Consider the following 431,868-nt stretch of genomic DNA (forward strand, 5'->3'; position numbering starts at 1 on the left):
TTTTTAACAATTTTAGCATCCATAGGTGTTACGGCTGATAAATAATAATCCACTAAATTACCTTTGCCATCCACCAAATATTTTTGGAAATTCCATTTTACTTCAGAATCCACTTTCCCATTTTTAGACGCTTTTGTCAACCATTGGTACAAAGGATGCTGTTTGTCGCCTTTCACATCTAGCTTCTCAGTCATTAAAAACGTGACGCCGTAATTGGCATGACAGAATTCTTGTATTTCTTTAGCAGTTCCAGATTCTTGATTGGCAAATTGGTTGCATGGCGCGCCAATAACCATCAAATTGCCTTTGTGTTTGTTGTAAAGTTCTTGTAATTCGGCGTATTGTCCCGTAAAACCGCATTTTGAAGCGACATTGACAAACAGAATGTGTTTTCCTTTAAATTTATTTAAATCTATTTGACTACCATCTAAGCCTGTAAGTTTGATGTCGTAGATAGATGATTTAGGGGATTGTGCCATGGATTTTGTTGATACTAAAAGGATTAAACTTAAAAAGATTAATTTTTTCATAAAATTAGTTTTATAGATTAGATTTTGAATGAAACAATGCCACAATCCATTTGGAATATTTGTCCGGATATGGAAGCTGCCTTTTCTGATAATAAAAATACTGCCATTTCTGCAACTTCGTTCGGATTTAAGATTTTTTTAAGAGGGTGGCGTTCTGTGATGGCTTCAATCATTTTCTCGTTACGTAATAATTTGGAAGCCAATTCGGTATCCGTTACGGTTGGAGCGATGGCATTTATTCTGATGGTTGGTGCTAATTCGGCTCCTAAAGATTTTACCAATCCTTCCACACCCGCTTTGGCCGTGGCAATAGAGCCATGAAAAGGCATTCCCAATTTTGCGGCCACGGTACTAAAAAGAATGATGGCAGGTTTCTCACCATTTTTCAAAATCGGCAAATATTTGTGAATTGCTTTAACGGCTCCTAAAACATTGATTTCAAAATCTTCCTTAAACTCATCGATGCTTAATCGGGATATGGGTTTTAAATTGATGCTTCCTGGACAATAGATTAATCCGTCTGCTTTTTCAAGATCTGGAAGTTCATCTTTGGTGATATCACAATTGTAATGCGTTAAATGGTCGTGCGTCAGTTGCGGCGCGCTTCTGCTGATATTAATAATCTTATGAGTGTTTACTAATGCATTTACAATGGCATTCCCAATGCCTTTGCTACCGCCAATTATTAATATCGTTTTCATTTTAATTTATGGTCGTCCCTTAAGACGTTTTTCTATTTTTTGTTTGATGGCAGTCAGTCGTTTCATGATGTCCATTAATTCCGGATTTTTTTCGGTTTTATAAACCGTATTCAAATCTAAAATAAGATCTTTCACTTCTCTTGATGCCTCTATGCGTTCGCTAGTTGTTTTAAAAACTTGTTTGCGTTGTTCAAATTCTAAAGCTTTGTTAACAATATCCATAATGTCCAGTCTAAATATTATTTAATTTTTTATTTGCTTGCGACATTTTGCCACAATTTAACAATATAATGAATTATAGGATATTTCCTTTGTTTTTATTGATTTATTTAATAATGAGTTATATCATCGTTTTGATATACTATTATTGGAAATCTGTTTTTGCCTAGAACATTTAAACCTTCCTAAGTCAAAACCTCTTAATTTTTCATGTTTCGTAGCACGACCTTGAACACGTTTACGCCATCTTTTAAAACTACTTGGTTTTAGTTCGTTTCGCATCATTTCAATTACCTGTTGTTCATTAATCTGAAACTGAAACTTAATGGCTTCAAAAGTGGTTCGGTCTTCCCAAGCCATTTCTACAATCCTATCTCTATCCATTTCTGAAAAAAACATCATCAACCCTGAAAATTGTATTGCGATTCGTGTTCTATTTTTTTATCCAAAAGCTTATCAAAAAAGGATTTATTTTCTTTGAACATGTTATTATTTCTGAATTTTATAAAACGCCCTTGTGCATGAATACTGCTTCCGTCTGTTTTATAAATCACTAATTGATAATAGGGAATGACCCAAGTAAAATTACTCAACCCTTTATTGATATATATGAGAATACCCCCAGAACGCATTTCAATATTGGCATAATTAATATCGGAAATGGTGTTGGTATATGATTTCATATTCGGACTCACCTCATCAATAATCATGCGTTTAGAACCGATGCCTTTCATTTTAATCGACTGAAAAAACGAAAAACGTTTTCCAACCAAATCGTTGATTAGGTTTTCGTGCTCCTTATTTTTATATGTGGTGTCTAATACCATGTTCAAATATACATCAAATTTACGAAATGTTTAATATTTTTTAATATATGTTAAACAAAAATTAACGTTTGTATATGAAGTATAGAACAGCTAACAATGTTATTTTCGCTTGTTGAGTGTATGTTTTTTTAGGATGCGAAGGCTTTCATTCTTTACAATCATATTTTTTTGAAGGTTCCAAAGGGTGGTGCTCGCTTTTTTTCTGCTTGCTTGAATGTCCACAATGGGATAAGGGTAATCGATTCCCAATCTCACATTGTAAAACCGTTGTTCCATGTCGGTCATGAGATAAGGTTCGTGGGCAAAAGGTGTGTCTAAATCTTTCAGTTCCGGCACCCATTTTTTAATAAATATGGCGTCTGGGTCGTGTTCCAAGCCATTTTTTATCGGATTATAAATTCTGAGCGTGTTAATGCCTGTTTCACCAGCCTGCATTTGTAGTTGTGGAAAATGGATACCGGGTTCAAAATCCAAAAACTGTTGTGATAAATGTTTGCTGGCTTCTTGCCATGGTTGCCATAAATTGTGCGTGAAAAACGAAACCACCAAAGCACGCATCCTGAAATTTAAATACCCCGTTTCGTTCAAACAACGCATACAGGCATCTACCAATGGTACGCCAGTTTTTCCTGTTTTCCAAGCCTCTTGATGGTGTTTAGACAAGTCTTTTCTTAGATCATGATAACCTTTGTTGATACTTTCTGTTTCCATGGTGTGCTCCATTTCAAACTTTTGGATAAAATGAGCCTGCCATTTGAGCCTGGACAAAAAGGCTTCCAGTTGTTTTTTGTTTGATGCCGAAACATTCAACTCCAAAGCCGATTTAAAAACTTGTCTCACAGAAAGATTTCCCCAAGCTAGGTAGGGAGAAAGCCTGCTACACGATTTTCTGGCATCCAACGGTTTTGAGATGGAAAACATGTAATTTTTGTAGCGACTGCTTAAAAAAGATTCTAAGTATTTAAGTCCAGTGGTAGTACCGCCTTTTTGAAAATTGGATGTTTTTGGAGTTGATAATGATACGATTTGACATTCTTGCTCAAGGATGGCAATATCTTCAAAAGATAGAAATTGTTCAGATTTTGGATGAAATTTACACAAAGGCATATTCATAAAACTTTCCCATTTCTCTACCCATTGTTCTCTGTTTTGCAAGCCCCTGTAAATGCCATTATTGATGTTTTCCTGCCAATTGATGAAATTGTTTTTACAAAAACGCTTGAAAATTTTATCTCTGTTGAAAGTTGCCAAAATACCAGTTTCTTGATGTGAAAACACCTTAACCACTTTAAAATGTGATTGTATTTTGTTGAATGCGAATATGATATCTGTTTGTATGGTTAGTATTTTCGTGTTGAATGGTATTAATCTTTCATTTATGTCTTCCAATGATTGCTTGATGAAATTCCAATGGCGCTCGCTATAATGTGGATCATTCAACAACATGGGTTCAAACACGTACAATAACAGCACACGATTGCCCGAAGCTAACGCCTTTTGGATGGCTTCATTATCATCCAAGCGTAAGTCGCGTTTCAGCCAAACAACAGAAATGGGTTCTTTATCAGTAGGCATCTTGATTTTCTATAATATGTTGTGCTTTTTGCTTCAGTTTGGAAAGGTCTTCTTTGTCCATTTTATCAAGAATATTGTACATTATTCCCATTCTGAAATTATCCTGCAAATGCGTTCTTTTATCATCTAAAAAATTCCAATAAAGGCTGTTAAACGGACACGCATCGGATTCTAGTTTTTTTGTTTTATTATAGTAACAGGTATCACAATAATTACTCATTTTATGGATGTATGAGGCTGATGATACATACGGTTTGGTCGCTATTTTTCCACCATCTGCATACTGGCTCATGCCTCTGGTGTTGGGCAATTGCACCCATTCCACAGCATCCAAATAAATGCCTAAATACCATGCATCCACGTCGTCAGGATGTGTTTGGGTGAGCAAGGCATAATTTCCAGTAACCATCAAGCGTTGGATGTGATGTGCATAGGCATTATCCAATGAGTTGGTGATGGCATGTTTTAAACAATTCATTTTGGTGTTTCCTGTCCAAAAAAAGTCAGGAAGCTTGTTGGTGTTTTCTAAGGCATTTGCGGTTTTAAATTCTGGCATTAGTGCCCAATACATACCGCGCATGTATTCCCTCCAACCAATGATTTGACGAATAAAACCTTCTACTTGGGAAATAGCGATGTCTTGAGAATGACTCCGATAATAATTAAGCACCGTTTTTACCACATCCTTTGCTGTGATGAGTTTAATATTCATAGCAAATGATAATCGGGAGTGGAATAAAAAGGGCTCTTTGGCGTGCATCGCATCTTGATAATCCCCAAAATGAATCAATAAATTTTCACAGAAATATTTTAATTGCTCCAAAGCTTGTGCTCTGGTTATGGGATATGAAAACGTCTTGGTTTTAAAATTCCGCATGGTTTTGATATTAGCTTTTTCTATATCTGTGATAATATCTTCAACAGGATTATTAAAGTCTTTAAATGCAGGAATAACATCTGTTCCATGCCATTTGTTTCTGTTGCTTTTATCGTAATTCCATTGGCCACCTTCGGGTTGGTTGGCTACCATTAAAATATCATGTTTTTTACGCATATCCCGATAGAAATTTTCCATGAGATATTGTTTTTTACCTTTGAAAAATACTGCTAAGTCACTTCGTTTTGTATAAAAATGTTCGGTGGAATATGCTTTTGAAGGTATAGAAATAGCATCACAAAATGCTTGTAATTGTTGGTCTAATCGGTATTCATCAGGTAATTGATATTCAAAGTGCTGTATGTTTTCTTGTTTGATTAATAAATGAAGATTTTCAGTTAAGCTTTGCGTATTTTGTTTGTCATTGATTTTAAAATAAACCACGCGATGTCCTAAGGTTTTTAAATCTTCCGAAAATTGACGCATGGCAGCAAAAAATCCGATGACTTTTTGAATGTGATGAACCACATAATTGGTTTCTTGACGCATTTCAAACAAACAATAAGTAACAGACTCATCAACATCTTTAAACCAAGAATGTTTGATGTGTAATTGATCGCCTAATATGAGTCGTAATGTCTTCATTCAAACAAGGAATTTTGCAACCATAATTTTTGATAAGTACCATTGCCATCATAGTTTTTTGCTTGCAAAGGGATATTAAATTTTCTATCCCTTGGGTCGTTGCCAACGCCAGACACATACATCCAGTTGCCATAATTGCTGTGCACATCATAATCAATCAGCATCGATTCAAAATAAGCGGCCCCCATACGCCAATCCATCAACATGTCTTTCGCAAAATAGGAGGCTACATTTTGTCGGCCGCGATTGCTCATCCAACCTGTTTTTTTCAATTCTATCATATTGGCGTTCACAAAAGGCTCTTTCGTGTTGCCATCCATCCATTGTTGAACGTACTGTTTGTTGGTTTTCCATTCATATTCTTTTTGAAGAATGCCGCCAATTTTGAAAATATTATTTTGATGCTTCATCGATATGTATTTAAAATAATCCCTCCAAATCAATTCGAAAATGAGCCAATAAGTGGATTCATTTTTAACATGTTCCTGCTCAAAACGTTTCATTTCCCAATAGATGGTTCTGGCGGAAAGACTACCATTAGCGAGCCATGGAGAGCATTTAGAACTGTAATCTACACCAATCAATCCGTTACGGGTCAGTTTATAAAATCCGACTTTTTTGCTTTCAAAAAGATAACTTTGAAGGTGTTTTAAAGCGGAAGTTTCGCCACCTTGAAACGGAAATGCTGTTTTTGGATGCATTTCAAAAGCTTCGAAGCCTAAATCATGTAAGGTAGGAACCTTAATGTCTAGGAGCGGCATTTGATTTTCAAGACACTCTGTTATCTGTAATGATGCTCTAACGGCAACAGAAGTTTCCACTTTTTTCCTGAAAACCGTAAATACTTCCGGAATTTCTGAGGATGAAAAAGGCACATCGTCAGGATGAAATAAAAATTGGTTGTAAACTTCTTTAAAATCAACATGTTTTGGAGATGCTTTTTTCACCTGTTCGAGAACGTCAACTTCTTCGCTGGTCCATTCCTTTTGAAGATAAACGGAGTCTACTGATAATTTTATGATGATTTCTGGAATGATGATTTCAGGTTTTTCAACACACACTAGCAAGCTAATATTCAGCTTTGCTAATTGTGTTTTTAAATCCGAAACCGTTTCAATTAAAAATTTTGCCCTGAATTTTTCGGTTTTTTTGAATCCAAAAGGCGTGGTTTCATAATGTCTGGGGTCAAAACAATAGAGCGCAATAACATTTTGGGATGCATTGATAGCCGATTGAAGCACGGCATTATCATGAATCCTCAAGTCGTTTCTAAACCATATTAAAACGTTTTTGTTTTGTGTTTCCTGCATCGTTCACTACAATATTTGACGGATTCCCAATTCTTTTCCCATTTTTTTCGCCAAGTAAAAGGCAATTGACAAACAACACATGTTTTTTGAGGTAAGTGTTGCTTTTTAATCATGTTTTAATGGGCTAATTCTTTAATCAATCCATTAAAAATAATGCCGTGAAACGGCAAAACGGCATACCAATACAATCTGCCCGCTAATCCGCGAGGTCTGAATGTGGCGGTTTGTTTTAAAATGCCGTCTTCGATTTTAAATTCCAGCCAAGCTTCCCCAGGAAGTTTCATTTCGGCATATAAAAGCAATTTTTTTTGTTGTTTATCCGCAAAAATAACACGCCAAAAGTCGAGGGCATCGCCGGCATCCAAGTCCGTCGGACTCGTTCTGCCTCGTCTTAATCCAATGCCTCCAAAAAGTTTATCGATATATCCACGGATTTTCCATAAAAAGTTACCGTAATACCAACCATTTTTACCGCCTATGGACCAAATTTTATTTAGGGCTTCGGTTTCATTTTTAACCTTTCTTTCCTTGTAATCTTTAAAACAACCGAATTTTGGAACGTTAATGTATTTGTGCAAATCATTTCCTAATCTGCCACTACTCACCAGAGAATCCTTCCAACTAGAGATGATGCTATTCTGCTCAATTTTCTCAAAAGCTAATTCCACCGCTTTCTTGTAAGTTAAAGGAATAACACCTAAAATACTATTGATATCACTTGGTTTTCCAATAATTTGAACGCCCATACTATCTACCAAAGTCGTTGCCAATTTATAGGATGTAGAGGTGACAAAATACAACCAATATGATGATAATTTTGGTGTCATCACAGGAACTGTGACAATGTATCTTTTAAGTTTTCGTACTTCAGCGAACTTAAGTAGCATCTCTTTGTAAGTCAATATTTCCGGTCCGAAAATATCATAAGACGTGTTGTATAACATTGTGTTTCCAGCACTATTTACTAAAAAGGACAAAACATCCCTTACGGCAATGGGCTGTGTTTTTGTATTCAGCCATTTTGGTGCTATCATAAAAGGGAGTTTTTCAACCAAATCCCTAATAATTTCAAAAGAAGAACTGCCAGAACCGACAATAATACCCGCTTTAAAAATGGTTAATGCATAGGTATTTGATTGTAAAACGTCTTCTACATGCTTGCGCGAACTTAAGTGTTTGGAAAGTTCTTTTTCGTTGGTGATACCACTCAAATAAATTACTTGTTTCACAGCCGTCTGTTCCATGCTATTTTTAAAATTCATAGCGCAACGTGCTTCCAGAATGCTAAAATCTTCTGAGGCATTGGACATGGAATGTATCAAGTAGTAAGCAACATCTATATCCTTTGGAATATTATTTAAGGTCGCATCATCCAAAAAATCCACTTGAACAAAAGAAACTTTTTCTTCTTTTAAATACCCTTTATCAGCACGCATGGTATCTCTAACAGCGCAAATAACGTCATGTCCTTCTTGTATTAATAAAGGGATGAGCCTTTTACCAATATAGCCAGTGGCGCCTGTAACGAGAATTTTCATTTATGATGATTTTTTAGGCCTTTGGTAATCCAAACGTGTTTGTGATATGGGCACTGCATAACCATCTAATCCATTGATGGCAACTACATTTGCTTCGACTAAATTGACAAAACCATCTTCCTTTAAAAGATGATCGTTGATGTTTAAATGCTGAATTTCCCCAATCAAAAGGATGGTACCATTCTCTTTGATATGATATTCTTCAACATATTTCATGCCCATTTGAACTGGTGCATTTTTGACGTAAGGTGCCTGAAAGTGGTTTAAAAATTCTTCGTCCAACGAAGTCATATCAAATTCTGAAATGGAAGCATCGTATTTAGCTGATGTGTGATGCGCCTCTTCAATAATGGCTTGATGTACATGATTTATGGTATATACACCTGTTTCTTTAATGTTGTCGTAAGTATTTCGAGCGACGGTTGTTGGTCTTAAAATAAATCCTAGCAAAGCGGGTTCTGAGCCTAAATGTATCACCGAACTAAAAATGGCCACATTCGAAATACCGCTGGCTGATTTTGTACCAATTAGGTTGGCGGATTTATAACCAGAACAACTGTTAATGAGATTTATTTTGTAAAAATGATTTAATTCTGAAATGTCTTTGTTACTGAAATAAGCCATTATAAATTTTTGTAATTATTTATTTTTATATTGCTCGCTTTTAAATCGAACATTAAATTATATAGACCAAAAAAAGTTCGGTTTATGTATATAAAATGCTTAGAACCTCTATTACCATTCATTTTCTTTAAATCGGTACTTTTAGAGTAGCGTTCACCCAGTTCCGCAATTTTTCCAAAGAAATTTTTATCTGAAAAATCAAAATACTCGTTATGAAACGGTTGTGTAAATAAACTCAGCATCTCGTGAAACATGGTAGTAAAAAATTCCAATTCTTCTTTACTATCGTCTTCTTTTAATATTTCCAATTCAAACAACTTAGATGTAAAATAGGCTTTATCATTTATGTTTTCAGGCTTTGCCAGTTCAAAATAAGGCACATAAAAATCATTGGGGATGGCTTTCATACAGCCAAAATCCAAGGCGATAAGCTCTGCGTTTTTTGAAATTAAAAAATTACCCGGATGTGGGTCGGCATGTACTTTTCTCAACACATGTATTTGATACATATAGAAATCCCAAAGCGATTGTCCGAGTTTATTGGACTTATCAGCATCCGTATTGTAAGCTGTAAACTCCGAAATATGTTCGCCTTCCATATAATCCATGGTGATGATGCGTTCACATGATAAATCTTCATAATATTTGGGAAACAATAAGTTGGAAATGTGAGAGCAAGCCAAAGCAATTTCCTTACTTTGTTTCATTTCCAACAAATAATCCGTTTCCTCAATAAGTTTATTTTCTACTTCCTTAAAATACTTATCGGAATCTTTTCCCTTAATATTAAACATACTCATGGCAATGGGTTTTACCATCGCCAAATCGGACGCGATACTTTTTGCAACTCCTGGGTATTGGATTTTCACAGCAAGTTGTTTCCCATCTTTTTCCGCAACATGGACTTGTCCGATGCTTGCGGCATTTACAGAAGTTGCATTAAAAGTATCGTATATGTCATTGGGAGATTTCCCGAAATATGTTTTGAATGTTTTTATAACTAAAGGCGGAGATAATGGCGGTACCGAAAATTGTGAAAGTGAAAATTTCTCGACATAAGCTTGAGGTAAAATACTTTTTTCCATGCTTAGCATTTGTGCTACTTTTAAAGCACTTCCTTTTAACTGTTTCAGCCCATCATAAATATCTTCTGCATTATTTTTGTTTAAGCGCTCTTTAGCCTCTGTTTCTGGATTAATCATTTTATCCCCATAATACTTGAGGTAATTAACGCCGACTTTGGCACCAGCAGATACTAATTTGCTGGCACGTTGTATTTTTGAAGTAGGTATACTATCTATGGTTTTCATTTTCTTTTTTAATTCATGTACATTTTTTCTTTGAAAAGAAATTTCCCAAAGTCGATGACACTTTTAATTGGGGCAATATTTAAAATATCGAAACTGGTGTTTACCGATTTTTCTATAAAAATGTCCGTTTTCTCAAAACTAGTAGATGTGTCATCCATCCAGAATTTCATGGTAACCAACAATTGAATCCAAGCAGATTCACTAATGGCTTTGGTTTGAAGTTTTTCAATCTGAACTTGTTTGATATCAAGTGTTTCAATGCCTAATTGGTCAATGTATTTTGAAAAATGACGTTTTAATTCCGATAAGACAGCTAGATTTTTGAGACTGTTTTTGTGCTTGTTCAAAGCATAAACTACATAACTTCTGTTGGCAGTTAAGTTTTCAAAAAAGGTAAAATAAAATGCCAATAATTTGTTGCGTGAGTCATAGGTACTGTAATCCTCATTCTTTTCTAAAACCATGATGGTATTATCAAAAAATGCTTTGAAAACGTGCTTTTCAATCGCTTCAAAGGACCCGAAATGAGTATAAAACAATGATTCTTCAATATTATTTGCTTTTGAGAACGCATACACCGATTTAGGATGTTGGTTATGTTCTAAAACATAATCCATATACCATGTGATGATGTCGTTTTCAGTAATTGTTTTCTTTTTTGCCATGACTTTATAGATATAGCGTAAAGATACAAAATGTTTAACTATTTATTAAAAAAGTTAAACAAATATTAACATTAAAAACAAAAAGCATCATTTAGAATAGGTGTATTCAAATGAAAGATGAAATAATTTTATTGACTTTAAAGATGTTTGTTAAAGTTTCGGGTAGAAGATTTATTGAGTAATCTTAGCCTGATAGAATTTCTTTTCGAAGACAATATCGTTAACAAAAATAAAGGCTTCTTTAATATCAATATTTGGTATATCGAATTCATCATGCCCTTGTTTAAAGTAACTATAAAACATAAAACTGGAATTAATAGCTTCTAATTTTTCGGTAATTCGTTGCGACCCGTCAATAATCAAAAACCCTTTACTTTTCAAATCGCAGGCATGGTGCGCCCCTTTGCCGTAGGGAACAATTTTATCTAAAGCCCCGTGATAAAAAACACCCGGAACCGCATTATTTATTAAATCGGCATTCAATAAAGCTCCAGAAATAGAAATAACGGCGGCAGGTTTAATATGTGCGTATCTATCTAAATTTTTAATAACTAATTCTCTATTGTAAATAACATTTAAAGCCGTTTCTGCTCCAGCGCTTATACCAATGATAACAATTTTAGATTCATCAATTCTAAAGTTGGTTTTGTACTTTAACAAATATTCTAAGGCACTTAGTAAATCATCTGCAGCATTACTATAAACTTTTAATTTTCTATTTACAGGTAAATTACAGCTAAAATACTCGCCTCTTTTTAACAATCTATAATCAATAGAAGTTACAACATACCCTTTTTTTGCAACATTTTCAGCTAAATTGATGAGCGAATTGGTATTTCTACTACCAGAATTGAAACCGCCACCATGTAAAATAACAAACAAAGGCCTTTTAATTAGTGAATCGTTTTCAGGTTCATAAATATCTAATTTTAATGTGTCCTTACCCTTAATGGAATAGGTGTAGGTTTTACTGCTTATGCTATCGAAAACAGGATCGATATATCTGGTTTGGGATATTGCGATAAAAGAAAAAAACAACAATACACATGTTGTTATCTTATTGTTCATAGTATGGTGTAAATTGAATAATTTTAAGAAATGAAATAATAGGCAAATTAAAGGTTAAAAAAGGAGCTATGAAAACATTTGTTAGCAGTATTTCAAAAAAAGAATTTCCTGAAAATGAAAAAGTTATAGGGAAAAGTATTAGAAAATCCATTTTGGATACAATAAAAAATGATTATCCTGATTTCGATGCGACATCTTATATATCTATTTCAGAATTAAATCTTTATCGCCAAAAGTATATTGCGGGTTATTTAGCTAGTGAGGTTGGGGAATTGAATGCATTGGAAAAGGATGTTTTACAAACACTTCAAAAGGAAGGCACGCTATCTTCAAGAATTAATGACGATACTGAAAAATCAAAATTCACCTTTGGTCAGCAATTGGCCGATAAAATGGCGGCATTTGGTGGCAGTTGGAGATTCATCATCTTATTCGGATTATTTATTGGTATTTGGATAACTTCAAATATGTTGTTTTTAATGAATAAAGGATTTGATCCGTATCCATTTATTTTGCTGAATTTGATTCTGTCTTGCTTAGCAGCATTACAAGCCCCGGTGATTATGATGAGTCAAAACAGACAAGAAGAGAAAGATAGGGAACGGGCCAAGCAAGATTATATGGTGAATTTAAAATCTGAATTGGAAATTAGGATGCTTCACGAAAAGATAGACCATTTAATCATGCATCAGCAGCAAGAATTATTAAACATTCAACAAGTTCAAATAGAGATGATGGAAGATATCATGAACCAACTTAAAGCTAGATAAGGGTGTTTTTTTAGTATTGTTAATTCATAATAATCAGCAAGATAAAGTATTTAAAGTTTGACGCTTAATATTTTACATTAGAGTTATTTAGGTAAATTGATTACGACTTAATTTAAGATTTTGTTAACAAATCAGAACCTAAGAATGTGTAATTTTAACTAAAATAAAATCAAAAAAATAACATGAAAAAACTACTAGTATTTTTACTAACCATGACGACTGTGCTCACTGTTAATGCACAAATTATAACACCACAACCAAGTCCATTTTCTAAAATTGAGCAGAAAGTTGGTCTAACAGATTTTGTTCTGGAGTATTCTAGACCAAATATGAGAGAACGTAAGATTTTTGGAGATTTAGTTCCTTATGGTCAAGTGTGGCGTTTAGGGGCTAACCAGAATACAAAAATTACATTCAGTACAGATGTTTCTGTAGGAGGTAAAACTTTAAAATCAGGAACTTATGCTATTTACGCTATTCCAAACGCTACATCATGGGATGTTATATTTTATACAGATAGTGCAAACAATGGACTGCCAGCGAATTGGGACGATTCTAAAGTAGCTGCCAAAGTAAGTGTTGAAATATATCCTTTACCAATGAATATTGAAACGTTTACCATATCATTTGATGATTTAACCAGTAATAGTGGGGTTTTAGGCATTATGTGGGAACAAGTATATGTGGGTGTGAAAATTGATGTCCCTACTGATGAAATGGTTTTAACCAGCATCAATGATGTTATGAATGCTACACCAACAGCTAATGATTATTTTAATGCTGCTGTTTATTATTTACAAGAAAATAAAGATATCAAACAAGCAAAAACTTGGATTGATAAAGCAATGGAGATGTCAGGAGATAAAGCCCAGTTTTGGCAATTGAGACAACAATCTTTAATTTATGCAAAAGCAGGCGATAAGGCTGGTGCTATTGCCGTTGCAAAAAAATCGTTAGCTGCTTCTGAAGCTGCTGGAAATAATGATTATGTAAAAATGAACAAAGATTCTTTGAAAGAGTGGGGAGCCATGTAATTTAGAATATTGGACTTCTTAGACTTTTAGAAGATTTCACAAAAACTTAAAAACCTAACAGATTTATTTCTGTTAGGTTTTTAAGTTTTTAATAATTCAAATTGATAATTTCCCTCACATCATCAAGCAATTTAATGAGGTTTCTACTGAAATCAAACGTCATGATATCGCTTTCTTTTTTACCTTCTTGAAGTAGTTTGTTGAAATGCATGGTTTCGTATTTATAACCAAATATGTTGCTATCATATTCAAAATCAATAGTTTTTTCTATGCCGTTCGCTAGAATAGTAACTGTTGAAGGACAATGAAATTCCCTATTGATTTTTATAGTTCCCTTTTCACAATAAAAAATGGCTTCCGTTGGGAATACTTCCAAAATGGAACTTTTTAAATGGGCAGTAACATTATCGCCGTAATTAAAAACCATGTGGCATGAAGAATCGATGCCATTTTCAAAGAAAGTAGCGCTTGCTTCAATATTATTCGGCATTCCTAAAGTCGATAAACTGGCGAAAATAGGGTAGATGCCAATATCCAATAGACTACCACCACCGACAGCTTTGTTGAATAATCTATCTTCAGTATCAAACGGTTTTTTAAATCCGAAATCACTTTCTATTTTTAGAATATCTCCATAGGTTTTGTTTTCTAATTCGTTTAGTACGTATCGGTAATGCGGTAAGAAATAGGTCCACAACGCTTCCATAAGCAATACGTTTTTTTCCTTGGCTTTAGCAATCATGTCATCTACTTCCTTGGCATCCATAGCGAATGGTTTTTCACCCAGAACAGCGATGCCTTTCTCTAAGCACATCAATACATTGTCTTTATGAAGGGCATGCGGCGTTGCTATATAAACGGCATCAATATTAGGGTCGTTTGCTAAATCTTCATAGGTTGCATACGCTTTTGTAGCACCATATTTTTTTGCAAATGCATCGGCTTTTTCTTGTGATCTTGAGGCTACAGCATATAATTCAGCATCTTCAATGCTTAAAAGATCGTTTGCGAATTTATTGGCAATACCGCCTAGGCCAATAATGCCCCATTTGATTTTTTTAGTTTGTGATAGTTCTGTCATTTCTTGTTGTTAGTTGTAATATAATTGCAATAGTAATCACTATGGTACAGCCTACAAAATTTAACCATAAAAAAGGCAGGTTGATATATTCGTATAGGTCTAAAAAATAAAGTGTAATGACGATGGCTTGGGTAATTAACGCACTTATAAAAACGGCATTTCCTTTAACAAACTTAAAAAAGAAAGCTAATAAAAAGATGCCCAATACATTGCCATAAAATATGGAGCCAATAATATTTACCAACTGAATTAAATTTTCAGCAAGATTGGCAATACAAGCAACGCCAATCGCTATCAAGCCCCAAGCGAATGTAAACCATTTGGAGGCTTTTACCATGTGGTCTTCGGTTTTTTCGCTGGTATTTCGTTTATATAAATCGATGGCAGTTGTAGAACCCAAAGCATTCAATTCGCTAGAGGTACTGGACATGGCGGCACTTAAAATAACGGCTAAAAGTAAGCCTATAAGTCCTCGCGGTAGATTATTCAGAATAAAATAAATAAACACATAATCAACGTCGTTTTTTTCTATCTTCACTTTTTGCCTTTCAGCAGCTTTATCAATAAGTGATTTCGCTTTATCCCTGACTTTTTTATTGGCCTCATTCGCTAATACAATAGCTTTTGAAGCTTCAATAGCTTCAGAACTTACGTATGATTGTATATGTTCCCGTTTATCATTAAAAATAATATCTTCTTCTTGTTGAAGTGATTTATAATCGTCGGCAAATTCAGAATTAAGAATAAATTCGGTGGCATTCGGATTAAAATTTAAAGGAGCTTGGTTAAACTGATAAAACACGAAAACCATGGTGCCAACCAACAAAATAAAAAATTGCATAGGTACTTTCAGTAATCCGTTAAAAAGAAGTCCCAATTGCATTTCCTTTACGGATTTTCCAGATAAATAGCGCTGTACTTGACTTTGGTCAGTGCCAAAATAAGATAGCATTAAAAACGTGCCGCCAATAATACCACTCCAAAAGGTATAACGATTATCGAGATCAAAGGAAAAGTCCAAAATATTCATTTTACCACTAGCATTAGCTATATGAAGGGCTTTGGTAAAGGTAATATCCTGAGGGAGTTTACTTATGATAATAAAAAATGCCACAAGCATGCCTACAAAAATAATCACCATTTGATGTTTTTGGGTCACGTTAACCGCCTTCGTACCACCAGAAACAGTATAAATAATCACCAAAACACCGATGATAATATTCAGAATCAATAAATTCCAACCCAATACAACGGATAAAATAATAGCAGGCGCAAAAATGGTTATGCCTGCCGCTAAGCCACGCTGGATTAAAAATAAAATGGCTGTAAGGGTTCTGGTTTTTAAATCGAAACGATTTTCAAGAAATTCATAAGCTGTATATACATTCAGGCGATGGTATAAGGGAATAAAAACCATGCAAATAACAATCATGGCTATGGGTAAACCAAAATAGAATTGCACAAAGCCCATGCCGTCATTGAATGCTTGTCCGGGTGTTGAAAGAAAGGTAATGGCACTGGCTTGCGTTGCCATGACCGATAAACCAATAGTCCACCATTTTGAGGTATTACCTCCTTTTATATAGTCCTGTACATTTTTGCTGCCTCGGGTTTGCCAAGTACCATAAATTACAATACCTAAAAGGGTAACTAATAAAACAATCCAATCTATCCAGTAGAGTTTTTGCATTGTTTTATATGGATTTTGTTAAAAAATAAAATAAGATGATATAAACAGCATTCGCAACGAGCACTAGCGTGTACATCTTATTCCATTTATAATCTTTCATCCGTTATTGCTTTAGATTTTCGGCTTGTTTTATGTCTTCTTTACCTATTGATAACATATTGGCAAATAGTCTATAAGCTCCAGAAACCCCTTCTGGGAATTCCCTAAAAAAGCTTAAGCCTGTATAAATATAATAGCCTTTACCGTATTTAGCAACTAATAAACTACCATCTTTTGGTGTTTCACCTTTGTCGTTCATGGAAAGAATGGGGGTGAATTCGCTTGCCCAAGAGTCTGGATAATACAAACCACGTTCTTGTGTCCATCCTTCAAAATCTTCTTGGGTTATTTTGTTTGGATAATTTAAAATGGGGTGATTCGGATTTAAAAAACGCACTTCAGCATTTTCGTCCGTCACACGGTCTCTAGATAATTTTAAATCATAAGGAGCCAGTTTATCCACTTTCAATCTGGAATTAGTATTGTACTGCACAATCATATTACCGCCTTTTTCAACAAAATCGAATAATAATTGTTGTTTGAATTTTAATTCATCAATAGTGTTGTAAGCTCTAATCCCCACCACAACAGCATCAAATCTGCTCAACGTTTCAGCATTAATGTTTTCTGGATTTATGGTTTGAACATGATAACCAATTTGTTGTAAACTTTCTGGAACGACATCACCTGCACCTGCAATATAAGCAATATTGTCACCTTTTTTCTTAATATCTAACCTCACAATTTTACTTTCACTAGGTTCTAAAACGGTTTGATATGGAATATGATCATAATCTATTTCAATACGCTCTTTGGTATATACTTTATCATTAACATGTATGATGGGGTTGATATATCCTTCATTTTGGTTTTTTGGCGGAATGATGGTAAAGATAAATCGTTGTTCTTCATCTTTATAAGCAATGGAAACGCTTTGCCTTTCGGGTGTTACGCTCCAGTCTTTCGGGTGATTAATTTCAACAAAACCTTCTAAATTGTCTCGACCTGCTTTTACAATGATTTCTATATTTTTCTGTTTGTCATTTTCAAAAATGATAACTTTTTCAGGAATCTTTGCTGATGCTTCTGGAATGATTTCAAAAGGACGATACAATTCACCTTTGTCTGGTTTTCCAAAACGATAAACAACATGTTTTGTAATGGTAATAGGATTGTTGTTTATTTTTAAATTGATATCAACCGATACTTGTCTTGGGGTTTCAGGAAATCCTATTAAATTTATATCATCTACTTTATACATGCCCACTGTCCCTTTTTCAGCCAGCCAATAAGGTGTTGTATAGATTTCTTTATTTGTGATGGTGTAATCAGTTTTTATATTTTGCTTAATATTTTGCTTTAAAAGGCTGTTTTGTTGAAGAGTGGTACCGTCCGTTTGTGAAAGACTAACCAATTCAATAGTAGCATTACTTCTGTTTAAAGCTTCAATATTTAATTTGATTTTACTATTAGGAGTACTTGAACTCGTTTCTGCAGATGCTTCTAAATACAATCCTGCACAGGCTTCTATGACGGATTCTAATTCTTTTGTTTTTATGGTTTTCCAATGGGCATCTTCAATGCTTTGTAATAATTGATATGCTTTCATTAAATCTGAAAGGTGTACCGATGGATCTTTAAAATTAAATTCTTGTTCAACTTTATATAAAATATCACCAATGGCTTTTCCACCCTTTATGCGGTTCCAAGACGTATCGATACCCGAAAAAACAGTTTGATTATTAACCAAAGCATCGCCTTTTAAAAATTCTATATATTCATTTTGCGACCCTCTATTGGTTAGCCTTCCAAATCCTTGACTTAAATGTTGGCTGCTTGCCATGGACGACACTTCATTGTTTGATAAACCTTTAAGTGGGTAATAAATACCTGTATCAAAAGTTATTAAGTTTGTTTTATCTGCTTTTTCGAACTCTTCCGGACTTCCAAAAGCCCATGGACTGGTATTGTAAAACAAACGTTTTGGTTGCCAAACATCAGCGATTTTCAGTAAATCAGGAAACGCTGATTTGTCATTTGCCAAATCGAAAGCCTCAAAACTCAACATTGCAGAACTGGTATGATGTCCATGCGTTGTACCTGGGGTTCTGTGGTCAAAACGATTGATAATGACATCTGGTTTAAATTTTCTAATGGCTAAAACCACATCGCTTAGCAAATCATTTTTGTTCCAAATAGATAAGGTTTCTTCTGGGTCTTTTGAAAAACCAAAATCTGTGGCTCTTGTGAAAAACTGTTCACCGCCATCAATACGCCTAGCTGCCAATAATTCTTGGGTCCTTATAACACCCAACAAATTGGTAATTTCAGGACCAATAAGATTTTGTCCACCATCACCTCGTGTTATGGCTAAATAGCCAGTTCGCGCTTTTACATGATTAGACATATAGGAGATAAGTGAGGTATTTTCATCGTCTGGATGCGCTGCCACATACAAAACAGACCCTAAAAAATTTAGTTTTTGTATCGATTGGTAAATGTCGGTTGTTGAAGGTTTTACTGGTTGTTGTGCTTGAATTATGCCACAAAAAAGGGCGCATAAAAAAGGAATGAGTAAATGTTTTCTCATAAAAGTTTTGTTAGCTGATAGCCAAATATATAAAACTATATAAGTGGGTAGGCTTCTTTTAATGTTTCTTTAACGTTAAAATGGTTGATAGTTGTTGGCCTATGGCATTTGGTTGTGGTCAGGTTTAACTAATCTAAGCACAGGTTGCCAACAACCATCAACTACAAAACATCAACCATACTATAGCCACTTCTTGCGTTTAAAGTAGATAAGCATGCCAATAAAAATGGCAATCATAATACCCCAAAGAACAAAATAAGAATATTTGTAATGGAGTTCTGGTATGTAATCGAAGTTCATACCATAAATCCCCGCAATAAATGTTAAGGGAATAAATATGGAAGCCATAATGGTTAATACTTTCATGACTTCGTTCATTTTGTTGCTAATGGTTGTCATGTACATATCCATTAAACTCCAAATCATTTCACGGTAGATATCTATATTTTCTGAAACTTGAACTATATGGTCATAAATATCGCGGTAATAGGTTTTGGTTTTATCTAAGATAAGTGGACTTTCATGTTTTTCAATTCTGCTAATAACTTCACGAAGCGGAAAAATAGCGCGGCGAACCCTTAACACTTCTCTTTTCAAATCTTGAATATCTTGATTGATTGATTTATCTACGTTTCCAGAAAAAATCCGACTTTCATAATCCTCAATTTTATCACTTAAATTTTCAATAATACTAAAATAATGGTCAACTATAGCATCCATTAAAATGTAAAGTAAATAATCGGCCTGCATGGTTCTTACCCTGCCTTTCCCGTGTTTAATACGTTCTCTTACAGTATCAAACACATCGCCATCTGCTTCTTGAAAAGAAAGCACATAGTTTTTACCAAGAACAAAGCTTACCTGTTCTGAAATGATGGTTTCGTTTTCATCGTGATAAAGCATTTTTAGGACTACAAATAAATAATCATCATATTCATCAATTTTGGGACGTTGCGAAATGCTTACAATATCTTCTAAAACCAACGGATGTAAATTGAAATGTTTCCCTAATTTTTCAATTTCATTAACATGATTTAGTCCATTAAGATTAATCCATGAAATAGAATTAGAATTCTTGAATTCAAAAATGTCCTCAACATTATTTAATTCTTTATCAATGCATTGCTCATGATTATAATCAAAAGCTTCGATGAATAATTTTTTTGATGATTTGTCCCCAGTATAAATAACACTACCGGGAGCCAATCCTACTTTCTTATAACGTTTCTTAGCTTTGATTTTACCCATTTTATAAATGTATGACGTATTTAAATGGCATCCATACCATCATCAATAATGGCATCTTTTTCAATAAGGGTTACTGCTTTTTGTAGCATTAAATTGTTGGGATACGTCACTAGGTCACCATTTTCCAAACGAAGGTGTAACTGAAACGCTCTGATGTCTTCTATAATACCCTCAAGAGGAAAATCTTTGTCATGTATTTGAATTTTGTCTCCAACTTTATATGGAAACGAGAAAAACATAATGATTCCAGAAGTGACGTTACTTAAAATAGACCAAATAGCGAACAAACCAATGCCAATAACTGCAAAAACAGAAGAAAAAAGAACAGCTAAATCTTTTGCCTCTGTACCGAATATGAAAGGAATGATAAGAAGGCCAATTAAAAATAACGTTACCGAAACATATCTGTTTATTAAATGTATTCGAGCTAAATTAATACCATTTCTTCTGGATATTTTTGTAATAAGTGTGGTTAAAATAAAACGAACTATAAGTAAGAAAAGAAGCAAAAATCCGGTAACTATTAATTCGCTTTGGTAAGTTTCGAAAAACATTTTATATTTTTTTAAATTGAATAATACAAAGATACGTTAGAAAAGAGAAAAGGGTTGTTCAATTTAGTGTTTTTACAAATCATTAACAATATCTGTCAATGATTTATAAACAAGATGTGTTGGCATGCCCATAACATTAAAGTAAGAGCCTTGTATATTCGTAACTCCTATTTGTCCAATCCATTCCTGTATACCGTACGCACCAGCTTTATCTAAAGGGTTAAAGATTTTAATATAATGGTTTATTTCTTGATCTGTTAATTCTTTAAAAGTGACTTTTGTGATGTCATTTAGCGTTTTTTCAAATTTAGTTGTTGTAAAACAAACCGATGTAATCACTTCATGGGTAGCATTGCTCAAAGATTTTAGCATCGCAAAAGCATCTAGTTCATCTAATGGTTTTCCAAGCGCTTTGTTATTGTGCCAAACAATGGTATCGCTTGTTATAAGAATGTCTTTGTGTTTTAATTCATCTTTAAAAGGGAGCGCTTTTAGTTGTGCTAAATAATCACTGATTTCAAAATGCTTCAATCGGGAAGGAAACTCTTCTTTTATGGGTTTTAAACGAATCTCAAAGTCCAATCCCAATTCTTTAAAAAACTGTTGCCGTCTTGGGGAACCCGAAGCTAAAATAATCGTGTGGTTTTTTAATTTTTCGCTAAGCATTACCGTGTAACATTATAGGTGTATAAAAGTAAGGAAAGCATTCCAAAAAGCATAATCCATTTAAGGATGTTACTAATGTGCGTATAGTCGGTTTTTATTTGGGCACTCAAAATTTTAATATTCAAATAGAGTAGAGGTGCTATGATGAAAATCAAGAAATAAATAACGGCGATTTGGTTGTTGTATAAAGAATCCACCAGATAATATCCAGTAATTAACAACGTAATTAATGATAGTATAAATAAAACATACTTGGTTTTTTCTTTTCCAATAATGATAGGTAGCGTATTCATGCAAGCTTTGGTATCGCCTTCCAGATCTTCAACGTCTTTGGCAATTTCCCGAATTAAATTTAAAATGAAAGCTATGTAAGCGTAGTTTAAAATGGTTTTGAAATATAATAGTTGAATGGTTTGGTTTTGTTCGGTAATATTCGGAATCAACTCAAAAAACCCAACTATAAGAATGCTTAAAGCAACCAGAATGGAAATAACCAAATTACCGATTAAAAAAAGTTGTTTCAAATACGTTGAATACACATAAAGTAATACTGAAATAATGACAAATAAGGAGAAGAACCCACTTCTTCCAACAGTATTGGATAGGTAATATCCAAGCCCAACACCAATCACATTTAAAACAATAAATAAATTGTAAGCTGTTTTTTCTGAAATGCTTTTACCAATAATTATTTTATCGGGTTTGTTGATAAAATCGGTTTCAATATCATTAATATCGTTAATAACATTTCCAGCAGCTGCAATACAAACTGTTGCGATAATTAAAAGAATAATACCTAAAGTATCCAGACCTGTTGCAGCTCCATAAGGTTCCAAAAAGGCATATTTAATAAGTAATTGCACCAAGGCAATCATTAGTAAATTTTTCCAGCGAATGAGGTTTAGGATGCTTTGCATCAGTGAATAGTTAATAGTGAAAAGTTAATTTTACTAACAGCTAAAACACCCACTTATCCTGTACTTTTAAAACTTGTTCAATCACATCACGAACGGCACCCTGTCCGCCGTTTTTATGGGATATATATTTGGCAACCCCTTTTACCTCTGCAACGGCATCTTGTGGGCAACAAGGTAACCCAACAACTTTTAAAACAGGGTAGTCCGGCATATCATCACCCATATAAAGTATGTTTTCAGGTTTAATATTATTGGATTCAATATATTCATAAAACTTTTCAAGTTTTTTGTGGGCTCCTAAATAGACTGTTTTAATACCGAGAGCTTCTAACCGAATTTTAACGCCTTCGTTAGTGCCCGCTGATATGATGGCAACGTTATAACCCGAATTTACGGCAAATTTAAGGGCGAAACCATCCCTTACATTCATGATTCTTAAAAGTTCTCCGGTATTGGTAACATGTAAATCACCATTGGTTAAAACGCCATCAACGTCAAAAATAAAAGTGGTAATATGGTTTAAATATTCTTTATAGCTTTTTTCTTCCATGTGTTCTTTGTATAGATTCGGTTAGTAATTCATAAATAGCTTTATGATGCGGGTTGTTATTTAAAATTTTCAAATGTTTTCTGATGGTTTTTTTATCATTACGCTTGGCGGGTCCAGTCTGCGCCATATATGGTGAAAATTCTTGGACTTTATTGGCGGTTTCAAGTATTAGCGGTTTTAAAATATCGAAATCAGCGCCTTCACTTTCTGTGATTTCATGCGCGACCCTGTATAACTGATTGGTAAAATTATTCACGAATACGGCCGCTAAATGCAACACGCGTCTTTGGTCGCTGTTTACTCTTTTGGTTGAACTTCCAAGACTAATTGCCATGGATTTTAAGACATGATAATCGGCACTCTTAATAGCTTCAATACAAATAGGCACATTCGCGAAATCCATATAGGCATCTTTGCTAAACGTTTGTAATGGATAAAAAACACCGCGTCTATTTTTTTGATTGATATCATAAACGCTCACGCTTCCAGAGGTATGAACTACCAATCGATTCTCAAACGGAAGTTTTGACGATAATTCTTTAATGGCATCATCGCTCACTGCCAAAATGTAAATATCGGCTTCTTTAAGTTGTAACAAATCATCTGTAATATCCACATCGTTTTTATATGGATTAATCGGGTTTAAATGTCTGTTATACCACTGCTTAACAGATATTTGCTCTGTCTTTTGGAAAGCCTTAAATAAATGGGTGGCGACATTACCAGCGCCTATAATTATTACCGAAATCATGTTGCTAAAATACAGAAGTTAAGTTGAAAGTTAAAAGTTAATAGTTAAAAGTTGAAAGTTTTTGGCTTTACAGATTATTGCATCAAAATAGTGTAAATTTGTGTCTATGAAGAATGATATCAAAACCAGGGAAGATGTATTTTTATTAGTGTCTTCTTTTTATGATAAGGTTAGAAAAGATACTGTTTTAGGGCCATTTTTTAATGATGTGATTACAGATTGGGACGCCCATTTAGAGCGACTCACAACCTTTTGGGAATCGAGTTTATTTTTAAAAACGAAATATTTAGGAAATCCCCTGGAAGCACATGTTAAGGTCGATCAAGAAAACAATAATATGATAACGGAATTGCATTTCGGACTCTGGATAAACCTTTGGTTTCAGACCATTGATGAACTTTTTGAAGGTGATTATGCCGAAAATGCGAAACAACGTGCCCGAAAAATGGGAACCTTCCTCTATTTAAAAATTTTTGAAGCAAGGCAGAAGTAGTTTTCAATTTTCAGTCGCAGTGTTCAGTATTGAGTTTTTAAAATTTTAGTTGCTCATGTTTATCTGGTAATTTAATGGTCTTTTTGGCATTGGTCTTCCGTCTTCGGTTTCCTGTCTTTTTCACAAACTTTAACACTTCAAAATCAACATTAATACTTAAATTTGCCCCACCTTAAAAGGGTTCATATCATGCAAAATAAACTAGCCAAAATTCTTTTTTCTACCCGTCTCACAGCCGTTTTATTTATAGTTTTTGCTGCCGCTATGGTAACAGGCACTTTTTTAGATGCGGGACAAGATACATCTCCTACTGCTTATACCAGAAATCTAATTTACAATGCGTGGTGGTTTGAAGCCATTATGGGGATTTTTGTCATTAATTTTTTAGGAAATATTGTAAAATTTAGATTGTACAAAAAAGAAAAATGGTCGACTTTAATTTTGCATTTAGCGTTCATTTTCATTCTATTAGGGGCTTTTATTACTAGGTATATTAGCTTTGAAGGGATGATGGCGATTCGTGAAGGCGCTACCGAAAACACATTTTTATCGCAAAAAACGTATGTAACCGCTTATATAGATGGTGATTATGAAATTGATGGTGTCCCACAACGCTTACCAATAGAGAAGGAAGTCGATTTTTCAGATAGAATGGATAACGATTTTAAGATTGAAACCAAATACAACCAGCAACCGGTAACCATCGAACTTGAAAAATTCATTAGAGGTGCAGAAGAAGATATTGTACCAAATGAAAGCGGTGAATCGTATCTAAAAGTTGTGGAGTCTGGTGGTGACGGGCCGCATAATCATTTTTTAAAAGTTGGTGAGGTGGCAAGTATCCATAATGTGTTGTTTGCACTTAATAAACCCACTGATGGCGCTATAAATATCACCTATAATGATGAAGGACTTACCATAAATTCCCCATTTGAAGGCGAATATTTAACCATGGCGACCATGGCTCAAGGAACTTTGGTAAAAGACAGTTTGCAGCCGCTAATGTTGCGTTCGCGCTATATTATTGGCGACATGCAGATGGTATTCCCAAACCCTGTGGTAAAAGGCTTTTTTGATGTGGTTCAAAAATCACAAATATTAAAAAATGATGAAGATGGAGCCGTACTTAAAATAACCACTAATGGAGAAACTAAACGTGTCGGCTTACTTGGTGGAAAAGGCATGGATAATGCCTTTAAACAAATACAAGTCGGCGGATTGGATTTTGCCTTAAAATACGGTTCTAAAGTGATGGAATTACCATTTCAAATCAAGCTAAACGATTTTGAAGCCGAACGTTATCCAGGTACGGAAAGAGGCTATTCGGCGTATTCCAGTGAAGTTACCGTAATTGATGAAAAAGAAGGCAGTTATGACTATAAAATTTTTATGAATAATATTTTAGATCATGGTGGGTACAGGTTTTTTCAATCGGGTTTCGACCCCGATGAAAAAGGAACGATATTATCTGTAAACCACGATTATTGGGGTTCTTTGATTACGTATATTGGGTATTTTTTGTTGTATTTTGGATTGATGGCTATACTGTTTGTTAAAGGTTCTCGTTTTGGTGATTTAAAGCAGCAACTTGAAAAAGTGAAAGCAAAAAAGGAAAAATTGCTTGCTGTTTTAATCTTTTGTTTTGGATTGAATGGGTTTTCACAAGACCATACCCAGCATGATGCCCACAATGATATTCAAGCCCAAAAAACAATGGTGGATTCCATTCTGAGGGCAAATATAACGCCGAAAGAGCATGCCGAAAATTTTGGACATATGGTGATTCAAGATCTTAGCGGACGTATGATGCCCGTAAACACATATGCATCTGAAATGCTTCGTAAATTAAGCAAGAATGATACTTATGAGGAGTTTGATGCCAATCAAGTCTTTTTATCCATGCAAGAAAGTCCCATGCTTTGGTATAACGTTCCTGTCATTTATTTAGCTCTAAAAAAAGGGGACTCCATTCGGCATATTATCAATGTTGATGAAAGTGAAAAATATGTAAGACTATCAGATTTCTTTACAGAAAAGGGGGAATATAAATTATCGCCGTATCTAGACGATGCTTACAAAACCAATCAGCCTAATGCTTACCAAACACAATTCAAGGAAACAGATCAACGGGTGACCTTGCTTTATAATACGCTTGAGGGTATGCCATTGAAAATTTACCCTATACCCGATGATGAAAATGATAAATGGATTTCCAATTACGACTATAAGAACGATGAAAATATTAAAATAACAGATTCATTATATGCCAACTTTATAAACAATGGCTTTAATGCTTATTTATACATGCTAAGTACAGCAAAGCGGACAGGCGATTTTACCGAAGCTAATAAGTTTTTAGAAGCTTTCAAAAAAACGCAGAATCGTTACGGTGCTTCCGTAATGCTTTCAGATAAAAAGATAAATACAGAAGTATTATATAATAAATACGATATTTTTAAAAAGTTATTTAGTTGGTATTTATATGCTGGTACTTTGCTTTTTATTGTGTTGATTGTTCAAATTTTTAAGGATAAAAGCAAGTCTTTAAAAATAGTAGCTAACTTATTTAAGATTATCATATTTCTTCTTTTTTTATTACATACTGCTGGGTTAATTGTAAGATGGTATATTTCAGGACACGCCCCTTGGAGTGATGCTTATGAATCTATGCTTTATGTGGCTTGGTCCAGTATGTTTTTTGGTTTGGCTTTTGGTAGAAAAAGCGAATTGACCATAGCAGCTACAGCGTTTGTAACCGCTATGCTTTTAATGATTGCCCATTGGAATTGGATGGATCCAGCGATTGCTAACTTACAGCCAGTTTTAAATAGTTATTGGCTCATGATTCACGTAGCTGTGATTGTAGCGAGTTACGGACCTTTTACCTTAGGAATGATTTTAGGTGTTGTGTCTTTATTGCTGATGATTTTCACGACTGAAAAGAATAAGCTTAAAATGGATTTGAATATTAAAGAACTTACCATTATAAACGAAATGGCGTTAACCGTTGGTTTGGTGATGCTAACCATCGGAAACTTTCTAGGTGGCATGTGGGCGAACGAAAGTTGGGGACGTTATTGGGGTTGGGATCCAAAAGAAACTTGGGCATTGATTAGCATTATGATGTATGCCTTCGTCATACACATGAGACTCATTCCCGGTCTTCGTGGTAGTTGGTGGTATAATCTATCCTCTATCATAGCCTTTGGGTTTATCATATTTACCTATTTCGGGGTTAACTTTTATTTATCTGGGTTGCATTCATATCAATCTGGTCAGCAAATAGCGAGTTTTAATGCCATTGCTATTGCTGTTGGGGTAGTTGCATTATTAGGTTTTTTTGCTTATCGTGGTTATGCGAAGTATTATAAGAAGTAGATTTGTCTTGGTAAATTGATTATTGAATGTTTAGTTTTTTATACTCACTTACTAGTCTATTATATCTACCACTCTTCTTTTTCTGATAAAATACTAATAACATGATCCAAACTGCGATTATGGTAATAAAAGACAGAAAACGAATTATTGATGCATTCTCATTTGATCCATCAACTGAGCCTATCAAAAAATCAAACCCTAAAGCAATTGATATAAAAATAGGAATAGGGGAAACCAGTGCAAGCAACCAGTAAAAACTACTACTTGGTCTTGAAGCGGATTGTAAAAGGCCAAATTTAGTTTTAAATTCTTTAGTATTGTGATTGAACAGTCCAACAAATGGGTCGTGATTTGAATTATTGACGATCATCTTAATGATTGTTATTTCATGGCCTTCTCTACAAGAAAAATTAAAGTTTTCTAATTTAAATGCTAGTTCATCACCATTTGAATCTTCTAAAAATACATTCAGCTCTTCAATCCCATGTATATTTATATTTCCACTAGAGTAACCATGAGAACTAGTATAAATAGTTCCACCACCACGAGTATGAGATAATGACTTAACTTCCAAAATTTTTCCTTTAAGCCATTGAAATTTATAATCCTTGTTGGCTATTTTAATTTTTTTCTCTCTAACCATTTAATTTTATACTTTATTTTATAATACAATTTTAATAATTTATTATGAAGATTGACAAAATAGAATGAACCTAAATCAATATTATTTATGACTTATTTTTAATCTAATAATTTTTTCATTTTGGCTTCATTTTCGGTATCTCCTAAATAAGAATAGATATTTAATAGTCTATCAATAGCACTAGATTTAAAATCTCCGTTGGTCTCAATAATTCTTTGTAGGTATGGAATGACCATTTTAAATAGAAATTCTCTTTTCTTTTTTAATTCTTTGTGTTGTATATCGTCTTCTTTGGAAGTGCCTAATGCATTCATTTCATTTACAATTTTTGCATCTTCATCTAAAATCAAAGACGCCATATTTAAATTAGCATCTTCATATAATGGGTTTATTATGAGTGCTTCTTTATAATAGTTAATTGCTTCAGTATGATTTTTTTGATCATGGTAAATTACTCCAACATTGTAATAAAATTTGGCTATGTCTTTATATAAAGATTTAGCTTTATTAAAATAGCTTAATCCTTTTGCATTGTCTTTTATTACACCAAGACCATTTATATATAGAAAGCCTATATAAATTATTGCCGTTGGGTTATTTTGATCAGCAGCTTTTGACCACCACTTAAAAGCCTCATTATAATTTACATCGGTTCCAATACCCCGATAATACCAATAGCCAATTCTGTATTGGTCTTCATCACCTCCAAATTGGGCAACTTTTAAATAATAATTAAAAGCTGTTTTGTAATTTTCTTTTACACAAATACCTTTAAAATACATCTCAGCCAACATTTGCAAAGATTTAAAATGATTTTTATCAGCCGATTTTTTAAACCATTCTTCTGCTATAGTACAATTTTGCTCAACTACCTTTCCATCTCCATAAAATATGCCTATTTTGAATTGTGAATCCGCATTGTCTTGTTTGGCTGCTTTGAGATAATAATTAAAAGCTTTGTTTATATCCTTAGATACGAAAATGCCATTTTCGTACATATGTCCTAATTGATTAAGCGCACTAGCATTGTTGTTGTTGGCAGCAAGATTAAAATATTTTAATGCTTCTACTTCATTTTTATCAGTACCTACACCATTGGCAAACATCAAACCCAAATTAAATTGTCCATCAGGATCATTTAATCCCGCTGCTTTTTGAAGATATTCAAATGCTTTGTTATCATCTTTAGTTATACCTAATCCATTTTGATAGAGATGGCCTAAATAAACCAATGCTTTAGCATTTTCTTGTATTTCGGCCTTTTTAAACCAAGTTAAGGCTTCATTATAATCTTGAGTTATATAAGAGCCAGTAGCATACATATAACCAATGGCATATTGTCCATCTGGATGTCCCATTTCTGCTGCTCTTTTAAAATATGTAAAAGCTGTTTCTAATGATTTATTGACGTCTTCACCATAAAAATATTTTTTTCCAGCTTGGTAAACAGCATCTGCATCTGTTAGGTCTATTTCTTTGAGTTCAGGGTAACCATTTATATCATAATAGCGCTTTTTAGCTGTTTGGTTAAATAGGGTAGCAATAAGGTCTTCTTTAAATCTTACTGTATGGAATTTATAATTTGCCCAAAGTTTTTGCCATTTATCTTTAACTTCCTGAGTTTCTTCTTGGTTTATTTCTTTTAAGTATTTTTCATAAACCAAGCGCATGGCATTATTATATTCTTGTTTTTGTGCTGAAATCACTTTTTCAATGGGTTTGTTTTTGTGCAAATAATCTTTATCAATTTCAAACATAGCAATATCCCAAAGTACATATAAAGCAGCTCTATGTTTAGCATATGTATCTATAGCACTAGTTCCTTTAATATTTTTGAGAACATTTTCAGCCGTTGGCATATCGTATAAATCAGGATTGGTTTGAGCCCCAGATGATAATAATAAAATGAGAGAAATTAAAAAAGTTATATAAAAGGCTTTGGTTTTCATTTTTTATAATTTTTGTCGGATTAATTTAGTAATGCACTTTTATAAAGGTTTATAGGTAACATAAAAAAAATTAAGGTTATTAGCTCTAATACCTTTATTTTTGTTTCCCCCAATATCACCTAATTTTCAATTACATTAAATTTACCATTTATTATTTCATATTTCGCAATTCCTTTTACTGAAGGGCAACACATGGCATCATTTTCTGAATAAGATAAAGTCTCAAACCAAAATAAACCCTTTTCGTCGATATTTTTAAAGGATATTTTTCGCCAATCTTTTCCTCCAATAGACTCGTTTATAATAGGAATAATTTTATTGTTTTTGATTTTTCCGAATAAAAAATTGAGTCCCCAAGTACTGGTTCCTGGAAAAGCAATAACAGAATATTCAAAAACTACTTCTTCGTCTCCATCGTTATCAATATCTAAAAAAACCAAATTATTTAATTGATCTAAATAAGATTTCCCTTCTTGGTTAGCTAGAAAATCCATAAATGCTAGAATGGCTTCTAATTGTTTTTCAGTTGTAATTTCGAGTCCATCCTTAAGTGTAATATCAATTTCATTTAACCTGTCTGATATTTCGGTGCTAGTAGAGTATTCGATAAATTCTTCATCGTTTTGGTTTTGAATTTGTGTTTCCACGGTTTCAATTTCTATTGAATTTGAATCACTATCCTTAGAAATATCCTCAGTTACATTTAATGTTTTTTTGCATCCAAAAAAAAGGAAAATAGCAATTAAGAGAAAATAAGTTTTCATTATATAGATTATTACTATTTATTTTTCCATTAAATATACATCTTGAGTTATGTAACCATTATTAAAAGTTAAGTGATAATGATGAATAAGTTTCCATCCATTTGCTCCCATATAATTTAAAGCGTCAATAGCATTTTTGTAAGTTTTTAGTTTATTATTTTCGATATTGCCATTTTGATAATTACTAAAGTTGCCCCAAATTGAAGGTTTATATTCATTTTGGAAACTTAACCCTTCAGAATCGTCAATTCTATAATCATAAACAACTTCACAATATTTTTTAGTTCCTTCAGAAGTACTTGTATTAGTAAATGACCATAAAATAAAACAAACAAATAAGAGAGATACAAATAAAGTTGTGATGCGCATATAAGAATTGGTTTTCATAACATTACTTTTTAGAAATTTAACACCCTACACAAGACATCATGAAACCTCCCATAAAAAATACAACTCCAGCAAACATCATGGCATATTTTAAATAAAGTTTAATGGCATCTCCACCTTTCATTTTGCTAAATTTTTTATCTCCTGCTTTTGAATTATATCCAAAATAAAATAGAATGCCTCCGATAATTATAAATACTAATCCCATAATTTTTAATTTTAACTGTTTATATTAATTGTTATTTATTCCTTACAATATGTGCCTATAAAACCACCACCATCTAAGCAGCCTTCATCTGTAATGATTAGTATTTGGTTTTGACCAGCATTAATAATTTTAACTTTATCATCATCTAATTGATAATCAATCTCAGAGGTAGTGTCCATAAAAACAATCTCTACTTTATTTCCAGACTTAAATGTAAGTTTTTCAAAAAAGGCATTGTTGTTTCCTATATATATGCCTCTTAGCTCATTGCCTGTTGTGCATCCAAAGAGGAGTATTGAAACAGATAGGGTTAATAATAGTTTGAGTGGTTTCATAATTTTATGTTTTAATAACACTATAAAACTACAAGCACTTTCTACAAATAACAACCACCACTTATTTTATGCGCTACTTCAATTATTTTCTGTAAATAAAAAAGCTTCCTATTTTAAAATATGTTAAATTTATCACAGACTCAGTAAGTGAATAAGTAAATTGCTAAATCAAAGTTTATAATATGGGGAAGCTACTCTCAACCATTTTATTTGTAACAATAACAGTTTCGGTTTTTTCGCAGCAAAATAAGATTGATTCTTTAAAGCAAATACTTCATAACTACTCAGATCAAGACACACTAAAAATATCAGCCCTCATACAAATTTCAAATGCCATAAATACTATTAATACAGATAGTGCCTTGGTATATGCAGATAAGGCCATAAAACTGTCTGAGAATATAAATTGGGCTACAGGTCTTGCAACATCTTACCGCCAAAAAGGGCTTGTGTTTTATTATAAGTCTGATTATTTAAGCGCTTTAATGTTTTCCCAGAGAGCTCTCGGTTATACTAAAAGAGCAGATAGCAAACTTTTAGAAGCCTCTATTTACAGTAACATTGGTAACATTTATGCCGATATTGAGGATTTTGATAAAGCATTGGAAAGCTATGAAAAGCTTTTAAAAATTGCTAGACAGGTAAAATCAATACAAGACCAACTTATTGCATTGGTTAATATAGCGGTGGTTCATACTGAACAAGGAAATCTTTATGAAGCTGTTAAGATGTATCATAGTAGTTTAAAATTAGCAGAAGACCATAATTTGGATACTTTTATTCCAACAATTTGTAATAATTTATCTAAAAGTTACATAAATCTTTCTGAAAATGATAAAGCTACTGAGTATTTAAACGTGGGAATAGAAAAAGCAATAGAACTAAAAAATCTTTATGTATTGGCCATATTGAAAAGAAATTTAGCCGACATTTATTTAAAAGAGAATAATCTGGAAAAAGCGGAATCCCTACTATTGGAAAGTATTTCCTTGTCTAAATCCAACAATACTTTGGAATGGGAGGCGCAATCCTTGAAAACATTGTATCAGGTTTATGAAAAGCAAGATCAAGTAAAAAAAGCTTATGATATCTATAAAAAATATATAGTTTTAAGGGATAGTATTGTGGATGGGGACAAAAAAGCCGAATTTTTAAAAAGAGATTTAACTTTTGAAAACGACAAAAATCAAGCACTAGCTAATACCGAAATTGAGCGTCAAAAACTCATTAAAAAAGGGACTATCATTGGTGGTAGTGGTTTTATTTTGGTGTCTTTAATAGGGTTTGTTTTATATTACAGAAAACAAAATGCCGATGCCTTAAAACAAGAAGCCGAATTTAATGCCAAGGTTTCGGATACAGAGCTCAAGGCATTGCGGGCACAAATGAATCCGCATTTTATATTTAACGCCCTAAACTCCATAAATGATTTTATTGTAAAAAACGATGCCGAATCTGCCAGCAAATATTTAACAAAGTTTGCAAAAATAATGCGGCAAACACTTGAAAATTCCATCCAAAAAGAAATTACATTAGCAGACGACCTTAAATTATTGGAATTATACATGCAAATTGAAGCTATGCGATTAAGCAACAAATTTACTTTTATTTTTGAGGTTGATAACCAAATAGACGCTGAAAAAACGTTGGTGCCACCCCTTATTTTACAGCCTTTTATTGAAAACAGTATTTGGCACGGTATTTCAAAAAAAGAGGGGATAGGACATATTAATATTTCAATTAAAAAGGAAAATGACATGCTAGTCTGTATTGTAGAAGATAATGGGGTTGGTTTGCAAAATAAGGCATCAAATAAAAACAAGATATCTTTAGGGCAGAGTATTACAAAAAAAAGAATAGAGATTATAAATAAACGGAAGAACACCAAAGGCACTGTTGAATTAATTAATAAGGAAGAAGGCTTGCGTGTTGAGGTTAAACTACCATTCCAATTAGCTTATTAATATGATAAAAGCCATTATTATAGACGATGAACAGCATTGTATAGATACATTGCAACAACTTGCTAAGCCAAATGCTGATCTTCAAATACTTGAAACTTATAATACGATAGCCGATGCCATAAAAGGGGTTGAAATACATAATCCCGACTTGGTTTTTTTAGATGTACAGATAAACAACGAAACGGGTTTTGATTTTTTAAAACAGCTAAACGGTGTGCCATTTGAAGTTATTTTTACCACAGCTTTTGAAGAATTTGCGGTTCAAGCCTTCAAATTTAGTGCGGTAGATTATTTGCTAAAACCCATAGATGAAGATGATTTTAATTTAGCCATTGCCAAAGTGAACCAGAAATTGGAGACAAAAGATTTTTCTAAAAAAGTTAATTCCTTATTAAATAACATTTCAAAAAAGGATAGCCTTAAAAAAATAACTATTCCCACGGCTGATGGATTGGAGTTTTTAGAAGTTTCTGATATTATCAGATGTGAAGCCGATGTAAACTACACAACGATTTTTACCATAGACAGAAAGAAGATCGTGGTATCAAAAACTTTAAAGTACTTCGAAACGTTACTTTTTAATTGTAATTTTTTCAGGATTCATAACTCACACCTTATAAATTTAGATTATATCAAGAAATATACAAAAGGGAAAGGTGGCTATGTTACTTTAACAGATAACTCAACTATAGAAGTATCTACACGCAAAAAAGACGAGTTTTTAAAGATTATAGGTTAGAAGATATTTTTAGAATAAAGACTTTATCTTCTCGTAATATATTTCATCAAACTTTTTAATGACCAAATCTGCTTGGCTATAATCTTGATTTTTAGAATGGAAACTATCAAAAGCGACACAGAATACTCCAGCACCTTTAGCCGCTAAAATACCATTGGTAGCATCTTCTATGACCATACACTCTTTCTTTGAAAAACCAGTGGCTTCGGCTGCTTTTATAAAAATTTCAGGATGAGGTTTCGATTCTTTTAAATCGGCGCCACTAAGTTTAGCTTTAAAGTATTTGTTTAAGTCAAATTTTTTAAAAATTCTATCAATGCTAGGCATGGTTGCCGATGATCCTAAAACTAACGTAAGTCCATTTTTGTGATAATCTTTTATTAAATCCAATACACCTTCAATAAGGTCAAAATTGGTGTCATTCTCAAAAATATAATCAAAATGTTTCCTTTTTAAAGTGACTAGTGTTTCTGGAGATTCTTTCAAGTTATAAGTATCACAAAGTTGTTTGCAAATATTTAAGGTCGATTTTCCAGTAAACGATTCATAAAGCGCAGCAGGCACTTTAATGTTAACATCATCAAACATTTTATGGTAGGCAATATAGTGCAAAGGTTCACTTTCAATAATAACCCCATCCATATCGAATATAACAGCTTTTAACATGTTGATTTTTTTTGCGAAGATATATGAATAGAAAATAATACCCTAAAACCTATTTGTAGTTTTAAATAAAATTTACATATTTGCTGAATGATTGTTTAAGTAAACTTCACTTAATAGGTCGAGGTTCTCTCGAAAAAGGAACTGAGTAATTAACAACTTGGTTATGTTTATTTTTTAATATGTTTCAAAATGCAATCAAATAAAATATCCTTAAAACAATTTCTACACTATTTTAAAATAGCCTTTACGGGAAAAGAACAAGAATTTACTTCGGGCAGCATCCGTCGAGCGGTTTTTATGCTGGCCATTCCCATGATTTTAGAAATGCTCATGGAATCCATTTTTGCCTTGGTAGATATTCTATATGTATCCAAAGTGAGCGTGAATGCCGTCGCCACCATTGGTTTAACCGAATCTGTTATCACGTTGGTGTATGCCTTGGCAATCGGTTTAAGTATGGCTGCAACAGCAATAGTGGCTAGACGTGTCGGTGAAAATGACATTGAAGGCGCATCAAATGCCGCCGTCCAGGTTATTTTTCTTGGAATTTTTGTAGCCTCCATAATTAGTGTCATAGGAATTATATTTCCCAAGGAAATTCTAAGTCTTATGGGTGCAGAACCCGATTTAATTGCTGAAGGTTATGGTTATACCAGGGTATTGTTAGGCGGCAATATAACGATTATGCTATTGTTTTTAATCAACGCCATTTTTCGTGGCGCAGGTAATGCATCCGTCGCTATGTGGACACTGGTTTTGTCCAATGCATTGAACATAATTTTAGATCCTATTTTCATTTTCGGATTTGGTCCCATCAAAGCTTATGGCGTTGAGGGTGCGGCTATAGCAACGACAATCGGTAGGGGTACAGCAGTTATATTTCAATTGTTTATTTTATTTAAGGGTCATAGCAAAATTAAAATCGGACTTAAAGATTTGGTGTTTCGCATAAAGGTGATGTTCAACTTAATTAAAGTGTCCTTAGGTGGCATTGGTCAGTTTTTAATTGCAACGTCAAGTTGGGTGTTTTTAATGCGGATCATGAGCGAATTTGGCAGTGAAGTATTAGCAGGTTATACTATTGCCATTAGGGTGATGATGTTTACCATGATGCCTGCTTGGGGATTGAGCAATGCGGCGGCAACGTTGGTCGGACAAAACTTAGGTGCCCATAAACCAGAGCGCGCGGAACTTTCAGTTTGGAAAACAGGTGGTTATAGTGCTATTTTTATGGGATTGGTTTCTGTGGTTTATTTAATATTTGCGCCACAAATAGTTACATTATTCAACACGACTCCCGATGTTGTAATCTATGGTAGTTTATGTTTACGGATTTTAGCGTCTGGGTATATTTTTTATGGCTACGGTATGGTGGTTATCAATGCGTTTAATGGAGCAGGAGATACTAAAACGCCAACGTATATAAACTTTGTTTGCTTTTGGTTGTTACAATTACCGTTTGCTTATTTAATGGCTGTGACGTTGGATTTTGGACCAACTGGCGTTTTTTGGGCGATTACAATAGCTGAGGTCTTAATTGCCATTGTAGCCATTGTTTGGTTTAAAAAGGGCACTTGGAAAACCATTAAAGTTTAGCTTGAAATTAGTATTTTTAAAAACTTAAATAATGTATTGATATGACAAAAGGAAGACTTGAAGCCTTTACCGATGGTGTTTTGGCAATCATAATTACGATTATGGTATTGGAATTGAAAGTACCTCACGGCGGTAGTTTTGAGGATTTAAAATCGTTATTGCCTGTTTTTTTAAGCTATGTATTGAGTTTTATTTATTTAGCCATTTACTGGAATAACCATCACCATATGATGCAAACGGTTAAACATGTTACTGGAACTATATTATGGGCTAATATGCATTTGTTGTTTTGGCTATCTTTAGTTCCTTTTGTAACGGGTTGGATGGGAGAAAACCATTTTACCAATGCGTCTTTGTTTTTATATGGCGTAGTGCTTTTAGGTGCTGCCATCGCTTATTTTGTTTTACAAAATCTTATTATTAAAAGTCATGGGGATAATTCCATCTTAAAGAAAGCTTTAGGTAAGGATTTAAAGGGTAAAATGTCTCCTGTTTTATATTTATTGGGAATTTCATCTTCTTTTATAAGCGTTTGGATTAGCGGCGTTTTATATATTGTAGTTGCCATTATTTGGTTGATACCTGATACTAGAATAGAGAAAACCCTCAAGAAAGAAAGGCAAATGAACCATTAATATCATAAAAAAGGAGTTCCATTTGGAACTCCTTTTCTTCTTGAAAGCACTTATTATTAAATGTGTTCTTCTAAATGATGGTGTTCATCAATTAAAGGACCACCTTCCATAATTTGTTTAGAAGCTTCATTAGCAAATTTTTCAAAGTTTAGATGGAATGAATGTGCTAACTGTATAGCTTTACCTATGTAAGCTCCTTTTTGCAACCAAGTATTCATAGGGTCTAATATTTCAGTAGGGACACCTGGACAATATTTAGGCATGAATAAGCCAAAGATTGGGTTTTGTTCATAATCCACATGATCTAATTCGCCATTTAATATAGCAGTAATCATGGCTCTAGTATATTTTAATTTGATTCTAGAACCAACTCCGTAAGGACCTGCGCTCCAGCCAGTATTTATAAGCCATACATTGACACCTGCATCCGACATTTTTTTACTTAACATTTCACCATAAACGGTTGGGTGTAAAGGCATAAAAGGTGCGCCAAAACAAGCAGAGAATGATGGTACAGGTTCTGTAATACCAGCTTCTGTTCCTGCTACTTTAGCAGTATATCCAGAAATAAAGTGGTATGCAGCTTGTCCTGGAGTTAATTTAGATACTGGAGGTAGTACACCAAAAGCATCACAAGTTAAGAAAAATATATTTTTTGGGTTGTTGGCATATAATGTTTCTTGTATGTTATCAATGTGATAAATTGGGTAACTCACACGAGTATTCTGAGTGATGCTTCCATCTAAATAATCGACTTCGCCGTCTGCTTTAAATACCACGTTTTCCAATAAAGCTCCTGGTCTTATAGCTCTATAAATGTCTGGTTCTTTTTCTTCGGTAAGGTCAATAACTTTGGCGTAGCATCCACCTTCAAAGTTGAAAATGGTATTATCGGCAGTCCAACCATGTTCATCATCACCAATTAATTTTCTGTCTGGGTCGGCAGACAATGTTGTTTTTCCAGTTCCAGATAATCCGAAGAAAATTGCGGTATCTCCATATTTTCCAACGTTAGCAGAACAGTGCATTGGTAACACATTTTTTTCTACTGGTAAGATTAAATTTAAAGCAGAGAAAATCCCTTTCTTAATTTCTCCAGTATAAGCCGATCCACCAACCAACGCTATTTTTTTAGTGAAATTGATAATTGAGAAATTCCCTTGACGAATGCCATAACCAGCAGGGTCGGGGCACACATAACCTGGTGCACAAAGTACCAACCAATCTTCTTTGAAGTTTTTCAAGTCTTTTTCGCTCGGTCTGATAAACATGTTGTAAACGAACAAACTAGACCAAGGCAACTCGGTAACGGTTCTAATACTAGTTCTGTATTCTGGTTCGGCACATGCGAATCCGTCCCTCACATAAACTTCTTTTCCAGAAAGGTATTTTTTGACTTCCTTTTCTAATCTATCAAAGTTTTCAGGAGATACTGGTTTGTTAACATTTCCCCACCAAACTTTATCTTTTGTGTAGTCATCTTTGACTATAAAACGATCTTGAGGAGATCTACCAGTAAATTTACCAGTGTTAATTGCTAAGGTGCCGTTTGGGGTTTCTCTACCCATGTTTTTTTCGATGGTAATTTGTTGAAGTTTTTCAGGAGATAAATTCCAATGTGCGGTGACATCTTTCAAACCATATGGTTCTAAGCCTGATTTTTGTTGAAGTGTTGCTGTATCTTTCATTTTATTATATTTTAAGGTTTTCATTAAATGAATTAATGTATATGTTTACTTCTTACTTATTAATTTTACATTTGCATGCGCTTCACGTGACTGCTTTTATGATGTAGTAAAATTACTGTGGAAGAGCTTCAAGATTTATGATTAATGTCATACTTTGTTGAAACACAGTATTTTTAAACTATTCATATTTTTTGTAGGTTTATATAAAGAAAGTAAGAGCGAATACGTTTTCGTAATATTGAGTAATGATTTTTTTGATGCTTTTTTTGTTAGTTTTGATTTTTTAATAATGTTCAAACGTTTAAATTTTGATAAATTCGTAACAAAAGTGTCTAAAAACTAAGGTTTATAAAAAATAATTAAAATGAAATTAGATATACTTGCTATTGGCTCGCATCCCGATGATGTTGAGTTAGGTTGTGGTGCTACCATAGCCAAAGAGATAGCCAACGGTAAAAAAGTGGGTATTATAGATTTAACCCGTGGCGAATTAGGAACTAGGGGTAGTGCAGAGATTAGAGATGAAGAAGCCACCAATGCCGCAAACATACTTGGGGCTAGTGTGAGGGAAAATATGGAATTTGCCGATGGTTTTTTTGTGAATGATAAAAAGCACCAAATGGCACTTATAAAAATGATTCGCAAATACCAACCGGAAATGGTGATTTGCAATGCCGTTGACGACCGACACATCGACCATGCCAAAGGCAGTAAGTTGGTGAGCGATGCGTGTTTTTTAAGCGGATTGATTAAAATTGAAACTTTTTTAGAAGGAAGTGACAAGCCACAAGAAGCATGGCGACCTAAACACGTTTACCATTATATTCAATGGAAAAACTTGCAGCCCGATGTGGTTGTTGATATTACGGGGTTTATAGATACGAAGTTGAAAGCGGTTTTTGCTTATAAAACACAGTTTCATGATAGCACTAATAATGAGCCGGAAACACCAATTTCGAGTAAGAATTTTGCAGACAGTATTTCGTATAGAGCGCGCGATTTAGGGCGGCTGGTAGGGGTAGAGTATGGTGAAGGGTTTACGGTAGAGCGTTATGTAGCCGTGGATAGTTTGTTTAATTTGAAGTAGTTAGTTTTTAGCTTAGTCAATTTAAAAATTCTTCATTAAAATATTATGAAAAGGCTTTGTAGAAAAACAGAAATCAGTTACATTTGCACTCGCATTTAAGATGCGTGCTACATGGTGGTTGTAGCTCAGTTGGTTAGAGCATTGGTTTGTGGTACCAAGGGTCGCCGGTTCGAGCCCGGTCTTCCACCCAAAAAGCAAAAGCCTTTCAAGAAATTGAAAGGCTTTTTTTGTATGAAATACAAAATCTAAAAGTATCATAGTTCCTTTATAAGTCTAATGTCTACTTCTCTCTCTACGTACTTCCATTCTTCTGTTTTACGCAATGAATAAACAAGTTCTTCAAATGCCTCTGAGTTTGAAGGAGCATATTCAAAAAAAGTTATGAAATCGAAGGGTTCACCAATATCCCGGCAATGATATAATTTACGTGCAATGGCAGGCAAATATTTAAGTCCTGTTTTTGTATGGTTTGATTGTGCTTCAAATATCTTTCTTCTTTCGTCTTGGGCAAGATTCCACCAGATTTCAGATTTTTTTATAGGTATTAGAGCGGCATTAGTTGCTTCTGGTCTGCCAAGATCAGCCTGTATTGAAATTAGTCTTTCTTTTTCTTCTTTTTCCGTATATCGAATATTACTTATTAAGCCTTTAAGAGACCATACCCCTTCACTAGATTTTACTGTAGAACTTTTTATTATTTTTAGGTAGGGAACTTGTTTAAGTGTTTCTCCAACTAAGGACTCCATTTTTAATATTTTCCACTGTCCGTGATTGCCTCCAATAAAATCAAAAATATTATCTGTCATATTTATAAGCTTCTGTCTTTTTAATCCAACTTAATCCGCTCATCCCTATTAGCTATTTCCCAAGCGGTATAAAAAATCAATTGGGCACGTTTTGCTAGTAAATCGTATTCAATTTTATCAGGAGTGTCCGTTGGTTTATGGTAATCGGCATGGGTTCCGTTAAAATAAAAAATGACAGGAATATTGTTTTTTGCAAAATTGTAATGATCCGATCGGTAATAAAAACGGTTAGGGTCGTTATCATCATTATAGGTATAATCAAACTCAATATTCACATATTTTTGGTTTACCGCTTCTGATAGGTCGTGGAGTTCAGTACTTAATTTGTTAGAACCTATTAAATAAAGGTAATTAGGATTGCCTTCATGTTTGGCATCTATTCGGCCTATCATATCTATATTTAAATTGGCGACTGTATTTGCTAATGGAAATATAGGATTGACATCGGCATAATATTGCGAGCCAAAAAGTCCTAATTCTTCTCCTGTAACATGTAAAAATAAAATGCTTCGTTTTGGTCTAAAGCCTTTATCGGCTGCTGATTTAAATGCTTTTGCAATTTCTAAAATCGCTACTGTTCCAGAACCATCGTCATCGGCACCATTATATATCTCTCCTTTTTTAATGCCTTCATGGTCTAAATGCGCAGAAATGATAAGCACTTCATCAGGTTTTTCAGATCCTTTTATGTAAGCAAGTACATTTTCGGATGCTTTTGCTTTTCCTTCAAAAAAGGCTTCAGGAATTTCTTGAAAATAATCCCCATCGGCAATTGGAGAAGGAATCCCTTCGTTTACATAATGGTCTTTAATGAAATTGACGGCTTTTTTTTGACCAGGTTCTCCTGTTCTTCTGCCTTCAAATTCGTCGGAAGCATAGGTGTATAACATGGTTTTTAATTCTTCGGCAGTAATGGTGTTAGCAAAATCGGTAACAGTCAGGACTGATTTATTTGATTTTGAACTAACGCTTTGGGAGCTACCACAATTACAAACCATAATCGTGATGCTGAATAGCAATACTAATTTTTTCATCTGAATTTTTTATAAAAAGTAAGTGCCGTAAATATAAGTAATAATTTAATTTAATAGAAGTTGATTTTTGGTATCCACTACTAATCGATTGGGTTGATTGGCTAATTGCCATGCGGTTGCAAAAATAAGTCGCGTACGATTTTGCAATAATAGATAATCTATTTTTTCGGGCGTATCGGTAGTTTTATGGTAATCGGCGTGTTCTCCATTAAAATAAAAAATAACAGGAATACCGTGTAAGGCAAAATTATAATGGTCTGATCTGGAATAATAATGATTTTCATCATTTTCAGCATTAAATCTGTAATCTAAATCGATATTAAAATACGTGTTATTTACTTTTTCAGAAAGGTAGTGTAGCTCTTTGCTAAGTCTGTCTGAGCCTATCAAATAGATATAATTTTTATCTTCTTTATGAATGTTGTCAACCCGACCAATCATATCAATATTAAGATTGGCAATGGTATTTTCCAAAGGAAAAATAGGATTTTGTGTATAATACAAAGACCCTTGTGTGCCAATTTCTTCGGCAGTAAGATGCAAAAACAAGATACTTCGTTTAGGACCATGGCCGTCTTTTTTTGCTTGTTGAAAGGCTTGTGCAATTTCCATAATAGCAGTCGTTCCAGAGCCATTATCATCGGCGCCGTTGAATATCTCACCAGTGTTTTCAATACCTAGATGGTCTAAATGCGCGGAGATAATGATCAATTCATTGGGTTTTTCTGAGCCTTCAATATAGGCCAAAACATTTTCTGAAGCTTTAATGTTATTAGAGAAAAAAGATTCTGGAATGGTTTGATAATATATGGAGTCTCCAAAAGGCGATGCTATTTCTTCTTTGATATAATAATCTTTAAGAAATTGAGTCGCTAATTTTTGTCCTTTTTCACCGGTTTTTCGCCCTTCAAACGTATCTGAAGAAATTATGTAGAGTGCCTTGCTTAGCTCTTTTGCTGTAATGGTATTAGAATACTTAACAACCAAAGTACTATCAACAATAGTAATGCTATCCTTAAGATTCTGGATTTTTGTGGTGTATTTTGTAGTGGCACAAGTGCCTACTAATGCGAATGCTGAGAGAATGCAAAATGTTTTCATGTGGTTTTGAGGGGTTTTCACATGTAACTCGCCAGTAATCAATTTTTTAGGGGCATAAAAAATGCTTAATATGCTAGTTTCATTAAAATTATGGGCAAATATATAAAAAATATGTAATAAAACTACTACTATTCAATATTTATATCTTCCAAATCCAATCCTTCAAGTTCTTCAAGAGCTTCTTGTTTGGATTCTTCTTCTTTTATAATTAAATCTTCCGTATTGGCGACTTCAACAGTTGTAAATACAGCTTTGTATATGGTTATTGAAAGTGATATAATGGTTAACAAAAAAGTAAATTGGATAATTTTTTTCACATAACCAGTTTTTTTAGATAAATAGAAGGCGATTAAGCCAAATACAAGTGCTGCTGCTGCGGGAAATATAGCCAAATTAGAAAGCGGCAATACTGATAAAATTGTGGCAAATATGGCTGCTATAAGACCTAAAATTATAAATAATTGTTTCATCTGTTTAAATCTATTATTTTTAGTTGTCAGATAAAAAATGTGTTTAGTTTTTTAAACCTGCAACAGATTTTATTTTTAGTTCCCCATTACCAACAGGAATTTTAAATTTTCCATACACAGGAATTTTATTTCCATCCGCCGTTAGCCATAAAAAGTTACTATTAGTGCCTTTAAGCACATCTGGTTGGTTAGAGCCAATTGCCAATTTGTAGCATTCTTTTTTACCAATGGCCGTATTAATGGTTTCTTTTCCCAAGTAGGTAAATTGGCCTTTCATTTCTTCCCAATCAAAAAGGATGGTAAAGAATTTTTTTGTCCCCACAGGCATATTTTTAAAATCTATCAATCTTAAACTGTAAATAGTAGATACAATATCTTTAGTGCCCGAGTGTATTGTAAGATTTCTATTTTCATCGGGTTTGTTTTTTTTGCTTTGTACAGATTTAACCTTGTTGGTTTTTGGGTCGAATGTGTACTTCATGGCTTTATTATAGCTTCCCTCATTAACATCCCTATTATGTATATAGGGCGTTAAATTAGCAGGGTTCACATAACTTTCGTATAAATCCCTAATTTTAAAAAAAGTGTCCCATTTGCTGTAGGTAGCAGCGGTGCATTTTAATCTTAATAAGGTTGCTTTAGATGTTTTGGCTTCACTGGTTTCCATAGTAACTTCAGCAATGTTATTAAGCACACCAGACATGTTATATGAAGCAGTAAATACAAGCTTTTCTGCCTTTCCAATGGCAGTATTTTGGGCATTTATTGGAATAGTTAGAAAAAAAACAAGAAGGAATACGATACGCATCATATAAAAATAAAGATTTGGGTTGCTTTTTTAAGCAAGCATTTATCGTGCCGAAATTACAAACCTTTATGTTATTATACTAATTTTTTTTACTGGTTATAAGAGGCTTTTCCTAACTGACATATGTCATAGTTTTATTTAATATCCTAATATACATTTACATATAATCCATTATTTTTTTGAGATGAAAACAATACTGCTTCCTACAGATTTTTCTAAAAATTCCATTAATGCCATTCAGTATGCTATGGATATGTTTCAAAATACAGATTGTGATTTCTATTTATTAAATGTACAAAAGGCATCATCTTTTATTTCAGACGATATTATGGTTATGTCGTCTTCAACAACCATTTATGAAACATTAATCTCGGCTGCAAAAAAGTCGATTGATAATATTATTTTAAAAATTAAGGCTAAGCATAGTAATGATAAACATCATTTTCACTCTATTGTAGATTATGACAATTTAATTGATTCCATTAATCAAGTATCCAAGATTCATCATGTGGATTTGATAATTATGGGAACCAAAGGGGCTTCGGGATTGGAAAAAGTTATTTTTGGCAGCAATACGGTGCACGTGATGCAACGGTGTCATATACCAGTCTTGGCTATTCCCAATAATTGTAAATTTAACGGACTGCATAAAGTACTGTTTACTACCAATCATTTAGAATTATATAGCATTGAAGAATTAAAATGGCTGAAATATTTTAACTCGCTCTATAATTCTGAATTAGACATCTTGCACATTAAAGATGAGAAGCATTCAACCTATGAGGTTTTTAGTAATGAAGTTATTTTTAAAACCCATTTTACCGAAGCAATCCATAAATACATCACTATAAATAGCAAGGATATATTTGAAATTATTAATAAATACATTATAGAAAACCAAATAGATATGTTTGCTATGTTGACTACAAAACATTCATTTTTAGACCGTTTATTTGCTATACATCCTGTAGAAACTTTTGGTTTCAAAATACATATCCCTTTTTTGGTTATCAATAAGAATGAACTTATTCCTTAAATTTATAAAAATGAAACCTATTTTAATAGGACTGGTGTTTGTTTTACTGTTTGTTAATTGTGACAAGCACAAGCCAAAAAATAATATAATAAAAACAGATGTTACTAACACGAAAGAGCATCCAGGCAAAAAGCTGATGGAAGTACATTGCTACTCATGCCATCATCCCACAGCTGATGAAGATAATAGACTTGCGCCGCCAATGATAGCGATTAAAATGCGTTATGTTAATGACTCTACGACCAAAAAAGAGTTTATTGCTGATATGCAAAATTGGATAAAAAATCCAGTTGAAAGTAATGTCAAAATGTATGGTGCTGTAAAACGTTTTGGCATCATGGGAAATTTACCTTATCCAGAACGCGTTATTGAACAAATAGCGGATTATATGTTTGATAATGATATTGAACAACCCGAATGGTTTCAAGATCATTTTAATCAGAATAAAGGAAACATGCGTCAAAACTAACTAAATAATAATTAATTAATTAATTAATGAGTCGTTTTCTAGACATAATAAATCAAGATAAACCCGTTTTGGTGGATTTTTTTGCTGAATGGTGCGGCCCCTGCAAACTCATGGCTCCCATATTAAAGGAAGTCAAAGATAGCTTGGGCGAAACGGTTTCCGTTATAAAAATAGATGTGGATAAAAACCAATTATTAGCTTCTCAGTATCAAGTAAGGGGCGTGCCAACACTCATTCTCTTTAAAAACGGTAAACAACTTTGGAGACAATCAGGTGTCGTTCAAAAAAAAGATTTAATTAGCTTGATAGAGCGTAATAAGTAATAAAAGTTACCTATAATTAATCTGCTGTGTTGTATTTTTGGGAAACTAAAAATCACGACATGGAAGACATGCTCTTTTATGATAGAATGCAGTTCGCATTTACCATTACATTCCATTATTTATTTCCGCAATTAACCATGGGATTATCTTTGATGATAGTCTATTTTAAATGGAAATTCTTAAGAACCCATACCGAAGCATACAACCAAGCCGCAAAATTTTGGATGAAGATTTTCGCCCTCAATTTTGCGATGGGAGTTGTTACCGGAATTCCTATGGAATTTCAATTTGGCACCAATTGGGCAAAATTTTCAGAGCTTACAGGTGGTATTATTGGTCAGACTCTAGCCATGGAAGGTATGTTTTCCTTCTTTTTGGAATCTTCATTTTTAGGGCTGTTTATTTTCGGAGAAAAATTATTAGGGCACAAGCTTCATTTTGTCACGGGATTTTTAGTGTTTTTAGGCTCTTGGGCAAGCGGCTTTTTAATCATTGCAACACATTCTTGGATGCAACATCCCGTTGGCTACGAGATTTTGGAAAACGGAAAATTTGTGCTGAATAATTTCGGAGCACTGTTCACTAACGAGTGGTTATGGCCATCCTATTTACACAATCAGGCGGCATCATTAGTAACGGCATCTTTTGTGGTTGCAGCTATTGGGGCGTTTTATATTTTAAATAATAAACACCACGAATTTGGAAAACTGTTTGTGAAAACGGGTGTTGTTTTCGGATTAATATCCAGCATCATCGTGGCATTTCCAACGGGTGATTGGGCAGCAAAAAACGTAGTGAAACATCAACCTGTCACGTTTGCGGCTATGGAAGGTCTTTTTGAAACGGTTGATGGGGGTTCTGAAATCGTACTTATTGGGCAACCGAATATGATAGATAAAACACTCGATAACAAAATTGCAGTTCCTAATATTTTAAGTTTTTTAACCTATCAGAAATGGGATGCCGAAATTAAAGGTTTGAATGAATTTGATGAAAGTGTGTATCCGACAAATATTCCAGGCTTGTATTATGCTTATCACATCATGGTTGGTTTAGGTACTATTTTTATTGGTTTAATGCTGGTTGCTGTGGTTCAATTATTCAGAAAAAAGCTTTATAAAACCAAATGGATTTTATGGTCGTTATTGTTTATGCTGCCATTTCCATACATCGCCAATACCACGGGTTGGTACACGGCAGAATTGGGAAGGCAACCGTGGTTGGTTTATAATTTATTAAGAACTTCAGAAGGTGCTTCTCCAACAGTATCTGCGGGGAATACATTGTTTACGTTGCTAGGATTTATTGGACTTTACCTATTATTAGGACTCTTATTTTTAATGCTTGTTGGGAAAATAATCAATAAAGGACCGGAACTTATAAAACATTAATTATGGAATTATTTTGGTATATCGTATTAATGACCATGTTAGCGGTGTATGTCATTTTGGATGGCTACGATTTTGGAGCAGGTATCATCCATTTGTTTTTTGCTAAAACCGAAAAGGATAAAAAAGCGATAACAAACGCCATCGGACCTTTTTGGGATGCCAACGAAGTTTGGTTAATTGCCGCAGGCGGTGTCTTGTTTTTTGCGTTTCCAACATTGTATGCATCGTCGTTTAGTGGATTTTATTTGCCTCTGATTATGATTTTATGGTTGCTAATTTTTAGGGCCATTGGTTTGGAGTTACGTGGTCAAGTGCATAATAAGATGTGGGAAATTGTTTGGGATAAAGCTTTTGGGTTGGCAAGTTTGTTGTTGGCTTTATTCTTCGGAATTGCTTTAGGAAATGTGGTAAGAGGGGTTAATTTGGGCATGGTTACTAATGGCGTTTCAGCTCACGAACCGCATTATTTCTTTTTACCACTTTGGAATCCCACTTTTAGTCCCCAAGCCGAACATTTAGGAATCATCGATTGGTTTACGCTTATGCTTGGCGTTATCGGCGTTGTATCATTAACGATTCATGGAGCCAATTGGATTATTTTTAAAACCAACTCAGATTTAAACCGCAAACTTAAAAATGTCATATTCAAATTAAATATCGCATTACTAGCGCTTATAATTTTGTCATTATTGGTTTGGCATCTTATAAAACCACAACCGTTTTTTAATTTTTTACAATATCCTTGGCTATGGGTATTTGCAATCATTTTTTTTATAGGTCATTTAGGATTGTTCAAAATCAAATCTTTTAAAAAGGATGGTACTGGATTTTTATTTTCTTCCATGTTTTTATTTGGTGGATTAGCGTCTACCGTGGCTTCCATTTTTCCAAAACTACTGCCTTCAACAAACTCAACAAATCCAGATTTAACCATCTATAATATGGCTGCCCATGAATATGGCCTATCCGTTGGAATCTATTGGTTTGTTGTCGCTATTATTTTAGTGCTGGTTTATTTTACCATTCAGTATAAAGTATTTAAGGGTAAAATGGATGATGTAGGTTATGGCGAACATTAATTAACTACTTGTTGCTTATGCAACAAAAGTTACATTCTATGGACAACAATAGCTTACTTTTATTCCATAAGATACATATCAAGAATTAAAGGATTATAATAGTTAGTGGCTCTCTTAAGCTATTGACATCATGAAATATCATTCCTGAGTGACTTTTTTTGATTGTGTGGTTTTAAGGTTTGTTGATGATTAAAAGCACTCTTAATGGGTGCTTTTTTCTTTGCTAATATCAGTTACAGCCATATTTATAAGGTTTTAAAGAGATTTTGTATTGATTTCCAAGATGATATATATCATGGTTTATCATGGGGGTTTAAACTATTTTTATAAATACTAAATCAGAAATAATGTCAAAAATTGTTGTTCTAGGCGCTGCTATTTCGGGGCATGTAGTGGCATCCCACTTACGTAGAAAGCTATCAAAGGAACATGAGGTTCTGGTGGTTGATTCCAGAATAAAATTATAAAACCATGACACAAAGAATATCAACATACCAACGATTTAAAATGATGAACCCCATCATTCAGTTTTTCAGATTTATTTATTTAAGTCTTAAAGTTTTAATTATTGTTGCTGGGGGACATGGAGGCACTAGAAAAGTAAATCATGACTCTTATTGAATAATGTTTTAAGAAAAAAGCATCCATAAAGGATGCTTTTTTCTTGGGTAACAAAAGTTACGGACTAGACTTTTTACCTAACCTACTTTTGTACTGTAAAATTTAAAAATAATAAATATTTACATATGAAAAGATTATACAGTTTAACGGTTGGTTTTCTAAGCTTGGCATCACTGCTTCATGCTCAGGAAATCATTCAAATTTCAAAAGCGGATGTTTTAAACAGAGTTGTTGAAGAGAACCAAACCATAAAAATATCCCAAGAAGATTTTAATGTTGCAAAAGGGGATTACAGGCAAACCAATGCTATTTTTTTGCCAAATATTAGCGTATCGCACACTGGTATTTCGACTACCAATCCGTTAATGGCATTTGGTTCTAAATTAAATCAAGGGATATTGACGCCTGCCGATTTTGATCCTACTTTATTAAACAATCCAAATCAAACCCAAAATTTTGCAACCCTCATCGAAGTAAAGCAACCCTTAATTAATGTAGACGGATTTTTGCAACGTAAAGCAGCCAAAACTAAAATGGAGGCTATGACGCTCCAAACCGAACGAACTACCGATTATTTGGTTTTTGAAGTCGATAAAGCCTATATGCAACTCCAGTTGGCTTATAGAATGGTAGAGGTCATGGAAAAAGCCCTTGAAGCAGCCGAATCCAACAAAAAATTGGCAGATAATAGTTTTAAGCAAGGCTATTTACAGCGTGCCGATGTACTTGCCGTAGAGGTTAGGGTTACAGAAATAAAAAATCAATTGCAATCGGCAAAAAGTAATGTGGCGAACGCCTCCAATTATTTGTCTTTTTTAATGAATGATAACAACAATGTCATTTACAAACCATTAGATAGTTTGGCTATTAATGATTCTTATTCAGAAATGCCTTCACAAATTTCAACAGAGCGGTCGGATATTAAAGCCATGCAGTTAGCTTCAAATGCCTATGAAAATATGCACAAAGCAGATAAGATGACTTTTTTACCAACCCTAAATGCCTTTGGAAGTTATGAACTTTATGATGATACGGTATTTCAAGGTGGTGCTAATGGGTATGTGGTAGGGGCGCAGTTAAGTTGGACGGTTTTAGATGGTACCAAACGTTTTGGAAAAGCCCAAAAAAGTAGAGCTGAGTATGAAAAATCGAAACTCCAATACGAGCAATACGTATCACAGAGTCAGTTAGAACTCAACAAAGCTAAACGCATGTTCATAGATGCCGAAAATAAATTGCAGCTTTCAAAACTAGCTATGGAGCAATCCCAAGAATCATTGAGGATACGAATCAATCGTTTTGAAGAAGGCTTAGAGAAAACATCCGATTTGTTAATGACAGAAACCCAATTCGCACAAAAACAATTAGAATATTATCAAACCATTTTTGAATACAATTATGCACAAGCATACTTACAATTTTTAACCAAAGCATAAAAACACATGAAGACTATATATACAACAACTTTATTGGCATTAGCCATTTTAGCAACAAGTTGTGGAAGCGACGAGAAAAAATTAGTAGCAGACACAACTGCTATTTCTGTAAAAGTGAGCTCCATAAATGAAAGTAATAATAATCCTTTCTTAACTGCTAGTGGCACCATTGAAGCCGTTAACAGTGCCAATTTAAGTACGCGCATGATGGGATATGTTACTAATATCCCCGTAAACGTAGGAGATAAAGTAAAAAAGGGACAATTGTTAGTTGCTATTAATAATTCCGATTTACAAGCAAGACGCTCACAGGTAAATGCTGGCATCATGGAAGCTACAGCTGCTTTTACAAATACTGAAAAAGATTATAACAGATTCAAAAACCTATTTGCAGATGCGAGTGCTTCCCAAAAAGAATTGGATGACATCACCGCAAATTATAACATGGCAAAAGCCAGATTGGAAGGTGCCAAACAAATGAAAAACGAGGTGGATGCCCAATTTACCTATGTTAATATTCGTGCCCCTTTTGATGGAGTTATTACGGGTAAATTTATTAAGAATGGTGATATGGCCAACCCTGGGATGCCTTTAGTTGCTATGGAAATGCCAGCAGGTTTTGAAGTGACGGCGAGTATTCCAGAGAGTGACATTTCTAAAATAACATTAGGTACAGCTACAACTGTTTTAGTTAAATCCTTAAATAAAGAGGTAAAGGGAAAAGTAACTGAGGTGAGTAGTTCTGCAAAGAATACAGGCGGACAGTATATGGTAAAAGTAGCTTTAGATAAAACGGAGGTGCCTATTTTATCAGGCATGTTTGTCACCGTTCAATTTCCTGTGGAAACTCAAGAAAAAACGGATATGGTTTTAGTACCCCAAGAAGCCATTGTAACTAACGGTCAATTATCTGGGGTGTACACGGTAAGTGAAAGTAATACGGCGTTATTGCGTTGGTTACGTTTAGGAAGAACGTTTGGAAACCAAGTGGAAGTGTTATCGGGTTTATCATCTAATGAAACCTTTATTATTTCGGCTGATGGTAAGTTGTATAATGGGGTAAAAGTAAGTATTCAATAAAATTAATGCGTTAAGGATAGCAGCGGCATCCTTTTTTACGTCAGTTCGAGTGCCTTGAGGCAACGAAAGGAGTATCGAGAACAAGTAAAAAAGATATAGCGAATAGCCTGTTAAAACGCCAAAAAATAATAAACATGCAAGAAGGAATTTCGGGTAAAATTGCCCATTTTTTCATCAACTCAAAACTAACCATTTTGTTGATGATTGGTTTAATGATTATTGGTACATACAGTTCATTTCTAATCCCAAGGGAAGAAGAACCTCAAATAAACGTGCCTATGGCCGATGTCATGGTTGGTTATCCGGGCGCAACCCCAACCGAGGTTGAAAGCAGGGTTATAAAACCTTTGGAAAAGATAATTTCCAACATCAAAGGTGTTCAGCATGTGCATAGTATGGCGATGAATGGACAAGCCATGATGGTTGTGCAGTTTTATGTAGGGGAAGACACAGAGCGGTCTTATGTAAAATTGTATGATGAGTTGATGAAGCATGAAAACATGTTTCCTGAAGGTGTTTACAAACCAATGGTAAAAACGCGTTCTATTGATGATGTGCCTATGTTGGGACTAACGCTTTGGAGTGAAAACTATGATGATTTTCAACTACGTCAATTAGCTGAAGAATTAACTTCGGAAATTGAAAAAGTGAAAGATGTATCCATTACCAAAGTCATTGGTGGTAGAAACAGACAATTGAAAGTCGTTTTAGATAAAGATAAAATGGCTGGAAATGGTGTGGATGCTATGGGTATTATGCAAATGATTCAAGCCAATAATAGTAGCTCGCAATCTGGAAGTTTTGTAAATAATGATACCGAATATTTAATCACCACGGGGAATTTTCTAGAAACCGCAGAAGATGTTGAAAATTTGGTAGTTGGCATTAATAAAAATATGCCTGTATATTTAAAACAAGTGGCAACGATTAAAGATGGTCCAGAATCACCAAGTTCGTATGTGTCATTCGGATTCGGACAAGCTAACGAATCTTCTAAAAATTACAAGTCGGAATATCCAGCGGTTACCATTTCGGTGTCCAAAGTAAAAGGAGCCGATGCCATGAAGATATCGGATAAGATTTTAGAACACATCGATACTTTAAAGGAAACGTTGATTCCTTCTGATGTTCATGTAGATGTCACCAGAAATTACGGTGAAACTGCTTCTGATAAAGTAGGCGAATTGTTATTACACTTAGGTGTTGCTATATTAGCGGTCACTATTTTGGTGATGTTAGCCATGGGTTGGCGTGGCGGTTTGGTGGTATTCTTTTCGGTACCATTAACATTTGCATTGACCTTGTTTGCCTATTATATATTGGGTTATACCTTAAATAGAATTACGCTTTTTGCATTGGTTTTTGTGGTTGGGATTGTGGTTGATGATAGTATTATCATTGCAGAAAATATGCATAGGCATTTCAAAATGAAGCGTTTGCCATTTAAGCAAGCGGCTATTTATGCCATTAATGAAGTTGGTAATCCAACCATTTTAGCAACGTTTACTGTCATAGCAGCTATTCTACCTATGGCATTTGTATCGGGTATGATGGGGCCTTATATGAGTCCGATGCCTATAGGCGCCTCTATTGCTATGGTATTATCATTATTTGTGGCATTAACGGTGACGCCCTATTTAGGCTATCATTTATTACAGGAAAAAGAGGGTCAAGCCCATAAAGAAGAAGCTGGTTTAGAAACAAGCCGTATTTATAAAATCTACAAAAAAGTAGAACAGCCTTTTTTGGATAGCTCTAAAAAGCGCAATATCATGTTTGTGCTAACGGGCGTATTGCTTTTAGGTTCCGTGCTGATGTTTTTTACCAAATCAGTAGCCGTTAAAATGCTGCCTTTTGATAATAAAAATGAATTTCAAGTAGTGATAGATATGCCAGAAGGCACTACGTTGGAAAGAACGGCTGTGGTTGCCCAAGAAATTGCACAATATTTAAAAACCGTTCCTGAGGTCGTGGATTACCAAAACTATATTGGCGCATCTGCTCCCATAACTTTTAACGGATTAGTGCGTCATTACGATTTACGAGGCGGTAGCAATATGGCGGATATTCAAGTGAATCTGTTGCATAAAGAAGATAGGGATTTGCAAAGTCACGATATTGCTAAAATAGTTCGTCCGCATATCCGAAAAATAGCTAAAAAATTCGGAGCGAATGTGAAAATTGTTGAAGTGCCACCAGGACCACCCGTACTTTCAACTTTGGTGGCTGAGGTTTATGGCGGATCCGATTATAACGAGCAAATCAAGGTTGCTGAACAAGTAAAAACCATTTTGGAAAACACGACCGATGTGGTGGATGCCGATTGGATGGTAGAGGACAATCAAGTTGAATACCGTTTGGAAGTGGATAAAGAAAAAGCGATGCTTTACGGTATTGCGCCCCAACAAGTGGTTGGTAATTTAACCTATTTGCTTCAGGAATATCCTATTTCCAATTTATATGATGAAACGTCTAACGATAACATTGGTATGGTACTTTCTTTAGATGATAAAGATAAAACCTCACTTCAAGATATTCAGAATCTAAAAATTAAAAGCAGTCAAGGCAATATGGTTCCTATAAGTGATTTGGTTGCTGTTAAAAAAACAACCTTAGAGAAAACCATTTATAGAAAAGACCAAAAGCGTGTGGTGTATGTACTGGCAGATATGGCTGGCGACTTGGAAAGTCCGGTGTATGCTATTCTAGGGATGGAAGAAAAACTGCAAAAAATAAAACTTCCAAAAGGATATAAAATTAATGAATTGTATATGGACGCACCAACCGAAGAAAGCGATTTTACGGTAAAATGGGATGGCGAATGGCAAATCACTTTGGAAGTCTTCCGCGATTTGGGAGCGGCGTTTTTAATAGTCATCGTTATTATTTACATGCTGATTGTTGGGTGGTTTCAAAACTTTAAAACGCCATTGGTGATGATGGTTGCCATTCCCCTTTCATTGGTAGGAATTGTATTAGGTCACTGGATTCTAGGTGCTTTCTTTACCGCGACATCGTTTATTGGAATGATTGCCCTTGCGGGTGTTATGGTTCGTAATTCAGTCTTGTTAATTGATTTTATTGAAATCAGATTGAATGGTGGTATTCCTATAAAACAAGCCATTATTGATGCTGGAGCAGTTAGAACCACGCCAATCTTATTAACAACGGGTGCCGTCGTTATTGGGGCTTCCATTATATTATTTGATCCTATTTTCCAAGGCTTGGCGATTTCATTGGTGGCTGGAGCGATTGTTTCCACTATTCTAACCTTATTGGTAGTGCCTCTAATTTATTACATCACAGAACGCAAAAAATGGGAACCTAAAAATCCTTCAGAGGAAAGCAATATGGATGACCAAGAACCAAAAACATAAGCACATGAAACTAGTCATTATTACCGCCATTAAAGAGTTTGAGAAAGATATCAAGCTGCTATTGAAAAAAGCCCATGTGAAAACATTCTCTTTTAGAGATATTACAGGCTATAGAGATAGCACTGAAGATGCCGTGGAGTCTAATTGGTTTTCCAGTGAGATGAACCAAACGGAATCCATTCTGTTTTATGCGTTTGTAAATGCAGAATATGTTGATACACTTTTCGACTTAATCAACAATTTTAATCAGCAGCAACAAAGCTTGTCGCATATTCATCTGGCCGTTGTCAACATAGAAAAATCAAATTAAATTTATTCGATATGAAAAATAGAATCGTAAGAGCCGTAGCAGGCTCCTTTATCCTTATTAGTTTATTGCTTGCCATTTATGTCAACCAAAACTGGCTATGGTTTACCGCTTTTGTGGGAGCTAATTTATTGCAGTCATCCATCACTAAATGGTGTTTAATGGATACCATTTTGGAAAAGTTGGGTGTAAAAGATTAATTTCTCATAACGGCTTGTAACATTTTTTGATTGATGTAGTCTTATAAATATTAATCAAAAACACAACAGCCATGAGACAAGATAATCAACTGATAGTCATAACCCATTTAAGCCAATTGGTAACGTTGGTTACTGGTTTTGGAAGTTTAATCATTCCATTGATTCTTTGGGCAACACAAAAAGAAAAGGTTTATAATATGGATGCCCACGGTAAGAATATTGTAAACTTTCAATTGAGTTTAATTGTCTATTTTATTATATGCATTCCATTGATTTTATTACTCGGACTTGGTCTTATAGGGTTTGTTGTTTTGGGAATCATATCCATAGTATTTCCTATTATAAATGCCATTAAAGCCAGTCATGGCGAAACACCATCATACCCATTATCTCTTAAATTTATTAGTTAGTTTAGTTGAGATAAACAAAAAGCTCACCAAATGGTGAGCTTTTTTATTTGTCACTCCTGCATAGGCAGGAATTTAATTAACTATTCAACATCACAGGCATCACCAACATCGTAATTTGTTCCCCTTCATCAAGTCCGTCCACTGGCGTTAAAATCCCCGCTCTGTTTGGTAGACTCATTTCTAACTGTACGTCGTCAGCATTTAGATTGCTTAACATCTCCGTTAAAAAACGGGAGTTAAAGCCTATTTGCATATCATCGCCTTGATAATCGCAAGTCAAGCGCTCTTCAGCTTTATTGCTGTAATCAATATCTTCTGCAGAAATATTCAATTCCGCACCTGCAATTTTAAGTCGGATTTGATGTGTCGTTTTATTTGAAAATATACTTACACGACGCACCGAATTTAAAAATTGGGTTCTGTCAATCGTCAATTTATTCGGATTTTCCTTTGGGATCACCGCTTCATAATTAGGATATTTTCCATCGATTAAACGACAGATTAATTCCGAATTACCAAAAGTAAATTTAGCATTGGAATCGTTGTATTCTATTTTCACATCGTCTTCACTACCTGCTAAAATACCTTTTAAAAGATTTAATGGTTTTTTAGGCATGATGAATTCTGCTACTTGATTGGCTTTTACATCTTCACGTTTGTAACGAACCAATTTATGGGCATCAGTTGCTACAAATGTTAAACCTTCCGTAGAAAATTGAAAGAATACACCGCTCATCACAGGTCTTAAATCATCATTTCCAGCCGCAAAAATAGTTTTACTGATGGCGGTTGCCAAAATATCGCCAATTACAATTGTGGTACTTGGATCTTCAAGAGCCACCGCTTTTGGGAACTCATTTCCGTTAGCATACGCCAAAGCATATTTACCGTGGTTAGAGCTTATTTCAATGGTGTTATTATCTCCGACAACAAAAGTTAAGGGTTGTTCAGGAAATGTTTTTAAAGTCTCCAATAACAAGCGCGCGGGAATGGCAACACTACCTTTGCTATCGCTTTCAACTTCTAAGGACGATGCCATGGTGGTTTCTAAATCGCTGGCAGATACCGTGAGTTTCGATTTATCTAATTCAAATAAGAAATTATCTAAAATAGGTAAGGTGTTTGAACTATTGATAACACCGCCTAAAACTTGTAATTGTTTTAATAAATATGTGCTTGATACTATAAATTTCATTTGAAAATTGTTGTTATTTTATTATTGGTTGCCTGAAACAAATCCTTCAGTTTTTCTTTTTTAAAAGCTAAATGCACTTGGTTTCAAAGAAAATGAATGCGATTTTTATTGAAAATATACTACTTACAAATATATCCCATACAACCTAAAATAGGAAACAAACTTATTAACATTTAGGCAGTGTATTTTTTCTTTCTGAAGTAGTTAAAGCCAAAACCAAAGAGCCCTAACAATACCAATGGCAATGCGATATTGACGAGTTGCCATGTTGTTTTTTGGTCGGCTATTTTTTCCTGATCTAAGAAGGCAACCGTTATTTCTTTGGAACGAATGTTTATAAGTCCGTTATCGTCCAATAAATAATTTACGGCATTCAATAAAAATTCCTTGTTTCCCACGGGTTGGTTGTATGATCTATCAAATCCTAAATCCATTGGCGTATTTCTATTAATATCATTTTTAATGACGTCGCCATCAGCTATCACAATCATTTTGGTTGCTACACTCTCATTCTTTTCATCAGGAAGATTAAAGGGTTTTATTCTATTGTCATAAACCGATGTAAACTCGCCTTCCAAAAGCACCGCAAGTATTTGATTGCCTTTGTTGAAAATAGTTGGGTCAGGTTCTTGGGTTGCTAGCTCTAAACTGATTTGCCTTGGCATGCCTTCCATTTTTGTTAGTTTGGAAGTCTGTAAGAGGATGGTTTTGGTTATTGAATTTTTTAAAGTATCTATCTGATTTGCAAAATCAAACTTTACCAAATTAAGATTATTGGTAATGGAATGATTTGGATTGCCAGAAGCCAAAGGGGAGTATGGCCATTGCAGACGTATAAATTGTGTATCATTGCCATCTCCAGTAGCAACCATTATGGGTGCAGAATATAAGTCGCTTACCAACACAGGATTTATACGAACCCCATATTTAAAAAAGAAATCCGTTAAATTCAAGTCCCTAGTCACAGCAAAATTGCTTCCAGATTCATTATAAAGACTATCTTTTTCCATGGCAACGGCATCAATGAGCCAAAGACTTTTTCCACCGTTCATGGTGTATTGGTCTAACACTAATTTTTCTTCTTCTGTAAACGCTTCGGTTGGTTTGGCAGCTATGATTAAATCGAAAACCTTTAAATCCTTTAATGTTTTTTGCGGATTTACAGCAACGCTATCCAAGGTGAATGGTGCCAAAAAATAGTATTCTCCAAGTTTTTTTGCAAAGTCTGCAATGTATCTATCAGGCAACTCCCCATTGCCTTTTAAGATAGCAACTTTTCTGCTTTTTGGTTTTGTAAGTTTACTAAAACCATCGGCAAAAGCGTACTCTAAATGTTGCACGGAGTTTGTGACCAATTCTTGCTGTGAGGCACCAATTTTATTTTTTACCAGTGGAATAATCACCGTTTCATCATTATAACTTGCCAAAGCCCAAGGGAAAATAACTTCCTGCGTTGCTTTTCCGTTTTCTTGAACGCTTAATTGCATCGGTGTTAACCCACGCTGTACCAATTGTTGCATATTGCTATCGCGCGTGGCTTCGTCTTCCAACGGATTCATAAAATTGAAAACAATGTTGCTGTTTTTTGCTGAAAACTCTTCGATCAATTGTCTGGTTTCATTTTGAAGCCGTCTGAATTCCGAAGGAAAATTGTCGCCTTCCAAAAACACATCGATGATGATGGGTGAATCGACATTATTAATAATATTAACTGTGGCGTCACTTAAGGTGTAGCGTTTGTCTTGAGTTAAATCAAAACGTTTAAAAGCGATGCTGCTTACATAGTTAATACCTACTAAAGCCACTAAAAGAATGCCTATATGTTTTATATTCTTATTCAATCTTATCTTCTTCAAACTTTTTTTCCATTTGGTATTGGGAAATGCTTTTCACTTCATTGTCTTTAAAAACAAGTTCTAAACACTCTTGGGTCATGTTAAATGCACCGGGTTTAAAACCAAGATTGTAATTCCATTTGTCTGGTGAATTAGCTTTTATGGAATCATCCCAACCATACCATTCGCTAGAACCTAAAACTTCTTTGACTTCTTCTTTGGTTTTTCCTAAAAATAAGTTTTGGTTAACTACTTGGGTACTCATTTCGTACCTTAAGGCAGGTTTTTCTTTCCACGCCTCCGAATCGAAATGTTTTTGGTGATGATAGCTAAAAAAGATGTTTATAAACGGGTAAAACACATAAAAATAAACAATAGGCGTTGCTATGATGCTTATTAAAAGGCTTACCCATTTACGTTTGTCGATGGTGTTGGCAAATATCCAAGTAAGGATGAACACGGCACTTATAAAAATAACAAAAAGCGGAGTAATAATCATTTGGTCTCTCTGTTTAAATTGAATTTAGTAATGGTTAAAAAGAAAAAGGATACGCTTAAAAAATAAATAATGTCCCGGGTATCAAGAACGCCACGGCTCATGCTTTTAAAATGATAGCTCATGCCTAATTGTTCAATAGATGGGCTTGAAGTGAACTCTGAAATTCCTTCAAAACCTATATAAAACAAAAAGCATAAAAATACCGAAAGGATGAACGCTACTATTTGATTATCAGATAGGGTAGATGTAAAAATCCCAATTGCCGTGTAAGATGCTATCAAAAATAAAAGTCCGAAATACGACCCCACCGTACTACCCATATCTAAATTACCAACCGGATTTCCCAATTGATAAACTGTGTAAACGTATAGCAAGGTTGGTAACAGGGCAATGAGAATTAAAATTAAAGCCCCAAAATATTTACCAAGTACAATTTTTAAATGCGAAATGGGTTTGGTGAGTAATAATTCCAATGTTCCTTGTTTTTTTTCATCTGAAAAACTCCGCATGGTGACGGCGGGAATCAAGAAAATCAATATCCAAGGGGCCAATAAAAAGAATGAGGAAACATCAGCAAAACCATAATCCAGCACATTAAATTCTCCTTTAAAAATCCATAAAAACAAGCCGTTTAAAATCAGAAAAATAGCGATGACCAAATACCCTATTGGCGACGCAAAAAACGAATTGATTTCTTTTTTTAAAATGGCAAACATTAATTTAGTTAAAAGTTAAAAGTTAAAAGTTAAAAGTGTTCATATTTAAGTATTCCTTGAATTATTTATAATCTTGAAAAGCGCTGACGGTTTCTTTGCCTTTAGGAACCAGGGGCGTAGCAATAAAATTAACGCTTACGGTGTCCATTAAATTCAATCCCATAAGGCTAGAGGCACTCCCTACGGTAGTTGGGTTACTTTTGTAAACGGCAATCTCTAAAAACCCGCCCGAATTAAAAATTACCAAACCTCGGCCTTCATCATGGCGTTTGTCTTCTGGAATATCAAAATTAACTACGTCACTGTATTTTGAAAATATGATTTTAAATTTATTATTACGTGCCGAAATTTCAAAATCCCGTCCTTTTTGAACGGTTTCAAAAAAACTTTGCTTAATATTCGTTACCACGTTGCCATAGTTGTCAATATAAATAATGCTGCCGATAATTTGGGTTTTCTCCTCATTTATAAATGGCACTAGGTTTTTAATAGGTTTTATGGCATCAATGGTTTTTCCAATAACCTCTAGTGTACCGCCTCTAGCAATGTGGCAGGCTACTTTTACAAAGACATCCAGACCAGGGAAACTACCATGAATTTTATCATGGATGTTAATTTCAACAATTTTCTCTGGGGCAATTTCGCTGCCAAGCATGCTCATAATACCATTATCCGCACAAATAAAATAATGTTCGTCCAGTTTTATGGCTAGATGTTTATTTTCAGGATTTAATTCAGAATCCACACCAATAATATGAACACTTCCTTTTGGGAAACTTTTGTAAGCGTTTTGAATGATGTATGCCGCTTCGGGAATGTTAAATGGCGAAACACAATGTGAGATATCAACAATTTTCGCATTGGGAAGCTCACCATAAATAGCGCCTTTCATAGCACCTACAAAGTGATCTTTTTCACCAAAATCGGAAGTTAATGTGATAATCGCCATTGGCAAATTGTTGATATGTTTTTAATGTTTGGTTACTCAAAATTAGTATTTTTGAGTGTTACAAGATTGTTTTACAAACCTACATAAATTTTCGTTTTGGTTTTTATATTTTAAATGAAAAATAAAGGTTCATCAAGTCTTATTTAACAAAACAAAAAATACGGAATAAAACAAATAAATCCTTTCATCTGAGTAAACATTATTTTCGTTAATCTTAGTTGAATATAAAACTAAAATAACTGCCTTTGAACGAAATTGTTATTGAACTTGAAGAAATCACTCCAAAAGAATTTTTTGGACCAGAAAACACCCATATTGAACTTCTAAAAAAGTATTTTCCCAAACTTAAAATTGTAGCACGCGGTAATAAAGTCAAAGCATTTGGCGACGATGAATTACTGGAAGAATTTGATCGCAGGATCAATATGCTCATCAAACACTTCACAAAATATAATAAGCTCGACGAAAATGTCATTGAGCGTGTTTTAACAAGCCAAAGCAGTGATGATTATACCACGTCACAAAAAAGTGGCGAGGTTTTGGTGCATGGTGTCGGCGGAAAACTTATAAAAGCTGAAACGGCCAACCAGCGCCGATTGGTGGAAAGCATGCGTGCCAACGATATGGTGTTTGCCATTGGCCCAGCGGGAACAGGTAAAACCTATACAGGGGTTGCGTTAGCGGTTCAAGCATTAAAAAATAAGGAAGTCAAGCGAATTATTTTAACACGCCCAGCGGTTGAAGCAGGTGAGAATTTAGGATTTTTACCGGGCGATTTAAAAGAAAAGTTAGACCCCTATATGCAACCATTGTATGATGCCTTGCGCGATATGATTCCTGCAGAAAAGTTGGCGCTTTATATTGAAAATGGCACTATTCAAATTGCACCGTTGGCGTTTATGCGCGGAAGAACCTTGGATAATGCCTTCGTTATTTTAGATGAAGGTCAGAATACCACCCACAACCAAATGAAAATGTTTTTGACCCGTATGGGAAAAAATGCCAAGTTTTTATTGACGGGCGATCCTGGGCAAATCGATTTACCACGCCGTACCATTTCGGGTTTAAAGGAAGCTTTACTGATTTTAAAAAATGTGGAAGGGGTAGGCATGGTATTTTTAGACGATAAAGATGTGCTTCGCCACCGTTTGGTTAAAAAGATTATCGATGCCTACAAGCATATTGAAAACGTCGAGAATTAAAAGCGTCATTGCGAGGTACGAAGCAATCTCATAAGGCACAACTAACAATCATTATCATAGAGCCAGTTATTAATTTAACTGGCCTTTTTTTATACCATTCACATTTCTATCAGACAATCAAATAGTTAGGTGTTTATTGGGCTTAAGTACATTTTTATTATGTAAACATTAACAAAAATAATGTAAAAAGGGTAGCTATAAATCATCTAGATTTGCAGTATAATTATTAAAAAAATCAACATGAAAAAATTATTTTTAGGTATTGCATTATTAGGATTCAGTTCAATGTTTGCTCAAGAAACAGAAATAAACATCACGCCAGATAACTCATGGTTTAAAGCAGGAGTAACTGCTGGAATTCCTGTGGGTGACGCTAGCGATGTAGCATCGTTTAACTTAGGTCTAGACTTAAGAGGTCAATATTTGTTCAATCCAAATTTCGCCATTGGTGTCGCGTCTGGTTATACCCATTTTTTTGCAAAAGATGGTTTAGATGATTTTGGTATCATTCCTTTAGCAGGGTTTGCACGTTATTATTTTGCTCCTGAAGGTCTGTTTGTTGGAGCCGATTTAGGGTATGGATTTTTAACCAATGTTGAAAGTAATGCCGGAGGGCTTTATGTAAACCCACACATTGGTTACCATAACAGGGATTGGAATTTTTATGCATTTTACCAAAACACCTTTGCAGAGAACGATTTTGATTTCCAAACCGTTGGTGTTGGTGCAACCTACAACATTAGGTTTAATTAAATTTAAATAAGACTTCTCGATACAATTCGCTTCTGGCGAATCAGTCGAAGTGACAACTAGGTTGATAATTTTGTTTTTAGTTAGTCAGCCTGTCAGTTAGAGTGATTTTCGAAGCATGAGAAAATTGTATCGAGAACTTTAGTTAGTTGTTACACAAAACAAACTAACAGATTTCATTTAAAAGACATATTTGAATTAGAAAGGAGACAATTTATTTCTCCTTTTTTTGTTTGGCATAAGTAAACAAATTACATTTGCAATTCACATAAAACCGCTATTTTACATGAACACGATTACCACTACAAATTTCAATTTCCCTGGACAAAAAAGTGTATATAAAGGTAAAGTGAGAGAGGTTTATAACATCAATGGAGACATCTTGGTGATGATTGCCACCGATAGATTATCGGCGTTCGATGTCGTGATGCCAAAAGGTATTCCATACAAAGGGCAAATACTAAACCAAATCGCTACCAAAATGATGAAAGCTACCGAAGATTTGGTGCCCAATTGGTTGATTGCCACGCCAGACCCAAACGTAGCCGTAGGGCATTTATGTGAACCTTTTAAGGTAGAAATGGTCATTCGTGGGTATATGAGCGGTCATGCGGCACGTGAGTATAAAGCCGGCAAACGCTCACTTTGTGGCGTAGCGATGCCAGAAGGTATGAAGGAAAACGATAAATTCCCTGAACCCATCATCACGCCGGCTACTAAAGCGGAAATGGGCGACCATGATGAGGATATTTCCCGAGAGGATATTTTAAAACGTGGTATTGTAAGCGAAGCCGATTATGTGGTGTTGGAAGATTATACCCGTAAACTGTTTCAACGCGGTAGTGAGATTGCAGCGTCTCGTGGCCTTATTTTAGTGGATACCAAATACGAATTCGGAAAAACCAAAGACGGACAAATTGTGTTGATTGATGAAATACACACACCCGATTCGTCACGGTATTTTTATGCGGATGGTTATGAAGAACTTCAAGCCAAAGGCGAACCACAAAAACAATTAAGTAAAGAGTTTGTACGCCAATGGCTGATTGCCAATAACTTTCAAGGCTTAAAAGGGCAGACCGTACCATTTATGAGTGACGAGTACATTACCACCGTAAGCGACCGTTATATTGAACTTTACGAAAACATTACAGGTGATACCTTTGTAAAAGCCGATGTGAGCAACATACAAGCACGTATTGAAGCGAATGTGCTGGGGTATTTGGGGAAGTGAATCATTTTTTTTAAATCGCTTGTTGGCTAGACATGTAAATTTTTGGCATGGTATTTTTTAGCTATTGAATAGTTTATCAAAAAAAGCACTATGTCTATTTTGCGCGATGTCTAATAATTTTCGAAATGTCATCACTTCAATATGCATATTTAATTCAGGCTGTATTTTATAGTAAGTTCCAAAAGGAGTTTTTTTCCATCCTTTCCCTTCGTTAAATTTTACTAAATGAGGTGGAATAACATCCAGAATAATAAATCCAAACTTTGGTGTATTCTCAGTTATTATTACATGGTTCCCTTTATAATTTTTTTTGTCTTGTTTATAAAGAAATTCATCAAAATAGGGTTCTACCAAATCTGAAAACTGCCATCTGTAATCTCCCTTATTTTTCTGATGTGCTATTTCTCCAGGACGCTTGAACTCAAAAATCACCATCGAATTAATTTCTCCAGAACTTCTATTTCCAAAACTAATAGGATTGTCAAACATATCTGGATTATTTATTAGAATTAAGTCAGGTTCTTTACTGCTTTTCTTTTGAGAAAAAGAAATAATTGATTTATCTGAAGCGATGAACTTATAATTAATAAATCTTTCATCCAATAACCAAAGATTATGACTCTCATATGAGGTTTCAGTATTGGTTAAACCCATTGGGAAAATTATATTATGAACATCTTCTTCCAATTTATATTTACCTTCTTCATCTGCATCTAAAAACTTTTCGAATAATTGAATTATTGCTTTACGTCTAGTCATATAATCCGCTAAACTATCAACATCATATGCAGTTTTCTCTCTTATATCATCTTTAATTTTTTGAATTGATTCTTCACTGATTTGCTTTTCAGAAATAAATTTTTCAATATGATTTTCAACTTTTTTTCTTGCAGAATATGAAATCTTATATAAATGCTCTTCTAGTTTATCTTCCGAAAGATTAGGAGGAATCGAATCTAGTATCGCGGGATTTTTCAAAAAGCTTCTATATCTAGGAGCATTTTCTATGATGTAATTTTCAATTTGTTTTTGGCTTTTTATTTTAGAATCTTTTACAAATTGATGATATTCATCTTCTAAAACTTCAGTTAATTTTTCCTCTATATCTTGGAATGTAACGAGTTCTGAGTTATTAAAAAGTATATTTTCGTTTTCTTTTGGAATGTTAAACCCATTTCTAGTACTAAAAGCTTTTTGATTTAAATATTCAGATACTACATAGATATCTAAAAAATATAAATTACCGTTTTTCGAAATAGGATAATTAAAAAAACTATTAAAGTTTTTAATATTTCTTGGATTACCTACTACCCGAGAATTTGCACAATAGTAAACGTAATTGTTCTTTCTATTTCCTTCTTTAAGTGTTTTAGTAATATAAATTTTAAATGAATTTCCTTTTACTTCAAAAATTCGTTCTTTCTCTTTTGAGACTCTCTCAAATAGGTCGTTTATATATTCAACTTCTTTATTTTCTTCTTCATAAATCACTATACTAGGTAAAGAATTGTTGAGATAATAAATCAAGCAATGTTGCATTATTTTTTCTGAAATCTGCACCAATGATAAAGCTGATTTCTCCTTGATGATTTCATTAAAACAATTACGTAACTCAACAGTAGTTTTAAATTCTTCTTTATCTGAAATTTTAAATTCTACAGGTTTTAGTTCTTCGCTTGAATTAAACTGAAACTCTCTATACTGCCATTGGCCATTCTCGAAATAGTTACTTCTTACTTTTAAATTTTCAAAAGCAGCAAGAACTGTGAAACGCCCAATTCCTTTGCAACCATATTCTTTATTTATTTTAGAAAATGGTGTTTCAAAAGATTTATAATTATTTGAATTGAACCCGATACCATTATCTGTAATAATAATGCTATCTATGGTTTTTAAATTATCAAAATTTGTTTGTTTTGGATAGTTGCCTCTAATGATTTTTACCTGAATTATTTTTTCTTCATTTGGTATGTCTGATTGTTGTAAACTTATAATTGAATTTACAACAGACTCCATCATAGGCAATAGAACATCATCAGCTGTTAAATCAACAGTTTCAACAATATTTTCGACAGGAACGATCATTAATTTATAGTTGGTTTAATATATTTAAAAAAAAATTTAGTAACGATAACGAATGTAGTTTATTTAAAGTAAAAAACCAATATGTAGTATAATAGTTATAAAATCACTATCCCAAACTCAACAAAGTCCGCTTTATAGAGTCCCTTAATTTAGCATTCACGTTTACTTCATCGGCATAATCATTCCAACGCTGCACGGTATTTTGTATTTGCGAGATGATGTGTTCGGGCTTTTTTATGTTCATGGCTTTGGCAAAGCTTATTAAATCGTGTTTTTCAAAATCTTTGCGTTTTCCGTTTAGGCTTAAGGCGTGTTGGCTTACCCACATACTTTCTGGCCTGTAGGCGTGGCAAACATCGTAGGCGGGTGCGAGTTCCCAATCGCCACCTTCTTTAAGTCTAAATGCCGTGTTTTTGGTGTGGTCGTCACAATTTTTGGCTATTACATTAAATACCATTCTACGGTACATTTGTTCTGCCTGTGGGTAGGGCAAACGCAGTAACCGCATGGTTTGGAATAACTGCTCGTAACTGTAACTGTTCACGTTATTAAAATCATAATGCTGCATGGCGCAAAACGTTTGTATGTGGTGTTTTACAGAGCCATCTTCTCTGTCAAACCGTTTGGTCATAAAATGCGCCCTGCCGTTTTCTTCCAGTAATTCAGAGGGCATCATATCAATGCCACACGCTGTTGCCATGTTGTAATATGCCATTTCAACCCTGCCATAGCCTTTGCTTTCCCCAAATTGGGCATCGCTCACGCCATCCAATTTTATCATATAATGTTCAAAACCTTTGGGTGAATTTGTTTGCCCAGAGCGTACTTGCCCCGTTTTTTTATTATAGGCAATAATGGCCTTGGGTCTGGCACCACCGGCAGAGGCTCCTATTTTTAAAATCTCCATCATGGCTTGGTGTTCGTCTTTGCTCATATTGGCATCAAAGGTTTCCCTTTTGTCCAACATGCGCTGAGCGATACTTACCAAACTATTAATTTCTACATCAAAGGTATTCTTGCTGGGCTTGAGTTGGGTGGGTTCAAACTCCAAGGCGCCCATACCTCGTGTGCCTATAAAACAGAGTTGCTCTATGGGGTTCATGCTGTTTTCTGGTCGCCCGTTTTGTGCCAACCACGTGTTTATTAATTGGTTTCCGTATTTATCGGGCAATACATCGGCCAACAAACCGGGCAAGCCTTTAAAGGTGTTGAATTCGCTATTTTTTGAAGGACGAAGTTCTGGAAATGAAAATATAGTTTGATTGGATTGAATGGGCATTTTAATGGGCGCCAAATCTATTTGCAGGTTTTTGAACTTTGGTTCGTACTCAAAACTGGCAAGACCTTGACTTTCGTCCCATGCCACGGCACCAACTACATGTCCCCAAATTTTCACGAAGGCTGTTTTTACGGTTACCATTCGCTTGTATTTTGGTTATCGGCATTGGTATTTGAACGGGCTCTTTGTCTTTTTTGTTTTTCTAGTTTAGCGAGTTCTAACGGACTTATTTGTGTTTGGATTTTAAACACCTCAAAAACGTTTAGCAAGTCAAGTGCCCTTAAAATTTGCACCAATGAAATTAATGAAATAGGTTCGCCGTTTTCAATTTGGCTTAGGGTCCAACGATTGATGCCTGCGATTTCGGCAATTTTTGTTTGGGTCTTATTTTGGTTTAAGCGTTGTTGCTTTATGTAATTTCCAATAACAGCTATGATGGCTTTATCACTCATTGATAACCATGATGTGTTGGTATTTTCCATCTTTAATGATTTTATTTATATTTAATGTTAGTTTTTACTAACGCAAATATATGAAATATTTTTTATAAACGACATATATGTTGGTAAATACTAACTTTATATATTTAAATTGTATTTAATGTTTGCAAAAACTAACAAATAATTATTTAAAATATAGAATTAAAAAATGAAAATGAGAATTCATCGCTTAAAATGAAAGACTAAACCACTAAGATATTTATTTGTTTCGGTTTAATACGCTTATAACCAATCGTTTTACGGTTTCCATTTCTTCAGGTTTACTAGCGGCAATTAAAAGGGTTAAGCTGGCTAATGTATTATTGCTGATGATAGGTTGTTGCTATTGGTTAAACAACATATTATTTTGTTGTAAAAACTTTAGAAAACAGGCTGCCGCAATGCGTTTATTACCATCTACAAACGAATGGTTTTTAACTATTAAATATAACAGCATGGTTGCTTTTTCCTCTAGTGATTCATAAAAATCATTGGTATCAAACCCTTTCTGTATTTGAGCTACAGAACTTTGAAAGCTTTTGTCTTTTTCTTTTCCAAATACAGATGAATCAAATTCCTTTAGCATTTGGTTTATGAGACTTTTATAATCGTCTAAACTTGGATAAACAGCCTCTCTTTTTGTTAAGCCTTTGGCATCTAATTGCTCATGGTCGTAATCGTCCAATAAGCTCAAGCCTTTGGCAAAAGTAGTAAGCCATTGGTTGTCTGCTGTTTTTTCCTCAATGGCTCTGCTTAAAATCTGAATACCATTTTTAAGCACTAATACTTCTTGTTCTTTTTGGGCTAAACGGTTTTCGTTAATGGCATAACCTTTAACTAAATATTCTTTTAGAATACTATTTGCCCATATTCTAAATTGTGTGCCTTGCTTGGAATTAACACGATAACCAACTGAGATAATCATATCTAAGTTATAATGGTCTATGTTTCTATTGACCATGCGGCTGCCTTCTTGACGAACTATCCGGAATTTCCGGATAGTTGAATCAATACTTAGTTCACCGGTATTGTAAATGTTTTGAATATGCTCATTAATAGTTCGTAAATCTTTATCAAAAAGAGTTGCCATTTGAACTTGAGATAACCAAATAGTATCAGCTTGCATCGTAATCTGCAATTGACTTGTGCCATCTTTTGCTTGATATATCAATATTTGATTTTCTTCGCTCATAACTTTTAATGATGCCATTTTTGTTAATTAACAACCAAAACATTCTTCCCTCTAGAACGCCCTTCGTGTTGGTATTTTAAAGCGTCTTTGGCTTCGGTGAGTTTGAATTGTTTGTCAATAAATATTTTTACGTGGTTTTGCTCTATGAGGTTAACAATGGTTTTTAATTGATCGGGATTGGAATGAAATAAAAAGTTAGTCGCATTGACAGCATGTTTTTGTGCTAAGTCTTCAGAAGGCTTTGCGGTAATGGATACATAATTGCCACCTTTTTTAAGTAGGGGAATGGTTTGTTCTGAACTCGCCATACTATCGAACACGGCATCAAAGTCGGGAGTGATTTTAGAAAAATCCGCTGTTTTATAATCAATAATAGCATCAACTCCAACGGATTTTAAAAACGCCTCATTTTTTGTAGAAGCTAAGCCCACCACATGCGCGCCTTTCCATTTAGCGAATTGCACAGCAAACAACCCAACGCCACCAGCCGCCGCTTGAACTACTATTTTTTGTCCTCTTTGTAGATTTAATTTATCAAATAATCCCTGCCAAGCTGTTAATGCTGCCAACGGCACGGCTGCGGCTTCTTCAAAACTCAGGTTTTTAGGCTTTAGTGCTAGATATTTGGTTTCGGTTGCCACGTATTCAGCAAAGGCGCCTTGTTTTGCCCATTCCAACGAGCCAATTATTTCATCACCGATTTTAAAACCAGTGACATCAGTGCCGACAGCTTCAATAATTCCAGAAATATCAGTACCAACCGTATAAGGCATTTCAAAATACCCATAAACGGTACTTTTCCAATCCACCGGATTGATACCGCAGGCTTTTACTTTTATTAAAACTTGATTTGGTTTTATTTCTGGTTTTGGAAGTTCTTCGATGTTTACATTATCTATCGTTCCTTTTTCGTGTATTCTTATGGCTTTCATTTTTATTTAGAGTTGTGAGTTATGGGTTATGGGTTTTGGATTTTGAGTTTTGGGCTTTGGATTTTCGGTTGTGAGGGTTTTATTTAGGGCACTTGGTCTTAGATAATGGCATGGTAGAAGTAAACGTCACATGATCTGTGTTGACAAAACAGATACCGTCTTCATCCATCGGCCCGTAACCTTCAATAAGTTGATGGTTAACCATCTTAAAAATAACCTCGCGTTTGCTGGTCACGCCTTCCGATTGAAAAGTATAATCACCTAAAACAATGTCATCTATTAACACGCCTTCAAACGTACCCATGTTGGCATCTTTTTCGGCTAGGTGGTAATTTAGATGTCCTTTAATAAAGCTATTATTATTGTCAGTTACTTCAAATAGTATTGAACTGTTATTTCCATTGTAGGTATAGCAACCGATTTCCAATAGTCCTTCGGAACTATGACTTTCAATGATTTCAATAGGTTCTGTAGTTTTAATGGTTTCTTCCGATTTGTTTTTACAACTAACGAAAGCAAGGATGAGAGCTAACAGAATGATTTTCTTTTTCATTTTTATAAATTTAATTTACTTTTTTGAATCGCATCATGGCAACATCATCCAGCATGAACACGAGATTACCTTGTTCATCAAAACTATATGCGTTTATTTTTTTCATGGTGCTTAAAAACGTTTGTTCTCCTTCACCACAATACATCATAGTCGTTGGTCCTGGGTCGCCAAAGGAAATTTTATTTCCGTTTAAGGTGTATTCTGCTCTATAGCCTTTACAACTGGCGTTTCCTTCCACATGCTTGGTGATTTTGTTAAAGGTGATTTGCGGGCTTTTATCTGGGTACAAGCCGCTAAAGGTGATCCGTGGCCCAGAAATATAATCCAATTCCCATGTGGTATTGTATAAATTATCAGCCATTGTGTTGGTTGATTTGCATGCGTTTAAGCATACTATTATAATAAAAACGGCAAGGATTTTTAATGGTTTCATATTTTATGGATTTAGGATTATTGGCTAGAGCTAATTTAGTTTTTTAATATGAAAAAGGAGCAGAGCCGAATAATAATTGCCTACCAATTTATTAACAGAAGCAAAAAAGACCCTGCTTTAATGCAAGGTCTTTTTAGAATTAATGTTTGTGATGCGCGGGTTCCCAGATAAGTCTTAAAAACGTACTGAATCGTTCGTTTTCCCTTGCCACGGGAATACCAGTTACAATACCTACCAATAGATTATCTGTAATTCCCAATCGCATTTGCGGTCGCATGGTCATATCAAAATCGCCCGAATCTAAGGTTTTATTAAATTCAATACCGATAAAATTCCTAGTTCCCGGAATCATGTAATGGATATTGCTATTGATGTCATAGGTTGTATGGAACGATTTCGTTAAAAAGTTCTGTTCTATCATGGGACCCGTGTAAATAAGAGAATGGAAATTATTGCCCCAACGCTTGGCAACTACCAAAAATGGATTGTAGATATTCCCCGTAATTAATGGTTTTCCAAAATCCCTAAAACTGGAGAGCTCAAACTCATTAATATACCCAATGGCCATGGATGTTGCGATTTTTTCATTAACAAAAAACGACCATTGTGCGGCAATTTTAATGCTGTTTAATTGATTGGAGGGAATGGCATCTCTTGGTGTGCCATTTATAGGGGAATAAAAGGTGAATGGTAACTCGACTTCCAAACCTAATCGGTCGGCAGGTGCCCATTCATATTCGATAAGGGCTTCATAAGAATCGAAGGTCTGGTTATCTGTTAATCCAAAACCCAAGTTCCATTCTCTTTCACCTTTTCTGGCACCTAAATCCCTAATCAAATCTATATATAAAGGTTCTGCGTGCAATAATTTAATAGGTTCTTTGGCGTTTTCAGTTTCTTGGATATATATACTATCTAGTATGGCATCATTGTCTTGAGCAAACGCATAAGTTACTGGCATTAATAATAGTATGAATGCCCATTTATTTTTGAAATTCATTTGTAGGTTATTTTTTTGAATTAATAGTTTTTCTAACTCTTATAAAAGGATAGAAGTGTTTTTAAGAATAAACTAATAAATCAAACTTCGGGCGGTGGATTGTTAATTTGGTGATGTCCAACAGATATATGGCTGTTGGGATGGTGGCATATCTGTTTAAGAACATTCAAAATAGGCTCCCTATTGTTTTCCTCTGAAACGGTTGTAGGAATAAAATCTATTTTAAAATGGCCTTTTTTTGTATGGTTTTCGGTATCGGGGTCATCGTGCTCTTCAATAGCATTCTCAAAGCCCAAAACTTGTTCCACAACAATTTCCACAATACTTTCTTGGTCGTTGAATGATAAATCTTCAGGAATGTGGTTTGGGAAAGCATCCACAGTATCAACACTCATATTAAGAAAATACAATCCCATGAATCCCCAAAGGAATCTAACGGCTATGCTATGTCTTATGTGTTGAAACATGCTGCAAAACTAACGCTATTATAATAAAATTATTTTTAAAGTCATTATAAAAAGAGTTTTTACAAGATTATTGTTTAATCCTGTCAACTACTTTTAGAAATAGATTATAAAAAAACGTGTTGGTTTTTGCATAGTAAAATGAAATAACCACTGTCACCAGAATAAAAGCCAACGCACCAAGAACAGCCTGATAAGGATCTAGGGCTTTGTAGTAGAAATGCTTAAGTCCGATACCTGTATAACTTCCAAAAATAATGATGAAATGAAACGTGTAAATGGATAATGTTTTTTCACCAATTCTGGTAATGATAGAGCGTTTAAAAAAATGCTCAAACGTGTAAAACAAACCGAAAAGCACCAGCACATCGCCCAAACGGGAGAATAAATAATTATAATCTGCCGCAGCATTAAAAAGTGTCTCCCCTGTTAAACGGCCTATTTTATGAAGAATGATGGAGGATTTAAATATGAGTAATAAACCAACTGTAAAAAATGTAATAATGGTCAGCACTTTAAAGGCGCGCCTATGTACATGTCTGAAAAAAACAGTTGCAAAAAATGCACCAAAAGCCGTATAGCCAAACCATGGTATGATGGTAAAAACGGAGCCGTTTTCTTTAGTGATATAGTTTGCAAAAAATAAAGGAGTGTCAGGCAATAAAATGGTTCTGTATAAAGGTTCCGTTACAAAAATAACACAGCCTATAATAACCAATACAATAGATAAAATATAGGTATTTGCTTTAAACACATAATATAAACCTACCATAAGGATGAGTGATAAACCAATGCATTGTAAAACATCAATGACTAAAAAGTAGGTGTAAAATTTTCCTTGAAACCATCCATAAAAATCGACACGTAATGTATATCCAATAAATAATAGCAATAAACCCCTATAAAGTCCTTTGCGGATTCGTGCTTTATCGCTGCCCTTTTCTTTGGCTTTTAGCAATAAATACATAAAAACGAGTCCGGAAATAGTGAAAAAAGTTGGAGCCGTAACGCCTCTAAAATACGACCAGATATTAAAAAATATATTTGTGGTATCTCTATAAATGGGGTCTAAAAGCGTATCAATAAAATGCCCCTGTAACATCATTAATATGGCAAAAGCTCTTACGGCATCAATAAAATAAAGACGATTAGAATGCAACAGGTTCAGGTTATGGTTTGACTGGTATAAAGATAGTTTTAAAAATTATTTGTAGCAAAATTATAATTTACTGATTTTTAACAGATATTCCAATTTGTTAATGATTGTTCTTTCTTAACTAAAGAGCTTGACTTCTTGCATGAACAATTTAATTTATATATTAGTGGACTAAAACTAAACTAGAATATGACTAAACAAGAAAAGGCAACCGCCTATTGGAAAGAGAATATCAAATATCTTTTCATTTTATTAACCATTTGGTTTTTGGTTTCTTATGGAGCCGGCATCTTATTTAAAGATGCGTTGGACACTATAAAAATAGCAGGCTTTAAACTCGGTTTTTGGTTTGCGCAACAAGGTTCCATGTATGTGTTTGTTATTTTAATTTTCGTGTATGTTCGTATTATGAATAAACTTGATAAAAAATACGGATATGACAACTAGTTTATTATTGGTAGAAGCCATCAGCGTTCAAAACTGGACGTATATTTTAGTAGGTTTAACATTTGCATTATACATAGGAATCGCCATATGGTCTCGAGCAGGTTCTACTAGGGAATTTTATGTGGCGGGAGGCGGTGTATCGCCATTAGCGAATGGTATGGCAACGGCGGCGGACTGGATGAGTGCGGCGTCATTTATATCGATGGCGGGTATTATTAGTTTTGCAGGTTATGATGGTGCTGTTTATTTAATGGGATGGACCGGAGGCTATGTGTTGTTAGCCTTATTGCTAGCGCCTTATTTGCGCAAATTCGGAAAATTTACTGTTCCCGATTTTATTGGTGATCGTTACTATTCCAATACGGCTCGTATTGTAGCTGTTTTTTGTGCGCTTATTGTATCGTTTACCTATGTTGCGGGTCAGATGCGTGGCGTTGGTATTGTGTTTTCGCGCTTTTTGGAAGTTGATATCAATACAGGTGTTATATTAGGAATGCTCATTGTCTTGTTTTATGCCGTTCTTGGTGGTATGAAAGGCATCACCTATACGCAAGTCGCACAATATTGTGTATTAATTTTTGCGTTTATGGTGCCTGCTATTTTTATCTCCATACAAATGACAGGAAATCCCATTCCGCAATTGGGTTTTGGAAGCACTTTATCTGATGGCTCTGGAACCTATTTACTTGATAAATTAGACGGATTGAGTACTGAACTTGGTTTTGCTGAATATACACAAGGCTCGAAATCAATGATAGATGTGTTTGCCATCACCTTAGCATTAATGGTCGGCACAGCAGGTTTGCCACACGTTATCGTGCGCTTTTTTACAGTGAAGAATGTAAAGGATGCCCGTAAATCGGCTGGTCTAGCGTTGTTGCTAATTGTTATTTTATATACTACAGCACCTGCCGTATCCGTTTTTGCACGAACGAATTTGATTGAAACGGTTTCTAATAAAGAATATGCTAGCGTTCCTGAATGGTTCAAGAAATGGGAAAAAACAGGGTTGATTGTATTTGATGATAAAAATAAAGACGGACGCATTCAATATGTGGCCAATAAAGATCAAAATGAATTAACGGTTGATAACGACATTATGGTTTTGGCAAATCCTGAAATAGCCAAATTACCCAATTGGGTGATTGCCTTGGTGGCGGCTGGTGGCTTGGCGGCAGCGCTTTCAACGGCAGCTGGATTGTTATTGGTGATTTCTTCGTCGGTGTCCCACGATTTAATCAAAAAAATAATCAACCCTAAAATTTCTGAAAAAGGGGAATTGGTGGCAGCTCGTTTATCGGCTGTCGGCGCGGTTTGCGTGGCGGGTTATTTTGGAATTAATCCACCAGGATTTGTCGCGGCAGTTGTAGCATTGGCATTCGGATTGGCGGCGGCATCGTTTTTCCCAGCCATTATTTTAGGTATTTTTTATAAAAGAATGAATAAAGAAGGTGCCATTGCGGGTATGGTGGTTGGTATCGTTGCCATGTTGTTTTATATGATGAAATATAAACTAGGATGGTTTGACGAAGTGCTTCCGGATAAAAGCGAATGGTGGTTTGGCATTTCACCCGAAGGTTTCGGAAGTGTTGCCATGGTTTTAAATTTCATTGTATCCATCACCATCATGAAATTCACGCCAGAACCACCAAAGAATGTGCAGGCTATGGTCGAAAAAATAAGAATACCTAGTGGTGCGGGAAAGGCAACAGGACATTAAACAATAAATCAAATAAACGAATCAACGCATAAACAAATCAACAGTTATTTACAATGAGTAATTACCACATAAAACATTTAGAAGAATATTATCAAGTTTATAGAAAATCCGTCAGGGAACCTGAAAATTTTTGGGAAGAAGTTGCAGAAGAACATTTTATGTGGCAAAAAAAGTGGGATAATGTGCTGAGCTGGGATTTTAGTAAACCGGAAGTGAAATGGTTTGAAGGTGCTAAATTAAATATTACCGAAAACTGTATTGATAGACATTTAGCCACTCGTGGCGAAAAAACCGCTATTATTTTTGAACCTAATAGTCCAGATGAGGCAGCAGAACATATAACTTATAATCAGTTACACGAACGGGTTAATAAATTCGCCAATGTTTTAAAAACAGAAGGCATCACAAAAGGCGATCGGGTTTGTATTTATTTGCCGATGATTCCAGAATTAGCGATTTCCGTTTTGGCTTGCGCTAGAATCGGTGCCATTCATTCAGTGGTGTTCGCAGGGTTTTCCGCGACAGCGTTATCAACGAGAATTAATGATTCGGATTGTAAGATGGTCATTACCAGTGACGGCTCTTACCGTGGCGAAAAATCCATTGATTTAAAAGGCATTGTGGATGATGCTTTAGAGGATTGTCCGTGCGTAAAAACGGTTTTGGTCGCCAAACGAATCCATTCTGAAATAGACATGAAAGCTGGCCGCGATAAATGGTTACAACCTTTATTGGATAATGCTTCTGCTATTTGTAAAGCTGAAATTATGGATGCGGAAGATCCATTATTCATTTTGTATACATCGGGTTCAACCGGAAAACCAAAAGGCATGGTGCATACCACGGGGGGCTACATGGTTTTCACGGCTTATACCTTTAAGAATGTGTTTCAATATAGAGATGGCGACATCTATTGGTGTACTGCAGATATTGGATGGATTACGGGACATAGTTATATTGTTTATGGTCCGCTAGCAAATGGCGCTACCACCATCATGTTTGAAGGTGTGCCACATTACCCGGATTTCGGACGCTTTTGGAAAGTCATAGAAAAGCATAAAGTGACCCAATTTTATACAGCACCAACAGCCATTCGTGCCTTAGCAAAACAAGGAACAGAGTTGGTTGATCAATATGATTTATCCTCGCTTAAAGTCTTGGGGTCTGTTGGAGAACCTATAAATGAAGAAGCGTGGCATTGGTATAATGATAATATAGGGAAGAAAAATAGTCCGATTGTGGACACTTGGTGGCAGACAGAAACAGGTGGGATTATGATTTCGCCCATTCCGTTTGTAACGCCAACAAAACCAACTTACGCCACGCTTCCATTCCCTGGGATTCAACCTGCTTTAATGGATGAAACTGGCGAGGAATTAAAAGGCAATCAGGTAGATGGCAGACTATGCATTAAATTCCCTTGGCCAAGTATGGCGCGAACCATTTGGGGCAATCATGAACGTTATAGAGAAACCTATTTTTCGACATTTGAAAATAAGTATTTTACAGGAGATGGTGCTTTGCGTGATGAAGTCGGTTATTACAGAATCACGGGTCGCGTTGATGATGTGATTATTGTGTCTGGACATAATTTAGGAACGGCTCCTATAGAAGATGCTATTAACGAACACCCAGCGGTGGCAGAATCTGCCATAGTTGGATTTCCACATGAAATTAAAGGGAATGCCTTATACGGATTTGTTATTTTGAAAGACACGGGCGAATCGCGTGTGCATGATAACTTGCGTAAAGAAATCAATCAAATCATATCTGAGCATATCGGACCGATAGCTAAATTGGATAAAATTCAGTTTACAAGTGGCTTACCAAAAACACGCTCGGGAAAAATCATGCGTCGTATTTTACGCAAAATTGCTTGTAAGGACATTTCTAATTTGGGTGATACGAGTACGTTATTAAATCCAGAAGTTGTTCAGGAGATTATTGATAATGCTTTGTGAAAAATATACGTCCTACATAATTTAAAGAAGAAATCATGAAAAAATTAATTTTATTTTTTGGCTTAATTTTTATGATGCATGTATCTTATGGACAAGAATCGACAGATGCTATGACGGCTGAATTTTTTAAAAAATATGAAAAGGATACAAACGCGGCTTTTGATTATATTTTTGGAACCAACAAATGGATGGGTGAAAATAAAGATGGAACAGAAAAAGTTAAATTTCAGATTAGAGAATATGCCAATTTAATGGGGCAATATATTGGATTTGAAAAATTAACTGAAAAATCTCTTGGGGAAAGTTTAAAAGTATCTATTTATCTAGTGAAGTATGATAGACAGCCGTTAAGGTTTATTTTTAAGTATTATAAAGCAAAAGATAAGTGGATGCTGTTTAATTTAAAATTTGATGATAAGATTGATGACGAACTTGATGAGATTATGAAATATGATTATTTAAATGGGAATTAAATCATAAGCAGCTTAGAAATTATATATGAAGCTTCTAAAGATGATTATTTGATTTTGTTACAGACAAGAACAATTTTGTTACCATCCGTATCCGTCGTAAAAAACAAATACAAGTCACCACCATCCTTAATGCCTAGTTTTTTTCGTATTTGCTCAACCGTTTCAGGAAAATTTCGGGTCGTAATATTGGCTTTGGTGATTACTAATTGTTTCAGTTCTTTTTTGTTATAAGGAATTATGTTTTCGATTTTAAAACGTCTTCCCGGAAACGGAATCAGTGATTCACTGGTATATAAATGTGAATGTTTATGAAGTTTAAAAATTGATAGCTTCTCTGGAACAGTATTGAAGGCCCCAGCTTTTAAAATAGCGGTGTTGGGTTCGTATAAATAGGTAAGTGGTTGGCTGTATTGTGATTCTAATGATTTTTCATCTTTCAATTGAAATTCAAAATAATCGTCGGAGCCATGTTTTAAATTGATGGTTTTTATATGTATGTCTCCGGTAAAACCATCTTCCAAAATCCACAGTAATTCTTTGACTTCATTATTGACGGCCACTACATGAATGGTTTTAACGAACTGTAATTCGCCAATACCGACCGATATATCAAGCAATGGCGATGTTTTAATCATAATATTTTTTGAATGCTGAAAAAGTAACTCTAAATGTTCTGGAACATTAGGTAAACAATCATTTAAAAGGAAGACTTTGCCTTTGCTGTCGTGACGTCTGGAAGGGTCTATGTAAATCCAATCAAGTGCTTCATCGGTCTTTTCCAAATACTCTAAGCCATCAGTATGTATGGTTTTAATATTCGAAACCAGAAGTTGTTTGTAATTATGCGCAACGATTTCCGATAGTTTCTTATCAATCTCACAATGCGTCACCAAATCAAATTGTTTTGAGAAATAATAACAATCGACACCAAAACCGCCCGTTACGTCAATCATGCTTTTCCCATGCATCAAACTAGCTTTATAGTCCGCCGTAGTTTCAGAAGACGTTTGCTCAATATTTAATTTATTGGGATAGTAAATAAGTGGGGTTTTAAACCAGATGGGGAGCTTCTTTTCGCACTTGACTTTAGCTTCTATTTGTTCGATGAGTTCTTTGGTAGTAACGGCGTCAAAAGTGGTTCCTTTTAATACGATTTCAGAAATATTCGACTGTAAATGATTATTTATAAAATTCTGTATATCAGTATTTAAAATAGCTGTATTCAAAGTAAAACTAAAGGTCTTTAGTAAGCTTTTTAACAATCTTGTTTTCTGATAAAAACTCTTTTAAAATTACTTTAATCGCCGTGTAGCCCGGTACCGCTACCATCATACCAATAATGCCAAAAAGAATGCCTGCTATGATAATGATTAGAAATATTTCCAATGGATGCGACTTTACGCTTTTTGAAAAAATGATGGGCTGACTCAAATTATTGTCTATGAATTGTGCTATTAAACAACCAATGACAACGTAGATGGTTTTTGGGAAAATAACCTCACTAAAACTTGCTCCCAAATTACTGGTCATTGTTAAAATGATAATTAAAACAAGACTGATTAATGGGCCTACATAGGGAATTAAATTCAGCAAAGCACATAAAAAAGCAATGATGATGGCGTTCTTAATTCCGAAAACAACCAAAACAATCATATAAAGAATGAAGAGAATGACCATTTGTAAAATAAGACCATTAAAATATCTGGATAACAAATCCTTAATTTTGGTTGATGAGTTTTTCCACCGACTTTCTTTACTATCTGGAATGAACATAAGAATACCATTTTCAAAAAGTTGACTGTCTTTTAAAAAGAAAAAAGAGATGAATAATACAGAGAAAAAACCAACAGTAAAATTACCAAAGCCACTAATAATGGAATTAAAAAAAGCGGGAATTATTGAATAATCAATTTTAGAAAATAGATTGTAGTCATTAAAAGATTGTTTAACATCTAAATCATTCAATTGGAAATAATTAATGATTTGTATGTATAAATCCTCTAGATTCTTTTGTAGTTCATCTATGTTTAATAAGGATAAGTTATGAATTTGTTCAATAACCAAAGGGATAAATAAGCTCATGATGCCTAAAAATATAGCAATCAACAATACCATAGTTACAATGACAGCAAGCGTGTTTTTAAACTTGAAGCGCCTTCTTAAAAACAATACAATGGGCCTTCCTATTAGGGAAATAACGGCGGCAATAGCCAAATAAGCCAAAACAGACCGTATTTCATATAAGAAAAAAAGCAGAATAGCAACGCCAATGATAATGGACAATGCTCTTAGAATACCGCTTGCTATTATTTTTGAATTCATTTAGTAAATATAATAAATCGGCTATAAAAGTTGCTTAGTCATTTCATATAAAGCAATATTGGTAGCTTGTACCACATTCATGCTACTATTTTGTCCGAACATATCAATATGAACAATCGCATCCGAGTTTTTTAAAGTAGCTTCAGAAACTCCGAAATTCTCATCTCCAATGACTAAAACGATAGGTTTTTCTTTTGAAAATGTATAGGCATGAAGTGGCTGACTGGAATTGGTGATTTCAAGCGAGATGATTTGGTAACCTTTAGTTTTTAAATGGTCTATAACGTTTGAAGCGGATTCTGAAATTTCATAATTCACCACCTTTTCGGTCGCTCTCGATGTTTTGGTCATTTTTCTTCCAAGCTCAATATGTTTACCACAAAGAATTAATTTTTCAACTCCAAAAGCGTCTGCTGTTCTGAATAAACTTCCCATATTGGGGGCATTCGTAACGTTGTCGCAAACCAATATGATGGGGAATGTGCGTTTTGGAAAGGTTGTGTTGTAGTGAGTTAATTGCACTGGTGTTTAGTTGTTTGTTGTTAAGATGTTTGTTGTTGAGATGTTTAATCGTTTAATTGTGTAATCGTAAATCGCAACTCGTTAATTGTTTTAGTTGTTTAATCGTTTATTCATAAATCGTACATCATAATCACTTCAATTTTCAAACGCATATTTCACAATATTGGCACCCATTTTAAGGGCTTTTTCCCTAACATCTGCGGGGTCGTTGTGTACATCAGGGTCTTCCCAGCCGTCGCCTAAATCGCTTTCCAAAGTGAATAATAATACCAATCGGTCTTCGTGAAAAATACCAAATGCTTGCGGACGTTTGCCATCATGTTCATGGATTTTTGGCAAACCTTCAGGAAATTTGTAAACCGTATTAAACACACCATGATTGGAAGGAAGCTCCACTAAATCCTTATCAGGAAATACTTTTTTAAGTTCTTTGGTGATATAAGGCTTCATACCATAATTGTCATCGATATGTAAAAAACCTCCGGAAACTAAATAATTACGTAAATTTTCGGCATCCGTTTCACTAAAAAAAACGTTGCCATGCCCCGTCATGTGTAAAAAAGGGTATTGAAAAATATCTTGGCTGCCTACTTCAACTTCTTGCGCTTTTGGGTGGATTTTAGTATTGATATTCGAGTTACAATAGGCAATTAAATTTTTTAAAGCTGTTGGATTAGAGTACCAATCGCCACCGCCTTTATATTTAAGTAATGCGATGTCTTGTGAAAAGGAGATGAAAGATAATAGACAAAAGATAATAGACAAAAGTATTGACGTTCTTTTCATCTGTTTTTATTATTTAAATTTCGGTCAGATGCAACACCCTCAATAATCATCCTCGTGTGTCTTAATGTTTTTATCATTGGTGTTTCATATTATATTATTCATTTATAAAAGCTACAGAATGGCAAGCCACAATAGCGGCGGTTTCTGTACGTAATCTGGTGTCTCCCAAAGTTACGGGAATAAATTTATTTTCAATTGCCATTTTAATTTCTTTAACGCTAAAATCGCCTTCGGGTCCGATTAAAATGGTTATATTCGAATTCGGTGTAATCTCATTTTTTAAAGATTTTTTATCGGTTTCTTCGCAATGGGCAATGAATAAATCTCCCGCAAACTTCTGATTTATAAAATCCTTAAATAAAATAGGTTCGTTAAGTTTTGGTAAATAACAGCTTAAGGATTGTTTCATGGCCGACTGCACGATTTTTTCAAAACGGTCGTTTTTTACAATTTTCCGTTCACTGTGATCGCAGATAATTGGGGTAATAGTATCAATACCAATTTCAGTCGCTTTTTCTAAAAACCATTCATAACGGTCGTTCATTTTTGTCGGTGCAACTGCTAAATGCAACTGGTAGTTTCTTTTTGGTTGAAGGGATTTGTCAACTATTTTCACCAAACATTTTTTTATATCAGCCAGTGTGATTTCGGCAGTAAATAGCCAACCTTCGCCATTGGTGATATGGAGCGTATCGCCCATATTTTTACGCAACACTTTTACAATGTGATTGCTTTCTTCTTTAGAAAAAGAAAACTCATTTGTTGTTTCGGTAATATCTGGATTGTAGAAAAGCTGCATCTAGTTAAGTTAAAAGTGAAAAATTAAAAGTTAAAAGTAATTTTTAAACTTGTTACAAACTCCTTCCATTTGGGAAGGTTGGGTAGGGCTTCAAATTTTCAGTCGTGCCGAAGCCGCTACATTTTGTTCAGCAAAATCACCATCTAAATATTTTAAATAGCCTACAATGGCAATCATGGCAGCATTATCGGTCGTGAATTCGAATTTAGGCACATAAGTGGTCCACCCGAATTTTTGCTCACCATCTTTCAATGCTTTTCTAATACCAGAGTTTGCGGATACACCACCGCCAATAGCAATATGTTTAATGCCAGTTTCTTTAACGGCCAGTTTTAATTTGTCAATTAAAATACCAATAATGGTGTGTTGAATAGAGGCACAAATGTCATTGATGTTCTCTGCTATAAAATTGGGATTGTTTTTGGTTTCATTCTGGATAAAATATAAAATCCCTGTTTTCAACCCTGAAAAACTAAAATTTAAACCATCTACTTTTGGTTTTGTAAAAGCATACGCTTTCGGATTGCCCAATTGCGCTCTTTTATCCATTTCTGGACCGGCAGGATAACCCAAACCGAGTATTTTGCCACTTTTATCAAACGCTTCGCCAACGGCATCATCAATGGTTTCGCCAATCACTTCCATGTCAAAATAATGGTTCACCTTCACGATTTGTGTATGTCCACCAGAAATGGTCATTGCCAAAAACGGAAACGGTGGTTTATTGTAACCCTCTTCATCAATAAAATGTGCGAGAATATGTCCTTGCATGTGGTTCACGTCTATAAGTGGAATATCCAATCCATAAGCCAACGATTTCGCAAAAGAAGTCCCAACAAGGAGCGAACCCATAAGCCCAGGACCACGCGTAAACGCAATGGCATGGAGTTGATCTTTGGTAATGTTTGCTTTTTTAAGAGCTTGTGTGACTACGGGAACAATGTTTTGTTGATGGGCCCTAGAAGCCAATTCTGGCACCACGCCACCATATTCTTCATGTATTTTTTGGTTGGCAATAACATTACTTAAGATACGCCCGTTATGTATTACGGAAGCCGCAGTATCATCGCAAGAAGACTCAATTCCCAGTATGTAAATATTTTGTGAAGTCATTAGTTAAAATTAGGCACAATAATTGTTAATTTTGAAAATAATTAAAAGTCTGATGCTTTCAATTGTCCGTATTTGCAAAACTACTCATTTATTTTTTTAATGAATGTGTAAAAATTGTTTAAGTAGTTTGCTTTAGACAATTTTTTAAATGAGTATTTGCTAGGGAAATATAGTTCATTCTTAATAAAATAATATCTTTAAACGTATCAAAAAAGCCTTAAAAATAGCATCAAAAATAGTAGGTGTACTACTACTCTTGTTCATCATTTTGGTGTTAATATTATCTATTCCTGCCATACAAACCCGACTTGGTAAATATGCCACCAACCGTCTTAATGAAGAATTTGGCACCAATATTAATATTGGAAAGGTAGGATTGCAATTTAATGGCGATGTTGAGCTTAAGCAAATTTATGTAGAAGATTATAAAAAAGATACCCTGATTAGTATAGCCGAATTAAACACTTCAATTTTAAGTATAAGGAACTTGATTAATGGCAAGTTGGCTTTTGGGGATATCGATATTATGGATTTAGTCTTTAATATTAAAACCTATCAAGGGGAGAATGATACCAATTTAGATGTTTTTGTAGCCAAATTTGAAGATGATAACCCAAGGGTTGAAGAGAGCCACTTTTTAATGTCTTCTAGTGATGTTTCCATTTACAACGGGATTTTTAAATTGACCGATGAAAATAAAGAAACGGTCAAACTCTTAGCATTTTATAATTTGAACATTAATGCTACTAACTTTTTAATTAACGGTAGTGATGTTAGCGCTAGAATAAACACATTAGCTTTTAAAGATCATAGGGGTTTTGAAATGAAAAATATGACAACAAATTTTTCATACACATTAAAGGACATGATATTTTCCAGTCTTGATATTGAAACACCTCACTCAAATTTAAAAGGGTATTTGCAATTTGTTTATAACAGGGAAGACTTTATAGATTTTGAAAACAAAGTAAAGATAGTTGCGAATTTTAAGGATTCCAGCATATTGCTAGATGAGCTGAATATTTTTTATAACGAGTTTGGTAAAAACCAACTTGTCACTTTTAATGCCGATTTAACGGGAACTTTAAACGATTTGTATGTTGGTGATGTGGAATTGAACACCAACACCAATACCCAAGTTTACGGTAATATGCACTTTAAAAACCTATTTAATAGCGAGCCGGATAATTTTTATATGGACGGAAGTTTTACAAATCTTTCTTCAACTTATAAAGATTTAAAAGCTATGTTACCTAATGTTTTAGGAGCTTCCATTCCAAGTGCTTTCGATAAACTGGGTAAATTTACCATAGCTGGAAAAACTGAAATTACATCTTCCACGGTTAAAGCCAATATTCAAATAGATACCGATTTAGGCTTTCTTGATTCTAAACTGGAAATAAATAAAATTAATGACATAGATAATGCTATTTATAAAGGCAATGTCGCTTTTGAAAATTTTGATTTTGGAGTGTTTTTAAATGACCCAAAAATTGGTTTAGGGTCTTTAAATGTTGATGTTAAAGGACAGGGGTTTATTGCTGCAACCATTAATACACAGGTCATTGGTAATATTTTCGAAATAGAATATAACGATTATAATTATACATCCATCAAAGTTGAAGGGAATGTTAGAAACAAAATATTTGACGGAAATCTTATTTCAAATGATGAAAATTTAATGCTAAATTTTAATGGATTGGTAGATTTTTCAGAAAAAGATAATAAGTATGATTTCGAAGCCAATATAGGTTATGCCAATTTAAACGCATTAAATTTTATAAAGAAAGACAGCATATCTATTTTAAGAAGTAATGTTAAGATGAATGTAAATGGCAGCTCATTGGATAATGCCTATGGTAAAATTTCATTCAGTAACACCTCATATAAAAATCAAAATGACACCTATTATTTTGATAAGTTTGACGTTACTTCTAGGTTTGAAGACAAAATCCGATTTTTAGAAATAAACTCACCCGATATCATTGAAGGTAATTTAAACGGACGTTTTGTGATTAAGGATTTGCCCAAACTAGTGCAAAATTCAATAGGGCATATTTACACAAATTACATTCCTAATAAAGTGACCAGTAATCAATATGTTGATTTTAATTTTAAAATTTATAACAAAATTATTGAAGTTTTTTATCCTGAAATAGAGCTAGGTAAAAACACATTTATAAGGGGCAGGGTTGAAACCGATGAAGAAAAATTTAGGGTAACGTTTAAATCTCCTGAAATAAAAGTATATGATTATTTTGCCAATAATATAGAACTGCAAGTAGATAATAGTAATCCGCTTTTTAACACGTATTTAGAAGTAGATAGCATCAATACAAAATACTACAATGTTTCTAAACTTAATTTAATAAATGTGACGCTTCGTGACACCTTATTTATGAGGGCTGAATTTACAGGCGGAAAACAAAATAAAGATAGTTACAATTTAAGTTTTTACCATACCATTAATGAAGATAAACAATCTGTTGTCGGCTTTAAAACCTCTGATATCACTATAAAGGATACCAAATGGTACATAAACGAAAAACAAGATAGGTTTAACAAATTCACATTCAATAATAGCTTTACGTATTTCAATATTGACAGGTTATTTATAAACCATGAAAATCAAGAATTAAGCCTTTCTGGATTTATAAAAGATTCTACCCAAAAAGATTTAAAACTTAATTTTAAAAATGTAGATCTAGCTAAAATTACCCCAGATATAGATAGCTTGTCTTTAGGAGGAAATGTGAATGGTAAATTGGATCTTTTACAGAAAAATGGTAATTATTTACCAAACTCCACTATTGTTATAGATAATTTTAAGGTTAATGATTTTGAGTTTGGATCGTTTGACGCCAGTATTACAGGTAATGAAAACCTAACAAATTATATTGTTGACGTAACTATCAAGGATGATGTTAAAAAATCATTCAGGGCGCAAGGGGATATTAGTGTCATGGGCAGCGAACCCAATATTGATGTCAGTTTAACTTTTAATGATTTTGCATTAAAACCATTAAACCCATTACTCCAAGATGTATTGAGCAATATTAGAGGAAGTGTTACGGGAGATGTCAACCTTAATGGTAATTTAAAGCAGCCCGATATCAATGGAAATCTTACCTTAAATAAAGCAGGGTTAACCATACCATATCTTAATGTCGATTACAGTTTTGCCGATAAATCCTCGGTCACTTTAAAAGATCAAAGTTTTATTTTTAACAACATTCAATTAACGGATACTAAGTTTAACTCAAAAGGACAATTAAATGGTAGTTTGAGCCATACAAATTTTTCGAAATGGGCTTTAGATTTACGATTAAATACACCTAGATTGCTAGTTCTAGATACTAAATTGACCGATGAATCCGCCTATTATGGCACGGGCTTTATTGGTGGTTCAGCAACCATTAAGGGGCCAACAGACCAATTGTCCATAGCAGTAGTAGGAGAGACCAAGGCGGGAACTGTATTTAAAATTCCGTTAAATAATACAGAGTCTTTTGGAGATAATTCATTCATTCATTTTATAACCAAAGAAGAAAAAGAGGCCAAACAAAAAGGTATTGATTTGGTTTTAAATGATGTTTATGGTCTTGAATTGGACTTTGATTTAGATATTACTGAAGATGCCGAGGTAGAACTCATCATCAATCAAGAAACAGGGCATGCTTTAAGGGGAAGAGGGAATGGTAACATACTTTTAGAAATCAACACCAACGGGAAGTTTAATATGTGGGGGGATTTTTCGGTATTTCAAGGGGTATATAATTTTGCTTATGGTGGCTTAATTAGAAAAGAATTCACAGTAAAACCAGGGGGAACCATTGCTTGGGATGGCGATCCATTAAAAGCACGTATTAATATTTCAGCAGTTTATAGAACAGAAACCAACCCATCGCCATTATTGGATAATCCAATTAATAGAAGCATTCCTGTTAATTTGAATATTACTTTAACGGGACAATTAGAACAACCCGTACCACTGTATCAGTTTGAATTTCCAAATGTAAATTCTGCTGTAAAATCCGAGCTTCAGTACCGATTGGAGTCTGAGGAAGATAAGCAAAACCAAGCCCTTTATTTACTATCAACAGGCTCTTTTTCTAGAGGAATAAGCGAACTTAATTTTTCTGGCACCATTGCAGAAAGGCTTAATGGCATTATTAATAGCTTTTTTACAAACGGAGATGGTAAACTAAATATAGGTGTTAATTATGAAGTAGGTACCAACAGACCTGATTATAGAACAGATAGTAGATTCGATTTAAAATTGCAAACAAAAATCAGTGATCGTGTACTTATTAATGGTAAGGTAGGCGTACCTGTTGGAGGGTCGGGGGCCAATGAAACAGTCGTAGCAGGAGATGTTGAAATTAATTTTTTATTGAATGAAGACGGTACTTTAACAGCCAATGTATTTAACAGGGAAAATAGTATCAGGAATTTTGGTGAAGCCATTGGTTATACACAAGGCGTTGGGCTTACTTATAGTGTTGATTTCGATACATTTAGAGAGTTAATACGAAGTTTATTTAAAAAGGAGGAAACTCCGGAAAGTCTAATCCAGGAGGAAGAACCCCCTCAAGAAGTTAAACCTCAAGAAGAAGCCGAAGATTATGATGAGGATGGATATGAAGAAGATGATGAAGCAAATGCCTTTCCTGGTTTTATTAAACAAAAGTCTACAAAGAAAAAAGATGAATAATTTAAGAAAAAAAGCCTCTTTTTTGTATAAAAATTAAAATTTCATATTTTTTATTAACTAAAACGTTATAGTTTTGCAACTCCCATTAAAATAGGATAAATGCTATCGCTATCTAATTTTTCTTTAGTAATTTTACCTATAATTAAAAAATTTCCATGCCAAAAGCAATAAAAAAAATAGGGGTTTTAACATCTGGGGGCGATTCTCCCGGGATGAATGCAGCAATACGTTCGGTAGTCAGAACATGTGCATATCATAATGTTGAGTGTATTGGTATTTACCGTGGTTATGAAGGACTTATTGAAGGTGATTTTCAAATAATGGATGCTAGAAGCGTCAGAGGGATTATCAACAAAGGTGGTACTATGCTTAAGTCGGCAAGATCTAAAGAATTCAGGGAAAAAGAAGGAAGAAAAAAAGCTTTTCAAAAATTATCTGAGGCTGGTATAGATGCTCTTGTAATCATTGGGGGTGATGGGTCGTTTACTGGGGGTATGATTTTTAATGAGGAATTTGATTTTCCAGTAATAGGAATTCCAGGAACTATAGATAATGATATTGTAGGTACATCGCATACCTTAGGTTTTGATACTGCTTTAAATACTGTTGTAGATGCCATTGATAAAATTAGGGATACGGCTAGTTCGCATAATAGATTGTTTTTTGTGGAAGTGATGGGCAGGGATGTTGGTCACATCGCTTTAAACGTAGGAATCGCAGGTGGTGCAGAAGAAATTTTAATTCCTGAGGAAGATTTAGGATTGGACCGACTTGTGGAATCTTTGAACAGAAGTAGAAAATCAGGAAAAACATCCAGTATTGTTGTTGTTGCTGAAGGCGACAAAATAGGAAAGAACATTTTTGAACTAAAAGATTATGTCGACCAAAATATGGAAGGTTATGACGTTAGAGTGTCGGTTTTAGGACACATGCAACGTGGCGGGCCACCATCATGTTTTGACCGTGTTTTGGCGAGTAGAATGGGCGTGAAAGCAGTTGAGTCCTTGTTGGAAGGAAAGACCAATTATATGGTCGGGCTCATAAATGGTGTTATGGAATTAACGCCTCTAGAAATGGCTATAAAAGGAAAAACAAAAATAAACTTAGAATTATTGCGTGTCTCAGATATCATGAGCACTTAACATTTATAAACAAAATTATGTCAAAATTAAAATTAGGAATTAACGGATTTGGTAGAATAGGTAGAATTGCTTTTAGAGTAGCAGTTAGTAGACCAGATGTTGAAGTAGTTGGTATTAACGATTTGTTAGATGTTGAACATTTAGCTTATTTATTAAAATACGATTCTACCCATGGTCGTTTTAACGGCACTGTTGAAGTAAAAAATGGCCACTTAGTAGTTAATGGCAAAGAAATAAGAATTACTGCAGAGCGTAATCCAGAAGATTTAAAATGGGATGCTATTGGTGCAACCGTTGTATTAGATTGTACAGGTATTTTCACAACCTTGGAAGGTGCACAAAAACACATCACTGCAGGTGCTAAAAAAGTAGCTATTTCTGCACCGTCTGCGGATGCTCCTATGTTTGTTATGGGTGTAAACCATAAGCAAATCACGGCTGAGCATACCATTGTTTCAAACGCATCGTGTACAACAAACTGCTTAGCGCCTTTAGCGAAAGTTATCAATGATAATTTCGGAATTGTAGAAGGTTTAATGACAACCGTTCATGCTACTACAGCAACTCAATTAACTGTTGATGGTCCATCAAGAAAAGATTGGAGAGGTGGTAGAAGTGCTTTAATCAACATCATTCCTTCTTCAACAGGAGCGGCTAAAGCTGTTGGAAAAGTGATTCCAGAATTGAATGGTAAATTAACTGGTATGGCGTTTAGGGTTCCTACTGCGGATGTGTCTGTAGTGGATTTAACGGTAAGAACAGAAAAATCTGCTACTTGGGCTGAAGTTAAAGCGGCTTTAAAGAATGCTTCAGAAGGTGATTTAAAAGGTATTTTAGGTTATACTGAAGAAGCAGTCGTATCTCAGGATTTCGTATCAGAACCTATGACTAGTATTTTTGATGCTGATGCAAGTATTGCTTTAAATGATAATTTCTTTAAATTAGTATCTTGGTACGATAATGAATTTGGATATTCAACTAAATTAGTTGATTTAGCACAACACATAAGCAAAATATAATTCAAGAAAAAAGTAGTATTAACAACTCCACAGATGTATTGTAAACCGCAAGATTCTGTGGAGTTTTTTATTTAAAACCCCATGATTTTAATTGTTGATAGTGGCTCTACAAAAAGTGATTGGATTGCTGTAGATAATAACGGAAATAAGTTAAAGGAAAAGATTCGTACTAAAGGACTTAATCCAGAAATCTTAACAGAGGACAAACTAAAAAAAATAATTAAAAAGAATCCAGATTTAAAGGCACATAAAACCGAAGTCACTCATGTGTTTTTTTACGGAGCCGGTTGTGGAACGGATAGAGGTAAAGAGATCGTGCGTAATGTACTCAAAGATATTTTTTTAAATGCGGTTGTAAAAGTAGAAGAGGATACTTTGGCAGCGGTTTATGGCACGATTAATCATGACACCGAAGCTGCCGTGGTTTGTATTTTGGGAACTGGTTCTAACTGTAGCTATTTTGATGGGAAAATATTGCACCAGCGTGTACAATCTTTAGGTTATATTTTAATGGACGATGCTTCAGGTAATTATTACGGCAAGGAACTCATTAGGGATTATTATTTCAATCACATGCCTGAAGCTATTAAAGTAGCCTTTGGCAGCAAGTATAATTTGGAACCAGATTATATTAAGTATAATATTTATAAGCAATCCAATCCAAATGCCTATTTAGCAAACTTTGCGGAATTTATGTTTTTAAATAAAGATTCCGAATACATTGTGGAGCTTATAAAAAAAGGCATTCGCTTGTTTGTAAAAAACATGATCATGCAGTACAAGGAAGAAATTAAAACCGTTCCCGTACATTTTGCAGGCTCTATTGCTTATTTCTCAAAAGAAGAAATTAAAGAAGTCGCACAAGAAATGGGCTTTACAGTTGGTAATTTTGAACGTCGTCCTATTGAAGGGTTGGTGACTTTCCATACTAAAAATTTATAATCATATTTCTTAATAAACCATTTTTTGAATACTCATATTGCGCTTTATATTTCAAATAAGAATGATAAACATCAACTTATTGAGCGTATTATAGATGGTCAACTTTTTGATGGCTTTTCAAATTTAAAAGGTGCTGTTTTTTCTGAAATCATTTTAAATCAATTCATTCAAGAAGAAATCATCCATGAGCATTTTGATGTTTTAACAGATACCAAAAATAGTCTTCAAAAATCTTCTGAAGGGGAACGAAAAAAAGCCTTATTAAATCATCTCATTTTGCAAAACCCAGAATACCTTATTGCAGATAATGTTTTTGGTAATCTGGATACTTCGGCACAAGCAGAGATTCAACAGACTTTAAAGCAATTAAGTTTAAAAATTCCTATCATACAGATTACAAATAGAGTGGGAGATATACTTTCTTTTATTGATAAAATTTATCGATTACAAGAAAACACTTTGGTGCCTATTAATGATATAAATTTTTTAAAAGTGGAAACCCACACTTTGTTTGTAGAATCATTGCCAAAAAATCACCATTCAACTTTAAAAAAAATTAATCCGTTAGTGACATTTAAAAATGTATCGGTCAATTATGGGGACAGGCCTATTTTAAACACCATTAATTGGGAAATTAAATCCGGGGAATTTTGGCAACTTAAAGGCCCAAACGGTTCTGGAAAAAGCACCATATTGTCTATGATTTCTGGTGATAATCCCAAAGCGTTTTTACAGGACATCACCTTATTCGGTATGAAAAAGGGGAGTGGTGAAACGGTCTGGGATATTAAAAGGCATATTGGTTATTTTTCATCCGACATGCTGAGAGGGTTTTTACGGTCAGATTCCATTGAAAACATGATTATTTCAGGTTTTTTTGATTCCATAGGGCTTTATAAATTCCCGTTGGAACGGCAAACCCTTATAGCGCATCAATGGTTACGTATTTTGAATATGTTTGATATTAAAGAAACGAACTTTTTGTCATTATCTACTGGTCACCAACGCTTGGTTTTGATTGCCAGAGCCATGGTAAAACAACCACCTTTATTAATTTTAGATGAACCCACCAACGGACTCGATGATGTAGATGCTCAATTATTCACGCAACTCGTAAATAAAATAGCTTCAGAAAGTGATACCGCTATTTTATACGTATCTCACAGGCAAGAAGTGGGGCTCAAACCCGATTTTATTTATGAGTTAGTACCAAATGAAAATGGTTCTATTGGGAAAATAGTGTCTTCTTAATAAATAAATGTGGACTGTTAAGTTTTACCTTATGAAACATGATTGAATATAGTAAACGTTATCGAATCATTTTGCATTTACTGATTTCTGATTTTACTTGATTGTCATTCGAACATTAAGTTTAACGTGTTTTAAATCTTAACCGTTTTTAGGCGTAATGCATTCGCTATAACCGATACTGAACTAAAACTCATGGCCAAAGCAGCAATCATTGGGGACAATAAAATTCCGAATACAGGAAATAGAACCCCAGCAGCGATGGGAATCCCTAAGGTGTTATAAACAAGAGCGAAAAATAGATTTTGTTTAATATTCCTCATGACGCTATGACTTAAATTCCTTGCTTTTACAATACCATTCAAATCGCCTTTTACCAAACTTATCATAGCGCTTTCAATGGCTACATCAGTTCCCGTACCCATAGCAATCCCGACATCGCTTTTTGCCAAGGCTGGTGCATCATTGATTCCGTCTCCTGCCATAGCAACAATTTTACCCGCTTGTTGCAATTTTTCTACTACTTTCAGTTTGTCTTCGGGCAACATACTCGCTTTAAAATCAGTCAATTTAAGTTCTGAAGCAACGGCTTGAGCTGTTTCGTGATTATCACCTGTTAGCATGATGACCTGAATGCCTTTGGCTTGAAGTGCTTTAATAGCTTCGCTACTGGTCGCCTTTATTTTATCGCCAATAACCACGTAACCAATAACGGCATTATCCATAGCTAAAAAGGACACGGTTTTCCCTTTTTTCTGATGGATTTTGGCTTCCTCTTGCATTTCCAGAGTCAGTTCTGCTTGGGCATAGGTCATCATTTTAGGATTTCCCAATCCTAATTTTTTACCTTTAACCTTCCCCTCAACACCTTTCCCGGTCACAGCGCTAAAACCTTCAATAGGTAATATTTCGGCATGGTGTTCTTTACCATAGGCCACAGTCGCTTCGGCTAAAGGGTGTTCGCTGTTGTTGTTTAATGACACAATATACTGTAAAACGTCTTTTTCGCTGTAGTCATTATGAAAAGAACCTACTTTTTCTACAGTTGGTTTGCCTTCCGTGATGGTGCCTGTTTTATCAATTATCAAGGTATCTACTTTATCCATTTTCTCAAGGGCTTCGGCACTTTTAATCAAGATGCCATTTTGAGCACCTTTGCCCACACCCACCATAACAGACATAGGTGTTGCCAATCCTAAGGCACAAGGGCATGCAATGATCAATACGGCAATAGCATTTACCAGCGCATATACATAAGCGGGTTCGGGACCCAAAATAGCCCAAACGGCAAAGGTTATGATGGAAATGATGACTACCGCAGGAACGAAATAACTAGAGACTTTATCTGCTAAATTTTGAATGGGTGCACGACTTCTACTGGCCTCGTTTACCATATGGATGATTTGGGAAAGTAACGTATCACTACCCACTTTTTCAGCTTTCATTAAAAACACTTGGTTCCCATTAATGGTACCGCTATTTACTTTATCACCCTCTGTTTTATTAACGGGAATAGGTTCTCCTGTAATCATGGATTCGTCAATCGTTGTGTCTCCTTGTGTAATGACACCATCAACGGGGATTTTATCTCCCGGTTTTACTTTTAGAATATCGTTTAGTTCTATGTTGTCGATACTCACGACTATTTCTTCACCACGAACCATTTTAATGGCCTTACTAGGGGCTAATTTCAATAGTTCTTTTACTGCAGAATTGGTTTTACTATGCGCACGGGCTTCTAAAAACTGACCTAACAATACCAATGTTAAAATGACCGTAGCCGCTTCAAAGTATACATGAACGGCACCAGATTCGGTTTTAAACTGAGACGGAAACATATGGGGAAAAAGCATCCCGATGATACTGAATAGCCAAGCCACACCGGCACCAATACCAATGAGTGTGAACATGTTAAGGTTCCAAGTTTTAATGCTTCTGTAGGCACGTTCAAAAAACATCCACGTAGCGTAAAACACGACTGGAATGGACAATGCAAATTGTGCCCAATTCCAACTACTTTGTTCCATAACATCATATAGTGGATTTTTGGAAACCATCTCGCTCATAGCGATTAAAAAAATGGGTAAGGTGAATGCCGTAGCCATCCATAATTTCTTTAAAAGCGTTTTATAGGTTCGTTCCTCTGCAGAAAGGTCTGGTTCCTTTGGGACTAATTCCATGCCACAAATGGGGCAAGAACCCGCCTCGTCTTTCACAATTTCTGGGTGCATTGGGCAGGTATATTGTTGGGTTGAAAGGGAAGATAGATTTTGTTCTTCAACAAGATCCATCCCACAAACAGGACAATCGCCCGGTTTATCATAGGTTTTATCGCCTTCGCAATGCATGGGGCAATAGAACGTTCCCGTACCTTTTCCTTTAGGTTGTTCTTTTTGTTTTGGTTCTGTGTGATGCTGATGCCCACCAGGTAAATGAATACCATATCTGCCACCATCATTTTTAAGAGCTTCTTGAAAAGTTTCCAAAGGAATATGGGATGTCATTTCAATCGTTACTTCTGCGGCTTCTAAATTAACCGTTGCTTTAGAAACGCCCTTAACTTTTGAAAGGGTTTGTTCTACATGACTGCGGCAACCATTGCAAGTCATTCCTGTTATGTGATAGGTATGTACCATAATCTTGAATTTTAAGGTTAAAAACTATGTTACAAAGTTCGGGAGTTGGTCGTGTATCTTTGTTGTAGAATTTTGGTTATGAGTTGTAACATTTATAAATCCTCAATCTGCATGCGTTTTTTGTCTTTTAATTGTTTGTAATGCGAAGGCGAAAAGCCCGTAATCTTTTTAAACTGATTGCTCAAATACGCTACGCTGCTATAATGGAGCAAAAAAGCAATTTCACTGAGACTCATTTCATCATACATCAGGAGTTCCTTAACACGTTCAATTTTTTGAAGGATGAAATACTTCTCAATGGTGATACCTTCTACCTCAGAGAATAGATTACTTAACATGGCATAATCTTGCAATAAATGATTAGAAATGTATTCTGATAAGTTTGCATTAAGATCATTGTTTTTGTGATGTACCAAATCAATGATTAAGGTTTTTATTTTATCAATGGACTTACTTTTTTTATCATCTATCAATTCAAATCCAAATACTTTTAGTGTGACTGCTATGTCATGCTTTTGCTGCTCCGTAACAGGTTCCAGCATTTCAATGACTCCCAAATCAACAGAAAGTAGTTGAATTCCGAGTTTTTCTAACTCAGACTTCACTACCATTTTACAACGGCTACAAACCATATTTTTTATATAGAGTTTCATGGCTTTTAATGGTCTTTCGTTTTATCATTTAATGGTTGTAATTGCGGCAAATGAAGATGGAATTTCACGGCAATCAATCGTAAGATAATAACGGTTGACGCAGCTATTATTTCAGTAATATCTGTTGGTAAGCTAAAATAACTACAAAGAAAATAGACACCACCACCTGCAACACAGGCAAGCGCATAAATATCTTTTCTGAAAATTAAAGGCACTTCGTTTAATAATACATCTCTCACGATGCCACCTACTGTGCCAGTAATGGTTCCCATAACAATACAAACCCATAAAGGAAGCCCCGCATTAATACTTAAAGTAATGCCTACTATGGTAAATAGTCCAAGTCCAATGGTGTCAAATAAAAATAAGGTGCTTCCCCATTTGAAAAGCTTGTCTTTAAACAATAGTGTGGCGATAAGGGCAACGCCTGTGGTTAGGAAATATTTAGCATCCAATATCCAAAATGGCGTGACGTCAAGTAATAAATCTCTCATGGTGCCTCCACCAATAGCAGTAACTAAACCAATAATATACGCCCCAAACCAATCAATTTGTTTGCCCGAAGCCAACCGGATACCACTAATGGCAAAAGCAAATGTGCCTAAGAGTTCTATTATTGTAGTGAAATTTATTTCCAAAATAGATTATTTATAGTTCAGTTTTTATTCATTCGTACCACAAGTTGTGTCTTTCTAATTCCAAAGGTTTACTCGGAAATTATCTGATGGGTGTTAATTTAGGCAATATTTACCATAAGCTAAAATTAAGAAAGAAACCTAATAAGAAAACGTTTCTCTAAACCGCAGGTCGAATATCAACCGCCACTTTCATTTTGTTTTTACCGGTGCTGTAAATAACACCTTTTAGTGGTGGGACATCGTAATAATCACGTCCCCAAGACACTACGATATGTTGGTTTTTGGGTATTTGGTTGTTTGTGGGGTCAAAATCTACCCAACCAAATTTAGGGATATACACTGAAAACCAGGCGTGGGATGCATCGGCTCCAACTAATTTTATTTTTCCGGGGGGAGGCACCGTTTCAATATAACCACTGATGTAGCGTGCGGGCAATCCAACCGAACGGACACAGGCAATGGCAATTTGTGCAAAATCTTGACAAACGCCTTTTTTCTCTTTCATCACATCATGTATGGGCGTAGCCACATTGGTAAACTCCGAGTTAAACTCAAAGTCGGTGTAAATGCGTTGCATTAACTCGTAAGCCGCTTCAAAAACGGGTCGGTCAGGCTTAAAGGATATTTCTGCATAGGCTTTTATATCAGGCGTAATTCCAGCAATGAGGATGGATTCCAATACAAACTGACGGACGTCCAATATGGGCTCTTCATAGCTTTTTAGTTCAATCAACGCTTGTTGTAATGTGATGCTTTTTCCTTCTTCAGAGGCATCTATATTGGGTTGTAAACTATAATCCCTAAGTATTTTGCTATGGGTGGTTACTTTTAGTTCACTATGGTATTTTTGAATGGAAAATCGGGTAATGGTATTTCCGAAAAAATCCAATTTTTCAGAAATATCGCTGGGTGTTGGGCTGATGACTATTTGATAATCCAATACGGTTTGCCCAAGCATATCTTTTGGTTTCAATGTGGCCAGATTGTGGCAAAAAGTGACCCCACTTTCATAAAAATAACTGGTAGTATGTGATACTTGAAATATCATGGTTAGAGTGGGAAGTTTTGATTAACCAACTGTGTTTGTTGGTAAGTATGATTAAAATAGGTGTTCGATATGGATAGTGACATGTCGTGCAATAAATCGGCAAGCTCTGAAAGTTCTGTGTCCAGATGCTCTCTTAAAGTGCTATCAGTATTTAATCCCATCAATTTATTGATATTCAAATTTTCAATTTTAATATTGGCTTCTTTTATCAACCGTTGACATTCGGTAACGGTTTCAGTATTTTTAGAATGAGGCAATCTATCAATATCTTTTTGGATTCTTTTAAGTTGGTAAGTCAATGATTTTGGATACTCTTTATCAAGTAAGATAAGGTTAATAACATTTTCTAAACTTAAATACGACTTGTAACTGTAACGGTAAATATTTAAACTTTCGTGACTAGTTAAAAGCGATTCCAATATTTCGTATTGCAAATGTTCTTCTAAATTGAATACCAAAAGCGAGCGGCATTTAGAAACGTTCATCATGGCCTGTTCGGTTTGTAAACCAATAAAATATAGTAAAAGCCCTTGATCTACTAAAATACTTTCTTCAATGAGCCCCATAAAAGCAATTAATCTGGTAATGATGCGGTCTAAAAGTTTTATTAAATCTGAGATTGCATAGTTTTTTTCATCTATGAAGCGGCCCCAAATTTTTTGGATACCATCAAAAACGCGCCACATATCCTTAGACCATAAGTTCCTTAGTGTATAGTAGGAATTATTAAAACTGTTGAGCGTTTGCGCAAACGAGCCCAAACGTTTATCATCTTTTATGACAGAAAGAATTTCTTTTAACGGATTTTTTAAGGCCTCTTCATTATCCTCACCAATAAACCCTGGATAGGTGTAGGTGATGGTAGTAAGCGATTGAAATAGAAATTGTAGCTTTTCGGATTCAATTTTTTGGATATTAAATTGAGAATTGCTCATTTGGTTTAGCACCATTCTTAAAAATCGTGCCGTTACAATCGCTCTACCAAGATATCTACCAGACCAATATAAATTTTCTGCGGTATTGCTTGGTAAATCATTAATATCTGAAATGGATATTTTACAAGTATTATCCCAAGCATAATGATGCATGCCTGTTTGGGGATTATCCGTAATGATCCAAAAATCCTTACTTACGCCACCACGTTGATTGGACACATGTAATTCTTCCCGTTCTGGTGCCACACGAACCAAACCACCAGGCATCACACTATAGGAGTTTTTCCTTGCGATGGCAAAGGTACGGCACATGACTTTTCTAGGTTCTAAACGCCCATTCACAAAATCGGGTGCTGTTGAAAATGATATTTTTTCTTGGGCAACAAAACGATAAGGGTTTGACTGTATTTCTCTTTTTAGTTTTTCCAATTGGTTGGCATCCAAAAATTCACAGAAAAATAAACTTTCCCTATTGGAGCGGTCGATGCGCTTCACAACAAAATTAGATAGGTTGCTTAAAACATATTGACGCTCTTTTTCTTGTCCACACCACCAAGAGGCTATCTGCGGCAATATTAAATCTTCATTTAAGAAGTATTTGGAAATGGCATTCATAAACGGAATGAGCCCCGAATTTTCAAGTACACCGCTACCAATAGGATTGATGATGGTCACATTTTGGTTCCGTACCACATCCAACAAGCCAGCAACACCTAAATATGAATCTTCGCGTAACTCCAACGGATCCATGTACACGTCATCCACACGCCTTAAAATAACATCTACTTGTTTGAGTTCTTTCAAGGTTTTCATCCATACCTTGCCATTCCGCACTACCAAATCGTTGCCCGTTACCAAAGGATATCCTAAAAATGAGGACAAATACGAATGCTCAAAGTACGTCTCGTTTAACGGCCCCGGCGTAAGAATAACAATGTTAGGGTTGTCCTTATTATCATGGGCTGCATCAATAAGCATTTGATTGAAACCATAAAAAAAGCTAGAAGAATGCTGAACATGTATGTTTTTAAATATGGATGGAACAGCTCTATTTATGGCATACCTATTTTCAAGGGCATAGCCCATACCAGAGGGTGCTTGTGTGCGGTCGTTAACAACCCACATGCGTCCATCGGGACCTCTGGATAAATCAGCAGAATAGATTAATAAATTTTTGGATGTTTTATAGTCTATTTGGTCGCATTGCCTTAAAAATCCTCGATGGGCAAACACAACTTCATGAGGAATGACCCCTTTTTTAATCAATTCGCGTTTACCGTAAATATCCTTTAATATTAAATTTAATAGTTCGGCGCGTTGGATAATCCCTTTTTCTATGGTTTTCCATTCATTTTCATGGATTAGAAAAGGCACTACATTCAAATTCCAAGGGCGGTGCATTCCTTTGGGGTCGTTATACACATTGTAGGTCACCCCATTTTCATCCATCAACCAATCAACTTCATTCTGTTTATTGATGAGTTCTTTCAACCCAATTTGATTGATGTTCTCTAGTAGGTTTTCCCAATTGGGATTAATAGTCATATTAGATTTCAATACTTCATCATAATTTCTGTTATCAGAAAAATAATTTTGAAATAATATGTTGGAATCTAAAATCATAAAAAGGTGCTATTATTTTTTTCGCAAATCTAAGGTATTTGGAAACTCAAAATTGGTTGGAAGCACTTTATATGTGAATTTTTTCTCGGCGCTTTTTTCTTTGACGGTTTTATTTGATTTATCGGAGTCTTGGGAAATATTTTCAACCTCACCTTGGGTATGTCCAAATTCCCAAAAACGACTGATTCTTCTTGATTCTGCCTCATAACTATTGACAGGATACGTATCATAAGAACGTCCGCCGGGATGCGCCACAAAATACGTGCAACCACCAATGGAACGTTTATTCCAAGTATCTATAATATCAAAAACCAACGGGGTGTCCACATCTATGGTTGGGTGCATGGCAGAATATGGATTCCAAGCTTTGTAACGAACACCAGCAACAAATTCTTCTCTTACCGTTGTGCTTTTTAAATCCACTTTAATGCCGTTGCAAGTCAGCACATAACGTTCATTATTGAAATTGGAAACCTTCACTTGAAGACGTTCCACAGAAGAATCTACATATCTTGCCGTTCCAGTGCCTGTTGCTTCTTCACCAAGAACGTTCCATGGTTCGATACCAGCTCGTAATTCCATGTTGATGTCATTGATTTTAACCATGCCATGAAGCGGAAATCTAAACTCAAAAAACGGATTAAACCAATCTTCCCTGAATTTGTAACCAGCCTTATTTAGTTGGGCAACAATATCTTTAATATCTTCCCTTACAAAATGTTCAATCAAAAATTTATCATGCAATTCTGTACCCCAACGGACTAATTTATGTTCGTAAGGCTTGTTCCAAAACCAAGCTACCAAGGTTCTTACCAACAAGTTTTGCATCAAGCTCATTTGTGGGTGCGGTGGCATATCGAAAGCTCGTAATTCCAATATTCCCAATCTGCCAGAAGAGGAGTCTGGGGAATATAATTTATCAATGCAAAACTCAGCGCGGTGTGTATTTCCTGTTAGGTCTGTTAATAAATGTCTGAATAACCTATCCGTCAGCCAAAATGGGACTTTGCCTTCTTTCGGAATTTGCTCAAAGGCAATTTCCAATTCATATAAGTTTTCCATGCGGGCTTCATCAATTCTAGGCGCTTGACTGGTTGCGCCAATAAATGCACCTGAAAACAGATAGGAAAGTCCTGGGTGGTGTTGCCAAAACGTTAATAAACTTCTTAATAAACTAGGTTTTCTTAATAGCGGACTATCAGCAGGGGTGACGCCTCCTAATGTGACGTGGTTACCACCACCAGTACCAGTATGTTTACCATCGAGCATGAATTTTTCGGTACCCAAACGCGACTTTTTGGCTTGGTCGTAAAGAGTTAACGTATTATAAGTAAGCTCTTCCCAGTTTTTTGCAGGATGCACATTCACTTCAATAACACCAGGGTCTGGAGTCACTTTCATAGATTCCAATCGGTTATCTTTTGGCGGGTCGTAACCCTCAATAATTACCGGAATCGATAGCTCTTTAGCCGTAGCTTCAATAGAAGCCATTAAATCCAAAAATATTTCCGCACTGTCTAAAGGTGGTAGAAATAAGTGAAGTTTTTCGTCCCTAATTTCAGTGCACAATGCCGTTCGAATAAAATAATTGGTCTTCTTTAATGGAATGCCATTGTTTTGTACGTTTTCAATCCTACTGTTTACGACACGTTTGTAATTACGTAATTTTTTCTTTTTTGAAAACAAATCTGGTTGAAAAACTGGAAATTCTTCATGTTCAGGTTTCAGTAGTAGAGAATCTAAAGGTAAACGTAAACCGACAGGTGAATTGCCGGGAATTAAAAACAAGTGCTCCCTTCTAAACTCCCAGTGGCAAGTATACCAATCGCCCATGGTATTATTTAACGGTAATACATAACCGATGGCTTTTGAAGTACCTTCTTTTAGAATTTCCTTGAGCTTATTTTTTACAAGCATGTTGCCATCTTCTTTCGTTGGGTCAATATCTAAAGGCATTTTGCCTTCTTGCCACAGAAAATAGAAGGAATCTTCAAAAGTCGGTTTTATGGTGGTGTCTGTGATACCTAAATATTTTGTAAGTGATTTTAGGAATAGCCTATCAGCATCTTTCGGGATTTTAGGATTATCAGAAAATAATGAGAATAATTTTTTATCCCGCCAAATGGGCTTTTCATCTTTTCTCCAACAAAGTTCGATAGACCATCTTGGTAAAGGTTCGCCGGGATACCATTTGCCTTGAGCTTGATGTAAAATACCACCTTTCGCAAACGTGTCATATAATCTCGCTGATAGATTTTTTGCCAATTCCCTTTTATGTGGGCCATCGGCATCGGTATTCCATTCGGGTGATTCCATATCATCAATAGACACAAAGGTTGGTTCGCCACCCATAGTGAGTCTAACATCCCCTTTTTGTAATTGTTTTTCTACTTGAAACCCAAGTTTATAAATGGCTTTCCATTGCTCTTCCGTATATGGTTTTGTAACACGGGGGGATTCAAAAATTCGTTTTACGGAATTCTCAAAAAAGAATTCCGTTTCACAAATATCGGTCATTCCAGAAACTGGCGCAGCACTTTCAAACGAAGGGGTACACGCCAACGGAATATGGCCTTCACCAGCCAATAAACCAGATGTCGCATCAAAACCAATCCAGCCAGCACCCGGCAAATAGACTTCAGCCCAAGCATGTAAATCGGTAAAATCTTCTTCAGGACCCGATGGGCCATCCAATGATTTTTCATCTGATTTTAATTGTACTAAATAGCCTGATACAAAGCGCGCGCCAAATCCCAAATGGCGTAAGGTTTGAACAAATAGCCATGCATAATCACGGCATGAGCCATTTTTCTGACTTAAGGTTTCTTCACAGGTTTGTACACCAGGATCCATACGAATGTTGTAATTAAGGTATTCGTATATTTTCCTGTTGATGTCTATTAAAAAGAAAATGGTTTTTCTAGGGGTTTTGTCAATGGTTGCTAAAAAGTCCATCAATAATTTGCCTCGTTCAGTGACTTCAAGATAGGGAAGAAGTTCTTTTTTGATGGTTTCATTATACTCAAATGGGTATTCTTCAGCAGATTCTTCAACAAAGAAATCAAATGGATTGATAGTTTTTAAATCGGCAATAATTTCAACATCAATGGACAATTCCGTGGTTTTCTCAGGAAAAATCAACCGTGCCAAATAATTCCCAAAAGGATCTTGCTGCCAATTAAAGAATTGGTTTTCGGGTTTTATTTTTATAGAATAAGCTTCAATAGGTGTTCTGCTATGTGGCGCAGGCCTTAATCTAAAAATATGTGGAGAAAGAGATACGGGCCTATCGTATTTATATAATGTTTTATGTGAAATTACAATCTTTAATGCCATGTATTAACTTGATTTAAAATTACATACAATGTAGGTTTTTTTTATGTAGATTTTTTAAAAAAACATCCTAAATAGTCACATAATTTACGCTGATAAATTATGATTTTATCATTTTTAAAAGAAAGATTTTTGAATCTGTAAATTTAGACGTAAAAAATGGCTATTGATACGTTAAAAGAAGACATGATAGATTCCTTTACTCCGTATAGATTTGATTTTCTTGTTCGGCTACTCTTATAAAAGTAGTGCGTTTGGTAAGCTCTTTCAATCTTTGCGCACCAACATAGGTACACGTACTTCGTAAACCGCCTAAAATGTCTTGCAAAGTGTTATCGACTTTCCCTCTGTATGGGATTTCAACCGTTTTTCCTTCACTGGCTCTGTATTCAGCCACATGACCAACGTGTTTTTCCATAGCGGTTGAAGAACTCATGCCATAAAATTTTCTGTAGGGTTTCCCATTTTTTTCTATAATTTCCCCGCCACTTTCATCATGCCCTGCAAACATGCCACCAAGCATCACGAAATCGGCTCCAGCACCAAAGGCTTTAGCGACATCCCCGGGTGTTACGCAGCCACCATCACTAATTATTTGTCCGCCCAAACCATGAGCAGCATCTGCACATTCAATAATCGCGGATAATTGTGGATAACCAACACCCGTTTTTATTCTGGTGGTGCATACTGAACCTGGCCCGATGCCCACTTTGACAATATCGGCACCTGATAGTAAAAGTTCTTCAACCATTTCACCTGTGACTACATTTCCAGCGATAATGACTTTGTCTGGATATAAATTCCTAGTCTTCTTCACAAAGTTTGCAAAATGTTCAGAATAGCCATTGGCAACGTCAATACATATAAATTTAAGTTGTGGATTTTGACTAATAATAGTAGCTAATTTATCGGAATCGTGTTTGCTTATTCCAGTGCTTATGGCTAGATAATCTGCCATAGAGTCTTGGGCATTTTCAAAAAACAGATTCCAATCATTAATGGTGTAATGTTTGTGTATAGCAGTAATTAATTTTTTATTGGATAGGGCATGAGCCATTTCAAATGTACCCACGGTATCCATATTCGCGGCAATAATAGGAATGCCTTCCCAAGTTATGGGGCTATGCAAAAATTTGAATTCCCGTTCTAAATTAACTTCCGATCTGCTTTTTAATGTGGAGCGTTTTGGACGAATCATAACATCCTTAAATCCTAACTTTATATCGTATTCTATGCGCATAAGTATCTGAAATTAATCCTATATCAAAAATATGTCTTTTTTAAGATTTAGGATTAAAAAATGTAACATATATTAAAGGGCAATCAAAAACCATAATTGTTTTGTGTATTTAATTAATTATGGATTATGTTTGTTAAAATAATAATTTAATGATGTTTTTATCACAATTCAGTAAGTTTTCAAAACGTATTATTGGGCTATCTTTTTTAGCATTGGTCGCCATTTCCGTTATTTTTTACTTGCTGTATAGTTATATAGAGGGAAATAAAGATTTGCATGTTATTGCTACATTGTTATTAATTATTGTAACCATATTGCTTATAGCAGTTGTATACCTTTTATGGAACAAGGCACATGATGGTTATGTTAAATCGGAGTTAATTAACAATATAAATGAACTTGAAAAAAGCTTAGAAAAGGCCAATTTACTTGTCGACCATAAATCGGTTTATTTGGCAAATATGAGCCATGAAATAAGGATACCCCTTAATGCCGTATTGGGAATGCTTAATATGTTGAAAAAAACCAATTTGGATAGTGACCAAATGGCTGAGGTTGAAATTGCCCAATATTCATCAGAGCATTTATTACAGTTGGTGAATATGATTTTAGATAACGCTAAGTTTGATGATGAAGCAACAGACTTGAATTTAGTTGTAATCGATTTAGAGTCAGACTTGTCTAAACTTTTCAAAGTTTTGGAATATCAAGCTTGGGACAAAAACCTAGATTTTGAATTTAAATTCTTATCAGAGAAAAAACCTAAATTCTTGTTGTTGGGAGATTTATCACGAATTCAACAAGTGCTTATTAATTTGATTAATAATGCCATTAAATTTACACATTCAGGTAAAATATCGATTACTATACATCAAACGGTTAGTAATGATGACAACCAAATAGTTACTTTTTATGTTAAAGATACAGGTGTAGGCTTGTCTGCTTTTGAAGTTAATAGAATTTTTAAAACCTCTAAAAATGATGATATATCAACTATGCAACATTATAGAGGTGGTGGTATGGGACTTTCCATTTCATACAAACTAGTGAAATTAATGGGAGGGGAGTTAGAAGTGGAAAGTAAAGAAAATGAAGGTTCTATTTTTTATTTTAGTTTACAGTTAAAAAAGACCTTGAATCTTAAAGTTGAGGCTAAAGAACCTGCATCTGATTTACTGAATAAATTCGATTATAAATTTAGTGTGCTTGTGGCTGAAGATAATAAAATAAACCAAAAGGTTATTAAGTTTTTGCTTGAGCAACAAGGGGCAGATTGTACCTTGGTAAGAAACGGGCTTGAAGCTGTAAAGCTGTATAATATTTTAGATTTTGATTTGATTTTTATGGATATTTATATGCCCGAAATGGATGGATACGAAGCCACTAAAACTATTAAGGCTAGCGATAAATATGCTAAAACTAATACACCAATCATAGCTGTTTCGGCAAGTGCTTTTGAGGCGGATATTAAAAAAGCCAAATTATCTGGGGTTGATGATTTTTTGGCAAAGCCGATTGAAACTGAAAGGCTGAAAGAACTATTGGTTAAATATTCACCGCAAAATCAGTCAAATTAAGCGTTACGATTTAACGGCAATCATGCTGATTTCAACATGTACATCTTTTGGCAGCCGTGCAACTTGCACTGTTTCTCTAGCAGGTGCATTAGCATCATCAAAATAACTTCCGTATACCTCGTTTATTAGTGTAAAATCATTCATGTCACTAATAAAAATGGTAGTTTTAACCACATTTTCAAAGCTCATATCAGCAGCATTAAGGACTGCTTTTAGGTTTTCCAAAACCTGTCTGGTTTCCGCTTTTATATCATCTAAAACCAACTGGCCAGTTTCAATATTCATAGCAATTTGACCAGAGAGATACAAGGTGTCTCCACTTAAAATAGCTTGATTGTAGGGGCCAATTGGTGCTGGGGCATTGGGTGTATTAATAACTTTTCGCATATAAACTTATATTAAAGAATTAATTAAAGACGTTGGTCTGGTTGCCTACGTTTTTCGTATTTAAGGTCTTTTAAGATGTTGGATTTTATGCCAATAAAAAAGTTCCATGAACTGATGGTGCTAAAAGGTACCCAACTAAAATTCATGCGCCAACTCAACAAATCACGCTCAAAACGTAATTGCGTAAAGGTAAAACCGTTACTTTTTAGATCATAACCAGAAGAGGCGCCAACCGACCATTTAGGTGATAGTTCTATATCTCCAGAAAACATGAGAGAGTGCGACGATATTAAATTTTCTCTCCTCGTATTTGAATAGTTTACTGCATACGCTAAACGTAAGCTCCATGGAATTTTATTGTTATAAAATTCTGAAATCGGGTCCTCTTCAGCGGTTTCTTCTTCATCTTCAGGAATTTGATTTGAATAATCTTGAGGTAGCCCAAATAAATCATCATCCCTACCACCGTTTCTCACATTTTCTTCAATACCCCTATTATTTTTATTCTTTTTATTGTCTTTGCTAGAAAACGAGGTGCTTGCTGTAAAATTGGCACTGGTAAGCCTGAATAAGCTACCACCATTGTCTATATTGAATTTATCAATCTTATTATTGTTGTTGTCCAGTGCATAAGGATCTAAAGTGGCTCCAAAGTTAATACTCAATTTATTATCAAATAATTGGGTGCCCCCAGTCATTCTTACAGGGCTCCACTGTAATGAATCTCCAGCGAGATTATAACCGGTTGAAAAATTTAAATTGTTTAATAGGATGATCTTTTTTAGTTCTGTAGCCGTTGTATCTTTATCCCTTACCTTGGCTTCAAAATTATTTGAAACAGAAAGCCCTACTGAACTTGAAAATGTTTGATTGGGAGTTCCAAAAATGGATCTTTCAAAACGGGTGTATTCTACATCGCTAGTGGTAAGCCCATCGGCACTTACAACCTCATACGTATCATAATATCTATCAAATGCAGGATTAACATTGTAGCTAACAGAAGGCCTTACAATATGTCTTAATGCTTTAATTTTCGTGTCTTTACCTTCTTTTTCAAAATTGAACATCCCATATATGGTGGTTCCCAAACTAGCACTAAAATTATAGGTTCTAAAGCTGTCAAAGTTATTAATAGTATCCACTACAATGGTTCTGTTTAATTCGTCAAAGGATTTTTTAATGGTTTTAAAAGTCCAAACTTCGTTATAATTGGTGCTAGCACTTAAACTGAAATGTTTAAACAGTTTAAAGTTGGTGCTCAACGGTATGTTGTGTTGAAATCCTGCTTCGGCATCTTTAAACATTTGTTTTGTAAAGAAGAGTGAATCGGTTGTTCTAATTCTATTTTCTCCTCTCACATTATATTGCAAGCTCACATTATGAATCATGCCCTTTTTTGTCCCTGTTTTGGGTGCAAAGGGAAAAATTCTACCAACACTACCTTGAAACGTTGGCAGCGTCATATTAATTTCTTGTGTATTGGTGTTTTGTGTATGTGTAGCGGTAAGGCTAATATTTGTCTGTGGCTCTCCTTGAAATGTTTTTGAATAAGATACAGATGATGATAGCGTATTGTTTAAGGTACTTCCAATATTTGCTTGATTAAGTGTGGTTCTATAATAGGTGCTACTACCTAAGTTTACGGAAGCTGAAAAGCGTGAATTCGGACTTGATTTTCCATCTTGACTATGGGACCATCGCAAATTGTAAACCGTAGATTTTGAATAATCGGGAAAACCACGCTCACTACTTATCAAGTTTTCATACCTAAAGGCAAAATTGCCCCTGAATTTATAACGCAGGGCATAAGTACTTTCCATACGCAATCCATAACTTCCATTGGTATAATAATCTCCTAAAACGGCTAAATCAACATAATCACTTATGGCAAAATAATAGCCCCCATTTTGTAAAAAATACCCTCTTTCGTTCTGTTCTCCAAATGTAGGGATAATAATACCAGATGTTTGTTTTTCTGTTTGGGGAAAAAAACCAAAAGGCAAACCTATGGGGGTTGGTACATCATAGATAAATAAGTTCGCTAGACCAGTTACTATTTTTTTCCCAGGAACCACTTTTGCTTTCCTTAATAAAATATAATACTCAGGGTCATCAAGATTTTCGGCTGTTGTATATTTTCCTCTATTTATAAAATATACCGAATCGTTTTCTTTTTTTGTCAACGAGGCAATAACAGTACCTCCTGATTGTTCTGTTACACTATTATAAATGAGAGCTTTTTCAGTTTTAGTATTAAAAACAATGGAATCTGGTTCCACAATATTTTCACCTTGGGTAAAAATAGGTGCTTGTACATAAGTCTTGGTAGAGTCTATAATACCTTTGGCGTAAACGGTATTTTTACTATAATCAACAGTAATACTCCCCGCTTTTATATTAATATTCCCATAAGTTATTTCAGCTTCATTATACAGGTAAAGTTGTTTCTTTTTTTGGTTGAATGAGGTGTAATCAGTTGCCTTATAGGTTACAATATCTGTTAGAGTTTCTTTTTTGGGTTTAATGGAATCCTTTACTATGGTGTCTTGGGCCTTTTCTGAAGTTTCAGGAAGCAACAAACTACCAACACTTACAACAATACTGTCTTTAACACTTGGTTCTATAGATTCTTGCTTTTTCGGGAAGTCTTGGGCGAAGCTAAACGTGTTGATAAACACTGTAAAACTTAATGCAAAAAGTATTTTAAAGTTGTTTGTATGCAACGCTTTTAAATGTATTTTTGTAAAAGTATGGCTCGGTTTTTGAAAAGCCAAAATTACATATATTTTTCTGTGATTAATTTAATTATTGAACAAAAAATTTAAATTAAACATACGCTTAAATCCATAGAGTAATAAGTTGCATTTTTAGTCGTTAAAATTCATATGAGAACGAACAGTTTATCCATTTTAGTATCCTTTATACTAGTATTAACATTATCTTCATTTATCCTCAAAAATGATGCCTACGGCCAATCTGAAAAGTTTGTTGTTGTTTTAGATGCTGGTCATGGTGGTAAAGATTCGGGTAATTTAGGAAATGGTTACAGAGAAAAGGACATTGCTTTAAATGTTGTATTAAAAATTGGAGAAGAATTAGAGAAAAATCCAAATATTAAAGTCGTTTATACACGCAAAACAGATGTATTTGTTGATTTATTCGAAAGAGGAAAAATAGCCAACAGAGCCAAAGCAGACTTATTTGTGTCTGTACATTGTAACGCCCATAAATCGCAAGCTTTTGGCACGGAAACCTTTGTTTTAGGTATTCACAAAAACCAGACAAATTTTGAAGTCGCAAAAAAAGAGAATGCCGTAATTTTCATGGAAAATGACCACGAAAGTAAATATGATGGTTTTGACCCAAATTCGCCAGAATCAGCCATAAGTATCATGTTAGGACAGGAAGAATATTTAGATCAAAGTATATTTTTGGCCAGTTTAATCCAAGACAATTTCACCAATAAATTAAAGCGAAATAACAGAAAAGTAAAGCAGGCTGGTTTTATAGTGTTGCACCAAAGTGTTATGCCAAGTGTTTTGGTAGAGCTTGGATTTTTAACAAATAATGCAGAGGGTGCTTATTTAAATTCAAAGAAGGGTCAGACGGATATGTCATTAAATATAGCCGATGCCATTTTAAAGTATAAAAAAGCTGTAGATTTAAATGTAGAAGGAGGGGCGTTGATAGACGAACATTTAGAAGATGATGATTCGTCAGAAATTATAACTTCAACGGCTATTGACTCTGATATAGAGTTTAAAGTCCAAATAGCTGCCAGTTCTAACGATTTAATTACAAAGCCTTATAATTTTAAAGGATTAGAGGCTGTGACAAAAGTAAAAGAAGAGGGTTTATATAAATATTATTACGGATTAACTTCAGATTATAATGTTATTAAAAGGCTTGAAGACGAAGCAAAAAGCAAAGGCTACACCTCTTGTTTTATTGTTGCCTTTAAACAAGGAAAAAAGATACCGTTATCCGATGCATTAAAAACAACTGCTAATTAAAGGCATTCTTTTTAAATTTATTTTAAATTTGTGCATCTAAACCCCTATGATTTTGAAAATATCAAAAGAAGTAAAAACCGCTATACTAGTTATTTTAGGAATTGCCCTATTTATTTTTGGATTCAATTATTTAAAAGGCAAAAATTTATTTGAGTCAACAGATGTATACTATACTAAGTTCGATTACAATGCCTTAACCAAAGCTTCTACCGTTACTGTAAATGGAAATGTTGTAGGTAAAATTCAAGATATAAAATACGATTACGAAAGTGGAAAAACCATCGTATCGTTTTCTGTGAACGACAAATTGAAGTTTTCCAAAAGCAGTACAGTACGCATGTACGAAACTGGCTTGATGGGAGGCAATGGTTTAGCTATTATTAATAGTTATGAAGGTGAAGTCGCTAAGTATGGCGACATGCTACAATCTGAAGTGGAACCTGGACTCATTACTAGTTTAACAAAAAACTTTTCAGGAATAAGTGATAACTTGGATATTACATTAAAATCAACCGATTCACTTATCAACAATTTAAACAGCATTGTTATTGATGATTCTGAAGAAGGACTAAAACGAACGATAGCCGAATTAAATGCAACATTAAAAGGATTTAAACAATTATCTTTTTCAGCAAATGGTTTGATTTCTAAAAATGATGAAAATATAGCCGTCATACTTGAAAACTTTAAAACAACTAGCGAAAATTTATCTCTTTTAACAACAGAATTGAAAGATGCCAAATTAAGTAATACAGTAGAAAGCCTAAATAAAACGGTAGCGAGTTTAAATACGGTTTTAGCGACTATTGAAAAAGGCGAAGGCTCCATGGGCAAATTATTAAAAGATGAAGCCTTGTATAACAACCTAAAAGGCGCTTCAAAAGAAATGGAAGAGTTGTTACGGGATATTAAGCTTCACCCAAAACGCTATTTTAGAGTGCTATCAAAAAAAGAAATACCTTATTCAGAAGAGTCCGTTAACTAAGCATTTATGCATTATTTACCTAACATATTATTTGCCATTGCGCTCATTATTGGTATCGGTTATTTTGCTAAAAATGTAAAAAAACTAATTCGCAATATAAAATTAGGCCATGATGTTGATGTTAGTGATAATACATCACAACGTTGGAAAAACATGGTTATGATAGCACTGGGTCAAACCAAAATGGTGCGCAGACCAATATCTGGTTTTTTGCATTTGGTGGTTTACATTGGGTTTATAATCATCAATATTGAGGTTTTAGAAATCATTATTGATGGGTTGTTTGACACACACCGTATATTTTCATCCATAGGAAAACTATACGGGATTTTAATTGGTACTTTTGAGATTTTAGCGGTTTTAGTATTTGTTTCTGTCATTATTTTTTGGATTAGAAGGAATATTTTGAAATTGAAACGTTTCTGGAAATCTGAAATGACTGCTTGGCCAAAAAGCGATGCCAATATCATTTTATATTTCGAAATGGTTTTAATGACCTTATTTTTGGTGATGAACGCTACTGATGTTCCATTTCAAGACATGAATTCGGGAAACGTCATAAGTCAGTTTATAGCACCTTGGTTTAGTTCATTATCAGAAGGGTCTCTTCATATTATAGAAAGAACGGCATGGTGGCTGCATATTTTAGGTATTTTAACTTTCTTAAATTACCTTTATTTCTCTAAGCATCTTCATATTCTATTGGCATTTCCAAACACCTATTATGGTAGTTTAAAACCAAAAGGGCAATTTGATAATCTTGAAGCGGTTACCAAAGAAGTGAGATTGATGATGGATCCAAATGTAGATCCATTTGCTGCGCCTGCTGAAGGTTCAGAAACTGCTGTGCCAGCTAAGTTTGGTGCCAGTGATGTACAGGATTTAAATTGGGTACAATTATTAAATGCTTATACCTGTACGGAATGTGGACGCTGCACTAGTGAATGTCCGGCAAATCAAACGGGCAAAAAATTGTCTCCAAGAAAAATCATGATGGATACCCGAGACCGTTTAGAAGAAGTTGGGAAAAACATTGATGCCAATAAAGGTATTTTTAAAGAAGATGGTAAGCAATTACTTGATAATTATATTACTAGGGAAGAATTGTGGGCTTGCACCTCGTGTAATGCCTGTGTAGAAGCTTGTCCTGTAAGTATCAATCCTATATCAATTATTATGGATATGCGTCGTTATTTGGTGATGGAACAGTCCGCTGCCCCAACCGAGTTAAATAACATGATGACCAATATAGAGAATAATGGTGCGCCCTGGCCATACAATCAAATGGACAGGCTAAATTGGAAAAACGAATAACTTAAAACTCATGAGCGAATTACTAAACGTGCCTACTATGGCTGAATTTATGGCTCAAGGCAAACAGCCTGAAGTATTATTTTGGGTCGGTTGCGCTGGTAGTTTTGATGACAGGGCAAAAAAAATAACCAAAGCTTTTGTTAAATTATTGAATAAAGCCAAGGTTGAATTTGCTGTTTTAGGAACAGAAGAAAGTTGTACGGGCGACCCCGCAAAACGAGCAGGAAATGAGTTTTTATTTCAAATGCAAGCCGTAACCAATATTGAAGTGCTTAATGCTTATGAGGTTAAGAAAATAGTAACCGCTTGTCCGCATTGTTTCAACACCATAAAGAACGAATATCCAGGATTGGGTGGTAATTATGAAGTGATGCATCACACGCAGTTTTTAAAAACCTTATTAGATGAAGGGCGCTTAACAGTTGAAGGCGGCCAATTTAAAGGAAAGCGCATTACGTTTCACGACCCATGCTATTTAGGCCGTGCTAACAATGTCTATGAAGCACCACGGGATTTAATTAAAAAATTGGAAGCTGAATTGGTTGAAATGAAAAACTGCAAACGTACTGGTTTATGCTGTGGAGCAGGAGGCGCACAAATGTTTAAGGAAGCCGAAAAAGGCAACAAAGAAGTCAATATAGAGCGTACCGAACAAGCACTGGAAGTAAAGCCAGAAATTATAGCAGCAGGTTGTCCATTTTGCAACACCATGATGACCGATGGCGTTAAAGCTAAAGAAAAAGAAGGCGACATTGCTATCATGGATATTGCAGAACTTATAGCTAATGCGCAGGATTTGTAAACTTGATTCATAATGAGTGAGAAAGTATGCCCATCTTGTAAAAATCAAAATGATGCAACTGTTGATTTTTGTTATAAATGTGAGTTTCCATTTAATGCATCTGATAAAGAAAAATCAATTCACATAGGTAAATTCATTAGTAACAAAGGTATTATTTTAGATTCTGAGGATTCTTTAACTAAAAGTCAGAACTTATTATATTTAGCAGCAGGATTTTATATAATTGGTTTCATTATAAATTTTTCAGCATTAAAGCAGGATATATTTTCTTTAGTTTTTAACATCGGAGTGATTTTTATTATTGCTTTATGCGGTTACTTATTAAAAAAATCACCTTTAATTTTTTTAAGTATCCCTTTAGCATTATTGCTCTTTATTTATACCATAAATTATTTGATCGATTATAGAACCTTAGTGCAAGGAATAATTTTTAAGATTTTAATTTTGGGAAGTTTAATTTACAGTATATATAATTACAAATTATCAGAAAAATTTAAGAAAAAATACAACATATAAATGCTAGTAGATTTCAATACATTACCAGAAGAATCAAGAATTTGGATATATCAAGCTAACCGTTCGTTTACTGAACAAGAATTGGAAGAGATACAATCCAAGTTAGATGTTTTTATAGAAAATTGGACAGCACATGGTAGTGATTTGCAAGCTGGATATCTTATTAAATATAAGCGTTTTATAATAATTGGATTAAATCAAAACTTAAATAAAGCTTCGGGATGTTCCATTGATGCATCGGTTCATTTCATTCAACAATTAGAAAAAGAGTATCAAGTGGATTTAATGGATAAAATGAATGTATCCTACAAACAAGGCGATTTTATAGCCTATAAAACACTTCTCGATTTTAAGAAAATGGCAAAAGAAAAAGCTATTTCAAAAAACACCATTGTGTTCAATAATTTGGTGACCAGCATTGCTGAATTTAACGAAAACTGGGAAGTGCCAGCAAGTGAAAGTTGGCACAGCAGATTTATTAAATAGGTTAATTCTAGCCTAATTTTAAACCTAAAAAAACTTTCATATTTCAAATAGAATAATCAATTTTACGGCTTCCAAAGTGTAAATAGAAAATTATGGCGAATGAAATTATTTTATTAAATATTTCAGGACAAGATAAACCAGGCTTAACCTCTGCATTGACTGGTGTTTTAGCAGAATATGGGGCTAAAATACTGGATATTGGTCAAGCAAACATTCACGATACCTTATCTTTAGGTATGTTATTTGAAATTCAAGCGGGAGCAGATTCCGCAGCCGTTTTAAAAGACTTACTCTTTAAATCATATGAACTTGGTATCACTGCTAAGTTTACACCTATTTCACTTGAAGATTATGAAAAATGGGTAAGCCTTCAAGGTAAAAACCGATACATTGTCACTATTTTAGGTGAAAAATTGGCGGCCACACAAATATCTGAAGTCACAAAAGTTATTTCAGAAAAAAACTTGAATATAGATTCTATAATCCGACTTACAGGTCGTATATCACTCTTAAAAAAGGACGATTATCCAAGGGCTTGCATCCAATTATCAATTCGAGGGGAAATTACGGATAAAACAGAGTTCACTGCTAAATTCATGCAAATTTCTAGGGAATTAGATGTGGATATTGCGTTTCAAGAAGATAATATTTACAGACGAAACAGGCGCTTGGTTTGTTTCGATATGGATTCTACATTAATTCAAGCCGAAGTGATTGATAGATTGGCAGAATTGGCAGGGGTTGGAGATGAAGTAAAAGCCATTACGGAATCAGCCATGCAAGGTGAAATAGATTTCAAGGAAAGCTTTATCAGACGCATGAAACTCTTAAAAGGTTTGAGCGAAGAGGTACTTCAAGATGTTGCTATTAATCTGCCGTTGACCAAAGGAGCTAGAAGACTTATCGACACCTTGAAAACTTACGGATTTAAAACCGCCATTCTATCTGGTGGATTTACGTATTTCGGTCATTATTTACAAAAGGAATTGGGTATAGACTATGTATATGCCAACGAATTGGAAATTAAGGATGGCTTGTTAACAGGTGGTTATGTTGGAGAGATTGTTGATGGCAATAAAAAAGCAGACTATCTTAAAGAAATCGCTCAAAAGGAAGGTTTGCATATTAGTCAGACTATTGCTGTAGGTGATGGTGCTAACGATTTACCAATGCTTAATCTTGCCGGTCTAGGCATTGCGTTTCATGCCAAACCAACAGTAAAAGATAATGCACAAAGTTCCATTTCTAGTATTGGATTAGATGGTATTCTGTATTTGTTGGGCTATCACGATAGGCATATTGATTTGATAGAATAATTATAAAGCCATACGGTTTTGTTTACAAACTTGTTATAAATCTATCTTAAAGTCTTTTTATCTTCTTTTTAAAAGTCTTATTTTGGCATGATTATTAGTGTTGTATTATGCACTATTAATATGCTTAACAAATCTACGTATGCGTCAAATCTCTATATATTTATTTTTTCTTTTTATAACCTTTTCTATATCAGCTCAAAAAACAGAAAATCCGTTATTGGCAAGTGATGTTAAAGCGCAAAAAAAATGGGTTGATAGTGTATATGCATCCATGTCGCTTAACGAAAAAGTAGCGCAATTGTTCATGGTTCAAGTCATGTCCAATCAAGATGCAAAAACAAAATTAAAAATTATTGAACTCATCCGTGATTATCGCATAGGCGGTATCATTTATTCGCTAGGAGGGCCTGTAAGACAAGCAAAATTAGATAATGAATTACAATCCCTTTCAAAATTACCCATGCTAATAGGTATGGATGCAGAATGGGGTTTAAAAATGCGTTTAGACTCTACTTATGCTTTTCCTTGGAATATGACACTAGGTGCCATAAAAGACAATAAATTTATTGAACAAGTAGGCAGACAAATTGGAGAGCACAATAAGCGTATAGGTGTACATTTTAATTTTGCACCTGTGGTGGATATTAATACAAATCCTCAAAATCCTATTATTGGTAATCGTTCATTTGGTGAAGATAAAGATAACGTAACTAAAAAAGCTTTGGCCTTTATGAAAGGTATGCAAAGTGCCGGTGTGTTAGCTAATGCCAAACATTTTCCGGGACATGGCGACACCGACCAAGATTCCCATAAAACCTTGCCCACAATCACTTTTGATGAAAAACGTATTAATGACGTAGAGTTATACCCCTATAAAAAACTCATCAAAGAAGGATTGTCTAGTGTGATGGTAGCTCATTTAAACGTACCGAGTTTAGAGCCAAGGGAAGGTTATCCGTCTTCTTTGTCCGAGTACATAGTCACTGATATATTGAAAAACAAACTAGATTTTCAAGGACTTATCTTTACGGATGCTTTAGATATGAAAGGTGCTTCAAATTTTAGTGAATCTGGGGAAATTGACCTTCTAGCTTTTAAAGCGGGTAACGATGTGCTTTTGATGTCTAAAGACGTACCGGTTGGCATTTCTAAACTGGTTGGGGCCTATAATAATGGTGATATTACCGAAGCGCGTTTGGAACATTCGGTTAAAAAAATATTACAGGCAAAATATAAAGTCGGATTGAACAAATACAAGCCAATCGATTTAAATAATTTAAACGAAGATTTAAACCGAATTGAAGATACCATTCTTTATGAAGAACTTTTAGAAAATGCCATTACCGTTGTTAAAGATGACCCTGAATTATTGCCTTTTCGTCATTTAGAAAATAAAAAAGTGGCTTATGTGAAAATGGGAGACGATGATGGCTCTGTTTTTTTTAAAGAATTAAAAAAATACACGAAGGTTCATGAAATTAAGGCACCAACAATTGATAGTTTGCTTACGCAGTTAAGCGGGTATAATACAGTTGTCGTAGGATTTCATAAATCCAACAGCACACCTTGGAAAGACCATAAATTTAATCCAGATGAAATAAATTGGTTAAATCAAATCTCAAAATCACATACGGTTGTTCTGGATGTTTTTACAAAACCGTATGCACTTTTGGATTTAGATTCCATTGAAAATATTAAAAGCATTGTGGTTAGTTATCAAAATAGTGAGATAGCCCAGCAAAAATCGGCGCAACTACTTTTTGGAGCCATTCCATCAAAAGGAACGTTGCCAGTATCTATTGGAAGCCATTTTAAAGTAGGGGATGGTATCACTAAAAACAGTATCAATCGTTTAAGTTATACCATTCCAGAACGTGTTGGTATGAGTTCTGAAAAGTTGAGAAAAGTAGATTCTCTAGCTAAAATGGCGGTCGATATGAAAATGACGCCAGGTATTCAACTTTTAATCGCTAGAAAAGGAAAAGTGATTTATAATAAAAACTTTGGAAAACATACTTATGATGGTAATGAAACTGTAGGATTTGATGATATTTATGATGTAGCTTCATTAACCAAAATATTAGCAACCTTGCCATTGGTGATGGAATTAGAAGAAAAAGGACATATTACTTTAGATACGAAACTTTCAGAAATTTTACCTGAATACAGAAGCTCCAACAAAAAGAATATTACTATTAAAAGTATGTTGTCCCACCATGCTAGATTAAGGCCTTGGGAACCATTTTATTTTAAAACTTTAGATTCAACTAATAAGCCTAGTGCGAAATATTATAGGGATACTTTAAGTAAGGATTTCAATATTGAGGTTGCTAGTAATTTATTTTTACGTAGTGATTATCAGGATTCCATACAAGAAATCATTAAAGACTCAAAGCTTCTTGATAAAGTTGAATATCGCTATAGTGATTTCCCTTATTATATTTTAAAGAAATATATAGAGAACTATTACGACAGAACGTTAGAACAATTAACACAAGATCATTTTTATCAATCTTTAGGAGCCAATTATACTATGTATAATCCTTACCATAAAATTAGTAATACTGATATCGTACCAACAGAAGAAGATAATTATTATCGCCACCAAAAAATTCAAGGGTATGTACATGATGCAGGCGCAGCTATGCAAAATGGCATTGGTGGACATGCTGGTATTTTTAGTAATGCCAATGATGTTGCTAAAATCATGCAAATGTATTTACAGAAAGGTTTTTATGGGGGCAAACGTTATTTAAAACCAGAAACCATAGATAAGTTTAATACAACTTATTATAAAGATAAGAATAATAGACGTGGTATCGGATTTGATAAGCCACAGTTTAGTGGAGAAGGCTCTACCTGTGGTTGTGTTTCCATGAGTAGTTTTGGACATTCAGGTTTTACGGGCACTTATACTTGGGCAGATCCAGAGAAAGAAATTGTGTATGTGTTTTTGGCAAATAGAACCTATCCTGTAGAAGGGGATAATTTGCTGCTAAAGAAAAATATTAGAACCGATATTCAAAAATATATTTACCAAGCTATAGAAGACTAAATAAGATGAAAATAGGTATTGTTTGTTATCCAACTTTTGGAGGTAGCGGCGTTGTTGCTACAGAACTTGGTTTAGAACTTTCTAAACGTGGGCATGAAATTCATTTCATTACCTATAACCAACCAGTAAGGTTAGAATTATTGAGTAATAATGTACACTACCATGAGGTAAATGTACCCGAATATCCGTTGTTTCATTACCAACCTTATGAACTTGCATTGTCGAGTAAGTTGGTAGATATGGTAAAACTTCACGGTATAGAAATATTGCATGTACACTATGCAATTCCCCATGCCTATGCAGGTTATATGGCAAAAAAAATGTTGCAAGAAGAAGGTGTTTATGTCCCTATAGTTACCACATTGCATGGCACCGACATAACACTTGTTGGCAGCCATCCGTTCTATAAACCAGCAGTAACGTTTAGTATTAATAAATCCGATGCCGTAACCACCGTTTCACAAAGTTTGAAAGATGACACACTTAGATTGTTTGATATTAAAAAGGATATTCACGTTGTGCCTAATTTTATTGATTTAGATAAATATAGCCACACATTTACAGATTGCCAACGCGGTATGATGGCCAAGGATAATGAAAAAATAATTACGCATATTAGCAATCTTCGGAAAGTAAAACGTGTACAGGATGTTATTTCTGTTTTTTATAATATCCAAAAACAAATGCCAGCTAAATTGATGTTAGTGGGCGAGGGACCAGAAAAAGAAAAGATAGAAAGACATTGTGAGCAACTTGGTATTATAGATAAGGTCATTTTCTTTGGAAAAAGTAATGAAATTGATAAGATTTTATGCTTTAGCGATTTATTCATATTGCCATCAGAAACGGAAAGTTTTGGTTTGGCAGCTTTAGAAGCCATGGCATCAAGTGTACCGGTCATTTCGAGTAATACGGGAGGCATTCCAGAAGTAAATATTCAAGGAGTTTCAGGGTTTTTAAGTAATGTAGGCGATGTTGAGGAAATGACAAAAAATGCCCTTTATATTTTAAGCGATGAAACGCGATTGAAAACCTTCAAACAAAACGCTAGAAAACAAGCCTTAAATTTTGATTTGCATGCTATTGTACCCCAATATGAAGCTATTTATCAAGATACTTTGAAAAATTGTTTGGTGATATAGCTCAATTGTGAGTAAAAATAAATTTAGATAATTTCCTTTAATAAATCATTTAAATTAAGTGTTTTTGTAAACATTTCAATGGAGCCATCAGCTTGTTTTGGCCATGTTTCCTTCGGTCGGTCCCAATAAAGTTCTACACCGTTTTTATCAGGATCATCCAAATACAATGCTTCTGAAACACCATGGTTTGCTGCGCCAGTTAATGGATAATCATTATCCAAAAGCCTTTTAAATATGGTGGCGAGGTCTTTTCTAGTGGGATATAAAATAGCAGTATGAAATAATCCAACGGATTGTTTTGGGGCAGGTGGTTGGTTTTTACTGTGCCAAACATTCAAACCAATGTGATGATGATAGCCACCAGCAGAAATGAATGCAGCATCAGTACCATATCTAGCAACAATCTCAAAACATAATAATCCACAATAAAAATCTAACGAACGGTCTAAGTCCGCTACTTTTAAATGCACATGTCCGATTCTTGTGTTTTCAGGTATTTTATATTTCTTTTCCATATAATATACTTTTCAATTTTGTAAATCAAATATAAGCATAAAAAAAGCGCCTATAATGGGCGCTTTTATATATATCAGTTTAATTTTTTAAAATTGATAACGAATACCTAGGGCAATATCAAAATCTAAATCGTTGTTATCATAGGAATCGTCACCAAAACCTAATTCTGGTCTAAAATCCAATGAAAGTAATAATGGAATATCAAAATTATATTCTATACCAATATCACCAGCAAGGAAGAAAAAGGTATCATCAAAATCATCACCGCCACCAGGGTTATTAACACTAAAAGAACCTAATCCACCACCAGCACCAACATACCAGTTAAAATTTCCTTCCAAAGGAAATACCCATTGGTACAAACCAGCTAGTTTAAAACCATCATAATTTTTACCATCTCTCCAGCCTAAATCTAATTCCAATCGGTTATTGTCACCTAATGCGTGTTGGTATGATATTTCTGCACCAAAGCCATCACTGTCTCCTAATCTTAAACCTAGAGCATTTTTTGAAATCTCTTGCGCATTCGATGAAAATGCAAAACCTAATAATGTAATGGATAATAAAAGTAATTTCTTCATAATTTAAGTTTTTATGTTTTTTGAGTATATACGTTTGAAATAACAAAAAAGACTTGTTTTTATTATTCGTTATATCAATGCAAAAATAATGCTAAAATTCAATTCAAGCATCGTAAATGTATATTATTATGCATGCACTGTAATTGAGATTGTTTAATGCTTTGATTAGCAAAATACTAAAGAGGTAATTAAAAATGAAAAAAAATAATTATGAGTAGAATTTATAAGTGCTTTTCTTGTTTAAAGACAGTAATGGCTGCTATTAAATCCTTAACATGCAAATCACTCTCATCTTCATCAACAAAAAAGGGTGCTAATTTGTCTTTATTGTATTGGTAAAGTTTCCAGCGTTTAAATTGGTATTCTAAAGCCGTGAAATGTTCAGTCCAATCACCAGAATTTAAATAAAGGGTTTGTCCTTTTTTAGTTTCCTTTATCTCCATTTTTGGATGGTGAATGTGTCCGCAAATCACATAGTCATAGCCGTTTTCTATGGCAAGATTAGAGATTACTTTTTCAAATGTATTTATAGTTTTAGAAGAGTTTACTATACTATTTTTTATTTTATTTGATTTGGAAAATTTTTCCTTTCCTAAATTTTCTAAAAGCGAGTTAGACCATTTGTTTAAAAGTAAAAGCATTTTATATCCAAAACTTCCCAATCTGGCTAACCATTTGGCGTTTTGAATAGAGATATCAAAAACATCGCCATGAAAAAACCATGCTTCCTTGCCATCAATTTTCAAAACTTTTTTATCAACAATTGAAATGTTTCCAATAGCTGTGCCGCTAAATTTCCGGAGTATGTCGTCGTGGTTCCCGGTTATATAAATAACTTCAACACCATCTGCCGCCATATCCATTATTTTTTTGATAACCTTAAGATGTTGTTTTGGAAAATACTGTTTATTAAATTGCCAAGCATCAATAATATCGCCGTTTAAAATCAATTTTTTAGGCGTTATACAGTTTAGGTAATTGAGTAATTTTTTGGCGTGACATCCGTTTGTTCCCAGATGTACATCGGAAATGACAACAATCTCAAGCTTTCGTTTAATTATCAAGGTTAAGTTTTAGCGTTCTTTTCAAAGTAAGTATAATAACATTACTTAAACTTTAATTTTAAATTAAGTGTTTTTAAGTATATGGTTATATAATTGTTATGCGTTGTTTTAGGGTTTAAATCGCTGGTCTTTTTTTAATTTCATTTTTGTATCTCTAATATTAGATTTACTTTAGCAAAAAAAATATTTTATGGCTGGAAATTCTTTTGGGAAACTGTTCAATCTTACCACTTTTGGTGAGTCTCATGGTGCTGCTTTAGGAGGTGTTATTGATGGATGTCCGTCTGGATTGGATATCGATGTTGATGCTATTCAAAATGAATTGGATAGGAGAAAACCTGGGCAATCTGAAATTGTAACCCAACGAAAGGAACCAGATACCGTTAAATTTTTATCAGGAATTTTTGAAGGTAAAACCACTGGAACGCCTATTGGGTTTATTATTGAAAATGCCAATCAGAAATCCAATGATTATTCTCATATAAAAGATGTATATCGTCCCAGTCATGCCGATTATACTTATGATAAAAAGTATGGTGTGCGTGATTATCGTGGTGGTGGACGCAGTTCTGCCCGAGAAACGGTTTGCAGGGTCGTTGCTGGCGCTATTGCCAAACAACTTTTAAAGGATGTTAAAATTTACGCTTATGTATCTTCTGTAGGTGATATTGCTCTAAAAAAGCCACTTAGCGAAATAGATTTTTCCCTTACGGAATCAAATATTGTGCGTTGCCCTGATACAGAAACTGCGGAAAGAATGATTGAAAGAATCAAACAAATCCGTAAAGAAGGTGATACCATAGGAGGCACTGTGGGTTGCGTTATTAAAAATGTACCTATTGGTTTAGGGGAACCTGTTTTTGATAAACTGCACGCAGAATTGGGCAAAGCCATGCTATCCATAAACGCTGTAAAAGGATTTGAATATGGTAGTGGATTTGAAGGTTCTAAAATGAAAGGTAGCGAGCATAACGATATTTTTAATGCCGATGGCACCACCAAAACCAATCTATCAGGTGGTATCCAAGGAGGTATTAGTAACGGAATGGATATTTATTTCAATGTTGCTTTTAAACCTGTAGCCACCATCATGCAAAGTCAAGAAACTATTGATAATCAAGGCAATGTGGTGGATATGCATGGAAAAGGTCGTCACGACCCATGTGTTGTGCCAAGAGCGGTGCCTATTGTTGAGGCTATGGCTGCTTTGGTTTTGGCAGATTTTTATTTGATTAATAAGCTATATCAATAGTATTTATTTGTCATTGACTTCGTCGAATCTTCGATTTCCTGCGCAGGCAGGAATCCACATGTTAGTTTTTAGTTATCCATAGATTCCTGCCTACATAGGAATGACATTTTGCTGTTTTATCGTTTTTCTTTCGTGTATGCTCAAGATAAACTCTAGGAATCCACTAGAAAAATGACATTTTTTTCATAAAAATATGAAGCCCTAAAAAAGAGATTTCAGTATTTATTAATATCTTAGTCAGCATACTTCAACGTTTAGACTTAGCATATGAAAAAACTAGCATTGCACTGGAAAATATTAATAGGAATGATTCTTGGTATTATTTGGGCATTGCTTTCCAGTACTTTAGGTTGGAGTGCTTTTACCATAAACTGGATTGACCCATTTGGGACGATTTTTATCAATCTCTTAAAATTAATTGCTGTTCCCTTAGTATTATTTTCCATCATTGGAGGTGTTGCCAATATTGGTGACCCTGCTAGTTTAGGACGCATGGGAGGAAAAACTTTGCTCATTTATCTTCTTACGACCATCATGGCAATTTCTTTGGGATTGCTGTTAGTTAACACCATAAACCCGGGGAAACTTATAGATGAGGACAGTAGAATTGATAACAGAATAAGTTATGAAATTTGGGCGACTACTGAAGGTCACGATATTAAAGACGGTGTTAGTTATTTAAAAGACCCAAATTTAAAAGATAGAATTCAAGAAATTTCAAAACTATCAAATTCACAACTTAATGAAGCTTCATTTTCAGACAAAATTGAAAATGCTAAAAAGCAGGAACAAGTATCACCATTACAGCCCTTGGTAGATATAGTGCCAGAGAATTTTGTGGCTGCTTTATCAAATAATGGCATGATGCTCCAAATCATCTTTTTTGCACTGTTTTTTGGGATTTGTTTACTTTTTATTGATAAAGAAAAATCGCAACCTGTTTTGAACATTGTTGATGGTATTAATGAAGTTTTTCTCAAAATGGTTGATTTAGTGATGCAGGCAGCACCTTTTTTTGTGTTTGCATTGCTAGCAGGAGTGGTTAGCAAAATGGCAGGAAATGATGTTGGTAAAGTGGTTGAGATTTTTAAAGGTTTAAGTTGGTATTCTTTAGCTGTTTTAATTGGGTTGTTCCTCATGATTTTTGTGGTTTATCCGGGAATTTTAAGGCTATTCGTAAAAAAAATACCCTATCTGGGCTTTTTTAAGGCTATGGGGCCAGCACAAACCTTAGCGTTTTCAACATCCAGTAGTGCGGCAACATTGCCTGTAACTATGGAGTGTGTGGAACAAAATTTAGGTGTGGATAAAAAAGTCAGCAGTTTTGTTTTGCCGATTGGAGCAACAGTAAATATGGATGGTACGAGCTTATATCAAGCGGTAGCTGTTATTTTTCTGGCACAATTACACATGATAGATTTAACTTTTAGTCAGCAATTAACCATTGTACTTTCTACAACGTTGGCATCTATTGGATCGGCAGCAGTTCCCAGTGCTGGATTGGTTATGCTTATTGTTGTTTTAAATTCAGTAGGATTAAATCCAGCATGGATAGCCATTATTTTTCCAGTGGATAGGATTTTAGATATGTTTAGAACGGTTGTTAATGTAACGGGCGATTCTATTGTATGTTCCATTATTGCCGATGGCGAAAATATGCTTCATTATGAGAATAAAAAAGATACATCTGAAACATTTGATTTGGATTCTTAAAAAATAATGTCATGACGAAACTTAAACACCCCACTGTTTCTGTTGAATGGCTTTTCAATCATTTAAACGAAGATAATTTGGTTGTTCTGGATGGTTCCATTAAAAAAGTTGTTAATCCATCTTCAGAAACTTCCGAAGTGCAAATACCAAACACGCGCTTTTTCGATTTAAAAGAAGCTTTTAGTGATACATCAGCACCATTTCCAACTACATGTCCTTCTGAAGAGCAATTCACAAAGGAAGCGCAAAAATTAGGTATAAATAAAGATAGTGCTATTGTAGTTTACGATGATAAAGGAATTTATTCTAGTGCTAGGGTTTGGTGGTTATTTAAAGCGATGGATCATGACAACGTAGCGGTTTTGGATGGCGGACTGCCGGAATGGATTAGGTTGGGTTATAAAACAGAAATAAAAACCAGTAAACCGATAGAAAAAGGTGATTTTGTAGCAAATTACAAATCTGAATTAATGAGGTTTTTTGACGATGTAAAGGAAGCTTCCAGAAAGAAATCACCCCTCATAGTTGATGCACGATCTGAAGCTAGGTTTAAGTCTATGGAACCAGAACCAAGGGTTGGATTGAGAATGGGAACTATCCCCAATTCCGTTAATTTACCTTATGAGGATTTGCTGAATGATAATCTATTGATACCAAAACAAGAAATCGAATTTAAACTTCAAAAATTTGCTAAAAAAGAAGATAAGCTTATTTTTTCGTGTGGGTCTGGTATTACGGCCTGTGTTTTAGCTTTAGGAGCTACTATTTCGGGATATCAAAATATCTCGATTTACGATGGTTCATGGACAGAATGGGGTAGCTTGGTCAAGGATTAGGTCTATTATAAAAACTTATTTTTAAGTTCTGGTGTCGGTATCATGCAATGCTCTTTTTTACCATACCATTTATATCTATTTCTTGCAATATAATCATATACCCAATTCCTAATAAAAGCAGGTATAATGATAAAAATACTCGTTAGATTTATCGGGAATTCTAAATGGCGAGCTATTTTTAAAGCGGCAGTAGATTTATAATTGATCCCTTTTTCTGGAGTATAAAACAAGATGGAATCTGTTTTATTGGTATCGATATGAAAATCTTTAACAATTTCTTTCCCCACATCACTTTGTAGTGCCGCAAAAAGAAATATGTTTTTCTTGTCATGCTTAATTATGAATTGCACCGACGAATTGCATAGGTTACACACGCCATCAAAAAGGATTAATTTTTTGTTTTTTGGGAGATTGAATGCCATATCCAAAGATACAATTTTGACTATTCAATAGGAACAAACGATACGTGCTTGTTTTTTCGGTTTCCGACAAATAAATTTATGGTAACCGTTGCCGTTAAGCCACCCAATGAGGTCGCTATCATTTCGCCTGTGTCGAATTCATTATTCTCTTGGTTACTATCATAAATTTCTTTGGCTAAACCAGCAAGCGTAGAGGTGCCTAAACTATACCAAAAAGCCTTTTTCTTATTTTTTGAAACACTATAGACAAGGCCATATGTGGCGGCAGAAATTAACGCTCCAGTACCAAAATGTAATTTGTCATCTCCCGAAATAAATTGCGCATTACAAAATTTAGTTCCGGCAAAGAATATTAATAAAAGTACCATTATTGGTTTCATAGTTTATATATTTAATGTCTGATTAAGAAGTTAAATCTATACTTTTTAATTTTGAAAGCTTTATAATTTCGTTTTTATAAGCTTTTTATACGATTAAAAGTTGTAAACTATTATTAATAAACATTTTGAGATTATTTTATGAAAACTAGAAAATTAGGGACAAACGGATTTAATGTTAGTGAAGTTGGTTTGGGGTGTTGGCAATTGGGAGGCAATTGGGGAATTGATATTTCTAAAGATGCTGCTTTTGATATTTTAAATGAGGCCGTTAAAAATGATGTTACGTTTTTTGATACGGCCGATGTTTATGGCGACGGAAAAAGTGAAACCTTAATAGGTGAATTTCTAAAAACTTGTGACACGCCCATACTAGTTGCCACAAAATTTGGTAGGGCAGGAAATGCGTTTCCGGATAAATACACCAAAGATGTTTTACGTAAAACGGTTGAAGGCTCTTTGGAGCGTTTAGGTGTTGATTCTTTAGATTTGTTACAACTGCATTGTATACCACCACATTATTTAAAAGAAGGAAGCATTTTTAATTGGCTTCGCGATTTACAAAAAGAAGGCCTCATTAAACATTTTGGCGCTAGCGTTGAAACCGTTGAAGAAGGTCTTGTTTGTATGGAACAAGAAGGCTTATTGTCACTACAAGTCATTTTTAATATTTTCAGGCAAAAATTGGTGACCGGATTATTTCCGCAAGCGGAAGCTAAAGGTGTTGGTATTATTGTGCGATTGCCATTGGCAAGCGGCTTATTATCAGGTAAATTTGATGCTAAAACAACATTTGCAGCAGACGACCATAGAAATTTTAATCGAAACGGGGAGGCGTTTAATGTCGGCGAAACTTTTGCAGGCTTGCCTTTTGAAAAAGGTTTGGAGCTGGTAGAGCGCATTAAAAAGAATGTATTGCCAAATAATTTGACTATGACACAATTGGCGTTGCGTTGGATACTAGATCATAAAGCGGTTAGCACGATCATTCCAGGTGCGAGTTCACCAAAACAAGTCATTTCCAATGCTGAAGTTTCTAATTTACTGGCCTTGTCGCCAGAAGCATATGCTACCTTAACAGCGTTGTATAAAACAGAAATACACGATTACATTCGTGGAGGGTATTAAAAAACAATAGATTATTTTGCTTTTTTCCTTTGGGTATACCAAAATATCAAAAGGACGATAGTAATAATGATACCAATTATAAATAATAATTTTGCAATTGCAACAATGCCATCAAAAAGGATATTACTGCCATTAGATATTGAGGCCATATTCGAGAAATTTTTAGGAATATAAATCATGTATGCCGTGGTCTGATCTACTTTTTTGGCATCTTGGTTGTATATTCTAAACTCATCTTGAGTAATATGATCTTTTAGTGTTTTTAGATAATAATTAAGGTTGATGGTTTTTTCTTTTCTATCATAGTCAACTTTCCATTCATAATAAAACCCTGGAGAGGTTACAAATAATTTTTCATTTTTAATTCCCCAATCGGTTGGTAATTTAATTTTAATTTGATGTTCCCTGGTTATAGGATAAACGATGGCTAATTCGGAATTTCTTTTATCATTGTTAGGAAGGTATAACGAGTTTAGAAGACTACTAGGTATAAAGGTTGCAGAAATATGATCGGTTTTTTCGGCCATGGGTTGCCAAATACTATCCAGTTTGTATTCTTCATATATTTTGAATGTATTTAAGTTTAATTTGTCCTCAAATTGAGGTGCTTTTAATGAAGATACATTATAATAATAGTTTGAATAGAATTTTTCATATTCCTTTTGAATGGAGTTAATACTATTGCTTTTATAATAGTTTCGCATATTGTCTGCTTCTCCACCATGATAAATAGTAACAACTTTTAATCTAGCGCCTTTGCCAATACTATCAATCGTATATTCCTCAAATGTTTCAATTTTATTTTCTGAATACAGTTTAATGTCATCAAAAGAGTCATTGCCCTTTTTAAGAACTAAGCCATGTGCATAGTCGGGAAAGTGTGTGCTGTCATAATATCCGCCTTGGTTTGTAATTGTAGGATCATACCAACGTTCGCTGCCATCAATTACTTTTACAACACAATGGTCAAAAATTTTAGGAGAGGGGAGTAAATCCTTAATGGTTTGCTTTAAATACGTATTTACAAACATCGGGTAGGCTTCAATACCCATTTTGCTTAGCATATTTACCATGAGCAAACTTTTGTCTTTACAATCTCCAAACCGTTGTTTAAATACTTGATTGGGAGAAAAAGGTTTGTAGCTTCCAATACCATTTTCTAGGCCTAAATATCTAATTTCATTTTGTACAAAATTTAATGTAGCCTTTATTTTTTCACCATTTGTTTCGTAGGCAGCATTAATTTCATCAATTTTTGCTTGTAATTCGGTGTCGACTTTTTCATCAATTTTGTAAATATCCAATCCCCAATCTACCACCTCTTTCCATGAATTAAATTCACTTACAAAGACGGTTTCATACATTAATTTCCAACCGGGAATATCATCTTCAAATTCTATTTTTTTTGTATTAGAAGCTTCCCATTCATATTTATTTAGATTGTTTACTTTAGATATAACGGGTTTGGCAGATGTATTGAACGCTTTATGGTTGAGTTTGTTTTTAGATAGAAGCGTTACATGTATTTTTCCAATTGATTTAAAGTCGTTCAAGAAAAAATTAGTAGAGTAAATATTTTTATGTATAGGATTAAAGCCAATAATAGAGTATGAATAATCTATAATATCGTCTGTTCTTACATCAGAAATATTCATGACTGCAGATAAAGCCCCATCGTATAAATGACTTTCGGCATTTAATTCACGTCGCATTACCTCAATATTTGAAATATTTAATTTATCAATAATCTCAGTATTTCTAATAATATGTATTTTATGGAATTTTAATTTTTGATAACTAGGGTCGTAGCTGATATTTATGGTAGAAGCATTTTGAATACCAACATTATCGGTTACTTTGGTTGTAACCCTATAAAAAACGGTTTGTTGGGGAACGTTAATTTGGGTATCATAAAGTAAGGTATGCGTTCCTTGGGATACGTCGTCAATATCAATGTCAGATTTGGAATAATGGATGTCATCTAACCACGAAGGCTCCATTTCTTTTGTTACTTGAGCATATGTTGCTGTAGAAAAATATAAAAAAGCAATAAAGCCAATAATAAGGTTTCTCATAAATTACGACTATTTGTATAATGGTAAATGTAATTGTTTGTAGTTTACTTACAAAGTTATTAAAGCAAAAAGCGTTTTTATTCGTTTATCTTTAATAGGCAATACATAATAATAACCCTTAAACCTCATTTTATTTTAACGCGATGAAATTCTGGAGTTTATTTATTGTCGTTTATTCAAAACTTCATTTTTGGGTTCTCTTTTTTTTAATTTCAGAGAGTTGCATGCCTTTTTCACGCATGAAAGAGTTATGTTTCGGACTCCCAATGATTTGTGAAGAATATATACCAGAATGGCCAGAAAAAAGATAAGCGGTAGAACATGCTAACGCCATAAAAACCCCTGATTCAATGCCGAAGAGTTCTATGGCCATGACCGTACAAGCGATGGGAGTATTGGTTGCTCCTGCAAAAACAGCTACAAATCCCATGCCCGCAAGGAGTCCCATTGGCAAAGGAATGAACCATATTAAGACATTTCCTAAAGTGGCTCCAATAAAGAATAAAGGCGTTACTTCACCACCTTTAAAACCAGCCCCAAGCGTAAATGAGGTGAACAAAATTTTTAATAAAAAATCATAGGAGTTTAGGTCAACGCTAAAAGCATCAACAATGGTGGGGATTCCAAGTCCTATATATTTAGTCGTCCCCATAAAATAGATGGCAATGGCTAAAATGGTACCACCAATAAGGGGACGAAATGGGGGGTATTTTACTTTCTTATTAAAAAGATGACTCCAAAAATGTGTGGATTTTGAAAAAAGCATGGCTACAAGACCAAAAATGACTCCTGCCAATAAAGACCACAAAAGGTTTACAGGTGTCATTTCTGCAATAGAACTAATGTGATAATGGGTGTGCGAAACGTTCCAAATGTCACAAAAATAATTAGCAAAAACGGCAGCCATAAAACTGGGGATGATGGCATCTAAGCGTAATCTTCCTAAAATTAATACTTCCAAAGCAAAAATAGCACCTGCCAATGGTGTTCCGAAAACAGAAGCAAAACCAGCACTAATACCTGCGATTAAAACAATTTTTCTGTCCCGTTTTGAAAGTTTCAAAATTTTTGTAAACCTATCAGCAATAGCACCACCTATTTGAACGGCTGTTCCTTCACGACCAGCAGAACCACCAACCAAGTGTGTTAAAAGGGTCCCGAATAATACGAGCGGCGCCATTCTAAAAGGAATGATTTTTTTTGGTGTATGAAATTCTTCAAGCAATAAATTATTCCCTTTAACAACACTAGTTCCGAACAGATGGTAAGATAAACCTATGATAAAACCACCAATGGGTAATAAGGCAATTATCCATAAATGGGATTCTCTATAATTGGTTACCCAATCTAAACTCAATAGGAAAAAAGCGGAGATAGAACCAGCAATAGCACCTATTAGCAAACAAATAAAGATCCATTTGAAAAGATATAATAGTAAGGGGATTTGCTCAAATGAGAATAAAAACTTCTTTATTTTTGTTTTGTTCATTTTGCCTTGAATACATGTTCCTACAGTGGCATGAGCCATTAAAAGTAGAAGTCATCAGCTCCAGTTGGAGCGGTTTAAGGCAGACCTCATTGCCAATATGAAGTACAAATATAAAATAAAATGAAAGCTTTACAACAATTGGTATGTCAAATACCTGCTAATTGTTAAGCCGCAAGTATTTAAATTTCGAAACGTCTAAAATCCTTTAAAAACAGTCATTTTAATTGTTGGCCATTCCTCTTTCAACATACCATAACAACAGCTACTTCGTTTAAAACCATCTAGCAGTAAGATGTCTTTACGTAAAATACCCTCCAATGTGGCACCTAGTTTTTCAACGGCTTTTCTGGAGCGCATGTTCCGTTCATCAACCCTGAATTCTACTTTATCAAATTCCAAGTTTTCAAACGCATATTGCAACATTAAAAACTTCATGTGCATATTTAAACCAGTTCCTTGAAATTCGTTACCAATCCACGTCCAACCAATATGCATCACCTTGTTTTGCCAACTTATAAATCCGAAACGGGTACAACCAGCATAGGCGTTTGCTTCTTTGTCAAACACAATAAAAGGAATGCCGGTTTTATGGTAATAGTCATCAACAGCTGTTTGCACATAGTCTTTTAAATCTTCGGGTGTATCAATTTTACTGGGCGAATATTGCACCAAATTAGGTTGCTGGGCAATGTCGCTTAAGTGTTTGTAATTGCTTAAATCTAAAAGCGACAATTTTACACGTAGGTTTTCTAGAGTTGGTGCTTTCATGGTTTTTATTTCTGTTTTTCGGTTATCGCTCAAGATAAACTCCGGCAGGAATCAATTATTATTTACACTAATTTTTTATTGGGTTCGTTTGTCATTTTGTACTTTTGCAAACATGATTAAAAATACGATATTTTATGTCATTAACTAAAGAAATTGTTATTGCAAAAGCAAATGCTACCAGTAAAAATACGTTGATGGAAACCCTTCAAATTGAGATTATTGATTATGGAGATGATTTTTTGGTAGCAAGGATGCCCGTAAACTCTAGAGTGCATCAACCTGATGGTGTTTTACATGGTGGCGCTACGGCAGCTTTGGCAGAAAGTGTTGGGAGTTTTGCATCTCATATTTTTATTGATACCGAAAAATTTTTTGTGCGTGGTACGGAGATTACCGCAAATCATCTAAAAAGCATTAAGGAAGGTTTTATTTATGCTAAAGCAACCTTTATCCATAAAGGAAGAACTACGCAATTGCTGGATATACGTGTGACCGATGAAGCCGATAATTTAATAGCCGTTTGTAAATTATCGACTATTTCATTACCAAAAAACAATAGTTAATGGTTTTGAATAATTTTTTTAAGCGTATTGAAACCCAATACAAAAATGCATTGCCCTTTGTTGCCTACCGAAAACCCAATAGCGCACTAGTTAATGCCCTATTTCAGAATGATGATGAACTTTACATTGCTGAAACTTTTACAGAGAAGGGTTTTGTGTTTTCCCCGTTTGACGACAATGAAAGGACTGTTTTATTACCTTTAAATAATTCTGAAAAAATTGAGTTTGTTTTTGACGTTGCAGATGATAATCCATCGGAATATAAAACCAACGAAGCTTCGTCTGAAGATAAGTTAAATCATATAAACCTTATTAATAAAGGTATCGAAGCGGTTAAAAGTAATCAGTTTACCAAAGTTGTTTTATCAAGAAAAGAGACGGTTCTGCTTTTAGAAACCAATCCGATTTCAGTTTTCAAAAGACTTTTAAACACATATCCATTGGCATTTGTATATTGCTGGTACCATCCAAAAGTAGGTTTGTGGTTAGGAGCCACACCAGAAACATTACTGAAAATAGAAGGCAATCGTTTCTCTATCATGGCATTGGCTGGAACCCAAGATTATAAAGGTACCACAAATGTTATTTGGAAAGACAAGGAAATAAATGAACAACAAATAGTAACGGATTTCATTATTGAACATTTGAAACCTTCAGTCGAAAATTTAAAAGTTTCAGAAATAGAAACCGTTAAGGCAGGGAGTTTACTGCATTTAAGAACCATGATTTCTGCACAGTTAAAGCCAGAGACCTCTAATTTGAAACAACTTATTTTCGATTTACATCCGACGCCCGCCGTTTGTGGGTTTCCTAAGTCGGAATCCAAAACCTTCATTTTAGAAAACGAACATTATAATCGGGATTTTTATACGGGTTTTTTAGGAGAGCTCAATTTCGAAACGAACATCGCTCCAAGGTCTTCCAAAAAGAATATTGAAAACCGAGCATATACAATGGCCAAAAAGAGCACACAGCTCTATGTTAATTTAAGGTGCATGCAAATTCAAGGACACCATGCCCATATTTACGTAGGTGGTGGTATTACGGAAACCTCAAACGCAGAAGCTGAGTGGGAGGAAACCGTTTCAAAATCTAAGATTATTAAAAATATTTTGCAATAGGTTTTCTTAACTTCTATTTCTTACTTTTGTAGCTTAGATTAGATGGAACATGATTTACCCAAAAATCCCTCTTGCGCAAACGGTTATCCAACTTTGTAAAGCAAAGAAAATAAAGCATATTGTTATCTCACCAGGTAGCAGGAATGCACCCTTAACAATTGGATTCACAAACGATCCGTACTTTTCGTGTTACAGTATAGTGGACGAACGTAGCGCTGCTTTTTTTGCTTTAGGAATGGCCCAAAAGTTACAACAGCCTACCGCAGTACTTTGTACGTCGGGAAGTGCTTTATTGAATTATTACCCAGCAATTTCTGAGGCGTATTATAGCGATATCCCTTTGGTGGTACTTTCAGCCGATAGACCTAAGCATTTAATTGGTATAGGCGATGGACAAACCATCAATCAGAAAAATGTATTTGAAAACCATATTTTATTTTCTACCCATTTAAAATTGGATATCAAAGACGAAAATAACATCCCAGAGCATGAGGAATTGCCTATCATGAAAAATATAGAAGATAAGCTGGAGCGTTTTCTAGGTTTTCAAAAAGATATTCAAACACATAATGAAATTGAGATTAATGAGGCTATTAACAATGCCATCATCAATAAAGGTCCTGTTCACATTAATATTCCGTTTGATGAACCTTTGTATGAAACTGTTGGGAAATTAACCGTATCTCCAAAATCGGAGGACATTGTTTTAAAAAATAAACCTATAGATTCTTATATCATTCAAAGTTGTTTGGAGGATTGGAATTCGGCAGCTAAAAAAATGGTATTGGTAGGGGTTTGTAATCCAAACGAAGTGGAGCAAAAATGGCTGAATGAATTGGCAGAAGACAATAGTGTTATTGTGTTTACTGAAACGACATCCAACTTGCACCATGAAAGTTTTTTTCCTTCCATAGATCAAATTATTGCGCCACTAACCAAAGAGGAGCAAAAACAATTAAAGCCAGATATCCTCATAACGTTTGGTGGTTTAATAGTATCAAAAAAGATAAAAACATTCCTAAGAAAACACCAGCCCAAACAACATTGGCACATTGATAAAAAGTTGGCAAACGACACTTTCTTTTGTCTCACAAACCATGTTGAAGCGACACCGAATCAGTTTTTTGAGGCGCTATTGCCAAAAATTACGCATTATGTAAAGAGTAATTATCGTGATGTTTGGGCAGTAGTAAAACAAAAACGGTTGCAAAAGCACAAACAGTATTTAGCACAAATTCCATTTAGTGATTTAAAAGTGTTTGAGGTTATATTAAAATCCTTGCCAAAAAACTATATTTTACAGGTTGGGAATAGTTCTGCCATTCGCTATACACAGTTATTCAACATTGATAAAACCTTGGAAGTTTATTGCAATAGAGGCACTAGCGGCATTGATGGCAGTACGAGTACAGCTATTGGTTGTGCCGTAGTTAGCAAAAAGCCAACGGTTTTTATAACAGGTGATTTAAGTTTCTTTTATGATAGTAACGCCTTGTGGAATAATTACATCCCTAAACATTTTAGAATTATAGTAATTAATAATCAAGGTGGTGGTATTTTTAGGATATTACCAGGTCATAAAAACAGCGACAATTTTGATGATTATTTTGAAACAACGCACAACTTATCCGCTAAGCATCTGTGTAAAATGTATGGCATTGAATACCTAACTGCAAAAACAGTATTGCAAATAAAAGGTAAAATGCAAACGTTCTATTCAGATTCTGAAAGTCCGAAATTGTTAGAAATTTTCACACCAAGAACACTGAATGACGAAATTCTTTTAGAGTATTTTAATTTCATAACGTAGGAAATTATAATTATTTTCAAATAAAATTATATATTTATCTCTAATTTAACCCAATACTATTCATTATGAATAAAAGAGATGAGCTTATTGTTAAATATGCGGCAGATTTAAAAGAAAAATTTGATGTAATTGCTGATATGGATTTATTGACCAAGGTTACTATTGGTTGCGGCCCTTCTATTTATAATGCTGACTCATCAACGGTTTCAGGTTCTAACGATTCTGAAATACAAACCATTAAAAGTAATTTTTTAATCAAAAAATTAGGATTAAAAGATAGTCCGGATTTAGATAAAGGGATTGACACCATCATGGAAACCTATGGAAAATCCAATCGCAATAAATACAGGGTTGTTGTATATTATTTGCTAGTAAAACATTTTAAAAAAGAATCGGTTTATTAAACTGAATTTTAACATCATATACATAAGCATTACTAGATTTTGGTAATGCTTTTTTATTGAATTTATTTTAAAATTTTATTGATGTAAATAAAACTCAATCTAATATTATACCTTTGCGGCATGATACAATTAGGACAAATAAATACCTTAGAAATACTTCGTGAAACAGATCATGGCATCTATTTAGTAGACGATGAAAATAACGAAGTGCTTTTACCAAATAGATATGTTCCTGAAGCGTTTAAAATTTGGGATAAAATAGATGTTTTTGTTTATTTAGATAATGAAGAACGTCCTGTTGCATCTACCGATTTCCCATATGTAAAGCGTGATGATTTTGCCTTGTTAAGATGTAGTCAAGTGACGGACTATGGTGCTTTTTTAGATTGGGGATTGGTAAAGGAATTGTTTTGTCCATTTAAGGAGCAAGCCTTCCCAATGAAAAAAGGCGGCTGGTATTTGGTTTATTGTTTTTTGGATGAAAAATCAGATAGGTTGGTAGCTTCTAGTAAAACCAATCAGTTTTTGGATAATAAAGACCTTACGGTAGAAGAATTTGAAGAAGTAGATTTAATTGTTTCCCATCCATCTGATATTGGTATGAACGTAATTGTCAACAAAAAACATCATGGATTAATATACAAGGACAATATTTTCACCGATTTAAGTATTGGCGACCGACTTAAAGGCGTTGTTAAAAAAATAAGATCAGGTAATAAATTAGATATTTCTCTTGGGCAAGTAGGCTACAGAAACATAGAGCCCAATGCTCAATTAATTATGAATGAGCTTCAAAATAACAATGGGTATTTAAATCTTACGGATAAAACAGATCCTGAAGTTATAAAAAGCACACTTCAAATGAGCAAAAAGAACTTCAAAAAAGCGGTAGGTACTTTATATAAACAACATACTATTGACATAAAACCAGATGGTATTTATTTAGTTAAGTGATTGTTGTGTGTTAATCGTCAATGTGTTTTCAACCCAAACTTTAGCATCTGATAGTGAGTTGAAATTCTGTTTATTAAATTTAAAAAAATAATTTTCAACGTTAAATATGCGTTCCGCAAACAAGCTGTAAGTCACCGTTGCGTAAGCTTTAAGACTTTCACATTGATTAAATAAAGGTGCATCTGTGATGACGATGGAATACGAGTTTATTCTGTTGCTAATAAGTCCGAAGCTTTCATTTCCAAAATGTTCCTTAATTAACTCCCTAACGGCATCAAAATTTTTGTAATTAATTTCCACACCTTCATTAAATTCGGCAACTAAATAATTTTCAAAAAAGAAAAGTTCACCTAAATGTGTTGTTTTATGGCTCTTAACATTTTGATATAAAGGAGTATCCGTAATAGACATATTTTTATTTTTCAATAAGGGAGTGCAAAGATACCACCCAAATAAAGGATTATATATTGCTTATTAAATATTATTGATTATTCAGTATTTTAATAAAAATTTTGAATATAATATGTGTAGTTTTAATTATCCTTCATCATATTTTTATTAGAATCAAAAATTTATAATATTATCTGTAATGTTGTAAATTTGTTAAATAGACTCAAAAGAAAGAAAATGACTTCATTAAAACGCTATATATTTACTTAAGTAATTCTTTATTAATAAGTTATGATAAAAGCAATCAACTTTTAAGGTTTAGGTTTTGAAAAAAGCCCACATCATTTAAGCTAATTATATTTACTTTTGCCCCATGATACTTCAAGATACCATAGTAGCTTTAGCAACACCTTCTGGCGCTGGTGCCATTGCAGTTATAAGATTATCGGGACCAGATGCCATTCATTTTGCCGATAAGCAATTTAAATCGGTTTCAGGAAAGCTTTTAGCCAAGCAAAAAACGCATACCATTCATTTGGGCCATATCATGGATGGCAATAAAACCATTGATGAAGTTTTGGTATCAGTTTTTAAAAATCCGAATTCCTATACAGGAGAAGATGTGGTTGAAATTTCATGTCATGGTTCTAAATATATTCAACAAGAAATCATTCAATTATTTTTGAGGAATGGTTGCCGAATGGCGACAGCAGGAGAATTTACACTACGCGCTTTTTTGAATGGGAAATTGGATTTAAGTCAGGCTGAAGCGGTAGCCGATTTAATAACAAGTGACAATGAAGCGTCGCATCAAATAGCCATGCAACAAATGCGTGGTGGTTTTTCATCTGAAATCGCCAAATTAAGAGAAGAGCTGTTGAATTTTGCGTCGTTAATTGAATTGGAATTGGATTTTGCTGAGGAAGATGTTGAATTTGCGGATAGAACAAAATTTAAGGACTTAGTTGAACGCATCAGTTTTGTTTTAAAACGATTGATAGACTCCTTTGCTGTAGGCAATGTCATTAAAAATGGTATTCCAGTAGCCATTGTGGGTGAGCCAAATGTTGGTAAATCAACACTTTTAAATGCCTTGTTAAATGAAGAGCGAGCCATCGTTTCAGAAATCGCAGGAACTACAAGAGACACTGTTGAAGATGAAATCTCCATAGGAGGGATGGGCTTCCGATTTATTGATACCGCCGGAATCAGGGAAACCCAAGATGTGGTTGAAAGTATTGGTATTAAAAAAACGTTTGAAAAAATTGATCAGGCCCAGGTTGTTATTTATTTATTTGATAGCACTCAATTTAAAACGCTGGGTCCGCAATTTAAAGTGGAATTAGAAAAGATTAAAAATAAATATCCGCAAAAGCCATTAATTATAATTGCTAACAAGATTGATAAGCTTAATGAGAAAGACATCTCAAATCTCAAATCTCAAATTTCAAATCTTGAACTATTATCCGCAAAAACAGGAATTGGGGTAGAAGAACTAAAAGATAAACTCTTAAGTTTTGTTAACACGGGATCATTAAGGAATAATGATACCATTATAACAAATTCCAGACATTACGATTCTTTATTAAAAGCATTGGATGAAATTCAAAAAGTTAAACACGGACTGGAATCTGGTTTGTCAGGCGATTTATTAGCTATTGATATCCGTCAAGCACTGTATCACTTTGGCGAAATTACAGGTGAAATTACCAATGACGATTTATTAGGGAATATTTTTGCTAATTTTTGTATCGGGAAATAAGCTAAGGATTTTCATAATTATTCCATTTTTATTAGAACATGCATAAATGGAGTAGGTTTTTATAAATCCAAATCCAATTTTATAAGATTTAAATGTTTGGGTTTAGTTCCTGCTACTATAAACTCCAGCGATTGCCTATTTCAGAGAGTGGTTTACACGGGTCGTAGATACCAGGAACGGGGTCGTAGTTCAATACTTTTTCGCCTATTTCTTCAGAGGTAAAATAAGCCCATATTGCCATCGATTTCATACTTCTATAAAACCCGACTGGTTTTTGTTCTCCAATAGAAGTACCCCAAACCCCAGGGTTTATTTTTCCCGAAGTGGTCTCAGCTTCCTGTAATATTTTTGTCTGATCTGCTTTGTTCAAATCTATAAATATGTTTCCGAATGTCTTTTCGCAATCTGCGTTAAAGCCGGCAATTTCTTTTCTAATATTTTCTTGCTCCGCTGCATCATAGGTTTGTGCGATTACCTTATCAATAAAAACATCCACCTTTACGTCCAATGCTCCCGGTGTTTCGGTACGAGGAAGTATTAAATCTACTAAAGCGGATATGGTTTTGGCCTCTTCCTCCTTTAAAAATTCAGGTTGCCAATCCAATCTGTTTTCCTTTTGGCACGATTGGAATAGTGATAGCATAGACGGCATTAATAGGGTAGTTACCGCCAATTGGCCCGTTCGTTGTATTGCTTTTCTTCTGTCCATGCTTAAAGATTTAATTTTTTTAATTCGGAAACGGCATGGTTTGCTGCCCTAGCGGTAAGTGCCATATACGTTAATGAAGGGTTCACACATGATGATGAGGTCATACAGGCACCGTCGGTTACAAATACGTTCTTGGCAGCATGTACCTGATTAAACCCATTTAATACGGATGTTTTTGGATCCCGCCCCATGCGTGCTGTACCCATTTCATGTACGCCATAACCAGGTGGATGTTCATTATCGAAACCGTGAATATCCTTTAGGCCTGTTTTTTGAAGCATTTCTACCGCATCTTCCTGTATTTGCTTGTTCAACGCTTTTTCGTTTGCCTTAAATTCGGCATCAATAGATAAAGTAGGCTGACCCCATTTATCTAAAACATTGGTATTCAAGGTTACTTGGTTATCATGATATGGCAAACACTCTGCGAAACCGGTAATGAAAAATTCCCAAGGACCTGGCTTTAAGATACTATCCTTGAAATCAGCACCAAACGATTCTATATTAGCAGGATTGCCACCACGGAAACCACCTCCTTGAAAACCGAAACCACGCACAAATTTGTCCGATTTACTATCTTCATCAATATTCACATACCTAGGAATGTATATACCATTGGGTCTTCTCCCTTTATAGTACATATCATCAAAACCGTCTACCTTGCCCATAGCTCCAACTCTATAGGTATGATCCATTAAATTGTGCCCCAGTTCACCACTATCGTTCCCTAATCCGTTTTCGAATCTGCTCGATTTTGAATTCATTAAAATCTGTGTTGTACTTAATGTAGAGGCATTTACAAAAACAATTTTAGAATGGTATTCTATGGTATCGTTTGTCTCCGAATCGATAATTCTTACTCCAGTTACCTTTTCTTTCTTATTATCATAAATCAACGATTGCACGATGGAATACGGCCTAATGGTTAGATTGCCCGTGGCATTCGCCGGAGGTAGGGTAACGGCATTACTACTAAAATAGGCACCATAGGGGCAGCCTCTATCACACCTATTTCTATTTTGACATTGTCCTCTACCATTATGAGGCTGTGTGAGATGCGCCACTCTGCCAATAATCATATGTCTGCTCTTAAATTCCTTTTCTATTCTATTTTTTACGTGCTTTTCCACACAATTCAATTCCATAGGCGGCAGAAAATGACTGTCTGGTAACTGCGGAAGTCCCAAAGCTTCACCACTGATACCCGCAAATTTTTCAACATAGGTGTACCAAGGCTCAATATCTTTATACCTGATGGGCCAATCTACACCGTTGCCATCTTTGGCGTTAGCTTCAAAGTCAAGGTCGCTCCATCGGTAGGTTTGTTTTCCCCATAGCAAGGATTTACCTCCCATTTGATGACCTCTCAGCCATAAAAAAGGCTTTGACTCGGTATAAGGGTTTGCAGCATCGTCTGCCCAGAAATGCTCATTTTCCCTGTTCACCCAACCAGAACGGATGTTTTTGTAATGTTTCTTTTTTTCCTCAGGGGTGAGTCCGCCTCGTAGTTCCGTATCCCAAGGATCAAGGTTCATAGTTGGATAATCAACCACATGTTCTACGATTCTTCCCCGTTCGAGCACTAAGGTTTTAAGCCCCTTTTCGCAAAGTTCCTTTGCAGCCCAGCCGCCGCTGATACCAGAGCCGATAACGATGGCGTCATAGACCATGTTTTTTTTTGCGTCAATGTTGAAATTTGCCATATATTATCTATAGCTTATGGGACTAAAATAATGAATAAAAAGTTAATCTTAAAAATATTAAAAAGAAGTCAATAATGAATTATAGATAAGCATAATACTATAACATGTTTTTCTTTTGGAAAAAGAAACACAGAATAAGAGGATGGGGCTCGAACTTTGTAAATTTATTTTGACCTCTTTTTTTTATTGTCAATAACGGAAGGGGATAAGTCTTAATTTACTTTATCTATTTATATTTAGAAAAAAGCCTCACTCATCCCTTAAGCTCTCCAAAGGATTTTAGCTTGTGGTTTTGTAGGTTTTCTAACTTATTGTTAATTAAAAAACCAATAAACTATTCAACCACATTAATATTAATCATTTCATCAGCTTTTATCAATAATTTGTGGCTACTGCTGGATAAGTTAGTTATATACACTTTTTTTCCAACCTTATGATAGCGTTCGGTAAGTTTGTTTACTGCTTCTATGGCAGACATATCAGCAATACGACTTTCCTTAAAATCAATCATAATTTCAGCAGGGTCATTAAGTAAATCAAATTTGTCATTGAACATTTTTATAGAGCCAAAGAATAAAGGGCCGTAGATTTCGTAATGTTTTACACCATTTTCATCAATATGTTTTCTAGCTCTAATGCGCTTGGCATTGTCCCAAGAGAATACCAATGCTGCTACTATAACACCTACTAAAACGGCAAGCGCAAGATTATGTAATATAACCGTTATTAGCATTACTAAAACCATAACGATGATATCCGATTTAGGATACTTGTTTAATATCTTTACACTTACCCATTCAAATGTTCCGATGGATACCATAATCATTAGTCCTGTTAAAGCCGCCATGGGTACTTGTTCTATAATTCCTGAACCAAACATAATAAAGAGAAGTAAAGCTATAGAAGCTACAACTCCCGATAATCTGGCACGTGCCCCATTGGAAATATTGATTAAACTTTGCCCTATCATGGCACAGCCACCCATGCCCGAAAATAATCCTGAGGTAATGTTGGCAATGCCCTGAGCTGCGGCTTCTTTGTTGGTACGTCCTCTGGTTTCTGTAATTTCATCTATAAGTTCCAAGGTTAATAAGCTCTCTATCAAACCAACCCCAGCAATAATTGCTGCATACGGAAAAATAAGTGTTAAAGTTTCTAATGTAAATGGAATTTGAGGAATGTGAAAAGGGGGGAAGCCACCTTGTATGGAAGCAACGTCGCCAACAGTTTTGGTATCTATTCCTAAAAAAGCCACAATACCAAAGACTACCAAAATAGCAGTTAGAGATGCAGGTATAACCTTGGTAAGCTTTGGCAATCCCCAAATAATGAGCATGGTAAGTAACACCAGTCCTAAAATAATGTATAAAGAATTTCCTGTCAACCAATTTCCTGATACATCTTTAAATTGATTTAACTGAGACATAAAAATAATAATTGCCAAACCGTTAACAAACCCATACACCACAGGTAATGGTACTAAGCGCATCAATTTTCCTAACTTTAAAACTCCAGCAAGTACTTGAATAGTACCCGCAAGTACTACGGTTGCAAACACATATTCTACGCCATGGCTTTGTGCTAAAGACACAATAACTACAGCGACAGCTCCTGTGGCACCAGAAATCATTCCAGGTCTTCCCCCAAAAATGGAAGTTACCAAACCCATAACAAAGGCGGCATATAGTCCAACCAACGGGGCTAAACCTGCAATAATGGCAAAGGCAACAGCTTCTGGTACTAATGCTAAGGCGACGGTTAATCCAGAAAGGACTTCGGTTTTATAATCTACTTTTTGTTTAAAATCAAATAATCGTAAATATTGTTTCATAATTTGGATAAAATGAATTTTTATGACCATTGGCCAATTATAAATAATAGGATTGATTTCTTATGAATGTTTAGATGTTAGACATTAGAGCCTAAAAAAGAATCAATGCGGTGTTGCCATTGGCAATACAAGTTGGTATGTTGAAGTAAAGTTGCTCATTTTTTTGAAGCAGCAAATATACGCCATTTAACAGCCCTGACAAATTTAAGTAGTTTTTTGCTGGTTATATGTTTATAACTCCATGTGTTATAAACATATAAATTAACTAAAAGCTAAGTGAATCAAGCGGAATATATCTTCTACTTTAAGGATAGTTTATTTTTTAAAATTACTTGTAATTATTAAACGGAAATCCGAATGGCGCCATAAAACTATTTCTTTAAAAAGGTTGTGTGGGTAAAACTAGTTTGCAAATCATAGATGAGATAGGAGGAAGTATTTATTGATAAACAAAAAATGTAAAAACAGTTGAATATTAGTGTTATGGTTATTACCAATACCCAACTTGTTTTTACTTTTATGCTTTGAAAAACTCAGAAAAAAACAATGGAACAAATTTCATAAGGATATTCAAAGACTTAAAAAATTAATTATTTAAACTTATCCCCACCATGTTTCACCTTCTACAAGATGCTTTATGGCAACATCTTTATTCAAATCCAAACCTAAGCCTGGTCTATCGGAAAGTTGAATGTGGCCGTCTTTTATAATATCCATGTCATAGTTAATCAATGTGCCCCATCCACCATGGCCATCACGTGAATTTTCGGTATAATCATAACTTTCATGACCAAGGAAATCTTGCATTGTAGCAGCGGCATTAGCAGAAGCAATGGTAGCAACTGGACCCATCACATTGTGTGTTGCCACTGGCATGTAATATAAGGCTGCAAGATCAGCAATCTTTTTTGCTTCAATTAAACCACCTGCCATCGAAATATCAATCTCAACAATGTGAACTGCATTATTTATAATAAATGGCAGAAAATCATGAGCAGTATATAAATTTTCTCCAGTAAGAATAGGTATTGGAGAAGCTGCTGCAAGTGTCTTCCACGATTCGTTATATGCTATAGGCATAGGGTCTTCAATCCACCAAGGACGGATAGGTTCTAGAGCTCTACAAAAAGCAAGTGAATCAGCCAAATCAAATTCCCAATGGCAATGAACAATGATTTCAAAATCATCACCACCAATTTCTCTTAAATTTGAAAATGCCTGAATATTCGTTTTCAATTCTGCATGAGATAATCTGCGGTTTAATTCCCGGCCAGGTCTTTGTGAAATACGAAACGGTTTTGCAGCAGTCCATTTCTGAACCGAGTTGTTTACATAATCAAACCATTCTTTAACAACAGCCTTGTCAAGCATGTTTCGCGGCTGGCTTGTAAGGTAAGCCCTTACTTTATCGGTAAAGCAACCTCCACCCAAAATTTTACGAAGTGGCTTATTCAAGAGTTTACCTACGACATCCCAAAGTGCAATTTCACAACCAGTAACTGCGTGCATTCCAATGCCTCCGCCACCTCCGAGGTATGAAACACGAAACTTCATGGCATGAGTTAAACGTTCAATATCGAAAGGATCTTGTCCGATTAATAAAGCACGGAAGGCGTTCAATACCACATCTTTTGCTCCCAATCCAGTAACATCGTGATGGCATTCCCCAATGCCGTACATACCTGCATCAGTTTCAATTTTTACTAAAGGCATAACGTGGCCTCGTTCGGTCATCTTGACACGCATAAATTTTACGTCAGTGATCTTCACTTGGCCAGTCTCCGACCCAATAAGTTTTGGGTAGGGTGATACGGCACTAATTCCCGGAACTGACGCGATAGCCGCTGCGGGAATAGTAGCTGCCATGGATGTTAGAAAATTTCTTCTTTTCATTTTCCTATATTTTGGTGATTGTTTTATTAATTTTTTGATTGTATTTTCAAAAGAAACAGTTAGGTTTTCATGATAACGTAAATAGGGTATCATTGATAAAATAATATCAAAACAAGATCGGTTGTAAAACCGGTCTTGTTTTGTTTTTTATCAATAAATAATTCCCAAGAAATTATGATTTTACCTCAAGGCAATTTATTTCTAATCTCTATTAGAATACCATGGAATTATAGAATTACTCTATGTCCCAAAATACCCTAGCCGTCATTGCATCATAAATTCCAGTTACTCCCATTGCCGCTCGAGCCGCAGCATAATTCTCTGGATTTGTACCGCTCTCTGAAGTTGGGTAAGGTAGTCTTCTTACAAAACCACCATTTAAGTTATTGTTATAAAGATTCGGACTCAAATTAGGATAACCACTTCTTCTAAAGTTTGCCCATCCTTCTTTTGGATTATTAAAATTAGATACCCAATATTCAGTATTTATCAACCTAAGCGCATTTGCGTCATTGTACGCAACGTCAGCATCAGCGATGTATGCATCTTGATCTGCCGTTGAGATTGCTCCATAAGGACCAGGATACAAATCGAACTGATCCATACTGGCTCTGATACCTGCTTCATAAAAAATCTTTGCTTGGGCACTACCCCCAGGAATCCAATTTCTAAAAGCAGCTTCAGCTAGAAGTAATTTAGTTTGCGAATTAGTGAAATAAAATCTTGGAGCCCCTAAACTAAACATTGCAAAATAGTTAGGTTGGGAATAATCCAAACCACTTCCTTTTATACCTGGAAAATCTGGTAACGCAGAAGCTGAAATATTATCATAACCAACAGGGAAACCTTGTTGCTCAGACAAAGTAACGTCTGGTGGGCTAGCTAACACTGTATTTGGGTTAGGATATTTACCCGCAATGTATTTTGAACGAGGATCTCCTGTTAATTGAAATTGATCAATTATAGGTTTAGCTATATGGTAAAAATAAGGATTGTTATTACTAATGCCATTCATGCCATTACTATACAAATTCGGATCTTCATAAAATAGCACACAATCATCAGCATTTGTTTGCATAACGCCTGCATTGTAGGCCTCAAGAACAATACTTGCCGCTTTAGTTGGATTAATTTTAGAATAGCGCATTCCCATTCTTAACAATAATGAATTACCAAATCGTTTCCATTTAGTAATATTTCCATCATATAAGAGATCTGCAGTCACTATATCGCCTGCAGGATTTAAAGCGTTTGTAGCCTCGCGAATCTCGTTGTATAAATCATCATAGATAGCCTCATCATCGTCATAAACAGGAGCAAAATCGCCATTCAGATATGCTAATCCTGCTTCACTATAAGGCACATTTCCATGACTATCTACATTGTCCAAAAAGATATATGCCTTCCAAATACGCATCATATTCTTTAAATTAGCTCTATTTGGATTATCACCTATATCATCTAATGCTTGTATTAGGTTTTTAATTGGGCCAGTATAATTACCCCATCTTAAATTTGAACCACTATTACTTTGATTATAATTAAATCCTGCGGTTCCCCCTAAGTTATAGGCATTCGCAAAGTACTGAGCTATAGTGGCTTCACCTTCCCATCCTCCAAAACCAACAGTTGTCTGAGCCCCAGCGAATAAAAACGATGCATCAAGATCATTTATAGCATTAGGGTTTATATTTAGTTCTTCAAAACCTTTATCACACCCTGCTATTGTTATAAAAATGCAACAAATTATAATTATATTTCTTATTGTTTTCATAAAGCTATTTTTTAAAATTTAATGTTTACATTAAAAGTGAAATCACGAGTTGTAGGTATTGATAGTTGTTCGTAACCTACCCTTCTATCACCAGAAGAAGCAAATGCCTCAGGATCTAAATCGGGTATATCTTTGTAAAGAAGAGCGACATTACGACAAGCAGCAGATAGTGTAAGTCCTTTTATAAAACTATTTTGATCTCTTAAAATACCACTCAAATCATACGTTAAAGCAATAGTCCTTAGTTTAATGAAATCGGATCTGAAAATAGATAAATCGCCAAGCTGTTGGTTCTTTAAGTTTGTATAAAAATTCTGTAAATTTACGGGTGCTGGCGCAGGTGTATCAGTACCTTGGATAACTGCATCAGGGAATGGTGCTGATCCATCACGACCTACCAATGATGCCTTATTATGACCTTGCCGTAAAGCATTTATGTGGGTTGAAGATATTACTTTTCCTCCTGCCTTAAAGTCCATATGAACCAATAAACTTAAATTTTTATAAGTAAAAGTGTTCGTCCAACCACCTGTCCATTTAGGAAGCGCACCACCAAAATACCTATAATCTGAAGGACCCGTAAGCACCGCTTCTCCGGTAGGAGTAACTTGAATCCTGCCTTGATCATCTCTTAAAAAGGTTCTGCCTGCAACTTGATTTATTGGTCTCCCAACTACATAGTAAAGACGACCTAAATGTTCGTTTGCATCAGCAAAATCTTCTACTAAATACTCAGTAACACCTGGAGCTATGGACTCTACAATAGATTCATTAAAACCAGCATTAATTGCTGTATTCCATGTGAAATTATCATTCTGTATAGCAGTTATGTCCAATAATACCTCACCACCTCGACCTCTTATAGAGCCAAAGTTTTGCTGTGTTTGGGTATAACCAGTACTTCCAGAAAGAGGAACATCTATAATTTGGTCTGTAGTAACTTTTTCGTAAACCGCTAAATCTAGGTTTACGCGACTTTTAAACATTCTTAATTCTAAACCAATTTCTTTTTCTGAAACGGAATATGGTCTTATAAGCGGATTAGGTGATGAATTCCCATTAACAAATCCTATTTTTTGGCCATTAAAATTGTTTTGATTTATGCTGTATGTTAAAATGCCACTAAAGGCCGGGCTACCAGATGCGCTACCAACATCTGCATAAGAAGCTCTTAACTTACCAAAGGTCAACCACTCAGCATCCATTAATTCCGAGAAAATAAAACTTCCTCCAATTGATGGGTATAAATAACTATTAAGGTCTGGATTTAACACGGAAAACCAGTCATTTCTAACAGTTGCATTTAAAAATAAAATGTCTTTATACCCCAAATCTGCAAAGGCATATAATGAGTTGATTTGGGACCTGTTGATATTATAAAATTGGGTATTATTGACACCATTTTCAATAGTGTAAAGGTCTCTAATAATGAAACTTTGAGCTCCAGATCCCATATTTTTATTGTAAATTTTAAAAATATTTCCACCCACACTCACGTCAACTGAAAAATCTCCAAATTCTTTATTTACACCCAATAAGAAATCGGCATTCAAATCTGTTCCTGTGCTCATTTCTGTGTTGTAATCTCCATTAAAACCGGTTCCCGCATTATTTAATGGATTACTTGTACCCCAACCGGTAGGATTGTTCCTTTCGTTGTGACTAAGCGCAAAGTCATAGTTTATCCTGCCTTGAGCATACAACCAATCATTAAATTCATACCTTAAAGTAGTCGTTCCTAAAAGGCGATCTCTTGTATCGAGAAAAAATTGACGGGGATATAAATAGTATGGATTGATTAATGTTCCTTGAAATCCAGAAGTACGTCTTTCTGTAGTAGTTACGGGATCAACAGCAGCATCTCTGAATGCGCTCGTTGGAATACCAAAAGACATTCTATGCAAAAAGTTCGCTGCCGATTGCCCTTGAAAACCTACTTGAGGTGGGTTATTATTATTTTCATGTGTATAGTTGATATTTAAAGATAAGCTCAGTTTATCGGTGATATTTTGATTAAAACCGACATTAATGATTTTTCTAAAATAAGTGTTTGCAGGATCGATACCTTCAGATTGCGTATGTGCAAATGATGCTCTAAAACTTCCTTTTTCACCACCTCCAGACAATGCAATCGAATTGGTCATGGCAGTTCCCATTCTGTAAAATTCGCTAATTCTATCTCTTCCTAAAGGCGAATAAGGTCTTAAAACACCATCAAATTGAACGGTTGGCACGCCATCATATTTTTCTCCCCAACCAAACTGACCAGTGGTGGCCGCATTACCTTGTGATGATGGTCTTACACCATTTTGTCCTTGGCCATATTCCATTTGATAATCAGTAAAATCTAAAACCGTATTTGCGGTAAAGCTAGAACTTAACTCTACACCAATACCTTGATTTTTCGCACCAGATTTAGTAGTAATAATAATGGCACCATTAGAAGCTCTCGAGCCATAAAGTGCTGCTGCCGTTGCACCTTTTAATACAGTCATGCTTTCAATGTCATCCGGGTTGATATTTGTTAAATTATCACCTCTATCACGAGTGTTTCCTCCATTAGCACCACGGGCATCTTGATCTATAGGAAGACCATTTATAACAAGAAGAGGGGAATTGTTTGCGCCAGCGAAACCCGATTGTCCACGTAAACGGATTTTTGTACTAGATCCAGCACCAGAAGCTGGTGGTGAAATATCCAAACCAGCAACTTTGCCCACCATACTTGTACCAATGTTATTGGTTCTATTGGCTTGAAGATCCTCTACTTGAACGGTTTCTGCAGCATAAGCTAATCTCTTAGATTCTTTCTTAATACCTAAAGCCGTTACAACAACCTCATCAAGTGCAGAAGCACTTTCATTTAAAGTTACGTTAATAGCTGTTTTGCCTGCAACTGCAACCTCTTTGGTTTCATATCCAATATATGAAAATACTAAAATAGAATTTGCATTGGAAATGTTAATGGAATAATTTCCGTCAAAATCTGTTACAGTGCCTAAACTGGTGCCTTTTACTGTAATATTTACACCAAGCATAGGCATGCCTGCTGGGTCGGTTACAGTTCCAGTAACTGCCGTTTGAGGTTTTTCGATTATTTTGTCAGTTTCTGTAATTGTAGGACCACTATCTATTTCTTTGCTTTTTAACAAAATCTTACGATCATCAATTTCATATGAAATTTTTGATTTATCAAAAAGAGCTTCAATTATATTTATAATTGAAGCTCTTTTTACATTTAATGTAACTTTTCTATTTAAGTCAACTGTTTTAGTAGTAAAAAGAAATTTAAATTCAGTATTGGCTTCTATCTCATCTATAATTTCCTTAAGCATGGCATTTTCTTTATCCATTGAAATTTTAGTTTTCTGGGCGTAAGTTGAATTTGCCTGCATTAGAAAGCTCATCGTTAAAAATAAAAGGAGGGAGAGTTTCATTTTTAAATCATAGTTTAAACGCCAAGAGACAGAACCTCTTGATTCTAGGTTTTTTTTCATAATTTTGAATGTTTATTAGTTAGTTCGTCTATTTAATAATCACTTTTATGGATCGGGAAATGTTGCAGCATTTTCCGATTTTTTTTATTTTATATATTGAGGTGATTATTTACTTCTTATTACTTATTTTATTTACTCCATAGGCACTAATTTTTTTAGTTAATAATGACTTTGTTTTCTATAATGCTGTATTGTATTTGATATACTTTATTGAAATAATTTAATACCTGGTCAATGGTTTCATACTTGGTTTCAATGGTTGCATTAAATGTTTCTTTAGCCAATTTTTTATTATTGTTTATAATGATAACATTATAAGATCTTTCCAATTTTCGAATAATATCCTCAAATGGGGCATCCCTAAAAACGATGTTGCCATTCATCCAAGAAGTATATAAGCTAATATTAACTTTTTCATCAATTATTTGTTTATTGGTTTTATTGAAAGTTCCTTTAAAGCCTGGGGTTAAATAAAACTCTTCTTTACTTTCTGTATTTTTATTTGATTCCATAAGACTTACAGAACCTTTTACCAAAACAACTTCGGTATTTTCATCTTCTGGATAATTAGAAATATTAAACTGTGTTCCATATACTTGAACTTCCAATTCTTGGGCTTTTACAATGAATTTGTTTTTTTCATTATGGGTAACATCAAAATAAGCTTCACCAACCAATGTCACTTTTCTTAAGGAATCATTTAAAAATTTTACAGGATAAGTTAAAGTGCTACCAGAATTTAGATGGACTTTAGTTCCATCTGATAGAACTATATTAAATTGTTTCCCGTTGGGAATGTGAAGTGTATTATAAGATATCTTTGTTTCATGGTTATCTTGGTCATAAATAAGTTGGCTTCCTTTTTGTTTCGCGATACGTTTACCATTAGTGCGTAATATTTTAGAGCTGCCATCTTCAGAAATCACTTGAATATCACCATTTTCAAGTTCCAAGGTTATAACATCAGTTCTTGGTTTGACCTGTTTTTCTGAATTTAAATCATTAAAATGCATTTGACTCCAAAAGCCAATTGTTAAAAAAACAATAGCTATAGCTACATATTTAATAATGGAAAATTTGTATCTCAAGAAAGGATTTTTTTGTTTTCTAATTTCTTTTAATAATTGCTTTTTAAAATCTTCAATATTGGGGTCATTCATAGCCAAATTAATTGCAAAGTTTGTTTTAACATACTCTTTTAATAATATTTGATTCTCTTTATCTTCAATCCAATCATTTAAAAGATCTAAATCTTTTACATCTGCTGATTGAAACAAATATTTTGTAATGCATTTCTCAATTTCTTCTGAAATCATTTATGTTTTTTGCTGTATTACAGTTGAGATTTACAATACCCTAACATTTATTTAATATTTTTTTTATATTCTCATAAATTTTGACTTATTTTAGGATATTGATAATTTGATATGGATTTTAATAATAATAGAATTTTAATAGAAAATTTGATTGAAGGCGAAGAAAAAGCCTATATATTTCTTTTAAATAAATTCCATAGACAATTATATGCTTATGCACTTACCTTAATACATGATAAAGCAATGGCACAAGACATTGTTCAGAATGTTTTTTTTAAAACTTGGAAAAGCCGTAAAAGGTTAAATCCTGAATATTCAATTCAAAGCTTTTTGTATAAATGCATTTATAATGAATTTATAAATACATTTCAAAAGAACAAGTCTTCCGTCTTATTTCACCAAAAGTATATTGAATCCGCTCAAGAAATTGTTGATAATGCAGAAGAGAATGAATTAGGAAGATTAATTGATATTGTTAATAGAGAAATAAATAATTTACCTCCTAAATGTCAATCCATATTTTTATTAAGTAAAAAAGAAGGTCTTACCAATTATGAAATCTCTGGATACTTAAACATTTCAGTAAAAACAGTTGAAGCACATATAACAAAAGCTTTTTTAATACTAAAAAGAAAATTAGGCTAAAATGCTACTGTTTTGAACTATTTTTTTTCATTTAACAGTAAATGAATCACCTTAAAATAAAAAAAACATTAAAAAATTCGACAAAACGATTGTTTTTAACGATTAATTACATAGATTTGCTAAATTAAACCCTTAAATCTAAAGTATGAAGACAAAGATTATTATATTAAGTTTTAGTCTGTTTTTTGTTGCAAGTATTGGTTTTGCTCAAAAAAAAGACGAACCTAAAAGTATAATTAATGATAAAATATCAATTAAAAAGTACTATAATAAAGAAGAATTGGAGCGTTTGCAAAAAGGGGAGTTATTGACACTTTACACAGAGCGCACAGAGGCTTTAATAGAAACGTTACCATACATAGCATTTGCTACTAAGCCTGGAATTACTATGTCTTCATTAGGTATACCTAACGATAACGACAATAGAAAAATATTAGAAGAAAAGGTTGAATCGACTAAAGATTTTTTAGAATCCAATAGAGGGTTTCAAAATAAAATATTGCCTTATTCTGATACTAACAAGTTGATTTCTGCTATTTTGTTTTATGAAGAAATATTAAAATCATTGCATGAGTATAGTGAGTTTCATTAAGAATTAGCACTCATGTTAAACAAGCTTCAAATTATTTAAAACCTTGAGTTTACTCAAGGTTTTTTTATTTAAAGATACTCAGGAAAAGAAGTGTCATTAAGAATTTAAACTAATAAAATGGGCATAATTCCCATTTATATGTTTTTATTTTACTACATCATCATTTTACTAAACAAAAGTTTAAAAAGTTGGTTTTACCTAAAATAGCATTTTTAATTGCCAATTTAGTGTCGTTCATCGAATTTTTTTGAAAGTAAATTCACTTATTTTATGTATTTCAGCGAAATATTTGGTATTTCATAGGATTTTTTTTTATTTTTGAACATTAATTGTTGAAAATTTTGTTTTGTTTTTGGCACAAATTATTTAATCATGAAAAACTTTACCCAGCTATTGTTGTTATTTCTTTTTGTAATTGGAAATGCTTTTGGACAACAAGAAAAAGGCATCATTGGTGCCAATAATTGGTTGTACAATTGGACTGAATTTAAGCCAAACCAAAAAAGCTATGATGAGCCTACTCAAATATTGGCAGGTAATATAGATAAAGACACTAAGCTGCTTAAAAGAGATACCTATTTGTTATTGGGAAGTGTTTTTGTAACCAATGGAGCAACGCTAACTATAGAGCCTGGAACCGTGATTATAGGAGATTTTGCATCAAAAGGTTCCCTTACAATTTCAAAAGGGTCAAAAATAATTGCTGAAGGTTTAGAGACGGACCCTATTGTTTTCACATCAAATAGAAGTGTTAAAAGAGCAGGTGATTGGGGCGGTTTAATCATACTTGGTGATGCGCCTACTAACAAATTTGGCAATGGTTCAGTAGCATCATACCATACAGATCTTACTCCAACGGCCTATGCCAATACAAATTTTGGAGGTTCAGATCTAGAAAGTGATTCAGGGATATTGAAATATGTTAGAATTGAATTCGCAGGTAAAAGAATAAGCAATAACGACTATTTTAATGGTTTATTACTAGCTTGTGTTGGAGGTAAAACCGTCATTGAAAATGTTATGGTAAGCTATTCGGCAGGAAATTCTTTTGAAATACATGGAGGTGAAGTTAATTTAAACAAATTAGTTTCTTACAAATCTAGCGGTAATGATTTTAAATTCAATTATGGAGCTAATTCAAAATTATATAATTCTCTAGCTGTAAGATCGCCCTATGTATCTAGTAGTTATAGTGTTAGATGCTTGCAAGTGTCTTCATATAATAAAAAAGAAGAAGTGGACTTTAGTAAAAAGGGCACAAGGGTAGTTGCAGAGAATTTAACATTGGTTACGGACAGTGATAATATAAAAGCGGATATAGAAAAAGGCTTAGTAAAAGAAGCTGTGTATGTTGGTCAGAATACATCACTTAACATGAGTACAAGTGTTATTTCTGGTTTTAATCCAGCAGTATTGTTAGAATCGACTATATATGTTAATCAAGAAAATTTAGAAAAAATCAAGTTTTCCAATATGTATTTCAATAATTGCAATGGCAATATTTTTGTTGAAAATAATGCTAATAATGAAGACCTTGAAAATTGGTATGGTAATAGTGCTTTTTTTAATGTGTATGCTAAAAGTAATAATGCCGAAACCTTTATTGATTTAAAGAATGATAAAAAACCAGATTTTAGGTTAAGGATTAATAAGATAATTGCTTCTAAAGATCATTTTGCCTCTGAGGATTTAGGTATTAGTGATTAATGCTGAATAATAATTAACCAACCAAAATCTTAGCTTCCATGTTTTCTAGCTTACTTCCCATAAACTTTTAATCAAGCTAGCTGTAATTGGGAATTATAATACTTGGTTAAATACTATAAAGGACAATTATTTTAATTTATTTGACAAAGAAAAAAGTATGGAATGAGAAACTTTACTATTATTATTTTAATTTTTTCTTTCACTACAACTATTAACGCCCAAATAGTTATAGCTAAACCTAATTTGGGTTTTACCCAAGCTTGTGCAAGCCCTACTTTTAATACTTATAACGTAACTTTTTCCTTTTCTCCTGAGTCTGGATTGTCGCCAACAAATCAATTTATCATAGAACTTTCTGATGCTTCAGGAAGTTTTACAAGCCCTACAACGGTATTTACGTCGGCTCAAGGCACAGTAACAGTGTCGCCAGCAACATTAAGTTTTTCTTTACCAAGCACAACTGGAGGAGAAGCCTATAAGGTTAGAATTAAAAGTACAGCTCCAGTAGCTACCAGTAGCGCATCTAACGAATTTGCGGCATATTATAAAATTCAGGATGCACCATTTTCCATTAATAATTTGATTGAAACAGGTGCCTATTGTGCTGGAGGAAGTTATTTATTGACCATAGATAATCCTGGATTTGGCTCAAATGATTCACCGTTGCAATATCCATCACTTACGTTTAATTGGTATAGAGAAACAAGTCCAACAACATCTGTTTTTGTAGCATCTGGCAATTCATTAGCTGTTAGTGAACCAGGAACTTATTTTGCTGAAACAAATTATGGTACTTGTACATCAAATTCATTTTCAAATCGTGTTACTATCAGTCAAGCGTCTTCGGGAGTTTCTTCCTCTATTAATTCTAGTTTGGGTAATCCTTATTGCATAAATGAAGGTTCTACAACTTTAAGTACCATAAATGGTAATAGTTATCAGTGGTTTAAAGATGGTACGGCAATTTCAGGGGCAACCAATCAAACATATGTAACCAATGAGGCAGGTACCTATTCGGTTACGACAAACTTAGGGAACTGTGTTGCAAATGCATCTATAGATCTTCAAAACAACGGTTTTACAAGTAGTATAGATGTTCCTGAAAATAATATATTGAATGAAGGAGATACATTGATGGCAACTGTAACAACAGATGCCACAAATCCCGAATTTGAATGGTATTTAAATGATGTTATCATTCCAGGAGAAATGGGCAGTAGTTATGAAGTCACTCAAATAGGTAATTATAAAGTTATAATAAATCAAACAAGCGGCTGTATAGCTTCCAACGAATTTCTTTTTGCGGTAACCGAAGCATTTCCAAATGTATCAAGAATACCCAATTTAATTAGTCCGAATGGAGATGGTATCAATGATACTTGGGTAATTCCGCAAGAATATGTAGCCGGAACAAATACGGAAGTCGTCATATTAAGTTCCCAAGGAAAAATGGTTTTAAAAACAAACGATTATCAAAATAATTGGCCGCAAAACCAAATAGATTTTAAAGATATCAACCCTGTTTATTATTATATAATAACAACACAAAATAATCAAACAAAAAAAGGCTCAATAACAGTAGTGAAGTAACATGGTAAAATATATAATATATATGATTTTATTATTATCCATAATGCAACAGTCCCATTCTCAAGAAGACGGTGTTGTGGCGTTAGCTTTGCCTGTTAGAAACTCATTAAAATTCAATAAGTACGTCATTAACCCTACATTTAGTTTTGTTAGGGAACAGAATAAACATGTAACATTTACCAATAAAAGAGAGTGGATGCAATTTGAAAATGCGCCACAAACCTATTTGTTTAGTTATTCTGGAAGATTTAGTGAAAACTCTGGTATTGGTGTTGGTTTATTTCAGCAAAATTATGGTGTATTAACAACCTTTGGAGGTGTTTTTAATTATGCATACAATGTCGTTCTAGATAGGGACAGTAACTTAACATTTGGTGTGAATTTAGGTGCTTACAGAAGTGGCATTAATGAAGGAAACGTTATAATAAATTTTCCTGACCCATCATTAGAGAATATACCTTCCAATACCGTAATTACAGTAAATCCTGGTATTAATTATGGTACAGCTTTTTTCGATTTAGGAGTCTCGTTAAATAATTTGGCAGCTTATAATTTTACAACTTCAAACTTAATTGAAGATAATCCAGAACAAAGCGTTCAAGCTCATGTTATGTACACAGGGTATGTAAACAGTCGTGGTTTTTTTGATGAAACCAAATTTTCTGGTTTAGTTCGCTCTGAATTCAAGAAAGACCAAACCGTTATTTCTGGGATAGCCATGTTTACAGTTCCTAAAGGTTTTTGGGCACAAGCAGGCTACAATACCTTATATGGCTTGTCTGGAGGTGTTGGTTTTAATATTAGTTCGCAAATTGCTTTAGAATATAATTATGAAAAAGCTATGGGAGATTTATCAACGCTTGGCAGTTCCCATGAAATTACGTTGGCATATAAGTTCAAAAATCGAAATAGGTATAATTACAGTGGAGATGATGATGAAGGTGCTTTAATTTCACCAGTTAAAAAATCAAGACCAGTTGTGGCAAAAAGTCAGCCAACAACCAGAACAAATAGAAGTACAAATGCAAATACTGCTACTGCTGTAGAAGATAAAGCTAATGCAGAAGAAGAAGAAGAAGCAAAAGTTAAGTTAGAACAAGAACAGGCTCAAGCCAAAGCAGCTGAAGAAGCGAGAATAAAATTAGAGCATGAACAGGCTCAAGCCAAAGCAGCTGAAGAAGCGAGAATAAAATTAGAACAAGAACAGGCTCAAGCCAAAGAAGAAGAAGCCAGACTTAAATTAGAACAAGAAGCACTTCAAAATCAAGTTAAAGAAGAAGCAAATGATTCTATTGGACAGGTAAATTTAAATGATGTTGTAGTTGAAGCTCAAGGAGGAAGTAAAACCAAGGAAACTGACAATTTAATTCCGTTAACGGCTGACTCAAGTATTGAACAGCATGAATTATTAATAAAACTGAGAGAAACCGTCGCTAGTAAAGAACAAGATCTTAAAGATTTAAAAGAAGAAAATGATTTAAGTGAACAAGGCATTTACTCAGAACCTAAACCTTTTAAAAGTGTTTCGGCAGAAAATGCAGCCCTAGAATCTTTAAAAATTGATATTGAGAATGTTATAAAAGCCCAAAATGCTAAAATAAGAGAGATGGAAGATTTGTATAATAAAAATACAAATGTAGATGAATCCATTAAGGCTTCATATCTAAATAGGATAAATGCATTAAAAGCAGAACAATTGCAAGCGGTAATTACAAAAGATAATTTGTTTAAAACATTAGAAAATATTAAAGAAGCCACAGAAATTGAGAGAAAACGAAGAATTAAGCGAGCTGTTTATGATAATGAAGAAGATAGGTATTTAAAAGATAGAGCAATATTAAATGCGATAAAACAAAATACACCATCAAACCTTGTTGCCCTTAAAGAAGAAGATTTTGACTTTGGAGAAGAACAAAGCAAAAATATACAGATATTGAAAGGAGTTAATAATGTGGAAAGTGCCTATTATGCTGTGCTTGCAGTACACAGCGACGTAGCAAAACGTGATGAATTTTTAACGAAAGTGGTTGCATCTGGACAAAACAATGTTGATTTCTTCTATGATGTTAATACGAGTAAATATTATATTTATTATCAAAAATTTGACACAATAGAAGCAGCAAATAATGCTTTAAAATCAACAAGCAATGAACCATATAATAGAAAAATGTCTGTGATTAAAATAGAAAATTAGAATATGAAACAAAATTAGAACATCCTTTTTTCCTCAAACCCCAACTAAAGGAAAGAAATTACTAAAATAAACCACCATGAAAAAACCTACTTATTCTAAAATTGGAATTATAATTTTGATACTCTTTTTGAGTTTTCAATCTTTTTCACAAAATCTTATTCCTTTTGTACCAAGATATGATGAGGCTATTAAGGGCGATATGCTTTTAATAGGGAATAGTAATTTAAGTGTACATCGAACAGACCCATATAATTATGCAGGAACCAATAGTAGCTATAACAATGAAGGGTCGAATAATAGAGATCGGATGGTATATGTTGACATTGATATTGACAATACTACTTTTAACTCTAGTAGTGCTGATTTAGATGTGCCAAACGACGCTACTTGTTATCAAATTGTATATGCTGGTTTGTATTGGAGCTCCGTAGTGATGGGGGATACTCCAATGGCAAGCATAAAATTTAGAACTCCAGAAAGTGGCACTTATATTGATATTACTGGGACACAAATTTATTATCAAAACTCTTCTAATAATAGGGACTCTAATACATATGCTTATTATAGAGATGTAACTGATATATTAACAGCTTTAAGCAATCCAGAAGGTACATACACAGTTGCTAATATATCATCTATGACGTCTGCAATGATGAATAGTGGTACTGGTCGAAATACAGAAGGCTTGTCGGCCGGATGGTCACTTTTTGTAATTTATGAAGATCCTCTGTTGCCAAGTAAATATATCACCTCTTTTGACGGCTTTACAAAAATAAATAACGTAGCTCCTAATAATCAACAAACCTTTCCTATTAGTGGTTTTCAGACCATACCGACTGGACCGGTTCGTGCGAAATATGCTTTTAGCGCTTTAGAGGGGGATAGAGCATGGGCTGGAGATTACTTACAAATTAATGGAACAAGTATTAGTGCTACTACTGCAGGAGGAACAATCATACGTCCAAGTAATAATTTTTTTAATAGTAGCGTATCGATTATAGACCCTAATACGAATTCGCCGATACTTTTTACGAATAGAAACCCATCAAGTTCTAATACGTTGGGTTTTGATGCAGGTATTATTAATATACCTAATCCAGGCAACAGTCTCATAGCAAATGGAGACACATCTGCTACCATTAGGTTGGGCACCAATACAGATATTTATTATTTCTATTTTAGTGCATTTGCTATAGAAATTATAGCCCCAAACATTGTATTGACAAAAATTGTTGAAGACGTTCTAGGAAATGATATAGGTGGACAGGTGGTAGATTTAGGGGATGAATTATATTATACTATAGGTTTTCAAAACACGGGAAATGATGATGCAACCGACATGACTATTAGAGATGTGCTACCAACCAATGTGGTGTTTAATTATCCATCAGATATCGGTTTATTACCTGCTGGTGTTACGGTACAAAGTTACAATCCGGCGACTAGGGAGCTTATATTTGCCATAGACGAATCTGTTGTAGAAGAGAATGATCCAGTATCTGAAATTCGTTTTAAAGTGACTGTCGTTTCTACATGTAGTTTATTGAGTGATGCTTGTTCTAACAATATTGATAACCAAGCATATGCCACTTATAAAGGAACAATAAATCCAGATTTTACCATTTCAGATGATCCGAGTTTTGCGAGCAATACAGGTTGTTTATTAACACCTGGAGCAACAAATTTTTTGGCTGATCTGAACGATTGTGTTTTTGAAGAAAACATTATATTGTGCGGTTCCAGTGCTGTTTTAACGGCTGGTAATGGTTATGATGCGTATTCATGGACAAATTCTTCTGGAACAGTTATCGGGACTACACAATCCATTACGGTTACTACTCCAGGCACTTATTATGTGCATAATACGGCAGTAGCCCCTTGCCAATCCATTGATCAAGTATTTAATGTAATAACGTATGGTGCTGGTGTAACAAATCCAGTTATTCCTTTTGCGGATGAAGTCGTTATTTGTCCGAATGACGGAAAAGAGTTGCCTAATATATTTTTATGTGGTGCTAATGATTCCAGATTTATCCAAACGAATATCACGGATACATCATCCATGATTTGGGAAAGACTGGATGAAACTAGTTGTACTGCTGTTGCCAATGAGGATTGTGCCAATGAAGACGCTAGTTGTACTTGGAATCAGGTAGCAACTGGACCTGATTTTACGGCAGATACTGCAGGTCAATATCGATTAACATTGAATTATACTGGAGGTTGTTTCAATCAATTTTACTTTAATGTTTATGAAAACCTTTTAGTTCCTACAGTCACCTCAAGAGATATTTTTTGTACAACTCCAGGAGAAATCACTGTTGGAAGTGTTCCTAGTGGTTATGAATATAGCATTGATGGCGTAAACTATCAAACTAGCAATGTATTTTCAATCAATACGACAAATATTTATTCGGTATATATCAGACAAATTGGTGTAACACCAAATCCATGTATTTTTTCGGTTCCAGATGTTCAAATAAGACAACGTGATTTTACGGTTTCAACAATTATTACACAACCCTTATGTAATGGTGAACAAGGAAGCGTTGTATTGGCCGCTAATGATGTTCGTCCGCAATATTTCTTTTCGATTTACCAAGGAGCAACTTTAATAAACAGCGTAGGTCCTATTATGGAAAGTGATTACACGTTTGCCAATCTAAATCCAGGTACCTATACGATAAATGTATCAACTGAAGATGGTTGTATATTTACAGATGATATTGAAATTATCAATCCACCGTTATTAACAGCAACAGCAGCACTCACTAAGCCGCTAACTTGTACAGATGGTGAAATTACGGTATATCCTAGTGGAGGTACAGCACCGTATTACTATTTTGTGAATAGTACCACCGAATTCCAATCTACACCACAAATTATAGTAACAACGCCCGGTGTATATAATATTACGGTTGTGGATTCAAATAACTGTTCAACTACCACATCTATAACAGTAAATCCTAGTCCGCCACCGGTTTTTAATGTAACAAAGACTGATATGCTTTGCGAAGATTCTGGTGATAATGGTACTATAACCATTAATGTAACTAATGCCAACGGAAATAGTTTGCAGTATAGTATAGATAATGGCGTGACATTTTTTAACTCGCCTACTTTTACCGGACTTGCCGTAGGAAGTTATGATGTTGTTGTTCAATATACATTAGGAACAGATGTATGTACCACCACACCACAAACAATAACAATTACTGAACCTCCTGCCATTACTGGTACAGCGACATTAACAACACCTTATACATGTACAACTAATGGCGTTATAACTGTTTCAGGAGTATCAGGTGGAACTGCACCATATACATACAGTATAAATGGAATTACTTTTCAACCTGGTTTGACCTTTTCCGGATTAACAAATGGTACTTATACCGTAACCATAAGAGATGCGGTAGGTTGTACGTTTATTACGGCTCCTATAACCATTGCACCACTAAATCCACCAACAGATTTAAGTTTTGCTAGCACACCATTAACATGTCCAACAAATGTTTCCACAGTTACTTTAACAGCAACAGGAGGCATTGGTACTTTGCGATATCAAATTATAGCACCAGGAGCATCAACAACACCTTATCAAGCATCGAATGTTTTTTCAGGATTAGCACCGGGAACATACACATTTCAAGTCATTGATGAATATAATTGTACGTATTCAGAATCTTACACAATCAATCCGTTACCAGCATTAACGGTTATAGGTCAAAATTTAAATGATGTAACTTGTTTTGGAGCTGCTGATGGTTCTGCACAGTTTACAGTATCAGGTTCTACAGGATTCACATACACCATAAATGGTGGTGCATCAACTGTAGGAACGTCTCCAGTTTCATTAACAGGATTGGCTTCTGGAACTTACACAATTGTTATTACCGATAATACAACCAATTGTAGTGCCACAGCTTCAATAACTATAAACCAACCAACAACAGCATTGGATATCACTGCAACGGCTAGTCCAATTACATGTTTGAATAATGGTAGTGTGGTTCTTAATACAACTGGAGGCTGGGGAGGAAATTCCTTTACTTTAACATTACCAGATGCCACAGTTTTACCTGGCCAAAACAGTAATATATTTGCAAACTTAACACAAGCAGGAACTTATACTGCAACAGTTACAGATACAAATGGGTGTTCGGATTCAACGACGTTCAATTTAGTTTTGCCAATAAATCCTACGGCAACTATAAGTGTGAGTTCAGATTATTGTTATGATACAACAAACGGAGCATCACTTCAAGTAACAGCATCTGGAGGTCAAGCACCATACCAATATAGTATGAATGGTGCACCATTTACTGCAAACAATGTTTTTAGCAATTTAATTCCAGGTATTTATAACATTACAGTTAGAGATAGCTATGGATGTACATATACTTTGCCAGCAGAAACGATTGCTTCACAATTAGCAGTAAGCACTGTTTTAACTAAAGACTTAGATTGTACCGCATCACCAGATGCTGTAATTACAGGAACCATTTCAGGAGGTTATGCACCATTTACATATGCAGTATCTTTTAATGGAGGCGCATTTAATGCTTTGGGAAGTACAGGTTCGCCATTTATATATGCAACAGCGATTAATGGAACATATCGTTTCCAAGTAACGGATGCACGAGGTTGTACAGCGTTATCTGGAGTACAAACCATTAATGCTATTTCGTTACCCGAAATAATATCGGTTGTACAAACGCAACCAATTTTATGTCATGGCGATTCAAATGCTGCCATACAAATTAATATAAATTATACTGTTGGTACGCCACCGTTTGTCATTAATGTTAATAATGATACTACTGGTACAAATTACGGTACACAAACAAGTGGATTAACGGCGGGTACTTACACTATTACGTTAACGGATTCAAAATCTTGTACCGATACAGCAACGATTACCATTACTGAACCAACACCTATTATTATAACAAGCAGTACAGTACCAATAACTTGTGACCCAGTAGGTGGAGTTTCAAAAGGCTCTGTAATTATAAATGGTGTTACGGGAGGAACCGCTCCTTATAATTATTTTGTAACTGGAACTAATGGTTATTCTGCATCCGAGCTTAATGCTTCGGGAACAACATCTACTACTTTTGATGTTGTTGATTTTGGATTATATCAAATAAATGTAGTGGATTCTAATGGATGTTCAGTATTAATTCAAGATGTGCTAGTGGCTTCCCCTCCAGATGATTTAGACATTGCAATAGATGTAATTGCAGATTGTACCACAGGAGGCGAAGCTGTAATTAGTGTTGGAACAACTTTAGCTAGTGCCGGGCCTTTCTTTTTTGATATATATAGAGGATTTGTTCCTCCAGCACCACCTGGAGGTACATGGATTCCTGAGGATGCACCAAGTAGTAAAACAGCAACTTTTACAGGGTTGATACCAGGGTTTACGTATACTTTTATTGTTTATGATGACTCTACGGGTTGTAGTTATTATGAAACATCAACTGTTCCAATTCCAACGAATTCAACATTAACAGCTAATGCGCTTACCTCAAATAATATTACGTGCGTTGGAAGTGCAGATGGAAATGTTTCGTTTACAATAAATAGTATTTATGGCATTTCAACCAATGTTAATTATGAAATATTCAATTCATTATCATTATTATCTACTGGTATTACTGGTTCTGGAGTTGTGCCTGGTGGTGGCTCATTGCCGGTTTCAAACTTAGGGTCTTTACCTTACGGAAATTATTTTGTTTTAATAACTGAAACTTCAGGACCTAACTTAGGATGCGGCGTGGTTACAGTTCCTTTTAATATTAGGGAATCAGCCATAGATTTAAGCATCACAGCTTCAGTTGATAGAAATGCCAATTGTAATCCGAGTTCAGGAATTATAACAGCTATTGCTAGAGATGGTACGGCTCCTTACTTGTATCAAATGACAACATCGGCCACACCTCCTTTGTCAACTGACCCATTATGGGCTTCAGCAAATACCTTTAATAGAGATGCCGGTAGTTATTATGTGCATGTTATAGATGCTTACGGCTGTATTAAATCGACGGCAGTTATTGTGTTGCCACAAGATCCAACACCAGTCGTTTCGGCAACAGTAAATAACCAATGTACAGTAACAGAAGGTAATTTCGAAATTGATGTTACTTTACCAACTGCTGGAATAGCTCCCTATGCTTTCAGTATTAACGGTGGTGCTTTCCAAACCAGAACAGCACCATTTACTTTATCGAATCTATCATCTGGAACACATACTATTGAAGTGAGAGATGTAAATGGTTGTGGAAATTTAGTGTCAGTAGATATTGAACCTCCTTTAGGAATTACGCCAACAGTTACAGGAATTGTTAGTTGTTCAAATGATGATGGTGAAATTACAGTGTCGGCAGTTGGAGGAACAGGAATATATACTTATAGTATCAGTCCTAATCCAGCTTCAATCACTTTAGCAGGAAATGTGTTTTCTGGAGTGCCTTCGGGAACTTACACTATAACGATTGAAGATAGTGCAACAGGTTGTACTGAAGATGCGACCATAACTTTAGATGCCGCAACGCCCGTAACGTTTACAACAACGCCATCTGATGTGAGTTGTAATGGAGGAAGTGATGGTGCTATTACAGTTAATTTACCATTAAGTAATGATAATCCGCCTTACACCTATGAGATTTCAGGACCAATATCCGTGGGACCTCAAGCTTCTAATATTTTTACAGGATTGCCAGCAGGAATTTACGATGTTACAGTGGCTTCAGGTAGAAATTGTACATTAACGCAGCAAGAAACTATTGGAGAGCCTGTTTTACTTGCCGTATCTGGAACTGCAACTGATTTTGCTTGTGCAATTGATGGTTCCGTAAACACGTCAGAGTTAACCATTTCTGAAAGTGGAGGAATGCCTTCTTATACGTATAGCATTAATGGAATAAATTATTTCAATTCAAATGTGTTTAAAATTGTTGATAATGGAAGCACACAAAATATCACTGTTTATGTGAGAGATGCCAATGGATGTGTTGCAACAAATACTGTGATTATATTACCATTACCTACTATAACAGCTGCTGCGGTTGCTGAGGTAACACCAATTGATTGTAACAATACAGGTTCAATAAGTATCTCTGTAACTGGAGGTTCTGGAAACTTCAATTATCAAATGTTACCTAGTGGTGTTCCGCAAGCTTCAAATATTTTTAATATAACACTACCTGGAGATTATTATTTCTTAGTAACCGATTTAACTACAAGTTGCACCTTTGCAACGGCAGCATATACGGTCGCACCATTCGATACGATTGATGCCATTGCTACAGCTACTACAGCAGTAACTTGTTTTGGAGATACCAATGGTGCTTTAGAGGTTAATTTAAGTGGCTATACAGGTGCTTATACTTATGAAGTTTTTGATAGTCTTGGAGTTTCAGTTTTAGGCCCGATTGCAGCAAATACAAGTGTAAATCCACAAATCATTTCAGGACTTCCAGCTGGAAGCTTTACCGTTGTTGTTACAGAAACTGCTAGTCCGTTTTGTAACACAACTTCAAATATGGTTACCATTGCAACACCTATATTGCCTTTGGATTTGGTTATTTCAGAAACATCGAATGTTACCTGTGATGATGGACAAGGGACTATTACAGCTATCGCAAGTGGCGGTTGGGGGACTTATGAATACGAATTAACAGGAGCTGTTACAGTAGCATATTCTTCAAATGGAACCTTCAGAAATTTATCAGCTGGCTCTTACACTGTCAATGTAAGGGATTCAGGAGGTTGTATCGTATCTGATGCTATAACACTTACAATTCCAACACAAATCACTGCAACAGTAACAGCCGATACAACATTGTTGTCTTGTTTTGATGATTCTAATGCCACAATTACTGCAACTGCTGTTTCTGGCGGACAAGGAAGTAATTACACATACACACTTCACATGTTGTCGCCCATGGTTACATCATCAGGACCTCAAATATCTCCAATTTTCAATGGGTTAGGAGCAGGAACTTATAATGTCACTATTACTGATGGTTATAATTGTGAATTTACTTCACCAAATATTATCATAAACCAACCTGCTGAGGTTCAAGCGCTTTTGGTAAGGGAAACTTCACCTTCTTGTTTAACCGATGCTACATTAACATTAAGTGCAACAGGAGGTACAGGAACTTATGAGTATAGTAACACGGCTACGTTTGCTACAATATTGGGATCATTTACATCTTCAACAGCTCCGATTTCCGTATCGCCAGGAACTTATATGTACTATGTTAGAGACGCAAACGGTTGTATTGCGAATGTTTCGAATGAAATTACCATTGATCCATTACCAGCTCTTATAATTAATTTAGACGTAGCCAATGCGACCATTAATTGTACTGGAGATAATACAGCTGTTATCGTGGCAGTTGCACAAGGTGGTTTAGGGAATTATATTTATACCTTACTAGATAGTGGTGGTAATCCAATTCCAACTGCTACTCAAAATAGTCCAGGTGTTTTCACGGAGCTTACAGTAGGAACTTATCAAATTAGAGTGGATAGTGGTGATTGTTTAACAACATCGGCACCTATTCAAATATCAGAACCAGCTGCGGCGTTGACAGCCAATTTCTTTCCAACTGACCCTACTTGCTTTGGAAGTGGCGATGGCATGCTGGAAATTGTTGCCTCAGGCGGGACAGGAACCATTAAATATGCCATTTCGCCTCAAATGAACCAATTTTTTGAAACTTCAGTATTTGAAGATTTATATCCAGGAACGTACCAAGCCATAGCTCAAGATGAATTAGGTTGTTATATTCTTTTTGATTTTACAATCACTGACCCAGCTCCTGTGCAAATTGCATTGGTTCCAGGTTCTATTCAGCCAGAATTATGTGAAGGTGATTTGAATGGAGCTTTTAGTGTTATAATTTCAGGAGGTAGTATGCCTTACAGCGTAGCTCTGGATGATAGAAATGGTTCATATATTATAGGCACTCCAACTCAAACGCAATTTGATTTTGCTGGTTTAAGTGGTGGAGATCACACTGTATATGTTATCGATGGTGCAGGATGTGAGTCGGAAGTAGTTATATCATTCCCAGAATCGGTTAGCTTCGGGCCAACGGCTGTAGTGGAATATGGTTGTGACAACAATATACCTAGCAATACGGTAACTGTAATTATTACAGGTAATGTTGATACGGACGATTTAACCTATTCACTAGATGGTGGTGCTTATCAAGCCAGTAACCTATTTGTAAATGTTCCTTCAGGGGTGGGTCATTATGTAGATGTGATGCATGTTAATGGATGTATACAAAGAACACCTCTATTTGATGTTGATCATTTTGATCCTATAGCATTAGTATTAAACGATGGGGGATTAAATGAGATTGTAGCTATTACAACTGGTGGATCTGGCGTATATCAATATACGTTAAACGGAGAAGATTATGGAAGTACAAACACATTCCTTATTTACAGGTCTGGAGATTATACCGTTACGGTGACCGATAGTTATGGCTGTACAGCATCAGCAACACGGTATTTTGAATATATAGATGTGTGTATACCTAATTATTTTACACCTCCTTCACAGAAGTGGGGTCCTGGATGTACAAGTCAATATACCAATTTAACCGTTGATATATTTGATAGATATGGTCGTGAAATAGCAACACTTCGTGTGGGAGATTTATGGGATGGTAATTATAATGGTAAGGAACTTCCAACAGGAGATTATTGGTACGTTGTAAAACTAAACGACCCAAAAGATAATCGTGATTTTGTCGGACATTTTACACTTTACAGATAAATAGATAATAGTGGTTAAAACCTATAAAAAAAATAGAATGCGAAAATTAATTATATATCTGTTACTACTTGCCATAGTGAAAAGCCATGGGCAAGAGCTTAACCTGCCCGTTTTCACACAGTATTTGGCTGATAACAATTTTGTGGTCTCACCAACCTATGCGGGCATAGGCGATAACCTAAAATTGCGAGCCAATGGCCTGACACAATGGGTGGGCATAAAGGATGCACCAGATAATCAGTCGTTCTATGCGGATTTTAGAATTGCGGACCGAAGTGGGGTTGGCGTGTCATTTTATAACGATAAAAATGGAAATACCATCCAAAAGGGGGCCAAGTTCTCCTTTGCTCATCATCTTATTCTGGATTACTATTCCAAGCAATATCTGTCGTTTGGTATATCATATAACATAAACAATTTTAGGATCGATATCAGTAAATTTAATAATGGTACTAACCAACCACCAGTTTCAAATCCAATTATAACTGACGATAGATCGACCAACAACAACAATTTTGACGTTGGGGTGCTGTACAGGAACAAAGGGTTCTTCTTCAGTTTCAATGCCAATAACATATTGGAGAAAAAAATAGATGAGGACATTAGGATCGCTGAGCCCAATTTGCTCTTAAATTATCAAATATATTCTGGCTACACGTTCAACGGCCCCAAGAAGAGCGGCTTGGAGTTTGAGCCCTCCATCTATTACCAGATGTTCAGCAGCGACAACCGGAGCAGTACCGATCTGAACTTTAAGTTCAGGAAGTTCAACAGGAACGAGGATTACTATTGGGCGGGGATATCGTACCGTTTTTTGAACGACCAGTTCTTTAAGCCCCTGAACCTGGGTCCCATGCTGGGCTTCAAGAAGGACATCTTCTATTTTGGGTATGCCTACCAGGTGACCATGAACGACCTATCGGGGTACAATTCCGGGACGCACGTCATTACCATAGGGCTGGAGTTCCTACAGGGCATCAGCAACTGTCCCTGTACACAGAGCCCAGTGCATTGATGGTAGTTTTAGATATTATCATATTAATTATTTGTTTACTTTAATTGAAAGCACCTATAATATTTTATAAGTAGCTAATAGATAACAATATCTAATTATGCTTTTGTTTATATTCGATAGTGCTTTTTAAAAACCCTAAAGTTTTTTGCTGTAAATTTTATACCAGTTTCTCTAATAAAGTCAGGGTTAATCTTTGGTCATTTTCTTGATCATTTTTATACACAATTTCAAAGCAATAAATGCTTGGGTTCTTTCTTCAATTTCATAATAAAATAGCGTTTTACATTTTATTGGGTTTTATATCTAACAATAAAATAATATCACGATAAAACCAATGATATTAAAACTTCGTATGTTTCCTCAAGAAACGATATTGAAGAACTGGTTTGCAATGTATGGCGAGATATTTTTAGATTGTATAAAATTGATGTTCACGATAATTTTATAGCCTTGGGAGGGGATTCACTAGCGGCTATAAGGGTAACATCTAGGATTAATGACGAATTGGGAATGGAGATCCCATTAAACAAAGTTTTTAATTTACCCACAATTGAAGCATATGCCGGCTACATAGAGCAAAAAATTATTGAATTATTATAAACAAAAAAGCTATGACACAACCAACCAACCAAAACAAAATCACAAAAAATGTTTTATGTTTCATTCTATTACTTTTAACTTTTGTAAGCACTCAAGCTCATGAACTTAGTGGTACGGTAGTTTCAGATGAAAACAGTAAACCCTTGCAGGGTGTTGGCGTTTATAATAAAACTACAGGGGCGTACACCTATACCAACGTATCGGGTTATTTTGAGTTAGATGATATTTCAGTTGGCGATGTAATCTATTTTTATAGTTTGGGGTTTGAAAATCAAGAACTCATTATAAGTGATAAACATTTAAATGGTGTTGAAAATATTATTTTAAAGGTATCGTCCGTATCCTTAGATCAAGTATTAATAGTTTCTAAGGTTAATGTGCTAAGTACCTTTTTAAATGTAGATTTAAAAACAAGTCCGGTAAAATCATCACAGGAGATTCTCCGTAAAATACCAGGATTAATAATCGGTCAGCATGCCGGTGGTGGTAAAGCGGAACAGATTTTTTTAAGGGGTTTTGACATAGACCATGGTACAGACATTGCTATTGATGTGGATGGTATGCCAGTTAATATGGTGTCCCACGCTCATGGGCAAGGTTATGCCGATATGCACTTCATCATTCCTGAAACCATTAATAATATCGATTTTGGTAAAGGCTCTTATTACGCTGATAAAGGGAATTTCAATACGGCAGGATACGTGGATATTAATACCAAAAAAACCATTGATGAAAGTTTGATATCTCTTGAAGCTGGACAGTATAATACCTTACGTGCTTTAAGTATGATTAAAGTTTTGGATGAAAAAAATAGTAGTGCCTATTTGGCTTCAGAAATGGTATTGACCGATGGTGTTTTTGAATCACCCCAAAACTTCAACCGTTTTAATATTATGGGTCGTTATAATTTCAATAACTATATAAACCAAGAGTTTGATATGGGTATTTCCCATTTTCAGAGCAAATGGGATGCTTCTGGACAAATTCCATTACGTGCTGTCGAGAGCGGGTTAATAAGTCGTTTTGGAGCTATTGATGATACTGAAGGTGGTAATACTAGCCGAAGTAATATGTGGATAAACCATAAGAATCAAATAGATGAGCATTCTGCAATTAAATCCTCTGCATATGTATCAAAGTACGATTTTGAATTATTTTCAAATTTTACCTTCTTTTTGGAAGACCCTGCAAATGGTGATCAAATACAACAAAAAGAAGATAGAACCATTATTGGGGCAAAAACAGCCTATGAACATTCGTTACATATTGGTGACCACGATACACAACTTAAATATGAGTTAGGCGTTGGATTTAGATATGATGATGTTAATAATGTTCAATTATCAAGAACCTTAAATAGAAAAACTATTCTGGAACGTTTGGCATATGGTAATGTGGATGAATTAAATGCTTTTTCGTTTGCCAATGTAACTTATAAAAAGAATTCATGGACCTTTAATCCAGGGTTACGCTTAGACTATTTTACTTTTGATTATGAAAATTTATTGACACCCACTTACGATAATAAAAGTGAGAACAAAGTATTGTTAAGCCCCAAGTTTAATATTATTTATTCAGCTTCTCCAAAGGCACAATTTTATGCTAAAACAGGTTTGGGATACCACTCAAACGATAGTAGGGTAGTAACGGCCAATAATGGGAAAAGAATACTCCCAACCGCTTTTGGAACAGATTTGGGCGTTGTTTTAAAACCCAAAGAGCGATTGGTTATTAATGCCGCTTTATGGAGTTTGTTTCTGCAGCAAGAGTTTGTTTATGTTGGAGACGCAGGTATTGTTGAACCTAGTGGAAAAACACAACGTTATGGTGTTGATTTTGGATTACGCTACCAGTTAACAGATTGGTTATTTGTAAATGGGGATGTTAATTATTCACATGCTAGAAGCATTGAAGAACCTAGTGGACAAGATTACATTCCGCTTGCTCCAGATTTAACGTCTGCAGGAGGTATTAGTTTTCGGGATTTAAGTAATTTTTCTGGGGGGATTAATTACCGCTACATTAAAGATAGACCAGCAAACGAAGATAATTCTATAGTAGCAGAAGGGTATTTTGTAACCGATTTTAATTTGAATTATAATTATAAAAACTGGACTTTTGGGTTGATTGTTGAAAACATCTTTGATACCGAATGGAATGAAACACAATTCGCCACTGAAAGCAGATTATTTAATGAACCAAATTCTGTTGAAGAAATACATTTTACCCCAGGAACCCCATTTTTTTTAAGAGGAAAAATATCAGTTAAGTTTTAGATTTTAAGGGTTATTTGCGGTTTTGTCTATTGTTATGGGATAGGGTTTATATGGAATTACTAATTGTCGCTGGACACAGCGTTTGGGTCATTAAAAAGATTTTGATAAGCTATTCTAACTGTTGAAATTAAATCATCAAAATCTTTTGATTTATCAAAAAATCCAGTAGCGCCTTTTTTAAGACATATATTTTTTAATTCTGAATTAATTGAAAACACATAAACCAATGAGTTTAAATGGTCTTCTTTTACTTTATTCAAAATAGTTATGCCATTCCCATCAATCAAATTTAAGTCTAATATGATGATATTAAATTTAAAGGTATCCAATAAACTTAATGAATCTTCAACGGAGTTTGCTAATTTTATTTTTTTTGAATCAATAAAGCTAGTTAATTTTTCTACTATTTTTTCGTTTATAATTGGTTCGTCTTCAATAATTAACATGTAATTGTAGTTTTTTTGATTGATTGAATAAAAATAAAACATTCAGAATGTCCTAGGAATAAGCATATCCCTTATTTTTGGTATGTGTTATTATTTTTTCTAGTAGAACCTTCTTTTTTACTGGCTTTTCAATAAAATCATTAAAGCCATAATTTAAACAATTATCATTGAATTGATCATGAACAAAGGCAGAATGAGCTAAAATAGGTATCTCGGAGCATGTGTTTCTAATAACTTGTGTGGCCGCTAATCCGTCCATAATGGGCATATTTATGTCCATTATAATTAAATCAATGTGTTTGTTTTTTTCAAATTTTTCTATAGCCTGTTTCCCATTTAAAGCGTGAATTAAAATGCAACCTTCAGTTTCTAACAAATTTTTTAAGAATAAGTAAGTAACCATATCATCTTCTGCAATTAGTATGGTTTTATTTTTTAGCTTTTCATTGCCTTCACAAAATTCATTGGAAAGCATGTTGGGAATTGAAAAATAAAATTTAATGCCTTTACCTTCCAGGTTTTCAACTTTTAACTCGCCTCCTAGGCAGTTGATTATTTTTTTTGATATAGTTAATCCTAAACCAGAGCCATTGATGGCTTTGTTCAAACTAAATTCTGATTGCGTAAATGGTTCAAATATGCTACCAATACATTCTTCTTTAATGCCATTACCATCATCTTCCATAGAGAAAAATATGCTATCGTCTTTATTCTGTATGGTTAACTTTAAATTTTTATTAAAATTAAATTTAAAGGCATTATCCATTAAATTTTTTAAAACTCTAATAAGTATATCTTTATCTGTTTTGATTACCGTGATACTAGTATCCATTTCCAGAGAAAACGTATTATTATTTTCGTTGTAGATTTCCTTTACATCTTTTATTAACTTCTCTATTTCTGCCTTTAATGAGAATGAGCTAGGCTTCGGTTCTGCTATACCTGAACTTAATTTTGAAACTTCAAGAACGTCTTCAATGGTGCTTAAAAGTTTGTCACTACATTTTCTAATTGTTTCAAAATATTCAGTTCTTTTTTCAAGTGTTAGGTTGGTGTAATTACTTTCCAGTAAATCCATCATGCCTAGAATACCACTTAGTGGCGTTCTTACCTGATGACTAATATTATTTAAAAAAGCATATTTTAGTTTTTCAGATTCTTGAGCTTTTTCTTTTGATAGAATTAAATCTTGTTCCATCTTTTTTCTTTGGGTAACATCGCGAACACTACTAAAAATAAAATCTTCATTATTCAATTTTATATATCTAGCAGTAACTTCAACCGTTTTTATCTCTCCACTTTTGGTTACATGGTTAGTTTCAAACAGTAATTTTTTATTCTTTTTTATATTTTTAAGTATCTTTTTAGATTTTAAAATATTTTTAGGCTCATTAATATCTAAAACATTCATTTTTAGTAATTCTTCTTTGGAATAGCCCAAATATTGGGTAGCTTTTTCATTTACTTTTACAAAACCACCTTTTTTGTTGAGCAAATACAATGCATCTCCCAAATTTTCAAAAAGAAATTCAAATTTTTTAGCTTCTTTCAAGGCATATAATTCTGCTATCGACTTTTCTTTAATTATTAGGTCTTGGTGTTTTTTCAGCATTTCTTCTTCGGTAATGTCAATAATAAAAATCAACTTACATTCCACATTGTTGATTTCTAATTTGTGGGTTATTCTATTTATAAAAGAGATATTGCCATCATTTTTAACAAAACGTCTTTTTACTTTGCTTAATGGTTTTTCATCGGCCGTATCATTAATGATGCGGCATATACACGATAAATTATTGCAAAATGAATTTTTGCAACTTATGTTGTTTAAGTTTGAAATACCTATAAAATCTAAGAATTGTTGGTTGGTAAAAATAATATTCTGATAATTATCAACCATTGCAATTGGCAACGGTATACAATTAAGTATGTTATATATTTCGCTTTTTGTAAAGCTATTTGGTATAAATTTTAAAATTTTTGATATCTGCTTAAATTGACCCATTTTTAATGTGTAAATTTTAATTACAAATATTCAATATAAATAGAAGATTAGGCAATAAGCATTGTTTTTATATTGCCTTGGTAATTTTCTTAATTAAGGCTTAAAGCTTAATAAATAAAAAGAAGGAGTTGTTATTCCAATGAAATGATGCCCTCTTTTATGGCATATTTTGTAAGGTCTGGAATATTGGATAAATTTAACTTCCGCATAATATTTGTACGATGTACATCAACGGTTTTTGAACTTAAAAAGAGTAATTCCCCTATGTCTTTTGATGAGTTGCCTTCCGCTATGAGTTGAAGTACTTCAATTTCCCTGGTTGTAAGTACATCAATCTCATTATCTGTAGAATTCTGTGATATATTTTCAATAAGAACATCAGAGATTTTTTGGCTTACGTATTTTTGGTTTCGCGCCACAGAGAGTATGGCGTCTATAAGTTCTTCTGAACTAGTGTCCTTTAGTAAATAGCCATAGGCACCTGCTTTGAACATTCCTATGACAAATTGTTTATCTGCGTGCATGGACAAAGCAATTACTTTTATATTTGAATCAATATCAACAATCTGTTTTGTTGCTTGGACACCATTTAGGCCAGACATGGCAATATCCATGATGACCACATTGGGCTTAAACTTTTCGCAAAATTTTATAGCGTCCCGGCCATCTGAAGCTTCTCCAATAACCTTTAAAGACGTTTTTTTTTCAATTAAACTTCTTAAGCCATTTCTAACTATCTTATGATCGTCGACAAGTAAAATTGAGGTTTCCACAATTAATTGCAATTATTTTTATCATAAATATATAAAAATTTTTACAACTGTACCAATTTCAATGGTTGGCTTAGAAATTATAGATACTATACCTTTTAAATTGTGAATCCTTTCTTTTAAAGAAAATAAACCAAATCCTGAACTTAGAATTTTGTTGTTTAATGTTTCATCTACATTGAAGCCCGTACCATTATCGGTAACTGAAATATTTAGACCTTTGTCGGCAAATTTAAAATCAATATGTATTAAGCTTGCTTTGGCATGTTTAATGGAATTGGTGACTATTTCTTGTATGGAACGGTAAATAGAAATGAGTTTATTGTCATCTAATTTTATGTTTTTTATGTTTGTTGTGAATATAATCTTGGTTTTATATTGGTCTTCCATTTTCTCAGAAAACCAATGCATAGTGTCTATAATACCCAATTGATATAAAACAGGTGGACATAAATCATAAGTTATTTTTCTTGAATTTTCAAGGGCATCCGTAATATGGGAATTGATAAAATCAATATCCGAAATATGGTTTTTTAAAGATGTTTGTTCTCTTAAATCCTGTAGTTTCATTTTTGAAATCACTAATGATTGACTTAAGTGATCGTGAATGTTAGCCGCTATTTGCTTTCTTTGTTTTTCTTCTACCAAAAAAATTTCGGTAGTTAAATTTTGCAAGGATTTTTGATAGTTTTTAATGGCTTCATTAGCCTCTACACGTTCTGTTACATCACGACAAGAAGAAATTATACCGGTGATTTTATTGTTTTTTGTTATTACTTGTTTTGCAGATTCAAACCATATATATTCATTGGTTTTCTTTTTAACCTGGTACATTATTGGGCTTTTTGACGAGCCTTTTGACATGAGCTCATTAAAATTATTCTTTACTTTTTTTAAATCATCTGGATGTATAAATTCTAATACTTTTTTTCCAATTGCTTCATCAACATCATAGCCTAATATATCTTTTACCGACGGGCTTACATATACGATTTCTGAATTTGCGTTAATTAAGTAAATTAAATCCTTAGAATTTTCAGCAAGCAACCTATACTTGTGCTCGCTTCTTTTAATTTTCTTTAAATTTTTCTTTATTAAAATAAAGAGAAGAAAAGATGTTACAAAAACAAATGCCAATCCTTTATATGATTGAAATTTTGTTAATGTTTCTGGTAAAAAGGTGTTTTCTAAAAACTTATCAGAAAGTATAATGTAAAGACCGCTTATCAAAAAATAGAAAAAAGCAATTTTAAAGGGTAAATAAAATCTCATCTTCTTAGTTAGCATTTTTTTAAATAATAAAATGTAAATACTGTAGGATAGAAAATGAGGCTTCGTCTAAGTTAATACAATTTGGATTAAAATGGATGATTATATTTTAAGGTTTAATTTAAATGATTTGAAAACAATCAATGATTGTCTTGTTTAAAGATTTTGATGGATTAAAATTTACTTTTGAAGTTTACTTTTATGATTCCTATGGAATCATTGGTTTCAGTATTTTCAATCTCAAACTGGAAATTATCAATATTGGATAATCTCCAATTGATATAGTTATAAGCGCTTTTGTGTGACATACTATCATCAACTTTTAATGTTAGTCTGTTAGTGTTTTCATAATAGATCCATTTTCCGTAAATCAGGAGCGTGTCAACCAATCCTTTTGGAGGAGGCAATGTGCCGGAGCCATCGGAATCAGTAGAATTGGATTCTTTTATTAGTAAGTTTCCATTATATAAAAATTCAAGTTGCAATTTAGTACCATAATTTTCAAAATTACCATTAGAGTTTTTACTTGTATAACTGTCTCGTATCCATTTTTGCGCAATTAATTTTTCTTTTACTTTTTCATTTGAGTAATTTGCTTCAGCAGAGCAATTTAATATTGATGAAATTAAAAAAATTAATAAAGAATAAGCAATGCTACTTATTAAGATTTTATTATTTATTCGTGCAAAATTCATACAAAAGCCTTTTGGTTTTTTATCATTGCAAAATTACCTTTACAGTCATGTAGTATAAATAGGTAGAATACTTATATTTAAATAAGAATTATTTTATTTAGCTGTTTATAAGAACAAAACAAATGTTATACTATTTTTGCACTTAAAAATTATTAATGTATTAATGGAAACCCAAGCTAAACAGCGTATTGCTTTAAGTGTGTATTTTTTTCTTTCTGGGATTTGTTTTTCTACTTGGGCATCACGCATTCCAACCATAAAAGAATTTTTTAATTTAAATGATGCCGAATTAGGTACCATTCTTTTAACAATGCCCATAAGTTCCATTATTGGATTGCCTATTTCTGGCTGGTTGGTCTCAAAGTTTGATAGTAGAATTCCACTGGTGGTATCTTTTGTATTTTTCTCTTTTTCACTGGTGATGATTGGTTACGCTACAACATCTTTTATGTTGGTATTGGCTATTTGTATGTTTTCGTTTTTTATGAGGATTTTAAATATTTCCATGAATACGCAATCCATAACCTTACAAAACAAGTTTGAAAAGCGTATTGTTGGTTCATTTCATGGATTGTGGAGTACAGGCGGTTTAATAGGAGTTGTATTTTCTACAGTAATGGTAAAATATGATGTTTCAATGCAGTTGCATTTATTGATAATTTCGATACTGACGTTAATTGTTTCTGTATCATGTTATAATTTCACGTTAAAAAACGATAAATCGACCTCAGGCAATAAGTTAATTATAGGAAAACCAGATACATTTATTCTGTACTTAGGCGTTATCATATTTTTTGCAGCTATGTGTGAAGGCGGTATGTTCGATTGGAGTGGGGTATATTTTAAAGAAATCGTTAAGGAAGATGTCTTTACTTATGGCTATCTTACTTTTATGGCAACCATGGCGTTTTCTAGATTTTTTTCTGATAGATTGGCACAAGAAATAGGTGTACAAAAAACATATGTTTTGAGTGCTTTATTAATTGCGTTGGGCATTTCTATAGCAGTTATATTTCCGTTTTTCTGGTCAGCGCTATTTGGATTTTGTCTTGTAGGTTTTGGTACGGCTCCTATTTTCCCAATGACATTTGCGTTGGCAGGAACTTCAAAAAAATATTCTCCAGGAATGGCTATTTCAATAATATCTACCTATGCTACTGTTGGCTTTTTAATAGGCCCACCATTTATAGGCTATTTGTCACATGCCTTCGGATTACAAAAAGCCTTTTTTGTTTTTGTTATAGCCGGATTAATGTTTATTCCGTTTTCTTATGCTTTTTTTAGGTATCAATCTAAAAACAACATATAATACATTAGTTTTTAACAATTTCGACCTCAAATAATTTATCCCAGCGTTTTCCTGTAACAAAAATGGTTTTGGTTTTTGGGTTATAGGCTATACCGTTAAGTACGTCCAATCCTTGATGTTGTGTTACCAACTTTTTTAATGGTGAAAAATCTATAACGCCATTAACAGCACCATTTTTTGGATTAATGATAGCGACGCCATCTTTTTGGTAACGGTTGGCATAAATCTCACCATTTATCCATTCCATTTCATTTATCTCTACGATTTTACCTTTATTGGTATAAACTTGAATAAGGCTTTCTTCAGCCAGAGTATTCGGATTCAGTAGCCATATATGTTCTGTACCATCACTTTTGTAGATGGTTTTTCCATCATTACATAAGCCCCAACCTTCTTTGCTTTTACCGTATTTGAAGTCAGTAATTTTTTCAAAAGTATTAATGTCATATACAAAGCCAATACCCCCTTGCCATGTTAATTGATAAATTTTATTATTTAAAATGGTAAGACCTTCACCAAAATATTGATCGGCCAAATTAATATTTTTTAATACGTTGCCTGTTCTGTAATCTACTTTTCTAAGTTTAGATTCCTTGTTCTGCCCTGTACTTTCATATAAAGTATCATTAAAGAACTCTAGACCCTGCGTATAAGATGTGATATCATGTGGATATTCATTAATGATTTTATAAGTATATATTTTAGGTGATTCACTATTTAAGACGGTTATTTTGGTAATTATCTTTTGCTTTTCATTATTAAAATAAACAGTAGCTTCAATGCTTTGGCTGCCTAGTTTAGTGTCTTTTAAATTGGTGCTTTCTTTTATTGATTCTCCATTTAAGGTGTAGCTAATCGAATCAATTGTGTGGTTTTTAGGATTTTCAATCGACAGTGTTAAAGTTTCCGCAATAGAAATCACATGGTCTTTGGCATTGGTTTTAATGGTAAAATCACTTTTGTTTTTACCCGAATTGGTTCCACAAGACACAATAATTGAGCTTAAAAAAATGATTGTGAGGTACTTAAATAGTTTCATTTTCAATTTAAATTTTAGGCAAGATATTTATTTAAAATCAGTTTAAAAAATCATTGTGAAAATTTTAAAATGGTTGTATCTTTGCACCCGGCAAGTCCTACACAACCAGCTCCTGTTGAATCCTCCAGGGCGGGAACGCAGCAAAGGTAAATGGTCGTAGCGGTGTGATGTAGGTAGCTTGCCTTTTTTTATTTATTCCTTCGAAAGTGTGAATCTCATCCAGAATATCTCACTTCTTTTCTCCAATTTTTTTCTTTTTACCCGCTAATATTAAATTCATTGTTAATTTTACATCACAAATTATTAATTGAAATATGTCTAAAGTTGTTTTGATTACAGGTGGTTCTTCGGGAATAGGAAAATCTGTAGGTGAATTTCTAACCGAAAACGGATTTATTGTTTATGGCACTAGCAGAAATCCCCAAAATTATTCAGAAAGTAAGTTTCCGATTTTAAAATTAGATTTGAAAAGCATTGAAACCATAAAAGAAACCATTCAAGAAATTATTGAAAAAGAGGGTGGGATAGATGTCCTTGTAAATAATGCAGGTGCAGGAATTACCGGGGCGATTGAAGAACTACCAGAAGTAGAAATAAAAGCTAATTTTGATACTAATTTTTTCGGCCCCATCAATGTCATCAAGGCCGTTTTACCTCAAATGCGTAAACAGCATGCGGGATTGATAATAAATATCACTTCTATCGCAGGCTATATGGGACTGCCTTACAGAGGTATTTATAGTGCCAGTAAAGGAGCGTTAGAACTTATAACGGAAGCTTTTAGAATGGAAATAAAAGACTTTAACATCAAAATGACTAGTATAGCACCAGGTGATTTTGCTACAAATATAGCCGCTGGCAGGTATCATGCACCACTTCTGGAAAATTCTCCATACAAAAAGCCTTATGGGGATACGTTGGACTTAATGAATATGCATGTTGATAGTGGAAGTAACCCTATAATGATGGCTCGGGCAGTTTTAAAGATAATCAATACCAAAAATCCTAAAGTGCATTATAAAGTGGGGGCGTTTATGCAAAAAATCTCTATTGTGTTAAAACGTGTATTACCCGATAAGGTTTATGAAAAGATGTTAATGAATCATTATAAATTATAAATAACTTAAAGTAAGTCTGTTAAATATTTTAATTAAACTCTTAGGCTAGGTTTTTACAAAGTTGTAAATTTGCGCTCGAATAATTACTAAACAAAACAAAATGAAATTTTTTATTGATACCGCTAATCTTAAACAAATAAAAGATGCCCAAGACCTTGGTGTTCTTGATGGTGTAACAACCAATCCTTCATTAATGGCTAAAGAAGGCATTACAGGACATGATAACATTTTAAAACATTATGTAGACATCTGTAATATTGTAGATGGCGATGTAAGTGCCGAAGTTATTGCAACAGATTATGAAGGCATGATTAAGGAAGGTGAAGCATTAGCGGAATTGCACGAACAAATCGTGGTTAAATTACCTATGATAAAGGATGGTGTAAAAGCTTGTAAATATTTCTCTGAAAAAGGTATTAGAACGAATGTCACTTTAGTGTTTTCTGCTGGACAAGCATTGCTTGCAGCAAAAGCTGGAGCTACTTATGTATCACCATTTATTGGACGTTTAGATGATATTTCTACGGATGGTTTGAATTTAATTTCAGAAATCAGACAGATTTATGATAACTATGGTTTCGATACTCAAATATTAGCGGCTTCAGTTCGTCATAATATGCATATTATTGATTGTGCTAAATTAGGAGCTGATGTTATGACAGGTCCTTTAAGTGCTATTGAAGGTTTATTAAAGCACCCATTAACAGATATTGGTTTAGCTAAATTTTTAGAAGATTACAAAAAAGGAAACTAAGATATATAATCTATAAAAAAGCCTCAACTTAAATTGAGGCTTTTTTTATTTCTATTTGTTTATTAACCCTAAAAGCTGTTCTTCAAAATTCACATTAAATATGTTTGTGTGGGGGTTAACTATAACATTGTTTTTATCTAATATAATAGTCTTTGTTATGGGGTAAACTGCTAATGATAGTCTCGATTGTTTAGGATTTTTGAATTTAAATTCATTATCAAAAGAAAAATTATATTTCTTCATGGTGTCTTTACAAAAATCATGACTATTATCATCAACATTTATACTTATAAATGATACTTCAGGATATTTTACACTAAGTTCATTTTTTTTATAATGACTTTCTTTAAAGTGGTTATTAAACTTATGTGACCAAAAATAGATAACCGTTGGTTTGTTAATTATAGAACCAATGTTAATATCGTTATTTTTCATATCAACCAATTCCAAATTAGGGAAGCTATTTCCTATTTTTAAGCTGTTTATTGACTGAGCAACCGATGTCATATTATTTCTATTTTCCAAATCGGTATTCTTACCTAAAAAGGATTTAAGCATGGCATTGTTATCTTCAGAATCATTGTTTCTTGTTAGATACGTCATGGTATAATAAAAAAGCAATTCGTTTTTTATTGCTGGGTTTGAAATAACACTGTCAACTACATTAAGTATATCTAAATTATAACACAAGGTATTGGTGTTGAAATCATCTGACTTGGAATGGTCAAGATGGTTTTTAAGTGCCATATTATTGAAAGTAGATCTTAAAAAGGAATTGTAATTAAAAAAATCCCTGTTATAATCATTGTTATAATCAATTTCTTTTCTGTAATCATAAAAATCTTTAGGAAGTGCACTTAAAATATCACGCTTATTATCACCCATATGGATAAAAGGGTATATTTCTTTACTGGCGTAGTAATTATAATCGATGTTTGCCTGAGCTATTTTAATGAATAACTCTGAAGGGTTATATTTTTTTGTAAATGTTTTAAGTTTTGAATCCTTTTCAGCTTTTAACGAATCTATTTGTTTTTGGTACTTTTTTGGACTAGACTGGCAAAATTTAAAAATACGTTTTTGTTCAATTTCATTTTGCAAAAATCCATTGATAAGATAATTGTTTTTTTTGTCGCCAATACCTGTAAAAACCAAGGACTCATCAAAATCTAGCGTATTCAACCTAAACATGATGCTGTCATTTGGCTCCAATAAAACCATTTGTACTTCACCACCATGCTTAAACGTGTAAATGCCGCTAATTAAATTATTGATTTTATAAATGAACCGATTGTTTTTATCCAGACTAATGGTGTCCAATACAGAATCTGCCTTTGAAATAACTACAAAGTCTGTATTAGGGTTGCTTATTTCCCCTCCTATAAAAGCAAAATCATCTTTATCTTTTTTACAGCTAAAAATGGTTAAAGCAATAATTATGTAGTATAAAAAAGGTTTCATTAATATTTATAATAATGGTATTGGTAACATTATCATAACATTGCAAAAGTATATTTTGTATTTAAAAAGTGCTGTTAATACGCTGTTAAATATTGATATACATAATAAGCGGTAGAGATAAGCTATTGCGGGATTTGCTGACTTAAACAATGAAGGGTGCCAAATCCCCATATAAGGTCAATGGCACTTATGCCGATAACCCTTCTATCAGGAAAACAATCTGCTATAATGTTGAGAGCTTCTCTATCGCGTTCATCGTTAAAAGTTGGTACTAATACAAAAGAATTTATAATCAGGAAATTGGCATAACTAGCAGGAATCCTTATGTCATCAAATATTAAACGTTTTGGCATTGGTAGCGTCACGATATTTGGTTTTTTACCATTTTCTAGAACAGTATTTTTTAACCTATATAAATTATCTTGAAGCGGCTCATAATTGTGGTCGTCGGTATCATTTTCAACCACAGTTATGATGGTATCTTCATTAACAAAACGAGCTAAATCATCAATATGTCCGTGGGTATCATCGCCTTCAATGCCATTTCCCAACCAAATCGTGTTTGTGATGCCTAAATACTCTCTAAAAATGGTTTCATAATCAGCTTTTGTTAACCCTTCATTTCTGACTTGAATTTTAGGGTCTAACAAACATTCTTCCGAAGTTAACAAAGTTCCTTTGCCATTGACATCAATGGCACCACCTTCTAGAATAACAGGTTTTCCTTTGTAAGTGACTTGCGTTAAAGGAATTTTTAAAAAGGAGGCTATTTTTTCAGGAACGTGTTTGTCAAGCTTATAGTTGTTGTATTTTGCCCATCCATTGAAGTTGAAATTCAGTGCTTTTCTTTCTGAACCTTTTGTGACAATTATGGGGCCAGAATCGCGCATCCAGCTTCTATTGGTTTTTTGGATGATAAACGAAACATTGTCAATTTTAACATCCGCCATTTTAAGTTTTTCTAATACACTGATTTTTAGCTCTTCAGAAGCGACTATAAGAATGACTTGTTCAATATCAGCCACTTTTTTTATAAACTCAATAAAAGCCCATTGAATGGCGCCATATTTTCCAGGCCAATCGTTCCCATTATGCGGAAAACATAATAAAACACCTTGCTGTTTTTCCCATTCGGCAGGAAATCTCCAATCACTAGCACTCATACTAATCTAAAACTCTTTTGGTGATGCCATCGTATTTATCAATACGTCTATCTCTTAAAAATGGCCAATTCTGACGCACATTTTCTTGTAAATTTAAATCGACTTCAGCAATTAATATTTCTTCTTTATCTGTAGATGCTTGTGCTAAAATTTCACCTTGTGGGCCAGCAATAAATGAAGAACCCCAAAACTCAAGCCCGTCAGTATCTGGAAGGTATTTTTCCAATCCTATTCTGTTCGCAGCCGCTACATAAATACCATTTGCTACGGCATGACCTTTCATCACGTTCATCCAAGCACCTTGTTGGTTGTCACCATACTGCGCTTTTTCCTTGGGGTGCCAGCCAATAGCGGTTGGATAAAACAAAACCTCGGCGCCTTGAAGAGCCGTTAGTCTTGCAGCTTCTGGATACCATTGATCCCAGCAAATTAATGTGCCAATTTTCCCTTTTTTAGTTTGAAAAGCTTTAAAGCCAATATCTCCCGGTGTAAAATAAAATTTTTCGTAAAAATGTGGATCGTCTGGAATATGCATTTTTCTATACAAACCAGCTTCAGAACCATCGGTATCAATAATATAGGCGCTATTATGATACACACCAGCCATTCTTTTTTCAAAAAAAGGCACTATAATGACTACACCCAATTCTTTTGCCAAATCACTGAAAGCTATGAATGACGTACTATATAGTGGTTCGGCATATTTAAAATTATCTACATCTTCACTCTGACAAAAATAATGGCTACTGTAGAGTTCTGGCAACAAAATGATTTCTGCTCCTTGCTTAGCAGCATCACGAACCCATGTGATGCATTTATTTAAATTATTTTCTGGAATATCATTGAGATTTAACTGAATTACAGATATTTTGTATGTACTTTTTTTCATTTAAAGCGGAAATAGGTTTAATGCAAAGATATATTTTTTGCAGCTTTTATTTATCCTTTTTGTATAGTGGTATTCTGTAGGCAATGGTATAACCATAACCTACACCAATTTTAGTACTATCAAATGTTTTATTAAAGCCTGGTATATAAATGTTTGTAAAATTGTTTGGTTCTGTTTGACTCACCAAACCTTTTAATTGCACATTAATGCCCATGTATAAATTATTAAACAGCTCTGCTTTAATACCTAATATCAATTCCACCCAAATGGCGGTTAAATCATTAAACTCTTGAGGTTGGTTGGACGAAAATTGTGTTTCCCAATATTGATTGGTATTGTATGTTTGATAACTGTTTAATGTATGACTAAAGGAGCTTGCTCCAATGCGAAAGCCACTGTAAATCATGTTATCCATATCTAACCAATTTTGGTACATATTATAATCGATGCCTGCTTTTAAATAGGTTCCTTTTGTGGTGATATTAAGATAATTATTATCATCTTTTTTTTCTTCTATTCCAATTTCACCAGCAATGTATAAACGCTTTTTGAGTCTAAAATCACCACTAATTTCAAATCCAGAATAGTCGTCATCAACAGACGAACGAATAAGTTTTCCTATATCGGCACCAAGTCTGAGTCCATATTTTTCCTTAATTTTTATGGAATCATTAATTGTACTTACAATACTATCATTTTGAGCATTTGTAGAAACACTAAATAACAGCATGAAATATATAATACTAGAAAAATAAGTAAAAATGTGCTGTTGTTTCATCTTCTACAGATTGATTGTCGGTTACAGATTGTCTTGATAATATCCAATTATTTGAGTCTTGTTCTATGGTTAAGGAAACGTTTTTAAAAACCGTTTTATAACCACAAGCTCTCGATACAAAAACTTGTTCGGTTGTGTATTTTATAGTGACGATGTCCTCATTTCCGTTTGGGAAATCATCACTAGGGTCATCTGGTGTGCCATTATTGTTCATTGAAAAATCTCTATGAAGCCTATATTGTGTAGCCGTGGAATCTGTTCTTAAAGGGAGCTCCAGTTTCTGAGCATTAGCGGCATTGTAACCTTCAAGCACGGCATCATTATTAACACCTTGAACTCTTATTTGAGGAACAAATTTTACATTTTCTGGATTTGCGCTATCGTAAAATTCTATAATCATTTTTGGAGTAGTGGGAGTAGATTCTGGGCAAATATCATCGCGTTCGCAACTAATTGTAATTCCCGCAAGGGTCAGACAAATGAATAGTATAATGACTTTTAAATATTTCATTTTCAAATTTTATAGTATCTAGCGTTTCTCCAAAAGTACAACATTTTCAACATGAAAGGTTTGTGGAAACATATCAACTGCTTGCGTTTTAACCACTTTGTATGTTGCATCCATAAGTTCCAGATCACGTGCTTGTGTGGCGCTATTACAGCTTACATAAACAACCCGTTTTGCAGCTATAGTAAGTATTTGCTCAACAACATCTTTATGCATCCCATCGCGTGGCGGGTCTGTTATTATTACATCAGGATGACCATGTTTTTTTATGAATGCATCATTAAAAACGTGTTTCATATCACCAACAAAGAACTGAACGTTATTTATGTTGTTTAATTGTGCGTTTTCTTTGGCTGCTGTTATGGCATCAGTAACAGACTCTACACCAATCACTTTTTTGGCCTGTTCGGCAACAAACTGCGCTATGGTTCCTGTACCGGTGTATAAATCATAAACCAATTCATTGCCTGTTAAACCAGCAAAATCTCGGGTGATTTTATAAAGTTCAAAAGCTTGCTCCGAGTTGGTTTGATAAAATGATTTGGCATTTATTTTAAATTTCAAACCTTCCATTTCTTCAAAAATATGATCGGTGCCTTTATAGCAAATCACTTCTTGGTCGTAAATGGTATCGTTGGCTTTTTCGTTGATAATATATTGCAAGGATGTTATTTGAGGAAAGGTTTCAGCAATAAAATTTAATATCAGTTCCCGATTTACTTTATCTTCTTTAAAAAATTGTACAACCACCATGACATCACCTGTGGAAGATGTTCGAATCATCATCGTTCTTAAAAAACCGGTTTGGTTTCTGGTATTGAAAAATTCTAAATTATTTTGAATGGCGAATTGCTTTACCGCATTTCTAATGGCGTTGGATGGGTCTGGTTGTAAATGACATTTTTTTAAATCCAGAATTTTGTCCCACATACCAGGGATGTGAAATCCTAGAGCATTCCTGTCGCCTAAATCTTCACCAGATTTAACTTCTTCTTGTGTTAGCCAGCGACTGTCACTAAAAGAAAACTCCATTTTATTTCTGTAGAAATATTGGTTTTTAGATCCTAAAATAGGAGTGACTTCAGGTAGTTGAATATGCCCAATACGTGTTAGGTTATTAGTGACTTCCTTTTGTTTGTAATACAGTTGATGTTCATAAGCCATATCTTGCCACTTACAGCCACCACAAACTCCGAAATGTTCGCAAATAGGTGTGGTTCTTTTTTCAGAAAGCTTATGGAAATTAACCGCCTTACCTTCATAATAAGATTTTCGCTTTTTAAATGTTTGTATATCAACTACATCACCAGGAACAGCGTTTGGTAAAAAAATAACTTTTCCGTCAGGAGCTTTAGCAATGGTTTTTCCTTTGGCACCGGCATCAAGAACTTCAATATGCTCAAAGATTTGTTTATTCGTGATTTTTCTGGACATGCTGCAAAAGTAATTTCTTTTTCTATTTTGTGATGAATTCAACAGTTATTTTTTTGATTGAATTATTCATTAAAAGGGGCTTGATTTATTTTATATCGCCATTAATATTTAGTAAATTGCATATCTAAATTTAAGGATGATTTCTCTCCAACCCACACTTTGGGACAAGCAAGGAATGGTTATTTTATCAATTTAAAAATAATTAAAATGGCTATTTTAGAACCATTAACCTCACAACAAGCAATTAATTTAGAAAAGCAATACGGTTCAAACACGTATCACCCTTTACCAGTAGTTTTAAGTAGGGGTGAAGGTGTGCATGTTTGGGATGTAGACGGTAAAAAGTATTATGATTTTTTGTCGGCTTACTCGGCCGTAAACCAAGGGCATTGCCATCCTAAAATTGTTGCTGCATTAATTAGTCAAGCGCAAACATTAACCTTAACGTCTAGAGCATTTCATAATAATGTTTTAGGGCGTTATGAGAAATTTACTTGCGAATATTTTGGTTATGATAAATTATTGCCAATGAATTCGGGAGCTGAAGCGGTAGAGGCCGCTTTAAAAATTTGTAGAAAATGGGGCTATGAAGTTAAAGGGATTGTAGAAAATGAAGGGAAGATTATAGTCTGCAATAAAAATTTTCATGGTCGAACCACCACTATAGTGTCGTTTTCAAGTGATGCTTCTGCACACAAAAATTTTGGACCTTATTCCAATGGATTTATCAATATAGATTATAATGATTTAAATGCTCTTGAACATGCTTTAAAAAGCAATTCAAATGTATCAGGCTTTTTAGTGGAACCCATACAAGGTGAAGCAGGTGTTTATGTGCCTGATGAAGGTTATTTAGCTAAAGCAAAAGCATTATGCGAGCAATACAATGTCTTATTTATTGCAGATGAAATACAAACAGGTATTGGCAGAACTGGTAAATTATTGGCAGTTGACCATGAAGGTGTTAAACCAGATATTTTAATTTTAGGAAAAGCCTTAAGTGGTGGCGTGTATCCTGTTAGTGCCGCTTTGGCAAATAACAATATAATGGGAGTGATGACACCGGGTACGCATGGTAGTACTTTTGGAGGAAATCCTCTTGGAGCCGCTGTGGCTATTGCTGCATTGGAAGTAATAAGAGATGAGAAACTTGCTGAGAATGCTGAAAAACTTGGAAGACTGTTTAGAAGTGAATTAGGTAAATATATTGAAACAAGTAACATTGTAAAATTAATTAGGGGTAAAGGCTTGCTTAATGCCATAGTGATAAACGATACTCGAGACAGTGAAACAGCATGGAATATTTGTTTGGCTTTGAGAGATAATGGGTTATTGGCAAAACCAACACATGGAAATATCATTCGTTTTGCTCCACCTTTAGTTATGAATGAAGAGCAATTATTGGATTGTGTTTCAATCATTATTAAAACTTTAAAACAATTTGAAGTTTAAAACAATAAAAAAGCAACCAAATAGGTTGCTTTTTCATTATTGCAAACAGGATGTTTATTGCCCCATCATTTCTCTCATTTTTTCTTGCATTAATTCTTGGTCTTGTAAGGTGTCCCAACCGAATGCAGAGATTAGCCAAAGAACAAAAAGCAAATATAAAGCACTTAAAATAATACCAATAATAGCTAATATTTTTCCAATTTTTACATTTTGAAAGCCTGTATATAATTCAGGATTTTCAGCATATAATTTAGTTGCTTTGCTAGCTAAAATTACAGCTACAATTCCTAAAATTAAGCCTATAATCCCATAACAACAGCAAGTAATAATAGATAGTATACCAAATACTAAAATAAGGGTTGCATTGGGTAGTTTTTGTTGTTCCATAATATTTCTTTTTAGTGGTTTAGAAAGGTTTTAAAAACGAAATTACCGACTATGATTAGTCCATTTAATATAGCCAAAATAGTAATTATTTTACTAGCATATCTGAAATTTTTGAAAGTATTTAAAGCGATTAATCCGAAAAGTAATATTAAGCTAAAAATAGCAGGGTACATAAAGAAAGCTTCTGTGAATTCTCCTTTAAATATAAGTAAAATAGAACGCTGCATACCACATCCCATACATTCTACTCCAAACAATTTTTTGTTTAGGCAAGGCAGCATAAAATCCTCAATAGACGTCATATAAAAGTATTATATTGCTAAAATACTAAAAGGATTGAAATTATATTTCTTAATTTCTAAAAACGGAATTGTTATCTGGATTTTTTGATTGAGTTTAAATTTAAAATTCAATAATGTATCACAGTATATCTCAGTAAATAATATATTTGAATAAAAATTATTGATTACTTTTCAATAATTTATTTTGATTCGTGAAGCTTTTTAAAATCAATCACTGAACATAATTTTTAATCCTAATGAAATACATTAATTACACACTTATAATCTTAGGTGCTATTATTGCACTTTATTCTAAAACCGGCACTGAGCAAAATCTATTTATTTTAATTGGTGGGATTACAATGCTAATGATTGGGGTTTATAGAATTTCCAAAACAATTCCCAGTAAATTTAATGATGAAGAAAACAATGAAACTAATTAATTATGGATTTTAATGTTGGTGATCGTGTATTGGTTCTAGATGAAGATTTTTCTGGAATTATTAAAATGATTAAAGATAATATCATAACTATTGAAACTGAAGACGGCTTTTTACTTGATTACCAAAGTAATGAACTTGTCAAGAAGAAGTCAGATAGTTCTATGAAATCAGCATTATTTACAAATACAAGCATTAATACCGTTATTTCAGAAAAAGAAACGTCAAAAAGAAAGCAGCCAACAACAAAACCTAAAGAACGTTACGAACCAACCATGGAAGTTGATTTGCATATCAATCAATTGGTGAAATCATCTAAAGGGATGAGTAATTATGACATGTTAACGCTTCAGTTAGATACTGCCAAACGCCAATTGGAATTTGCCATGGCGAAACGCATTCAAAAAATTGTCTTTATCCATGGAGTTGGAGAAGGTGTTCTTAAAGTGGAATTGGAATATTTATTTGCCCGCTACAATAATGTAAAATTCTATGATGCCAATTACCAAAAATATGGACTAGGTGCCACCGAGGTTTATATTTTTCAAAATGTGGAGCCTAATTAAAAGGTGGAACAACTTGTTCTGTTGCAGTTAAGCCGGCGTTTTCTAAAATACCAAAATCGAATTCGTCTTGCGACAAAATATCCAGACTAATCCCAGTCACTTTAAGGGTTACCAAATAACTTAAGTTAATGATATGGTTTCTGTAAGCAGTGGCGGCAACGCTAATGACAACATTGCTATTCAAATAATCAGGGCCTACTAAACTATCACTGATATCATTTCTGGGGTTTTGGTCTTGGGTGTCTGTTTCTTCGTCACGGGTTAAAATGCCATCACCGTCATCATCTGCATCTAAATAATCGGGAATGCCATCACCATCGGTATCTTGGGCATCATTTAAGACGCCGTCGCCGTTTGGATCAGGATTTTCATCCTTAGTCAATACATTGTCGCCATCATCATCAGCATCTAAATAATTTGGTATACCGTCGCCATCTGTATCGTCGTCATCTAAATTACCATTGCCGTTTATGTCTTCTAGAATAGCTAAAATGCCATCGTTATCATCTTTAGTTAAAGTAGCTGTTATAATAGCGGTAGCGGTACTTTGGTAATCTTGGGTTATTTTTATTTCAGAAGAAGGCACATCGCTACAAAATAAATTGTCGGGCAATGTGGTGTTGCTGTATGTTCTATAATTAAATAGGCCGGACGTTGTAGTAACAAGAGTGTTTCCTGACCCCACATTTATAATTTGGGAAATTGTTAAGTTTTCTACAAAAAATGATAAAGATTCCGATGGGTCATTTTTGGTTTTATAAAACACTAAATTTGTTTCTCCGCAAGCTTGAAAGGATTCATCAAAATCAAATTCTACCGCAATAACATCACCATCACTACAAGAAAAAGAAACGATTAAATTTATAAATACTATAACAATTAAAGATTTCTTCATTGGTTTGGGTTTTAAGGCAAAAATAATAGAATTGATATTTATAACGCCTGATATTGATAATAATTTTATTTGAAGTAATTTTGCCATAGATTAAAAAAAATGGAACACGTATATTTAGACAATGCGGCAACTACGCAAATTCGTGATGAAGTTATCATTGGGATGACTAATGTTATGAAGGATAATTATGGAAATCCTTCATCTTCACATAGTTTTGGCAGGTCATCTAAATCAATTATTGAAAAATATAGGAAGCAAATAGCCAGTCACTTAAATGTGTCCGCTAGCGAAATAGTATTTACTTCTGGAGGGACTGAAGCCGATAATCTGGTATTAAGAAGTGCCGTAAGGGATTTAGGCATTACCCACATTGTAACTTCAAAAATTGAACATCACGCGGTATTGCATACCATAGAACAGTTGATTAAAGAGTATAAAATCGCCGTTAGTTATGTTGATTTAAAAGTCAATGGCAGTGTTGATGTCTTGCATTTAGAAACATTGTTGCAAACAGAAAGTAAAACGCTTGTTAGCTTAATGCATATAAACAATGAAATTGGTAATATACTGAATTTAAAAAAGATAGCTCATTTATGCAAAGCTAACCATGCGTTGTTTCATAGTGATACCGTGCAGTCTGTTGGACATTATAAGCTGGATTTACAAGACATTCAAGTTGATTTTTTAGCAGCAAGTGCCCATAAGTTTCATGGTCCAAAAGGTGTTGGTTTTGCTTTTGTTAGAAAAAATTCAGGACTAAAACCTTTAATTTTTGGTGGTGAGCAAGAAAGAGGACTTAGGGCCGGAACAGAGAGCATGCACAATATTGTTGGTATAGCCGAAGCTTTGGATATAGCCTATGGGAATTTAGAGGAAGAAAGTGCTTATATATTAGAATTAAAGCAGTATTTTATTGATAAAATTTCCAATGACATTCCACAAGTTACTTTCAATGGAAATTCTGGAAACATAAAAAAAAGTACTTACACGCTTGTAAATGTTTGTTTGCCTGTTCCTGCATCAAAGGCAACGATGTTCTTATTTCAGTTGGATTTAAAAGGTATTGCGTGTTCTAAAGGGAGTGCCTGCCAAAGTGGTAGTTCTCAAAATTCGCATGTACTAGCTGAAATTCTGGATGATGAACAGTTACAAAAACCTTCCATTCGCTTTTCTTTCAGCATTTATAATACCAAGGATGAAATTGATTATGTTATTGGGGTTTTGAAGGGATTGATTTAATATCAATGATTATAAGAATCGGCAAATAATGCAATAAAACCACCTGAATTGGATAAATCGAATTTAGATATTGCATACGGTTAACAAATAAGCCACACTTTAAAAAGTGTGGCTTAAAAATTTAAATGTAAAGAATGCTTAATTGCAATCAACACATGCACAAGTAATTCCACAATTGCAATTTTCACAACTACAATTAAGACTAGAACATTTTTTGTTGTCTTCTTGAAAAATACTACTCACTTCGAATTCTGATTTCATAATTTTTGTTTTAATTTTTTAATTAATTTTATAGTACAAAAATAGCATCAGTAAAAATGAATGTAATTACATTACTTTTGGTAAGACTTACAAAATTTTGTCATTAAACTTTATCGAGCAATTTACGCCTATTAGAGCCAACTTGTTTAAAATGTGAAGGTGTTAATCCTGTAATTTTTTTAAATTGATTAGAAAGGTGGGCAGCGCTGCTATAATCCATTTCGAAAGCAATTTCCGATAATGTCATTTCTTTGTACACTAATAGTTCTTTTACTTTTTCAACTCGTTGTTCAATAAAATAATTTTCTATTGTTCTGCCTTCAATGGAAGAAAATAAACTACTTAAATAAGTATATTCGTGATGCATATTTTCTGATAGGAAAACGGAAAGTTTCATTATATTTTCTGCTAAGCCAACTTCCTTTCGTGCTTTTTTTATTATTAATTGTTTTATTTTTTCAATTGTTCCTCGCATCCTATTATCAATCAATTCTAGTCCTATTTTAATAAGGTTAGTGCTTAATAAATCATTTTGCTGCATAGTTAAATTAATCAATAAATGAATTTCGCCTATGATGACCTGTTGAAATTGTAAATCTAAATTTCTTAAAACATCTTCTACCGCAAGGATGCAGCGATGACAAACCATATTTTTAACAAATAATATATTAGGTGTCATAATGATAGTTAGTAAACTTCAGGATTGGTAGATTGACTTTTTAAATAAATATCGAGGCAGGCAGGCGAACAAAAGAAGATATTTTCTAATTTAGGATGCTTTGTGGCTTGGACTATATCCAAAATCAACATTCTGCAAACACTATCAATAAAAACTTTGTTTTTGCATTCACTTCTTAACTCATACATTTCCATAACTCCACTTATATTTTTAAAGGTGTGCTTCCCCATCGACTGCAGCTTAAAAAGACTCTTATCAAAAAGTGATTCGATAAACGCTTCTGAACACCAAAATGTGCCTGGGCTCGCTTTGGCCGCAATTCTTGATGTTAGGTTTATTGTAGTGCCAAAATAGCTGTTATGTCTTGTTAGAACTTTTCCATAATGAATGCCGCCATGAACCTGAAGAAAATTATGTTCATTGGATGTAGAGTTTATAATCCTGACTGCTGTTGCAAGTAAAAAATCAGGATTTGAAGATACAACCATCACCTCATCACCTGTGCGTTCCTGAAGATGGCAATCATCCACAAGGCATTCCTTTATAATTTCGATATACCTATCAATTAGGTCTGCAGCAGAAACAGCGCCATGCACTTCTGTAAGAGCTGTATAACCTGATAAATCTGACATGAGAATACAAATGTTTTCTTCCATAAATATCAGTTTATTTTATAATTAAATATACAAATATTTCATTCTTATCGATTAAACTTAATTAATAAATTTTTAGCAAAATAAGTTGGTATTATTGACCGAATAAGAAACTAATCAAACGGAGCATTTTTAAAATAGGTTTTATAGTAATGATTTTGCAAATTTCAATATTATTTTTGAAAAAGTGTTTTAAAAATAATTTAGGGACCATTAAAAGCCCTTTGAATTTATGAGGAAATTTTCATTATATTAGTGGTAGTTTAAATCCAGGCGTTAGGCAATTTCCGAGCAAACCAAATTAATAGAATTTAAATCTTGAAAAAACTAAAAAATGAAATTTTACACTTCGTTTCCAAAGAGATTAAAACCATATTATAATGCAGAACTTGAAAAGTACCGTATTGAATATTCGAAAGGGAACTTAAAAAGTGCGTGGAGTCATTTAGAACGAGCTCACATAATCGGTCAAAAATATCCTTTCTCACACACATTCGTACATTGGAAAATGTTGCAATTCGGATTCAAAATCAAAAGCGGAAAAGAAATTTTAGGTCAAATACCACGTTTAATTTTTGGTGGAGTAAAATCGTTTATTGGAAAAATTCCAGTCGGAAATCCCGGAGGAGCAAATGTTCCACCTCTAAAATCATTTCCAATAGAAAAGGAATTGAAAGATATTTTTTTTAAAGCAGGACTGAATTAAATCCAAAAACAAAAATCGTAACACCTCAATAATTGTAGTTTATTATGATAAGGAGCTAAAAAGTTTAAATACAATTTATACTACTGGATCTCAGCGGAATAATCCAACGCATGATTTAATGGCAAAATAATACCTGATATTTTAACTATAAGACTTCATGACTAATAAATTAACGATTTTAAAAAATGAATGATTTTTATATAGGAGTTATTGTAACTATTGCAATAATTGGTTTGTTGGAAATATTCCAATTTTTAGAAAAACGACTAATCGGTGCTTTGACATTAGTTGGCATTCCTTTTATTTATATTGGTTTTTCTTGGAATGATGTTCTCTCGCTGACTTATGCCATACTTGGAGCTGCAATATTTTTTACAATTTCTTATTTTGGTTATAAGAAGAATTTTATTCTAATTATAATAGGACTAATTCTACACGGTATTTGGGACATTCTATTTCCATATTACAGCTCAAGTGCCCCTGAAGGTTATGATATATTTTGCTTGACCGTAGACTTTCTTTTGGCTTTATATTTCTACATAAGAGTTAAGCCTCTCAAACTAATTTGAAAATAAAAATAAACTGGCGACTAAATTAAAACTTCATGGTTGTTCTCACATTAAAAACCCTTGGTGTTAAGTAATTTGGAATAGCGTATTGGCGTTTGCTATAAACATCTCTTACCCAAGTATTGGTAATGGAATTTTGTACATCAAATATGTTAAAGATTTCAACACCAAAAGAGAGTTCTTTAAAAGGTTTTTTCCAACCAGTTTTAAATGGTTTGTTTTCGTCAACCAAAACAAATTGAAAACCAATATCGGCTCGTTTATAATCGGGTAATCTAGTTTGGTATTCATATGACTCCGCATAGCTAGGTGAGCCTCCCGGTAAACCTGTATTATAAACTAAGTTTAAATACATTTTCATATTTGGGATGTTGGGTACATAATCTTGAAATAGCGCCGCAAACTTTAAACGTTGATCTGTTGGTCTTGCTATGTAACCTCTATCATCTATATTCTCCTCGGTTTTTAAATAACTAAAACTAAACCATGATTCTGTTCCCGGTACAAATTCACCGTTAAGTCGCATGTCCAATCCATACGCATACGCTTCAGCATTATTATTAGCTCTGTAACGAATACGGACGTTTTCTAAGGTGTACGGATTAACATCGGTCAGTTTTTTGTAATAAGCTTCTGTGGTGAGTTTAAAAGGTCGGTTCCACATTTTAAAACTGTAATCGTTTCCTAAAACCAAATGAAATGATTTTTGTGCTTTTACATTAGGATTAACAATACCAGCCGAATCCCTTAGCTCTCTGTAAAATGGTGGTTGATAATATAATCCGCCAGCAATCCTAAAAAGCATATCTTTTTCCCAATAAGGTTTTATGGTGAATTGGGCACGCGGACTAAAAACTGTTTGGTTTGATGATGATAAGTTATCACCGGAAACCGACCAATTATGAACGCGAATACCTGCATTATACCAAACATCGCTTGTTCCCAACATGGCACGTTTACTCCATTGCGTATATGCTTGCAATCGGTTAATGGTAACGTAATTTGTGGCTCTAACATTTTGAAATGGCACTAATGGCCCTTCATAAGGTAGATAAGGTTGTTCATTTATAGGGGTTGTTTTTGGCGGTCTGATTGAGAAACCTGCCGAATCTATAACTTCCCATTCTATCAAACGGTCGCGAATATCCTCATTGGTATATTTTACAGACCATTCGATACGATTATCATCAATATTAAAATCGCCTTTATGTTCAATATTTGTTATGAGGGCGTCCAAATCATTTCTGCCATGATTCAACTGGCTCCCAACACCTTCACTAAATTCAACCTCACCTAAATTTTCATCACCAATATTGCTGTTCACTTCACCAAGTCTGTATTGCGCCAAAATATCAAAATATTCTTCTTCGGTGGTATGGTAAGTAGAGGCAATAAGTTTTAGTGTTAAATCATCATTGGCAAAATAAGTGCCTTTAAAGGCTCCAAAATAGGTTTGGTATTGATCTTTTTCTTGCCCATCATAAAACACAATAAGAGCTTTAGGCTCGCTTAAGGTACCAAAATTGGTTTGTCGTGCTTCTGGTTGATAATCATATTTATTAATAGAAGCATTTCCTAAAAAATTTAAATGGAATTTATCGGAAAATTTATAAGTCAAGAACGTCTGGGCATCAGCAAATGCTGGTTTAAAATTGGCTTCGGTTTCCTTTTCATCAACCAATAAACTATTGTCTCGGTAACGAACACCTACAATTCCTGTAAATTTAGAATCGTTACTGATGTTTTCAACTGACAAACTGCCGCCTAACAGACTTAAATCGGCATTAACCTCAAATTGATAAGGGTTTTTATAAGTAATATCCAGAACAGAAGATAATTTATCACCATATTTAGCTTGAAAACCTCCAGGTGAAAAATCAACGTTCTGAACCAAATCCGTATTCACAAAACTTAAGCCTTCTTGTTGCCCGGAGCGTATTAAAAACGGACGATAGACTTCAATATCATTCACATACACCAAATTTTCGTCATAATTACCACCACGTACGGCATATTGTGTGCTCAGCTCGTTGTTATTGCTCACGCCTGGAAGTGTTAATAATAAATTTTCGATACCTGCATTGGCACCTGGAATTTTTCTAATGGTCTCTGGATTTAAAGTGGTAATGCCTTCAACTTCTTTTTGGCGTTTGCTGGATACCACAACTGTCGACATTTGTTCGATAGTGTTGTTCATCACTGGGTTGAATTCAAAATCCTCACCATTTTTAAGATTGAATGTGCTAACAACTTTTTTGTGGGATATATGCGTGAATTCTATTTCTACATCTTGGTTAGCAGGAATTTTAATGATGAAAAAACCATTTTTATTAGTTTGTGTCCCTATAAGTCCAGCTTTTATATTGACGTTTTCAATAGCAATACTGTTTTCATCAAGAATGACCCCTTTTATAGTAGCTGTTTGCGAATAACTAAGTCGTGTTATCGAAGAAAAAATGAGAACAATAAACCAAAATTTTGTTTTCAAACGTGTTTATTTATTTTCTATAAAAAGTTGCTTCAAAAGTAGCACTATTTCCAACATTATCCGTAACAATAACCTTTAAATTGTTCTTAGTTTCATTGCTAACCGCATCATTAAAATCGTAAGTAAGGGTTTTGGTTTTGTAATCGTATTCCATTAAAATCCATTTGTCGTTTATGGTAGCTCTAAAATTTGAAATATCTGTTTGGGCATCGCTAATTTTGATTTTCAAATATCTAAAATCACTAATCCATTGATTATCTTTAAAATTTAAAGGCGTAATGGTTGGTTTTACATTATCTCTAGCCAAAGCAAAAGTCCCAAGATTTTTTATACTACTTGTTAAAATATTGCCTTTCCTTTTGGTATTCTCATAGACAGGATATTTTTTTGCACCAATTAGCCTAGCAATGTAAAGCTTGCTTTTATCTGCATCAGAATAGTTGGTTATATCGTAGCTTATATTAAAGGTTTTTTTAAGTGGGACAACATCCTTTTCCAAAAAAAGCGTATCGTTTTTCACTTTAAAATCAAGGTAATAATCATCGTAAAAAGTGTCAGGAAAAATATCAACAGATACATTTCCTTCCTTTAAATTGGTAGTTCCTTTTGTGTACACAAAATATGGTGTGGTTTTTTTGCCCTGATTTAGAGCGTTGGTTGCTTTACTACCTTTTATAGGAATTGTTATCCATGCCTCATTACTTTTATAATCACTCACGCGAATTTTATAGACTAGGTTAGTGCTATCTTGTATGGTTAAGATTCCATTGTTTTTTATTGATTTTAGCATGCTAAGATCATTATTATCACTAAATAATTTTTGAATCCGTTCTTGCTTGGTTTTAAAATGCTCGTAATCTATAAATCTGTTGAGACGATTTGTTTCATCAAATGAAAACTTTCTAAAATCGACTTCAAAGTTCTGACTGCCATTAATAAAAGTCTGTATGTTGTAAACGCCGTTGCTATTGGCCCCAAAATCTTGTCGGTCAAAGGTATTGATGGCAAATCCGATATCTCCAAAGGCATTAACGCTTTCAGCCATGTAATCACCATTTTTTAAGGGGGTTAACTTGAGTTTTTGTTTTGTTTGGGATTTATTTACGGTCGAACTATCTCCAATTGGGTAAGCATAAAGCGATGTAATTATAGGTTTAGACGTGTCTTTAATGTCAATACCAAAAAGCATTGGGTTTATGGCATGCTCTTCTTTGTTTCGAATTTCAAAATGAAGATGCGGCCCGCCAGAACCTCCAGAATTTCCACTATATGCAACCAGTTCGCCTTTTTTCACCAATAATTCTCCAGTATTTGGAAACACCTCAATTTCGTAAGACTCTACTTTATATTGATGTTTTTTAACATACGCTTCAATCTCAGGGGAGTATTCAGATAAATGCGCATATACAGTGGTATAGCCATTAGGGTGCGTGATGTATAACGTTTTTCCGTAGCCATAATGTTGGATTTTAATTCTACTTACAAATCCATCGGCGGCGGCTAATACTTTTAAACCAATACGTTGTTGGGTTTTAATATCTAAACCAGAATGAAAATGGTTAGAGCGTAATTCGGCAAAATTACCAGATAATATCAATGGAATTTCCAATGGACTTCCAAAATAATCTTGTGGATAATTGTTCTGGGCACTAATATATGTTGAAATAAATAGTAAAAAAAAAGGGGCTAACTTCATAATAAAAATGGGTAAATGCATTTTTGGGTATCTGGCTAAAATATTAATTTGATATGAATCAACAAAGCATAAAACAAAAATCAATCCATTGTGTTGATAATGAGCAATAACGAATTAATTTAAATTTTATGTAAAAACAATTGTAATTTATAGTTATCTATGTTAACTTTGTGAGATAAGTATTGAAATTTGCAAATGAGTAACATTGAAGACATTGTAGATTCTCTAGAAAACAAAATTAGTAAGGTCTTACATAAACTTGAGGTTTTAAAGCGTGCTAATTTAAAGTTGAATGAAGAGTTAGAGATATCAAAGCAACAACTTCAAGGCAAACAGCTACAAATTGTGGCTTGGGAAGAAAAATATGAAGCTCTTAAAATGGCAAATACAATACTTGGCAGTGATGAAAATAAACGAGAGACTAAGCTTAAAATAAACGCATTAATTAGGGATATAGATCATTGTATTGCTCAACTATCCGATTAATGCTAATTAAATTCAATGTCAGAAAAGCTTAAAATAAAGCTATCTATAGCTAACAGAGTATATCCTTTAACTATTGATGCAAGTCAAGAAGAAGGATTACGCAAAGCAGCTAAAAACATTGAAGTGATGATTAAGCAATTTGAGGAAAGTTATTCTGTGAGGGATAAACAGGATGTTTTGGCCATGTGTGCTTTACAGTTTGCTTCTCAAGTAGAACAAAAATCAATTGATAAAGAGAGTGTAAATGAGCATTTAGAAGAAAAACTTCAAGCGCTTGACGAATTATTACATGCTCACTTAATCTCTTAACGTTCTTTAAAATACATTAAAGTTACTGCCTACATTGGTTATTTATTTTTGATAAACTCAACGTTAATTCTCTTAAAAAGGGTGAGTTTAAGTTGTAAAAGCATGCTGCCTTGAGCAGATCCTTGATCAGCTTGTTAGCCCTAAACTTGTTTTAAGGAGTTTATACAAAATTTTACGCTGGTGTAGGCTTTTTTTATATATAAAACCAACTAAATAACATGGATAACTCAATTATAATAATTATTGGAGGCGTAGTATTAGGGATTGTAATAGGATTTATTATAGCCAAAACATTAGAAAAAAACAATGCTTCAAAACTTGTTAGGGAAGCAAAAAAATCAGCAGCTTCCATTTTGAAAGAAGCAAATAGTGAAGGTGAAGCCATTAAAAAAGATAAAATTCTTCAGGCTAAAGAAAAATTTATTGAACTTAAAGCTGAGCATGAAAAGGTTATTTTGTCTCGCGATAAACAAATGGCAGAAGCTGAAAAACGCACAAGGGATAAGGAATCTCAAATTTCTAGTGAATTAAATAAATCGAAAACATTAAACGAATCTTTAGAAGCTAAAATAAAAGATTACAGTCACAGACTGGATATTCTTGATAAAAAGGAAATTGAAATTGGCAGACTTCATAAAAGCCAAGTAGAACAGTTGGAGGTTATTTCGAGTCTTTCTGCAGAAGATGCCAAAGCACAATTAATAGAATCTTTAAAGGGTCAAGCGAAAAATGAAGCCATGGCCTTTGTGCAAGGTGCTGTTGAAGAAGCAAAACTTACTGCGCAACAAGAAGCTAAAAAAATCATTATTAACACCATTCAACGCATAGGCACTGAAGAAGCCGTTGATAATTGCGTGTCCGTATTTAATATAGAGTCTGATGATGTTAAAGGTCGAATTATTGGCCGTGAAGGAAGAAACATTAGAGCTATTGAAGCTGCCACTGGTGTAGAAATTATAGTAGACGACACACCAGAAGCTATTATATTGTCTTGTTTCGATTCTGTGAGACGTGAAATAGCGCGCTTATCGCTACATAAATTAGTGACCGATGGTAGAATCCATCCAGCACGTATTGAAGAGGTTGTAGAAAAAACCAAAAAGCAAATTGAACAGGAAATCATTGAAATAGGTAAGCGTACGGTTATCGATTTGGGTATCCATAATTTACATCCTGAGCTTATTAAAATGGTAGGAAGAATGAAATATCGTTCTTCTTACGGACAAAATTTGTTACAACACTCCCGTGAAGTTGCTAAACTTTGTGGTGTGATGGCGGCGGAATTAGGATTGAATCCGAAATTGGCAAAACGTGCCGGTCTTTTACACGATATAGGAAAAGTGCCGGATGCTGAAGCGGATATGGAAACGCCACACGCGATTCTTGGAATGCAATGGGCTGAAAAATATGGTGAAAAAGAAGAAGTTTGCAATGCCATTGGTGCCCACCATGACGAAGTAGAGATGAAATTCTTAATATCTCCAATTATTCAAGTTTGTGATGCGATTTCTGGTGCTAGGCCAGGAGCAAGGCGTCAAGTATTGGATAGCTACATCCAACGTTTAAAAGATTTGGAAGATATCGCTTTTGGTTTTCAAGGTGTTAAAAAGGCTTATGCCATTCAAGCGGGTAGAGAGTTGCGTGTGATTGTAGAAAGCGAAAAAGTTGATGATCAAAAGGCAGCAGAGTTGTCATTCAGTATTTCCCAAAAAATACAAACGGATATGACTTATCCAGGACAAGTTAAAATCACCGTAATTCGAGAAACAAGAGCTGTCAATATCGCTAAATAGTTTTTGTCATTGACTGCGTCGAATCTTCGATTTCCTGAGAAGGCTGGAATCCATAATAAAAAAATTTATAGTAAAAATCCAGTTTATACTGGATTTTTTAATTTGTGCTAACAGCTAACAACTATTTCCTTGGATGATATTTTTGAACCACTTTGGTTAAATGACTTTTATCCAGATGAACATAAATTTCTGTGGTTGTTATACTTTCATGCCCCAACATGAGTTGTATGGATCGTAAATCGGCATTATTTTGCAATAAGTGGGTTGCAAACGAATGACGGAACGTATGCGGAGAAATACTTTTTTTGAGTCCGATTTTATCAGCTAGTTGTTTAATGATGGTGAAAATCATAGCTCGAGTAAGCTGTTTTCCTCGTCGGTTTAAGAATAGCGTATCTTCAAATCCGGATTGTATCTTAATATGGGAACGGACTTCCTTTCTGTAAATGTTGATATATTTTTGGGTTGTTTCAACAATCGGCACAAAACGTTGTTTATCGCCTTTGCCCGTGACTTTAATAAAACCTTCCTCAAAAAATAAATCGGATAATTTTAAATTCACCAATTCACTTACCCGCAAACCACAACCATATAAGGTTTCTAGGATGGCTATGTTCCGTTCACCTTCAGGTTTACTTAAATCTATGGCATTAATAAGGTTATCTATTTCTTCCTCTGCTAAAGTGTCTGGAAGCTTGACTCCAATTTTAGGCGATTCAATCAGTTCTAACGGATTATCATCTCTATAATCCTCAAAAATTAAATAGCTAAAGAAACTACGTAAGCCAGAGATGATTCTAGATTGTGACCGAGCATTGGCACTTTTTGCGAGCTCATAAATAAACTGTTGAACAATTTCCGACGTAATAGAAATAGGAGTATGCGAGATTTGGTTTTCCTCAAGATATAAAATGAGTTTCTTCACATCTAAAGTATAATTATCAATGGAATTTTTAGACAAGCCACGTTCTATCTTTAAATAGAGTTGATAATCTTTAAGTGCGTTTTCCCATTTCATAGATGTAAAAATAAATTAAATATATAAGAAATGAATATTAAAATGTAACTCGTTGAAACGTAAATTATTCAGATTAAAAGTTAAAATATATCAGAATTCATTTGTCAATATGAAATAAAATACCTTCTTTTGTTGCGAATTAACCAAATTTAATTATAAAAATTATGAAAAAACTATTATTATCCGCAGTTATTGCGATATTCGCAATGAGTAATGTAAATGCTCAAGAGGTAAAATTCGGAGCAAAAGCTGGTGTTAACTTTGCATCATTATCTGGAGATGATGCTGATGGTCTTGATGGTAGAACATCTTTTCATGTTGGTGCTTTAGCTGAAATTGGTATTTCAGAGAAATTTGCTGTACAACCTGAACTTCTTTATTCATCACAAGGAGCTTCTTTTGAAGATAATAATCTTAAAATGGATTATATAAATCTTCCTATTCTTGCTAAGTTTTTGGTAGCTGAAGGATTTAGTATTGAAGTTGGTCCACAAGTAGGATTCTTAATCTCTGCTGATGCGGAAGGAGAAGATGTTAAAGATGCTTTTAAAAGCACAGATTTTAGTGGAGCTCTTGGTTTAGGTTATAAATTGGAAAGTGGTTTAAATTTTGCAGCACGTTATAATTTAGGTTTAGGAAATATTGCTGATGGAGACGGTGACATAAAAAATAATGTAATACAACTTTCTGTTGGATATTTTTTCTAAATAATTTTATTTAATGATTTAAAAAGGAAGCTATCTAGCTTCCTTTTTTTATATTCAATTTTTAATATATTTGCTGCATGAAAAAACTAATCATAATTAACGGTCCGAACTTAAATTTACTGGGTAAACGTGAACCTGAGATTTATGGAAGTTTAACGTTTACGGAATTTCTTGAGACCATCAAAGATAAGTATCCAAAAGTAAAAATTGATTATTTTCAATCCAATATAGAAGGTGAACTTATTGATAAATTACAAGAAGTCGGATTTACCTATGATGGCATCGTTTTAAATGCTGCTGCTTATACACATACGTCTATTGGCATTGGTGATGCCGTAAAAGCCATTGAAACGCCTGTTGTAGAAGTACATATTTCCAATACATTTAGCAGGGAAGAATTTAGACATAGCTCTTATATTTCCCCAAATGCCAAAGGCGTTATTCTTGGTTTTGGATTACAGAGTTATGAATTGGCGATTCAAAGTTTTTTGTAACAGACTATTTAGAATATTAGACATAATTAGATTTTTAGAAATTTAGATAAGCATATATTCAATAAAAACAAAAAGTTCCAGATTATACTGGAACTTTTTTATGTCAAATCTAATTTGTCTAACTATCTAATTTTCAAAGTTGTTTAAAGATGAATCACTTCATCATAAGCAGCAGCCACAGCTTCCATAACCGCTTCACTCATAGTCGGGTGAGGATGTACGGCTTTTAAAACATCATGCCCAGTAGTTTCAAGCTTTCTGCCTAAAACAGCTTCAGCAATCATATCGGTGACGCCAGCGCCAATCATGTGGCAACCTAACCATTCGCCATATTTGGCATCAAAAATAACTTTCACAAAACCATCAGGATTCCCGCTTGCTTTTGCTTTTCCAGAAGCCGTAAACGGAAATTTACCAACTTTAATATCAAAACCTTTATCCTTAGCTTGTTTTTCGGTTAAACCTACACTAGCAATTTCTGGAGAGCAATAGGTGCAGCCCGGAATATTGCCATAATCTAAAGCTTCAACATGCATGCCTTTAATATTTTCCACACATAAAATACCTTCAGCCGATGCTACATGTGCCAATGCTTGTCCGGGTGTGACATCACCAATGGCATAATAACCAGGAATGTTTGTTTTGTAGTATTTATCAACCAAAATTTTATCTCGATCAACCACAATCCCCACATCTTCCAAGCCAATGTTTTCAATATTGGTTTTAATACCTACGGCAGATAAAATAATATCTGCTTCAAGAACTTCTTCGCCATTACTTGTTTTTACCGTTGCTTTGACACCATTGCCAGACGTATCAACTTTAGTAACTTCAGCAGACGTCATAATATTAATACCACTCTTTTTAAAAGACTTCTCTAATTGTTTAGAAATATCTTCATCTTCAACAGGAACGATATTTGGTAAAAACTCTACAATGGTTACTTCCGTTCCCATAGAATTGTAGAAATAGGCAAACTCAACACCAATAGCACCAGAACCTACAACAATCATCTTTTTTGGTTGCGAAGTTAAACTCATGGCTTCTCTATAACCAATAACTTTTTTACCATCTTGTGGTAAACTGGGCAATTCACGGGAACGCGCCCCGGTAGCAATAATAATATGATCGGCACTATATTCTGTACCATTAACATCAACTTTTTTACCAGGTTTTAGTTTTCCGTAGCCTTCAATGACATCGATTTTATTTTTCTTCATTAAAAACTGAACACCTTTGCTCATGCCATCTGCAACACCACGACTACGTTTTACTACGGCATCAAAATCTTTATCATAATCTTTAACAGAAAGTCCGTAATCGCCCGCATGTTTTAAATATTCAAAAACCTGAGCCGATTTTAATAATGCTTTCGTAGGAATACAGCCCCAATTTAAACATACACCACCAAGATTTTCCTTTTCAACAACTGCTGTTTTAAAGCCTAATTGAGAAGCTCTAATAGCTGTTACATATCCACCCGGACCACTTCCAAGAACTATAATATCGTATTTATTCATTACTTAAATTTTAGGTTACGAATTTACAAAATCGAATTCTAATAAAGAATTTAGAACTCCATAAATTTACATCTTTATGTTACCTTTGTCTTGTAAGCATCAATATATGAACATACCAAGAACAAGTTATCCTAGAATAGTCATTATTGGAGGTGGGTTTGCTGGAATTTCACTGGCAAAAAAATTATCGAAACAAGAAGTTCAAGTGGTGTTATTGGATAAACATAATTACCATACATTTCAACCTTTATTATACCAAGTCTCTACTGGCGGACTGGAACCAGATTCTATAGCATATCCAATACGGAAAATACTTAAGGATTTCCCCAACTTTTATTTTAGATTGGCGCATGTTGATGAAATTGATACCGTAAACAATAAAGTTATAACGGATATTGGGGAGCTTAAATTTGATTATCTGGTGATTGCATCGGGTTCTAAAACCAATTATTTTGGAAATGAAACCATAAAAGCGAATAGTATGGCCATGAAAACCATACCGCAATCTCTTAATTTAAGAAGTTTGATTCTTGAAAATTTTGAGGAAGCTTTATTGACTTCAGATTTAAATGAACGCAATTCTTTGATGAATTTTGTGATTGTGGGAGGTGGACCGACAGGTATTGAATTGGCAGGCGCTTTGGCCGAAATTAAAAAAGGGATTTTACCAAAGGATTATCCCGATTTAGATACGCGCTTGGCACAAATTCATATCCTTCAATCGGGGGATACTATTTTAAAGGGTATGAGTGCACAAGCATCCCAAAAAGCCGAAGATTTTTTAGAGAAACTAGGGGTTAACATATGGAAAAATGTGAGGGTCACCAATTATGATGGAAAAACAGTAACGACGAACACCGACTTAACTTTTGAAACAGCCACCTTAATTTGGGCTGCCGGTGTTATGGGAGCAACCATTAAAGGCTTGGATACTGCTGAATTAGTCACGAGAGGTAATAGACTTTTGGTCAACGAATTCAACCAAGTTAAAGGGTTTGAAAATATTTTCGCAGTTGGTGATATAGCGTGTTTGGTTGATGAGGCTTATCCAGAGGGCTTACCCATGATGGCACAACCGGCCATTCAGCAAGGGGACCAATTAGGCGATAATATGATTCGGTTAATAGAGCAAAAACCTATGCAACCTTTTGTGTATAAAGATAAGGGCGTTATGGCTACTATCGGAAGAAACAAAGCAGTAGTAGATTTAAAACACTTTAAATTTCAAGGTATTTTTGCCTGGTATGTATGGATGTATGTGCACCTGTTTTTTCTCATAGGTTTTAGAAACCGTATGGTCGTTTTTATTAATTGGGTATATAATTATATCAGGTTCGATAGGGAGGCTAGGTTAATTATAAGACCCTTTAAGAAGAAGTTGAAAAAGTGATATTTTACAAGTCATCCGTAAAATGACGTCGACCTTTTTCTTTACTGAACTTTTCTTCGTTATATTTTTTGGAATTACCTTTTGAAATGGATAACGATTGCCAATCCTTACCTTTTATAAGTTTTCCTAAAAACACAATTTGTCCAATATGATAAGGGTAGTGTGCCAATTGCCTATTAATGGCTTCGGTAACTGTATGTTCTTGATTTCTTATGTAGATGATGCGTTCTAAATCTGCTTCTGTCAATTCATTTAAAGCACTGAACAAGAAATTCCATCCTTTATTCCAATCTGTTAATAGATCTTCTTTTGATGTATATGTGTCTTCAAACTCTAAATCACGTTGCCGCCATTCTTTTTCGCCATCTTCAGTCAAAAAATGAGTCCACCTGCTTAACATATTGCCAACTAAATGTTTTACTATTATCACTATAGAATTTGAATTTTCTGCAAATTCCATTTTCAATTCTTCAAAGGATAGTTGATTAAACGTTTTTTCTCCCAAACTTTTATAATATTCAAATTGTTTTACGGCACTTGTTAAAAAACTACTGTCCATCTTTTTCAAAATCGATACTAACCGAATTTACACAATATCTAGTGCCAGTTTCAGTCGGCCCATCATTAAACACATGCCCTAAATGGCCACCACAATTAGAACAAACAATTTCGGTTCTAAGCATACCATGACTTTTATCTAGAACATATTCAACGGTACCTTTGATGGATTTATCAAAACTCGGCCAACCGCAATGTGCATCAAACTTACTATCACTTTCAAATAATTTTTGACCACAGGCAGCACAGCTATAAATACCTTTTTCAAAGTGAAGATTATATTTTCCAGTATGTGGTCTTTCGGTGCCTTTCTGCCTCAGAATTCTATACTCTTCATCAGAAAGCTCTTTACGCCACTCGTTTTCTGTTTTGTCTATTTTATATTTAGTCATTTTTCGGTATAAATTTTAAAGCAACACCATTGATGCAATGGCGCTTACCTGTTGTATTTTTAGGTCCATCGTTAAATACATGACCTATATGGCCACCGCATGTAGCACAATGTTCCTCTATTCCATAATATTCTGAACCACCTGAAAAAGCAACATTACCTTTTATTTCTTGATCAAAACTTGGCCATCCTGTACCAGAATCAAATTTGTTTTCACTTTTAAATAAAGGTGTGTTACAAGCTTTACAAACATATACACCTTTTTTATAGTTTTCATTTAAAGGACTTGTAAAAGCCCTTTCGGTGCCTTCTTCCCTTAAAACATGATACTCTAATGCAGAAAGTTGTGATTTCCATTCTGCCTCTGTTTTGGTAACTTTATACGTTTTTGATGCTTTTTTACTTTCCTTTTGTGCATTTCCGTTACAACTTATTAGGCCTACAGTAATGAACAATAATATTATTTTTTTCATAGTAATTACAACAGTTTTTATTTTTGTCGATAATATACACCAAGCATTACGTATTTCAATAAAAAATATTTGAATTATATAATAAACAAAAAAGTAAATGTAATATACGAAAGGAACGATTTTTGTATTTTTATTAAAAATATTTTCTAAACATTCAAACAATGAAACTTAAAAAAACATTTCTAGGATTTGCAGCCATAGCACTAATCATTTCTTGTGCTACCAATCCATTTACAGGAAAATCAACATTGGCCTTAGTGCCTAATTCTCAACTCTTTCCTACATCATTTGCACAATATAATCAGTTTCTGAATGAAAATAAAGTTATTAAAGGCACAAAACAGGCAGAGATGATTACTAGGGTGGGAGAGCGAATTAAAGCAGCTACGGAGCGTTGGATGAATGCTAATGGACAGCAAGGTTATCTTAACGATTACAAATGGGAGTATAATTTAGTTGATGATAAAACAGTGAACGCTTGGTGTATGCCCGGAGGAAAAATAGTTTTCTACACTGGAATTTTACCAATTGCTGAAAATGAAACAGCCATCGCTGCTATTATGGGGCATGAAGTGGCGCACGCGCTAGCCAACCATGGACAGCAACGTATGAGTGCAGGCATGTTACAACAGATAGGTGCTGTGGCAGGTAATGTTGCTATAAAAGATGAGCAAAGCAGAAATATGTTTAATCAAGCATATGGCATTGGTTCTCAAGTTGGGGTAATGTTGCCTTTTAGCAGAAGCCATGAGTCTGAGGCCGACAAAATAGGATTGTATTTAATGGCAGTTGCCGGTTATAATCCGGATGAAGCCGCAGAATTATGGGTGCGTATGAAAGCTAATAGTGGCGGACAAGCACCACCAGAATTTTTAAGTACGCATCCATCAAATGATTCTCGTATTGCCGAGCTTAAAAAATTGGCTCCAATGGCAAAAGAGGAAGCTAAAAAGTTTGGGGTCACAACATATAGACCTTTAGGAAAATTCTAGTTATATAAAATATTTAATTACTTTAGAAGCTGCTTATAAAAGGGCAGCTTTTTTATTATGGCAGTATTAGAAAAAGGAAGCAAAAAGCTATTAAATGCTTGGGCTTTTTATGATTGGGCTAACTCAGTTTATACTTTAACTATAGCTTCGTCCATATTCCCAATATTTTATTCATCATTATTTTTGAACGACATAAAAGTTGTAAATGCTTTTGGATTCGAATTTAAAAGTACGGCACTAATAACGTTTGTAACAGCATTTACATTTTTGGTTGTTGCTTTTACATCTCCAATTCTTTCTGGCATTGCCGATTATGTCGGAAATAAGAAAAATTTCATGAAGTTTTTCTGTTATGTTGGAAGTGCTGGTTGTATCGGATTATATTGGTTTGATATTTCTCCAGATAAAATCCATGTGAGTTTGCTATTCTATTTCATGGGATTGATTGGTTATTGGGGTAGTTTGGTTTTTTATAATTCGTATTTGCCTGATATTGCTTTTGAAGACCAACAAGATAAAGTGAGTGCCAAAGGATTTTCATATGGTTATCTTGGGAGTGTTATTCTGTTGATATTAAATCTCGGAATGGTGATGTTCCCTCAATATTTTGGATTTGATATAAGCATACCTGAATCAATAAGTAAAACGGCAACAGATAAAGAAATTCAAGAAGCTTTGCTAAAAGCCAAGAATGCAGCTTCTTTTGAAGCTATGAAGGTTTCCTTTATCACAGTAGGATTGTGGTGGGTATTATTCAGTCAGTATTCATTTTATTGGTTGCCTAAAGGAACGTCGTCTGGACATAAAGTCACCAAAGCGATTGTATTTAATGGACTGAGGGAATTGCGATTGGTTTGGAAAGAATTGAAACAAAATTTAAGATTGAAGCGTTATTTATATGCTTTTTTTGTATTCAGTATGGCCGTTCAAACCATTATGTTGGTAGCGGTTTATTTTGGTGAGGAAGAAATTGCTTGGGGAAGTGATGGTGAAAAAACGACGGGCTTAATAGTCAGTATATTGATTATACAGTTAGTTGCCATCATTGGAGCTATTTTAACATCAAAAGCTTCAGCTAGATTTGGAAATATAAGAACATTGATTTTTATTAATTTTATTTGGATGAGCTTGTGTTTTTATGCTTTTTTTATGGAAACACCTTTGCAATTTTATATAGCAGCATCATTAGTAGGGTTGGTCATGGGAGGGATTCAAGCTTTAGCGCGATCTACCTATTCAAAGTTTTTACCAGAAACAGAAGATACCACATCGTATTTTAGTTTTTATGATGTTGCTGAAAAAATTGGTATTGTTATTGGGATGGTCATTTTTGCAACAATTGACCAAATAACTGGCAGTATGCGAAATGGCATTCTTTTTTTATTCTTGTTCTTTTTAGCAGGAATCATTTTATTATTAAGAGTGCCACAACAACGTCAAGATTAAAAAAAAAAGCCTAAAATCATTGATTTTAGGCTTTAAACATACTTTCAATGACTTTATGACTCAGCTGGTTTTTCAGCTTTTTCAACCTTGATTTTTAATTCATCGGTTGTCTTATCTAAATCTATTAAAATCTTATCACCGTCTTGTAAATGAGATGTTATGATTTCTTCAGCTAAAGCATCTTCAATATACTTTTGAATGGCACGTTTTAATGGTCTGGCACCGTATTGTTTATCAAAACCTTTATCAGCAATATAGTCTTTAGCAGTATCGCTAAGTTCTAGGATATATCCTAAATCTTTAATTCTTAATAAAAGTTTGTTCAATTCAATATCAATGATTTTGTTGATGTCTTCTCGCTCTAAAGGATTGAACACAACCACATCATCAATTCTGTTTAAAAACTCGGGAGCAAACGATTTTTTCAACGCATTTTCAATGATACTTTTTGCATTGGCATCTTCTTGTTCTTTTTGTGACGATGTACCAAACCCAATACCAGTACCAAAATCTTTAAGTTTTCTGGCTCCAATGTTGGAAGTCATGATGATAATCGTATTTCTAAAATCTATTTTTCTACCTAAACTATCCGTCAAATAACCATCATCGAGCACTTGTAGAAGCATATTGAAAACATCTGGATGTGCTTTTTCAATTTCATCTAAAAGAATAACAGCATAAGGTTTGCGTCTCACTTTTTCGGTTAATTGACCACCTTCTTCATACCCAACATATCCTGGAGGTGCTCCAACCAATCTTGAGATAGCAAATTTCTCCATGTATTCACTCATATCGATTCTAACTAAAGAATCTTCACTATCAAATAATTCCCTAGATAACACTTTGGCCAACTGTGTTTTACCCACACCTGTTTGACCTAAAAATATAAATGATCCAATCGGTTTGTTTGGGTCTTTTAAACCCGCACGGTTACGTTGGATTGCTTTTACAACCTTGGCAACGGCATCATCTTGGCCAATAACTTTACCTTTTATCAAATTGGGTAATTCCGCAAGTTTGTTGATTTCGGTTTGTGCAATTCTATTCACTGGAATTCCAGTCATCATAGACACCACATCGGCCACATTATCTTCCGTAACTATTTCGCGGTGCTGTTTGGTTTCTTCTTCCCATTTTTCTTGAGCGATGGCTAATTCTTTTTCAATACGTTTTTCATCATCACGAAGTTTAGCTGCCTCTTCATATTTTTGCTTTCTTACAACAGAATTTTTGGTTTCCTTAACCTCTTCCAATTGTTTTTCCAGTTCCAAAATTTGCTTCGGAACTTCAATATTTATGATATGAACTCTTGAACCAGCTTCGTCCAAAGCATCAATGGCTTTGTCTGGTAAAAAACGTTCTGTCATATAACGGTTTGTAAGTTTTACACAAGCTTCAATAGCTTCTGGGGTATAATCTACGTTATGATGATCTTCGTATTTACCTTTGATGTTGTTAAGGATTTCAATAGTTTCTTCAACCGTAGTAGGCTCTACGATGACTTTTTGAAAACGACGCTCTAAAGCACCATCTTTTTCAATATACTGTCGGTATTCATCAAGTGTTGTTGCGCCAATGCATTGAATTTCACCTCTTGCCAACGCAGGTTTAAACATGTTGGAGGCATCTAAACTTCCTGTTGCACCACCCGCACCGACAATCGTGTGGATTTCATCAATAAATAAAATAACATCATCATTTTTTTCAAGCTCGTTCATAACGGCTTTCATACGCTCTTCAAACTGTCCGCGATACTTGGTGCCAGCCACTAAGCTCGCTAAGTCAAGCGTTACAACACGTTTATTGAAAAGAATACGTGATACTTTTCGTTTCACAATTCTTAAAGCAAGTCCTTCAGCAATAGCAGATTTACCCACTCCAGGTTCTCCGATAAGTAATGGGTTATTCTTTTTTCGTCTGCTTAATATTTGGGACACACGTTCAATTTCTTTTTCCCTACCGACCACAGGATCTAATTTTCCTTCTTCAGCTTGTGCAGTTAAATCACGTCCAAAATTATCCAAAACAGGTGTTTTGGATTTTTTATTTGTTTTCCCTGCAGGGGAATTAAACAGACTGTCTTTTGTTGTGTCGTCGTCATTATGGGCATCATCATCTTGAAAAGATTCCGATTTTGGTTCAATAAAATTATTATCGTTTGTAATCATAGACTTGAATTGTTCTTTAACGTTATCATAATCAACTTTAAGCTTATTTAAAAGCTTGGTAGTTGGATCGTTTTCATTTCTCAAAATACATAAAAGTAGGTGTGCTGTATTTATGGATGTACTTTGAAAAAGCTTGGCCTCTAAAAAAGTCGTTTTTAAAGCGCGTTCTGCTTGCCTTGTTAGGTGCAAATTCTTTTTTTGATTTGAGGATATGGATACAGTAGGGTTAGCGGGGCTCAGTATTTCTACTTTACGTCTTAAATGATTCAAATCTATATCTAGGGCGTTTAAAATGTCAATGGCCTTGCCATTTCCGTCTCTTAATAAACCAAGCATTAAATGTTCAGTACCAATAAAATCATGGCCTAACCTAAGTGCTTCTTCTTTACTGTAAGCTATGACGTCCTTTACTCTTGGGGAAAAATTATCATCCATAAAATACCTTCTTTCTGCAATAAAAATAGTAAAACATTTTACCATAGGCAAAAACTATGCCCTAATAATGACTGTAAGTCGCTAATTGACGAAAAAAAGTTTATAAAATCAAAATTTTTAACAGCATACTTATCAACGAAAAACCAGTGGTTGATTGTTAATAAAAACTACGAAAAAGCAAGGTAAAAACACCTTATTTAACTATTGAAATGCGTATATTAGCACGTTTTGAAATACTCATAAAAACTTAATTAAATATCTATGGCAGAAGGAGAAAAATTGATCCCTATTAACATTGAAGATGAAATGAAATCGGCTTACATTGATTACTCAATGTCGGTCATTGTGTCACGTGCGCTACCAGATGTAAGAGATGGTTTAAAACCTGTTCACAGACGTGTACTTTATGGTATGCACGAACTGGGAGTTAGATCAAATACGGCACATAAAAAATCAGCAAGAATAGTTGGTGAAGTTTTAGGTAAATACCACCCACACGGTGATACTTCAGTTTATGATGCCATGGTACGCATGGCTCAAGAATGGAGCTTACGCTATATGTTGGTAGATGGTCAAGGTAATTTTGGTTCTATAGATGGCGATAGTCCAGCCGCCATGCGTTATACAGAAGCACGTATGCGTAAAATATCTGAAGATATGCTGGCAGATATTGAAAAAGAAACGGTAGATCATAAATTGAATTTTGATGATACATTGCATGAGCCAACCGTATTACCAACTCGCATTCCTGGGCTTTTAGTTAACGGTGCCTCTGGTATTGCAGTTGGTATGGCTACAAATATGCCGCCTCACAATATAACTGAAGTCGTTAATGGTATTATTGCTTATATTGAAAATACAGACATAGAAATTGACGAGTTAATTAAACACGTTAAGGCACCAGATTTCCCAACTGGAGGAACCATTTATGGCTATGATGGGGTTAAGGAAGCATTTCATACCGGTCGTGGTAAAATTGTGGTTCGTGGTAAAGCCATAATAGAAGAGGTTCAAGGGCGTGAATGTATTATTGTCACTGAAATTCCTTATCAAATCAATAAAGCAGAAATGATTAAAAAAACTGCGGATTTGGTAAATGAAAAAAAATTAGAAGGAATTGCTACCATTCGTGATGAATCAGATAGAAATGGAATGCGTATTGTATACGTGTTAAAACGTGATGCCATTCCAAATATCGTTCTTAATAAATTATATAAATACACAGCGTTACAATCATCTTTCAGTGTTAATAACATTGCACTTGTAAATGGACGTCCACAGTTATTAAACTTAAAAGAACTCATTCATTATTTTGTTGAGCATAGACATGAAGTTGTTGTTAGACGAACTACATATGAATTACGCAAAGCGGAAGAACGCGCCCATATTTTAGAAGGATTAATCATTGCTTCAGATAATATTGATGAAGTGATTGCCATCATTAGAGCCTCTTCAAATGCTGATGAAGCCCGTGAAAACTTAATAAAACGTTTCGAACTTTCAGATATACAGGCTAAAGCCATTGTCGAGATGCGTTTACGTCAACTTACAGGCTTAGAGCAAGATAAATTGCGTTCTGAGTATGAGGAGATTATGAAACTTATCATCGACTTAAAAGATATCTTGGATAAAAAAGAGCGTCGTATGGAGATTATTAAAGACGAATTGGCAGTTGTAAAAGAAAAATATGGTGATGAACGTCGTTCAACCATAGAATATGCTGGTGGCGATTTAAGTATTGAAGACATGATTGCCGATGAAAAAGTAGTGATTACTATTTCGCATGCAGGCTACATAAAACGTACGTCTTTATCTGAATATAAAACCCAAAACAGGGGAGGTGTTGGTCAAAAAGCATCCACTACTAGAAATGAGGATTTCTTAGAGCATTTATTTGTCGGCACAAACCATCAATACATGCTATTCTTCACCCAGAAAGGAAAATGCTTTTGGATGCGCGTTTATGAAATTCCAGAAGGCAGTAAAACCTCAAAAGGTAGAGCGATTCAGAATTTAATAAACATTGAGCAAGATGATGCCGTAAAAGCTTTTATTTGTACGCAAGATCTTAAGGATGAGGCCTACATCAATAGTCATTACGTCATTATGGCAACTAAACAAGGTCAAGTTAAAAAGACTTTGTTGGAGCAATATTCTAGACCAAGGACAAATGGTATCAATGCCATAACTATTAAAGAAGATGATATTTTACTTGAGGCTAGATTAACAACCGGCAATAGCCAAGTGATGTTGGCACTTAAATCTGGGAAAGCCGTTAGATTTGAAGAAGCTAAAACAAGGCCTATGGGCAGAAGCGCTTCTGGTGTAAGAGGTATTACGCTTGCTAACGACCAAGATGAAGTTGTTGGAATGATTACCATTGAAAACCCACAAGAAGAATCTGTATTAGTTGTTTCAGAAAATGGATATGGTAAACGAACCTATATTGATGATCCTGAAGATGGAGAACCTGTTTACAGAATAACTAATAGAGGCGGAAAGGGCGTAAAAACCATTTCAATTACAGAAAAAACAGGTAATTTAGTAGCTATAAAAAGTGTGACCGATAGTGATGATTTAATGATTATCAATAAATCTGGTATTGCTATTCGTTTGGCTGTTCAAGATTTAAGATTAATGGGCAGGGCCACTCAAGGTGTTAAACTCATAAATTTAAAGAACAACGACTCCATTGCCGCCGTAGCCAAAGTGATGCATGATGAAGATAGCGTAGATGAACCCGTTGTAGATACTGATGCCAAAGATGATGGCATAACTCTTGATAATAATAACGAAGAAAATAATATTGACAATTAAGAACCTAATATTTATTAAAAATGAAAAAACAGATTATCATAGCTTTAGCAGTTTCAATTAGTGCATTTTCATTTGCACAAAAGAAAGAATTGAAAGCTGTAGAAAAAGCTATTAAAGGAAACAATTATGCTGAAGCTAAATCAGCATTAAAGCAAGCGGAAAGTTTAATGTCTGCTATGGATGCAAAAACTAAAGCTGAATACTATTACTTAAACGCCCAAGCCTTGTACGCAGGTGGTGCTGGATCGATGACGGATATTGATGCCGCTATTGAAAGTTTAGGAAACGTTGAAGGTGCTTATGTAGCCGAAAGTAATGAATTGAAACAAACCATGGTTAATTCAATATTAACTAAAGGGAATGATTTATATGAGAAACAGGATTTTTCAACGTCCTCTAAATATTTTGAAAAAGCTTACAGATTAAGTGAAAAAGACACTACCTTCTTATATTACGCTGCTGTTACAGCTGTTAATGTGCAAGAATATGATAGGGCTTTGAAATTGTACGAAGAACTTAAAAAAATAGGATATACCGGTATTGAAAAACAGTTTTATGCAACAAATAAAGAAACTGGAGAAGAAGATATTTTAGATAAAGCGGCTAGGGATTTATATGTAAGATCAGGAACACACATAAATCCAGGAGAGCGTATGACAGAATCAAAAAAGCCAGAGATTGTTAAAAATGTAGCGCTTATTTATGTAACAAATGGTGATAATGAAAAAGCTATTGCTGCAATAAAAGATGCAAAAGCAGAGAGTCCAGATGACATTAATTTGATTTTAACTGAAGCGAATATCTATTTCAAAATGGGTAACAATGAAGAGTTTAAAAAACTTTTGGAAACAGCTACTGAAAAAGACCCAAACAATGCAGAGCTACAATATAATTTAGGCGTATTGTCCGCAGAATCTGGTGACGTAGAAAATGCAAAAAAATATTATGCCAAATCGATTCAATTAAATCCAAACTATGTCAATGCATATATAAATATGGCGGCAGTAGTGTTGGAAAAAGAAAAGAGCATAATTGAAGAAATGAATAATTTGGGAACTTCTAGCGCTGATAACAAAAAATATGATGAATTGGTAGAAGTACGTAAAGTTGTTTACAAAGAAGCCGTACCTTATCTAGAACAAGCTATGAAACTAGATTCAAATAATGTTAGTGCAGTTTCAACCTTGATGAATATATATAGTATATTGGGTGAAACCGCTAAACAAAAAGAGATGAAAGATAAACTAGATTCTATTAATACAGAAAACTAAATACCATAGGGAAACCTTATATTAAGCTTATAATCCAATTTGATTGTAAGCTTTTTTTTTAATAAAAATAAAAATATATCTAGAAACATCCATATTTTTAAGTTATCCGTATATAATGGAAATGGAAGTACAGAGGATATAAACTTCCAAATTAAAAACATAACAGACAAAAATAAAAGTAAACACGTAGAACAAAAAACAAGTAATCATGGAAAACAACAAAAGTAGTATGGGATTAAAGATAGGTTTAGGCATTGCTCTAGTCCTATTTTTAGCAACAGGGTTTTATACAATGAACCTTTACAAAACCAGTCAAGAAACACAGAATGAATTAACTGAAGAAAAACAATTAGTAATGAATGATTTAAATGCTATGGCAAAACAATATGATGTTGCCATAAGCGAGAACAAAGTTGCTAATAAAGACTTGATTGAAGCAAGAGCTCGTATTCAAGGTTTGATAGATTCTTTAAAAATATCTGATACTAATGTAAAAAGCTTATGGAAATATAAAAGCCAATACCTTTCATTACGAAAAGAAATGGATGTATTAATGGCACAAAATGATTCTTTAAGAGTAAGCAATTCATATTTAGCAACATCTTTAGATAGTACTAGAGTGCGTTTAGAAGAGCGTAGTATGTTTTCAGATTCTTTATTAGTTCAAAATACCGCACTAGCTGAAGTTGTTGAAAACGCATCTGCATTAGGAACTGTTGGTTTAAAAGGTTTTGGTGTTATTGAAAGGACTTCTGGAAAATTGATTCCAACTGAAAGAGCTAGCCGTACAGATAAAATACGAGTGTGTTTTACTGTTGCTAAAAATAAATTAGTAAAAGCGGGAGATCAAGAATTATATGTTCAGGTTATAGATCCAAAAAACAATACTTTAGGATTAAACCAACAAATAACTTTTGGTGAAAAAACATTAAACTACAGTATTGTAAGTAAATTTAATTATGAAAATGATAACCTTAATGTATGTGAGTTTGTTGCATCTAAAGGATCAAGTGATTTTGCAAAAGGACGTTATACAGTAAATGTTTTTAATAAAAAAGATTTAGTGTCTACATCTGAGTTTATACTGCAATAACATAATAACAATAAATTTTTGCAAACCTGAAAGTTAGCTCTTTCAGGTTTTTTTATTCCATATCTTTTAAAAATTTCAAGTACTATTTTTGATGATTTGTAATAGGTCTTTGAGTTATTATTGTATATTTATGTGTCTATTTTTAAATATTATCTATTGAATAATATCATTACTTTTTTTAACCAATTTTCAGATTTTTCAGAAGAGACATTTATAGAACTTCAAAATATTGCCAATTTTAAAAAAGTTCATGCTGGCACACAAATAGTAAAGTTTGGGGAAGTTCCATCCAAGGTTTACTTATTAGTTTCTGGGGTTATTCGCTGTTATTTATCTACGGAATCAGGAAAAGAATTCAACAAAAGTTTTTATTTGCCTATTAGTGTAATGGCTTCTTTAACGGCTTTAAAGAACAAAAGTGAATCCATTTTTACTTTTGAAGCATTATCAGATTGTGAAATTTATGAAGTAGACTATACAAAATTGATGAATTTGTGTGAAAAGAATCATGGTCTCAGTAAATTGTATACCAGTGTTTTAGAAGAAGTCTATACCAAATATGAAAACCGATTGGTTGAACTAATTTCACTTGATGCCAAAGAACGATATTTGGAGTTAAGAAAACAAATTCCTCAAGTTGAAGACTTGATACCTCAATACCACATAGCTTCTTATCTTGGAATTACTGCGGTTCAATTAAGTAGAATAAGAAAAAAAATGGATGGTTATTAACATTTGTTAATAAATAATTGGATTCATAATTATATTTTTACAATGATTTCCTCTGAGAACAAAGGATTGATAGCTAACCAACCAAAAAAAAAACAGGTATTAATTTTATACCTGTTTTTTTATTTTAGTATTTTGGTAAAATCATTTAAGGCTTCCTACCATATCTTCAGGCTTCACCCATTCATCATAATCTTCTGCAGTTACGTATCCTAAATTTATAGCTTCTTCTTTTAAAGTAGTGCCATTTTTATGAGCTGTATTGGCAATTTCAGCAGCTTTATAATATCCAATTTTAGTATTTAAAGCTGTAACCAACATTAATGAATTATTAAGTAGTTGTTTAATAACAGCATGGTTTGGTTCTATACCAATAGCACAGTTTTCATCAAAACTTACGCAGGCATCACCAATCAATTGAGCAGATTGAATAACGTTTGCTGCCATTACAGGTTTAAAAACATTTAATTCATAATGTCCTTGAGCACCACCAAAGCTAATTGCTACGTCATTACCAATTACTTGGGCACAGACCATGGTTAATGCTTCACATTGTGTAGGATTGACTTTTCCAGGCATGATAGAACTTCCAGGTTCGTTGGCAGGTATAATAATCTCTCCAATACCACTTCTTGGGCCAGAAGCCATCATTCTAATGTCATTGGCAATTTTATTTAAAGAAACGGCTAATTGTTTTAGTGCTCCATGCGTTTCAACTAATGCATCATGGGCAGCCAAAGCTTCAAACTTGTTAGGGGCTGTTACAAATGGGAGTTCGGTAAATTTGGCAATGTATTCTGCAACGCGTTTGCTGTATCCTTTTGGTGCATTTAAACCAGTACCGACGGCGGTTCCGCCTAAAGCTAGCTCGCTTAAATGTGCTAATGTATTTTCTAAGGCCTTCATACCGTGATCTAATTGTGATACATACCCAGAAAGTTCTTGACCTAAGGTTAAGGGCGTCGCATCCATTAAATGTGTTCTTCCAATTTTTATCACATTTTTAAATGCATCTGACTTAGATTTTAGAGTATCACGTAGTTGTTTAACTCCGGGAAGTGTAGTCTCTACAATCTTTTTATAAGCAGCAATGGTCATGCCAGTAGGGAAGGTGTCATTTGAAGATTGCGATTTGTTAACATCATCATTTGCTTTAACAACAGCTTCATCTTTACCAATTTCTTTTCCTGCAAGTTGTTGCGCTCTATTAGAAATGACCTCATTGACATTCATATTGCTTTGGGTTCCAGAACCTGTTTGCCAAATAACCAATGGAAATTCACTATCATGTTTGCCTTCTAAAATTTCATCACAAACTTTTGCTATTAAATCGCGTTTTTCAATAGGTAATACACCCAATTCACAATTTGTGTAAGCGGCAGCTTTTTTCAAATAAGCAAAACCATAAATAATTTCTAATGGCATGGATGCCGGAGCGCCTATTTTAAAATTGTTTCTAGAACGTTCTGTTTGAGCTCCCCAAAGTTTATCGGCTGGTACTTTTACCTCGCCCATGGTGTCTTTTTCTATTCTGAAATTCATTTTTGTAATGATTTAATTTGTGCTGCAAAGTTAGCGGTTTTTATGGTTAATTATATGATAGTTGTTAGTTTTTAAGCATCTTTTTAACACAGAAATAACGCTTCTAATAAATGCCGATTTGATAAAAATTGGTATCTTAGCAAGACTTCAAATCGAATATTTATATTTAAATATCACATTTTATAGCAATAAATTAAATTAAAAAATTATGGCAACAATTAGATTAGGGGATGAAGCTCCGAATTTCACAGCGCAATCATCCGAAGGAACTATTAATTTTCATGAGTGGTTGGGAGATAGCTGGGGAATTTTATTCTCGCATCCAGCAGATTATACACCTGTTTGTACTACTGAATTAGGTACTGTAGCAAAATATAAATCTGAATTTGATAAACGCAACGTAAAGGTGGTAGCACTTAGTGTAGACGGTTTGGAATCGCATAAAGGTTGGATTAAGGATATTAATGAAACGCAATCTACTACGGTTAATTTTCCAATAATTGCAGATGAAGACCACAAAGTCTCGGAACTCTATGATATGATTCACCCCAACGCTAATGATAAATTAACGGTACGTTCTGTTTTTGTTATCGGCCCCGATAAAAAAGTAAAATTGATTATAGTATATCCTGCATCCACAGGAAGGAATTTTGACGAGCTATTACGGGTTATTGATTCATTACAATTAACGGCATATTATAAAGTAGCTACGCCTGCCAATTGGGAAAATGGAGAGGATTGTGTGGTAGTGCCTTCTATAGCAACAGCAGATATACCTGGTATTTTCCCAAAAGGATTTAAGGAAGTAAAACCTTATTTAAGAATGACACCACAACCTAATTTGAATTAGATAGATTAAGACAGTTAATAAATCTTAATTTAAGTATTGTATAACAAAATGCTATATAGTATCTTTGCCTAAGATTTTAAAAGATACACACAATTATGTTTGAATTTGATCAATATTTAGGTTTTTTGGCTTTTTTAACCATTTTAACAATAGGTTTTTGGTTAATGATATTTTTATTAACATTCGTTATTCCTTATTGGATAGGTGGTTCTTTAATTGAAAGATTAAAAGAAATTAGAGAAGCAAAAAAAGCTAAAAAACAGGCTTAAAAAAACATAGTTTTATTAATAACATAAAAAGGGAGCTAATTTAATTTTAGCTCCCTTTTTTGTTGCTGATTTTTCTGCAGTTTTCTTATTCAAATTGCATATCCTCAAAATCGCCCCCTTCACCACCTTGAGGACCTTGGCCTTCACCTCTTCCTCTTCGTTCTCTATTTTGCTCTCTTTTTTGTTGATTAAACCTATATGTAAGCGATACGTTGAAACTACGCTGTCTCCATTGATTTTCACTGTATGTGTAAAATGATGGGGTAGTGGTTTCTGAAATCATTCTTCTACTATTAAACAAATCACTTATATTAAAGGCTAAAGACATATTGTTATCGAAGAAATCTTTGCTAAAAGCTAAGTCTACAGAAGCCATACCTCTTCGTTTATTTTGTGCGTCTTCACTGGGTCCTTGATAAAAAACACGTGTTTGCCAATCTATATCTCCCGGCAAGGTATATTTGTTATTAATTCTAGCAAACCAACTCACATTTTCGGCATCAAAATTGGTTCCATTGAATTCACCTTTGTTTTCAAATCTAAATAGATTAAAATTACCATTCAAATTCCATTTGCTAGTAGGTCTATAAGTTAATGTGAATTCAAAACCTACACGAGTATTAGATGCTAAGTTTATAGGTGTACTTTGTAATACTTCAACCTCATCATCATATTGAGCAGCTAAACCACCATAGCTAGGGTCATTTTCATTAATAGTAAAGTCTAATTCAGGGAAATAGTAATCTCCAGTGCCTTGTTGAATAAAATTAAAGGTCTCAGTTGCTCTTTGATAATAAATGGATGAGTTTAATGTCAATTTTCCAAAATTGTTAAGGTAGCCTACATCCACAGTGTTTGAGTAACTAGGATTTAAATTTGGGTTTCCTATAAACTGTGTTGTTGGGCTTGATTGAGAAGGGAATGGATTGATAAATCGAGAACGTGGCCTGCTTATCCTTCTATTATAACCAAGGGTTATACTTTGTTTTTCTGTGAATTCGTATGATAAATTAAGTGTTGGGAACAACCCTAAGTAATTTCTCTTACTAAAGTCACCAGATGTTACTTGATCTACTGTTATTCTAGTTTCTTCCAAACGTAAACCCATTAAATATGAAAATTTACTTATTTTACTTCCATATTGGGTGTAGGCAGCATTCACATGCTCTGTGTATATAAGATTGTTTGTTAATCCTGTATTTACAACAAAATCATCATTTATATAATTTTCTAATCTATAATCTGTATCATTAACATTGAAGTTACCTCGATAACCCGCTTCAAATTGACTGCCTTCGCCAATTGGTAATACATAATCGGTTTGTAGCAAGATACGTCTTTGGTCTTCTAAAGTTTGGAGTCTTTGTGAAGGATTTCCGTCGTTTGTTATAATTCCAAACTCATCTTCTTGAGAGTCTTCATATTGAAAGTCGGCTGTTAATTTATGTTGTGAATTACCGCCAAATTGTTTATCAAAATTAATAGAATACTGGAAGGTTTTGTCGTCTTCTACTTCTGGACTTAGCCTAACAAATCGTCTTATCAAATCTCTATTTTCATCTAATTGGAAAGTTTCATTTGAAGTCACGCTTTCATTATCACTATTTCTTAACACAAATGAAGCAGTTAAAGAAGATGAATCGTTAATATACCATTCTACACCATTGCTTATTGTAAATCCATCTTGAGTTCTATCGGAAGTTCTATATTCATTAAAAAAAGTGCTAGGATCAGACCCGTTAAATGTTTCTCTTTCAGACAATCCATTCCCTGGATTTTCTCTGTAATTATAACTGGATGTGTTAAAAAAGTTGAAATTACCAGTTCTGTAATTAACGTTTCCAGACAATCCATAGTTTGTAGGTGTACCAGCATTAACAGTTATAGCACCATTCATTCCTTGTAGCTTACTTCTTCTTAAAATGATGTTTAATATACCTCCAGTACCTTCAGCATCATAACGGGAAGAAGGCGCGGTTATAACCTCAACACGCTCAATAGCGTCTGCAGGAAGTTGGCGTAAGGCGTCAGTAGAATTTAATCCAACCAATCCAGAAGGCTTACCATTAATTAATATGGTTACGTTTTGATTGCCACGTAAAGCAACATTTCCATCAACATCAACAGAAACAGATGGCACATTATCTAAAACGTCACTTACGGTACCACCTCTTACGGTAAGATCTTGTCCAACGTTGTATATTCTTTTGTCAAGTTTCATTTCAACGGTGGTGCGCTCCGCAATGACTTCAACTTCACCAAGAGCTTGAGCGTCTATTTCCAAAGAAAAAGACCCGATATTTTGAGATTGATTAAGTGTTTTATTGGGTAAAGTGATTGTTTTAAATGAAATGAATTCTATAGTTACGTCGTAAGTTCCAGCAGGAACGGGAATGCTAAAATTACCACTAGGGTCGGTAATTCCACCGGTTACGATTTTATTTTCTTGTTTGTTAAAAAATGCAATTGTAGCATATTCTAAAGGTTGGTTGGTTTCTTTGTCGATGACTTTTCCAGTAATTGTAACTTCTCTTTGTCCAGAAGCCTGAGCTATCGATTTAAGCGATAATAAACTAATAAATATCGAAAATGCGAGAATGAGGTTTTTGTTCATTTTTTGGTTTTTGTTTTATTAGATAACAAAATTGGGGCAAGGTTTAGTGAGTTGTAGTTAAAAGTTTGTTAAATGAAAATTAACTTGGGAAGTATTATGATTCTTTTAAGAAAATGTTAAGACATCTTAAGTTTACACACAAAAAGTATCTTCAAATTAAAATATTGCAAATTTAATTTATCAAATACTTTATTTAAACATATCCAAACCGGGAATATTTGGCATACCTTCTTTAGCAACAGCGGCGAGTTCTGTTTCGTTTACTTGTGTAGCCCTTTCAATGGCTTTATTAAGGGTGAGTATTAAATAATCTTCAAGTTGTTCTTTATCGCTTAATAAGTCATCTGAAATATTTATAGACCTAATTTTTCTATTTGCAGTAATGGTAATTTTCAATAAATCATCATTGCTTTTTTCATCTATTAAAACAGTTTCCAAACGTTTTTTAGTGTCTTCAATTTTCTTTTGGGTTTCCTTAAGTTTGCCCATCATATTCATCATATCTCCAAACATGGTTTTATATTTTTTATATTCATTACAAAACTATTTAAATTTTATATTTTTGCCCACTTAATAAATCAGAATTAATATAGCTTCATTGAAAAAGACAATTCAACCTCCAGTAGCAAATAAAAAGCAAAAAAAGCTCACTATTCATAATGATGTGAGAGTCGATAATTATTATTGGCTGAACGACAAAGAAAACCCTGAGGTAATAAATTATTTGAATGTCGAAAACGCCTATACAAAGCAAATAATGCAGCATACCGAAGATTTTCAAAAATCACTATTTGAGGAAATGAAAGGTAGAATTAAAGAAGATGACACCACAGTGCCCTATAAATTTAACGGCTATTGGTATATTACTCGATATGAAACCGGAAAAGATTATCCCATTTATATAAGGAAAAAGGAAACATTGAACGCCCCTGAAGAGCTGTTGTTTGACTGCAACAAAATGGCGGAAGGCTTGGCATACTTTAATTTAGGAAGTATTTCGGTTAGTCCAGATAATACCTTAGCTAGTTTTTCAACAGATATATTAGGAAGAAGACAATATAAGATTCAAATTAAAAATCTAATAACTGAAGAAATCTATTCTGATGAAATATTGAACACCACAGGCGGTTCTACTTGGGCAAACGATAGTAAAACCTTATTTTATTCCATGAAAGAGGAAGTGACCTTGAGGTCTTTTAAGATTTTTAAGCACAAACTTCATACAGATTCAAAAGAAGATATTGAGGTTTTTCATGAAAAGGATGAAACCTATAACACGTTTGTATATAAAACAAAATCCAAAAAATACATTGTTATTGGATCTTCAAGTACATTAACTTCAGAATATAGATTTGTAAATGCCGATACACCCGATGAACCCTTTAAGATTTTCCAAAAAAGAAAAAGGGAACTCGATTATAGCATTGCTCATTATAATGATTGCTTTTATATCATAGCCAATTGTGATGGTGCCACTAATTTTAAATTGCTAAAAACTCCAGAGGATTTTACGGAGAAGAAATATTGGAAAGATGTCATTCCGCATAGAGATCATGTCTTAATTGAAGATATTGAGATATTTAAAGATTATTTGGTTGTAAATGAGCGTGAAAACGGATTGAACAATTTGCGTATCATGAGTTGGGATAACCAAGAAGATTATTATTTACCTTTTGAAAGTGAAACCTACACAGCTTACATAGGAAATAACCCTGATTTTGAAAGTGATGTTTTAAGGTATGGTTATAACTCGCTTACTTCACCAAGTGCCGTTATAGATTATAATTTTAAAACGAAGCAAAGGGAGATAATGAAAGAGCAAGAGGTCTTGGGTGGAACTTTTAAAAAAGAAAACTACATATCAAAACGAATTTGGGCAACAGCACGAGATGGTGTAAAAGTGCCCATATCGTTAGTATATAAAAAAGATACTAAGTTGGATGGAAACAGTCCATTGTTGCAATATGGCTATGGTTCTTATGGCTCTACAATAGATCCTTCGTTTTCAAGTCTTAGGCTAAGTTTGTTGGACAGGGGGTTTATTTATGCCATCGCCCATGTTAGGGGAGGTGAGTACCTTGGTAGGCAATGGTATGAAAACGGGAAATTGTTATTTAAAAAGAATACGTTTTATGATTTTATTGATTGTTCTAAATATCTTATTCAAGAAAAATACACATCAAGTCAACATTTATATGCTTATGGAGGATCGGCTGGCGGCATGCTTATGGGCGCGATTATTAATATGAATCCGGAATTATACAATGGTATTATTGCCGCTGTTCCTTTTGTTGATGTCGTTACCACGATGCTAGATGATACCATCCCATTAACAACAGGTGAGTATGATGAGTGGGGGAATCCGAACGACATTGAATACTATAACTACATGAAATCATATTCCCCATATGATAATGTTATAGAAAACAAATATCCTAATATGTTGGTTACAACGGGTTTACACGATTCTCAAGTACAATATTGGGAACCAGCAAAATGGGTTGCTAAGTTAAGAGAGCTAAAAAAAGATTCCAATAAATTATTATTGCATACAGATATGGATGCGGGTCATGGTGGGGCTTCAGGACGTTTTGAAAGTCTGAAAGAAGTAGCTTTAGAGTATGCTTTTTTATTAGATTTGGAAGGAATTCATTGTTAATAAAAAAAAATGTTTATTTTTGTTAGGTTTTAGGTCACAATTATTTTTCGTAATATTGACTTAGCTGATAAATAGCATTTATGAAACACAGAAATCAGGTTTTTGATAATGTATTAGATTTAGTAGGTAAAACACCACTTATTCGAATCAATAAATTAACTTCCAAATTTAAAGGTAGCTTTTATGCAAAAGTAGAAGCCTTTAATCCAGGACATTCCTCAAAAGATAGAATAGCGCTTTATATTATTGAACAAGCTGAGAAAAAAGGCATATTATCGCCGGGAGATACTATCATAGAAACAACCTCTGGTAATACAGGTTTCAGTATTGCTATGGTAAGTATTATTAAGGGTTATGATTGTGTACTGGCTGTTAGTTCTAAATCATCCACAGATAAAATAGACATGCTTAAAACAATGGGTGCAAAGGTTTATGTTTGCCCAGCCCATGTTAGTGCTAACGATCCAAGATCTTATTATCAAGTAGCCAAACGTCTTCACGAAGAAATTAAAGGCTCCGTTTACATAAATCAGTATTTTAATGAATTAAATATTGATGCCCATTATAAATCCACCGGTCCAGAAATTTGGAAACAAACAGAAGGTAAAATTACCCACCTGATTGCCTGTAGTGGTACGGGAGGAACAATTTCCGGAACTGCAAAATATTTAAAGGAGCAAAATCCGAATATCAAAATTATAGGCGTAGATGCTTTTGGTTCTGTAATTAAAAAATATCATGAAACCAGAGAATTTGACGAGGAAGAAATTTACCCATATAGAATTGAAGGTCTTGGGAAGAATTTAATTCCTACAGCAACAGATTTTGATATTATTGATGAGTTTGTTAAAGTAACTGACGAAGAAAGTGCACATACAGCAAGAGAAATAGCAAAAACAGAAGGCTTGTTTGTTGGCTATACTTCAGGAGCAGCTATGCAAGCTATTAAGCAATTGGGTGAGGAAAAAAGATTTAAAAAGGATGATTACGTGGTTGTTATATTCCCAGATCATGGTTCTCGTTACATGAGTAAAATTTACAGTGATAAATGGATGAGTGAACAAGGATTTTTTGATAGCATTAATGCCGAGGCAGCTCAAACAATTCAATATATAAAATAATACAAAAGAATATATTTTAAAGAGATAACTTTGTTGTAATCACAAAAAGTTATCTCTTTTTTTGTTTCGTCAATAATTGAATGGTAAAAATTATGTACAAACAATATAAATATTTAATTTTGCACGGACTAACTACGCATAAAAGCTTTCCTAAAAACAAGCATTAATAGGCTCTTAGTTGATGAAGTAAACATTAATTGAAATAAGATTTATAATGATGAAAGATTTATTTGAAAAAATTTATAGGGATAAAGGGCCTTTAGGAAAATGGGCATCTCAAGCAGAGGGTTATTTTGTGTTTCCAAAATTGGAAGGTGAAATTTCTAACCGCATGAAGTTTCAAGGAAAAGATGTGATTACCTGGAGTATTAATGATTATTTAGGATTGGCTAATCATCCTGAAATTAGAAAAGTAGATGCACAAGCAGGAATCGATTATGGATCCGCTTACCCTATGGGTGCTAGAATGATGTCTGGTCACACAGATCTTCACGAAACCCTTCAAAATGAATTGGCAGAATTTGTAAATAAAGAAGCTGCATACTTATTAAATTTTGGTTATCAAGGAATGGTTTCTACCATTGATGCCTTAGTTTCAAAAGATGATATCATTGTATATGACGTAGATGCTCATGCTTGTATTATTGATGGCGTTCGTTTACACATGGGCAAACGATTTACCTATAAACATAACGATATTGAAAGTTTAGAGAAAAACTTAGATAGAGCTACTAAAATGGCCGAGCAGACTGGCGGTGGTATTTTAGTGATTTCTGAAGGTGTTTTCGGGATGCGTGGTGAACAAGGTAAACTTAAAGAAATAGCTGCCTTAAAGAAAAAATATAATTTCAGGTTTTTGGTTGATGATGCCCATGGCTTTGGTACACAAGGAGAAAGAGGCGCAGGAACAGGAGAAGAACAAGGTGTTCAAGATGATATAGATGTGTATTTTGCAACCTTTGCTAAATCTATGGCGGGAACAGGTGCTTTTATTGCAGCCGATAAAGAAATCATTGATTATTTAAAATATAACTTACGTTCCCAAATGTTTGCAAAATCCTTGCAAATGCAATTGGTTGTTGGTGCTAGAAAGCGTTTAGACATGCTTAAAACCATGCCTGAATTAAAAAACAAACTTTGGGAAAATACGAATGCATTGCAAAACGGACTTAAAGAACGTGGTTTTGATATTGGAACCACGCAAAGTTGTGTAACGCCCGTTTATTTAAAAGGTAGCATTCCAGAAGCGATGGCTTTGGTAAAAGATTTAAGAGAGAATTTCGGAATATTCTGTTCTATAGTTGTTTACCCTGTTATACCTAAAGGATTAATTTTATTACGTTTAATTCCAACTGCGACGCATACTTTGGAAGATGTAAAGATTACGTTAGATGCTTTTGAAGCTATTAGAACCAGATTAGAGAATGGAACATACCAACGTTTATCTGCGGCTGTCATGGCAGCCATGGGCGAATAAAATTTAATATATTTTGAAACAAAGAGCCGCTATTTTAGCGGCTCTTTCTATTATAACTCTTTTCTAAATGTTTTTCTTCGTTTATAAACCTCTGGGTCAAAATGCTTCCAAATTTGATGGATGGCATAATTGTCTTCTAATTCAGGGGTTCTAAAACAGGTTTCTATGCCTTTTTCTGTAAACGTATTGTAATACTCATTAAAAATAACAGCATGTACGCCTTTATTTTGATAATCGGGGTGAATGCCTATTAAATAAAAAATAACATCTTTGCTGTGTTTTTTGGCGTGTAAAATGTGCAGGAAACCAAAAGGAAATAACTTTCCTTTCATCTTTTGTAAAGCCTTTGCAAATGCTGGCATAACAATGGCAAAGCCAATCAGTTTATCATCTTTATCGACTACAAATTTTATATATTCAGGATTTACAAAGCTTATAAATTTCTTTTTAAAATATTCTTTTTGAACATCTGTAATCGCTACAAATGACGACAATGAGGCATAACTTTCATTAAATAAATCGAACATTTTATCCGCATAAGGCATGACTTCCTCTGTTTTGGTAAAACTTAACGCTTTAATTTGATAACGTTGTTTTATAAGGTCTTGCGCTTTTAAAAAGAATTCGGGTTTGACATTCTTAAAAGGAAATCTACTTTCTGAATACGATTTCTCTATTCTATAATGAGCAGCTTCATAATGCTTCACATAATATGGATAATTGTACCATGTAACCATCGGTGCAATGGAGTCGAAACCCTCTGTCATAACACCAACTTTATCTAAATTTGAAAACCCAACAGGACCTTCGGCAAATTCTAAATGATGCTTTCTTCCAATATCTTCTATTTTGTTGAAAAGAGCTTGGGAAACTTCTAAATCATCAATAAAATCAAACCAACCAAACCGCATTTTTTTTAAAGCTTGGTTTTTGACTTCCAACCAATTGATGATGCAAGCAACTCTTCCAACGATTTCATTATTTCTGTAAGCCAAAAATAAAATAGCTTCCGCATCATTAAATACGGGATTATCTTTTTTGCTGAAGGTTTTTAGTTCCTCTCTAATGATAGGAGGTACCCAATATTTTGAATCTTTATATAAGTTGAACGGAAATTTTACAAATGCTTTTAAGTCTTTGTCGGTTTTTACTTCTTTTAATACTATCATATATTATGAATGCTGAAATGCTTTAATCGAAATCTAAGGCTTCTCTTTTAGACTTTTTTGTGTTTTGGGAATCGTCATCATTATTGGATTTATTGCGTCTAGATTTTCTTTCCGCTTCTTCCATAACTGATGTGCCATTGTCTTTATTAGTTATTTCCTTGTCCTTATGAAAGTCTAATCTGTAAGACATTCCAAAATTGACACTGAAAACAGATGGCGTGTCTTTGGCATTGAATGTTACTGCGGTATCCAACTGAAAATCTTTACTCCATAGATAAGCCCCACCAAATCTAAAAAGATTATCGGCATAAAAATCACTTTTTATGCCTTGCGTTTCACCAAAAACAACCCATTTTGGATTGAAAGAGTGTGTTAATGTTAATATATATGATAAATCAGATTGGTCGGTTCCAATCCTATCTTTAATCAAATTCATTACGAATACCCATCCCCCCGAAAAATTATTTTGAGTCATAATCATAACTTTCGGACTAAAGCCTTCTATGCCTGGTGCTAAATAGGGGTTATTTTTTGTGTCGTAATTAGCACCAACATAAACTGATACCGCAGGAATTAAAGTTTTCCATTTAAAGCCTTGGTTTGCCTTCCAGCTATAGAGATTAGGTTTATCTTCTTCAGCATTTTTATAGGGGTCGAAAACCAAATATTTTGCACCAATAGTTAATGTTTTAAAATTGGCTCTGTCTTCGTCAAAAGGAATATTTGAAAAATATGTTTTTGTGTCGTTTTGATAGGTTCCTTCTATGATTAATTCCAATGGTTCCCAAATCAATCCATAGCGAGCTGCAAAATCAATACCAAAACCATCAACTTCGGTTTTCAAAGCTGGTGCGCGTTTCTCGTTAATAATATAAGGGCCAACCTCAAATTGGACCACATTGGTTCCGACAGAAAAAGCACTTCTGGACACACCGGGTCTGTTGGAATTTATAACATCTGTATATTGGGCAAATGTATTGGTTGAGATTAAAATTAAGGCTAAAATGAAGGTAGATTTGATTTGGTTCATAACAAAGATTTTAGATTTTTTCTAAATATAATTTCTCAAAATAACATCTAAAGGGTTACCAAATATAGATATTTTATACTTTTTTTAAGGCTTTTCAACGTTTTTTAAATGAATAGAATTGTATTTTTACCAAAAATATTTTTTATGCTACAAACTGCATCTGCAACAGGGATACTAAGAACATTGTTGATTATTCTATTGATTTATTATGGAGTAAAAATAATAACCCGAATATTTGCGCCATTGCTTTTAAAATATGCAGCTAAGAAGGCTTCCCAACATTTTGGAGGTACTTACGGTGAGTTTCAAAAACAGCAGCAAAACACTACAAAAAAGGAAGGTGAAGTCACTATAGATAAAATGCCTAACACAAAAACTTCAAATAAAGATGTAGGTGAATATGTGGATTACGAAGAAATTGACTAATTTTCACAATCAATTTTAATCTGGATTCATGCAATTTTCAATAAAAAAAATTCTTCCCCATATACTAGTTTTAGTTGGCTTTGTCATTATTTCATTAGCTTATTTTAGTCCGGTTTTATCTGGAAAACAAATCTTTCAAAGTGACATCATGCAATATATTGGCATGAGCAAACAACAAAATGATTTTAGAGAAGCAACTGGCGAAGAAACGTATTGGACCAACAGTGCTTTTGGCGGTATGCCAACGTACCAATTAGGAGCAAAATATCCACACAACTACATTAAAAGCTTAGATTTAACCCTTCGGTTTTTACCAAGACCAGCTGATTATTTGTTTCTATATTTAGTAGGTTTTTATGTGCTTTTGTTGGTTTTAAAAGTGGATTATAAATTGGCCGTTTTGGGTTCGTTAGCATTCGGATTTTCAACCTATTTGATCATTATTTTGGGTGTTGGTCATAATAGTAAAGCGCATGCCATTGCTTATATGCCGCTGGTGTTGAGCGGTATTATCCTCACGTTTCAAAAAAGATACATTATTGGGTTTTTGCTCACAACGATTGCCATGGGATTGGAAATCGTAGCAAACCATTTTCAAATGACATACTACTTAATGTTCTTAATACTTATCTTAGGAATCGCTTATTTGGTTGATGCTTACAAAAAAAACCTATTGCCACATTATTTTAAATCGGTTGGTATTTTATTAGGCGCTGTTGTTTTAGCGGTTGCATTAAACGCTACCAATATTTTGGCTACTCAGGAGTATGTTAAAGAAAGTACTCGTGGTAAAAGTGAGCTTACGATAAATCCAGATGGCACACAAAAAACAGCTTCAACGGGTTTAGAGAAAGATTATATCACCGAATATAGTTATGGCATTTTGGAAACGTTTAATCTTTTTATTCCAAGATTTATGGGTGGCGGTAACGGAGAAGATGTTGGAACAGATTCTGCTACTTATGAAGTGTTTAGAAAATTAGGCGCAACCACAAGTCAAGCAGCAGAGGAATCTAAACGAGCACCTATGTATTGGGGAGAACAACCTATTGTTGAGGCGCCAGCTTATGTTGGAGCAGTGGTTCTATTTTTATTTGTATTTGCCTTGTTTTTGGTTAAAGGCCGTTTAAAATGGTGGCTTGTTGGTGGTACAATCTTCTCTTTATTATTGTCTTATGGGAAAAATTTAGGTTTTTTAACAGACTTTTTTATTGATTATGTGCCGCTTTATAATAAGTTTAGGGCCGTTACTTCCATCCAGGTTATTCTGGAATTGTGTGTTCCTATATTAGCAGTATTCGGACTTGTAAAATTATTTAATGATTTTGATAAGAAAGAGGAAAAGCTAACAGCATTGAAATATTCTGCAATAATTACCGGTGGATTAGCTATTCTTTTTTTAGCATTTAAATCGTCTTTTGATTTTGCTGGTGTGAATGATGGTTTTTATCGCCAGAGTTATGGTCAGGAGTTTATTGATGCCGTTAAAGCAGACAGGAAATCCATTTTCACAGCGGATACTTTAAGGACGTTGGTTTTAGTAATGCTTTCAGCAGGAACGATTTACTTATTCTTGAAAGATAAACTTAAACAACAGTGGGTTATTATTGCTTTTGGAGCTCTTATTTTATTTGATTTGGCATGCGTTGATAAACGTTATGTGAATAATGATGATTTTGTTTCGTCCATTCAAGTAAATAAACCGTATCAAGCTAACGAAGCTGATAAAGCCATTTTGAGCGATACCTCTAATTTTAGGGTTTTTGATATTACGTCTTCCGGTGCCAAAGCATCGTATTTCCATAATTCGCTAAATGGATATCATGCCGCTAAATTACAAAGATATCAAGATGTTTTCGATTTTTACATTTCAGCTAATAACATCAATGTGCTTAATATGTTTAACACGAAATATATTATTGCCCAAGATGAACAAGGCAATGTATTTCCTTATAACAATCCAGATGCTAATGGTAATGCTTGGTTTATTAAAGATTTTAAATTTGTAGATTCAGCAAATGAGGAAATAAAAGCGTTGGATAGTTTGGATAATAAAAATGTTGCTGTTATAAATAAGAATGACTTTAAGATAGAAACGTCTAATTTTGAAGTAGATTCAACAGCATCAATTGCTTTATTGGAACACAAGCCAAATTATTTGAAATATAAGTCGGTTAACAAAAACAACGGTTTTGCTGTTTTTTCTGAAGTCTATTATCCTAAAGGATGGAAAACAATTATCAATGGAAAAGAAGCGTCTCATATCAGGGTTAATTATGTGTTGCGTGGCATGGAAATTCCAGCGGGAAATCATACCATAGAATTTAAGTTTGAGCCAGAAGTGGTGCAAACAGGTAGTAGCATTGCTCTAGCGAGTTCTATTTTAGTCGGATTATTATTGCTAGGCGGTTTGTTTTATGAATTCAGGAAAAAATAGATTCTCATTCCTGAGAAGGCAGGAATTTAAAATATTAAGATGAAATTATGGTAATAGATTCTGCATATGCAGGGATGGAAAAATGGAAAAAAAGAAGGTTTTAATCATCACCTATTACTGGCCACCAGCAGGAGGTCCAGGAGTGCAGCGCTGGTTAAAATTTGTCAAGTATTTACCTGATTTTAATATTGAACCCATAGTATATATTCCTGAAAATCCTAATTACCCCATAATAGACAAGAGTTTAAATTCTGAAGTTGCTGAAAGCTTAACTATTATTAAACAACCTATTAAAGAACCTTATAAGTTTGCTAGTTTATTCTCGAAAAAAGTATCAAGTTCCATCAGTAAAGGCATTATACCCATTCAAAAAAAGCAAAGTTTCATTCAGAAATTATTGATTTATATAAGAGGCAATTTTTTTATTCCTGATTCTAGAATTGGATGGGTTAAACCTTCGGTTCGATTTCTTTCAGATTATATTTCAAAGAATAATATTGAAACCATCATCACCACAGGGCCGCCACACAGTTTGCACTTAATTGGCTTAAAACTGAGAGAAAGACTAGGGGTAGAGTGGCTGGCGGATTTTAGAGATCCGTGGACAACCATTGGTTATCATAAAAAATTAAAGCTCACTAAAGCTTCAAAAGAAAAACATAAGGTTTTGGAAAAACAAGTTTTAAATAGTGCCGATAAAATAATCGTGACCAGTTATATCACTAAAACAGAATTTGAAACGATTACCAATAGACCAATTTCTGTCATTACCAATGGTTATGATATTGAAAAGGTGAGTGAAGTTTCATTGGATACTAAATTTACGCTATCACATATTGGTTCGTTATTGTCGGAAAGAAATCCTGAAATTTTGTGGCAAGTTCTGTGCGAATTGATTGAAGAATTAGATGGATTTAAAGAAGATTTTCAGTTGAATTTCATCGGTTTTGTAAGTGATAATATCATGGAATCTTTGGGAAAATATCATTTAACAAATCATGTAAATAATATAGGTTACATTTCGCATAATAAGGCTGTTATGTTTCAAAAAAAATCTCAAGTATTATTGTTGATTGAAATAAATTCAGAGGATACCAGATGCATCATCCCAGGTAAATTATTTGAATATATGGTTTCCAACCGGCCTATTATCTCTATAGGCCCAAAGGGTTCAGATGTCGAAAAAATAATTAAGGAAACCAACACAGGAAACTACTTTTGTTATGATGATTATGATTTATTGAAATCAACCTTAACGAATCATTATAAGTCTTTTAAAAATAGCACATTACAATCCCATGCTATCGGATTGCAAAAATACAGTAGAAAAAATTTAACCAAACAGTTAGTAGACCTACTAATAAAGCAATAAAATTTTAAGATGGGAACTATTGTTTCACAATCCATTAAAAACACTTTAACAACGTATTTAGGTTTTGTGATTGGCGGAATAAATGTGCTTTTTTTATTCACTAATTTTATGAGTGACACCTATTTTGGACTTGTAACTTTCATTTTTTCTACAGCCAATATCATGATGCCTCTTATGGCGTTTGGCGCTCACAATACCATGATTAAGTTTTATTCTTCATATAAAACAAGACAATCTCAAAACAGTTTTTTATTATTTATGCTGATTTTGCCATTGTTTATGGTTTTTTCAGTTGGGCTTTTATGCCATTTATTTTATAATTCCATAAATGGCTGGCTTACAGAAACCAATGTTATTATTGGAGATTATATTTGGCTAATTTATATTTCGGCTGTTGCATTTGCCTATTTCGAAGTGTTTTATGCTTGGAGTAAAGTACATATGCAAAGTGTTTTTGGCAATTTTATGAAGGAACTGTTCCATAGGGTGGGCACCACATTATTATTGCTTTTATTGTATTTTAAATATATAAACGTAGAAGAATTTATTCACGCCGTTGTTGGAGTGTATATAATAAGGGTTTTTATTATGATGATTTATGCGTTCAATATTAAGTTACCGGTTTTAAGACTTATTAGATTTAAAGGCACTGGAGCCATACTAAAATATACGTCTTTAATTGTGATTGTTGGTTCTGTGGCAAACGTAATTTTGGAAGTGGATAAGTTTATGCTGGGTTATTATATAAACATTGAAAATGTGGCGTATTATGGTGTTGCAATCTATATAGCGAGTGTTATCGGTGTGCCTTTGTTAGCTATGGAACAAATAGTAAACCCAATTACTGCCAAGCTTTTAAATGATAAGAATACTGAAGAATTAGAAAGTTTATATAAAAAAAGCTCTTTAAGTTTATTTGTTGTAAGCGGATTGATTTTCTTATTAATCGTTTTAAATATAAATGAGCTGTATCAATTAATTCCCGAAAAATATAATGGAGGTTTATTGATAGTCATTCTTATAAGTATTTCTAAGCTTTCAGATAATTTATTGGGAAATAATAACGCCATTATTTTTAATAGTGATTATTATTTTATGGCGTTATTATTAGGTGTTTTTTTGATGGTATCTATGGTATTTTTAAATGTGATTTTCATACCAAAATATGGTATTGAAGGGGCTGCTTATGCTACTTTTATAGCTGTTTTAGTGTATAATATTTCAAAAATATGTTTTGTGAGTTATTCGTTTAAAATGATGCCTTTTACAATTAACACAATAAAAGTATTTGTGCTAATATCAATATGTTTTGGGGTATTTTATTTTTGGGATTTTCCATTTCATCCTATTGTCAATATAGGATTAAAGTCTGTTATGGCATGTTTTACATACGTATATTTCGTGTATAACTTTAATTTATCTAGCGATGTATCTTTATTTGTAAACAAGATATTTGGTTACTTGAAATAAAAGAGAAAACCCCACGAATTTTGCTTTGAGGCAAACATATCGCAGGGCTTTCCAACTAACCAACCAAAATCTTTATTGTCTTCTATTAGTATTAGACTGTTTATTATTGTTACCGGAATTACCTCTATTTTCCATAACTCTAGATGAACTTTGAGTTTGTCTAGAAGGCGCTTGTTGCACGTTTCTAGAGGAACTATTTTGAGTCGATCTAGAAGTTACCTGTGGGGTACTTCTGTTATTATTGCTTTTCTCTGAATATATACGAGTGTTTGAACTTTCTGGTTTACGATTGTATGAATTATTTTTATTATTTCCTGAATTTTCTATCCTCGAATCATTAACATTAGGAGTCGTTCTCCTATTAACGGACTCACTAGTTCTATTATTGTTAGTTACTTCTGCATTATTTCTAGAAGTACTATTGTTATCTCTCTTGAAATTGTTATTAGCTACTTCTCCGTTATTTCTAGAAGCATTATTATTATCTCTTCTAGAATAATTATTGTTTGAAGTTTCTGTTCTCATTTGAGAAGAATTTCTGTTGAAATTAGAATTGTTTCTAGTATTACTTTGAGACATTCTACTGTCATCATAATCCCTTCTTGAATTTCTGTTTATTTCAGTAATATTCTTAGAACTTCTATTAGCAGTAGCGTAATTTCTGTTTCTGCTTATTACATCACCACGCCTACTATAAATGGCTGTTCTTGGTCTATAATTGTTATAAAATGGTCTTGTATATACGTAACGAACAGGGTTGTAATACTGTCTGTAAGGCCTGTTGTAAACTACACAGTAATCGTATGCAGGAATACTATAGTAACGATGCCAAGGTCTATAAACATAATGCCTGTTATACACATTAATAAAACCTGTAAAGTGTGTAAATACATTGAAATTATTATAGTAAACATGTAAGCCTCCTACACGAGATACATAGCCATTATTGTTATAATGAATATTTACGTTACCCGCTTGAGAAATTCGTCCGTAATAATCATAGTAAATAGGTGTATTCTCTATTTGGATAATAGCGCCGTACTCATCGTATTGCAAATAAGCATTATAATCATAACCAGAGTTAAAACTGATGTTTATATTTGGCGAACCAATAGATACGTTTAAGTTATTACCACGTAAAATATTAAAATCAAATTGTCCATCAGGGAACACGGAAAATTCTATACCATTCTCAACAAATATGAAAGAGTTACTATAACCTCTATTGTAAATAGTTGAGTTGTTTTCTGTATTGGTTGTGGCTGCATTAGAAGTAAATCCAACAAGGACGATACCAGCTAATAAGAATATAAACTTTTTCATAATTGTAAGTATTAATTGTGATACAGTTTTCTGTTTACAAACAGCGTGCCAAAAAACACAATAATATTTAAGTGATTGATATTCAGTAAAAATATTATTATTGTTCAATTATAGAATTAGTATTAAGTAATAAAATAATAAAATACTTGAACTGGCTCAACATACAAAAGATGTAACTTTGCATATGGATATATTAAAGAAAGACATTGAATTTAACGATTGAAAACATACTATTAGTTGGCTCATTATTACTTTTTGTGAGTATCATAGTGGGTAAAACTTCTTATGAATTTGGTGTTCCTACATTATTGCTTTTCTTGGCCATTGGAATGTTGGCAGGCTCTGACGGTATTGGTGGAATTCATTTTGACGACCCTAAAATCGCTCAATTTATTGGAATCGTTGCTCTTAACTTTATTTTATTTTCTGGTGGGCTAGATACTAACTGGAAATCAGTAAAGCCTATTCTTAGGGAAGGCATTGCACTTTCTACTCTAGGTGTTTTCCTAACAGCAATCTCTCTCGGCACTTTTGTTTGGTTAATTACCGATTTCACCATTTATGAAAGTATGCTATTGGGGTCAATTGTTTCTTCAACAGATGCTGCAGCGGTATTCTCAATTTTACGATCAAAAAGCCTCGCTCTCAAAACAAACCTGAGACCTACTTTAGAATTGGAAAGTGGAAGTAACGATCCCATGGCGTATGTCCTTACCATTGCATTCTTGACTTTGGTTATTAACCAAAACCAAAGTATATTTTCTATTGTTCCTTTGTTTTTACAGCAAATGATTTTTGGGGGGATTGCAGGTTTGGCTTTTGGCAAAATCAGTAAGTTCATCATAAATAAAATTAAACTGGATTTTGAAGGTCTTTATCCAGCCCTTGTAATAGCTTTAATGTTTATTACATTTTCTGCGACCGATTTTTTTGGTGGTAATGGGTTTCTTGCCATATATATTTGTGCGGTGTATTTAGGAAACCAGGATTTAATACACAAAAAAACAATTTTAAAAATGTATGATGGCCTAGCTTGGCTTATGCAAATAGTTCTGTTTCTCACTTTAGGGCTACTTGTTTTTCCTTCCGAAGTTTATCCATATATGGGTATTGGTTTGCTGATATCCTTATTCTTAATCATTATTGCTCGACCATTAAGTGTTTTTATAAGCTTAATTTTCTTTAAGATGAAATTAAGAAGGCGTTTTTATATTTCTTGGGTAGGTTTGCGTGGTGCTGTCCCCATTGTGTTTGCTACATATCCATTACTGGCGGGAATCGAAAAAGCTAATATCATATTCAACATTGTATTTTTTATTTCTGTTACCTCGGTTCTTATTCAAGGCACAACGTTATCTATTGTTGCCAAATGGTTACACGTTGCATTACCAGAAAAAGTGAAACCAATTTCAGAGACAGAGAAATTTATATTAGATATTCCAAAGTCTTCAATGAAGGAATTCGAAATATTGAATGATTCTTTTGCAGTAAATAGAAGAATTGTTGATTTAAACTTTCCTAAATCCGCTTTTATTATTATGATAAAAAGACGCGGGGAGTATATTAGGCCAGGAGGATCTACATTAATTGAGGCTCATGATACGTTAATGGTTATTGCGGACAATCAAGAAGATTTCTTAAGTGTAGGCAACTGCCTGAGTTAAATAGCTGTATAATATAGCCATTGTGTTACATTGAATTGTTTTGAAATGATATTTCAACTGCTTCAAGGCATGTATAAATTCAAAATGTTCCTGTTCAGGCTTTTTCCAAAGTCGTAGCATAGACTACCTAATATTTATTCATTTATCCATACTATGCAAGCATAACATGTGTTTTGTGATAAAAACATCTAATATGGCTTGATTTTTTTTTAAAATAATGTTTTTTCAAAAATTAAAAAACACCTTATAAATACTCATAATTCAAGCTGTATATTATCAATATTAAGTGTACAGTGCTGAAAAACAAATAATTATATGTAAAAATAATTTATTTTTATATTAAAAAGTAAGAGATTACTCTTATATTTGAGAAAGCCATATTATTTTTAACATATTTTTATTAATAACGTTTTTTATTAACTTTAAAATTACATTTTTATGAAAAAAAGAGTGTTTTTAGTCTTTGGGGTTGTTTGCTTCCTTGGACTTTATTCATGTTCAAAAACCAGCATCGAAGATTCGGAGGAACTTCAATCTGAGCAGCTATCCGCTAAACATAGCAACGGAAAAAAGCATAATGGCTCATCAAATATTTATGACCCATTTAAACTTGTTTCTCCTAGCTCACATGGACAATTAACTACCATCCAAGCAGGATTTACTTTTACAGAAGGGCCAGCCGTAGATAAGCATGGCAATGTGTTTTTTACCGACCAACCAAACGATAGAATTTATAAATGGTCTGCAAATACAGGATTGGTATCATTATTTTTAGAAGGTACAGGGCGTGCCAATGGAATGGCTTTTGATAAAGACGGCAATTTAATTGCTTGCGCGGATATGCACGGAGAATTATGGAAAATTTTTCCTGATGGCAGCCACGAAGTCCTGATTGATAATTATAATGGTAAGTTATTAAATGGACCAAATGATGTATGGATAAATCCTGTAACAGGTGGCATGTACATTACAGACCCCATATTTCCAAGAGGCTATTGGGATGTTGATGATCCGCGCGCGCAACCTTGGGAGCCAAACCATTCTGAACAAGCCGATTTTGGTAAAGGCGGTCACGTTTATTATTTGGCGCCCGGAGCTACTGAATTAGTTAGGGTGACAACCATGGCTGAATGGAATGACGATTCTTGGCCAAATGGCATTGTTGGAACTCCAGACGGTAAAAAACTATACGTAAATCAATGGTCTTATAATGGTTCTGGAGGCATTTGGTCTTTCGATATTAATTCTGATGGAACGCTTTCTAACATCAATACGTTCGTTCCTGGATTAAATTTCTTGGATGGCATGTCTATGGATGATGAAGGGAATGTTTATGTTAGCGGAGGTCCAGGGGTGAGAGCCTATGATCCAAATGGCAACAAAATCCTTGAGATTCCTGTTGGTGGACCAACCAACAATGTATTTGCGGGACAGAACAACAAAGAATTGTTTATAACATCACAAACTTTTATTTCTTCAATAAAGATGAATGTAAAAGGAGTAGAGAAATATTAATACCCTCAAATCTGTTGTCATCATTTAAAATCATTAGTGATGACCAAATATAATTATATGGCTAAATTTTAATGAATATAAAAAGCACTTTTGTTTTAAAAAAGTGCTTTTTCATTATTACTAGCATTTGAAATTATTAACGTCTATTGTTTTTTCTTAATTTTATAAGGGCTAATTCAATCCATATGTCTATAAAATACATAATCTGTAAAAATTGTGAACGCACATTTAAAGATGAATATAATTTTTGTCCCTATTGCGGACAAGATGATAAAGAAAAATTGACATTGGGCGTTTTGTTTTATAACACTATAAGTAACTATTTTTCGGTTGATGCTAGGTTTTTCAAAAGTTTTATCCCCTTAATGGCTAAGCCAGGGTATTTGCCACAACGCTTTGTACAAGGAAAACGATTGTTGTATTTACATCCGGCACAAATGTATTTGTTTATATCTGTGATTTTCTTCTTTTTGTTTTCATTTATAAGCAGAGATCAAATAGAGAAGGATAACAGCGTTTTGAATGAAGATTCAAAACCAATTACAGTAATTGATTCCACTAAAATAAACGAAAGATTAAAGAAGGAAGGTATTGAGGTTAGGGGAATAACTGATTTGGATTCGATTTTAAAAACCCAAAAATCCAATGATTTAAATTCAGATTTAATAAGCTTCGATTTTAACAAAGTAAAAGCTGATTCTCTGATTAAATTAAATGCCCCTGAAGCAGACATTTTAAAATCTATGGGGATGCCAGATGATGCTGGGTTTTTCAAAAGAAAGCTATATTCACAAATGCTTAAGCTTTATAAGCAGCGTAATGGTGGTTCTTTGCTTCAGGGTTTTTATGATAGTATCCCCATAGCTATGTTTGTATTGTTGCCTATTTTCGCTTTTATTTTAAAACTATTATATTATAAAAAGGGAAGTTTTTCGCACCATTTGGTTTTCAGTTTTTATTTCTTCGCCTTTTTATTTATGGTTTTTAGTTTTCTGGTTTTTATTGACTTAGTTTTTGAAATATCTTTTTGGATTGAGCTATTAGTCATGCTATCAACCTTTTTCTATTTATTTTTAGCAGTAAAACGGTTTTATGGTGAAGGGTATTTTTTGAGTTTTATAAAGAGCAATGTAGCAGCCATGACCTTTTTATTGTTTGTAGCTCCTTTAGCCGCTGCTATTATGTTTTTAATAGCATTTCTATTTTATTGATTCAATCAAAGTTTCTCTCTTAAATACTTAGCAATTTGGGATTCTTTAGAATTTATTATGTTTTCAGGAGCCCCAGAAGCTACCAAATAACCGCCATGTTCACCACCATTTGGGCCTAAATCAATAATATAATCGGCACATTTAATTAAGTCTATATTATGTTCTACGACAATTATGGAATGTCCGATTTCAATCAAGGCATTAAACGATTTTAACAATTTTTGAATGTCATGAAAATGCAATCCGGTTGTAGGCTCGTCAAATATAAAGAGTGCTTTTTCTTTATTATTTCCTTTACCTAAAAACGATGCTAATTTTATACGTTGTGCTTCGCCACCAGAAAGGGTAGAAGAGCTTTGCCCTAAAGTCACGTAACCCAAACCAACATCTTGTAGCGGTTGCAATTTTGTTTTAATTTTAGTTTGCTTGTTAGCTTCAAAAAAAGCAATGGCATCATCAATGGTTAGGTTTAAAATATCATCAATATTTTTATCTGCAAACGTGACTTCCAAAACTTCTTTTTTAAAACGTTTTCCTTTACAAGTTTCGCATTCTAGGTGTACATCGGCCATGAATTGCATTTCAATGGTTACTTCACCTTCACCTTTGCAAGTCTCACAACGTCCGCCATCTACGTTAAAAGAAAAGTGCTTAGCTTGATAATTTCTAAGCGAACTTAATTTCTGATTGGCAAACAAGGTTCTAATATCATCATAAGCTTTTATGTAGGTTACTGGATTCGAACGTGACGACCTTCCAATAGGATTTTGATCGACAAACTCTATATGTTTGATAATATTGAAATTTCCTTCTAATGAAGTAAACTGACCGGCCTTATCGCTAAAATCGGTTAATTTTTTCTGAAGGGCTGGGTATAATATTTTTTTCACCAACGTACTTTTTCCACTACCAGAAACACCTGTAATTACTGTGAGCATTTCCAAAGGAAAACGAACATCGATGTTCTTTAAATTGTTTTCCCTAGCACCAATTACATCAATATAGTATTTTGAAGTCCGACGCTTTTTAGGAACTTCAATGGACATGGTTTCATTCAAATACTTTGCCGTTAATGAACTTGATGCCAATATATCTGAATAAGTGCCTTGTGCAACGACATGACCGCCAAAAGTGCCTGCTTCCGGACCAATATCAATGATATAATCGGCTGCTTTCATAATATCCTCATCATGTTCTACCACAATAACGGTATTTCCTAAATCACGAAGTGATTTTAAAACAACTATTAAACGTTCGGTATCTTTAGGATGCAGACCAATACTAGGTTCGTCTAAAATATACATGGAGCCAACTAAACTGCTTCCTAAAGATGTTGCCAAATTTATACGCTGACTCTCACCACCCGAAAGTGTGTTTGATCGCCTGTTTAATGTTAAATAATTCAAACCAACATTAGAAAGGAATGATAACCGGTTATTAATTTCCTTTAATAATCTGTTAGCTATTTGGGTATCATAATCGCTTAATTCTAGTTGATTAAAGAAATGGGCTAATCTGTCTAAAGGCATTTCAACCAAATCGGTTATGGTAGCTCCTCCGACTTTAATATAATTGGCTTCAATGCGCAAACGTTTCCCATTGCAAGCTTTGCATTTTGTTTTTCCGCGATAGCGCGATAACATGACGCGATTTTGGATTTTATATGCTTTAGCTTCCAATTCGGCAAAAAAGGAATTTAATCCTTCGAAATACTGGTTGCCATCCCAAATAAGTTGTTTTTGCCCTTCAGTTAACTGAAAATAAGGCTTGTGTATGGGAAAATCGAATTTATGTGAATTATTGACCAATTGATCCCTGTACCAACTCATGCTTTCTCCGCGCCAAGGAAAAATAGCATTTTCGTATATGGATAGTGCGGTATTTGGAATCACTAAATCGTCGTCAATGCCAATAATATCACCATAGCCTTCACATTTAGGGCAAGCACCATAGGGATTGTTAAAACTGAATAGATGGATGTTCGGTTCTAAAAAATTAATACCATCCAATTCAAATTTATTGCTAAAATAACGTTGTTTCGTATTAGACAAGGTTTCGATGATGCATTCGCCTTTGCCTTCAAAAAAAGCAGTTTCTATGGCATCTGCCAATCTGTTTAAAAAATCTTCTTCGGTTTTTAAAACAATTCTATCAACAACAATAAACGCATTTTTATGTGTTTCTTTATCGATTTTAAGGTCTTCGATTCTTAAAACTTCTTTACCGACTTTTATTCTCGCGTACCCTTGTTGCTGTAATGCTTTAAGCTTATCGTTCATGGTTCTTCCTTCTTCCAAATGAATAGGAGCGAGTAGGAGAAGTTTTTCAGCTTCGGGAAACGATTTTAAATACTCTAAAACATCTGTAACGGTATCTTTTTTAACTTCGTTGCCAGAAATTGGGGAATATGTCTTGCCTATTCTGGCAAATAGCAATTTAAGATAATCGTATATCTCCGTACTGGTACCAACTGTTGAGCGTGGATTGGTGGAATTTACTTTTTGTTCGATGGCAATCGCTGGCGCAATACCTTTTATGTAATCTACTTTTGGCTTATCGAGCCTTCCTAAAAACTGTCTGGCATAACTCGATAAACTTTCTACATAACGTCTTTGTCCTTCTGCATACAACGTATCAAAAGCCAAACTGGATTTTCCTGAGCCCGATAATCCAGTAATAACCACTAATTTGTTTCTTGGTATAACGACATCAATATTTTTTAAATTATGCAGTTTAGCACCTTTAATGATAATGTTTTCTTTTGGATTTACTTCCGTAATATTAGTAGCCATATATGCATTAGAGAATAAGTTTGTAAAGATAACATAAGTATTACAACCTAAAAAGCCGATTTTATCTTAAAGAAATATTAAAAAAATATATTAAATTTTGTTTTTTAGGAATGATTGTTGTTATATTTGATTCGTAGATTGCATAAACATATAAATACCAGCCTATAGCACAAAATTACTTTTAAACTATTAACCCCCAAGCAACGAAGGCTACTTCGAGGCATTAAAAGTAATTATTATGCAATACGAACTTATAACAGATGCTACCCTAGTTAGTTGTTACATTAAAGGTGATGAAAGCGCCTTAGAAGTGTTAATAAAGCGACACAAACAAAAAGTCTATAGTTTTATTTATTCGAAAGTTTATGATAAGGATGTCGCTGAAGATATTTTTCAGGACACTTTTATCAAAGTTATTCGCACTCTTAAAAAAGGGAATTACAATGAAGAAGGTAAGTTTTTACCCTGGGTTATGCGGATCTCCCACAATCTAGTTATTGATTTTTTTAGAAAAAGTAACAGAATGCCCAAGTTTGATAATGCAGGTGAGTTCAGTATTTTTTCCGTATTGAGTGATACTAGTCTAAATGCTGAAAATAGCATCATAAAAGAGCAAGTAGAATTTGATGTAAGACGCTTGGTTGACGAACTTCCTGAAGACCAAAAAGAAGTTCTTTTGATGCGGATTTATGATGACTTAAGCTTTAAGGAAATATCAGATAAAACGGGTGTTAGCATCAATACGGCTTTGGGGCGTATGCGCTATGCATTAATTAATTTGCGAAAAATAATTGATAAGCATAATATTGTTTTAACAAATTAATACAATTTATACAATAAAGTAATTTTTGATGCGTTATTAATTTATTAACGTATAATTTATTAAAATGGCAAAAAATTACTTTAAAACATCCATTGAAACACCTAATGATTTAAAACCCAAAGAAGAAACCATTAATTTTATCCTAAATTATTCGAAGGCTTTAAGTGTTATTAAGTCTGATAAGGTGAAGTTTGAATTAGTATTAAACTAAATCTTTGGAAAAGTCCTAACCTAATTAATCGGTTAGGACTTTTTTATTATGGTTTGTTTCCCTTTGATTGATGATAGAAATCAATTACAGATTTCCTACCGATGGTCTTCGTTATGATGTCTTTATTTAAATCCCAGCCTCTTGCAGGCGAATATTCCCTACCATACCAAATAATCTGTAAATGTAAGTCGTTCCAAATGTCTCTAGGAAATAATCGTTTTGCATCCTTTTCAGTCTGAACTACATTTTTACCATTGCTTAAATTCCAACGGTACATCAATCTGTGGATATGTGTATCAACGGGAAAAGCCGGAACACCAAATGCTTGGGACATGACCACGCTAGCTGTTTTATGCCCGACGGCAGGCAAGGCTTCCAAAGCTTCAAAACTTTGGGGTACTTGTCCGTTATGTTTTTCAATAAGAATCTGCGATAATCCATGAATGCCTTTGCTTTTCATGGGAGACAAACCTACAGGTTTAATGATATCCCTAATGTCATCAACCGAAAGTTTTACCATATCATACGGATTATCGGCCTTTTCAAATAATAAAGGTGTTATTTTATTCACGCGGACATCGGTACTTTGAGCCGATAACAGCACAGCAATAAGCAGAGTGTAAGGGTCTTTATGGTCTAAAGGAATTGGTATTTCAGGGTAAAGCGCATTTAAGGTATTAATAATAAACGCAACGCTTTCTTGTTTGGTCATTCGGTTGTATTTTAGCAATTACAAAGTTAAAAAATATGAACACATTAAAAGTAGGAGATAAGGCTCCAAATTTTAACGCCTTAGACGAAAAAGGAAATCCAATTTCAATGAACGATTTTATTGGAAAGAAACTAATTGTTTTTTTCTATCCAAAAGCCAATACACCAACCTGTACCGTAGAGTCTTGTAATTTAAGTGATAATTACAAACTATTGACCGATAAGGGTTACGAAGTGATAGGAGTAAGTGCGGATAGCCAAAAAGCACAAGCCAATTTTAAAAAGAAATATAAATTTCCTTACCCATTAATTGCTGATGTTGATAAGGAAGTCATCAACGCTTTTGGAGTTTGGGGTCCCAAAAAGTTTATGGGAAGAACGTTTGATGGCATCCATCGCATCACGTTTGTTATTGATGAAAAAGGTATTATAATAAAAGTCATTGATGATGTGAAGGCTAAAAATCACGCGTCACAAATATTAGAGTAAAAAAAGCCTCTTTTAATGAGGCTTTTTTTATTTTCTTTTTTTAAGCGTTATAGGCTTTAACGTTTTTAAGGGTTTACGTGTAAATCCAAAAAGGCGGTAATCCTTAATTAAATCGGCTGTTCCTTCCGGTACCATATCTTCCCAACCTCTATCCCCATCATCTATCATTTGTAAGATCTGACGTGAAAAGATGCTCATAATACTTTCGTCGTAATCCTTAATATCTATTACTTTACCATTATACTTAAAGAATTTATATAATTCCTTCATGCGTGGATATACTTTTAAATTTTCACTATTTATGAGTTCTCCCGTATCTGGATCAAGCATGGGGTATAAATACACTTTTAAATCCTTAAAAAATAATTTTCCGAAAGCTTCCAAAATACCACCGCTTAAATGGCGATAATATTTTTCATCAAAAATATCAACTAAATTATTAACGCCCATGGCAAGTCCCATCCTTGCTTTGGTATAGTTAGAGAAATATTCAACAACTTTATAGTATTCCTGAAAATTCGAAATCATTACCGATTGCCCTAAAGAGCATAACAAATCGGCTCGATCCATAAAATCCTGTTCGTCTATCTCTCCTTCGGCACGTAGATTGGATAATGTAATTTCAAAAACGACCTCAGTGTTTTCCTTGCTAACTTTATTTTCATTTATAAACATCTCATACGATTTTTCATACATCGCCATGTTTACTTTAGTCACTGGTCTAAAACTACCTCGTAATGCCAAAATATTTTTCTTATACAAAATTTTAGCAGGTAATATGTTTTTTCCATCAGGCCCAAACATTACGGCATCTGTCATACCATTACGCACTAATTGCAGGCTCATAAGCCTATTATCTACATTTTTAAACGCGGGCCCGGAAAAGTTAATAGTATCAATTTCCAATTGGTCTTTATCCAAATGATCATAGAGATAGCGCAATAATTTTTTTGGCTCGTTATACTTGTAAAAAGCACCATAAATTAGATTGAGCCCTAATACGCCCAATGTTTCTTGTTGCAATCTAGCATCTGTTTCTTTAAAACGAACATGCAAGACAATATCGTTATATTCCTTGCCAGCTTCAATTTGGTATTTAATACCTACCCAACCATGGCCTTTAAACTGCTTTGCAAAATCGATTGTAGCAACGGTATTTGCGTAAGCAAAAAATATTTTATTAGGATTTTTGTCCCTGGTAAGGCGTTTTTCAATCAGGTTCATTTCATGCGTTAGCATTTTTCTAAGACGCGCTTCGGTTACGTAACGGCCATCATCTTCAACGCCATAAATGGCATCACTAAAATCTTTATCGTATGCCGACATGGCTTTTGCAATAGTACCTGATGCACCACCAGCTCTAAAAAAATGCCTGCAGGTTTCTTGTCCAGCACCTATCTCTGCAAATGTTCCGTAAATGTTTTCGTTTAAATTTATTCGAAGCGCTTTCGTCTTTAAAGAGGGAATGTCATCAAACTCTTTGTCTCCTTTGATGGTTATTTCCATATTACTTTGGGTTACTTTAGTGAATAAAACAAAGGTATCAAATAATGGGGGCAAATAAAAAATTAAGTCTAATTTTGTTAATCGAATACTTAGTTTTGGTTTGAAAGCCAAATGAAAGTTAATATTTTACGGTTTCTTTAAAAAAAGAGATTAAAAATTATGAATTTAGACCTAGCTTAGCACTCTTTTGATTTTAAATAATATTATTTTTTGAAAGTAACATTTTTAGGAACCGGCACATCCCAAGGTATTCCAGTAATTGGAAGCACCCATCCTGTTTGCTTAAGTAAGGACAAAAGGGACAAACGGTTACGGGTTTCTGCTTTAATTGAACTTGATGGACACACATATTTAATTGACTGCGGGCCAGATTTCAGACAGCAAATGTTAGCTTGTGGATGTGAAAAAATCGATGCTATTTTATATACCCATGAGCACTCAGACCATGTTATGGGACTCGATGATATTAGGCCTTTTTATTTTAAGCAAGGTGATATTCCTATATATGCCCATAAGCGTGTGTTAAAATCGTTAAAAAAAAAGTTTGACTATATTTTTAAGACAGAGAACAAGTATCCAGGAGCACCAACGGTGTCTCCCAATAAAATTAAAAACAGGCCCTTTGTTATAAATAACCAAGAGATAATCCCTATTAACCTAAAACATTTTGAACTTCAGGTTTTTGGGTTTAGGATTAATGATTTTGCATATTTAACAGATATGAAGACCATAGAAGATAAAGAAGTTGAGAAGCTAAAAGGTCTCAAGGTTTTAGTGGTTAATGCGCTCCGTATAGAGCCTCATTATTCCCATTTAAATCTGGAGGAAGCCTTGCGGTTTATTAAAAGAGTAAATCCTGAAAAAGCCTATTTAACGCATATAAGTTATAATTTAGGATTTCATGAAACTGTTGAAAAAACATTGCCAAATAATGTATTTTTGGCATACGATAATTTACAAATCACCATTTAAAACTGAATTATGAAATCGCCATTAACAATTTGTTTGTGTAAACAAACATAGATAAAATAAAGCGATACCATATGACCATTAAAAAAACAATAAATATCCTCATATGAAACAAAGAATTTTTATGTATCTGTTTGTTTTTTCATTGCTATTAGCTTTGTTTATGTACGTAAACTCCAAACGTTTATTGGAAATTGAAAAGAAACAAGCAGAAACATCTAAGCATCAGATTGAAAAATATAAAGATTCCGTTACTACGCTGCAAAACGAAGTTTTAGACCTATCACATTTTAATTTAGATAGGAACGAAGATGCTATTTCATACTTTGAAGATAAAGGCTATAAGATTGATGAATTAATGCCTCTAATAAAAGATGAACTTTACAAATTAAATGAAGCTAAGGGAGAGCATCCGATAGTTCCTTATGCTTCCAGTGAGGGAAGACGCATGATGATTAATACGGTTAAATTATTGAATCACAAGTGGATCATAGCCGATTTTTCGGATGGGGAATATTGGGGAGAGCTTTTTTTGACTTATGAAATCACGGATTCTAATGAGTTGAAATTTAATTTAGTGGAATCTTTTCTGTATCCGTTCAATTAGTTTTTAACCTTAAAAGCAATGCCTTTTTGCTTTTTTGTATCACCAACATATGAATACTCATAAGTATATGAGGAATCGGTTGTTGTTAAAATTTTCAAGTGGATATCTTTTCTTTCAGCCATGCTTTTTGGATTGATGGTTTTATAGATGACTTCACAATCGTTTATCCATCGTACTTCAGAAGAATCCTTTTTTCCGTTGTAAGTTTCTACCTGTAAAGCATCCGTTCTTGAAAACGTGGATTTGTATAATTTGCCATCAATAGTCACTTCACTATAAAAATCACCAGTTTTAAAATCTTTGCAATGTCTTTCGCTATTATAGCAGCTAAAAAAGCAAAGCATTAAAATGAATATAAGCTTCTTCATATAAATGGAATTTATTGCAAAATTACTAAACTAAGTTTACAATACTAGTTTTGGAAGTTTTTAAAAGTACCATCCGAATAAAAAATAACGATACGCTCAATCTGCTTTTCATCATTAGTATCCAAATTTAATTTGGTTTGGAGTTCTAAAGGAACTTCCATTTTCTTTAGTACGTCTTTGGTCAGCGCATTTGAAACAGGGAATGAGCCTTTGCCATTTAGTAACCAATACAATTCTACTTCTTGATAGGTGGATAAAATTTTCAGCACAAAATCCAAACTAGGTTTGTTTCTTCCAGAGAGTATATGCGAAATACTAGAGCGTTGAACGCCTATTTTTTCGGCAAAAGAAGAGGCGGATTCTCCATAAAAGTCGATGACTTCCTGAAGCCTTTTGGCAAAATCCTCATTGTTTATCATTGTAAATAGTTATAGGCGATTAGGGTTTTACAAATGTAAATAAATATATTTAAGAGTCATAAATAAACCTAAATAATATAACTATAATATAAATAAAAACTTTATATAAATAAATTTAAAATACTGAAAATAAATCATTTAATAGTGTTTTTAAATTTATCCAACAACTAGAGGCTATTTAATGTTGATTACATTACATTTTTGTTGACCAATGTAAACACATTTGAATCGGGCATGTGTTTACAAATGTAAAAAAGTAATTGTTTACATTTGTACATCAATTATTTTTAATGAAAGTAGAAGCCATCCTGACACTGTTTTCTAAGTTTAAAGAAGACACCTTACACCATAGATATATCACCAATGATCACATAGAACCGCTTTTAAAAAAATTAGAAGATTCTGTTGACATTAGAACTATTGGGGAATCTGTTTTAAAGCGACCTATTTATTCAGTAACTATAGGTACTGGGAAAAAAAGAATCCTCATGTGGTCGCAAATGCACGGTAACGAATCAACCACGACAAAAGCTATTTTCGACCTTTTAAATACGTTTATTTCCGCAGAAGCATCCGTTAAGCATATCTTGGAGGCTTGTACCATATATATTGTTCCCATATTAAATCCGGATGGCGCTAAAGCCTTTACACGTGTGAATGCCAATGAGGTTGATTTGAATAGGGACGCACAATTAAGAACACAGCCCGAAAGCAAGGTTTTAAGAACAGTTTTTGAAGATTTTAATCCGCATTTTTGCTACAACCTTCATGGCCAACGAACTATTTTTAGTGTTGGTAAGACCAACAAGCCAGCAACGGTATCTTTTTTGGCCCCCGCTCAAGATGAAGCCTGCACCATCACGCCCAATAGGATGATAGCTATGGAGATTATTAGCAAAATGAATGATATGCTCCAACAGGTTATTCCAAACCAAGTAGGGGTTTACGATGATGCCTTTAACTTGAATTGTGTGGGTGATACGTTTCAAAGTGAGAATAGGCCAACCATATTATTTGAAGCGGGGCATTATTTTAATGACTATGGGCGTGAGCAAACAAGAAAATACATTTACATGTCTTATTTAACGTCTTTAGATTATATATCAAAAGTGAATGTAGATGGAAGTTTGTACAAGTCTTATTTTAATATTCCAGAAAACGACAAATGCTTTTTGGATATCATCATTAGAAATGCAAAAATTGATTTAAATTCAGAAGTGACAGATATTGGCATCCAGTTTCAAGAGCGATTGGTAGATAACAGAATTGTTTTTTCACCAAAAGTTGAAAAAATTGAAAATTTAGAGTTGTATTATGGTCATAGAGAGATTGATGCAAAAGAACACATAGTGTTAGATGCTGATTTTTTACCCATTAAAATAAATCACGAAAACGATTTCGTTATCATTAATAATAAAAAAACACCATTATTATTGAAATAAAATGACGTAATTATGTATAATTATTGATGAAAATGTAGTAATTTTGGTTTTTAATTAAGAATAATTAATTATGGGGAAAATTAAATTAGACGAAATCGACCACCAAATTCTTGACATGTTAATAGACAATACAAGAATTCCTTTTACAGACATAGCCAAAAAATTGCTAATATCCGCAGGAACAGTACACGTTCGTGTAAAAAAGATGGAAGAGTCTGGTATCATCAAAGGATCTTCTTTGACTTTAGACTACAAAAAGCTAGGATATTCATTTATCGCTTATGTAGGTATATTTTTAAACAATACCTCTCAAACCAAATTTGTATTAGAACGAGTTAATGAAATACCATTTGTAACAGTGGCCCACATTACTACTGGAAAATTCAATATTTTTTGTAAAATAAGAGCGAGAAGCACAGAACACGCTAAAGAAATTATTTTTAAATTAGACGATATTGAGGGTGTTTACAGAACAGAAACCATGATTTCTCTTGAAGAAAGTATTAATGATAAAAAACGTTTGATGCATTCTATATTTAATGAAATGTAATTTGCCAAACAGATACAATATCTAAAAGCCCTTTATGGGCTTTTTTATTTTAGTGTAGATTAAAGTTTAATTTTGACTTTTAAAAGAATAATTTTGATAGGATTAATTTAAAATGTGAAGTTTGTGCAGCAGATAAAATCAACATCTCAACTAATTGTTTTTTATAGATTTTTATGATATTTAATTCTATCGAGTTTTTTATTTTCCTTCTTATAGTTTATTTCCTTTATTGGTTTGTCTTTAAAAAAAGTTTAAAAACCCAAAACATCCTAATTTTAGTTTCTAGCTATTTGTTTTATGGCTGGTGGGATTGGAGGTTTTTATCTTTAATTTTACTTAGTACCGTGGTCGATTATTTGGTGGCCATTCAAATAAACGGAAGTGCGAATCAACGAACACGAAAATCATGGCTTTGGGTAAGTGTTATATTCAACTTAGGCCTTCTAGGGTTTTTTAAGTATTATAACTTTTTTGTTGATTCCTGGGTAGATATGGTTTCCATGCTTGGGTATGATATAAAAAGCACGTGGACCTTAAAAGTTATCTTACCAGTAGGCATTTCGTTTTACACCTTCCAAACCATGTCATACTCGTTTGACGTGTATTATAAAAAATTAAAACCTACAACCGATTTTTTATCGTTTGCTGCTTTTGTTAGCTTTTTTCCTCAATTGGTGGCTGGACCCATTGAGCGGGCTTCAAACCTGTTGTCACAAATTTTAGAGGAACGTAAGTTTGACTATAAGCAAACAGTCGATGGAATAAAGTTGATTCTTTGGGGCTTGTTCAAAAAAATTGTTATAGCCGACTCTTTGGCTCCTATGGTAGATGATATTTTCGCAAATTACAGTACGTACCCAGCATCAACACTTATTTTGGGTGTTACATTGTTCAGTTTTCAGGTGTATGGCGATTTTAGTGGATATTCCGATATCGCTATAGGCACGTCTAAGCTTTTTGGGGTAGAGTTGATGTCTAACTTTAAATTCCCCAATTTTTCAAGAAATGTTGCCGAGTATTGGCAGCGTTGGCACGCATCTTTATCAAATTGGTTCAGGCATTATGTCTATATTCCTTTAGGAGGTTCTAGAACGAGCAAATTAAAGTCGGTTAGGAACATTGCTATCGTGTTTTTATTAAGCGGATTTTGGCATGGTGCTAACTGGACATTTATTTTTTGGGGGGCATTTCACGCAGTAGCCTTTATTCCTGTTTTTTTAATGGGAAGAAATGCCATTTATAAAGACTCAGTAGTTGCTGAAAACACCATATTTCCATCGCTAACGGAATTAGGCCAAGTTCTTTTAACATTTGCCATCGTTACATTCTCAAGGATATTTTTTAGGGCAGAGTCCATTACTGTGGCATTCGATTTTATTGATAAAATTTTCACCGATTTTTCATTCGGAACTTACCAACATCCCATGGGGTATCGCATGGTTGATTATTATGTGCTTATCATTCTATTTACTTTATATGAATACATTATAAGAAAAGATGAGCGTTCACCTTTTGGTTTTAAATCCAAAATCGTGCGATTCATGGTATATACTATTGTAATTTTATGCTTGCTCATGTTTTATGATAGTGGTGTAGATAGGTCTTTTATTTATTTTCAATTTTAAAAAAAATGAAAAAGTTATTTTTTAAGATTTTTATATACAGCATTCTTATACTTTTGGCGCTAGAAGTGTATATAAGGGTTTTTCATCTTACCAAAGATTATCCTGTGCGTTATGTAGATGAATTTGGAGTTGAAAAATGGATGCCTAATCAAGAAGGGTATTCCGTAACTGGAAATAGAAGGCAAAACTTTTCAGAATATAAAATTAATAGTTTTGGATATAATTCTTACAGAGAATTTAGTCCATCTAAAGATAAGGTTGAAATAGCCTTGGTAGGAGACTCTTTTATTGAAGGGTTTCATCAAAATTATTACAATTCCATAGGCAGTAAAATTGAGAATAAATTAAATGGTGTAGAAGTCTATGAATATGGATATGCAGGATACGATTTGGCTGATCAATTACATTTAATAAGCCAATATAAAGAGCATTTCAATTTAATTGATCATGTTATCTTGGGTATTAAATTTGAAAATGATTTAACTAGGGGCGAATATCATATTGTTAAAGAACGAATGGCTCTAGAATCTCCTTTTAATAAGGCCTTACGTCAAATTAAATTATTGGTTTATTTAAACAGCATCGGTATTTTAGATACCCCAAAAGATCTTGTAAAGAAACTATTTTCAAATAATAAAGAGAAAGCCCCCAAGGTGTCAAAATTAGAGGAAGACAAGCAACAGAAAGCATTGGAAGTGGAATATTTAGAAAACTTTAAAAGTTTAATAAAGATATATGGTTTTGATAAAAATAGATTTGTGTTTCTTTTGGATTCTGAAAAGACACCTGAACTTTTTTTAAACTATTTAAATGAATACGATTATAAATATATCGATTTTTCTAAGACCCTCAAAAAATCAAAAAGGCCTACAACACTAATTTATGATATGCATTGGAATAACAATGGAAGAACTTTAATAGCCGAATTAATTACTAATTATGTAAAGCAAATGAAAAGTATCCAAAAATAATGGCTACGTACATGCTTTTAACTATTTTTATTATTTAAAACTTACAAACCCTATATGAATATATTAATTACATCAGCAGGAAGAAGAGTCTCTTTGGTTAAAGCCTTTCAAACGGAACTAAAAAAAATAATTCCAGAAGGAAAAGTAATGACTACAGATTTTAACACCCTTATGTCAGCCGCCTGCCATGTTTCAGATAGAGCCTTTCAATTACCATTGATTATCGACAACGATTATATAAACAAACTTCTTGCAACATGTTTGGATAATCAAATAAAATTAGTGATCCCAACCATCGATACAGAATTATTATTGTTGTCTAAAAACAAGGATATTTTTTTAAAGAAAGGCATTATTCCCATAATCTCGTCTTCAAAATTTATAAATATTACAAGGGATAAAAGAGAGACCCATGCTTTTTTTATTGAAAAGGATATTAGAGCTGCAAAAGAATATTCGAAGTATGAATACAAATTGCCGCTATTTATTAAGCCAATAAATGGCAGCAGGAGTGTTGATAATTTCATCATTAAAAATCAGGAAGATTTAACCGAATATCACTTTAAAAACAATGAATTGATGTTTTTGGAATATTTAGACCATAGCTGTTTTGAAGAATTTACCTGCGATTTGTATTATGATAAAAAAAGCGATTTAAAATGTGTTGTTCCAAGAAAGCGCATCGAAGTTAGGGATGGAGAAGTTAATAAAGGAATTACCGATAAAAATTTGCTAATCGATTATATCAAGACACGTTTAGGCCATGTTGAGGGCGCTATTGGGTGTTTAACATGTCAGTTTTTTAAAAATATTGATACCCAAGAGATTTACGGCATTGAAATCAATGCTAGGTTTGGTGGGGGGTATCCATTGTCATATTTTGCTGGTGCCAATTTCCCAAAGTGGATCCTTCAGGAATATCTACTTAATCAGGACATAGCTTTTTTTGATGGCTGGGAAGATCAATTGTTAATGTTGCGTTACGATAACGAAGTATTGGTCCATAATAATGAAAAGTAAAACAGTATTGGTTTTTGATTTGGATGACACACTTTATAAAGAAATAGATTTTTTAAAATCGGCTTTTAAAGACATAGCGAGTTATCTTTCAAGTATAAAAAACAAGCCTTCAGAAATCATTTTATCCGATATGAAGCAGTATTATGAAAGTGGATTAAATGTATTCGATAGCATATTGGAAACGTATGAAATAAGTCATGTTAGTAAAAAGGATTTAACCCATATGTACCGTAACCATAAACCCCAAATTAGCATGTCCCAAGAATTAATGGTATTACTTATTAAGCTAAAAAAGGCTGTGTTTAAAGTAGGATTGATTACCGATGGAAGAAGTACGCAACAACGAAATAAAATTGAGGCATTAGGTTTGTCAGGCTATTTTGATGATATCATCATTTCAGAAGAATTTGGTTCAGAAAAGCCCAATATTAATAATTTTAAATTTTTTGTAGATAAGTATGGCACTTCCTTGAGGTATGTTTATGTAGGAGACAATACAAAGAAGGACTTTATAGCTCCAAATTATTTAAACTGGTGCACTATATGCCTTATGGATAATGGGAAGAATATCCATAAGCAATCATTTGATCTTGATATTACCAATAAACCCCATTATGTTATTAATGATTTAAATGAGATTGAAGCCATATTAAATTAAACCAACCAACGATTAAATAATGAAATTAATAGTTAATAAAATATCAAATGAAAGCGATTTTGAATCTTATTTAAAAATCATAGAATCATTTGATGTCATCAATCCGTTCTATAAAATTTTGGGCTCCGATTTTAATGATATTATCGAAGACAAATTGAGATATTTCACTTTTATTAATGATGCGAAAGAGGTTTTAATTTTAATGCCTTTCATCTTAAGAAAAGTGCCTTATAAAGACCAAGATGAGATGTATTTTGATGTTATTTCTCCATATGGTTATAGCGGTCCGCTATTTAATGAAGATATGTCTAGAGGATACCTCATTAAGTTTTGGGAAGCCGTAGATGCTTGGTATAAACAAAATAATATTATTTCTGAGTTCATAAGGTTTAGTTTGGACCATAATTACCAATTTTATTCAGGGGTTTTAATACCTACCTTAATAAACGTTAAGGGTAAATTAATTGATGAAGAGACCCAATGGAATAACTTTAAACCCAAAGTTAGAAATAATTACAGAAAAAGCTTAGATAATAAATTAATGGCAAAATTTGTAGGTAAGGAAGCCACTAATAAGGATATCGAGACGTTTTATGATATTTATATAGGAACGATGAGTAGGATAGGTGCCGATGATGACTATTTTTATGATATTGATTATTTTAAGAATATCATTAAACTAAGCAAAGATAATTTTTTGATAGCCTTTGTATTTAAAGACAATGTGGCCATATCTACGGAGTTAATATTGATTTCCGGAAATACTCTATATTCTTATTTAGGGGGTACTTTAGCTGATTATTTTAATTTACGTCCAAATGATTTTTTAAAGATTGAAGTCATGAAGTGGGCTAGGGCAAATAATTATGAGTATTATTTATTGGGTGGCGGCCGCGAAGATTACGATAGTCTATATCATTACAAAAAATCTTTTTTCCCAAACGACAACGATGTTATTTATTATACGGGCAGAAAAATAGTGAATAAAAAAGTATACGATAAATTGGATAAAATAATGAATGCCCATATTGTTTTTGATGGTAGTACTAGTAATACCGATATAAAGCATGAGAAAATAAAATTTTTTCCAGCTTACAGAATTAGGAATAAACAATAATTATAAGAGCCAATTTACCAAGAGTTTGCCTATTTTCCATGGCACCTTATGAGCTCCATGGAATCTTTTGCTTGAACAATATAAGTATGGTTTTCGTTTTTTACCTCAAAGATGGAGATACTATTAATGGATTCAGATTTTTTATATAGGAAATCTATCAATGCTTTCTTTAGGGACTCATTTGAAATGCTGCCAAAATCCATTTTAATCAAGGTATCTTCATTTGGAAGCTTGTCTATTTCTTTACTCTCATAATCCAAAGGGGTTACCACATCTTTTTTGCCTTTTATAAAATAGATGGCTTTATGGAATAGGATGTTAACATTTAAATCCCTTAGATATTGTTTGCCTTTAAAGTATAGAAAAATAAATTGGGCAAGTGTTGTGGCTAATATGGATTTAGAATCATATAAGATATGATAATCAAAATGATACGCTTTATTTGCTAACCGTTTTTTATAATCGTAATCACCTTTCGAGAAGTCGAAAATGTCAATCTTATTTTCAATGCACCATTCTATATGTTTTATATTGTCAATATAGCCAATATTAAATTTAGAATAATCTGGATCAAATACAGGCAAAGCCGAATATAAAATAGTAGGTGATACGTAATTCAAATATACTGAAATGGGTATGTTGTCATTATAAATAACAAACAAAGCGGCTTTATTTTCCAAAATCATGTGATAGATAACATCCTGCAAGTAGGTCCATTTTTTTTGGGACAAATAGTGGTTATTTATCTGTTTTTCAGTAAATCTTTTTACCAAAAGTTTATGGAAATACCCAAAGGCAAAATCAAAGTCATCCTTCGTAGTGTCTTTTCCATATAGAACACCGTACTTTATGTTGAAACATGCTTCCAAACGGCGCTTGGATTTTTTTATTTTCCATCGGCTATTTGTACTGAATTGATCATTTAAATAGTCATCAATACTTTTATATGAGTTTAGGTTAGCCAAGTAGCCCACATACTGCCTTACGGTTTTTAACTTTAAAGCCCTATGTGGCTGATTTTGGACATTAAAATATTCTGGAATATCATAAATAAAAAAAACCTTGTTATTAAAGTCTGTTTCCTTTTCATCCAATTCATAGATTATCCCATTGGTTAAGTTTTTGCCCACGTTTACATATAAAGGAAGGAACTTATTTTTAACAAAACTAACGTCTTTTATAAATTTAAATGAGTATGCAGGTTTGGAATTGTTAAAATGTTTTAACCAAATGGACACGAATGTATTTGAAAGAAAAGGGTTGGATTTCATACTATTATTATTCTTTTGTGTTTTTTAAAACAACCTTTACTTTATGATTTTTACCAATAAAAATAAAAGGCTCATTTAAATTATTTGTTGAAAACACTTTAATATCATTAATTGATTCTGAAAATCTAAATAAAAAGTCATAAATAGAGTTTTTTAAAAAAGAATATTTAGTATTTCTAAAATCTATTTCAACAAAATTTAAATTATCATCAACTTCATTTATTTCTTTAGTTTCATGATTTTCTGGAAGTATATCGCTTTTTTGTGGTTTTTTTATAAAATATATGATGCTATGAAATAAAATATTTATTTTTCTATCTCTTAAATACTGAATGAATTGATATTTATAAATTAAAAAGAAAGCAATAATGACACTTGTAATTGATTTTGAATCATATAAAATGTGATATTCAAAGTCGTAAACTTCATCCCCCCATCTTTTTTTATAATCATGATCTCCTTTTGAAAAATCTAGGATATCAATTTTTTCTTTAAAACAAAATTTCAGTCGCATCAAAATTTCAATAAAACCAACATGAAATTTTGAATAATTTGAGTCAAAAGCCATTAATGAATTAGAAAAAATATTATTAGATACGTACGATAAGGAAATAGAAATGGGAGTATCATCACTATAAATTATGATTATAGCAGCTTTTTTTTCTAAAATCATTGGATAAATTAGTTCATGTAAAAAACACCATTTTTCAGTAGCTAAAGCTTCGTTTACAATTTTTTTTTCTTCGCTTTGCTTTTTTAATAGGTCATTAAACGCTTGAAATATATTATCATAGTCATCTTTAGAAATATTATTTCCAAAAAAACAAGAATATTTTATATTAAAGCATTTCTCAAGTTTTTTTTGATATTTAAAAATTCTCGATCTGCTTTTTGAACTAAAATTAGCACATATAAAATTTTCTAGATTATCATATTTATTTAGATTGGCTAAATAACCCTTATATTGTCTAATTTTTTTTAATCTTAAAATATTGTCCTCTGGAGTGTTTGTTACATAATAGGAAGGTACATCCATAATTATAAAAACTTTATTCTTATAATCTTTAGTTCCATTATCATTCAATGTATAGGAAATCCCATTGGTTTGATTTCTTCCCGTATTAAAATAAATCGGGAATTTTTTCTTTTTAAGAAAGGATAAATCTTTTATAAAATCAAAAGTAATGGCCGGGTTAGAACCATTAAAATGTTTTAACCAAATGGACACGAATGTATTTGAAAGAAAAGGGTTGGATTTCATATCATTTCATGTTTAAGCCAAGTTTCTATTAAATAAATAATATAATCCATATCGGTTAGTGTGTATCTATAATCAATATGGATATTTAAAAAATAACGCCATTCCAAATCCAGATGGTTATCAGGCCATAGGGATGATGGATATACATGGTTAGCGACTAAAAATTGTCTAAGGGCGTTAAAATCCATAGCATTTTTAAAAAGCAAATGGAGTCCGAATGCAGTAAAACCAGGTCTTTTAACAATCTTAAAATAAGCGGTGTCCCGCAATTTATTATACAGATAGTTTAGATGGGTTTCTTTTATTTTTCGGGTATCAAAACGCAAATAAGATTCAATAAAGTGCCTATGTTCATCTTTTAGATGTACAAAATCGGTATGTATATTTAAGGCTTCCTCAACCTCATAAAATAAGGGCAAATAGTCAGCGCTAGTCACACTGGTATCACCGGCAATAAAGTCCGATTTCAATGACATGGCATCTAGCATGGTATCCCATATTTTATAAAAATGTGTATCTGTTTTAAAGTTTAAGGTATTTCTAAATCCTATTGCACGTGGTTTCCAATACATACCTCCTAATGGAATGGGCAAGGACTTTCGTAATGATACAAAACAATAATCCGCGGTGCTATGTAAGCAAGCGTCGCTTAACCAGCCATGGGAATGATCTTCAATAATTATGGGTCCATTGGCATCTGCATTGGATGTCATACTGCTCAACCCCCAATAATTATTGATTAATACCACATCGTTTTTAGTGGCGAACTTCTTAACATCTATAGCATCAGATGTAAACTCAAAGGGGTTGATGTTATAAATATGGATATGTGGGTAAAATTTTTTTATCCAACCTAAGGTGTGTTGGCAGTAATAATTTGGAAACCAAATTTTAGATAGGGTATTGGTATTGTTAATCTCATTTAGAATGTATAAAAGTGCCTCTCTCCCTGTGTAAAATAGGTTGTAATCTAAATCCAACGGCACCGTTACATTCTTAAAACGTTCATGCTTTTCAAAATGAAAATAAGATCCAATGCCTTCTTTTCTAACTACATTATCACTCATTATCGCCACCCGTAAATGTAGTCATGTTTAAATTTTCAGAACTATTAACCCCATCTTTAATAATCACTTTTTTAATGGTTAATAGGAGTATTTTTATATCGAGCATTAGCGATACGTTATCAACATACCAAACATCATACTCAAACTTTTTAACCCATAAAATGGCGTTTCTGCCATTTACCTGTGCCCAACCCGTAATACCGGGTTTTACATCATGCCGTCTTTTTTGCGTATCATTGTACAAAGGTAAATATTCAACCAATAAGGGTCTTGGGCCAATCAAGCTCATATCTCCTTTAAGCACATTAAACAATTGGGGGATTTCATCAAGGGAATATTTCCTTACAAATTTACCCAGTTTGGTGACCCGTTTATCAAAATCCAAGAAATTACCCTGCGCATCCTTCTTATCGTTCATGGTTTTAAATTTGATAATTTTAAACAGCTTTTCGTTCTTGCCTGGACGGATTTGAAAAAAGAAGGGTTTACCACCATTGGAAATGGCCAAAGCAATAAACACGATTAAAAAAATGGGAAATAATAAGACCAGTGCTGTAAAGGCTATAACCAAGTCCATCATTCTTTTAATAACATTTTTGTATAAGTTCATTTTGTTTTTATTTTAAAACGGAATCTATTAGTTATGGCAAAAAACCAAATTAAGCTCAGTTGCCAGTCTCAGCCTTTTGGCTTCGCTCAAGATAAACTAAAGTCGAAGACCTCGTAAATTATAGTTTTTAATGACATTTGTAAGCTGCGTATTTATTTTCAAATAAAAATATATTTTCATTTTTTATAATGCTCAATGTGGCATTCTTCATTTTCTATCATCTACCAAAACGGAATTTACAATGTTCAATAAAGTAGCATTAATGATGTTGACATCAAATTTTTCTTCAGCATACTTTCTACTATTTATACCCATGTCTTTTATTTTAGAGGGATTGATTAGAAAATATTCCATAGCGGTTATTAATGCATCCAAACTTTGGGGCTCGATTAAAAAGCCATTCTCGTTTTGTCTCACTGTTTCTTTACAGCCCGGTGTATGGGTTGTTATAATTGGTAATCCAACCGATAAAGCTTCCAAAATAGATCTTGGCACACCCTCTCTATAATAAGTTGGCAATACAAATACATCGCTTTTAAATAAGTGGTCCTGCACGTTATCTTGATGTCCATGGAATATAATGATGCCTTGGTCGTGCAATTCGGTTAACTCATCTTCTTTCAAGGCAGAAGGGGTATCATAAATGTCTCCAACGATGTGGAATTCAGCTTCTGGATAGCTCTTTTTCAAAACCGTTGCCGCCTCAATAAACAATGAGATCCCTTTTTCCCTAATCAATCGGGCCACTAAAAGAAAACGTATCTTTTTGGTGGTATTGTTGTTTATTCGGTAAGTGTATAAATTAAGATTGACGCCCGAACCACTCACAAAGCCAACAGGCTGTTTTTTTGAAATAATATGCCTATCTAAAAACAACTGGTAATCATCACGATTTTGAAAAACGATCACTTTATTGCTACGAATGGATAGTTTGTATAAAAACTCGTTGAGGATTTGTAAAGCCCTTGCCTTAAACGTTAAGCCGGTAAAAGTAAACCCCAATCCGGTGATTAATGAAATAACTGGAACGTTACAAAATCTGGCCGCAATCGAGCTATATATAACGGGTTTAACAGTATAGGGAAACACTAAATCGATATTATTTTGGGTGATGATGCGTTTTAAATCCATAACGGATGCCAGGTCCTTAAAAGGATTCAATCCAACTCTTTGTAGCTTATATTCTATGGGTATGGCACCATAATCAATAAGTTTGTCATATATCTTTTTCTCGAAGTCTGGAGCCGCTGCAAACACTTCAAAACCATCTGCTATCAAACTTTTAATAAAATCGCCTCTAAAAGAGATTAGGGAACCATCTGAAGAAGCAACCATTAGAATTCTTTGTTTTGTCATTCTATAACATCATTTTTTTTAAATTCCAAAGTTATCATAATGTAAGTTCAGAAATTTATGTATTTATAATCTTAATTTGTTATCAAATATGCTACAAATATCTTTCATTTTAATTGGGTTATCAAAATTATTCTTTTAACTGCCATATTAAAACTTCAACCCACATTAAATACATTTTAAAATCTAAAGATATGCCAATAGCGTTTTGTCTTATTCCAAGGTTAATTAGATAAGGTTATTTAGCATAAATTATAATATTAAACTAATTTAGCTTGTAAGCTAAACGAAATATTGAATTATGATTAAATCAAAACAAGACTATCTGTATTATTTGCAAGAAGATAAAAAAGCTTTGAATATTACTTATAAACCAAATTGGCTAAAAGAAATTATACTGCCTAATTATATTTGGGTTTTTCAAAAAAGATTACGCAAATTAGAATATTTAAAAAATTGCAGAAAGGATTTATGGGCAAAGGCTTATTATGTTTTTTTAAAAATTAGATTTAGAAAATTAGGAATTCGCCTGGGGTTTTCAATTCCTGAGAACGTTTTTGGCCCTGGTCTTTCTATTGCCCATTACGGAACAATCGTTGTTAATTCCAAAGCTAAAGTGGGTAAAAACTGCCGTATTCATGTTTGTACCAATATTGGTGCTTCTGGTGGAAATCCTAAGGTGCCCATAATTGGGGATAATGTTTATATTGCCCCTGGGGTTAAAATTTATGGTGATATAGAAATTGGCAATAATATAGCTATTGCTCCTAACTCATCTGTTAATAAAACATTTTTAGAGCCCAATGTATTAATTGCTGGTTCACCAGCTAAGATTATTAAGAAAATAGATATTGGTAAATTAATTCCAAATTTTAAAGAATAGACTATTATCGCTTATTATTTCCTGAAAACTAAATGAAATCATAACCCTCCTTGTTATTTATATCAACGATATATCCAATATACACAAATAAAGCTATTAAATATTGTTGATTAATGACCGTTTGCAATGATAGCATAAAAACACACAAAACGGTTAATATTGAAAGAGAAAAATAACGGATGTTAGAAGGGTTTTTAATGGCATTTTTAAAATAATTACCAAGCATGATTATAAAAGCCAATAAGGCAAAAATCCCGGCATCTGCCCAAACACCAATGATGGTATTATGGCCTCTTAGTGAATTTGCAAAATTTAACCCATTGCCTATTATGGGGTTTGCGTAAACATAGTTAAGCAAATTAGTAAGAAGTGAATCCCTCCCAGAGCTATTTACTTCAGTCACATTAAAAGTCAGTACATTTACAATATTCTTTATTTTTAAACGCTGAGGAACAGTTAAATCCAATCCTGATGTTAAGCTATCTAAATTTATTAATATAATATAAAATAAGGGGAGTAAAATTGTAAACAACACGATTCTTTTTGGAGTGAAAAACTTAAGGTTTAGCATTATAATTGAAATTATAAATACAACAAATCCAGTTGTAGAAAACGTAATCACCAAGGAATAAAATAGTAATATTAACAAGAGTAATTTAAATAGTTTAAATAGTTTCGTTTGTGGTTGATAAATTACATACAACAAAATAAAAGCAATTACAGCTACCAAGGCAGCATTATTAGCGTCTCCTAAAACACCCCCTGATCGATCCACATTATATATATAAATACCACCTTGATCAAGATCCCAATTTATTTTGAAGAGAAAAATACCCAGAAGTGATGAGGATACAAATGACACCAAGGCCACTTTTTTGAATAAAGTTCTGTTTTCGGGAACACTTAAATAAATATAGAAGCCAAAAAAATAGATTATTGGAACAAGACTAGCCAAAAAATTAATAGGAAAATCGTAAATAATACTTGCAACTATTGCAAAACCATAATAAATAATATAAAAAGCTATCCAGCCCCCAGCGGTTTTGGAAAGTGTTCCCATATTTTTTAAACTTAAAAAAATTCCAACAGCTAGGAGGGCTAAAAATCCATACGCCATAGCTTGTGAAACAGAAACCGAAATATAGAGTACCGATAATCCTTGTAAATTAAATACTGTTGCTACAAAAGGCAGTAAAAAGAAAATACTAATTAAGGTTTTGGCTTTCATATTTTTAAAATATTATGAAAAATATTTAAATACTTTTCATAGATAATATCTATTTGAAATTTATCCAATGAATCAATTCCATTGCTGGACAATTTAATTCTTAATTCTTTATCATTTATTAAAATGTTTAATTTTTCCTGCATGGCTAGTTGATTTTGGTTTTCTACCAAGATGCCATTGACATTGTCATTAATGATATCTGAAGGACCTGTAAAACAATCATAAGAAATACATGCCATCCCTTGGGACATGGCTTCTAGTAATACCATGGGTAAGCCTTCAAATCTAGAAGTCATGATGAATATTTCTGATACCCTCATTATTTTTTGAACTTCATTGGAATACCCTTCAAAAACAACTTGATGGGATATATCATGTTGTTTTGCTAAAGTTTCAAGAAATTCTAAGCCCATGGTACCACCACCTACTATTTTCAAAGTCCAATTGGGATTCTTTTTTAATACGGGTGCTATTATAGGTATTAAATTATCAAAACCTTTATGGTGATATCTATCAAGATCACCAACTGCTAAAATTACGTTTTCCCTATTTCTGGTTTTTTCTTTGAAGATTTCAAAAGTACTCGGATTAGGCATAACTTCAACCTTAACCCCACGTTTTTTATAGAAACCTACATCATGATTAGTAAGTACGGTTAATACATCGGTAAAATAATATAAATATTCTTTGGTTATTTTACCTATAAAATCAGTTTTTTTTAAATGATTATTATGTTCAGAGGAAATAATTTTAATACCAAAGAATTTGCTAACAATGATACCTATAAAATTTATTTGGGTTATAAATGGAATCATTACATCTGGTCTGTTATTTTTCTTTTTATAATAACAATATAAAATTTTAATTCTCCTTATTGTATGGTTTTTAATTTTGTCTGTGTGCAATTTAATGTGTTTTACCCTTTGATTTGGTATAAAATCATTAGGCTCATTAAATGTAATTATGGAAACGTCATGTCCTTTATCAGCAAAATGATTTGCTAGAAGGATCATAACTCTTTGAGCACCTCCAATAGATAAAGAACCTATTATAAAATGTATTTTCATTATACGAGTTTTTTATATTGCTTATAAGTATACCCAAAATAAAAACAACTACTTATAATTAAAACCAGCGTAGTACTTATTGCAAGACCATAGACATCAAAATACTTTACTAAAATTATATTTAAAACAGTATTTGTTATAAGATTTAGAAGGGATACCCAAGCCATAAAATGATTTTTATTAATGCTAGTTAAAAATTTCACAATTATTAAGGTAGATAAGTAAAATGGGACATAAGCTAAGGTTATTTTTTGTATGAGGGCTACTTTCAATGTATCATCATGGGTAAATTCATTTCTTTCAAATAATAATTCCACGATGAAATCAGACATGAATATACCTATAACAATTAAAATCAAGCTTACACCAACCACCCATTTTAAAATTCTGAAAAGGTGACCGTAAGCCATTTTTAAATTGTCATTTACCAATCTTGAAAAATGGGGCAATAACACACTTCCCAAAGCGGTTATAACAATAGAGACTGCAAATGAGGGAATTTTGATGCCATAGTTTATAGCTGCTATAGAACCAATGGCCAATTGTGCTGCAAAAAACTGGTCAATATAATTATTCATGGCAGTAAGAAAACTAGATGACATTTTTGGAGGCAATTGCCTTAACATTAATTTGGTATTATAATTAATTGTTGGTTTGGCTAATGAAAGATGTTTATGCTTTAATATTACTGCCAAAAGGAAAATGAAACCTAAGGCATTACCAATAAGAGTCCCCATAGCCAAAACCATATTTCCTAAGCTTTCTTTTAAAAACAACAAGAAAAAAATCATTGTAAGCAAAGGAAAAATTGTTGATATGCTTGATATAAAAAATTTATTGGACATTTCCAGCAAACCACTAAACACCGACGATAGGCTCCAAAATATAAGACAAGGAAGTATAATGAATAACTGGTCCTTAATTAATTGATAGTAAGACTCCGTATGCCCGGGATAAATGAGTTCTAAAAAAAAATCAGTTGTTAAATAAGCTAAGACAATAGAAAATAATGTGATGCCAAGAGTTACTAAAAATATGACTGATTGTAGGCTAGATGTATTTCCTCCTTGTTTAATCTCGGCTATGTAATTGGGAATAAATATATTTGTTATGGAACTTATAAAGACACTTTGTACAAAGGATGGCACTAAAATAGCTATAAAAAAGGTGTCCAATAATTCAGATAGTCCAAAACTACTGGCAATCATGGTTTCTTTATAAAAGCCTATAACCTTAAATAGTAAAGATATTACACCTACAATAATAATATTTCTTATCAGTGGATTACTGAAAGATTTTTTTAGGGTTTCTGGTAACTTTTTTAATTCAAAAGAAATCATTTAATATTTGGGTTTTACTGTTTGTTTAATGTTTTTGAAAACCCATTGATATTGTATATTGATATGAAAGACTGTAATTAAATATTAAATTCATACTATTTCTGTTTTTTGCTAAGATATTATTGTGATGATAATTATTATAAATTTTATTTTTTAATTAATAAAATGAAAAAAATCAATTACATAGTCCCAGTATATTTTTTAGTTCCCTAAAAAAGTAATTGCCTGTTCCTTAACCGAGCATTTCAGTTGTTAAAGACTTATTTTGATAGATCACTAAACTTTGCACAAATATGATAAAAAACAATTTAAAAATTCAGTTCTTTCGTTGAGTTTAATAGATATAACGATAAAACCATATTGAATTTGTTAAAAACCGCTATTAGGTATTTCGCTATATATTTAATTGTATTTTTATAAACAAAGTTATGTTATAAATTAGATTTATTTTCATATTTATAATCAGTTATTGAATAAGAAGTGTTTTAAGTCATTGAATCATGGATAAACTAAAAATGAAGTTTAGTAACAACTTATTATTTTTTTTTGGCATCATATTTTTATTCTTTTTAATTCCTACAATAACATTTGGGCAAAAGGTTAATGCCTCAACGTTCGGGTATAACGAGAATGATGCAACTAAGGCCTTCAAATTGGCCATAGAATCTTCTAATGATACTATAGTATTTGATAAAGGTATTTGGAACATAGGTCCCATCAATTTAAATAACATAAGCGGCAAAACCATAATTTTTGAATCAGGAGTCATAGTTAAATCGTTGCCAGACAAATTTAAAGCTACTAATGCTTCACTTTTGAAAATGATTAACTGTAATAATATTGAAATTATTGGTTATGGTGCTGAGTTCAAAATGAATAAAGAAGAGTACTCAAAGTACAATGATAGTGAGCATCGTATGAGTATTGCTTTATATGGGGTAAACAATGTAAAAATAAAAGGTTTGTTAATTAATGAAAGTGGGGGTGATGGTATTTATATCAGTAGTACTGGGAATCCAGAAGACCAGAAACCGTCCAAAAATATTGAGATTCAGGATTGTGTTATTAAAAATCAGTATCGCCAAGGCATGAGCATCATTAGTGTTGAAAATTTAGTTGTTAAAAATTGTATTTTCACAAAAACAAGCGGAGTATTGCCGGGAGCAGGACTAGATATAGAACCCAACAATAAGTACAATAAGCTAAAAAACATCTATTTTGAAGGATGTTCCTTTACATATAATGACCATGCAGGAATAGCGTTGAGTTTATCCAATTTGGACATTAATTCTGATCCTTTGGATATTACATTTAATAAGTGTTATTTGAGCATGAATCATTCTGAAACCAATACATATGCCGCTGGAGAAATAGTCATCGGTGCAAATGATTTAAGTCCAGTTAAGGGACGTGTCCAATTTGATGAGTGTTTTATTGATGGTAGTAAGTGGGGCATATTATATACCAGAAAATCGAGCAACGCTTTTCATGTTACCTTTAACAATTGTGCCGCAATTAATATTTGTCAAGCAGGATCTTATAACCCCATACTAATGGAAGTTCCAAATTATAGAAGCCCATCAGGTCCATTAGGAGGCTTTACTTTTCAAAATTTATACTTAGAATTCAATAATGAACTTCCTTTTTTACAAATAAGAGGGTCAAAATTAAGAACATTAAAAGGATTGGAAAGCGTACATGGCCATATTACAGTTAAGGCTCCTTATAAAATAGCGGAGCCTATTAACTATATAAATTATAATGCTTCAAATAATAAAAATGTAGATTTTGAATATACCATTCTAGATTAAGATGTTTAAGAATTATTTATAATCTTTTATTGGTATTTTCTTTAAGGATACCCTTTACATCATATATCAACCCTTTTGCATTTAATAAATCCTTAAAATCCATATTAAGAAACTCTTTATGGGCAACACCTAACACAATCGTGTCAAATTGATTTTTTGGTAGTTGAGAGGTAGTCGTTAAATGATATTCATTTTGTACTTCCAAGGGATTAGCCCATGGGTCGTAAATAGTGATGTCGAGCCCATAGTCTTTTAAATGCTTGATAACATCTACAATCTTAGTATTCCTAACATCTGGGCAGTTTTCTTTGAATGTGATACCCAACATTAACAATTTAGCACCATTTACCTTGATATCATTTTTAAGCATCATTTTTACCACTTCACTGGCAATGTATTGACCCATACTGTCATTCACGCGACGGCCCGCTAAAATAATTTCAGGATGGTAGCCCACTTCTTGTGCTTTTTGTGCTAGGTAATAAGGGTCTACACCAATACAATGACCACCTACAAGCCCAGGTTTAAAGGGTAAAAAATTCCATTTAGTACCTGCGGCTTCTAGTACCGCATGGGTATCAATATCTAAAAGGTTGAATATTTTTGCTAATTCATTTACAAAGGCAATATTGATATCGCGTTGGGAATTTTCAATAACCTTAGCGGCCTCGGCAACCTTAATGCTAGGGGCGAGGTGCGTACCCGCCGTAATCACACTGGCATATAAGGCATTCACTTTTTTGCCTATCTCTGGAGTAGAACCAGAGGTGACTTTTAAAATTTTTTCAACGGTATGCTCTTTATCCCCAGGATTGATACGTTCGGGTGAATAACCTGCAAAAAAATCTTTATTAAACACCAAACCACTTATCTTTTCTAGAATGGGCACACACTCATCTTCCGTAACGCCCGGATATACGGTGGACTCATAGATAACAATATCGCCTTTTTTTAAAACACTTCCCACAGTGTCACTTGATCTATATAAAAATGATAAGTCGGGCTTATTATTTTTATGAACAGGAGTGGGAACTGTTACAATATAGTAGTTGCAATTTTTAATATCATCAATATTTGTGGAGCAATACAAACCTATGTCATCATTTGCTGTGTCCTTTAAAACCGATTTTAAAAGCGGCTCCTCAACTTCTAAAGTAACATCCTTACCCTGCTGTAATTCCGAAATCCGTTTGGTGCTGATATCAAATCCTACAACAGGATATTTTGTTGCAAAAAGACGCGCTAAAGGTAATCCGACATATCCTAAACCTATAATCGCAATCTTTATTGTCTCCATCTTTATTATTGGCCTATGGAATAATATTCAAATCCTATGGTCTCCATGTCCGATTTATTCAAGATATTCCTGCCGTCAAATATAAATGCTGGTTTTTTCATATCCGAATAAATACGCTTCCAATCATAAGTTTTAAATTCATCCCACTCGGTCATAATGGCTACCGCATGGGCGTCCTTTAAGGCATCGTAAGGCGTTTTAGCTGATTCTACATGGTTCAGGTTTTCTGCTTCAGTTCTTGTGTTTAGGTAGTTTAGGTCCGTTTGAATTTTAACAGCCGACACTTTAGGGTCATAAACAGCAATATGCGCTTGTTCGCTTACTAAATGATCGGCAACATAAATGGCGGCAGATTCCCTGGTGTCGTTGGTGTCCTTTTTAAAAGCCCAACCTAGCAAACCTATTTTTTTTCCGGAAACCGTATTGTAAAGTGTTTTTATCAAGCGATCGGAGAAGCGTCTTTTTTGATGGTCATTCATGACGATGACTTGTTCCCAATAATTAGCTACTTCATTTAAACTGTAACTTCTAGCAATGTAGACTAAATTCAAGATGTCCTTTTGAAAGCAAGACCCACCAAATCCAACAGAAGCTTTTAAAAATTTAGAGCCAATTCTGGAATCCATGCCTATGGCTTTAGCCACTTCATTCACATTGGCTTCGGTGTGCTCGCAAAGTTCGGAAATGGCATTGATGGACGATATCCGTTGCGCTAAAAACGCATTGGCCGTTAATTTAGATAGTTCTGAAGACCAAACATTGGTTCTTAAGATTCTGTCTTGAGGTACCCAGCTACCATAAATGGACGCTAGACTGTCTATAGCTGCTTCCGATTCGCCTCCAATCAATATCCTGTCAGGATGTAATAAATCCTCAATCGCCGTGCCTTCCGCCAAAAACTCCGGATTTGATAAAATATCAAATCTAACACCGCTGCCCGTGTTTTCAAGAATACTTTTAATTGCTTGGGCGGTTCTAACGGGTAGTGTGGATTTTTCAACAACTATTTTATCGGTTTTTGCGATGTCTGCAATATTTCTGGCGCAAAGTTCTACATACTTTAAATCGGCTGCCATCCCTTTTCCCTTACCATAAGTTTTTGTAGGGGTATTTACTGATATAAAAATCATTTCAGATTCTGCAATGGCTGCATTGATATCTGTTGAAAAAAATAAATTCTTATTCCTGGTTTCCTTTACGATGTCTGCCAAGCCCGGTTCATAAACGGGTAGTTTAGATACATCGGCATCATTCCATGCTGCAATGCGTTCGGCATTGATATCAACGATGGTTATTTTTATATGCGGGTTTTTTTTCGCAATCACTGCCATAGTGGGGCCACCAACGTACCCAGCACCAATACAACATATTTTTGTTATTTTCATTATATAATATTGTTAAGAGTATTAAAAGAATAGAACAACTGATAATCACATGTGTTTTGATTCTTTGTTATTCGGTTATTGTTGAATTTGAAAATTCGGGATACTATAAATTGTTTCTTTGGTATTATTTCCTGTAGTACATCAAATAAATAAGTAGCCATTTAATTGGGGTTTAATTTAAGCCGACACAAATATGTAAAAAAATAATTGAAACCATTACTATTATTATACCAATTTAGTCTTTTTAACGATGAATGTACATTTATTAAATTGAGTATGGGTATTTGAAACGTGTGTTTTATTCTCCTTTCTTTTAAGATACAAAGTTTCTTATGGTTTTTGGCAGCCGTTTTTCATATAGCCACACTAGAAGGGATGTCGCATCCATCCAACAATACTCTAATTGTCAACTAGAAAATAATTGTATTCTTAGTCGGTTCGTCAATTCCAGCGACATAGCGAGGTACGAGCTATTTTGTATTGAGAATCTTTTGGTTGAGTTGCTTCTCGATACTTTTTTGTTCTACTCGTTCCAAAAAAATACTCGAATTGACATTTAGGTTACTAATTGTATGGTAGTTGGTTAGCCTGTCCGTTCGATTTCAAAATGTATCCGTTATTAATTATAATACATTTTAAACCAATCAATAAACTTTTTAACCCCTTCTTTAATGGGTGTATTCGGACTGTAGCCATAATCTTTGATAAGCGCATCGACATTGGCCCAAGTACGTTCTACATCACCTGGCTGCATAGGTAACATATCCTTTTTGGCTTCCATGTTTAAATTAGCTTCTATTTCCTTAATAAAATCCAATAGTTTCACCGAGCGATTGTTACCAATATTATACAATTTGTATAGGTCATTATTCTCAACCCGTTCTGTGGTTGGTTTTTCTATGATACGTACAACGCCTTCCACAATATCATCAATGTATGTAAAATCACGTTCCATATCACCATGATTGAATACCTTGATGGGTTGGTGCTTTAAAATGGCATCGGTGAATAAAAACATGGCCATATCGGGACGTCCCCAAGGACCATAAACGGTAAAAAACCGCAAGCCCGTGGTTGGGAATTGGAACAAATGGCTATAGGTATATGCCATGAGCTCATTGCTTTTTTTGGTGGCAGCGTATAAACTGATAGGGTGGTCTACGGCATCATCTGTTGAAAACGGGATTTTTTTGTTTAATCCATACACACTGGAGCTACTGGCATACACCAAATGCTTGACACCATAATGCCTGCAACATTCCAAAACATTAAGAAAGCCCACCACGTTGGAGTCCACATACGTTTCAGGATTTTCCAAACTGTAGCGTACACCAGCTTGTGCTGCCAAATTGCATACCACATCAAAGCGTTCTGTCTCGAATAATTTAGGAAGTGCAAATCGATCTTCCAAATTCATTTTTATAAAGGTAAAATGCGTTGTGGAAGTGCTTTTACAAATGCGATTGTTATTGGCAGCCTCGGCTTTGTGGATCCCTAATTCTTGTAATCGGGCATATTTTAGGTTCACATCGTAATAATCATTGATGTTATCCAAACCAACCACCTGATGTCCTTTATCCAATAATACTTTAGAGACATAAAAACCTATAAATCCTGCGGCTCCTGTTACTAATACTTTCATTTTTAATATGTTTAAAGGTATTGCTTTAATTGGCAATGATTCATTACCCATTATTTAAATTAAAGTAAGCCAAAGATGAAAAAAAGTATTTAAGAAAAAAAACATATTGCTATATAAAATATAATTAATTGTATGCCGTTTCCATAAATCAAGACCTTTTTCGTTAAGGTTTTTTTAAGTATAAAATTTGGTCATAAAATAGATGTTTGGTGATATTGATGTATTTTATGAAAATATAGGGCAGATGATTAAAAGCTGTTAGGGCATGATGGCATGTAATTTATCATAAGTTATTAACAATGCGATAAGCTTTTAAATCCCTCTGTTATATTTGTAACCTCTTTTTAAGGTAAAGTAATCCAGCTATAATTGGTTTTATTTTACTACAATAATAAACAATTCATGTAATTTATCTTATTTAAATGTATTTTAACGATTTTTACCTAAAAAATAGACTGCATTTCATCGAAAAAAAAGACAATTTGAACGTTGATTTAAAGTTTAATATTAATATTGAACCATTATTTAGTCCCCAAATCTAATTACTGGTTTTTATGAAGATTATTCTTAAATTAACGTACGCAACGTATGTTATGTTAACATGTTATATTTTATTAGTATTCTTTTCTTCTTGTAATAATGAAGAATTATTTGTTGAACAGGTTCAACTTCCTGTAGAAGATACCGAAATAGATACAGGCAAAAGTCCTTTGCCAGAAGACACCCCTGAAGATGCCCCTGATGACAATATGGCTACAGTACTTAAAGCCTTTCCAGAAGCAGAAGGGTTTGGTAAAAATTCAAAAGGGGGTCGTGGAGGAGAAGTATTTAAAGTAACAAATCTAAATGATAGTGGAGCTGGAAGTTTTAGGGCCGCATTGGAAGCATCATCATCATCTAGAACCATTATTTTTGAAGTTTCAGGAACAATAAATCTTTCAAGTCCATTGAAAGTTCCAAGTAATACAACTATAGCTGGTCAGACAGCCTTCAGAAATGGAGGACAAGGCATCACTATTAAATCAAATGGCTCGTATGACTCTACCTTAATGTCTATAAGCAATAGTGATATAATAATAAGATATATAAGATTTAGAAGAGGTAGAGGAGTGAATAATGAGCAAAATGGTGATAATGTTACTGTGACATCAGGAAATAATATTATTTTTGACCATTGCTCATTTTCATGGAGTACAGATGAAAGTTTTAATACTTGGGGAACAGTAACAAACCTTACCTTACAAAATTGCATATTTAGTGAATCTTTAATGTATAGTAGCCACGAATATACAACAGATCCCAATCATATTAACTATACAGACCCACATAGTATGGGGTCATTAATTGGTTTAGATTCTGATAAGATTAGTTTTTATCAAAACTTATTTGCCCATAACAATCAACGAAACCCGTTAATTGGTGGTGTACCACCACCTAAAACAGATTTTGAATTGGTTAATAATTATATCTATAATTGGGGTCAAATTCCAACTGTTATTGAAGGAAATAATGCAGGGTACAGAATTAATTTAATAGGAAACAAATGGAAAAGAGGAAACAATTCCTCTAAAAGATATGCCATTACATTTTTGGAATCAAACGGTAATAAATTATTTGCCAAAGGCAACATAAGCCCTGAAAGAACCTCATTATCACAAAATGAATGGTTAGTGGTTGGTAGTGGAACCGCACCCTTTACAAACAACGCATCTACGTCCTACCAATCTCTATCCCCATTCAATTATCCAATTTCGGAGAGCTTAGCCATTTCGGCTAATGATTTAGAAACGCAAATGCTAACAAAAGTTGGGGCTTCCCTAAACAGGGATGCTGTCGATATCAGGATTGTTAATGATGTGATTAACGGGACTGGTTCTTTGATAGATGACCCCAGTGATGTTGGAGGTTGGCCTACAATATCGAGCATGATTAGTGTGCCCATAGATACTGATAATGATGGTATGACAGATGACTATGAAATTCTAAAGTTTGGTAATTTAGATAGGGATGGCAAAGGAGATATTGACAATGATGGATATACCGATTTAGAAGAATTTTTAAACTCTATTATATAATTAAGAATTTCTACCAAATTAAAAAACAGCATTAGAGTATTCCCTAATGCTGTTTTTTTTTCCATTTTTTTGTTTTTATATTTATTTTCAATGAAGCTTATTAATTTTAAAGATAAATTAAAATCTAGTAATTAATATTTTATTGAGGTTATTTTTAAATGTTTTAGTTATTCAATACTTAATTACTATTTTCGCCCAATAAATTAAAAAATGGAAAATAGAATAAAGGTTACATTTGTTATCCCTTCATTAAGGCCCGGTGGAGCAGAGCGAGTGATGTCTTATATTGCTCAAAATTTAAACAAGCATCTTTTTGAAGTCACCCTATTAGTTATTGGGTATAGCAAAAAGGCATCTTATGATATTACTGGCATTAATTTGGTGTTTCTTAATAAGCCTAGAGTCTTAGTAGCTTTCTGGCCTATTTTTAAACACTTGTATAAATCGAAACCCGATATTGTTATTAGTGCCATTACGCATGTAAATACTTTAATGGGAATACAATCATTATGGTTTAAAAAAACAAAGTTTGTTGGGAGGGAGGTAAATGTTTTAAGTGTATTGAATAATGTTCAAGCGGCTTCAAGAAAGTACCCTTTTTCAATTTCTGGATTAACCGAAAGAAGCTATAAACTATTGGATATTATTCTTTGCCAATCTCAAGACATGGCAACAGATATGATACATAATTTTAATGCTCCTAAAGATAAAATAAGGATTATTAACAATCCTATTTCCGATCTTTTCAAACCCAAGGAGAAACAAGTTGATAACAAAATATCTAAATTTATTACCGTAGGAAGTTTAGTGACGCGTAAAGGACACGATAGATTATTGAATGCCTTGTCAAAATTTGAAGGGCCATTCGAATACTATATAATTGGTGATGGGGACAAATCAGGGGAAATTTTTGGTTTAGCTGAGGTACTAAGTTTAACAAATAAAATTATTCATATACCCTTTACAAAAGATGTATCAAAATACTTAAAGGAATCAGATGTGTTTTTGCAAGGCTCTTATGTTGAGGGATTTCCTAATGCCCTATTGGAAAGTTGTGCGGTTGGCACTCCTGTTTTGGCTTTTGATGCCTTAGGAGGTATCAATGAAATAGTTGAAGAGGGTATTAATGGGTTTGTTGCTAAAGATGAATCAGATTTTTTATTAAAGCTTGACTTAATTACAAAGCGAACATGGGATCCAAAAGAGGTAAGTGATTCTGTAATAAAAAAATACAACAAAGAAAAAATCCTTAAAGATTACGAGAACTTATTTTTAGAATTAACAAAATAATAATTTTTCAATTGAAAGTACTACAAATAATTAATTCCCTTTCGGCTGGAGGAGCCGAAAAACTTCTTGTAAATTCGGTTGTTGAATATAGAAAGATGGGCATAGATGTAGATATTCTTGTCCTCAAAGGGGGAGTTTCGCCTTTTTTAGATAAACTAGAGCCATTTCAAGAAATAAACGTTTTCGCACTTGGCGACCAGACAAATGTTTACAACCCACTTCATATATTTAAAATATATGATTTCCTTAACAATTATAATGTAGTTCATGTACATTTATTTCCAGTGCTATATTGGGTAGCTCTTGCAGATATGTTAAGAATAGGAAAAAGGAACTATAAATTGGTTTATACGGAGCATAATACTACGAATAGACGACGTGACAAATTACTTTTTAAATTTATTGATAAAATTCTTTACAGGAGATTTCACAAAATAGTCAGTATTTCGGATGCTGTTGATGTAAATTTGAGAAATCATCTAGGAAAAAGTTTTGATAATATTATTAAAATTTATAATGGGATTGATTTAAAGGAAATTTATGAGGCCATTCCTTACTCAAAAGAGGCATTGGATTTTACTGAAATGGACAAACTTATTATTCAGGTATCAAGTTTTACGGCGCAAAAGGATCAATTAACATTAATTAAAAGTCTAGAATTCCTACCAAAAAATTATTTTTTAATATTGGTTGGTGATGGAGAATTAAAATCATCTTGCATTAAAAAGACAGAAGAGTTAAGGCTGAGTGATAGAGTGAAATTTTACGGAATTAGAAAAGATGTACCAAAATTGCTTAAATCTGTTGATGTTATTGTGCTTTCTTCTCATTTTGAGGGGTTATCATTATCCAGTGTGGAAGGCTTAGCATCTGGAAAACCCTTTATTGCCTCAGATGTACCTGGACTTACAGAGGTTGTTGAAGGCGCAGGGTTGCTTTTTGAAGATGCTAATGAAAACCAGTTAGCCGAATTAATATTAAAGCTTTTTGACGACAATCAATATTATTCTGAGACAGTAAATCAATGCATGGCAAGGGCCAAGAAGTTTGATATTATAAAAATGACCAAAGAATATTATAATTTGTATAAAGAACTAAGTCTGGTCTAAATTAGCTTAATATAATTTAAGGTACTTTAGCGTGAAATTTATAAAACCTTTTGTGCTTAGAGGCTTTTATAAAAAACATATATCTAAAATCTTCTTTACTAAAGCCTTTTATTATGGAAATTTGACCACTGTATCTATATAAATCGGCTTTAATTTTTTTTAATATTATTCATAATGACCCCTTTAATTAATATTTTTTTAATTCTTAAAATACTTATTTATTGCCATATTTTTATTTGCAGTAGCTTTATTAACGTCTTGAATATAGTCTGTGAAAATTAAAAAAAAAGGGTCAAAATCAACAAGTCAAACACGCTAATTGTATTTAACCGACTATAAATAGGTTTTTAGCGAAATAACAAAAAACTTCTCTGATAACACTAAAACTATTGCTAAATTTGCTTCATTAATACAAAATTGAATTGATTAATAGCAACATTAATTTAACTGTATTAAATGTTACATATGAATCCCTCTATTTTTATCTAATTCCCATAACAGATAGAAGATATAACATTTAATAACGAATTAATTAAGCTAATAATAAGTAGTATGTTGATTTTGTTTTATATACACAACGTAAAGAGGGTACAAGCAGAACAGATTTTTGTTTTAAAAGACATGGTTTTTAATTTACCAAGGATGCCTTTTTATGTGAAAAATTTAAAGAGATTAAATGCTTAATAAATGTTGACAAAAACTAAAATATATTTATCATCACCTCACATGGGCGGCGCAGAGCAAAAATTTGTTAATGAGGCCTTTGATACCAATTGGATAGCGCCTTTAGGCCCCAATGTAGATGGTTTTGAAAAAGATATCCAAAATTATGTAGGAAAGCATACCCATGTAGCTGTATTGAGTTCTGGAACAGCTGCCATTCATTTAGCATTGCAATTATTAAACGTTTCTAAAGGTGATGAAGTTTTATGCCAAAGCTTTACGTTTTCTGCTTCGGCAAACCCCATTGTATACCAAGGTGCCGTTCCTGTATTTATCGATAGTGAACCAGACACTTGGAACATGTCGCCCGAATTACTTGAAATCGCCATTAAGGATCGGATTGAAAAATATAAAAAACCAAAGGCCATCATCGCAGTTCATTTATATGGCATGCCCTACAATGCAAATGCCATAAACGCTATTGCCCAAAAATATGATATCCCTGTGGTGGAAGATAGTGCCGAAGCTTTGGGAAGCCATTATTTTGGAAAGGCTTGTGGCTCATTATCCGATATTGGAATTTTATCTTTTAATGGAAACAAAATAATAACCACGTCTGGCGGTGGTGCTTTAATAGCCCATACGGAAGCCTTAAAGAACAAAGCTGTATTTTTATCGACACAGGCTAGAGATAACGCCCCACATTATGAACACTCTGCGATTGGATACAATTACAGGATGAGCAACGTGCTAGCGGGTATTGGTCGTGGGCAAATGGAAGTTCTTAACGAAAGGGTTGCTGCTAGAAGACTAAATTATGAGTTTTATAAAAAACACTTATCGAAATATCCATCCATATCATTTCTGGAAGAACCGGAAGGAAGTTTTTCAAATAGATGGATTACCTGTGTAAAAACAGAGTCGTTTAAGTTAAGGGAACAAATAAGGCTGGAATTGCAACAGGACGATATTGAGTCTAGGCCCTTATGGAAGCCCATGCACATGCAGCCTATTTTCAAAGATTGCTTACATTTTACCGATGGTACCTCTGAAACGCTTTTCGACAAAGGACTGTGCCTACCTAGTGGATCTAATTTAACCCAAGAAGATTTATTTAGAATTTTAGATACGATTACAAAAACCCTAAACCTATGATTAACAACTACTTTACCTATTATTCCCAAAAATACGCCTCAAAATGGCTCGTTTTTGCTATTGATTTATCAATAATTATGGTCAGTTTCTTTATGGCCTATTTCATTAGATTTAATTTTACATTAAACTTTGATTTAAATCAGTTATCATTACAAATACCTTTTCTATTGATGGTATCGGTCATTAGTTTTTTAACTATCGGTTCTTTTAAAAGTGTTATAAGACATACTGGTTTTACCGACATCATAAATCTTCTCAAATCAGTATCACTAATTACGCTTATTAGTGTTTTATTTGTTTTAATAAATAGGTTAACAAGTATGGTTCCAGGATTTACCATACCACTTTCTATATTAGTCATACATGCCGTTTTCAGTTTTGTTTTTTTAAGTTTAAGTAGGCTTCTTTTTAAAATGGCCTACAACCACGTGAAATGCAAATATGTGGCATCAAAAAACATTCTTATTTATGGAGCAGGTGACGCCGGCATGGTTACTTACAATGCCTTAATAAATAATGTTAAAGAAAAATTTAATGTTGTTGGCTTCATTGATGATAGCTTTAGCAAGAATGGGAAGTCCATTAATGGCATTTCTATTTTACATAAGAGCAAAATAGATCAGAATTATATAGATAGGCATCATATTGATGAAATTATTGTCACCTCTGAAAATATAGTTAAAGATAGACTTATTAGTTTGGTGGGCTTAAATGTTAAAATAAATAAAGTGCCACCTATTGAGAAATGGATTAATGGGGAATTGAATATCAGACAAATAAAGCAAGTTCAAATTGAAGATCTTTTAGGACGTGAGCCCATTCAAATTGATAATCCAAATCTGATTAACGAATTTAAAGGAGAAACCATATTAATAACAGGAGCAGCCGGATCTATAGGTAGTGAGCTTGTTAAGCAATTGTCTAATTTTGATGTGAATCAATTAATATTGGTGGACCAAGCAGAGTCTCCATTATATGATTTGCAACAAGAATTAAAACAAAACAATAAATTCAACTTTATCTCTATTGTTGCAGATATAAGAGACGGTTTAAGATTGGATGGTATTTTTCAAGATTATAAGCCTACCATGGTTTTTCATGCGGCTGCTTACAAGCATGTGCCATTAATGGAAGATTCTCCATATGAATCCATTAAAATAAATATCCATGGCACCAAACTTTTAGCAGATACTTCATCGCGATATCATGTTAAGAAATTTGTTTTTGTATCGACCGATAAAGCTGTAAACCCAACAAGTGTTATGGGTGCTACTAAAAGAATAGCTGAAATGTATATTAGTTGTTTACAGAAAGAAAGTAACACAAAGTTTATTATTACCCGATTTGGTAATGTTTTAGGCTCTAATGGTTCTGTTATTCCTTTATTTAAAAGACAAATAGAGAATGGTGGCCCAATAACATTGACGCACAAGGATATTACTAGATATTTTATGACGATTCCAGAAGCTTCCCAATTGGTTTTAGAAGCAGGAACGATGGGTAAAGGTGGTGAAATATTTATTTTTGACATGGGTGATTGCGTTAAAATCTATGACCTAGCCAAGAATATGATTAAATTATCTGGGTTAAAATATCCTGAAGACATTGAGATTAAAATCACTGGTTTACGTCCTGGCGAAAAGCTTTATGAGGAATTATTGGCGAACGGAGAAAACACCTTATCTACATATCATAAAAAGATATTAATAAGCAAGACCAGGGAACTTGATTATGCTAATGTTAAATCCCAGATTGAAGCATTATGCATCACTAACCGCTTCCAAAATAACAATATAGTAATGAAAATGAAAGAATTGATACCAGAATACAAATCAAACAATTCTGAATATGAGCGATTTGATAAAAGAGTTCAAATCTATAAAAAATCCAAAGGTCTTTTGGAAGAACAACAAAAGAAACCATTCGGTAACTTATTATAAATTAAATTTTTATTACTTTCCCCAAATATAATCTTAAGAATGAGAATTTTAAATTCATTAAAAACGTCGCACGTATATAGAACTATTGTTTTAGCGTTATTATTAACGTCTTGTGCATCTAAAAGAGAGGTTGTTTATTTTCAAAATGCCAAAGATTTCGAAACAATAGTCGATACCGATACCTTCGCACCCAGATTTAAAATTAATGATATTGTTTCCATCAATGTTTCTACGTTCGATCTAGAAGCCGTAAAGCCATTTAATTTGATTAAAAGCTCGGGAAGTGAAAATGGAAGTGTTAAAGAGCTCGATTATTTAATCGACAATGAAGGTAACATAGATTATCCCGTTTTAGGTAAAATTAAATTATTGGGATTAACAGTAGAAGAAGCTAAGTTATTATTTAAAGAAAAACTGAATGATTATCTTACGGATCCCATCATTAACATTAGAATCCTCAATTTTAGGGTGACCGTTTTAGGTGAGGTTGGAAAACCGGGTACGTATTCTGTATCAGGGGAAAGAAGCAGCATCCTTGAAGCGATTGGATTGGCAGGTGATTTAACAATTAAAGGCAGACGCGATAATGTAATGGTAATTAGGGATTTTAATGGAACAAAAACCTATACCCGAATAGATTTAACAACTAAAGAAGCGTTTAATTCGCCCGTATATTTCCTAACCCAAAATGATGTGGTGTATATAGAGCCTAATAAGTCGGCCATCAGCTCTTCATCATTCGATTCAAGGGTATCGGTAGCCATATCAATCGCATCCATTTTAATTACATCAACAGTGATCTTACTAACCCGACGTTAAAAATTAGTATCATATATGGTTTCAAGTAATCAACAAAATCAATCTAAAAATAGCATGCCAGAAGAAGTTAATTTAAAGAAAATATTATTTACGTATATCAGGCAATGGAAATGGTTTGTTTTTAGTTGTATTTTATGTGTTTTAGCTGCATTTGTTTATTTAAGGTATACGCCTCAGCAATACAGTGCTCAAGCAAAAATAATGTTCGTTGATGAAGGCTCATCTTCTGGTGCCAGTAATGAAATACTTAAAGATTTAAGACGTTTTTCTGAGCCCGACGTAACAACAACTGAAGACCAAATTGAAGCGTTACGTTCAAGAAAAGTCATGGAAGCTGTTATTAGAAAACTCTCTTTGAACATTCAATACAGTTCGAAAGGTAAAATACACGAAACGCCACTATACAAAAACTCGCCTATAAAAATTAATTTTACGGTTGCCGATTCGATTGTTGAAAATTCAAAATTTAGTTTTTCTATAAATATATTATCTGAAACCACTTTTGATTTTGAAGTTGAGAATGACCAAAAGGAAATCGTGAGCATTAAATCTGCTTTTGGTAAAAATTTAGCAACGCCCATGGGTGATATCATCATTTTACCAACAGCCGATAACATATCTAAATTGATTGGTCAAACTATTTATGTAAAGATAGTTCCTGTTAGTGAATTAGCTGAATTTTATAAAAATGAAATATTGGTTGGTCAAACCGTGGAGTTTTCCAAAGTTATTGACTTGTCGATTAAAGACGTTGTTTTAAGCCGCTCCAAAGACATACTGAACACGCTCATTGAAGAGTATAATAGAATTTCCATTGAAGAGAAAAATCAGAAATCAGTAAATGCGGCAAATTTTATAAATGAGCGTATAAATTTGATTTCTAGGGATTTATCAAGTGTAGACGATAAAATTGAAAACTTTAAAACAGGAAATAGGCTGACCGATATAACATCTGAAGCCTCTCTATATTTAAATTCGAGTTCTCAAACAGAAGAAGAAATTTCTAGGGCTAAGAGTCAATTAAACCTTGTAAATTACATGAAGAATTATGTGGATGATGCATCATCGTCTTTTGAGCCAATCCCATCAAATGTTGGTTTGTCTGATGAATCCATAAATAGTGTGACTTCAAGATATAACGATCTTTTAAGGGAACGCAATGCCCTTTTAAAAGGATCAACAAAAGAGAAGAACCCCATTATAGTAAATTTAGATCAGCAGCTGTCCGGTTTAAAGCAAAGTTTAGTACAAAGTTTGGCCAACTCCTCAAAAGCGATTTCTTTTCAAATTAATAGTTTAGAAAATAGGGCATCTTCTATTAACTCTAAAATTTATCAAGTACCTGGTCAAGTAAGGGAATCTAGGGATATAGAACGTGAACAGGGCATTAAGGAATCTTTATATCTTTATTTACTCCAAAAAAGAGAGGAAGCAACCATATCGCTTACATCTACTTCGCCAAGTGCCAGAATCATTGATGAGGCCTACAGTACAGGATTGCCTGTTTCGCCAAAGAAAAATATTGTTTTTTTAGCGGCAATTATTATAGGGCTTAGTATTCCTTTTGGTGTCATATACGCGAATAATCTTTTAGATACTAAAATTCACAATAAAGAAGATTTAGAGCGAGTAATAAATAATATTTCTGTATTGGGTGAAGTTCCAAAAATAAAAGATGATTCTAAAAAAGGTAAAGGTTTATTAATAGAAAAGAATGATAGATCCATTTTTTCTGAGTCTTTTAGAATCATACGAACAAATTTTGATTATATAAGAAGGGGCAGGAATATAGACAAGTATGAAAATGTAATGTTCGTAACATCAACTATAAGTGGTGAAGGAAAATCATTGTTTAGTTTAAACATGGCGCTTACTATTGCTAATACCAATAAAAGGGTGTTATTGATAGAAGGAGACATTAGGAATCCACAAATACACCCAGCCATTAAGAACCAGATGGATACTAGTAAAAATAAAGTTGGACTAACGGAGTATTTGGTTGATAAATCTACTTTGGCCGGACAAATTATAGATACGTACACAATTAATGATATAAAAATAGATATTTTACTTTCAGGTAAAGTACCGCCAAACCCAGCAGAATTATTAATGAGCGATAGGCTTCAAGAATTATTTGATTATGCTTCTAGTCATTATGATTTTGTGATTGTCGATACAGCACCTGCCATGCTGGTTACAGATACGTTATTAATAAGCCAATATGCAGGCCATACCATCTATATAGTTAGAGCAGATTATACCGAAAAACAGGTGCTTAATTATGCCAAAGAATTGCATGCAGATAAAAAACTTAGCGGTATGATGATGGTGGTAAATGATGTAAAACAGTCCAATTTTGGTTATGGTGCTCAATACGGTTATTATGGAACTCCAGCTAAAAAAGGCTTTTTCAGAAGAAAAAATTAAATCACTGTAAATGTATTATTTGTAGTTTCAATAATCTTTTTAAGTTTATTGATGCTACTTTCGTTGACATGCAGTTCTGTTATTTTATTTATGTGATTCTCATTGTGCACATCACTGCCAATAAAATCAATTAATTTTTCATCAAGCAAGTTAAGAGCTACTTTCTCGACACTTTTGCCATAATGGTCGCCTAATGATAATAGGTTAAGTTGGAAAAGGCAGCCAATATCCTTTAATTTTTTATAGTACTCAAGCTTGTTATGGTAAAATGAATACCGTTCAGGATGTGCCAAAACAGGTATGTAGCCTTTTGTTTTTAATTTGAATATGATGTTTTCAAGATTTATAGGCGCTTGAAAATAAGACATTTCAATCAAAACATACAACCCTTTTAGAGTGTATAAATTTTCATGTTCCAACAAAACATCAAAATGGTTATCCAACATATACTCTGCCGCTGGATTAATAGTAATGTCCTTTTGTATTTTACGCGGTAAGGCCTCTAGTAATTCTTGATATGAATCTCCAATGGTTTCAAATGTATTGGGATAAAAATCCTGCATGATGTGCGGCGTGGGTATAAACTGCTTAATCCCCAAATCCATTAATCTTTTAATTAAGATTAAAGACTCTTCGGTATTTTTAGCGCCATCATCTATTCCGGGGAGGACGTGATTATGTATATCAACAAATCCTTCTAACAGATCTTTGATGAAATATTTTTTTGTAAAAATGCTAAGCATTATAAAAAATTAATTGTTAACTAAATGTTTGAAATAAATAATCGCAAATGTCATGCTGAACTAGTTTCACCATTTCAAATAAATAACAAATGGGATACTTTAAGAATTGGGTTAAAAATGATTTGTATTATAGAGAATAGTACTTAAACGCGTCAATTATTATAGATTCATCAACTAAACAATCAATTTTTGGCTTACCAATAGCTTCTAACAAAACAAAATTCACATTGCCATGATTGTTTTTCTTGTCATATTTAAGCAACTCAATTATTGGTGAATAATCGCTTTCAATAATATCTACTTTTCCATAATAGCCGCCAAATAATTGTTTTATATCATTAGTGCTATCTTCTGGAAAACCAACCAATTGGGTTGATATATAACTCGCTAAAACAATACCTATGGCGATGGCTTCTCCGTGTAATAGTGATGTTTTATTCGGATTCGTTAAAAAATAAGATTCTATGGCATGTCCCAAGGTATGTCCGTAATTCAATGTTTTTCGCAAGCCATTTTCAAAAGGGTCTTGATCTACAACCACTTTTTTAATCAATACGGATTCATAAATTAAATCATCTAAATCATCAATTTTTAATTTAGACAAATCTTTGAATTTATTCCAATACGCTTCGCTAATAATCAAACCATGTTTTAACATTTCGGCCAAACCAGATTTCATCTGATTTTGTGGTAATGTTTGTAAAAATAAGGTGTCGATTAATACCATATTTGGATTGCTTATAACCCCAATTTGATTCTTTAAATTTCCCAAATCAACACCGGTTTTTCCGCCAACAGACGCATCAACCATCGCCAGTAAGGATGTTGGCACATTAATGTAAGCAATACCACGTTTAAATGTAGAAGCCACAAATCCGCCTAAATCGGTAACAACACCACCGCCAACGTTTATAAGGAGACTTTTTCTATCAGCATCTAACTCCGAAAGTGTATTCCAAACCCCCACACAAGTATCAATGTTTTTGTTGATTTCCCCTTCTTCAATTTCTATGATTTCTATAACGGAACCCGTTTCTAGTTTTTCAAGAAAAAGAGGTAGGCAATAACTATGGGTATTGGTGTCAACTAAAATAAATATTTTAGAAAAATTATTAATCTTAATATGCTCATTTAATGATGTATAGCATGCTTCATTAAAATGAATTATGCAATCATTTGCGGTAATGGATTTCATCTGTAAAAACAATCTGTATTATTAATATTAATCATGATATTCCATTAAATCATTAACGTTATTTAATGAAATAAATCGGTCGTCATAATGGGCGAAATTAAGGATTTTTGAACAAAATGACACTAGTAATATTTATCTTTGTATAAATTTCCCAAAATGACTTCTGAAAGAATTTTTGATAATACCGAAATCGCTTTTTCACTTAAAAGCGATACGGAATTAGAGCGTGCTTATTTTTTATTTAAAATGATATCTATTGAGCCGTTGGTTAGAATTGGAACAGCAGCGACGAACTTTGCGCTAAAAGCCCATTTGCCTATTGAAGGCCTTATACGCTCGACGGTTTTCGATCATTTTTGTGGTGGTGTTAATGAGGAAGATTGTTTACCTGTTATACATAAAATGTTTGAAAAAGGGGTGAGTTCTGTATTGGATTATTCCGTTGAAGGAAAAGAGAATGAAGCGGAATTTGATTTGGCCATGCAAACGGTTCTAAAAATAATGGATTTTTCAAAAGAAATAAATGCCATCCCTATAGCTGTTTTCAAGCCTACAGGACTGGGACGATTGGATTTGTACGAGAAAAAGGGTAGAGGCGAAGCATTTACTAAAAAAGAACAAGAGGAATGGGACAACATTATAGCTAGATATGATGCTATCTGTAAAAAGGGTCAGCAAAATGACATAGCTGTTTTAATTGATGCAGAAGAAAGTTGGATGCAGGATGCAGCAGATGATTTAGTTACCAATATGATGCAAAAATACAATACAGAGAAGCCCATTGTTTTTAACACGTTACAAATGTACAGACATGATAGACTTGATTTTTTAAAAAATCAGCATGATTTAGCAAAATCGAAAGGGTTTTATCTAGGGTACAAGTTGGTCCGTGGCGCCTACATGGAAAAAGAAAACGATAGAGCCGCCGATAATAATTATAAATCGCCCATTTGTAAGAATAAATTTGAAACAGATAAAAATTTTAATGACGGTCTGGAGTACATCATAAAAAATATAGATACCATCTCACTTTTCGCAGGAACGCATAATGAAGAAAGCTCTTATTTTTTAATGACCTTAATGAAAGATCATAGGTTAGAAAATAATGACGAGCGTGTTTGGTTCGGACAATTGTATGGGATGAGCGATAATATAAGTTTTAACCTTGCCAATAAAGGTTACAACGTTGCAAAATATATGCCTTTTGGTCCTGTAAAAGATGTGATGCCCTATTTAATAAGAAGGGCAGAGGAAAACACTTCTGTTGCTGGGCAAACAGGAAGAGAATTAAATTTAATAACCAAAGAGAAACAACGTAGAAAACTAAGTCTTACTAGCTGAAAACGTTTTAAAACAAACTACCGAGGTTTATTTTGTCCAAACTTTTGTGATGGTGATAATGATGAGTTTTAAGTCGTAAAACAAATTTTGTTTTTTAATGTATTCCTTATTGAGTTTCAATTTATCTGGAATAATGGTGTTAATAAAAAAGCTTTCTGGGTCTTCAGAAGCTGCTAAAAGCTCTACCTCGTCACGGTATTTTAATGATGCAAGGCTTGTTATACCTGGCCTTACAGAAAAAATGATATGATCTTCTTCATTATAAAAATTCACATAATGCCTCAACTCTGGTCTTGGACCCACAAAACTCATATCACCAATTAAAATATTTATCAGTTGGGGGAATTCATCAATTTTATAGCGTCGTAAAAAATAACCGATTCTCGTAATTCTAGAATCGTGATTTCCTAATGTAAGTAGTCCTTTTGTTTGGGAGGCCACATACATAGTCCTAAATTTATAAATATTGAAATTCTTATTATTTTTTCCAACACGCTCTTGAATAAAAAGAACAGGTCCCTTGGAATCTAGTTTGATTACAATCGCAATTATGAATAAAATAGGGAAAAGGATTATTAAGGCAATTATTGAAAGAATAACATCAAAACTGCGTTTTATCATTCTTCTTTGATGGATAAATTTAATAATGTAGCAATGCTGTCACAGTTTTCAACGGACAAAAGAATGTCCTTTTCATTAAAATCACCTTCAATGCTATAAATAGCACACGGTTTTTGTCGTGGATCACTTTTAGAAAAATTGATGTCCCCTTTTTTAAGGACATGGCTTATCATGGAGGTATCTAGTTTGTGTTCATTCATAAACACTTGAATAGCATCACTATAAACTATTTTTTTTGAATTGATGTTTTTAAGAACGCGGGCATCAGGACCATAACTGCATGATACTTTTTTTCCGTTTAAAAAGAATGCTAAAATGATTAATCCTATGGAAAATCCACCAAGATAATACCCAATTCGCTGTAATAATGTCATTTAATGTGTTTAAAATGGCAAAAATGGTTTAAAATACGAGCAGGTTAATGTCGCTATATTTTAAATCGAACCATTCGCCAACAGATTTACTGGTTAAAATACCGTGGTAAAAATACAACCCATTTTTTAAACCTTTATCAAATCGAAGAGAATTTTCTATACCACCATCTTCCGCTATTTTCAATAAATAAGGTGTAAAAATATTACTGATGGATATGGAAGCCGTACGCGAATAGCGGGCAGGAATATTGGGCACACAATAATGGATAACACCATGTTTTATAAAAGTTGGATTTTTATGTGTTGTTACTTCACTTGTTTCAAAACATCCGCCAGTATCAATACTTACATCAATAATGATGGATCTTTTTTTCATGGATTGAACAAGCGCTTCAGATACGATGATGGGAGACCTATTATTTCCTCTTACGGCACCTATAACAACATCACATCGCTTTAAGGCTTTGGTTAAATTTTTCGGCTGAATGGTCGAGGTATAAAGAGGCCTACCCAAATGTGTTTGTATTCTACGTAACTTGGTTATGGAATTATCAAATATTTTCACATTGGCTCCTAATCCTATGGCGCTTCTTGCAGCAAATTCCCCAACGGTTCCAGCACCTAATATGACAACTTCAACAGGTGGTACACCACTTATATTCCCGAACATTAAGCCATTTCCTTCTATATCATTTGATAATAATTGGGCGGCAATTAAAATAGATGCTGTTCCTGCAATTTCACTTAATGACCTTACAGCCGGGTAAGAGCCATCACCATCACGGATAAATTCAAAAGCAAGAGCAGTGATCCGTTTGGAGGCCAAAGCTTCAAAATATTTTTTGGTTTGAATTTTTATCTGCAGTGCAGATATTAAAATGGTTTGCGGATTTAAAAGTTTAATCTGCTCTAAACTTGGTGGTTCCACTTTTAGTACCATGGGGCAGCCAAATACTTTGGCTGTATCTTTGGTTATTTCTGCGCCTGCTTCACTATACTCCCTATCTGTAAAACTAGCACCGTCACCAGCACCAGATTCCATAAGCACCTTATGTCCATTGCTTATAAGTGCAAAAACGGCATCGGGCGTTAAACAAACCCTCTTTTCTTGAAAGGCAGTTTCTTTTGGAATGCCTATATATAGTTCTCCTTTGCGTTTTAATATTTCAAGTTTTTCTTCTTGAGGCAGTAGTTGCTGTTTGGTAAAAGGAGATGGTAAATCCGACATTTTTTTAATTTTAAGGAAAATGAAATTACGAATATTTTTTTTGTTAAATCAACTCAAATAAATAAATATTTCAACAAAATAATATCATAAGAAAAAGTTTCATTATGATATACAATTACTGCATCACTTTTTAAATAAATTGTTATAAGTTTGTAGTTATAAGCCGATTTATGCACTTAAAATCAATAGTTTATTTGTTTTTTATGTTTTGCTCCTCTTTGGTTGCTCAAGACCTAACGTTAAGTGGAAAAGTAGTAGATGCAAATAAACTCCCGCTAGTCTATACGAACGTGGTTCTACTAATGGATGAAGATGATACGTCATTAAAAGGCACCATAACAGACAATACTGGTTTTTTTAAAATAGATAACCTAAAAAGCGGTAATTATCAACTTAAAATAACGTATTTGGGTTTTAAAACATATATACAAACCATTAATCTTAACTCCAATACAAATCTTAACACCATTGTTTTGGAAGAAGATACCGAAGAATTAGGAGGTGTTTTGGTAGTAGCAAAACGACCTACCGTAAAACGTTTGGTAGATAGATTGGTATTTGATGTTGAAAACTCCACGCTTTCTAATAATAATGTATTGGATGTTTTAAAGTTCTCGCCAGGGGTTTTTGTGAATGACGGCAAAATTACCGTGAAAAACAGTGAACCTATAATATACATAAACGACAGAAGAATACATTTGTCATCAAGCGAAGTCCAGCAACTTTTAGAGGGGACTTCTGCGGCCAACATAAAATCCATAGAAATTATTACAAATCCACCAGCTAAATATGAAGCTGAAGGAGGAGCCGTTATCAATATTGTAACGAGCAAAAATATTATTGCTGGCTATAATGGAAGTGTTTTTGGGAATTACAAACAAGGTTTTAAGTTCCCTAAGTATGCTTTAGGCACAAGTCATTTTTTTAAGACAGAAAAACTGAATACTTATTTGAATTATAATGCAAGTCCGAGAAAGGATTTTAGACATAATGATGAATTTGTTAATTTTTTTGATTCAAATAATTTAAATACATCAAGTTGGGAAACGGATTATGATAGAATAAAAAAATCTTCTGACCATAATTTAAACGCTAATATTGATTATGAATTCAATGAGTTTAATAGTTTGGGCTTTTCAACAAATATGCTCATATCTCCAAGAGAAGACACTAAATTTAATGCGAATTCGATTACCAGAGTACTTGGGCCCAACATGGCATTGGATTCTCTATTTATAACCGATAAACTATCTGTTACAGAAGTGCTTAATTTTGCGTTTACGTTAGATTATGTTCACAAGTTTAAACGGGAAGGTGAGAAGCTATCAGTAAGTGCCCATCATACCAATTATGATTATTCCGATTTCCAGAATGTAGACACTGGTTATTTTTTTCCAAATGCTCAAACTTCTTTTCGGGATAATAGATTTCAAACATTTTCTAGTCAGTATATAAAATTATACACTGGGCAAATTGATTATGAATTGCCCATAAGTGATTCTTCACAATTAGAAATAGGTACTAAAGTTTCTAGTATTGATTCCGAAAGTATTTTAAGTCAGTTTAATTTTGAAAATGGAGTAGGTGTTGAAGATTTACAAAATTCCGACACGTTTTTATATGATGAAATGAACTACGCTGCCTATGTGTCCTATTCAAAAGATTGGGAACACTGGAGCTTGCAAACAGGCCTAAGGGCAGAGTACACAGATATATTTGGTTATTCATTGTTGAATAATGAATTGAATAAAAGTGATTACTTAAAAATGTTTCCTTCTATTTATATTTTAAATCACATCAATGAAAATAGCAGTATTTATTTCAATTATAAAAAACGTATTTATAGACCACGCTACAATGAATTAAATCCCTTTAGATATTATTTTAATGATAACACCTATAGCACAGGCAATCCCAATTTAAAACCCCAAATAGATGATGTTATTACCTTGGGCTACACATTTAATAAAAATTACACATTTGAATTATATTATCGTTATGAAGATAGTCGCACCTTGGAAATAGTATATCAGGACAACCTAGAAAATGTTATAAAGTATGTCAATACAAACATAGATCACAGCATCTCTTATGGGCTTGATTTTACAACCTATACAAAAATAATTCCACGTTGGTATTTGTATGCCCTAACGTCCGTTTTTTTTGATGACAACATGTTTTTTGCGCTTGAGAGTAATAATCAATTGGTTTCAAACGAAAGATGGTCATCATACGTCCAAATAAACAATTATTTTAGTTTTTTGAAAGATGAAAGTCTGACTCTAGATGTGTCATACAATTACATTTCTCCATTAGCAGAAGGTGCTAGGATAATTAGCGAACGCTCGGGATTTAATTTAAATATAAAAAAAACGTTTTGGAATAATAGAGCCTCTGTAAACATAGGGGTTGAAGACATGTTTAATACTCAAAATTATAATACAACAACAAAATATTTAAATCAAGATGTACTGTTTAAATCAGAAATGGAAAACAGATTACTTGTGTTTGGGTTTAATTATAAGTTTGGTAATACAGGATTAAAAACCAACCAGCGGCAAATTGATTTGGACGAATTAGAGCGGCTTGAAAAAGAATCTGATATTTAAAAATACTGTTTTATTTTATCCCAAAAGTTTTTAGGAGACATTTTAAACTCATCCTCTAGTTCTTCCATAGATTTGCTTACCATATTAATTTCATTAAATAATCTAGCTCTTATCAAATAAATTGAAGGAATTACTATAGCCATAATAGGAATCATGTAAATTAATTGAAACTTATCTAGATACTGATCATCGTAAAAGACGCTTATTAATTGATAAATATACATAGCAATAGGCACTAAAAGCGCATGGTACCACCAATGCCTATTAGTAAAAAACCATATGAAAATTAACATCAGAGGAATTGCTTTTCCAGTAATAATCCAAAATGCAACATTTGCATTTTCAAAGTTACCGCTTGTGTAAGTGCCAAAAAAAGTGTCCCATGACTTAGTAGTTGGGACACTTTCATAAAGTGAAAATAGATAAGGTGTAATAGCTATAATAGTAGCGATAATACTACCTATAACCAAACTTTTTTTATCCGTTTGTTGGAACTTTAATTTTTGATCTTTCAACTTTTGCTCCATCTTGGCTAGCATTTACTGCTTGAGCTGTAAACAAGATACCTCCTAAGATTGCGATTGCGATTACATACTTTTTAGTCTTCATAATTATAAGGGATTAATTAATTAATACCCAAATTTAAATAAAGACCATTTTGCCGTTTGTCCTAAAATGTTAAAATTATGTTAAAAACATTGATTTTTAAAATTTAAGCTGTGGGTTTTCCGTAAAATCACAAAATTTGAAGACATTATGGTTGGTTACATGTTACCGCTCTGCATATTTATTAGGTTAAATTCGTTTTTATTTTTCAGTTTTAACGTTCTGGAATTATCAGAATTTAATTCCAAATCAATTCTATCATAGTATGTTGGAACGATTTCTTCAATTTTTTCTGGCCATTCGATGATTGACCAATTATCAGAAAACAAATAATCTTCGATACCGAAATTATAAAGCTCTTCAACATCTTTTATTCTATACAAATCAAAATGATAAATTAATATGTTTTTCGCTTCATATTCATTAACTATTGAAAACGTTGGGCTGCTTACTTCATCATTGCTCCCAAGTAATTTTACAATAGCTTTAACCAAAGTTGTTTTGCCAACGCCCATATCACCATAAACCAATAATGTCTTGGTTGTTAAGTTGTCTATGAGCTGTTTTGCTACCTCATTAATGTCTTCAATGTTATAAATTATTTCCAACTCTAATATAATTTTGATACAATATTATAAATAAAATTTTAATAAAACTAAAAAATCATGTATTTTATCGATGTTTTTTGCGTTACATGGATTATTTTGGACTAAACACCACAAATGGGATAATCATTTCCTCAAGAGAAATACCACCATGTTGGTAGGTATTTCTATAATAGCTAACGTAGTGGTTATAGTTGTTTTGATAGGCTAAAAACATATCGTTCTTCGCAAAAATAAAGGAACTGCTCATGGTAATGGAAGGCAAATGTATGCTTTTTGGGTCTTTTGCCACGAGTACATCCTTTGATTCGTAACTTAAACTCCGACCAGTTTTGTACCGAAGGTTTAAACTCGTATCTCTATCTCCAATAACTTTTGATGGATTTTTAACGTTTATAGTGCCGTGATCGGTGGTTAGAATAAGCTTAAACCCTAATAAATGGGCCTGATGAATCATCTCTAATAAGGGTGAATTTTTAAACCAGCTAAGTGTTAAAGAACGATAGGCTTTATCGTTGGCGGCTAATTCTTTAACAACATCCATTTCTGTTTTTGAATGGGAAAGCATATCAACAAAATTATAGACAACAACCGTTAAATCATTATTCTTTAATGATTTAAAGTTTTCCAATAATTTTTTTCCTGATTTTAAATTGGTGATTTTATGGTATTCGTGTGTTAAATGATTTAATCCAAGACGTTTCATCTGTGTTTCTAAAAATTCGGCTTCAAATAGATTTTTACCTCCTTCATCCGTGTCATTTTTCCAATATTTAGGAAACAATTTTTCCATGTCACTTGGCATCAATCCAGAAAAAATGGCATTTCTAGCATATTGCGTTGCTGTTGGTAAAATGCTGAAAAAAGCATCTTCTTTTTCTTTTTTATAATAATTATTTATTATGGGTTCAAAAACTTTCCATTGGTCATATCGTAAATTATCAACCACAACCAAAAGGGTTGGTTGTTTTTTACTGAGCTCTGGAACTACTTTTTCTTTAAAAAGGGTATGGGACATTACTGGTGCATCTGTTTCCCCTTGAAACCATTTGAAATAATTTTTTTCTATATATTTCCCGAATTGCGTATTTGCTTCAGTTTTTTGGGACTCTAAAATTTCGGCCATGCCAACATCTTCAATATCTTCAAGCTGAATTTCCCAATAAATCAGTTTTTGGTACAAATTTACCCATTCTTCATAGGTGTTTACCATAGCCAATTCCATCGCAATTTTTCTAAATTCTTGTTGATAATTGGATGTTGTTTTCTCTGAAACCAATCTGGAATGATCCAAATTCTTTTTTAAACTTAACAGAATCTGGTTTGGATTTACGGGTTTTATAAGATAATCAGCTATCTTATTGCCAATAGCTTCTTCCATAATATACTCTTCTTCACTCTTAGTAATCATAACAACAGGCAAATTATCCCTTCGTTCTTTAATTTCATTTAAAGTTTCAAGACCTGTCAACCCCGGCATATTTTCATCTAAAAAAACGATATCGAAATTAGAGTCTTCAAGAATTTCAATAGCTTCTGTACCACTTTTGCACGTAGTTACGTTATAATTTTTTTTCTCAAGGAACAAAATGTGAGGTTTTAACAAATCAATTTCATCATCAACCCAAAGTATATTTATGTTATTCATGTATATTTGTTTATATATAAATCATTAAAAATTATAGTTTGCCTACTAATAACAAACTCAAAATATTAAACGACCCAATTTACGGATTTATTACCATTCCAAATTCTTTAATTTTTGATTTAATACAGCATAAATATTTTCAACGTTTACGACGGATTACCCAAATGGGCATGTCTTATTTAGTGTATCCTGGCGCTCATCACACACGTTTCCATCATGCCATTGGGTGCGTACATTTAATGCAGCAAGTAGTTAATGTACTTCGCTTTAAAGAAGTTAGCATTTCAAAAGAAGAAGAAAAAGCGCTATATACTGCTATTTTATTGCACGATATTGGTCATGGTCCTTTTTCTCACGCTATGGAACACAGTATTGTAAATAATGTATCGCATGAGGAAATTTCCTTATTGTTTATGGAGAAGTTGAATGCTGAATTTAACTCAAGTTTAACGCTTGCCATTCAGATTTTTAAAGGAGACTACCACAGACCGTTTATGTGTGAACTTATTTCTGGACAATTGGATATGGATAGGGCCGATTATTTGAAACGTGATAGTTTTTATACGGGAGTTGCGGAAGGCAATATCAACAGCGAACGATTGATAACCATGCTAAATGTAGTTGATGATAAGTTGGTTATTGAAGAAAAAGGCATTTATAGCGTCGAAAAATTTATTAATGCTAGACGCTTTATGTATTGGCAAGTGTATCTTCACAAAACAGGAATTGCTGCCGAACAATTGTTAATTAGAGCGTTGCAACGAGCCAAAGAATTAAACAAAATTGAAAAACTCGGGACCAGTAGCGCGTTACAATATTTTTTAGATAATGAAATTTCTTTAGAAAACTTTAATGATGACACATTGGAAATATTTTCTGAATTAGATGATTATGATGTGATTTCGGCATTAAAGGAATGGCAACATCATAACGATTTTGTTTTAAGCCATTTATCTGGAATGATACTCAATAGAGATTTATTAAAAATAAAACTCAAGGATAAAAAGATAAAGGAAGAAGATTTAAAAACCCATCTTCAAGACCTAATAAATACCTATAAAATATCAGAAGCTGAAGCTAAGTATTTTGTGTTTACAGGAGAAATTTCCAATCAAGCTTACAAACTTAACCATCATAAAATTAACATTTTGCGCAAGTCGGGAAAAATAGAGGATATTGTAAAAGCATCCGACCAACTTAATGTGAAGGCTTTGGCAAAACCCATCACTAAATATTATATATGTTATCCTAAAGAAAAACTTTAGGACATTTTTCCTATTTTTGCGTGATTCATTTAACAAAAAGAAATAAAGAATAAGCTTGTGAAATTTACAGCACAACAAATAGCGGGTATTTTAGAAGGTGATGTCGTAGGGAACCCAGATGTTGAAGTTTCTAAATTATCCAAAATAGAAGAGGGTATAGAAGGGTCTCTTACCTTTCTATCCAATCCAAAATATAAGCAATATATATACTCAACGAACGCTTCCATAACCATAGTCAATAAAACGTTCATTCCAGAAAACGGTATTAAAACGACACTCATAAAAGTGGATGATGCTTATATGGCATTTTCAAAAATTCTGGAGTATTATAATTCTGTTAAGTTTATTAAGGTTGGTATAGAGCAACCTTCGTTTATATCAGATTCAAGTATTTACGGTGAGAATATTTATGTCGGAGCGTTTTCTTATGTGGGAAATAATGTGGTTATTGGAGATAATGTTAGAATCTTCCCGAACACCTATATAGGTGATAATGTCACTATCGGAAACAATACCATGATTTTTTCTGGAGCAAAAATTTATGCCGATACGGTTATAGGAAATAATTGTGTTTTAAACTCTGGAGTTATTATTGGTGCTGATGGTTTCGGATTTGCACCAAACGATGATGGAAGCTACAGTAAAATTCCTCAAATAGGCAATGTAATTATAGAAGATTATGTTGATATCGGTGCTACGACAACCATAGATAGGGCTACTTTGGGTTCTACTGTCATAAGACAAGGTGTTAAGCTAGATAATCAAATTCATATAGCCCATAATGTAGAAATCGGAAAAAATACGGTTATTGCCGCCCAAACAGGAATAGCGGGTTCAGCTAAAATCGGAGAAAATTGCCAAATTGGCGGGCAAGTTGGTATTGCGGGTCATATTACTATTGGTAACAATGTGAAAATACAAGCGCAATCAGGTATTGGGAAAAATATAAAAGATGATGAGATTATACAAGGAAGCCCCGCGTTTGCTCTTAGCGATTATAATAAATCCTACGTGCATTTTAAAAATTTACCTAAAATTGTTAAAAATATAGATGATTTAGAAAAAAAAATACATGGGAATAGTTAATACAGAAATCAAACAAAAAACAATATCTAAAGAAATATCCTTAACAGGGGTTGGTTTGCATACAGGTAAAAATGTAACCTTAACGTTTAAACCTGCTGAGGCAAATTTCGGACTAGCATTTAAACGAATTGATTTAGAAGGTGCTCCAGTGATTGAAGCAGATGCTACGTATGTTACAAATACCCAACGTGGCACTTGTTTAGAAAAAGATGGGGTAATCATCCAAACCTCTGAACATGTACTTGCGGCTTTGGTTGGATTGGATATTGATAATGCGATTATTGAATTAAATGCTTCTGAACCACCTATTATGGATGGCTCTTCCAAGTTTTTTGTTGAAGCCATTGAAGAAGCTGGCGTTGTTGAACTTGATGATTTCAGGGAAGAATATGTTGTTACCGAAGTTGTTTCCTATACAGATGAAGAAACTGGAAGCGAAATTTTAGTGATGCCTTCAAAAGAATACCAAATTACCACCATGGTAGATTTTGGAACAAAAGTTTTGGGAACCCAAAATGCAACATTAAATCAGATTTCAGATTTTAAAAATGATATTTCCAATTCCAGGACCTTTAGCTTTTTGCATGAAATTGAAATGTTGTTGCAAAATGGTTTAATAAAAGGGGGCGATTTAAACAATGCTATTGTTTATGTAGATAAACCTTTATCTGCCGAAACTATGGAAAAACTTAAAGTAGCTTTCAAGAAGGACTCCATAGCTGTTAAGCCTAATGGCATTCTAGACAATCTCACATTACATTATCCAAATGAAGCTGCAAGACATAAATTATTGGATGTTTTAGGGGATTTAGCACTTATAGGCACTAGAATTAGAGGTAAAGTTATTGCAAATAAACCAGGACATTTTGTTAATACACAGTTTGCTAAAAAACTTTCAAAAATTATTAAAAACGAAAAGCGCAATAATGTACCAAACATAGATTTGAATCAGCCGCCATTAATGGATGTTAATCAAATTATGGCTATGTTGCCGCACCGGCAACCATTTTTGTTGATAGACAAAGTTTTTGAGCTGACCGATAATCACGTAATAGCCCAAAAAAATGTGACCATGAATGAATCTTTCTTTGCGGGTCATTTTCCAGGTGCTCCAGTAATGCCAGGTGTTTTAATCGTGGAAGCTATGGCGCAAACTGGCGGAATTTTGGTATTGAATACCGTGCCAGATCCAGAGAATTATTTAACTTTTTTCATGAAAATGGATAATGTTAAGTTTAAACAAAAAGTAGTTCCAGGCGATGTTTTAATATTTAAATGTAGTTTAATCACACCTATACGCCGTGGTATTTGCCATATGCAAGGGTATGCCTATGCAAATGGAAAATTATGTGCCGAAGCGGAACTCATGGCACAAATTTCTAAAGTGAAATAATTATTATATGTTTGCTAACATTTCACACTTTAAATAAAATAAATAATAAGAAATGAATCAACCCCTAGCATATGTGCACCCAGGTGCAAAAATTGCAAAAAATGTTGTTATAGAACCTTTTACAACAATCCATAATAATGTAAAAATTGGAGATGGCACTTGGATTGGTAGTAATGTAACTATTATGGAAGGTGCCAGAATCGGAAAGAATTGTAATATTTTCCCAGGTGCTATCATTTCCGCAATTCCTCAGGATTTAAAATATAATGATGAAGATACTACCGTTGAAATAGGCGATAATGTTACCATTCGTGAATGTGTCACCATTAATAGAGGGACTTCTGATAGAATGAAAACCGTTATTGGTGATAATTGTTTGATTATGGCGTATTGCCATATTGCTCACGATTGTGTTGTTGGAAACAATTGTATTTTCTCAAATAATACCACGCTTGCTGGACACATCACTGTTGGTGATTACGTTGTTTTGGCGGGGATGGTGGCCGTACACCAATTCTGTTCCATTGGTAATCATGCCTTTGTAACAGGTGGGTCCTTGGTAAGAAAAGATGTTCCTCCATATGTCAAAGCGGCACGTGAGCCATTATCCTATGTAGGCATTAACTCTGTTGGATTAAGAAGACGTGGGTACTCAACCGATAAAATAAGGGAAATTCAGAATATATACAGAATTCTCTATCAAAAACATTATAATAATACCCAAGCTTCTGAAATTATTGAAGCCGAAATGGAGGCAACACCAGAACGTGATGAAATTCTTCAGTTCATCAAGAATTCGCATCGTGGTATTATGAAAGGGTATTTTAAATCAAATTAATTATATGGCAACTACAAGTGATATTAGAAACGGATTATGCATCCGCTACAATAATGATATTTACAAAATAATTGAGTTTTTACACGTGAAACCCGGTAAAGGCCCAGCATTTGTAAGAACAAAAATGAAAAGTGTTACTAATGGAAAAGTATTGGATAATACATTTTCCGCAGGACATAAATTAGAAGATGTACGTGTCGAAACCCATAAATTCCAATTTTTATATAATGATGGTGAATATTATCATTTTATGAATACAGAGGATTTTAGCCAGATTCAATTACGCGAATCAGCGCTTGATAATCCCCAGCTTATGAAAGAAGGTGAAGTAGTTACCGTAATTATCAACACAGAAGATAATGTGCCTCTTTCCGTTGAAATGCCTGCTAGCGTTATTTTAGAAGTCACTGCAACTGAGCCCGGTGTTAAAGGCAACACGGCTACAAACGCTACGAAGCCAGCAACTGTTGAAACGGGAGCCATTATAAATGTGCCTTTGTTCATCAATGAAGGTGATAAAATTAAGGTTGAGACAGAAAAAGGAACTTATAAAGAACGTGTAAAGGAATAAAAAGTTTATTTGTTGATTCGTTTATTAGTTTAAACTGTTCAACAACTCAACGATTAAACACTAAAAATGAAGTTTCCAAAACCACATACCCTAAAACAAATTGCACAATTAATTGATTGTAAATTTATTGGCAATGATGATTTTTCGGTTTTAGGCATGAACGAAATTCATGTAGTTGAATCTGGAGATATTGTATTTGTAGATCATCCTAAATATTACGATAAAGCTTTAAATTCAAAAGCAACAATTGTTTTGATTAATAAAGTGGTCGAATGCCCAAAAGGAAAAGCACTTCTTATTAGCGATGACCCTTTTAGGGATTTTAATAAACTCACCAATCACTTTAAGCCTTTTCAATCCGCAAATAAATCCATTTCAGAATCTGCTATCATTGGAAAAAATACGGTGATTCAACCCAATTGTTTTATAGGCAATCATGTGACTATTGGCAACAATTGTATCATTCATTCAAACGTGAGTATTTATGATGGAACTGTCATTGGAAATAACGTCACCATTCATGCTAATACGGTTCTAGGAGCTAATGCTTTTTATTATAAAAAACGGACTGAGGGATTTGATAGATTGCTATCTGGTGGTAGAGTTGTTATCGAAAACAACGTCGATATTGGTGCGTCTTGTACCATAGACAGAGGAGTTACTGGTGATACCATCATTGGTGAAGGTTCTAAATTAGATAATCTAATACAAATAGGTCACGATACAGTCATTGGAAAAAAATGTTTAATTGCCTCACAAGTAGGCATAGCTGGGTGCGTTATTGTTGAAGATGAAGTTACTATTTGGGGGCAAGTAGGTTGTACTAGTGGTATCACTATCGGAAAAAAAGCCGTTGTTCATGCACAGTCTGGCATCAGCAAGTCATTGGAAGGAAATAAAACCTATTGGGGAACGCCAGCACAAGAAGCGCGGACAGAGTTAAAAGAAATGGCATCCATAAAACAGATTCCTGACATTTTAAATCAAATTAAAAAAAATAACAAAATTTAAATAGAAAACTAACCACAATAAAGTATTTTTGCACTGCTTTATTTAAAAAAAACAATATAAAATGAGTGTTTTAGTAAACAAAGATTCAAAAATAATAGTACAAGGATTTACAGGTAGTGAAGGAACATTCCATGCAAGTCAAATGATTGAGTATGGAACCAATGTTGTGGGTGGTGTTACACCTGGCAAAGGTGGTCAAACACATTTAGACCGACCTGTTTTTGATACGGTTTTGGAAGCTGTTCAAAAAGCGGGTGCAGATACTACTATTATTTTTGTTCCACCAGCCTTTGCTGCTGATGCCATTATGGAAGCTGCTGATGCTGGGATTAAGGTGATTATTACTATTACAGAAGGTATTCCAGTGGCAGATATGATTACAGCTGCCGAATACATAAAAGGCAAAGATTGTCGTTTAATAGGCCCTAATTGTCCAGGTGTTATTACACCAGGTGAAGCGAAAGTGGGTATCATGCCTGGTTTTGTATTCAAAAAAGGAAATGTTGGTATTGTTTCTAAATCGGGAACTTTAACGTATGAAGCTGCTGATCAAGTTGTAAAACAAGGTCTTGGAATTACTACAGCTATTGGTATTGGTGGCGATCCAATTATTGGAACAACGACAAAACAAGCGGTTGAATTATTGATTAACGACCCAGAAACGAAAGCGGTGGTTATGATTGGAGAAATTGGAGGTCAGTTAGAAGCCGATGCTGCATTTTGGTATAAAGCTAGTGGCAGTAAAAAACCAATTGTTGGTTTTATAGCGGGAGAAACGGCGCCTGCTGGACGTACTATGGGACATGCTGGCGCTATTGTTGGAGGTAGTGATGATACTGCTCAGGCTAAAAAGAAAATCATGAGAGAATGTGGTATTCATGTAGTGGATTCTCCTGCTGAAATCGGTAAAAAAGTAGCTGAAGTTTTAGCTTAAAAAACATATAAATTATACAGACCTCGCAAGATTTTGTGAGGTTTTTTTATTTGATACAGTTTGTAATTACTATATTTGAAAATCAACTTTTTTATAAAAATTAAATGAAATTATTAGAAGGAAAAACAGCCATTATAACGGGTGCTAGCAGGGGCATAGGTAGAGGAATCGCCCAAGTATTTGCAGAGCAGGGGGCTAATGTTGCTTTTACATACAGTTCTTCTGTAGAAGCTGCTAATGAATTAGAAAATGAATTAAACGCCTTGGGTGTAAAAGCCAAAGGTTATAAAAGTAACGCTGCTAGTTTTGACGACGCTCAAAAATTAGCTGATGATGTGGCGACCGAATTCGGGAGTATTGATATATTGGTCAATAATGCCGGTATTACCAAAGATAATTTATTGATGCGGATTAGTGAGGCGGATTTTGATACTGTTATTGAAGTCAATTTAAAATCGGTTTTCAATATGACAAAAGCCGTGCAAAAAACGATGTTGAAACAACGAAAAGGCTCTATTATTAATATGAGTTCTGTGGTTGGTATTAAAGGAAATGCAGGGCAGACCAATTATGCGGCATCAAAAGCGGGAATTATTGGATTTTCAAAATCTGTGGCTTTAGAATTGGGTTCTAGAAATATCAGAAGCAACGTGATTGCGCCTGGTTTTATTGAAACGGAGATGACAGCCAAACTAGATGAAAATGTTGTTAAAAGTTGGAGAGATGGGATTCCTTTAAAACGCGGGGGAACTCCAGAAGATGTTGCCAACGCTTGTGTGTTTTTAGCTAGCGACATGAGTGCTTATATTACCGGACAAACATTGAATGTTGATGGTGGTATGTTAACTTAATATTTGAAAGTAAAATTTTAATGAGTTCCATAACTCTTATTTTTATCATACTTGCAGGAATATTAGCGCTATTTTTAGCGCTTTTTCAGTATTGTAACAAATTAAAACAACATTCCAAACTATATTGGACATTCATTTTTTTAAGATTTCTTACGCTTTTTGCGATTTTGTTACTTATAATCAACCCTAAGTTTGAACATCTCGAAGTTTATACTGAAAAGCCTAATCTAGTTATAGCTGTTGATAATTCTAGTTCAGTAAAACATTTAAATCAAGATGGAAATGCTCTAAAAATTGTTGAATCTTTAACCAATAACTCTGATTTAAACAATAAATTTAATATCGAATTATATTCATTTGGGGATGATATAAATTCGGAAGATTCTTTGAATTTCAACAAGCAACAAACCAATATTAGTAATGCCATCAATCAGTTATTCCAAATTTATAAAGAATCCATTTCCCCAACCGTCTTAATTTCAGACGGAAATCAAACCTATGGTAGTGATTACGAATTTAGTTCAAATTCCTATAAACAACCCATCTATCCCATCATTTTAGGAGATACCGTTAACTATACTGATTTAAAAATTCAACAGTTAAACGTTAACAAATATGCTTTTCTAAAAAACAGTTTTCCTATTGAAGCATTTTTAATTTATAACGGGAGCAGCAATATCAATTCCCAATTCACTGTCACTAGAGGAAATAATATGGTTTATTCACAGCCCATTACGTTTTCAAAAAGTAACAACTCCAAGATTGTCAATTTTACATTGCCTGCAAACAGCGTAGGGGTAAGCGCGTACAAAGCGACACTTGAGCCATTGGACAATGAGAAAAACATTGTAAATAACACCAAAAATTTTGCGGTAGAAGTCATTGATCAAAAGACTAAAGTAGCCCTCGTAAGTGACTTTTTGCATCCAGATTTGGGCGTGCTTAAAAAGAGTATCGAAAATAATGAACAACGGGAAGTTGTATTCATAAAACCAAATGAGGTTATTAATCAAATAAATGATTTTCAATTAGTTGTATTATATCAACCAAATAATAAGTTTAAACAATTATTTGATGCTTTAAACAAAGAAAATAAGAATAAAATGATCATTGTTGGAACTAAAACTGACATTGGTTTCTTAAATTCAATAGATAAAAATTACAATCAACAAATAACAAATCAGTCTGAAGATTATCTAGCCGAGCTTAATTTAAATTTCGCTCCTTTCATAATAAATGAGATGGATTTTGAATCCTTTCCGCCATTAAAATCGAATTATGGAGACGTTACATTTTCAGTACCTTTTGAAACCATTCTTTTTAAAAAAATCAATAACATTTCCACCAAAGAACCATTATTGGCGACTTTTGAAACAAACGGAAAACGGGAAGCCGTTTTATTTGGCGAAAATATATGGCAATGGCGAGCGCAAAGCTACATCAATGCAAAATCATTCAATGACTTTGATAATTTCATTGGGAAATTAGTACAGTATCTAGCCTCCAATAAAAAAAGAAACCGACTTAATGTAGATTATGAATCTTTTTATAATGGAAATGGAAATATCATCATTAAAGCACAATTCTTCGATAAAAACTTTGAATTTGATGCTCGTGAAACGCTTATAATTTCAGTAAAGGATAAAATTACAAACGAAGAAAAAAGTTTTCCTTTCATATTAAAAAATAATAATTACCAAGTTGATTTAAGCAATTTAATGCCTTCTGAATATACTTTTAAAGTCTTTGCAAAAAATGAAAACTTATCACAATCGGGTAGTTTTCAAATCTTGGAATATAATGTAGAACAACAATTTTTAAATGCCGACGTAACTAAATTGCAACGTTTAGCAAACAATAGTGATGGTAAAAGTTATTTTGCTGATGATACTAATGCTTTGGTAAATGATTTGTTAAATGATAATCGTTTTGTATCAATCCAGAAAAGCAATAAAAATACCATACCTTTGATAGATTGGAAATATCTACTCTTTTTAATAGCCTTGACTTTAACCGTCGAATGGTTTTTAAGGAAATATAACGGATTAATCTAAACTATAATATCATGGAAAAATTACCAAAAATCACCATACCTGCTATAATAACAATAATTATACTCATTATCGTATTGGCAAAATCTGCAGTAACTATAGGTTCTGGTCAAGCCGGTGTGCTTTACAAAACATTTGACAATGGTGTTGTAACAGACGAGTCCCCATTAGGGGAAGGCTTTCATATAGTAGCGCCTTGGAATAAAGTATTTATTTATGAAGTACGTCAACAGGAGCTTTTCGAAAAAATGAAAGTATTGTCATCTAACGGATTGGAAATTCAAATTGATGGCTCAGCTTGGTATCAACCAATTTATGGCGATTTAGGAAAATTACATCAGAATTTAGGGGAAAATTATTTACAACGTGTTATCCAACCTGCTATTAGAAGTGCAGCCAGAAGTGTTGTGGGAAGATATACTCCAGAACAATTGTATTCTAGTAAACGGGATGCCATTCAAGATGAAATATTTGAAGAAACTAAAAAGATTCTAAAAGATCAATATGTACAACTTAATGAGTTTTTAGTGCGTGATGTGACATTACCTGCAACAATTAAAGATGCTATAGAACGTAAATTAAGGCAAGAACAAGAATCTTTAGAGTATGAATTTAGATTGGTAACGGCAGCTAAAGAGGCTGAAAAAGTCATTATTGAAGCAGAAGGTAAAGCAGAATCCAATAGGATATTAAGTGCCTCGTTAACTGATAAAATTTTACAAGATAAAGGTATTGATGCCACTATGAAATTAGCGGAATCTCCCAATAGCAAAGTCATTGTAATAGGTTCGGGCGATAGTGGGTTACCAATTATTTTGGGAAATCAATAGTTTTTTAGACTTATATATCATGCATAATTAAGTTTTGTTGAAATTATTTGGAATTTTAAACTTAATTTATAGATATTTGCACATAATAAATAAAACATGACATTTATTCAAGCACATCATCATCATTTTCAAATTTGCACTCAAGCGAACTGAAGATGTATTGAATAAATTCAACATATTTTTTAAACCCGTTTGAGACAATCAAGCGGGTTTTTTAATTTTAATGCCAACTAGATTGTTTCAAACTCATAAAAACAAGACAATGAGTAAATTAAGAATTGCAGTTCAAAAAGCGGGTCGTTTACACGACGAATCCATGGAAATTTTAAATGATATCGGCGTTTATATCGATAACGGAAAAGACCAATTAAAAGCATCTGCCAAAGGATTTCCTGTTGAAGTATTTTATTTAAGAAATGGTGATATTCCTCAGTATTTAAAGGATGGTGTTGTTGATGCGGCCATCATTGGGGAAAATATTTTAATAGAAAAAGGGGAAGGAATCACGATTGCCGAAAAATTAGGATTTTCTTCATGTAAGGTTTGTATTGCCGTTCCAAAGTCTATGAAATATAATAGTATCAAGGATTTGGATGGAAAACGTATTGCCACGTCTTATCCAAATACCGTCCAAAGTTATTTAGATAAAAATGGGATTACTGCTAATCTTCACATTATTAATGGTTCAGTTGAAATTGCTCCTAACATCGGACTTGCCGATGCTATTTGCGATATTGTTTCAAGTGGAAGTACGCTTTTCAAAAACAATTTAAAGGAAGTTGAAACCATTTTAAAATCCGAAGCTGTTTTAGCAGTGTCACCCGTTTTAAGTAAAGAAAAACAGGCTATACTAGACACGATTCAGTTTCGTATTCAGTCGGTTTTAAAAGGAAGACAATCTAAATATATATTATTGAACGCTCCTAACGACAGAATTCAAGACATTATTAATGTGTTACCGGGCATGAAGAGTCCGACAGTACTTCCTTTAGCTGAAGTTGGTTGGAGTTCGGTACATTCTGTAATAAGCAAAAATGAATTTTGGGACGTGATAGACGAGTTAAAAAAGAATGGTGCCCAAGGTATTTTGGTGTGTCCTATCGAAAAAATGGTTTTATAAGATTTGTTTAGTGAAAGCAGAGTTTAAAATAGAGTTGATTTCTTATGAAAAAATGGAAACTATTCTTCCTCTCGTTGTTTTACTTAATGAAGGCAGATTTGAATATCAAATCTTGAAACAACGCCTTGATGATATGTTATCTATGGGTAATTATCAATGTATCGGGGTCTATCGTGAAAATGAATTGATAGGAATTAGTGGATTTTGGGTATTAAACAAGCTTTACGCAGGAAAGCATATAGAACCAGATAACGTTTATGTCAAGCCTGAATTTCGTAGTAAAGGCATTGGCAATTTGATGATGCAATGGTTGTTTGACTACGCTAAGCAGATGGATTGTGAGGGGTTAGAAGTAAATTGCTATGCAAAAAATATAAAAGGCAAGAAGTTTTGGGAATCTCAAGGTTTTAATGCTTTAGGACATCACATGATTAAAAAATTTTAAAGATGCAAATAATTGATAATCCGAGTCAAACTACTTGGACCGACATATTAAAACGACCAACCCAAACGGTAGATGACATTGAAGCTACAGTCAATGTTGTTTTTAATGAAGTGCGTTCAGATGGGGATTTAGCCGTTAAAAAATATACTGAACGTTTTGATGGCGTAAAGTTAGATTTCAATTTAGTGACTCCAGAAGAATTTCAAGAAGCGTCAACTTTGGTTTCAGATGCGTTGAAGAATGCCATTGATTTAGCAAAGTTAAATATTCTAGCATTTCATTCGGCCCAAAAAACGACTCGAGTTAGTTTAGAAACTACTGAAGGTGTTAGCTGTTGGCAAGAAAAACGCCCTATTGAAAAAGTCGGTTTATACATTCCAGGCGGCACGGCACCTTTATTTTCTACGGTTTTAATGCTAGCAATTCCTGCTCAAATTGCTGGTTGTAAAGAAATTGTATTATGTTCGCCTCCAAATGAACAAGGCAAAATAGCCCCAGAAATCATATATACGGCACAACTTTGCGGAGTGACTAAAATTATTAAAGTCGGTGGCATTCAAGCCATTGCTGGTTTAACCTTTGGCACGGAATCCATTCCTAAAGTGTATAAAATTTTCGGACCTGGTAATCAATTTGTTACGGTTGCAAAACAATTGGCGACAAAATATGGTGTTGCCATCGATATGCCCGCAGGACCAAGTGAATTATTGGTAGTTGCAGATGAAACCGCCAATGCATCTTATGTGGCATCGGATTTATTAAGCCAAGCCGAGCATGGTACCGATAGCCAGGTTATTTTGGTTTCAACGTCAAAAGATTTAATTAAAAATGTTTCTCAAGAAATTGAAAAGCAGTTGGAAGTCCTTCCGCGGAAAGCGATTGCTGAAAAATCCATTGCAAATTCTAAACTGATTTATATTGAAAGTGACGACATCGCTTTGGAATTGATAAACGAATACGGTCCAGAACACTTTATTATTTGTACAAAAAATGAAGATTTTTATGTAGATGGAATATCCAACGCTGGGTCTGTTTTTATTGGTAATTACACGCCAGAAAGTGCGGGTGATTATGCATCAGGAACCAATCATACTTTACCAACTAACGGTTTTTCTAAAGCGTATTCTGGAGTGAACTTAGATAGCTTTTTAAAGAGCATGACGTTTCAGAAAATATCAAAAGGAGGATTAAAAAATATAGGAAAGGCCATTGAACTCATGGCAGAAGCAGAAGGTCTGCAGGCACATAAAAATGCGGTTTCCTTACGATTAAAGGATTTATAATAATGAACATACAAAACTTAATACGGCCAACCATCAAGGCATTGAAACCCTATTCATCCGCAAGAGATGAATTTCAAGGTGTGCCTGCTGATATGGTGTTTTTAGATGCTAATGAGAATCCATTTGAAAATGGCGTCAATCGTTACCCAGATCCGCAACAAGGAAAGTTAAAAGCTATTTTGTCAGAGATTAAAGGAGTGCCTTCAAAGAATATTCTTTTAGGAAATGGTAGTGACGAAGTATTAGATTTGATTTTCAGGGCATTTTGTGAGCCTAACCAAGATAATATCATTATTCTGCCACCAACCTATGGTATGTATGAGGTTTTGGCAAATCTGAATGCCATTGATATTATTAAAGTGGATTTGGATGGCACTTTTCAGCCGAAAGTCAATGCCATTTTAAATGCTGCTACTGAAAAAAGTAAAATCTTATTTTTGTGCTCACCAAATAATCCAACGGCAAATAGTTTTGAAAGCTCTAAAATAGAAAAATTAATTACCGAATTTGAAGGATTGGTAGTAATTGATGAAGCGTATATCGATTTTTCAAATGAAGCTAGTTGGCTCAGTAGATTAGATGAATTTCCGAATTTAATCGTTACCCAAACCTTATCAAAAGCCTATGCCATGGCAGGAATTCGCTTAGGGATTTGCTATGCTTCCGTAGAAATCATTACTGTTTTGAATACGATTAAACCGCCTTATAATATCAATGAGCTGACTCAGAAAAAAGCCGTTGAATTGCTTAATATCAAAGATTTAGCTTCTAGCCAAATCAATGATATTTTAAAGGAACGAAGCACATTAATGGATGAGTTAAAAAACGTTACTTTTATTTCAAAAATTTATCCTTCAGATGCTAATTTTATTTTGGCAAAAGTAGATGATGCCAACAAACGTTATACGCAACTTATTGAAAAAGGCATTGTGATTAGAAATAGAACCACGCAGGTGGGTTGCGAAAATTGTTTGAGATTTACTGTGGGCACATCTGAAGAGAATGAGAAATTAATAAAAACCCTTTTATTAATTTCGAAATCCTGAACTTGTTTCAGGAACTTATCATTAAAGAAGAATTATTATGAATGAAAAAATGTTATTGTTACATATTAACAAATAAAAATAGAAGTGTATTATACATTGGCTATACTGATAATTTGCAGAAAAGAATTAGCCAACACCAAAAAGGAACAGGAGCGGTATTTACCAAAAAGTACAATGTAGTTGATTTAGTTTATTATGAGGAATTTGAAGAAATGAAAGTTGCTAAATCTCGTGAAAAACAATTAAAAAATTGGCATAAGGACTGGAAATGGAATTTAGTTAAAGAAACCAATCCTAAATTAGAGACATTAATATTAAATTAAAAAGGTCCTGAAATAAATTCAGGACATATAACTAAAGTTATATGAAAAAAGTATTGTTTATAGACCGAGATGGCACCATCATTAAAGAGCCAGGCGATGAGCAAATCGACTCTTTCGAGAAATTGGAATTTTACCCTAAAGTATTTCAATATTTAGGTAAAATCGCTAAGGAACTGGATTATGAAATCGTTATGATTACCAATCAAGATGGTTTGGGTACATCTTCTTTTCCTGAAAACAACTTTTGGCCTGTTCACAATTTCATCATTAAATGTTTTGAGGATGAAGGAGTTGTTTTTTCTGAACAGTTTATTGATAGAACGTTTGCTAAGGACAATGCACCGACAAGAAAACCAAATACTGGGTTACTGACTAAATATTTTTCAGAAGCATACGATTTAGAGAATTCTTTTGTAATAGGAGATAGGCTAACAGATGTTGAATTGGCTAAAAATCTTGGAGCTAAAGGTATTTACATAAACGATAATACCCATTTGGGAACCAATGAAATCACCGTAAAACGCGAAGAATTGGATGCTTATATTGCTTTAGAAACCAATGATTGGTCCAAAATATATGGTTTTTTAAAGGCTGATGATCGATCAGGTGGCATTATTAGAAACACTAATGAAACTAAAATTGCCATCCAAATGAATCTTGATGGAACAGGCAAAAGCAAGATAGATACAGGCATTGCTTTTTTTGATCATATGCTGGACCAAATTGCGCGTCACGGTCAATTGGACTTAACAATAAAAGTAGAAGGCGACTTGGAAGTTGATGAACACCACACCATTGAAGATACGGCCATTGCTTTAGGGGAATTGTTCCACAATGTTTTAGGAAATAAATTGGGCATTGAGCGTTACGGATTTTGTTTACCGATGGACGATTGTTTAGCGCAAGCTGCTATTGATTTTGGTGGTAGAAATTGGTTGGTTTGGGAAGCTGAATTTAAACGTGAAATGGTGGGCAAAATGCCAACGGAAATGTTTTACCATTTCTTTAAATCGTTCACCGATGGTGCCAAATGCAACTTGAATATTAAAGCAGAAGGCACAAATGAACACCATAAAATTGAAGCAATATTCAAAGCCTTCGCTAAGGCCATCAAAATGGCTGTGAAACGCGATATTGAAAAAATGATTTTGCCTTCCACAAAAGGGATGCTATAGTATATGGCTTATAGTTTTTGGTTGTTGGTTTTGCCAACAACTAATAACCAACAACTAACAACAAAAAATGAAATTAATCATTATAAATTACGGAGCAGGAAACATAAAAAGCATCCAATTTGCTTTTAAACGCCTTGGGGTGGATGCAATTTTATCAAATAATTCTGAGGAAATTATAGCTGCCGATAAAATTATATTTCCAGGGGTTGGTGAAGCTAGTACAGCCATGGACATGTTAAAGGAAAGTGGATTGGATATTTTGATTCCAACATTAAAGCAACCTGTCTTGGGTATTTGCTTGGGTATGCAATTGCTTTGCAAGTCTACAGAAGAAGGTAATACCAAAGGATTGGGTGTTTTTGATACAGATGTCAAAAGGTTTTCAAATAATGTAAAAGTACCTCAAATGGGCTGGAACGTGATTAAGGATTTAAAGTCGGATTTGTTTTCTGGAATTAAGGAAGGAGCATATATGTATTTGGTTCACAGTTATTATGCGGAGCATTGTACCCAAACCATTGCTAAAACCGATTACGGAATCAATTATGCTTCGGCATTGCAACATGATAACTTTTATGGTGTACAATTCCACCCAGAAAAAAGCAGTATTGCTGGAGAAAAGATATTAAACAATTTTTTAAAATTATAGTTGATGGTTTGTAGATGTTGGGAAACTAATAGCCAAAAGCCAAAAGCCAAAAGCCATAAATAATGAGAATCATACCAGCCATAGATATTATAGACGGGAAATGCGTTAGATTAACCAAAGGGGATTACGATACCAAAAAGATTTATAATGAAAACCCTTTGGAAGTCGCAAAAATGTTTGAAGCTGCTGGCATTGAATATTTACATTTAGTAGATTTAGATGGCGCCAAAGCGCATCACATTGTCAATTATAAGGTTTTAGAGCAAATTTCAACAAAAACGAAATTGAAAATCGATTTTGGAGGTGGCTTAAAAACGAATGAGGATTTGCATATTGCTTTTAATTCTGGTGCCAAACAAATCACTGGAGGCAGTATTGCGGTTAAAGATCCAAAGACTTTTGAAGGTTGGATTGCTAAATATGGTGGTGAAAAAATCATTTTAGGAGCCGATAGTAATAATGGAAAAATAGCGATTAGCGGTTGGCTAGAGAATAGTTCAGATGATGTGATTCCGTTTATTAAAGACTATCAAAAGAAGAGCATTAAGTATGTTATTTGTACTGATATTGCTAAAGACGGCATGCTAGAAGGCCCATCTTACGATTTGTATAAAGATATTATTGAGGAATGCACCAATAGTAGTAGCGGACAATCCATTAGGCTTATTGCATCTGGGGGAATTTCAAAGTTTGATGAGCTTCCAAAATTGAAAGATATGGGTTGCGAAGGGGTTATTATTGGAAAAGCTATTTATGAGAATAGAATCAGTTTAAAACAATTAGAAGCTTTTGTTTAACCAGTTACTTGTTAAGACTTAAAAGCCAATAACTTTTAACTTTTAACTTTTAACTTTTAACTTTTATTAATGTTAACGAAGAGAATCATACCCTGCTTGGATATTAAAAACGGACGTACCGTAAAAGGCGTCAATTTTATTGATTTACGTGATGCAGGTGACCCAGTAGAACTGGCAAAGCAATATGCAGATATTGGTGCAGATGAATTGGTTTTTTTGGATATTTCAGCTACTTTAGAGGGTAGAGCCACAACTTTGGATATGGTTTTGCACGTTGCTGAGCAAGTCAACATTCCATTTACGGTCGGTGGCGGTATTTCGTCAATAGAACATGTGAATGATTTATTGAAATGCGGTGCTGATAAAGTTTCTATTAATTCATCGGCGGTAAAACGGCCTGAATTGGTAAATGAATTATCAAATAAATTCGGGAGTCAGTGTATCGTCGTTGCTATTGACGCTAAACAAATTGATGGAAATTGGAAAGTGCATTTAGCAGGAGGTAGTATCCCAACAGATATCGATTTATTTGAATGGGCGAAAGAAGTGGAACAACGCGGCGCCGGTGAAATATTATTCACATCCATGGATCATGACGGCACAAAGAATGGATTTGCTAATGAAGCCTTAGCTAAATTATCAAGTGAGTTGAATATCCCCATCATTGCTTCAGGAGGTGCAGGAAATATTCAGCATTTTATTGATACCTTTAAAGAAGGGAAAGCAGATGCAGCTTTGGCTGCCAGTGTATTTCACTTTGGTGAAATACCGATTCCTAAATTAAAAAAAGCATTAAAAAACAATAATATAGAAGTACGGCTTTAGCCGAAATGCTGAACTTGTTTCAGCATCTTATTTAAAAAATTGTATATGAATATCAAATACGACACAAACGGACTTATTCCAGCTATTATCCAAGACGCCACAACAAAAAACGTGTTGATGTTGGGCTATATGAATGAAGCCGCTTATAGCAAAACATTAGAAACGAAGCAAGTCACTTTTTTCAGTAGAAGTAAAAATCGGTTATGGACAAAAGGCGAGGAAAGTGGCAACTTTTTAAACCTCGTGAATATAAAAAACGATTGTGATAGTGATACGCTTCTGATTCAAGTAAATCCAATAGGACCAACATGTCACAAAGGAACTGATAATTGCTGGGGCGAATCAAATGCTGAAACTTATGGGTTTTTATCGCAGCTTGAACAAGTTATTGAAAACAGAAAAAACAATGCGGATTTAGAGACATCCTACGTGGCTTCTTTGTTCAAAAGAGGGATTAATAAAATCGCTCAAAAAGTAGGCGAGGAGGCAGTTGAAACCGTTATTGAAGCCATGGATGATAAAGATGATTTATTCTTATACGAATCAGCCGATTTGTTATTTCACTATTTAATTCTTTTGCAGGCTAAAGGTTATAAACTAAATGATATTGTGGAAGAATTAAAAGGAAGGCATAAGTGAAAAATAGTCGCACATAACTTATTTAAACAAGAACGATTGAATAAATAAATTAATTTTATTTGTATTTTTAGAGAAACTAACTATTCTTTAAACTGATGCAATTAACCAAATTATCTATTCCCATATTCATGGTTTTGCTTGCTTTTTCATATCAAGCATATTCCCAAAATGAAAAAAGTTTATCCGTAATAAAAGATAAAGGATTATTATCCATTATCTATAAAAATCAACCTCTTATTGGTTATCAATATGAGGTTTTAAATCCGCCAGAAGGTGTCGATCCAGCATTCAAACGTAGTGGTTTTTTTCATCCAATAAACACCTTAAAAGGTCATAGGCTAACGCGTATCCATGCCAAAGACCACTACCACCATTTTGGTATGTGGAATCCTTGGACAAAAACCTTGTTTGAAGGAGATACACTGGATTTTTGGAATATTGGAGGTAAACAAGCCACTATTCGACATGCTGGTTTTATAAATACGAATGTAACAGACACCTTTGCTAAATACCAAATGCTACATGAGCATGTCGTTTTAAAAAACAACAAAAATAAAGTAGCATTAAACGAGATTCAAACCGTAAAAGTCCATCACCCAAAAGATAATTATTATATTATTGATTTACAGTTTGATTACACCTGTGCAACGGATAGTAAATTTGAAATTTTAGCGTACCGCTATCAAGGTTTGGGTTGGCGCGCTACTGAAGAATGGAATGATGCCAATAGTAGCATAATAACTTCTGAAGGTAAAACTCGTAAAGACGCCGATAATACTACCGCCAAATGGATGTTGTATCAAGGCAAGTTAGGAAATGATAAAGGGGGTATTGTAATGCTTTCACACCCTGAAAATTACAATCATCCAGAACCTGTAAGGGTTTGGCCCATTGGTCAACACGAAGGTTCTGTATTTATAAATTTTTCACCAACAAAAACCAAGGACTGGGTATTTGAGCCCGGCCAAACCTATACCTTAAAATACCGATTGGTTGTTTTTGATGATGAATTTACACCAGCCCATGCAGAAACATTTTGGGAAGAATTTACGAAGCAATAACAACCAAAACTAAACTAGACTATAGACATGAAAAAAAACATTTCAAGAAGATCGTTTATCCAAACAACTTCAAAGGCATCAGCAGCAACTTTATTGTTATCTGGTGTTCCATCAATAGTTCCAGCCAGCGTGTTTGGTAAAAATGCACCCAGTAACCGCATCAATATTGCCGCCATTGGTAATGGTCGGATTTCAAGAATTTACGACATGCCAGAGGTTTGGCAAAATGAGGATGTCCAAATACTGGCTGTTTGTGATTTAGACTCCAATCGGGCCAAGGATGCCAAGACGTTGGTTGAAAAATATTATACTGAAAAATCAGGCAAGCCTTTTAACGGTGTAAATATGTATACCGATTACCGTGAATTACTTCTTAATAAAGATATTGACGCCGTGATTATAAGTACACCAGATCATTGGCATACAAAAATAGGGGTTGATGCGGTACGCGCAGGAAAAGATATTTTTATGCAAAAACCAGTTTCACTAACTATTAAAGAGGGGCGTTATTTAAGCGATGAAGTTAGAAAAACAGATAGAATTTTTCAAATTGGCAGTCAACAGCGTTCTTCACCTCAATTCCGTTATGCGGCTGAATTGGTAAGAAATGGGAGGATAGGAGACCTTAAGAAAGTATATGTTGGGTTGCCGGGTGATCCCAGTGGCAATGAAGAACTCGAAATGCCAATTCCAGAAAATTTGAATTATGATATGTGGTTAGGAGCCACACCTGAGGTCTATTACACCGAAAAACGTGTCCACCCACAATCAAACTATGGTCGTCCGGGTTGGTTACGCTGTGAACAATTTGGTGCGGGTATGATTACGGGCTGGGGCTCACACCATATCGACTCTGCCCATTGGGGCATGAACACAGAATATACGGGCCCTATTGAAGTTTGGGGAAGTGCAGAATTTCCAAAATCAGGCTTGTGGGATGTTCACGGCATTTTTACTACTTACGCAAAATATGCTAATGGTGTTGAAATGGTTGTGTCGAATGAATTGCCTAATGGTGTTAAGTTTGAAGGAACAGAGGGCTGGATATTCGTAACTAGAGGTGATTATCGTGTTACTGCAAGCGACCCTGTAGCTGATTCTAATGGGGTAAAGCCATTGGATGCAAGTGATCCAAAAATTATAACGTCCCAAATTGGAGCTAATGAAATTCATTTGCCTGTTAGTGAAAATCATCACAGAAATTGGATCGATAGCATTAAATCGCGCAAAGAGCCTATAGCTCCTGTTGAAGCAGCCCATCGTTCCTGTTCTGCATGCTTAATCCATCATATGGCAATGAAACTAAACAGAAAATTATATTGGAATCCAGAAACCGAACAATTTAAAAATGATGATGAGGCAAATTCCATGCTCTCAAGACTACAACGTGAAAAATATGCTGTAAAATATGAATAGTATGAGTATTAAACCATTTTTATATCTAACCATAACTTTAGCTTTAATGGTGGCTTGTAAAACAGAAACAAAAAAAATTTCACAGAAAAAAATTCAATTTATCACCATTGATCCTGGCCATTTTCATGCGGCTTTGGTTCAAAAAAATAATTATCCAGAAGTTGATTCAACAGTCCATATCTATGCTCCAAAAGGTGATGATGTTACTTTTCATTTAAATAGAATAGGAGGATTTAACTTGCGTAAAGAAAACCCAACAAATTGGAATACCATTTTGTACGAAGGTGATGATTTTTTTGAAAAAATGTTGTCTGAAAAAAAAGGAAATGTCGTTGTTTTATCAGGAAACAATCGCAAGAAAACAGAATACATCAATAAATCTGTACTTAATGGTTTAAATGTTCTTGCTGATAAGCCCATGGCTATTAATGTGGATGATTTTAAGTTATTAAAGGAAACCTTTCAATTGGCTGAACAAAAGAATGTGTTTTTATATGATATTATGACCGAGCGTTATGAAATTACTTCAATTTTGCAAAGGGAATTATCCATGAATAAAGCGATTTTTGGCGAACTCGAAAAAGGATCGCCAGAGCATCCTGCCATAACAAAAGAGAGTGTTCACCATTTTTATAAATACGTTTCTGGAAACATTTTAACGCGTCCACCTTGGTTTTTTGATGTCGAACAACAAGGTGAGGGTATTGTTGATGTTACAACACATTTGGTTGATTTAATTCAATGGCAATGTTTTCCTGACCAAATTTTACATGAAGAAGATGTGAGCATTAATTCCGCAACAAGAACCCCCACACATATCTCTAAATCAGAGTTTGAAGCTATTACTAAGCTTGACGATTTTCCTGATTACTTACAAAACGCCATCGTAAATGATTCTATCTTGGCTGTGTTTTGTAATGGAGAAATTAACTATAAGTTAAAAGATATTCATGCTAAAGTATCTGTTAAATGGAATTACATGGCACCTGAAGGCACCACAGACACTCATTATTCTAAGATGCGAGGCACAAAGGCCGAACTAACAATCAAACAAGGTAAAGAACAAAACTTTAAACCGACATTATATATAGAAATTAGAGAACTCTCTCCAGCTTACCTTATGAATGTTATAGAAGAATTTAAAAAGTTGGAAAAAAAGTATCCTGGAATTTCGTTAAGATCAACCCCATTAGGCTGGGAAGTTGTTATACCTGAATCCTATAAAAACGGCCATGAAGCCCATTTTTCCCAAGTGACAGAAAAGTTTATTGAATATCTTACTAAAGGAAATATACCAGAATGGGAAATTCCAAATATGATTACAAAATATTATACTACAACAAAAGCATTGGAAATGGCTAAATCCAACTAAAAATGATTAGAGAAATCCTTGTGCTTTTTATCCCTTGAAAAAGTAGTCACAGGTAATTAATAAAAAAGAAAAAGGCATTAAATAAATTAATGCCTTTTTAAGTAAAACTATATTATCCAGTCTTTTGAGATTGATTTTTTAGAAAACCAAACTAAAAATATGGCAAAGGCAATAATGCTAATAGTCATGGCAATACCATCAAAATACCCTTGAGCTAAGACATATCCCATTTGAACAATCACAGCTATTAATGAAATGATAAACAAATAATATGCCCATCTTTTTCTCAATAATAGTCCGATAGAGGCTAAAAGAGCGGAAAACACAGCAATGGCGAAGGCACCTGTTAGCCATCCAGGAAGATTAGAAACCATCTCTAATTGCTCTTCTGTCATTGCCGAACGCCAACGATCCGTTTTATAGGCTTGCCCTAAATATTGGTCAACGCCCATGATGTTCCATAATAGAGCAATTACGCTCACAATCCAAAACCAAACAGGTGGTTTAACTTTGTAATTTGTCATAATAGTCCGTTTTTAATTAGTTGGTTGAATAAAAAAGTTATACAATTTATAATTTTTTTGCCACAATTTATAAAATAACTTATTTTACCACTTCGATATAGAATTTAATGAAGCAGTATTTTTATTTAATTACCATTCAGTATTTAGGCTACCGATTTCACGGTTGGCAAAAGCAACCCAGCGTAAAAACCTTGCATTTAATGGTCGATAGGACCTTGAATTTTATTTTAGAAGGAAAACCTTTCAAAAGTTTAGGGTCGGGGAGGACCGATGCCATGGTTTCTGCGGAATGCGCCGCTTTTGAGCTATTTTTGGAGGAACCTATCAAAGATTTAGATGCTTTCTTAGAATTGTTCAACCATAACTTACCACAGGATATTCGTGCCTTGACCATCAAGGAAGTAGATAAAAAATTCAACATCATCAAACATTCCAAAATCAAGGAATACATTTATTTGTTTACCTACGGTGAAAAATGCCATCCATTTTGTGCACCAATTATGACGACGATTCTTGAAGATTTAGATATTGACCTCATGAAACAGGGCGCCAAACTTTTTGAGGGCAAACATTTTTTTAAATCATATTGCTTTCGGGCGACCGATAATGGTATTTACAATCGAGAGATTTTAACTTGTGAACTGGTGGAAAATACCATTTACGCAGCTAATTATTTTCCTAAGAGGACTTATATATTAAGGGTTAGGGGCAAAGGGTTTATGCGTAACCAAATACGTTTGATGATGGGAACGTTGATAGATTTGGGGAAAGGGAACAAGTCCTTAGAGGATATTAAAAACAGTTTGCTCCCAGAAAGTACAATCAAAATGGATTATATAGCACCTGCTTCAGGACTTATTCTTAACAATATAGAGTTCGACTGAGTTAAGCATGTTTTATAACTAACTATAATTCAATACTTAAACATATTTAGGTGCGAATTATACAACTAATCTATAAAACTTTGTAACACAGTTGGTCTTTACTTAAATTACTTTTACCCCATATTAATAATTAAAAATTTTAAAGATGAAACATGTAATTTATATCTGTTTATTGTTGTTTGCTGGAACTGTTTTTGCGCAACAAAAGCCAAAAGAAGTAAAAGAAGAAGTTGAAGTTAAAACCGTGAAAGTTAAAGACAACGAAAAAACAACTGAAAACAAAGTAAAAGTAGTTACCCGAGAAACCTCCGATGTTGAGTTAGATGAAAAAGATAAAAACAAAACCAATCAAGATCGTGTGCCTGGAACTACTAAGGTCGAAAAAAAGACTTATGTAGACAATGATGCCAGTGATAAGTATAGCATTTTAACTAGTGAGACTTATTACAAAATGGACGATGGAAATTATGTTTTTTCACCAAGCGAACAAGGGTTTCAAATATCTCATTCTAAAGGAGACAATCAACCCCAAAACATTATAGGAAAATCTTGGCCTACTAGTTTGAAAGGTTATTTCATTGTAGATGGGGCATCACAATCTGGTATTGGTTATTTTGACCAAAATGGAAATTTTGTTACCGAATATTATAACAAATCTACCAAACAAGTTGAAGTTAAAACGTACCTTAAAAAGTAGATTTTAAAAATATGGTTAGATAAATTTAAATAGTGCCTTAAAAGTCCTTATACAAATAAGGACTTTTTTGTATTTTAGAAACTTATTTATAAGTCTTAATTATATGCTTCCATCTATTTCAAAAGATACTTTAGAATTTTTTAAAAATTTAGAACAGAATAATAATCGAGATTGGTTTAATGAGCACAAATCTGCATTCAAAAAAATTGAAACTAACGCAAAAAAAGTTTATAATACTGTTTTAAATAACTTAAAAATCCATGATGACGTAGATGGATTAAAAATGTTCCGAATTTACAGAGATGTGCGCTTTTCAAAAAACAAAGTGCCTTATAAAACTCATTTTGGGGGCTCATTCCATAGAACTAAGCCACATTTAAGAGGAGGCTATTATCTTCATATCCAACCAAATAATGAAAGTTTTATAGCAACAGGATTTTGGGAACCGGCACCAGCAGATTTGCTACGCATAAGAAAAGAATTTGAAATGGACGATCAAGAAATCCGTAACATAATAAGTGACAAAAAATTCAAATCAATTTGGGGGAATTTTGTTGGTGATGAAGTAAAATCAGCACCCAAAGGCTTTGATAAAGAGCATAAAGCGATTGACCTAATAAAAAAGAAACAATACATCTTTATTAAAAAATACACAGATGAACAGGTTTTAAGTCCAGATTTTTTAAGTGATGTTGATAGCTCATTTAAAGCAATTCGCCCATATTTTAATTATATGAGCGAATTGCTTACTACGGATTTAAATGGCGTTTCTATTATATAACCTCGGTAATACGATATTTTTTTTGATTGAATTCAAAAACATCCTTTTCACATTTGTTCTTTAATAATTGTCCGATTGGGGAATTTAATGAAATGGCAAAATACGTTTCATCATCAATCTCTATCTTGCCAATACTTGTAGAAATATAAAAATTCATAATATCGGTTTTTACAATACTGCCCAATATGGCGTCTGTAGAATCAATATTGGTTTTTATGAGTTTTAAATGCTCTTTGGTTTTTGTGGCATCATTAAGATGCTCCATGTTTTTTTCAAGATCATTAAATAATTTACCATTTCCGGAATCGTCGTCTTCTGAGTTTCCTTGGTCATTACTAGCAATTGATTCTTTAATTAATTGAATTTCATTTTTGTAATCTGCAATCCGTTTATCAACGTATTCATTACACTTTTGCAATAGTCTCTGTTTTGTAGTCATTAAAAATTAAACGGCTTTTAGCACTTCGGGTTTCTCAAAAAGGAGTATATTACTGATCAGGCGTTCTTTTACAATGTGCATCATGCGCTTATTTAATGCGGAAGAATTCTGGATATAAATCGAATATTCTTCTACCGTAAACAGACCTATAATAATACCTTTCAGAGAGTTACGAAATTTCATGTCTTTTGTAATAGCATTTTCTATATAATCTAAACGCTTTTCCAAAGATAATCCATAAAATACACATTTATGCTTTTCTATATAATTTTTAAAAACAGCTACCAATAAATCATTTTGAAGTTTGGTAATAGGTCGTAATACTAAGTTTTGAAAACGTTCGTCACTACTCATTTGTTCGTTAATGGAGGCCGAAGATATTTCGGGACGAATACTGCTTAAACTGTGTTGTCTGGAGTCCATGGTTTTTAAGAGTTTTAATAAAATTATAGATTTATGAACCTTTAAAAAGTGAATGAACTTATTAATTGTCAACGAGGTTATTAACAATTATTATTTTTATATTTAAATCCTATTACAAAAAATACAACAAAATGAAATTTGGAAGCACAGATAATCCTGAAAACATAGACTTTACGTTACCTCCAGATCATCCCGAAACAAAAAGGGTGCTAAACGCATTCAAAGATGATAACATTCCAGAAATGTATGTGGGCTGTGCCAAATGGAACAAAGCCGATTTAAAAGGATTTTATCCTAAAGGCACTAAAGATGAGTTGGAGTATTATTCCAGGCAATTTAATTCCATAGAATTGAACGCGACATTTTACAGAATTTTTCCTGCGGAACAGTTTGCTAATTGGTATGAAAAAACACCAAAGGGTTTTAAGTTTTTTCCAAAACTGAATCAGGAAATAAGCCATTTTAAACGCTTGCAAGACACCAAAGATGTGGTTGAAAATTATTTGTACAATGCCTCCAATCTAAAGGAAAAATTAGGCACGGTATTTTTACAGATGCATGATAATTTCGCTCCAAAGGATTTTGATAGGGTCGTAACATTTGTAGAATCCTGGCCAAAAGAGATTCCATTGGCAGTGGAATTCAGGCATACAAAATGGTACAACGATACGGCAGTGGCTAATGAATTGTACCAACTTTTAGAAACCAACAATATATCAAATGTCATTGTAGATACGGCTGGAAGACGTGATTTATTGCACATGCGATTAACCAATGCAACCGCGTTTATTAGATATGTAGGAGCTAATCATGCCACTGATTACAATCGTTTGGATGATTGGATAGAACGTTTAAAAGATTGGAAAGCCCAAGGTATCAAGGAAGTCGATTTTTTCATCCATCAAAATATTGAAAAAGAATCTCCTTTGCTTTCGGCCTATTTTATTAAAAAATTGAATGCTGAACTTGGTTATTCACTCAAAATTCCTGGTGAGGGTGGTGATACCTTATTTTAAAACCAATGAAGAAAATCAATTTTTTATATCAATTTCATGGTAAAAAGATTATAGTATTCGCGTTTCTATTTAATTCCATTTTTGTTTTTTCCCAAATCCAAAAAGAATTGGTTTTAGGGGAACAACCCATTTATAAGGTTGCTAAAACGAAAGACTCCATTATTGCTGATGGAAAAATGGATGAACCAAGCTGGAAAAATGCTGAAATAAGAACATTTGACTACTTTTTTAGACGTGATAAACCAGCCGATGAACAAAAAACGAAATTCAGGATGCTTTGGGATGATAAAAACCTATATCTTTTTTATGAATTTGAGGATTCATCACTAACCGCTCGTGAAACACAACACGATGGGCGTACCTATCTAGATGACTGTGCCGAGTTTTTCTGTCTCCCAATTCCAGATAGTTTAAATATGCATTTTGGCTTTGAGGTCAATATTCCTAAAGTGAAGTACGATTATATTGTGCTATGGCAATTTCACAATAATAGAAGTGTTTTCATTCCTACTTACGATCCAAATTATGAAGTAGGCGTAACTTATGATGGAACTATAAATGATGATACAGACACAGACAAGTGCTGGACCATGGAATATACAATTCCGCTATCAGCCTTTCGTGGATTTAGCACACGCGATTTGGCAGGAAAAAAATGGGCTTTTCAGGCTGTAAGGCAGGATAGAAATTTAGTCGATGACAAGTTTCGTTCTACATCCACATTATTCCCAACCTATGATGTGGAATTAGATGTACATCCACCAAACCGTTTTGGCTTGATGGAATTTATTGATAATTAAAATTTTACTTTTGTTAAAGTATCGTTAATCCTTTGTTAATTAGTTAAATAGAAGTAGTTTTTATGATAAATTTAAAGAAACTAAAAATAAATCCGTCATGAAAAAAATTGTATTCAGTATCATTGGTGTAGGACTAGCTGTTACCTTGCTTTCTTACATGAATAAACCAAACAGCACTCTAACTTCAAATTTTGTTACAGGCAATCCTGAAGTGGCATCCATAAATGCGATTAGCTTTGGCCCAGAAGGCATCTTGTTTTTAGGGGATTCTAAAAATGCAACAATTTATGCGTTGGATACAAAAGATACGAAAACTAAGAACGTATCAGAAGTAAACATGACAAACTTTGATACTAATCTGGCCGCCTCTTTGGGTACTAGTGCCGAAAATATCAAAATTACGGATATGGCAGTCAACCCCATTTCAAAAGCTATTTATTTTTCAGTGAATAGTGCAGATGGTACGCCTTTATTAATGACATTAAAAGACGGCAAGTTCGAGAATGTTTCTTTAAAGAACATAAGCTACTCCAAAATCGGATTAGTTGATGCTGTGGAAGACAAAAAAGATGATAGAGGTAGAGACCAAAGGGTTTGGGCTATCTCCGATTTAAAATATCACAATGGACGAGTTATGGTCTCTGGTTTATCAAACAAAGAATTCAGTTCTACTTTTAGAAGTATGCCGTTCCCGTTTACAAATAATCAAGATTATGCGTCCTTAGAAATGTACCATGCAGCACATGGCCGTTACGAAACCTATTCACCCATTAAAACATTTGATGTCGTTAATATCGATAAAAAAGAGTACTTATTGGCTAGTTATACCTGCACGCCTTTGGTATTGTTCCCTATGGATGAATTAAAAGGCACCAACCATGTAAAAGGTAGAACCATAGCCGAAATTGGTGCTGGAAATACACCATTGGATATGATTGCTATGGAAAAAGATGGTAAATCTTATGTGCTAATGGCCAATACCAGACATTCGACAGTGAAATTTGATTTTGAGTCCATTGCATCCACAAAAGAATCCCTAACCGAAAAAGTTGAAGGAACTGATGGCATTACCTTTGAAGCTTTAGCCGATATGAAAGATGTTGTACAATTGGACAATTTAGATGCTAAAAATATTGCTTATCTTCAAAAAACAGCTGATGGCACATTGGTATTGAAAAGCAGTTCAATTTAATGAATAAAAAAAGTGCCTTTACATACCTAAAAAAGATCAAGATTTGCTTGGTCTTTTTTTGTGTGTTGTTATTTTTTAATTGTAAAGAGGCAAAAGAAGACAAAACTTCTATCATTAATATAGAAACAAATAGCAGAGAACGTATTTCTTTTAAATCTACAAGTAGTACATTAGAGGATTTAAGCATCGTTCTAGAAAATCAACCAGATATTCCCATTTTGGGGGATTGGTCGAACGTGGGCGATACTATTACTTTTACCCCTGTTTTGCCTTTCACGGTCGGACAAACCTATAAGATAAAGAATAAAGTAGAAGCGGTATATGTTTTTAAGATTGGGCCAGATAACATAATGACTTCAACAGAATTACTAGCTATCTATCCAACATCAGATGCAGTGCCGGAGAATTTGCTTAAAATGTATTTAGTATTTTCAAACCCCATGCAGGAACTTGGGAATTCCTTAGATTATATAAACGTTTTTGATAATACGTCTAACAAAGAAGTTACGGTGTTTTTAGAATTACAATCGGAGCTTTGGAATAAAGAACACAATGTATTAACACTTTGGTTAGATCCCGGTCGGGTTAAAACGGATTTAATTCCCAATAAAGAATTAGGCTTACCAATACAAAAAGATCATAATTATACCATTACGATTAATCCTAATTGGAAAGATGCCCAAGGTCAAACCCTGAACAAGACGCATACCAAAACACTTATTGTTGGCAGTAGGGATAGTGAAAAACCAAATACTAAAAATTGGACGATTAAACCTCCAAAAAAAGATTCTGATGAACCTTTAACCATTCATTTTAATGAAGCATTGGATTATTTTTTAGCGTTGGAAAGCTTCACTGTTTTTGATCCAGAAAAAAGCAACATAGCTGGTACGTTTTCATTAGCTAATAAAGAACATGAGCTCCTTTTCCATCCCAACCAAGCATGGAAATCAGGAACATATACCATAGTCGTTGAAAACCGTTTGGAAGATTTAGCAGGAAACAACATAAACCATCTTTTTGACACGGATTTAAAAGCCAATAACTCTAAAGTCCAAACCAAAAGCCAGACCCTTATTAGCTTCATGATACCGTGATTTTTGAGCTTCATTTTCCATCATAAAACCAATAAGCATAGAATCTATCCGCATCAACCTTATTACTTGCCGTTATTTTGTAATAAGTAAGTTTAAAACTTATAAGGGATTCTCATATTCTATTGCATTTAATATAAAATATTTCGTATCTATTGGTTATTTTATAAAAATATAATAAAATCAATCTAATAGTTTTAAAAGTCTTCAATAAAATAGAGTTTTTCGTAAATTTGCTGTCCAAAATAGCTTAAACTATATCTGTTAAAATAGTAATGAAGCTATAAGACTAAATGAAATATTATTATGAGTAAAACATTGTTTGATAAGGTGTGGGATTCACATGTTGTAAGAAAGATTGAAGGTGGTCCAGATGTATTCTTCATTGATAGACACTTTATACACGAAGTAACCAGCCCTGTGGCGTTTCTTGGACTGAAAAGTAGAGGTCTAAAAGTATTATATCCAGAGCGTACATTTGCTACCGCCGACCATAATACGCCAACCATTAACCAACATTTACCAGTTGAAGATCCTTTATCAGCGAATCAATTAAAAGCGTTAGAGGATAACTCAAACGAATATGGCATTAGCCATTGGGGATTGGGTCATCAAAAAAATGGTATTGTACACGTGGTAGGACCTGAAAACGGTATTACATTTCCGGGAGCGACTATTGTTTGCGGCGATTCACATACTTCTACGCACGGTGCTTTTGGTGCCATTGCTTTTGGAATTGGTACGTCTGAAGTGGAGATGGTACTTTCTACGCAATGCATCATGCAGCCAAAACCTAAAAAAATGCGCATTAACATCAATGGGCAATTAGGAAAGGGTGTGACACCTAAAGATGTGGCATTATACATCATTTCCCAATTAACAACGTCTGGCGCAACTGGTTACTTTGTTGAATATGCTGGTGATGTATTTGAAAATATGACTATGGAAGGTCGTATGACTGTTTGTAACTTATCTATCGAGATGGGTGCGCGTGGTGGTATGATTGCTCCAGATGAAACAACGTTTGCTTATCTAAAAGATAAACCATTATCACTGAAAGGTGAGGCGTGGAATAAAGCCGTGGCGCATTGGAAAACCTTAAAAACGGATGCAGATGCGACATTTGACAAAGAATTAACGTTTTCTGCTAGTGATATTGAACCAATGATTACCTATGGAACCAATCCGGGTATGGGTATGGGTATTTCCAAAAACATACCTAATGCTGAAGCGGTTGAAGGTGGCGTGGCAACATACAAAAAGTCTTTAGACTATATGGGTTACCACGAAAACGACCAAATGATTGGTAAAAAAGTCGATTATGTGTTTTTAGGAAGTTGTACCAATGGTCGTATTGAAGATTTTAGAGCGTTTGCATCTATTGTAAAAGGACGTAAAAAAGCAGATAACGTAACAGCTTGGTTAGTGCCTGGTTCTCATGAAGTAGAAGCCTTAATCAAGGAAGAAGGTATTTTAGATATCATCAATGAAGCTGGATTTGTATTGAGACAACCTGGTTGCTCAGCATGTTTAGCGATGAATGATGATAAAGTGCCCGCTGGAAAATACGCGGTAAGTACTTCTAATAGAAACTTTGAAGGTCGTCAAGGCCCAGGTTCTAGAACTCTATTGGCAAGTCCGTTAGTGGCTGCTGCCGCTGCGGTTACTGGCGTGGTTACAGACCCTAGGGATTTATTATAAAAAAAGCAATAAGCCATAGGCTTTATGCTCTGGCAAAAAAAAATAATTATCGGCTTAAAGCCTAAAGCTTAAAGCCTAAAGCAATCAAAAACATGGCATACGATAAATTTAATATACTAACAAGTACAGCGGTTCCATTACCATTGGAAAATGTGGATACCGATCAAATCATACCAGCTCGTTTCTTAAAAGCAACAAAACGTGAAGGTTTTGGCGATAATTTATTCCGTGACTGGAGATATAATAATGATGGCTCTCCAAAAGCAGACTTCATATTAAACAATCCTATTTACAGTGGCAAAATTCTAGTCGGAGGCAAAAACTTTGGCTCTGGTTCTTCAAGAGAGCACGCTGCTTGGGCGGTTTACGATTATGGGTTCCGTTGTGTGGTATCAAGTTTTTTTGCTGATATCTTCAGGAATAACTGTTTGAACGTTGGTGTATTGCCCGTTCAAGTCAGTCCTGAATTCTCTGAGCAAATTTTCAACGCTATTTATAGCGACCCAAATACGCAAATAGAAGTAAATCTTCCAGAACAAACCATAACCATTCTTTCAACTGGGGCAAAAGAATCTTTTGAAATCAACAGTTATAAAAAAGACAATATGTTGAATGGTTTCGATGATATTGATTATTTACAAAGCATGAAATCGGAGATAGAATCATTTGCTAATGGACTATTGCTCTAAATGACCTTCAAAAAAATTGAAATAATGGATACGACATTGCGCGATGGTGAACAAACCTCGGGCGTGTCGTTTTCTGCTTCTGAAAAACTGACCATTGCCAAGCTTTTACTGGAAGAGCTAAAGGTAGATCGTATTGAAATTGCATCTGCTAGAGTATCCGAAGGTGAATTTCAAGCTGTTAAAGCCATCACCAATTGGGCAAGTTCTAACGGTTATTTGGACAAGGTTGAAGTCTTAACATTTGTTGATAATGGAGTGTCCATCAATTGGATGTTGGAAGCAGGAGCCAAGGTGCAAAATCTACTTACCAAAGGTTCATTAAATCATTTAACTTATCAATTAAAAAAGACTCCTAGTCAGCACTTTAAAGAAATTTCAGAAGCTATTTTTATGGCTACACAGAAAGGCATAAAAACCAATGTGTATTTAGAAGATTGGAGCAATGGTATGCGTAATTCCAAAGATTATGTTTTTGAGTATTTGGAGTTTATTTCCACACAACCAGTGGAGCGTATCATGCTTCCAGATACCTTAGGTATTTTAACACCTTGGGAATCTTATGAGTTCATTTCAGTCATTAAAACCAAATATCCGCATTTGCATTTCGACTTCCATGCGCACAACGATTATGATTTTGGTGTAGCAAACGTAGTGGAAGCTTTAAAAGCGGGAGCGGACGGATTGCATTTAACTATAAATGGGATGGGCGAACGCGCCGGAAATGCGCCTATGGGAAGTACCATTGCTGTCATTAACGATTTTATGCCCAATTTAAAAGTAGGTGTTAATGAAAAAGTATTATATACTGTTAGCAAATTAGTGGAGACTTTTTCTGGAATTATGATTCCAGCAAATAAACCCGTAATTGGTGCCAACGTATTTACGCAAACTGCTGGTATTCATGCTGATGGCGATAATAAAAAGAATCTTTATTTTAGTAATTTAATGCCTGAACGTTTTGGCAGAACCAGACAATATGCGCTGGGAAAAGCGTCTGGTAAAGCCAATATACAAAAGAATTTGCAGGAATTAGGCTTGCAGCTTAAGGATGAGGATTTAAAAAAAGTCACCCAACGCATCATTGAATTGGGCGACAAAAAAGAAGTGGTTACCAAAGAGGATTTGCCTTATATCATTTCTGATGTGTTGGATAGCCATTCTTATGAAGAAAAAATAAAAGTAGATTCTTATGTGCTGACGCATGCAAAGGGTTTAAGGCCATCTACAAGTATTTCCATCACGATTGAAGGCAAAACCTTTGAGGAAAATGCGCAAGGTGACGGTCAATTTGATGCCTTTATGAATGCCATAAGAAGCATTTTCAGAAAGAAAAAATTAGTATTGCCAGATTTGATAGATTATGCCGTTCGAATACCGCCCGGAAGTCATTCAGATGCCTTGTGCGAAACCATCATTACTTGGAAAAGCCCAGATAAAGAATTTAAAACACGTGGCTTAGACTCCGATCAAACGGTTTCCGCAATAAAAGCCACCGAAAAAATGTTGAATATTATTATTAATTAAGACGGAAGACCGAAGACAGAAGCTGTAGTATGGTTTTGCATTAAGGATTGCCCATGGATTTTATTTTGATACATTTGAAATCGTGAATATTAAACATTTTAAGTGAAAAGCCAGACCCTTGGGAAACGCACATAAAGAATTATAAATTAAAAGATTAAACAGATAAAAAATGAAATTAAACATTGCCTTATTAGCTGGAGATGGTATTGGACCAGAAGTTATTGAACAAGCAGTAAAAGTAAGTGATGCGGTTGCTAAAAAATTCGGACATGAAATTACTTGGAAACCGGCCTTAACAGGTGCTGCTGCCATTGATGCCGTTGGAGAACCTTATCCAGATGCTACGCACGAGATATGTAAAAATGCCGATGCCGTTTTGTTCGGTGCCATTGGTCACCCAAAATACGATAACGACCCATCCGCTAAAGTAAGACCAGAGCAAGGCTTGCTTAAAATGCGTAAAGCTTTAGGGTTGTTTGCCAATGTACGTCCAACCTTTGTATTTCCATCATTGATTGATAAATCGCCTTTAAAAAGAGAACGTATTGAAGGTACCGATTTGGTGATTTTGCGCGAATTGACCGGTGGTATTTATTTTGGCGAAAAAGGCAGAAGAGATGGCGGTGAAACGGCTTTCGATAATTGTGTTTACACAAGGGAAGAGGTACAACGTTTGGCTAAAAAAGGCTTTGAATTGGCGATGTCTAGAAATAAAAAACTATGTTGTGTAGATAAAGCCAATGTTTTGGAAACGTCTCGTTTGTGGAGGGAAACCGTTCAAGCTATGGAGAAAGATTATCCAGAGGTGAAGGTGTCTTATGAATTTGTGGATGCCGTTGCGATGCGCTTGGTACAATGGCCAAATAGCTATGATGTATTGATCACTGAAAACTTGTTTGGAGATATTTTAACGGATGAAGCGTCTGTGATTTCTGGTTCTATGGGATTAATGCCTTCTGCATCCGTAGGAACTGAAAACCAATTGTTTGAACCTATACACGGGTCGTATCCACAAGCAACAGGATTGAATATTGCCAACCCAATGGCCACGGTATTATCGGCTGCTATGATGTTTGAAATGGCTTTTGATTTGCAAGAAGAAGGTGCTGCTATTCGTAATGCTGTTAATAAAGCTTTGGCTGAAGGTATCGTTACTGAAGATTTAGCCGATGGCGGAAAAGCTTATGGCACGAAAGAAGTTGGTGACTGGTTAGCCGCTAACATCTAATTAAAACGATTTTATTATAAACAAAAAGGTGACTCATTTTGAGTCACCTTTTTGTTTATATATTGTCAAATTGAACACAGTCGAAATGCAATCAACTCGTAAAAGTTCTCGATACAAAATACTTCGTGTTTCCGTATTTCACTCGAACTGACAGGCTGACTAAAATTAATATTATAACCCTAAATGTCACTTCGAGTGGTTTTCGAAGCATGAGAAAATTGTATCGAGAAGCTCATTTAACGAAGGTTCTCGATACAATTTTATTTACTGGCAATAAAGTCAAATCGCGTGCCGCTAGGCAACTCAAAAACCTCCAAATCAAAATAGGGAAGCGCTGCAATCAGGTGATCAAAAATATCAGACATGATATATTCGTAGTTTTCCCATCGCTTGTCACTACTAAACGCATAAATTTCCATGGGAATGCCTTGTGTGGTTGGTGCCAATTGGCGGGCCATAATCATCATATCCTTATTAATCGCCGAATGGTTTTTAAGGTACACGTCAATATATTTTCTAAAAACCCCAATGTTAGTGAGGTTCCTACCATTTAAAAGGAGCTCTTTATTAATATCGTTTTGTGTGTTGTAATTTTTGATATCTGCTTGTCGGCTTTCTAAATAAGAAGTTAAAAGCTGAATGTTCTTTAGTCTGTTAACATCATCATCCGACAAATATTTAACACCACTTTGCTTAATATACAATGCCCTTTTTATACGCCTTCCATCCGAAGTCGTCATTCCTCGCCAATTTTTAAACGAATCGGAAATAAGGGCATAGGTTGGTATGGTGGTAATGGTTTTATCGAAATTCTGGACTTTAACAGTTGCTAGATTAATTTCAATTACATCACCATCGGCACCATATTTTTCAAAGGTAATCCAGTCTCCTATACGAACCATATCGTTGATGGATACTTGAATACTAGCCACAAAACCCAATATAGTATCTTTAAAAATCAAGATAATAACAGCAGAAGCAGCACCTAATCCCGTTATAAAATTTAAGAAGGGAATGCGTGTAATTAAAGCAATAGCAGAAAATATGCCAACCACCCAAACAAAGATCATAAATACCTGAATGTAACTATCAATGGGCTTATCCTTTAAATTGGGAAGGGTTTTAAAATAATCCTTTAATGTATGTAACAGGCTTCTAACAATCCATAATGTCAATACAATGGCAAACACTTTTAAGGCACGCTCAAAAAAAGTTTCAAACGCAGGAAAATCAAAAAATACGATCGGAACAAACTCTAAAGCAATTAATAAGGGTACAATATGTGCCACATTTCTGGGAACTTTATTGCTGATTAATAAATCATCAAAATTGGTTTTAGAGTGCTTTGCAAACTGAATGAATGCTTGTATTAAGAGTTTTCTAATTACAAAATCAATAATAAAAACCAACAGTATTAGCAACAAGGCTAGCGCCAACATGTTTAGATTAATAACTAAAGTATCCGTTAAACCTAGTTCTTTTAAGTAATTATAAACTAGATGTTTAATGCTATCCATTATTTTGATGTTTTAAATAAGCCTTTTCAACATAAAACGTTCCAAACGGAATGATAGACGCCAACAAAATGATGGCGAATTGTTTCGAAGTCCATTTTAATTCGCCCTTCAGCATGATGGCCAAAACAACGTAGCTTATAAACAACAATCCATGGGGCATGCCCAATAATTTAACATATTGCGGATCATTGCCAAAATATTTAATAGGCGTAGCAATAAACAGTAATAAGATATAAGATACACCTTCTAAAAAGGCAACAACACGAAAGATATTTAGTAATGAAAACATAGGAATTTATTAATTATTCTTTATTAGTTATTTATTATTCTTAAAACACTTGAAACAGAATGAGTCCATAAATGGCAAACCGTAATAACCGTAACGACCCAAATAAAATCACGCCTTTAAAAGGATAGTTTATAATGCCAGCCGCCATACACGATATGGAGAAAGGTAAGGGGAGCAAAGCACCCACTACAATTAAAAAGCCGCCCCATTTTTTAGAATTTTTAAGCTGCTTCGCCATTTTAACTTCTAAATAATTGTGTACCGCTGGTATTTTGGTAATGGCAATGCCAATCCAATAGGATAATAGTCCCCCGAAATAAGATATAAACCCTAAATAGGTCAGAAACAACCAAGGCGAGTCCATTTTTGCCGCCCAGGCAATAAAAATTTCCGGTGGCACCAAGCCCAATAAGGTTTCTGAAGTAAAAAACACACTCAAAACACCCCAAACAGGAAGTGTTTCCGTCATACGCACCAAGATGTCGTTGATGCTGAAAAAATGGTTGAACACAAATACAGCAGCCACTAAAATAAGGATATAGGGTAGCGCTTTTAAAACGCTTTTCCATACAAACGAGTAAAAACCAGTATATTGGTAATACTGATGCAATAATTCTGAGCGAGATTTTCCTGTATTGGGCTTTGCTTTTGCTTTTTCTTTTGGTTTCATCACTTGGGACACCTAAATTGAGCTGCAAAGATAGTATTTAAGATAGGTTCTTTATAGTTTATGAATCCTTTATTAACAAACTTTTAATACGCAAAACCACATAAATAAAAAGGCTCGAAACATATGATTTCGAGCCTCAAATATCAAATAAAGTTTAGTGGGTTGGTTTGATAAATCGAATATACAATAAATTTAAATTCAAAGTAATTTTTAAGGCCTTATTTTATGTTGCTTTTTTACATGCTGCATAAAAATTGATGGGAGAGGCTATTTTTTGGTTACAGATAGACTGATTCAAACATTCTATTTTACATAATATAAATTATAGTACAATTAATATCAATTAGTGGAATAGCGCATTTTTGCGCTATTTGACATAATTGCAGATATAACGTCCTTAGACTTATATCGTTTGCAATTATGTTCAAGCTGATTGTGGCTTCGTAGTTGAATTTATAAATATATCAATTAGTGGAATAGCGCTTTTTTGCGCTATTTGACATAATTGCAGATATAACGTCCTTAGACTTATATCGTTTGCAATTATGTTCAAGCTGATTGTGGCTTCGTAGTTGAATTTATAAATACATGCATTATGGGTTGTTATTTCAGTATCTTTATATGAAGCAGGTTTTCAACAATATAAGATTCTGAAATATCCCGATAGCTATTGGGACAAAACGACACACTTTGAAGTTTTATGATACTTTGCAGACAATCAAATTTATAATATCTAAATAACAGCAACAGTTTACATGAAGTTCCCCAAGGGTTCCCATAGCGTAGCCATGGGATAACTACGGGTGAACCCTATATAAGAGCTGGTTGTTTCATGGATTAAAGCACCGCAATGCATTGCATGGCTTTGACAGATGGCACGGGTATGCATTGTGTATCCTGCAACCTCAGAAATTGGATGCCTAACCACACAGTGATGGCTATGCTTGTTGGATTCTGGTTTGTAAGCTGTGTTTCCAATTGTATTTGAATGTTTGTATGTTCTATTTTACATAATAATGGTACGGTTTGTTGGCTTATGCCTAAACCATGGTATTCTGGGCATACTGGTTGGTAGCTTTGGTGCTGTGATTGCCATTGCGTTTTGGATACCATACACAGCGCTGCCGTAAACTGCACATGTGTGGCATTTTTAGGGGCTTTTATAAGGTGTTTTTCTGAAATTTTTGGGATAGTTATGGTGATATTATTGCGGTTATTATGGCTTGTAACCCTTGGTTTTACTGTAAATATTTGATTAAACGGTTGATTGTTGTTTAACTGAAAACCTATAAGGGCTTCTGGATTGTTATTTATATGGGCTTCTCTTTGACCGTGTGTACCACTCCCCTTTTGAATTATTTTACTGCAAACGGCGGTTAAACGACTTGCCATATAACTGTCTTTAAATGTTTTAGCTGTTTCTCCCAAGCCTTGGCGGATGGTTTTTGAGAGGTTGGAAGCACCACCAAACTCTTGGTTGTTATGCTTTACATTTACAAATGCGGGGTCTGTTTGGATGCGCTCTTGGGAAGGCCCGACAGCCCTACGGGAAATATCTACGCCATTAAGTTGGTAATAGCTTACCCCATTAAGCGTGCCTTTTAGTTTTATAAGCCCTTTTTGCTTAGGCATGTGGATGTGTATTATTTGTCAAGAAAAAAATAAAGAAAAATAATGTAATAAACTTTCGCTTTTAACCAAAGCTCAAGTTACATAACGCAGAACATTATAGTACAAATTTAAATGTATTTTTTCATATAACAATCCAATTCTTTAAACGCTAAAGGGAACTTTTTTTTGCGATCTTCAAACTCATAAGGAATTATAGGATCATTACCCAAATAACGGTTTAAAACTCTATCTAAAATATCATCATTGTTTGTATTATGAACAATTGGTGCTTCTCGAATAAAATTTATTCTCGGGTTATTAGAGAGAAATTCTTTGGTTATTGAGGTTTCTTTTGCATTCTTTATATTAATTGACACCCAACCTTTATAATCATATTCAATTTTATATTCATCATATATATACTTAGAGAACCTATTAGTCTTTTTAATAAACAGAAAATTAAACTTTTCTTGCTTTAAGAATGCAGTAGTCTTGCTAATTTGTTTTTTATTTTTTGTAAAATAATCTTCTTGCTCAATGGCTTTTTTATATTCATAAATCGATCGTAAGTTTATATAGCTCATTTTTATGAAATTATTTTTAATATCAAGTTGTATATCAGTTTTTTTATTAAAACTTTCAGATTGAATATATATTAAGTTATAATCTCTAATTTTATTTAAAAAATAATTGTAATCAATTATAAATCCTTTTTTGGAAAGTAATATTTCATAAAGTATATTTTCTTCTTTTTTGCCCCATTTGTACCATATTTCAGTTCCTCCGTAATCAATTTTAAAGCTTTTAAAAGAGATAATATTTTCTTTCGGACTTTTTATAGTTTTATTACAGAGTACAGAAGACAAATAATCCTTATAGATAGATTCGATGAGAGTTTCTTCAAATGAAGGTGTATCTATTAGTGTGTTTCTATTTAATGAAAGTGGCATTAATCCATTATTGTCAAACACCAATATTTTAGGTAAATTCTTAATGAAATTAATTTTAATTACTTTGTCATGTGACTTTTTTATAACAACCAATCCATTACAAACAATACTTCTATTTGAGTATTCTTTACTGTAAGTCCATAAAATTTTATTAAACCCTTCATGATCAATAGAATTCCAATCATTAGGTATACTAGAATCTAGATAATGAGGGTCTTTATTTTTGAAAGACTTCTTAATTTCTCCATATTTAGAGTAAACAATTTCGGGAGTTGTTAATGTGTACCATCTGGTCCATCCAACTGATTCATCATACCAGTGATCCTCATCTTTTAATTTTTCAATAACTTCTTTAGAAGTGTTGATAATGATTTTAGTACCAAAATCTAGATCATAATTTTTCACAACATTAATTTGATTAGAAGATAAGCTTGCCATAAAATTATAGCCAAAATCGGAGTTTATTTCTCTTGTGGTAACTGAAATTTTATCTCCGATTAAAAAACATGCTAAAACTCCAATTCCAAATCTTCCATTCCTTTGAATTTTTGAACTTCCAGATTCATCAATGAATTTTTCCTTCCATTCTCTACTATTCCTATATGAGGCACCAGCACTTAAAAAATATTTTTTTATAATATTAATATTCATTCCTTTGCCATTATCTTTAATTTCAAAAAAATGATTATCATCATTCTCATAAATGCTAACATTAATTTTGGGAATATATGAATATGATAAGCTATTCTTCTCAAGTTCTTTTCTTTCATTACAAGCATCTATACAATTCTGCAATAATTCTCTAACACCATAAGTTGGATTATCTCCATAAAGTGGAGCAATTAATAGCTTTATAATTTCATCATTAGATTTAAAAGAGAAATAATCTCCCACATAATCTTGTTTGTTTATGAATACTTCTGTATCCAAATTAGAAGTTATACGTCTGAACTTAATTTCAGGTTTATTCTCTAGGTTTCCATAAAGCTCTCCCAAAACAGCCCATGAAATATCAAATTCTTTTTGAATATCATAGAAAAGTTTTTTTAGTTTCAGATACATATTACTATTCTCTGGAGAAGCAGTAACAAAAATTCTTTCTGGGTCATCCTGATATTTATCATCCACATAATCAATCGATAAATGCGAATTATGCTCAATCTTAGAAATTGGACTTTCAAAAGTTTTAGTCCTCATAACCACTTCAGATGTCCTAGTTCTATCAATCTGGATATAATCAGCTAATCTTAATAAAATCATTAAATAATTGACGTGAACCCCTAATGGAGTTCTTTTAGTTTTACCATATTCAATTTCAACATATTCTACACATTTTCTTAAATCTACTCCATGGCTTCTTGCTATTAAGCCAATTAATTTTCTATTTTCCAAACTTAATTCCTTTGCAAAAGCAATACTGCTCTTACTTTTTCCTGGGAATCCAATTAAAGCAATTTCATGTGCTAATCGAGGATGGTGCCTTCTTATAAATTCTCCAATAAGTTTCCTATCATTTCCATTTAATTCACCTTTATTAAAATCCATAGGGTTTCTAATGATAGCTTCCTCATCACCAAAAATCGACAATAGTTGCTTTCCGCTAAATCTTTTAGCTTCTGCTAAATATTCAAGCCATAAATTACTCCATGTTATATTATCAAAGTCAGAAATCAGAATATCATCATGACCTCCATTTAATAAAATTTTAAAGCCTTCATAAGTAATATGCATTCCTATGTCATGAAGTAAAACTGCCAATACATAGAACATAATATCTTCTGTCTGCAAAACATTTTCATAAGTATTATTTGTAATTAGTTTATCAGTCCCAAACATAATGTTCTCAACATGCTTAATTCCATGATCTGTATATTCATCGAAAAAATAGAGCCTATTTTCTGTTAATATTTCGCCAAAATCAAATAAAGTTTGCTTTACAATACCATCAATTTTCTGGTTCTTTTTTAATAATTGTTTAAATTTTTTTGGTAATTTGATATTCGCCATATTTTTGAATTCAGAATTTTATATACTGACATATTGTTATTTGCCTTTAAATATAAGAAATACAGTAGGCAAAATATTACTATATATTTAAAATATTTAATTTAATATTATGATAATAATTTTTGAGTTAACTAACTCATCTTTACAACTACACTAAAGCCAGCAATCCGCTGGCTTTCATATTCATATATCTTAAAAATAATACCTAATTCACATTCGCTTCCCCCGGTGTTGGCAAACTACTAGACGCCTGTTCCTCTTGTGCATGGGTTTTACTTAATGCCGTACTCAACGTAATACCACTACCAGAAAACGGTTCGCCAGCTGCATGTGCTTGGCTCAACCCTTTAGTGACGGTAATAGTAGCACCAGTGCTTTCAGAAGGGTTTTCAAAATTACGGCGGGGTCTGGTGATAGCTTTAATTTCCAATGTTTCCTGTTTGGCGCCACTGCCTATGGTAATGGTTTGCCCTTCGCTAAAACCAACTACTTGGTTTACGGGAATGGTGGTTTCACCAGCAGCTACGGCCGTTCTTACCGTGGTGGCTCCTGTGGTACCGACTTCCGTAATGGTTACTTTTTCTGCATTGGCGCCCATACCTATCACCAATTGTTGGCCAACGGTTAAACCTTCCAAGCTCATCACTTTCAAGTTATTGGAACCTACAGCCGGTTTACTTGCCAAAGTAACCACCGTTTGCGATTTAAAATCTTCGCAATTGCTGTCCGTATCCGTGCCATCTGGGAAACGTCCCAAGCTTCTAATCATAGGGTCATAAGCATCCGTAAACGAGCCTTGGCTGCTACCGGGAAGCACCGCAATACAACCGCCTTGGGTTTGGTTTCCTTCTAAAGTCGCAATCTCTGGTGTCGCCACCGAACCTCTGGAACTGGAGTTTCCTTGCTGCGAGCCATAAATCATGGCATCCATAAGGACGTTGCCACTGGCATCCATCAACGCCACCGTACCCGCATAAATAGACATTGGAAGTCCGTAATACTGATTCGCTTGCACCGCACCTTGATACCCAACATTGGTGTTTCCAGACCATACAATCGGTGCGCCCAATTCATGGTCATTAGCCAAACCATCTTTTAAAGTGATGCCACTACCAAGTGCCTGCACGGCATCGCCACTTTTATGGGCAAAACGTGTTGCTGGTGTGAAACTGATGCCTGTGCCCGGAGAGGCGACATCGGCAGCCAGAATATGATCTTTTATAAGAGGTGCGGTTAATTCCACCTCCCCCGGACCGCCTGTATAGCGACCACGCAATGGCGCATTCACCACACTGATGATATTTTTTACAACCGCCAATTCCACACGAGCTCCTGTATTGATGGTCAACGTATCGCCCGGCGTCATGTTGGCATTTTGCCATACTTTGATGATGGTGTCACCTGCTTTGCCTGCTTCCGCCAAGCTACTTTGCGTAGACCCTTTGCCGACTTGGGTGACGGTGGCAATTTCATATTGTCCGCCCAAATCGATACCAATCTTCTCTCCTACTACAAAACCTTCGGCATTGGCAACGGGTAAATTGGTGGTTCCTACAGGAAAATTAAGCCAAGGTCCTGTGGTAACGGGGACAAAAACAATGGTTTTATCGGTCGCCGGCGTTCCTAAACTGGCAATGGAGACTTTTTCGCCAGCAATATCTATCTGCTGACCCACGCTCATGCCTTCTATACTACGGACGTTGATGGTTTTATCGCCTGCTTTTACTTCTGTTACCAATCCAGATGGTGCCAAACCAAAAAGGTAGAATTTACCAGCACCTAGAATCGTGCCTTGCGGAATTTTAGCCATTTGTAAAGGTGACCATTCCCCAGGGGTATTGATCACCGACCAGTTGGAGATATCCACATCGGCATCCGAACTATTATAAAGTTCCAAAAACTGATTTGTTGGGTTGGGTCCACCGCTAAAACTCGCTTCATTAATCTTCACGGCAAGGACGTTTCTAATGCGTTGTGATGTTTCAAAAGATTGGTCGCCCCACTCCGCTTTGGTTCTTAAATATCCTGCATCTACAGACGTTGGAGGTGTGATGATAAAAGTTGCTTCAACGGTAGCACCTGATTCTATGGATTTGCTAAGCGCTGTAACTTCTTTGGAAGACCAGCCTTTTGGCAGTTCCAAGGTTAGTTTAACATCCGAAACCGCTTCCGCAGACGTGTTGGTAAAAGAGACTTTCAGTTCTTGAGAGGCGTTTGGTGTGAAGCTTGTCAATCGAGACGTGCTCACGTTTGGCACATCATAATTAGCCGCCACAATGTTTGCCTGAACTGCTTTTACAACGTCTTCCGTAGGATAACCAGCCGTCATAATCCCTTCATAGAATGTACCCGCCGAACCATTACCATTATCGCCACCATTTCCCATTTGTATGGAGCCTTTACGGTGCATGGGGAAATACGTGTCATTCTCTTTGGATTGCGGACGAATGCCTTTGTAGAAGTTTTGCAACTCCCCTTCCTGAGCATTAGCACCCCATATTTCCCATTGGTTGCCACCGCCACCATTTACCATGCCCGTTACAAAACGCCAAGAATCAATGGTTGGGTTCGCGGCATTTTCTTTGGTTTCATAACCTGAGAAAAGCCCCGCTTCCATATCGGACATAATCCATGGCCCCTCTCCTTCCCCTTTTCCCCAAGCAGTCGCCGTACCATAATATACGGTGGACATGGTGCCTGTTCCTACGGCCCTGCTGTTTGTGGACGTGTTTCCGTAGTTAAAACAACAACCACTGGAATAGTGCGTGCCATCCAATACCATATAGATGCCTTCTTCCTCATCATTAACAGGAAGTCCCACGGCATTGTTGTTTCGTAAACCAGAACCCGGCATGACATAGGTGCCATAGACTTTATGGCCGTTAATCGTTACGGGTGCCATGTGGGCAAGTGGCAAACTATTAAATCCACCTTTGGCTAATCCCCTAAACGTTCCCGGAGGTGCCTGTTTTAAGTCGTTACCAAGTCCGGATTGGTCATAAATAATGCTAATCCAGCAAGTGGCATCCGCACAGAATTCGTCTTGGGCAGCCGCGTCGGCATAACCTCCAGCATCACTGGCACTGGGCTGTACGATACCGATATCTAAGGTTTTTCCATCCGACTCACGAGTCAACTGATAAAGTGGTCCGTTGTAAGCAGCAAACAAAGCCCGTGTGGTACTGTGTGCCGTAACAACAGGAAACCCTGCGGCAGTATAAATATCGCCTGGCCCTTCAGGTCTTGGCAGCACTTTACCGTTTCCACAACCCGTTATGAAAATAAATAGTGCGATAATGATTGAAAGGGATATAAGCGTAAAGGAATAGGTATTTTTCATGGTAGTTGTCTTGATTGGTTTTTAATAGTTGGTTGAACACGTAATTTAATAAAATTTCGTTAAAAATGATTAAACGTTTTACTGTTATCATGCAAAAATAAATGTAAATATCTGTAAATGTAGATCTTTGCTGTTCCCTTTGCTCCTTCTAAAAAGAACAAAAGATTTTAATGCAAAAATCTTATTATATTTATGGAATAGATATATCCATTATGACTTATAAATTTATACCCTCACGTCTTTTTTTAGTCAGTTTCTTCATGGTTTGCCATGTGTTTATCATGGCAGCTCAAACCACTGGGACACCACAAATCCGTACTTGGGAACTTTTGGAAATTGAATTAAAAACCGAAAACACCTATACCAATTATTATACAGAGGTTACCTGTTGGGTAAATTTGGAGGGGCCTGGTTTTTCCAAACGTATTTATGGATTTTGGAATGGGAATAATACGTTTTTAGTGCGCGTTGTGGCAACAAAACCGGGTAAATGGAACTGGAAAAGCGGTTCGAACCAACATAATGATAATGGCTTGAATACTAAAAGCGGAACGTTTAATGCTGTTGAATGGACAGATAAAGAAAAAGAAGACAACCCTAACCGCCGTGGATTTGTAAGCGCCACCGAAAACGGTCGTGCCTTACAATATGCAGATGGTACGCCTTTTTTTATGGTGGGTGATACATGGCTTGCCGGTTCTACTTGGCGATTGCCTTTTAGAAATGCTGCGACCGAGAATGATTATATCCCCGATAGTGGCATCGGTTTTGAAGATGCTATCAATTACCGTAAAAACCAAGGGTATAATTCGGTGAGCATGATTGCGGCGTTCCCAAATTGGGAGGCCGATAACCACCCGAATACCTACGCCGATTCCAATGGTGTATTTTTAAGAAATGCTTGGGAAAAGTTTGGTTATGATGTTTCAGATGCCATAGGCACCGACGCCTCTGGAGGTTTAAGTTATTGGGGCACTTTTACCTCAAAAAATATGCGGGACGAATATGGACATTTACCGTTTGCCATGTCCAACACCCATAAAGGTGTATCAGATTTTAATGTCATCAATCCTGAATACTTTAAAAGTATGGATAAAAAAATGGCTTACATGTCAGAACAAGGACTAGTACCTTTATTAGAAACGGTACGACGGGATGTTGGCCCTTCTTGGAACGCTTATTTTGATTTTAAGGAAAGTTTTGCGCGTTATGTTCAATATCTTATTTCGAGATATGGTGCCTATAATATGGTCTTTAGTGGGATTCATTTGGATTGGATTCCAAAGGATTTTAGCCTTACTTCCGATGAGTTTAATCAGGCCCTTACCTATCATTTAGAAACATACGGCCCCATGCCATTTGGACAAATAGTTACCACATTAATAGATCGATCCACTTACAAAGCATTTGGACATGATAAGGATGTTCCCTGGTTAAAGATGCACAGTGTGGGAAATAAACCAAGAGACCACCGTGTTACTACCGCCATAGATACCCTTTTTAATCTGAGTCCAGTGTATCCAGCCATTAATTTTGAGCCTTATTATACAGGATGGGACCATTCCATTAACAAACCCAATGGCGAACGACCACCCGCCAATTCGGTACGGGATAACTATTTTGCACGGGCACAGATGTATGGTTCTGTACTTTCAGGTGCGCTTTCCGGACATGTGCATGGTACGGCAGCTTATGATATGACAAGTACGGGAGAACCTTCGGGAGCTCGTCCCCATTTTTGGGAAGCCTTGAAATATGACTCTGGCCATTATATGAAGCATCTCCATACGTTTATCCTGTCGGAAGGAACTAATTATCAGCATCTGCAACCCGCCACTAAAGATATGAATCCCTATAAAGCGCCCGGTAGTCCTGAGATGGGATTGGATGGATGGTCATATATGATGCGGACGCCTAACAAAGATTTTGCGTTGTTGTATTTTGAAAACCAGTCCGTTTTACCTGAACTGAAAGGATTTAAACCCAATACAGATTATGCTCTGGTTTGGTTCAATCCACTTAATGGTGAATGGGGACATCCTATTAATGTGAAAACGAATAAAAAAGGCGTTTTAGAAGTACCTCTTTTTCCTGACAAACAACATCCATCTGTTATAGATTGGGCGATGAAGATTACTGAAATAAAGAACTGATTTTAATCATTAGTTGCCGTTATCTCATGGACATTCCCTCTAAACTGGATGTTACTTCGACTGGAACTATTGATGTTGATGGTGCTGGTTAAATTAGGAAACAATTTAATATACACACGATAATTATCGGTATTAGAGTTTTTGTCTGCCATATTAAAACGGATTTCATAAGATGATTCTTTGCCCTTTTTTATTTGTAAGTCGTCTGGAATGCCTTCAAATTCAATACCCGATGCGTTATTATAACCACCACCAAACTGACGCTCACCGTAAAATGGCAAACTAGCCATTACAGAATCATTTTTCATCCGTAAAAAATTACTATGCGTTGATATATTTATGTTTCCCGCAGTACTTCCATTAACAAACAACCCCGCATTACCCAGTTGTTGCATGGCAGACGTCATCAACGGCTGTGCCCAATCAGATGTTATTTCGAACGATTGGTTATCAATCATGGTTTTAAGAGCCTTGCTATTTTCGTCACTATATTTTGGACTACCCGAACCACAGGCCACCAAAACAATCATGATGGCACTTATAAATAAAATCTTTTTCATGCTTAAAAAGTTTATGATATTAAATCTTGGTTGTAGTCCATTAAATATACCAATTTTTTCACTTAAACTGTTTAATTTTTTGTTAATGTGGCTAATGGACAAAAAATAACCATAAAAAAACCAGCATCCTGAAAAGATGCTGGTTTTTGTTATATAAAAATAGCGTTTTACTATAAGTCCGTTGGAGAGTTTTTTGGTAGTTTGATATCTTTTGTGGCCTCAAACATGCCATCTTTTTCATTAATGCGTAACATGCTCATAGCGGCTTCTGCCTGACAAGCCAGTGTTAATTCCGGAAATAAAGGGTCGTCATTAAAAAAGAAAGGTGCTAATTCTTGTTCCGGTTTGCCTGGTTCCTTAATGATTCTGTGTATTTGCTTTAATTCTTTGGTGCGTAATAATTTACCGGGCATAAAAGTATAAAACGTGTATTTACCATCAGCATCGGTTTTTATCCAAGCTCTGTGGTGTACATAGCGTTTGCGATTGGCATCCCTTTTCATTTCGTAATTGCCTTTATCATCTGGTTGAAAGATGTATAAAATAACATCTTTAGCAGGCGTTACACCATCACTGTGGTAAATGGTTCCCGTTATTTTTAGTTTTTCGGCTTTAGCCTCAAAATCGGGTACACTATCAATATTATTTAAAGTCTTTTCCGAATAATCGTAAACGGCACTGCGCTTTTTGTAGTCGTCTACAAGTAGGTTTGCATTGCTAGCGATATCTTGTGCCATGGTTGTAAAGCAAATGCTTAGCAAACTGGCTACGGATAGTAAAGTTGTTAGTTTTTTCATGGGGCTTTGGGATTTAATTTGTTTAAAATTAGTGGTTTAGGTTTACTAAACATTAAAAATCTTATGAACGCCAAAACTTTACGATAAAATGTTTTAAAGTGTAAAAATTACCGATGAATTGCTTGGTTTTTTAAGGCTAAAGTTCTCGATACAAAATACTTCGTGCCTCCGTATTTCATTCGAACTGACAAAGTGTGACATTTTTTTTTTGACTTCGACTGCGCTCAGTCTGACAGAAACAAACAAGACAAAAAAAATACAGCCAGATAAAATAAATCTGACTGTATTATGATTTTAAAAGAATATCTAGTAAACGACTATTTTAAAGTCACATTCAATTCGATTTCCGCTTTTAAAAGCTTTGAAATCGGACAAACTTCTTTTGCTTTTGTTGCAATTTCTTGAAATTGTGCGGCATCAATATTTGGGACATCACCTTCCAAAGTTAAAGCAACTTTAGTCACATTTCCGTCTTCAAAAGTCACCACAGCAGCTACATCTAATGTCGTTGCTGTAAATCCTGCTTCATTCAATAAAAAACTTAATTGCATGGCAAAACATCCGGAGTGTGCTGCACCTATCAATTCTTCTGGATTTGTACCTTTTTCACCATCTTCAAAACGTGTGTGGAATGAATATGGCGTTTTGCTTAACACACCGCTAGCCGTGGTTAAATATCCTTTTCCATCTTTTCCTGCACCGTTCCATTGTGCATTGGCTTTTCTTGTAAATTTCATATGTTATTATTTAATTGTTTCTTAAAGGTCATATGCAATCGCTTATCTTAATTCGTATTTAGATACTAATTTTTATATAGCGATTTCATAATATTCAGTTTATTAGTTATACGAATTGTGTGTTTGTTACTTTTGAATAATCGGTATAGCCTTCTGTACCGGGTGTATAAAACGTATCTTGGTTCCAATCTGCCAAAGGCATGTTGTTTTCAAAACGTTCCACCAAATCGGGGTTAGAAATATATAACTTTCCAAAAGATACTAAATCAGCATTCCCAGCTTCAATCACGGCATTTCCTTTTTCCTGAGTGAACCCAGCATTAATCATTAAGGTGCCATGGTATAAAGGTCGGAAATGTTTCGCAATTTCTGTTACGGCATACGGAATATTTGAAACATCCGTAAACGGCTCCGATAAATGCACATAGGCTAAATTGTAATCGTTCAATCTTTTAATGATGTATTCAAAAGTTGGGATGGTTTGCTCATCCATCGTCATACCAAACACATTGTTCAACGAAGGATTAAACCTAGCTCCTATTTTTTCCTCTGGAATCACTTCTTTAACAGCATCTAGTACATCAAAGAAAAAACGTGCTTTGTTTTCTGTACTACCACCGTAATTATCGGTTCTTTTGTTGGTAGTTCCGCTAAAAAACTGATGGAATAAATACCCATTTGAAGAATGTATTTCAACACCATCAAACCCAGCTTCTACGGCATTTTTTGCAGCATTTTTAAAGTCGTTTATGGTTTCATTAATCTCGGACAAGGTCATTTCCTTTGGCGTAGGTGTTTGTTTAAGACCTTCACTGGTATATACTTCTTCATTTGGATTGATTGGTGATGGTGCCAAAGGCAATTCCCCATTATGAAAATCGGGATGTGACACACGACCCACATGCCATAGCTGAATGAAAATTTTTCCACCTTTATCGTGGACACGTTTGGTAACTTTTTTCCAACCTTCTACTTGCGCTTTGGTGTGGATGCCAGGCGTATTAATATAACCAACAGCCCTAGGAGATACCTGAGAACCTTCGGTAATGATTAAACCAGCCGAAGCCCGTTGTTCATAATACAAACCTTGTAGTTCGTCTGTTGGGATATTACCTTCATTATTGGCTCTACTACGCGTCATAGGTGCCATCACTACCCTATTTTTAAGGTTTAAATTTTTACCGTTATAAGGATTTAATAATGTTTGTTTACTCATATATGTATGCTTTGTTTTTGGATTAATTAACAAGTTACAAAGTTATATAAGACAACTTTGTAACTTGTTAATCTATATTATTAATGAAACTTTAATTTTTTTGACAATTTACGAATATGTTCAGGTAAATTAAAGGATGGAGTGATAAGGATTTGTTAAAAAATGAGGATATTACCAATAGCCCTAAACCAATCATCTATAGATGTTTCATTGGTATTTAAAGCGATGCTGCCATTACCATAAGGCGCATACATTCTGGAACTTGTCACCGAAAAGAACCCAACTGTTGGCGTTAATGAAGCACTTGCCAAGTGCATCACCCCGTTATCGGCCGCTATAAATATGGCTGTATTTTTAATAATGGCCGCCATTTCACGAATATCCTTACTATAAAAATGAGGTGCTTTAAAGTTGATTTTTGAGATGTTTTCAATTGGCAACATTTCTATAGTATTATAGTCTGGATATGTGCTTTGCAAACGTGTATAAAAAGCGAGCCACCAGTCTTCCGAGTAACATTTGTCGCCCGTAGCGTTGGTGTATAAACAGATGGTTTTTCTATTATTCTTTATGATACCATCTAAGATTTTTTTTCCATTAGCTATTTCGGAATCTTTTAATTTAATATCCAACAAAGGCATTGGCGCATTCGTTTCTGGCAATCCTAAGTTTTTTAGATAGCGTCTTAAATTATAAACGGGATATTTTGAAATATGCTCGTAATCATCATATTTTGACGCGATATCTTCATAATTATTTCCAAAAATCTTAAATCTTGCTCTAGAGAGCTGGGTCAATAATCTTCCTGAAGATGAATTTTTATCACCATTGATGACCAAATCGTATGGGGTCTGTTTTATGGACAACCACCCTTTTGCGTATGTTATTAAATTGCTAAAAGGTTTTTTGGGCAACTGAATGATGTTGTTGATTTGTGTATAATTTTCAAAAACAGGCATTGCTACGCCACCTTTAACGAATAAATCGATCTCACAGTTGGGAAATGTATTGATGACTTCTTGAACGATGGGTGTTAATAAAAGTTGATTGCCCAATCGGTGATTGGGTCTTATGATGAGTACTTTTTTAATATCAGCAATATTAAGGTCGCCTACTTTTGGTTCGGAATACCCTCTGCCAATATGTTTGGTTATGCTGTGCATAAACCATCTTCTTAGTTGATTGATTCGGGTTTTAAAAGTCATTTATCATTTATATTATTGGCGGACAAAAGTACAAAGACACAGCTTTCTGTACAACTTAATCCAATCTATTTGCTTTGTACCTAAAGTTTAAAACAAGTCCTAAAATAATCATAAACATACCAACAATGCTCCATACGGTATAAATTTCATCAAATAAAAACACCCCTACCAATACCGTAAAAATTACTTCTAAATAGTTTAAAGGAGCTACCTGGCTCGTTGATGCTACTTGAAATGCTTTTGTCATAAACACCTGCCCGAAATACCCAAAAAATCCTAGGCTACACAATAGCAACCATTCCCACCAACCTTCCGGATTTGTCCAGTTAGCAATTGCCAGCACACCACCAACAATTGTGGAGATAAACATAAAAAAATGAACCACTACCACGGGATGCTCGCTCTTACCAATTTTGCTAACCGTAATAAAGACCAACCCGCTAAAAACCGCTGAAGCAACTGATAGAAACAACCCGTAGTTATTGGTTTGCGTATCCAATCCTTTTAAAACCAAGACTCCTAAAAATGAAATCAAAAAGAAAAGCCATTGCCAGTGCTTGATTGTATCCTTCAATAAAAAAATAGAAAAAATAGCCGCAAATATAGGTGCCAAATATCTTAAAGAAACGGCAGTACCAATGGGAATATATTTAGTTGACATAAAAAACAGCGTCATGGAAATAAGACCGACCAAACTTCGAAGTGTCAATAATTTTTTATTGTTACCAAAAGCTGGAATCTTTTTTTTGTACAAATACCCGAAGGTCAAGAATAACGTACCAATAGACCTAAAAAAAACAATTTCAAAGGCATTCATGTCCACTAGGTATTTCACAGCACTGTTCATGCATGCAAATGCAAACGCACTTATAAACATAAATTGTATGGCTTTTTTAACGTCCAAATGGTCTTATTTTAATTTTCCGCTTGGTTGTTATAAAATAGACGCCTGTTAAAAGAATACAGGCTGCAATAATGGTTTGCAGAGAGATGGCTTCATCAAGGATGTACCACCCCAAAATTATGGCTATCACCGGATTGACATATGCAGAAGTCGATACCTTTTCGGGAGACACCAATTTTAATAAATAATTGAAAGACGTAAAAGCAACCACACTGCCAAAAACACTTAAAAGCAACATGGACCATTTTACGGAAACGCTCCATTCTAAAGGAGATATCCAAATTTCACCATAAACCAAACTTGTAATGGCTAAAAGGATTCCGGCGCTTATCATTTGATACGCGGTACTCACAAAATAATTGGCTGGTAAATCTGCTTTTGAAACAAAAACACTTCCATAGCTCCAGCTCAACACACACGTTAAAATCATGAACATACCCAAAAGCGAGCCTTCTTCAGTAACCAATTCCTTTTGGCTTACCAAAATATACATGCCAATAATCCCCAAGCAAATACCTATCAAGGCACTTGGTTTCATCTTTTTATTGTCAATAAGGCGCATTAGCAATAATACAAATAATGGCTGTGTTGATGCTTCTAAAGCTGCAAAGCCACTATCCACATATTTTAAGGCCCAAACAAATATGCCATTTCCATACACAAGGAACAAAAAACCAGAAAACACACAATTTATGAGTTGTTTTCGAGTGATTGACAACCTAAGTTTCATGGATTTGGCAATTACGAAAATAATGATGCCTGCCGTTATAAATCGGAATGAGGCCAAAAAAAATGGTGGAAGTTCAGCAACGGCAATTTTATTAAGTAGGTATGTGGAACCCCAAATCACATAAATAGCAAAAAAAGCTAAAACAATGAGAATGGTTTTGCGTGGAATGGCCATAATGCTTTAAAGATAGAATGCTTAAACTATTTATTTATACATTCATTTAAACTAATTAAATCGAAAACTTCTGTTACTATTGATTTATCAAGTGATAAACGCTCATTGGTATCTCCTTTTTTATCGTATTCAAACCTATTAACCACGTAGCGAATCACTTCTTTTCTAGCAACATCACGCTCATTTCCTTTAATGACAACCCAAGGCGATTGTGGCGTACCCGTTTTTCTAAACATGGCTTCCTTATATTTTGTAAAATCTTTCCACTTGGATTGGGCTTGTACATCTACACTGCTTAATTTCCATTGCTTTAAGGGGTTGTGAACTCGATCTTCCAAACGTCTTTTTTGTTCTTCGGCATCAATGGAGAACCAAAATTTAAAAAGGTGTATGCCATCCTCAATCAGCATTTTTTCCAACTGAACCACTTGTTTGTTAAACAAACTATATTGCTTTTTGGTACAAAACCCCATGACAGGTTCTACAACAGCCCTGTTATACCAACTGCGGTCAAAAAGCACCATTTCCCCGGGACCCGGCAAATGTTCGATATACCGTTGGAAATACCACTGCCCAGCTTCACGTTCTGTCGGTTTGGAAAGCGCTACAACTCTAAATAATCTCGGATTTAAAAAACGTATAAACCGCATAATGGCACCTCCTTTTCCAGCGGTATCACGGCCCTCAAATAAAATAACTACGCGTTTATTGGTTTCTTTAATATATTGCTGTAATCTAACTAGTTCAGTTTGTAGATTAATGTATTCCTGATCTTCTTCTAGGGCATGCAAACTCATAAGGCACTATGATTTCTCAAATGAATTAAAACTTGGGAAAGTTAACTTGGTTGATTAAAAAATCAAATCTTTTTAACCCGAACAGCGTTCATTCCTTTTTGTCCTCGTTCCAATTCATACGTTACTTTATCATTTTCTGCTATGGGCTGAAGTAAGCCACTAACATGGACAAAATATTTTTCTTGATTGATACTATCTATAATAAATCCAAACCCTTTTGAAGTATCAAAAAAAGATACTTTGCCTTCTTTTGCAGCAGGTTCTTCATCACTTATTTCTTTTTTGGGAATACCAATCTCTATACTTTCTGCCTCAACCTTTATTCTCATGGAAGGATCTGGTGGTGTGTCCGTTAAATTACCATTGTAATCTACATAAGCAAATTGAATGCCTTGTGGGTTTTCTTTGGCCTCCGCTTTTCTAGCGTCTTTCTTTTTTTGCTTGTCTTCTCGTTTTTTTAAGCGTTTTTTTTCTTTTTCAATCTTGTTAAAAGTTACTTGTGATTTTGCCATAGTTTACGGTAAGGGTTTTTAATTATTAAAAATTTACTACATTGCAATTAATTTTGTATAAAATCTTATCAACGAGAAACTGTTTATCAAAAAATTATAGAAAATGCTTGAACATGCATATATGTCACAAATATACGCTTATTTTGGGCAATATTATAAAAAAAACTGCTTAGAGGTTTAGTCTTCTGGGGGATATCCGTGGATAGATTCAAAAACGTCATCGAAATTAGACCTTAAATAGGCATTCAATTTCTTTCTGTATTCACCTTTTAGCCATTCCACAAAATTGAAGGTGCTCTTGCTAATGCACTTGGTATACCTATTAATCCTGAAATCTATATCATCTCCTAACAGCTTTGCCAATGCCAATGCATCATAAACATCGTCACTGTTTTCCACACAGATTCTAGCATGTTGTTCTATGGAACGCTCTAAAACGACTTTTGAAGACTCCCCGTTTCTTATGGATTCTACATAGGTTTTTTGAACATCGAAATGAACATTTTGCGATTTCGCAAACTCTGCCCGCAATTCATCAGGCATTTCATATCGAAAATTACTTTCTAATTCCTCATCACTCAATAGCGAATCCAAATAATAGTTTGGTGATCTAAATATGCGTTGCCAATCCAAATCATCGCCCCAAGGGCCAAATCGGTGAAAATTATTTCCTAGATCAATAACATCAAAGGTCTTTTTATTTTTCAACACACGAGAGCCTCTACCAATCATTTGATAATAAAGTGTTAACGATTTTGTTGCTCTGTTTAAAATGATACTTTCAACCGTCGGTTCATCAAAACCTGTGGTTAAAATACTTACGGAAGTTAAAATAGCATCCGGTGTTTTTTTGAACCATTTTAAAATTTGGGATCTTTCCTTTTTGGTATTTGTATTATCTAAATGCGCAATGGGATAACCAGCTTTTCTGAACGTATCGTACACATGCAAAGACGTGTTGATACCATTATTGAAAATCAATGTTTTTTTGCCTTTAGAACGTTCTTCGTATGCCTGTATTAACTTGGTTAACATATCATTAGCTGTATACAGGTCTTCCGATGATTTAACTGTGTAATCACCATTGGCACCAACGACCAATGAAGTCAATCCAACATTATAGGAGAACATTTCGGCGCGAGCCAAAAAGCCATTTTGTATCAAAGATTCGATGCTTTCGCCAACAATTAATTCATCATAATTGTCGGTCATAGGTAATTCTATACTAGAGCTTAAAGGTGTTGCGGTAACTCCTAGAATAAAACATTGACTAAAAAATTTGAAGAGCTTAGTGAAGGAATTGTAATGTGCCTCATCAATAATAACCAAACCAATGTCAGAAATATCCAATTTATCATCGTTAAGCCTATTATTTAAGGTTTCAACCATGGCTACAAAACAACTGTACTCCCCTTGATCGCTTAAATCCGCTTTACTATCAATCACTTTATTAACAACCTCAAACTCAGTAAGCATGTTAGATGTTTGTTTGCAAAGCTCGATGCGGTGGGTCATCACCAGCACCTTTTTTTTATGATGCTTTAGATATTGCCTAACAATTTCAGAAAAAATAACGGTTTTACCTCCGCCCGTTGGTAATTGATACAGCAAATGGTAATCGTCTGGAGATTCTTCAAAAGCCTTGAAAATCTTATCAATAGCCCCTTTTTGGTAACTATATAAATCTTTGCCAGCTTTCCTTTCCTCTAATTCTGTTTGTGATATGGACATACATATAAATTGGTAGCGTGCAAAAATAACACCTTTAAAGGGTTTATGACGAATGATTCTTGCTAAAATTTAAATTAAAATGTAAAGAATTACAATAGTTTTTTATGGTTGATACGTTTTGAATTAATAAATTTATACTTTTATGTCTCATTGTCATTAAAATTAATCATGCAAATAAACGACAAATCCGAAGTAAAAGAATACGCTCCAAATCCTCAACGATACGATGACATGGTCTATAAAAGAACAGGTAAAAGCGGAATTTTTTTACCAGCTATTTCTTTGGGTTTATGGCACAACTTTGGATTTGTTGATAACATTCAAAATGCTAGAGAAGTATTGAGATGCGCTTTTGATCTGGGTATCACACATTTCGATTTAGCCAATAATTACGGCCCTCCGTACGGTTCTGCAGAAGAAAATTTCGGAACGATTTATAGAAAGGATTTTAAGAATTACAGAGATGAATTGTTTATTGCCAGTAAAGCAGGATATGATATGTGGCCAGGACCTTATGGCAATTTTGGTTCTAGAAAATATTTAATTGCTAGCATTGACCAAAGTTTAAAACGCATGGGATTGGATTATGTTGATATTTTTTATCATCACAGGCCAGACCCTGATACGCCTTTGGAAGAAACCATGGGTGCTTTGGCAGATATAGTTCGCCAAGGAAAAGCCTTGTATGTGGGCATCTCCAATTATCAACCAGAAGAGACTCAAAAAGCAGCCATGATTCTTAAACAACTGAATGTTCCTTTTATATTGCATCAGGCACGTTACTCCATGTTCGATCGTTGGGTTGAAGATGGTCTTTTAAAAACATTAGAATCAAACGGTGTGGGCTGTATTGCTTTTTCTCCATTGGCACAAGGCGTACTGACTGATAAATATATACATGGAATTCCCGAAGATTCCAGAGCCAATAAAGCATTTTCCTTTTTAAATACAGATACCGTTAAAAATAACATTGAAAAAGTGAAGGCTTTGAATGCATTAGCGATACATCGCAATCAAAAATTATCACAAATGGCTATTGCATGGATTTTAAGACAACCGCAAGTAAGCTCAGTGCTTGTTGGCGCCAGTAGTGCCAATCAATTAAAGGAAAATGTAAAAGCTTTGGATAATTTAGGGTTTACGGAAGAAGAATTAAAACTTATAGAGGGCATTATTAGTTAGAATTATTCCTTAACAACAATAATTGTCGCTTTAACACCTGTTGCTAAGTTCCATTGATTTGAAGATACTACATTGCCAGCGTCATCAATTACAATGAATTCCGCCGTGTTAGGCCCAGATTCCCCTTGATTAAGAGCCACAAAATCTATTTTATTGATGCCCGGTTTTAAATCGAGTTTTAGACCAGAAAAATTGTTCGTTAAAAACACACGAGCCTGAACAACATCATCATTGACCCTAACCTGAATCAAATCCCCGTCTACAGCACCATGATCGCGATAGGCTATATTTACAAACTTGGACTTGCTTTTGAAATCCCCAAAAAACTGATCGGTTCTACTACCATTTCGTTGCTCAACTTCTTCAGGAGTTAACAATCTGGTACTTTGTAAGTGCTTATCCAATTGTTTTGTATAAAGTTCCCCTGGGTTTCCAAATACCTCACCACCCGTCATAGAGAATTCTTTTTTAGGGAAATTAAATTGAGTGTTTGTTTTTGGTGTCGATAAGCCTTTATTGGTATTTTGAGCTTCAATGGGTTTTGATGGTAATAAGCTTTTTGAGTCTGAAGAATCCTTCGGACTTTCTATGGCAGGGATTGAAATCGAATTATTCCTACTATCAATTTGAGCATCCATAGATGCTACAAAAAACAGAAATACAAAAAATGAAAAATAAAGTTTCACAGTTTTATTATATTATAAATGAATTGGGTTTATTTATAATCCATAAACTTAATTGTTACCAAAGATATTTCTTTATTTTAAACCTTTAACTAAGTACATGGCTTTTTGCATTGTTTTAACACAAAAACCATTCCTAAACGTATTTTGAGCATAAATTGACCCTATTTCATGACTTATAGCCCTACTCTATTCTTAATCTTGTGTTAATTTATTATTATGTTATACATAGTACTGTAACAAATTTGATTTGCTGTCGTCTATATGGTATAAATCAATTTAATAAAACAAAAAATCATGAGAACTTTAAACAACAACCAAATCACAGGTCATTCAGTAAACAGCAAAAGTTATAACTGGAACAATAAGAGACGTTACAGATAAGTAACGTCTCTTAAAAAAATCATCAATAATCATCAATAATCAAAAAATGAACACATACATAAAAATTTCAAGACACACTGATAACATTACACAAGAAATCGTGTCATTTTACAGAAAAAGCAATTCTTTTGAACACAATAAGGACTGTATTTGGAAAGGTGCTAGACCCTACACCTATTAATAAGAAGTAAATCTGGTATTGTTTTTGTGATTTAAGCTTTTATTAACATCTAAACTTTAACATCATGAGACATTCAAAATCAGCACCAGAAGTAAATGCAGGTTCTATGGCAGACATTGCATTCCTTTTACTTATGTTTTTTCTTGTAACATCGGCCATCCCAAAAGATAACGGATTTAATAGAAAATTACCTAGTGAATGTCCGCCAAATGAAGATTGCTCTAAAGAAATTAACGATAGAAATATACTGCGCTTAGCTATTAATAGCAATGATGGGATTATGGTAAATAATGAGATTGTTTCCATTTCAGACCTCAAAGACATTACCAAAAAATTTGTTGATAATAATGGCGACGGCACTTGTGACTATTGCCAAGGTGAAAAATCAGCATCATCTTCGGATCATCCAAAAAAAGCAGTGCTTTCGCTTCAAGCAGGAAAACAATCATCTTACAATCAGTTTATTGCTGTACAAGATGAATTAACAAAGGCATATTACGAACTTAGAAATGATTATACCAATAAGATTCTAAAGAAACCTTCAGATGAATTATCCGAAAACGAGATAAAAAAATTAAAAGAAGCCTATCCTTTTGTATTATCTGAAACAGAAACTAAGTAGCGCTTATCTGCAATAGAAAAAACATTAAGGCTCTTCCTTTTCAATTTTTTTAAGAACGCCATAAGAAATGGACACCTTTTTTCTGCCCCATTCCCTAGCCGCTTTCACATCAAGACCCATATAAATATCTATGCGGTTTCTCCAACGTGAATGCATGCGATCTTTTACAAAATAAATGCTATCTATACCTTCAATTTTAACGGGGGTATTGTGTTTTAATCCTTTTCTAAATAAATCATTTGACACTGCAATATAGCTTAACCCTGGTTTTAAACTATCGCCAAAAGCAGTAATATGAGGATTGGAATCCGTTTGATGGCGCGTTGAATTATAGGCTGAAGCCGTTACTTTAATCTGGTGCCATTCATACTTGTCATCAACACGTACTTCCTTGCAACTACTCAATAACAAGGCAAATAAAATAATGTTGACCTTCAAAATATTGGCTATATTTTGTGTTTCAGTATCTCTTTTAAATCGTATCATATCTATCATGTGAGTGATTGGATTTATATGAATATGTCCTCTTTTCAAAGTTCATCAAATATAGAATAATTAGAGGATACCTTATAATTAATGCCTTGAAAAGCTATAGAAAGTCTTTGTAATGTTTTGTACATTTGTAGTAATCGCAAAAAATATTCCTGATGAAGTTAGTTCCAAGTGTAGATTTAAATGATTTTATTTCTGGAGACCCCATAAAAAAACAAAAATTCGTAGATGAGATTGGTAAAGCCTATGAAGATATTGGCTTTGTTGCACTAAAAGGTCACTTTTTAGACGACACTTTGGTTGAAAATCTGTATGCTGAAGTGAAGAATTTTTTCAGTTTACCTTTAGAAACTAAACAGAAATACGAAATCCCGGGTATTGGTGGGCAACGTGGTTATGTGTCCTTTGGAAAAGAAAGCGCCAAAGGTAAAAAAGAAGGCGATTTAAAAGAATTTTGGCATTTCGGACAATATGTTGAAAATGATGCCAAGCGAGAAGCAGAATATCCTAAAAATGTGATTGTTGAAGAATTACCCGAATTCAACAAAATAGGCAAAGAAGCCTATAAAATGTTGGAGAAAACAGCCAAATATGTATTACGCGCTTTGGCTTTACATTTGAATTTGGAGGAAACCTACTTCGACCATTACATACACAACGGAAATTCCATTTTACGTCCCATTCATTATCCGCCCATTACATCCGAACCAAAAGAAGCCGTTCGTGCCGCAGCACATGGAGACATTAATTTAATAACCCTTTTAATGGGCGCTCAAGGGCGTGGTTTACAAGTTCAAAACCATAAAGGTGAATGGATTGATGCCATTGCAGAACCTGATGAATTAATGATTAATGTAGGCGATATGCTTTCCAGACATACCAATAATAAACTAAAATCAACGATTCACCGCGTGATAAATCCTCCCAGAGAACTTTGGGGAACATCGAGATATTCCATTCCATTTTTCATGCACCCAATCAGCGAAATGAAGTTAAATGTTTTAGAAAGTTGTATTGATGACACTAATCCGAAACAGTTTGATGATATTACAGCTGGTGAATTTTTAACAGAACGTTTGATAGAACTTGGCTTGATTAAAAAATAAAGCATATTACATTATAAAATGGATTTAAAAGACCAACTAAAAAATTTATTTCCAGACCATACACCAGAACCTTCTGATGAAAACAATTTAGAGGAACAGGGCATTTGGATGCAAGATGACCCCATTATTTGCAAATACGAAAAACGAAAAGGCAAACCCATCACCATATTGGAAGGCTACACAGGTGCTACGGAAGATTTCAAACTATTGGCAAAAGAGATAAAAACGACCTTGAGCGTTGGAGGAAGTTTTAAAGATGATAAAATCATTATTCAAGGTGACTATAGAGATAAGATCATGCAAATACTTAAAAAAAAAGGATTTAAGGTAAAACGCGTTGGAGGCTGATCTATGGATATAAAAACGCTTCATATTACGAATGGAAATCATTTAACAAGGCAACTTTTAGAGTTGGATTTTGCAGGAGACATGCTTACTTGGGAAGAAATGCTCTGTGAAGGCCCGACTTTTTTTGATATAGATTCTGAAGCTTTTTTTAAAACCCGAAAAGCTTTTTTTGCTTCTGTTTATCAGCTGGAATTAGATGTACACACATTTAAAAATGAGTTGAAGAAATTAAATCGGAAAGAACCATATTCCGAAATCATCCTTTGGTTTGAATATGATTTGTTTTGTCATATCAACATGATTGCCGTCATAAGTTTAATGCAGCAAAAAAGAATAGATTTGCCTGTATATCTTGTCTGTAGCGGCAGAATTCAAGGAAATAAAAATCTAGTTGGATTATCCGAACTGTCTTCATCGCAACTAATAAAACATTATGAAGATCGTGTTTTGCTCAGTCAAGATGATATAAAACTGGCTATGTCGCTTTGGCAAATTTACTGTGGTAATGACCACAATTTATTCAAACCATTTATTGTTAAAAGTTCTTCGTTTATCTATTTGAGCAACTGTTTAAAAGCTCATTTAGAGCGATTTCCCGATTCTAAAAGCGGATTGAACATCTTGGAAAAAAACATTCTTGAATTAGTAAAAAACAACACTATAAAATCGGAGCACCATTTATTAGGTTATGCCCTTAACTACCAAGGATATTATGGATTTGGGGACATGCAATTGCTGCGAATTATTGATAAACTTTCCATATTCTTTACTATAGACACTTCTGGTTATAAATTAAATAGAAAAGGGCACGAAGCCTTATTAGGTCAGCATAATTTTTATTCGGAAATGAAAAACACCATGTTTTATGGTGGGGTAAGCAACGCCGATTTTCAATTCAGCAAAACACATAATAAACTCATAAAAACGCCAAGCAATGCCTATTAAAGCATCGGAACTTATTCTGAATCCAGATGGTAGCATCTATCATTTAAACTTAAAACCAGAACATATTGGCAATACCATCATTTTTGTGGGTGATCCAGATCGGGTTGAAAAAGTAACCGAACATTTTGATATTATTGATTTCGAAACACAAAAAAGGGAATTTAAAACACAAACTGGGACTTACAAAGGCAAGCGTATATCCGTAATTTCAACAGGTGTTGGTCCTGATAATATAGATATTGTAATGAACGAATTGGATGCCTTGGTCAACATCGATTTTACGACCCGAAAAGCAAAAGACACCCTAACAAGTCTGGATATTATTAGAATTGGCACCTCTGGCTCGCTTCAAAAAGATATTCCTGTGGATTCCATGTTGATGAGCACCCATGCCTTAGATATTAATGGCATGTTGCATTCCTATAAAGTAGATACTATTGCGAATCCAGATATTGAAAACGCCTTTATAAAACATACCAATTGGAGCGAAAACAAAGCAAAACCTATTGTAATAAAAGGAAGTGATGTGTTAAAAAAAAGATTCGATAGCTCCATAATTCATAGAGGTTTAACGGCTACCGCTGGCGGATTTTATGGGCCACAAGGACGGATTTTACGTTTAGAAATTCAAGATACCGCATTAAATAATAAATTGGACTCTTTTAATTTTAACGGTATTAAAATCACAAATCTTGAAATGGAAACGTCTGCTATTTATGGCCTTTCTAAGTTATTAGGGCATCATGCTATATCCTTAAATGCCATCATTGCCAACAGACCTTATGGTGCTTTTAGCAAAGACCCATACAAGATTGTTGATGATTTAATTGTTTATGCTTTAGAACGTATTTAAATCAATTCATTACATTTTACACATAAACTACTGTTAAAATCCAATGATAAACTTCGAGAATAATTAATTTTGAAAAAAAAATTATAAATGAGAACACTTTTAATTTTATTCAGCGCATTCGCCTTATTAATTTCCTGCAAAGAAGAACCAAAAGATTATGTGACATTTTCAGGACAGATAACCAATAAAAATAGTGATTCATTAGTAATCCGATCTCGATATAGCCCTTATTCCAAAATCATCCGTGTTAATGGAGATGGTACATTTAGTGATACCCTAAAAGTAGAAACAGGGCTTTATAATTTGTACGATGGCAACGAATCCACCAATTTGTTTTTAAAGAATGGATTCGAATTAACTTTAACCTTTAATACGGCTGAGTTTGATGAATCTATCACCTATTCTGGAAATGGTGCTGAACATAGCAATTTTATAGCTAAAGAATATTTACTCCAAGAAAAGCTTTTGAATTTAGATGAATTAATTGATTTAGATTCTGCTCAAATGGAAAACAGGTTTTTAGAGATAAAAAATGAATTGTTAACTTATTACAATTCAAATAAGGCTATAGATACAATCATTACAAGCAAATATATCAATGATGTGGAGCCTATGCTAAAACCTTATAAAATCTATTTAGCTGACGCTATTGTTTTAAGAACAAATTTTCCTAAGGGAGCACCTTCTCCAAGCTTTGAAGATTATGAAAACTATAATGGTCGTAAAACATCTTTATCAGATTTAAAGGGAAAATATGTTTATGTAGATGTTTGGGCAACTTGGTGTGGCCCTTGTAAAGTTGAAATACCATCATTAAAAAAATTAGAAAAAGACTATCACAATAAAAATATTCAGTTTGTAAGCATATCAATTGATGATGATCAAACCCACCAAGGCTCGTGGGAGAAAGCTAAAGCAAGTTGGAAAGCCATGGTCGCGGATAAAGATTTGGGCGGCATTCAAATCTTCGCTCCAAATGGCTGGCAATCAGATTTTGTTAGGGATTATAAAATAAATGGCATTCCCCGATTCATTTTGATAGATCCAAACGGTAATATCGTTAGTGCTGATGCGCCTAGGCCTTCCGACCCTAAATTGTTGGAATTGTTTAATGAATTAAGTATTTAGCGATTTATTATCGTCTTGAATAGGTGGTTCCGATTGTTTAAACAAATCTAAATAAGCAGCTCCCAAATAATCAATAATGTGGCTGGCTATCAAACTTTGATAGCCATAATCTTCAACGGCTATATCGGCTGATTTTCCATGCAAATACACGCCAAAAACAGTTGCTATTAATGGGTTGTATCCTTGCGAAATCAAGCCTGTTATGATACCCGTTAACACATCGCCACTACCTGCAGTTGCCAAACCAGGGTTTCCCGACGTATTAACATACAATTTATCTTGATAAACGGTAATACTATGAGCCCCTTTTACAACTAAAATAACCTCGTATTTTTTAGAAAATACTTTGGCTTTATCTAATTTATCAAAGTCATTTTTCCACTTACCCAATAGACGTTCCAATTCTTTAGGATGCGGCGTTAAAACGGTGTCTTTTGGTAATAATTTAATTAATTCTGATTTATTTGATAAAATATTAATCCCATCAGCATCTATAACCAAAGATGTTTTGTTTGTTTTTAAAAATGTTTCAAAAGCCTTAATGGTTTTTTCATTAGTCCCTATTCCCACTCCAAATCCTATCACTGTTGGGTTGATATCAAATGCAATATCCGAAATAAACCGTTCGTCTTCATCCGTTATAACCATCCCTTCTGGAAATGCCGATTGTAAAACCGGATACCCACATTTAGGAATATAACTTGTAACCAATCCCGCTCCTGCCGATAAGGCTGCTTTACTGGCTAAAACTACGGCACCTATTTTACCATAACTCCCTCCAATGATTAAGCTGTGTCCAAATTGTCCTTTATGGGAAAACTTATCTCTTGGCATATACATACTCAACACTTCAGGTTTTCCTATTAAATCGGCTTCCGTAGTAGTCGTAAATAAAAATTCCCTATCCAAGCCAATATCCAAAACTTCCCATTGCTCCGTATATTTTGCGGTTTCAGGCAAAAAAAACACCAATTTAGGTGAAGCAAAACTTAAAGTATAACCAGCCCAAACCACCCCATGGTCATCGGTAGGAACTTTATCGGTACGTAATCCTGAAGGAATGTCAATGGATAATGTAAAAGCTTTGCTTATTTTTAAGTGTTGAAATAGGGCTTTTACCCAATCGTCTATAGGACGATTTAATCCAATGCCAAAGATGGCATCAACTATAATATCATTTGGATGTATCTCTGGAAAATCTTCAATATCATTCAGTAATATAGGCCATTTTTTAGTGATGCTTTTTATCCTATCGTAGTTAACCAAAAAATCTTTTGAGCGTTTATCACTATAATTAACGATGTAAACATTAACGTGATAACCATCTAGTATTAAGTGCCTAGCTAAAACCAACCCATCACCTCCATTATTTCCAATCCCACAAAACACATGAATGGGTACTTGCGCCCCTTGCATACGCAAATGCATCCAATTAAAAATCTGCGTCCCTGCCCGTTCCATCAAATCGGTTGAAGATATGCTCTGACGTTCTATTGTTAGTTTATCAGCTTGATAAATTTGTTCTTTCGAGAAAATTTTCATCTTAATTCATTAAAGATTTTTTTATTTCTAAATCGTATGGATAGTATTTCTTAAAAAAAACCATTTCTGTATAAGAATTATGCAAAAAGCATTTTTTTGTTTTTTTATATGTCTAAATGTAATACTTTTGAAATGTTTTTAAATAAAAAATGATGCATTTAAACCAAAATACACGCATTGCTGCTTCTTCAATTAATGAAGGACACACGTCTATTTTTGTAATTGCTACAACCACTACAACCCTTTGGGGTTGCTAGTATATTTTTCTTCGGACCATTTGTGTAATTATATCAATTACATCTTCTTAAAATATTTATTTAAACTTTAATTCATTAAAAATGAAGGTTTTAAAATTTGGTGGAACCTCTGTAGGTTCTGCAAAAAATATCAATAATGTTATCAACATATTAGAGAATGTCTCTAAAAACGATTCTATCATATGTACTGTTTCAGCCGTTGGTGGCATTACGGATAAATTGCTTTTAGCAGGAAAACAGGCTCAAAACAAGGATGTTGCGTACATAAATACATTTAACTTAATAAAGGATATCCATGTTGTTATCATAGAGGAACTAAACCTTAACAATGGCAAATCCATTATTGAGTACGTTACCGTAGAATTAAATGCCCTTAAAAGTTTGTTGGATGGCATTTATTTAATCAATGAACTATCACCTAAAACATCTGATAAGCTGGTTAGTTTTGGTGAGTTGTTATCATCATTTATTATTGCCGAGACCATGAAACATCGTGGTATGTCAGTCGTATGTAAAAATTCACAAGAATTAATCATTACAAACTCCAACTTTACCAAAGCTGAAGTCAATTACAGCATCACCAACAAAAATATTCAGGACTACTTTAATAGTACGCCACAAAAAATAACCATCATTCCTGGGTTTATTTCTAAATCGCAGTTAGGTGAACAAACTACGCTTGGCCGTGGTGGATCGGATTTTACGGCTGCCATCGTCGCGGCTGCTCTAAAAGTAGAACAACTGGAAATATGGACCGATGTGAGTGGCATGTTTACCACAAACCCGAAATTGGTAAAACAAGCCTACCCTATTGAGAAAATATCGTACCAAGAAGCTATGGAATTATCCCATTTTGGCGCTAAAGTGTTATATCCTCCAACGGTTCAACCTGTATTGGACTTGAATATTCCCATTCATATAAAAAATACGCTGGAGCCTGAAGCTGCTGGAACCATTATTTCTAATGAAGAATCCGTTTCAACTTCGCCTGTAAAAGGGATTAGCAATATCAACAATATAGCTTTACTGACCTTACAAGGTAGTGGTATGATTGGAATTCCTGGGTTCTCTAAACGGCTTTTTGAGACCTTGTCTCAAGAAAAAATAAATGTTATTTTAATTACTCAAGCATCATCTGAACATTCCATTTGCTTAGGGATTGATGCCAATGATGCTGAAATCGCTAAATCTGCCATTGACGTTACATTTGAAAATGAAATTGCCTTAAATAAAATAGATCCTATTATTGTTGAAAAAAACTTATCTATTATAGCGTTGGTTGGTGATAATATGAAAAACCACCAAGGCATCAGTGGGAAAATGTTTAGCACACTTGGAAAAAACAATATCAATATTAGGGCGATTGCCCAAGGTGCTTCTGAGAAAAATATTTCAGCAGTTATCTTAGAAACGGATGTTAAAAAGGCTTTGAATTCTTTGCATGAACAATTTTTTGAAAGTAAAACAAAACAATTAAATGTATTTATTACGGGCGTTGGAAATGTTGGTGAAAGATTGGTGGAGCAAATAAAACAACAGCGGAAATATTTAAAGGAAAATCTAAAAATCAATTTGCGGGTTGCTGGTTTGTCCAATTCAAAAAAAATGATTTTCAATGAGGAAGGCATAGATTTAAGCGATTGGAAAACCCAATTGGTGAATGGCGAAAATGCGACATTAGACAGCTTTTTTGAAAAAGTAAAATCCTTAAATCTTCGCAATAGCATTTTTGTGGATGTCACTGCAAATAAAGACGTTGCTGAATTGTATGCTAAATATTTGCGTCAGAGTATCGGGGTTGTGGCTTGTAATAAAATTGCTTGCTCCAGTGATTATGAAAACTATAAATTATTAAAACGCTTATCATTAAAATACAATGCGCCATTTTTGTTTGAAACCAATGTGGGCGCTGGGTTGCCTATCATTCAAACACTAAGTAATTTAATAGCTTCTGGGGACAAAATCACGTCTATACACGCTGTTTTATCTGGAAGTTTAAACTTTGTGTTTAATAATTTTAATGATACCACTAAGTTTTATGATGTGGTAAAACAAGCAGCGGCGGAAGGTTATACCGAACCCGATCCAAGAATTGATTTGAGCGGTGTGGATGTTGCAAGAAAAATATTGATTCTCGCTCGTGAAAGTGGTATGGAGATGAATTTGGAAGATATTTCCAACAAGCCTTTCTTATCGGAAGCTGGATTAAAAAGTGATTCTGTGGACGATTTTTACCAAACGCTTATTGATGATGAAGCTCATTATCAAGACTTATATGCTTCTGCGAAAGCGAAAGGCTGCCAGTTAAAATATGTGGCACAACTCAATAATGGTAAAGCAAGTGTGAGTTTACAGGAAATCCCAAGCGACCATTCGTTTTATAATCTTAAAGGAAAAGATAATATCGTGATGTTCTACACACAACGTTATCCAGAACAGCCTATGATTATTAAAGGTGCGGGTGCAGGTGCTGAAGTGACTGCCTCTGGTATATTTGCTGATATTATTAGAATTGGAAATGATTAAAAAAGACTTAAGAATAGAGAATAAAGAGTCTATCTTCTCATATCTATTCTCTCATATCTAAAAAAAAGAATGAACGAAATAAAAATATTTTCTCCAGCAACTGTCGCCAATGTGGCTTGTGGATTTGATGTCTTAGGCTTCTGCTTAGACAGTGTTGGCGATGTGATGGTAATTCGGAAAATCGATAAAAAAGGCATATATATTACTAAAATTGAAGGATTCGATTTGCCTTTTGAAGCGGAATTAAACGTATCCGGCGTTTCTGCTTTAGCGATGTATGACGCTTTAAGACCGGATTGCGGATTTGAAATTGAAATCTATAAAAACATCAAACCAGGAAGCGGTATTGGTAGCAGTGCCGCTAGTGCTGTAGGCAGTGTGTTTGGTATGAACGAACTTTTAGGACGACCCTATAACAAAACACAGCTGACTGAATTCGCCATAAAAGGCGAAGCTTTAGCAAGTAAATGTGAACATGCCGACAACCTCGCTCCCGCAATGTTTGGTGGTTTTACATTGGTCAAAAGTGTGAATCCTTTGGAAATATTGGAAATCCCAACCCCAGATGATTTATATGCGACCATCATACATCCACAAATTGAAGTAAAAACATCAGAGGCCAGAGCAATTTTACCTAAAGACATCCCGCTAAGCGATGCCATTACGCAATGGTCCAATGTTGGAAGTTTAATTCATGCTTTGCATACCAATAATTATGAATTGATGCAAAAATCACTTCATGATGCTGTTATTGAACCTTATAGAAGTCAACTGATTCCACATTATCATGATGTTAAAAATGCTGTTCTCAAAGCTGGCGCCTTGGGTTGTGGTATATCGGGTTCTGGACCTTCCATATTTTCATTAAATAAAGGTATTGAAACCGCTAACAATGTGAAAGATGCCATGAAAAATATCTATTCAAAGACAGGTATTGATTTTGATATTCATGTTTCCAAAATTAATGTAGAAGGAATTAAGGTTATTTAAACGGAAGACCGATGACAGGAGACGGAAGATTGATAACGAATAGCAGAATAAGAAGAAGTTAAAATGGAAAATTTTAAATTTGAAAAGCTTATTATTTGGCAAAAAAGCCATGGATTTTGGAGAAGAAATCGACAAGATAACGAATGCTTTTCCTGAAAAAGAAAAATTTAATTTATCATCCCAAATAAGAAGAGCTTCTGATTCTATCGCCTTGAATATTTCCGAAGGAGCTATCGGGCAATCAAATTTAGAACAAAAGAAATTTATGGGATACGCCATTCGTTCTTTAGCTGAAGTTGTTACGTGTTTGTTTAAAGCTAAAAGAAGAAACTATATTTCAGAAAATGAATTTACAAAATTATACGATGAAGCATATCATCTTGTAAATATGATGAGTGCTTTTCGCAAAAACATTAAATGAATCATCGTTTGCGGCTTACGGTCATCTGTCTTCCGTCTTCGGTATATTGTAAAACTTCCGTCTTCCGTCATCGGTCTTCGGTCAATTTTAAAAAATAATGAATTATTACTCACTTAACAAACAAGCCCCAAACGCATCATTCAAAGATGCCGTTATTAAAGGATTAGCTCCAGATAAAGGACTCTATTTTCCTGAAAGCATTACGCCGCTTCCAAAAGCTTTTTTTGATAATATTGATAATCTGTCGTATTCAGATATAGCTTTTGAAGCCATCAAACAATTTGTGCTTCCTGAAATTCCGGAAGCCATTTTAAAAACGATTGTTGAAGAAACATTGTCTTTTGATTTTCCTGTAGTTGAATTAAACGAAAATATCTCGACACTAGAATTATTTCATGGGCCAACCATGGCGTTTAAAGATGTCGGTGCCCGTTTTATGGCGCGTTGCTTGGGTTATTTCAACCGAAATAACGATAGAGAAGTTACGGTTTTAGTGGCAACTTCTGGAGATACTGGTGGTGCAGTTGCCAATGGCTTTTTAGGTGTTAAAGGCGTGAATGTTGTGATACTCTACCCTAGCGGAAAAGTGAGTGACATTCAAGAAATGCAATTAACCACACTCGGACAAAACATAAAAGCCTTGGAAGTCAACGGCACATTCGACGACTGCCAAGCCTTGGTTAAAACAGCGTTTTTAGATGAGACCATTACTAGTAAAATGCAGCTAACATCGGCAAATTCTATTAACGTGGCACGTTGGTTACCTCAGTTATTTTATTTTATGTTTGCTTATAAACAATTGCATAACAAGTATGAAGACATTGTGTTTTCGGTACCGAGTGGCAATTTCGGAAATATTTGTGCAGGTATGATGGCACAACAATTAGGTTTGCCAATCAATCATTTTGTAGCTGCAAATAATGTGAATAATGTAGTGACCCGCTATTTGATTTCTCAATTATATGAACCAAAACCATCCGTTCAAACGGTGAGCAATGCCATGGATGTTGGTGCGCCAAGCAATTTTATCCGCATTCAAGAAATCTATAAAAACGACTTCAAATCCCTTAAAGAAAATATATCATCTTATAGTTTCACGGATAGTCAAACTAAAGATGCCATGCTAGACATCTATAATAAATACAATTATGTGGCTGATCCTCATGGTGCTGTCGGTTATTTGGGCTGTATATCGTATTTAAAAGAGCATCCAAGGGCGCATTGTGTCTTTTTAGAAACCGCGCATCCCACTAAGTTTTTAGATGTTGTAGAAGATGTTATCAAAGAAAAGCAACCGCTTCCAAAACAAATTCAATCCGTTATGGGGAAAGAAAAAGTTGCAGTTAAAATTTCCACTTATGAGGATTTGAAAAACTTTCTATTAAAATAAATTCATGGAATTAACAGACTGGATTGGATTTTTAGGCGTTTCTCAAATTCTACTCGCCTATTTTTTAAATGTCATTGGAAAAGTGTCCAATAAAAGTTTGGTTTTCATCTTACTTAATGTGGTTGGTGCGGCTATGGCTTGCTTTGCTTCCATTCTTTTAAAATATTGGCCTTTTATCATTTTAGAAGGTGTTTGGACATTGGTGTCCATTTATGCATTACTTAATTTAAAGAAGGTTTCCTAAGTTAATTTTAGCAATTCCATAACAAAATTTTTCCCACGGAAATCATTATTGCTTGATTATGTTAAAATTTCTGTTAACTTCGTTCGGCAGAAATTTTAACATAACCAACTAACCAAATGGAATTAAGCAATAAAGTGTCGCTAAAAGAGAAAATTGGCTATGCGCTCGGTGATGGCGCAGCAAACATTGCATGGCGGGGTGTTTCCACGTTTTTATTTATATTTTATACAGACGTTTTTGGATTAGACCCCATTACCGTTGGGGTTTTAATGTTGGTGGCTCGGTTTAGTGACGGCATTAGTGATGTATTAATGGGCATTATTGGTGACCGCACCAACTCCAAATACGGAAAATTTAGACCGTGGATTTTATGGACCGCCATTCCTTTAGGCGTTATTCTTTCCCTGCTATTTACAAGCCCTGAGTTAGGTACCAACGGAAAAATTGTTTACGCGTATGTCACCTATATATTATTCACATTAATTTATACAGCCAATAATATTCCCTATGGTGCTTTAATGGCTGTGATGACAGGCGATGATAAAGAACGAACCACTATTGGCTCTTTTAGAATGGTGGGTGCTTTTGCAGGTGGAATGCTCGTTCAAGGGGCGTTACTGTTTTTAGTGGCGTATTATGGCAATGTCAACCCAACGATTGATATCTCCCAATTGGATGAAGATACATATGCTGTGAGTGTAACAGCTTCTGATAATATTGAACATGTGAATATCAAGACTGATAATGGTATCGCCTTATTTGCATGGAATAATGCTAGCATGCAAAATAATGATGTTGAAGCCACAAATGGAAAAAGTTTCGAAATGGAAAAAGGCAACACCTATTCCTTTACCGTGACTGGAGAAAAAAATCTAAAAGCCGAAGATATATCCATCATAAACCAAAAAGAAGGTTATAGCAAATCCATGTATGTGATGTCCGCTATACTTGCTTTATTGATGTTAATCACATTTTATTCCACGAGAGAACGTGTACTACCGCCTAAAGATCAAAAAACAGATTTGATACAAGATTTCAAAGACTTAATAAAAAACAAACCTTGGATTATTTTATTGTTGATAGGACTTCTATTCAACGTTTATAATTCCATCAAACAAGGTATAGTCGTTATCTACTTTACCCACTATTTAAATGATCAATTATTATCCGCTACTTATCTAGTCGGTTTAATGATTGCCTCTATTTTAGGAGCCTTTTTCACTGCTCAATTGAGTAGAAAATTCGGAAAACGTAATTTACTTATTTATGCCCTTATTTTTTCAGGTGCCGTAAATGCCTTGTTAGTATTTTGTAAACCTGATGATGTAGCTGCTATATTTATTATTGGCACCATATCTGAATTTGCTGCAGCTATATTACCAACCTTGTTTTTTGTGATGTTGGGTGATGCCGCCGATTTTTCAGAGTGGAAAAATGGCAGAAGAGCTACCGGACTTATTTATTCTGCGGGTTCGTTCGCAACTAAATTTGGAGGTGGTATTGCGGGTGCTATTATCGGTCTGGTTTTAGGTGCTTATTTCTATGATGGTCAGGATGCTGTCGCCATTAAAGGCGCGTTTCCGGGTATGGTGATGCTTATGAGTTGGATTCCCGCTATCATTGCTTTTGTCGCCGCGGGTATCATGCTGTTATATCCATTGGATAAAGCAAAAATGGACATCATTACCAGCGATTTAAATGCCAAACGATTAGCACAATCCGTAGAATAATTTATAAAGATGCAGATGAAAACATTTCCAAATGATTTTATATGGGGTACGGCAACGTCGTCTTACCAAATTGAAGGTGCCGCTAAATTACATGGCAAAGGGCCGTCTATTTGGGATGCCTTTTCGAGTATCCCCGGGAAAGTACATAATGGAGAGACAGGTGACATCGCCTGCGATCACTATCATACATTCAAGGAAGACATCCAACTCATGAAAAACATGGGCGTTAAAGCCTATCGGTTTTCGATAGCTTGGGCACGCGTGATGCCGACAGGAAAAGACAGCATTAATGAAGCTGGCATTCAGTTTTATTCCGATTTAATCAATGAATTATTAAAAGCTGATATTATGCCTTGGGTGACTTTGTATCACTGGGATTTACCTCTGGCATTGCAATTGGAACATGATGGTTGGTTGGGAACGTCCCTACCCGATTATTTCGCTGCGTATGCCGATTTGTGTTTCGAACGTTTTGGTGATCGCGTTAAAAACTGGATAACCCTCAACGAACCTTGGGTCGCTTCCATTTTAGGTTACGGTCAAGGCGTATTTGCTCCCGGAAGGATTTCAACCTCTGAACCTTATTTAGCAGGCCATCATTTTATCTTGGCGCATGCAAAAGCTGTTCATATCTACAGGGATAAATACAGCCATCAAAAAGGGAAAATCGGCATCACCAATAATTGCGATTGGAGAGAGCCATTAACGGATAGCAAAGAGGATAAGGAAGCTGCCGAAAGAGCGTTAGAATTTTTCTTGGCCTGGTTTGCGGACCCGATTTATAAAGGGGATTATCCAAAAACGATGAAGGAACGTTTGGGCGACCGACTTCCTAAATTTTCTTCGGAAGAAAAAGAGATGATTAAAGGCACATCCGATTTCTTCGGATTAAACCATTACACCACCATGTATGCCGCCCATAATGACGGCACTAAAAAAGAGCAAAGTGTGTATGGTAACGGTGGTATTTCTGAAGACCAACATGTGGATTTATCCTTAGACGACAATTGGAAACTCACGTCCATGAATTGGGCCGTTGTGCCTTGGGGCTGTAAAAAATTGTTACAATGGATTGACGCACGCTACAACAACCCAGATATTTATATTACCGAAAATGGGTGTGCTTATAATGATGAACTTGTTAACGGACAAGTCAACGATCAAGAGCGTTTGGAGTTTTATCAAGGTTATTTAAAAGCCTGCCAAGAAGCGATTGCTGAAGGCGTCAAACTTAAAGGCTATTTTGCTTGGTCTTTTATGGATAATTTTGAGTGGGCTTCTGGTTATGATAAACGTTTCGGGTTGCATTATGTGGATTTCAAAACGTTGAAGCGCACCCCTAAAAAATCCGCGATTTGGTTTGGTAATGCTATTAAAAATAATAGTGCGGATATTTAATTTATTTGTTAAACTCGTTGCGCATTTTCAAACTTATAACGTTATTTAGTGTCAGTTTGATTGAAATATTGAGAACCGTAGTTGCATAGCTTCTCGATACAATTTTCTCATGCTTCGAAAATCACTCGAAGTGACATTTAGTTGTAAATCATGTTTATAGTTAGTTTGTCAGTTCGAGTGAATTTCAAACCTTTTTAGGTTTGAAATTAGTATCGAGAACCGATTCTAGCTAGATTATAATTGTTCACGATACAAAATTCTGAAAAAGAATTTCACTCGAACTGACATCAAGTTAAACAGATACCACAAAACTAAATAATATATGAAATCACTATTTATTCTCCTCACTTTTTTAATCTCCAACATCCTTATAGCGCAAACCACCCAAAAGGTTTTAGGAAAGCATAATGATAAAGACGTGAGTCTTTTTACCCTAAAAAACAAATCGGGACACGTTTTAAAACTGACTAATTACGGTGCGCGTATTGTTAGAATCGATGTGCCTGATAAAAACGGCAAGATTGATAACATCACCACAGGTAGCGAAACCTTAGAAACCATTGTAAAAGGGGACGCTTTTGGCGGTGCTACCGTCGGGCGTTTTGCCAACCGCATTGCCAATGGCAAATTCACATTGGATGGCACCGAATACAGTTTACCAATAAATAACAATCCAAACACTTTGCATGGCGGTCCTGCTGGCTGGTACGCACAAGTTTGGGATTCTAAAATGAGTACTAAAAAGAATAAACAATCGGTGACGTTTACCTATTTGAGTCCCGATATGGAAGCTGGTTTTCCCGGAACTGTGAATGTATCCGTTACGTACACATGGACCAATAAAAATGAAATCATCATCGATTATCTAGCAACCACCGATAAAAAAACAGTTTTCAATATTACCAATCACGCCTACTTTAATTTAAATGGTACAGGCAAAGGTTTTATACAAGACCATTTGTTAACCATTAATGCCAGTAACTATACACCTGTTGACAAAACCAGCATTCCAACGGGCGAGATAAAATCTGTAAAAAATACACCATTTGATTTTACCACACCTCACACCATTGGAGAGCGCATTGGCAGTATGTTCGAAGATGTTGCGTTTAGAGGTTACGATCATAATTATGTGTTGGATGCCAATGCTAAAATAGCAGCCACAGCATATTCTCCCCAAAGCGGTCGTGTAATGGAAGTCATCACCGATGAACCCGGTTTACAGTTTTATTCAGGAAATAGCAGGTCGTGGAATCAATTTAAGGAAACTGGTACCATGCCCGAAAATTCAAGATCAAGTTTTGCACTAGAAACCCAGCATTTTCCGGATAGCCCAAACCAAGCAAGCTTCCCTTCTACCGTATTAACACCCAACAAGCCTTATAAATCTAGAACGGTTTATAGGTTTTCTGTGAAGAAGGATTGATTTTTTACTTGATTTTATCAGAAAAAACAACTAACTTCGTTTAACTACCGATAAACAAACATTGAAACGTTTTTTATCTCAATAGTTGTAAGCAATTTGAAAAAAACAATCTACATATTAATCGGACTAGTAATTTTCGTGTCTTGTCAAGAAAAACAAAAAACGGAAACGGAAAAACCTACATTCAAATTTGACTTGATTACGGACTTGACCAACTTTAGACAAAAAATGACTGAATTGGACACTTTGACAATTTCGTTTGACCATTCTGTTTGCACTTATCAAGGTTATGAACGGATTGAAATAACAAAACAATCTGACTCAATCAATATCGTTAGCAATTTTAAAGAATTGACTTTTGAGGAAAATTCAAAGTGGAAAAAAATTTATGACAGGAAAATATCGGAGAACGATACGATTTGGAAATTTGAGCAGTTTCTAAAGCGAAATGAAAAGCGGAAAAATACTGACCAAAACAAACGTGGAATTTTAATGCTGACCAATAAAAAAGATACTATAAGTTATTCAATTGATGGACTTGTTGACTTGAATATATTTTTAGCCGATTATTACGAAACTATGAGAAAAATATATCCAGAAAATAAAAATGGAATTTATGGAATTGAAATTGTGGAAGAATAAAAAACTGCTTACAACACCGGCTATAGTTCATTGCTTCTGACTTTCCTCTCGGAAAGTCCTCGCAAATTTACTATCTTCGGTTTACGGCGGACAAATCCTGCGGATTTATCCGCAACGAAACCATAGCCAATCACGTTAAACGAAACTCCAAACTCCCAATAATTCCACAACCCCAATTTAACGTCCTCTTAAAAACAAATCCATATAATTTCAATACTTTTGTTTTTTGCTATAAATAATGGGGTTCCCGCCTGCGCGGGAATGTAAAATATATACAATTTTCAATGAAAAACACAGCTTTAACCAAAACTCACGAAGCGCTTGGTGCTAAAATGGTGCCTTTTGCAGGCTTTAATATGCCTGTACAATATGAAGGCGTGAATGCCGAACACGAAACCGTTAGAAATGCCGTGGGCGTATTTGATGTCTCGCACATGGGTGAGTTTTTAATTGAAGGCGAATACGCGTTGGCGTTGATACAAAAAGTTACCACGAATGATGCCTCCAAATTAACGATTGGTAAAGCACAATACAGTTGTATGCCGAATGATACAGGTGGCATTGTGGACGATTTAATTGTTTACAGAGTTAAAGAAAACACGTATTTACTGGTGGTAAATGCCAGTAATATTGAAAAAGACTGGAACTGGATAGAATCTAAAAATGATGTGGGTGCAACCATGCGCAACTTGAGTGATGATTATTCCTTATTGGCTATTCAAGGGCCAAAAGCGGTTGGGGCCATGCAATCTTTATCGAGTCACGATTTATCAAGTATCGATTTTTACAATTTCGTGGTAGCGGATTTTGCTGGTATTGATTATGTGATTATTTCGGCAACGGGTTATACCGGCAGTGGCGGATTCGAGATTTATTGTAAAAACAGCGAAGTCAAACAAATTTGGGACAAGGTTTTTGAAGCGGGAGCGGATTATGGCATTAAGCCAATAGGTTTAGCCGCTCGTGATACCCTGCGTTTGGAAATGGGTTATTGCTTATATGGCAATGATATTGACGATACCACCTCGCCTATCGAAGCTGGTTTGGGTTGGATTACCAAATTCACCAAAGAGTTTACCAATTCCGCAGCATTAAAAGCTGAAAAAGAACAAGGTCCCAAACGTAAGTTAGTCGCCTTTGAATTGGATGAACGCGGAGTTCCCCGACATGGTTATGATATTGTAGAAGAAACTGGCAACATCATTGGCGTTGTCACCTCTGGCACGATGTCGCCCAGCTTAAATAAAGGCATTGGTTTGGGTTATGTGCCAACCAGTTTTTCAGAAATTGGTTCTAAAATTTATATCCAAATCCGTAAAAATGCCATACCGGCAACCATTGTAAAATTGCCTTTTTATAAGATATAATGCGCCAAGATTTTCAAGCTATTTTAGATACCATTTATCAACAAGTTGCGACTGTTGAGGATAAGGGAACGGTAGCATCCTATATTCCAGAATTGGCAAGTATTGACAAGAATAAGTTCGGAATTCATTTAAGAACTTTAGATGGTAATAGTTATGGTGTGGGCGATTTTGAAACGCGATTTTCCATACAAAGTATTTCTAAGGTTTTGGCTCTTTCGCAAGCCGCTTCTTTGGTCGGGAATGATATTTTAAAACGTGTGGATGTAGAACCTTCGGGGAATCCATTCAACCATTTGGCATTATTGGAAATTGAAAATGGCATTCCTAGAAATCCGTTAATTAATTCTGGAGCGATTGTGATTGCGGACATTTTGATTTCAAATTTAAAAAATCCGAAGCAGGATTTTTCAAACTATGTGAGGGACTTGGTGGGCGATGATTCCATAGACTTTAATTTGGATGTGGCACATTCCGAAAAAATCACGGGATTTAAAAATTATGCCGCAGCCAATCTTTTAAAATCCTTTAATAATCTGGAAAACAGTGTGGATGATGTTTTGGATTTTTACTTTCATCAATGCTCAATCGAAATGTCATGCAGGCAATTAACCAAGGCCTTTTATTTATTTGCCAACAAAGGAGCAAGTTTATTACAAAAAGCGCAACTCACGGAATCCATCATAAAGCGCATCAATGCCATCATGCTCACCTGTGGTTTTTATGATGAAGCTGGCGAATTCGCTTTTGAAGTCGGACTCCCCGGAAAAAGTGGCGTTGGTGGCGGCATTGTTGCCCTATTACCTGATAAATTCGTGATTACCACATGGTCTCCTGGGTTGAATAAAAAAGGAAATTCGCAATTGGGCATGATGGCTTTGGAACAATTTACAAGTGCCACAAAATTATCCATTTTTTAAACGTTCTATGGGTAAGTGAATTGATTTATAATGAAGAAAGAAGAAAAACATAGAATTTTAATATTAGGCGCTAGCGGATTTTTAGGCGGTATCATTTATAAAGAACTCTGCTCCTATTTTAAAACCTTTGGAACCTATCATACACAAAATAAAAATTACGAAAAGAACAAACATTTTTTTCAATACGCTGTTGAGGAAGATGATATTTATGAGATTCTAAATGCCGTAAAACCGACCATTATCATTTCAGCACTTCGTGGTGATTTTGCAGCGCAAGTAATCGCGCATAAACACGTTGTTGAATATATTTTGGAACATAAATCGTGGCTGATTTTTTTATCATCTGCCAACGTATTTGATGCCTATAGTAAATACCCGAGTTACGAAGATGATAAAACCCTAAGCAATAGCATTTACGGTCATTTCAAAATAAAAATCGAAAATATGCTCTTGCGATTGCCAAAAAAGCACGTTACCATTTTAAGGCTTCCCATGGTTTTTGGACCGCAATCGCCCAGAATATTGGAGATGCTTCAAAATTTAAAAAATAACGAACCTGTGGAAGTGTTTCCGAATTTAATCATCAACGTCACCAATGATTCTAAAGTCACACAACAAATCCATTATATCATAAACAGAAATAAGTTGGGTATTTTTCACTTGGGAAGCAACGATTTGGTGCATCATGATGAATTTATCAAAGAAATGATTGATACACTGGACTCAAAAAATAAAGCCATTTATAAAAAAGTGTTTACCACCAATGAAGATCGCTACTTAGCCGTTTTGCCTAAACATAATTTGCTGCCAAAGCATTTGCAGTTATCGAGTCAAGAAATTATTTCAGAATTAAAATATAATTAAACCGTTATTTACTTTAAAACTTAGAATGTCAGTTCGAGTAATTCGCCCAAGCGAATTGTATCGAGAACCTTAGTTTAACGAGCTTCTCGATACAAATTTGCTTCGTTGCACTTTGCAAATCCACTCGAAGTGACAAAATTTTATTCAAAATGAGCAAAGGTTAATTGATTTTTAATTGGTAAATTGTAAGCATACTAACACCTAAAATTTAAAAGATGAATAAACTATCCGACGAAGAGATAAAAGTAAAATTGCTACGTTTTCCTGATTGGGATTATTATGATGATGCCATTCATGCAGAATTTGAATTCGAGAATTTCAAGGATTGCTTTAGTGCCATGAGCAGAATCGCTTTTGAATGTGAAGCACTTAACCACCATCCCGATTGGTCCAATGTATATAATGTGCTAACCATATCACTATCAACGCACAGTGTAGATGGTGTGACCGATTTAGATTTTAAACTAGCTGAAGCCATTGAAAGCATTGTAGAACCTGACGAGGAAGAGTAATTAAATACATGGAATGTCAGTTCGAGTGATTCGCCCAAAGCGAATTGTATCGAGAACATTCGTACTTTGATTAAAAATTTGATTCTCGATACAAATTTTACACATTAAAAAATGTATAAAATTCACTCGAATTGACAAATTTTCATCAAAATGTAGAATGGGTATGATTATTATTATTTCAATTTCTAAAATTTTTTAATTTTGCGACGGTTAAAAAACCTGAAACATTAAACTTTATAATATTAAACGATACTATGGGAAGAGCTTTTGAATTTAGAAAAGCACGTAAAATGAAACGTTGGTCGGCTATGAGCAAAGCCTTTACCCGCATTGGTAAAGACATTGTGATGGCTGTAAAAGAAGGTGGTCCCGATCCTGCCGGCAATGCACGTTTAAGAGCGGTTATGCAGAATGCCAAGGCAGTAAACATGCCAAAGGATAATGTGGAACGCGCCATTAAAAAAGCCAGCGAAAAAGGGCAAGGTGATTATAAAGAAGTCATTTTTGAAGGTTACGCACCACATGGTATTGCCGTTTTGGTAGAAACCGCCACAGATAATAATACCAGAACCGTTGCCAACGTTCGCAGTTATTTTAATAAATGTGATGGCAGTTTAGGTACGTCTGGTTCGGTGGTATTTATGTTTGATCATACGTGTAATTTCAGAATCAATGCCGAAGGCTTAGACCCTGAAGAAGTAGAATTGGAATTCATCGATTATGGTGCCGAGGAAGTTTTTGCAGCAGAAGACGGTATTTTAATTTACGCCCCTTTTGAAAATTTTGGTTCCATTCAAGCAGCCATTGAAGCCAAAGGCATTGAAATATTGTCCTCTGGATTTGAGCGCATTCCTCAGGTAACCAAAAAGCTAACTCCAGAGCAAATGCTGGATGTTGAAAAACTTTTAGAAAAACTGGATGATGATGATGACGTGCAAAACGTCTATCACACTATGGAAGAAAGTGAAGATTAATTTACTTGATATTAATATATTTTAAAGAGAGTTGATACTCTCTTTTTTATTTTTATAATGAAACTAGTCAATCTTTTTAGCCACTTATAAATTAAAATTGTAATGGAAGATAATAAAATAATAAATTGGGGAATTATTGGATGTGGTGATGTGACCGAAGTTAAAAGTGGTCCACCTTACAAACTTACACCTGGCTTTGATTTAAAAGCGGTTATGAGACGTGATGAAGACAAACTTAAAGATTATGCCAAAAGACACCAAGTAGAAACATATTATACAAATGCTGATGACTTAATAAATGACCCTACTATTGATGCCGTTTATATTGCAACACCTCCTGACACCCATAAATTTTATGGATTAAAAGTCGCTAAAGCAAAAAAAGTGTGCTGTATTGAAAAACCGTTATCACCAAGTTATGCAGATAGTGTAGTGGTTTATAACGCCTTTAAAGAATCCAATACACCCCTATTTGTTGCTTATTACAGACGCTCGCTACCAAGATTTCTTAAAATAAAAGAGTGGTTGGAAAACGGTTATATTGGTGAGGTGAGACATATTTCCTGGCAATTAAACAAATATCCAAGTGATACGGATTTATCAGGTAATTATAACTGGCGTACCGATGCTAAAGTAGCTAATGGCGGTTATTTTGATGATTTAGCTTCTCACGGATTGGATTTATTTACCTTTCTTTTAGGAAATATCAAAGACGTGAAAGGCATTAGTTTGAATCAGCAGCATTTATATACTGCCAATGATGCCATAACCGCGTGCTGGATTCATGATAATGGCATCACAGGCTCTGGAACTTGGAATTTTGGTTGTAGTACCTATGATGATAAGGTTATCATTTATGGAAGCAAAGGACACATAGAATTTCCTATCTTTAAAGACGAATTTATACTTTTGAAAAGTGAAACAAAGACAGAGGCACTTTTTATTGAAAATCCGAAACATGTTCAAACAAACCATGTTGAAAACTTGAAAACGGCATTGTTCAGTAATGAATTCACGCATCCATCAACAGGTGAAACGGCATTACATACGAGTTGGGTCATGGATAAAATATTAGGAAAAATTTAAGCTTTAAAAATAAAAACCAATACCATTAACTAAATAAAACATTACAATATGAAATTTAAAATAGTATGTTGCATCATCTTATTTATCAGTAGTTTTAGTGTTGTACTTTCACAAAGTTCCTCTAAAAAATTAAAAGCCCTTATAATTGACGGCGATAGCAATCATGGCATTTGGCCAAAATCTACATTCATGATAAAGGATTACTTGGAACAAACGGGTTTATTTGAGGTTGATATTTACAGAAAAGAATTTGTTTGGGTTGGCCCAGCCCATGATAAAGTGGAAGGCATTACCAACATCAACGAGCTTGTTACAAAATATCCTTTAAATGATGGCAAAGAAAGAACCGTGGTTTCCAAAGCGCAATTCGACCCCAATTTTAATCCAGATTTTACAAAGTATCAAGTAGTAGTTTCAAATTTTGGCTGGCAAGCCTCAGAGCTACCAGAAATGACAAGAGCCAATTTTGAAAAATACATGCTAAATGGTGGCGGATTAGTGATCATTCATGCGGCAAATAATCCTTGGGGCGACTGGAATGAATTTAATAAAATGATTGGTCTTGGCGGTTGGGGAGGTAGAAATGAAAAATCTGGTCCTTTTGTATATTATAATGAGACTAATGAAAAAGTTGTAGATACTGTAAAAGGCAATGCAGGATCCCATGGAGCACAACATAATTTTGTAATAGAGACTCGTGCACCAAAACACCCTATTATGAAAGGATTACCAAATTTATGGTTGCACAGTAAAGACGAACTGTATGAGCGTTTACGTGGGCCAGCTGAAAATATGACCGTTTTAGCAACAGCTTATTCGGATAATTCGACTGACAAAAGAAGAACAGGTAGGGATGAACCTGCCCTTATGACCATTGAATATGGTAAAGGCCGTGTGTTTCATAGTATTTTAGGTCACATGGATTATTCCATGGAATGTGTTGGTTTTATTGTAACCTTACAGCGAGGTGCCGAATGGGTGGCAACAGGAAAAGTAACTCAAAAAGTTCCAAAGGATTTTCCAACGGAAGGCCAAGTTAGTATTAGAAAATGGGATAAATAATTGATCTATTTATTCCGTACATAAATTAACTTAAATCGAGCATTGGGCTGCTCGCGCTGTTCTAATTCAAATTGATTTAACGATTTGAAAAGGGGCGTTAATTTTTCAAATCCAAAATTTCTAGCATCAAAATTGGGTTGCTTTTTTATGATAAGCGACCCAACATCCCCTAGAAAAGCCCAACCATCTTCATCGGCAGCATCGGCCACTGTATTTTTCAAAAAGCGGATGACATTCGGGGTAATATTATATAAATTATCCTTTTTTGGTTTGTTTTTATCGGTTATATCTTCTTCAGAATTCTTCAATATTTCCAAATAGATGAATTTGTCGCAAGCGACAATAAAAGGTTCTGGTGTTTTCTTTTCTCCAATCCCATAAACTTGCATGCCCGCTTCTCTTAAACGAGTCGCCAATTTTGTAAAATCGCTATCAGAGGACACTAAACAAAAAGCATCCACTTTGCCAGAGTACAAAATATCCATGGCGTCGATAATCATTGCAGAATCGGTAGCATTTTTACCATTGGTATAACCATATTGTTGCATGGGACTAATCGCATTTTCAAGTAGAACGCTTTTCCATTTAGATAAATGAGGCTTTGTCCAATCGCCATAAATTCGCTTTATGGTTGGTGTGCCGTACTTTGTAATTTCTTCCATCATTTCGCTGATGTACTTTGCAGGAATATTATCGCCATCAATTAAAACAGCTATTTTTGTATCTTTAATCATGCTTATAAAGATACTCAAATAAGTCCGTAAATAGAAGTTGTTGATTTATTATATGGATAATCTGCTATAACAATCATAATCTGTAATTATTTAACAGTTTTAAAACAACTTCCTACCTGTATATTTTTTACATTTATCATGACTAATTCAAATTAATTAACAGGATTTTATCCTAAATAATCGTTTCATAACATGAAATCTTATCATTTAAAAATTTACAAAGCAATTTGTATCTTTTTTTCATTGACACTTTTCTTGTCATCACAAGCTATCGAAGCCCAAAGAAAGAAAAAAGATGCCAAAAAGGACCTTGTAGAAGAAGCTCCAAAGACCCCTAAAGAAAAAACAATTAAGGATTTAGTTAAATCCAGCAAAAAAATTGAAGGCCTATTTACTTTGTATCGAGATACCATCACAGGGTCTATACAAATGATTGTATGTGAAAATCAACTAAACAATGAGTTTATTTATTTTAGCCAAATTTCTGATGGCATAACAGATGTTGGCAGGATAAACAGAGGTTCTTACAATGAATCCAAAGTATTTAAAATTGAAAAATATTTCGACCGAATAGAATTTATAGTACAAAATACCTCGTTTTATTTCGATCCCGAGAATCCGTTGTCCAAATCTAAGGACGCCAATACAAGTCATGGCAACATAGCTAGCATAAAAATTGAGGCCCATGATAAAAAAGAAGGTGCTTATCTGATAAAAGCAGATGATTTGTTTTTAAGTGAAGTGTTGTCGCAAATTAAAAATCCGAGTTCCCCTGGAGAATCTCCAACAGCATTTAAATTGGGCAATCTTGATAAGTCTAAAACTAAAATAAGGAACATTAAAAATTACCCTGAAAACACAGATATAGAAGTTGAATACACTTATAGCAGTCCTTCTGTTTTGAATAATGGTTCTAACGCTTTGGCAGACGGCAGGAATGTTAGTATTAAAGTATATCATAGTCTATTGGCCATTCCTAAAAATGATTATGAAATTAGATTTGATGACCCTAGGGTTGGGTATTTTGCAACTCAGGTTGAAGATCAAACATCCACTAGTTCCATACCATATAGGGATTTAATACACAGATGGCATTTAAAAAAGAAAGACCCTAATGCGGAGATTTCTGAACCCGTTGAACCTATTACTTGGTGGATAGAAAATTCCACACCTTTAGAATGGCGAGAAACCATTAAAAATGCCGTTTTGCAATGGAATGTTGCTTTTGAGAAAGCAGGTTTCAAAAATGCCATTGTTGTTAATATACAACCAGATGATGCTACTTGGGATGCTGGCGACCTAAGATATAATGTATTAAGATGGACATCATCCCCAGAACCTCCTTTTGGCGGTTATGGTCCTAGTTTTGTGAATCCGAAAACAGGACAAATTTTAGGAGCAGACATCATGCTAGAGTTTTTACATTTTACAAACCGAGTGCTTTATGACAAAGTTTTCGAACTGGCTTCTGTGGAAGAACCATTTAATGGTTCAAATCTAGATAAGAACAATTTCAAGTATTGTTCATTAGGTCATGAATTACACCAAGAAGTTATGTTTGCCGACGCCGTTATTGCCGCCGATAGTAATTCTGAATTACAAATGGAGCGTGTTAAAAGAGAATCTATGATGGCTCTAATCATGCACGAGGTTGGGCATACATTAGGGCTTAATCATAATATGAAAGCAAGTCAATTATATTCTCCCGAACAATTGAATGATGCCGATTTTATAAACGGAAAATGTTTAACAGCCTCCGTAATGGATTATGCTGCATTAAATGTAACACGAGATAGAACAAAGCAAGGGCAGTATGATGATGTGACAGTCGGTCCTTATGATCTTTGGGCTATCCAATTAGGTTACAAACCGTTTAAGTCTGAAATGGAGCGTCAGGCTTTACTTAATGAATCTACAAAACCAGAGCATATTTTCGGAAACGATGCCGATGATATGCGTTCTCCTGGTAAAGCTATAGACCCTAGGATTAATGTATCCGATCAATCAAATGATCAAATAGCTTGGGCCATAGATAGAATCGAATTATCAAACGATTTAATGAAAGATGTAAAAATGAGATTTACCAAAAGTGGTGAATCATATCAAGAGCTACGTCGTGTTTACTATCTATTAAGTAATCAAAAAAGCTCAGCGGCGAATACTATTTCAAGATTTATAGGCGGTGTTTATGTTGATCGTGCCATGGCCAATCAAGAAGGTGGCACACAGCCTTACACTCCTGTAAGTTTAAAAGATCAGAAAAGAGCTATGAAGGCATTAAGCGACTATGTATTTGCGCCAAATGCATTTAACGCCCCAAATGATTTATATAACTATTTAGCCATGCAGCGTAGAGGTTTTAATTTTAGATTGCCAGAAGACCCTAAAATTCACGATCAAGTGTTGAGCTATCAAAAAAATGTGCTCAACCAATTATTGCATTATAATACCTTACAAAGAATTTCTGATTCTCAACTTTACGGCAATGAATATTCACTTTCTAACTTTATGACGGAACTAAATGATGCCATATTTAAAGCAGACATTTATGGAAATGTCAATTCTTTTAGACAGAATCTTCAATTGGAATATACCAATAATTTGATTGACATATTAACCGAAAAACAAGCAGATAGATATAGTAATAATGCCAAATCAATGGCTTTATATAACTTAAACCTGATTAAAACCATGGCGGCGCCATCGGGAGATATTGCTTCACGAGCACATAAACAACACTTAAGGACACTTATCAACAATGCTTTAGAAGAAATTAAGTAATAGGCACGTATGCGTGCTAGGGATAAAAAAAGCTACCATTTACTGGTAGCTTTTGTGTTTTTAAAATAGCGAATGTTTCTTTTTAGGAACAACCATCATTGTTTACTTTATGTTTCATTGCTATATTACTATAAAGTCAATTTTTATGCCAATATTCAAATGTTGGTTACATTTTTTGATATAATTCCTTAAGCTTTTTTGGAGTCATTGTTTTTTTCCAATTATTACCCAAAGCGTTTTCCCATAATGGCTCCAAGCCTAAAGCTACTCCAATCATAATATCAAAATCTTCATCACTTAAATTTGAACAAATTCCTTGAGGCAACTTAATATTATGCTTATTTTTCATGGCTTTAAAAATAGCTACATCTTTAGGATAAAACTCTTCTAAATGATCAAACACAATACAATTACCTATACCATGTTTAATACCCAATAAATAGGATAAACCGTAGCTCATGGCATGTGCCACGCCCACTTGGGAATAAGCAATGCTCATACCGCCATGCCAAGATGCCATCATGAGCTTTTCTTGGGATTCTACCTCGCTAAGCGTATTATCCAAAAAGATTTCTTTACATAAATCGTATGCCATATTTCCATAGGTTTCACTAAACGTATTGAGATAAGTGCCATTCAAAGATTCAGCACAATGAATGAAACAATCCATACCCGTATAAAACCATTGATGGGTTGGAACATCTTTGGTAAGTTCTGAATCCAATATAACTTGATCGAAAGGTGTAAAATCTGAATTGATGCCAAGCTTTCTTGTAGGCCCAGTTAATACGGTTGTTCTTGAAACTTCGGCACCAGTACCCGAAATGGTTGGAATACCAACATGATAGATAGCTGGATTTTTTACCAAATCCCAACCTTGATAATCTTTGGTCTCGCCTTCATTCGTTAACATGATTGAAACCGCTTTGGCTAAATCCAATAAAGTGCCTCCACCTATGCCTATAATTCCAGACGGACGTTCTTTTGTTGTTACTATGATATCTTCAACCAAATCATCAACTTGCGAAGTTTTAGGCTCTTCATTAGCAGATACATAAATGATTTTATCATCGTAAGACAATGGTATTCTTGCTGTTATCCAAGTATTATTTTTAAATACATCATCCACCAAAAAGATAAATGGGGCATCTGGGTTCAAGCGTTTTGGGGATATTATTTCACTTAACTGATTGAAACTACCTCTACCAAAAACAACTCTTGGTACCATGGGAAAGTTTTTGTAACTCATTTAATATATTTCTTTTTCAAAAGTTAAAATTACAATTATTTTAAATTCTAAATGACTTAAAATTCTTATTTTATTAATTAAATAATTCTAAAACCTCCCTTAAACTCTGTATGGTTTTGTAAGTTTTGCCATTTGTTTCTTTTTCAGTGACTTGCTCGTGCGCCCAAGTGGTGTGAAAAGGCACATGGATAGCATTGGCTTTAATATTTACCAATGGTAATACATCGGATTTTAATGAATTGCCTATCATTAAAAACTCGGAAGGCTTAATATCCAAATGATTTAATAGTTTGGAATAATTAGCTTCTTGTTTATCACTCAGCACTTCTATATGATGAAAATAATCCGTTAAACCAGATTTTTTTAATTTGCGTTCTTGATCTAATAAGTCACCTTTAGTAGCCAAAATTAATCGGTAATTTTTTGATAATGCTTTCAAGACCTCTTCAACGCCATCAAGCAATTCTACTGGTTTCTCCAACATATTCTTACCAATATTCAAGATAGCTTCAATGGTTTTGTTGGGCACATTATAGTTTGATAATTCTAAAGCAACTTCAACCATAGATAAAGTAAATGCTTTTATACCATAACCATATATTGGTAAATTTCGAATTTCAACTTTAAAAAGTTCCTGGTCTATTTGATTGGGAGTTTCATAAACAGAGAGCAATCTTTGAATTTCTAATTCAGCCTCCCTAAAATAGGTCTCATTTACCCACAATGTATCATCGGCATCAAAACCGATAACCTTTATTTTTTTATAATTTATTTCCATAATTTTTTGGCGCGTTCTAAATCTTCTGGGGTATCAATTTCAACACCTTGGACAGAAGTTTCAACCATTTTAATACGTTTTCCATATTCTAAATAGCGCAATTGCTCTAGTTTTTCTGAAGCTTCTAATGTTAGCATTGGCAACTTATAAAAATCCAACAAGGCTTCTTTTCTAAATGCATAAACGCCTTTGTGCTTAAAATACTTGACGGCAACGGTTTTATCTCTTGGGTACGGAATTGGGCTTCTGGAAAAATATAATGCGAAATCAAACATATCTACAACCACTTTTACGGTATTTGGATTGTTTATTTCAGCTTCATCTGTAATATGAACCATTAAAGAGGCCAAATCGATATTTTTAGTATGGTCGTCTTTAAAAACGGCTATTAATTTTTCTAATGATTCTTTATCGGTAAAAGGTTCATCACCTTGAACATTAACAACAATATCTATATCTAAATTTTCAACCGCTTCTGCAATTCTGTCACTTCCACATTCATGCTCTTTTATGCTCATCATGGCTTTGCCCCCATTGTTTACAATTTCGTTGTAAATAATAGAACTATCCGTCACTACAATAACATCGTAAAACAGATTGGTTGCAACGGTGGCTTCATAGGTTCGGCGTATAACCGATTTTCCACCCAAGTCTTGCATTAATTTTCCTGGAAATCTGGATGCACTGTACCGTGCAGGAATCATGGAGATTATTTTCATTGTATATAAATGTATTCTAGTTCAAAAATAAGATAATTACGTAAGGTATCAGCTTTTGGATGGTTTAAACTTTTTATAAATTTTATAGATTATAAACAATATGATGAGAACGAAAATAATAGCTAAAAGGGGGAGAAAAATAGAAATAACAGACATAAACATGGCCGTACCTGTTTCAATGGTTGACACAACAGGATTTCCCAAACCACCGGTGGCAGTGGTCGATGTGAGTCTCGCCACACTAGAGGAACCCGAGATGGCAGCGGCTGTGCCACCACCTGCTATGATGGCAAGCGACCATGATATTATTGGACTTAAATCTACCATAGTGGATAGCATAACAGAAGTTCCAGCCATAGCTGCAAGAGGCACAGAAATACTGTCTAGCAAATTATCTATATAAGGTATATAATACGCGGCAATTTCAACCAACGTAGCAACTCCAAAAGTAATTAGAGCAGTTAAACTACCCAACCATTGCCAAGAGTCGTTGAGTTCCCAAACATTAAAATAAGAAGACAAGCTTAAAGCGAATAATGGCAAAAACACTCTAAACCCAACAGAGGCAGCTAAACCTATGCCTAAGCATATACTTATAAATGTTTCCATATTAATTGTTTATAAAAAAATCGTCTTTAAAACCAATAAGATACAACTTTTCCTTGGCTCTTGTAATGGCAGTATATAACCATCTTAAATACTCTTTATCGATACCATTTGGTAAATACGGCTGTTCCACAAACACCGTATTCCATTGGCCTCCTTGCGATTTATGGCAAGTAATGGCATAAGAAAACTTAACCTGTAGGGCATTGAAATGTTTATTGTTTTTAACCTTTAAAAACTTTTTATACTTACTGGTTTCGTTTTCAAAATCTTTCATGACTTCTTGGTACAATCTATTTGAATCATCATAAGACAAGGATGGTGTTTCAGATTCAACGGTATCCAATAACAAAACAGTTTCAAAAGGTGCCATTTTTGGATAATCAACCATACGTACTTTGACTTCCGCAAAGTGAAAACCATATAATTCCTCCATTTTAAAAATTTCCAACACTTCAATAATATCTCCGTTGGCTATAAAGCCAGCTTCGGTGGTTGGTTTAATCCAAAAATAATTATTTTTTACCACCATTAAGTAATCTCCAACAGTCAATTCATTTTCATTAAACAAAATCTTACTACGTATTTGTTGATTGTACAAATTGGCACGTTTGTTACTTCTCACTATAATGGCTGTTTCTTCATTTCCCAAATCACTATAAGCATCATTTATGGCATCCATAATCTCGTGGCCATCAATCAGTCTTGTAATGTCTTTAAAGTCCGCTAAATCAAATTTAAAAGCATCATATAATTCATTTGATAGAGATTCACGTAAAACAGTAGCATTTGCCAGAATACCAGAACCCTGCTCTTGCCTCACTACTTCATCCAATTCCATTTTAAAAACCTCTTTGTTGTAATTTAAAGCTATGGTGTTTTCATCTAAAGCCGGACTTAAATCTAATTTTACGGGAGGTAGCTGAGCTGTATCGCCTATTAAAATCAGTTTACATTGGTGACCAGAATACACATATTGTATTAAGTCATCTAATAATGAACCGTTTTCAAAAAGTTTAGATTCACCGGGTGTATCTGGTATCATGGATGCTTCATCTACTATAAAAATGGTGTTCTTATGTTTATTTGGTTGCAAAACAAACGACACGCCTCCTCCTTTTTCGGATTTTGGAAAATATATTTTTTTATGGATGGTAAATGCTTCCTTTCCTGAATAATTTGAGATCACTTTTGCCGCCCTACCTGTAGGCGCCATAAGCACGGCGCTCATTTTTGCTTTCCAAAGGTTAGTAACAATAGTTCCAACTATGGTTGTTTTGCCTGTACCAGCATAACCTTTTATAACAAACAGACTATTTTGTGTTTTATTAAAAATAAATTCAGAAAGTTGTTGTAATAAAATATTCTGTTTTATGGTGGGTGTAAATGGAAATTGTTGCTTTATAAGGACGTAAAATTCGGAAGATGTCATTATTTTCGTGGAAAATTATAAATTATTCAAATATAGAAATGATTTTAACGAACATTGGTTTTTGTGATTAAAAAAAAATTGTAGATTTGCGAAACACCTTTAATAACATATAAAATAAACTAACTAATTATGTGGACAATAATTTTAATTGTAATTGCTGTAGTATTATTAACCATTGGCTTGGTTAAGCTGGTAGACAAATTCGTACCAACAAAATTTAAACCCGTTTTAATTATTGCCCTGTGGGTACTCATTGCTTTTTTAGCATATAGTACTTTCAAATCTGTTTATAGCCCAGTACTTTTTAACCAAGAAAAAGAAAAACGTTACGCCGCTGTTATAAAAAATTTAGTTGACATAAGAAATGCTGAATTAGCTCACAGACAAATTAAAGGTGCCTTTACCGATAATTTTGATAATTTGGTTAAGTTTATAGAAGATGCCAAATTTACTATTACACAACGTAGAGATTCAAGTGTTTTAGATGCTGAACGAACCAAGCAATTTGGCGTTGACATGTACAAAGACATTGTTATAATAGATACTTTGGGTTATGTTACCGTTAAAGATTCATTATTTAAAAACTCTGACCGATACAAAACCATGATGAATGTGCCTGTAGGAAAACCAGGTGAAAAATTTCAACTTAAAGCTGGTTTTGTTGAGAAGGACGGCGTGAAGATTCCTGTATTTGAAGTATCTGTTAAAAAAGATGTTATTTTGTACGACCAAGACAAAGACCTTATAGTTCAAGAAAACCAAGTGGTTTCTGTTGAGGGTGTTAATGGAGATGCTATAAAAGTAGGATCTATGGACGAGGTTAATACCAGTGGAAACTGGCCAAAAACATATGGCAATAACGAGTAATACTAACGATATACCAACTAAGCAAGAATTGTCCATTCAAATAAGTTTGAGTGGACTTTCTTTTTGTATCCTACAGAGAGATACCAAAACCATCTCTGTTTTAAGGGATTATAATTTTAATAAGAAATTAAACCATCACGACGTATTAGATAAGCTAAAACATCTATTTAATACAGAATCTTTTTTACAATACAACTTCAGCAATGTACAAGTTATTCATGTGAATGAGCTTTCCACGTTAGTTCCTAAATCGTTGTTTGATGAACATTTTTTAGCCGATTATTTAAAATTCAATTCTAAAATTCTAAAGTCGGATTTCATAGCATTTGATACTATTGAAATAAATGATACTGCCAATGTTTATGTCCCTTATGTAAACATCAACAACTTCATTTATGATATGTTTGGAGCGTTCACTTATAAGCATGTGTCCACCATTTTAATCGAGCAACTTTTAATCATCGAAAAAAACTCTGAAAGCATAAAAGTATATGTTCATGTAAGTCAAAATCACTTTGAAATAATTGTCATTAATAAAGGTAAATTAATCTTTTACAACACATTTGAATACTGCTCTGAAGAAGATTTCATATACTACATTCTATTTACCGCAGAACAATTAAAACTAAATCCAGAAACTCTTCAGTTAATTTTTTTAGGAAACATTCAAAAAGACGATGCGTTATACACCATGGCATACAAATACATTAGGCATATTGAATTTGGTAATCGTCAAGAAAATTTCATCTATTTGGAAAAACCTCAAACAAATCATTCCAATTTCACTTTAATAAAAAGCTTTTAATGCGAATCATTTCAGGATTATATAAAAGCCGAAAAATTGTAGCCCCTAAAAACTTGCCGGTACGTCCTACCACCGACATGGCAAAAGAAGGGTTATTCAACATTTTAAACAATCATTTTTACTTTGATGAGGTTTCAGTGCTAGATCTTTTTGCGGGGACAGGAAATATAAGTTATGAATTTGCCTCCAGAGGTACAAAAGATATTATTGCTGTCGATCAAGATTTTGGTTGTATAAAATTCATCAATCAAACCTCCGAAAATTTCAAAATGCCTATAAAAACCATTAAAAGCGATGTTTTTAAGTTTTTAGAAAAAGCTTCTTTGAAATTTAATATCATTTTCGCAGATCCTCCCTATGCTTTTACTTTAGAACAATTTTCTAAAATTCCCGAATTGGTGTTCCAAAATAAACTTTTGGAAGATGATGGTATCTTAATTGTAGAACATTCTAAAGAAACTGATTTATCCCAATTGGAATATTACAACTATTCAAAAAGTTATGGCGGAAACATGTTCAGTTTTTTTGAACACATAACCATCGAATAATATTTTTTACAATTTTTGTTATTATTAGCTTATTTTCAGTAAATTAGATTGAAATTTCCTCCTGAAATCTATCGCTAATTTGAGTACTTATTGTTATTAATTTAAAAATAATCTAAACAATCGTACCATGAAAAAATTAGTATGTATCATTTTCGCATTGATTTTATTTAATGCCTGTCAAAAAAAAGAACCACAGCGTTACTTTAGTGAATCCCCAGAAATTGAAAGTTCAAAAAAACTCGTTGGTTATTTTGCCTCCCACGACTATGAAGGCATCAAAGGAATTTATAGTGATTCCGTTAAAATTTACGACAATTCAGTGGATCCTATGTCTCTATCTGATATGATTGCAAATATGAAAGCCAACCAAGAGATGATGGAATACATGAAGGTTAAAGATTCTGCCGAGTATGAAATGGTACTTACAAAAGATAATGAAACTTGGGTTAACAGCTGGTATACCATAGTTGGCAAGTTTAAAGGTCCAAGTGCCGAAATCGTTGTTCCATGTCATTCAACATTTCAATTTAAAGATGGAAAAGTTGTTAAGGAATACTCTTATTACAATTTGTTACCAGTGTATCAGGAAATGGAAAAGTTAAGTGATACTGCTGCCGTTGATACTATGGCAACAAAATAAAAAAACAACTAATATTTCAATCAACATAAAAACAAAGCCCTTTGAAATTATCAAAGGGCTTGTTTATGAAAGTAAATCTATAAGCCGAATTCTGTATATCCTGAACTTGTTTCCAAGAACATAACATCCTTATCATTTATCTGAGTGCATTGTTACCAATACACTTTAGCTGCCTACCCTCCAGTATTGGGCGTGCTACCCTCAAGCACTGGTTTACATGGCATTGCACCGCATAGAGTTTACATGGTTTCACTACAGCATGACCTGTACATACTTTCTGTTGCACTATTCCTAGCCTCACGACTGGTGGTTATTAGCCACTATGCTGCACTATGGTGTTCGGACTTTCCTACCCGCCTGAGCGAATCGATAAGGCGATTTACTTAAGTGCAAAATTACAATTAATTGTTAATAACTCATTCTAAAATCTCATTTCTAAATTCTATATTCTTAATTGAATTTTTAACTTTGTTATTCAAGACATTTCAATGGAACATTTTGTTGTATCAGCTAGAAAATACAGGCCACAAACATTTAAAGATGTTGTGGGACAGCAAGCTATTACAAATACCTTATTAAACGCCATTGAAAATAATCATTTAGCACAAGCTTTATTGTTTACGGGACCTCGTGGTGTTGGAAAGACAACATGTGCACGTATTCTAGCTAAAATGATTAATAGTGACGGCTCAGAAACCGGCGAAGAGGATTTTGCTTTTAATATTTTTGAATTGGATGCGGCTTCCAACAATTCCGTTGATGATATTAGAAATTTAACAGATCAGGTTAGGATTCCGCCTCAAGTTGGAAAATACAAAGTCTATATTATTGATGAGGTACACATGCTTTCCCAAGCTGCTTTTAACGCGTTTCTTAAAACACTTGAAGAGCCACCAAAACACTGTATTTTCATTCTCGCTACTACGGAAAAACATAAAATAATCCCAACTATTTTATCTCGTTGCCAAATTTTTGATTTCAAGCGAATTACAGTCAAAGATGCTAAAGATTATTTAAAGTATATAGCTGAAGAGCAAGAAGTAAAAGCTGAAGATGATGCCCTCCACATCATAGCACAAAAAGCAGATGGCGCCATGCGTGATGCCTTGTCTATTTTTGATAGGGTGGTTAGTTTTTCAGGCAAAAACCTTACGAGACAAGCGGTTACTGAAAATTTGAATGTACTCGACTATGAAACCTATTTTGAAAGTACTGACCTGATTTTAGAGAACAAAATTCCAGAATTATTACTTCAGTTTAATAATACACTTTCTAAAGGATTTGATGGACATCATTATATCGCTGGATTAGCTTCTCATTTCAGGGATTTATTGGTCAGCAAAACACCAGAAACTATCGAATTACTTGAAGTTGGAGAAAACATAAAAGAAAAATATTTGATTCAATCCAAAAAAGCGTCCCAAGGGTTTTTAATGCAAGGAATAAATTTAGCTAACGATTGTGATCTTAAATACAAAACCAGTAAGAATCAACGCTTATTGGTTGAATTATGTCTAATGCAGCTTGCCTCTATCACTTTTGATGGAGAAAAAAAAAATAGCAAACATTACATAATTCCAGCCTCCTATTTTAAAAATAAAGGCATTACGCCTATTCCAGTCAATGTTCCTAAAACATTGCTTGTAAAAGACGTGACAACTGCTGAAATACTAAGTGACACTGAAAACCAGTCTGATTCTAAAACTGCTGTTTTAGAATCTTTACAAGTAAAAGAGCCGCCCAAAATTGTTTTAAACCAAGAAACCAAACGGCTTTCCGGATTGTCTTTAAGTAGCATAAAAGCTAAAAAAGAACATCTGATAAAGCAAATGGATGTTGTTATTGATGAGGAAAACCTTCCAAAAGACCATTTTACGGAACAGGTACTTATCATATTTTGGAATCAGTATGTTTCGGAGTTGCAAAACAATGGAAAGCATAACCTGGCTTCCATATTATCCATAGACACGCCTAAATTGGTAGGCACTACAATTCATTTAGAATTTCCTAATGCAACCAATAAAGTGGAATTGGAACGTCAACAGTATGACCTTATGCTTTTTTTAAGGAAATCCTTAAACAACTATAGCATCGATTTATCAATCACCGTCAATGAGGAAAAAGAAAAACAATATGCTTATAGTACGTTAGAGAAATTTGAAAAATTAAAGGCTAAAAATCCGAATATTGACATTTTAAGAAAGACTTTCGATTTAGATATTTAATTATTTGTATATGAGTAGATTATATATTTTGATAATATTAGTGATTTCTTTCATTGGATGTGACGGAAAGTATAGAGCGCATAGAAGCAATGAAGACGTGTTACGTGAGGCTAACTTACTAGAATCATTCTCTGAACAATTAAAATATATTCCAGAACAGCCGACTGAAATTGTAACGGATACTTTATTGAGCAACGGTCTTAATATTAAAATAAACTACTATTCCGTTGAAAACGATCCCGTTTCAATAACCAAAAAAAGTAAAAATGGCACTTTGACAAGTACATACCATAAAAATTTTGAAGCCCAATTTCATGTTCATAAAAACAATAAAGTAATACGGGAAGCTGTAATTAAAAAAGAATTGTTTCATAAAAATGAAGACCATCCTTTTTGGCAGAATGCCATTATGCAATTTGTGTGGGTTGATTATAGCACGATGACTGAACACAGCATTCAGTTAAATACGTCTTTTCATATACCTAGCACACACAATTTTAAGGATTTCACTATAACCATTTTTGATACTGGAGAGATGAAAATAAAAGAAATTTCTTCTATAAATAATAAGGCGTAAATCAATTATTTTTTTTTGATACGTGTTCGTGGATTAATCCAAAAACATCAGTAGCTTCAATAGTCTCGTTCAAAGCTATAATATCTTTTGAATTCGTGACAAAAATCGGATAATCATCCTTACTTTCTGGAATTCTACCGTGCGATCCTTTGATTAATGTCGCATCTAAAGGTATCACATTCATTAAGGTTCTAAAACCGAGTTTCTTTTTGATTAATTTGAAAATTATTTTAGGTACTACAAACAAATCTTTTGGATTCGTTGTTAATTCCACAGGGTCATAACCAGGCTTTTTATGGATATCGACCATTCTGGCGTAATCGGGTGCTTTGGCATCATCCAACCAAAAATAATAGGTAAACCATGAATGTTTATCTGCCACAAGCACGATATCTCCACAACGGCTGTGGTTTAAATGGGCTTTTTTAATGTCATCATGAACAAGTACTTTTTCGATGCCTTTAACGGATTTGAACAGCACCACCAACTCCTCTTTTACCGACAAATCATTCAAATAGATATGTGATACCTGATGATCTGAAACAGCAAATGCTTTACTTGCTCCTGCATCTAGAAGTTCCAAACCACGTTCTATTCTTATATTCAATAACCCTTTTTCTCTAAGAATTCTATTGGGATGAATGGGATTATTGACATCGGTAATACCGTATTCTGAAAGTAAAATGATGTTGGAGTCTTGCTTTTGGTAATAATCCACTAATTGTTTTACAATGTCATCGACTTCCTTTAAATCCTTACTGATTTTAGAAAAATTCAATCCATATTTTTGGACATTATAATCTAAATGTGGAATATAAATAAGCGTTAACGTCGGATTATAAATTTCATCTGTCCAAATAGCGCAATCGGCAATCCATTGACTGGATTTTATGGATGTTTTAGGACCCCAAAAACTGAACAGTGGAAACGTGCCGAATTTATTTTGAAGTTCGTCCCTTAGTTCGGGCGGATAAGAATATACATCCGGTATTTTTCTGCCATCAGCAAGATAATTGGGTCTGGGGGTTACACTATAATCGGCATTGGAATACATATTATACCACCAAAAATGATTAGCACAAGTAAAATTCTTATGCTCCTTTTTTAATACATCCCAAATCTTTTCAGATTGAACCAAACTGTTGGATTGTCGCCAAAATTTCACTTCATGCTCCTCTTTAAAATACCAACCATTCCCAACAATACCATGTTCAGAAGGGGTTTTGCCTGTGAGATAGGTAGATTGTATGCTACAAGTTACAGCAGGAATCATAGGTTTAATGGTTGTAGATAGGCCTTTTTCCAAAAACGTATTGATGAAAGGCGTATGTTCCCCAATTAATCTTTTGGTTAACCCGACTATATTGATGACAACCGTTTTTTTCATTCTAACTTATCTTTTAACCAATTTAATTCCCGAGCGATAGAGTGCGTCATATCTACTTTTAAAGTATCAGGAAGCACGTCCCAAGTATAGGTTTCCACCTCTAAATGGTCAGACACTTGATGGTTTTTTAGATACTGTAATGTATCTAAAATTTGGTCTTGGGTAGAATATAAATGATCAAACTTTTCTAAAAAAATAGGTACATGAAAATGGGCTCTTAATTCTTTATGCTGTCCCTTTTTACGAAGTATGATGGGTAAATCATTGTAAACTAGAATCTTTACTCCTACTTTTTCCGTCACTTGGTGCAAATAAGTAGGCTCATTAAATCGTTCTAACGAATTCCATATTGCTCCTTCTTTTCCTTTCTCAAACAAAATTTTTAAAGCGGCACTGACCTGTATTTTACCGACACTAATACCCTCTTTTTCTAAGACTTGAAATGTGTCTTCAGGATTTTCATAAGCCAGTGAAAAATGGCAAATATCATAGCAAAGGGTAATATGTCGCTTGATTATTTTTTCAATTTCAAAATCATCCACATTCAATTTTGAACCCAAAGTGGCAACCCCAATTGGAAGTAAAAAATTTGAGTAAAAATCGATGAATTCTTTTGTGTTTTCAATAAGTCCGTCAGGCTCTGGTTCTATATCCAAATGCAAATAGTTTCCTGAAGATTTTTCAATAGTATAAAGTTGCTCCACTATTTCAGTTAACTGCTCCGCTCCCTTTTTTAAAGCATTAGATACATCATTTTTAGAACTAAACCAATGTTTATAACTTATGGGTGATGTGGATATACCTCCTGAAACACCCTTTGGAAGTAATGATGCCAATTGGGTAAACAATCTTTTGGTGTAAACCAATCGTTCATTTGTTGTCCAATCAGGCGTATGTACTTGGTCTTTTACTATGGTATTATGAAAATTTCCATAAGGAAATCCGTTCATCGTGAACACGTAACAATTATTATTTGTAAGCCATTCTTTAAAACTTGACAAATTAGAATCTTTTGCCAACTCTTCACTGGCGTTATTAGACAAACGCAAACCAATTCCAAAAGAAGCACTCCCTGAAACCTCTTTTTGGATTTTAGGAATAAACTTCTTTATGTTCGAAAACGTTGTTTCCCAATCTTCACCTGGGTGAATATTTGAGCAATACGTTATATGATATTTATCTTTAACTAGCATTCATCTAGATTTGTGTTATATGAGCGAAGAAATAGCTTCTTTCATTTTAATAGTATCAATTTCATGTACATCAAACTTTCTTCCTATTTCAGAAATAAGTGTAATGGTCAATTCCCCACCCAAATGCTCTCTAAATTCCTCAATACCGTTAATAAGTTTATCTATTTCGTTTTCAGCAATTGGTAATTTCAAATCAAATCCAACATCTTTAATAACCCTAATAATGCGATCTAATGTTTCTTGGTTTATAAGTTCGATTTTATGGGCATAAACAAGATCGATTGCCATACCAATGGCAACGGCTTCACCATGTCTTATATCATAATTGGTCATGTGTTCTAGTTTATGGGCTGCCCAATGACCGAAATCAAGTGGTCTTGATGAACCGCCTTCAAAAGGATCACCGCCCTGCGTAATATGCTCCATATGCAACGCAGCGCATTTATATATGACATATTGCATGCTTTCCATATCTCTATTTCTGAGTTTTTCAGACAATTCTTCTATATCTCTATAGAATGATTTGTCTTTAATGAGAGCTACTTTGATAGCTTCAGCAATACCGGAAATCCAATCTCGTTGATCTAATGTTTCAAGAAAATCACTATCGTTTATGATGGCATACGGTAAAGCAAATGTTCCCAGAAAATTCTTTTTCCCAAAATGGTTGATACTATTCTTAACCCCTACAGCGGAATCATTTTGCGCAAGTACTGTTGTAGGTATTCTCAATAATTTAACACCTCGATGTGCTATAGCACATGCATAACCAACCATGTCTATCACTGCACCGCCTCCGATAGCAGCTACAAACGAATGCCTGCAAATATTAAAATCGTTGATGCCTTGTAATATAGTGTCCAGGTGTTGGCTTCCAACTTTCACTTGTTCACCTCCAGGCACGACAATAATGCTCTTAAACTCGATTTCGGAACTATACTGATTGCAATACGCTTGAATGTCATCTTCAAGCAAGGGATGGGTTTTGGCAACACCGTCATCGATGACAAATAATATTTTAACCCTGGATATACTGGAATAACTTTTTATGATGTCTGCCAACAATGGATTAGCAAGGCTAAATAAGTTATTGGTAAAATGTAATTTATAATTGTAATCCACTTTAAAGGATTGCTCGATGGTTTTGGGAATTTGCATTTGTAAATTATTTACGTTACAGAAAAACGTTTTGACAAAAATAATGATAAAGGCAATAATAAAAGAATTATAATGCCGACCCACCATTTCGAAACACTAGAAGCTATGGCAGCATCCATAATCACTAGAGAAAGAACGCCTGCTTTTACGGCCTTTTTTATGTTTGTTGGTGAATTTATTTGATACGCTTTTATTAATGGGATAAAAATAGCAATGCTAAACAAAAATATAAAGGGCACTACTTGAATAAGAACATTGATAACATGTAATGTATGGAAAAGAATGAAAAAAATAACTGAAACATACAACAACGCTGAAAAAACAAGATTCCTTTTATTATTTCCGTGTACTTCTCCTCTACTTATCAAAGTCACCGCGAAGATGTAAACAATGGGTATAAGTATATAAACCCATTTTAAAAACGGCGGCAATCCTAAAACAGACATACCCAATAATAAATTAAGTCCTCTACAAGAACCCATGGCTAAAGGACCAAAAAACACATGATGTTTTGCTATTGCATCATATAATACAATAGCACCAGCAAGTCCTATTGACACTAAGCCAGCAGATAGATTGCAAGAAAAAGACAATAATATTCCTAAAGCTAGTAAACTTCCGCCTAAAAGTGAAGCTGTTTTTAACGAAACGACTCCGCTCGGAATTGGTCGTTCGGGTCTTTCTTGTAAATCGATGTTTAAATCAAAAACATCATTTAGTACAACACCTCCGGCATATAAACATACCGAAGCTAGGATTAACAGAAGTAAATCCAAAATTGTTTCTTTAGGGAATAACAACCAACTAGTTGCAAAAAAACCTGCAATAGCTGCACCTGCAATAATATCGGCGGCAGCCGTTGGTAAATTTGGAGGCCGCATTAAAATAAGACAACCCTTAAAAACCGATGTTTTTTTAGACGATTTTATTTCCATCAATTTTTGGCTCCTGCCCTCTTAGCACACTATTGTCGTTAAATAATTCTCTTTGATCAATGGCAGAAGTTTCTAACCAATGTGATTCTTTCATTTTACCATTTTTACCAAACGCATTCAATGCATTTTGGTAACAAGTTTTTATAACATCTTCTCTGGAGATGCCTCGTTCTAGCATTAATGCCGCTGTTTTTGGCACAGCTAATGGGTCACTTACTCCCCAATCAGCCGAGCTATCTACTATAATATTATTGCTGCCAAATTTTCTAACAACTTCCACCATCCGTTCATTACCCATTTTTGTTTTTGGATAGATTGTAAAAGCTGCTATAAAACCACGATCTAAAACGTCTTTCACGGTTTCTTCATTATTATGGTCGATAATGACATTCGCCGGATCTAATCCGTGCTCCAAACACACTTCCATACTTTTAAGAGTACCCGATTTTTTATCCCTGTGGGGAGTATGTACCTGAACGGTCATATTCAATTCCTTGGCCATATCCAACTGAATCCTGAAGTATTTATCTTCTGCAGGTGTTTGGTCATCATAACCAATTTCACCAATGGCAACGACATTTTCTTTATGAAGATATAATGGCAACAATTCTATAACTTGTTCTGCCAGTGCTTCATTATTGGCTTCTTTGGAGTTCAAACCAATAGTGCAATAATGTTTTATTCCGAATTGGCTGGCCCTAAATGGCTCCCATCCTACCAAACTGCTATAATAATCCTGAAAAGATCCTACTTGAGTTCTTGGCTGTCCTAACCAAAATGATGGCTCTATAATAGCAACGATTCCAGCGGCAGCCATGGCTTCATAATCATCTGTTGTTCTTGAAGTCATGTGAACATGCGGGTCTATGATCATTAATTTTTCTTTCATATATATTTTATTTTATAGTGTCCCAGTTAATTAAATGCTGTTCTACTTTTTGTTTTAACAAGGCGTTTTCATTTAATAGTTCTTTGGCTTTATCATTATTCGATAGAAAACAGCATAAGGCCGCTGCTATTTGTTCTTCTTCGTTTGGACTTGAAAATAATTTTTTCATGTCCTCTAATAAAACAGAGTCTATAAATTTGCTGACAGGTCTCCAGAAATAAGGCAGAATATCTCTGGAAGCCGCCCATCTTTCATGAGCAAAATCCGATATAATTCTCGCCAGTTCTTTATTGGCTCTTTTATCAATATCTACAATAGCACTTAAATCCCTCTGCATAAATGCCGCTTTTAAATACATTTGATTCCATTGTTTGTCATCAAAATACAACGCTGGATAGGGGTTGCTTAAAGATATGGCATCAAAAATAGGTGTGATATTTGTTCTAAGCGCATCAACGGCAACATGCTTATAAGCTTCTGGATTTGGTAATAAAATCAAGTATTTAAGGAATGTTTCCAATTCTGTTGTATCGGCAATTTGAATGATATTTGAAACTTTAGAAGTGAAAAAATCTTTGTCAGCCTCCAATACTTTTGCCAAGATGTAAATCCTTCCTAATTCCAAATAATTAGTATGATGATTAAGAAGATATTGGAATATTTCCGAACCTTCATTAGGCATCAACAATGCTCTATTTACATCAATTTTTGAAGCAATTAAACTATAAGTGAGGTATAAATCCTTTGTCGATTTGTTTGAAATAATATGATTTATCTTGTCTTCTAACCAATCAGATAAATCGGAAGTATAATTATAATCGATGACCGTTTTTAGGTCTTCACTAACATTTTTGAACAACATTGTTTTTTTAAAAAATTAAATGTACAAATTGAAGAATTAGATTTTATTATAAAAAAGTTAAATAGCAAACTATTCTTTATTCAATTATTTTAATTTAGCATCCAAATATAACAAAATGCTAGGTTTAAAACTACCAACAGACCCTCGATGGGTTAACATTGTTGAGAAAAATATAGAAGACATTTTAACAGATCATGCTTTTTGCGAACAAAAGGCTACAAGCACGGCGATTTCACTTATTGTTAGTTTTCCAGAGTACACTGAATTGGTACAAGAAATGGTCGCTTTGGTTAAAGAGGAAATCAGTCACTTTAAAATGGTGCATGATAAAATAATTGAACGCGGCTGGACGCTTGGGCGTGACAGACGTGATGATTATGTCCTCCAATTAGTGACATTTTTTCCAAAAGGCGGAAACAGAACCACACAATTAGTGCATCGTTTATTATATGCCGCTTTAATTGAAGCCAGAAGTTGCGAACGGTTTAGATTGCTCTCTGAAGAACTTCAAGATAAAGAATTAGCTACTTTTTATAGGAATTTAATGGTGAGCGAGGCCAACCATTACACCATGTTTTTGGGGTTTGCCAGAAAGTATGGTAATAAAAAAGAAGTTGAAACCAAATGGCAACAACTTCTTGAATATGAATCTAAAATAATAGCTAATCTAGGTAATAAACAGACGATACACGGTTAAAACTGGTAACCAACACCTATTTGAATATTAGTGTTCCTGGCTTCAATGCCTAAATCATCATGGAAAATGTTAGTAATGCCATAGGTATATCTGGCATCAATAAAGAGCACTTCGTTAATTTTATATTCCAGTCCACCAACTCCTGAAAACGCTAAATCCTTTACGCCATCATTCAGTTTGTGAACTTTCCAACCAGCTTGAGGCGCAATTCCAAGTTTTATTCTCGGACTTAGTCTAAATTTGAAAAATATAGGTGCTTGAATATAATCTAAATGTAATTTTTCGTCATTGGCTCCTTCGGCAGAAAATTGCAACTCAGGTACAATGGACACGGAGCTTGATAAAATATAATCAGCAAAAAAGCCAATATAAAAACTATTTCTGTGCTTATTTACGGTATTAGGCAATACATCAAAATCTAAGTTAGAGATATTGTAACCACCTCTTACTCCAAAAGTTCCACTTTGTGAAAATCCTTCAATAGAAATGCTAAGTAGTAAAGTTAAAAGTAATATTTTCTTCATAATTAATAGGTTGGGGTTTAAATTAGTAGCAATATGCAGGAACGAATATATAGTATAAATTAAAATCTAGATATTTTAAAAGGTGAATTGCACAATTTTACTGTGTATTGCTAGAAACGGTATCAAAATATATACTTTTTATAATGCCATCTGCCAGACCTATTTTGGGAACGTATATGTTCTTTGCTCCACTCCATTTCATGGAAGATAAGTATATACGCATTGCTGGTATGATAACATCGGCCCTATCTTGATTCAAATTTAACTCAGTAATACGCTCTTCATAGGAGTACCTTTGAAGGGTATTAAAATAAGAAGTCAGATAAAAATAAGAAAGTGGTTTGCCTTCCGTTTTTCCTGATACCTTAAATATTTTATTGATGTTTCCTCCAGAACCTATAACATCTATGCGATCATAAGGTTTTACATTTATTTTGATCCATTCTTCCAATTCGAACCAATTTTCTTTTTGAACCATATCATTCAATAATCTAACGGTCCCTATTTTAAACGACTTAGAAGCTGCTGGGTTTCCTTCATGAATAATAGTAAACTCGGTACTACCTCCACCAACATCAATATACAGATATGTTTTTGTGGGATCTATATACTTATTTAAATCTGTGGCAGCTATGATGGCAGCTTCTTCCTCTCCCTCAATAACATCTATTTGTATTCCTGCCTTTTTAAAAACCAAATCCACAACGTCCCTTCCATTTAATGATTCCCTCATTGCCGATGTGGCGCATGCTTTGTATTTAACGACTTTATGGGATTTCATTAATAATCTGAAGGCTTTCATGGTGTCTATCAATCGTTCGGTATTTTCCACAGAAATTTTGTTTGATAAAAACACATCGGTACCCAAACGTATGGGAACACGCACTAATGAGTTTTTCTTAAACTGCGTAGGTTTTCCTTCTTGCTCAATAATATTTGAAACAAGTAACCTTACCGCATTGGAACCAATATCGATGGCCGCATATTTTTTTATTGATAGCATACTAATTTTCCATCTTTTTTAAATAATAATCGTAGGTAGCTATTTGAGATCTAACTTTCGGATTGTTATTTATTCTATATTCATTTTCATTTGGTGTGTTAATCAATCTCGCTTTCACATTATCGTTCCAAGAAATACTAAATGTATCAATAATTTCCTGTTTTATGTCTTTGTCATAAATTGGGCAAGTAACTTCTACCCTGTTATCAATATTTCTGGTCATCCAATCTGCTGAAGATATATAGACTTTAGCATCTTTATCACTACCAAAAATATAGACTCTAGAATGCTCTAAAAATTTATCTACCACACTAATAACTTCAATATTTTCACTCATACCTTTTACGCCAGGAATTAAGCAACAAATACCCCTGACAATCATATCTATTTTTACGCCTGCCCTACTAGCTTCATATAGTTTATCTACTACTAAATAACTGGTAATACTATTCATTTTTAATCGTATATAACCTCCCATACCTGCTTTAGCAAGAATAATTTGCTCATCAATCAGTTTAAATATTGCTTTTTTAGTATAATGTGGTGAGGTTATAATATGTTTATACCTATAAATTTTATAATTGGTATCAAAAAACATAAACACTTTTGTGATGTCTTTTAAAATATTTTGGTTTGAAGTAAATAACGTATAATCCGTATAAATTTTTGCGGTAGATTCATTGAAATTGCCTGTACTTATAAACCCATAGCGCATTATTTTTTTGTTTTCCTCACGCTCAATAACACACATTTTACTGTGCACTTTTAAACCTTGTACCCCAAAAATCAAGTTAACGCCACCATCTTGCATCTGTTGGGCATAATTAATATTAGCTTCCTCATCAAACCGTGCTTGAAGCTCTATAGATACGGTGACACTTTTCCCATTTATAGCAGCATTAATTAAAGAACTAGCTATATGTGATATTTCAGCTAATCGATAAATGGTAATTTTTATGGTTTTAACCTTTGGATCTAATGCTGCTTCCCTTAAAAATTTAACGACATACGAAAATGTATGATAAGGAGCGTAAAGCAAATAATCTTTTTTAGCAATAGCTTCAAAAATACTACTCTCCAAACTCAACCCTTTTATCGGTAACGATTCCATTTTTTGATAGAGTAGATCTTGTCTTCCCATGCTTGGGAACTTCATATAATCACGTCGATTATGATAACGCCCTCCAGGAATAATACTATCCGTTTCTGTAATGCCCATCTTTCCCATTAAGAACTGCAATGTTTCATCTTCGATTGTTTTATCATAAACAAATCGAACAGGTTCTCCATGTTGTCTGTGTTTTACGCTATCGGAAATTTTTTCCATAAAGCTTTTACTCAAATCACTTTCAAAATCAAGCTCGCCATCACGGGTAATTTTAACCATGTGAGCCGAAATACTTTTATAATCGAAAATGTTAAAAATATCGCTTAGGCAATAACGTAGTAAATCATCTATCATAATGATAAAATCTTTACCTTCATATTTTGGCAACTCAACAAAACGATTGACGGATTTAGGTATTTCGATAAGTGCGAATTGATTAGAATCATTATTCATAACCATTCTCACCGCCAAATAAGCCGCGCTATCTTTTAAATTAGGAAGCGTAACCAAATCGTTTAGAATAATAGTAACCAGCGCTGGACTTACTTTTTGAATGAAATATTTCTTAATAAAGTCGTGATGTTTCCAACTGATATTGGTTTCATCAATGATATGAATGTTTTCATCTTTTAAACGGTTTTCTATAGCCTCTAAAACTTCTAAACTTTCCGTTTGTTGTTCAATAACTATTTTAGTAATAATTTCAAGTAATTCTTCTGCCCTAATACCTCCTAATTCATTTTTCGCTCCTTTTCCGGCTTCTACAATGCGCTTTACAGTGGCATATCTTACTTTAAAAAACTCGTCCAAATTATTTGAAAAAATTCCTAGAAAGCGTAATCTTTCTATTAATGGAACACTTTCATCTGAAGCCTCTTGAAGAACTCTTGCATTAAATTGTAACCAACTTATCTCTCTGTTTATATAACTATTATTAAGGCTTTCGTTCGTAATCATTAGTAATTTTAATATAATAAAATACAAATATATTCTATTTTAAACTTAATAGTAAGCCATAGATTTTATATTTTAAAAAAACGATAACAACAGAAGCGCTTAAGCTACTTAAGCTTAATTTTATGTATTTATAGTGTTAATTAATTGGTGGTTTGGCAATCCTAAGAAGCTAAAGAGCAGTTGGCTTAATTTTTTAAATCTCTAGGAAAGATGGTTTTGATGGTTTTACCTTTTTTTAGATCATTCCAATCCTGTATATCAAATTCAATGATAACAACGCCACAAGTTGGTACATTATCAATATACCTGTCTCCATATTTATTTACGAAGAATGTGATGGCGTGATTATGTCCAAAAACCATTAAGTGATTGATATCATTATTAGTCGATTTGATCGTACTTAATAACTTTTCTCCCGAGAAATCATACAAATCATAATTGAATTTCAATAGGTTTGTATCAATATTTAGGTTTGAAATGAATAACTCGGCAGTTGTTTTAGCCCTATTAGCGTCGCTACTTATCACATAATCAACACTTAGTCTACTATTTTTTAAAGTATTAGATACTAGCTTAGCATCTGTAAAACCTCTTGGTTCTAAAGGTCTTTCATGATCAATAACATCATGTTCCCATGATGATTTTGCATGCCTTATAATAAGTAATTTTTTCATGTAATTCGATTAAAAGCAATTTTTATCGATAAAAAGTTGTTTTTATCGATAAAATTCGATTTATTTGCGTAAATAAGTTAAACAATTTAAAACAAAAAAATTAATGGAGAAAAGATAAGAGGTAAAAAAACAATTTAATGACTTATGAAGAATAGATGTATTGCATAGAATTAACGTTATTCTGTAACATGTTTTCTTTTTGTCGAATATATAAGTGATTTGACATTTATTTTTGATTTAATTACAACATATACGTTGCTTTGTTTCACATATATAATTGAAAGTTATGATCCCAAATCTAATTTCAGATATCGAAACATTTTAAAAAATGTTTTTTCCCTCACTGTTTTTCCCTCAAAAACTTTTTACTGTTAATACTAACATTAAACGAAATTGTAATTATGCTAATTAAAGCATAACTAGGTTTCAATAAAATGCTTTTAAAATTTAAAAAATAAACTTTTTGACCATGATAAATAAATCGAAATCCGCACTTTACCAATGTATATTTTCTATTAGCACGTTTTTGCTTTGCATAAGCCAATTGATAGCCCAAGAGAATGGATTTTACGAGATTGAAATAAATAGTCCCATTTCTACAGAAAGTTTAAACAAAGCAACCAAAAGTGATAATAGTGAGTTTTATGATTTAACCTACAAACTTCTCCCTACTGTTTATGTTGAAAATAACAATATAAATCTGGGAGGAAATTCTGGTTATGATAATCTACCTATAACTAAGCTTACATTTCATGATACCAAATCATTTAATATTTTAAATCAGGCTAAATCAGAATTCAATAATGTTGAATTAATGACCATTAAAGTATTAACTGCAAACGATTTAAGCAATCGGATAGATTTAACTGATGTGAGGGGCTTAAACCAACTAAAGTACATTTATATTGAATGCTATTTTGAATGTGCAGAATCTCAAATTAAGGCATTTATAACACTAGACAATCCAGATGTTAGGTTTTTTTATAAAGTAAATAAACCATCATAATAAGCAAAAGCATAAAATCCATTATAAAGATTTAAACATGAAAAAACTTTACCCCAGAAAAATATTTGCAAATAAAAAATCAATCAAATTGATGTTGTTTGCTTTTTTACTTATAAGTGGTATTTATAATAGTTATAGCCAAATTGTAGTACCTTTTGCGCCCAGACCTTCCAAAGACACTCCTCCTAAAACAAATTATACCATAAAGGGTGATTTCACCATGGCTGGCAATACTAATATGCAATTAGCTGGTTTTCAATATCCTACAAACCAACACAATGGCAACGACATGAAATATGTGGATGTTGATGATGATCCTAATACATGGAATTCGTCTTCTGCCTTTTTAAATTTTTCTCAAGAAAATGGGGCCATTCCAGAGTGTTCCAATATCATATATGCAGGCATATATTGGACGGGAAGAGCTTTTGGTGATAACCAAACGGATACTAACACATTTCAAGTCACCAAAAATGTTCCTACTGGTAATACTACTACCCAGCAAGTAAGCAATACCAATATAGATATACGTGATAATGATAATATTGATAATACAAATTACAGCTTAGATATATCTACTGTAGGTAATGGAAATGGCTACACAGAGTTTACATTTACATCATCAGGTTCTGGTGATATTGTAAGATTTAGATATTATAATGACAATAATACGAATGTTCAAGTATCTAGAAATAATGGCGGTTTTACTGTAGTTACTGGTAGTTATAGTGGTAATGGTAGTCAGTATTTTCAATTAAACACTGCATATCAAATATTTTCAGATTCAAATTACACGCTTCAAGTAAGCAGATTAAGAAAAAATAATCAAGCAAGAGCTTTTGTAAATGTTACATACAATCAAATTGTCCCAGAAACGATTGCTGTAACAAAGAATTTTGATAAACGCAAAGTTTTAATAAAAGGCCCTTTATCTTCTACATACGAAGAATTAAACGCAGAGGGTATTGCATTTCCAAATACAGAATATGGAAAAATGTTTTCTGCGTATGCAGATGTTACAGAATATGTAAAACAAAATGGTATTGGTAATTATTTTGTTGCTGATATAGCCCTAAGAGAAGGAAATGTAGATGGTACAGGTTTTTATGGTGGCTGGGGCATGGTGGTAGTCTACGAAAACTCTAAAATGAAATGGCGAGACATTACCGTTTTTGATGGTCATGCTTATGTAAGAACACCTGGTACCAATGAAAATCTTTTCTTTAATCTTCCTGTTTCTGGATTTAATGCCGTACAAAATGGTGCTGTGAATTTAAAACTTGGACTCATGGCTGGTGAAGGTGACATCAATTATTCAGGAGATTATTTCCAAATGTTAAGGCAAGATACTAATACTTGGGAATCCTTAAGCCATAGTAATAATATTGCTACCAACTTTTTTAATTCATCAATTTTAACAGGTGGAAACACAAGAAATCCAAATTATAACAACAATACCGGTTTAGATATTGTCATGTTTGATGTTGATAATGCTAACAATAAATTTATAACCAACAATCAAACATCCACATCATTCAGATATGGCTCCTTAACAGATACTTATATCATTTTTAATTTATCATTTTCTGTTGATGCCTACATTCCTGAATCTGAAGGCGTCTTAACGACTACTTCTATTAATGGCAATCCAAACCCACCAAGTCAGTCATTAGAACCAGGAGGCTATGCAGATTATAAAATTGAAATTAAAAATAAAGGAACTGAAGCTTTAAATAATACGGTCATCACCATACCATTACCAGCTTCAGTAAATCCAACTGATTTAAATATAGTTTACAATACCTATGCACCTTTTTCAACAGCTAATGTACCGACTTATGATGCTAGTTTGGGTGCAAATGGATCGATTGTTTGGAATCTTGGTACGCTACCTGTTCCCACAAACAATGATACTGTGTTGGCTGATATTGGATTTAGACTTACTGCTACAACAAATTGTACCGTATTAAGTAATCCTGCTATTGGCTCAAATATTAGCTTAAATGGAACTATTACTGGTATCGGTGCTATATCTAGCATTCCTTTCAATAGTAATTTAATTCAAGGGTACCAAACTTCTGGTCTATGTGTAGGAGAGCCCATTCCTACTCCAAGCATTATAATTATAGATTCCGATGATTATGTAAATCAACCACCAACAGCCTCAAATCCATCGCCTATTAATGTTGAGTGCTTTGGAAATATTCCTGAACCAGATGTAAGCGTGGTTATAGATGAAGCCGATAACTCAGGAATACCCCCTATTATTGCTTTTGTTTCGGATGTCTCTGACAATGGAACAAATCCTGAAATAATTACAAGAACCTATAGTGTTACAGATGATTGTGGAAACTCAATTAACGTTATACAAACCATTACTATTCAAGATGTTACTCCACCTACAATAATATGCCCTGCTGATATTTCTATATCTGCTAATGCTGGATTATGTGAGGCCTCTAATGTTAACATAGTGGCTCCAACGGCTACCGATAACTGTGCCACAACGTTTACATTTACGGGTACACGTTCTGATAATTTAGCTTTAACAGCTCCATATCCTGTTGGAACAACAACGATAACATGGATCGCTAACGATGGGTCTAATGATAGTCTTGCTTGTACCCAAAATATAATTATTAACGATACAACTGATCCCGTTGCACCAACCCTTGCCGATATAACCGGGGAGTGTTCCGTGACCGCTACCGCTCCAACCACGACCGATAACTGTGCTGGGACAATAACTGCTACAACTACAGACCCTTTGACCTATACAACACAAGGTACATTTACAATAAACTGGACCTTTGATGATGGCAATGGAAACAGCATCACCGTTCAACAGAACGTGATCGTGGACGATACAACAGACCCGGTTGCTCCAATCCTAGCGGATTTAACCGGTGAGTGTTCCGTGACAGCTACCGCCCCGACAACGACCGATAACTGTGCTGGGACAATAACTGCTACAACTACAGACCCATTGACCTATTCAACACAAGGTACGTTTGTCATCAACTGGACCTTTGATGACGGAAACGGTAACAGTATTACCGTTCAACAGAACGTGATCGTGGACGATACAACAGACCCGGTTGCGCCAACCCTTGCCGACCTAACGGGAGAATGTTCCGTGACCGCTATCGCCCCGACCACGACCGATAACTGTGCTGGGACAATAACTGCTACAACTACAGACCCATTGACCTATTCGACACAAGGTACATTTGTCATAAACTGGACATTTGATGATGGAAACGGTAACAGTATCATCGTGCCACAAAATGTAATAGTGGACGATACAACTGATCCCGTTGCGCCTACCTTGGCCGATATAACCGCGGAGTGTTCGGTGACAGCTACCATACCTACTATAGTGGATGATTGTAATGGTTCTATAATCGCAGCGACGACTACCGACCCATTGACCTATTCGACACAAGGTACGTTTGTCATCAACTGGACATTTGATGATGGAAACGGTAACAGTATTACCGTTCAACAGAACGTGATTATTGATGACACAACAAATCCTGTTGCGCCAACCCTTGCCGACCTAACGGGAGAATGTTCCGTGACCGCTACCGCTCCAACCACGACCGATAACTGTGCTGGGACAATAACTGCTACAACTACAGACCCTTTGACCTATACAACACAAGGTACATTTACAATAAACTGGACCTTTGATGATGGCAATGGAAACAGCATCACCGTTCAACAGAACGTGATTATTGATGACACAACAAATCCCGTTGCTCCAATCCTAGCGGATTTAACCGGTGAGTGTTCCGTGACAGCTATTGCCCCGACAACGACCGATAACTGTGCGGGAACCATTACGGGGACAACTACAGACCCATTGACCTATTCAACACAAGGTACGTTTGTCATAAACTGGACATTTGATGACGGAAACGGTAACAGTATTACCGTTCAACAGAACGTGATCGTGGACGATACAACAGACCCGGTTGCGCCAACCCTTGCCGACCTAACGGGAGAATGTTCCGTGACCGCTATCGCCCCGACCACGACCGATAACTGTGCTGGGACAATAACTGCTACAACTACAGACCCATTGACCTATTCGACACAAGGTACATTTGTCATAAACTGGACATTTGATGATGGAAACGGTAACAGCATTACCGTTCAACAGAACGTGATCGTGGATGATGTAACTAATCCAATGTTTGTAGAAACTTTACCTAGTGACACAACTGTAGAATGCGACGATGTTCCAATAGCCGAAACATTAACAGCTACTGATAATTGTGGGACGGCAACTGTCACTTTCAATGAAGTAAAAATTGATGGTAATTGTGCTTCTAATTACACTTTAGAACGTACATGGACTGCTACTGATTCAGCTGGTTTAACAACCATTCATAAACAAACTATCATCGTTCAAGATACAACGGCTCCTGTATTGGTCTTACCTTTAAATGCAACTGCGGAATGTAGCAACGATTTATCGCCTATATCGTTTGGTACCGCTACGGCTACAGATAATTGTGACGCAAATCCAATTATCACATTTACCGATGTTGTAACTCAAGGCCCTTGCCCTGGAAGTACTAGTATCATTCGTACTTGGACAGCAACTGATGCTTGTGGTAATTCAGTTTCTGAAGATCAAATTATTTCAACTTCAGACACAACACCTCCAGTTTTTGTTGAAGAATTACCAGAAGACTTCACTGTTGAGTGTACTACGGTTCCTGCTGCTGAAACATTAACTGCGACAGATAATTGCGGAACTGCTATTGTAACTTTTAGTGAAGTTAAAACTAACGGAAACTGTGCCAATAATTATATCATTTCACGTACGTGGACAGCAACTGATGAATGTGGATTAACAACATCTTATACGCAAACTATTACCGTTCAAGATACTACCCCTCCAATGTTTATTGAAGATTTACCGGGTAATATTACTGTTGAATGTGATGCCATTCCTGTTGCCGAAACATTAACTGCAACTGATAGTTGTGGTTCTGCTACGGTAACAGTAACAGATGTAAATACGGCTGGTTCTTGTCCGAATAGCTATTCTATTGCACGTACTTGGACAGCAACAGACGCATGTGGCTTGACTACAACTCATACACAAATAATAACTGTGCAAGACACTAAAGCACCTACTTTTGTTCAAGCATTACCGGGAAACATCACTGTTGAATGTGATGCCATTCCTAATGCACAAACATTAGCAGCCATTGATAATTGTGGAACAGCCACCGTAACGGTAACCGATGTTAAAACTAATGGCGAGTGTCCAAATAGCTATACAATTGCTCGTACATGGACTGCTATTGATGAATGTGGATTGAGAACATCTCACACTCAAATTATAACTGTTGAAGATACTAAAGCACCAACCATTACAACACCATTTGATGCTGTATTAAACGTGAGCTGTACTGATATTCCTGAAATTCCATCTTTACAATTTACCGATAGCTGTTCTGTTAATGTTACAGTAACTTTTGAGGAAACAAGTACATTTGATGAAACAGCATTTACTGATTATCAAATTGTAAGAACATGGATCGCGACTGACGAATGTGGTAATTCAGATACATTTACCCAAACACTTAATGTGGCATTGGATGAAGTTGTTTCGCAAATTACAGCTGAAGATAGATGTTATGATGACGGTATCGTAGATTTAAACAGTTATTTAAGTGTAACCAATTTAAATGGCACTTGGGAGCTTATCCAAGGTGATCCAACAGCTACATTAATAGGTAGTTTATTTAACCCTACCACCCTAGAACTTAGCCAAGATTTTCTTCCAAGTGACGGTGGTATTGATTATGTATTTAGATATACAACAATCGAAAATGGCTGTGTAAGCGTTACAGAGTTAACAATGAATATCAATGCGGATTGCGCTGTATTACCTTGTGGTGAGAATGATGTTATAATATCTAAAGCAATAACGCCTAATGGTGATGGTATAAATGAAACTTTTGATATTATGGGTATTGACTTATGCGGATTTGAAGCCAATGTTAAAATATTCAATCGTTGGGGTGCTTTAATGTTTGAGTCTGATAACTATCAAGTAGGTGAAAACCAAGGTTCATGGACTGGTAAAGCCAAATCATCTATTGGAAATGCTGAAACAGCACCAAATGGAACATATTATTACATAGTTACATTAAAAAATAGTGGATTAAAACCATTTACAGGCCCAATTTACTTAGGAACCAAATAAAATAATTAACCTATGAAACTTATAAAACATTACATAGTCACTTTAGCATTGTTTAGCTGTACGGTTACAATCGCGCAACAATTACCGCAATTTACACAGTACATGTATAACACGATATCTATAAATCCTGCTTATGCTGGTAGTAGAGAAGCTCTAAGTATCATTGCGTTACATAGAAGTCAGTGGGTTGGTTTTGATGGTGGTCCCATTACCCAAACACTGTCTATTCATACGCCTTTAAGAAATGATAGAGTTGGTCTGGGGTTAACTTTTATTGAAGACGATTTAGGCCCGGAAAACTACTCCTATTTGTATGGTGACTTTTCGTATGCTATTCCGACAGGGAAAACAGGAAAACTGGCTTTTGGTATTAAAGGAGGGTTTACTCAATATAGCTTAGATGCAGATTTTAGGGAATACGAAAGTTTTGACCCACAAATTAGAGGAATTGAAAATCGTTGGTCACCAAATATTGGTTTAGGTGTTTATTATAGTACAAACAAATTCTATTTGGGTATTTCTGCCCCAAGGGTTTTAACCACTAATCTTAATAAAGAACAGGGTTTTGAAGCTTTAGAGCGTCTCAGTTATTATGGAACCGCCGGATATGTGGTAGATTTAAGTGAAGCCATAAAATTCAAACCTGCTATCATGGTTAAGGCAACCAATGGCGCTCCTGTATCTTATGATTTTACTGGCAATTTCTTATTTAATGAAAAGTTTTGGCTTGGTGCATCTTATAGACACAATAGAGAAACGGGCGCTATTGGAGGTTTAATAGATTTTCAAATATCCCGTCAATTACGTATCGGATATTCATATGAAAAACCTATTTCTGATATTAGAGCTTATACAAGTGGAACTCATGAAGCTTTGCTTATTTATGAATTCAAATTCTTAAGCTCTAAGTTAAAATCACCTAGATACTTCTAAAAAAGAATCAATCAACTATGAAATCAAAAAATTGCATATTAATTTATTTTGCTTTGATGTTGAACTTGGTGGTATTGGCTCAACAAGGAAAACAAAAAAGAGCGGATACATTATTTAATAAGTTTTCATTTGTTAAAGCTGCAGAAGTATATCAAGACCTTATTAGAAATAATTATAATAAGGACTATGCTACCAGACAATTAGCAGATTGCTATGCCTATCTTAGAGATCCAAATAGAGCTACTAGATATTATAAACAAGTCGTTAATCAAAAAGATGTACCTATAGAATATTATTATAAATATGCACAAGCCTTGAGAGGTATAAAAGATTATGATGAATCACGGATTTGGCTAGAACGGTTTAAAGATTCTGGTGGTGTTGCCAATACAGACAATTTTGAGAGAGATATTGACTTCATAAGCAATGTTTTTAACTCAAAACAGCAATATTTTTTGAACAGAATAAGATTCAATACAGCGTTTAGCGATTTTGGTGCTATTGAATATCATGGGAAAATTTACTTTAGCTCTTCCAGAGATGAAGGTGTATCCATAAAACGGCTTTACGGCTGGAACGAACAACCTTTTTTAGACGTATATGTGACTGATAAAGACACTAAAAAGCAAGTAGATTTTACATCTAAATTAAAAGGTGATGTGAATTCAATCTATCATGATGGTCCTATTGCCATAACAAATGATGGTCGTACTATGTATTTTTCCAGAAATAATGCCAATGAGTTAGGAAAGGAAATCGATAAAAATGGCATTAGCAATGTTAAGATTTATAGAGCTACATTAAGAGATAGTTTGTGGACGGATATTGAAGATTTATCAATAAACAATAAAGAGTATTCTACACAGCATCCTGCTTTAAGTCCAGATAATACAAAATTATATTTCACGTCAGATATGCCTGGAGGATTTGGCGGATCAGATATCTATGTAGTAGATATCAATCCTGATGGCACTTTTGGCACACCAAAAAACCTAGGAAACGTTGTAAATACTAAAAATACTGAAGGGACACCTTTTATCAATAATGAAGGTACTTTATTTTTTGCTTCAGATGGACATTTAGGCATTGGCTTATTAGATATTTTCGGAACTATTGCAGATGAAAATGGAAATATTACAAATGTGCTTAACCTTGGTGTACCAATAAATTCAAATAAAGACGATTTTTCGTTTAATATGAATGCCGATGGTCTTACTGGCTATTTTTCTTCTAACAGGCAAGGTGGCAGAGGCGATGACGATATATATAGTTACTATAGAGTACCCTTATTAAATGTAAAAGGAACTGTTATAGATGCCATCAACACAAGGCCAATTCCTAATGCTATAATTACCCTTTATGATGATAAAGAAAATAAAATAGCAGATATGGTGACAGATGAAAATGGAAACTATTCAATTAATATTGATAGAAATAAAGATTATAAAATTGTTGCCAGTCAAGATAAATACATTGATGATTATAGAGTATTTACTTCTAAAAACTTAAAAAGTATAGAATCTATAATTACGGCTAACTTAATTTTAAATCCAGTACAAAATGTTGTGAAATTAGCTGAATTAAATACTATTTATTTTGATTATGATAAGTACAACATACGTCCAGATGCCGCTTTAGAACTAGATAAAATTGTTAATCTAATGAAAAATAATTATCCTGAAATGGTAATACGCATAGAATCCCATACAGACTCTCGAGGAGAATTATCATACAATGATAAACTATCTATAGACAGAGCTAATGCAACTTATGAATATTTAGTATCTAAAGGCATTGATGTTTCTAGAATTACCGAACATGAAGGTTTTGGTGAACGCAGATTAACAAATGGTTGTGAAGATGGTGAAACGTGCGAAGAAGATGATCATCAATTAAACAGACGTACGGATTTTATTATTGTTAAAATGGAATAAAATATTAATATAACATCATCATATTTATATTAAATAATAAAAAAATGTCTTGTTTAACAAGTTGTTTTTAATTAAAAATAGCCCCATGAAATTAAAAAATTACATATTAGTTTGTTTAGTATTAATTATAAGCATGCATTCATTTGCTCAATCCGGTTTACAAAAGAAAGCTGATAATTTATTTAACAAGTTTTCATTTTATAACGCTATTGAAGTATATGAAGACCTAATAAATAAAAATTATAATTCAGATTATAACACACGCCAATTAGCAGATTGTTACGCCTATTTAAGAAACCCTGAAACCGCCGTTATCCATTATAAAAACGTTGTTGAACAACCAAATGTTCCTGTGGAATATTATTATAAGTATAGCGAAGCTTTAAGAGGTATTAAAGATTATGATGAATCCAGAGTTTGGATGAAAAAATTCAAAGATGCAGGTGGCGTTTTAAATGACGACAAATTATCTAAAGATGCCGATTTTATAACAGCTGTATTCAATGCCAAACAACAGTATTTTTTTTCTGAAGTAAAATTTAATTCCAAAAACAGTGATTTTGGTGCTTATGAGCGTGACGGTAATGTTTATTTTGCTTCGTCTGCTGATGAAGGTGTTTCAACAAAACACGTATATGGATGGAACAACCAACCATTTTTAGATGTGTATGTTACTGTAAAAAATAGCGATACCATCATTCACCATAAATCCAAAATAAAAGGAAAAATCAATTCCAATTATCATGATGGACCAATAACCATTTCAAAAGATGGCAAAACAATGTATTTTTCTAGAACCAATTTCATTAAAAATGAATTGAAGAAAGATAAAAATGGCATCAGTAATTTGAAAATATACAAGGCCACGTTTGTAGAAGATTCTTGGGAAAACATTGAAGAACTCAGTATTAATAGTGATGACTATTCCGTTGGGCATCCAGCGTTAAGCAGTGATGGTAGTAAATTATATTTTGCTTCAGATATGCCGGGAGGTTTAGGCGGCACCGATATTTATTATGTAGATATAAATACCGATGGTTCTTTAGGAACTCCGAAAAACTTAGGAAATATAGTAAACACCAATAAAAACGAAGTGTTCCCTTTTGTTAATAATGAAGATGTGCTTTTCTTTTCGTCTGATGGCCATGTGGGTTTGGGACTTTTAGATATTTTTGGAACGGTTTCAGATAATAATAATATCGTTAACGTTCTTAATTTAGGCGTTCCTGTTAATTCAAATAAAGATGATTTTTCATTTTTTATGAATGATGACGGGTTAACGGGATATATCGCTTCAAACAGAGACGGTGGCGTTGGCGATGATGATATTTATGCGTACCACAGGCTGCCAGAGCTAAAAGTTGAAGGAAATATTACCGATGCTTCTACAGGTAAACCCATCGCCAATGCTACAGTTACTTTATTAGATGCCAATGGCAATGAACTTGCAAAAGTAGTAGCCGATGAAAATGGACATTATGATATTAATATAGACCGCGATGCTGATTATTTCTTAAAAGTTGATAACGAAAATTATAAGGACACGACCATTCCTGTAACCTCTAAAGGCATTGACAATAAGGTTACCAGTATTAGAAAAGATATTCAATTAACTCCGATTGAAAAGGAACTTCCGATTAAAGAATTAAATACTATTTATTTTGATTTTGATAAATATCATATCAATAAGGATAGTTCAAAAGCATTGGATGGTATTGTTGATATGATGATGAATCAATATCCCTCCATATCCATCAAAATTGAATCGCATACCGATTCCAGAGGTCCAGCTTTATACAACGATAGATTGTCTCAAGAACGTGCTAAATCGACCTATGATTATTTAATATCTAAAGGTGTGCCTGCTTCAAGAATTATAGAACACAAAGGTTATGGTGAAGGTCAACTAACCAATGATTGTAATGGAACCGTGCCATGTACTGAAGCACAACATCAATTAAACAGACGTACCCAATTTATAGTTATAGAAATTAAATAAGCCAAAATTCAATAATAATTAGTGTTTAAAACCCATTAACATTTTTTTTGCTAATGGGTTTTTATTTATATTTATTCCTTCATAATTTATATTATGGGCTATTCAGAATTAATGTATATACATCTACTAACGGTTATTCCTTGTTTTTTTATAGGAACTATAGTGTTGTTAATAAAAAAAGGAACCATTATTCATAAAGAATTAGGAAGGATTTATATGTTACTTATACTAATTACAGCAGTAATAACCTTATTCATGCCTGCCCAAGTTGGTCCAAAATTTTTTAATCACTTTGGATGGATTCATAGCTTTAGTTTTCTAACTATTTACACCGTTCCAACGGCCTACCTAGCTATTAAAAAAATGAAATGTAAAATCGCATAAACGGAAAATGATTTTACTTTATTTTGGGGCTATAATAATTGCTGGTGGATTTACTTTAGCGCCAGGAAGGTACTTAAACAATCTACTGTTTTAAATTAAAAAATCTTCTCCTTTTACAGAGAAGATTTTATACCTAAAGCTAAATTCAATAACAAATAAGTTATTATATAACCCTTTAAACAAAAAGTTTATGTTTTTAAATCTTTTAATCTGATTGATTTTATTTTTTTATAAATATGTTGGTATAATACCATTTACCATCTGTTCCTTTTTCAGCTGAAATATCAAAATTTGTAAAGTCACCTTCAATATTCGCTTTATGGCTTTCGCTTTTTATCCAAGCATTAACTAAAGACTGCGCCGTAGTATAACCTTTTGCTACGTTTTCAGAAACCTTTAATGCACCAGCATTTTGCTTTAAAAAATTACTTCTTTCATAAAAATAATCGTGCGAAATTGTTTGGGTTTCCACCATATAATCTGTGTGGCTATAAGCTTGTGACTTAATTAAATCCATATTCTTTAAAGGATTTAATCCAACCGACAATCTATGGTTATTAATAAGTTCTAAAATTTCCAATTCAAATGATGTTGGTGCTGGAATGACTAGATCAGCCGTAATCATTTCTGCTTTGTCATCTATGCTGTCTGTTGAGCATGAAAAGCTCAAAACAGCTAACAATGCTACGAATAGCAGCTTAGTTAATAACTTCATAGGTTAAGTATTTAGATTTGGGTACTATAAATTTACCACCCTAACCCTGAAGAGAATGTTAATGAAATGTTAAAATCGATTAAAAACAAGCATTATAACGTTTTTAAATGCTTTTAATCGACGAAATACATTTTTAAGTGTAAAAATTAAGCATTTAAACGTTGTTTTAAGGAGATAATCGATTAATTAACCAATTATAATCGTTTTGAAGTGTGTATCTAATTCTATCATGAAGCCTGTTAGGCCTGCCTTGCCAAAATTCCATTTCAACAGGTTTTATAATGTAACCACCCCAATTTTTTGGCCGTGGTATTTCCTTGCCTTCATAGTCCTTTTCAAGTTTTCTTAATTGTTGTTCAAGCACGTCTTTACTTTCAACAACTTGACTCTGGTTAGACACCAAAGCACCTAATTGGCTACCTCGCGGTCTGGATTCAAAATAACCATCGCTTAAGTTTTCTGCAATTTTTTCGGCTTTTCCTTTAATAATGATTTGACGTTCGGCAGCTTGCCAAAAAAAAGACAAACAAACATTTGGGTTTGCAGCTATGGCTTTTCCTTTTTCACTTTCATAATTGGTGTAGAAAATAAAACCTTCATAGGTGTATTTTTTAAGCAGCACCACCCTACTTTTCGGATATCCATCTAAGCCTATTGTAGATATGGTCATGGCATTGGTTTCGCCCGCAAATAATGCATCCGCTTCATGAAACCATGTTTTAAACAATTCCATAGGGTTTTCTGGCACATTGCTTTCCAACAATTCGTGCTTCTCATAAGATTTTCGGTAATTACTTAAGTCGTTGTCCATAGTACACAAAATAACAAAATTTTAAATTCTAAAAATTAAATTTTTGTGATAATAAAAAACTTGTAAATTTAACATACCCTAAAACATTATCATGAAATTCGAACAATCTGCACATTTTAAAACCTTAAAATCACATAAACTCGCCTTGTATTTTGGTGATTTTTATTTCTGCGAAAAATTTTTTATTGCTGAAGTCGATGAAGGGATTCATTTTGATTGGGACATGATAAAGCAAGTCATGGATAAATTGGTTGAATTTTATGGTGATGGGATTAAACTAGGCTACATCTCCAACAGAGTGAATTCTTATTCAATAAATCCGCAAACTTGGATTAAAGTAGATTCGGAATACAATATTATTGTTGCCAGTGCTGTTGTCACCTATAGCAATATCGCTTTTATGAATGCCACACTTGAAAAAAGGTTTTATAAACGAAGTATTAAAAGATGTCTTTCTTTAGAAGAAGCCATCGATTGGATATTAAATATTAAAGAACTCAACTAAAACTCAAATACTTTTCCGTCTTCGCTCAATTCCACACGATCGAATATCTCCAGAGCTTCCTCCTTGAAGGCATTTAAACCATCGTAGCGCGTGGAATAATGCCCTAACAACAAAAGCCCCGCTTTGGCTTTTTTTGCTATTCTCGCAGCTTCTTTTGCAGTAGAATGCTTTGTTTTAGGCGCTAAGTTAGCATGCTTCTCTAAAAAAGTAGATTCATGATACAATACATCAACCTTGTTAATGATAGGTACAATATCTTCTTTATAAGTGGTATCACTACAAAACGCATAACTCTTTGGCTTTGCACTGGGCAGAGTTACTGTTTTATTCTTTATCAATGACCCATCTTCACTCAACACATCAAACCCTTGCTTTAATTTTCTGTAATAGGCTATATTAATATTGGCATCTTCAACAGCATCTATATCCAATCGCCTATCCCCTTCTTTTTCCTTAAAAAGAAAACCATTGGTATAAATCCTATGGTCAAGTGGAATGGTGTAAACCTCAATACTTTCGTCTTCAAAAATCAATTCGGATTCCGTTGATGTAAGTTCATGAAAAATCAAATTATAATTAGTCCACGAATCGGCTAATTTCATTTGAAGTGTTACTATTTCCTTAATACCTAATGGCCCATAAATATGTAAATCTGTTTCTCTAGTAAGCAGTCTGAATGTAGATATTAATCCAACCAACCCAAAAAAATGATCGCCATGTAAATGGGAAATAAAAACATGCTTGATGCGATTGAATTTTATTTTGTGCTTTCTTAAATGAATCTGGGTACCTTCCCCACAATCAATTAAAAACATATGATTGCTTATTTCCAGCACTTGAGATGTTGTATTTGTGAGAGCTCTTGGGGTGGCACTATAACAACCTAATATGGTTAACTTCATTATTGTGAGTTGTTAAGTTGTTTGGTTATTTGGTCGTGTCAGCTAATCGACAAACAACTAAACAACAAACTGTTTTTTTAAAAATCTAAATCGCGTTCCATGTCTTCCATTTCAATGATATCATAGGCTTCTTGAACTGTTGGTACGACGATGATCTCATCGGGAACTTCATCTAAGTTCACCTTATCTGAAACAATAACAAACGACTGTTTTGAAGCTCTGTGAGTATTGGATAATTCCAAAAACTCAAGAATATCTTGAATAGTTAATGCGCGAAGTGTTGAAAGACTAACAATAATATTATTGTTTTTAAACTTTGGGTACAAGCTTTGGATTTTCTTTACTAACTCTACAATAGTCGCCTTCTCTTGGGTGATGATTGAAATATTTCCGTCTTGATCTAAAATCATAATCTACTGTTTAATTTTCGAAGCTAATAAATATATAACCGCCATCCTAATCGCTACGCCATTTTGAACTTGATTTAATATAATGGACTGTTTGGAATCTGCCACATCACTCGTTATTTCCACACCTCTATTTATAGGTCCAGGATGCATGATAACAATCTCTTTATCCAATGAATCTAAAAGCTCTTTATTAACGCCGAATTGTTGTGTATATTCTCTGGTTGAAGGAAAATAATTGATGTCCATCCGTTCGTTTTGCACGCGTAACATATTTGCTACATCACACCAATTCAATGCTTTAATTAAATCCGTTTCAACCTTTACTCCAAGTTTATCAATGTATTTTGGAATCAAGGTTTTTGGACCACAAACCATCACTTGGGCCCCTTGAAGTTGTAGTGCAAATATATTTGAAAGGGCAACTCTGCTATGTAAAATATCGCCCACAATAACCACTTTTTTCCCTTTCACTTCGCCCAGAGTTTCTCTAATAGAATACGAATCCAATAAGGCTTGTGTTGGATGTTCATGGGCACCATCACCGGCATTTATAATACTTGCTTTTACGTGTTTGGATAAAAACACACCAGCGCCAGGATTGGGATGGCGCATCACTACCATGTCCACTTTCATGGAAAGAATATTATTGACGGTATCTATAAGTGTTTCTCCTTTTTTAACTGACGATTGCGATGATGAAAAATTAAGGACATCCGCAGATAAACGTTTTTCGGCTAATTCAAAGGATAACTTGGTTCTGGTGGAGTTTTCAAAAAACAGATTGGCGATGGTAATATCTCGAAGCGAAGGCACTTTTTTAATGGGTCTGTTAATCACTTCCTTAAAGTGATCAGCAGTTTCAAAAATAAGTTGAATATCTTCTTTGTTAAGATATTTAATTCCTAATAAGTGGTTAACACTTAATTCGCTCATAGGTCATTCGTTATTTTTCAATTAAGTACACGGAATCTTCGTTTTCATTTTCCAACCAATGCACTTTTACTTTTTCGTTATTGATGACATCTACTTGTCGGCCACGATAATCTGGCTGAATGGGTAAATGCCTGCTAAATCGTCTGTCAATCAATGTTAATAGTTCAATCTCTTTGGGCCTTCCAAATGACTGTATGGCTGTGAGTGCCGACCGAATGCTTCTGCCTGTATATAATACATCATCAATAAAAACGACGTTTTTATCTTCAACTATAAAATTGATTTCTGTTTTATTGGCTTCTAAAGGTTTATCGCCTCTTCTAAAATCATCTCTATAAAACGTGATATCTAAATGGCCGAGTTGGATATTTTTGACTTTATAGTCTTCTCTTAATATTTTCGCAATTCTATTTGCTAAAAAAATTCCTCTTGGCTGTAGACCAATTAAAACGGTATTCGAGAAATCATTATGTTTTTCAATAAGTTGACAAGCCAATCGGTGAAGAATGATGTTTACCTCTTTTGCGTTAAGTAAAACTTTTTGACTCATATGCTGTCCAAACGTATCAGGGGTACAAATGTAATGTAAAAAATTAAAAATTTTAATTTAAAATACTGATTAATAAAAAAAGCCTCCAATTAAATGGAGGCTTTTAAATTCATAAATGGATTTCAGCAAATTATTTTTTTGCTTTTTTGGCAGGTTTGCCATCCATTTTATCTTTAAGAGCTTGTAAAGCTTCATTAGCATCACCTAAAGTTGGTTTTGCTTCTGCTGCTTGAGCTTCTGCTTTTTTAACAGCTGCTTTAACTTGCGCTACTTCTTCTGCTTTAAATACAGCAGTATGAGATGCTACAACACGTTTAAACTCTTTATTGAACTCTATAATTTTAAACTCAGCTTTATCGCCTTGTTTAAGTTTGCTACCATCTTCTTTTTCAAGGTGACGTGTAGGAACAAAAGCAACGATATCTTCGTTAAACTCTACAGTAGCGCCTTTGTCAACTATTTCAGAAATAACAGCCGTGTGAACCGTTTCTAAAGCGAAATCTGTTTCATATTCATCCCAAGGATTTACAGTAGTTTGTTTGTGACCTAAACTTAATTTACGTCCTTCAACATCCAACTCCAATACAATCACATCTAATTTATCACCAACAGCACAAAACTCACTTGGATGCTTGATTTTTTTAGTCCAAGATAAATCCGAAATGTAAATCAATCCATCAATACCTTCTTCTAATTCTACGAATACACCAAAGTTTGTAAAGTTACGCACAGTTCCAACATGTTTAGAACCTAATGGATATTTGCTTGTAATATCTGTCCAAGGATCAGAAGTTAATTGTTTGATACCTAGAGACATTTTACGCTCTTCTCTATCTAAAGTTAAGATAACTGCCTCAACTTCGTCTCCAACAGAAACGAAATCTTGTGCAGAACGTAAATGCGTTGACCATGACATTTCAGATACGTGGATTAAACCTTCAACACCATCAGCAACTTCAATAAAGGCACCATAATCTGCAATAACAACTACTTTTCCTTTTACTTTATCACCAACAGTAACTGTATCAGCTAAAGCTTCCCATGGGTGTTTGCTTAATTGTTTTAATCCTAATTGGATTCTTGATTTGTTTTCATCAAAATCAAGGATTACCACATTCAGTTTTTGATCTAATTCTACAATTTCATTTGGATGGTTAATTCTAGCCCAAGATAAATCTGTGATATGGATTAAACCGTCAACGCCACCAAGATCAATAAACACACCGTAAGATGTAATGTTTTTAACAACACCTTCCAATACTTGACCTTTTTCTAATTGACCAATGATTTCTTTTTTCTGTACTTCAATATCTGCTTCAATAAGCGCTTTATGTGATACAACGACGTTTTTGAATTCATGGTTGATTTTAACCACTTTGAACTCCATAGTTTTATTCACATATTGATCGTAATCCCTGATTGGTTTTACATCAATTTGAGAACCTGGTAAGAATGCTTCGATACCAAAAACATCTACAATCATACCACCTTTCGTTCTGCATTTAACAAAACCATTAACGATTTCACCAGAGTCATGTGCCGCATTAACACGATCCCATGCTTTGATTACACGCGCTTTTCTGTGAGACAATACTAATTGTCCTGTTGCATCTTCACGAACATCAATTAATACTTCTACTTTGTCCCCAACTTTTAAGTTAGGATTGTAGCGAAACTCGTTTAAAGAGATAACTCCTTCAGATTTCGCATTGATATCAATAATAGCATCTCTATCAGAAATGTGTACTACTGTACCAATCACAACCTCGTCATTAAGTGTGTCAACAAATTTTTCTGCTACTAATTTTTCAAATTCTTTAAGTTGTTTGTCATCAACTTCATCAATACCTTCTTGGTAATTGTGCCAGTTAAAGCTTGCTAAGAATTTTTCAGGATTTGCTTGAGCTTCAGATACTACTGGAGCTTCTACAGTTGTTGCTTCTAGTGCATCAACTTCAGCTTGTTTTGCTTTTTCAGCCATTTAAGATAATTTAAGTAATATAATTTGTCGCTTTCGCGGAAACACAATTACACTACATTTTGTATTCTGTATGCTTCGGAAGATTTAAGCAATTTACACACAGAAGTGTTATAAATATTTTTGTCTCGTTCCTTCTGTCGTTCCTGTAAATTGCCAAAAGGAGCGCAAAAATACACAATTTCAATAAATTAGCCTAATTAGAAAAGAAATATTTTATGTAGGAATATTTGTGATAGAATTAATTTGAAAATGCATTAAACCTTAGTATATTTAATAAATTATAAAAACATATAGTTATGACAGTAAAAGCAAAATATCAACCCGTACTCGATTTAGGAGAAGCTTTAAACATTAAAGATGGTGATGTTAAAGAAGAAAATGGTGTTTTAAAAGTTAAAGGAACTGCAAAAACGAATTATGAAAAGAATCTGCTTTGGGATAAAATCAAGGAAATTGGGGGAGAAAACCCTTCTGATATCATGGCGAATATAAAAGTTGCCGATGAAAGCGTTTACCATAGGCATACCGTAAAAAGTGGCGAAACACTTAGTAAAATTGCTAAGCAGTATTATGACAACCCTTCTAAATACCAAGCAATTTTTAAGGCGAACTCAGATATTTTAAAGAATCCGGATTTAATTCATCCTGGGCAGGAATTGATTATTCCAAACTTATAAATTTAAAAGAGGTTAAAAACCTCTTTTTTTATGACTTCTCTTTTAATGTTTTGTTTACTAAATCTAGAATAATTTGAAATTGTTCGTCTTTTGTCATATCGGAATTATCAATTTCAATAGCATCCTTTGCTTTAACTAATGGAGAATCAGTTCTGTGTGAATCTATATAATCACGCTCTTGAACATTTTTTAGAACATCATCATACAAAACCTTTTCTCCTCTTTTAATAAGTTCATCAAAACGTCTTTTTGCTCTATTTTCAGCATTGGCCGTTAGAAATAATTTAAGTTCTGCATCAGGAAAAACGACCGTGCCAATATCCCTTCCGTCCATAATAACACCTTTTCCCTTCCCAAGCTTTTGTTGTTGTTTCACCAACTGACTTCTAACTTCTGAAATTTCGGCAACCTTGCTTACAAAATTCGAAACTTCTAAGGTTCGTATCTGCTTTTCAATATTTTCATCATTTAAGTACACTTCTGCAAATCCAACCTCTTTATTAAACACAAAGTTTAAATGGATATCATCTAAATGGGAAACCAGTGAATCGATATCAAACCTTTCTTTATTTATAAAATTGTGTTTCATGGCATACCAAGTCACCGCTCTGTACATGGCACCAGAATCCACATACGTATAGCCCAAATGTTTAGCAAGACGCTTAGCTACCGTACTTTTTCCGGTAGATGAAAACCCGTCTATGGCTATGGTTATTTTGGTCATTGGTTGTTGGGTCTTGGGTCTTGGGTCTTGGGTCTTGGGTCTTGGGTCTTGGGTCTTGGGTCTT

The 431,868-nt window shown here is 34.1% G+C and carries 376 protein-coding genes, 1 tRNA gene, 3 other RNA genes and 1 riboswitch (1 of these 381 cut by a window edge); of the genes, 196 read left to right on the forward strand and 184 right to left on the reverse strand.

Annotated elements, in window-relative coordinates; all coding sequences use genetic code 11:
• From CDH50_RS07135 to CDH50_RS07200, 14 genes are all read right to left on the reverse strand, one after another.
• Nucleotides 1-530: the 5' portion of a glutathione peroxidase gene (locus CDH50_RS07135; RefSeq protein WP_100611334.1), read on the reverse strand. 10 nt of this gene lie to the left of the window's left edge; 530 of the gene's 540 nt are visible here — the first part of the coding sequence; its start codon is at nucleotides 528-530; its stop codon lies off the left edge, out of view.
• Nucleotides 531-547: 17 nt separating this feature from the next.
• Nucleotides 548-1,231, reverse strand: a complete 684-nt coding sequence (locus CDH50_RS07140; RefSeq protein WP_100611335.1) for an SDR family NAD(P)-dependent oxidoreductase — start codon at nucleotides 1,229-1,231, stop codon at nucleotides 548-550.
• A 6-nt stretch (nucleotides 1,232-1,237) separates the two neighbouring features.
• On the reverse strand, nucleotides 1,238-1,453 hold the full coding sequence (locus CDH50_RS07145) for a hypothetical protein (protein ID WP_100611336.1): 216 nt from the start codon (nucleotides 1,451-1,453) through the stop codon (nucleotides 1,238-1,240).
• A 123-nt stretch (nucleotides 1,454-1,576) separates the two neighbouring features.
• Nucleotides 1,577-1,852, reverse strand: a complete 276-nt coding sequence (locus CDH50_RS07150) for a TIGR03643 family protein (RefSeq protein WP_100611337.1) — start codon at nucleotides 1,850-1,852, stop codon at nucleotides 1,577-1,579.
• Nucleotides 1,852-2,277, reverse strand: coding sequence for a hypothetical protein (locus CDH50_RS07155; protein ID WP_100611338.1), 426 nt, complete (start codon nucleotides 2,275-2,277; stop codon nucleotides 1,852-1,854). Before CDH50_RS07155 ends, CDH50_RS07150 begins: the two co-directional genes overlap by 1 nt.
• Nucleotides 2,278-2,376: 99 nt before the next feature.
• Complete coding sequence (locus tag CDH50_RS07160; RefSeq protein WP_100611339.1) at nucleotides 2,377-3,852, reverse strand: cryptochrome/deoxyribodipyrimidine photo-lyase family protein; 1,476 nt, start codon at nucleotides 3,850-3,852, stop codon at nucleotides 2,377-2,379.
• Nucleotides 3,842-5,374 (reverse strand): cryptochrome/photolyase family protein, encoded by a 1,533-nt coding sequence (locus CDH50_RS07165; protein ID WP_100611340.1) that lies wholly within the window; start codon nucleotides 5,372-5,374, stop codon nucleotides 3,842-3,844. The genes CDH50_RS07160 and CDH50_RS07165 overlap by 11 nt, the downstream gene beginning before the upstream one ends.
• Complete coding sequence (locus tag CDH50_RS07170) at nucleotides 5,371-6,684, reverse strand: DASH family cryptochrome (protein ID WP_100611341.1); 1,314 nt, start codon at nucleotides 6,682-6,684, stop codon at nucleotides 5,371-5,373. The genes CDH50_RS07165 and CDH50_RS07170 overlap by 4 nt, the downstream gene beginning before the upstream one ends.
• Entirely contained in the window at nucleotides 6,654-6,794 is a 141-nt protein-coding gene (locus tag CDH50_RS07175) for a DUF2256 domain-containing protein (protein WP_100611692.1), read from the reverse strand. Before CDH50_RS07175 ends, CDH50_RS07170 begins: the two co-directional genes overlap by 31 nt.
• A 6-nt stretch (nucleotides 6,795-6,800) precedes the next feature.
• Complete coding sequence (locus tag CDH50_RS07180) at nucleotides 6,801-8,222, reverse strand: SDR family oxidoreductase (RefSeq protein ID WP_100611342.1); 1,422 nt, start codon at nucleotides 8,220-8,222, stop codon at nucleotides 6,801-6,803.
• Nucleotides 8,223-8,846 (reverse strand): flavin reductase family protein, encoded by a 624-nt coding sequence (locus CDH50_RS07185; RefSeq protein WP_100611343.1) that lies wholly within the window; start codon nucleotides 8,844-8,846, stop codon nucleotides 8,223-8,225. It abuts the gene before it with no gap.
• Entirely contained in the window at nucleotides 8,846-10,156 is a 1,311-nt protein-coding gene (locus CDH50_RS07190; RefSeq protein ID WP_100611344.1) for an ABC1 kinase family protein, read from the reverse strand. The genes CDH50_RS07185 and CDH50_RS07190 overlap by 1 nt, the downstream gene beginning before the upstream one ends.
• 8 nt (nucleotides 10,157-10,164) lie before the next feature.
• Nucleotides 10,165-10,821, reverse strand: a complete 657-nt coding sequence (locus CDH50_RS07195; protein WP_100611345.1) for a TetR/AcrR family transcriptional regulator — start codon at nucleotides 10,819-10,821, stop codon at nucleotides 10,165-10,167.
• A 171-nt stretch (nucleotides 10,822-10,992) separates the two neighbouring features.
• Nucleotides 10,993-11,889, reverse strand: coding sequence for an alpha/beta hydrolase (locus tag CDH50_RS07200; RefSeq protein ID WP_100611346.1), 897 nt, complete (start codon nucleotides 11,887-11,889; stop codon nucleotides 10,993-10,995).
• A 68-nt stretch (nucleotides 11,890-11,957) separates the two neighbouring features.
• Between CDH50_RS07200 and CDH50_RS07205 the strand changes: the two genes are divergently transcribed.
• Complete coding sequence (locus CDH50_RS07205) at nucleotides 11,958-12,659, forward strand: DUF1003 domain-containing protein (RefSeq protein WP_100611347.1); 702 nt, start codon at nucleotides 11,958-11,960, stop codon at nucleotides 12,657-12,659.
• Between the two features lie 182 nt (nucleotides 12,660-12,841).
• Complete coding sequence (locus CDH50_RS07210) at nucleotides 12,842-13,693, forward strand: DUF2911 domain-containing protein (RefSeq protein WP_100611348.1); 852 nt, start codon at nucleotides 12,842-12,844, stop codon at nucleotides 13,691-13,693.
• Between the two features lie 88 nt (nucleotides 13,694-13,781).
• Here CDH50_RS07210 and CDH50_RS07215 read toward each other — a convergent pair whose 3' ends face one another.
• From CDH50_RS07215 to CDH50_RS07255, 9 genes are all read right to left on the reverse strand, one after another.
• On the reverse strand, nucleotides 13,782-14,774 hold the full coding sequence (locus CDH50_RS07215; RefSeq protein WP_100611349.1) for a Gfo/Idh/MocA family protein: 993 nt from the start codon (nucleotides 14,772-14,774) through the stop codon (nucleotides 13,782-13,784).
• Complete coding sequence (locus CDH50_RS07220) at nucleotides 14,752-16,464, reverse strand: sodium:solute symporter (RefSeq protein ID WP_100611350.1); 1,713 nt, start codon at nucleotides 16,462-16,464, stop codon at nucleotides 14,752-14,754. The genes CDH50_RS07215 and CDH50_RS07220 overlap by 23 nt, the downstream gene beginning before the upstream one ends.
• A 103-nt stretch (nucleotides 16,465-16,567) precedes the next feature.
• Nucleotides 16,568-19,093, reverse strand: a complete 2,526-nt coding sequence (locus CDH50_RS07225) for a PIG-L family deacetylase (protein WP_100611351.1) — start codon at nucleotides 19,091-19,093, stop codon at nucleotides 16,568-16,570.
• A 180-nt stretch (nucleotides 19,094-19,273) separates the two neighbouring features.
• Nucleotides 19,274-20,341 carry a magnesium/cobalt transporter CorA gene (gene corA, locus CDH50_RS07230; protein WP_100611352.1) on the reverse strand — a complete coding sequence of 356 codons (1,068 nt, stop codon included), beginning with the start codon at nucleotides 20,339-20,341 and terminating at the stop codon, nucleotides 19,274-19,276.
• 20 nt (nucleotides 20,342-20,361) lie between these two features.
• Nucleotides 20,362-20,895 (reverse strand): mechanosensitive ion channel domain-containing protein, encoded by a 534-nt coding sequence (locus CDH50_RS07235; RefSeq protein ID WP_100611353.1) that lies wholly within the window; start codon nucleotides 20,893-20,895, stop codon nucleotides 20,362-20,364.
• Between the two features lie 72 nt (nucleotides 20,896-20,967).
• Entirely contained in the window at nucleotides 20,968-21,561 is a 594-nt protein-coding gene (locus tag CDH50_RS07240; RefSeq protein WP_100611354.1) for a Maf-like protein, read from the reverse strand.
• The gene (locus tag CDH50_RS07245; protein ID WP_100611355.1) at nucleotides 21,561-22,478 is read right to left on the reverse strand and encodes a geranylgeranylglycerol-phosphate geranylgeranyltransferase; all 918 of its coding nucleotides are present in this window, start codon (nucleotides 22,476-22,478) and stop codon (nucleotides 21,561-21,563) included. The genes CDH50_RS07240 and CDH50_RS07245 overlap by 1 nt, the downstream gene beginning before the upstream one ends.
• Nucleotides 22,479-22,518: 40 nt before the next feature.
• Complete coding sequence (locus tag CDH50_RS07250; protein WP_100611356.1) at nucleotides 22,519-23,028, reverse strand: KdsC family phosphatase; 510 nt, start codon at nucleotides 23,026-23,028, stop codon at nucleotides 22,519-22,521.
• A complete protein-coding gene (locus CDH50_RS07255) occupies nucleotides 23,009-23,779 on the reverse strand; it encodes a Rossmann-like and DUF2520 domain-containing protein (RefSeq protein ID WP_100611357.1) in 771 nt (256 codons plus the stop codon). The genes CDH50_RS07250 and CDH50_RS07255 overlap by 20 nt, the downstream gene beginning before the upstream one ends.
• Nucleotides 23,780-23,885: 106 nt before the next feature.
• Between CDH50_RS07255 and CDH50_RS07260 the strand changes: the two genes are divergently transcribed.
• Together CDH50_RS07260 and ccsA are read left to right on the forward strand one after the other, a co-directional pair.
• Nucleotides 23,886-24,272, forward strand: coding sequence for a group III truncated hemoglobin (locus CDH50_RS07260; RefSeq protein WP_100611358.1), 387 nt, complete (start codon nucleotides 23,886-23,888; stop codon nucleotides 24,270-24,272).
• Between the two features lie 189 nt (nucleotides 24,273-24,461).
• Nucleotides 24,462-27,650 (forward strand): cytochrome c biogenesis protein, encoded by a 3,189-nt coding sequence (gene ccsA, locus CDH50_RS07265; protein ID WP_100611359.1) that lies wholly within the window; start codon nucleotides 24,462-24,464, stop codon nucleotides 27,648-27,650.
• Nucleotides 27,651-27,669: 19 nt separating this feature from the next.
• Here the strand turns inward: ccsA and CDH50_RS07270 are convergent, their stop codons facing one another.
• From CDH50_RS07270 to CDH50_RS07295, 6 genes are all read right to left on the reverse strand, one after another.
• Complete coding sequence (locus CDH50_RS07270; protein WP_100611360.1) at nucleotides 27,670-28,293, reverse strand: hypothetical protein; 624 nt, start codon at nucleotides 28,291-28,293, stop codon at nucleotides 27,670-27,672.
• Nucleotides 28,294-28,391: 98 nt separating this feature from the next.
• On the reverse strand, nucleotides 28,392-30,242 hold the full coding sequence (locus CDH50_RS07275; RefSeq protein ID WP_100611361.1) for a tetratricopeptide repeat protein: 1,851 nt from the start codon (nucleotides 30,240-30,242) through the stop codon (nucleotides 28,392-28,394).
• A 119-nt stretch (nucleotides 30,243-30,361) separates the two neighbouring features.
• A complete protein-coding gene (locus CDH50_RS07280) occupies nucleotides 30,362-31,006 on the reverse strand; it encodes a hypothetical protein (protein ID WP_100611362.1) in 645 nt (214 codons plus the stop codon).
• An 18-nt stretch (nucleotides 31,007-31,024) separates the two neighbouring features.
• Complete coding sequence (locus tag CDH50_RS07285) at nucleotides 31,025-31,393, reverse strand: hypothetical protein (RefSeq protein ID WP_100611363.1); 369 nt, start codon at nucleotides 31,391-31,393, stop codon at nucleotides 31,025-31,027.
• Between the two features lie 19 nt (nucleotides 31,394-31,412).
• Complete coding sequence (locus CDH50_RS07290) at nucleotides 31,413-31,601, reverse strand: hypothetical protein (RefSeq protein WP_100611364.1); 189 nt, start codon at nucleotides 31,599-31,601, stop codon at nucleotides 31,413-31,415.
• Between the two features lie 35 nt (nucleotides 31,602-31,636).
• Nucleotides 31,637-31,936, reverse strand: a complete 300-nt coding sequence (locus CDH50_RS07295) for a hypothetical protein (RefSeq protein ID WP_100611365.1) — start codon at nucleotides 31,934-31,936, stop codon at nucleotides 31,637-31,639.
• 182 nt (nucleotides 31,937-32,118) lie between these two features.
• Here CDH50_RS07295 and CDH50_RS07300 point away from each other — a divergent pair, with 182 nt between their 5' ends.
• Both CDH50_RS07300 and CDH50_RS07305 read left to right on the forward strand, forming a co-directional pair.
• Nucleotides 32,119-33,900 (forward strand): tetratricopeptide repeat-containing sensor histidine kinase, encoded by a 1,782-nt coding sequence (locus CDH50_RS07300; protein ID WP_100611366.1) that lies wholly within the window; start codon nucleotides 32,119-32,121, stop codon nucleotides 33,898-33,900.
• Between the two features lies 1 nt (nucleotide 33,901).
• Nucleotides 33,902-34,639, forward strand: a complete 738-nt coding sequence (locus CDH50_RS07305; protein WP_100611367.1) for a LytR/AlgR family response regulator transcription factor — start codon at nucleotides 33,902-33,904, stop codon at nucleotides 34,637-34,639.
• A 9-nt stretch (nucleotides 34,640-34,648) separates the two neighbouring features.
• On the opposite strand, the gene CDH50_RS07310 is transcribed toward CDH50_RS07305, so the two are convergent.
• The gene (locus CDH50_RS07310; RefSeq protein ID WP_100611368.1) at nucleotides 34,649-35,305 is read right to left on the reverse strand and encodes an HAD family hydrolase; all 657 of its coding nucleotides are present in this window, start codon (nucleotides 35,303-35,305) and stop codon (nucleotides 34,649-34,651) included.
• A 189-nt stretch (nucleotides 35,306-35,494) separates the two neighbouring features.
• On the opposite strand from CDH50_RS07310, the gene CDH50_RS07315 reads away from it, so the two are divergent.
• Nucleotides 35,495-36,901, forward strand: coding sequence for an MATE family efflux transporter (locus CDH50_RS07315; protein ID WP_100611369.1), 1,407 nt, complete (start codon nucleotides 35,495-35,497; stop codon nucleotides 36,899-36,901).
• Nucleotides 36,902-36,942: 41 nt separating this feature from the next.
• On the forward strand, nucleotides 36,943-37,536 hold the full coding sequence (locus tag CDH50_RS07320) for a TMEM175 family protein (protein ID WP_100611370.1): 594 nt from the start codon (nucleotides 36,943-36,945) through the stop codon (nucleotides 37,534-37,536).
• A gap of 56 nt (nucleotides 37,537-37,592) precedes the next feature.
• Here CDH50_RS07320 and pckA read toward each other — a convergent pair whose 3' ends face one another.
• Nucleotides 37,593-39,224, reverse strand: coding sequence for a phosphoenolpyruvate carboxykinase (ATP) (gene pckA / locus CDH50_RS07325; RefSeq protein ID WP_100611371.1), 1,632 nt, complete (start codon nucleotides 39,222-39,224; stop codon nucleotides 37,593-37,595).
• Between the two features lie 364 nt (nucleotides 39,225-39,588).
• Here pckA and bshB1 point away from each other — a divergent pair, with 364 nt between their 5' ends.
• Complete coding sequence (gene bshB1 / locus CDH50_RS07335; RefSeq protein WP_100611373.1) at nucleotides 39,589-40,311, forward strand: bacillithiol biosynthesis deacetylase BshB1; 723 nt, start codon at nucleotides 39,589-39,591, stop codon at nucleotides 40,309-40,311.
• A 113-nt stretch (nucleotides 40,312-40,424) separates the two neighbouring features.
• Nucleotides 40,425-40,500: transfer RNA gene (locus CDH50_RS07340), tRNA-His, on the forward strand.
• A gap of 65 nt (nucleotides 40,501-40,565) precedes the next feature.
• Here CDH50_RS07340 and CDH50_RS07345 read toward each other — a convergent pair.
• From CDH50_RS07345 to CDH50_RS07365, 5 genes are all read right to left on the reverse strand, one after another.
• Nucleotides 40,566-41,117 (reverse strand): chlorite dismutase family protein, encoded by a 552-nt coding sequence (locus CDH50_RS07345; protein ID WP_100611374.1) that lies wholly within the window; start codon nucleotides 41,115-41,117, stop codon nucleotides 40,566-40,568.
• 20 nt (nucleotides 41,118-41,137) lie between these two features.
• Nucleotides 41,138-42,151, reverse strand: a complete 1,014-nt coding sequence (locus tag CDH50_RS07350; RefSeq protein WP_100611375.1) for a M28 family metallopeptidase — start codon at nucleotides 42,149-42,151, stop codon at nucleotides 41,138-41,140.
• Between the two features lie 45 nt (nucleotides 42,152-42,196).
• Entirely contained in the window at nucleotides 42,197-43,252 is a 1,056-nt protein-coding gene (locus tag CDH50_RS07355) for a M28 family peptidase (protein WP_100611694.1), read from the reverse strand.
• 128 nt (nucleotides 43,253-43,380) lie between these two features.
• Nucleotides 43,381-43,722, reverse strand: a complete 342-nt coding sequence (locus tag CDH50_RS07360) for an FUSC family protein (RefSeq protein ID WP_100611376.1) — start codon at nucleotides 43,720-43,722, stop codon at nucleotides 43,381-43,383.
• Nucleotides 43,723-43,765: 43 nt separating this feature from the next.
• Entirely contained in the window at nucleotides 43,766-44,533 is a 768-nt protein-coding gene (locus CDH50_RS07365; RefSeq protein WP_100611377.1) for a DUF3108 domain-containing protein, read from the reverse strand.
• A gap of 181 nt (nucleotides 44,534-44,714) precedes the next feature.
• Here CDH50_RS07365 and CDH50_RS07370 point away from each other — a divergent pair, with 181 nt between their 5' ends.
• The 12 genes from CDH50_RS07370 to CDH50_RS07420 all read left to right on the forward strand — a co-directional run bounded on the left by CDH50_RS07370 (nucleotide 44,715) and on the right by CDH50_RS07420 (nucleotide 56,259).
• Entirely contained in the window at nucleotides 44,715-45,566 is an 852-nt protein-coding gene (locus tag CDH50_RS07370) for a universal stress protein (RefSeq protein WP_100611378.1), read from the forward strand.
• Between the two features lie 10 nt (nucleotides 45,567-45,576).
• Nucleotides 45,577-46,035 carry a cytochrome c family protein gene (locus CDH50_RS07375; protein ID WP_157804948.1) on the forward strand — a complete coding sequence of 153 codons (459 nt, stop codon included), beginning with the start codon at nucleotides 45,577-45,579 and terminating at the stop codon, nucleotides 46,033-46,035.
• Between the two features lie 26 nt (nucleotides 46,036-46,061).
• On the forward strand, nucleotides 46,062-46,358 hold the full coding sequence (gene trxA, locus CDH50_RS07380; RefSeq protein ID WP_100611380.1) for a thioredoxin: 297 nt from the start codon (nucleotides 46,062-46,064) through the stop codon (nucleotides 46,356-46,358).
• Between the two features lie 59 nt (nucleotides 46,359-46,417).
• The gene (locus CDH50_RS07385) at nucleotides 46,418-47,749 is read left to right on the forward strand and encodes a cytochrome ubiquinol oxidase subunit I (RefSeq protein ID WP_100611381.1); all 1,332 of its coding nucleotides are present in this window, start codon (nucleotides 46,418-46,420) and stop codon (nucleotides 47,747-47,749) included.
• Between the two features lie 2 nt (nucleotides 47,750-47,751).
• Nucleotides 47,752-48,828, forward strand: coding sequence for a cytochrome d ubiquinol oxidase subunit II (cydB, locus tag CDH50_RS07390; protein WP_100611382.1), 1,077 nt, complete (start codon nucleotides 47,752-47,754; stop codon nucleotides 48,826-48,828).
• A 471-nt stretch (nucleotides 48,829-49,299) separates the two neighbouring features.
• Complete coding sequence (locus CDH50_RS15180) at nucleotides 49,300-49,449, forward strand: hypothetical protein (RefSeq protein ID WP_198513451.1); 150 nt, start codon at nucleotides 49,300-49,302, stop codon at nucleotides 49,447-49,449.
• Between the two features lie 125 nt (nucleotides 49,450-49,574).
• Nucleotides 49,575-50,885: a TolC family protein gene (locus CDH50_RS07395; RefSeq protein ID WP_100611383.1), complete on the forward strand. Its 1,311-nt coding sequence runs from the start codon at nucleotides 49,575-49,577 to the stop codon at nucleotides 50,883-50,885.
• Between the two features lie 6 nt (nucleotides 50,886-50,891).
• The gene (locus CDH50_RS07400) at nucleotides 50,892-51,965 is read left to right on the forward strand and encodes an efflux RND transporter periplasmic adaptor subunit (protein ID WP_100611384.1); all 1,074 of its coding nucleotides are present in this window, start codon (nucleotides 50,892-50,894) and stop codon (nucleotides 51,963-51,965) included.
• Between the two features lie 134 nt (nucleotides 51,966-52,099).
• Nucleotides 52,100-55,342 (forward strand): efflux RND transporter permease subunit, encoded by a 3,243-nt coding sequence (locus CDH50_RS07405; protein ID WP_100611385.1) that lies wholly within the window; start codon nucleotides 52,100-52,102, stop codon nucleotides 55,340-55,342.
• A gap of 4 nt (nucleotides 55,343-55,346) precedes the next feature.
• Nucleotides 55,347-55,652, forward strand: coding sequence for a hypothetical protein (locus CDH50_RS07410; protein ID WP_100611697.1), 306 nt, complete (start codon nucleotides 55,347-55,349; stop codon nucleotides 55,650-55,652).
• Between the two features lie 11 nt (nucleotides 55,653-55,663).
• On the forward strand, nucleotides 55,664-55,849 hold the full coding sequence (locus CDH50_RS07415) for a YgaP family membrane protein (protein ID WP_100611386.1): 186 nt from the start codon (nucleotides 55,664-55,666) through the stop codon (nucleotides 55,847-55,849).
• A gap of 71 nt (nucleotides 55,850-55,920) precedes the next feature.
• Nucleotides 55,921-56,259: a DUF4870 domain-containing protein gene (locus CDH50_RS07420; RefSeq protein ID WP_100611387.1), complete on the forward strand. Its 339-nt coding sequence runs from the start codon at nucleotides 55,921-55,923 to the stop codon at nucleotides 56,257-56,259.
• Between the two features lie 76 nt (nucleotides 56,260-56,335).
• On the opposite strand, the gene dnaN is transcribed toward CDH50_RS07420, so the two are convergent.
• The 5 genes from dnaN to CDH50_RS07445 all read right to left on the reverse strand — a co-directional run bounded on the left by dnaN (nucleotide 56,336) and on the right by CDH50_RS07445 (nucleotide 61,453).
• Nucleotides 56,336-57,454 carry a DNA polymerase III subunit beta gene (gene dnaN, locus CDH50_RS07425; RefSeq protein ID WP_100611388.1) on the reverse strand — a complete coding sequence of 373 codons (1,119 nt, stop codon included), beginning with the start codon at nucleotides 57,452-57,454 and terminating at the stop codon, nucleotides 56,336-56,338.
• A 173-nt stretch (nucleotides 57,455-57,627) separates the two neighbouring features.
• The gene (gene gldG, locus CDH50_RS07430; RefSeq protein WP_100611699.1) at nucleotides 57,628-59,301 is read right to left on the reverse strand and encodes a gliding motility-associated ABC transporter substrate-binding protein GldG; all 1,674 of its coding nucleotides are present in this window, start codon (nucleotides 59,299-59,301) and stop codon (nucleotides 57,628-57,630) included.
• Nucleotides 59,288-59,788 (reverse strand): hypothetical protein, encoded by a 501-nt coding sequence (locus CDH50_RS07435; protein ID WP_100611389.1) that lies wholly within the window; start codon nucleotides 59,786-59,788, stop codon nucleotides 59,288-59,290. Before CDH50_RS07435 ends, gldG begins: the two co-directional genes overlap by 14 nt.
• Nucleotides 59,785-60,504, reverse strand: a complete 720-nt coding sequence (gene gldF, locus CDH50_RS07440; protein WP_100611390.1) for a gliding motility-associated ABC transporter permease subunit GldF — start codon at nucleotides 60,502-60,504, stop codon at nucleotides 59,785-59,787. Before gldF ends, CDH50_RS07435 begins: the two co-directional genes overlap by 4 nt.
• A 61-nt stretch (nucleotides 60,505-60,565) precedes the next feature.
• On the reverse strand, nucleotides 60,566-61,453 hold the full coding sequence (locus CDH50_RS07445; protein WP_100611391.1) for an SAM hydrolase/SAM-dependent halogenase family protein: 888 nt from the start codon (nucleotides 61,451-61,453) through the stop codon (nucleotides 60,566-60,568).
• Between the two features lie 245 nt (nucleotides 61,454-61,698).
• Here CDH50_RS07445 and CDH50_RS07450 point away from each other — a divergent pair, with 245 nt between their 5' ends.
• The 3 genes from CDH50_RS07450 to CDH50_RS07460 all read left to right on the forward strand — a co-directional run bounded on the left by CDH50_RS07450 (nucleotide 61,699) and on the right by CDH50_RS07460 (nucleotide 64,639).
• Nucleotides 61,699-62,655 carry a PhoH family protein gene (locus CDH50_RS07450; RefSeq protein WP_100611392.1) on the forward strand — a complete coding sequence of 319 codons (957 nt, stop codon included), beginning with the start codon at nucleotides 61,699-61,701 and terminating at the stop codon, nucleotides 62,653-62,655.
• Between the two features lie 240 nt (nucleotides 62,656-62,895).
• On the forward strand, nucleotides 62,896-63,408 hold the full coding sequence (locus CDH50_RS07455) for a hypothetical protein (RefSeq protein ID WP_100611393.1): 513 nt from the start codon (nucleotides 62,896-62,898) through the stop codon (nucleotides 63,406-63,408).
• Between the two features lie 283 nt (nucleotides 63,409-63,691).
• On the forward strand, nucleotides 63,692-64,639 hold the full coding sequence (locus tag CDH50_RS07460; protein ID WP_100611394.1) for a phosphoribosylaminoimidazolesuccinocarboxamide synthase: 948 nt from the start codon (nucleotides 63,692-63,694) through the stop codon (nucleotides 64,637-64,639).
• Between the two features lie 57 nt (nucleotides 64,640-64,696).
• Here the strand turns inward: CDH50_RS07460 and CDH50_RS07465 are convergent, their stop codons facing one another.
• The 10 genes from CDH50_RS07465 to CDH50_RS07510 form a co-directional block, all read right to left on the reverse strand.
• Nucleotides 64,697-66,724 carry a hypothetical protein gene (locus CDH50_RS07465; RefSeq protein ID WP_100611395.1) on the reverse strand — a complete coding sequence of 676 codons (2,028 nt, stop codon included), beginning with the start codon at nucleotides 66,722-66,724 and terminating at the stop codon, nucleotides 64,697-64,699.
• 106 nt (nucleotides 66,725-66,830) lie between these two features.
• Nucleotides 66,831-68,144 carry a type II toxin-antitoxin system HipA family toxin gene (locus CDH50_RS07470; protein ID WP_100611396.1) on the reverse strand — a complete coding sequence of 438 codons (1,314 nt, stop codon included), beginning with the start codon at nucleotides 68,142-68,144 and terminating at the stop codon, nucleotides 66,831-66,833.
• Entirely contained in the window at nucleotides 68,138-68,485 is a 348-nt protein-coding gene (locus tag CDH50_RS07475; protein ID WP_100611397.1) for a helix-turn-helix domain-containing protein, read from the reverse strand. Before CDH50_RS07475 ends, CDH50_RS07470 begins: the two co-directional genes overlap by 7 nt.
• A gap of 340 nt (nucleotides 68,486-68,825) precedes the next feature.
• The gene (gene rhuM, locus CDH50_RS07480) at nucleotides 68,826-69,692 is read right to left on the reverse strand and encodes a virulence protein RhuM/Fic/DOC family protein (protein ID WP_232731980.1); all 867 of its coding nucleotides are present in this window, start codon (nucleotides 69,690-69,692) and stop codon (nucleotides 68,826-68,828) included.
• 5 nt (nucleotides 69,693-69,697) lie between these two features.
• Nucleotides 69,698-70,606: an NADP-dependent oxidoreductase gene (locus CDH50_RS07485; RefSeq protein WP_100611398.1), complete on the reverse strand. Its 909-nt coding sequence runs from the start codon at nucleotides 70,604-70,606 to the stop codon at nucleotides 69,698-69,700.
• Nucleotides 70,607-70,685: 79 nt separating this feature from the next.
• The gene (locus CDH50_RS07490; protein WP_100611399.1) at nucleotides 70,686-71,159 is read right to left on the reverse strand and encodes a hypothetical protein; all 474 of its coding nucleotides are present in this window, start codon (nucleotides 71,157-71,159) and stop codon (nucleotides 70,686-70,688) included.
• 10 nt (nucleotides 71,160-71,169) lie between these two features.
• Complete coding sequence (locus tag CDH50_RS07495) at nucleotides 71,170-71,592, reverse strand: META domain-containing protein (RefSeq protein ID WP_100611400.1); 423 nt, start codon at nucleotides 71,590-71,592, stop codon at nucleotides 71,170-71,172.
• A gap of 139 nt (nucleotides 71,593-71,731) precedes the next feature.
• Entirely contained in the window at nucleotides 71,732-72,592 is an 861-nt protein-coding gene (locus CDH50_RS07500; RefSeq protein ID WP_100611401.1) for an HAEPLYID family protein, read from the reverse strand.
• A gap of 80 nt (nucleotides 72,593-72,672) precedes the next feature.
• Nucleotides 72,673-73,059, reverse strand: coding sequence for a hypothetical protein (locus CDH50_RS15185; RefSeq protein ID WP_198513452.1), 387 nt, complete (start codon nucleotides 73,057-73,059; stop codon nucleotides 72,673-72,675).
• A 67-nt stretch (nucleotides 73,060-73,126) separates the two neighbouring features.
• Nucleotides 73,127-74,215, reverse strand: coding sequence for a heparan-alpha-glucosaminide N-acetyltransferase domain-containing protein (locus CDH50_RS07510; protein WP_100611402.1), 1,089 nt, complete (start codon nucleotides 74,213-74,215; stop codon nucleotides 73,127-73,129).
• Nucleotides 74,216-74,401: 186 nt separating this feature from the next.
• On the opposite strand from CDH50_RS07510, the gene CDH50_RS07515 reads away from it, so the two are divergent.
• The 4 genes from CDH50_RS07515 to CDH50_RS07530 are packed head-to-tail and all read left to right on the forward strand — an operon-like array spanning nucleotide 74,402 to nucleotide 78,813.
• Nucleotides 74,402-74,659, forward strand: coding sequence for a DUF4212 domain-containing protein (locus CDH50_RS07515; protein ID WP_100611403.1), 258 nt, complete (start codon nucleotides 74,402-74,404; stop codon nucleotides 74,657-74,659).
• 19 nt (nucleotides 74,660-74,678) lie between these two features.
• Nucleotides 74,679-76,379: a sodium:solute symporter family protein gene (locus tag CDH50_RS07520; protein WP_100611701.1), complete on the forward strand. Its 1,701-nt coding sequence runs from the start codon at nucleotides 74,679-74,681 to the stop codon at nucleotides 76,377-76,379.
• A 53-nt stretch (nucleotides 76,380-76,432) separates the two neighbouring features.
• Entirely contained in the window at nucleotides 76,433-78,340 is a 1,908-nt protein-coding gene (gene acs, locus CDH50_RS07525) for an acetate--CoA ligase (protein ID WP_100611404.1), read from the forward strand.
• A 35-nt stretch (nucleotides 78,341-78,375) separates the two neighbouring features.
• Nucleotides 78,376-78,813 carry a hypothetical protein gene (locus CDH50_RS07530; RefSeq protein ID WP_100611405.1) on the forward strand — a complete coding sequence of 146 codons (438 nt, stop codon included), beginning with the start codon at nucleotides 78,376-78,378 and terminating at the stop codon, nucleotides 78,811-78,813.
• A gap of 44 nt (nucleotides 78,814-78,857) precedes the next feature.
• Here the strand turns inward: CDH50_RS07530 and CDH50_RS07535 are convergent, their stop codons facing one another.
• The 6 genes from CDH50_RS07535 to tsaD all read right to left on the reverse strand — a co-directional run bounded on the left by CDH50_RS07535 (nucleotide 78,858) and on the right by tsaD (nucleotide 84,355).
• On the reverse strand, nucleotides 78,858-80,039 hold the full coding sequence (locus CDH50_RS07535; RefSeq protein WP_100611703.1) for a THUMP-like domain-containing protein: 1,182 nt from the start codon (nucleotides 80,037-80,039) through the stop codon (nucleotides 78,858-78,860).
• 7 nt (nucleotides 80,040-80,046) lie between these two features.
• Nucleotides 80,047-81,135: an AI-2E family transporter gene (locus tag CDH50_RS07540; RefSeq protein ID WP_100611406.1), complete on the reverse strand. Its 1,089-nt coding sequence runs from the start codon at nucleotides 81,133-81,135 to the stop codon at nucleotides 80,047-80,049.
• Nucleotides 81,136-81,156: 21 nt separating this feature from the next.
• Nucleotides 81,157-81,657 carry a TrmH family RNA methyltransferase gene (locus tag CDH50_RS07545; RefSeq protein ID WP_100611407.1) on the reverse strand — a complete coding sequence of 167 codons (501 nt, stop codon included), beginning with the start codon at nucleotides 81,655-81,657 and terminating at the stop codon, nucleotides 81,157-81,159.
• A 135-nt stretch (nucleotides 81,658-81,792) separates the two neighbouring features.
• Nucleotides 81,793-82,443, reverse strand: a complete 651-nt coding sequence (locus CDH50_RS07550) for a DUF4159 domain-containing protein (RefSeq protein WP_100611408.1) — start codon at nucleotides 82,441-82,443, stop codon at nucleotides 81,793-81,795.
• 94 nt (nucleotides 82,444-82,537) lie between these two features.
• Entirely contained in the window at nucleotides 82,538-83,242 is a 705-nt protein-coding gene (locus CDH50_RS07555; protein ID WP_100611409.1) for a 16S rRNA (uracil(1498)-N(3))-methyltransferase, read from the reverse strand.
• 90 nt (nucleotides 83,243-83,332) lie between these two features.
• Nucleotides 83,333-84,355, reverse strand: coding sequence for a tRNA (adenosine(37)-N6)-threonylcarbamoyltransferase complex transferase subunit TsaD (gene tsaD, locus CDH50_RS07560; RefSeq protein WP_100611410.1), 1,023 nt, complete (start codon nucleotides 84,353-84,355; stop codon nucleotides 83,333-83,335).
• A 271-nt stretch (nucleotides 84,356-84,626) separates the two neighbouring features.
• On the opposite strand from tsaD, the gene CDH50_RS07565 reads away from it, so the two are divergent.
• The 5 genes from CDH50_RS07565 (at nucleotide 84,627) to CDH50_RS07585 (ending at nucleotide 93,423) form a co-directional block, all read left to right on the forward strand.
• Nucleotides 84,627-89,069, forward strand: a complete 4,443-nt coding sequence (locus CDH50_RS07565; RefSeq protein ID WP_100611411.1) for a translocation/assembly module TamB domain-containing protein — start codon at nucleotides 84,627-84,629, stop codon at nucleotides 89,067-89,069.
• 155 nt (nucleotides 89,070-89,224) lie between these two features.
• Nucleotides 89,225-90,211 (forward strand): 6-phosphofructokinase, encoded by a 987-nt coding sequence (gene pfkA / locus CDH50_RS07570; RefSeq protein ID WP_100611412.1) that lies wholly within the window; start codon nucleotides 89,225-89,227, stop codon nucleotides 90,209-90,211.
• A 17-nt stretch (nucleotides 90,212-90,228) separates the two neighbouring features.
• Complete coding sequence (gap, locus tag CDH50_RS07575; RefSeq protein ID WP_100611413.1) at nucleotides 90,229-91,230, forward strand: type I glyceraldehyde-3-phosphate dehydrogenase; 1,002 nt, start codon at nucleotides 90,229-90,231, stop codon at nucleotides 91,228-91,230.
• Between the two features lie 81 nt (nucleotides 91,231-91,311).
• A complete protein-coding gene (locus tag CDH50_RS07580; RefSeq protein ID WP_100611414.1) occupies nucleotides 91,312-92,172 on the forward strand; it encodes an N-acetylglucosamine kinase in 861 nt (286 codons plus the stop codon).
• Nucleotides 92,173-92,196: 24 nt separating this feature from the next.
• Nucleotides 92,197-93,423 carry an ATP-binding cassette domain-containing protein gene (locus CDH50_RS07585; RefSeq protein WP_157804949.1) on the forward strand — a complete coding sequence of 409 codons (1,227 nt, stop codon included), beginning with the start codon at nucleotides 92,197-92,199 and terminating at the stop codon, nucleotides 93,421-93,423.
• 131 nt (nucleotides 93,424-93,554) lie between these two features.
• Here the strand turns inward: CDH50_RS07585 and CDH50_RS07590 are convergent, their stop codons facing one another.
• The 7 genes from CDH50_RS07590 to CDH50_RS07620 form a co-directional block, all read right to left on the reverse strand.
• Nucleotides 93,555-96,056 (reverse strand): heavy metal translocating P-type ATPase, encoded by a 2,502-nt coding sequence (locus CDH50_RS07590; RefSeq protein ID WP_100611416.1) that lies wholly within the window; start codon nucleotides 96,054-96,056, stop codon nucleotides 93,555-93,557.
• Nucleotides 96,057-96,148: 92 nt separating this feature from the next.
• On the reverse strand, nucleotides 96,149-96,709 hold the full coding sequence (locus tag CDH50_RS07595) for a helix-turn-helix domain-containing protein (RefSeq protein WP_100611417.1): 561 nt from the start codon (nucleotides 96,707-96,709) through the stop codon (nucleotides 96,149-96,151).
• Between the two features lie 5 nt (nucleotides 96,710-96,714).
• Nucleotides 96,715-97,347, reverse strand: coding sequence for a trimeric intracellular cation channel family protein (locus CDH50_RS07600; RefSeq protein ID WP_100611418.1), 633 nt, complete (start codon nucleotides 97,345-97,347; stop codon nucleotides 96,715-96,717).
• Between the two features lie 157 nt (nucleotides 97,348-97,504).
• The gene (locus CDH50_RS07605) at nucleotides 97,505-98,395 is read right to left on the reverse strand and encodes a transglutaminase family protein (RefSeq protein ID WP_100611419.1); all 891 of its coding nucleotides are present in this window, start codon (nucleotides 98,393-98,395) and stop codon (nucleotides 97,505-97,507) included.
• Between the two features lie 2 nt (nucleotides 98,396-98,397).
• Entirely contained in the window at nucleotides 98,398-100,953 is a 2,556-nt protein-coding gene (locus tag CDH50_RS07610) for a circularly permuted type 2 ATP-grasp protein (protein WP_100611420.1), read from the reverse strand.
• A gap of 12 nt (nucleotides 100,954-100,965) precedes the next feature.
• A complete protein-coding gene (locus CDH50_RS07615; protein WP_100611421.1) occupies nucleotides 100,966-104,289 on the reverse strand; it encodes a transglutaminase family protein in 3,324 nt (1,107 codons plus the stop codon).
• A 196-nt stretch (nucleotides 104,290-104,485) separates the two neighbouring features.
• Complete coding sequence (locus tag CDH50_RS07620) at nucleotides 104,486-105,526, reverse strand: GMP reductase (protein WP_100611422.1); 1,041 nt, start codon at nucleotides 105,524-105,526, stop codon at nucleotides 104,486-104,488.
• 149 nt (nucleotides 105,527-105,675) lie between these two features.
• On the opposite strand from CDH50_RS07620, the gene CDH50_RS07625 reads away from it, so the two are divergent.
• Nucleotides 105,676-107,103, forward strand: coding sequence for a response regulator (locus CDH50_RS07625; RefSeq protein ID WP_100611423.1), 1,428 nt, complete (start codon nucleotides 105,676-105,678; stop codon nucleotides 107,101-107,103).
• 3 nt (nucleotides 107,104-107,106) lie between these two features.
• On the opposite strand, the gene CDH50_RS07630 is transcribed toward CDH50_RS07625, so the two are convergent.
• Nucleotides 107,107-107,490, reverse strand: a complete 384-nt coding sequence (locus tag CDH50_RS07630) for a RidA family protein (protein WP_100611424.1) — start codon at nucleotides 107,488-107,490, stop codon at nucleotides 107,107-107,109.
• Nucleotides 107,491-107,513: 23 nt separating this feature from the next.
• Entirely contained in the window at nucleotides 107,514-110,264 is a 2,751-nt protein-coding gene (locus tag CDH50_RS07635) for a putative LPS assembly protein LptD (RefSeq protein WP_100611425.1), read from the reverse strand.
• 111 nt (nucleotides 110,265-110,375) lie between these two features.
• Here CDH50_RS07635 and CDH50_RS07640 point away from each other — a divergent pair, with 111 nt between their 5' ends.
• The 9 genes from CDH50_RS07640 to bshA all read left to right on the forward strand — a co-directional run bounded on the left by CDH50_RS07640 (nucleotide 110,376) and on the right by bshA (nucleotide 121,119).
• Entirely contained in the window at nucleotides 110,376-111,503 is a 1,128-nt protein-coding gene (locus CDH50_RS07640; RefSeq protein ID WP_100611426.1) for an N-acetylmuramoyl-L-alanine amidase family protein, read from the forward strand.
• Between the two features lie 52 nt (nucleotides 111,504-111,555).
• Nucleotides 111,556-112,488 carry an MlaD family protein gene (locus CDH50_RS07645; protein WP_100611706.1) on the forward strand — a complete coding sequence of 311 codons (933 nt, stop codon included), beginning with the start codon at nucleotides 111,556-111,558 and terminating at the stop codon, nucleotides 112,486-112,488.
• Nucleotides 112,489-112,494: 6 nt separating this feature from the next.
• Nucleotides 112,495-113,802 carry a (Fe-S)-binding protein gene (locus CDH50_RS07650; protein ID WP_100611427.1) on the forward strand — a complete coding sequence of 436 codons (1,308 nt, stop codon included), beginning with the start codon at nucleotides 112,495-112,497 and terminating at the stop codon, nucleotides 113,800-113,802.
• A 10-nt stretch (nucleotides 113,803-113,812) separates the two neighbouring features.
• Nucleotides 113,813-114,604: a (Fe-S)-binding protein gene (locus CDH50_RS07655; protein ID WP_100611428.1), complete on the forward strand. Its 792-nt coding sequence runs from the start codon at nucleotides 113,813-113,815 to the stop codon at nucleotides 114,602-114,604.
• A 12-nt stretch (nucleotides 114,605-114,616) separates the two neighbouring features.
• A complete protein-coding gene (locus tag CDH50_RS07660; protein WP_100611429.1) occupies nucleotides 114,617-115,120 on the forward strand; it encodes a hypothetical protein in 504 nt (167 codons plus the stop codon).
• Nucleotides 115,121-115,606: an ABC transporter ATPase gene (locus tag CDH50_RS07665; protein ID WP_100611430.1), complete on the forward strand. Its 486-nt coding sequence runs from the start codon at nucleotides 115,121-115,123 to the stop codon at nucleotides 115,604-115,606.
• A gap of 92 nt (nucleotides 115,607-115,698) precedes the next feature.
• Nucleotides 115,699-116,922 (forward strand): phosphoserine phosphatase SerB, encoded by a 1,224-nt coding sequence (gene serB, locus CDH50_RS07670; protein WP_100611431.1) that lies wholly within the window; start codon nucleotides 115,699-115,701, stop codon nucleotides 116,920-116,922.
• A gap of 139 nt (nucleotides 116,923-117,061) precedes the next feature.
• Nucleotides 117,062-119,977, forward strand: coding sequence for a glycoside hydrolase family 3 N-terminal domain-containing protein (locus CDH50_RS07675; protein ID WP_100611432.1), 2,916 nt, complete (start codon nucleotides 117,062-117,064; stop codon nucleotides 119,975-119,977).
• Nucleotides 119,978-119,982: 5 nt separating this feature from the next.
• A complete protein-coding gene (gene bshA / locus CDH50_RS07680; RefSeq protein WP_100611433.1) occupies nucleotides 119,983-121,119 on the forward strand; it encodes an N-acetyl-alpha-D-glucosaminyl L-malate synthase BshA in 1,137 nt (378 codons plus the stop codon).
• Nucleotides 121,120-121,142: 23 nt separating this feature from the next.
• On the opposite strand, the gene CDH50_RS07685 is transcribed toward bshA, so the two are convergent.
• The 3 genes from CDH50_RS07685 to CDH50_RS07695 all read right to left on the reverse strand — a co-directional run bounded on the left by CDH50_RS07685 (nucleotide 121,143) and on the right by CDH50_RS07695 (nucleotide 123,277).
• Nucleotides 121,143-121,634, reverse strand: a complete 492-nt coding sequence (locus CDH50_RS07685; RefSeq protein WP_100611434.1) for a VOC family protein — start codon at nucleotides 121,632-121,634, stop codon at nucleotides 121,143-121,145.
• An 87-nt stretch (nucleotides 121,635-121,721) separates the two neighbouring features.
• A complete protein-coding gene (locus CDH50_RS07690; RefSeq protein WP_100611435.1) occupies nucleotides 121,722-122,216 on the reverse strand; it encodes an outer membrane beta-barrel protein in 495 nt (164 codons plus the stop codon).
• 221 nt (nucleotides 122,217-122,437) lie between these two features.
• Nucleotides 122,438-123,277: a UDP-2,3-diacylglucosamine diphosphatase gene (locus tag CDH50_RS07695; RefSeq protein ID WP_100611708.1), complete on the reverse strand. Its 840-nt coding sequence runs from the start codon at nucleotides 123,275-123,277 to the stop codon at nucleotides 122,438-122,440.
• 193 nt (nucleotides 123,278-123,470) lie between these two features.
• Here CDH50_RS07695 and aroC point away from each other — a divergent pair, with 193 nt between their 5' ends.
• The 3 genes from aroC to CDH50_RS07710 all read left to right on the forward strand — a co-directional run bounded on the left by aroC (nucleotide 123,471) and on the right by CDH50_RS07710 (nucleotide 127,081).
• Nucleotides 123,471-124,532: a chorismate synthase gene (aroC, locus tag CDH50_RS07700; protein WP_100611436.1), complete on the forward strand. Its 1,062-nt coding sequence runs from the start codon at nucleotides 123,471-123,473 to the stop codon at nucleotides 124,530-124,532.
• A 267-nt stretch (nucleotides 124,533-124,799) separates the two neighbouring features.
• The gene (locus CDH50_RS07705) at nucleotides 124,800-126,245 is read left to right on the forward strand and encodes a dicarboxylate/amino acid:cation symporter (RefSeq protein ID WP_100611437.1); all 1,446 of its coding nucleotides are present in this window, start codon (nucleotides 124,800-124,802) and stop codon (nucleotides 126,243-126,245) included.
• Between the two features lie 11 nt (nucleotides 126,246-126,256).
• Entirely contained in the window at nucleotides 126,257-127,081 is an 825-nt protein-coding gene (locus CDH50_RS07710; RefSeq protein WP_100611438.1) for a sulfurtransferase, read from the forward strand.
• A 5-nt stretch (nucleotides 127,082-127,086) separates the two neighbouring features.
• On the opposite strand, the gene CDH50_RS07715 is transcribed toward CDH50_RS07710, so the two are convergent.
• Both CDH50_RS07715 and CDH50_RS07720 read right to left on the reverse strand, forming a co-directional pair.
• Complete coding sequence (locus CDH50_RS07715) at nucleotides 127,087-127,503, reverse strand: thiol-disulfide oxidoreductase DCC family protein (RefSeq protein WP_100611439.1); 417 nt, start codon at nucleotides 127,501-127,503, stop codon at nucleotides 127,087-127,089.
• A 20-nt stretch (nucleotides 127,504-127,523) separates the two neighbouring features.
• Nucleotides 127,524-127,883: a hypothetical protein gene (locus CDH50_RS07720; RefSeq protein WP_100611440.1), complete on the reverse strand. Its 360-nt coding sequence runs from the start codon at nucleotides 127,881-127,883 to the stop codon at nucleotides 127,524-127,526.
• 138 nt (nucleotides 127,884-128,021) lie between these two features.
• Here CDH50_RS07720 and CDH50_RS07725 point away from each other — a divergent pair, with 138 nt between their 5' ends.
• Nucleotides 128,022-129,008 carry an aldo/keto reductase gene (locus tag CDH50_RS07725; RefSeq protein ID WP_100611441.1) on the forward strand — a complete coding sequence of 329 codons (987 nt, stop codon included), beginning with the start codon at nucleotides 128,022-128,024 and terminating at the stop codon, nucleotides 129,006-129,008.
• Between the two features lie 11 nt (nucleotides 129,009-129,019).
• On the opposite strand, the gene CDH50_RS07730 is transcribed toward CDH50_RS07725, so the two are convergent.
• The 3 genes from CDH50_RS07730 to CDH50_RS07740 all read right to left on the reverse strand — a co-directional run bounded on the left by CDH50_RS07730 (nucleotide 129,020) and on the right by CDH50_RS07740 (nucleotide 133,340).
• Nucleotides 129,020-131,083 (reverse strand): DUF3857 domain-containing transglutaminase family protein, encoded by a 2,064-nt coding sequence (locus tag CDH50_RS07730; protein ID WP_100611442.1) that lies wholly within the window; start codon nucleotides 131,081-131,083, stop codon nucleotides 129,020-129,022.
• Nucleotides 131,084-131,267: 184 nt separating this feature from the next.
• On the reverse strand, nucleotides 131,268-132,572 hold the full coding sequence (locus CDH50_RS07735; RefSeq protein WP_100611709.1) for a voltage-gated chloride channel family protein: 1,305 nt from the start codon (nucleotides 132,570-132,572) through the stop codon (nucleotides 131,268-131,270).
• Between the two features lie 38 nt (nucleotides 132,573-132,610).
• A riboswitch (Fluoride riboswitch) is annotated at nucleotides 132,611-132,675 on the reverse strand.
• A 92-nt stretch (nucleotides 132,676-132,767) separates the two neighbouring features.
• Nucleotides 132,768-133,340 carry a GNAT family N-acetyltransferase gene (locus tag CDH50_RS07740; RefSeq protein WP_100611711.1) on the reverse strand — a complete coding sequence of 191 codons (573 nt, stop codon included), beginning with the start codon at nucleotides 133,338-133,340 and terminating at the stop codon, nucleotides 132,768-132,770.
• A 134-nt stretch (nucleotides 133,341-133,474) separates the two neighbouring features.
• Between CDH50_RS07740 and CDH50_RS07745 the strand changes: the two genes are divergently transcribed.
• From CDH50_RS07745 to CDH50_RS07765, 5 genes are all read left to right on the forward strand, one after another.
• The gene (locus tag CDH50_RS07745) at nucleotides 133,475-133,903 is read left to right on the forward strand and encodes a PaaI family thioesterase (protein WP_100611443.1); all 429 of its coding nucleotides are present in this window, start codon (nucleotides 133,475-133,477) and stop codon (nucleotides 133,901-133,903) included.
• Entirely contained in the window at nucleotides 133,903-135,024 is a 1,122-nt protein-coding gene (locus CDH50_RS07750; RefSeq protein WP_100611444.1) for a chorismate-binding protein, read from the forward strand. The genes CDH50_RS07745 and CDH50_RS07750 overlap by 1 nt, the downstream gene beginning before the upstream one ends.
• A 49-nt stretch (nucleotides 135,025-135,073) precedes the next feature.
• Nucleotides 135,074-136,834, forward strand: a complete 1,761-nt coding sequence (menD, locus tag CDH50_RS07755; RefSeq protein ID WP_100611445.1) for a 2-succinyl-5-enolpyruvyl-6-hydroxy-3-cyclohexene-1-carboxylate synthase — start codon at nucleotides 135,074-135,076, stop codon at nucleotides 136,832-136,834.
• Between the two features lie 65 nt (nucleotides 136,835-136,899).
• Complete coding sequence (locus CDH50_RS07760; RefSeq protein WP_100611446.1) at nucleotides 136,900-137,238, forward strand: DUF2853 family protein; 339 nt, start codon at nucleotides 136,900-136,902, stop codon at nucleotides 137,236-137,238.
• A 120-nt stretch (nucleotides 137,239-137,358) separates the two neighbouring features.
• Nucleotides 137,359-138,192 (forward strand): CvfB family protein, encoded by an 834-nt coding sequence (locus CDH50_RS07765; protein WP_100611447.1) that lies wholly within the window; start codon nucleotides 137,359-137,361, stop codon nucleotides 138,190-138,192.
• Here CDH50_RS07765 and CDH50_RS07770 read toward each other — a convergent pair.
• Complete coding sequence (locus CDH50_RS07770; protein WP_100611448.1) at nucleotides 138,181-138,603, reverse strand: hypothetical protein; 423 nt, start codon at nucleotides 138,601-138,603, stop codon at nucleotides 138,181-138,183. The two genes, CDH50_RS07765 and CDH50_RS07770, sit on opposite strands and share 12 nt — an antisense overlap.
• A 352-nt stretch (nucleotides 138,604-138,955) precedes the next feature.
• Between CDH50_RS07770 and mnmE the strand changes: the two genes are divergently transcribed.
• Nucleotides 138,956-140,344 (forward strand): tRNA uridine-5-carboxymethylaminomethyl(34) synthesis GTPase MnmE, encoded by a 1,389-nt coding sequence (gene mnmE / locus CDH50_RS07775; protein ID WP_100611449.1) that lies wholly within the window; start codon nucleotides 138,956-138,958, stop codon nucleotides 140,342-140,344.
• 115 nt (nucleotides 140,345-140,459) lie between these two features.
• Here the strand turns inward: mnmE and CDH50_RS07780 are convergent, their stop codons facing one another.
• From CDH50_RS07780 to CDH50_RS07810, 7 genes are all read right to left on the reverse strand, one after another.
• Nucleotides 140,460-141,053 carry a gluconate 2-dehydrogenase subunit 3 family protein gene (locus tag CDH50_RS07780; RefSeq protein WP_100611450.1) on the reverse strand — a complete coding sequence of 198 codons (594 nt, stop codon included), beginning with the start codon at nucleotides 141,051-141,053 and terminating at the stop codon, nucleotides 140,460-140,462.
• Between the two features lie 2 nt (nucleotides 141,054-141,055).
• Nucleotides 141,056-142,756: a GMC oxidoreductase gene (locus tag CDH50_RS07785; RefSeq protein ID WP_100611451.1), complete on the reverse strand. Its 1,701-nt coding sequence runs from the start codon at nucleotides 142,754-142,756 to the stop codon at nucleotides 141,056-141,058.
• 334 nt (nucleotides 142,757-143,090) lie between these two features.
• Nucleotides 143,091-144,587, reverse strand: a complete 1,497-nt coding sequence (locus tag CDH50_RS07790; RefSeq protein ID WP_100611713.1) for a SulP family inorganic anion transporter — start codon at nucleotides 144,585-144,587, stop codon at nucleotides 143,091-143,093.
• A gap of 600 nt (nucleotides 144,588-145,187) precedes the next feature.
• Complete coding sequence (locus CDH50_RS07795; RefSeq protein ID WP_100611452.1) at nucleotides 145,188-146,573, reverse strand: mandelate racemase/muconate lactonizing enzyme family protein; 1,386 nt, start codon at nucleotides 146,571-146,573, stop codon at nucleotides 145,188-145,190.
• A 142-nt stretch (nucleotides 146,574-146,715) separates the two neighbouring features.
• Complete coding sequence (locus CDH50_RS07800; RefSeq protein WP_100611453.1) at nucleotides 146,716-148,254, reverse strand: SusD/RagB family nutrient-binding outer membrane lipoprotein; 1,539 nt, start codon at nucleotides 148,252-148,254, stop codon at nucleotides 146,716-146,718.
• An 11-nt stretch (nucleotides 148,255-148,265) separates the two neighbouring features.
• Entirely contained in the window at nucleotides 148,266-151,751 is a 3,486-nt protein-coding gene (locus CDH50_RS07805) for a SusC/RagA family TonB-linked outer membrane protein (RefSeq protein WP_100611454.1), read from the reverse strand.
• 155 nt (nucleotides 151,752-151,906) lie between these two features.
• Nucleotides 151,907-153,067: a FecR family protein gene (locus tag CDH50_RS07810; RefSeq protein WP_100611455.1), complete on the reverse strand. Its 1,161-nt coding sequence runs from the start codon at nucleotides 153,065-153,067 to the stop codon at nucleotides 151,907-151,909.
• 111 nt (nucleotides 153,068-153,178) lie between these two features.
• Between CDH50_RS07810 and CDH50_RS07815 the strand changes: the two genes are divergently transcribed.
• The 9 genes from CDH50_RS07815 to CDH50_RS07855 all read left to right on the forward strand — a co-directional run bounded on the left by CDH50_RS07815 (nucleotide 153,179) and on the right by CDH50_RS07855 (nucleotide 173,488).
• A complete protein-coding gene (locus CDH50_RS07815; RefSeq protein ID WP_100611456.1) occupies nucleotides 153,179-153,712 on the forward strand; it encodes an RNA polymerase sigma factor in 534 nt (177 codons plus the stop codon).
• Nucleotides 153,713-153,857: 145 nt separating this feature from the next.
• On the forward strand, nucleotides 153,858-154,304 hold the full coding sequence (locus tag CDH50_RS07820) for a hypothetical protein (protein WP_100611457.1): 447 nt from the start codon (nucleotides 153,858-153,860) through the stop codon (nucleotides 154,302-154,304).
• 372 nt (nucleotides 154,305-154,676) lie between these two features.
• Nucleotides 154,677-156,011: a hypothetical protein gene (locus tag CDH50_RS07825; protein WP_100611458.1), complete on the forward strand. Its 1,335-nt coding sequence runs from the start codon at nucleotides 154,677-154,679 to the stop codon at nucleotides 156,009-156,011.
• 162 nt (nucleotides 156,012-156,173) lie between these two features.
• Nucleotides 156,174-157,601, forward strand: a complete 1,428-nt coding sequence (locus CDH50_RS07830; RefSeq protein WP_100611459.1) for a T9SS type B sorting domain-containing protein — start codon at nucleotides 156,174-156,176, stop codon at nucleotides 157,599-157,601.
• 1 nt (nucleotide 157,602) lies between these two features.
• On the forward strand, nucleotides 157,603-159,795 hold the full coding sequence (locus CDH50_RS07835) for a PorP/SprF family type IX secretion system membrane protein (RefSeq protein ID WP_100611460.1): 2,193 nt from the start codon (nucleotides 157,603-157,605) through the stop codon (nucleotides 159,793-159,795).
• A gap of 76 nt (nucleotides 159,796-159,871) precedes the next feature.
• Complete coding sequence (locus CDH50_RS07840; protein WP_100611461.1) at nucleotides 159,872-169,597, forward strand: T9SS type B sorting domain-containing protein; 9,726 nt, start codon at nucleotides 159,872-159,874, stop codon at nucleotides 169,595-169,597.
• 37 nt (nucleotides 169,598-169,634) lie between these two features.
• Complete coding sequence (locus CDH50_RS07845) at nucleotides 169,635-170,612, forward strand: PorP/SprF family type IX secretion system membrane protein (protein ID WP_100611715.1); 978 nt, start codon at nucleotides 169,635-169,637, stop codon at nucleotides 170,610-170,612.
• A 381-nt stretch (nucleotides 170,613-170,993) separates the two neighbouring features.
• Nucleotides 170,994-171,212 carry a phosphopantetheine-binding protein gene (locus CDH50_RS15410; protein ID WP_394337009.1) on the forward strand — a complete coding sequence of 73 codons (219 nt, stop codon included), beginning with the start codon at nucleotides 170,994-170,996 and terminating at the stop codon, nucleotides 171,210-171,212.
• 11 nt (nucleotides 171,213-171,223) lie between these two features.
• Nucleotides 171,224-173,488, forward strand: coding sequence for a TonB-dependent receptor (locus CDH50_RS07855; protein WP_100611463.1), 2,265 nt, complete (start codon nucleotides 171,224-171,226; stop codon nucleotides 173,486-173,488).
• A 59-nt stretch (nucleotides 173,489-173,547) separates the two neighbouring features.
• Here CDH50_RS07855 and CDH50_RS07860 read toward each other — a convergent pair whose 3' ends face one another.
• The 5 genes from CDH50_RS07860 to CDH50_RS07880 all read right to left on the reverse strand — a co-directional run bounded on the left by CDH50_RS07860 (nucleotide 173,548) and on the right by CDH50_RS07880 (nucleotide 178,673).
• Nucleotides 173,548-173,934, reverse strand: a complete 387-nt coding sequence (locus tag CDH50_RS07860; protein WP_157804951.1) for a response regulator — start codon at nucleotides 173,932-173,934, stop codon at nucleotides 173,548-173,550.
• Between the two features lie 52 nt (nucleotides 173,935-173,986).
• Nucleotides 173,987-175,939 (reverse strand): hybrid sensor histidine kinase/response regulator, encoded by a 1,953-nt coding sequence (locus CDH50_RS07865; RefSeq protein WP_100611465.1) that lies wholly within the window; start codon nucleotides 175,937-175,939, stop codon nucleotides 173,987-173,989.
• 131 nt (nucleotides 175,940-176,070) lie between these two features.
• On the reverse strand, nucleotides 176,071-176,712 hold the full coding sequence (locus CDH50_RS07870; RefSeq protein ID WP_100611717.1) for a response regulator: 642 nt from the start codon (nucleotides 176,710-176,712) through the stop codon (nucleotides 176,071-176,073).
• Between the two features lie 21 nt (nucleotides 176,713-176,733).
• Complete coding sequence (locus CDH50_RS07875) at nucleotides 176,734-177,981, reverse strand: PAS domain-containing sensor histidine kinase (protein WP_198513454.1); 1,248 nt, start codon at nucleotides 177,979-177,981, stop codon at nucleotides 176,734-176,736.
• 170 nt (nucleotides 177,982-178,151) lie between these two features.
• Entirely contained in the window at nucleotides 178,152-178,673 is a 522-nt protein-coding gene (locus tag CDH50_RS07880) for a hypothetical protein (RefSeq protein ID WP_100611467.1), read from the reverse strand.
• 163 nt (nucleotides 178,674-178,836) lie between these two features.
• On the opposite strand from CDH50_RS07880, the gene CDH50_RS07885 reads away from it, so the two are divergent.
• Nucleotides 178,837-179,982, forward strand: a complete 1,146-nt coding sequence (locus tag CDH50_RS07885) for an MFS transporter (RefSeq protein WP_100611468.1) — start codon at nucleotides 178,837-178,839, stop codon at nucleotides 179,980-179,982.
• 4 nt (nucleotides 179,983-179,986) lie between these two features.
• Here the strand turns inward: CDH50_RS07885 and CDH50_RS07890 are convergent, their stop codons facing one another.
• Entirely contained in the window at nucleotides 179,987-181,021 is a 1,035-nt protein-coding gene (locus CDH50_RS07890) for a glutaminyl-peptide cyclotransferase (RefSeq protein WP_100611469.1), read from the reverse strand.
• Between the two features lie 88 nt (nucleotides 181,022-181,109).
• Between CDH50_RS07890 and ffs the strand changes: the two genes are divergently transcribed.
• From ffs to fsa, 3 genes are all read left to right on the forward strand, one after another.
• Nucleotides 181,110-181,208: signal recognition particle sRNA small type (ffs, locus tag CDH50_RS07895), an RNA gene on the forward strand.
• A gap of 127 nt (nucleotides 181,209-181,335) precedes the next feature.
• The gene (locus CDH50_RS07900; RefSeq protein ID WP_100611470.1) at nucleotides 181,336-182,139 is read left to right on the forward strand and encodes an SDR family oxidoreductase; all 804 of its coding nucleotides are present in this window, start codon (nucleotides 181,336-181,338) and stop codon (nucleotides 182,137-182,139) included.
• A 100-nt stretch (nucleotides 182,140-182,239) separates the two neighbouring features.
• Nucleotides 182,240-182,893: a fructose-6-phosphate aldolase gene (gene fsa, locus CDH50_RS07905; RefSeq protein WP_100611471.1), complete on the forward strand. Its 654-nt coding sequence runs from the start codon at nucleotides 182,240-182,242 to the stop codon at nucleotides 182,891-182,893.
• 51 nt (nucleotides 182,894-182,944) lie between these two features.
• Here the strand turns inward: fsa and CDH50_RS07910 are convergent, their stop codons facing one another.
• The 6 genes from CDH50_RS07910 to rlmD form a co-directional block, all read right to left on the reverse strand.
• On the reverse strand, nucleotides 182,945-184,354 hold the full coding sequence (locus CDH50_RS07910; protein ID WP_100611472.1) for a TlpA family protein disulfide reductase: 1,410 nt from the start codon (nucleotides 184,352-184,354) through the stop codon (nucleotides 182,945-182,947).
• A 122-nt stretch (nucleotides 184,355-184,476) separates the two neighbouring features.
• On the reverse strand, nucleotides 184,477-185,517 hold the full coding sequence (locus CDH50_RS07915) for an agmatine deiminase family protein (protein ID WP_100611473.1): 1,041 nt from the start codon (nucleotides 185,515-185,517) through the stop codon (nucleotides 184,477-184,479).
• Nucleotide 185,518: 1 nt separating this feature from the next.
• Complete coding sequence (locus tag CDH50_RS07920; RefSeq protein WP_100611474.1) at nucleotides 185,519-186,406, reverse strand: carbon-nitrogen hydrolase; 888 nt, start codon at nucleotides 186,404-186,406, stop codon at nucleotides 185,519-185,521.
• Between the two features lie 46 nt (nucleotides 186,407-186,452).
• A complete protein-coding gene (locus CDH50_RS07925; RefSeq protein ID WP_232731982.1) occupies nucleotides 186,453-187,136 on the reverse strand; it encodes a DUF6048 family protein in 684 nt (227 codons plus the stop codon).
• Nucleotides 187,137-187,149: 13 nt separating this feature from the next.
• Nucleotides 187,150-187,695, reverse strand: coding sequence for a DUF6452 family protein (locus CDH50_RS07930; protein ID WP_157804952.1), 546 nt, complete (start codon nucleotides 187,693-187,695; stop codon nucleotides 187,150-187,152).
• A gap of 18 nt (nucleotides 187,696-187,713) precedes the next feature.
• Entirely contained in the window at nucleotides 187,714-189,126 is a 1,413-nt protein-coding gene (gene rlmD / locus CDH50_RS07935) for a 23S rRNA (uracil(1939)-C(5))-methyltransferase RlmD (protein WP_100611477.1), read from the reverse strand.
• Between the two features lie 207 nt (nucleotides 189,127-189,333).
• On the opposite strand from rlmD, the gene rocD reads away from it, so the two are divergent.
• A complete protein-coding gene (gene rocD / locus CDH50_RS07940; protein WP_100611719.1) occupies nucleotides 189,334-190,578 on the forward strand; it encodes an ornithine--oxo-acid transaminase in 1,245 nt (414 codons plus the stop codon).
• A 54-nt stretch (nucleotides 190,579-190,632) separates the two neighbouring features.
• Here the strand turns inward: rocD and CDH50_RS07945 are convergent, their stop codons facing one another.
• On the reverse strand, nucleotides 190,633-190,965 hold the full coding sequence (locus CDH50_RS07945) for a CCC motif membrane protein (protein ID WP_100611478.1): 333 nt from the start codon (nucleotides 190,963-190,965) through the stop codon (nucleotides 190,633-190,635).
• An 11-nt stretch (nucleotides 190,966-190,976) separates the two neighbouring features.
• On the reverse strand, nucleotides 190,977-191,267 hold the full coding sequence (locus CDH50_RS07950) for a DUF2752 domain-containing protein (RefSeq protein ID WP_198513455.1): 291 nt from the start codon (nucleotides 191,265-191,267) through the stop codon (nucleotides 190,977-190,979).
• Between the two features lie 236 nt (nucleotides 191,268-191,503).
• On the opposite strand from CDH50_RS07950, the gene CDH50_RS07955 reads away from it, so the two are divergent.
• A complete protein-coding gene (locus CDH50_RS07955; protein WP_100611479.1) occupies nucleotides 191,504-191,689 on the forward strand; it encodes an LPXTG cell wall anchor domain-containing protein in 186 nt (61 codons plus the stop codon).
• 2 nt (nucleotides 191,690-191,691) lie between these two features.
• Complete coding sequence (locus tag CDH50_RS07960; RefSeq protein WP_100611480.1) at nucleotides 191,692-192,252, forward strand: Smr/MutS family protein; 561 nt, start codon at nucleotides 191,692-191,694, stop codon at nucleotides 192,250-192,252.
• Here the strand turns inward: CDH50_RS07960 and CDH50_RS07965 are convergent.
• Nucleotides 192,245-193,147 carry a hypothetical protein gene (locus tag CDH50_RS07965; protein ID WP_100611723.1) on the reverse strand — a complete coding sequence of 301 codons (903 nt, stop codon included), beginning with the start codon at nucleotides 193,145-193,147 and terminating at the stop codon, nucleotides 192,245-192,247. The genes CDH50_RS07960 and CDH50_RS07965 overlap by 8 nt on opposite strands.
• A gap of 99 nt (nucleotides 193,148-193,246) precedes the next feature.
• Between CDH50_RS07965 and CDH50_RS07970 the strand changes: the two genes are divergently transcribed.
• Nucleotides 193,247-194,386, forward strand: coding sequence for a cysteine desulfurase family protein (locus CDH50_RS07970; RefSeq protein WP_100611481.1), 1,140 nt, complete (start codon nucleotides 193,247-193,249; stop codon nucleotides 194,384-194,386).
• 364 nt (nucleotides 194,387-194,750) lie between these two features.
• On the opposite strand, the gene CDH50_RS07975 is transcribed toward CDH50_RS07970, so the two are convergent.
• Together CDH50_RS07975 and CDH50_RS07980 are read right to left on the reverse strand one after the other, a co-directional pair.
• Nucleotides 194,751-195,326 (reverse strand): helix-turn-helix domain-containing protein, encoded by a 576-nt coding sequence (locus CDH50_RS07975; protein ID WP_100611482.1) that lies wholly within the window; start codon nucleotides 195,324-195,326, stop codon nucleotides 194,751-194,753.
• 8 nt (nucleotides 195,327-195,334) lie between these two features.
• Entirely contained in the window at nucleotides 195,335-195,982 is a 648-nt protein-coding gene (locus CDH50_RS07980) for an adenylate/guanylate cyclase domain-containing protein (RefSeq protein WP_100611483.1), read from the reverse strand.
• A 331-nt stretch (nucleotides 195,983-196,313) separates the two neighbouring features.
• Between CDH50_RS07980 and CDH50_RS07985 the strand changes: the two genes are divergently transcribed.
• Nucleotides 196,314-196,685: a DUF3703 domain-containing protein gene (locus CDH50_RS07985; RefSeq protein WP_100611484.1), complete on the forward strand. Its 372-nt coding sequence runs from the start codon at nucleotides 196,314-196,316 to the stop codon at nucleotides 196,683-196,685.
• A gap of 185 nt (nucleotides 196,686-196,870) precedes the next feature.
• Nucleotides 196,871-197,254: a DUF6010 family protein gene (locus CDH50_RS07990; RefSeq protein ID WP_100611485.1), complete on the forward strand. Its 384-nt coding sequence runs from the start codon at nucleotides 196,871-196,873 to the stop codon at nucleotides 197,252-197,254.
• A gap of 25 nt (nucleotides 197,255-197,279) precedes the next feature.
• Here CDH50_RS07990 and CDH50_RS07995 read toward each other — a convergent pair whose 3' ends face one another.
• Nucleotides 197,280-199,742: a TonB-dependent receptor gene (locus tag CDH50_RS07995; RefSeq protein WP_232731983.1), complete on the reverse strand. Its 2,463-nt coding sequence runs from the start codon at nucleotides 199,740-199,742 to the stop codon at nucleotides 197,280-197,282.
• 10 nt (nucleotides 199,743-199,752) lie between these two features.
• Entirely contained in the window at nucleotides 199,753-201,438 is a 1,686-nt protein-coding gene (locus CDH50_RS08000) for a M23 family metallopeptidase (RefSeq protein ID WP_100611727.1), read from the reverse strand.
• A gap of 195 nt (nucleotides 201,439-201,633) precedes the next feature.
• Between CDH50_RS08000 and CDH50_RS08005 the strand changes: the two genes are divergently transcribed.
• From CDH50_RS08005 to rny, 4 genes are all read left to right on the forward strand, one after another.
• Nucleotides 201,634-201,924, forward strand: coding sequence for a hypothetical protein (locus CDH50_RS08005; RefSeq protein ID WP_100611486.1), 291 nt, complete (start codon nucleotides 201,634-201,636; stop codon nucleotides 201,922-201,924).
• A gap of 15 nt (nucleotides 201,925-201,939) precedes the next feature.
• Nucleotides 201,940-202,233: a cell division protein ZapA gene (locus CDH50_RS08010; RefSeq protein ID WP_100611487.1), complete on the forward strand. Its 294-nt coding sequence runs from the start codon at nucleotides 201,940-201,942 to the stop codon at nucleotides 202,231-202,233.
• A 55-nt stretch (nucleotides 202,234-202,288) separates the two neighbouring features.
• Nucleotides 202,289-202,395: non-coding RNA, 6S RNA (ssrS, locus tag CDH50_RS08015), on the forward strand.
• Nucleotides 202,396-202,451: 56 nt separating this feature from the next.
• Nucleotides 202,452-204,026 (forward strand): ribonuclease Y, encoded by a 1,575-nt coding sequence (gene rny, locus CDH50_RS08020; protein WP_100611488.1) that lies wholly within the window; start codon nucleotides 202,452-202,454, stop codon nucleotides 204,024-204,026.
• A 121-nt stretch (nucleotides 204,027-204,147) separates the two neighbouring features.
• On the opposite strand, the gene xerA is transcribed toward rny, so the two are convergent.
• Nucleotides 204,148-205,044 (reverse strand): site-specific tyrosine recombinase/integron integrase, encoded by an 897-nt coding sequence (gene xerA / locus CDH50_RS08025; RefSeq protein ID WP_100611489.1) that lies wholly within the window; start codon nucleotides 205,042-205,044, stop codon nucleotides 204,148-204,150.
• 164 nt (nucleotides 205,045-205,208) lie between these two features.
• On the opposite strand from xerA, the gene CDH50_RS08030 reads away from it, so the two are divergent.
• Together CDH50_RS08030 and aroQ are read left to right on the forward strand one after the other, a co-directional pair.
• Nucleotides 205,209-205,751, forward strand: coding sequence for a porin family protein (locus tag CDH50_RS08030; protein ID WP_100611490.1), 543 nt, complete (start codon nucleotides 205,209-205,211; stop codon nucleotides 205,749-205,751).
• Between the two features lie 77 nt (nucleotides 205,752-205,828).
• Nucleotides 205,829-206,245: a type II 3-dehydroquinate dehydratase gene (gene aroQ, locus CDH50_RS08035; protein WP_100611491.1), complete on the forward strand. Its 417-nt coding sequence runs from the start codon at nucleotides 205,829-205,831 to the stop codon at nucleotides 206,243-206,245.
• 143 nt (nucleotides 206,246-206,388) lie between these two features.
• Here aroQ and lpdA read toward each other — a convergent pair whose 3' ends face one another.
• Nucleotides 206,389-207,765, reverse strand: a complete 1,377-nt coding sequence (gene lpdA, locus CDH50_RS08040) for a dihydrolipoyl dehydrogenase (RefSeq protein ID WP_100611492.1) — start codon at nucleotides 207,763-207,765, stop codon at nucleotides 206,389-206,391.
• A gap of 106 nt (nucleotides 207,766-207,871) precedes the next feature.
• On the opposite strand from lpdA, the gene CDH50_RS08045 reads away from it, so the two are divergent.
• The gene (locus CDH50_RS08045) at nucleotides 207,872-209,155 is read left to right on the forward strand and encodes an NAD(P)/FAD-dependent oxidoreductase (protein ID WP_100611493.1); all 1,284 of its coding nucleotides are present in this window, start codon (nucleotides 207,872-207,874) and stop codon (nucleotides 209,153-209,155) included.
• 4 nt (nucleotides 209,156-209,159) lie between these two features.
• Here the strand turns inward: CDH50_RS08045 and CDH50_RS08050 are convergent, their stop codons facing one another.
• From CDH50_RS08050 to msrB (CDH50_RS08060), 3 genes are read right to left on the reverse strand one after another with little or no spacing between them, the layout of a single operon-like run.
• Entirely contained in the window at nucleotides 209,160-209,714 is a 555-nt protein-coding gene (locus CDH50_RS08050) for a DUF1572 family protein (RefSeq protein WP_100611494.1), read from the reverse strand.
• Entirely contained in the window at nucleotides 209,704-210,105 is a 402-nt protein-coding gene (msrB, locus tag CDH50_RS08055; protein WP_100611495.1) for a peptide-methionine (R)-S-oxide reductase MsrB, read from the reverse strand. Before msrB (CDH50_RS08055) ends, CDH50_RS08050 begins: the two co-directional genes overlap by 11 nt.
• On the reverse strand, nucleotides 210,098-210,577 hold the full coding sequence (gene msrB / locus CDH50_RS08060; protein WP_100611729.1) for a peptide-methionine (R)-S-oxide reductase MsrB: 480 nt from the start codon (nucleotides 210,575-210,577) through the stop codon (nucleotides 210,098-210,100). Before msrB (CDH50_RS08060) ends, msrB (CDH50_RS08055) begins: the two co-directional genes overlap by 8 nt.
• Nucleotides 210,578-210,738: 161 nt before the next feature.
• On the opposite strand from msrB (CDH50_RS08060), the gene CDH50_RS08065 reads away from it, so the two are divergent.
• Nucleotides 210,739-211,569 (forward strand): M48 family metallopeptidase, encoded by an 831-nt coding sequence (locus tag CDH50_RS08065; protein WP_100611496.1) that lies wholly within the window; start codon nucleotides 210,739-210,741, stop codon nucleotides 211,567-211,569.
• Nucleotides 211,570-211,626: 57 nt separating this feature from the next.
• The gene (locus tag CDH50_RS08070; RefSeq protein ID WP_100611497.1) at nucleotides 211,627-213,015 is read left to right on the forward strand and encodes an MFS transporter; all 1,389 of its coding nucleotides are present in this window, start codon (nucleotides 211,627-211,629) and stop codon (nucleotides 213,013-213,015) included.
• A gap of 53 nt (nucleotides 213,016-213,068) precedes the next feature.
• Here CDH50_RS08070 and CDH50_RS08075 read toward each other — a convergent pair whose 3' ends face one another.
• Entirely contained in the window at nucleotides 213,069-215,618 is a 2,550-nt protein-coding gene (locus CDH50_RS08075) for an ATP-dependent Clp protease ATP-binding subunit (RefSeq protein WP_100611731.1), read from the reverse strand.
• 261 nt (nucleotides 215,619-215,879) lie between these two features.
• Here CDH50_RS08075 and gyrA point away from each other — a divergent pair, with 261 nt between their 5' ends.
• The 4 genes from gyrA to CDH50_RS08095 all read left to right on the forward strand — a co-directional run bounded on the left by gyrA (nucleotide 215,880) and on the right by CDH50_RS08095 (nucleotide 221,531).
• Nucleotides 215,880-218,435 carry a DNA gyrase subunit A gene (gene gyrA, locus CDH50_RS08080; protein ID WP_100611498.1) on the forward strand — a complete coding sequence of 852 codons (2,556 nt, stop codon included), beginning with the start codon at nucleotides 215,880-215,882 and terminating at the stop codon, nucleotides 218,433-218,435.
• Between the two features lie 20 nt (nucleotides 218,436-218,455).
• On the forward strand, nucleotides 218,456-219,706 hold the full coding sequence (locus CDH50_RS08085; RefSeq protein ID WP_100611499.1) for a tetratricopeptide repeat protein: 1,251 nt from the start codon (nucleotides 218,456-218,458) through the stop codon (nucleotides 219,704-219,706).
• A gap of 208 nt (nucleotides 219,707-219,914) precedes the next feature.
• A complete protein-coding gene (locus CDH50_RS08090; RefSeq protein WP_100611500.1) occupies nucleotides 219,915-220,799 on the forward strand; it encodes a chromosome partitioning protein ParA in 885 nt (294 codons plus the stop codon).
• A gap of 156 nt (nucleotides 220,800-220,955) precedes the next feature.
• Entirely contained in the window at nucleotides 220,956-221,531 is a 576-nt protein-coding gene (locus tag CDH50_RS08095) for a Crp/Fnr family transcriptional regulator (protein WP_157804953.1), read from the forward strand.
• Nucleotides 221,532-221,672: 141 nt separating this feature from the next.
• On the opposite strand, the gene fumC is transcribed toward CDH50_RS08095, so the two are convergent.
• Nucleotides 221,673-223,070: a class II fumarate hydratase gene (gene fumC, locus CDH50_RS08100; RefSeq protein ID WP_100611502.1), complete on the reverse strand. Its 1,398-nt coding sequence runs from the start codon at nucleotides 223,068-223,070 to the stop codon at nucleotides 221,673-221,675.
• A 208-nt stretch (nucleotides 223,071-223,278) separates the two neighbouring features.
• Between fumC and CDH50_RS08105 the strand changes: the two genes are divergently transcribed.
• Complete coding sequence (locus CDH50_RS08105; protein WP_100611503.1) at nucleotides 223,279-223,920, forward strand: peroxiredoxin; 642 nt, start codon at nucleotides 223,279-223,281, stop codon at nucleotides 223,918-223,920.
• 95 nt (nucleotides 223,921-224,015) lie between these two features.
• Complete coding sequence (locus CDH50_RS15190) at nucleotides 224,016-224,189, forward strand: hypothetical protein (protein WP_198513456.1); 174 nt, start codon at nucleotides 224,016-224,018, stop codon at nucleotides 224,187-224,189.
• Between the two features lie 85 nt (nucleotides 224,190-224,274).
• On the opposite strand, the gene CDH50_RS08110 is transcribed toward CDH50_RS15190, so the two are convergent.
• Together CDH50_RS08110 and CDH50_RS08115 are read right to left on the reverse strand one after the other, a co-directional pair.
• Nucleotides 224,275-226,803: a TonB-dependent receptor domain-containing protein gene (locus CDH50_RS08110; protein ID WP_100611504.1), complete on the reverse strand. Its 2,529-nt coding sequence runs from the start codon at nucleotides 226,801-226,803 to the stop codon at nucleotides 224,275-224,277.
• 189 nt (nucleotides 226,804-226,992) lie between these two features.
• On the reverse strand, nucleotides 226,993-227,316 hold the full coding sequence (locus CDH50_RS08115) for a YbaB/EbfC family nucleoid-associated protein (protein WP_100611505.1): 324 nt from the start codon (nucleotides 227,314-227,316) through the stop codon (nucleotides 226,993-226,995).
• 85 nt (nucleotides 227,317-227,401) lie between these two features.
• Between CDH50_RS08115 and CDH50_RS08120 the strand changes: the two genes are divergently transcribed.
• The 3 genes from CDH50_RS08120 to CDH50_RS08130 all read left to right on the forward strand — a co-directional run bounded on the left by CDH50_RS08120 (nucleotide 227,402) and on the right by CDH50_RS08130 (nucleotide 232,060).
• Nucleotides 227,402-229,462: a S9 family peptidase gene (locus CDH50_RS08120; RefSeq protein ID WP_100611506.1), complete on the forward strand. Its 2,061-nt coding sequence runs from the start codon at nucleotides 227,402-227,404 to the stop codon at nucleotides 229,460-229,462.
• Nucleotides 229,463-229,542: 80 nt separating this feature from the next.
• Nucleotides 229,543-230,583, forward strand: coding sequence for a PLP-dependent cysteine synthase family protein (locus CDH50_RS08125; RefSeq protein ID WP_100611507.1), 1,041 nt, complete (start codon nucleotides 229,543-229,545; stop codon nucleotides 230,581-230,583).
• Between the two features lie 217 nt (nucleotides 230,584-230,800).
• Nucleotides 230,801-232,060, forward strand: coding sequence for an aminotransferase class I/II-fold pyridoxal phosphate-dependent enzyme (locus CDH50_RS08130; RefSeq protein ID WP_100611508.1), 1,260 nt, complete (start codon nucleotides 230,801-230,803; stop codon nucleotides 232,058-232,060).
• 50 nt (nucleotides 232,061-232,110) lie between these two features.
• Here the strand turns inward: CDH50_RS08130 and CDH50_RS08135 are convergent, their stop codons facing one another.
• A complete protein-coding gene (locus tag CDH50_RS08135; protein WP_100611509.1) occupies nucleotides 232,111-233,229 on the reverse strand; it encodes a GTP cyclohydrolase in 1,119 nt (372 codons plus the stop codon).
• 22 nt (nucleotides 233,230-233,251) lie between these two features.
• Complete coding sequence (locus tag CDH50_RS08140) at nucleotides 233,252-234,259, reverse strand: transporter (protein ID WP_100611510.1); 1,008 nt, start codon at nucleotides 234,257-234,259, stop codon at nucleotides 233,252-233,254.
• Nucleotides 234,260-234,403: 144 nt separating this feature from the next.
• On the opposite strand from CDH50_RS08140, the gene CDH50_RS08145 reads away from it, so the two are divergent.
• The 4 genes from CDH50_RS08145 (at nucleotide 234,404) to CDH50_RS08160 (ending at nucleotide 239,964) form a co-directional block, all read left to right on the forward strand.
• Nucleotides 234,404-234,685 (forward strand): DUF4834 family protein, encoded by a 282-nt coding sequence (locus tag CDH50_RS08145; protein ID WP_100611733.1) that lies wholly within the window; start codon nucleotides 234,404-234,406, stop codon nucleotides 234,683-234,685.
• Between the two features lie 28 nt (nucleotides 234,686-234,713).
• Nucleotides 234,714-237,122 (forward strand): YfhO family protein, encoded by a 2,409-nt coding sequence (locus CDH50_RS08150; RefSeq protein WP_100611511.1) that lies wholly within the window; start codon nucleotides 234,714-234,716, stop codon nucleotides 237,120-237,122.
• Between the two features lie 82 nt (nucleotides 237,123-237,204).
• Nucleotides 237,205-238,494: a glycosyltransferase family 4 protein gene (locus tag CDH50_RS08155; RefSeq protein WP_100611512.1), complete on the forward strand. Its 1,290-nt coding sequence runs from the start codon at nucleotides 237,205-237,207 to the stop codon at nucleotides 238,492-238,494.
• A 9-nt stretch (nucleotides 238,495-238,503) separates the two neighbouring features.
• Complete coding sequence (locus CDH50_RS08160) at nucleotides 238,504-239,964, forward strand: lipopolysaccharide biosynthesis protein (RefSeq protein WP_100611513.1); 1,461 nt, start codon at nucleotides 238,504-238,506, stop codon at nucleotides 239,962-239,964.
• 72 nt (nucleotides 239,965-240,036) lie between these two features.
• On the opposite strand, the gene CDH50_RS08165 is transcribed toward CDH50_RS08160, so the two are convergent.
• On the reverse strand, nucleotides 240,037-241,287 hold the full coding sequence (locus CDH50_RS08165) for a hypothetical protein (RefSeq protein WP_100611514.1): 1,251 nt from the start codon (nucleotides 241,285-241,287) through the stop codon (nucleotides 240,037-240,039).
• 206 nt (nucleotides 241,288-241,493) lie between these two features.
• On the opposite strand from CDH50_RS08165, the gene CDH50_RS08170 reads away from it, so the two are divergent.
• The 3 genes from CDH50_RS08170 (at nucleotide 241,494) to CDH50_RS08180 (ending at nucleotide 245,677) form a co-directional block, all read left to right on the forward strand.
• Nucleotides 241,494-242,951 (forward strand): potassium/proton antiporter, encoded by a 1,458-nt coding sequence (locus CDH50_RS08170; RefSeq protein ID WP_100611515.1) that lies wholly within the window; start codon nucleotides 241,494-241,496, stop codon nucleotides 242,949-242,951.
• Between the two features lie 438 nt (nucleotides 242,952-243,389).
• Complete coding sequence (locus CDH50_RS08175; protein ID WP_100611516.1) at nucleotides 243,390-244,466, forward strand: SMP-30/gluconolactonase/LRE family protein; 1,077 nt, start codon at nucleotides 243,390-243,392, stop codon at nucleotides 244,464-244,466.
• Between the two features lie 185 nt (nucleotides 244,467-244,651).
• On the forward strand, nucleotides 244,652-245,677 hold the full coding sequence (locus CDH50_RS08180) for a DUF3667 domain-containing protein (RefSeq protein WP_100611517.1): 1,026 nt from the start codon (nucleotides 244,652-244,654) through the stop codon (nucleotides 245,675-245,677).
• 5 nt (nucleotides 245,678-245,682) lie between these two features.
• Here the strand turns inward: CDH50_RS08180 and uvrA are convergent, their stop codons facing one another.
• On the reverse strand, nucleotides 245,683-248,469 hold the full coding sequence (gene uvrA, locus CDH50_RS08185; RefSeq protein ID WP_100611518.1) for an excinuclease ABC subunit UvrA: 2,787 nt from the start codon (nucleotides 248,467-248,469) through the stop codon (nucleotides 245,683-245,685).
• Nucleotides 248,470-248,707: 238 nt separating this feature from the next.
• Between uvrA and CDH50_RS08190 the strand changes: the two genes are divergently transcribed.
• The gene (locus CDH50_RS08190; RefSeq protein WP_100611519.1) at nucleotides 248,708-249,292 is read left to right on the forward strand and encodes an RNA polymerase sigma factor; all 585 of its coding nucleotides are present in this window, start codon (nucleotides 248,708-248,710) and stop codon (nucleotides 249,290-249,292) included.
• A 64-nt stretch (nucleotides 249,293-249,356) separates the two neighbouring features.
• Complete coding sequence (locus CDH50_RS15195) at nucleotides 249,357-249,503, forward strand: hypothetical protein (protein ID WP_198513458.1); 147 nt, start codon at nucleotides 249,357-249,359, stop codon at nucleotides 249,501-249,503.
• Between the two features lie 46 nt (nucleotides 249,504-249,549).
• On the opposite strand, the gene CDH50_RS08195 is transcribed toward CDH50_RS15195, so the two are convergent.
• Nucleotides 249,550-250,215, reverse strand: a complete 666-nt coding sequence (locus CDH50_RS08195) for an endonuclease III domain-containing protein (protein ID WP_100611520.1) — start codon at nucleotides 250,213-250,215, stop codon at nucleotides 249,550-249,552.
• A gap of 35 nt (nucleotides 250,216-250,250) precedes the next feature.
• Between CDH50_RS08195 and bcp the strand changes: the two genes are divergently transcribed.
• Nucleotides 250,251-250,703 carry a thioredoxin-dependent thiol peroxidase gene (bcp, locus tag CDH50_RS08200; RefSeq protein WP_100611521.1) on the forward strand — a complete coding sequence of 151 codons (453 nt, stop codon included), beginning with the start codon at nucleotides 250,251-250,253 and terminating at the stop codon, nucleotides 250,701-250,703.
• 27 nt (nucleotides 250,704-250,730) lie between these two features.
• On the opposite strand, the gene CDH50_RS08205 is transcribed toward bcp, so the two are convergent.
• Nucleotides 250,731-252,209 carry a nicotinate-nucleotide adenylyltransferase gene (locus CDH50_RS08205; protein WP_100611735.1) on the reverse strand — a complete coding sequence of 493 codons (1,479 nt, stop codon included), beginning with the start codon at nucleotides 252,207-252,209 and terminating at the stop codon, nucleotides 250,731-250,733.
• A gap of 210 nt (nucleotides 252,210-252,419) precedes the next feature.
• On the opposite strand from CDH50_RS08205, the gene CDH50_RS08210 reads away from it, so the two are divergent.
• On the forward strand, nucleotides 252,420-253,181 hold the full coding sequence (locus CDH50_RS08210; RefSeq protein WP_100611522.1) for an MBL fold metallo-hydrolase: 762 nt from the start codon (nucleotides 252,420-252,422) through the stop codon (nucleotides 253,179-253,181).
• A gap of 103 nt (nucleotides 253,182-253,284) precedes the next feature.
• Nucleotides 253,285-253,785, forward strand: a complete 501-nt coding sequence (locus CDH50_RS08215) for a hydrolase (protein ID WP_100611523.1) — start codon at nucleotides 253,285-253,287, stop codon at nucleotides 253,783-253,785.
• Here CDH50_RS08215 and CDH50_RS08220 read toward each other — a convergent pair.
• Nucleotides 253,782-254,153: a DNA topoisomerase IV gene (locus tag CDH50_RS08220; RefSeq protein WP_100611524.1), complete on the reverse strand. Its 372-nt coding sequence runs from the start codon at nucleotides 254,151-254,153 to the stop codon at nucleotides 253,782-253,784. The two genes, CDH50_RS08215 and CDH50_RS08220, sit on opposite strands and share 4 nt — an antisense overlap.
• A 44-nt stretch (nucleotides 254,154-254,197) precedes the next feature.
• Nucleotides 254,198-254,572 carry a helix-turn-helix domain-containing protein gene (locus CDH50_RS08225; RefSeq protein ID WP_100611525.1) on the reverse strand — a complete coding sequence of 125 codons (375 nt, stop codon included), beginning with the start codon at nucleotides 254,570-254,572 and terminating at the stop codon, nucleotides 254,198-254,200.
• Between the two features lie 290 nt (nucleotides 254,573-254,862).
• Between CDH50_RS08225 and CDH50_RS08230 the strand changes: the two genes are divergently transcribed.
• The 7 genes from CDH50_RS08230 to CDH50_RS08260 all read left to right on the forward strand — a co-directional run bounded on the left by CDH50_RS08230 (nucleotide 254,863) and on the right by CDH50_RS08260 (nucleotide 261,955).
• Nucleotides 254,863-256,014 carry a M14 family zinc carboxypeptidase gene (locus CDH50_RS08230; RefSeq protein ID WP_100611526.1) on the forward strand — a complete coding sequence of 384 codons (1,152 nt, stop codon included), beginning with the start codon at nucleotides 254,863-254,865 and terminating at the stop codon, nucleotides 256,012-256,014.
• Between the two features lie 70 nt (nucleotides 256,015-256,084).
• A complete protein-coding gene (locus tag CDH50_RS08235) occupies nucleotides 256,085-256,564 on the forward strand; it encodes an Lrp/AsnC family transcriptional regulator (RefSeq protein ID WP_100611527.1) in 480 nt (159 codons plus the stop codon).
• 290 nt (nucleotides 256,565-256,854) lie between these two features.
• Nucleotides 256,855-258,189 (forward strand): MBOAT family O-acyltransferase, encoded by a 1,335-nt coding sequence (locus CDH50_RS08240; RefSeq protein ID WP_317044647.1) that lies wholly within the window; start codon nucleotides 256,855-256,857, stop codon nucleotides 258,187-258,189.
• 5 nt (nucleotides 258,190-258,194) lie between these two features.
• Complete coding sequence (locus CDH50_RS08245; protein WP_100611529.1) at nucleotides 258,195-259,160, forward strand: hypothetical protein; 966 nt, start codon at nucleotides 258,195-258,197, stop codon at nucleotides 259,158-259,160.
• A 54-nt stretch (nucleotides 259,161-259,214) separates the two neighbouring features.
• Nucleotides 259,215-260,180, forward strand: coding sequence for an ATP-grasp domain-containing protein (locus CDH50_RS08250; protein WP_100611530.1), 966 nt, complete (start codon nucleotides 259,215-259,217; stop codon nucleotides 260,178-260,180).
• The gene (locus CDH50_RS08255) at nucleotides 260,170-260,838 is read left to right on the forward strand and encodes an HAD family hydrolase (RefSeq protein WP_100611531.1); all 669 of its coding nucleotides are present in this window, start codon (nucleotides 260,170-260,172) and stop codon (nucleotides 260,836-260,838) included. Before CDH50_RS08250 ends, CDH50_RS08255 begins: the two co-directional genes overlap by 11 nt.
• 19 nt (nucleotides 260,839-260,857) lie before the next feature.
• Nucleotides 260,858-261,955, forward strand: a complete 1,098-nt coding sequence (locus CDH50_RS08260; RefSeq protein WP_100611532.1) for a GNAT family N-acetyltransferase — start codon at nucleotides 260,858-260,860, stop codon at nucleotides 261,953-261,955.
• Between the two features lie 29 nt (nucleotides 261,956-261,984).
• Here CDH50_RS08260 and CDH50_RS08265 read toward each other — a convergent pair whose 3' ends face one another.
• From CDH50_RS08265 to CDH50_RS08285, 5 genes are all read right to left on the reverse strand, one after another.
• Nucleotides 261,985-263,226: a GNAT family N-acetyltransferase gene (locus CDH50_RS08265; RefSeq protein ID WP_100611533.1), complete on the reverse strand. Its 1,242-nt coding sequence runs from the start codon at nucleotides 263,224-263,226 to the stop codon at nucleotides 261,985-261,987.
• 7 nt (nucleotides 263,227-263,233) lie between these two features.
• A complete protein-coding gene (locus CDH50_RS08270; protein WP_157804954.1) occupies nucleotides 263,234-264,262 on the reverse strand; it encodes a GNAT family N-acetyltransferase in 1,029 nt (342 codons plus the stop codon).
• Between the two features lie 221 nt (nucleotides 264,263-264,483).
• On the reverse strand, nucleotides 264,484-265,554 hold the full coding sequence (locus CDH50_RS08275) for a hypothetical protein (RefSeq protein ID WP_100611535.1): 1,071 nt from the start codon (nucleotides 265,552-265,554) through the stop codon (nucleotides 264,484-264,486).
• On the reverse strand, nucleotides 265,547-266,164 hold the full coding sequence (locus CDH50_RS08280; protein ID WP_100611536.1) for a sugar transferase: 618 nt from the start codon (nucleotides 266,162-266,164) through the stop codon (nucleotides 265,547-265,549). Before CDH50_RS08280 ends, CDH50_RS08275 begins: the two co-directional genes overlap by 8 nt.
• Before the next feature lie 207 nt (nucleotides 266,165-266,371).
• A complete protein-coding gene (locus CDH50_RS08285; protein WP_100611537.1) occupies nucleotides 266,372-267,520 on the reverse strand; it encodes a glycosyltransferase family 4 protein in 1,149 nt (382 codons plus the stop codon).
• Nucleotides 267,521-267,818: 298 nt separating this feature from the next.
• Between CDH50_RS08285 and CDH50_RS08290 the strand changes: the two genes are divergently transcribed.
• Nucleotides 267,819-268,400 carry a serine O-acetyltransferase gene (locus CDH50_RS08290; protein ID WP_100611538.1) on the forward strand — a complete coding sequence of 194 codons (582 nt, stop codon included), beginning with the start codon at nucleotides 267,819-267,821 and terminating at the stop codon, nucleotides 268,398-268,400.
• Between the two features lie 28 nt (nucleotides 268,401-268,428).
• On the opposite strand, the gene CDH50_RS08295 is transcribed toward CDH50_RS08290, so the two are convergent.
• The 3 genes from CDH50_RS08295 to murJ are packed head-to-tail and all read right to left on the reverse strand — an operon-like array spanning nucleotide 268,429 to nucleotide 272,035.
• Nucleotides 268,429-269,628: a hypothetical protein gene (locus tag CDH50_RS08295; protein WP_100611539.1), complete on the reverse strand. Its 1,200-nt coding sequence runs from the start codon at nucleotides 269,626-269,628 to the stop codon at nucleotides 268,429-268,431.
• The gene (locus tag CDH50_RS08300) at nucleotides 269,625-270,695 is read right to left on the reverse strand and encodes a glycosyltransferase family 4 protein (RefSeq protein WP_100611540.1); all 1,071 of its coding nucleotides are present in this window, start codon (nucleotides 270,693-270,695) and stop codon (nucleotides 269,625-269,627) included. The genes CDH50_RS08295 and CDH50_RS08300 overlap by 4 nt, the downstream gene beginning before the upstream one ends.
• Nucleotides 270,695-272,035: a murein biosynthesis integral membrane protein MurJ gene (murJ, locus tag CDH50_RS08305; RefSeq protein ID WP_100611541.1), complete on the reverse strand. Its 1,341-nt coding sequence runs from the start codon at nucleotides 272,033-272,035 to the stop codon at nucleotides 270,695-270,697. Before murJ ends, CDH50_RS08300 begins: the two co-directional genes overlap by 1 nt.
• A 500-nt stretch (nucleotides 272,036-272,535) precedes the next feature.
• On the opposite strand from murJ, the gene CDH50_RS08310 reads away from it, so the two are divergent.
• Nucleotides 272,536-273,846 (forward strand): right-handed parallel beta-helix repeat-containing protein, encoded by a 1,311-nt coding sequence (locus CDH50_RS08310; protein ID WP_100611542.1) that lies wholly within the window; start codon nucleotides 272,536-272,538, stop codon nucleotides 273,844-273,846.
• A gap of 16 nt (nucleotides 273,847-273,862) precedes the next feature.
• Here the strand turns inward: CDH50_RS08310 and CDH50_RS08315 are convergent, their stop codons facing one another.
• From CDH50_RS08315 to CDH50_RS08325, 3 genes are all read right to left on the reverse strand, one after another.
• Nucleotides 273,863-275,143 carry a nucleotide sugar dehydrogenase gene (locus tag CDH50_RS08315; protein ID WP_317044648.1) on the reverse strand — a complete coding sequence of 427 codons (1,281 nt, stop codon included), beginning with the start codon at nucleotides 275,141-275,143 and terminating at the stop codon, nucleotides 273,863-273,865.
• Nucleotides 275,144-275,148: 5 nt separating this feature from the next.
• Nucleotides 275,149-276,528: a nucleotide sugar dehydrogenase gene (locus CDH50_RS08320; protein WP_100611543.1), complete on the reverse strand. Its 1,380-nt coding sequence runs from the start codon at nucleotides 276,526-276,528 to the stop codon at nucleotides 275,149-275,151.
• Between the two features lie 619 nt (nucleotides 276,529-277,147).
• Complete coding sequence (locus CDH50_RS08325) at nucleotides 277,148-278,170, reverse strand: NAD-dependent epimerase (RefSeq protein ID WP_100611739.1); 1,023 nt, start codon at nucleotides 278,168-278,170, stop codon at nucleotides 277,148-277,150.
• A 554-nt stretch (nucleotides 278,171-278,724) separates the two neighbouring features.
• On the opposite strand from CDH50_RS08325, the gene CDH50_RS08330 reads away from it, so the two are divergent.
• The 7 genes from CDH50_RS08330 to CDH50_RS08360 all read left to right on the forward strand — a co-directional run bounded on the left by CDH50_RS08330 (nucleotide 278,725) and on the right by CDH50_RS08360 (nucleotide 289,648).
• Nucleotides 278,725-280,245, forward strand: a complete 1,521-nt coding sequence (locus CDH50_RS08330) for a pectate lyase family protein (RefSeq protein ID WP_100611544.1) — start codon at nucleotides 278,725-278,727, stop codon at nucleotides 280,243-280,245.
• A gap of 210 nt (nucleotides 280,246-280,455) precedes the next feature.
• Nucleotides 280,456-281,535, forward strand: a complete 1,080-nt coding sequence (locus CDH50_RS08335) for a glycosyltransferase (RefSeq protein ID WP_100611545.1) — start codon at nucleotides 280,456-280,458, stop codon at nucleotides 281,533-281,535.
• Nucleotides 281,536-281,546: 11 nt separating this feature from the next.
• Nucleotides 281,547-282,644 (forward strand): glycosyltransferase, encoded by a 1,098-nt coding sequence (locus CDH50_RS08340; RefSeq protein WP_100611546.1) that lies wholly within the window; start codon nucleotides 281,547-281,549, stop codon nucleotides 282,642-282,644.
• A 687-nt stretch (nucleotides 282,645-283,331) separates the two neighbouring features.
• Nucleotides 283,332-284,462, forward strand: a complete 1,131-nt coding sequence (locus tag CDH50_RS08345) for an aminotransferase class I/II-fold pyridoxal phosphate-dependent enzyme (RefSeq protein WP_100611547.1) — start codon at nucleotides 283,332-283,334, stop codon at nucleotides 284,460-284,462.
• Nucleotides 284,459-286,402: a polysaccharide biosynthesis protein gene (locus CDH50_RS08350; RefSeq protein WP_100611548.1), complete on the forward strand. Its 1,944-nt coding sequence runs from the start codon at nucleotides 284,459-284,461 to the stop codon at nucleotides 286,400-286,402. Before CDH50_RS08345 ends, CDH50_RS08350 begins: the two co-directional genes overlap by 4 nt.
• Nucleotides 286,403-286,441: 39 nt before the next feature.
• A complete protein-coding gene (locus tag CDH50_RS08355) occupies nucleotides 286,442-287,221 on the forward strand; it encodes a polysaccharide biosynthesis/export family protein (RefSeq protein ID WP_100611549.1) in 780 nt (259 codons plus the stop codon).
• 54 nt (nucleotides 287,222-287,275) lie between these two features.
• A complete protein-coding gene (locus CDH50_RS08360; protein WP_198513459.1) occupies nucleotides 287,276-289,648 on the forward strand; it encodes a GumC family protein in 2,373 nt (790 codons plus the stop codon).
• Here CDH50_RS08360 and CDH50_RS08365 read toward each other — a convergent pair.
• Together CDH50_RS08365 and aroB are read right to left on the reverse strand one after the other, a co-directional pair.
• Nucleotides 289,645-290,391: a tyrosine-protein phosphatase gene (locus CDH50_RS08365; RefSeq protein ID WP_100611551.1), complete on the reverse strand. Its 747-nt coding sequence runs from the start codon at nucleotides 290,389-290,391 to the stop codon at nucleotides 289,645-289,647. The two genes, CDH50_RS08360 and CDH50_RS08365, sit on opposite strands and share 4 nt — an antisense overlap.
• A gap of 127 nt (nucleotides 290,392-290,518) precedes the next feature.
• Nucleotides 290,519-291,586, reverse strand: coding sequence for a 3-dehydroquinate synthase (gene aroB / locus CDH50_RS08370; RefSeq protein ID WP_100611552.1), 1,068 nt, complete (start codon nucleotides 291,584-291,586; stop codon nucleotides 290,519-290,521).
• 156 nt (nucleotides 291,587-291,742) lie between these two features.
• Between aroB and CDH50_RS08375 the strand changes: the two genes are divergently transcribed.
• Entirely contained in the window at nucleotides 291,743-292,927 is a 1,185-nt protein-coding gene (locus CDH50_RS08375) for a proline dehydrogenase family protein (RefSeq protein ID WP_100611553.1), read from the forward strand.
• 27 nt (nucleotides 292,928-292,954) lie between these two features.
• Here the strand turns inward: CDH50_RS08375 and CDH50_RS08380 are convergent, their stop codons facing one another.
• Genes CDH50_RS08380 through CDH50_RS08390 form a run of 3 tightly spaced genes read right to left on the reverse strand, consistent with a single transcriptional unit; the run spans nucleotide 292,955 to nucleotide 295,150 of the window.
• Nucleotides 292,955-293,548, reverse strand: a complete 594-nt coding sequence (locus CDH50_RS08380) for a sugar transferase (RefSeq protein ID WP_100611554.1) — start codon at nucleotides 293,546-293,548, stop codon at nucleotides 292,955-292,957.
• Nucleotides 293,545-293,922 carry a DUF4258 domain-containing protein gene (locus CDH50_RS08385; RefSeq protein ID WP_100611555.1) on the reverse strand — a complete coding sequence of 126 codons (378 nt, stop codon included), beginning with the start codon at nucleotides 293,920-293,922 and terminating at the stop codon, nucleotides 293,545-293,547. Before CDH50_RS08385 ends, CDH50_RS08380 begins: the two co-directional genes overlap by 4 nt.
• 28 nt (nucleotides 293,923-293,950) lie before the next feature.
• Nucleotides 293,951-295,150, reverse strand: coding sequence for an alanine dehydrogenase (locus tag CDH50_RS08390; protein WP_100611556.1), 1,200 nt, complete (start codon nucleotides 295,148-295,150; stop codon nucleotides 293,951-293,953).
• A 203-nt stretch (nucleotides 295,151-295,353) separates the two neighbouring features.
• On the opposite strand from CDH50_RS08390, the gene CDH50_RS08395 reads away from it, so the two are divergent.
• Nucleotides 295,354-297,759: an outer membrane beta-barrel protein gene (locus CDH50_RS08395; protein ID WP_198513460.1), complete on the forward strand. Its 2,406-nt coding sequence runs from the start codon at nucleotides 295,354-295,356 to the stop codon at nucleotides 297,757-297,759.
• Here CDH50_RS08395 and CDH50_RS08400 read toward each other — a convergent pair.
• From CDH50_RS08400 to porX, 3 genes are all read right to left on the reverse strand, one after another.
• Nucleotides 297,756-298,286 carry a hypothetical protein gene (locus CDH50_RS08400; RefSeq protein WP_100611558.1) on the reverse strand — a complete coding sequence of 177 codons (531 nt, stop codon included), beginning with the start codon at nucleotides 298,284-298,286 and terminating at the stop codon, nucleotides 297,756-297,758. The two genes, CDH50_RS08395 and CDH50_RS08400, sit on opposite strands and share 4 nt — an antisense overlap.
• Nucleotides 298,287-298,523: 237 nt before the next feature.
• Nucleotides 298,524-298,973: a tRNA (adenosine(37)-N6)-threonylcarbamoyltransferase complex ATPase subunit type 1 TsaE gene (gene tsaE / locus CDH50_RS08405; RefSeq protein WP_100611559.1), complete on the reverse strand. Its 450-nt coding sequence runs from the start codon at nucleotides 298,971-298,973 to the stop codon at nucleotides 298,524-298,526.
• Nucleotides 298,974-299,064: 91 nt separating this feature from the next.
• The gene (gene porX / locus CDH50_RS08410) at nucleotides 299,065-300,618 is read right to left on the reverse strand and encodes a T9SS response regulator signal transducer PorX (protein ID WP_100611560.1); all 1,554 of its coding nucleotides are present in this window, start codon (nucleotides 300,616-300,618) and stop codon (nucleotides 299,065-299,067) included.
• Between the two features lie 38 nt (nucleotides 300,619-300,656).
• Here porX and CDH50_RS08415 point away from each other — a divergent pair, with 38 nt between their 5' ends.
• The 23 genes from CDH50_RS08415 (at nucleotide 300,657) to CDH50_RS08525 (ending at nucleotide 323,599) form a co-directional block, all read left to right on the forward strand.
• Entirely contained in the window at nucleotides 300,657-301,883 is a 1,227-nt protein-coding gene (locus CDH50_RS08415; protein WP_100611561.1) for an HD domain-containing protein, read from the forward strand.
• A 57-nt stretch (nucleotides 301,884-301,940) separates the two neighbouring features.
• Nucleotides 301,941-302,969 carry a UDP-3-O-(3-hydroxymyristoyl)glucosamine N-acyltransferase gene (gene lpxD, locus CDH50_RS08420; protein ID WP_100611562.1) on the forward strand — a complete coding sequence of 343 codons (1,029 nt, stop codon included), beginning with the start codon at nucleotides 301,941-301,943 and terminating at the stop codon, nucleotides 302,967-302,969.
• On the forward strand, nucleotides 302,956-304,362 hold the full coding sequence (locus CDH50_RS08425; RefSeq protein WP_100611563.1) for a bifunctional UDP-3-O-[3-hydroxymyristoyl] N-acetylglucosamine deacetylase/3-hydroxyacyl-ACP dehydratase: 1,407 nt from the start codon (nucleotides 302,956-302,958) through the stop codon (nucleotides 304,360-304,362). The genes lpxD and CDH50_RS08425 overlap by 14 nt, the downstream gene beginning before the upstream one ends.
• A 52-nt stretch (nucleotides 304,363-304,414) precedes the next feature.
• Nucleotides 304,415-305,200, forward strand: a complete 786-nt coding sequence (lpxA, locus tag CDH50_RS08430; RefSeq protein WP_100611564.1) for an acyl-ACP--UDP-N-acetylglucosamine O-acyltransferase — start codon at nucleotides 304,415-304,417, stop codon at nucleotides 305,198-305,200.
• A gap of 4 nt (nucleotides 305,201-305,204) precedes the next feature.
• Nucleotides 305,205-305,771 (forward strand): elongation factor P, encoded by a 567-nt coding sequence (gene efp, locus CDH50_RS08435; RefSeq protein WP_100611565.1) that lies wholly within the window; start codon nucleotides 305,205-305,207, stop codon nucleotides 305,769-305,771.
• 66 nt (nucleotides 305,772-305,837) lie between these two features.
• On the forward strand, nucleotides 305,838-306,782 hold the full coding sequence (locus CDH50_RS08440) for a UDP-3-O-(3-hydroxymyristoyl)glucosamine N-acyltransferase (RefSeq protein WP_100611566.1): 945 nt from the start codon (nucleotides 305,838-305,840) through the stop codon (nucleotides 306,780-306,782).
• A 61-nt stretch (nucleotides 306,783-306,843) separates the two neighbouring features.
• Nucleotides 306,844-307,716, forward strand: coding sequence for a succinate--CoA ligase subunit alpha (gene sucD, locus CDH50_RS08445; protein WP_100611567.1), 873 nt, complete (start codon nucleotides 306,844-306,846; stop codon nucleotides 307,714-307,716).
• Nucleotides 307,717-307,820: 104 nt separating this feature from the next.
• Nucleotides 307,821-308,567 (forward strand): 3-oxoacyl-[acyl-carrier-protein] reductase, encoded by a 747-nt coding sequence (gene fabG / locus CDH50_RS08450; RefSeq protein WP_100611568.1) that lies wholly within the window; start codon nucleotides 307,821-307,823, stop codon nucleotides 308,565-308,567.
• 20 nt (nucleotides 308,568-308,587) lie between these two features.
• The gene (locus CDH50_RS08455; RefSeq protein WP_100611569.1) at nucleotides 308,588-310,621 is read left to right on the forward strand and encodes a vWA domain-containing protein; all 2,034 of its coding nucleotides are present in this window, start codon (nucleotides 308,588-308,590) and stop codon (nucleotides 310,619-310,621) included.
• Nucleotides 310,622-310,632: 11 nt separating this feature from the next.
• Nucleotides 310,633-311,448 carry a prohibitin family protein gene (locus tag CDH50_RS08460; RefSeq protein ID WP_100611570.1) on the forward strand — a complete coding sequence of 272 codons (816 nt, stop codon included), beginning with the start codon at nucleotides 310,633-310,635 and terminating at the stop codon, nucleotides 311,446-311,448.
• A 262-nt stretch (nucleotides 311,449-311,710) separates the two neighbouring features.
• Nucleotides 311,711-312,568 (forward strand): ATP phosphoribosyltransferase, encoded by an 858-nt coding sequence (gene hisG, locus CDH50_RS08465; protein ID WP_100611741.1) that lies wholly within the window; start codon nucleotides 311,711-311,713, stop codon nucleotides 312,566-312,568.
• A 10-nt stretch (nucleotides 312,569-312,578) separates the two neighbouring features.
• Nucleotides 312,579-313,013 carry a GNAT family N-acetyltransferase gene (locus CDH50_RS08470; RefSeq protein WP_100611571.1) on the forward strand — a complete coding sequence of 145 codons (435 nt, stop codon included), beginning with the start codon at nucleotides 312,579-312,581 and terminating at the stop codon, nucleotides 313,011-313,013.
• A gap of 2 nt (nucleotides 313,014-313,015) precedes the next feature.
• Complete coding sequence (hisD, locus tag CDH50_RS08475) at nucleotides 313,016-314,296, forward strand: histidinol dehydrogenase (RefSeq protein ID WP_100611572.1); 1,281 nt, start codon at nucleotides 313,016-313,018, stop codon at nucleotides 314,294-314,296.
• Nucleotides 314,297-314,298: 2 nt separating this feature from the next.
• A complete protein-coding gene (gene hisC / locus CDH50_RS08480) occupies nucleotides 314,299-315,342 on the forward strand; it encodes a histidinol-phosphate transaminase (protein WP_100611573.1) in 1,044 nt (347 codons plus the stop codon).
• 41 nt (nucleotides 315,343-315,383) lie between these two features.
• Complete coding sequence (locus CDH50_RS08485; protein ID WP_100611574.1) at nucleotides 315,384-315,665, forward strand: GIY-YIG nuclease family protein; 282 nt, start codon at nucleotides 315,384-315,386, stop codon at nucleotides 315,663-315,665.
• A 41-nt stretch (nucleotides 315,666-315,706) separates the two neighbouring features.
• Nucleotides 315,707-316,840 (forward strand): bifunctional histidinol-phosphatase/imidazoleglycerol-phosphate dehydratase HisB, encoded by a 1,134-nt coding sequence (gene hisB / locus CDH50_RS08490; protein WP_100611575.1) that lies wholly within the window; start codon nucleotides 315,707-315,709, stop codon nucleotides 316,838-316,840.
• A gap of 67 nt (nucleotides 316,841-316,907) precedes the next feature.
• Nucleotides 316,908-317,489: an imidazole glycerol phosphate synthase subunit HisH gene (hisH, locus tag CDH50_RS08495; RefSeq protein ID WP_100611576.1), complete on the forward strand. Its 582-nt coding sequence runs from the start codon at nucleotides 316,908-316,910 to the stop codon at nucleotides 317,487-317,489.
• A gap of 62 nt (nucleotides 317,490-317,551) precedes the next feature.
• On the forward strand, nucleotides 317,552-318,286 hold the full coding sequence (hisA, locus tag CDH50_RS08500; protein ID WP_100611577.1) for a 1-(5-phosphoribosyl)-5-[(5-phosphoribosylamino)methylideneamino]imidazole-4-carboxamide isomerase: 735 nt from the start codon (nucleotides 317,552-317,554) through the stop codon (nucleotides 318,284-318,286).
• 69 nt (nucleotides 318,287-318,355) lie between these two features.
• Nucleotides 318,356-319,111 carry an imidazole glycerol phosphate synthase subunit HisF gene (hisF, locus tag CDH50_RS08505; RefSeq protein WP_100611578.1) on the forward strand — a complete coding sequence of 252 codons (756 nt, stop codon included), beginning with the start codon at nucleotides 318,356-318,358 and terminating at the stop codon, nucleotides 319,109-319,111.
• 45 nt (nucleotides 319,112-319,156) lie between these two features.
• The gene (hisIE, locus tag CDH50_RS08510) at nucleotides 319,157-319,750 is read left to right on the forward strand and encodes a bifunctional phosphoribosyl-AMP cyclohydrolase/phosphoribosyl-ATP diphosphatase HisIE (protein ID WP_100611579.1); all 594 of its coding nucleotides are present in this window, start codon (nucleotides 319,157-319,159) and stop codon (nucleotides 319,748-319,750) included.
• A 95-nt stretch (nucleotides 319,751-319,845) separates the two neighbouring features.
• A complete protein-coding gene (locus CDH50_RS08515) occupies nucleotides 319,846-320,811 on the forward strand; it encodes a DUF6807 domain-containing protein (protein WP_100611580.1) in 966 nt (321 codons plus the stop codon).
• Nucleotides 320,812-320,838: 27 nt separating this feature from the next.
• Complete coding sequence (locus tag CDH50_RS08520; protein WP_100611581.1) at nucleotides 320,839-322,227, forward strand: Gfo/Idh/MocA family protein; 1,389 nt, start codon at nucleotides 320,839-320,841, stop codon at nucleotides 322,225-322,227.
• 1 nt (nucleotide 322,228) lies between these two features.
• Entirely contained in the window at nucleotides 322,229-323,599 is a 1,371-nt protein-coding gene (locus CDH50_RS08525) for a putative oxidoreductase C-terminal domain-containing protein (RefSeq protein ID WP_100611582.1), read from the forward strand.
• 107 nt (nucleotides 323,600-323,706) lie between these two features.
• Here the strand turns inward: CDH50_RS08525 and CDH50_RS08530 are convergent, their stop codons facing one another.
• The gene (locus tag CDH50_RS08530) at nucleotides 323,707-324,123 is read right to left on the reverse strand and encodes a hypothetical protein (protein WP_100611583.1); all 417 of its coding nucleotides are present in this window, start codon (nucleotides 324,121-324,123) and stop codon (nucleotides 323,707-323,709) included.
• A 107-nt stretch (nucleotides 324,124-324,230) separates the two neighbouring features.
• Here CDH50_RS08530 and CDH50_RS08535 point away from each other — a divergent pair, with 107 nt between their 5' ends.
• The 3 genes from CDH50_RS08535 to CDH50_RS08545 all read left to right on the forward strand — a co-directional run bounded on the left by CDH50_RS08535 (nucleotide 324,231) and on the right by CDH50_RS08545 (nucleotide 326,485).
• Nucleotides 324,231-325,007 carry a tRNA pseudouridine synthase A gene (locus CDH50_RS08535; RefSeq protein WP_100611584.1) on the forward strand — a complete coding sequence of 259 codons (777 nt, stop codon included), beginning with the start codon at nucleotides 324,231-324,233 and terminating at the stop codon, nucleotides 325,005-325,007.
• Nucleotides 325,008-325,152: 145 nt separating this feature from the next.
• The gene (locus CDH50_RS08540; protein ID WP_100611585.1) at nucleotides 325,153-325,704 is read left to right on the forward strand and encodes a hypothetical protein; all 552 of its coding nucleotides are present in this window, start codon (nucleotides 325,153-325,155) and stop codon (nucleotides 325,702-325,704) included.
• Between the two features lie 103 nt (nucleotides 325,705-325,807).
• Nucleotides 325,808-326,485 carry a DUF2461 domain-containing protein gene (locus CDH50_RS08545; protein ID WP_100611586.1) on the forward strand — a complete coding sequence of 226 codons (678 nt, stop codon included), beginning with the start codon at nucleotides 325,808-325,810 and terminating at the stop codon, nucleotides 326,483-326,485.
• Here the strand turns inward: CDH50_RS08545 and CDH50_RS08550 are convergent.
• On the reverse strand, nucleotides 326,478-326,903 hold the full coding sequence (locus tag CDH50_RS08550) for a hypothetical protein (protein WP_157804955.1): 426 nt from the start codon (nucleotides 326,901-326,903) through the stop codon (nucleotides 326,478-326,480). The genes CDH50_RS08545 and CDH50_RS08550 overlap by 8 nt on opposite strands.
• A 27-nt stretch (nucleotides 326,904-326,930) precedes the next feature.
• Nucleotides 326,931-327,347, reverse strand: coding sequence for a glyoxalase (locus CDH50_RS08555; protein WP_100611743.1), 417 nt, complete (start codon nucleotides 327,345-327,347; stop codon nucleotides 326,931-326,933).
• Between the two features lie 131 nt (nucleotides 327,348-327,478).
• Here CDH50_RS08555 and CDH50_RS08560 point away from each other — a divergent pair, with 131 nt between their 5' ends.
• The 8 genes from CDH50_RS08560 (at nucleotide 327,479) to leuB (ending at nucleotide 336,591) form a co-directional block, all read left to right on the forward strand.
• Complete coding sequence (locus CDH50_RS08560; protein WP_100611588.1) at nucleotides 327,479-328,363, forward strand: DUF72 domain-containing protein; 885 nt, start codon at nucleotides 327,479-327,481, stop codon at nucleotides 328,361-328,363.
• A 5-nt stretch (nucleotides 328,364-328,368) separates the two neighbouring features.
• Nucleotides 328,369-329,163, forward strand: coding sequence for a carbohydrate-binding family 9-like protein (locus CDH50_RS08565; protein WP_100611589.1), 795 nt, complete (start codon nucleotides 328,369-328,371; stop codon nucleotides 329,161-329,163).
• Between the two features lie 97 nt (nucleotides 329,164-329,260).
• Nucleotides 329,261-330,355, forward strand: coding sequence for a hypothetical protein (locus CDH50_RS08570; RefSeq protein ID WP_100611590.1), 1,095 nt, complete (start codon nucleotides 329,261-329,263; stop codon nucleotides 330,353-330,355).
• A 62-nt stretch (nucleotides 330,356-330,417) separates the two neighbouring features.
• A complete protein-coding gene (locus CDH50_RS08575; protein ID WP_198513461.1) occupies nucleotides 330,418-331,452 on the forward strand; it encodes an Ig-like domain-containing protein in 1,035 nt (344 codons plus the stop codon).
• Nucleotides 331,453-331,755: 303 nt separating this feature from the next.
• A complete protein-coding gene (leuC, locus tag CDH50_RS08580) occupies nucleotides 331,756-333,150 on the forward strand; it encodes a 3-isopropylmalate dehydratase large subunit (RefSeq protein ID WP_100611592.1) in 1,395 nt (464 codons plus the stop codon).
• Nucleotides 333,151-333,242: 92 nt separating this feature from the next.
• The gene (leuD, locus tag CDH50_RS08585) at nucleotides 333,243-333,839 is read left to right on the forward strand and encodes a 3-isopropylmalate dehydratase small subunit (RefSeq protein WP_100611593.1); all 597 of its coding nucleotides are present in this window, start codon (nucleotides 333,243-333,245) and stop codon (nucleotides 333,837-333,839) included.
• On the forward strand, nucleotides 333,840-335,363 hold the full coding sequence (locus CDH50_RS08590; protein ID WP_100611598.1) for an alpha-isopropylmalate synthase regulatory domain-containing protein: 1,524 nt from the start codon (nucleotides 333,840-333,842) through the stop codon (nucleotides 335,361-335,363).
• 169 nt (nucleotides 335,364-335,532) lie between these two features.
• Complete coding sequence (gene leuB / locus CDH50_RS08595; RefSeq protein ID WP_100611599.1) at nucleotides 335,533-336,591, forward strand: 3-isopropylmalate dehydrogenase; 1,059 nt, start codon at nucleotides 335,533-335,535, stop codon at nucleotides 336,589-336,591.
• Between the two features lie 260 nt (nucleotides 336,592-336,851).
• On the opposite strand, the gene CDH50_RS08600 is transcribed toward leuB, so the two are convergent.
• From CDH50_RS08600 to CDH50_RS08625, 6 genes are all read right to left on the reverse strand, one after another.
• On the reverse strand, nucleotides 336,852-338,108 hold the full coding sequence (locus CDH50_RS08600; RefSeq protein ID WP_100611600.1) for a mechanosensitive ion channel family protein: 1,257 nt from the start codon (nucleotides 338,106-338,108) through the stop codon (nucleotides 336,852-336,854).
• Nucleotides 338,101-338,397 (reverse strand): DUF3817 domain-containing protein, encoded by a 297-nt coding sequence (locus CDH50_RS08605; protein WP_100611601.1) that lies wholly within the window; start codon nucleotides 338,395-338,397, stop codon nucleotides 338,101-338,103. Before CDH50_RS08605 ends, CDH50_RS08600 begins: the two co-directional genes overlap by 8 nt.
• Before the next feature lie 40 nt (nucleotides 338,398-338,437).
• The gene (locus CDH50_RS08610; protein WP_100611602.1) at nucleotides 338,438-339,067 is read right to left on the reverse strand and encodes a YqaA family protein; all 630 of its coding nucleotides are present in this window, start codon (nucleotides 339,065-339,067) and stop codon (nucleotides 338,438-338,440) included.
• 837 nt (nucleotides 339,068-339,904) lie between these two features.
• The gene (locus CDH50_RS08615) at nucleotides 339,905-340,699 is read right to left on the reverse strand and encodes a hypothetical protein (protein WP_100611603.1); all 795 of its coding nucleotides are present in this window, start codon (nucleotides 340,697-340,699) and stop codon (nucleotides 339,905-339,907) included.
• A gap of 107 nt (nucleotides 340,700-340,806) precedes the next feature.
• The gene (locus tag CDH50_RS08620; RefSeq protein ID WP_100611604.1) at nucleotides 340,807-343,635 is read right to left on the reverse strand and encodes an HD domain-containing protein; all 2,829 of its coding nucleotides are present in this window, start codon (nucleotides 343,633-343,635) and stop codon (nucleotides 340,807-340,809) included.
• Between the two features lie 205 nt (nucleotides 343,636-343,840).
• Complete coding sequence (locus CDH50_RS08625) at nucleotides 343,841-346,975, reverse strand: arabinofuranosidase catalytic domain-containing protein (protein ID WP_100611610.1); 3,135 nt, start codon at nucleotides 346,973-346,975, stop codon at nucleotides 343,841-343,843.
• 170 nt (nucleotides 346,976-347,145) lie between these two features.
• Between CDH50_RS08625 and CDH50_RS08630 the strand changes: the two genes are divergently transcribed.
• Entirely contained in the window at nucleotides 347,146-349,128 is a 1,983-nt protein-coding gene (locus CDH50_RS08630) for a DUF5060 domain-containing protein (protein WP_100611612.1), read from the forward strand.
• Between the two features lie 2 nt (nucleotides 349,129-349,130).
• On the opposite strand, the gene CDH50_RS08635 is transcribed toward CDH50_RS08630, so the two are convergent.
• The 10 genes from CDH50_RS08635 to CDH50_RS08680 form a co-directional block, all read right to left on the reverse strand.
• Nucleotides 349,131-349,688, reverse strand: a complete 558-nt coding sequence (locus tag CDH50_RS08635; RefSeq protein WP_157804956.1) for a DUF4251 domain-containing protein — start codon at nucleotides 349,686-349,688, stop codon at nucleotides 349,131-349,133.
• 170 nt (nucleotides 349,689-349,858) lie between these two features.
• The gene (locus tag CDH50_RS08640; protein WP_100611617.1) at nucleotides 349,859-350,485 is read right to left on the reverse strand and encodes a hypothetical protein; all 627 of its coding nucleotides are present in this window, start codon (nucleotides 350,483-350,485) and stop codon (nucleotides 349,859-349,861) included.
• Between the two features lie 317 nt (nucleotides 350,486-350,802).
• Nucleotides 350,803-351,222, reverse strand: coding sequence for an OsmC family protein (locus CDH50_RS08645; protein ID WP_100611618.1), 420 nt, complete (start codon nucleotides 351,220-351,222; stop codon nucleotides 350,803-350,805).
• Between the two features lie 106 nt (nucleotides 351,223-351,328).
• Nucleotides 351,329-352,438 carry an alkene reductase gene (locus tag CDH50_RS08650; protein WP_100611745.1) on the reverse strand — a complete coding sequence of 370 codons (1,110 nt, stop codon included), beginning with the start codon at nucleotides 352,436-352,438 and terminating at the stop codon, nucleotides 351,329-351,331.
• Nucleotides 352,439-352,593: 155 nt separating this feature from the next.
• A complete protein-coding gene (locus CDH50_RS08655; RefSeq protein ID WP_232731984.1) occupies nucleotides 352,594-353,601 on the reverse strand; it encodes a glycosyltransferase family 9 protein in 1,008 nt (335 codons plus the stop codon).
• A gap of 97 nt (nucleotides 353,602-353,698) precedes the next feature.
• Complete coding sequence (locus CDH50_RS08660; protein WP_232731985.1) at nucleotides 353,699-354,547, reverse strand: DMT family transporter; 849 nt, start codon at nucleotides 354,545-354,547, stop codon at nucleotides 353,699-353,701.
• On the reverse strand, nucleotides 354,537-355,451 hold the full coding sequence (locus CDH50_RS08665) for an EamA family transporter (RefSeq protein WP_100611620.1): 915 nt from the start codon (nucleotides 355,449-355,451) through the stop codon (nucleotides 354,537-354,539). The genes CDH50_RS08660 and CDH50_RS08665 overlap by 11 nt, the downstream gene beginning before the upstream one ends.
• Nucleotides 355,452-355,477: 26 nt before the next feature.
• Nucleotides 355,478-356,248 carry a polyphosphate kinase 2 gene (gene ppk2 / locus CDH50_RS08670; RefSeq protein WP_100611621.1) on the reverse strand — a complete coding sequence of 257 codons (771 nt, stop codon included), beginning with the start codon at nucleotides 356,246-356,248 and terminating at the stop codon, nucleotides 355,478-355,480.
• Between the two features lie 62 nt (nucleotides 356,249-356,310).
• Nucleotides 356,311-356,760, reverse strand: coding sequence for a cold-shock protein (locus CDH50_RS08675; RefSeq protein WP_100611622.1), 450 nt, complete (start codon nucleotides 356,758-356,760; stop codon nucleotides 356,311-356,313).
• 177 nt (nucleotides 356,761-356,937) lie between these two features.
• Nucleotides 356,938-358,491 carry a DEAD/DEAH box helicase gene (locus CDH50_RS08680; protein WP_100611623.1) on the reverse strand — a complete coding sequence of 518 codons (1,554 nt, stop codon included), beginning with the start codon at nucleotides 358,489-358,491 and terminating at the stop codon, nucleotides 356,938-356,940.
• 168 nt (nucleotides 358,492-358,659) lie between these two features.
• Between CDH50_RS08680 and mgrA the strand changes: the two genes are divergently transcribed.
• Nucleotides 358,660-359,673 carry an L-glyceraldehyde 3-phosphate reductase gene (mgrA, locus tag CDH50_RS08685; RefSeq protein WP_100611624.1) on the forward strand — a complete coding sequence of 338 codons (1,014 nt, stop codon included), beginning with the start codon at nucleotides 358,660-358,662 and terminating at the stop codon, nucleotides 359,671-359,673.
• Between the two features lie 2 nt (nucleotides 359,674-359,675).
• Here the strand turns inward: mgrA and CDH50_RS08690 are convergent, their stop codons facing one another.
• The gene (locus tag CDH50_RS08690) at nucleotides 359,676-360,359 is read right to left on the reverse strand and encodes a hypothetical protein (RefSeq protein WP_232731986.1); all 684 of its coding nucleotides are present in this window, start codon (nucleotides 360,357-360,359) and stop codon (nucleotides 359,676-359,678) included.
• A 427-nt stretch (nucleotides 360,360-360,786) separates the two neighbouring features.
• On the opposite strand from CDH50_RS08690, the gene CDH50_RS15320 reads away from it, so the two are divergent.
• Both CDH50_RS15320 and CDH50_RS08695 read left to right on the forward strand, forming a co-directional pair.
• Nucleotides 360,787-360,921, forward strand: coding sequence for a hypothetical protein (locus CDH50_RS15320; protein WP_262496115.1), 135 nt, complete (start codon nucleotides 360,787-360,789; stop codon nucleotides 360,919-360,921).
• A 64-nt stretch (nucleotides 360,922-360,985) separates the two neighbouring features.
• Nucleotides 360,986-361,543 (forward strand): ExbD/TolR family protein, encoded by a 558-nt coding sequence (locus CDH50_RS08695; RefSeq protein WP_100611626.1) that lies wholly within the window; start codon nucleotides 360,986-360,988, stop codon nucleotides 361,541-361,543.
• A 24-nt stretch (nucleotides 361,544-361,567) separates the two neighbouring features.
• Here CDH50_RS08695 and CDH50_RS08700 read toward each other — a convergent pair whose 3' ends face one another.
• Entirely contained in the window at nucleotides 361,568-362,038 is a 471-nt protein-coding gene (locus CDH50_RS08700) for a 3D domain-containing protein (protein ID WP_317044649.1), read from the reverse strand.
• A 152-nt stretch (nucleotides 362,039-362,190) separates the two neighbouring features.
• On the opposite strand from CDH50_RS08700, the gene CDH50_RS08705 reads away from it, so the two are divergent.
• The 5 genes from CDH50_RS08705 to CDH50_RS08725 all read left to right on the forward strand — a co-directional run bounded on the left by CDH50_RS08705 (nucleotide 362,191) and on the right by CDH50_RS08725 (nucleotide 366,415).
• Complete coding sequence (locus CDH50_RS08705) at nucleotides 362,191-363,141, forward strand: isopenicillin N synthase family dioxygenase (RefSeq protein WP_100611627.1); 951 nt, start codon at nucleotides 362,191-362,193, stop codon at nucleotides 363,139-363,141.
• Between the two features lie 18 nt (nucleotides 363,142-363,159).
• Entirely contained in the window at nucleotides 363,160-363,489 is a 330-nt protein-coding gene (locus tag CDH50_RS08710) for a translation initiation factor (RefSeq protein ID WP_100611628.1), read from the forward strand.
• 3 nt (nucleotides 363,490-363,492) lie between these two features.
• Nucleotides 363,493-364,434: a DUF1835 domain-containing protein gene (locus CDH50_RS08715; protein WP_100611629.1), complete on the forward strand. Its 942-nt coding sequence runs from the start codon at nucleotides 363,493-363,495 to the stop codon at nucleotides 364,432-364,434.
• Entirely contained in the window at nucleotides 364,424-365,287 is an 864-nt protein-coding gene (locus CDH50_RS08720; RefSeq protein ID WP_100611630.1) for a nucleoside phosphorylase, read from the forward strand. Before CDH50_RS08715 ends, CDH50_RS08720 begins: the two co-directional genes overlap by 11 nt.
• An 87-nt stretch (nucleotides 365,288-365,374) precedes the next feature.
• Complete coding sequence (locus CDH50_RS08725) at nucleotides 365,375-366,415, forward strand: TlpA family protein disulfide reductase (RefSeq protein ID WP_100611631.1); 1,041 nt, start codon at nucleotides 365,375-365,377, stop codon at nucleotides 366,413-366,415.
• Here CDH50_RS08725 and CDH50_RS08730 read toward each other — a convergent pair.
• Nucleotides 366,404-367,957, reverse strand: coding sequence for an NAD(P)H-hydrate dehydratase (locus tag CDH50_RS08730; protein WP_100611632.1), 1,554 nt, complete (start codon nucleotides 367,955-367,957; stop codon nucleotides 366,404-366,406). The genes CDH50_RS08725 and CDH50_RS08730 overlap by 12 nt on opposite strands.
• A gap of 338 nt (nucleotides 367,958-368,295) precedes the next feature.
• Here CDH50_RS08730 and thrA point away from each other — a divergent pair, with 338 nt between their 5' ends.
• The 16 genes from thrA to CDH50_RS08810 all read left to right on the forward strand — a co-directional run bounded on the left by thrA (nucleotide 368,296) and on the right by CDH50_RS08810 (nucleotide 385,763).
• Nucleotides 368,296-370,740 (forward strand): bifunctional aspartate kinase/homoserine dehydrogenase I, encoded by a 2,445-nt coding sequence (thrA, locus tag CDH50_RS08735; protein ID WP_100611633.1) that lies wholly within the window; start codon nucleotides 368,296-368,298, stop codon nucleotides 370,738-370,740.
• A gap of 69 nt (nucleotides 370,741-370,809) precedes the next feature.
• The gene (locus CDH50_RS08740) at nucleotides 370,810-371,730 is read left to right on the forward strand and encodes a homoserine kinase (RefSeq protein ID WP_100611634.1); all 921 of its coding nucleotides are present in this window, start codon (nucleotides 370,810-370,812) and stop codon (nucleotides 371,728-371,730) included.
• Nucleotides 371,731-371,809: 79 nt separating this feature from the next.
• On the forward strand, nucleotides 371,810-372,151 hold the full coding sequence (locus tag CDH50_RS08745) for a four helix bundle protein (RefSeq protein ID WP_232731987.1): 342 nt from the start codon (nucleotides 371,810-371,812) through the stop codon (nucleotides 372,149-372,151).
• A gap of 97 nt (nucleotides 372,152-372,248) precedes the next feature.
• The gene (gene thrC / locus CDH50_RS08750; protein WP_100611635.1) at nucleotides 372,249-373,541 is read left to right on the forward strand and encodes a threonine synthase; all 1,293 of its coding nucleotides are present in this window, start codon (nucleotides 372,249-372,251) and stop codon (nucleotides 373,539-373,541) included.
• 4 nt (nucleotides 373,542-373,545) lie between these two features.
• Nucleotides 373,546-373,785, forward strand: a complete 240-nt coding sequence (locus CDH50_RS08755; protein ID WP_100611636.1) for a CBU_0592 family membrane protein — start codon at nucleotides 373,546-373,548, stop codon at nucleotides 373,783-373,785.
• Between the two features lie 116 nt (nucleotides 373,786-373,901).
• Nucleotides 373,902-375,515, forward strand: coding sequence for an MFS transporter (locus tag CDH50_RS08760; protein WP_100611637.1), 1,614 nt, complete (start codon nucleotides 373,902-373,904; stop codon nucleotides 375,513-375,515).
• A 15-nt stretch (nucleotides 375,516-375,530) separates the two neighbouring features.
• On the forward strand, nucleotides 375,531-376,913 hold the full coding sequence (locus tag CDH50_RS08765; protein ID WP_100611751.1) for a GH1 family beta-glucosidase: 1,383 nt from the start codon (nucleotides 375,531-375,533) through the stop codon (nucleotides 376,911-376,913).
• 322 nt (nucleotides 376,914-377,235) lie between these two features.
• Nucleotides 377,236-378,339 (forward strand): aldose epimerase family protein, encoded by a 1,104-nt coding sequence (locus CDH50_RS08770; RefSeq protein ID WP_100611638.1) that lies wholly within the window; start codon nucleotides 377,236-377,238, stop codon nucleotides 378,337-378,339.
• Between the two features lie 228 nt (nucleotides 378,340-378,567).
• A complete protein-coding gene (locus CDH50_RS08775) occupies nucleotides 378,568-378,981 on the forward strand; it encodes a hypothetical protein (RefSeq protein ID WP_157804957.1) in 414 nt (137 codons plus the stop codon).
• Nucleotides 378,982-379,265: 284 nt separating this feature from the next.
• A complete protein-coding gene (gene gcvT, locus CDH50_RS08780; protein ID WP_100611640.1) occupies nucleotides 379,266-380,348 on the forward strand; it encodes a glycine cleavage system aminomethyltransferase GcvT in 1,083 nt (360 codons plus the stop codon).
• The gene (locus CDH50_RS08785) at nucleotides 380,348-381,265 is read left to right on the forward strand and encodes a glutaminase (RefSeq protein ID WP_100611641.1); all 918 of its coding nucleotides are present in this window, start codon (nucleotides 380,348-380,350) and stop codon (nucleotides 381,263-381,265) included. The genes gcvT and CDH50_RS08785 overlap by 1 nt, the downstream gene beginning before the upstream one ends.
• Before the next feature lie 30 nt (nucleotides 381,266-381,295).
• Nucleotides 381,296-382,129, forward strand: coding sequence for a sugar nucleotide-binding protein (locus CDH50_RS08790; protein WP_100611642.1), 834 nt, complete (start codon nucleotides 381,296-381,298; stop codon nucleotides 382,127-382,129).
• Between the two features lie 215 nt (nucleotides 382,130-382,344).
• Nucleotides 382,345-382,641 (forward strand): 4a-hydroxytetrahydrobiopterin dehydratase, encoded by a 297-nt coding sequence (locus CDH50_RS08795; protein ID WP_100611643.1) that lies wholly within the window; start codon nucleotides 382,345-382,347, stop codon nucleotides 382,639-382,641.
• A gap of 254 nt (nucleotides 382,642-382,895) precedes the next feature.
• Nucleotides 382,896-383,615, forward strand: coding sequence for a YebC/PmpR family DNA-binding transcriptional regulator (locus CDH50_RS08800; protein WP_100611644.1), 720 nt, complete (start codon nucleotides 382,896-382,898; stop codon nucleotides 383,613-383,615).
• Between the two features lie 102 nt (nucleotides 383,616-383,717).
• The gene (locus CDH50_RS08805) at nucleotides 383,718-384,701 is read left to right on the forward strand and encodes a Gfo/Idh/MocA family protein (protein WP_100611645.1); all 984 of its coding nucleotides are present in this window, start codon (nucleotides 383,718-383,720) and stop codon (nucleotides 384,699-384,701) included.
• 48 nt (nucleotides 384,702-384,749) lie between these two features.
• On the forward strand, nucleotides 384,750-385,763 hold the full coding sequence (locus tag CDH50_RS08810; protein ID WP_100611646.1) for a ThuA domain-containing protein: 1,014 nt from the start codon (nucleotides 384,750-384,752) through the stop codon (nucleotides 385,761-385,763).
• A gap of 5 nt (nucleotides 385,764-385,768) precedes the next feature.
• Here CDH50_RS08810 and CDH50_RS08815 read toward each other — a convergent pair whose 3' ends face one another.
• Nucleotides 385,769-386,497 (reverse strand): NYN domain-containing protein, encoded by a 729-nt coding sequence (locus CDH50_RS08815; RefSeq protein WP_100611647.1) that lies wholly within the window; start codon nucleotides 386,495-386,497, stop codon nucleotides 385,769-385,771.
• A 192-nt stretch (nucleotides 386,498-386,689) separates the two neighbouring features.
• Here CDH50_RS08815 and CDH50_RS08820 point away from each other — a divergent pair, with 192 nt between their 5' ends.
• Nucleotides 386,690-389,278 carry a zinc-dependent metalloprotease gene (locus CDH50_RS08820; protein ID WP_100611648.1) on the forward strand — a complete coding sequence of 863 codons (2,589 nt, stop codon included), beginning with the start codon at nucleotides 386,690-386,692 and terminating at the stop codon, nucleotides 389,276-389,278.
• 166 nt (nucleotides 389,279-389,444) lie between these two features.
• Here CDH50_RS08820 and CDH50_RS08825 read toward each other — a convergent pair whose 3' ends face one another.
• The 5 genes from CDH50_RS08825 to CDH50_RS08845 all read right to left on the reverse strand — a co-directional run bounded on the left by CDH50_RS08825 (nucleotide 389,445) and on the right by CDH50_RS08845 (nucleotide 394,062).
• A complete protein-coding gene (locus CDH50_RS08825) occupies nucleotides 389,445-390,527 on the reverse strand; it encodes an iron-containing alcohol dehydrogenase family protein (protein WP_198513462.1) in 1,083 nt (360 codons plus the stop codon).
• 73 nt (nucleotides 390,528-390,600) lie between these two features.
• Nucleotides 390,601-391,305: an HAD family hydrolase gene (locus tag CDH50_RS08830; RefSeq protein ID WP_100611649.1), complete on the reverse strand. Its 705-nt coding sequence runs from the start codon at nucleotides 391,303-391,305 to the stop codon at nucleotides 390,601-390,603.
• Entirely contained in the window at nucleotides 391,296-392,024 is a 729-nt protein-coding gene (gene kdsB / locus CDH50_RS08835) for a 3-deoxy-manno-octulosonate cytidylyltransferase (RefSeq protein ID WP_100611650.1), read from the reverse strand. Before kdsB ends, CDH50_RS08830 begins: the two co-directional genes overlap by 10 nt.
• A gap of 48 nt (nucleotides 392,025-392,072) precedes the next feature.
• Nucleotides 392,073-392,639 carry a DUF4126 domain-containing protein gene (locus CDH50_RS08840; RefSeq protein ID WP_100611651.1) on the reverse strand — a complete coding sequence of 189 codons (567 nt, stop codon included), beginning with the start codon at nucleotides 392,637-392,639 and terminating at the stop codon, nucleotides 392,073-392,075.
• Nucleotides 392,635-394,062, reverse strand: a complete 1,428-nt coding sequence (locus CDH50_RS08845) for an ATP-dependent DNA helicase (RefSeq protein ID WP_100611652.1) — start codon at nucleotides 394,060-394,062, stop codon at nucleotides 392,635-392,637. The genes CDH50_RS08840 and CDH50_RS08845 overlap by 5 nt, the downstream gene beginning before the upstream one ends.
• A gap of 129 nt (nucleotides 394,063-394,191) precedes the next feature.
• Between CDH50_RS08845 and CDH50_RS08850 the strand changes: the two genes are divergently transcribed.
• From CDH50_RS08850 to CDH50_RS08865, 4 genes are all read left to right on the forward strand, one after another.
• Nucleotides 394,192-394,929 (forward strand): hypothetical protein, encoded by a 738-nt coding sequence (locus tag CDH50_RS08850; RefSeq protein WP_198513463.1) that lies wholly within the window; start codon nucleotides 394,192-394,194, stop codon nucleotides 394,927-394,929.
• Nucleotides 394,913-395,734, forward strand: coding sequence for a DUF3822 family protein (locus tag CDH50_RS08855; RefSeq protein ID WP_100611653.1), 822 nt, complete (start codon nucleotides 394,913-394,915; stop codon nucleotides 395,732-395,734). Before CDH50_RS08850 ends, CDH50_RS08855 begins: the two co-directional genes overlap by 17 nt.
• Nucleotides 395,734-396,282, forward strand: coding sequence for a 16S rRNA (guanine(966)-N(2))-methyltransferase RsmD (gene rsmD, locus CDH50_RS08860; protein WP_100611654.1), 549 nt, complete (start codon nucleotides 395,734-395,736; stop codon nucleotides 396,280-396,282). The genes CDH50_RS08855 and rsmD overlap by 1 nt, the downstream gene beginning before the upstream one ends.
• A gap of 127 nt (nucleotides 396,283-396,409) precedes the next feature.
• Entirely contained in the window at nucleotides 396,410-396,922 is a 513-nt protein-coding gene (locus CDH50_RS08865; protein WP_100611655.1) for a nuclear transport factor 2-like protein, read from the forward strand.
• 64 nt (nucleotides 396,923-396,986) lie between these two features.
• On the opposite strand, the gene rnpB is transcribed toward CDH50_RS08865, so the two are convergent.
• Nucleotides 396,987-397,308: RNase P RNA component class A (rnpB, locus tag CDH50_RS08870), an RNA gene on the reverse strand.
• A 102-nt stretch (nucleotides 397,309-397,410) separates the two neighbouring features.
• Here rnpB and dnaX point away from each other — a divergent pair.
• Nucleotides 397,411-399,147, forward strand: coding sequence for a DNA polymerase III subunit gamma/tau (dnaX, locus tag CDH50_RS08875; RefSeq protein ID WP_100611656.1), 1,737 nt, complete (start codon nucleotides 397,411-397,413; stop codon nucleotides 399,145-399,147).
• A gap of 10 nt (nucleotides 399,148-399,157) precedes the next feature.
• Nucleotides 399,158-399,724, forward strand: coding sequence for a hypothetical protein (locus CDH50_RS08880; RefSeq protein ID WP_100611657.1), 567 nt, complete (start codon nucleotides 399,158-399,160; stop codon nucleotides 399,722-399,724).
• Nucleotide 399,725: 1 nt separating this feature from the next.
• Here CDH50_RS08880 and CDH50_RS08885 read toward each other — a convergent pair whose 3' ends face one another.
• From CDH50_RS08885 to CDH50_RS08910, 6 genes are read right to left on the reverse strand one after another with little or no spacing between them, the layout of a single operon-like run.
• The gene (locus tag CDH50_RS08885; RefSeq protein WP_100611658.1) at nucleotides 399,726-401,111 is read right to left on the reverse strand and encodes an alkaline phosphatase family protein; all 1,386 of its coding nucleotides are present in this window, start codon (nucleotides 401,109-401,111) and stop codon (nucleotides 399,726-399,728) included.
• Nucleotides 401,108-402,304: a metabolite traffic protein EboE gene (gene eboE / locus CDH50_RS08890; protein ID WP_100611659.1), complete on the reverse strand. Its 1,197-nt coding sequence runs from the start codon at nucleotides 402,302-402,304 to the stop codon at nucleotides 401,108-401,110. Before eboE ends, CDH50_RS08885 begins: the two co-directional genes overlap by 4 nt.
• A gap of 15 nt (nucleotides 402,305-402,319) precedes the next feature.
• A complete protein-coding gene (locus tag CDH50_RS08895) occupies nucleotides 402,320-403,462 on the reverse strand; it encodes a 3-dehydroquinate synthase (protein WP_100611660.1) in 1,143 nt (380 codons plus the stop codon).
• An 11-nt stretch (nucleotides 403,463-403,473) separates the two neighbouring features.
• Nucleotides 403,474-404,397: a UbiA-like protein EboC gene (eboC, locus tag CDH50_RS08900; protein WP_100611661.1), complete on the reverse strand. Its 924-nt coding sequence runs from the start codon at nucleotides 404,395-404,397 to the stop codon at nucleotides 403,474-403,476.
• Nucleotides 404,378-405,286 (reverse strand): TatD family hydrolase, encoded by a 909-nt coding sequence (locus tag CDH50_RS08905; RefSeq protein WP_100611662.1) that lies wholly within the window; start codon nucleotides 405,284-405,286, stop codon nucleotides 404,378-404,380. The genes eboC and CDH50_RS08905 overlap by 20 nt, the downstream gene beginning before the upstream one ends.
• A 7-nt stretch (nucleotides 405,287-405,293) precedes the next feature.
• Nucleotides 405,294-406,148 (reverse strand): EboA domain-containing protein, encoded by an 855-nt coding sequence (locus tag CDH50_RS08910; protein ID WP_100611663.1) that lies wholly within the window; start codon nucleotides 406,146-406,148, stop codon nucleotides 405,294-405,296.
• 115 nt (nucleotides 406,149-406,263) lie between these two features.
• Between CDH50_RS08910 and miaE the strand changes: the two genes are divergently transcribed.
• The gene (miaE, locus tag CDH50_RS08915) at nucleotides 406,264-406,845 is read left to right on the forward strand and encodes a tRNA-(ms[2]io[6]A)-hydroxylase (protein WP_100611664.1); all 582 of its coding nucleotides are present in this window, start codon (nucleotides 406,264-406,266) and stop codon (nucleotides 406,843-406,845) included.
• Here the strand turns inward: miaE and CDH50_RS08920 are convergent.
• From CDH50_RS08920 to CDH50_RS08935, 4 genes are all read right to left on the reverse strand, one after another.
• Nucleotides 406,842-407,369, reverse strand: a complete 528-nt coding sequence (locus tag CDH50_RS08920; RefSeq protein ID WP_100611665.1) for a porin family protein — start codon at nucleotides 407,367-407,369, stop codon at nucleotides 406,842-406,844. The two genes, miaE and CDH50_RS08920, sit on opposite strands and share 4 nt — an antisense overlap.
• Nucleotides 407,370-407,466: 97 nt before the next feature.
• Nucleotides 407,467-408,372: a Ppx/GppA phosphatase family protein gene (locus CDH50_RS08925; protein WP_100611666.1), complete on the reverse strand. Its 906-nt coding sequence runs from the start codon at nucleotides 408,370-408,372 to the stop codon at nucleotides 407,467-407,469.
• A 1-nt stretch (nucleotide 408,373) separates the two neighbouring features.
• Nucleotides 408,374-410,437, reverse strand: coding sequence for a polyphosphate kinase 1 (gene ppk1, locus CDH50_RS08930; RefSeq protein WP_100611667.1), 2,064 nt, complete (start codon nucleotides 410,435-410,437; stop codon nucleotides 408,374-408,376).
• A gap of 185 nt (nucleotides 410,438-410,622) precedes the next feature.
• Complete coding sequence (locus CDH50_RS08935; protein WP_100611668.1) at nucleotides 410,623-411,111, reverse strand: SixA phosphatase family protein; 489 nt, start codon at nucleotides 411,109-411,111, stop codon at nucleotides 410,623-410,625.
• Between the two features lie 469 nt (nucleotides 411,112-411,580).
• Between CDH50_RS08935 and CDH50_RS08945 the strand changes: the two genes are divergently transcribed.
• From CDH50_RS08945 to CDH50_RS08970, 6 genes are all read left to right on the forward strand, one after another.
• Nucleotides 411,581-412,117: a hypothetical protein gene (locus tag CDH50_RS08945; RefSeq protein ID WP_157804958.1), complete on the forward strand. Its 537-nt coding sequence runs from the start codon at nucleotides 411,581-411,583 to the stop codon at nucleotides 412,115-412,117.
• Nucleotides 412,118-412,154: 37 nt separating this feature from the next.
• Nucleotides 412,155-418,346, forward strand: coding sequence for a gliding motility-associated C-terminal domain-containing protein (locus CDH50_RS08950; protein ID WP_100611671.1), 6,192 nt, complete (start codon nucleotides 412,155-412,157; stop codon nucleotides 418,344-418,346).
• Nucleotides 418,347-418,358: 12 nt separating this feature from the next.
• Nucleotides 418,359-419,279: a PorP/SprF family type IX secretion system membrane protein gene (locus CDH50_RS08955; RefSeq protein WP_100611672.1), complete on the forward strand. Its 921-nt coding sequence runs from the start codon at nucleotides 418,359-418,361 to the stop codon at nucleotides 419,277-419,279.
• Nucleotides 419,280-419,296: 17 nt separating this feature from the next.
• Complete coding sequence (locus CDH50_RS08960; RefSeq protein WP_232731988.1) at nucleotides 419,297-421,213, forward strand: OmpA family protein; 1,917 nt, start codon at nucleotides 419,297-419,299, stop codon at nucleotides 421,211-421,213.
• Between the two features lie 85 nt (nucleotides 421,214-421,298).
• Complete coding sequence (locus tag CDH50_RS08965) at nucleotides 421,299-423,212, forward strand: OmpA family protein (protein ID WP_100611757.1); 1,914 nt, start codon at nucleotides 421,299-421,301, stop codon at nucleotides 423,210-423,212.
• A gap of 93 nt (nucleotides 423,213-423,305) precedes the next feature.
• Nucleotides 423,306-423,596, forward strand: a complete 291-nt coding sequence (locus CDH50_RS08970) for a DUF2306 domain-containing protein (RefSeq protein WP_198513464.1) — start codon at nucleotides 423,306-423,308, stop codon at nucleotides 423,594-423,596.
• Nucleotides 423,597-423,816: 220 nt separating this feature from the next.
• Here the strand turns inward: CDH50_RS08970 and CDH50_RS08975 are convergent, their stop codons facing one another.
• Together CDH50_RS08975 and pdxH are read right to left on the reverse strand one after the other, a co-directional pair.
• Nucleotides 423,817-424,311, reverse strand: coding sequence for a CAP domain-containing protein (locus CDH50_RS08975; protein ID WP_100611674.1), 495 nt, complete (start codon nucleotides 424,309-424,311; stop codon nucleotides 423,817-423,819).
• A gap of 166 nt (nucleotides 424,312-424,477) precedes the next feature.
• On the reverse strand, nucleotides 424,478-425,122 hold the full coding sequence (pdxH, locus tag CDH50_RS08980; RefSeq protein ID WP_100611675.1) for a pyridoxamine 5'-phosphate oxidase: 645 nt from the start codon (nucleotides 425,120-425,122) through the stop codon (nucleotides 424,478-424,480).
• 91 nt (nucleotides 425,123-425,213) lie between these two features.
• On the opposite strand from pdxH, the gene CDH50_RS08985 reads away from it, so the two are divergent.
• On the forward strand, nucleotides 425,214-425,627 hold the full coding sequence (locus CDH50_RS08985) for a hypothetical protein (RefSeq protein WP_100611676.1): 414 nt from the start codon (nucleotides 425,214-425,216) through the stop codon (nucleotides 425,625-425,627).
• Here the strand turns inward: CDH50_RS08985 and CDH50_RS08990 are convergent.
• From CDH50_RS08990 to rpsA, 5 genes are all read right to left on the reverse strand, one after another.
• Nucleotides 425,624-426,529, reverse strand: coding sequence for a ribonuclease Z (locus CDH50_RS08990; protein ID WP_100611677.1), 906 nt, complete (start codon nucleotides 426,527-426,529; stop codon nucleotides 425,624-425,626). The genes CDH50_RS08985 and CDH50_RS08990 overlap by 4 nt on opposite strands.
• 77 nt (nucleotides 426,530-426,606) lie before the next feature.
• On the reverse strand, nucleotides 426,607-426,939 hold the full coding sequence (locus tag CDH50_RS08995) for a ribonuclease Z (protein WP_100611678.1): 333 nt from the start codon (nucleotides 426,937-426,939) through the stop codon (nucleotides 426,607-426,609).
• 3 nt (nucleotides 426,940-426,942) lie between these two features.
• Entirely contained in the window at nucleotides 426,943-427,872 is a 930-nt protein-coding gene (locus CDH50_RS09000; RefSeq protein ID WP_100611679.1) for an aspartate carbamoyltransferase catalytic subunit, read from the reverse strand.
• A 10-nt stretch (nucleotides 427,873-427,882) separates the two neighbouring features.
• Entirely contained in the window at nucleotides 427,883-428,422 is a 540-nt protein-coding gene (gene pyrR / locus CDH50_RS09005) for a bifunctional pyr operon transcriptional regulator/uracil phosphoribosyltransferase PyrR (protein ID WP_100611680.1), read from the reverse strand.
• A gap of 130 nt (nucleotides 428,423-428,552) precedes the next feature.
• On the reverse strand, nucleotides 428,553-430,403 hold the full coding sequence (rpsA, locus tag CDH50_RS09010) for a 30S ribosomal protein S1 (RefSeq protein WP_100611681.1): 1,851 nt from the start codon (nucleotides 430,401-430,403) through the stop codon (nucleotides 428,553-428,555).
• A gap of 296 nt (nucleotides 430,404-430,699) precedes the next feature.
• On the opposite strand from rpsA, the gene CDH50_RS09015 reads away from it, so the two are divergent.
• On the forward strand, nucleotides 430,700-431,080 hold the full coding sequence (locus tag CDH50_RS09015) for a LysM peptidoglycan-binding domain-containing protein (protein WP_100611682.1): 381 nt from the start codon (nucleotides 430,700-430,702) through the stop codon (nucleotides 431,078-431,080).
• Nucleotides 431,081-431,108: 28 nt separating this feature from the next.
• Here the strand turns inward: CDH50_RS09015 and cmk are convergent, their stop codons facing one another.
• A complete protein-coding gene (gene cmk / locus CDH50_RS09020; RefSeq protein ID WP_100611759.1) occupies nucleotides 431,109-431,804 on the reverse strand; it encodes a (d)CMP kinase in 696 nt (231 codons plus the stop codon).
• Between the last annotated feature and the right edge of the window lie 64 nt (nucleotides 431,805-431,868).

Origin of the sequence: Confluentibacter lentus (genome assembly GCF_002806995.1) — a bacterium.
Lineage (GTDB): Bacteria > Bacteroidota > Bacteroidia > Flavobacteriales > Flavobacteriaceae > Confluentibacter > Confluentibacter lentus.

Excerpts from the sequence above, each read along its gene's own strand:
- CDH50_RS07140 (WP_100611335.1), bottom strand. The coding sequence starts at position 1,231 with ATGAAAACGATATTAATAATTGGCGGTAGCAAAGGCATTGGGAATGCC.
- CDH50_RS07145 (WP_100611336.1), bottom strand. The coding sequence starts at position 1,453 with ATGGATATTGTTAACAAAGCTTTAGAATTTGAACAACGCAAACAAGTT.
- CDH50_RS07150 (WP_100611337.1), bottom strand. The coding sequence starts at position 1,852 with ATGATGTTTTTTTCAGAAATGGATAGAGATAGGATTGTAGAAATGGCT.
- CDH50_RS07155 (WP_100611338.1), bottom strand. The coding sequence starts at position 2,277 with ATGGTATTAGACACCACATATAAAAATAAGGAGCACGAAAACCTAATC.
- CDH50_RS07160 (WP_100611339.1), bottom strand. The coding sequence starts at position 3,852 with ATGCCTACTGATAAAGAACCCATTTCTGTTGTTTGGCTGAAACGCGAC.
- CDH50_RS07165 (WP_100611340.1), bottom strand. The coding sequence starts at position 5,374 with ATGAAGACATTACGACTCATATTAGGCGATCAATTACACATCAAACAT.
- CDH50_RS07170 (WP_100611341.1), bottom strand. The coding sequence starts at position 6,684 with ATGCAGGAAACACAAAACAAAAACGTTTTAATATGGTTTAGAAACGAC.
- CDH50_RS07180 (WP_100611342.1), bottom strand. The coding sequence starts at position 8,222 with ATGAAAATTCTCGTTACAGGCGCCACTGGCTATATTGGTAAAAGGCTC.
- CDH50_RS07185 (WP_100611343.1), bottom strand. The coding sequence starts at position 8,846 with ATGGCTTATTTCAGTAACAAAGACATTTCAGAATTAAATCATTTTTAC.
- CDH50_RS07190 (WP_100611344.1), bottom strand. The coding sequence starts at position 10,156 with ATGAAAACCATAGATAGTATACCTACTTCAAAAATACAACGTGCCAGC.
- CDH50_RS07195 (WP_100611345.1), bottom strand. The coding sequence starts at position 10,821 with ATGGCAAAAAAGAAAACAATTACTGAAAACGACATCATCACATGGTAT.
- CDH50_RS07200 (WP_100611346.1), bottom strand. The coding sequence starts at position 11,889 with ATGAACAATAAGATAACAACATGTGTATTGTTGTTTTTTTCTTTTATC.
- CDH50_RS07205 (WP_100611347.1), top strand. The coding sequence starts at position 11,958 with ATGAAAACATTTGTTAGCAGTATTTCAAAAAAAGAATTTCCTGAAAAT.
- CDH50_RS07210 (WP_100611348.1), top strand. The coding sequence starts at position 12,842 with ATGAAAAAACTACTAGTATTTTTACTAACCATGACGACTGTGCTCACT.
- CDH50_RS07215 (WP_100611349.1), bottom strand. The coding sequence starts at position 14,774 with ATGACAGAACTATCACAAACTAAAAAAATCAAATGGGGCATTATTGGC.
- CDH50_RS07220 (WP_100611350.1), bottom strand. The coding sequence starts at position 16,464 with ATGCAAAAACTCTACTGGATAGATTGGATTGTTTTATTAGTTACCCTT.
- CDH50_RS07225 (WP_100611351.1), bottom strand. The coding sequence starts at position 19,093 with ATGAGAAAACATTTACTCATTCCTTTTTTATGCGCCCTTTTTTGTGGC.
- corA (WP_100611352.1), bottom strand. The coding sequence starts at position 20,341 with ATGGGTAAAATCAAAGCTAAGAAACGTTATAAGAAAGTAGGATTGGCT.
- CDH50_RS07235 (WP_100611353.1), bottom strand. The coding sequence starts at position 20,895 with ATGTTTTTCGAAACTTACCAAAGCGAATTAATAGTTACCGGATTTTTG.
- CDH50_RS07240 (WP_100611354.1), bottom strand. The coding sequence starts at position 21,561 with ATGCTTAGCGAAAAATTAAAAAACCACACGATTATTTTAGCTTCGGGT.
- CDH50_RS07245 (WP_100611355.1), bottom strand. The coding sequence starts at position 22,478 with ATGCAAAGCATCCTAAACCTCATTCGCTGGAAAAATTTACTAATGATT.
- CDH50_RS07250 (WP_100611356.1), bottom strand. The coding sequence starts at position 23,028 with ATGGAAGAAAAAAGCTATAAAGAATATTTAAACCATATTACCACTTTT.
- CDH50_RS07255 (WP_100611357.1), bottom strand. The coding sequence starts at position 23,779 with ATGATTTCGGTAATAATTATAGGCGCTGGTAATGTCGCCACCCATTTA.
- CDH50_RS07260 (WP_100611358.1), top strand. The coding sequence starts at position 23,886 with ATGAAGAATGATATCAAAACCAGGGAAGATGTATTTTTATTAGTGTCT.
- ccsA (WP_100611359.1), top strand. The coding sequence starts at position 24,462 with ATGCAAAATAAACTAGCCAAAATTCTTTTTTCTACCCGTCTCACAGCC.
- CDH50_RS07270 (WP_100611360.1), bottom strand. The coding sequence starts at position 28,293 with ATGGTTAGAGAGAAAAAAATTAAAATAGCCAACAAGGATTATAAATTT.
- CDH50_RS07275 (WP_100611361.1), bottom strand. The coding sequence starts at position 30,242 with ATGAAAACCAAAGCCTTTTATATAACTTTTTTAATTTCTCTCATTTTA.
- CDH50_RS07280 (WP_100611362.1), bottom strand. The coding sequence starts at position 31,006 with ATGAAAACTTATTTTCTCTTAATTGCTATTTTCCTTTTTTTTGGATGC.
- CDH50_RS07285 (WP_100611363.1), bottom strand. The coding sequence starts at position 31,393 with ATGAAAACCAATTCTTATATGCGCATCACAACTTTATTTGTATCTCTC.
- CDH50_RS07290 (WP_100611364.1), bottom strand. The coding sequence starts at position 31,601 with ATGGGATTAGTATTTATAATTATCGGAGGCATTCTATTTTATTTTGGA.
- CDH50_RS07295 (WP_100611365.1), bottom strand. The coding sequence starts at position 31,936 with ATGAAACCACTCAAACTATTATTAACCCTATCTGTTTCAATACTCCTC.
- CDH50_RS07300 (WP_100611366.1), top strand. The coding sequence starts at position 32,119 with ATGGGGAAGCTACTCTCAACCATTTTATTTGTAACAATAACAGTTTCG.
- CDH50_RS07305 (WP_100611367.1), top strand. The coding sequence starts at position 33,902 with ATGATAAAAGCCATTATTATAGACGATGAACAGCATTGTATAGATACA.
- CDH50_RS07310 (WP_100611368.1), bottom strand. The coding sequence starts at position 35,305 with ATGTTAAAAGCTGTTATATTCGATATGGATGGGGTTATTATTGAAAGT.
- CDH50_RS07315 (WP_100611369.1), top strand. The coding sequence starts at position 35,495 with ATGCAATCAAATAAAATATCCTTAAAACAATTTCTACACTATTTTAAA.
- CDH50_RS07320 (WP_100611370.1), top strand. The coding sequence starts at position 36,943 with ATGACAAAAGGAAGACTTGAAGCCTTTACCGATGGTGTTTTGGCAATC.
- pckA (WP_100611371.1), bottom strand. The coding sequence starts at position 39,224 with ATGAAAGATACAGCAACACTTCAACAAAAATCAGGCTTAGAACCATAT.
- bshB1 (WP_100611373.1), top strand. The coding sequence starts at position 39,589 with ATGAAATTAGATATACTTGCTATTGGCTCGCATCCCGATGATGTTGAG.
- CDH50_RS07345 (WP_100611374.1), bottom strand. The coding sequence starts at position 41,117 with ATGACAGATAATATTTTTGATTTTATTGGAGGCAATCACGGACAGTGG.
- CDH50_RS07350 (WP_100611375.1), bottom strand. The coding sequence starts at position 42,151 with ATGAAAAAATTAGTATTGCTATTCAGCATCACGATTATGGTTTGTAAT.
- CDH50_RS07355 (WP_100611694.1), bottom strand. The coding sequence starts at position 43,252 with ATGAAAACATTTTGCATTCTCTCAGCATTCGCATTAGTAGGCACTTGT.
- CDH50_RS07360 (WP_100611376.1), bottom strand. The coding sequence starts at position 43,722 with ATGAAACAATTATTTATAATTTTAGGTCTTATAGCAGCCATATTTGCC.
- CDH50_RS07365 (WP_100611377.1), bottom strand. The coding sequence starts at position 44,533 with ATGATGCGTATCGTATTCCTTCTTGTTTTTTTTCTAACTATTCCAATA.
- CDH50_RS07370 (WP_100611378.1), top strand. The coding sequence starts at position 44,715 with ATGAAAACAATACTGCTTCCTACAGATTTTTCTAAAAATTCCATTAAT.
- CDH50_RS07375 (WP_157804948.1), top strand. The coding sequence starts at position 45,577 with ATGAAACCTATTTTAATAGGACTGGTGTTTGTTTTACTGTTTGTTAAT.
- trxA (WP_100611380.1), top strand. The coding sequence starts at position 46,062 with ATGAGTCGTTTTCTAGACATAATAAATCAAGATAAACCCGTTTTGGTG.
- CDH50_RS07385 (WP_100611381.1), top strand. The coding sequence starts at position 46,418 with ATGGAAGACATGCTCTTTTATGATAGAATGCAGTTCGCATTTACCATT.
- cydB (WP_100611382.1), top strand. The coding sequence starts at position 47,752 with ATGGAATTATTTTGGTATATCGTATTAATGACCATGTTAGCGGTGTAT.
- CDH50_RS15180 (WP_198513451.1), top strand. The coding sequence starts at position 49,300 with ATGACACAAAGAATATCAACATACCAACGATTTAAAATGATGAACCCC.
- CDH50_RS07395 (WP_100611383.1), top strand. The coding sequence starts at position 49,575 with ATGAAAAGATTATACAGTTTAACGGTTGGTTTTCTAAGCTTGGCATCA.
- CDH50_RS07400 (WP_100611384.1), top strand. The coding sequence starts at position 50,892 with ATGAAGACTATATATACAACAACTTTATTGGCATTAGCCATTTTAGCA.
- CDH50_RS07405 (WP_100611385.1), top strand. The coding sequence starts at position 52,100 with ATGCAAGAAGGAATTTCGGGTAAAATTGCCCATTTTTTCATCAACTCA.
- CDH50_RS07410 (WP_100611697.1), top strand. The coding sequence starts at position 55,347 with ATGAAACTAGTCATTATTACCGCCATTAAAGAGTTTGAGAAAGATATC.
- CDH50_RS07415 (WP_100611386.1), top strand. The coding sequence starts at position 55,664 with ATGAAAAATAGAATCGTAAGAGCCGTAGCAGGCTCCTTTATCCTTATT.
- CDH50_RS07420 (WP_100611387.1), top strand. The coding sequence starts at position 55,921 with ATGAGACAAGATAATCAACTGATAGTCATAACCCATTTAAGCCAATTG.
- dnaN (WP_100611388.1), bottom strand. The coding sequence starts at position 57,454 with ATGAAATTTATAGTATCAAGCACATATTTATTAAAACAATTACAAGTT.
- CDH50_RS07435 (WP_100611389.1), bottom strand. The coding sequence starts at position 59,788 with ATGATTATTACTCCGCTTTTTGTTATTTTTATAAGTGCCGTGTTCATC.
- gldF (WP_100611390.1), bottom strand. The coding sequence starts at position 60,504 with ATGTTTGCCATTTTAAAAAAAGAAATCAATTCGTTTTTTGCGTCGCCA.
- CDH50_RS07445 (WP_100611391.1), bottom strand. The coding sequence starts at position 61,453 with ATGGCGATTATCACATTAACTTCCGATTTTGGTGAAAAAGATCACTTT.
- CDH50_RS07455 (WP_100611393.1), top strand. The coding sequence starts at position 62,896 with ATGAAAAAATTATTTTTAGGTATTGCATTATTAGGATTCAGTTCAATG.
- CDH50_RS07460 (WP_100611394.1), top strand. The coding sequence starts at position 63,692 with ATGAACACGATTACCACTACAAATTTCAATTTCCCTGGACAAAAAAGT.
- CDH50_RS07465 (WP_100611395.1), bottom strand. The coding sequence starts at position 66,724 with ATGATCGTTCCTGTCGAAAATATTGTTGAAACTGTTGATTTAACAGCT.
- CDH50_RS07470 (WP_100611396.1), bottom strand. The coding sequence starts at position 68,144 with ATGGTAACCGTAAAAACAGCCTTCGTGAAAATTTGGGGACATGTAGTT.
- CDH50_RS07475 (WP_100611397.1), bottom strand. The coding sequence starts at position 68,485 with ATGGAAAATACCAACACATCATGGTTATCAATGAGTGATAAAGCCATC.
- rhuM (WP_232731980.1), bottom strand. The coding sequence starts at position 69,692 with ATGGCATCATTAAAAGTTATGAGCGAAGAAAATCAAATATTGATATAT.
- CDH50_RS07485 (WP_100611398.1), bottom strand. The coding sequence starts at position 70,606 with ATGAAAGCCATAAGAATACACGAAAAAGGAACGATAGATAATGTAAAC.
- CDH50_RS07490 (WP_100611399.1), bottom strand. The coding sequence starts at position 71,159 with ATGAAAAAGAAAATCATTCTGTTAGCTCTCATCCTTGCTTTCGTTAGT.
- CDH50_RS07495 (WP_100611400.1), bottom strand. The coding sequence starts at position 71,592 with ATGAAACCATTAAAAATCCTTGCCGTTTTTATTATAATAGTATGCTTA.
- CDH50_RS07500 (WP_100611401.1), bottom strand. The coding sequence starts at position 72,592 with ATGAATTTCAAAAATAAATGGGCATTCATACTATTATTAATGCCAGTA.
- CDH50_RS15185 (WP_198513452.1), bottom strand. The coding sequence starts at position 73,059 with ATGTTTCAACACATAAGACATAGCATAGCCGTTAGATTCCTTTGGGGA.
- CDH50_RS07515 (WP_100611403.1), top strand. The coding sequence starts at position 74,402 with ATGACTAAACAAGAAAAGGCAACCGCCTATTGGAAAGAGAATATCAAA.
- acs (WP_100611404.1), top strand. The coding sequence starts at position 76,433 with ATGAGTAATTACCACATAAAACATTTAGAAGAATATTATCAAGTTTAT.
- CDH50_RS07530 (WP_100611405.1), top strand. The coding sequence starts at position 78,376 with ATGAAAAAATTAATTTTATTTTTTGGCTTAATTTTTATGATGCATGTA.
- CDH50_RS07540 (WP_100611406.1), bottom strand. The coding sequence starts at position 81,135 with ATGAATTCAAAAATAATAGCAAGCGGTATTCTAAGAGCATTGTCCATT.
- CDH50_RS07550 (WP_100611408.1), bottom strand. The coding sequence starts at position 82,443 with ATGAAAAGAACGTCAATACTTTTGTCTATTATCTTTTGTCTATTATCT.
- CDH50_RS07555 (WP_100611409.1), bottom strand. The coding sequence starts at position 83,242 with ATGCAGCTTTTCTACAATCCAGATATTACCGAAACAACAAATGAGTTT.
- tsaD (WP_100611410.1), bottom strand. The coding sequence starts at position 84,355 with ATGACTTCACAAAATATTTACATACTGGGAATTGAGTCTTCTTGCGAT.
- pfkA (WP_100611412.1), top strand. The coding sequence starts at position 89,225 with ATGCCAAAAGCAATAAAAAAAATAGGGGTTTTAACATCTGGGGGCGAT.
- gap (WP_100611413.1), top strand. The coding sequence starts at position 90,229 with ATGTCAAAATTAAAATTAGGAATTAACGGATTTGGTAGAATAGGTAGA.
- CDH50_RS07580 (WP_100611414.1), top strand. The coding sequence starts at position 91,312 with ATGATTTTAATTGTTGATAGTGGCTCTACAAAAAGTGATTGGATTGCT.
- CDH50_RS07590 (WP_100611416.1), bottom strand. The coding sequence starts at position 96,056 with ATGGTACATACCTATCACATAACAGGAATGACTTGCAATGGTTGCCGC.
- CDH50_RS07595 (WP_100611417.1), bottom strand. The coding sequence starts at position 96,709 with ATGAAACTCTATATAAAAAATATGGTTTGTAGCCGTTGTAAAATGGTA.
- CDH50_RS07605 (WP_100611419.1), bottom strand. The coding sequence starts at position 98,395 with ATGATATTTCAAGTATCACATACTACCAGTTATTTTTATGAAAGTGGG.
- CDH50_RS07610 (WP_100611420.1), bottom strand. The coding sequence starts at position 100,953 with ATGATTTTAGATTCCAACATATTATTTCAAAATTATTTTTCTGATAAC.
- CDH50_RS07615 (WP_100611421.1), bottom strand. The coding sequence starts at position 104,289 with ATGGCATTAAAGATTGTAATTTCACATAAAACATTATATAAATACGAT.
- CDH50_RS07620 (WP_100611422.1), bottom strand. The coding sequence starts at position 105,526 with ATGCGCATAGAATACGATATAAAGTTAGGATTTAAGGATGTTATGATT.
- CDH50_RS07625 (WP_100611423.1), top strand. The coding sequence starts at position 105,676 with ATGATGTTTTTATCACAATTCAGTAAGTTTTCAAAACGTATTATTGGG.
- CDH50_RS07630 (WP_100611424.1), bottom strand. The coding sequence starts at position 107,490 with ATGCGAAAAGTTATTAATACACCCAATGCCCCAGCACCAATTGGCCCC.
- CDH50_RS07640 (WP_100611426.1), top strand. The coding sequence starts at position 110,376 with ATGAGAACGAACAGTTTATCCATTTTAGTATCCTTTATACTAGTATTA.
- CDH50_RS07650 (WP_100611427.1), top strand. The coding sequence starts at position 112,495 with ATGCATTATTTACCTAACATATTATTTGCCATTGCGCTCATTATTGGT.
- CDH50_RS07655 (WP_100611428.1), top strand. The coding sequence starts at position 113,813 with ATGAGCGAATTACTAAACGTGCCTACTATGGCTGAATTTATGGCTCAA.
- CDH50_RS07660 (WP_100611429.1), top strand. The coding sequence starts at position 114,617 with ATGAGTGAGAAAGTATGCCCATCTTGTAAAAATCAAAATGATGCAACT.
- CDH50_RS07665 (WP_100611430.1), top strand. The coding sequence starts at position 115,121 with ATGCTAGTAGATTTCAATACATTACCAGAAGAATCAAGAATTTGGATA.
- serB (WP_100611431.1), top strand. The coding sequence starts at position 115,699 with ATGGCGAATGAAATTATTTTATTAAATATTTCAGGACAAGATAAACCA.
- CDH50_RS07675 (WP_100611432.1), top strand. The coding sequence starts at position 117,062 with ATGCGTCAAATCTCTATATATTTATTTTTTCTTTTTATAACCTTTTCT.
- bshA (WP_100611433.1), top strand. The coding sequence starts at position 119,983 with ATGAAAATAGGTATTGTTTGTTATCCAACTTTTGGAGGTAGCGGCGTT.
- CDH50_RS07685 (WP_100611434.1), bottom strand. The coding sequence starts at position 121,634 with ATGGAAAAGAAATATAAAATACCTGAAAACACAAGAATCGGACATGTG.
- CDH50_RS07690 (WP_100611435.1), bottom strand. The coding sequence starts at position 122,216 with ATGAAGAAATTACTTTTATTATCCATTACATTATTAGGTTTTGCATTT.
- aroC (WP_100611436.1), top strand. The coding sequence starts at position 123,471 with ATGGCTGGAAATTCTTTTGGGAAACTGTTCAATCTTACCACTTTTGGT.
- CDH50_RS07705 (WP_100611437.1), top strand. The coding sequence starts at position 124,800 with ATGAAAAAACTAGCATTGCACTGGAAAATATTAATAGGAATGATTCTT.
- CDH50_RS07710 (WP_100611438.1), top strand. The coding sequence starts at position 126,257 with ATGACGAAACTTAAACACCCCACTGTTTCTGTTGAATGGCTTTTCAAT.
- CDH50_RS07715 (WP_100611439.1), bottom strand. The coding sequence starts at position 127,503 with ATGGCATTCAATCTCCCAAAAAACAAAAAATTAATCCTTTTTGATGGC.
- CDH50_RS07720 (WP_100611440.1), bottom strand. The coding sequence starts at position 127,883 with ATGAAACCAATAATGGTACTTTTATTAATATTCTTTGCCGGAACTAAA.
- CDH50_RS07725 (WP_100611441.1), top strand. The coding sequence starts at position 128,022 with ATGAAAACTAGAAAATTAGGGACAAACGGATTTAATGTTAGTGAAGTT.
- CDH50_RS07730 (WP_100611442.1), bottom strand. The coding sequence starts at position 131,083 with ATGAGAAACCTTATTATTGGCTTTATTGCTTTTTTATATTTTTCTACA.
- CDH50_RS07735 (WP_100611709.1), bottom strand. The coding sequence starts at position 132,572 with ATGAACAAAACAAAAATAAAGAAGTTTTTATTCTCATTTGAGCAAATC.
- CDH50_RS07740 (WP_100611711.1), bottom strand. The coding sequence starts at position 133,340 with ATGAAAGCACCAACTCTAGAAAACCTACGTGTAAAATTGTCGCTTTTA.
- CDH50_RS07745 (WP_100611443.1), top strand. The coding sequence starts at position 133,475 with ATGTCATTAACTAAAGAAATTGTTATTGCAAAAGCAAATGCTACCAGT.
- CDH50_RS07750 (WP_100611444.1), top strand. The coding sequence starts at position 133,903 with ATGGTTTTGAATAATTTTTTTAAGCGTATTGAAACCCAATACAAAAAT.
- menD (WP_100611445.1), top strand. The coding sequence starts at position 135,074 with ATGATTTACCCAAAAATCCCTCTTGCGCAAACGGTTATCCAACTTTGT.
- CDH50_RS07760 (WP_100611446.1), top strand. The coding sequence starts at position 136,900 with ATGAATAAAAGAGATGAGCTTATTGTTAAATATGCGGCAGATTTAAAA.
- CDH50_RS07765 (WP_100611447.1), top strand. The coding sequence starts at position 137,359 with ATGATACAATTAGGACAAATAAATACCTTAGAAATACTTCGTGAAACA.
- CDH50_RS07770 (WP_100611448.1), bottom strand. The coding sequence starts at position 138,603 with ATGTCTATTACGGATACTCCTTTATATCAAAATGTTAAGAGCCATAAA.
- mnmE (WP_100611449.1), top strand. The coding sequence starts at position 138,956 with ATGATACTTCAAGATACCATAGTAGCTTTAGCAACACCTTCTGGCGCT.
- CDH50_RS07780 (WP_100611450.1), bottom strand. The coding sequence starts at position 141,053 with ATGGACAGAAGAAAAGCAATACAACGAACGGGCCAATTGGCGGTAACT.
- CDH50_RS07785 (WP_100611451.1), bottom strand. The coding sequence starts at position 142,756 with ATGGCAAATTTCAACATTGACGCAAAAAAAAACATGGTCTATGACGCC.
- CDH50_RS07790 (WP_100611713.1), bottom strand. The coding sequence starts at position 144,587 with ATGAAACAATATTTACGATTATTTGATTTTAAACAAAAAGTAGATTAT.
- CDH50_RS07795 (WP_100611452.1), bottom strand. The coding sequence starts at position 146,573 with ATGATACCCTATTTACGTTATCATGAAAACCTAACTGTTTCTTTTGAA.
- CDH50_RS07800 (WP_100611453.1), bottom strand. The coding sequence starts at position 148,254 with ATGAAAACAATAAGAAATATAATTATAATTTGTTGCATTTTTATAACA.
- CDH50_RS07805 (WP_100611454.1), bottom strand. The coding sequence starts at position 151,751 with ATGAAAAAAAACCTAGAATCAAGAGGTTCTGTCTCTTGGCGTTTAAAC.
- CDH50_RS07810 (WP_100611455.1), bottom strand. The coding sequence starts at position 153,067 with ATGATTTCAGAAGAAATTGAGAAATGCATTACAAAATATTTGTTTCAA.
- CDH50_RS07815 (WP_100611456.1), top strand. The coding sequence starts at position 153,179 with ATGGATTTTAATAATAATAGAATTTTAATAGAAAATTTGATTGAAGGC.
- CDH50_RS07820 (WP_100611457.1), top strand. The coding sequence starts at position 153,858 with ATGAAGACAAAGATTATTATATTAAGTTTTAGTCTGTTTTTTGTTGCA.
- CDH50_RS07825 (WP_100611458.1), top strand. The coding sequence starts at position 154,677 with ATGAAAAACTTTACCCAGCTATTGTTGTTATTTCTTTTTGTAATTGGA.
- CDH50_RS07830 (WP_100611459.1), top strand. The coding sequence starts at position 156,174 with ATGAGAAACTTTACTATTATTATTTTAATTTTTTCTTTCACTACAACT.
- CDH50_RS07835 (WP_100611460.1), top strand. The coding sequence starts at position 157,603 with ATGGTAAAATATATAATATATATGATTTTATTATTATCCATAATGCAA.
- CDH50_RS07840 (WP_100611461.1), top strand. The coding sequence starts at position 159,872 with ATGAAAAAACCTACTTATTCTAAAATTGGAATTATAATTTTGATACTC.
- CDH50_RS07845 (WP_100611715.1), top strand. The coding sequence starts at position 169,635 with ATGCGAAAATTAATTATATATCTGTTACTACTTGCCATAGTGAAAAGC.
- CDH50_RS07855 (WP_100611463.1), top strand. The coding sequence starts at position 171,224 with ATGACACAACCAACCAACCAAAACAAAATCACAAAAAATGTTTTATGT.
- CDH50_RS07860 (WP_157804951.1), bottom strand. The coding sequence starts at position 173,934 with ATGTTAATTATTGAAGACGAACCAATTATAAACGAAAAAATAGTAGAA.
- CDH50_RS07865 (WP_100611465.1), bottom strand. The coding sequence starts at position 175,939 with ATGGGTCAATTTAAGCAGATATCAAAAATTTTAAAATTTATACCAAAT.
- CDH50_RS07875 (WP_198513454.1), bottom strand. The coding sequence starts at position 177,981 with ATGAGATTTTATTTACCCTTTAAAATTGCTTTTTTCTATTTTTTGATA.
- CDH50_RS07880 (WP_100611467.1), bottom strand. The coding sequence starts at position 178,673 with ATGAATTTTGCACGAATAAATAATAAAATCTTAATAAGTAGCATTGCT.
- CDH50_RS07885 (WP_100611468.1), top strand. The coding sequence starts at position 178,837 with ATGGAAACCCAAGCTAAACAGCGTATTGCTTTAAGTGTGTATTTTTTT.
- CDH50_RS07890 (WP_100611469.1), bottom strand. The coding sequence starts at position 181,021 with ATGAAACTATTTAAGTACCTCACAATCATTTTTTTAAGCTCAATTATT.
- CDH50_RS07900 (WP_100611470.1), top strand. The coding sequence starts at position 181,336 with ATGTCTAAAGTTGTTTTGATTACAGGTGGTTCTTCGGGAATAGGAAAA.
- fsa (WP_100611471.1), top strand. The coding sequence starts at position 182,240 with ATGAAATTTTTTATTGATACCGCTAATCTTAAACAAATAAAAGATGCC.
- CDH50_RS07910 (WP_100611472.1), bottom strand. The coding sequence starts at position 184,354 with ATGAAACCTTTTTTATACTACATAATTATTGCTTTAACCATTTTTAGC.
- CDH50_RS07915 (WP_100611473.1), bottom strand. The coding sequence starts at position 185,517 with ATGAGTGCTAGTGATTGGAGATTTCCTGCCGAATGGGAAAAACAGCAA.
- CDH50_RS07920 (WP_100611474.1), bottom strand. The coding sequence starts at position 186,406 with ATGAAAAAAAGTACATACAAAATATCTGTAATTCAGTTAAATCTCAAT.
- CDH50_RS07925 (WP_232731982.1), bottom strand. The coding sequence starts at position 187,136 with ATGCTGTTATTTAGTGTTTCTACAAATGCTCAAAATGATAGTATTGTA.
- CDH50_RS07930 (WP_157804952.1), bottom strand. The coding sequence starts at position 187,695 with ATGAAATATTTAAAAGTCATTATACTATTCATTTGTCTGACCCTTGCG.
- rlmD (WP_100611477.1), bottom strand. The coding sequence starts at position 189,126 with ATGTCCAGAAAAATCACGAATAAACAAATCTTTGAGCATATTGAAGTT.
- rocD (WP_100611719.1), top strand. The coding sequence starts at position 189,334 with ATGGCTATTTTAGAACCATTAACCTCACAACAAGCAATTAATTTAGAA.
- CDH50_RS07945 (WP_100611478.1), bottom strand. The coding sequence starts at position 190,965 with ATGGAACAACAAAAACTACCCAATGCAACCCTTATTTTAGTATTTGGT.
- CDH50_RS07950 (WP_198513455.1), bottom strand. The coding sequence starts at position 191,267 with ATGACGTCTATTGAGGATTTTATGCTGCCTTGCCTAAACAAAAAATTG.
- CDH50_RS07955 (WP_100611479.1), top strand. The coding sequence starts at position 191,504 with ATGAAATACATTAATTACACACTTATAATCTTAGGTGCTATTATTGCA.
- CDH50_RS07960 (WP_100611480.1), top strand. The coding sequence starts at position 191,692 with ATGGATTTTAATGTTGGTGATCGTGTATTGGTTCTAGATGAAGATTTT.
- CDH50_RS07965 (WP_100611723.1), bottom strand. The coding sequence starts at position 193,147 with ATGAAGAAATCTTTAATTGTTATAGTATTTATAAATTTAATCGTTTCT.
- CDH50_RS07970 (WP_100611481.1), top strand. The coding sequence starts at position 193,247 with ATGGAACACGTATATTTAGACAATGCGGCAACTACGCAAATTCGTGAT.
- CDH50_RS07975 (WP_100611482.1), bottom strand. The coding sequence starts at position 195,326 with ATGACACCTAATATATTATTTGTTAAAAATATGGTTTGTCATCGCTGC.
- CDH50_RS07980 (WP_100611483.1), bottom strand. The coding sequence starts at position 195,982 with ATGGAAGAAAACATTTGTATTCTCATGTCAGATTTATCAGGTTATACA.
- CDH50_RS07985 (WP_100611484.1), top strand. The coding sequence starts at position 196,314 with ATGAAATTTTACACTTCGTTTCCAAAGAGATTAAAACCATATTATAAT.
- CDH50_RS07990 (WP_100611485.1), top strand. The coding sequence starts at position 196,871 with ATGAATGATTTTTATATAGGAGTTATTGTAACTATTGCAATAATTGGT.
- CDH50_RS08000 (WP_100611727.1), bottom strand. The coding sequence starts at position 201,438 with ATGAAGTTAGCCCCTTTTTTTTTACTATTTATTTCAACATATATTAGT.
- CDH50_RS08005 (WP_100611486.1), top strand. The coding sequence starts at position 201,634 with ATGAGTAACATTGAAGACATTGTAGATTCTCTAGAAAACAAAATTAGT.
- CDH50_RS08010 (WP_100611487.1), top strand. The coding sequence starts at position 201,940 with ATGTCAGAAAAGCTTAAAATAAAGCTATCTATAGCTAACAGAGTATAT.
- rny (WP_100611488.1), top strand. The coding sequence starts at position 202,452 with ATGGATAACTCAATTATAATAATTATTGGAGGCGTAGTATTAGGGATT.
- xerA (WP_100611489.1), bottom strand. The coding sequence starts at position 205,044 with ATGAAATGGGAAAACGCACTTAAAGATTATCAACTCTATTTAAAGATA.
- CDH50_RS08030 (WP_100611490.1), top strand. The coding sequence starts at position 205,209 with ATGAAAAAACTATTATTATCCGCAGTTATTGCGATATTCGCAATGAGT.
- aroQ (WP_100611491.1), top strand. The coding sequence starts at position 205,829 with ATGAAAAAACTAATCATAATTAACGGTCCGAACTTAAATTTACTGGGT.
- lpdA (WP_100611492.1), bottom strand. The coding sequence starts at position 207,765 with ATGAATAAATACGATATTATAGTTCTTGGAAGTGGTCCGGGTGGATAT.
- CDH50_RS08045 (WP_100611493.1), top strand. The coding sequence starts at position 207,872 with ATGAACATACCAAGAACAAGTTATCCTAGAATAGTCATTATTGGAGGT.
- CDH50_RS08050 (WP_100611494.1), bottom strand. The coding sequence starts at position 209,714 with ATGGACAGTAGTTTTTTAACAAGTGCCGTAAAACAATTTGAATATTAT.
- msrB (WP_100611495.1), bottom strand. The coding sequence starts at position 210,105 with ATGACTAAATATAAAATAGACAAAACAGAAAACGAGTGGCGTAAAGAG.
- msrB (WP_100611729.1), bottom strand. The coding sequence starts at position 210,577 with ATGAAAAAAATAATATTATTGTTCATTACTGTAGGCCTAATAAGTTGT.
- CDH50_RS08065 (WP_100611496.1), top strand. The coding sequence starts at position 210,739 with ATGAAACTTAAAAAAACATTTCTAGGATTTGCAGCCATAGCACTAATC.
- CDH50_RS08070 (WP_100611497.1), top strand. The coding sequence starts at position 211,627 with ATGGCAGTATTAGAAAAAGGAAGCAAAAAGCTATTAAATGCTTGGGCT.
- CDH50_RS08075 (WP_100611731.1), bottom strand. The coding sequence starts at position 215,618 with ATGGATGATAATTTTTCCCCAAGAGTAAAGGACGTCATAGCTTACAGT.
- gyrA (WP_100611498.1), top strand. The coding sequence starts at position 215,880 with ATGGCAGAAGGAGAAAAATTGATCCCTATTAACATTGAAGATGAAATG.
- CDH50_RS08085 (WP_100611499.1), top strand. The coding sequence starts at position 218,456 with ATGAAAAAACAGATTATCATAGCTTTAGCAGTTTCAATTAGTGCATTT.
- CDH50_RS08090 (WP_100611500.1), top strand. The coding sequence starts at position 219,915 with ATGGAAAACAACAAAAGTAGTATGGGATTAAAGATAGGTTTAGGCATT.
- fumC (WP_100611502.1), bottom strand. The coding sequence starts at position 223,070 with ATGAATTTCAGAATAGAAAAAGACACCATGGGCGAGGTAAAAGTACCA.
- CDH50_RS08105 (WP_100611503.1), top strand. The coding sequence starts at position 223,279 with ATGGCAACAATTAGATTAGGGGATGAAGCTCCGAATTTCACAGCGCAA.
- CDH50_RS15190 (WP_198513456.1), top strand. The coding sequence starts at position 224,016 with ATGTTTGAATTTGATCAATATTTAGGTTTTTTGGCTTTTTTAACCATT.
- CDH50_RS08110 (WP_100611504.1), bottom strand. The coding sequence starts at position 226,803 with ATGAACAAAAACCTCATTCTCGCATTTTCGATATTTATTAGTTTATTA.
- CDH50_RS08115 (WP_100611505.1), bottom strand. The coding sequence starts at position 227,316 with ATGTTTGGAGATATGATGAATATGATGGGCAAACTTAAGGAAACCCAA.
- CDH50_RS08125 (WP_100611507.1), top strand. The coding sequence starts at position 229,543 with ATGAAACACAGAAATCAGGTTTTTGATAATGTATTAGATTTAGTAGGT.
- CDH50_RS08130 (WP_100611508.1), top strand. The coding sequence starts at position 230,801 with ATGAAAGATTTATTTGAAAAAATTTATAGGGATAAAGGGCCTTTAGGA.
- CDH50_RS08135 (WP_100611509.1), bottom strand. The coding sequence starts at position 233,229 with ATGATAGTATTAAAAGAAGTAAAAACCGACAAAGACTTAAAAGCATTT.
- CDH50_RS08140 (WP_100611510.1), bottom strand. The coding sequence starts at position 234,259 with ATGAACCAAATCAAATCTACCTTCATTTTAGCCTTAATTTTAATCTCA.
- CDH50_RS08145 (WP_100611733.1), top strand. The coding sequence starts at position 234,404 with ATGCTACAAACTGCATCTGCAACAGGGATACTAAGAACATTGTTGATT.
- CDH50_RS08150 (WP_100611511.1), top strand. The coding sequence starts at position 234,714 with ATGCAATTTTCAATAAAAAAAATTCTTCCCCATATACTAGTTTTAGTT.
- CDH50_RS08155 (WP_100611512.1), top strand. The coding sequence starts at position 237,205 with ATGGAAAAAAAGAAGGTTTTAATCATCACCTATTACTGGCCACCAGCA.
- CDH50_RS08160 (WP_100611513.1), top strand. The coding sequence starts at position 238,504 with ATGGGAACTATTGTTTCACAATCCATTAAAAACACTTTAACAACGTAT.
- CDH50_RS08165 (WP_100611514.1), bottom strand. The coding sequence starts at position 241,287 with ATGAAAAAGTTTATATTCTTATTAGCTGGTATCGTCCTTGTTGGATTT.
- CDH50_RS08175 (WP_100611516.1), top strand. The coding sequence starts at position 243,390 with ATGAAAAAAAGAGTGTTTTTAGTCTTTGGGGTTGTTTGCTTCCTTGGA.
- CDH50_RS08180 (WP_100611517.1), top strand. The coding sequence starts at position 244,652 with ATGTCTATAAAATACATAATCTGTAAAAATTGTGAACGCACATTTAAA.
- uvrA (WP_100611518.1), bottom strand. The coding sequence starts at position 248,469 with ATGGCTACTAATATTACGGAAGTAAATCCAAAAGAAAACATTATCATT.
- CDH50_RS08190 (WP_100611519.1), top strand. The coding sequence starts at position 248,708 with ATGCAATACGAACTTATAACAGATGCTACCCTAGTTAGTTGTTACATT.
- CDH50_RS15195 (WP_198513458.1), top strand. The coding sequence starts at position 249,357 with ATGGCAAAAAATTACTTTAAAACATCCATTGAAACACCTAATGATTTA.
- CDH50_RS08195 (WP_100611520.1), bottom strand. The coding sequence starts at position 250,215 with ATGACCAAACAAGAAAGCGTTGCGTTTATTATTAATACCTTAAATGCG.
- bcp (WP_100611521.1), top strand. The coding sequence starts at position 250,251 with ATGAACACATTAAAAGTAGGAGATAAGGCTCCAAATTTTAACGCCTTA.
- CDH50_RS08205 (WP_100611735.1), bottom strand. The coding sequence starts at position 252,209 with ATGGAAATAACCATCAAAGGAGACAAAGAGTTTGATGACATTCCCTCT.
- CDH50_RS08215 (WP_100611523.1), top strand. The coding sequence starts at position 253,285 with ATGAAACAAAGAATTTTTATGTATCTGTTTGTTTTTTCATTGCTATTA.
- CDH50_RS08220 (WP_100611524.1), bottom strand. The coding sequence starts at position 254,153 with ATGAAGAAGCTTATATTCATTTTAATGCTTTGCTTTTTTAGCTGCTAT.
- CDH50_RS08225 (WP_100611525.1), bottom strand. The coding sequence starts at position 254,572 with ATGATAAACAATGAGGATTTTGCCAAAAGGCTTCAGGAAGTCATCGAC.
- CDH50_RS08230 (WP_100611526.1), top strand. The coding sequence starts at position 254,863 with ATGAAAGTAGAAGCCATCCTGACACTGTTTTCTAAGTTTAAAGAAGAC.
- CDH50_RS08235 (WP_100611527.1), top strand. The coding sequence starts at position 256,085 with ATGGGGAAAATTAAATTAGACGAAATCGACCACCAAATTCTTGACATG.
- CDH50_RS08245 (WP_100611529.1), top strand. The coding sequence starts at position 258,195 with ATGAAAAAGTTATTTTTTAAGATTTTTATATACAGCATTCTTATACTT.
- CDH50_RS08250 (WP_100611530.1), top strand. The coding sequence starts at position 259,215 with ATGAATATATTAATTACATCAGCAGGAAGAAGAGTCTCTTTGGTTAAA.
- CDH50_RS08255 (WP_100611531.1), top strand. The coding sequence starts at position 260,170 with ATGAAAAGTAAAACAGTATTGGTTTTTGATTTGGATGACACACTTTAT.
- CDH50_RS08260 (WP_100611532.1), top strand. The coding sequence starts at position 260,858 with ATGAAATTAATAGTTAATAAAATATCAAATGAAAGCGATTTTGAATCT.
- CDH50_RS08265 (WP_100611533.1), bottom strand. The coding sequence starts at position 263,226 with ATGAAATCCAACCCTTTTCTTTCAAATACATTCGTGTCCATTTGGTTA.
- CDH50_RS08270 (WP_157804954.1), bottom strand. The coding sequence starts at position 264,262 with ATGGATGTACCTTCCTATTATGTAACAAACACTCCAGAGGACAATATT.
- CDH50_RS08275 (WP_100611535.1), bottom strand. The coding sequence starts at position 265,554 with ATGAGTGATAATGTAGTTAGAAAAGAAGGCATTGGATCTTATTTTCAT.
- CDH50_RS08280 (WP_100611536.1), bottom strand. The coding sequence starts at position 266,164 with ATGAACTTATACAAAAATGTTATTAAAAGAATGATGGACTTGGTTATA.
- CDH50_RS08285 (WP_100611537.1), bottom strand. The coding sequence starts at position 267,520 with ATGACAAAACAAAGAATTCTAATGGTTGCTTCTTCAGATGGTTCCCTA.
- CDH50_RS08290 (WP_100611538.1), top strand. The coding sequence starts at position 267,819 with ATGATTAAATCAAAACAAGACTATCTGTATTATTTGCAAGAAGATAAA.
- CDH50_RS08295 (WP_100611539.1), bottom strand. The coding sequence starts at position 269,628 with ATGAAAGCCAAAACCTTAATTAGTATTTTCTTTTTACTGCCTTTTGTA.
- CDH50_RS08300 (WP_100611540.1), bottom strand. The coding sequence starts at position 270,695 with ATGAAAATACATTTTATAATAGGTTCTTTATCTATTGGAGGTGCTCAA.
- murJ (WP_100611541.1), bottom strand. The coding sequence starts at position 272,035 with ATGATTTCTTTTGAATTAAAAAAGTTACCAGAAACCCTAAAAAAATCT.
- CDH50_RS08310 (WP_100611542.1), top strand. The coding sequence starts at position 272,536 with ATGGATAAACTAAAAATGAAGTTTAGTAACAACTTATTATTTTTTTTT.
- CDH50_RS08315 (WP_317044648.1), bottom strand. The coding sequence starts at position 275,143 with ATGGAGACAATAAAGATTGCGATTATAGGTTTAGGATATGTCGGATTA.
- CDH50_RS08320 (WP_100611543.1), bottom strand. The coding sequence starts at position 276,528 with ATGAAAATAACAAAAATATGTTGTATTGGTGCTGGGTACGTTGGTGGC.
- CDH50_RS08325 (WP_100611739.1), bottom strand. The coding sequence starts at position 278,170 with ATGAAAGTATTAGTAACAGGAGCCGCAGGATTTATAGGTTTTTATGTC.
- CDH50_RS08330 (WP_100611544.1), top strand. The coding sequence starts at position 278,725 with ATGAAGATTATTCTTAAATTAACGTACGCAACGTATGTTATGTTAACA.
- CDH50_RS08335 (WP_100611545.1), top strand. The coding sequence starts at position 280,456 with ATGGAAAATAGAATAAAGGTTACATTTGTTATCCCTTCATTAAGGCCC.
- CDH50_RS08345 (WP_100611547.1), top strand. The coding sequence starts at position 283,332 with ATGTTGACAAAAACTAAAATATATTTATCATCACCTCACATGGGCGGC.
- CDH50_RS08350 (WP_100611548.1), top strand. The coding sequence starts at position 284,459 with ATGATTAACAACTACTTTACCTATTATTCCCAAAAATACGCCTCAAAA.
- CDH50_RS08355 (WP_100611549.1), top strand. The coding sequence starts at position 286,442 with ATGAGAATTTTAAATTCATTAAAAACGTCGCACGTATATAGAACTATT.
- CDH50_RS08360 (WP_198513459.1), top strand. The coding sequence starts at position 287,276 with ATGCCAGAAGAAGTTAATTTAAAGAAAATATTATTTACGTATATCAGG.
- CDH50_RS08365 (WP_100611551.1), bottom strand. The coding sequence starts at position 290,391 with ATGCTTAGCATTTTTACAAAAAAATATTTCATCAAAGATCTGTTAGAA.
- aroB (WP_100611552.1), bottom strand. The coding sequence starts at position 291,586 with ATGAAATCCATTACCGCAAATGATTGCATAATTCATTTTAATGAAGCA.
- CDH50_RS08375 (WP_100611553.1), top strand. The coding sequence starts at position 291,743 with ATGACTTCTGAAAGAATTTTTGATAATACCGAAATCGCTTTTTCACTT.
- CDH50_RS08380 (WP_100611554.1), bottom strand. The coding sequence starts at position 293,548 with ATGATAAAACGCAGTTTTGATGTTATTCTTTCAATAATTGCCTTAATA.
- CDH50_RS08385 (WP_100611555.1), bottom strand. The coding sequence starts at position 293,922 with ATGACATTATTACAGCGAATTGGGTATTATCTTGGTGGATTTTCCATA.
- CDH50_RS08390 (WP_100611556.1), bottom strand. The coding sequence starts at position 295,150 with ATGTCGGATTTACCATCTCCTTTTACCAAACAGCAACTACTGCCTCAA.
- CDH50_RS08395 (WP_198513460.1), top strand. The coding sequence starts at position 295,354 with ATGTTTTGCTCCTCTTTGGTTGCTCAAGACCTAACGTTAAGTGGAAAA.
- CDH50_RS08400 (WP_100611558.1), bottom strand. The coding sequence starts at position 298,286 with ATGGAGCAAAAGTTGAAAGATCAAAAATTAAAGTTCCAACAAACGGAT.
- porX (WP_100611560.1), bottom strand. The coding sequence starts at position 300,618 with ATGAATAACATAAATATACTTTGGGTTGATGATGAAATTGATTTGTTA.
- CDH50_RS08425 (WP_100611563.1), top strand. The coding sequence starts at position 302,956 with ATGGGAATAGTTAATACAGAAATCAAACAAAAAACAATATCTAAAGAA.
- lpxA (WP_100611564.1), top strand. The coding sequence starts at position 304,415 with ATGAATCAACCCCTAGCATATGTGCACCCAGGTGCAAAAATTGCAAAA.
- efp (WP_100611565.1), top strand. The coding sequence starts at position 305,205 with ATGGCAACTACAAGTGATATTAGAAACGGATTATGCATCCGCTACAAT.
- CDH50_RS08440 (WP_100611566.1), top strand. The coding sequence starts at position 305,838 with ATGAAGTTTCCAAAACCACATACCCTAAAACAAATTGCACAATTAATT.
- sucD (WP_100611567.1), top strand. The coding sequence starts at position 306,844 with ATGAGTGTTTTAGTAAACAAAGATTCAAAAATAATAGTACAAGGATTT.
- fabG (WP_100611568.1), top strand. The coding sequence starts at position 307,821 with ATGAAATTATTAGAAGGAAAAACAGCCATTATAACGGGTGCTAGCAGG.
- CDH50_RS08455 (WP_100611569.1), top strand. The coding sequence starts at position 308,588 with ATGAGTTCCATAACTCTTATTTTTATCATACTTGCAGGAATATTAGCG.
- CDH50_RS08460 (WP_100611570.1), top strand. The coding sequence starts at position 310,633 with ATGGAAAAATTACCAAAAATCACCATACCTGCTATAATAACAATAATT.
- hisG (WP_100611741.1), top strand. The coding sequence starts at position 311,711 with ATGAGTAAATTAAGAATTGCAGTTCAAAAAGCGGGTCGTTTACACGAC.
- hisD (WP_100611572.1), top strand. The coding sequence starts at position 313,016 with ATGCAAATAATTGATAATCCGAGTCAAACTACTTGGACCGACATATTA.
- hisC (WP_100611573.1), top strand. The coding sequence starts at position 314,299 with ATGAACATACAAAACTTAATACGGCCAACCATCAAGGCATTGAAACCC.
- CDH50_RS08485 (WP_100611574.1), top strand. The coding sequence starts at position 315,384 with ATGAAAAAATGTTATTGTTACATATTAACAAATAAAAATAGAAGTGTA.
- hisB (WP_100611575.1), top strand. The coding sequence starts at position 315,707 with ATGAAAAAAGTATTGTTTATAGACCGAGATGGCACCATCATTAAAGAG.
- hisH (WP_100611576.1), top strand. The coding sequence starts at position 316,908 with ATGAAATTAATCATTATAAATTACGGAGCAGGAAACATAAAAAGCATC.
- hisA (WP_100611577.1), top strand. The coding sequence starts at position 317,552 with ATGAGAATCATACCAGCCATAGATATTATAGACGGGAAATGCGTTAGA.
- hisF (WP_100611578.1), top strand. The coding sequence starts at position 318,356 with ATGTTAACGAAGAGAATCATACCCTGCTTGGATATTAAAAACGGACGT.
- hisIE (WP_100611579.1), top strand. The coding sequence starts at position 319,157 with ATGAATATCAAATACGACACAAACGGACTTATTCCAGCTATTATCCAA.
- CDH50_RS08515 (WP_100611580.1), top strand. The coding sequence starts at position 319,846 with ATGCAATTAACCAAATTATCTATTCCCATATTCATGGTTTTGCTTGCT.
- CDH50_RS08520 (WP_100611581.1), top strand. The coding sequence starts at position 320,839 with ATGAAAAAAAACATTTCAAGAAGATCGTTTATCCAAACAACTTCAAAG.
- CDH50_RS08525 (WP_100611582.1), top strand. The coding sequence starts at position 322,229 with ATGAGTATTAAACCATTTTTATATCTAACCATAACTTTAGCTTTAATG.
- CDH50_RS08530 (WP_100611583.1), bottom strand. The coding sequence starts at position 324,123 with ATGACAAATTACAAAGTTAAACCACCTGTTTGGTTTTGGATTGTGAGC.
- CDH50_RS08535 (WP_100611584.1), top strand. The coding sequence starts at position 324,231 with ATGAAGCAGTATTTTTATTTAATTACCATTCAGTATTTAGGCTACCGA.
- CDH50_RS08540 (WP_100611585.1), top strand. The coding sequence starts at position 325,153 with ATGAAACATGTAATTTATATCTGTTTATTGTTGTTTGCTGGAACTGTT.
- CDH50_RS08545 (WP_100611586.1), top strand. The coding sequence starts at position 325,808 with ATGCTTCCATCTATTTCAAAAGATACTTTAGAATTTTTTAAAAATTTA.
- CDH50_RS08555 (WP_100611743.1), bottom strand. The coding sequence starts at position 327,347 with ATGGACTCCAGACAACACAGTTTAAGCAGTATTCGTCCCGAAATATCT.
- CDH50_RS08560 (WP_100611588.1), top strand. The coding sequence starts at position 327,479 with ATGAAATTTGGAAGCACAGATAATCCTGAAAACATAGACTTTACGTTA.
- CDH50_RS08565 (WP_100611589.1), top strand. The coding sequence starts at position 328,369 with ATGAAGAAAATCAATTTTTTATATCAATTTCATGGTAAAAAGATTATA.
- CDH50_RS08570 (WP_100611590.1), top strand. The coding sequence starts at position 329,261 with ATGAAAAAAATTGTATTCAGTATCATTGGTGTAGGACTAGCTGTTACC.
- leuC (WP_100611592.1), top strand. The coding sequence starts at position 331,756 with ATGAGTAAAACATTGTTTGATAAGGTGTGGGATTCACATGTTGTAAGA.
- leuD (WP_100611593.1), top strand. The coding sequence starts at position 333,243 with ATGGCATACGATAAATTTAATATACTAACAAGTACAGCGGTTCCATTA.
- CDH50_RS08590 (WP_100611598.1), top strand. The coding sequence starts at position 333,840 with ATGACCTTCAAAAAAATTGAAATAATGGATACGACATTGCGCGATGGT.
- leuB (WP_100611599.1), top strand. The coding sequence starts at position 335,533 with ATGAAATTAAACATTGCCTTATTAGCTGGAGATGGTATTGGACCAGAA.
- CDH50_RS08600 (WP_100611600.1), bottom strand. The coding sequence starts at position 338,108 with ATGGATAGCATTAAACATCTAGTTTATAATTACTTAAAAGAACTAGGT.
- CDH50_RS08605 (WP_100611601.1), bottom strand. The coding sequence starts at position 338,397 with ATGTTTTCATTACTAAATATCTTTCGTGTTGTTGCCTTTTTAGAAGGT.
- CDH50_RS08610 (WP_100611602.1), bottom strand. The coding sequence starts at position 339,067 with ATGAAACCAAAAGAAAAAGCAAAAGCAAAGCCCAATACAGGAAAATCT.
- CDH50_RS08615 (WP_100611603.1), bottom strand. The coding sequence starts at position 340,699 with ATGCCTAAGCAAAAAGGGCTTATAAAACTAAAAGGCACGCTTAATGGG.
- CDH50_RS08620 (WP_100611604.1), bottom strand. The coding sequence starts at position 343,635 with ATGGCGAATATCAAATTACCAAAAAAATTTAAACAATTATTAAAAAAG.
- CDH50_RS08625 (WP_100611610.1), bottom strand. The coding sequence starts at position 346,975 with ATGAAAAATACCTATTCCTTTACGCTTATATCCCTTTCAATCATTATC.
- CDH50_RS08630 (WP_100611612.1), top strand. The coding sequence starts at position 347,146 with ATGCAAAAATCTTATTATATTTATGGAATAGATATATCCATTATGACT.
- CDH50_RS08635 (WP_157804956.1), bottom strand. The coding sequence starts at position 349,688 with ATGAAAAAGATTTTATTTATAAGTGCCATCATGATTGTTTTGGTGGCC.
- CDH50_RS08640 (WP_100611617.1), bottom strand. The coding sequence starts at position 350,485 with ATGAAAAAACTAACAACTTTACTATCCGTAGCCAGTTTGCTAAGCATT.
- CDH50_RS08645 (WP_100611618.1), bottom strand. The coding sequence starts at position 351,222 with ATGAAATTTACAAGAAAAGCCAATGCACAATGGAACGGTGCAGGAAAA.
- CDH50_RS08650 (WP_100611745.1), bottom strand. The coding sequence starts at position 352,438 with ATGAGTAAACAAACATTATTAAATCCTTATAACGGTAAAAATTTAAAC.
- CDH50_RS08655 (WP_232731984.1), bottom strand. The coding sequence starts at position 353,601 with ATGCACAGCATAACCAAACATATTGGCAGAGGGTATTCCGAACCAAAA.
- CDH50_RS08665 (WP_100611620.1), bottom strand. The coding sequence starts at position 355,451 with ATGGCCATTCCACGCAAAACCATTCTCATTGTTTTAGCTTTTTTTGCT.
- ppk2 (WP_100611621.1), bottom strand. The coding sequence starts at position 356,248 with ATGAGTTTGCATGCCCTAGAAGAAGATCAGGAATACATTAATCTACAA.
- CDH50_RS08675 (WP_100611622.1), bottom strand. The coding sequence starts at position 356,760 with ATGGCAAAATCACAAGTAACTTTTAACAAGATTGAAAAAGAAAAAAAA.
- CDH50_RS08680 (WP_100611623.1), bottom strand. The coding sequence starts at position 358,491 with ATGTCCATATCACAAACAGAATTAGAGGAAAGGAAAGCTGGCAAAGAT.
- mgrA (WP_100611624.1), top strand. The coding sequence starts at position 358,660 with ATGCAAATAAACGACAAATCCGAAGTAAAAGAATACGCTCCAAATCCT.
- CDH50_RS15320 (WP_262496115.1), top strand. The coding sequence starts at position 360,787 with ATGAACACATACATAAAAATTTCAAGACACACTGATAACATTACACAA.
- CDH50_RS08695 (WP_100611626.1), top strand. The coding sequence starts at position 360,986 with ATGAGACATTCAAAATCAGCACCAGAAGTAAATGCAGGTTCTATGGCA.
- CDH50_RS08700 (WP_317044649.1), bottom strand. The coding sequence starts at position 362,038 with ATGATAGATATGATACGATTTAAAAGAGATACTGAAACACAAAATATA.
- CDH50_RS08705 (WP_100611627.1), top strand. The coding sequence starts at position 362,191 with ATGAAGTTAGTTCCAAGTGTAGATTTAAATGATTTTATTTCTGGAGAC.
- CDH50_RS08710 (WP_100611628.1), top strand. The coding sequence starts at position 363,160 with ATGGATTTAAAAGACCAACTAAAAAATTTATTTCCAGACCATACACCA.
- CDH50_RS08715 (WP_100611629.1), top strand. The coding sequence starts at position 363,493 with ATGGATATAAAAACGCTTCATATTACGAATGGAAATCATTTAACAAGG.
- CDH50_RS08720 (WP_100611630.1), top strand. The coding sequence starts at position 364,424 with ATGCCTATTAAAGCATCGGAACTTATTCTGAATCCAGATGGTAGCATC.
- CDH50_RS08725 (WP_100611631.1), top strand. The coding sequence starts at position 365,375 with ATGAGAACACTTTTAATTTTATTCAGCGCATTCGCCTTATTAATTTCC.
- CDH50_RS08730 (WP_100611632.1), bottom strand. The coding sequence starts at position 367,957 with ATGAAAATTTTCTCGAAAGAACAAATTTATCAAGCTGATAAACTAACA.
- thrA (WP_100611633.1), top strand. The coding sequence starts at position 368,296 with ATGAAGGTTTTAAAATTTGGTGGAACCTCTGTAGGTTCTGCAAAAAAT.
- CDH50_RS08740 (WP_100611634.1), top strand. The coding sequence starts at position 370,810 with ATGAACGAAATAAAAATATTTTCTCCAGCAACTGTCGCCAATGTGGCT.
- thrC (WP_100611635.1), top strand. The coding sequence starts at position 372,249 with ATGAATTATTACTCACTTAACAAACAAGCCCCAAACGCATCATTCAAA.
- CDH50_RS08755 (WP_100611636.1), top strand. The coding sequence starts at position 373,546 with ATGGAATTAACAGACTGGATTGGATTTTTAGGCGTTTCTCAAATTCTA.
- CDH50_RS08760 (WP_100611637.1), top strand. The coding sequence starts at position 373,902 with ATGGAATTAAGCAATAAAGTGTCGCTAAAAGAGAAAATTGGCTATGCG.
- CDH50_RS08765 (WP_100611751.1), top strand. The coding sequence starts at position 375,531 with ATGAAAACATTTCCAAATGATTTTATATGGGGTACGGCAACGTCGTCT.
- CDH50_RS08770 (WP_100611638.1), top strand. The coding sequence starts at position 377,236 with ATGAAATCACTATTTATTCTCCTCACTTTTTTAATCTCCAACATCCTT.
- CDH50_RS08775 (WP_157804957.1), top strand. The coding sequence starts at position 378,568 with ATGACTGAATTGGACACTTTGACAATTTCGTTTGACCATTCTGTTTGC.
- gcvT (WP_100611640.1), top strand. The coding sequence starts at position 379,266 with ATGAAAAACACAGCTTTAACCAAAACTCACGAAGCGCTTGGTGCTAAA.
- CDH50_RS08785 (WP_100611641.1), top strand. The coding sequence starts at position 380,348 with ATGCGCCAAGATTTTCAAGCTATTTTAGATACCATTTATCAACAAGTT.
- CDH50_RS08790 (WP_100611642.1), top strand. The coding sequence starts at position 381,296 with ATGAAGAAAGAAGAAAAACATAGAATTTTAATATTAGGCGCTAGCGGA.
- CDH50_RS08795 (WP_100611643.1), top strand. The coding sequence starts at position 382,345 with ATGAATAAACTATCCGACGAAGAGATAAAAGTAAAATTGCTACGTTTT.
- CDH50_RS08800 (WP_100611644.1), top strand. The coding sequence starts at position 382,896 with ATGGGAAGAGCTTTTGAATTTAGAAAAGCACGTAAAATGAAACGTTGG.
- CDH50_RS08805 (WP_100611645.1), top strand. The coding sequence starts at position 383,718 with ATGGAAGATAATAAAATAATAAATTGGGGAATTATTGGATGTGGTGAT.
- CDH50_RS08810 (WP_100611646.1), top strand. The coding sequence starts at position 384,750 with ATGAAATTTAAAATAGTATGTTGCATCATCTTATTTATCAGTAGTTTT.
- CDH50_RS08815 (WP_100611647.1), bottom strand. The coding sequence starts at position 386,497 with ATGATTAAAGATACAAAAATAGCTGTTTTAATTGATGGCGATAATATT.
- CDH50_RS08820 (WP_100611648.1), top strand. The coding sequence starts at position 386,690 with ATGAAATCTTATCATTTAAAAATTTACAAAGCAATTTGTATCTTTTTT.
- CDH50_RS08825 (WP_198513462.1), bottom strand. The coding sequence starts at position 390,527 with ATGAGTTACAAAAACTTTCCCATGGTACCAAGAGTTGTTTTTGGTAGA.
- CDH50_RS08830 (WP_100611649.1), bottom strand. The coding sequence starts at position 391,305 with ATGGAAATAAATTATAAAAAAATAAAGGTTATCGGTTTTGATGCCGAT.
- kdsB (WP_100611650.1), bottom strand. The coding sequence starts at position 392,024 with ATGAAAATAATCTCCATGATTCCTGCACGGTACAGTGCATCCAGATTT.
- CDH50_RS08845 (WP_100611652.1), bottom strand. The coding sequence starts at position 394,062 with ATGACATCTTCCGAATTTTACGTCCTTATAAAGCAACAATTTCCATTT.
- CDH50_RS08850 (WP_198513463.1), top strand. The coding sequence starts at position 394,192 with ATGTGGACAATAATTTTAATTGTAATTGCTGTAGTATTATTAACCATT.
- CDH50_RS08855 (WP_100611653.1), top strand. The coding sequence starts at position 394,913 with ATGGCAATAACGAGTAATACTAACGATATACCAACTAAGCAAGAATTG.
- rsmD (WP_100611654.1), top strand. The coding sequence starts at position 395,734 with ATGCGAATCATTTCAGGATTATATAAAAGCCGAAAAATTGTAGCCCCT.
- CDH50_RS08865 (WP_100611655.1), top strand. The coding sequence starts at position 396,410 with ATGAAAAAATTAGTATGTATCATTTTCGCATTGATTTTATTTAATGCC.
- dnaX (WP_100611656.1), top strand. The coding sequence starts at position 397,411 with ATGGAACATTTTGTTGTATCAGCTAGAAAATACAGGCCACAAACATTT.
- CDH50_RS08880 (WP_100611657.1), top strand. The coding sequence starts at position 399,158 with ATGAGTAGATTATATATTTTGATAATATTAGTGATTTCTTTCATTGGA.
- CDH50_RS08885 (WP_100611658.1), bottom strand. The coding sequence starts at position 401,111 with ATGAAAAAAACGGTTGTCATCAATATAGTCGGGTTAACCAAAAGATTA.
- eboE (WP_100611659.1), bottom strand. The coding sequence starts at position 402,304 with ATGCTAGTTAAAGATAAATATCATATAACGTATTGCTCAAATATTCAC.
- CDH50_RS08895 (WP_100611660.1), bottom strand. The coding sequence starts at position 403,462 with ATGCAAATTCCCAAAACCATCGAGCAATCCTTTAAAGTGGATTACAAT.
- eboC (WP_100611661.1), bottom strand. The coding sequence starts at position 404,397 with ATGGAAATAAAATCGTCTAAAAAAACATCGGTTTTTAAGGGTTGTCTT.
- CDH50_RS08905 (WP_100611662.1), bottom strand. The coding sequence starts at position 405,286 with ATGAAAGAAAAATTAATGATCATAGACCCGCATGTTCACATGACTTCA.
- CDH50_RS08910 (WP_100611663.1), bottom strand. The coding sequence starts at position 406,148 with ATGTTGTTCAAAAATGTTAGTGAAGACCTAAAAACGGTCATCGATTAT.
- miaE (WP_100611664.1), top strand. The coding sequence starts at position 406,264 with ATGCTAGGTTTAAAACTACCAACAGACCCTCGATGGGTTAACATTGTT.
- CDH50_RS08920 (WP_100611665.1), bottom strand. The coding sequence starts at position 407,369 with ATGAAGAAAATATTACTTTTAACTTTACTACTTAGCATTTCTATTGAA.
- CDH50_RS08925 (WP_100611666.1), bottom strand. The coding sequence starts at position 408,372 with ATGCTATCAATAAAAAAATATGCGGCCATCGATATTGGTTCCAATGCG.
- ppk1 (WP_100611667.1), bottom strand. The coding sequence starts at position 410,437 with ATGATTACGAACGAAAGCCTTAATAATAGTTATATAAACAGAGAGATA.
- CDH50_RS08935 (WP_100611668.1), bottom strand. The coding sequence starts at position 411,111 with ATGAAAAAATTACTTATTATAAGGCATGCAAAATCATCATGGGAACAT.
- CDH50_RS08945 (WP_157804958.1), top strand. The coding sequence starts at position 411,581 with ATGATAAATAAATCGAAATCCGCACTTTACCAATGTATATTTTCTATT.
- CDH50_RS08950 (WP_100611671.1), top strand. The coding sequence starts at position 412,155 with ATGAAAAAACTTTACCCCAGAAAAATATTTGCAAATAAAAAATCAATC.
- CDH50_RS08955 (WP_100611672.1), top strand. The coding sequence starts at position 418,359 with ATGAAACTTATAAAACATTACATAGTCACTTTAGCATTGTTTAGCTGT.
- CDH50_RS08960 (WP_232731988.1), top strand. The coding sequence starts at position 419,297 with ATGAAATCAAAAAATTGCATATTAATTTATTTTGCTTTGATGTTGAAC.
- CDH50_RS08965 (WP_100611757.1), top strand. The coding sequence starts at position 421,299 with ATGAAATTAAAAAATTACATATTAGTTTGTTTAGTATTAATTATAAGC.
- CDH50_RS08970 (WP_198513464.1), top strand. The coding sequence starts at position 423,306 with ATGGGCTATTCAGAATTAATGTATATACATCTACTAACGGTTATTCCT.
- CDH50_RS08975 (WP_100611674.1), bottom strand. The coding sequence starts at position 424,311 with ATGAAGTTATTAACTAAGCTGCTATTCGTAGCATTGTTAGCTGTTTTG.
- pdxH (WP_100611675.1), bottom strand. The coding sequence starts at position 425,122 with ATGGACAACGACTTAAGTAATTACCGAAAATCTTATGAGAAGCACGAA.
- CDH50_RS08985 (WP_100611676.1), top strand. The coding sequence starts at position 425,214 with ATGAAATTCGAACAATCTGCACATTTTAAAACCTTAAAATCACATAAA.
- CDH50_RS08990 (WP_100611677.1), bottom strand. The coding sequence starts at position 426,529 with ATGAAGTTAACCATATTAGGTTGTTATAGTGCCACCCCAAGAGCTCTC.
- CDH50_RS08995 (WP_100611678.1), bottom strand. The coding sequence starts at position 426,939 with ATGATTTTAGATCAAGACGGAAATATTTCAATCATCACCCAAGAGAAG.
- CDH50_RS09000 (WP_100611679.1), bottom strand. The coding sequence starts at position 427,872 with ATGAGCGAATTAAGTGTTAACCACTTATTAGGAATTAAATATCTTAAC.
- pyrR (WP_100611680.1), bottom strand. The coding sequence starts at position 428,422 with ATGAGTCAAAAAGTTTTACTTAACGCAAAAGAGGTAAACATCATTCTT.
- rpsA (WP_100611681.1), bottom strand. The coding sequence starts at position 430,403 with ATGGCTGAAAAAGCAAAACAAGCTGAAGTTGATGCACTAGAAGCAACA.
- CDH50_RS09015 (WP_100611682.1), top strand. The coding sequence starts at position 430,700 with ATGACAGTAAAAGCAAAATATCAACCCGTACTCGATTTAGGAGAAGCT.
- cmk (WP_100611759.1), bottom strand. The coding sequence starts at position 431,804 with ATGACCAAAATAACCATAGCCATAGACGGGTTTTCATCTACCGGAAAA.